We start from the raw sequence: 441,475 nt of genomic DNA, 5'->3' as shown, positions 1-441,475 counted from the left end.
GATCGAGCTGGCCCGGCGACTGCTGGACCTCGCGCCAGCCGGGCTCGACAAGGTCTTCTTCGCCGACTCCGGATCGGTCTCCGTCGAGGTCGCCCTCAAGATGTCGCTGCAGCTGCAGCGCGGCACGGGCCACCCCGGGCGTACGCGGTTCCTCACCCTCCGGGGTGGCTACCACGGCGACACGTTCGGGGCCATGAGCGTGTGCGACCCGGTGGGCGGCATGCACCAGATGTTCACCGACGTGCTCGCCGAGCAGGTCTTCCTGCCCCGGCCGCCAGCCGGCCTCGACGCCGACGCCGACACCTGGATCGCCGAGGCGCAGACCGTCATCGACCGCCTCGACGACACGATCGCCGCTGTCATCGTCGAGCCGGTCCTGCAGGGTGCCGGCGGGATGCACGTCTATCCGCCGGCCGTGCTGCGCTGGCTGCGCGAGGTCTGCGACGCGCGGGGCTGGCTGCTGGTGCTCGACGAGATCGCGACCGGGTTCGCGCGCACCGGCGAGATGTTCGCCGCCGACCACGCCGGCATCAGCCCCGACATCATGTGCGTCGGCAAGGCGCTGACCGGCGGCTACCTGACGCTCGCCGCCGTCCTCTGCACGCCCGAGGTCGCCGCCGGGATCGACGCGTCGGAGTCCGGGGCGTTGATGCACGGCCCGACGTACATGGCCAACCCGCTCGCCTGTGCCGTCGCGGCGGCCTCTCTCGACGTGCTGACGGAGTCGGACTGGCGACTCGACATCGCTCGGATCAACGCCGCGCTCGAGACCGGGCTCGCCCCTGCTCGCGAGCTCGCCGGCGTCGCCGACGTGCGTACGCTCGGTGCCGTCGGCGTGCTCCAGCTCGACCACCCCGTCGACGTCGCGGCCGCCAGCGCCGTGGCACTCGACCACGGCGTATGGATCCGCCCGTTCCGCGACCTGATCTACACGATGCCGCCCTACATCAGCACCGATGAGGACCTCGGCGTCATCACCGGCGCGTTGGTCGCGGCGGCGGGGAGCCCACGATGACGCTGCACACCTGGCTCGCGGAGCAGGCCGCTCAACGAGACCGCGACGGGCTCGTCCGTTCGCTGACGACACGCATCGACGACGACGACCTGATCGACCTGGCCGGCAACGACTACCTCGGGCTCTGCCGCGACGAACGGGTGACGGCAGCGGCTGCCGACGCCGCGGTCGGGTGGGGCGCCGGAGCGAGTGCATCGCGGCTGGTCACCGGCACCCTGCCCGTGCACACGGCGCTCGAAGCAACCCTCTCCCAACGGCTCGGCCACGAGGCCGCGCTCGTGCACTCGACGGGCTATCACGCGAACCTGTCCGCCGTGACCGCGCTCTCCGACCGCGACACCCTCCTGGTTTCCGACGCCCACGTCCATGCCTCGTTGGTGGACGCCTGTCGGCTCTCCCGGGGCACGCTCGCAGTCGTCGGGCACAACGATGTGGCCGCCGTCGAGGCCCGGCTGGCAGGGCGTACGCAGTCCCGCGCCCTCGTGCTCGTCGAGTCGATCTACTCCGTGCTCGGGGACGCGGCGCCGCTCGAGCAGCTCGTCGAGCTGTGCGAACGCCACGACGCGACACTGATCGTCGACGAGGCCCACGGCGTGGGGGTCGCGGGTGACGGCGGCGGCCTCGTACGTGAGCTGGGTCTGGCCGGCCGGCCCTCCGTGGTGGTCACGATGACGCTCTCCAAGGCGCTCGGCAGCCAGGGCGGCGCAGTGCTGGGCAGCCAGGCCGTCGTCGACCACCTGGTCAACCGCTCGCGGCCGTTCATCTACGACACCGGGCTCGCACCCGCCGCCGCTGCAGGTGCACTCGAGGCGCTGCGGATCATCGACGCCGAGCCGGAGCGGGTCACCCGCCTCCACCAGGTCGCGGCAGCCCTCGCCGACGCCGCCGGAGTGGCCCGCGTGGCCGGAGCGGTCCTGTCGGTCGAGATGCCGGGACCGGCCGAGGCACTGGCAGCGCAGGCGTCGTGCGCCGCCGATGGCGTACGTGTCGGCTGCTTCCGCCCGCCCTCGACGCCCGACGGGATCAGCCGGCTGCGCCTCACCGCATCGGCCGGCGTCGACGACGACCAGCTCGCGCACGCCGGCAAGCTCATCGCCACCGTGGTGCCATGACGCGCTACGTCGTGGTCACCGGCACAGACACCGGCGTCGGCAAGACCGTCACGACGGCCGCCCTCGCGGTCGCGCTGGGCGCCGAAGGCCTCAGGGTCGCCGTGGTCAAGCTCGCGCAGACCGGCGTCGTCGCCGGGGAGCCCGGTGACATCGACGACGTCGTACGCCTCACCGGATCGTCGGCCGTGCACGAGCTCGCGCGGCTGCGCGACCCGTTGGCACCCGAGACCGCGGCCCGGCTCGAGGGCGTGTCGCTCCCACCCGTCGCCGAGGTCGCCGACCGGATCCGTCGCCTCGACGCTGACATCGTGCTCGTCGAGGGCGCGGGCGGTCTGCTGGTGCGGCTCGACCTCGACGGCGGCACGATGATCGACCTCGCGCGCGCTCTCGATGCCGAGGTCGTCGTCGTCGCCCGCGAGGGACTCGGCACCCTCAACCACACTGAGCTGACCGTCGACCGGCTGCGGGCCGAGGGACTCTCGCCCCATCTCGTGGTCGGGTCCTGCTCACCTGAGCCCGGCCTGGCGGAGCGCACCAACCGCACGGACCTGCCCCGCCTGACCGGCCTGCCGATCGACGGACTCATCCCGGCGGGCGCGGGCGCTCTCGACCGTGCGGAGTTCTGCCGCCTGGCCCCGGGCTGGTTCACCGCGCTGCCGACCGGCTGACTCGCGGTAGCGTCCCGGGATGGACAACATCAGGACCGCCGCGCTCGCGATCGCTGCGCTCGTGGCGGCCGCGGGGTTCATCCGGTGGCGGCTGCTGACCCGTCGCCGCGTGCTCGGCTCGCCGGCCGACCGCGCGACGTACGAGACGCTGCACACCGCCTCGCTGGCCGCACCGGCACTACGCCGGGGCCTCGACGCCGAGAGCGCGGCGCTCGCCCTGCCCCACGTGCGTACGCTCCTGGGCGGCCCCATCGTCGCGATCACCGACCTGCACGACCGCCTGGCCGGCGACGCACCGGACGTCGCGGAGCTCACCGCGGACGCCCTCGCCAGCGGACGGACCCAGGCGTCAGATCGGGCGATCGTCGCACCGTTGTCGGTGGAGGGCCGCGTCGTCGGCAGCATCGCCGTCGTCACCGAGGAGGCGTCGGCCGGCCTCGCCCGCGCCACCACCGAGGTCGCCCGCTGGATGTCGAGCCAGCTCGAGCTGGCCGAGCTGTCGGAGTCCCGCACCGCCCTGATGGAGGCCGAGCTGCGCGCACTGCGGGCGCAGATCTCGCCACACTTCATCTACAACTCGCTCGGCGCCATCGCCTCGTTCGTGCGTACGGATCCCGAGCGCGCTCGCGAGCTGCTGCTGGAGTTCGCCGACTTCACCCGCTACTCGTTCCGTGAGCACGGTGAGTTCACGACGCTCGCCGAGGAGCTGCGCTCGATCGAGCGCTACCTCGTGCTCGAGAAGGCCCGCTTCGGCGACCGCCTGCGCGTCGTCACGCGCGTGGCGCCGGAAGTGCTGAGCGTGACGCTGCCGTTCCTCGCGATCCAGCCACTCGTCGAGAACGCCGTGCGCCACGGCCTCGAGGCCAAGGACGGCGACGGCACCGTCACGGTCGTCGCGCTCGACGAGGGCGTCGAGTGCGTCATCACGATCGAGGACGACGGTGTCGGGGTCGAGCCGGAGACCGTACGCGATGCGCTCTCGGGGCACACCACGAGCGCGTCGGTCGGGCTCGGCAACGTCGACGAGCGCCTGCGCACGGTCTACGGCGACGAGTACGGCATCGTCGTCGAGACCGCGCCGGGGCACGGCACCAAGGTCACCGTCAGGCTGCCGAAGTTCCACCCCGGCACCGAGTCGCCGTGACCGCTCCCCTGTTGTGGTGCCGCCGACATGTCGGCATGATCGCGGCATGACCGCTGCCCTGCGCGCCCTCGTGGTGGACGACGAGCAGCCCGTGCTCGACGAGCTCGTGTGGCTGTTGGGCCGCGACGACCGCATCGCCTCCGTACGCGCGGCCCGCTCGGGGGCCGAGGCGCTCCGTGTGCTCGACGAGGGGGACATCGAGCTGGTCTTCCTCGACGTCGCGATGCCGGGGCTGAGCGGACTCGAGATCGCCCGGCTGCTCGGCCGGTTCCGCACACCACCGCGCATCGTGTTCGTGACGGCGCACGACGCGCACGCCGTCGAGGCCTTCGAGATGAACGCCGTCGACTACCTGCTCAAGCCGATCCGCGAGGAGCGGCTCAGCGAGAGCGTGCGGCGTGCGTGCGCCGACGCCGAGTCCGCACCGGCGTCGAGCGACGACCGGATCGCGGTCGAGCTCGGCGGCATCACCCGGTTCGTCTCGCGGGCATCGGTCTCGTACGTCGAGGCCCAGGGCGACTACGTACGCCTGCACGTCGTCGACGGCGGCAGCCACCTCATCCGTACGCCGCTCACGACGCTCGCGGACGACTGGCAGGACGCCGGCTTCGCGCGCGTCCACCGCAGCCACGTCGTCAACCTCGCACACCTGCGGGAGCTGCGTGTCCAGGCGGGCCGGTCCAGCGTGCTCGTGCCCGCAGGCGACGAGCTCGTCGAGATCCAGGTCGCTCGCCGTCACGCCCGCGCGCTGCGTGAGCTGATCCACGAGCGAGCCCTGTGACGGAGGAGAAGTACACGGGCCGGGTGCGGGTCACCAGCCCCCTGACGACCGCGCCGGCGCACGTACGCCGCAGCGTTCGGCAGGAGATCGACGAGTCGACCGGCATCGGCGAGGTCTACATGCGCTCGCTGATCCGGGCGCAGCTCCGGGCGGCCCTCACCGTCGCGGCGACGCTCATGCTGTCGATCGGCGCCCTGCCACTGCTCTTCCTCGCCTTCGACAGCGTCACCGAGATGCACGTCCTCGGCGTACCGGTGCCCTGGTGGATCCTCGGCGTCCTCGTCTATCCGGGCCTGTTCGCGCTCGGCTGGGTCTACATCCGCCAGGTCGAACGCGCGGAGCGCGACTTCACCGAGCTCGTGGAGCCGCACCGCCCGGACGCGCAATGAACAGCACGTACGGCATCGTCGCGGTCGCCCTGGTCGCGATCGCGACCCTCGGCATCGGGGCCTTCGGCCTCCGCATGAGCCGTACGACCAGTGACTTCTACGTCGCGTCGCGATCGGTCAGCCCGGTGTGGAACAGCTCGGCGATCGGCGGCGAGTACCTCTCCGCGGCCTCGTTCCTCGGCGTCGCCGGGCTCGTCCTCACCCACGGCGCGGACATGCTCTGGTACCCCATCGGCTGGACCACGGGCTACCTCCTGCTGCTGGTGTTCGTCGCGGCACCGCTGCGGCGCTCCGGGGCGTACACGATCCCCGACTTCGCGCAGGTCAGGCTGCAGTCCCTGGGCGTGCGCCGGGTGGCCAGCGCCCTGGTCGTCGCCGTCGGCTGGCTCTACCTCATGCCGCAGTTCCAGGGCGCCGGGCTCACGCTCCGTACGGTCACGGGCGCGCCCAACTGGGTGGGCACGGTCGTCGTCGCGGTGATCGTCGTCGTCAACGTGGTGTCGGGCGGCATGCGCAGCATCACGTTCGTGCAGGCGTTCCAGTACTGGCTCAAGCTGACGGCCCTCCTGATCCCGGTGTTCTTCCTGCTGCACGCGTGGACCGGCGACGGGCGACCCTCACCCGTCGCGCCCGAGGAGTGGTTCCAGCCGTTCAGCCAGGCCGACGGGCCGGGGCTCTACCTGACGTACTCGGTCATGATCGCGACGTTCCTCGGCACCATGGGACTGCCGCACGTCGTCGTGCGCTTCTACACCAACCCCGACGGCCACGCCGCGCGCCGGACGACGCTGATCGTGCTGGCGCTGCTCGGCACGTTCTACCTGCTGCCCACGATCTACGGCGTGCTGGGCCGCATCTACGCCCGCGATCTCCTGGACTCCGGCGGCGCCGACACGGTGGTCCTCGAGCTGCCCTCACGCGTGATCGGCGGCAGCACGGGTGAGCTGCTCGCCGCCCTGCTCACCGCCGGCGCGTTCGCCGCGTTCCTGTCCACCTCGTCAGGCCTGACGATGTCAGTCGCCGGGGTCGTGGGCCAGGGCCTCGCGCGCGGGCGGATCTCGACGATCACGGCGCTGCGTGTCGCCGCGGCGGGCTGCGTGGTGGTCCCGTTGCTCCTCGCGCTGTCGGCCGAGCGCATCGCGGTCGCCAGCTCGGTGACCTTCGCGTTCGCGCTGGCCGCGTCGACGTTCTGCCCGCTGCTCGTGCTCGGCATCTGGTGGCGTGGGCTGACGGCGCTCGGGGCGATCGCCGGGCTGGTCGGCGGCGGTCTCGGTGCCGGCGTCGCGGCGGTCGTCACGATCGTCGTACGTCCCGACGGCTGGCTCGGCGTGGTCATGAGCCAGCCCGCGGCGTGGTCCGTGCCGATCGGGTTCGCCCTGATGATCGGTGTCTCGCTCGCCACTCGCGGTGACGTGCCGGCGAACGTCTCGCGCACGATGGTGCGGCTGCACACTCCCGAGCGGCTCGACGTGGATCGCCGATTCTGACCTCCCGAGCCTGAGGCCGCCCGCGGCCGAACGTCGAGGGAGGCTAGCGGAGCGGGAGCGTTCACGCCGAAGGCGTCCGATGCGAAGCCCGCCGTTCAGCCCCGGGAGTCGACCGTTCGTCGTACGCGGGCGACCGCACGTCGCAGGCCCGTCGGCCTCCAACGCATACCCCAAGAAGTGATCTGGCTCACAGCAAACGGGGTACCTAGGTTCGGAGCGGCGACACGTACCCGTGCCGTCCTGCCTTCACGGAAGAGGTGATCCCGGTGGCCGAGAGAATCCCGCCCGAGGCCCACGCGGCCTATCAACGCATCCATGCGACGGACGAGTTCGCTGAGCTGAAGCGCTCGTACCTTCGCTTCGTCGTCCCACTGACCGTCGCGTTCATGACGTGGTACCTGCTGTACGTCCTGATGTCGAACTACGCGAACGACTTCATGGCGCACAAGGTCGCCGGCAACATCAACGTCGCGCTGATCTTCGGCCTGCTGCAGTTCGTCTCGACGTTCGCCATCGCGATCTGGTACGCCCGGTTCGCCGCGCGACGCATGGACCCGATCGCGGACCGCCTCCGCGCCGAGTACGACGAGGAGATCAAGCGATGAGCACGACAGCCACGCTCCTGCGCGCCGCCGAGGACAACGACCACCAGGCCCTCACCGGATCCCTGTTCGTCGTGGTCGTCCTGATCACGGTCGCCATCACGTTCTGGGCGAGCCGCAACACCAAGACCGCCGCCGACTACTACGCGGGCGGTCGCAGCTTCTCCGGCGCCCAGAACGGCTTCGCGGTCGCCGGTGACTACATGTCGGCAGCGTCGTTCCTCGGCATCTCCGGCGCCATCGCGCTGGCCGGCTACGACGGGTTCCTCTACTCGATCGGCTTCCTCGTCGCCTGGCTCGTCGCCCTGCTGCTCGTCGCCGAGCTGCTGCGCAACTCCGGGCGGTTCACGATGGCCGACCAGCTGGCGTTCCGCATGCGGCAGCGACCCGTACGCACGGCCGCAGCGACCTCGACCGTCGTCGTGTCGATCTTCTACCTCCTCGCGCAGATGGTCGGCGCCGGTGCGCTCGTGGCGCTGCTGCTGGGCGTCGAGAACGAGGGCCTGACCAAGAACCTCACGATCGTCGGCGTCGGTGCGCTGATGATCTTCTACGTCACGGTCGGCGGCATGAAGGGCACCACGTGGGTGCAGATCGTCAAGGCCGTCCTGCTGATGGCCGGCACGATCCTCATCACAGTGCTGGTGCTGGCGAAGTTCGACTTCAACATCAGCGACATGCTCGGCACCGCGGCGGACAACAGCGGCAAGGGCTCGGCGTTCCTCGAGCCCGGTCTCAAGTACGGCGTCACGACCACCAGCAAGATCGACTTCATCTCGCTGGGTCTCGCCCTCGTGCTCGGCACCGCCGGCCTGCCGCACATCCTGATCCGCTTCTACACGGTCCCGACGGCGCGGCAGGCCCGCAAGTCGGTGCTGTGGGCCATCGGCCTGATCGGCTCGTTCTACCTCATGACCCTCGTGCTCGGCTTCGGTGCCGCGGCGCTGGTCAAGGGCGACGAGAAGGAACAGATCGCGGCGTCCGGCGGCAACCTGGCGTCACCACTGCTCGCAGAAGCCGTGGGCGGTGGTTCCGGGTCGACCGGAGGCGCAGTCCTGCTGGCCATCATCTCGGCGGTGGCGTTCGCGACGATCCTCGCAGTGGTGGCCGGCCTGACGCTGACCTCGGCGTCGTCCGTCGCGCACGACCTCTACGCCCAGGTGTGGAAGCGCGGCGAGGTCACCGAGAAGCAGGAGGTGGCCACCGCCAAGATCGCAGCCTTCGTCATCGGCGGCATCGCGATCCTGCTGGCGATCCCGGCACAGAAGCTCAACATCGCCTTCCTGGTGGCGTTGGCCTTCGCGGTCGCAGCATCCGCCAACCTGCCGGCGCTGCTCTACAACCTGTTCTGGAAGCGGTTCAACACCAGCGGAGCGGTGTGGAGCATCTACGGCGGCCTGATCTCGTCCGTGGGACTGGTGATCTTCTCGCCGGTCGTCTCCGGCAAGGGTGAGGACCCGGCGGGCAAGAACCTGTCGCTGCTGCCGACCAGCATCGACATCAGCTGGTTCCCGCTCGAGAACCCGGGCGTCGTCTCGATCCCGATCGGGTTCCTGTGCGGGTTCATCGGCACGATGCTGGCCAAGGACCGCGAGGCGGAGGAGCACTACACCGAGCTCGACGTCCGCGCGATGACCGGCGCCGGCGCCATCCAGTAAGCCGCGCGGCAGGCCGGGCCCGTCGGAACCCTCGGGGGGTCTCGACGGGCCCGGCCCGGTTCGCCGCAACTGACACGCAACCCCCTGCACGGCATCTTGTGGGCTGCGCCACAATCAAGGAAGAACCCCGGACGAGGAGCAACCGTGACCGAGCAGAACATCAGCAACCTGTCCCACGAAGACCGTGTGTTCGAGCCGCCGGCGGACCTGGCGGCGAACGCCAACGTCAAGGCCGAGGTCTACGAGCAGGCCGCCGCCGACCGGGTGAGGTTCTGGGGCGAGCAGGCCGACCGGCTCAGCTGGGGCACGCCGTTCAGCGAGGTGCTCGACTGGTCCAACCCGCCGTTCGCCAAGTGGTACGTCGGCGGCACCCTCAACGCGGCCTACAACTGCGTCGACCGGCACGTCGAGGCCGGCAACGGCGACAAGGTTGCCCTGCACTTCGTCGGCGAGCCCGACGACGACACCCGCGACATCACGTACGCCGAGCTCAAGGACCTGGTGTCCCAGGCCGCCAACGCATTGATCGACCTCGGCGTGCAGACCGGCGACCGGGTCGCGATCTACATGCCGATGATCCCCGAGGCCATCGTCGCGATGCTGGCGTGCGCCCGGCTCGGCGCACCGCACACCGTGGTGTTCGGCGGGTTCTCCGCCGACGCCCTCTCGTCGCGCATCCTCGACTGCCAGGCCAAGGTCGTCATCACCGCCGACGGCGGCTACCGCCGCGGTGCGCCGTCGGCGCTCAAGCCCGCCGTCGACGAGGCCTTGCAGAAGTGCCCCGACGTGTCCGGCGTGCTCGTCGTACGCCGCACGGGCCAGGACGTCGAGTGGACCGAGGGTCGTGACGTGTGGTGGCACGACGTCGTCGACTCGGCGTCCAAGGACCACACGCCGGAGATGTTCGACGCCGAGCACCCGCTCTACGTCATGTACACGTCGGGCACGACCGGCAAGCCCAAGGGCATCCTGCACACCACCGGCGGCTACCTCGTGCAGTCCGCGTGGACGTTCTGGGCGGTGTTCGACTACAAGCCCGACGACGTCTACTGGTGCACCGCCGACGTCGGCTGGGTCACCGGCCACTCCTACATCGTCTACGGACCGTTGGCCAACGGCGCGACGCAGGTGCTCTATGAAGGCACGCCCGACACCCCGCACAAGGGCCGCTGGTGGGAGATCATCGCGAAGCACAAGGTCACGCTGTTCTACACCGCCCCCACCGCGATCCGTACGTTCATGAAGTGGGGCGAGCAGATCCCCGCCGAGCACAACCTCTCGTCGCTGCGCATCCTGGGCTCGGTCGGTGAGTCGATCAACCCCGAGGCGTACGTCTGGTACCGCGAGAACATCGGCGGCGGCCGCACCCCGATCGTCGATACGTGGTGGCAGACCGAGACCGGCGCGCACATGATCAGCCCGCTGCCCGGCGTCACCAAGGGCAAGCCCGGCTCGGCCATGACCGCGATCCCCGGCATCGCCGCCGAGGTCGTCGACGACGCCGGCAAGCCGGTCGAGCACGGCGAGGGCGGCTATCTCGTCATCACCGAGCCGTGGCCGTCGATGCTGCGCACGATCTGGGGCGACGACGACCGCTACAAGGAGACCTACTGGTCGCGCTGGCCGGGCTTCTACTTCGCCGGCGACGGCGCCCGCAAGGACGAGGACGGCGCGATCTGGCTGCTCGGCCGCGTCGACGACGTCATGAACGTCTCGGGTCACCGCCTGTCGACGACCGAGATCGAGTCCGCGCTGGTGTCACATCCCAAGGTTGCCGAGGCCGCTGTCGTGGGTGCCACCGACGAGACGACCGGTCAGGCCGTCGTCGCGTTCGTGATCCTGCGCGAGTCCGCCGGTGACGGTGGTGAGGAGATCGTGCAGGAGCTGCGCAATCACGTCGGCAAGGAGATCGGCGCGATCGCCAAGCCCCGCCAGATCATGATCGTCCCCGAGCTGCCCAAGACCCGCTCGGGCAAGATCATGCGGCGACTGCTCCGCGACGTGGCCGAGAACCGCGAGGTCGGCGACGCCACGACGCTGGCCGACAGCGGCATCATGGACAAGATCACCGCCGGCATGAAGACCGCCAAGGACGAGGACTGACGCTCGTACGGCGCGATCTTCGTCACGCTGACAGGCTCAGGACGGGTTCCGTTCAGTTTCGTCTCATCTCCGCGGGGAACTCTCGTAGGTATGCACCCCATGAGAACGACCACGAACGACGAGCGACTGACCCCGGCGACCCGCCGGGTCAGCACGGATCTGGTGATCGGGCTGGCCCTCCTCGGAGTCGTCATCGTCGGCCGGCTGCTGTGGGCACTCACCGACGGCAGCATCTTGTCGGCGATCGGCGCACGCTGACCTGCGCGATCCCGTGAGTCACTTGTAGGCTCGCCGTTATGAACAGAGCTGATGATCCGACCATTGGCCGGCTGGTGGCCGACGCCAGCCGCGACATCTCGGCGTTGGTGCAGTCGGAGATCAAGCTCGCCAAGAGCGAGCTGAAGTTCAGCGTCAAGGCCGGCGGCGTCGGAGCGGGGCTGCTCCTGGTGGCCGCGTTCTTCGGCCTGCTGATCGTCGTCATGCTCTCGATCTCCGGCGCCTACTTCCTCACCATGACGGGGCTCGATCCCGCGTGGGCGTTCCTCATCGTCGCCGGCGTCTACGTCGTGCTGACGATCCTCGCGATCATCCTGGGCATCGTGCTGCTCAAGAAGATCCGCGCTCCTGAGCGCACGATCGCCACCGCCAAGGAGATCCCGGCGGCCCTCAAGGGCCGTACGAGCTAGACCGTACGACGACCGGTCACGGCTCGGCCGACGAGGCCGGCGACCGTGACGATGCCGCCGAGGATCGCCAGCACCACGAGCCACGCGTCGAGCGAGCTGGCCGCGCGGTCGACGAGGAGCTTCTGCAGCGTCCGGGCGAACTCCGACGGCGCCTCGGTGTGATCGAGGATGTTCTGGCTGACCGGTCCGCTCGTCACCCACAGCAGTCCCGCGACGGCGAGGGTCCCGCCGCCGAGCCACGCCACGGCTGTTGACGTACGTTGCGCCAGTGCGACGCACACGACGGCGGCGACCACCGCGACGATCCCGGCGATGCGCCCGAGCGTCGTCGACTGCTCCACGCGGTCGACCATCTCGCGGTCGCTGGCGTCGGTCACGACCGGCACGACGAGGTGCTTCGGCACGGCAATCGCAACCGGCAGGTCGCGGCCGGCCTGCTTCGCGACGAACGCCGCCATCGGGCTGACGTCCAGCCCCAGGGTCTTCGGCATCGGATCGGCGAACGCCTGGCGGTGGGAGCTGCGCTGCGTCTCCTCCCACGCCTCGATGAAGCCCGCCTCGTTGCTCGTACGCTCGACAGTCTGCGACAGCGCGGCGGCCGCCGGCGTCTTGAGGGCGGCTGGGATCACGCCGCGAGCGGACAGCTCGTCGGTCAGGTAGGCCGAGAACGCCTGCTGCAGCTCGGTGTCCTTGGCCAGCGTGCTGCTGAACTCGACGTAGCCGTCCTCGTCGACGATGTGCGTCGAGAGCCAGAGCAGTGGCACGGCGGCCAGCAGGGCGAGCAGCGCCAGCGCGCCGCTGACGAACGAGGCCACGGTGCGCATCAGGCGCAGCCCCCGGTCGAGACAGTCGACGTGGCGGCGATGCCGGCGCGCGCGTCGTCGGCCACCTGGGACGCCGTGAGGGCGTAGCCGGTCGACTTGTCCGTGATCGACGCCGCGAAGATGACGCCGAGCACGTCGCCGTCCTTGGAGACCAGCGGACCGCCGGAGTTGCCGGAGCGTACGAGCCCGCGCACCGAGAAGGTCTGGCGCACGACCTGGCCCTTGTCGTAGATGTCAGGGCTGCGCAGCCGGATCTCGCTGCGGATGCGGGCCGCGCGGGCGTCGAACGGGCCGTTCTCGGGGAAGCCGAGGATCGCCGCGTCCTGGCCGGCCTCGCCGCTCGTGTCGAAGTCCAGCGCCGGCACGGACGACCCGTCGACCGCGAGCACCGCGACGTCGAGCTTGCGGTCGAACAGCACGACCCGGGCGTTCGTACGCTGGCCGTCGACCACGACTGAGGGGTTCTCGACGCCCGCGACGACGTGGGCGTTGGTCATGACGCGACCGTCGGCGTACGCGAAGCCCGAACCCTCGATGCCGCGCTGGCAGCTGGCCTGGCCGAGGATCTTGACGACGCTGCGGGACGCCTTCTGCACGCCGGGGCTGGCGAGCGTCGCGGTGTCGGGCGGCCCGACGGGCTTGATGTTCTCGCTCTCGAACGGGTCGATGTAGCGCGGGAACAGGTTGGCGTCCAGCACCTCGTTGAACGAGCGCAGCACCGACGTCGCCCGCGCGGGCATGACCGAGTCGACCCGGTCGAGGATCACCGAGTCGCGTGACGCCGTGGAGAGGTAGGGGATCGTCGTGCCGCTGACCGAGTAGCCGAGGGCCCAGCCGGCGCACAGCACGGCGACCACGCTCAGCACGCTGCCGCCGACCGCGTCGACCCACCGCAGCGGCTTCCACTTGAGGCCGTTGCGCAGGTCGGTGCCGACGTACGTGCCGATGCCCTGACCGATCGCCGCGGCGCCCACGACGAGGCCGAGCGCCAGCAGCGACGAGCTCAGGGTCGCGGAGTTGCCCGACAGGAACTTCGGCACGATCGCCAGCGCCAGGAGGCCACCGATCAGCAGGCCGATCGTCGCGATGAGGTTGACCACGAAGCCCTGCACGTAGCCGGACACGGCGTACGCCAGCAGGATCAGGATGAGGATCAGGTCGAGGGAGTTCATCAGAACTCCGGGAGAGGTCGGGTGACGCTGTCGTCCCAGGGCTGCTCCCACCCGAGGCGCTCGAACAACCGCGACACGACGCCGGCCGTGAAGCCCCACAGCGGCACGCCCGAGCCGACCTCGAAGGCCGGGCCGCGCCAGCCCGAGGGATGCTCGACGCTGAACCGGTTGGCCGGGTCGAGCAGGCGCCGGATCGGCTGGTGGATGATCGCGCCCACCTCGTCCGCGCTGACCGGCATGAGCGGCACCGGGTCGCGCCAGTAGCCGAGCACGGGCGTCACGGCGAAGTTGCTGGGCGGCAGCCAGAGTGTCGGGAGCGTGCCGAAGACATCGACCGTCTCGGTGTCGAGGCCGACCTCCTCCCGCGCCTCGCGCAAGGCGGTGGCGACGGCGTCGGCGTCGCCGGGATCCATCGCGCCGCCGGGGAACGAGATCTGCCCGGGGTGGTTGCGCATCCTCGCGGCACGCTCGGTCAGCAGCAGCTCGGGACCGTTGTCGCCCTCGGCGAACAGCATCAGGACGGCAGCCGGGCGGGCGTCCGCCGGCGGGTGCGGGAACCGGGGCGCCAGCTGCTCGGCCTCGACGGACCCGGCGAGCTCAGCCAGCGGTCGCAGCCACTCCGGGAGGTGATCCCAGCTCATGGCGACACCCCCAGGTGCTTCTCGATCGCGGCCGTCAGGTCGGCGTACGAACGGAACGCGACGCGCTCCGTGGCGACCATTGTTCCTTGTGCGTCCACGAACACGGTCTGCGGCAGACCGATGACCTTGAGCGGGGCCTTCGTCGTGGAGTCAGGATCGGACAGCAGCGGGTAGGTCACGCCCGAGCGCCGGGCGAGCTCGATCGCCGCATCTGGCGCCGAGTCGGCGAAGTCGACGCCGATGATCCGCAGGTGGTCGCCGTACGTCCGATGGGCCTTGGCCAGCAACGGCAGCTCCTCGCGGCAGGGTGCGCACCAGCTGGCCCAGAAGTTGATGATCGTCGGCGTGCCCGCCAGGCCTGACAGGCGTACGGGCGAGCCGCCGCCGAGACAGTCCAGCGTGAGGTCCGGCAGGGCGTCGTCGGCGGGTGCGGTGCCGTCGGCGGTGGGGCAGTCCTCGATGCCGGCCTGCTTCTTCGCCGCTCCGAGCTCCCCCGCGCCGGTGCTCGGGGCAGCGCCGCCGCCGAACGTCGGCTGGTCGCCGTCAGAGCCAGGACCGCCGCAGGCCGTGAGGAGGAGTGCGAGGGCGGCCAGGGTCACCCGCGCCCTCACGCAGGGCCCTGCGTCGTGATCAGCGCCGCCGCCTCGACAGGGTCGATCGGTCCGGTGCCGTACGACGGGCACCAGTGCGCGACGGGGCAGGCTCCGCAGGCGGGCTTCTTGGCGTGGCAGCAGCGCCGGCCGTGCCAGATCAGGCGATGGCTCAGCATCGTCCAGTCCTTGGGAGGGAAGATCGCACCGACCGCGTGCTCGGTCTTGACCGCGTCCTTGACGATCTCGTCGGGCACCCACTGGAACCGCCGCACGAGACGCGCGAAGTGCGTGTCGACCGTGATGCCCGGGACGTCGAACGCGTTGCCGAGCACGACGTTGGCGGTCTTGCGGCCGACGCCGTGCAGCGTCACGAGGTCCTTCAGCCGGCCCGGAACCTCGCCGTCGTAGCGCTCGACGAGGTCGGCAGAGAGCCGGAGCAGGCTCTCGGTCTTGGCACGGAAGAAGCCCGTGGGGCGGATCAGCTCCTCGAGGGCAGCCCGGTCGGCGGCGGCCATCGCCCGAGCATCGGGATAGGCGGCGAACAGCGCAGGAGTGATCGCGTTGACCCGCCGGTCGGTCGTCTGCGCGGAGAGGACGGTCGCGATCAGGAGCTCGAACGGCGTACGGAAGTCGAGCTCGCAGCCGGCATCGGGATAGGTCTCGGCGAGCACGCGATTGATCTTGCGGGCCCGGCGGACGAGCGTCGTGTCTGGTCGGGTCGCGTCACTCGGCACGGGGTCCAGAGTACGTGTTGCAGCGCAAATCGCGCCTCCACCGGGCGGCCGGGGAGCGCGGCCCGGGGGCGAGGGGCGTACGAGCATCGGCGCGTATTCGGCATCGGCCGTCCCAATGTGGGAAACTGCGATCGGTGCACACACTGTGACCCGTGCAACATGAGTGATAGGGAAGACCCGTGACCGACGACGTTCTCCGCCAGGCTCCGCTGTTCTCCGGCCTCGACGACGAAGTAGCCGCCTCGCTCGAGTCGTCGATGTCCTCGGCCTCGCTGCGCCGCGGAGAGATCCTCTTCAACGAGGGCGATGACGGCAACCAGCTCTACGTCGTCACCGAGGGCAAGATCAAGCTCGGTCGCACCTCCCCCGACGGTCGCGAGAACCTGCTGGCGATCCTCGGTCCCGGGCAGATGTTCGGCGAGCTGTCGTTCTTCGACCCTGGTCCCCGCTCGGCCACCGCGACCGCCGTCACCGACGTCGAGCTCAAGAGCCTCGGCCACGAAGCGCTGAGCCCCGTGCTCAACTCGCACCCCGACGTCGCCCACGCGCTGCTCAACCAGCTGGCCGGCCGCCTTCGTCGTACGAACGAGGTCGTCGGTGACCTGGTGTTCTCCGACGTTCCCGGTCGCGTCGCCAAGGCGCTGCTCGACCTCGCCTCCCGCTTCGGCCGCCGCGCCGACGACGGCGTGCACGTCAACCACGACCTCACGCAGGAGGAGCTGGCGCAGCTCGTCGGCGCGTCCCGCGAGACCGTCAACAAGGCGCTCGCCGACTTCGCCTCACGCGGCTGGCTCCGCCTCGAGCCCCGCAGCGTCGTGATCCTCGACCTCGAACGCCTCCAGCGCCGCGCCCGCTAACCCCCGCCCCGAGATTTGGATCGCGTTGCACCAGCGCGATGCTCCGCGTGGTGCACTGTCCTCCAAATCTCGGCGGATCCGTTCGGGTAGCCGCGTGACGTCAGCGCTCGAGCGACCCTGGCAGCGACTGACTTGGGCGCGCGCATGTCGGCACTCGTCACGACGATGACGAGCCATCCTGCCGCTTCGAGCGCTTCTCGCCTGAGATGGTCCCTCTGCCTCTGCCACGCATCTCGCTCGTGTTGCCAGCCGTCGTACTCGACGAGCACCTTCCAACGTCGGTAGACAAGGTCGCCGCGCGCCAGGAAATGACCGAGCTCATCGAAGATGTTGATGTTGAGCTCCGGCTCGGCAAGGCCACTTTCTACGAGGGCAAGCCGCACGTCGGTCTCGCGCGGCGACTCGACTCCTTCGCGGACGCGTTCCGCGGCGCGGCGGGCCCTCTGCACGCCGTCAAGATGCGACGTCATCGCGTACGCCCTCAGAGCGAGCGGATCCGTGTGCTTCTGGGCAACGAGCCAATCCCCTACTCTCACGAGCTCCGTGACCGAGAGCAGGGTGCCGCAGTCGACAAACGTACGTTCTGGACCGAGGAGTGGCACGCCCCGAACGAACGAGGAACTGAGCTGGCCCTGAAAACGATGCAGGATGAGGTCATCGCGGAACCGCCTGACTGGTTGCGCAGTGGCGAAGTGCAGCGGATACATCGGTCGTATCTCAAAGCCCCGCCATCGAAGATTGCTGACGTGGCTGAGGGCGGCATCGTCGGGCAGTCCGCTCAGAGCCGCCTTCACCACCGCATCGAATGAGACCTCCGTGTCGGCGAACTGGTAGTAGCCAGGGCGCACCATGATGAACCGGCGGCCCTGGAGCACGCGACGTGAAAGACCGTGCGCAGCAGCTTCACGGACGGTGAAAACGCGACCCGCCAGAGCGGGCGGGAGCGGGGTAGGGGACGGCACCTTTCGACGATGCCCAGTCCCACGTCGGCACGCTCCAAAGGCATGCGATCTGTGGACGGCGCCGCGTCCCGCCAGGGCCTGTGGACCGAGATTTGGATTCTCGTGCACCACGAATGCACCCCGCGTGGTGCACTGAAATCCAAATCTCGGGGGTCAGGATTTGAGGTAGTCGAGCTGGGCGGCGACGCTGAGCTCGGCGGCGCCCCAGAGCACGGGATCGACGTCCTTGTAGACCGCCTCGACGACCTCGCGGGCCGTCGTCGCACCGGCGTCGACGGCGGCGCGCACCTGGTCGAGCCGCTCGGCACGGTGTTCGAGGTAGTAGTCGACGACCGCACGAGGATCGTCGATCACCGGCCCGTGACCCGGCAGGATCCGCGTGACGAGCCCCTCCTCGATGAGCTCACGGATGTGCGCCAACGAGTCGAGGTAGGGCCCGAGCACGCCGTCAGGGTGCGCGATCACGGTCGTCCCGCGGCCGAGGATCGTGTCGCCGCTGAGCAACGAGCCGTCGGCGACGAGTCGGAAGCAGGTCGAGTCGGTCGTGTGCCCCGGTGTCGCGACGACCTCGATCTCGAGGCCGTCGACCGTGATCGTCTCGCCGTCGACCAAGGGCTCGGCGCCGCGGGTGAACTCGGGATCGGTCGACCGCGCCGGCGCACCCGTCAGCTCGACGAACCGCCCGAGAGCCTCGGTGTGGTCGAAGTGGCGATGCGTGAACAGCACGAGTCCCACGGACCCGGCGGCGTCGAGGACCGCGCGGAGATGTGTCTCGTCGACGGGACCGGGGTCGACCACGACGGACTGCGAGGCCCCGGGCTCACGCAGGATCCAGGTGTTGGTGCCGTCGAGCGTCATGATGCCGGGGTTGGCCGCCAGCACGTACGCCGCACGGTCGGTGACGGTCTCGCTCATGTGAGGTCTCCCAGGTCGGTCTCGAGGAACAGGTCGCCGTCGATCTCGACGAGCCGGGGCACGATCGTGCGGATCGTACGTTCGGCGGCCGCGGCCAGAATCGTGTCCGCGGTGTGCTGGGCGACCTCGCGGCAGGCCACAACGGTCGGCGGCATCATCGCCGCCTCGCCGGCCTCGACGCTGGCCAGGACCTGGCTCAACGGCACCCACGCAGCGTGATCGGCCTCGCGGCTCATCTCGCCGACCCGCTGCCCCTCAGGCAACGCCGCCACGAAGAACCTGGTGTCGTAGCGCCGCGGCTCGAACGTCGGAGTGATCCAGTGCGCCCACGCCCCGATCAGGTCCGAACGGAGCACCAGTCCGTGGCTGATCAAGAAGTCGGCGAACGTCAGCTCGCCGGCCTCCAGCGTCGCGCGGGCAGCCTGCATCTCGAGGCTGCTCGTGTCGGACAGCACCGTCGAGTCGTCGGGCCCGGCGAGCAGGACACCGGTCTCCTCGAACGTCTCGCGTACGGCGGCGACGACGAGCCCGCGCGCCATCGACTCGTCGCACTCGAGCCGGCGCGCCCATTCGGCGGGCGACGGACCGGCCCACGGCACGTCACCCGTGACGTCGCTGGGGTGCATGCCACCGCCCGGGAAGACGTACATGCCGGCGGCGAACGCCATGCTGGTCTGGCGCCGCATGAGGTAGGCCTCGATGCCCTCGGCCCCGTCGCGCACGACGATGATCGTCGAGGCGTGACGCGGCTCGACCACCGTGCCGTTGTAGCCCTGCGCATGCTCGCGGAGCCTCTCGGGCAGGGGGACGCGCATGGGGTCAGCCGACCTCGACGATGAGCTCGACCTCGACGGGCGCATCGAGCGGGAGGACAGGTACGCCGACCGCGCTGCGGGCGTGGGTGCCGGCGTCACCGAAGGCGGCGCCGAACAGCTCACTCGCCCCGTTGGCGACGCCCGGCTGCCCGGTGAAGTCCGGCGTGCTCGCGACGAACACGGTCGCCTTGACGACGCGAACGACGGCGTCGAGATCGACCTGCGACTTGACCGCGGCGATCGCATTGAGCGCGCACTGGCGGGCGCAGTCGTACGCCTCCTCGGCGGACACCTCGCCGCCGACCTTGCCGGTCAGGATGAGCTGGCCGTCGAGGAGCGGCAACTGTCCGGACGTATAGACGTACGATCCGGTGCGCACGGCGGGAACGTAGACCGCGACGGGTGCCGGCACCGGCGGCACGCTCAGCCCGATCTCGGCGAGCCGGTCGTCCACGCGGCTCATGCGATCGGCCGCTTGAAGTAGGCGACGAGGTTCTCCGGGTTCATGCCGGGCACGATCTGCACGAGCTCCCAGCCGTCCTGGCCGAAGTTGTCGAGGATCTGCTTGGTGGCGTGCACCAGGACAGGGGCGGTGAGGTACTCCCATTTCGTCATGGCACGACTGTATCGGTCACCCTGCGCATCCGGCTGGGCGAAGTAGGCTCGTCGCGTGGCCCTCTCGACGCAGCTCCATGTCGTCACCGGCAAGGGCGGCACCGGCAAGACGACGGTCGCCGCCGCGCTCGCGATGTCGCTGGCCGGCGAGGGCAAGCGGGTCCTGCTCTGCGAGGTCGAGGGGCGGCAGGGCATCGCCCAGCTCTTCGACGTGCCTCCGCTGCCCTACGAGGAGCGCAAGATCGCGGTCGGCCTCGGCGGCGGCGAGGTGTACGCCCTGGCGATCGACCCCGAGTCGGCGCTGCTGGAGTACCTCGCCATGTACTACCGGCTCGGCCGCGCCGGCAAGGCCCTCGACCGGTTCGGCATCATCGACTTCGCCACCACGATCGCGCCGGGCGTGCGCGACGTGCTGCTGACGGGCAAGGTGTACGAGGCGGCGCGGCGCCGCAACGGCAAGGGCTTCGCGTACGACGCCGTGATCATGGACGCCCCGCCGACCGGACGCATCACCCGGTTCCTCAACGTCAACGCCGAGGTCGCCGGCCTGGCCAAGGTCGGCCCCATCCGCCGCCAGGCCGACTCGATCATGCAGATGATGCGCTCGAGCGACACCCACGTGCACCTCGTCACGGTGCTGGAGGAGATGCCCGTGCAGGAGACGATCGACGGCATCGCCGAGCTGCAGTCCGAGCGGCTGCCCGTCGGCCGGGTCATCCTCAACCTCGTACGCCCGCCGCTGCTGTCGGCCGGCACCCGCACCGCGCTGGAGGACGGCAAGCTGACCACGAGCAAGGTCGTGCAGTCCCTCGCCAAGGCGTCGCTCGAGCCGGCCGCCGCCCCCGCACTGATCGCCGGTGGCCAGGCTCACCTCGAGCGCCAGCGGCTGCAGGACGGGCAGCGCGCGATCCTCGAGGACTGCGGCCAGCCCCTCGTCGAGCTGCCCGCGCTGACCGACGGGATCGACCTCGGCGCCCTGTTCGAGCTGGCCGAGAAGCTGAAGGACCCAGCATGACCGGCCGCCCCCGTACGTCTCCTTCAGCGCGCAAGGATCGCAGCTCGCCGCGCGGCGCACCGGGCGGACCACCCGCCGGGTCGCTCGACGTCGACGCGCTGCTCGCCGACCGTACGACCGAGATCATCGTGTGCTGCGGATCCGGGGGCGTCGGCAAGACCACGACCGCTGCCGCCCTCGCGCTCCGCGCCGCCGAGCAGGGCCGCAACGTGTGCGTCCTGACGATCGACCCGGCCCGGCGCCTCGCCCAGGCGATGGGCCTGACGGAGCTCGACAACACCCCGCGCCCGGTCAAGGACGTCGGCGCCGGCGGCGGCACCCTCGACGCGATGATGCTCGACATGAAGCGCACGTTCGACGAGGTCGTCGAGGCGCACGCGACGCCCGAGAAGGCGCAGCAGATCCTGGCCAACCCGTTCTACGTCGCCCTGTCGAGCTCGTTCGCGGGCACGCAGGAGTACATGGCCATGGAAAAGCTGGGGCAGCTCCATGCCGAGGCGGTCGACGAGGAGCGGCGATGGGACCTCATCGTCGTCGACACTCCCCCGTCGCGGTCCGCGCTCGACTTCCTCGACGCACCTGACCGGCTCTCCTCGATGCTCGACGGCCGGTTCATCAAGCTGCTGCTGGCGCCCGCGAAGGGCCCGGCCCGCCTGCTGAGCGCCGGGTTCGGCATCGTCACGAGCGCCCTCAACAAGGTGCTCGGTGCGCAGGTGCTCACCGACATGCAGACGTTCGTCGCCGCGTTCGACACGCTCTTCGGCGGGTTCCGGCAGCGGGCCGAGAGCACGTACGCGCTGCTGCAGGCGCGGGAGACCGCCTTCGTCGTGGTCGCCGCGCCGGAGCCGGCGGCGATGCGCGAGGCGTCCTACTTCGTCGAGCGGCTCGCCGGTGAGCAGATGCCACTGGCCGGGCTGGTGGTCAACCGGGTCCATGAGAACGGTGCCGACGGCATCTCCGGGGCCGACGCGGAGTCAGCCGGCCGCAAGCTCGAGGCGGGCAACGCGGCCGACCGGATGACCGCCGACCTCCTGGCGATCCACGCCGAACGCATGCGGGTCGCGGCACGCGAGTCGCGCCTCAAGCGCAGCTTCAGTGCGGCGCACCCGGGCGTACCCACGGCATCGGTCGCGGCGCTCGCCGGAGACGTGCACGACCTCGACGGACTGCGCGAGATCGGTCAGCTGCTGGCCGGACAGAGCCAGCCGACGCCCTAGACGGCGACGGAGAGGATGCTGCGCCAGGCCGTGACGTTGGGCCGGCGACGCAGCAGCGCACGGCGCTCGCGCTCGGTCATACCGCCCCAGACACCCCACTCGATGCGGTTGTCCAGCGCTTCGGCCAGGCACTCCGCCCGTACGTGGCAGGTGCCACAGACCTGCTTGGCGCGGTTCTGCTCAGCGCCCTTGACGAACAGTGCGTCGGACTTCCCGCGACACGCGGCCTCAGCCGCCCAGTTTTCATTCCACATGATCAAGAACCTCCCCGAGACCGATCCCTTGTTGGATCGAAGTTGGTTGTTGAGATCAATCTAAGAATTCGGCGGGACAACCGTCAGAGCGATTGTGACCATCTTTCTCTAGTCCTGATGGACTAGACACGTTGTCGCCACTGAGGGCTTCTCGGCATCGTCACGTAACCTGACCCCATGTCTTGGGAAGAACTCCGCGCCTCGCTGCGCCAGACCGCACAGCGCGAGAAGCGCCACGACGGACCACTGTCGATCGTGGGCACGATGGCGCTGCTGTCGGCCGTGGCCGGCATCCTCGTCGCGGCGATCTTCATCCCCGGCACGGCCCTGTTCGCCTCGACGGCCAACAACCTCAGCAACGACATCGTCAACCTCCCGCTGGAGCTCGACGACCAGCCGAGCGCCCAGACGACCCGCCTGCTGGCCGCCAACGGCGACCTCATCGCGTACTTCTACGAGGAGAACCGCCAGGACATCCCGCTGTCCAAGATCTCCCCGCTGATGCAGGACGCGATCCTGTCGATCGAGGACGCCCGCTTCTACGAGCACGGGGCGCTCGACCTCAAGGGCACGCTCCGCGCGCTCGTCAACAACGCGTCGGAGGGGCAGACGCAGGGTGGCTCGTCGATCACGCAGCAGCTCGTCAAGCTGACCCTCGTCTCCCAGGCGACGACCAAGAAGCAGCAGCTGGCCGCGATCAAGAAGTCCACGGCCCGCAAGATCCGTGAGCTCAAGCTCGCGATCCAGTACGAGGAGACGCACACCAAGAAGGAGATCCTCGAGCGCTACCTCAACCTCGCCTACTTCGGCGACAGCGCGTACGGCATCAGTGCGGCGTCCTACCACTACTTCTCCGTGAGCCCGGCGAAGCTCAACGTACGCCAGGCAGCGACGCTCGCCGGCCTCGTCAAGAACCCGGTGCAGTTCGACCCCCGCGTCTACCCCGAGAAGGCGCTGGCCCGCCGCAACACCGTGCTGGCCGTCATGGCGCGGCTCGGCAAGATCTCCGAGGCCGACGCCAAGCGCTACCAGGCCGCCCCGCTGGGCCTCAAGGTCACCAAGTTCCCCAATGGCTGCGTCTCGACCGTCGCCGAGTTCTCCTGCGCCTACATCCAGAGCTACCTGCTGAGGTCGACCGCGCTCGGCCCCACCGTCGCGGATCGGCAGCGCGCGCTCGAGCGTGGCGGTCTGACGATCAAGTCCAACGTCGACGTCCGCATGCAGAAGGCCATCAACAAGGCCGTCACGTCGACCGTCGCTGCCAAGGACAAGGCGCTCGGCGCCATGGCGCTCCTCGAGCCGGGCACCGGCAAGGTCAAGGGACTCGCCCAGTCCAAGCCGATGGGGCGCAACAAGAAGAAGGGCCAGTCGTTCATCAACTTCACCGTGCCCACGAGGTTCGGCAACTCCGGCGGCTTCCCCGCCGGCTCGACGTTCAAGATGTTCACCGTCGCCGCGGCGCTCAAGCAGGGCATCGACGTCGGCCAGACGTTCAAGTCGCCGGCCAAGATGACGGTTCCGGCCGGCAGCTACTTCGCCTGCAACGGTGGCGGCACTTCCCCGTGGCCGGTCAAGAACTCGACGACGAGCGGCACCAAGAACATGTACACGGGCACCCGCGAGTCGGTGAACACCTACTTCGCGCAGCTCGAGAAGAAGGCGGGGCTCTGCAACGTCGTGCGCGCCGCGGAGTCGATGGGCATCAAGGTGCCCGATGACGACCAGGTAGGACCGTTCACCCTCGGCGTCACCAGCGTCAGCCCCCTCGACATGGCCGCCGCGTACGCCGTGCCGGCCTCCGGCGGCATGTACTGCGCTCCCCTTCCGGTCGACTCGATCATCGACGCCAACGGCAAGACGATCCGCAAGTTCCACCCCAACTGCGAGCGCGTCATGAGCAAGGACGACGCCGCCCAGATCAACGACATCCTGCGCGGCGTCCAGGAGCCGGGCGGCTTCGGCTACGACTTGGGTGGCACGGGCCTCAAGATCCCGTCGGCGGCCAAGACCGGAACCGCCCAGGACAACCAGGCGGTCTGGTACGCCGGCTACACGCCCAAGCTCGCCGCCATGGCGATGCTCGCCGGCGTCAAGAGCAACGGCAACCCCCGCACCCTGGCGGGCGTGACGATCAACGGGAGCTTCCTCGACTTCCACACCGTCGGCGGCAGCTCGCTGGCCGGGCCGATGTGGGCCAAGGCGATGCACGTCATCCAGGACTTCCTGCCGTCGGTCAACTTCGACCCGCCGCCCAAGACCAAGCCGTCGGCGCCCAAGAAGGCCAAGAAGAAGCCGTCGAACGACGGCAACACCGGCACCACCGGTGGTGGCGGCGGTGGCGGCAACGGGACCGATGGGCCGGGCAACGGCACGGACGGTCCAGGCAACGGGACGAACGGCTGAGCGTCAGGCGCCTCCTTCGAGACGCGTCCTCTGCTCGCAAGCTCTCAGAGCTCGCTCCTCAGGAACCGTTGATCTGCCGCTTGACCTCAGCGGCGACGGCGCCGCCGTCGGCCTTGCCCTTGACCTGGGGTGACACGATCCCCATGACCTTGCCCATGGCCTTCATGCCCTCGCCCGCGGCGCCGGCGGATTCGACGGCAGCCGACACGATGGCGGCGATCTCTTCAGCGCTCAGCTGAGCCGGCAGGTACTCGGCGAGGATCTCCGCCTCGGCGCGCTCCTTGTCGGCGAGCTCGGGGCGGTTGCCCTCGGCGAACGCCTGAGCGGCCTCACGGCGCTTCTTGGCCTCCGAGCCCAGCACCGTGATGATGTCCTCGTCGCTCAGCTCGCGGACCTCCTTGCCGGCGACCTCGGCGTTGGTGATCGCCGTGAGCACCATGCGCAGCGTCGACGTGCGCAGCGCATCGCGCGCCTTCATCGAGGTGGTGAGGTCGTCGTGCAGCTGGTCCTTGAGTCCTGACATACGTCACATTGTCGCAGGACCGGGCGGCGGTAGCGTCGCGGCCATGAGGGACTCCCGACCCGCCCCCACCGTGCGGTGGCGGCCCTCCGCCGAGCTGGTCCGCGCGATCGTCACGATGTCGGCCGTGCTCGGAAGCTTCGGCACGACGCTGGCCCTGCACGACATCGCCGGCTTCAGCTCGACGCTCATCATCCTGTCGGTCGTGCTCGCCCTGACGCTGGGCCGGCTCGAGGGCCACGGGTCCTGGCGGAGTCGCGGAGCACGACTCGCGACGCTCGTGGTCGTGGCGATCGCGGCGCGGTACGTCGCCGAGGTCCTGTTCCACCACGAGGCGGTCGGCGGCGGTCTGCTCGCCGTGGGCTTGAGCGCACCCATCCTGCTGCGCCGGCTGGGCCCGGTCGCGAGCCGCCTCGGCACCCTCATGTCGTTGCCGTTCATCGCCGTGCTGACCACGCCGGCCGTGGCCGCCCCCGCCGCCCACGACGCGTGGTGGACGCCTGTCGTCGCGGTCGTGGCGTACGTGTGGGCCGCTGCCGCGACGACGGTCGCGCACTCCCTCGGGCTGCTGCACGACGTTCCGCCGGCACCGGCACGACGGCGAGCCGGTCGAGTGCTCGACGCGAGCACCCGGATGGCGATCCAGATGCTGGTGTCGCTCGGTGTCGCCCTGGTCATCGGCCACCTCGCGTTCGACGAGCACTGGCCGTGGGTCGTCATCACGGCGTTCGTCGTGAACAGCGGCAACCGCGGGCGCGGCGACGTGCTCACCAAGAGCGTGCTGCGTGTCCTCGGCGCCCTCGTCGGCACGACGGCCGCGACGCTGATCGCCGGTCGGGTCACCCCGGGATCGCACGCCTCCGTGGTGGCGATCTTCGTCGTGCTGGCGATCGGCACCTGGCTGCGACCTCGCGGGTACGCGTACTGGGCCGGGTGCGTCACCGCGGTGCTGGCCCTGCTCTACGGCTACTACGGGACAGGTGAGGGCAGTCAGCTCGAGGTCCGGCTGCTCGCCATCGTCATCGGCGGGGCGATCGCGGTCGCGGTCTCGTGGTTCCTGCTGCCCGTACGCACACGAGATGTCGCCCGGCGCCGCACCGCTGATGTCCTCGCGGCCGTGCAGGACGTCCTCAAGGGGCGCCTCGAGGGAGGCGAGCCTGATCTCTCCGCCCTCCATGCTGCACGGCACCACCTCGAGCTCGTCCGGCCGACGTGGCGCCTGCACCACAGACTCAGGCGACCGACGACGGCACCCGCTCACGCGCTCGATGCGGTGCTCGCAGTCGCCGACGCAGCGGCGGACCTCGGTCCGACCCCGCACCGGGCGACCCTCGGCCAGGCGGCCCGCGACCTCGGCAACGTACGCCGCCTCCTGCGGGACTCCGACCACGTCACCGGACTGACTCCCGACCTCGTCGCCGTCGCCACGCGACTCCGTGAGGCGAGTGCCCAGGCGTGAGGGAGACTGGACCCGTGCGCCCCTTGCTCTGGCCCTTCGCGGCTGCCGCGGCCGGGCTGGCGTACGCCTCGGTCTACGAGGTACGCGCATTCACCCTCCGCGAGGTCACGGTGCCGGTGCTCGCAGCCGGGTCGGAGCCGCTGCGCGTGCTGCACCTCTCCGACACCCACATGACGCCGAGCCAGCACAAGAAGCAGCACTGGCTGCGCGGCCTCGCCGACCTCCAGCCCGACCTGGTCGTCAACACCGGCGACAACCTCGCGCACCTCGACGCCGTGCCGTCGGTGCTGCGCGCGTACGGCGACCTGCTGGACCTGCCCGGCGCGTTCGTGTTCGGGTCGAACGACTACTTCTCCCCCGTCGCCAAGAACCCGGTCAACTACCTCCGGGGTGGCACGGGCGGTGAGTGGAAGCGCAAGCGCGACCTGCCGTTCGACCAGCTGCGTCACGCGTTCGAGCAGCGCGGTTGGGTCGACCTCAGCAACCGCCACGCGTCGTTCGTCGCCGGTGGGCGGCGCCTCGCGTTCGTCGGGGTCGACGACCCGCACCTCAACTACGACGTGCTCGACGAGGTCCCGGCCGACACCACGGCAGACCTGGCGATCGGCGTGGCCCATGCCCCCTACCTGCGGGTCCTCGACCGTTGGAACACGCTCGGCTACCCGCTGATCATGGCCGGCCACACCCACGGCGGCCAGCTGCGCATCCCGTTCTACGGGGCGCTCGTCACCAACTGCGACCTCGACCGGGCCCGTGCTCGCGGGCTGCACCGGCACCAGGTCGACGGTCACGACCCGTCGTGGCTCCACGTGTCCGCCGGGCTCGGCACGTCGCCCTACACGCCCGTACGTTTCGCGTGCCGCCCCGAGGCGACGCTGCTCACCCTGACTGGGATAGACTCTTCCGGTTCCCTCATCTAGGGAGCATTCGGGCTGTGGCGCAGCTTGGTAGCGCGCGTCGTTCGGGACGACGAGGCCGCAGGTTCAAATCCTGTCAGCCCGACACAGTGAATGGCCGGACCCCCAGGGTCCGGCCATTCCTCGTCTCCGCTCAGAAGCGCGGGCTGAAGGTCATGACCGGGACCGATCCGCGCTCGTGACGGCGCAGCTCGGGGGCTTCCAGGCCCCAGCTCGTGGCCTTCAGGACCGCGTTCGTCAGCTGCTTCAGGAATGCGTACATCGGGATGCCTCTCGTCGGGTGCCGCCTCCGGAGCGGCCTCTACACGTACGACGAACGGGCCCGCTCCGGATCCGACATCTCGGCCAGGTGGATCTCGCTGAGCGCAGAACTCAACCTGATCGCAACGTTCGACCGCCTGTGACGTGACATCCGCTGTGAAAGACTCAGCGCATGGTCGACGAGCAGCAGCCCGCCAAGAAGGTGGTCAAACGCGTCGTCAAGAAGACCGTCGTACGCCCTGCGTCACCGCCGCCGGACAAGACCGTCCGCTACGGCCGGCCGGTCTCGACGACCCGCACGAAGCCGCAGGCCAAGGTCGCCAGCCGCCCGGGCTCCAAGCCCGCCGGGACGACGAAGACCCGCCCCCGCGTCAACGTGGGCGCGGCCGGCAAGGCACTGACCTCGCGCGGTGCGGGCGTCGCATCGGGGGTCGCGGGAGCCACGGGCTCTGCGGCGAGGGCCACCGGTACGTTCGTCGCCGACCGGTTCCGCGCGATCATCGCCTGGCGCGTCCCGCACATCGACGGCCGGTTGGCTGCCCTCATCACGGGCCTCGTCGTCGGCCTGGCGTCGGTGGGTCTCGGGCTGATCGCCCTCGAGATCTTCAACGACGTACGCGGCGTCGCCTCCGGCGGCAAGCAGTGGGGCTCGCTGACGTTCGTCGTCGTCACCTTCATCGCGATCATCATCGGTGACCTGCTCCTGACGGCGTTCGGCACCGCCAAGGCCGGACTCATCAGCTTCCTGGCGGTGGTCCTGACGATCGTCGCGATCCTGGGGCTCTTCCTCGACATGGCCGACGACCGGAGGGCACTCGTGCTCGTGCCGGCCCTGGGCGCGGTGACCTATCTCCTGTCCTACTGGCTCATCACGGTGGCCGAGAGCAGCCCTACAATTCCCGAGTGACCGACGTTCTCTGGAGCCCGCCGCTCGACGGCACCTCGAGGCTCGAGCGGTTCATGCAAGGGCTGGACCAGACGTTCGCCGACTACGACGCGCTCTGGGCCTGGTCGGTGGAGCAGCCCAACGACTTCTGGCGCGCCGCGTGGCAGCACTTCGACGTCCCCGCCGACGGCGACCCGACGATCGCCCTCGCCGACGCGTCGATGCCCGGCGCGGTGTGGTTCCCCGACGTACGCCTCAACTACGCCGAGGCGATGTTGCGGATGCCCGGCCGGACCGACGACGACGTCGTCGTGGTCGCCGCCTCGCAGAGCCGCGACGACGTACGTCTGACCGCGGGCGAGCTCCGTGACCAGGTGGCACGCGCCCGCGCCGGCCTCCAGCGCGCCGGCGTCGAGGCGGGAGACCGGGTCGCCGCCTACTCCCCCAACATCCCGGAGACGCTGGTGCTGCTCCTGGCCGCGGCGAGCCTCGGCGCGGTGTTCTCGTCGTGCGCGCCGGAGTTCGGCACCCAGAGCGTGGTCGACCGGTGGCAGCAGATCGAGCCGACCGTCCTGCTGGCGGTCGACGGCTATCGCTACGGCACCAAGGGCGTCGACCGGCGGGCCGAGGTCGAGGCGATCACCAGCAGCCTGCCGAGCCTGTGCACCGTCGTGTGGCTGCCCTACCTGGACGCCGACGCCGCGGCTCCTGACGGCGCGATCACGTGGGCCGAGCTCACCGCCGAGTCCGGGCCGCTCGAGTTCGTACGCCTGCCGTTCGCGGCGCCGCTCTACGTGCTGTTCTCGTCGGGCACCACCGGACTGCCGAAGCCGATCGTGCACGGCCACGGCGGCATCACGCTCGAGCACCTCAAGTCGCTGGCGTTCCACCACGACCTCGGCCGCGCGGACCGCTTCTTCTGGTTCTCGACGACCGGCTGGATGATGTGGAACCTGCTGATCTCGGGCCTCGCGGTCGGCTCGACGATCGTGCTGTTCGACGGCAATCCGGGACACCCCGACCTCGCGATGCTGTGGCAGCTCGCCGAGCGGCTCGAGATGACGTACTTCGGCACCAGCGCGCCCTATCTGCTGCAGTGCCGCAAGGAAGGGCTCGTGCCGCACGAGGTCGCCGACCTGTCACGGCTCCGCGGCGTCGGCTCGACCGGCGCACCGCTGCCCGCCGAGGGATTCCGCTGGGTCTACGACGCGGTCAGCCCGACGGTGCAGCTCGGCTCGATCTCCGGCGGCACGGACGTGTGCTCCGGGTTCGTCGGCGCCGCGCCGACCGTCCCGGTCTACGCCGGGGAGATCTCGTGCCGCATGCTCGGCTGCGCCGTCGAGGCGTACGACGAGGAACGTCACCCCGTGATCGGCTCGCTCGGCGAGCTCGTCATCACGCAGCCGATGCCGTCGATGCCGGTCGGGTTCTGGGGCGACGCCGACGGTTCCCGCTATCGGGCGGCCTACTTCGAGGACATCCCCGGCGTCTGGCGCCACGGCGACTGGATCACGATCACCGAGCGCGGCACCTGCATCATCACGGGTCGCAGCGACGCGACGCTCAACCGTGGAGGCGTACGCCTGGGGACCGCCGAGTTCTACACCGTCGTCGAGGCGTTGCCCGAGGTCGTCGACAGCCTTGTGGTCCACCTCGAGGACGCCGAGGGCGGCGCCGGCCGGCTCCTGCTGTTCGTCGTGCTCACCGACGGGCTCGACCTCGACGAGGCGCTCCACCAGCGACTCGCGCTCGCCCTGCGCACGCAGCTGTCGCCCCGGCACGTCCCCGACGCGATCCATCAGGTCGCGGCGCTCCCCCGCACCCTGTCGGGCAAGAAGCTCGAGGTGCCGGTCAAGAAGATCCTGCAGGGTGCGTCGATCGAGGATGCTGCCGCCAAGGGCGCGCTGACCGATCCCACGTCCCTCGACGCGTTCGTCACGATCCGCGAGACCCTGTGATCCGCTCAGCCATGCGGAGCGACGGCCGCTAGACCAGCAGCTCGGCGATCTGGATCGTGTTGAGGGCGGCACCCTTGCGGAGGTTGTCGCCGCTGACGAACAGCACGAGACCGCGCTGGTCGTCGACGCTCTGGTCCTGACGGATGCGGCCGACGAGACTCGGGTCGGTGCCGGCCGCCTGCAGCGGGGTCGGCACGTCGACGAGCTTGACGCCCGCGGCGTCCGCCAGCAGCTCCGTGGCGCGCTCAGGCGTGATCGACCGCGCGAACTCGGCGTTGATCGACAGCGAGTGCCCGGTGAACACCGGAACGCGTACGCACGTGCCGGCAACCTTGAGGTCGGGGATGTGGAGGATCTTGCGGCTCTCGTTGCGGAGCTTCTGCTCCTCGTCGGTCTCGTACGACCCGTCGTCGACGATCGAGCCGGCCATCGGGAGGACGTTGAACGCGATCGGTGCGACGTACTTGACCGGTGCCGGGAACGTGACGGCGCTGCCGTCGTAGGCCAGCTCGTTGGCCTTGTCGACGACCGCGAGCGCCTGGCCGTGCAGCTCCTGGACGCCGGCGATGCCGGAGCCCGAGACCGCCTGATAGCTGCTGACCACGAGGCGTACGAGCTGGGCCTCGTCGTGCAGGGGCTTGAGGACCGGCATCGCGGCCATCGTGGTGCAGTTGGGGTTGGCGATGATGTTCTGGGTCGCCTTGGCGACGTCCTCGGGGTTGACCTCGCTGACGATCAATGGGATGTCGGGGTCCTTGCGGAACGCCGACGAGTTGTCGATGACCATCGCGCCTGCGGCGGCGAAGCGGGGCGCCTGCGCCTTGGAGGTCGTGGCTCCGGCGGAGAACAGAGCGATGTCGATGCCGGACGGGTCCGCGGTCGCAGCGTCCTCGATGACGATCTCGCCACCCTTCCACGGCAGCGTCTTGCCGGCCGAGCGCGAGGACGCGAAGAACCGCACCTCGTCGGCGGGGAAGTTGCGCTCCTCGAGGATGCTGCGCATGGCGACGCCGACCTGCCCGGTCGCGCCGACGATTCCGATGGTGGTCATCGTCCGGTTCCTCCGTAGACCACGGCCTCGACCTCGTCGGTGCCGAGGTCGAAGGCGGCGTGCGCGGCGTTGACGGCCGCGTCGATCTGGTTCTCGGTCACGACGACGGAGATGCGGATCTCCGAGGTCGAGATCATCTCGATGTTGACCCCCGCGTCGGCGAGCGCGCGGAAGAAGCGGGCCGTGATGCCCGGTGACGAGCGCATGCCGGCGCCGACGATCGACACCTTGCCGACGCTGTCGTCGTACTGGAGCTGCTCGAAGCCGACCTGATCCTTGAGCCGGGCGAGCGCGGTCATCGCGGTCTGGCCGTCGGCCCGGGGCAGCGTGAACGAGATGTCGGTCAGCGACGTCGTGGCGGCGGAGACGTTCTGCACGATCATGTCGATGTTGATCTGCGCGTCCGCGAGCGCCTGCAGGATCGTGGCGGCCTCGCCGACCTTGTCGGGCACGCCGACGACGGTGATCTTGGCCTCGCTGCGGTCGTGCGCGACGCCGGAAATAATGGCTTGTTCCATGGGGTGCCCCTCTTGGATGACGTCCTCGGTCTTGACGACCCAGGTGCCGGTCTTGTCGGAGAACGACGAACGTACGTGAATCGGCATGTCGTTGCGGCGGGCGTACTCGACGCAGCGCAGGTGCAGGATCTTGGCGCCGTTGGCCGCCATCTCGAGCATCTCCTCGTACGAGATGCGCGGGATCTGGCGGGCGTTGGGCACGATGCGCGGATCGGCGGTGAAGATGCCGTCGACGTCGGTGTAGATCTCGCAGACGTCGGCGTTGAGCGCCGCGGCGAGTGCGACGGCCGTGGTGTCCGAGCCGCCGCGACCCAGCGTCGTGATGTCCTTGGTGGTCTGCGAGACGCCCTGGAAGCCGGCGACGATCGCGATTGCACCCTCGGCGAGCGCGGCCTCGATGCGGCCGGGGGTGACGTCGATGATCTTGGCCCGGCCGTGCTCGGAGTCGGTGATGACGCCGGCCTGCGAGCCCGTGAACGAGCGCGCCTCCTGGCCGAGCGTGCCGATCGCCATCGCGAGGACCGCCATGCTGATGCGTTCGCCCGCGGTCAGCAGCATGTCGAGCTCGCGGCCCGGGGGCAGCGGCGCGACCTGGCTCGCGAGATCGATCAGCTCGTCGGTCGTGTCGCCCATGGCGGAGACGACGACAACGACGTCGTGACCGGCCTTCTTGGTCGCGACGATGCGCTGGGCGACCCTCTTGATGCTGGTTGCGTCGGCAACCGAGGAGCCGCCGTACTTCTGGACGACAATGCCCACGGGATTTCCTAGTCCTGGGAAACGTACGGTTTGCGCGACGCTGCGCGCGACAAGTCTACCGGTTCGTCCGGAGGGGCAGACTCGTGATCCTGCCGATGGACAGTGAGAAGCCGTCAGCTTCCGACGGCGGCGTTGCCGATGGTCGTTCGACCCTCGAACGCGCGGCCGAGGGTGAGCTCGTCGGCGTACTCCAGGTCGCCGCCGACGGGCAGGCCACTCGCGAGCTTGCTGACCCGCAGGCCGAGCGGGGTGAGCATGCGGATGAGGTAGGTGGCGGTCGCCTCCCCCTCGAGGTTGGGGTCGGTCGCGATGATGACCTCGGTGACGACGCCGTCCTGCAGGCGCTGGAGCAGCTCCTTGATGCGGAGCTGGTCGGGGCCGATGCCGGCGATCGGCGAGATCGCACCGCCGAGCACGTGATAGCGGCCGCGGAACTCCCGCGTGCGCTCGATCGCGACGACGTCCTTGGACTCCTCGACGACGCAGATCACGCTGAGGTCGCGGCGCGGATCGGCGCAGACCCGGCACTCGGTGTCGACCGTGACGTTGCCGCAGATCGAGCAGAAGTGGACCTTGGCCTTGACCTCGACGAGCGTCGCGGCGAAGCGCCGTACGTCCTCGGGATCGGCGTCGAGCAGGTGGAAGGCGATGCGTTGCGCGCTCTTGGGACCGATGCCGGGGAGTTGCCCGAGCTCATCGATCAGATCTTGAATCACGCCGTCATACATAAGGGGATCAGTCTACGGAACCGAGGAAGGACTGGAGCATCTCGTGGCCGCGCGCCGTGAGGATGGATTCGGGATGCATCTGCACACCCTCTACGGGATGACTGCGGTGACGGACGCCCATGACGATGCCGGACGCGGTGTGGGCCGTGGCCTCGAGCTCGCCGGGCAGCGTCGCGGGGTCGATCACGAGCGAGTGGTAGCGGGCACAGACCAGCGGCGTCGGCAGTCCGGCGTAGACGCCCCGGCCGTCGTGGTGCACCAGGGACGGCTTGCCGTGGACGACCTCAGGGGCCCGGACGACGCTGGCCCCGTAGGCCTCGCCGATCGCCTGGTGACCGAGGCACACCCCGAGGATCGGCGTCGTCGGGCCCAGCCGGCGAATCGCCTCGATGCTGACGCCGGCGTCGGACGGCGCGCCGGGGCCGGGCGACACGACGACGTGGGTGAAGTCGCCGCGTTCACGCGCTGCGACGAGCTCCTCAACGGTGACGGCATCGTTGCGGACGACCTCGGCCTGCGCGCCGAGCTCACCGGCGTACTGGACGAGGTTGTAGACGAACGAGTCGTAGTTGTCGATGAACAGGACCTTGGCGGCATGCGCTCCTTGAGCTATGGGGGTCCCCCCAACAGGAAGGGCGTAGCCGTTGGGGGAGCGAAAGGACTGCGACTGTCCTTTCGACGAGCTCAAGGAGCCGGGTTGGGACCAGAAGCGGCGCAGCTCGTCGCGGAGCCACGTCGTCGTACGCCCGACCGGCCACGATCCGACACCCTCGCACGCGACGACCGGCACGACCCCGCGCAGCGAGTTGCTGACGAACACCTCGGTCGCCGCCGTCAGGTCGTCGACGGTGAGCCGGCGCTGGAACACCGGCACCGACGCCTCACGCAGGATCTCGATGACGCGCGCCCTGGCCGTGCCCGGCAGGATGCGTCCGTCGGTCGGCGGCGTGTGGACCCCGTCGTCGTGCACGACGAAGACGTTGGCGCGGGCCGTCTCGAGGATCGCGCCGTCCTCGGCGAGCAGCAGCAGGTCACGGTCGGGCGCGCGGTCGAAGGCCAGCGCCGTACGGTCGGCCCACTTGTGCTGCCCGAACCCGCCCTCGAGAGTCCGCGGCGTCAACGTCCACGCCTCCGCATCGTCGTCGATGACCCGGCTCGTCATCGTCACCACCACGCCGTCGGCACCCGGGACTGCGTCGATGCGCATGCGCTGGCGACCCGTGAGCCTCACCGCGCGCCGCAGCACCGCGTCGTCGAGCCCGGCGCGGATCGTCGTGCCGTAGACGGCGCGGACGCTGGCGTCGAGCCGGGCCAGGTGGGCCTCGAGGTCGGCGACGTGGCCGTCCTCGACCAGCAGGGTGTCGTAGATGCCGAGCGACTCGTCGACCGTCTCGATGGGGTCCGGGGCGTCGGTGGTGGGCACCTCGGCGACGTCCGGCACGTCGGCCGTCAGCTCGAGCACTCCCCCGATCGCCTCGATCAGCGGGCGCGCCTTGACCAGGCACTCGGCGTACTCACCATCGGGCGTGGAGTCCGCCACGACGCCACCGCCGACACCGAGCCACACCCGGTCGCCGGAGAACTCGAACGTACGGATGACGACGTTGAGCTCGAGCCCGGCGGCGGGGCTCACATGACCGATGGCTCCGGTGTAGGCCTCGCGCCCGGTCATCTCGAGGTCGTTGATGATCTCCATCGCGCGCACCTTGGGGGCACCCGTGACCGATCCCGGCGGGAACGTCGCGCGCAGCAGCTCCGAGTCGCGTACGCCGTGCGGCACATGGCCCACGACGTCGGACACGAGGTGCCAGACCGCGTGACGCTCCGCCCGGGTGATCGCCGGGACGCGGACCGAGCCTGGCACGCTGACGCGGCCGAGGTCGTTGCGCATCAGGTCGACGATCATGATGTTCTCGGCCCGGTTCTTGGCCGAGGCGACGAGCTCGTCGGGGTCGGTGTCGAGCGGCGCCGTGCCCTTGATCGGCGAGGTCAGCACCTCGTCGCCCGTGCGGCGCAGGAACAGCTCCGGCGAGAAGCTGACCAAGGCCCCCTCGGGGCTCGACACGTAGGCGGCGTAGGCGGGGTGCAGCCGCCCGACGCCGGCGCAGAACACGTCGAGGGGATCGCCGCTGAACGATGCCTCGAGCCGGGTGCACAGGTTGGCCTGGAAGATGTCGCCGGCCGCGATGTGCTCGAGCACGGTGGCGAGCGCCGCCCGGTGCGCTTCGGGGGACGGCGTCATCTCGAACGCCCCGACCTCGTACGCCTGTCCGGTCGCAGTGCCGCGGAGCGCCTCGACGATCCGGGCGTCCCGCTCCGCGTCCGGCACCAAGGACTCCAGCCACCAGGTGCCGTCGGTGCGCCGCAGCACGTGGTCGTAGAACGCGATGCGGTGATCGGGTTGCGGGATCGGGCGCTGCGGGGGCGACGGCAGCTCCTCGACGAGGCGACCGAGCTGGTAGCCCCACGCACCGATCCAGCCGCCACCGAACCCGCCGACGTCGGACGGCAGCGGCTCGAGGTCGATGCCGGTGAACGGGTCGCCGTCGAGCACTGCGACCGGGTCGAACGCGATCAGCGCCTCACCGTGGTGCCAGGCGCCGAGCAGCGCGACGAGCCGGTCGCGGCCGCGGAACAGCCGCAGGACGTCGAGCGGATCGAGGTCGAGGTCGAGCCGGGTGCGGCCGAGGCCGTGGTCAGTCGTGGCGGGACTCGTCAATGACGTGCGCCCCCAGCTCCCGGCTCAAGAGGTCCTCGGGGTCGATCTCCTCGTGGTCCACGACGGGGTCGTCGCGGGTGGCCGAGGCGTCGGGATCCTCGCGGGCCTCGGGGGTGACCGGGTCGCGCAGCGCCTCGCGTACGGACTCGGGCGCCGAGACACCCTTGCGGGGGGTCGCTGCGGGCGCCGGGTCGGCCGACGCCGGCTCGTCGGAGCTGCCGGCGCCGGGGCGGGCGCTCGGGTCGACGATCGCCTCGATCTTCCAGGTGACGCCGAGCACGGCGTGCAGCGCCTGCTGGACGTACTCCTCGGACCGGCTGTTGATGAACGAGTCACGGGCACCGGCGTTGACCAGGGCGATCGTCAGGGTCGACCCGTCGAGGCCGGTGACCTGGGCGTTCTGGCTGAGCATGACCCAGGCGAAGCGCCGCAGATCGCGGATCTTGTCGAGGATCTCGGGCCACAGCCGGCGTACGTCCGCGATCGTGAGGTTGCCGGTTGCCGGCACCGGATCCGTCGCGGGTTCCACGGCGACGGGCTGGGTGGCCGGTGCGGGTTCGACGGATTCGGGCTCGGCGACCGGGGCGGGTGCCTCGGCGACGGGTTCGGCGACCGGCGCCGGTGCCGTGTCGACGGGCTCGGCGACGGGAGCAACGACCTGGGGTGCCGGGGATTCGACGGGTGCCGCCGGAGCAGCCGGAGCGGGCGGAGCAGCCGAGGCCGGCGGTGCAGCCGGAGCGACAGGAGCCGGGGCGGCGCCGCCGTCGATCGACAGCCGGCGCTCCAGGCGGTCGAGCCGGGCCTGGAATCCCTGCGCCGAGTTGTCGGACCCCGGCACGAGGATGCGGGCGCACATCAGCTCGAGCAGCAGCCGCGGCGCCGTGGCCCCGCGGAACTCGATCAGCGCGGCGTTGACGATGTCGGCGGCGCGGGTGAGCTCCGAGGGGCCGAAGTTGCTGGCCTGGCTCAGCAGTCGCTCCGCCCGGTCGCCGGGCACGTCGAGCAGTCCCTTGGACAGCGCATCGGGCACCGCGGCGACGATCACGAGGTCGCGCAGCCGCTGCAGCAGGTCCTCGGCGAACCGGCGCGGGTCCTGGCCCGACTCGATGACCTTGTCGACCACGCCGAAGACGGTCGAGCCGTCGCTCGCGGCGAACGCGTCGACGACTTCGTCGAGCAGCGAGTCAGGGGTGTAGCCGAGCAGTTGGACCGCGAGGTCGTAGGTCACGCCCTCCGGACCGGCGCCGCCCAGCAGCTGGTCGAGCACACTGAGGGTGTCGCGGACCGAGCCCTGCCCCGCGCGTACGACCAGGGGCAGCGCGTTGGGCTGGAGCGCGACATGCTCGGCCTCGCACAGCTGCATGAGGTAGTCGCCGAGGGTCTTGGGCGGCACCAGCCGGAACGGGTAGTGGTGCGTGCGCGAGCGGATCGTGCCGATGACCTTGTCGGGCTCGGTCGTGGCGAAGATGAACCGGAGGTGCGGCGGCGGCTCCTCGACGAGCTTGAGCAGCGCGTTGAAGCCCTGCGGCGAGACCATGTGCGCCTCGTCGATGATGTAGACCTTGTAGCGGCTGTTGACCGGGGCGAAGAACGCGCGCTCGCGCAGGTCACGCGCGTCGTCGACACCGCCGTGGCTGGCCGCGTCGATCTCGATGACGTCGATGCTGCCCGGTCCGCCGCGGGCCAGGTCACGGCAGCTCTGGCACTCGCCGCACGGGTCGGCGATCGGCGCCTTCTCGCAGTTGAGCGCGCGTGCCAGGATGCGGGCGCTGGTGGTCTTGCCGCAGCCTCGAGGCCCGGAGAACAGGTAGGCGTGATTGACCCGGTTGGCGGCCAGCGCGTGGCGCAGCGGCTCGGTCACGTGATCCTGCCCGATCACCTCGGCGAACGTCTCCGGCCGATAGCGGCGATAGAGGGCAAGGGGGGCATCCACGGAGTAGAGCCTAACCACCCCGGACGACATCGCCTACGGCCCGATCGGGCCCGGCCCGCGACCTCAGGAGATCTCGACGCCGATCAGCGCCTTCAGGCGATCCGCACCGAGGTCGGTGAGGTCGACCGCCCGGTGGCGCGGCCGGCGAGCCACCCAGCCCGCCGACAGGAACTGCGTCAGGAGGTCAGCCCCCAGCCGGCCGCCGAGGTGATGCCGTTGCTCGCTCCAGTCGACGCAGAACCGCAGCAGCGGTCGCGCGCCGGCCGCGCTGGCGGTGTCGGGCGGGAGGCCCAGCGACGTCAGCACGTCAGTCGCAGCGGGCCCCAGCTCGTACGGCGCATCGGTGACCCGCGAGGACAGCCGGTCGTCCGGCCGGCGCTCGGTCGTCGTACGTTCATCAGTCCGCACCAGCGCGCCGCGCTCCAGCAGCGCGGCGGTCACAGCGCAGCCGAGGCGGCCGGCCAGGTGGTCGTAGCAGGTGCGCGCTCGTCGCAGCGCCGCTGCGCGCGTGCCCTCGCGCAGGGAGCGGACCGGCTCCGTCGGCGCGATCACGGCGAGCGCCTCGAGGATCGTGGCGACCTGGTCGGAGGCGAGCCGGTAGTAGCGGTGCCGCCCCGACTGCTCGACGTCGATCAGCCCGTTGTCGCGCAACCGGGCGAGCTGGGCGCTGGCCGCCTGGGCCGACACGCCCGCCTCGGTCGCGAGCACACCGGCGGGCAGCGACCGCCCGTCGGCCAACGCGACCAGCACCCGCGCCCGGGTCGGATCGGCGAACAGGGCCGCGACGTGTGCGACGTCGGCGTCGCCGCGGTGGACGGTGGTCGAGGTCTCCATCTGTCCATCGTGCCCCCGCGATGTTTCCACCGCGACGGAAGTGTCGGCGGGCAACGATGGAAGGCATGACGGAACGATCCCCGCGCCTCGTCCTCGTCGTGATGTGTGTCGGCTACTTCCTGGTGCTGCTCGACGTGACGATCGTCAACGTCGCCCTGCCGCGGCTCGGAGCCGACCTCGGCACCAGCGTCGCCGGGCTGCAATGGGTGGTCGACGGGTACGCCGTGGCGTTCGCCTCGCTCCTGCTGACCAGCGGTGTCGTCGGCGACCGGCTCGGTCATCGCCGGGTCGTGCTCGCCGGGCTGTCGGTGTTCGGCCTCGCGTCGGTCGCCTGCACGGTGGCACCGGCGACCCCGTGGCTCGTCGGGTCCCGCGTCGCCCAAGGCGTAGGGGCCGCGCTGCTGCTGCCCGGCACGCTCGCGGTGATCGCCGAGTCATACCCGGTCAGGCAGGCCCAGGCGCGTGTGATCGGCGTATGGGCCGGCATCGGCAGCCTCGCCCTCCCGGCCGGACCGCTGCTCGGCGGCGTCCTCGTCGAGGTGGGCGGCTGGCGAGCGATCTTCGCCGTCAACATCCCGATCGTCCTGGTCGCGTTGGTCGTGGCGCATCGCGTGGTGCCGGCGGGTGGTCCGCGGTCAGGCGCACCGCTCGACCGGGCGGGCACGGCGCTGGGAGCCGTCACCCTCGCAGCCACGACCCTCGGGGTGATCGAGGCGGGACATGGTGGCGGACCGCTGGCGCTGACCGCTGCCGTTGTCGCGGTCGCCGCGCTCGCCGGCTTCGTCGCGACCGAGCTCCACAGTGCGCACCCGATGCTGCCGCCTCGCCTGTGGCGACGTCCCGCATTCGCCGTCGCCAACGGCGTCGCCGGGATCATGAACCTCGGCACGCTCGGGATGCTGTTCCTGCTGACCGCGTACCTGCAGACGGTCCAGGACCGCAGCGCGCTGGAGGCGGGCGTCGCGCTGCTGCCGCTGTTCCTCCCCTTGGTCGTCCTGGCGCCGTTGAGCGGGCGGCTCACGGGCCGCCTCGGCCCACGGGCTCCCATGGTCGCCGGGCTCCTGACGGCCGCTGCAGGCTTGGCCCTGATCAGCGGCTGGGCGAGCACCACGACGTACGCACTGGTGCTCCCTCCACTCCTCCTGTGGGGCGTCGGCCTCGGGATCCTGACACCGGCCGTCGTCGCAGCAGCAGTGGCCTCCGTCGACGAAGGCAGCAGCGGCCTCGCCTCAGGGGTCAACAACACCGCGCGTCAGGCCGGCGGGGCGGTCGGCATCGCGGTCTACGGCGCCGTCGCCGGTCCCGCCACCCGACCGGCCGCGTTCGTCGGCGGCATGCACGCGCTCGGGCTCGCCACGGCGGCGCTGTTCGTCGCCACCGCGGCGGCAACGGCGCTGCTCATACCGCCGGCGAGAGGGGAGCCATGACCTCGACCCGGTTGCCGTTGCCGTCGGCGGTGTGGAACCGCTCGAACCCGTCGAACGTGGCCCGTTCGGACCAGTCCACGTCGAAGCCGGCTGCGACCACAGTCGATGCTCGCTGCTCGAGCTCCGCGACCGAGTCCAGCACCAGCGCGGGATGCGCCTTGCGGGCCGGCGCGAACTCCGCCTCGACGCCGACATGGATCTCGGCCGTCACCACCCCGTCGGCGACAGACCGGAACCAGCAGCCGCCGCGCCCGGCCAGGTCGGCCGGCTTGTCGACCTCGGTCATGCCGAGCCCGTCGACGTAGAACCTGCGGGCGGCACCCTCGCCACCCGGCGGGCAGGCGACCTGGACGTGGTGAAGCCTCACGAGCTGACGAGCTGCTTGACCCGGAGCCAGTCGTCGACCGCGGCGTAGGCCGCCTTGCGGGGCGCCTCCCGCGAGATGAAGACGTCGTGCTTGGCGTCCTCGATCGGCACGACCATGACCTGGTCGCCGAGGCACCCGGACCACCGCGCGATCTGCTTGACGTCGAGGACCGCGTCGGCCGTCGCCACGTCCTCGCTGTAGCGCCGGGCGAACCGTGTGCGCGTCGAGCGCAGCACCAGCGACGGCACGCCGACGTCGAGCCCCTTGTGCAGCTTCGCGTGCCCGCGGCGGATCGCGGTGAGCCAGCCGTACGACACGGGGAACCCCTCGAGCGGCTTGAACGCCGTGTTGAAGTCCCACTCGCCGTTGGCGCTGACGTGCAGGCTGCTGCCGTACGCATCGGTGTGCGGCAGCTTGATGATCGACTTGGGCTTGACCCGCGCCACCGCGGCGATCGCCTTGGTGCCGACCGAACGCATCCACGGCGCACCCTGCAGGTCGAACCACGGGCTGTTGAGCACCAGCCCGGCGATGCCCGCGCCCTTGCTGCCACCCGGCTGCTTGTTGAGCCGGTCGAGCCACAGGGCCAGGATCAGGCCGCCCGTCGAGTGGGCCGACAGCACGACCGGCTTGCCTCCGGTCTCCTCGCGGATGATCGCGAGCGACTGCTCGAGCTCGGCGTCGTAGAGCGCCAGGTCGGAGACGTAGTGCCCGGTCTGCCCCTCGCGCCGGGAGCGTCCGCACTTGCGCAGGTCGAGGGCGTAGAACGCGAAGCCCCGCTCGGCGAAGAAATCGGCGAGCTCGCGCTGGAAGAAGTAGTCGCTGAAGCCGTGGACGTAGAGCACCGCCGACTCGTACGCCTCGCCGGGCACGCGGCGGACCAGCGTCGCCTCGACCTGGCCCTCACCGTCGGGATCGGCACCGAGCGGGATCGTGTGCTGCTCGTAGCCCTCGCCCAGCTCGTCGGGGATCCACTCGGTCATTATCGCTCCTCGTTTGGACACGGACGTCGGGTCCAACAGTATGGGACGGGTGACCGAGACACGTGAGATCCAGCGCACGCTCGACGTCGCCCTGCGGGTGGGCGACATGCTCCTGGCCAACGGCGCCGGCGCGGCCGACGTCACCGCCACGATGTCCTCGATCGCGCACCACCTCGGCCTGCGGCAGGCCCTCGTCGACGTCACGTTCACGACGGTCCACATGAGCTACCAGTCGGCGCCAGACGAGCCGGCCGTCACGGCGACACGGCACGTGAAGCAGCGCGAGACCGATTTCGACGACCTCACGCGGGTCGACCACCTCGTGCGCGACCTGCTGTCGGACGAGATCGACCTCGACGAGGCGCGCATCCGGCTCGCCCAGATCGCCTCGACGGGTCACCGGACGCCGCGGTGGGCCGTGACGTTGAGCTGGGGTGCGATCGGCGCCGGCGTCGCGATGCTGATCGGCGGCGACTGGGTCGTGGTCCTGATCGCGGCGGTCGCCGCGATCTGCCTCGAGGTGCTGCAGCGCTGGCTGTCGCGCCTCCGGCTGCCGTTCTTCTACGCCCAGGTCGCCGGCGGGCTGTTCGCCTCGTTGCTGGCCGTGGGCGCCTCAGCCGCAGACATCTCCACCGACCCGTCACTCGTGATCACCGCGAGCATCGTCATGCTGCTCGCGGGTCTCGGGTTCATCGGTGCGATCCAGGACGCGCTGACGGACTTCTACGTCACGGCGGTCGCCCGCATCCTCGAGGTCATGATCTCGACGGTCGGCGTCATCGTGGGGGTCAGCGGCGGCCTCACGGTCGGCCGGCTCGTCGGCGTCGACATCAACCTCGACCCCGGCGCTGCAGGGCTCTCGCACTTCCCACTCGTCGTCGCCGGCGGCGCCCTCAGCGCGGGAGCGTTCGCCTTCGCGGCGTACGCGCCGAGCCGCGTGCTGCTGCCGATCGCCGCGATCGCCGGCATCGCGTCGGGCATCTACCTCGTGCTGTCCGAGAACGACCTCGGCCGTGCCTGGCCGGCGGGGATCGCGGCGATCTTCATCGGCCTCGTCAGCTACACGGTCGCGGGCCGGGCGCAGGTGCCGCCGCTCGTGATCGTCGTGTCCGGCATCGTGCCGCTGCTGCCCGGCCTGTCGATCTATCGCGGGCTGTCGCTCCTCGGCGCCGACGACTACACCGGCATCCTGCAGATGATCACCGCCGCGGCGATCGCGATCTCGCTCGCCGCCGGCGTGATCCTCGGTGAGTACGTCGCGCAGCCGCTGCGTCGTGAGGCCCGGCGCCTGGAGCAGCGCCTCGCCGGCCCGCGTCTCGTCGGACCGCTCCGGGCTCGCGCGGTCCGCAAGGCGACCAAACGCGGAAACATGCACTCGATGTGAAGAAAGTTTTGACCAGCACTAGACTCGCGGTGCGCCGCGTGGCGCGATCGCCGAGGAGTCGTACATGAAACTTCAGCTGTCAGACGAGGACGCAGCCTTCCGCGAGGAGATGCACACCTTCTTCACGACGCAGATCCCGCAGGACGTCCGCGACACGGTCGCCGCCCGCCGCGAGCTCAGCAAGGAGCAGATCGTCGCGTCGGTGCAGGCCATGAACGCCGCCGGCATCGCCGTGCCCAACTGGCCGGTCGAGTGGGGCGGCAAGGACTGGACCCCCCTGCAGCGCCACATCTGGCACGAGGAGATGCAGCTCGCGAACGTACCGCCGCCGCTGCCGTTCAACGCCTCGATGGTCGGCCCGGTCATCGCCGCGTTCGGCTCGCAGGAGCTCAAGGAGCGCTTCCTGCCCAAGACCGCCAACCTCGACATCTGGTGGTCGCAGGGATTCTCCGAGCCCGACGCCGGCTCCGACCTCGCGTCGCTGCGGACCACCGCGGTGCGCGACGGCGACGACTACCTCGTCAACGGCCAGAAGACGTGGACCACGCTCGGCCAGTACGGTGACTGGATCTTCACGCTGGTCCGCACGGATCCCTCGGTCAAGAAGCAGGCCGGCATCTCGTTCCTGCTGATCGACATGTCCTCCCCCGGCGTCACCGTGCGCCCGATCGAGCTCATCGACGGCGGCCACGAGGTCAACGAGGTGTGGTTCGAGAACGTACGCGTGCCCGCCGAGAACCTCGTCGGCGAGGAGAACAAGGGCTGGGACTACGCCAAGTTCCTCCTCGGCAACGAGCGCGTCGGCGTCGCACCCGTCGGCTCGACCAAGCGCACGCTGTCGCAGGCCAAGGAGTTCGCCAGGACCGCAGGGCCGGGTGGCACGTCGCTGCTCGAGGACCCGCTGGTCGCCGCCCAGATCGCCGACCTGGAGAACGAGATCCTGGCGCTCGAGCTGACCGCGCTGCGGGTCGTCGCCAACTCGGCCGACGGCAAGCCGCACCCCGCCTCGTCGGTGCTCAAGCTGCGCGGCACCGAGCTGCAGCAGGCGGTCACCGAGCTGTTCGTCGACCTCGCCGGTCCGCTGGCGCTGGCCTCGGGTGCCGGCGACGGGTCGGACGTGCCCGACCTCGCCCGCGTGGCGACGCCCAACTACCTCAACTTCCGCAAGGCGTCGATCTACGGCGGCTCCAACGAGGTGCAACGACAGATCATCGCCGGCACGATCCTGGGACTGAGGGGCTGACATGGACTTCCAACTGGACTCTGAGCAGGAGGCCCTGCGCGACGCGGTCCGCGGGCTGCTCGCCAAGGCGTACGACACGTCGGAGACCCGTCGCGCGGTGACCAAGCAGGAACCGGGCTGGGGCGACAAGACGTGGCAGCAGCTCGCCGAGATGGGCGTCCTCGGACTGCCCTTCGCCGAGGAGGACGGCGGCATGGGCGCCGGTCCTGCCGAGGTGGCGATCGTGGCCGAGGAGATCGGGCGGGTCATCGCACCCGAGCCGTTCGTCGAGGCCGTCGTGCTGGCCGGCGGCCTGGTCGCCGCGGCCGGTACGCCCGAGCAGCGTGGCGAGATCCTGGGCGCACTGGCCGAGGGCACCCTGGTGCCGGCCTTCGCGCACACCGAGCCGGCCTCGCGCTACGAGCTCGCAGCCACGGGCGTCACGGCGTCCGGCAGCGGCGACGCGTGGACGCTCAACGGCGTCAAGGAGCCGGTGCTCGGCGGTGCACGCGCCGACCTGCTGATCGTCAGCGCGGTGATCGACGGCGGCACCGGACTCTTCCTGGTGAAGCCCGACGCCGACGGCCTCACGCGTACCGGCTACCCGACGTTCGACGGTGGCCGTGCGGCTCACGTCGGCTTCGCCAACACCCCCGCGACGCCCCTGGGCGAGCCGGGCGCCGACCAGTCGGACGTCATCGCGGCGACCGTCGCGCGCGCCCAGATCGCGTACGGCCACGAGTCGCTCGGCGCGATGGAGACCGCGCTGCGCACGACGACCGAGTACCTCAAGACGCGCAAGCAGTTCGGCGTCCCGCTGATGACGTTCCAGGCGCTGACGTTCCGGGCCGCCGACATGTACGTGTCGCTCGAGCTCGCCCGCAGCACCGTCACGTGGGCAACGCTCGTACTGCTCGACGGCGGCGACGCCACGGAGGCGGCGTCCCGCGCCAAGCTGCAGGTCAGCAAGGCCGGACGGCACATCGGCCAGGAGGCCATCCAGCTGCACGGCGGCATCGGCATGACCGCGGAGTACAGCGTCGGCCACTACACGAGCCGGCTCACCGCGATCGACCACGCCCTCGGCGACGGCCGGCACCACCTCAACCGGCTCGTGTCGACCCTCGGCGACCACACCGTCGTCGATCCCCTGCCCTGACCCGGTAGCGGTGACTTGGTCGCCTGTTGGGCAGCCTGACAGGCGACTGAGTCACCGACCGATCGCCGGAAGGGCGACCAGCTCACCGCTCAAGCGCGGGCGAGGGCCCTCGCGTCGGCCATCACGCCGGCGACGAAGATCGCGATGCCGTCGGCGTAGTACTCATCGGTGTTGGGGCACTCGATCATCGCGTCCGCCGCTGCGCGGAGCCGGGGGTAGCGGTCCTCGGGCAGCGACGCCAGGCTGGCTCGTTTGCGCTCCAGGATCGCCTCGCGGTCCTCGGGCTTGAAGGCCAGCTCGGCGCCGGGCTCCCGGCTCACGAGCGTCATGGCGATCTGCATCGCATAGTGCGCGACCGCTGACGACCGGTCGACGTCGAACCCGGCGATCGCCAGCTTGTCGAGGAACCGCTCGGTCAGGTCGCGCCCCGTCTCGGCCTGCATGATCTGCTGCGCCACCAGTGGAGAGGCGCTGGGGTGCGCGCGCATCACGTCGACCAGCGACGTCATGGCCTCACGGAGGTAGTCCTCGAGCGGGAGGTTCTCGTCGGGCAGGCGCAGGGACGACACGACGGCGTCGCCGACGGCGGCGAGCAGCGCCTCCTTGTTGGAGAAGTGCCAGTAGAGCGCCATCGGCGTCACGTCGAACGCGTCGGCGACCTTGCGGACGGTCAGCGCGTCGAGTCCCTCGGCGTCGACGATCGCGAGGGCGCGTTCGACGACGAGGGCCGGATTGAGCGAGTTCTTGGGCTTCACAGTTGACAACTATACGGCATACATGATTCCTTTACGACGTACATTTACAACGTAAAGGAGTGGTCATGAACGACCGCAGGAACATCTGGGCTCTCGTGGCCGTCGCGCTTGCGACGTTCATGACATACCTCGACAACAACATCATCAACGTGGCGATCCCGGTCATCGAGCGGGACCTGCACCTGACGACCTCCGGCATGGAATGGATCGTCAGCTCCTACATCCTCACGTTCGCGGGCCTCATGCTCGTGGGCGGACGACTGGCCGACCTGTTCGGCCGCCGGCGCCTGTTCCTCATCGGACTGGGCGTCTTCACACTTGCCTCGTTCGCCGCCGGCCTGTCTGGCGACGTGGGCACGCTCATCGCCAGTCGCGGGGTGCAGGGCGTCGGCGCAGCGCTGCTCACCCCGACGACGCTGGCGATCATCTCCGCCACGTTCACCGACAAGCGCGAACGCAACGTTGCGGTCGGCATCTGGGGCGCCGTCGGCGCTCTGGCCCTCGCCGCCGGCCCGCTGCTCGGCGGCCTGCTGAGCGAGCACGTCGCCTGGGAGTGGATCTTCTTCATCAACGTCCCGCTCGGGCTGGTCACCGCCGGCATCGCCGTCTGGGCGATCGACGAGTCACGCGACCCGGTGACCCGCAAGCTCGACCTGTCCGGGCTCTTGTCCTCGACGATCGCGCTCTCGGCCCTGACGTACGCCCTGATCGAAGGCATCTCCCGTGGCTGGACGTCGACGCCGATCATGGCGGCGTTCGTCGTCGCCGCGGCAGCCGGTGCGGCGTTCGTGTCGATCGAACGGACGGCGACGGACCCCATGGTCGACCTGGCGCTGTTCAAGGATCGGGTGTTCACCGGCGCGATCGTGTCGCTGATGCTCTGGGCGTTCGGGCTGTTCGGGATCTACTTCTTCACGTCCCTCTACCTGCAGGGCGTCCTGGGCTTCTCCCCCACACGCGCCGGCGTGACGTTCGTGCCGATGGCGCTGTTCATGGCTGTCGCCGCGGCATCGTCCGAAGGTGTGGCCCGTCGCTTCGGCGCCCACCGATCGGTGACGTTCGGCATGGCGCTGATGGGCACGGCGATCGCGTCGCTGGCTCTGCTCGGCGCCGATGCCGGAGCGATGGATCTGATGCCGAGCTTCATCGCGATCGGCATCGGTGGCGGCCTGACGATCCCGCTGACGGCCACGGTGCTCGGCGTCATGCCGGCGGACCAGGCGGGTGTCGCCTCGGGCGTCTTCAACACGTCACGAGAGCTCGCGGGCCTGCTCGGGATCACCGTGATCGGCGTCATCCTCAGCAGCCGCGAGGACTCGCTCATCGCCTCGGGTCACACGCCGGTCGACGCGTACCTGGGCGGCTATCGCTTCGGCCTGGTGATCGCCGGGCTCCTGGTGGTCGCCGGTTCGGTGGCTGCGTGGGCGGCGCTTCGCAAGGCCGAGGACGAGCCGGTGCTGAACGAGGACGTGCTCGTCGGGGTCTGAGCCCCCTGAGCTGCGACGCCCCGCCACCATCCTCCGGTGGCGGGGCGTCGCGCTGCGGGCATGAAGGACCCCTCGCGCACCCGACAGAGCTCACTGACCCTTGCTGCCTTCCGGCCCTGGGGGAGTTGGGTGATGTGTCGCCGCGCGAGGGGCTGTCGTCCATCATACGGAGCGCCCTCGTACGCCCTCAAGTCGGGCGTTGAGCCGGGTCGCCCTGGTGCTTCATCCACCAGGAGGCAAGCCTCCGCCGGTTCAGGATGCGAGGCGGGTCGGCGGTCGCGCTGGTGCTTCGTCCCACCAGGAGGCAAGCCTCCGCCGGGTCACGGTCGGCGGTCGGGCTGGTGCTTCGCCTCACCAGGAGGCAAGCCTCCGCCGGGTCAGGACGCAGAAGAACCAGCCCAGTCTGACGTTCCAGACTGAAACTGGCTCCTTGCGTTTCGGCGGAGGATAGGGGATTCGAACCCCTGAGAGCTTTCACTCAACCCGCTTTCCAAGCGAGCGCACTAGGCCACTATGCGAATCCTCCGCGGACGAGGTTACCGGTCCGACACCGCGACCGACGAATCGCGTCCCTCCCCGCGCCTGCGCCACCAGTACGCCACCGTCACGAACGTCAGCAGCGGCAGCCAGAGCAGCAGCGGTGCGTAACAGGCGTACGCGAGCCACGCGTCGTCGGTCTGGTCGGGAGGTGGACAGCCGGGGACGTCGTCATTCGGCTCGCGCCAGCCGAACACCGGGTTCAGCAACGCGTACAGGTAGGCGGTCGCGAGGACCGCGATGCCACCGACCGCAGCGGTGGTGACCGCGCGATACGGCAGCGGCCGGCCGCCGACCACCGGCACCCAGCTCGGTACCTGCTTACCCCACCGGCTCACCAGCCCGACCGTGAGCAGCGCCGCCAGGAAGGAGACGATGGAGAGGCCGACGACGTACACATCCGTCCCGCGGCCCTGCGGGCACGCCGCCGGAATGTGGTCGATGGCGAACAACCGCCACACCGACGAAGGCAGGACACACAGCGGCGTGGCCCAGGCCGCCAGGCGGACGGCACGTGGCACCTTCTCGGCCAGTTGCGGTTCGCGATCGATCGTTCCATTCATGCACTCCTCCTTGCGTCAGCGCCGGACGGATCGCCGGCCCGCTCCGCAGCGTGCCGAAGTGGCCGGGTGCACGACCTCCCCCGTACGAGCGACCGCCGCACTCGCGAGAGGGAGGCGGCGGTGCGGTTCGCGGCCTTGGAAGGCCGTCGAGCTGCGCGCCGACAATCTGTCCCAAAAAGGCTCTGGGCCCGGTAGAAATCTGGTACAACGGATTCCGCTGGCATCCGACCGCGAGGGGCGGCCGGGCTCGAGTGGGGTGTGGTCATGGCGCCGAAGGTGAAGTCCAGGTCCGTGTGGGTTCCTGCGGTGGTGGCGGCGCTGGCTGCCGGCAACCTCGCAGCGCTCCAAGTCGAGGCTGCGGTGGCCGCCGACCCAGCACCGGCGACCGTCACCTTCTCGTCGAAGGGCCAGCACGAGTACGTCGTCCCGGACGGCGTCACCCGGGTCGACGTGGTGGCCGTCGGCGGTCACGGCGGTGCGGGCTGGAGGGACGGCGGCCGAGGTGCGCGGGCGCGCGCCACCTTGTCGGTGACGCCCGGGCAGACCTTGTACGCGGTCGTCGGGTCGAATGCGTCCGGGTCGACGCCGGGGAGCAACGGTGGCGGGGCTGCAGGCGGCGCGGGGTGTCAGGGTGCACCGGGTGCCGGGGGCGGCGCCACCGACGTACGCACGGTTCCGGTCGGCGAGGACGGCAGCGCGGACTCGCGCATCCTGGTCGCCGGCGGAGGTGGTGGGTCCGGCAACGTGGATGTCTCCGGGGAGGCGACCAGTCCAGCGTCGAAGGGTGGTCATCGCGGTCTCGGTGCGGCTTCCGCGGACGCGGGCGGCTACGGGGCCAAGAACGGGATCGGTGGTCAGGGAGGCGCCGGGGGGTCCGCCGAGACCAACGGCACCACGACGACCGGCGGCCGCGGTGCCGTGGGGTCGGGCGTGTGCGGTGGTGGCGGCGGTGGCGGTTATGGCGGTGGCGGCGGCGGGGCGGCCGGGGCCCCCGGCACCACGGCTGGTGGCGGTGGCGGTGGCGGATCGCTCGTACCCGCCGATGCCGGCCCGGTCGGACTGGCGGATCCAGACGCAGCGCCCTCCATCAGGTTCACCTCACCGGGCCTGCCGGCCCGCACCGGCCCCCTCAGCATCACGACATTTCAGACCCTCAAGCAGAACAACCAAGGCGGCGGCATCCCCCAATGGGGCAACTGCGTGGCCAGCTGCCGGTGGTATGACGGGGACGGCACCGGCACGACACCGGGACACTGGGGTGATGACTCCGGATACGCCAACACCCAGAACTGGGGATCAGCCGGCCTGACCGACTCCGACTTCAGGCAGTCGTCGCTCGCCCTCAGGCCCGCGGCCGACGGCTCCCCGGCCGACCTCGGAGTGCCGTTCCTGTTGACCACGTTCGCCCACGACAACTACCCGATTCGCGGCGACTCCCCGACGTCCCTCACGCTGCAGACGAAGGTCACGGCACAGGCGCCCGCCGGTCCTGCTGCGCAGTTCAACCTCCTCGGCTCGAACACGATGTACCTCGAGCTCCTCGAGACGGACAACACCAACTCGGTGTCGCAGTGCGATCCGTCGATCCAGTTCTCGAACATTCCGTGCGACGACAGGTTCCGATTGATCGACCCGGTCGAGAGCTCTACGACCGCTGGCGGGGTCACGTGGCACCTCACCGTTCTCGGTTGGCGCACCCCGAATGGCACCTACTCCAGGGACTGGGTGACCACTGAGCGCGTGGTCACCCAGGCCGACCTGTACGCCCGTATCACGGTCGACACCAACTCGACCACCTCGACGCTGGCGGTGGACAAGGCCGACCCGACCGCGCCCGTGCTGAAGCTGACGACGTCACCGGTGCCCCAGACCGGCGGCACCGTGACCTTCACCGACGGCGGCAACGCGATCAGCGGCTGCACCGACGTCCCGGTCAACACCACGACCGGCGTCACCACCTGCAGCGCACCTGCCCCGAGCGGCGCGCGCACGTACGGCGGGGGCTTCTCCGGCGGCGTGGGCTACGCGTCCTCCCAGGCCACGCCCGTCGACTACACGCCGACGCAGTCGCAGACCGTCACCTTCGAGGCACCGACCGGCGTGACGTACGGCGACCACGACGTCGCGCTGAATGCGACCGCGTCCTCCGGGCTTCCCGTCACCTTCACCTCGGCGACACCAGAGGTCTGCTCCGTCACGGAGACCGCGACCCTGGACGCGATCGCGGCCGGCAGCTGCAAGGTCACGGCATCGCAGGCCGGCAATGGCACGTACGACCCGGCCGAGCAGGCCCGGACCTTCGCGATCGGCAAGGCTGAGCTGACCGTCACGGCTGACGACAAGACGCGCGACCAGGGCGCGGCGAACCCGCCCTTGACGGCCACCACGACCGGGTTCGTCAACGGTGACACAGCGGGGGTCGTCTCCGGGACGCCGACCGTGACGACGACCGCGACCAGCACGAGCCCGCCCGGCACGTACCCGATCAACGTGTCGACGGAGGGCATGAGTGCCGCGAACTACACGTTCGACGCGGTCAACGGCGTCCTCAGGGTCAAGGCAGTGACCGTCGACCCGTTCGCAGCCTGCGAACCCGGCGCACCGGTCCCGACCGGCTATCGCCTCGTCCAAGGCGGTTCCGGCAACAACGTCCTCGTTGGGACGTCCAAGAAGGACCTGATCCGCGGTGGCGGAGGCAACGACCTCCTCTTCGGGGGCAGCGGGGACGACATCCTGTGCGGCGGTCCCGGCAACGACTTCCTCGACAGCGGCGCCGGCAACGATCTCCTCGACGGCGGCACTGGCAACGACGTCTTGTTCGGTGGCTCCGGCAACGACCAGGGTCGAGACCTCGGACGGCTCACCTTGCGGCGAGGCGTGGAGGTCTTCAACCAGCCGTGAGCACGCCGCACGACCTGGGGCTGACCTCTGGCATCTGAGGCCGATATCCGACAGGCTGACGACATGACCCAGTACCTGCTTGCCGTGCACTCCGGCGCCGACGACTACGACCGCTCCTTCGAGGAGATGCAGCCCGTCTTCGAGACCGTCGACCGGTTCAACCAGAAGCTCATCGCCGACGGCACCTGGGTCTTCGGCGGCGGGCTCGAGCGCATCGAAGCCGCAACGACGGTCGACGGCACCAACGGTCAGACGCTGGTGACCGACGGGCCGTACCTGGAGACCAAGGAGTATCTCGGCGGGTTCTGGGTCATCGAGGCGCCCGATCTCGACGCGGCCCACCGCATCGCCCTCGAGGCATCGCAGGCGTGCGGCGACAAGGTCGAGGTGCGCCCGTTCCAGGCCGAGTGAACGTTTCCGCGACAGCTGTCGTATCGGCGCCGCCCCGTTCGTGGAGAGGGTAGAGGCGGTCGAACGGCCACCATCGACGAAGGGAAAGACCATGACTCAGTACCTGCTTTCGGTGCACGGCCCGTCGAGCGTCTGGGACACACCGCTCGAGGAGGCCCAGCCGATGTACGACGCGACCGGGCGGTTCAACGACACGCTCCGCGAGAGCGACGCCTGGGTCTTCGTCGGTGGGCTCGAGCGTCCCGAGACCGCCACCACGGTCGACGGCACGGGCAACGAGGTGATCGTCACCGACGGTCCCTACATGGAGACCAAGGAGTACCTCGGGGGCTTCTGGGTCATCGAGGCGCCCGACCTCGACGCCGCGCTCAAGATCGCCTCTGAGGCGTCCAAGGCATGTGGCGCCAAGGTCGAGGTCCGACCGTTCGCAGGCGAGTGACCCCGAGCTCGGACCTGCGCGCGGAGATCGACCGGATCTACCGCGAGGAGTACGGCCGGGTGGTGGCATCGCTCGCCCGTCGCTTCGGTGATCTCGACATCGCCGAGGACGCGGCGGCGGAGGCCTTGGTCAAGGCGATCGAACGCTGGCCAGATGACGGCATCCCACCCAACCCGGGCGGCTGGCTGACCACGACGGCAGCCAACGGCGCCATCGACCGTATCCGCCGCGAGTCCCTGCGTGACACCAAGCACCAGGCGGCCATGATGATCACTGACGACACCCCCCACGAACCGACCGGACCGGTCGAGGACGACCGGCTCCGGCTGGTCTTCACCTGCTGCCACCCGGCCCTCGCCCCAGAGGCCCGCGTGGCACTGACCCTGCGCCTGCTCGGCGGCCTCACGGTCGAGGAGATCGCGCGCGCCTTCCTCGTCGCCGAGACGACCATGGCCCAGCGCATCACGCGCGCCAAGGCCAAGATCAAGGCCGCGCACATCCCCTATCGCGTGCCCGAGCACGACGACGTCACGGACCGCCTCGGCGCCGTGCTCGCGGTCATCTACCTCGTGTTCAACGAGGGCTACCTGTCGAGCGCCGGAGACGATCCCGTACGCACGGAGCTGACGGGCGAGGCCATCCGCCTCGGCCGCATCCTGCGCCAGCTGCTGCCCGAGGAGGGCGAGGTTGCCGGGCTGCTCGCCCTGATGCTGCTCAGCGAGGCGCGGCGCACCGCTCGCTTCGCCGGTGGCGAGCTCGTGACGCTCGACGAGCAGGACCGCAGCGGCTGGGACCGCGCCCTCATCGCTGAGGGCCACGCCCTCGTGCGGGAGTGCCTCGCTCGCGTCGCGTCGACCTCGTCGCGCCCCGGGCCGTACCAGATCATGGCCGCGATCAACGCGGTCCACACCGACGCGCAGGACCACCGCGACACCGACTGGACGCAGGTCGTGGCGCTCTACGACCAGCTGTACGCCGTGAGCCCGACACCGATCGTCGCGCTCAACCGCGCCGTCGCCGTGGCCGAGCTCGACGGGCCCGACGTCGCCCTCGCGATCATCGACTCGCTCGACCTGGGCGGCTATCACGCCTGGCACGCGGCCCGGGCCGACCTGCTGCGTCGCCTGGGCCGCAGCGCCGAGGCGCGTACGGAGTACGACGCCGCGATCGCGGCCACCCAGAACCCCGCCGAGACGGCCTATCTGTCGCGTCGACGCGCACACCTCGTCGACCCCGGAACCTGATCCAGAAAAAGTTTGCGCTGACCTGTCGTATCGGTCGGCCGCCGTTCGTGGAACTGGTGAGAGGCAGCAACGGGCTGCTTCACCAGCCAGGAGCTCGACATGACGATCATCACCGCTTCCACCGTTCGCACCACCACCTCGACCACCACCTCGATCTGGCGTCCGGCAGCGGTCGCCGGCGTCGGCGCAGCAGCTGCGACCGCGGCCGTCGCCGCCGTTGCCCACGCCGCAGGCGTGCCGCTGACCCTCGACGGCGAGCCGATCCCGCCGTCGGGCTTCGCGGTCCTGACGCTCGTGTGCACCGCCATCGGCTTCGGGATCGCCGTCGCGATGCGCCGCTGGGCACGCCACCCGCAGCGTACGTTCGTCCGCACGTCGGTCGCGCTGACCGCGCTGTCGTTCCTCCCCGACCTGTTGGTCCCCGCAGCCTCGGTCGACACGCGCATCACGCTCATGGCGACGCACGTCGTGGCCGCCGCGATCTTCGTCCCCGTGATCGCCGCCCGGCTCAACCGGACCCGCAGCTGATTACGTACGAGAGCCCGGCGGAATCTGCTCAGAGCAGAATTCCGCCGGGTTCTCGACGTTTGTGCCTAGGCTGAAGCATGACCGAGATCGTCCGCCTGCACGCCGTCCCGAACCACCGCGTCACGGATCCGGAGCCGCTCTGGCGAGAGGTCCTGGGTCAACGGCTCCGCGCGCTGCGCGCCAGTCGGGGCGAGACCCTGACCGAGACGGCCGAGCGCGCCGGCATCTCCCCGCAGTACCTCTCCGAGATCGAGCGCGGGCTCAAGGATCCGTCGAGCGAGGTCCTCGCCGCGGTCGCCGGGGCGCTCGGGGCGACGCTGATCGACGTGACGTCGCAGGTCACGGGTGACCTTCGGTCGTACGCCTTCGGTGTCCCGCAGATCTCCAACCAGGCGCTCCTGCTGGCGGCCTAGGAGCCCAGGATCGTACGCAGGTCGGCCTGCAGCGCCGCCCTGCGCCGCTCACTGAGCGGGGCCAGCAGCTCGTCCGAGATCTGAGCCGCTAGCTCGTGCAGCGAGCGGAACTCGGTCTCTCCGCGACTCGTCACCGTGATGAGCTTGCGGCGCCGGTCTGACGGGTCGACGCTGCGCTTCACGAGCTTCATGTGCTCGAGGTCGTCGATCGTGGCCGTGACGTCGCTGGGGTCGAGCGCGAGGTTGGTGGCCAGCGAGAGCTGGCCGGTCGGGCCGTTGTCTGTGAGCCAGGCGAGCACGAGCATGTGTCGCAGCCGCATGCCTCGCTCCTGGAGCTGCGCGTCGAGCTGCCGCTTGGCGACCTTGGCGGTCTGCGACAGCAGATACGTGGTCAGCGTGAGCAACGACGGCGGATGGGACGCAGGCATGCCTTCATGCTAGACCGGGACCAATGTTAGGCTCGACCTATTATTGGTACGTACCAAGGAATATGACATGATCATCAGCAACGAGATGTCCTTCCTCATCGGGACCGCCAGCGGTCCGGAGACCGTGTCGGCGTCCGCGTGGAGCCCTGCCAAGCACGGCCGAAGCTCGGTGAGCGCGGCTGCGGAGGTCGACGACGTGGTCCTCGTGCAGCGCGTCGACGACGCCTTCGAGGACGGGTCGCACTTCGCCGGACTCAACGTCTTCACGCTGGACCCGGAGACCGCCGAGGTGCTCTGCTACGGCTTCGACATGTATGGCTTCCCGCCCGACCCGCCAGCACGCGGCTCGTGGCGGGACGGCCAGCTCGTGCTCGAGCGCACCACACCGCGCGGGTCGGCGAGGCTCGTGTTCCGCCCCACCTCGACCGGCTACGCGTGGCGCAAGGACTTCCGGCCCGGCCCCGACCACGAGTGGCAGCCGGTGGCGGAAGCCGAGCTCCAGCGGTCCTAGGCGGCCACGGCCGTACGCCGCTGCAGCACCTCGTCCGCCAGCCCGTACGCGATGGCCGCATCCGCGGCGAACACCCGGTCGCGGTCGGTGTCGGCTCGCAGCGCCTCGACGGTCTGCCCCGTGTGTGACGACAGGATCGACTCGATCGCGGCGCGGATGCGTACGACCTCGTCGGCCTGCAGGATCAGGTCGGGGATCGCACCACGGCCCTGGACGGCCGGCTGGTGCAGCACGACGCGACTGTGCGGCAGCACCGATCGCCGACCCGGCTCCCCTGCGGCGAGGAGCACCGCGCCGGCCGCGATGGCTTGGCCCACGCACGTCGTGGCGACCGGCGCCTGGATGAACTGCATCGTGTCGTAGATCGCGAGCATCGCGGTCTCGTCGCCGCCCTCGCAGTTGATGTAGAGATTGATCTCCTGCCCCGGGCCGTCGGCCTCGAGGTGCAGGAGCTGGGCGATCAAGGCGTTCGCGACACCCGAGTCGATCCCTGTGCCGAGGTAGATGATGCGCTCGGCCAGCAGGTGCGAGTAGACGTCCATGACCCGCTCCCCCCGCGGGTGCTGCGCGATGACGTTGGGGATCGTGTACGTGCTCATGCATTCACTCCCATCGCGAGGTGCTTCTTGGTCGGCATGACCTGCTCGAAGTTGTCGACGATCGCGTCGACGAATCCGTAGTCGACGGCTTCCTGCGCGGTGTACCAACGGTCCCGCAGCGAGTCCTCGAAGATCCGCTCGACCGGCTGACCGGTGTCGTCCGCGATGATCCCGAGCACGGTGTCGCGGGTGTAGCGCAGGTCCTCGGCCTGCAGCTCGACGTCGACCGCGGATCCGCCGATGCCGGCCGAGCCCTGGTGCATGAGGATCCGGGAGTGCGGCAGGGCGTACCGCTTGCCCTTGGTGCCCGAGGACAGCAGGAACTGGCCGGCGCTGCAGGCGAGGCCGAGCGCGAGGGTCGCGACATCGCAGGGCACGAGCCGCATGACGTCGCGGATCGCCAGCATCGACGGCACGGAGCCGCCCGGCGAGTGGATCCAGAGCACCGCGTCGGCGACGGGGTCCTCCGCCGCCAGCGTCAGCAGCTGCGTCGCGAGCAGCGTGCCGTTGTCGTCGTCGAGGGGCCCGTCGAGGACGAGCACGCGCCGGTGCAGGAGCTGCTGGCGCATCTGCCCGGAGAACAGGTGGGTCTTGTCGTTGTCAGCCATGTGTCCATCGTGCGCAGGCCTGGCGCCGCACAACAGGGTTTGCTGCTGCAGGCGGATCAGCCCAGAGCGGATCAGGGTGCGGCGATGAAGCCACGGTCGCTGAGCAGCGGCACCGTCGTGCTGGTGCCGACCTCGGCGGCGACCGCCACGTCGGCGGCGAAGCCGGCCCCGACGAGCTCCTGGCCACTGGCACACGCCATGAGGTGCGACTCCTCGCGACCGGCGATCAACCGGTAGGCGTCGGCGGCCATCGCGGCCTCGGGCGACAGCCCCGGCCAGTCATGGTCCTCGAGCGCCGCGAGCACGGCGCCGGCGCCCCACAGGTCCTCGATCGCCGGGCGCAACGATCCGTCGGGCCAGCGTTCGCCGGCGGCGACGATCGCGATCGACGCGGTCTCGGCGTCGTGCTCGCGGGCGATCCAGTCGGCCACCGCGGCCGCGTTGCGCAACGACGCACCCACGACCGTCGTCACGACGGAGGCCAGCTGCACCGAGATCGCCGAGCCGTTGGGCGATGGGAGGACGAGCCGCTCCATGGGCTCGGCCGCGCGTACGCTCACCGGCGACAGGCTCACCTCGCCGGGGCCCGCGACGCTGCGACCGAGGGCGAGGACCGCGCGGTGCTGGGCGGCGTAGGTCGGCGCGTCCTCGGCCTCCCAGGGATAGGGCAGCACCACGATGCCGAGGTCGGCCGCGACGCTGAGCGACGTCGAGAACGACAGGACGTCGACCACGACGGCGACGTCGGCTCCCTCGGCGACTGCTGCGCCACCGACTGGGCCCCAGTCGAACCTGACCCCGTGCGCGGCTTGGTGCAGGACAGAGTTCACAGGCTCGACTGTGTCAGAGCGTGAGTGCTGCGTCCTCATGGGCAACGACCGGACTGCGTCTCTCCCAGGCGATGACGCCGCCGAACGCGGCCAGCACCACGATCCAGCCGACGACCGCGTCGAGCACCCAGTGGTTGCCGGTGCCGACGATCACGATCGTCATGGTCGCGGCGTACATGATGCCGAGCGCCTGCACGATCTTGGGAACGCCGGCGCGGATCAGCACGATCGCGACCCAGAGCGCCCAGCCCGCGTGGAGCGACGGGAAGGCCGCGAGCTCGTTGGTCATGCCGCCGAGGCCCTTGGGCGCCGACGCGTCGGCACCCCACCAGCCGGCAGCCGAGTGCAGGCTGAGCACGTCGACGTACATGCCGCTGATCATGCGCGGCGGAGCGGTCGGCATCACGAGGTAGAACGAGAGGCCGATGATCGTGGCGAACACCAGGGCGCGGCGGGCGGTCACGTATTCCGACACGCTGCGGCGATAGATCCAGATGAGGACCGCCGCGGTCGCGATGTAGTGGGTCGTGGCGTACCAGTAGCTGCCGAACAGGCCCAGCCAGTCGTACTGGACGAACTTGTCGTTGAGCCACGACTCGGCGTCGATGCGCCACGACTTCTCGAACGACAGCACGTCGAGCGCGCGGCCACGGGCCGGGGCGAAGTCGTTGGAGGCCAGCAGGCGCGAGGCGCTGTAACCGACGTAGAGGATCGCGAGGAACGTCAGCTCGATCGCGCCACGCTTGAGGCCCAAGGGCACACCAGATCGGCGTACGACTTCGGTACGCCCTGTCTGCTGCTGTGACGACTGGGTCATCACGCCTCCTGCGCCTTGATACCGGGCCGGAGCCCGGCCGAAGGCGCCCAGGTGCGCCTTCCTGTTGTCACTCTGTATGCCGGCTGTTGCCTACGGCAACCAGAGACAACCCTGATTTGTTCCCTGAGACTACCGTCCCGCACCGACGTTTTCGGAACAAGTTCCTGATCTGGCCACGCACCACCGCCGACCTCCGGGCAGCCTGTCTACACTGACCGGGTGATCTTCAGGAGGGTGAGTGAGGGGCGCCCCTACCCGGACCACGGGTTGACCCCGAGCACGTGGGCGCAGATCTCGCCGTCCCAAGTGCGCCTCGACGACCTGACGACGACCAAGACCCAGCTCGACCTCGAGCACCTCCTGGATGACGACTCGACCTACTTCGGCGACCTGTTCGCGCACGTCGTGAGCTGGAACGGCGAGCTGTTCCTCGAGGACGGCCTGCACCGCGCGCTGCGCGCCGCCCTGCAGCAGCGCAACATGCTGCACGCCCGCGTCCACTCGATCGAGAAGTCGGCATGACCCGGGCTTATCAGGCGCTCACGCTGGTGGTCGCCGCTGCGATCTTCGCGTTCGGCGCCCTCACCGGGTTCCGGTTGCTCACGTCGAGCGCCGACACCGCCGACGCGGCGCCCACGTGCACCACCAAGACCGTCCAGAAGGGCCAGCGGCTCGACAGCAACCTCGTCACGGTCAACGTGTTCAACGCGTCGAACCGCGCCGGGCTCGCCAACCGCGTCACGATCAACCTGCAGACCAACGGCTTCCTCGGCGGCACGATCAGCAACAGCGAGAGCGCGACCAAGCCCAGCCGCGTCGCGATCCTGACCGACGACCCGCGTGACCCGCGCGTACGCCTGGTGGCGCGTCAGTTCAAGGACAAGGTCACCTATCGCAAGCCCGACATCACGGTCGACAGCGGTGTCATCGTGATCGTGGGCGACCACTACTCGGGCCTGCACAAGAAGGCGCCGACGCGCATCACGTCGGATCGCGAGATCAGCGCCTGCGTCCCCGCGGTCCTGCCCTAGACCTGTTGCGTCACCACGCCCCCTCGCGTCGTCTCGTCATCAGGCGGCTTCGCCGCGATCGCTCAACGTGAGTTCGGCGCTCCCTCGCAGAGCTCGCTTCACCCATCCCGGCCCCAGCCGGCGAGACGGCCGTGACGACCGACGGCTCGCAGCCGGTCCTCGGCCCGCTCACGTACGGCCCGGTCGGCCACGATCAGGAGGTCGTCGTGGATCGCGATCCGGTCCGTTCGGTGGGGCACGAACGTCGTGCCGTCGCGGACCATGATCGACACGGACGCACCGACCGGCAGGCGCAGCTCGCCGATCTCGACACCCGCGAGCCGGGAGCCCTTGGGCACGTGGATCTGCAGGAGGTCGGCCGACACCCGCTCGAGCGGTGCCGCCTCGACCTCGACATCACGCACCTCGTCGCTGAGCACGCCGCACCACGCAGCGAGGCGGGCCAGCGGCGCCGCCTGCACGAGCGTGTAGATGACGACGGCCACGAACACGATGTTGAAGAGGTCACGGGAGCCCGGGACGTCGGCGGCCAGCGGGATCGTGGCGAGCACGATGGGCACCGCGCCGCGCAGCCCCGCCCAACCGACGAACAGCTGCTCGCGGACGTCACGCTTGAACCACCGCGCACACACGGCGACCGACAGCGGACGAGCCACGAACGTGAGGATCGCGCCGACGGCGAGGCCGTGCCAGACGTGCCACCAGCGCAGCTCGTCAGGACTCGCGAGCAGGCCGAGCATCACGAACAGGCCGATCTGGGCGAGCCAGCCGATGCCCTCGACGAACGATCGCGTCGCCACGCGGTGTGGCAGCTCGGTGTTGCCGAGCACGAGGGCCGCGACGTACACCGCCGCGAAGCCGCTGGCGTGGACGTACGCCGCGGAGCCGTACGCGAACACCGCCAGGGCGAACACGACGAGCGGGTAGAGACCCGAGGCCGGCAGGGCGACCCGGCGCAGGCCGTAGGCGCCGATCCAGCCGATGGCGAAGCCGATCGCGCCACCGGCGATGAGCTCGAACACGACCAGCCCGATCAGCGCCCATATGCCGTGGTCGAGGGCGTCGCCGGCGCTGATCGCCACGACGACCACGACGATCGGGGCGTCGTTGAGGCCGGACTCGGCCTCGAGCGTCCCGGTCACGGAGTGGCGCAAGGGGACGGTGCGCAGCACCGAGAAGACGGCCGCCGCGTCGGTCGGCGTGAGCACCGCCGCGAGCAGGATCGCGAACTCCCACCGCAGGTCGAGCAGGTAGTGCCCACCAGTGGCGACGACCGCGACACTGACGATCGACCCGAGCGTCGCGAGCAGGAGGCCGTAGCCGAGGTTGGGCCTCACGTGCTCCCACTTCGTGGTCAGACCACCCTCGGCGAGGATCAGCACCAGGCCGCCGAAGCCCAGCGCGTGCGCGAGGTCGGCGTCGGCGAACTCGATGCCGAGCCCGGAGCTGCCGAGGATCAGGCCGAGGAAGAGGTAGACGAGCAGTGACGGCAGACCCGCCGTGACCGAGACGCGTACGGCGAGCACCGCCAGCACGAGGACACCGGAGCCGATCAGGAGGAACTGGTCGAGCTGGTCGGCATCCATGACGGCTCCTCCCATGGTGTCGACGGATCATGATTCTATCGGTCGCCGGGCGTGCGCCTGACCGTACGCATACGATGCCGACGGCACAGGAGGCTGACGTGGATCTCATCCGGTACGGGGACGACCCGGAGCAGCTCGGCGAGCTCAGCCGGCCTGACGGGCCCTCGAAGGGCGTGGTCGTCGTCGTCCACGGTGGATTCTGGCGCGCCAGGTACGACCTCTCGCTCGGTCGCCCGCTCGCGGCGTCGCTCGTCGAGCACGGCTGGACGGCGTACAACCTGGAGTACCGCCGGGTGGGCAACGGTGGCGGCTACCCGCAGACCCTCGACGACGTCGCAGCGGGCATCGACGCGCTCGCCTCCGTCGACGGGCTCGACACCTCGCGCGTCATCACGATGGGGCACTCGGCGGGCGGTCACCTCGCGGTGTGGGCGGCCGGGCGGCCCGGTCTTGCCGGTACGCCCTGGGCTGCCGTCGCCGTGCCGGTCACCGCCGCGATCTCGCAGGCGGGGGTGCTCGACTTCGACACGGCAGTGCATCTCGGCAGCGGTGCTGCGCGGGCGTTCATGGGCGACCACACCGACACGACGTACGCAGACCCCAGCGTCCAGATCCCCCTCGGCGTGCCGGTCCGGTGCGTGCACGCCGCGGACGACGACACCGTGCCGATCAGCCAGTCGATCACGTACGTCGACCGGACGAACGCCGCCGGCGGTGATGCCGAGCTCATCGAGGTCGACGGCGGCCACTTCGACGTCATCGAGCCTCGGTCATCGGCCTGGGCACGGACGCTCGAGGTGCTCGAAGCGCTGCCCTGACGCGGAGCGGTGACCTGCTCGCCCCTCACGCCGGTGAGCGGTGACCTGCTCGCCCATCCGGCAACCTGATGGGCGACTCTCCCACCGCTCCCTCGGGCGTACAGAAGAGCGCCCCGACCAGGCGGTCGGGGCGCTCCTTGTGGGTTGCTCAGTGCTTGAAGGCGTCCTTGACGTTCTCGGCTGCGTCCTTGAGGTCGGACTTGGCCTGGTCGGTCTTGCCCTGGCGCTCGAGCTCGTCGTCGTTGGTCGCTCCGCCGACGGCCTCCTTGGCCTTGCCCTTGGCGTCCTCGGCGGCGTTGCTCAGCTTGTCATCCAGTCCCATGAGGAACTCCTTTCATCGGCTCCACTTCACGTACCCGGTTCGCCGAGCCGTAACCGCCTCAATCGGGAGTCGCCTCGTGGTGCCGACGGCCGTGCGTGCGCCGGTCCTCTTTCATCTCGGCCTCGAACAGGTGCGTACGCCCGTCAGCGAGCGCCTCGCGCGCGGACCTCTCGTGCTCCTTGAAGGCGGCGTAGTAGCCCGCGTCGTACTCCTCGACGACCTGGAACGTCCAGCGCCCCTCGAGCACGTTGCGGCCGATCAGCTCGGTCGAGAGCCGGTCGGCGATCTCGTCGTGGCCGGCGCGGCGGAACAGGTCGACCGCCTCGTCGAGCGCCAGGTCGGCCTCGCCGGTGCGGCGGTGGAACGTGTAGAGCAGCCCACGGGCCTCCTCGATGACCTCGAGGGCCTCGCTCAGCTTGCCCAGCGCCTCGACCGTGACGTCGTCGACCCCCTCGGGCCGTGTGTGCTCAGGTTTCGGTGACTCACCCATGCCTCAACGCTAGGTCGCCCTCACCGGGTCGGCACGTCGAGTCGTACGCAGCCTCAGACGACGCGGCCCATCCGCTCCACGGCCTCGGTGAGGACGTCGGGCGTCGTGCCGAAGTTGAGGCGTACGTGACCCGCGCCGTTGTGGAACGGCAGGCCGGAGTTGACCGCCACCCGGCCGCGCTCGAGGAACGCCTCCGCTGGGTCGTCGCCGAGGCCCAGGTCGCGGCAGTCGATCCACGCGAGGAACGTCCCGGGGCCCTCGCCCCAACGGGCTGCCGGGAGGTGCTCGGCGAGGAGGTCTGCGAGCAGCTTCCGGTTGTCGGCGAGGTCGGCGTGCAGGGCGTCGAGCCAGTCGCCGCCTTCACGGAACGCCGTCGTGTGCGCCAGGTCGCCGAAGTGGCTCGGCCCGTGGCCCACGATCTCGGGCAACCGGGCCAGGTCGGCCGCGGCATCCTCGCCCGCGACCAGCAGGGCGGCCTTCATGCCGGCGAGGTTCCAGGCCTTGGTGGCCGACACGAGGCTGAACGCGTTCGCGGCGCCGGGCACGGTCAGATAGGGCACGAAGCCCTCGGCGACCAGCGGTGCGTGGATCTCGTCGACCACGACCCGCACCGCGTACGTCTGGGCAAGGGCCGCGACGCCGCCCAGCTCCTCTGCGGTGTGCACGACAGCCGTGGGGTTCTGCGGGTTGCACAGGAGGTACGTCACCGGGCGGCCCTCGGAGCCGGCACGGATGAACGCCGCCTCGAGCGCATCGAGGTCGAGCCGGCCATGATCGCCGAGCGGCGCCTCGACGACATTCCGGCCGGCGTGCTCGACGTATCCGAAGAACGGCGGATAGACCGGAGGGTTCACCACGACGGGGTCACCGGGCGAGGACACCAGGCGGATCGCCTCGACGATGCCCGTCATGACATCGGCGACGAGTGACGTACGGCCCGGATCGACCGTCCACGACCACCTCTGGCTCGCGAACGCGACGAACGCCTCCGCGTACGCCGTGCCGTGCGGATAGCCCGTATCACCCTCGGCGACCGCCGCGTTGACCGCACGAGCGATCGGCTCGGCGAGACGTACGTCCATCTCGGCGACCCACAGGGGCAGCACGTCCGGGTCGTACTCCCGCCACTTCACGCTCGTGCGGCGGCGCAGGTCCTCGAGGGTCAGCTCACGCAGGGGATGCATGTCCCCATCATGTCGGGCCACCCGCAACGGGTCAGACAGCGTCGGACAGCGCCTGGAACTGCTCGTCGGTCAACTCGATCGCCGCGCCGCCGATGTTGTCCTCCAGGTGCGACACGGTCGACGTGCCCGGGATCGGCAGCACGACGGGCGAGCGCTTCAGCAGCCACGCGAGGGCGAGCTGCGACGGCGTCGCGCCCTGCTCCTTCGCGATCTCGACGAGCGGGCCGCCATCCTTGACCAGGCCACCTGTGGCGAGCGGGAACCACGGGATGAACGCGATGCCCTCGTCCGTCACGTGGTCGAGCAGCGCCTCGGCACGCCGGTCGGCGAGGTTGTAGAGGTTCTGGACCGACACGATCTCGGCGGTCTTCTGTGCCTCCTTGAGCTCGTCGACGGTGACCTCGCTCAGACCGATGTGGCGCACCTTGCCCTGCTCCTGCAGCTCCTTGAACGCGCCGACCTGGTCCGCGACCGGGACCTCGGGGTCGATGCGGTGCAGCTGGATCAGGTCGATGCGGTCGACGCCCAGGCGGCGCAGGCTGAGCTCGACCTGCTGCTTGAGGTACGCGGGACGGCCGACCGGGATCCACTCGCCGGGACCCGTGCGGGTGAGACCGGCCTTCGTGGCGACCACGACGTCGTCGGCGTACGGGTGCAGCGCCTCACGGATGATCTCCTCGGACACGTTGGGCCCGTAGGAGTCGGCGGTGTCGATGAACGTCACGCCGAGCTCGACCGCACGGCGGAGGACGCTGACGGCCTCGTCGCGGTCGCGGGGCTCGCCCCAGACGCCGTCGCCGGTGATCTGCATCGCGCCGTACCCGAGGCGTACGACCGAGAGGTCGCCACCGAGCTGGAACGTGCCGGACGTGGTTGCGGAGAGTGTGGAAGTCATGCCGGGGTCAAGGAGGCTCAGCGTCGAGATATTCCGGGCGCCCGGCCACTCGGCACCGTTGCCGCTGCGTGCCACAGTGGATCGCATGCAGATCGACCTCAACGGACGCACCGCCCTCGTGACCGGATCGACCCAGGGCATCGGTCTCGCCATCGCCACGGCTCTCGCCGGTGCAGGCGCGCGGGTCGGCGTCAACGGGCGCAGCGACGACTCGGTGTCCCGCGCGGTCGACGAGATCCGCGGGTTGGTGCCCGAGGCGGACCTCGTCGAGGTCGCCGCCGACGTCACGACGGACGACGGGGTGGCACAAGTCGTCTCGCTCCTGCCCGACATCGACATCCTGACCAACAACCTCGGCATCTTCGAAGCCCGCCCTGCGCTCGAGATCACCGACGAGGAATGGCGCCGCTACTTCGACGTCAACGTCATGAGCGCCGTCCGCCTCATCCGCACCTATCTGCCCGGCATGATGGCGCGGGGCTGGGGCCGCGTGCAGAACATCGCCAGCGACTCGGCCGTCGTCATCCCGGTCGAGATGGTGCACTACGGGATGTCCAAGACCGCGCTCCTGGCCGTGTCGCGAGGTTTCGCCAAGGAGGCGGCCGGCTCCGGCGTCACGGTCAACTCCGTCATCGCCGGGCCGACCCACACCGGTGGCGTCGAGGACTTCGTACGGTCGCTGGTCGGCGACGAGCTGCCGTGGGACGAGGCGCAGGCCGAGTTCATGCGCGTCCACCGTCCCCAGTCGTTGCTGCAGCGCCTGATCGAGCCCGAGGAGATCGCCAACCTGGTGGCCTACCTGAGCTCACCGCTGGCGTCCGCGACGACAGGCGCCGCCGTACGGGTGGACGGCGGCTACGTCGACTCGATCGTGCCCTGACTCAGTCGACCATGCGGAACGTCGCGTCGGCACGGGCGGTCGCGCTTCGGATCACGTCGAGCCGAAGGCCAAGGCCGTTGTGCCGGAGGTGGCGATCAGGGAGGTTGTGCGCCCTGAAGGACGTCAGCCGCACGTCCGCCAGCCCCGCCACGGGGATGAACGTGGCATGCGCGGCGAACTCCTTCGAGCGGTCGTTCCGGACGAGGCGCAGCTCGAAGCCGCGGTGCCGCAAGAAGTGCCCGGGCGCGTTCACGGCTTCGAACGACACCCGCCCGCGAGACGTGCCTGCAAGGCCGGCAACCACACGGAACTCCGAGGGCCTGATCGGCGAGGACGTCGACTGCAGACGAACGACCGATCCCGCGTGCCGCACGTAGCTTCTCGGTTTGTTGAAGCTCTGTAGCCGCGTCACCCGGCGGCCGGTTGTGCCGACGTACTGCGTGAGGGTGCCGAAGCCCAGCTGGTCGTAGCCGCCGGAGTTCGGCCCGTAGTCCCCGCCGCCGCCGTCGGGCCGCAGGCTCGCGGCGATCTCGGCGACCCACGGGGTGTCGAGCCCCATGCGGCCCGAGTAGTGCCCCAGCACCTGGTCCCACACGGGCCGGCCCTGGCCGCGGCCTCCTGCACCGGGCACGGTCTGCGTCTGCCAACCGGCGTGCGAGGCGGTCGTCGCGCGCGGCCCCGACTGCCAGGTGTACGGCGTGAACGGCACGTCGTGGCCGAGGTTGTACCTCGCGACGTATTCAGCACCTTTCAGGAAGCGGTTGTCGTCAGCTCCGTAGCAGTCGATCCCCTGGTTCCACGCCATCTCGCAGAACGCGCCCATGAGGCCGATCCCCATGATGGTGTGGCCCTGGTCCCGGCCGCTCTCCTGCCACTGCCCGAGTCCCTCGTCGTGGACGTACGGCACGGCGTGCGCGAGGGAGCCGTTGCCGGCACCCGTGTGGAAGTAGTCGACGGCCCGGTCGACGAGGTCGTCGCGGTCGGTGAAGATGCCGATCGCGAGGATCGAGGCCATGTTGCAGAGGTCCCAGTTGGCCCAATAGTTCGTGATCACCGCGCCGTTGTGGTCGGTGAGGAACTGCTCGTTCATCGGGTGGAAGATCGAGAGCAGCATGTCTCGGAACCGCGCGAGCTCGAAGTCAGGACGGTCGCGGACGAGCTCCGCCGCGTTCGCGAACTGGTAGCCGTAGATGCCCGCGGCGAGGAACCGGTCGGCGTTGCCGGTGACCGTCTTGAGGGTCGCGGACCACGCGTTGAGGATCCGCACCGCTGCTACACCGTGGGCCTCGTCGCCGGAGATGCGCCACCGCAGGGCGTTCTGGTACGCCGCATGGATGTCGGTGAACAACGGCCCGTAGTTCTGTCCGGTGCCGCCCCGGATGACGGTCTCGACCGGGCGAGGCGTCCAGGTCGCACCCGACCGACCGTTGGCGGTGAGCCGGGCCCAGCCCCCCGCCCACGGCTCGGTGCCGGTCCGGGCGGAGATGCGGTTGAGGTCGGAGAGCGTGTGCAGGAGCCCGGGGTGCGTGTACGTCGAGGTGGCCACCGAAGCAGCTGTGGCACGTTCCCCGAGCCTCAAGGGCGCGCCGGACGTGGCGAGGAACGTCACGGGCACCGCCAGCGAAGCGGCCCTGACGAAGGACCTGCGCGAGATTCCATTGGCTGATGACAGGGGTCCGCGATACGTCGACATCGTCGTCCATTCGTGTGGAGGGGCGGTCGGATCGCGGAATCCGTTGACCGGAATCCTCACACACGCAGGGTTCACCGGGGCGGCGTCGTACGAGCCGTCCCGCGGGGTGAGACCAGGCGGCCTCGCGTCAGTCGACGGGGGTCAGCAGGAAGACCGGGATGATCCGGTCGGTCTTCTTCTGGTAGTTCGCGTAGTCCGGCCAGACCTCCAACGCCCGGGCCCACCAGATGTCCCGCTCCTCGCCGCTGAGCTCGCGCGGCACGTAGTCCTTGCGGACCGGGCCGTCCTGCAGCTCGACCAACGGCGCGTTGACGACGTTGTAGTACCAGCTCGGGTGCTTCGGCGCTCCACCTCGTGAGGCGACGATGGCGTACTGGCCGTCGTGCTCGACCCGCATCAGCGCGGTCTTGCGGAGCTTGCCCGAGGTCGCGCCGAGTGTCGTCAGCAGGATGATCGGGCGCCCTTGCAACGTGTTGCCCTCGGCGCCGTTGGTGCTCTCGAACAGCTCGGCCTGCTCGCGGGCCCAGTCGGACGTGCTCGGTGCGTACTCTCCGGTCAATGGCATGCCTCCAGACTGCCAGACCTCCCAACACCTGCTGGCGGGGCACGGCATGATCGGGTCATGGACCGCGTCACGCTGGGAACCAGCGACCTCGAGGTGTCGAGCATCATCCTCGGCTGCATGAGCTACGGCGACCCGGATCGCGGTACGCACCCCTGGTCGCTGCCGGAGGACCAGAGCCGGCCCTTCATCCAGCAGGCGCTCGACGCCGGCATCACGACGTTCGACACCGCCAACATGTACTCCGACGGCACCAGCGAGGAGATCGTCGGCCGCGCGCTGGCCGACTTCGCCCGGCGCGAGGACGTCGTCATCGCGACCAAGCTGTTCTACCCGATGGGCGGCGACCCCTCGACCGGTGGACTGTCGCGCACCGCGGTGCTGACCCAGATCGACGCGAGCCTGCGGCGGCTCGGCACGGACTACGTCGACCTCTACCAGATCCACCGCTGGGACCCCGAGGTCCCGATCGAGGAGACCATGGAGGCGCTCGACGAGGTCGTCAGGGCCGGCAAGGCGCGCTTCATCGGCGCCTCCTCGATGTACGCCTGGCAGCTCGCCCAGGCCCAGCACGCCGCCGACCTCAACGGCTGGACCCCGTTCATCTCGATGCAGGACCAGTACAACCTCGTCCAACGCGAGGAGGAGCGCGAGATGCACCCGTTCTGCCTCGACGAGGGCATCGGCGTGATCCCGTGGAGCCCCCTCGCGCGTGGCCGTCTCACCCGCGACTGGGATGACCTGAGCACGACACGCAGCGACGGCGACGAGGTCGCCAAGGGCTACTACCAGCAGGCCGAGGACTCCGACCGGGCGATCGCGGCGGCGGTCGGCGAGATCGCCGCCGAGCGCGGGGTGTCCCGCGCGCAGGTCGCGCTGGCGTGGGTGCGGCAGCACGAGGTCGTCACGGCGCCGATCGTCGGGGCCACCAAGCCTTTGCACCTGGCCGATGCCGTCGCCTCGCTGGACCTCACGCTGAGCGATGACGAGATCGCCAGGCTCGAGGCCCCGTACGTGCCGCGGCTCCCCGAGTTCTGACGGTCACGACCAGACGCGGACCCAGTCGACGTCGGTCGTCGCCGGCAGCGGCGTCGCGGTGGACTTGAAGGCGTTCGTGCCCGTGCCGAGCACCTGCGTGATCAGGACCGCGAACGGCTGGTCGAACGGCTGGGGTGCCGTCAGGTGGCGGAACAGTCCCCCGGCCGGCTTGATCGTGTGGCTTACGCACACGACGCCGTCGTTGCTGATCGTGATGGACCTCGGGGTCCACACCGCGACGTACGTGTGGAACACCGAGGGGTCGAGCTTGCAGGACAGGTTGGTGACCGGTGAGCCACGGCTCGACGACCGGTAGTGGATGTAGGGGATCGTGCGGTCCGGGTACTGGCTGTAGAACTCCGCGACGTCGATCTCACCCGAGGCGGGCCAAGCGCCGTAGGTCATCTTCGTCGGATAGAGCCAGAGCGCTCCCTGCAGTCCCCGCACCTTGGCGGCCGGGAACTTCGCGCGGAACTCGAAGCGTCCGTACGTCTGCGCGAACCTGCCGTTCGTCGTGACGCCACCGCTGGTCCATTGCGAGGAGTAGCTGCCGAACGGGCTCTTGCACCGGAACCAGGCGGCCTCCTTGCGTGTGGTCAGGTGCAGCCGGCCCCCGGACACCGCCACGTTGCGACCGCTGTTGACCAGGCACTCGCGACCGACCCGCATCCCGGTCGTCGCGGTCCGCTGCGGCAACCACTTGCGGCCGTCGAGGGCGCTCCCGCTGAAGTCGTCCGCGAACGTGCACCTCCACGGAGTGCCGTTGGACTTGTAGATCGTGGGCCCGCACGGCCCCGGTGCCGCGGTCACGGCCTCGGGCGAGACAGCCGTCGCCGTGAGCAGCAGGCCCGCCAGCGCGGCGCCGAGCGCCATGGCTCGCGTGCGACGACGGTTCATGGCGGCTCCCTCGTGATGGGCGACGCGGCCGCAGCGCGACCGCGTCGCCGCAGGTCAGCGAGCCGCCCTGCGCTCTCGATGGAATGACGATAGCGCTCCCGGACCGCTTCGGGGAGGGGCTTGGCGGATCGTGTCGTGGCTCACGACCAGACCCGGACCCAGTCGACGTCAGTCGTCGCCGGCAACGTGGTGGCCGTCGGGCTGAACGCGTTCGTCGCGGTGCCCAGCACCTGCGTCAGCAGGACCGAGAACGGCTGGTCGAACGGCTGCGGCGCGGTCAGCGGTGAAGCCGGGGCGAACGTGTGCGTCAGGCACACCACGCCGTCGTTGCTGATCGTCATGCCCGTCGCCGTCCACTCCGCCACGTACGTGTGGAACACCGCCGGGTCGAGCTTGCACGACCAGTTGGTCACCGGTCCGGCGTCGCTCGCGGCGTTGTAGTGGATGTAGGGGATCGAGCGGTCGGGGTACTGGCTGTAGAACTCCGCGACGTCGATCTCGCCCGAGGCGGGCCAGCCGCCGTACTTCTGGGTCGCCGGGTAGAGCCACAGCGCCGACTGCACGCCGGGGACCTTGAGGCTCGGGAACTTCGCGCGGAACTCGAAGCGTCCGTACGTCTGCGCGAACTTGCCGGTCGTGGTGACGCCACCGCTGGTGTACTGCGTCCGGTAGTCGCCGTAGGGGTTCTTGCAGGTGAACTCCGACGACTCCTTGCGGGTCGTCAGGTGCAGGCTGCCGCTCGACACCGAGACGTTGCGGCTGTTGTTGACCAGGCACTCCGGTCCGACGTGCATCCCGGTGGCGGCGGTCTGCTGCACCGACCACTTCTTGCCGTCCAGCACGCCATTGTTGAAGTCGTCGGCGAACGTGCACTTCCAGGCGGTGCCGTTGGCCTTGTAGATCGTGTCGCCGCACGAAGGCGGCGGAGACGTCGGCCACCACCACACGGCGCTCGCCGGTGCCGTGGTCGCCACGATCATGGTGACTGCCCCGGCCAGCGCCAGGGCTGCCCGTCTCATCTGAGTTGCTCGGATCATTGGTTGCTCCCTCTCGGTTGGTCGTCACCAAGAGGGTGGCCCCCGCCTCGGTGCATGCACGTACGTCCCTCAGCTGCCTGAACGTTGACTCGCGACGTCGATCCGACGAATCCGGCCGAGGCCGGATCTCCCTTCGGCGGACCGCAGTCACGGGCTACATGACATGCCAAGCTCCCTCTTGACTCGTTCACGGTATTCCTCTGACCTGCGGGTTCGCCAGCAAATACGCAGATTGGGGTCGGCCGGCAATTCCCGGTGTGATCTCCGTCAAATATGAACAGACTGACTCCAAAACCGCGCCGGATGCAGAAGAATGGGCGCAGGGTGGGTTGAAAGGGCGAGGCATGCTTGCGATCGTGGGGACACGTGATGAGGCGGCGGCATGCGCTACTACCTGCTGAGCACGCCCGCCGGCGACGAGGTCGTCCGCCTGAGCGGTGGGTCAGCGGCCTACTTCGAGACCAAGACCGGGCGCTGGGTGCCCGACCCGCTCCTCGCCGCCGAGGTGCGGTTCGGCGGAGAATGGCGCCAGGTCGAGTCGCATGAGCTGCCCCCCGGCGTCGTCGAGACCCAGGAGGGGCAGCCCCGGCTGCGGAAGTCGCGCTCCCTGCGTCGCGGCCGGCACACCCGCAAGTGATCGCAGCGGGCAGACTGTCCCCATGAGCCCGGAGATGCCCGCTGACCTGCTCGCCCACGCCGTCGCGGCCAAGGGCTTCATGCCGGAGGACGAGGGCGCGTTCCTGCACCGCGTCGCCCGCGAGCGGCTCCCCCACGGACCCGCTCTCGAGATCGGTACGTATTGCGGCAAGTCGGCGATCTACCTCGGCGCCGCAGCACGCGAGGTCGGCGGGGTCGTGCTCACGATCGACCACCACCGGGGTTCGGAGGAGAACCAGTCCGGCTGGGAGCATCACGACGCATCCCTCGTCGACGACGAGTTCGGCCTCATGGACACGCTGCCCGTGTTCCGCAGGACGATCGCCCGGGCGGGGCTCGAGGACCAGGTGACCGCGGTCGTCGGCCGTTCGACGAGCGTCTCGACGTGGTGGCGCACCCCGGTCAGCCTGCTGTTCATCGACGGCGGCCATGCCGAGGTGCACGCCCAGAACGACTACACCGGCTTCGCCCACTGGCTCATCCCCGGCGGCGCCCTGGTGATCCACGACGTCTTCGAGCGGCCGGAGGACGGCGGCCAGGCCCCGTTCCACGTGTGGCAGCGGGCGGTTGCCTCCGGGGCGTTCGAGCCGCGCGAGACGGTCGGCTCGATGCGGGTGCTAGCGCGTACCCGGGGAGACGCCGGCGAACCGGTCGGATGACGGGCAGTCGCACTCGAACGCGATGCCGTCGAAGTCGACCCCGATCTCGTGGCCGGTCATCACGCCGGCGCCCGGTGTCGTGCCGGTGAGCACGTCCCACGCGAGGATCATCGCCGCCGCGGTGTAGGTCGTCTGCTCAGCAGGCCAGTTGACGTTCTCGGGGAAGACGAAGCCGGTCCAGTAGTCACCGCTCTCGGTGCGGAGGTGCTGCATGTCGGCGAACAGCTGCTCGGCCCGGTCGTCGCCGATCGCCTTGAGCGCCATGGCCAGCTCGCACGTCTCGGCACCCGTGACCCAGGGGTTGGTGCTGACGCAACGGATCCCGAGCCCGTCGACGACGAACGTGTCCCACTCCGACGCGAGCAGCGCCTCGGCTGCCGGACTGCGCACCGCCCCACCCAGCACGGGGTAGTACCAGTCCATCGAAAATGTCGACTTGTCGAGAAACCGGTCGCGATGCTCGCGGAGCGCGTGACCGAGCCGGCCGCCGGCGAGCTCCCACTCCGGCTGCGGCTCCCCCATCAGCTCGGCCAGGACGACGCCACAGCGCAGCGACTGGTAGATGCTCGAGCTGCCGGCTAGGAGGGCCTCACGGTTGACCGTGGCCGGACCGTCGGCGTCCCACTCCCGCGACCACGCGATGCCGCCGAACGGGAGCTGCAGGTCGACGACGAGGTCGAGCGCGCGGCGTACGACGGGCCACATGCGGTCGACGAACGCCCGGTCCTGGCGGATCGCCCAGTGGTGCAGGACCCCGACGGCGATGTAGGCCGCCATGTTGGACTCGCTGCTGGCGTCCTCGACCCGGCCACCGACGATCTTCATGGGCCAGGACCCGTCGGGACGCTGCGTGCGGGCGCACCAGTCGTACGCCGCCGCCGCGGCCTCCAGCTGCCCGCCGACCACGAGCGCCATGGCGCCTTCGACGTGGTTCCAGGCGTCGGTGTGCTCGCCGATGGTCCACGGGATCGCCCCGTCGGGCTCCTGCATCGCAGCGATGCCGGCAGCCGTCTGGGCGATCTGGTCGGGGGTCAGCATCAGGCCTCGGGCTTGCGGAGGTAGAGGACCATGCTCTTGCCGATCAGCGGGTTGAGCGCCTTCTCGGCCAGGCGGGTCGCGGTGCTGTAGCCCCGCGTCTTCATGATGTCCCAGACCAGCACCTGGTGGTACGCCTTCACGAGCGGGTGGTCGTCGTTGGTGACCCCGACGGCACACTTGAGCCACCAGTAGGGCGAGTGCAGGCCGTGCGCGTAGTCGATGCCCTCGAAGGTCATGCCGGCGTTCTGGAGCTTGCCGATCAGCTCCTTGTCGGAGTAGATCCGGATGTGGCCGCCGGGGGTGTTGTGATAGTCGTCGGACAGCTTCCAGCAGACCACCTCGGGCAGCCAGCGGGGCACCGTCACGGCCATCGTGCCGCCGGGGCGCAGCACGCGTACGAGCTCACCGATCGCCTGGATGTCGGCGGGGATGTGCTCGAGCACCTCGGAGGCGACGACCCGGTCGAACTCGCCGTCGGCGAAGGGCAGCGACAAGGCATCGCCCTCCTTGATGTCGGCGGAGGCGCCTTCAGGGACCTCGCCGGCCTCCTTCATGGCGCCGAACAGCTCGAGCACGCCGGCCAGCTCGTCGGCATCCTGGTCGAACGCGATGACGTCCGCGCCACGGCGATACATCTCGAACGCGTGGCGGCCGGCGCCACACCCCATGTCGATCACCCGGTCGCCCGGGCGCAGGCCCAGGCGGTCGAAATCAATCGTCAGCACGGTTGTCTCCCTTGTGTTCCGATGCCGCATTCGCGGCGATGACCTCTTCGTACGCCGCGGCAGTCGCACTCGCGACGGCCCGCCAGCTGAATTTCTCCAGGACGCGCTCGCGACCGGCCCGGCCCATCGCCTCACGGCGTGCCGGGTCGTCGAGCAGCTCCTCGATCGCGGCCTCGAGCTCTCCGACGTCACCCGGGGTCACGAGCGTGGCGCAGACGCCGTCCTCGCCGACCACTTCCGGGATCGCACCGGCCCGGCTGACGACCAGCGGCGTGGCGCAGGCCATGAGCTCGGCGGTCGGGAGGGAGAAGCCCTCGTAGAGCGACGGCACGCAGGCGACCTCGGCCGAACCCATGACGTCGACCAGCTCGGCGTCCGTGATGCCGTTGACGAACGACACGTGCTCGGCGATGCCCAGCTCGTCGATGAGTCGCTCGGTGCGGCCACCGGCCTTGAGGGTCGTGACCAGGAGCAGCTCGACGTCGCGCTCGGTGCGCAGCTTGGCGAACGCCTCGAGCAGCGTGGCGATGCCCTTCATCGGGGCGTCGGCGCTGGCCATCGCCACGATGCGGCCGGGCACGCGCGGCGCGGTCGGCGGGACGAACACGTCGTCGACGCCGAGCGTGATGACCTCGAGGCGGGACGGGTCGACGCCGAAGTCGGTGACGATGTCGCGCCGGCTCGACTCGGAGACCGTCAGGATCTTGGGCAGCTGCCGGGCGACCTTCTTCTGCATGCCTAGGAAGCCGTACCAACGCCGCAGGCTCAGCTTCTTGCGGAGGGTCGGCGCGTTGGCGATGTCGATGCGCCGGTCGAACGTGATCGGGTGGTGGATCGTCGTGATCAACGGGAAGCCCTGCTCGGCGATGTCGAGCATGCCGGTGCCGAGCGTCTGGTTGTCGTGGACGATGTCGAAGTCGTCCCGGCGGCCCTTGAGCAGCCGGGCCACGCGCTTGCTGAACGTCCTGGGCTCGGGGAAGCCCGCGGTCCACATCGTCAGGACCTCCTCGACGTCGATGAGGTCGCGGTACTCGTTGGGCCAGGGGGTGCGGAAAGGGTCGGGCTCGCGGTAGAGGTCGAGCGACGGGACCTTGGTCAGCGTGACGCCCTCGTCGAGCTCCGGATAGGGCTGCCCGGAGAACACCTCGACGGTGTGCCCCAGCGCCACCAGCTCGCGACTGAGGTGGCGTACGTAGACGCCCTGACCGCCGCAGTGTGGCTTGCTGCGGTAGGACATGAGTGCGATGCGCAAGGGCCGCCTCCGGTTGACTGGCTGAAACTGAGTTGTATCACTCGTTGACACATCGTCAACGACGCGCCTCCTCGATGAGGCGCTCATCTCACGACGCGCCGCCCTGCCCGCTGTTGCCGGGATAGAACGAATGCGTGGCCGTGACGCCGCCGTCGACCGCGAACTCACCGCCGGTCGTGTAGCCGCTCTCGTCGCCGGCGAGGTAGACGTACAGCGGCGCGACGTCGTCCGGCGTGCCCACGCGCTCGAGGGGCACGCGGGTCGCTCCCCACTGCATCGCGGCCTCACCGCCGACGTCACGGGTCATGCCGGTGTCGATCATGCCCGGGTGCACCGAGTTGACCCGTACGCCGTAGGCGCCGAGCTCGACGGCCGCCGCCTTGGTCATGCCGCGGATCGCGAACTTGGTGCCGGTGTACGCCGTCAGGGACGCCATGCCGGCGAGCCCCTCGACCGACGAGCAGTTGATGATCGAGCCCTGCCGGTTGCGCTTCATCGCCGGCGACACGGCCCGCATGCCGAGGAAGCAGCCCCGCATGTTGACGTTGATCAGCAGGTCGAGGTCCTCGAGCGGCATCGTGTCGACCTCACCGAACCGCAGCACGCCGGCGTTGTTGACCAGGACGTTGATCGGTGCACCGAGCAGACCCTCGGCGTCGGTCATGAGCTGGTCCCACGAGGCGGGATCGCTGACGTCGTGGCGGCAGTAGGCCGCTGCTTCGCCGAGCTCCTCGGCCAGGGCCTCGCCGTCGGCGACGTCGGCGATGATGACGCGGGCGCCCTCACCGACGAACGCGCGCGCGATGGCGGCGCCCTGTCCTTGGGCTGCGCCGGTGATGATCGCGTGCTTGTCCTTGAGACGGGACATCGTGCTCCTCAGTGAAGGTGGGGTGGATGGGCTAGAGCGAGAGGACCGAGTCGGCGGCGAACGAGACCTCGGGGTCGCGATCGGCGAAGAAGCCGCCGAGCGTACGGTCGAGCTCGTCGGCCGACCAGAGATCGCCCTCGGTGTCGAAGCGCTGCTCGACCACAGGAGCCGCCAGGAGGGCGACCATGCCGCCGTAGACGACGAACACCTGTCCGCTGATGCGGCTGGCGGCCGGCGACGCGAGGTAGGCGACCAGGGGCGCCACGTGGTCGGCGCTGTAGGGATCGACCGCGCTGCCGGACTCGTCAGGCCCGAAGACGTCGGCCGTCATGGCTGTGCGGGCGCGGGGACAGATGGCATTGGCTCGTACGCCGATGCGGGACAGCCCGCGCGCGGTGGTCAAGGTCAGCGCGGCGATGCCGCCCTTGGCCGCGGCGTAGTTGGCCTGGCCGGGTGAGCCCGTGAGGAACGCCTCGGACGCGGTGTTGATGACGCTCGCGTCGACCGTGCCACCCGTCTCCTTGGCCACCTGGCGCCAGTGGGCGGCGGCGTTGCGGGAGAGCAGGAAGTGGCCGCGCAGGTGGATGCGGACCACGAGGTCGAACTCCTCGTCGGACATGTTGAACAGCATCCGGTCGCGGGTCACGCCTGCGTTGTTGACCACGATGTCCAGGCCACCGAACGACTCGAGGGCGGTCTGCATCATCAGGTCGGCGGTCGACCGCTCCCCCACGTCGCCGGCGGCGACCGCCACCTCGCCGCCGAGCGACTTGATCTCCGAGGCTGCATCGTCCGCGGCACCCGGCAGGTCGTTGAGGACGACACGCGCGCCGGCGGTCGCCAGGGCGATCGCCTCGGCGCGGCCCAGGCCCGCGCCTGCCCCAGTGACGACGGCGACCTTGCCGTCGAGGGACGTGCTCGTCATGCCGTCACGTCCGTGAGAAGAGCAGCGTACGGACGCGACGGCATGACACTTCGTCCGTTCGCGCCCCCTACTCGCAGGGCTCGTGGGGGGACCCCCAGCTGGCGCTCGCTCATGCGCCGTCCACGATGCGCAGCGCCGACTTGGGGCAGGAGGCCACGGCGCGCTCGACGCGCGACCGGTTGTCGTCCGTCACCGTCGGGTCCTCGACCTGCAGCAGGTCGTCGTCGTCGACGAAGAACATGTCGGGTGCCATTGCCTCACACAGGGCGTTCGACTCACACGCGTCGAAATCGACCTCAACCCTTGCCATCAGCGATCCGCCTCCTCGCTTCACAGGACCAGAACTAGAACGTGTTCTAGCCTAGCCGAGCATCTTCAGTTTGGATATGGCCCAGTCGCCGCCGCCTCGGGTCAGCGTGATGACGAGGCTGCTCTGGAGGGCCTGCTGGTTGGCGTTCTTGCCGGTGCCGGCGGTCGTGGTCTGGTTGACGAACACTAGGACCCTCGCCTTGTGCTCGGTCGCGCTGATGATCGCGGACGAGACGGCCACGGTCTGGAGCACGATCTTGTTCTTCGTCGTGTTGGCGCGGACCTCGGCCATCGTGGAGTCGTACTGCTTGCGGAACGACGGCGTCATCCGGGCGCGGGCGACCTCCATGTCGTTGGCCAGCGTCTTGTAGTCGTACGACAGGGTGCGCTGCGCGAGATCGGCGCCGGCGACCAGCACCTCGGTGCGGGCGTCCTCGCCGACCAGCGTGCCGCCGGGCGCGACCGTGGCGGAGCCATGCTCGGCCTGCCACCACATCGTGCCGACGCCCGCGGCGGCCAGCGCGACGAGCAGGGCCAGCACGACGGTCAGCCGCTGGTGGAGCGAGAGGGTCGCGAGCCGGGCTCTCGGCGACGCCGTGGACGCCTCGGCCTCGTCCGCCTCCTCGGTCTCCGGCTCATCGGCCTCGGGCGGCTCGACGGCGGCCGCTCGCGCCTTGGGCCGGGACCTGACCTGCGGTTTCGCAGCCGCTTCGGGCTCGACCAACGGGGTCACGTCCGAGTGGCAGAAGCGGCAGCGGATCGCCGACGCCTTGATCGTCTCGGCGCAGAACGGACAGACGCGTTCGTCGCGCTTCACCTTCGCCATGTCAGCCCACGAACTCGAGCTGGGAGACGAGCCAACGGTCGCCCTGCTTGACCATGGAGAGCTTGATCCGCCAGGCCCGGTCCTCGACCTTGCCCTTGGTGCCCTTGTTCTGCACCTTGCTGGCCGCGGCGACGAAGACCGTCGCGGCGTCTGAGTCGACCTCGCTCAGCCCGATCTCGTTGACGCTGCCCTTGGAGATCGACTCCTGGGCGATCGCGGTGTCCTTGAGCGACTTCACGGACGACTGGTACTGCTTCTTGAACGTCCCGGCGGCACCTTCGAGGACGCGAGCGGTCAGCTCGTCCATCTTCTTGTGGTCGACCGAGAGGAATGCCATCGTCTCGGCGCGCGCGGCCCGCGTGATGTCGGAGTACTCCGAGGCCACGGACTCCGCGGGTGTCGTGCCCGGGGCAGCCTTGTCACCGCTCACGACGAACACCACCAGCCACGCGCACAACACCACCAGGACCACGCCGAGCACCGCGTTGACCACGGACGTACGGCTCACTCGTCGCCCCCAGCGAGCTCTTTCTTCCAGTCGATCGGGTCGGGCGCGTACTTCATGCCACGCATGTTCACCGGTGGGCCGGACGCGCACTCGGCCGGGTAGTACGGCAAGAAGCTCTCCTTCGACGTTGGCTGCCATTGTCCGGGAGGCAGGTATCCCTCGGTGCACGCGGCCGGACTCTGGTTGAGGTTGAGGTTGACCCGGCCGAACTTCTGGTCGCCGGGGGTCAGCGCCGACGGCCCGGCCGCGATCAGTCGCGGGAACGTGACGAGCAGCTGCTCGAGGGCGGGCAGCCGGGCGTCGAGCACCTCGGTGACGCTCGTCAGGTGCTTGAGGGCCGGGGGCAGCTCAGTGCGCAGCGTGCTCACCAACCTCCTCAGCTCGTCAGCGGCTGGGCCACCCTTGGCGAGGATGCGCCGGATGTCGCTGTCCGAGGCCGCGAGCGTACCGGTCAGGGCGGAGAGGTCGCGGGCGAACGAGCGGATCTCGGCCGAGTGGTCCTGCTGGGTCTGGAGGACGGTCTGGGCGTTGTCCAGCAGGTCCATCGTCGCCGACTCGTTGGCCGCGGCCGACTCGATGAACTCCTGCGCGCTGTCCACCATGGACCGGATCGGGCTGGCGTTGTCGCGGAACATCGTGCCGAGCTCGGTGACGACGGTGTTGAGCTCGCTGCCGTCGAGGCTCGAGACGAAGTGGCTGAGGTCCTGCAGGAGGACGTCCTCACCCAGCGGGAGGCTCTCCTTGGTGCCGTGCACCGTGTCGCCGTCCTTGAGCACGGGGCCCTTCTTGGAGGTCGGCTCGAACGAGACGTACTGCTCCCCCACGACGCTGAGGTTGTGCACGAACACCGGCGAGCCGACCGGCACCTTGGTGCCGTGCTCGAGCGCGAGGTCGACCTTCAGGCCGTCGTTGTCGACGTCCATCTTGGCGACCTTGCCGATCCTGACGCCGCGATACGTGACCTCGCTGCCCTCGTAGAGGCCGCCGGAGCTCGGCAGGAGCACGTGCACCGTGTAGCCGCGGCCCAGTGCCTGGTCGACGAAGCCGAGGTAGGACGCGCCGATGTAGAGCGTGCCGAGCGCGCTCAGGAGCACGAACGCGATGAGCCTGACCTTGATGCCTCGCCTCATGACGATCCGCCTCCCAGCAGTCCTTCGAGCAGCTGCGCCAGCGTCCCGCCCGAACCGCCGCCGGTTGCCCCCGGCGTGGGTGTCGTGGTGCCCGGCTTGTCCGGGGAGCCCGACGAGGCGGGCGGCTTCTTGGTGCCGGAGCCCTTCTCGAGGTTGGCCAACGCGGCGGCGACCTCGCTGGCATCGGTGTCCTTGCAGAGCGGCAGCGAGCCGAGCACCGAGCACAGCTGCTCCACGGCATCGCCTGCGGGTGAGCAGATCGGGGCGAGCGGTGTGGCGCGGCACAACGTGACGACGTCCTGCAGGGTCGTCGGGATCAGGCCGCCCTCGCTGACCGGGGTGAGCTTGATCTGCAGCTTGAACACGACGTTGGCGAAGTCGCCCTTGATGGCGGCGGCCGCGTCCATGGGGAACGGGTAGCTGGCGGCGGCGACGAGACCCGGTACGAGCGAGTCGCCGGTGTCGGACAGCTCGCGGAGGACCGGCTCGAGGTGGGCCAGCTCCGCGATCAGGTCGTCCTTGGTCTCGTTGATCACGCGGGTGCCGACGTCGCCGAGGCTGTCTAGCTCCGACAGCATCTTGACCAGCTGCGTGTGCTGCTCGCGCAGGACGTTGATCGCAGGGCCGGCGGCGTCGAGGGCGTCGCCGATGGTCTGCTTCTCGGCGACGAGGGTGCTGCTGAGCCCGTTGATCGACTCCATCGCCTGGACGATGTCGCCCTTCTGCGAGTTCAGCGTCCTGACGAGGGTGCCGACCTGGCCCAGGACGTCGCGGATCTTGCCCGTACGACCGTCCATCATCTTGTTGAGCTCGTGGGTGATGCTCTGGATCTGGCCGACGCCACCGCCCGTCAGCACGAGTGACAGGGCGCCGAGGACTTCCTCGACCTCAGGGTTGCGGCCCGTGCGAGCGATGGGGATGAGGTCGTTGGGACCGAGCCGTTCGGTGGCGGCGGGCTTGCCCTCGGGATCGGCCGGAGGCGCGGACAGCGCGACGAACTTCTCGCCGAGCAGGCTGGTCTGACGGATCTGCGCCTCGGCGTCGGCAGGCAGGATGACGTCCTTGCGGACCAGCATCGTGACACGGGCGTGCCAGCCGACCCGGGTGACCGACTCGACCTGGCCCACCGGCACGTCGCCGACCATCACGGAGGAACGCGGGACGAGGTTGAGCGCGTCGGCGAAGTCGGCCTTGACCGTGAACCCGTTGTCGTGGTTGACCTTGTTGCCGGGCAGCGGGACGTCGTAGATGCCGCTGAAGCCGCAGCCGCTGAGCAGGAGCGCCAGCAGCGTGCCCATGACGGCGCCGAGTCGGAGCTTCCTCATGCGCCACCTCCCAGCAGCTCGAGCAGTGCCGGCAGGCCACTCTTGGGGCCCGACGAGGGCTGCTGCGGCGTGGGCGCCGGCGCCGTGGCGTCGGGCTTCGCGGCCGGCTTCTGCGGCGTCGCCGACTTGCCCGACGTCGCAGGGAGGATCGGCTGGAGCAGGTTGGTGATGGTCGAGCAGATCGCCTCGGGCGTACCGATGTTGACCAACGTCTGGCACAGGAACTGGTCGGGACGGAACTGCAGTCCCGGTGCGATCTGCACGCGGGACCCGTACGTGCCCGTGCTCGGCTCGAACGCGAGGGCCAGGTTGCTCATCGCCAGCGAGCCCTTCTGGACGACGAGGCCGAGGGCGTCCTTCTGCCGGTCCACCCGCTCGAGCAGGCTGCCCAGCAGGTTGATGTCCTTGCCGAGCGTCGCGCGGTTCTCGTGCACGAAGCCCTGCACCGTCCCGAGCACGTTGGCGAGCGACGCCAGGACGTCCTTGAGCTCGTCACGCTCGCCCGCGAGCTGGCCCGAGACGGACGACAAGTCCTTGACGAACGTCTGCACGGTGGTGTCGTTCTCGGCGAGCGTGTCGGTGATCTGCGCCAAGGCTCGGACGTTGTCGAACAGCGGGCCGCGGTTGTCGGCGAACACCTCGGCGGCGTTCGACAGGTTGCGGATCGTCTTGGAGCCGAGAGCGCCGTTGCCGTCGAGCGCCTTGGCGCCGGCCGACAGCAGGTTGTCGAGCGCGCCCTTGGTCGACCCCGACTTCGGGCCCAGGGTCACTGCGAGGTCGTCGAGCGACTTGAACATCCGGTCGAGCTCGATCGGCGTCTGGGTGCGCGAGAGCGGGATGTCGCCGTGGTCCGGCATCGCCGGGCCCTTGGAGTACGCAGGGAAGACCTGGACGTAGCGGTCGGCCACGAGGGTCGGGGTCACGACCGCGGCCTTGGCGTCGGCCGGCAGCTTGTACTCGGAGTCGTACGTCATCGTGACCCGGACACTGCTGCCCTCCGGGACCACCGAGGTGACCTCACCGACGCGTACGCCCATGATCCTCAGGTGCGTGCCGGGATAGACGCCGACCGCGCGATCGAAGTGGACCGTGACGGTGCGCGACGGCTCGCCGGGCACGACGACCCAGGCGACGAGCAGCAGCATCGCCGCGACGACCGCTGCGCCGACGACCTGCATGCGCGTGCTCAAGCCCCTCATTTGCCACCCCCGGGCTTCGGCTTGGACGGCAGGAACTCGCCGGTGAACACGCCCGTGATGTTGGGGACGTACGCGTCGAACCACGGGCCGCTGCCGACGATGTTGCCGAGGATGTTGACGTACGGGCCATAGTTGTGGACGAGCGTCTCGATCTGGTCCTCGCGGGCGTGCAGGAACGACAGCACGTTCTCGAGCTTGTCGAGGGTCGGCTTGAGCTGCTCGCGGTTGTCCTTGACCAGGCCCTTCAGCTCGGCGGCCAGGTTGTTGGCGTTGATGAGCAGCTCGTGGATCGTCTGCTTGCGCGCCTGCAGCTCCTGGAAGACGAGGTTGGCTTCCTTCATCAGCGTCACGAGGTCGCCCTTGCGCTCGTCGAGGAGCTTGGTGACGTTGCTCGAGCGCTGCAGCAGCTTCTCGATCTCCTCGTCGCGCGACGCGATCGTCTTGGAGAGGCGGGACAGTCCGCTGAAGCTCGTGTGCACCTCGGGGGCCGCCGAGTTCACGACCTCGGCGAGCGAGTCGAGGGCTGTCGTGAGGTTCTTCTTGTTGGTCTGCTCGGTCTGCGTCGTCAGCTCACCCAGCGTGCTGACGATGTCGAACGTGACGTCGGTGCGTGACAACGGGATCGTCGCGCCGGCCGCCATCGTGCCGCTGCCCTGAGGCTTGATGTTGAGGAACTTCTCGCCCAGCAGGCTCTTGACCTCGACGCTGGCGCGCGTCGAGCGGCCCAGGGTCGCCCCCGAGACGTCGAAGTCGACGATGACCTTCTTGGTGCCGATCCGCATCTTGTTGACCCGGCCGACGCGGATGCCGGCGACCTGGACCTCGCTGCCCGTGCGCAGGCCGGACGCGTCGGTGAGCTCGGCGTGATAGGTCGTGCCGCGCAGCCAGGGCAGCTTCTGCAGGTTGAACGACGCGACCATCACGAGCAGCAGCACCGCGAGGGAGATGATGCCGATCTGGAGGATGCGGGAGTCATTGCGACGTGCCATCACTGACACCTCTTTGCCTGGCTGTAGATCGTGAAGTCCGTCATCTGCTTGCGCGCCTCGGCCGGCATCGCGTCCATGATCGCGCTCGGCAGGACCACGCCGCCGTGGAACTCACAGAGGTAGTAGTTGTACCAAGACCCGTAGACACCGATGCGGGTCTGCTTGGCGAGCATCGACGGCAGCTCGTCGAGGGTCTTGTCGAGGTACGCCTTGTTCTGCGGCTTCGCGAGCACCGTGAAGAGGCGCCGCAGCTGGGCGACGTCCTGCTTGAGGAGCGGCCGGCCGTCGGTCAGCAGGTCGGCGACCGACTTGCTGACCGCGGAGATGTTGGTCAGGGACGACCCGATGACCTTGCGGTCCTTGGACAGGTCGCCGAACCACGAGCGCATGCTCGTCAACAGCTCGTCGAGCTGCTGGTGGTGGTCGTCGACCGTCGTCATCAAGGTGCTCAGGTTGGTGATCACGTCGCCGATGAGCTGGTCGCGGTCGGCCAGCGTGTCGGTCAGTGACGCCGTGTTGGCCAGCAGCTGCTGCACGGTGCCGCCCTCACCCTGGAGCACCTGGATGAGGTTGAGCGACAGCTCGTTGACGTCCTCGGGGCGCAGCGCCGCGAACAATGGCTGGAAGCCCTGGAAGAGCTCCGTCAGGTTGAGCGCCGGGGTGGTGCGGTCGACCGGCAGGGTCGCCGAGGGGCGCAGCCGCGTCGCGCCTTCCTTGCCCTCCGTCAGGGACATGTAGCGGTCGCCGATCAGGTTGAGGAACCGGATGCTCGCGTGGGTGTCCTCCGTGATGGGGACGTCGTCCTGGACCTTGAACGTCACGAGCGCCTGGTCGCGGTGGTAGATCTTGACGTCCTTGACCTTGCCGACGATGACGCCGGCGATGCGGACGTCGTCACCTGAGGTCAGCTCCGAGGCACTCGTGAACACGGCTTTGTACTCGACCTGGGAGCCGAGCCCGAAGCCGCCCATGATCACGACCAGGCCGGCGGTCACCAGGACCGAGACCAGCGTGAAGATCCCCAGCTTGATCGCCGCGATGGCGAACGTCGTGTCACGGCTTGTCATTTGATGCCGCCGTCGGGATCGTCCTTGTTGGAGCCGTCCTTGAGGGGCAGGAACGGAGCCGGCACCTTGTAGTTGTCGGGCAGGCCGAGGCACCACGGACCGTGGCCGACCTCGCCGTACTCCGGTGCGTCAGCCGCCGTGTAGGCGGTGCGCTGAGGCGCACCCAGCTCGAGTGTCTGGTGGATGATGCCGCCCTGGAAGACGTTGGTGGCGTTCGGCCGCTGCCGGTCGAGACCCACCAGCACGCACTTGAGCTCCGGCGAGTAGGTGTCGAGGAGCCTGAGCAGCGGACGGCCCGACTGGGTCTGCGCGATCAACGCCTTCTCGTTCTCGGCCAGCGTGACGCGCGCGGTCGTGGCGAGCCCGGTGATGCTGCCGAGCGCCCGGTCGAGCTGGCCCTGCTTGTCGGTCAGGGTCTTGGCCGTCACGGTCGCGTTGCGCAGCAGCCGGATGAGGTCGGGTGCGGCCAGGTCGTACGTCTGGGAGACCTCCGACAGCAGCGACAGGTCCTTCTTGAGGGTGGGCAGCTTGACGTTGACCCGGTTGAGGTAGTCGTCCAGCACCTCGAACGTGTCGCCGAGCTGGTCGCCCTTGCCCTGCAGGCCGTGCGCGATGGCGTACAACGTCGCGTTGAGGTCGGCGGGCCGCACGGAGCGCAGCAACGGGAAGAGGTTGGCGAGGATGCTCTGCAGCGCGACGTTGGTCGTGACCCGCTCGTGCGGGACGACCGAGCCGTCGCGGAGGGTCTGGCCTGTTGCCGTGCCGGTCTTGGGCGGGATCAGCTCGATGTAGTTGCGGCCGAACAGCGTCGTCGGCAGGATCTGCACCTCGACGTTGCTGGGGATCGTGCGCGCGGAGTCGGGGTTGAGCGCGAGCGTGATGCGAGCCCGCTTGCCGTCGCTCGCGATGCTCTTGACGTGGCCCACGAGGGCACCGTGCAGGCGTACGTCGCTGAACCTCGCCAGCTGCAGTCCGGCACGATCGGCCACGACCGTCACGTTGGTGCTGGAGGTGAACGCCTTGTCGTAGATCGCGATCGACAACCCGATCAGCAGCGCGATCGAGACGAGGTAGGTCACACCGGCGAGCCAGAGCCGTCGGTGCTCCCGGGGAGTGTCGTGGACGAGGTTGACCAGCATGGCTACCCCGTGATCCGCACGGTCGTCGTCGAGCCCCAGATCGCGAAGCTCAGGAAGAAGTTGGCGACCACGACGGTGACGATCGACGAGCGGATCGCCTTGCCGACCGCCAGGCCGACCCCGGCGGGACCGCCCGACGCGGTGTAGCCGTAGTAGCAGTGGATCAGGATGATCGCGATCGCCAGGACGAGCATCTTGCCGAACGACCACAGGATGTCGACGGGCGGCAGGAACTGCCGGAAGTAGTGGTCGTAGGTGCCCGCCGACTCGCCGTAGATCATGACGGTGATGAGCCGCGGCGAGAGGTAGGAGGCCAGCAGTGCGACGGTGTAGAGCGGGATCACCGCGATGAAGCCGGCGATCATGCGGGTCGTCACGAGGAACGGCAACGACGGGACGCCCATGACCTCGAGGGCGTCGATCTCCTCCGAGATCCGCATCGCGCCGAGCCGGGCGGTGTAGCCGCAGCCGACGGTCGCCGCCAGGGCGATCGACGAGACCAGCGGTGCCACCTCGCGGGTGTTGAAGTAGGCCGAGATGAACGCCGTGAACTTGGCGACGCCGATCTGGCTCAGCGAGGCGTAGCCCTGGAGGCCGACCTCGGTGCCGGCGAAGAAGGCGAGGAACGCGATGACGCCCACCGTGCCGGCGATGACGGACAGGGCGCCGACACCGAACACGACCTCGGCCAGCGTCTTGGCGACCTCCTTGCGATAGCTGCTCACCACCTTGGGTACCCAGCTCAGCGCGCGGGCGTAGAACAGCAGCTGGTCGCCCATCGTCTCCAGGCGCGTGCGCCCGGACTTGACGGCCGACGTGCGGATCTCGGTGAGGACGCTCATCAGAGGCCTGCCTGGGGGACGAACTGGAAGTAGAGCGCCGTGATGATCGAGTTCAGCAGGAACAGCAGCATGAACGAGAGGATCACCGACTCGTTGACGGCCCGGCCGACACCGGCGGGACCGCCTCCGGCACTGAGGCCCTTGTAGGACCCGACGATCGCCGCGAGGAAGCCGAACATCGCCGCCTTGATCATCGAGACGTAGATGTCCGGCAGCGTGGCCAGGGCCGTGAACGAGGCGAGGAACGCGCCGGCGGAGCCGCCCTGCACGATGACGGTGAAGTAGTAGCCACCCGCGATGCCCGCGGTGATGACGATGCCGTTCATGAGCACCGCCACGGTGACGGTCGCGAGGGCGCGCGGCACGACGAGCCGGGCGATGGGGTCGATGCCGAGGGTCTCCATGGCGTCGATCTCCTCGCGCATCTTGCGCGCGCCGAGGTCGGAGCAGATCGCCGAGCCGGCCGCGCCCGCGATGATCAGCGCGGCGGCGATCGGTGCCGCCTCACGCACCGTCGCGAGTACCGCGGTGGCACCGGCGAACGACTGGGCGCCGAGCTGTCCGGTGAGGTTGCCGACCTGGAGCGCGATGACCGCGCCGAACGGGATCGAGACGAGGATCGTCGGCATCAGCGTCACGCTCGCGACGAACCAGGCCTGCTCGACGTACTCGCGGAACTGGAAGCGCGTGGTGAACGTCAGCTTGAGGACGTCCCACGCCATCGCGGCGATGTGTCCGGGTCCACGGACCACGGATGCGACGCTCAGACCCATGGCTCCTCCTGTGGTCCGTCGGCTCCGGGGTGACGGGACCCGCTGGGGAGAACGCCTGTCGATGGTGCCGTGGCGACTTCAGAAGAGTAACGACCTGATGTGACCTGCGTTACGTCTTTGGCGGTTCTGCTCGCCGCGTGACGCCCGGCCCGGCGACCGAAGAACGAGGCCTCGCCGAGCTGGGTCCCGGACGCGTAGCCCTTGCCGTCGACCGCGATGTTGGAGGCGCAGGCGCCTGCGGCGTAGAGGCCGGAGACGACGCTGCGGTCGTCGCGCAGCACCTGTCCGTCGTGGTCGACACGCAGCCCGCCGCACGTGAAGCCGGAGTAGAACGCCTGCCCCGGCGTCAGGTCGTACGCGCCGTAGGGCGGCTGGTCGAGCGGCACGACGTACTCCGCCGCCTTGTGGAACGCCGGGTCCTTGCCGTCGCGCGCCGCCGTGTTGTAGTCGTCGAGCGTGCGGGCCAGCGAGCCCTCCGGCACGCCGAGGCCCACCTCCATCTCGGCGACGGTCTCCCAGCCGTCGACCAGCGGCTGCAGCCCGTACGCCGGCTCGGCCATCTGCTCGGAGTCGAGGATCAGCCACGCCTTCTGCTCGGGCTGGTCGAAGACGAACGCCGAGGTCCGTGAGTGGTAGGAGTCCTCGGCGACGAAGCGCTCGCCCCGGTTGTTGACGCAGATCCCGGAGACGAGGTGACCGGGTGGATAGAACGGCGCGGTCAGGAAGGCGCCGTCCATGTGCTCAGTCGCGCCGCCGACCGACTCGCCGAGCCGGATGCCGAGGCCGTCGTCGTACGTGTTGCCGAGCGCCATGCCACGGGCGAGCAGCGCTTCGAGCGGCGGCGCGAACGCGTGCACCATGTCGGGGTTCATGACGAAGCCGCCCGCGGCGATGACCACCGCGCCGGCGCTGATGGCACCGGTCTCGGTGAATCGCTTCCAGGTCACCCCGACGACACGATCACCTTCCGTGACCAGCGCCGTCGCCCCGGTCTCGAAGCGGACCTCGACACCGAGCTCGTCGAGCTTCTTGAGCGCGAGGTCGAGCACCAGCGCGCCGCCACCCGAGTCGCCCACGACCGGGGGCTGGTGGCCACGCGGTGCGGGCTTCGCGATGTCGTGGAACGGCCAGACCTTCTCGTTGCCGGTGAACATGACGCCCTGCGTGCCTGGCGCCATGACGCTCTTGTCGGGGTAGAACGAGCGCTCGAACTCGAAGCCCAGCGACTCGAGCCAGCCGAAGTGCTCGACGCTGTCCTCGCTGTAGAGCCGGATCTTCTCGGGGTCGCAGTCGGGCGAGACCGCCTGGAGGTACTTGGCCATCTCCTCGGGGCTGTCGTCGTAGCCCGAGACCTGCTGCACCGGGGTGCCGCCGCCGAGGTAGAAGTGACCGCCGGCCATGGCACTGGTGCACGAGAGGGGGCCGCCGCGGTCGATGACCAGGACCCGCGCCCCGGCGGTGGCCGCCTCGATCGCCGCAGCCGTGCCTGCCATGCCCGCGCCGATGACGAGCACGTCGACCTCGTCCGACCACGACGTGACGTCACCGGCGGCCAGGGCTGCGGGGATCTCGGTGTTCTGCGGCTTCTCGGTCACGAGTAGGTCACCCGGACCTTCTCGGACGCCGGCTCGCTCTGGCAGCCGAGGCGGATGCCGTCGGCCAGGTCCTCGTCCTCGAGGATGTCGTTGGCGCGCATCGTGACCTCGCCCTCCAGCAGCCGGATCGCGCACGCGGAGCACTCGCCCTCACGGCACGAGTAGGGCGCCTTGATGCCCTTGCTCTCGAGGTGCTCCAGCAACGTCGTGCCGGGCCGCCAGTCGTCGAACTCGTAGTCGACGCCGTCGAGGTCGACCTGCAGGTGCACCTGTCCGATCGACGACGGCGCAGCAGCCGGCGCCTCGTCCTCGGCGTCGTCAGCACCGGGCTCGCGCTCGGCGGAGGTCTCGAACGGGTTGCCGCCGAGCGAGACGAACTTCTCCTGGTGCCGACGCTCACGGGGGAACTCGAGCTCCTTGAGCGCGGCCACGGTCGCCGCCATGAACGGTGCCGGACCGCACACGAACGCGTCGCGGTCGACGTACTGGGCGGCGAATGCCCGCAGCTGGTCCTGCGACGGCAGGCCCTGCACGGACTCGAGCCAGTGAACGACCTGCAGGCGGTCAGGGTGCTCGGCGGCGAGCTCCTTGAGCGCTGACCCGAAGATCACGGAGCGCTCGTCGCGGTTGGCGTAGAACAGCACGATGCGGCCGGACCCGCGGGCCAGGCACGTACGGATGATCGAGATGACCGGGGTGATGCCGCTGCCGCCGGCGAACAGCAGCAGGTCGGCGTCGAGGTTCTTGGGCGTGAAGATGCCGCTCGGCGGGAGCACCCGGAGCCGGTCGCCCGGGCGCAGCTCGGAGCAGATCCACCCCGAGGCGTACCCATCAGGTGTGCGCTTGACCGTGATGGTCAGCGGACCGTCCTCGGCCGGGGTCGACGACAAGGAGTAGCTGCGCGCGACGAGGCCCGTGCGGTCGCTGGGCACGGCGACGGTGAGGAACTGTCCGGGCGTGTAGCCGAAGTGCTCGCGGTGCTCGCCGGGGTCGAGGACGACCGAGCGGGCTTCGGTGGTCTCCTCGATGACGTCGAGCACTTCCAGCTCGAAGGAGTCGTCAGTCATCGGCCTGGAGGTCCCGGTCGGAGCCGGCCGGGTCGACTCCGGTGCCGACCGTGACCATGCCCTCGCTCACGGCGTACTCGATCGACGCCACGAGCTGCGGGCACGCGGTGTGGACCGGTCGGCCGTCCTCGCGCTGGTCGAGGTCGGAGAAGACCGCGCAGGTCTCGACGGCTTCACGGGTCCACTGGATGGAGGTGTGGTGCTCGCTGTTCTTGCGCACCATGACCCGCGCCTGGCACTGCCGGCAGGTCACCTCCGACAGGCTGCTGCGGGTGTAGAGCTGCCGGTCCTCCAGGGTCTCCCGGAGCGTGGGAACGATGTACGCCATCAGGCGTCAGCCGTCTCGACGGCGCTGTCGTTCTCCGCGGCGGCGCGATCCTCGGCCTCCTTGCGTGCGAGGTTCTCGGCGACCTCGGCCCGCCAGTTCTCGTTGGCCTTGGTGGTGTCGACCTCGAACTCGAACCGCTCGACCATCTCGGGCTCGATGTCGGCCTTGTCGACGTAGAACTGCTCGTACCAGCGGCGCAGCTGGTAGACCGGGCCGTCCTCCTCGCACAGCAGCGGGTTCTGCACCGGCGCCTTGTTCTGCCAGATCGCGACGTCCTGCAGGAACCCCTGCTCGAACGTCTCGGCGTACTTGTCACCGATGTACTTCGCGGTGGCCTCGTCGACGCCCTCGGGCTTCTCGACGCAGAGGCCGTACTGGAGGTTGAACGAGTTGGGGCCCGTCGGGATGTGGCAGTTGATCAGGATGACCTTGGTCAGGAACCCCTTGTAGTCGGTGTCGAGCCAGTTGATCATGTAGGACGGCCCGAAGTAGGTCGCCTCGGACTTGAGCACGAGGTCCTCGTCGCCGTAGCCCTCGGCCTTCATGTCGGGCCGGCCGGTCGACTCCATGAACTGCGTCGCCTTGTCGCCCTCGAACACGTTGCGGAAGTTCGTGGGGAACGCGAAGTGGATGTAGAAGAAGTGCGCCATGTCGACGACGTTGTCGATGATCTCGCGGCAGTGCGCGTTGTCGACCTCGATGACGTTCCAGGTCCACTCGGTGTACTTGTCGGTGCCGACGCCCTCGAGCACCGGCGGCAGGGCCTCGTGATCGGCGGCGCTGCCCTCCGGGTCGTGCCAGATCATCAGCATGCCGTTGCGGACAACGCTCTCGTAGCGCTGCGTCCGGGCACGGAGGGGTACGCGCTTGGCGTAGGGGATGGCCTTGCACTTGCCGTCGCCGCCCCAGCGCCAGTCGTGGAACGGGCAGGCGATCTCGTCGCCCTTGACGGTGCCCTGCGTGAGGTCGCCGCCCATGTGCCGGCAGTAGCCGTCGAGGACGTGCAGCTCGCCTTGGGAGTCGCTCCACACCACGAGCTTGCCGCCGAACGCCTGCACGGAGTGCGGCTTGCCGTCGGTGAAGTCCCGTTCGAGGCCGAGGCAGTGCCAGCCACGGGCGAAGCGCTGCGGCACGGAGCCGGCGTCGAGTACGCGGGTCTCAGTCACGATTTGCCTCCGAAATCACGGGCCGTAGTGGACCAAAACGAGAACACGTTATAGTTTTACCACATGTACGTCGCCCTGACAGCCGACCAGCTCCGCCTTCGTGACGAGCTGAAGGGCTACTTCTCCGAGCTGGTCACCCCCGAGCGAAGGGCCGCCCTCGCCGCGTCCTCCGGGGAGTTCGGCGACGTCACGGTCTACAAGGACGTCATCCGCCAGCTCGGCGCCGACGGCTGGCTCGGCATGGGCTGGCCCGAGGAGTGGGGCGGGCAGAACCGCTCCATGGTCGACGAGCTGATCTTCACCAACGTCGCCGCGGTCGCGGGCGTGCCGATCCCCTACCTGACGCTCAACACGGTCGGCCCGACGATCATGCGCTACGGCACGCAGGAGCAGAAGGAGTACTTCCTGCCCCGGATCGTCCAGGGCGAGCTGCACTTCTCGATCGGCTACTCCGAGCCCGGATCCGGCACCGACCTGGCCTCGCTACGTACGCGGGCCGAGCTCGACGAGGCGACCGGCGAGTGGGTCATCAACGGCCAGAAGATGTGGACCTCGCTGATCCAGTACGCCGACTGGATCTGGATGGCGTGCCGCACCGATCCCGATCTGCCGCGGCACAAGGGCCTGTCGATGATCCTCGTGCCTGCCGACGCCGAGGGCTTCTCCTACACGCCGGTCCACACGATCGCGGGCGTCGGCACGAGCGCGACCTACTACGACGACGTACGCGTGCCGGCCGACAACCTCATCGGCGGTCGCGGCGGCGGCTGGGCGCTGATCACCAACCAGCTCAACCGCGAGCGGGTCGCCCTGACCTCGTCGGCGCCGCTCGTGCACTCGATCGAGCTCGTCACCGACTGGGCGCAGCAGACCAAGGACGCCAACGGCGTACGCGTCATCGACCACGAGTGGGTGCAGATCCTGCTGGGCCGGGCGCAGGCACGCACCGACGCGCTGACGCTGATGGGTTGGAAGCTCGCGACCGAGATCGATACGCTCTCGCCTGCCGATGCGTCGGCGATCAAGGTCTACGGCTCGGAGCTCGCGATCGAGGTCTACCGCGCGTTGAAGGAGGTCGTCGGACCCGCTGCCGGCATCGCCGCGGACTCCCCCGGCGCCGTGCTCGCCGGCCGGCTCGAGCGCTACTTCCGCTCGTCGCTCGTCATGACGTTCGGTGGCGGCACCAACGAGATCCAGCGCGACATCATCGGCTACGTCGGACTCGGCCTCCCGGCCGCGCAGCGCTGAGGAGCGACATGGACTTCACCTTCTCCCCCGAGGCCGACGACGCCGCCACCTTGGCGGCGACGATCCTGGCCGACCACACCAAGCCCGAGCGGCTGGCCGAGGTCGAGGCCGCCGGCAACCGCTTCGACCCCGTGCTGTGGCGTGCGCTCGGCGACGCCGGCCTGCGCAGCCTGACGACCCCCGAGGCGTACGACGGCGCGGGCCTCGGCTTCGTCGAGCTGTGCCGGGTGCTCGTCGAGGTCGGCCGCACGGTGGCTCCGGTGCCGCTCGCGACGGACGCCGCCGCCCGCCTGTTCCTCAGCGAGCACGGCAGCGCCGAGCAGCAGCGCACCGGCTTCGCCGCCGACGTGCTGAGCTGCGCGATCACCGAGGAGCACGACCACGCCCCCACCTCGCCGACGACCACGGCGGTCGCGGACGGTGCGGCGTACGTCCTGACCGGCACCAAGTACCTCGTCCCGGCGGCCACCGTCGCGACCGCGTTCCTGGTGAGCGCGTCGACGCCTGATGGCACCGCCGTGTTCCTCGTCGACGCCGGCACCGCCGGCCTCAGCGTGCAGGACCAGCACCTGAGCGACGGAGACGTCGTCGGCCTCGTGGAGCTCACCGACGTACGCGTGCCGGCCGACCGGCGCCTCGACGGAGCATCCCGTCTGGTCGACCTGCTGACCGTCGCCTCGTGCGCCGTGCAGCTCGGCGTGACAGAGGGTGCGGTCGCTCTGACCGCCGAGTACGCCAAGACGCGACAGCAGTTCGACCGGCCGATCGCGACGTTCCAGGCGGTCTCGCAGCGGCTCGCCGACGGCTACATCGACACCCGCTTCCAGGGCCTCACGCTGTGGCAGGCGGCCTGGCAGCTCGCCGAGGGACTCCCCGCCGAGGAGGCCATCGCGACGGCCAAGCTCTGGGCCGCCGACGCCGGGCACCGCATCGCGCACACGACGGTGCACGTCCACGGCGGCGTGGGCGTCGACCTCGACGGCGTCGCGCACCGCTACTTCACCGCAGCGACGCGCTGGGAGCAGCAGTACGGCGGCGCGACGGAGCAGGCGCTGCGCCTCGGCCGGCTCCTGGCCGCCGGACCCGCGTGACCATACGCGACCTCCTCCTGTCGCGAGCCGAGCAGGACAGCCCGGCGCTGCTGACCCACGAACGTACGTGGACGTGGCGGGAGCTCGTCGCCGATGCCTCGGCGCGCGCTGCGGCGCTGGAGCGGCTGCTCGACCCGGAGCGGCCGCCGCACGTCGGCCTGCTGATGGACAACACCCCGGAGATGCTCCTCGGCCTGGCCGCTGCGGGTCTTGGCGGGCACGTCGCCGTGGGGATCAACAGCACGCGACGCGGCGAGGCGATCGTCGCCGACCTCGAGCGGGCGGACGTGCAGGTGCTGCTCACCGACGCGACCCAGCGGCACCTGCTGGACGGGCTCGATCTGCCGGGCATCCAGGTGCTCGACACCGACGACCTTTCGACAAGCTCAAGGACCGGCACGGTCGTTGACGCGACGCCGACCGACAGCTCGCTCTTCATGCTGATCTTCACGTCGGGCACCAGCGGCCGGCCCAAGGCGGTCCGCATCACGCACGAGAAGGTGACCTACCCCGGGGCGTACCTCAGCGAGCGCTTCGGGCTCACCGCCGACGACGTGCACTACGTCGCGATGCCGCTGTTCCACTCCAACGCCGTCATGGCGGGCTGGGCGCCCGCGCTCGTCACGGGTGCCGCCGTGGCCCTGCGCGAGAAGTTCTCGGCGTCGGAGTTCCTGTCCGACGTGCGCCGCTTCGGCGCGACCTACGCGTCATACGTCGGGAAGCCCCTGACGTACGTGCTGGCCACGCCCGAGCGCCCGGATGACGCTGACAACCCGTTGCGTCTCGTGTTCGGCAACGAGGCCGGCGATCGTGACATCCGCGCCTTCGCCGAGCGGTTCGGGTGCGTCGTGGTCGACGGGTTCGGCTCGACCGAGAACGCCGTCATCGTCAGCCGGATCGAGGGCACTCCGGCCGGTGCGCTGGGCTGGCCCGGCGACGGTGTCGCGGTGCTCGATCCCGAGACCGGTATCGAGTGCCCCCGCGCCGAGCTCGACCCCGACGGCAAGGTGCTGAACCTCGACGAGTGCGTCGGAGAGCTCGTCAACACGACGGGTGCCGGCCAGTTCGCGGGCTACTACAACGACGACGAGGCGACCGCCGAGCGGATGCGCGGCGGCATGTACTGGTCGGGCGATCTCGCGTATCGGGACGCCGACGGCTGGGTCTGGTTCGCCGGGCGTACGGCCGCGTGGCTCCGGGTCGACGGCGAGAACCTCGCGTGCGCGCCGATCGAGCGGATCCTGCTGCGGCACCCCGCGATCGACCAGGCCGCCGTCTACGCCGTGCCCGACGAACGGTCCGGCGACCAAGTGGCTGCAGCGCTGGTGCTCCGGGGCGAGCTCGGCGCGGATGACTTCGAGCGCTTCCTCGACGAGCAGGCGGACCTGTCACCCAAGGCACGGCCGCGCTACGTACGCCTCGTCGACGACCTTCCCCGCACGGCGACGCACAAGGTGCTGCACCGCGAGCTGACGGCAGCCGGCACCGCCGACGTCACGTGGACGAGGGAAGAACGCGGCACGGCCTACCGCTAGAGGCTCGAGAGCCGCTTGACCGTCTCCTCGTACTCGTTGACCAGGTCGGCCATGACCTCGGCGACGGGGCGCACCTCGTTCATCGAGCCGACGATCTGGCCCACCGGCATCGAGATGACGTCGGGGTTGCCGGCGGAGTTCATCCGGCTGTGTGCGTCGGCCACGAGCAGGTTCTGCAGCGGCATCGGCAGCGGCGACGGGGCCTCCGCCTCGTCCCACGCCTCCGTCCACTTGGTCTTGAGCAGGCGGGCGGGCTTGCCGGTGTAGATGCGCGTACGCACGGTGTCGGCGCTCGACGCCCGCAGGAACGCCTCGGTCATGCCGGCGTTGGTGTTGAGGTTCTGGTACTCCTCGGTCGTCAGCCACACCGAGCCCGTCCAGACGCCTTGCGCGCCGAGGGCGAGCGACGCCGCGACCTGGCGACCGCGACCGATGCCACCGGCACCCAGCACCGCGACGTCGGGTCCGACCGCGTCGACGATCTCGGGTGTGAGCACCATGCTGGCGATCTCGCCGGTGTGCCCGCCGGCCTCGTAGCCCTGGGCGATGATGATGTCGACGCCGTTGGCGACGTGCGACAGCGCGTGCTTCGCCGCTCCGGCCAGCGCCGCGACCTGCACGCCGGCAGCGTGGGCCTGGTCGATGACGTCCTTGGGCGGCGAGCCGAGCGCGTTGGCGATCAGCACCGGTCGGTGGTTGAGCGCCACGTCGACGTGGGACCGGGCGACGGAGTGCAGCCAGCCCAGGACGCCGTCACGGCCCTCACCCTCGGGCAGCGGAGGCACGCCGAGCTGCTGCAGGGTGCGCTCGACGAAGCTGATGTGCTCGTCGGGGATCATCGCCTTGAGGTCGATGGCCTTGCCCTCGGTCGGCACCTTCATCGGCATCACGACGTCGACGCCGTACGGCTTGCCGTCCGTGTTGTCGTCGAGCCAGTCAAGCGTGCGGTCGAGCTCGTCGGCCTCGTTGAAACGTACGGCGCCGAGGACGCCCAGGCCGCCGGCGCGCGAGACCGCCGCGGCGACGTGCTCGGACGGGGTGAAGGCGAAGATCGGGTACTGGATCCCGAACCGTTCGCAGAGCTCAGTGCGCATCGGCCACGACTCCCTGTGCGGCTTCGGCGATGTCCTTGGCGGCCGGGTAGTTGGCCTTGCCCGTGGCGGTGCGCGGGATCTCGTCGACGTACGCGACGGAGCGGGGCAGCTTGTAGCCCGACAGCAACGTGCGGAGATGCGTCTGCAGGTCCTCCAGCGTGGGCGGCTCGTCGGAGCGCGACTGGATGACCGCCGAGACGTGGTGGCCCCACTTCTCGTCGGGCAGCCCGACGACGAGGGCGTCGTAGACGTCGGGGTGGCTCTTGAGCGCCATCTCGACCTCTTCGGGGTAGACCTTCTCGCCGCCGGTGTTGATGCAGTTGGAGCCGCGGCCCAGCAGCGTCACCTTGTTGTCCTTCTCGATGCGGGCGTAGTCACCCGGCACCGAGTAGCGGACGCCGTCGACCTCGAGGAACGTACGCGCGGACTTCTCCTCGTCGCGGTAGTAGCCGAGCGGCACGCTGCCGGAGCGGGCGAGCCGGCCGATCGCGCCGATGTTGCTCGGGTCGATCGGCTGGTTGTGGTCGTTGAGCACGACGGTCTCGGCGCCGAGGGCGACGACGGGGCCCTGGCCCTGGATGTTGTCGCTGTCCTGCAGGCCCGTGCCGGAGAAGCCGGTCTCGGACGATCCGATCGAGTCGGTGAAGAACGCGTTGGGGAACGCCTTCATCCAGACCTCCTTGACCGGCCGGCTGAAGATCGCGGCGCTGCTGGCGATCGCGACGAGCGAGCTGCCGTCGTAGCCGCCGTTCCCGTACGCCTCGATGAGCGGTCGCGCCATGGCGTCGCCGGTCATGAAGATCAGCTGGACCTTCTCGCGGTCGATGATCCGCCACGTCTCCTCGGCGTTGAACGTGGGCTCGAGGATCGTGAGGTGCCCCGCGAACAGGTGCATCAGCATCGCGGCCTGCGCGCCGCCGTGCATCAGCGGGCTGAGCGGGAACGTCACCATCGGGTCGGTGGTCTTGGCGTTCTCGGACTGCGTGAACTCCTCGATCCGCTCGCCGGTCATGAAGTCGATGCCGCCACCGAGCACGCGCCAGAAGTCCTCGTGACGCCACATGACGCCCTTGGGGAAGCCGGTCGTGCCACCGGTGTAGACGATGTAGAGGTCGTCGCCGCTGCGTGCCTCGAAGTCGCGGTCGGCGCTCTGCCCGGCCAGCGCGTCCTCCCACGTGATCCCGCCGAACGGCGTGAGGTCGTCCTGGTTGCCCGGGTCCGTCGGGTCGGGCATCGCCACGATCGTCTTGACGGCCGGGTGCTTCAGCACCGTGCGGGCGACCATGCCGGCGTACGGGCGCTCGTGCAGCAGCGCGACCATGTCGGAGTTCTCGATGAGGTAGCTGAGCTCGTTCTCGACGTAGCGGTAGTTGACGTTGATCGCGACCGCCCGGATCTTGAAGATCGCCAGGAGGGCCACGACGTGCTCGATGCTGTTCTTGGCATAGATCCCGACGTGGTCGCCCTTGCCGATTCCCTGCGATGACAGGAAGTGCGCGAGCTGGTTGGACTGCGCCTCCAGCTCGGCGTAGGTCAGCTTGCGGCTCCCGACCTGGAGGATCGGTCGGTCCGGTACGGCGTCGACGGCGTGCTCGAACAAGTCGGCAATGTTCAGTGGCATGAGCCCAAGACTAGAACACGTTCTCGTTTTTGACTACGCTCTCCCACATGTCCACCAACGCTGCCCACTGCCTCGTCGAGCTCGAGGGCAACACCCTCGTCGTCACCATGAACCGGCCGGAGGCCCGCAACGCGCTGTCCGGCGAGATGCTCCAGATCATGGGCGAGGCGTGGGACCGGACCAACTCCGACCCCGACGTCAAGGTCGTGATCCTGACCGGTGCGGGCGGCTACTTCTGCGCAGGTGCCGACCTCAAGTCGATGTCGTCCTCGTCGCCCTCGGACAAGTTCGAGTCCGGCGAGTTCGACCCCACGATCATCAAGCCGCTGCTCAAGGGCTTCCGGCTGACCAAGCCGCTCATCGCCGCCGTCGAGGGTCCCGCGATCGCGGGCGGCACCGAGATCCTCCAGGCCACCGACATCCGTGTCGCGGGCGAGTCCGCCCGGTTCGGCGTCTCCGAGCCCAAGTGGGGTCTCTATCCCCTCGGCGGTTCGGCCGTACGCCTGCCGCGCCAGCTCCCGTACACCGTGGCGGCCGACCTGCTGCTGACCGGCCGGCACATCAAGGCGCCGGAGGCCAAGGAGATCGGGCTGATCGGGCACGTCGTCCCGGACGGCGAGGCGCTCGCCAAGGCTCACGAGATCGCCGACATGATCGCCGCGAACGGGCCGCTCGCCGTGCAGGCCGTGCTGAAGACGATCCGCGACTCCGAGGGCAAGCACGAGGACGACTGCTGGAAGGCCGACGCCGAGGTCGGTGCCGCGGTGTTCGCGTCCGAGGACGCCAAGGAGGGTCCGCGCGCCTTCGCCGAGCGCCGCGCCCCGCAGTTCCAGGGAAAGTAGAGACGGCACAGGTTTCTCGTGACACATTGAGGTCATCGGGGGCTCACCCATCTCGTAGGAGATCGGCATGACCACTCCCGAAGCGACGACTGATGTGTCGACCGCGCCCCTCGCGCCCGACGTGCCGATGGGGTTCCGGGAGCGGTTGAGAACCGTCCAGCAGTTCCACACCGGACCGGGACGGTTCAGGGATGCCGGCGGCCCGGTGACGATGGTGCGGCTCGGGCCGCGCCGGCTGGTCCCGGCGTTCGCCGTGGTGACCTCACCGGAGGGTGCGCACGACGTCCTCGCCGCGTCTGACGGGGCGTTCGACAAGGAGATGATCGTCCACGTCCAGAACCGGACGTTCGGCGACAACTTGTTCAACCTGCCCCACGAACGATGGAAGCCGAGGCGGCGCACCATCCAGCCCGTCTTCACCAAGAAGCAGGTCAGCACGTACGCCGGGCACATGGCGGTGGCTGCCCAGGCGACAGCGACGGCGTTGACGAGCGCCGGCGCCGTCGACCTGGACGTCGAGATGAGGCACATGACGTTGCAGGTGCTCGGTCGGTCCGTGCTCGGCCTCGACCTCGGTGAACGGGCCGAGGAGCTCGGCCCTCCGGTCAACCGGATGCTGCGCTGGAACACCAGCCGCTCCCTGCGGCCGGTCCGCGCACCGCTGTGGCTCCCGACACCGGCGCGGTGGCGGTTCCGCCAGGCCCTGAAGGCCGTGCACGGTGTGGTTGACGACGCGATCGATCACGCTGCCGAGTCCGAGGACAGCGGGTTGATCCGGCTGCTCCAGGAGGCGGTCGACCCGGTCACCGGCAAGCCGTTGTCCAGGGCCCAGATCCGCGACGAGCTCATCGTGTTCATCATCGCGGGGCACGACACCACCGCCACGACGCTGAGCTACACGCTGTGGGCACTTGGCCGCGACCAGGCGCTCCAGGACCGGGTGGCGACGGAGATCAGCTCACTGGGCAACCGTCCGTTGACGATCGACGACGTCTCCCACCTGCCGTTGACAGTGCAGGTGCTGCACGAGGCCCTGCGGCTGTGCCCGCCCGCTCCGGCGTTCGGCCGGCTCGCCATGCGCGAGGTCGTCGTCGGTGGCTTCCGGATCCCGGCGGGCACCAACGTCGTCGTCGGGGCGTACGCGCTGCATCGCGATCCGGCACTGTGGGACGACCCTGAGCGCTTCGACCCCGACCGGTTCAGCCCGGAGCGCAGCGCCGGACGCAGCCGCTGGCAGTTCCTGCCGTTCGGCGCGGGTCCGCGGTCGTGCGTCGGTGATCACTTCGCGATGCTGGAGGCCACCCTCGGGGTCGCCACGATCATGCGTGCCGCGCGGATCGAGGCGCTCGACGACGACTTCCCCGTCAGCCTCCCGTTCACGATGACCGCCGGAGGCCCGATCCGGGCCCAGGTGACCGCCCGCTAGCCGCCCACGCACCGAGATTTGGATGCCAGTGCACCACCCACCGCGTGATCGTGGTGCAGCGCGATCCACATCTCGGTCGGGTCAGCCGACGGCTCGGTCGCCCGTCCAGAACTTGGCACGGAGGGCCTTCTTGTCAGGCTTGCCGAGCGGGGTCAGCGGCAGCGAGTCCGCGACGATGACCTCCTTGGGCGCCTGCACGGCACCCTTGCGCTCCTTGACCAGCGCCTGGATCTCGGCCTTGAGGTCGGCGACGGACCGGCCATCGCGCTTCGCATCCTCGCGCAGCACGACGATCGCGGTGACAGCCTCGCCGAACTTCTCGTGCGGGGTGCCGATGACGCCGACCTGGGCGACGGCCGGGTGCTCGGCCACGACGTCCTCGACCTCACGGGGGAAGACGTTGAAGCCACCGCTGACGATCATGTCCTTGATGCGGTCGACGATGTACCAGAAGCCGTCCTCGTCCTCGCGGGCCACGTCACCCGTGTGCAGCCAGCCGTCGTGGAACGCCTCGGCGGTCTCCTCGGGCTTGTTCCAGTAGCCGCCGGCCAGCACGGGACCGGCCACGCAGATCTCACCGGGCTGGCCCGGCTCCACCGGCTGACCGTCCTCCCCGAGAAGGGCTGTGCGCAGGAATGCGCTGGGACGCCCGCAGCTCGCGAGCCGCTCAGGCGTGTGGTCGGCCTTGGCGAGGTAGGAGATGACCATGGGGCACTCGGACTGCCCGAAGTACTGGGCGAAGATCTTGCCGAACCGGTCGATCGCCTCGGCCAGCCGCGTCGGGTTGATCGCCGCCGCACCGTAGTAGACGGTCTCGAGGCTCGACAGGTCACGCGTGTGCGAGTCCGGGTGGTCCATCAGGGCGTACAGCATGCTCGGCACGAGCATTGTCGCGGTGATCCGTTCCTCCTCGATCGTGCGCAGCACCGTCGCCGGGTCGAATCCCGGCAGCACCACGAGCCGGCCCCCCTTGGCGACCGTCGGCGCGAAGAACGCCGCGCCGGCGTGCGACAGCGGCGTGCAGATGAGGAACGTCGGCGCCTCGGGCCACTCCCACTCGGCGAGCTGGACCTGCGTCATCGCGGCGATGCTCGAGGCCGTGCCGATGACGCCCTTGGGCTTGCCGGTCGTGCCGCCGGTGTACGTGATGCCGACGACGTGATCCGGCGGCAGGTCCTTCGCGACGAGCGGCTGCACGTCGTACGTCGCGGCCTTGGCGGCCAGGTCGTCTATCGTGATGACGGTCGTGAGCGACGGCACCTTCTCCTGCAGAGCCTCGGCCCGCTCGAGGAACGTCGGGATGTTGTCGACGATCAGCGCCGTCGCACCGGCGTCGTCGAGCACGTACGCGTGGTCGTCGAGCGAGCCGAGCGGGTGCAACGCCGTACGCCGGTAGCCCTGGGTCTGGCCCGCGCCGATGAGGAACAGCACCTCGGGCCGGTTGGCAGCGAGCAGTCCCACCGCTGCGCCGGTGCCGGCGCCCAAATCCTCGAGCGCCCGGACGTACCGGCTCATCTCGTCGGCCATCTCCTGGCCGGTGATGTTGCGATCGCCGAGCTGGAGGACCGAGGCCTCGCGGTGGCGCTTGAGGGAGTCGAGGAGCATCTGCCCCGAGTGCGGTCCGCGGTGGATGTCCGGATCGAGTGTCATCTAGCGTGCTCCCTTGCCCGGGCCCTTGACCCGTGGATCGTCCTTGAAGTTGATCGCGTCGCGCTCCGAGGCGCCGACGGTGTTGATCGTGATGCCGCCGTCGACGTCGAGGATCGTGCCGGTGACGTACGACGAGGCGTCCGAGGCCAGGAACAGTGCGGCATCCGCGATGTCGGCGTGCGTGCCCCAGCGGCGCAGCGGCGTCGAGGCCGTGATGGTCTCCTTGATCCCCGGCATCGTCGCGATGACGTTGTCCATGCCCCAGGTGTCCTCGATCGGGCCGGGGCTGATGCCGTTGACGCGTACGCCCGCGGGTCCCCACTCGATCGCGAGGCACTTGGTCAGCATGTTGACCGCCGCCTTGGACGCGCACACGTGGCTCTGGAACGCGAGCGGCTTGACCGCCTCGGGCGCCGTGATGGCGATCAGCGACGCACCCGGAGCGCGGAGGTGCTCGAAGCTCGCGCGGTAGAGGTTGAACGTGCCCATGAGGTCGATGTCGACGACGGACTGGAACGCCTTGGACGACATGCCCAGCGCCGGTGCGTAGAAGTTGCCGGCCTGCCCGGCGACCACGATGTCGATGCCGCCGAACGTGTCGGCGGTCTCCTGCATCGTCTCGGCGATGCGGTCGTAGTCGCGGGCGTCAGCGGGCAGGCCCAGGGCCTCGCCGCCGGCCTCGCGGATCTCCTTGGCCGCCGACGCGCAGCGCTCGACGTCGCGGCTCATCACCACGACCTTGGCACCCTGCTCGGCGTAACGCTTGGCGATCGCGAGGTTGAAGCCGCGCGTGCCACCGGCGACGTACGCGACTTTGCCCTCGAGGATGTTCTCTCCGAACACGGTCATGCGGACTCCCCCTTCGTGAACGACGCCATCGCGCGTTCCGGCTCCCAGTACGCCTTCATCGACGCCACGCGCCCGTCATCGTTCACGACGTAGACCATGATCAGGTCGGTCGTGCTGTAGCTGCCGTCTGGGAACGTCGTCTTGATGCGGCCGATGTTGGCGCAGGTGTTGCTCCCGGGGTTGGCGAACGAGTCGTTGATCTCGAACGCGAACCGGTCGATCGGGGCGATGGCGGCGTTCCAGAACGCGCTGATGCCGTCGTGGCCCCGGTGTCCCTTGCCGTCGGGGTCGAACATCGACGGCCCTACGGGGTCCTCGATGACCGCGTCCTCGGCGTACACCGTCAGCCACTCGTCGAGGTCGCCCTTGGCGACGGCGGAGTAGGAGCGTTGCGAGCCGGAGCGGGCCGGATGCGGATCGTTGGGCGCGTTCCACGTGATGGCGTCGGACGAGATCATGCTCGTCATACTAGAACACGTTCCAGTTTTGAGGAATGTCCACTTGCCGCCAAAACTAGAACATGTTTCACTTTGGTCCATGACTGAGACCGGGACCTTGCATGCACCGATGAAGGTCGAGTTCGACTACACCCGGTCCCTCGGACCCACGCTCTCTGAGTTCATGACCGGCCTCAAGCGCCGGCAGATCCTCGGCGGCGTGCTGTCCGACGGGACCATCGCCGTACCTCCCCCCGAGTTCGACGCCGAGACGTACGAGCCGATCACCGAGATGGTGCCGGTGCAGGACGTCGGCGTCGTGCAGACCTGGGCCTGGGTGCCCGAGCCGGTGGCCGGCCAGCCGCTCGACCGGCCGTTCGCGTTCGCCCACATCCTGCTCGACGGCGCCGACCGTCCGCTGCTCCACGCGGTCGCGGTCGACTCGCCGGACCAGATCGAGACCGGGCTGCGCGTACAGGCCGTCTGGGCCGACGAGCCGGTCGGAGCCATCACCGACATCCGCTGGTTCGAGCCGGCGAGCGATGCCGCCGCGACCACGCCCGGACCCGAAGGCGGCGAGGAGGTCACCGGCATCATCTCGCCGGTGCACCTCGCGTACGACTTCGCCGCCTCCCCCGAGGAGTCGAAGTTCTTCCGCGGCCTCGCCGAGGGCAAGATCCTCGGCCAGCGGTGCCCCACGTGCGGCAAGGTGTACGTCCCGCCGCGCGGCGCATGCCCCGTCGACGGGGTGCCGACGACGACCGAGGTCGAGGTGCCGGACACCGGCATCGTCACGACGTTCTGCATCGTCAACGTGCCGTTCCTCGGCCAGAAGATCACGCCGCCGTACGTCTCGGCCTACATGCTGCTCGACGGCGCCGACATCGCGTTCCTGCACCTCCTGCTCGGCGTGGATCCTGCGGACGTACGCATGGGGATGCGGGTCAAGGCGGTCTGGAAGCCCCGCGATGAGTGGGGCACCACGATCGAGAACATCAGCCACTTCGAGCCGACCGGGGAACCGGACGCCGACTTCGAGACATACAAGGTGCACCTGTGAGAGATGTAGCGGTTGTTGGCTTTGCCCAGCGGCAGATGAAGGAGTTCGACGGGTCTCCCACCTGCGTCGAGCTGCTCGTGCCGATCTTCGCGGAGCTGTTCGAGCAGACCGGCTGGACCAAGTCGGACATCGGCTTCTGGTGCTCGGGATCGAGCGACTACCTCGCCGGCCGATCGTTCTCGTTCGTGTCGGCCGTCGACGCGATCGGCGCCCTGCCGCCCGTCATGGAGTCGCACGTCGAGATGGACGCCGCGTGGGCGCTCTACGAGGCCTGGGTCAAGATCCAGACCGGACTCGTCGACACGGCGCTCGTCTACGGCTTCGGCAAGTCCAGCGCCGGTCAGCTGCGCCGCATCATGTCGCTGCAGATGGACCCGTACACCGTGACACCTCTGTGGGCCGATGCCGTGTCCGTCGCCGCGATGCAGGCCCGCTCCGGGCTCGAGGGCGGCGTCTGGGACCAGGACCAGATGGCAGCGGTGGTCGCCCGTTCGATGAGCGACGCGACCGGCAACGAGCACGCCATACGATCCAAGGCCACATCGGTCGAGGACGTGCTGGCCCAGCCCGTGTACGCCGACCCGCTCCGCCGCTGGGACTGCGCGCCGGTCTCCGACGGCGCCGCGGCGATCGTCATCTCAGCCTCCGACGCACCGGCGTTCGACCGGCTCAACGGCCCCGCCGCGTGGATCACCGGCATCGAGCACCGCATCGAGCCGGGCGCGCTCAGCAACCGCGACCTCACGGTGTCGACCAGCACCGCTTCTGCCGGAGCGGCCGTCGGTGTCGACGGCGTCGACCTCGCCGAGCTGCACGCCCCGTTCTCCCACCAGGAGCTAATCCTGGGCTCGGCCCTGGGCCTCGGCGACGACGTACGGGTCAACCCGTCGGGCGGCGCGCTGACCGCCAACCCCATGTTCACCGCCGGGCTCAACCGGATCGGCGAGGCGGCACGGCAGATCTGGGCCGGCTCGTCGCAGCGCGCCCTCGCGCACGCCACCTCGGGTCCCGCCCTGCAACAGAATCTCGTGATGACGATGGAGGCTCGCTGATGAGCACGTTGGCTGCAGTGGTCGGCGTGGGCCAGACCCACCACCGGGCGAAGCGCGGGGACGTGTCGATGGCCGGGCTCCTGCGGGAGGCGGTCGACCGCGCCCTCGCCGACGCCGAGCTGACGTTCGCCGACATCGACGCGATCGTCATCGGCAAGGCGCCCGACCTGTTCGAGGGCGTCATGATGCCCGAGCTCTACCTCGCCGAGGCGCTCGGAGCTGCCGGCAAGCCACTGCTGCGGGTGCACACCGCCGGCTCGGTCGGCGGATCGACGGCGATCGTCGCGGCATCGCTCGTCGAGGCCGGCATCCACGAACGCGTGCTGACCGTGGCGTTCGAGAAGCAGTCGGAGTCCAACGCCATGTGGGCGCTGTCGATCGCGGTGCCGTTCATCATGCCGGTGCACGCCGGCGCGGGCGGCTACTTCGCGCCCCACGTGCGGTCGTACATCCGCCGCTCCGGCGCACCCACGCACATCGGTGCGATCGTCGCGGCGAAGGATCGGCAGAACGCTGTCAAGAACCCGTTCGCCCACCTGCAAAACCCCGACACCACGGTCGAGTCGGTCATGGCGTCACAGATGCTGTGGGACCCGATCCGCTACGACGAGACGTGCCCCTCCTCCGACGGCGCGTGCGCACTGGTCATCGCCTCAGAGGCGGCCGTCGAGCGGTCCGGCATCAAGAACCCGGCCTGGATCCACGGCACCCAGATGCGCAGTGAGCCGACGACGGCGGCCGAGCGCGATCAGGTCAACCCGCACGCCGGCCGCGAGGCTGCCGCCGCGCTCTGGAAGCAGGCCGGCATCACCTCACCGATCGACGAGATCGACTGCGCCGAGATCTACGTGCCGTTCTCGTGGTTCGAGCCCATGTGGCTGGAGAACCTCGGATTCGCCGAGCAGGGCGGCGGGTGGAAGCTCACCGAGGCCGGCGAGACCCGCATCGAGGGCCGCATCCCGGTCAACATGAGCGGCGGCGTGCTGTCGTCCAACCCGATCGGCGCGAGCGGCATGCTGCGGTTCGGCGAGGCAGCGCTGCAGGTCATGGGCGAGGCCGGCGAGCACCAGGTCGACGGCGCCCGCAAGGCGCTGGGCCACGCGTACGGCGGCGGCTCCCAGTTCTTCGCGATGTGGGTCGTCGGAGCCGACAAGCCGAGTCACTGAATCACCAGTGTTGGCCGGCTTGCCCATCAAACGCCTGGCCAGACTCAATCCCTCGCGCCCGTTGAGATCGGCGCGGCCGGAGATCAGCCCACCGAGTCCGCGTCGGGGTTACCACCGCCAGGTTCCTGTTCGACGGTTTGTGCGACCCCAAATCGGAACACCCGCGGAGCCTCGCCGGGCCACACAACGAAATACTCGCCAGTCTCGACCCGCACTTGCGGCTGGTCCCCACCAAGGACATCCTCGAACACTCCGAGGGCGATCGACGTTTCGCCGACCGGCGTGAGGCCTTCCTTCTCCTCCGGACCCCGACTGGAGGCCAGCGTGGTTCGTCGGTCAAAGAGGATCGCCTCACGATCGAGGACGGCGCTTTCGATGTGTGTAACCCGGGCGAGTGCGTCCCGAAACTCGGCCGAGTACCATCCACCGATGTCCATTAGTCCCCCGTAGGGGGTCAGCAAGATGTAGTGCTGAGCTTCGTCCTCGAGGGTGTTGATCCTGTCGATGATGGCCTGGGCAGAAGGGTCAAGAAGTCCGCCCTGGAGCGAGCGGAGTTCGTCAATAATCTTCCGCTCTTCACCATCAGCGAAGCCGCGAGCGATGATCTCGCCGAGATCCTTCGGATCGGCGTACGTCTGGTTGAACATTTTGTCGACGAGATAGTTCTTGGGAACCCGGAAGTTCATCCCAAGGATAGGCACCGATTCATCAGCCAATTCCGGAACGTCGCTCACGTCTGGGATTAGAGCGGCGAGCCGTTGACCCGTATCCATCGTCTCGCGGATAGCGTTTGCGAGTGCCTCGACCCGGTCCGCCGAGATCGGCTCTTCAGCCAGCCCCGCATCCTCGAGATGGTCCCACTTCTCGATCTCCTCCATGAACTTCTGCTTCAAAAGGTGCTCTTGAGCAGTCAGGTCATGCTCAGCGTCAGAGAGAAGTTGCAGGAAACGTTTGTATTCAGACGCCGTTTCCTGATCCTCTGCTGGCGGCAGTGACCCGTGCGACGAGGCGAGTGCGGCAACCTCCGCACGATCGATGTAGTGAGAGAGCTGGAGCGCCTGCGCGCGGCTCGATCCCGAGACCGTCATCTCCCACCAGTCCCAGCGACTGAACGGCGCTACCCCACGCTCGGCCAACGTCCGCGCCCTTAGGATTTCTGACCAGTTGCCACGTGGTGTCACCAACAATCGAAGCTCGGGATCGGCGGGATTACGCTCGTCATTCTTGTCAGCCAGGTATTCCATCCATCCTGAGAGAACCAGTTGGCCAGCTCGAACGTGGTCGCGGCCCGAGCCGTGACGATCGGCGAATTCGAAGAGTCCGCTCAACTCCTCGGCTGCCAACTTGGCGGCTTTCACGTCACGAGCGTCAAGGCCCAACTTCACAAGCTCGACCATCGCCCACGTCGCCCGAACGTGGAGATCCTCTCGATCGTCGACAGCCGAGTATGAATACGCGGCCAGATTCTGAACACAAGTCGAGATACGTGAAGGCAAGGACTCGAACTCACTGCCTCCGTAGCGGAGGAGGTCGAACCACAGCCTCGTGAAACTTCTCAGGCACTCATCCACATACTCCGTCGATCCGGCCTGAGGTGCCTCAAGCGCACGAGTCATCGCTTGAGTGATGAATAGTCCGGCTGCCCGCGGCGACAGCAAGGCGTCCTGCTCAACTTCACCAATACTGCGGAAGAGCCAGTCGCGGCGAGTAAATGAAGCACGGCGCGACGGATCGGGACCCTCGAGCTGTGCCAGCCAGACACCCCGGACAACTTGCGCAAGCAACTCCATCGCCCTTTCCGCAGTGGCAAAAGCTCCAGTGCGCAGGTTCGTTCCGATGGCGTCCTTCAAGTTGGCGATCTCTCGGTCGGTCTCCTCGTCGGGTGTGACCGAGCCCGAAACCTCAAACTCAATCGCTGATTGAAGTAGCCGAACCAGTTCAACTTGGGCCGCGTCGTCGAGCTCCTGGGAGGTGCTTACATTGAAAGCCGTCTCGCCCGGACGGGTACGGTCGCCCGGTTCGATGAACAGCGCGATCTCAGGCGGAGTGTAGAGATCCGCATCCTCGCTCGAAGTCGGGCCATCTTCGGTCGCACGTGGCCCGAGGGAGTCGAGTGCTCGACGGAGAATCTTGGGTTTGATGGTTTTCACGACTAGACCAGCCTGCGGAACCTGCACCCGCAGAGAGACCGTCGAGCCCTTCAAACTTCCAAACGTAGGCGACGAGGTGACAAGCCCCTCAAGCTGCTTTCGCGCGTCGGCGTATTTGCGAGACACCGAGTCCAGGCGACTGGACAGAGTTTCCACGAGTGACAGCCGAACAACCTCGTCGAGCAGCGACGGGTGGCCGAATAGTTTCATCAGCCTTACGGTCGACAAAACGAGCAAGACAACCGTGGGACTGAACCAGGTCAACGCAACCCCGACCACACCGAGGCCGCTCGGCAACCAGATCGTTTCGATAGCAATGACTGCGTTCGCGACTAGCCCTACACCAACGAACCAGCCCGCCCATATGTAGTCCAGAACCCGCCCTCGGGACGCCCCGATGGCCAACGGCGCCTCGGCGAACAGTTGGGCGGCGATAGCGAGACCCGCGAATCCGACCGACAGGAAAGTCGTCTGCACCTGCCACAGAATTCCGTCTCCACCCCTCGAAGCGGGCATGTGCTGCTTTAGCCAACATAGGTCGCCCCCGTAGTGCGCCAAGGCAAGCAGCACGACGCTCAGCACGAACGCAAATGCAAGGAATGAGACGCCGCGCCATTTCATATCGTGCGGCCACGCGCGACTGCCGTCCGCGCACCTAGGTCTGTCACGGAAGAAGGTTATCGTCGCAGAAGCCGGTCCGTGCCGGAATAGTCTGACTCACACCCATCCGACACACGTCGCCCAATAGTAGCTGCGGCGGAGTCATCGTTGACGATAGAGACGACGCGAACCGACGCACTGGTCCGCAGACATCTGCGGCCAAATCTCGGGGACTCTAGACGTACTGGACCGGGAGCTCCTTGATGCCGTTGATCCAGCCGTGGCGGAGGCGCTTGGCCTCGCCGAGCTGCTTGATGTCGGGCAACCGGTCGGCGAGTGTGTTGAACATGATCTCGACCTCGAGCCGGGCCAGGTTGGCGCCGATGCAGTAGTGCGCACCGTGGCCGCCGAACGAGAGGTGCGGGTTGGGGCTGCGGGTGATGTCGAACGTGTTGGGGTCGGTGAAGACCTCTTCGTCGTGGTTGGCGCTGGCGTAGTAGAGGCCCACGCGCTCGCCCTTCTTGACCTCGACGTCGCCGACCATCACGTCGTTGATCGCGGTGCGCTGGAACGTCGTGACCGGGGTGGCCCAGCGGATGACTTCGTCGACCATGGTCGAGGGACGCTCGGCCTTCCACAGCTCCCACTGGTCGGGGTGCTGGAAGAACGCGTTCATGCCGTGCGTGATCGCGTTGCGGGTGGTCTCGTTGCCGGCGACCGCCAGCATGATGACGAAGTAGCCGAACTCGTCCTCGCCGAGCTGGCCGTGGCCGTCGACGTCGGCGGTGATGAGCTTGGTGATGATGTCGTCCTGCGGGTTCTTGCGACGCTCTTCGGCGAGGCCCATGGCGTAGACCAGGATCTCGGCGGCGGCCTCGTCGGGGTTGCCCTCGAAGTCGGGGTCGTCGAACGACATCATCGTGTTGGACCAATCGAAGAGCTTGCCGCGATCCTCCTGCGGTACGCCCATCAGGTCGGCGATCGCCTGCAGCGGCAGCTCCGACGCGACCTCGTTGACGAAGTCGCCCGAGCCCTTGGCGATGGCCTCGTCGACGATGTTGTTGGCGCGCTGGACGAGGACGTCGTGCTGGGCGTTGATCGAGCGCGGGGTGAAGCCGCGGCTGATGATCTGGCGGATCTTGGTGTGGTCCGGCGGATCCTGGTTGATCAGCATGATGCCCTGCAGCTCGACCTGCTCGCGGGTCATGTCCGGGGCGAACCGGATGATCGCACCGTTCTCCTGGCTCGAGAAGTTCTTGCTGTCCTTGGACACCGCGGACACGTCGGCGTGCTTGCTGACGGCCCAGAAACCTTCGCCGTTGAAGCCGGCGCGGGACTCCGGCGCCTGCTCGACCCACCACACCGGGGCCGTACGCCTCAGCTCCGCGAACTCGTCGAGCGGCACACCCGTCTGACAGAGGTCAGGGTCGGTGGGGTCGAAACCGGCGGGAATGGCGGGGGCAGCGGGCGACGCGGTCACATGGGCTCCTAGATTTCTATAACACGTTCTAGTTCATCCTGACACGACTTGCGGCGATTCGGAAGGCTTGTGCAAGACGAGAACGTGTTCTAGTTTTACCCCATGGGTACCCCCGTGATCGTCGATGCTGTCCGCACGCCCTTAGGCAAGAAGAACGGTGTGCTGGCCGGCGTCCACCCCGCCGTGCTCCTGGGCCTGACGCAGGCCGAGGTCATCTCGCGCGCCGGCATCGACGCGGAGCTCGTCGAGCAGGTCATCGGCGGCTGCGTCACGCAGGCGGGCGAGCAGTCCAACAACATGGTGCGCCGCGCGTGGATGCACGCCGGCCTCCCCAACGCCACCGCTTCGACCGCGATCGATGCCCAGTGCTCCTCGGCACAGCAGGCGACCCACCTCGTCCACGCCATGATCGGCGCCGGGCTCATCAAGGCCGGCATCGCGTGCGGCGTCGAGTCGATGTCGCGCGTGCCGCTGGGAGCCAACGTCCCCGAGGGCACGGGCTCGCCCCGCCCCGACGGCTGGTCGATCGACCTGCCCAACCAGTTCGAGGGCGCCGACCGCATCGTCCGCGATCGCGGATTCTCCCGGGCCGAGGTCGACGCGTTCGGGCTCTGGTCGCAGGAGAAGGCCGCAGCAGCGCGCGACGAGGGCCGGTTCGCCCGCGAGATCTTCGCGATCAAGGCGCCGGTGCTCGGTGAGGACGGCCAGGACACCGGGGACACCCAGCTCGTCGACGCGGACCAGGGCATCCGCGAGACCTCGCTCGAACGTCTCGCCGGTCTCAAGCCCGTGCTGCCCGACGGCACGCATACCGCCGGCACCTCGTCGCAGATCTCCGACGGCGCCTCGGCGCTGCTGCTCATGGACTCCGACCTCGCCGCATCCCTCGGACTCAAGCCCCGCGCCCGCATCGTGGCCTCGTGCCTGGTCGGCGCCGATCCGTACTACCACCTCGACGGACCCGTGCAGGCGACCGAGAAGCTCCTCGCCGACACCGGCATGTCCATCGGTGACATCGACATCTGCGAGGTCAACGAGGCGTTCGCCGGCGTCGTGATGTCGTGGGCCAAGGTCCACGCCGTGCCCGAGGACAAGATCAACGTCAACGGCGGGGCCATCGCGCTCGGCCACCCCGTCGGCTCGACCGGCACCCGCCTGCTGACCACCGCGCTGCACGAGCTCGAGCGCCGCGACGCCACCACCGCCCTGATCTCGATGTGCGCCGGCGGCGCACAGGCGTCAGGCACCATCATCGAACGCATCTGACCAGAAGGACTGCCATGACCGACAAGAACTCCCTGCGCGACGAGGCCGACTACGTCGTCGTGGGCGCCGGCAGCGCAGGCTCCGCCGTCGCGTCGCGACTCGCCGCCTCCGGCGCCTCGGTCATCCTGCTCGAGGCGGGCAAGAAGGACTCGGCGTTCCTCGTCACGAAGCCTGGGATGATCGGGCCAATGCACGCCGTCCCCCAGCTCAAGAAGACCGTCGACTGGGGCTACTACACGACCCCGCAGGAGCACCTCAACGGTCGCAAGCTGCCGCAGCCGCGTGGCAAGGTCGTCGGCGGCTCGAGCTCGATCAACGGCCTCCTCTGGGTGCGCGGACACCGCGCCAACTACGACTCCTGGGCGGCCGAGGGCAACACCGGCTGGGACGCCGACTCGGTCAACACGGCGTACAAGCGCGTCGAGGACTTCGAGGACGGCGCCAACGACTACCGCGGCGCCGGCGGGCCGATCAAGGTCTCGCGCCACACCCAGCCGACCGAGGCGTCGCTGCAGTTCCAGCAGGCCGCCGCCGACACGTTGGGCGTCAAGATCCTCAAGGACTACAACGCTGCCGAGCAGGAGGGCGTGAGCACGTTCCAGCAGAGCGCCGGGGGCGGCAAGCGCTACTCCTCGTCGCGCGGCTACATCACCGAGGCGGACCGGCCGACGCTCAGCGTGCAGCCCGAGATCACGGTGCAGCGCGTCGTGATCGAGAACGGTCGAGCCACCGGCGTCGAGGTCGTGGACAAGCGCGGCAGGACCCGCACGGTCCGCGCCGGCAAGGAGGTCATCCTCTCGGCCGGCGTGTTCGGCTCCGCACAGCTGTTGATGCTCTCGGGTGTCGGTCCAGCCGGGCACCTCGCCGAGCACGGCATCGAGGTCAAGGCCGACCTCCCCGTCGGCGACAACCTGCACGACCACATGTTCGTGCCGACCACGTGGGTCATGCCGAACGCTCTCCACCGCGGCAAGGCGTCCTACTTCGCACGCGGCCTCGCCAAGGAGCTCACCCGTGGCGGCTCCTTCCTCGAGAACTCCGTGTTCGAGACGGTGGCCTTCGTCCGTACGTCGCTGGCCACCGACGTGCCAGACCTCCAGATCCACGTGCTCCCCTGGGCGTACCCGTCGCCCAACCAGGACGCGCCGATCCGCCACCAGGTCGACACGCGTGCGGCTCTGACCGTGATGTCGACGCTCATCTATCCGCGCAGCCGCGGCACGTTGCGGCTCGCGTCCAACGATCCGAGTGCGGCTCCGCTCATCGACATGAACTACCTGGCCGAGGCCGGTGACCGACAGGTCCTCCTCGAAGGCGTCGAGATGATCCGCGAGATCATGAAGTCGGCCGCCTTCGGCGACAACGTGAAGTCCGAGCTTCACCCCGGCGTCAAGCTCGACGCCGCGGCGATGAAGACCGAGGTGCTCAACCGCGCCACCAGCGTCTATCACGGTGTGGGCACGTGCCGCATGGGCGTCGACGAGCGCGCCGTCGTCGGTCCTGACCTCAAGGTCCGGGGCATCGACGGCCTCCGCGTCGCCGACGCATCGATCATGCCGTCGATCATCGGCGGCAACACCAACGCACCGTCGATCATGATCGGCGACCAGGCTGCGGAGCTGATCCTGCGATGACCACGCGACCTGCGAGCCTGACGCCGGAGTTCCTCGACGGCCTCGTCCAGCGCGTGCCCGGCACGACCGGCAACACGTGGAAGCTGACGGAGGTCTACACCGGCGACCTGCTCGTCGAGCTGCCGCAGTCGTCCCCCGCTGACATCAAGCAGGCCTTCGACGCCGCGCGCGCGGCGCAGCAGGTCTGGGGCTCGTGGTCGCTGCGCAAGCGGCTCAAGGTGCTGAAGAAGTTCCACGCACTCGTGCTCGACAACCAGTACCTCATCACCGACCTCATCCAGGCCGAGAGTGGCAAGAACCGGCGGATGGCGTTCGAGGAGTCCTGCGACGTGCCGATGGGCACGAGCCACTACATCAAGCGCGCGCCGTCGGTGCTCAAGGACCGCAAGCACGCCGGCCCGATCCCCGTCCTGTCGCACTCGACCGAGGTGCGGCGCCCCAAGGGCGTCGTCGCGATCATCGCGCCCTGGAACTTCCCGTTCGCCACCGGCATCTCCGACACGATCCCGGCGCTGATCGCCGGCAACGGTGTCGTGGTGAAGCCCGACAACAAGACGGCCCTCTCGCCGCTGTTCGGCGTACGACTGCTGGAGCAGGCCGGCATGCCCAAGGGACTCGTGCAGGTCATCTGCGGCGAAGGACCCGACGTCGGCGGCCCGATGCTGGAGAACGCCGACTACGTCATGTTCACCGGCTCGACCGCCACCGGACGAATTATCGGCGAGCTCGCCGGCAAGCATCTCATCGGCGCCTGCCTGGAGCTCGGCGGCAAGAACCCCATGCTGGTCCTCGAGGACGCCAACGTCGACGAGGCCGTGCACGCGGCGCTGTTCGGCGGCTTCGGCAACTCCGGCCAGATCTGCATGCACATCGAGCGCCTGTACGTGCACGACTCGATCTACGACGAGTTCCGCGACAAGTTCGTCGCCGCCACCGAGGCGATGCAGATCGGCGCCACGTACGACTTCGGCCCCGACATCGGTTCGCTCGTCTCGGTCGACCACCGTGACCGCGTCGCCTCGCACGTCGACGACGCCCGCGCCAAGGGTGCGACGGTCCTGACCGGTGGCAAGGCGCGGCCCGACCTCGGCCCCGCGTTCTACGAGCCCACGATCCTCGAGGGCGTCACCCAGGACATGCTGGCCGGCTCGACCGAGACGTTCGGCCCCGTCGTCGGGCTCTACCGCTTCTCGACCGAGGACGAGGCGATCGCCCTCGCCAACGACACCGACTACGGCCTCAACGCCAGCGTCTGGAGCAAGGACGTCAAGCGCGGCCTGGCGGTCGCCCGGCGCATCGACTCGGGCAACGTCAACGTCAACGACATCCTCGCCACCGCGTACGCCTCCAAGGGCTCACCGTCGGGCGGCCTGAAGCAGTCCGGCGTCGGCGCCCGCCACGGCGACCAGGGGCTGCTGAAGTACACCGACGCCCAGAACATCGCCCTGCTCAAGAAGCAGGTCATGGAGCCGAAGGCCGGTCAGTCGTACGAGGCCTACGCGAAGCAGACCCAGTCGGGCCTGCGGTGGATGCGCAAGACCCGCCTGCGCTAGGTCGTACGGATCAACGCTTCGGCTCGGGCCTTCAGGGCGTACGCCACCGAGTCGAAGCCGGCGCGCACCCACTCGCCGTTGAGCTCCATGACCAGGCCCGCGTGCTCGCCGCTCAGGGTGTCGGTCGTGTAGTAGGAGCAGCGATCAGGGCCGAGCTCGTTGATCCACTGGTCGCGGATGGCGTGGATGCCCTCCATCTCGTCACCGGTGTCGTAACGCAGGTGGTGCGGCGGGTCGACGATGCGGATGAACTCGCGGTTGACGAACGTCCCCTCCGACCCGTCGGGGTTGTTGAGCGTCAGGTCGATCCGGTCGTCGAGCTCCAGGCTCGTCTCGACCGCGACCGTGTACGGATTCCACTCCGGGTAGCGCGGGTAGTCGACCAGCACGTCCCACACGAACGCTGCCGGCGCCTCGATCTCCACGGTCACCGAGGTGATGATGTGCGGCGCGGTCATGCGGGCATGTACTCCCCGCCGTTGACGTCGAGCACCGCACCGGTGACCTCCGAGGCCAGGTCGGACAGCAGGTAGAGGATCGCGCCGGCGCAGGCCTCGTCGGTCGGGATCCGGCCGAGCGGGTTGCGCGACGCGATGTCGTCGTAGACCTCCTGCTCCGTGATGCCCTTCTCCTCGGCGGTCATCGTCAGGTAGAACCGCACGCCGGGACCGTCGAGCCAGCCCATGATCGCCTGGTTGACGCGGATGCCCTTCTCGCCGAGCTCGAGCGCCATGTACTGGGAGGCACAGCCCATCGCTGCCTTCGCCATCGCGTACCCGCCCTCGCCACGCATCGGCACGCGTGTGGACATGGTGCCGACGTTGACGATCGAACCGCCGCCCGTCATGTGCGGCACGGCAGCGCGGCTCATCCCCAGCGATCCGTAGAGGATGATGTCCATCGCCCGGCGCAGCGCCTTGTCGGGAGTGTCGAGCAGGTCGGTGAAGCCGGGGTGCCCGTACGCGCTGTTGACCAGGCCGCTGACCTTGCCGTAGCGCTCGACGGCGGTGGCCACGACGCGCTCGACGTCCTCCTCCTTGCGTACGTCGCACTGCACCGCGACGGCGTCGCCACCGGCCGCAGTGATCTCCTTGACGACCTGCCCGGTGACGCCGTCGGACCGCGCAGCGAGCACGACCTTGGCACCCTCCGCAGCGGCGCGGGTCGCGAGCTTGGCGCCGAGTCCGGCTCCGACGCCCGACACGATGACGACCTCGTCCTTGAGGATCATGACGACAGCTCCTTCTCATAGAACGCGAAGTCCTGCTCGAGCCCGGCCTCGGTGAGCCCGAAGTCCTCGGCGGTGTAGGTGTGCGAGCCGTGCCGCTGCTCCTGGTTGCGCTCCATGTACGCCTCCAGGGCCTCGCGATCGGCCGGCAGCCCGAGCTCGCCCATGACCTTGGTCGCGGTGCCGACCGGGTCCGAGACGGTGTCCTGGAACGTCACGTCGACGAACCGGTCGGGCCGGGCAGCGCGCACCACGGCGTACTCCTGCAGCGCCGTGACGAAGCGGTCGCGCCAGTACGGTCCGACCGCCTTGGGGTCGACGTCGTTGCTGTACTGCGACGAGATCGCGCCGACCATCGAGGCGTACGAGGGCACGGCCTTGGTGGGCGAGCGGTGCGTCATGACGATCTTGCAGCCGGGGAACGTGTCGAGGACCGTGTCCACGGCGGTGAGGTGGTGCGGTGACTTGAGGATCCATGGCTTGCCGTCGCGGTCGGGGCTCTGCCACTGCAGGACCTGCAGCCACTCCTTGAGGTCGCGATAGGCCGGCGCCTGGTCGAACTCCCGCAGCCACAAGCCGTACGTCGGGACCCAGTAGAACGAGTCGTAGCTCATCGACGTGAACGTGCGGTCGAGCAGGATGACGTCCTCCTCGGGACCGTCCCACTCGATCGTGTGGATGTCGCCGAAGTCGGGCGCCATCTCCAGGAACATCTCGTAGCGGTCGCGCGCCTTCTTCTTGCGCAGCTCGGCGTCGGGGCTCTCGTCGGGGAACGGAAGCGGGTACGACGTCTCCCACGACAACGTCGAGGTGACCTCCGGCGACGAGGCGAGGAGACGATGCAGCAGCGTCGATCCCGTGCGCGGCAGGCCGCAGATCTCGGCGGCGACCACGACCTCCTCGTCGAGGATCTCGGGGTGCTCGGCCTGCAGCTGCTTGAGGCGCAGGCGATCGGCCAGCGACGCGACGAGGCGGCGACGGGTCAGGTCGAGGCCGAGCTCCGACAGCTTGGCCTCGACGACGAGCGCCGAGGTCAGCACCGACAGCGGCTCGACGAACCAGTCGTCGCCGTAGTCGTTGAGGCCGGTCTTGTCGCGCGCCGCGGCGAGCAGCCCGTCGACGTCCAGCGCGCGGGCGGTCTCGGCGGTCGTCATGGTGCCTCCAGGTCAATTTGCCCAAGATCCTGCACAGTGCACTTGGGCAAGGGGTGGTGGTCGGCGCCGAGCCAGCGCAGCAACGCCGTACCGCTCGTGTGGCCGCAGGTGTCGATCCAGTTGCCCCAGCCCGGGTCCTTGTCGGCGACGACGATCGTGAGCCGGCCGTCGTCGAGCACGGCGGTGTGCTTGTTGATCGTGATCCTGCGCTCGTGGTCGAGCGACTCCATCCACCAGTTGTCGAGCTGGAAGTTCCAGTAGGGGCAGTCCGGCACCTCGGTCTCGATGACCCAGGCCTGACCGGGCTCGAGCGTCCAGTAGCCGTGCAGGTAGAAGATCTCGGGATCGCCGCCGGCCTTCTGGAACATCTCCTGGCCGAAGTCGGGCATCTCGTTGGGCCGGGTCATGAACATCTCGGTCCAGCTCGCGAACAGCGCCGCCGTGCCGTGCAGCGAGAACGCAGCCGTGGCGAGCGCCTTGGCCAGGTGCGCGGGGTCGAGCTCCTTGCGCTCGATCGGGTCACCGATCCGTTCGATGTGCCACTGGCCGGGGACCTCGGTCGTACGGTCGAGGTACGTCTGCCGCACCACGAGCCCGGTCGAGTCCGGCGCGAGCGGCAGCCAGTTCTTGTCGTGCGGCGTGGCGCTGGCGATGATCTCGACGGTGCCGTCGGGCTCCACCACCAGGTCGCGGTCGGAGATCTCGCCGGTCGACGCCATGGTGCCGTCGATCGCGTAGCGGTTGGCCTTGGAGCCGATGCTGAAGTACGCGATCGAGCCACGGGTGCCGGTGATCCGGTAGGTCCGGTCGCCGCGGATGTTGGCCGACAGGTAGACGTTGTCGGGGTTGTCGGCGCCGAGCTTGACCCGGTCGAGCTCGTGCAGCCTCGGGAAGTCGGGGTCGGCGTTCTCGACGGTCGTGTAGAGCATCTCCCGCAGCAGGCGCGTCAGGTAGCGGTAGCCCTCGGCCCGGTCGAGGGGCGTGTCCGGCGCGGTATCGCGCAGGATGACCTCGCCCGCCTGCTCCAGCGCCCGGCAGAAATCGGTCCACGCCTGCCCGGAGGACACCTCTGCGGCTCCGCCTGTCATGCCGACACGTCCGTGAAGAACGCACGATACGGACATGTCGGCACGACGTACCTTTGATTCGCTCGCTGGCGCTCGCTCATGCCACCTCCACGGTGAAATCTAGAACACGTTCTACCAGTTTCGCACACATCGGACAACCGGTCGGTAGAGTTCGGCACCTCATGAGTGACGACCTCTCGACCGACTTCGCCGGCCTGACCGGCGCCGCGCTCGTGGTGGGCGGTAGCGGCGGCCTGGGCGCCGAGATCGCGCGGTTGCTCGCGGCTCGCGGCAGCGACGTCGCGGTGACCTACCGCGGCAACGCGAATGCCGGCAGCGCGGTCGCCGAGGCAGCATCCGAGCTCGGCGTACGGTCATCGGCCCACCCGCTCGACGTCACGTCGGCCGACGACTCAGCCACCCTGCTGGCCGAGATCGCGCAGACGTACGGGGGGCTGCACACCCTCGTGTACGCCGCGGGCCCGCACGTGCCGATGGTGCACCTGTCGCGGGTGTCGCCGGCCGACTTCGCCGAGCAGCTGAGGCAGGACACCGTCGGGTTCTTCAACCTCGCACACCCGGCCCTGCCGTTGCTGCGCGAGGCTAAGGGCTCCATCGTCGCCGTCACGACGGCGGCGACCGCACGGTTCCCCGTACGGGATGGACTCTCGTCCGCGCCCAAGGGTGCCGTCGAGCAGCTCGTACGCGGGCTCGCCGCCGAGGAAGGTCGCTTCGGTGTCCGGGTCAATGCCGTGGGCCCGGGCATGCTCACCGACGGCATGGCCGCCCGGCTGATCGAGTCCGGCGAGCTCGACGACGCGGCGCTCGAGATCACGCGGGGCAACATCCCGCTGCGGCGCTTCGGCAACGCCGCCGACATCGCGGAGGCCGTGTGCTTCCTGGCATCGGCGCGGGCCGGGTTCATCACCGGCCAGAAGCTCGACGTCGACGGCGGCTACACCGTCTGAGCGTGTGAGCCGTTCACTGACACCTTCTCAAAAACTGAAACACGTTCTAGATTGGCCCCCATGAACGTACCGATTCGCACCGCCGTGTGGGGCACCGGCAACGTCGGGCGCGCGGCGATCCGCGCCGTCGACGCCCATCCCGGGCTCGAGCTGAGTGCCGTGATCGTCCACGACCCCGCCAAGGTGGGCCGCGATGCCGGCGACCTCGCGGACCTCGACCGTACGCTCGGGGTCGCCGCGACCGAGGACATCGAGGGCACGCTCGGCGGCATCGACGCCCTCGTCTACGCGGCGTCGGGCGAGATCCGGCCCCACGAGGCGCTCGCCGACATCAACCGGGCGATCGCCCTCGGCATCGTCGTCGTGACGCCGTCGCTCTACGGCATGTACGACCCCGACTCGGCACCTCCGGAGCTCCGCGACCCGGTGCACGCCGCGATCGCCGCCGGCGGTGGCTCGCTGTTCGTGTCCGGCATCGACCCGGGATGGGGCAACGACATCGTCCCGGTGCTGATCAGCGGCCTGGCAGCGACGATCGACCAGATCCGGTGCCAGGAGATCTTCGACTACACGACGTACGACCAGCAGGACTCCGTGCGCTACCTGATCGGGATGGGCCAGCCAATGGAGGAGGAGCCGCCGATGGTGGCGCCGACGATCCCGACCATGGTGTGGGGCGGCCAGGTCCGGCTCATCGCCAAGGCGCTGGGCGTCGAGGTCGACGAGATCACCGAGCACGTGGAGCGCCGCGAGCTCGACGAGACGGTCGAGAACGCCGCGATGGGGACGTTCGAGAAGGGCACCCAAGGCGCGCTGCGCTTCGAGGTGCAGGGCATCGTCGACGGCGAGGCGCGCATCGTCGTCGAGCACGTCACCCGCATCCACCCGTCGTGCGCGCCGGACTGGCCGTCACCGCCGGACGGAGGCGACGGCGTGCACCGCGTCGTCATCGAGGGCAGACCGCGCATCGAGGTCAACATCGAGGCCACCGACGAGGGCGGCAACCGTGCAGCCGGCGGCAACGCCACCGCGGTGGGTCGCATCGTCAACGCGATCCCTTGGCTCGTCGAGGCCGAACCCGGCCTCTACGACGCCCTGCAGGTCCCCCTGACGCCGGGCGTCGGCAAGCTCTCGAGATTGGCCACCGCATGATCATCGACGTGCCCGAGGGCAAGGACCCCATCAATTACGTCTGGGGCGAGATGGTCCCCGAGATCGGCGGTGCCGCGGCGACGCTGGCGCTCAAGGTCTACTCCGACTCGACGCTCGGGCTTCGCGAGTTCGAGGCCGCCCGGCTGCGCATCGCGCAGATCAACGGCTGCCTGTTCTGCCAGGACTGGCGCACCGAGCGCGACGGCGAGAAGGTCGAGGACACGTTCGACGAGGCGGTGCAGGACTGGCGTACGACCGACGCGTTCGACGCGCGTACGCGTTTGGCCGCGGAGTACGCCGAGCTCTACGCGTCCGACCACCACAGCATCGACGACGAGTTCTGGAGGCGGATGCTGGCCGAGTACGACCAGCGCGAGATCGTCGAGCTCAGCATGTGCCTCGGCTCGTGGCTGTCGTTCGGCCGGCTCAACCGCGTGCTCGGCCTCGACACCGCCTGCGTCCTGCCGTCGCACGTCGTATGACAACCCGCGTCGCGGTCTGGTCGACCGGCACCCTCGGGCGCCATGCGATCGCCGGCATCGACCGCAACCCCGACCTCGAGCTGGTCGGCGTGTGGGTCAGCGATCCGGCCAAGGACGGTCGCGACGCCGGTGACCTCGCCGGCCTCGGCCGCGACCTCGGCATCACTGCCAGCACCGACCGCGACGTCGTCCTGGCGGCGAGGCCCGACTGCATCGTCCACTGCGCCATGACGGACGACCGGGTGCTCGAGGCGTACGAGGACCTGGTCGGCTTCCTCGAGGCGGGCATCAACGTGGTCAGCAGCGGCCCGGTGATCCTGCTGTTCCCGGGCCCCGCGCTGCCCGAGTCGTTCTGGCAGCGGATCGAGGATGCCGGTCGTCACGGCGGGGCCAGCCTGCACGTCAACGGCATCGATCCCGGCTGGGCCAACGACGTCCTGCCGCTGCAGCTCCTCTCGTTGAGCCAGCGCATCGACCAGGTGCGCGTCATGGAGATCGCGGACTACTCGACGTACGACCAGGCCGTGTCGATGGGCGACATCTTCGGCTTCGGCGCGCCGCTCGACGAGGTCGCGCCGCTGTGGCAGCCAGGGATCCTGTCGATGGCGTGGGGCCCGGTCGTACGCCAGATGGCCGCCGCACTCGATGTCACCCTCGACGAGCCGCTCGTCGAGACCGTGGACCGGCGGCCGGCCGAGAGCGACCTCTCGACGGTGTGCGTCGACATCAAGGAGGGAACCATGGCGGCGGTCCGCTTCGAGGTGATCGGCATGGTCGACGGCGAGCCGCGGATCGTTCTGGAGCACGTGACCCGTACGCACCGCGACCAGGTCCCGGAGTGGCCCAGGCCGTCCAACGGTGACGGTTCCTACCGCCTCGAGATCACGGGAGAGCCCATGATGACCGTCGAGTTCACGCACCACGGCGAGCACGGCGACCACAATGTCAGCGGCATGATCATCACGGCGCAGCGCCTCGTGAACGCCGTGCCGGCTGTTGTCGCAGCGGAGCCCGGGCTGGTGACCGCGCTCGACCTGCCGCTCGTCACCGGCCGAGGACTGGTGACGTCATGACCGGCGCGTTCGACGGGCGGAGCATCCTCGTCACCGGCGCCTCGTCAGGGCTCGGCGCGGCGGCTGTACGGCGGTTCGCCGCCGGCGGCGGGCTCGTCTACGCCGCATCGCGCGACCAGGCGAAGCTCGCCGAGGTCGCCGAGTCCTGCGCCGACCTGCCCGGCGAGGTGCGATTCGGGCAGCTCGACGTGGCCTCTCGCGGGTCCTGCCGGGGGGCTGTCGCGGCGGCTGTCGAGGCGTACGGGCGGCTCGACGTGCTGGTCAACAACGCCGGCCGGCACGACTTCAGGCTGACGGCCGACGTCACCGAGGAGGAGTGGGACCACGACATCGCCCTCAACCTCAGCGGCGCGTTCCACCTCAGCCAGGCCGCGATCCCGCACCTGCTCGAGACCGGCGGCAACATCGTCAACGTCGCTTCGGTCGCCGGTGTCATGGGCGAGGCCTACTCGGCGGCGTACACGGCAGCCAAGCACGGCATCGTCGGGCTCACCAAGGCGTTGGCGGTGGAGTACCTCGACTCACCGCTGCGGGTGAACTGTGTCTGCCCCGGCGGCATGGACACCCCGCAGGCGCAGACCATCAGCGTCCCCGACGGCGCGGACTGGGAGCTCATCATGCGCGTCGCCGCGAAGCGCGGCTTGATGAGCGCCGACAGCGTCGCAGCCGTCGTCGTGTTCCTGGCCTCGGACGACGCGGCGTCGGTGCACGGCAGCATCCAGATGGTCGACCACGGCCACCTCGCCGGCTGACCTCACCCGTGGGCGGTGACCTGCTCGCCCTTCAGACATCGGAGGCGGTGACCTGCTCGCCCTTCAGAGGTGGTGACCTGCTCGCCCTTCAGAGGTGGTGAAAGGCGACCCATCCACCGCCCCAGCGGGGGATCATCAGCTGCAGAGCGAGCCGCTGGCCGTACGGGTCGTGGCCTTGATCGCGTCCGGCGTGACCGGCTCGAAGCCCGCACTGACCCGGTCGGTCCCGACGATCAGCCACACGCCCGTCATGCCGCTGGGCTGCTCGACGATCTCGGCCTTGAAGCCGAACTTCTTGTTGAGCGCCTTGGCGGTCTTGAGCGCCTCGGGCGTGCTGTCGACGAAGATGCGCGTCCTGGCCGAGTTCTTCTGCGCCGACTCGACGCCCGAGACCACATAGCCCTCCTTGACCAGCGCGACCTGCGCCGACGAGGCGAGGCCCTGGGTGCCGGCGGCGTTGAGGATCTTGACCGGGGTCTTGGGCGTCTCGCTCTTGGCGTCCTCGCTCTCGACCGGGACCGCGCGATCCTTGGCGATCGAGGCGAAGATCGTGTCAGCATCGGCCGTCTTGACCACCCGGTTGGGGTCGCTCGGCGCAGCACCGTTGGGCATCGTGATGAACCGGATCTTGGAGTCCGGCACGGCCCTGGCCCGCTTGGCGAGACCCGTGAGCTTGGGGATCGACGAGATGCCCTCGTCGACCGTCATCGACGAGGTCAGGGCGTTGAGGAACTTGAACAGCCGGTCGGGACGAGTCAGCACACCCGCGCTGCGGGCCCGGCTGATGATCGCCGACATGACGACCTGCTGGTGCCCGAGGCGGCCGATGTCGCTGCCGTCACCGACGGCGTGGCGCGTACGGGCCAGTGCGAGGGTGTTCTTGCCGTTGAGCTTCTGCTTGCCGGCCGGCAGGTCGAGCTTGGCATCGGGGTCGACCATGGGCTTGTCGAGGCACACGTTGACGCCGCCGAGGGCGTTGACCATCGAGGCGAAGCCGTCGAAGTCCAGCTGCACGAAGTGGTCGATGTGGACGTTGCTCAGGGCCTCGACCGCGCGCACGGAGCACGCCGGGCCGCCTGCCAGCGCCGAGTTGATCATCAGGTTGGCGCCGCCGGGGAACGCGCCGCTTCCGGTGTCCTTGCAGGCCGGCAGCGTGGTGAGCGTGTCACGCGGGATCTGGACGGCCTCGACGCGCTTGTTGTCCTTGGCGAAGTGCACCAGCACCAGGGCGTCGCTGCGCTGCCCGGCCTCGTTGCCGTAGCCCTTGGACTTGAGCTTGCGGGAGTCCGAGCCGATGAACAGGATGTTGGTCGCGCCCTTGGGGGTGTCGTCCTTGACGACGTGGTCCTTCTTGTCAAGCGCCGCCGACGCGATGTTGCCGTTGAGCTTCCAGAACGCCGCAGCGCCGCCGATGCCGAGCACCAGCGCGAACACGGCGAAGCCGATCACGATGCGTCGCCAGACCCGCTTGGGGCGGCGCTCGCCCGAGGGCGTGGGTGGCGTGGCAGTGCTCGTCACGGGTTGATCTCCTGCAGGTTCGAGGGCCGATCGTGGACCGGCAGAATTACCTAGGATAGGAGTCAGACCTGAGAGAATCGTGTGAACGCGACGTGACGCTCCCCACCGTCCCTCCGGTTCACCGGGTCGGCGTCAGGCGGAACAGCTTGATCGTGCGGTCGGTGCGCTTCTCGTACATCAGGAAGTTGGGCCACGTCTCGACCATGAGCGACCAGGCGGCTGCGCGCTCGTCACCCTCGAGCCGGCGTACGACCATGGGAGTCTCACGCCGGCGGAAGTAGACCGTGACCTCGGACGTCGCCTCGACGTTCTTGACCCAGATCGGCTCCTTGGCGCCGCCGAAGTTCGAGCCGGCGATCAGGATGTCCCGGCCGTCGGGCACGCACAGGAGCGGCATGCTGCGTGGGATCCCGCTCTTGCGGCCGCGCACGGTGAGCACGAGGTTCGGCAGTCCGGCGATGTCGAGCAGGGTGAGCCGCCCACGGGTCACGCGCCGGATCAGGTTGTCGACCCACATGATCTGCGGCAGGTATCGGGGCAGCCACGGGATCGACCCCACCTTGACGGCGATCGGAGTGAGCAGTCCCATGCGGGAAGACTACGGCGCGACCGCGGAAGGCACCGGCCGGCACACGCCTCGCGACACGAGGCCATGCATGGACCGCAGCACGACCCATGCGGCGACGGCGGCCACCGCGCCGATGAGCGCTCCGCCAAGTCCTCGCCAGATCGTGCCGTCCTCGGCGCCGCTTCCGTACGTGAGCAACCCCCACCCGTAGCCCGCGACGAAGCCGGCGGCGATCGTGACCACGACCGTGGTCGCCAGGTGGGGCACGACGCTGTGCACGAGCACGGCCACCATCGACATGCCGAGGCCGAAGAGCCCCACGACGAGGTACGCCCCCAGGACTTCGCTCATGGAGGACAGGTCGAGCAGCAACACGTAGAGCGTGAAGGCCGTCATGGTCAGCAGCCACGTGGTCATGACCCGACGCAGCAGGCATTCGGCGCTGTGAGACATGACCCATGGGACCACGCATCCCTGGCACGCCGCCGGGAAATGGACTAGCTGACTCCGTAGACCGGCTCGGGATCGGCGCCCTCGGCGATCAGCTCGCGCAGCGCGGACCCGACCTCCGCGGTCTCCCAACGCCGGGCGGCGTCGCGGCGCGGGCCGTGGGTCCAGCCCTGTTCGAGGCAGATCTGGCCGCCCTCGATCTCGATGACCCGGCCGGTGACGTCGCCGGCCTCGACCGAGGCGAGCCAGGCCACCACGGGTGAGTTGTCCTCGGGCTCAGGCATCGCCGAGGTGTCGAACGCACCCTCGGTCATGCGGGTCCGGGCGACCGGGGCGATCGCGTTGACCGTCACGCCGTACCGGCCCATCTCGGCGGCGGCGACCAGGGTCATACCGGCGATGCCCGCCTTGGCCGCGGAGTATGTCGTCTGGCCAATCGAGCCCTGCAGGCCTGCGCCCGACGAGGTGTTGATGACGCGGGCTGCCCGCGTACGCCCTTCCTTCGACTCAGTCCGCCAGTACGCTCCCGCGTGCCGCAGCGGCGCGAAGTGGCCCTTGAGGTGCACCCGGATGACAGCGTCCCACTCCTCCTCGGAGGTGTTGACGAGCATGCGGTCGCGGACGAAGCCGGCGTTGTTGACCAGGATGTCGAGGCCGCCGAACGTGTCGATCGCCTGCTGCACCATCGCCTCGGCCTCGCCGAAGTCGGCGACATCCGCGCCGTTGGCCACGGCCTCACCGCCGAGGGCTTTGATCTCTGACACCACGGACTCCGCGGGCGACTCGGCGTCGGTCTCCCCTGCCAGCGAGACGCCGAAGTCGTTGACCACGACCTTGGCACCCTGCCGCGCCAGCTCGAGCGCGTGCGCCCGGCCGATGCCGCGGCCCGCGCCGGTGACGATCGCGATGCGGCCTTCAAGAAGGGTCATGAGTGCTGCTCCTTGGTGACGACGTGCAGGAAGACGGGGGGCTCGCCGCCGCCGTGGCAGGCGACGGTGGCACCGGAGACGTACGAAGCGAGGTCCGAGGCAAGAAACGCGGCGACCCGGCCCACCTCCTCGGGCTCGGCCATGCGCCCGAGCGGGATCGTGGCCTCGACCGCGGCGACGGTCGCATCGTCGCCGTAGTGGTCGGCGGTCTGCTCGGTGCGGCACAGGCCGACGTCGATGCTGTTGACCCGTACGCGCGGACCCCACTCGACGGCGAGGGTCCTGGTCAGCGAGTCCACCCCCGCCTTTGCCGCCCCGTACGACGCGGTGCCCGGCGAGGGCCGCAGTGCGGACACCGACGAGATGTTGACGACGGCGCCGCCGCCGGGCTGCTGCTGCATGACCACGTTGGCGGCCTTGGAGACCGTCAGCACCGCGGACAGGTTGAGGCCGAGGATCTTGTCGTCGAGGCGCGAGCTCGAGTCGGCCGCCAGGGCGTACGGCGCACCGCCCGCATTGTTGACCAGCACGTCGAGGCGGCCGTGCGACTCGACGACTCGTGCGACGAGTGCGGCGACGGCGTCCGGATCGCGTACGTCGCAGGTCAGGTGCTCGGTGCCCGCGACCGGATCGTCGACCGCCGACCGTCCGCAGGTGACGACCGTGGCGCCCGCCTCGACCAGGACGGCAGCGATGCCACGGCCGATCCCGCGGGAGCCGCCGGTGACCAGCGCGACGCGTCCGGAGAGGTCCAGGGCCAGAGTCATGCTGACAGGCTACCAAGCAAATGTTAGGTTGGCAGCCATGACCATACGTTCTGAGCTCCGCGACGACGGGATCCGCGTCGTCACGATGGACCACCCTCCGGTCAACGCGCTCACGGTCCGGGGCTGGTTCGACCTCGCGACGGCCCTCGACGAGGCGGGGGCTGACCCGGCCACGAAGGTCGTCGTGCTCCGCGCCGACGGCAAGGGGTTCAACGCCGGCGTCGACATCAAGGAGATGCAGAACACCACCGGGTTCGACGCCCTGATCGGCGCCAACAAGGGCTGCTTCGCGGCATTCAAGGCCGTGTACGAGTGCGCCGTCCCGGTCATCTCCGCGGTGCACGGGTTCTGCCTCGGCGGCGGCGTCGGCCTGGTCGGCAACTCCGACATCGTGGTCGCCAGCGACGACGCGTACTTCGGCGTGCCCGAGGTCAACCAGGGCGCACTCGGCGCGGCCACGCACCTCGCTCGGCTCGTGCCGCAGCACCTCATGCGCACCCTCTACTTCACCGCGCGCACGATCCCGGCAGCCGACCTCGTGCAGCACGGGTCGGTGTACGCCGTCGTGCCGCGCGACGAGCTCGACGACCTGGCGCTCGGCCTCGCCGCCGAGATCGCCGCCAAGGACACCCGCGTCATCCGAGCCGCCAAGGAGGCGCTCAACGGCATCGACCCGGTCGACGTCAACACCAGCTACCGCTTCGAGCAAGGATTCACGATGGAGCTCAACCTGATGGGCGTGAGCGACGAGCTCCGCGACGACTTCGCCGGGACGGCGAAAAGTCAGCAGAGTGCCGGTACGGACAAGGCCAACAAGTGAGAGCGCCGTCGAAGGAGCTGACAATCGACGAGGTCGTCGGCCGCATCGAGAGCGGGATGACCGTCGGCATCGGCGGGTGGGGCTCGCGCCGCAAGCCCATGGCGCTGGTCCGGGCGATCCTGCGCAGTGACCTCACCGACCTGCACATCGTGTCGTACGCCGGGCCCGACGTCGGGCTGCTGCTGGCGGCCGGCAAGGCCGGCAAGGTGACGTACGCGTTCGCGACCCTCGACTCGATCCCGCTCGAGCCGCTGTTCAGCAAGGCCCGCGTCGAGCGGGCCGCCGAGTTCCGCGAGTGGGACGAGGGCATGTTCCAGACCGGGCTGCGTGCTGCCGCCCAGCGGGTGTCGTTCCTGCCGATGCGGGCCGGGCTCGGCTCCGCCGTGCTCGAGAACGACCCCGGCCTCCGCACGGTGCGCTCGCCGTACGACGACCAGGAGGAGCTCGTCGCGGTGCCGGCGCTCAACCTCGACGTCGCCCTGGTGCACATGAACCGCGCCGACGAGCTCGGCAACGGGCAGTACCTCGGCCCGGACCCCTACTTCGACGACCTGTTCTGCATGGCCGCCCGCGAGGCGTACGTGTCGACCGAGCAGATCATCGACACCGCCGGCCTGACCGTCGACGCACCGCTGCAGAGCCTGCTGCTCAACCGGACGATGGTGACCGGCGTCGTCGAGACCCCCAACGGCGCTCACTTCACGGATTGCTCCCCCACGTACGGGCGCGACGAGAAGTTCCAGAAGGCGTACGCCACGGCGGCGAAGACGCCCGAGGACTGGGCTGCGTTCCACGAACGATTCCTGTCCGGCGACGAGGTGGCCTATCAAGCCGCGGTCACCGCGTTCCGAGAGGAGGCCTGATGGCTTCGACAAGCTCAACCAGCGATGTCACCCGCTCGGAGTACTGCGCCGTTGCGATCGCCGACTGCTTCGCAGACGACGGCGAGATCATGGGCAGCCCGATGGGACTGCTGCCGACCCTCGGCGCCCGGCTGGCCAAGAACACGACGAACCCCGCGCTGATGCTGACCGACGGCGAGGCCCGGATCCTGCGGGGCACGCCGCCGCTCGGCCAGTCCGGCGACGTCATCGAGGGCTGGATGCCGTTCCGGCTCGTGCTCGAGTCCGTCGTCCCCTACGGCAAGCGCCACGTCATGATGGGCGCGACGCAGATCGACCGGCACGGCAACCAGAACATCTCGGCGATCGGCCCGTGGGAGCAGCCGACCCGCCAGCTGCTGGGCGTACGCGGTGCGCCGGGCAACACCGTCAACAACCGCACGTCCTACTGGGTGCCCAAGCACTCCACCCGCGTCGTCGTCGAGCAGGTCGACATCGTGTCGGGCATCGGACGTGCCCGCGCCGAGGCCGCCGGCGCTGCGGCGACGAAGTTCCACGACGTGCACCGCCTCGTCACCAACCTCGGGGTGTTCGACTTCGGCGGACCCGGGCACACGATGCGGTTCGTCTCGGTGCACCCCGGCGTGACCGTCGACGAGGTACGCGAGGCCAGCGGCTGCGAGATCCACGCCGAAGGCGACGTGCCGGAGACGCGTACGCCGACCGACGGCGAGCTGGTGCTGATCCGCGAGCTGCTCGACCCCACCAAGCTCCGCGAGCGGGAAGTGCCGCCCTCGTGATCGACCAGCTGCTGTCGACGCCGCTCACCGAGCTGACCGGCGTACGCCATCCGGTCGTCCAGACCGGGATGGGCTGGGTCGCCGGCCCGAGCCTGGTCAGCGGCACCGCCAACGCCGGCGGGCTGGGCATCCTCGCGTCGGCCACGATGACGCTGCCCGAGCTCGAGCAGGCGATCATCGAGGTCAAGGAGCGCACGGACCAGCCGTTCGGCGTCAACCTGCGCGCCGACGCCGCCGATGCGCCGGCTCGGTGCGAGCTCCTCATCTCGTACGGCGTCAAGGTCGCGTCGTTCGCGCTCGCGCCCAAGCCGGAGCTGATCGCGAAGCTCAAGGAGCACGACATCGTCGTGATCCCCAGCGTCGGGCTGCCCAAGCATGCGGTCAAGGTCGCGTCGTGGGGCGCCGACGCGGTGATGATCCAAGGTGGCGAAGGCGGTGGGCACACGGGCTCGGTGCCCACCACGCTGTTGCTGCCGACCGTGCTCGACGCGGTCGACATCCCGGTCATCGCCGCCGGTGGATTCTTCGACGGTCGCGGTCTCGCGGCCGCCCTGTCGTACGGCGCATCCGGCGTGGGCATGGGCACGCGCTTCCTGCTGACCGCGGACAGCCGGGTGCCGGACGCGGTCAAGCAGCGCTATCTCGCGGCCGGTCTCGACGACACCGTCGTCACCAAGAAGGTCGACGGCATGCCGCACCGCATGCTCCGCACCGAGCTGGTCGAGGACGTCGAGGCCAGCTCGGGCGTACGCCGCCTGATCCCGACCGCCAGGCGCACCCTCGAGTTCAAGCGCATGGCGGGGATGAGCTGGAAGCAGCTCGCCGTCGACGGTCGTGCGATGCGCAACGAGCAGGGTCGTACGCTCGGCCAGCTCGCGCTCGCCGCCAACACGCCCATGATGCTCAAGGCCGGGCTCGTCGAGGGCGATGCGACTGCCGGCGTCCTCGCCTCCGGTCAGGTCGTCGGCGTCATCGATGACCTGCCGACGTGCGAGGAGCTCATCGACCGGATCGTCACCGAGGCCGCGACCGCGCTCAAGCGGGCCGGCGGCCATGTCGTCTGAGTCGTCACGTTCCGGCCGCCGGATCGTTGCACCTCCCACACCGCGCTCTCATTGGAGTCCCATGCGCCGCATCCTCGTCATGGCTGCTGTCCTCGTCGCTGTGCTGCTCGGCTCGCCAGCGTCCGCGGAGACCAAGCCGCTCCCGGTGCCCTACAACTTCCTGCCCGCAGCGATCCTCGGTGGCACGCCCGGGGCGAACGCGCCCGGCACGAACGACTGGACGTGCAAGCCGTCGGCCGCGCATCCGCGCCCGGTCGTGCTCGTGCACGGCACCTTCGGCAACCAGGCCACCAACTGGCAGACGTACGGGCCGCTGCTCAAGAACAACGGCTACTGCGTCTTCGCGCTGACGTACGGCGCACTGCCCGCGCCCTACCCGGTCAACGCGTTGGGCGGCCTCGGCAGCATGCGTACGAGTGCGGAGCAGTTGCGAACGTTCGTCGACCGCGTCCTCACGACGACCGGTGCCGGCCAGGTCGACCTCGTCGGGCACTCGCAGGGCACGTTGATGCCGGCGTACTACCTGAAGTTCCTCGGCGGCGCCTCGAAGGTGGACTCCTACATTCTCGCTCGCGTCGCTGTGGCACGGCACCGAGGTCCTCCCGGCGCAGCTCACCAACCTCCTCGGCATCGACGCCTCGAAAGTGCCCGTGTGCGTGGCGTGCGGCGAGTTCAACCCCGGCTCGAGGTTCATGCAGGAGCTGCGCGCGGGCGGCGTCGCAGTCCCCGGCGTCCACTACGTCAACATCGTGACGAAGTACGACGAGCTGGTGCGGCCCTACACGAGCGGCATCGAGCCCGGCATGACCAACATCGTGCTGCAGGACCGGTGCAAGCTCGACTACACCGAGCATTTCGAGATCGCCGCCGACCGCAACGCGTCGCTGTACGTCCTCAACGCGCTCGACCCGGCGCATCCCCGGCCGATCACCTGCACGCTGACGCTGCCGTTCGTCGGAGGGCTCTAGGTCGCTGCGGCGATCGCCGTGAGGATCTTGTCGGCGAGGTCGGCGCGGCAGATGACGAGGTCCGGCAGGTAGGGGTGCGCGGCGTTGTAGGTCAGCGTCGAGCCGTCGATCCGCGACGCGTGCAGACCGGCAGCAAGGGCGACGCCGACGGGCGCGGCGGAGTCCCACTCCCACTGCCCACCGGCGTGCAGGTAGGCATCCGCGTCGCCGCGCAGCACGGCCATCGCCTTGGCACCGGCTGAGCCCATGGGCCGCAGCTCGGCATCGAGGTCTTCTGCGACGGCCGGGGCGAACTCCGGCGGGCGGCTGTCGCTGACCAGGAATATCGGACGCTCGTGCGGGCCACGCACGACCGTCGACCGGGCGGATGAGTAGACCGTCGACAGTGCCGGCTGGGCCACCGCCGCGGCGGTGATCGCCGAGCCCGGAGCACCCCGCTCCCACAACGCCACGTGCACCGCCCAGTCGGGACGATCCGGCATGCCGTACTCCCGCGTGCCGTCGAGCGGGTCGATGATCCACACCCGGTCTGCTGAGAGGCGCGCCGGCGAGTCGGCCGACTCCTCCGAGAGCACCGCGTCGCCAGGCCGGCGTTCGGCGAGCAGGGCGAGCAGCAGCTCGTTGGCCTGGGCGTCGCCGGCCTTGCCGAGCTCCTTGCCGGTCAGCCCGGAGGTCCGCTGCAGGTCGAGCAGCAGCGCACCGGCCCGCTCGGCGATCTCCGCCGCGAATGCCGCATCTCTTTCGATCACTGATCCGCCTCCAAGAAGAGCCCACGATACGGAGCCGGACCAGTGATAGCCCGTCGGTTCTCTCGCTGGCGCTCGATCATTGCTGCTCCACTCGGTCGATCACGATTCCGGCGAGCGTACCCGCGTCGCCGTCGCTGGGCCGCAACAACAGGTCCGGCCGCATCGGTGCCTCGTAGGGCGCGTTGATGCCGGTGAAGTCCTTGATCTCGCCGGCCCGCGCCTTGGCGTACAGCCCCTTGGTGTCGCGGGCCTCGGCCACCTCGAGCGGTGTGTCCATGAAGATCTCGAGGAACGGCAGGTTGTCGTCCTCGTGGGCAGCGCGAGCCGCGTCGCGGTCCGCGCGGTAGGGGCTGACGAGCGACACGATCGCGACGACCCCCGCGTCGGCCAGCAGCCGCGCCACCTCGGTGACCCGGCGGACGTTCTCCTTCCGGTCCTCGGGGCTGAACCCGAGGTCGGCGTTGAGGCCATGGCGCAGGTTGTCGCCGTCGAGGATGTACGCCGGCCGGCCCGACGCCACGAGGCGCCGCTCGATCTCGACGGCGACGCTCGACTTGCCGGAGCCGGACAGCCCGGTCAGCCACAGCGTCATGCCCTTGGTCTTGCGGTGCTCGCGCGTCACGGCTCCGCTGTGCCAGACGATGTTCGGCTCGTTCTGGCTGGCACCCAGCAGCATGCCCGCGGCGACGGTGTTGTTGGTCGCCTCGTCGATCAGGATGAAGCTTCCGGTGTCACGGTTGCGGCGATAGGGGTCGAGGTGCAGCGGCTTCTGCGTCCGCAGCCGCACCCGGCCGATCTCGTTGAGCGCCAGCGTCGGGGCGTCCTCGACGCGGTGCAGGGTGTTGATGTCGAGGCGGTACTCGAGCTCCTTGACCGAGACGCGGGTGTCGCGGGTCGTGTGGAGCATCGCGTACGTCGTGTCGGTGTCGAGCGTCAGGTCGCCGTCCATCCAGCAGATCATCGCGTCGACGTCCTGCGTGCTGGTCGGCCGGTTGTTGGGGCGGCACAGCATGTCGCCGCGGCTGATGTCGAGGTTGTCGGCGAGCTCGATCGTCACGGCCTGGCCGGTAAACGCCTCGTCGAGCTTGGTGCCACCAGGGCCCCAGACGTTCGTCACCATCGTCGAGAACCCGGACGGCAGGACCACGACCTCGTCGCCCGGCCGGAACACGCCGCCGGCGACCGTGCCGGCGTAGCCACGGAAGTCGTGGAAGTCGGCCTGCTGCGGCCGGATGACATACTGCACCGGCATGCGCGCATCGATGAGGTTGCGGTCGGACGCCACGTGCAGGTCCTCGAGGTAGCCCAGCAGGGCCGGCCCCTCGTACCAGGGCATGGCCGCGCTCGGCGTGACGACGTTGTCGCCCGTGAGCGCCGATAGGGGGATGAACGTCAGGTCCGGGACCTCGAGCTTGGACGCGAACGCCTCGAACTCGGCGCGGATCTCGTTGAACCGCTCCTGCGAGTAGTCGACGAGGTCCATCTTGTTGACGCACAGCACGAGGTGCGGGATGCCGAGCAGCGACGCGAGGAACGCGTGGCGGCGGGACTGCTCGAGGACACCGTTGCGGGCGTCGATCAGGATCAGTGCGACGTCGGCCGTCGAGGCGCCCGTGACCATGTTGCGCGTGTACTGGATGTGGCCGGGGGTGTCGGCGATGATGAACTTGCGTTTGGGGGTCGCGAAGTAGCGGTACGCCACGTCGATCGTGATGCCCTGCTCCCGTTCGGCACGCAGGCCGTCCGTGAACAGCGCGAGGTCGGGGCCGTCGAAGCCGCGAGCCGCGCTGGCCGTCTCGATGGCACCGAGCTGGTCCTCGAAGATCGCCTTGCCGTCGAACAGCAGCCGGCCGATGAGGGTGGACTTGCCGTCGTCGACGCTGCCGGCCGTCGCGATGCGGAGAAGCTGCGACATCAGAAGTAGCCCTCCTTCTTGCGGTCTTCCATGCCGGCCTCGGAGATCGCGTCGTCCGCGCGGGTGGCACCTCGCTCGGTGATGCGGGCCGCGGCGACCTCGGTCACCACGTCCGCCGGAGTCGCAGCGTGGGACTCGACGCAGCCCGTGCACGTCGCGTCGCCGATCGTGCGGAAGCGGACCATGGCGTCGAACGGCTCCTCGTCACCCTGGGGCTGGATGAACCGGTTGACCGCCAGCAGCATGCCGTCGCGTGCGACGACCGTCCGCTCGTGCGCGTAGTAGAGCTCGGGGAGCTCGATCTCCTCGCGGAGGATGTAGTTCCAGATGTCGAGCTCGGTCCAGTTGGACAGCGGGAAGACGCGCATGTTCTCGCCCTTGTGGTGCCGCCCGTTGTAGAGGCTCCACAGCTCGGGTCGCTGGTTCTTGGGGTCCCACTGGCCGAACTCGTCGCGGAAACTGAAGACGCGCTCCTTGGCGCGGGCCTTCTCCTCGTCGCGCCGCGCACCGCCGAAGACGGCGCCGAACTGGTTCTCCTTGATGCCGCGCAGCAGCGACACGGTCTGCAGCTTGTTGCGCGGACCCAGGGGGCCGCCGATCTCCTTGGCGCGGCCGGCGTCGATGTCGTCCTGGACGCTGGCGACGATGAGCCGCAGCCCGAAGCGCTCGACCGTACGGTCGCGGAACTCGATGACCTCGTCGAAGTTCTGCCCCGTGTCGACGTGCATCACCGGGAACGGGACGGGAGCCGGCCAGAACGCCTTGGCGGCCAGGTGCAGCATGACGACGGAGTCCTTGCCGCCGGAGAACAGCAACCCCGGGCGCTCGATCGTCGCGGCGACCTCGCGGAAGATGTGGACGGCCTCGGCCTCGAGCTTGTCGAGGTCGGTCAGCACGTACGTCTGGGTCATGCCGAGCCCGCCGACTGAGAATAGAACATGTTCTAGTTTTGCAGCCGGGCGCCGCAAAGGCAACCTCCGCCTAGTCGGTCGCGACGAGCCCCGCGACCTGCTCGGCGATCGCCTGACGGACGTCCTCGTGCGAGGCGCCCGTCGCATCGGCCATGAACCGGCCGAAGATCAGCCAGCCCAGGACCGTCGAGCCGGCGACAGAGGTGGCCACCGCCCGGTCGGGATCGCCGCCATCCCACAGCCCGGAGAACAGCTCGGTCGTCGAGGCCGTCCCGGGCAGCGCCGCCTCTGGACTGTCGAGCACGGCGTGCACCAATGTCCGCCAGTACGACGGTCGCTCCGCCAACAGGTCGAGCAGCTCGCCCACCACGTCGGGTGCCGCGCTCCCGCTCGTGGGCAGGCCGGACCCGAGGACGGCTGCGGTCACGACCTCGGCATCGGCGGCGAGCATCTGCTCGAGCACGTCGGCCTTGGTGCCGAAGTGACGATGCACCAGGGCGTGGTTGATCCCGGCGCGCGTCGCGATGTCACGCACAGAGAAGCCGTCCGGACCTCGCTCGGCGACGAGCTCGCTCGTCGCGGCGAGCACCGCGGAACGTACCTGCTCGCGGCCTCGGGGCTTGGCGTCGATCGGGGAGCTCGTCATGCCGCGAAGTCTATACAACGCTGTAACCATCCGGTTACAGTCGGCGGATGCTTCGACTCCCGCTCCTCGTCGCCGGCGCTGTCATGGTCGCCGGCAACGCCCTCGCAGGCCCGTCCGCCTCCGCCGAGCCGGAGCTCACGCTGCCGCCGATCCCGGCGGTCCCCGGCTTGCCGATCCCCTCGCTGCCGACCGACCTGCTGGCGCCCAAGTTCACGGGCGCGCCGGCTCCCGAGCAGCCGATCGCCCACCCGGCGATCCCCCAGAACCCGTGGCTGGCGCCCGACGGCAACAACTCGATGCACAACGACGCGTACGCCTCGGACGCCTATCGCGTCAGCGGGCCGCTCGGACAGCACCTCAAGGTGAGCTCGGCCTCGTACGGCATCCGCGAGTGCGCCACGATCGCGTTCGACTCCCATGGGCGGATCGTCGGTCTGTGCGGCGGTCTCGAGGGCTTCGGGATGATGGTGATCGACCCCGTCACGCTGAAGCCGATCTCGGAGCTGCGCACCTCGGCGCGCAACCTGCTCACGAGCGCCAACCCGTTCACCGACATCTGCGGAGGGACGTACTTCTTCCTCGACGGCGACGACATCGTCTATCCCACCACGGCCAAGAAGACCGTGCTCAAGATCGCCGTCGGGGCCGACGGGACGCTCGTCAAGCAGCACGAGTGGTCGCTCGCCGCGTACGTCGCGGCCGACGACTGCCTGATCGCGACGATGCCGGACTGGTCCGGCCGCCTGTGGTTCTTCACCCAGCAGGGCACCATCGGCACGCTCGACCGGGACTCCGGCGAGGTTCGCTTCACGCGACTGCCGGCCGGCGAGGAGGTCACCAACTCGGTCGCCACCGACGAGACCGGCGGCATGTACGTCGTCTCGACCCACGCGCTCTATCGCCTCGACGCCGCGGCCGACGGGACACCGGAGGTGACGTGGCGCGAGGCGTACGACCGGGGCACGCGTCTGAAGCCGGGCAACCTCTCGCAGGGATCCGGCACCACACCGACCCTGCTCGGCGACCGCTGGGTGGCGATCAACGACAACGCGGACCCGCAGACCAACGTGCTCGTGTACGACCGCCGCAAGGGTGCGTCGCAGCGGCTGCACTGCACCCAGCCCGTGCTCGCCAACAACGCAGGCACGACCGACAACAGCCTCGTCGCGGCCGGCAGCTCGTTCATCGTCGAGAACAACTACGGCTACGGCGGTCCCACCTCGACGATCCTCGGCAAGACCTCCACGCCCGGCCTCGCCCGCGTCATGGTCGACGGCGACGGCTGCCATGTCGCGTGGACCAGCAACGAGATCGCGCCGAGCTCGGTCGCCAAGGCATCGCTTGGCAACGGCCTCCTCTACGCGTACACGAAGCCCAGGACCGGGTTGCTCGGCAACTCGCTCGACGCCTGGTACTTCACGGCGATCGACATCCGCACCGGCAAGACGGTGTGGAGCCGCCTGACCGGCACCGGCATCCAGTGGAACAACCACTACGCGGCGATCTACCTCGGGCCCGACGGGACCGCGTACATCGCGACCCTGGCCGGCCTCGTCAGGATCCAGGACTCGTGAGGACGTACGTCGTCAGTGGCGCCGCCAGCGGGATCGGCGCTGCCACGACGGCACTCCTGCGGCGTCAGGGTGACCGGGTGATCACGGTCGACCTCCGCGATGCCGACGTGGTCGCGGACCTGTCGACCCGTTCTGGCCGGGCCGATGCGGTCGCTGCGGTCCAGCGCCTGGCCGACGTCGTGCACGGCGTGGTGCCGTGCGCGGGGATCGCCGGCTCCCCGGGCGTCGCGTCGTCACTCGTCGTGTCGGTGAACTTCTTCGGCGCCGTCGAGCTCGTCGAGGGCCTCCGCCCCCAGCTGGCCGCGGCGGGCTCCTCGAGCGTCGTGCTGCTCGCCTCCAACTCGATCACGGGCATGCCCGGCTGGCGCGCATCGGTGGCCGAGCACTGCCTCGCCGGCGACGAGGCCGCCGCGCGTGCGGACGCCGACCAGGCCGAGTCGGTCATGGTCTATCCGGCGACCAAGGCAGCGCTGGCGTGGTGGGCCCGCCGCGAGGGCATCACCCCGGATTGGATCGGCGCAGGCATCCGTCTCAACGCCGTGGCGCCGGGCATGATCGCCAGCCCCATGACGGACCGGCTGCTCGCCGACCCCGAGATCGGCCCACTCGTCGAGGCGTACCCGACGGCGATCGGTCGCCTCGGGCAGCCCTCGGAGGTGGCGGCCCTGATCGCGTTCCTGCTGTCGGACGCCAGCAGCCTGATGGTGGGGTCGGTCGTCTACGCCGATGGTGGCACCGACGCCATGCTGCACCCGCAGTCACCGGAGGGCTGGGACGTCTAGCGGATCCGTCAGTTCACGATGTCGCCGTCCCCATCGAGAAACTCCACGTGGACGCCGTCGTAAAGGTAGCCAGCCTTGAGGTGCGCCAGCCGGAAGGGCAGCTGGGCACCGAATCCACCGGTGACGGGGTCGAACTTCACGGTCTTGACGTAGTCGGGACCCACCACCCGCACGACCTTCACCTCCGGTTGCACGACCTGGCCGTACACGAGCGGAATTCCCTTGCGCTCGTCGTCGCCGTAGAAGCCGAGCCTGGCGAAGTTGCTCTCCGGGTCATCGGACTCACCCACCTTCCATCCCGGGGGCAGCTCGGACTGATCAGGCAGCCAGTTGCAGCTCGCCCCGGGTGAGCCCAGGACGTCATTCGGATCGAGCTTCATCTTGCCGGGGTCGCCGGCGGTCAAGCAGGATCCTCGATGGTCGTTGAGGGCCCGCCAGACCTGCCACCGGGTGCCGTCACTGAGGTGGATGTCGGCGATCTTGACGGGCTTCGTCGACAGCTTCAGGTTGGGGCGCGCCGCCGACAGACCTATCGACTCGAGCACCCGGCCGGGCACACCCTGCGCTGTCGCGATGCTGCCGCCCAGCACCGCACCGGCGATCACGCCGGTCACGATGAAACGGCGCCGGCGCCGCCTCGGCACCTTCGAGGCCCTGATGCGCTGGAGAGTCGTCTGAGCCCACACCGGATCCGGCACTGCCGGGCCCGGTGCCAGCCGCTCGATGATGTTCGTCATCGTCCCTCCTCCACTCCGCTGGTCATGGCCGCCGTCTCCTGCGAGGTCTCCGCAGCGAGCACGGCCTGGCGGGCCCGGCTCAACCGTTTGCGGAACGTGGCGGGGCTGATCCCCAGCACGTCGGCGGCCTCGTCGGAGGTCAGCCCGTCCCACGCCACGAGGAGCATGGCTTCGCGCTCCACCTCGGTGAGTGTCGCCAGCCGATGCAACGCGTCAGCGCGGGCACTGCTCTCGACCGAGGAGTCCGCGGTCACCTCCGAGTAGAGGGCGAGGCGCGTGGCCAGTCGCCTCCGGCGGATCGTCGCGCGTACGTGATTGCCGATGACCTTGCGGGCCGTGCCGACCAGCCACGGGAACTTCTCCGGCGGGAGCTTGTCCCACTTGCGCCAGGCGATCTGGAACGTCTCGGCGACGACGTCCTGCGCCAGCTCCCCGCCGACGTGCCGCTGCGCGTACCGAAGGAGCCGGGGCATCTCGTCCTCGAAGCACCGCGAGAACTCGGCATCGCGTCGCTCCTCCGGCCCGGTCATACCCCATAGTGTCCGGCTGACCGTCGATTGTGACGTCGCCCCACGAAGCGATATCCCCTGCCTGCGTCGGTGCGGCGTAGCCTCGGCTCATGGCCGACCCGATGGCGTACGCGCGATCGCAGGCCCGCGTCGTCAGGATCTGTGAGGCCGCCGCCGATGCGAGGACGCTGCGGCTCCAGCTGGTCGACGAGATCCGTCAGGTGGTCGGCTTCGACGCGTACGCCTGGCTGCTGACCGATCCCGGTACGTCGGTCGGGTCCGCGCCCCTGGCCGATGTCCCCTGCCTGCCCGAGCTGCCCCGACTGATCCGCCTCAAGTACGTCACCGACGTCAACCGGTGGACCGCGATGACCGGCTCACCGGCCGTCTCGCTGCAGGACGCGACGGAGGGCGACCCGGCTCGAAGCCTGCTGTGGCGGGAGCTGCTCTGTCGCTACGACATCCAGGACGTGGCGTCGCTGGTCCACCGGGACCGGTTCGGCTGCTGGGGATTCCTCGACCTGTGGCGATCCGAGCGGCTGCCGCGGTTCTCGGAGGCCGAGATCGCCTACCTCGCCGACATCGCCGCGCCGGTGACGACGGCACTGCGTCGATGCCAGGCCAACACGTTCGAGGCCACGCCGACAGGGGACGCCCGCGTCGGCCCGGTGGTGCTGCTGCTGTCGCCGGACCTCCAGGTGCTCCGGCAGACCGCCGAGACGCAGGAGTGCCTGCGAGCGCTCGTGCCCCCGACCGAGGGACAGGCTCCGATCCCCGCGAGCGCCTACAACGTCGCGGCTCAGCTGCTGGCCGTCGAGGAGGGCATCGACGGCAACCCGCCATCGGCCCGCGTGCACGTTTCGGGCGGCCGCTGGGTCACCCTGCGCGCCGCACGCATCGGCGACGCGGCAAGCGTGGGTGACCGCGAGATTGCCGTCACGATCGAGGAGACCTCGCCGGCCGAACGCGCCGATGTCTTCGCCAGCGCGTTCGGCTTCAGCGCCCGGGAGCGGGAGCTGCTCAGTCACCTCATGACCGGCACGGACACTCGCCAGGTCGCCGGACTGATGTTCCTCTCCGAGCACACCGTGCAGGACCATCTCAAGTCGATCTTCGCCAAGACCGCGACCCACAACCGGCCCACTCTGCTGTCACGCGCTCTCGGCACCTGACCCTGCCCGGACTGTCAGGACCGCCGGCTCATCACGTCCTCGGCGATCGTCACGCAGTCCTTCTGGCTGCCGGGCTTGCCGGCCTTCACCACCTGGACCTGCACCGCGTCGGCGCCGTCGGCGATGAACACCCCGCCGGCGCTGGGGACGAAGACTGCGCGATCGCCCAGGCCGTCGACCGGGGTGCTGCCGCCCTCGTTGCCGAGCTGGTCGAGGAGCGTGGCGCCACCACCGGCCAGCACGGAGACGCTCACGTACGTGTAGCCGCTGGGATCGGACGTGCGCTTGAGACCCTTGATGCAGCTGGCGCTCGCGGTGCCGGGCTTCCCGTGGGGTTCCCGGCGTACGACCTCGACGCCGAGCACGACCGCCACGGCGTCGTCGGAGACCATGTCGCAAGCGTCGGCATTCGCCGCCGGCGCGTCGGTCGTGGCGGCCGATGCCGGCGCGCTCGAGGTGGCGCTGTCGGGCTTCGACGTTGCGTCGTCGCTCGAGCCCCCGCCGCAAGCCGCGACGCTTGCGGTCAGCAGGAACGCCGCGGCGAGTCCGCGGACGGCACTCATGAGACTCGCCCCGCCGCGGTCCTGGCCAGGCCCAGCATCGTGTCGTCATCGACCTTCTTGTCGTACGTCATGGCGCCGGCGACCTCGAGGCAGCCCTTGTCGACGACCACCTGCACGTTCCCGTTGCCCTTGACGAGCATGCCGCCGGCGGCGATGTCGTCGATGCGCACCTGCGCCCCGCCGAAGATGTCCTTGTCGAGTGCGAGGAACAGGAGCTTGCAGAGGTCCGGGGACTGCTCGGTGACGGCGACCTGCCCGCCGGTGTGCTCCGAGGAGACGTAGACGCACGTACGTTCGTCGGTGCCGACGCCCGGGGTGTCGTTCACGGCGCCGACCACGGCCTCGGCCTCGCTGCGTGTGATGAGCGTGCACGGGTCGGCCGTCAGCTGCACCGGCGCGGCGCTGAAGTCAGCGCCACCGGGTGCGGCCTTCGCGGCCGGTGCCGAGGCGCTCGACGAGGACGGCTCGGAGGTGCCACCTCCACAGGCTGACAGCGTGAGCGCCATCGCGAGCACGGCGGCTGCGATCGGCCTCATGCTCGTGCCGGTTCGAGGATCCTGGCCTGCGGCTCGCCCACCAGGGCCGGCGAGCTGTCGGGGGACGACCAGACTTTCTCGCGCAGGAACGACAGGAATGTCTCCGCCTCCCCGACGGTGTCGAAGTCGAGGTCGATGACCACGTACCGCGGATCGTCGACCGGCTGCTGGATGCGCTGCCCGCGGACTCCGGCCTTCGTGCGGAAGTCGGCGAACCTGTCGAATGCCGAGCTCCAGAGCTCGAAGTCGACGATGGCGTGCTCGATGTGAAGGGTGGTCATGGCTGCTCCTGCGTCGTGAGGGTGGTTCCCATCGACGCTAGGCAGCCAGGTGGCGCCCGCCCATCCCAGATACCTGGGGTCTTGGGCGCGCTCGCGGCTGCCTGCGGAGGGCCGATGCGTCCTCGATCGGTTCATGATGACCTCTTCCCAATGCTTTATGGGACTCGAGTCCCATAACGACACTGCAGTACCATGACCGCTGTGTCAATGGTTGGACAGGCGCACCACGCAGCGGCGGAGCGCCATGACTCTCCCTCCGCCGCCTGAGTGCGAGGATCTTCGCATGAGCTTCTTCGACAAACGACGGACCGCTCCTACGCCCACCACAGGCGGCGTGGCCGGCCAGGCCGAAGTCGTGACGGTCTCGGTGAATCACGGCGACACGGTCAACCAGATCTGCGAGATGCACCTGGTGATCAGCGCTCCCGGCGTGACGCCAATCGCGGTCGAGTTCTCCGGCCCCGTGAAGCGGAAGGTCTGGCCCGCGCCGGGCGCCATCCTGCCGATCCTGGTCGACCCCGGCGATCCGGCCAGCTACCGGATCCTGTGGGACCAGGTGACGCCGGCCAAGGAGGCCGCACGGACCAAGGCCGAGAGGGTCGCGGCCCTACGGCGGGGCGAGCCGGTCGATGCGCCCCCGGACGACGTCATCAGTCGATTGGAGCGCCTCGCCGCGCTGCGCGACAGCGGCGCGATCACCGAAGCGGAGTTCCTGGCGCTGAAGGCTGAGGTCCTGGGCTAGCGGCCTTCGACGTACGCCTTGAAGCTCTTGCTGCCGGTGTCGAGGGCACTCTTGAGCACGCGCTTGAGCACGAAGCCGGGCATCGGCACCTTGACGCCGATCTCGAGGTCGAGCTTGACGTGGGTGCCGGCGTCGGTGGGCGTCAGCGTGTAGGTGGCGACCTGCTTGGACTGCACCGAGCTCTCGGCCAACGTCCAGGTCACGGAGTGCGGCTCGTCCCACGTGTAGTCGGTGACCTCTTCGTCGGTGAACCCTGCAGCGGAGACCTTGGCGCGTACGCGTTTGGGACGGCCGTCGTCGTGACGGCTCTCGACCGTGGCGGACTTGTGCGCGCTCGAACGCTTCGGGAGATCCTCGATCGCTGCCACGGCGTCCAGGAGCTGCTCGGGCGTCGCGGCCACGTCGAACTCGGTGCTTCCGGATACGGCCATGGGCCGCACGATAGTCCAATCCCGGAGCCGTGGGCTTGACTCAATGGTCAAGAGTCCTTGACCATTGAGTCATGTCCTCCGACGACCTCCTCGAGACGTTCCACGTCACCACCGACGAGCAGCTGCGCGCCGTCTCCAACCTCACGCGTCACCGGATCATGGCCCAGCTGCGCTTCGAGCCCGCCACGATCACGCAGATCGCCGCGCGTCTGGGTCTGGCGAAGGGCAGCTCCAGCTACCACGTGCGGCTGCTCGAACGAGCCGGCCTGGTGAAGGTCGTACGAACGCGGAAGGTTCGAGGCGTCACCGAGCGCTACTACGCCATGGCCGCGCAGTCGATCGTTCTGCCGGATCCCGGCGAAGGAGGGCCCGATGTGCTTCTCCGGCATGCGGTCGCCGACCTGGAGGCCGCTCCCGTCGACCGCGAGCGGCACGTACGGATGGCGCACCTGCGGCTCACCGAGGAGCAGTTCGCAGAGCTGGCGGCGCGGCTGCAAGGCCTTGCCGACGAGTACCGCGAGCTGTCCGATCCCTCGCTGCCCGACGCGTCCTTGGTGTTCGCACTGTTCCACCCGGCATCGGGCACCCGGACCCCAGGGGACGACGAGTGACCGCCGACGTGAGGAAGCTGCCGACCGGCTTCGGCCGGCTGTGGACCGCTCAGACCGTGTCCTCGCTCGGGGACGGGGTGTCGCATGCCGCACTCCCCCTGATCGCGTTGACGTTGACGCGGGACCCGATGGCGCTCGCCGTAGTCACGGCCGCCGGGACGCTGCCGTGGCTGCTCTTCGGAGTGCTCGGCGGCGCCCTGGTCGACCGTTGGGATCGGCGGCGCACGATGTGGGTCATGGACGCGGCACGTGCGGCGTTGTTCGCAGTGCCTGCTGCGGCGGCCGCGCTCGACGTGCTGAGCATTCCCCTGCTCGCGGCGGTCGCGTTCCTGCTGGGACTCGGAGGACTCTTCTTCGACACGGCCGCCACGGCCTATCTGCCGGACCTGATCGGCCGCGACCCGGTGATGCTGGAGCGCGCCAACGCCCGTCTGCGCGGCACCCAGACCGCTGCCGCAGGCTTCGCGGGGCCGCCACTCGGCAGCGCCCTGCTCGCGCTCGGTCGGTCGGTGCCCTTGCTCGCCGACGCGGTGTCGTTCGCGTGCTCCGCCCTGCTGGTCCGGTCGCTGCCCGCCGCATCCCGGACGGTGTCGCAGGCCCGCGAGTCGCTGCTGCGACAGGCCCGAGCCGGCGCCTCGTACGTGTTCCGGGACCGGTTGCTGCTCGGGCTCGCACTGCGGCCGGCGGTCGGGAACATCGCGTTCCTCGCCGTCGAGACCGTGCTCGCCCTCTTCGCGCACGACCACCTCGGCATGGACACCTTCGGTTTCGGGCTGCTCCTCACGGCGGAGGCCACCGGCGGCCTGATCGGTGCGGGCATCGCCTCCCACCTCCGCCGACGACTCGGCACCGGCGCTGCGCTCACCACCACCGCCGCAGTCGAAGGGCTCGCCATCCTGGGCCTTGCCGTCGCCCCGAACGCGTACGTCGCCGGCGTCGCACTCGCCGTGTGCGGTGCCGGGATGGGCGCCACGATGGTGCTCGGCCCCTCCCTCCGACAGGCGATCGTCCCGGCTCACCTGATGGGGCGGGTCGCCTCGACCTCCCGCATGCTCGCCATGTGCGCCGCACCGCTCGGCGCGTTCCTCGGTGGATGGCTGGCCAGCACGTACGGCGTACGCACCCCGCTCTTCGCCGCAGCCGGCCTCCTGCTCACGATGACCGCCGTCACCTCGACCATGACCAACAACCGCCGGGTCGAGGCGGCGCTGCGTGCCGCCGCCGATGTCACGGATCAGCCGGAACCCCGCGATCCCGTCCAGGCGGAGGCCAGGCGTTGACAGCCCGCGACGCGACCCCACAGGCTGCCAAGGAGCACTCACAAGCCGGCTTCGACGATCGAGGGGACCACATCATGGGGGCAGCCATCACCGACGAGCAGATCCAGGAGCTGGCCGCGACGGCCAAGCCGTTCAGCCTGGCGTTGCTGTGGTGGGGGTCGGAGCGGCACCGGGACGGCGCGGCCGCGATCGAGCTGGAGCACCAACGGCGCATGGTGTCGCTGCGTGTCGACGGGACGATCGCGGTGCTGTGCCCCGGCGGCGACGACACCCTGGCCGGCGTCGCGGTCGTGACCGTGTCACCGGAGGAGGCCGAGCAGGTCATGGCCGGCGACCCGTGCGTGCAGGCCGGGATGATTCGCGTCGAGGTGCACCCCGGAGCAGGCTTCCCGGGCGACACCGTCCCCGGCTGAGCTGGATTCAACCAGCGAGCGTCAGAGCCTCTCGATGATCGTGACGTTGGCCTGGCCGCCGCCCTCGCACATGACCTGCAGGCCGTAGCGACCCTTGGTGCGGTCGAGCTCGTTGAGCAGCGTCGTCATCAGGCGGGTGCCGGTGGCGCCGATCGGGTGACCGAGGGCGATGCCGCCGCCGTTGACGTTGACCTTGTCGTGCGGCACGTCGAGCTCCTGCATCCAGGCCAGCACGACCGACGCGAACGCCTCGTTGCACTCGAACAGGTCGATGTCGGCCACCGTCATGCCGGCCTTGCCCAGGGCGTGCCGGGTCGCAGCGATCGGGCCGGTCAGCATCCAGATCGGGTCGTCGGCGCGTACGGACAGGTGATGCACGCGGGCGCGCGGCGTGAGCTGGTGGTCCTTGACCGCCTGCTCCGACGCGATGAGCATCGCGCTCGCGGCATCGCTGATCTGTGACGCGACGGCGGCGGTGATCCGGCCGCCGGGTGCCAGCGGCTGCAGCGCCGCCATCTTGTCCAACGACGTCTCGCGCGGGCACTCGTCGACCGCGAACTCGCCCACCGCCACGACCTGGCTGTCGAACCGGCCCTCGGCGATCGCCGTGCGAGCCCGCTCGTGCGAGGCCAGGGCGAACTCCTCCATCTGCTCGCGGCTGAGGTCCCACTTCTCGGCGATCATCTCGGCCGACTTGAACTGGCTGACCTCCTGGTCGCCGTAGCGCTTGAGCCAGCCGGGCGACTCGGCGAACGGCGTCGTGAAGCCGTACTGGTCGGCCACCAGCATCGCCGCCGAGATCGGGATCGCGCTCATGTTCTGCAGCCCGCCGGCGACGACGAGGTCCTGGGTCCCCGACATCACCCCTTGGGCGGCGAAGTGCACCGCCTGCTGGGACGAGCCGCACTGGCGGTCGATCGTCACGCCGGGGACGTGGTCCGGGAGCCCGGCGACGAGCCAGGCCGTGCGCGCGACGTCGCCGGCCTGGGAACCGATCGTGTCGCAGCAGCCCATGATGACGTCGTCGACCGCACCGGGATCGACGCCCGTACGGTCCATCAGCGCCGACAGCACGTGACCGCCGAGATCGGCCGAGTGCACGCCGGCGAGGGACCCGCCACGCCGGCCGACAGGCGTCCGGACGGCGTCGATGATGTACGCGCTGGGGATGCTCATGTCGTGATCCCGTCGAGGAGGATGGTCAGGTACTGGTCGGCGACGTCGTGGTGGCTCAGCTTGCCGCCGGGCTGGTACCACCGCACCGCGACCCAGACGGTGTCGCGTATGAAGCGGTAGACGAGCTCGACGTCGAGGTCCTTGCGCAGCGCGCCCGACGACACGCCCTCGCGCAGCAGCGTCAGCCACACGTCGCGTGACTGCTGGTTGCGGTCGGCGAGGTAGGCGAAGCGCTCGAACGTGCCGAGGTAGTCCGCCTCGTTCTGGAAGATCGCGACCTCGTCGCGGTGGTGGTCGATCGCCTCGAACGACACCCGCACGGCAGCCTCGAGCTTCGCCCGCGGGTCGTCGGTGCCGGCGAGGATCCCGGCGTACGCACCGAACAGCTCCTCCTGGAACGACGACAGGATCTCGTCGACCATCGACTCCTTGGAGTCGAAGTGGTGATAGAGCGAGCCGCTCAGGATGCCGGCGGCATCGGCGATGTCGCGGACCGTCGTGTTCTTGAAGCCCTTGGTGGCGAACAGCTCGGCTGCGATCTGCAGCAGCTCCTCCCGCCGGGTCTGCGTCTCTGCCATGTCAGGCTCGCTGACTCGACACGGAGATGACCTCGCCGGTCAGGTACGTCGAGTAGTCCGACGCCAGGAACACCATCACGTTCGCCACTTCCCACGGCTCGGCCGCGCGGCCGAACGCCTCTCGTTGCTTGAGCTCGGCCAGCAGCTCGTCGCTGGTGACCTTCGCGAGGAACGGGTGCATCGCCAGCGACGGCGCCACCGCATTCACCCGGATACCGTACGGCGCGACGTCGAGTGCGGCGCACCTGGTCAGCGCCATCACGCCGGCCTTCGCAGCGGCGTAGTGCGCCTGCCCCTCCTGCGCCCGCCAGCCGATCACCGACGCGTTGTTGACGATGACGCCCCGCTTGCCGGCCGCACGCATGCGGTTGCCCGCAGCGCGTACGCACCGGAACGTGCCGGTCAGCGTGATGTCGAGGACCCGCGACCACTCGTCGTCGGTCATCTCGAGGACGTCAGCGGTGCCGCCGAGGCCGGCGTTGTTGACCATGACGTCGACCCCGCCGTGCTCGTCGGCGATGTCGAGGAGGGCCTGCACCTGCGCCTCGTCGGTCACGTCGACGACGAGCGAACGCACACGGTCCTCACCGAACTCGGCCCCCAGTGATTCCTGCGCCTCGGCCAGGCGCCTCTCGTGCGTGTCGCTGATGATCACGACGCCTGCGGACTCCTCCAGCGCGCGGCGGGCCACGGCGGCACCGATGCCGGCGCCGGCCGCCGCAGTCACCACGACGACCTTGTCGGTGAGCAGGCCGTGGCCCGGCACGTAGTCGGGCGTCGGCTGCTCGGGTCGCATGGTCGTCATCCGCGGGCCTCTTTCGGAAGGCCGAGCACGCGCTCGGCGAGGATGTTGCGTTGGATCTCGTCGCTGCCGCCGTAGAGCGTGTCCGCGCGGGAGAAGAGGAACAGCCGCTGCCAGCGGTCGAGGTCGTACTTCGGTCCTTGAGCTATGAGGGTCCCCCCAACATTGGGGGCGTAGCCGTTGGGGGAGCGAAAGGACGCTTCGACAGGCTCAACGTCCGAGGCAGCGGTGAGCGAGCCTGCGCCGCAGACGTCCATGGCCAGCTCGCCGAGCCGCCGGTGCCACCCGGCCCACACAAGCTTGGCGACGTTGTCGGCGCCGGGCGTCGCCTCGGTCAGCGAACGGACGGCGTTGACGCGCATGACCTCGAACTCGGCACTCTGAGCCGCGAGCCGGTCGCGGAGCACCGGGTCGTCGAGGGCGCCGGTGGCGCGGGCCAGGTCGATCAGGTCGCTGAGCTCCTTCTCGAAGCCGACCTGCTGACCCAGCACGGAGACGCCGCGCTCGAAGCCCAGCAGCGCCATGGCGACCCGCCACCCCTCGCCGGGCTCGTCGACGATCATCGAGGCGGGCGTACGAGCGCCGGTGAAGAACACCTCGTTGAACTCCGAGTCGCCGGTGATCTGCTCGATCGGCCGGACCTCGACGCCGTCCTGGTCGAGCGGGACCAGCAGGAACGACAGGCCGCTGTGGCGTGACGACCCGGGCTCGGTGCGGGCGATGACGAAGATCCAGTCGGCCTCGTGCGCCCACGACGTCCAGACCTTCTGGCCGTCGACGACCCACTCGCCGGCGGCCTCGTCGAGCACGGCGCGGGTCTTGACGGCGGCCAGGTCGGAGCCGGCTCCGGGCTCGGAGTAGCCCTGGCACCACAGCTCGTCGACCGTCCGGATCGCCGGCAGGAATCGGGCCTTCTGCTCGTCCGTGCCGAACGCGATGAGCGTCGGCCCGAGCAGCTGCTCGCCGAGGTGGTTGATTGTCTCCGGGGCGTCGGCGCGGGCGTACTCCTCGTGGAAGATCGCCTGCTGCGCCAGGCTCAGCGCGCGGCCGCCGTGTTCCTCGGGCCAGCCGAGACAGGTCCAGCCGTGCTCGGCGAGGAGGCGGTTCCACGCGCGCCGTTCCTCGTACGCCTCGGAGCCGGCAGCGCCCTTGAGGTCGGCCCACTCGCCGACGAGATGCCCGGCGAGCCAGGTACGCACCTGCTCACGGAAGGCATCGTCGTCGGAGGTCATATGAGGTAGCCTACCAAGCACTTGCTTGGCTACGACAGGCTCAGCCAGCGAACACGCACAAGGAGGGCACGTGAGCGACACCGTCCCGGGGCTCGTGCGCCGCGCCGCCGCAGAGTTCGGCGACGCTCCCGCGTACGTGATGGACGGTCGCACGGTGACGTTCGCCGAGCTGCACGACCTCGTACGCCGCGCCGCCGCGGCGTACCACCACCGCGGCCTCGAGCCCGGCGGCCGCGTGGTCCTCTGGGCGCCCAACAGCATCGACTGGGTCGTCGCGGGACTCGCCGTGACGTACGCCGGGGGCACGCTGGTGCCGGCCAACTCGCGCTACACCGCCCACGAGGTCGCCGATCTGGCCGACCGCACGAACGCCGCGCTCGTGATCATCGCCGACGGATTCCTCGGGCGTACGCAGATCGCCGACCTGCGAGCGCTGTCGCCCGACGCTCCGATCGTCGACCTCGGCGAACTGGCCTCCCTCCCCTTCGGCGACGACGACCGCGCCGCGGTCGATGCTGCGGCCGACGCCGTCACCCCGGACGACGTCGCCGACATCCTCTTCACCTCCGGCACGAGCGGGCGGCCCAAGGGCGTGCTCAGCGCACACCGCCAGACCGTCGCCGCGGCCGCTGCCTGGAGCGCCGTCGGAGAGGTCAGCGCTGAGGACCGCTACCTCGTCATCAGCCCGTTCTTCCACTCGTACGGCTACAAGGTCGGCGTGCTCGTCGGCCTGCTGCACGGGTGCACGCTCCACCCGATGGCGACGTTCGACCCCGATGCCGCGCTGGCGCTCATCGCGGCGGAGCGGATCACGATGGTGCCCGGAGCCCCGGCGATCTTCCTCGGCCTGCTGGAGTCGCCGGCGTTCGCGACGACCGACACGTCGTCGCTGCGCTTCGCCAACACGGGCGCCGCGAACGTACCGGTCGCCCTCGTCGAGCGGCTGCAGAGCGAGCTGAGCTTCGACCTCGTCATCACGGCGTTCGGCATGACCGAGTGCGTCGTCGCGACGATGTGCCGGCGGGGCGACAGCAACGAGGTCGTCGCGACGACCTGCGGCCGCGCGATCGACGGCATGGAGACCGCGATCGCCGACCCGGAGACCGGCGAGCACCTGCCGGCGGGCAGCGAGGGTGAGCTGCTGCTGCGCGGCTCGCAGGTCATGCTCGGCTACCTCGACGACCCGGCCGCCACCGCCGAGGCGATCGACGCCGACGGCTGGCTGCACACCGGCGACGTCGGGGTCCTCGACGACAACGGCTACCTGCGCATCACCGACCGGCTCAAGGACATGTACATCTGCGGCGGGTTCAACGTCTATCCCGCTGAGGTCGAGCAGGCCCTCGCCCGGCTCGACGGCATCGTGGAGACCGCCGTCATCGGGGTGCCCGACGAGCGGCTCGGCGAGGTGGGCAAGGCCTTCGTCGTACGTCGTGAGGGTGGCCCGGAAGCCGACGCCGTCATCGGGTTCGCCCGCGAGCGGCTGGCCAACTTCAAGGTGCCGCGCGAGGTCGTCTTCGTCGACGCCCTGCCGCGCAACCTGGGCGGAAAAGTCTTGAAAACCGAGCTGAGGAGCACATCGTGAGCACTGCGCCGTCGGAAGAAGGGGACGTCGTCACGTACGAGGTGGTCGACCAGGTCGCCCGCGTCACGCTCAACCGGCCGGAGTACCGCAACGCGCAGAACTCCAGGATGACGTACGCACTGGACGCGGCGTTCCAGCGCGCCACCGACGACGACGCGGTCAAGGTCATCGTCCTGGCCGGCAACGGCAAGCACTTCTGCGCCGGCCACGACATCGGCACGCCCGGGCGCGACGTGAACCAGACGTTCGAGCGCAAGGCCGTGATCTGGTGGGACCACACCGACAAGGAGGGCGGCGACCAGCGCTTCGCCCGCGAGTCGGAGGTCTACCTCGGCATGTGCCGGCGCTGGCGCGAGATCCCCAAGCCGGTCATCGCGCAGGTGCACGGCGCCTGCATCGCCGGCGGCCTGATGCTCGCGTGGGCGTGCGACTTCATCATCGCGTCGGACGACGCGTTCTTCTCCGATCCCGTCGTACGCATGGGGATCCCGGGCGTCGAGTACTTCGCGCACCCCTGGGTCATGAACCCCCGTGCGGCCAAGGAGTTCCTCTACTCCGGCGACCGGTTCACCGCCGATCGCGCCCTGGCGCTGGGCATGGTCAACCAGGTCGTACCGGCCGAGGAGCTCGAGTCGACGGTGTCGGCGCTGGCCGGCCGGATCGCGCAGATGCCGCGCTTCGGCCTCGCGCTGACCAAGAAGGCGGTCAACCAGGCCGAGGACCTGCAGGGCATGCGCGCCGGCATGGACTCGGTGTTCGGGCTGCACCACTTCGCGCACGCGCACAACGCCGAGACCTCCGACGACTCGCTCGGTGGGCTCGACGCCAAGTCGATGGCGGCCAAGGCTCGTGAGAACGACGGCAAGGAGCAGGGGTGAACCTCGACTTCTCCCCTGACGAGCTCGCCTTCCGTGACGAGGCGAGGGCATGGCTGGCGGCGAACGTACCCGCCGAGCCGCTGCCGTCGATGGACACCGCCGACGGGTTCGTCGCCCACCAACAGTGGGAGCGCCGCCTCGCCGACGCGCGGTGGTCCGTCGTGTCGTGGCCCGAGGAGTTCGGCGGTCGCGGAGCCTCGCTCGTCAAGTGGGTCATCTTCGAGGAGGAGTACTACCGCGCCGGCGCGCCTGGACGGGTCTCGCAGAACGGCATCTTCCTGCTCGCGCCGATCATCTTCGACCACGGCACCACCGACCAGCAGCAGCGCTGGCTGCCGTCGATGGCGACCGGAGAGACGATCTGGGCACAGGCCTGGTCCGAGCCCGAGGCGGGTTCCGACCTCGCGTCGCTGCGGTCGACCGCGACCGCGGTAAAGGGCGGCTGGCTGCTCAACGGCCAGAAGACCTGGTCGTCCCGCGCCGCGTACGCCCACCAGGGCTTCGGCCTGTTCCGCTCCGACCCGTCGGCCGAGCGGCATCGCGGGCTGACCTACTTCTGCTTCCCCCTCGACGCGGACGGCGTGACCGTACGCCCGATCGCCCAGCTCGACGGCGAGGCCGGGTTCGCCGAGCTGTTCTTCGACGACGTCTTCGTGCCGGACGCCGACGTCCTCGGTGAGCCCGGCGACGGCTGGCGAGTCGCGATGAGCACCGCCGGCAACGAGCGCGGGCTGTCGCTGCGGTCGCCGGGTCGCTTCTGCGCCACCGCCGACCGCCTCCTCGACCTGTACGCCTCGGTCCTTGAGCCTGTCGAAAGGACGTCCACGGCGACACGAGTCGTCGACGCCTGGCTGCGCGCCGAGGCGTACCGGCTCTACACGTGGGGCACCGTCACGCAGCTCGCCGGTGGCGGCGACATCGGCGCGGCCGGCTCGGTCAACAAGGTGTGGTGGAGCGAGCTCGACGTCGCGCTGCACGAGACCGCGCTCGACCTGCTCGGCGCCGAGGCCGAGGTCGCGTCGACCTGGACCGACGGCTACCTGTTCTCGCTGTCGGGCCCGATCTACGCCGGCACCAACGAGATCCAGCGCAACATCGTCGCCGAGCGCATCCTCGGCCTCCCCCGTGAGGTCAGAGCATGACCACCCCAGCAAACTGCTCGCGCCGTTCGCTGCGATCTGCGGCTCGGTCTCGATTGCGCTCACACTTTGCCGGGGGCCCCGGATGAAGTTCACGCTGACGGACGAGCAGGCCGGCTTCGCCCGGTCCATCGACGACCTGCTGTCCCGCGCCGACACCGTCGCGGCGAACCGGGCCTGGGCGGCGGGCGACCACGAACCCGGACTGAAGCTCTGGTCACGCCTCGCCGACCTGGGCGTGACCTCCCTGGCCACCGAGGCCTCACCCGTCGAGGTCTGCATCGCGTTCGAGGCGATCGGCCGGCACGCGGCGCCCGGCCCGTGGATCGAGTCGGCTGCGTACCTCCCTCTCGCACTGCCAGGCGTCGACCTCACCGAGTCGCGGGCGACCGTTGCGATGCCGTACGCCGTCGACGCTGACATCGCCGACTCCGTCTACGCAGTGGTGGACGGCCAACTGCACTCAGCACAAGCAACGGACTCGTCGCCCGGGATCGATCCGAGCCGGCGACTCTTCGCCGTCTCGGCGGGTGACCGGGTCGACCACGGAGACCTCGACGCGGCGTTCGACCTTGCGGCCCTCGCCACCGCCGCCGAGCTGCTCGGTGCCGGTGAGCGGGTGCTGGCGGATTCCGTGGCGTACGTGAAGCAGCGCACCCAGTTCGGCCGGGCCATCGGGTCGTACCAGGCGATCAAGCATCAGCTGGCGAACGTACGCATCGCCCTCGACTTCGCCCGCCCTCTCGTCTTCGGCGCGGCGCTCGAGGTGACGCCGCGATCCGTGTCGGCGGCGAAGCTGCAGGCCGCCGACGCCGCCAACCTCGCCGCCCGCGTCGGCCTGCAGGTCCACGGCGCGATCGGCTACACCGAGGAGCACGACCTCAGCCGGTGGTTGCTCCGCACCCGAGCGCTGCAGTCGGCGTGGGGCACCACGGCGTACCACCGCGAGCGGCTGCTCGCCGACCTCCTGGCGGCCCGATGACAGACCTCGTGCCCACCCGGGAGCACACCGAGCTGGCGGACGCCGTGCGCAGCCTGCTCGACCGGCGGTCCGACAGCCAGGCCGTACGCAGTGCGATCGAGCAGCCGGGCGGGTTCGACGCCGACCTGTGGGCGACCCTGTGCGACCAGGTCGGCGTCGCTGCGCTCGCCATCCCGGAGGAGGACGGCGGCGCCGGGTTCAGCCTCGCCGAGACGTACGTCGTGCTGGAGGAGCTCGGCCGTTCGCTGACCCCCTCGCCGCTGCTGGCCTCCGTGATCGCGAGCTCCGCCCTTGGACACCACCGGTCCTTGAGCTTGTCGAAAGGACATCTCGCTCGCATCGCCGGCGGCACCGTCGCCACCCTCGCGTGGTCCGGCGTCACCGGCGACCGTGCGGCACCCGTGGACGTGAGGTGGGACGGAACGACGCTGCGCGGCACGGTCTCCCCCGTCCTGCACGGTGACACTGCCGAGATCCTCCTCGTCGTCGCCGAGCACGACGCCGGCACCGGGCTGTTCCTGGTCGACCCGGACGCCGACGGCCTGCGCCGTACGCGGCTCGCGGGCATCGACCCGACGACCGGCTTCGCCCGCCTCGAGCTCGACGGGGTGACCGCCGAGCCGATCAGCCTCGACGCCACGGAGATCCTGGCGACGACTCACCGCGTCGGCACCCTCGCGACCGCGGCGCTGCAGGTCGGGTGCGCCCAACGCGGCCTCGACATGACCGTCGCGTACGCCAAGCAGCGTGAGCAGTTCGGTCGCCCCATCGGCTCGTTCCAGGCGCTCAAGCACCGCATGGCCGACATGCTCGTACGGGTGCAGATGTCGCGTTCGGGTGCGTGGGCTGCGGTCCAGGCGCACGTCCACGACCTCCCCGAGGCCAGCCGTCTCGCCTCGGCCGCCGGGTCGTACTGCTCCGAGGCAGTCATGGCGGTCGCGGCCGAGACGGTCCAGCTGCACGGCGGCATCGCGATCACCTGGGAGCACGACGCCCACCTCGTGCTCAAGCGTGCCCAGGCCCTGCACCAGCTCTTCGGCCAACCCCACCAGCAACGTGCTTCGCTGATCTCCTGACCTCGCCGCACCCGCGTGGCCGCGGTGGCAGACCCGTCGACGAGCTGCGCCCGGCATTGCGGAACGGCTACACGCTCGCTTCACCAGATGGCGCGACTAGGGTGCTGATCGTGACCACCCTTCCCGCTTCCGCCCGACCGTTGACGTCCGACGAGATCGAGCTGGTCGACGTCGCCCGGCGCACGATCGAGTCAGCCACAGACGCCGGTCCTGGTGAGGATGGCATCCACACGATGGGGGCAGCCGTCCGGGCGACCGACGGACGCATCTTTGTCGGAGTGAACCTCTACCACTTCACAGGCGGCCCTTGCGCGGAGCTGGTCGCACTTGGCTCAGCTCGGGCGGGCGGCGCCACCGACGTCACGCACATCGTGGCTGTGGGCAATCACGGACGGGGACCAATCGGGCCGTGCGGCCGAGACCGCCAAGTCCTGTTCGACTACTACCCTGAAGCTCGCGTCATCCTGCCGACCGTTGACGGCCCAAGGAGTGTGGCTGTCCAGGACCTGTTGCCGATGGCGACCTCGTGGTCGTTCGATGACGGGTCCCAGATGGCATAGCCGCGCGGTCACCCCCCAGAGTGTCGCTTTTCAACCTCGAGCTCGGAGGCGACGGCGTGGCTGAGCTCGGCTACCGCGTTGCCGAGCACGTCTCCGGCCGTGGCGTCGCGACTGCCGCCGTACGCGAGATCTGCTCGCTGGGCGCGTCGCGTCACCGGGTCACGGCCCTCCGCGCTGCCACGTCCCGCGACAACCTGGCGTCCCAACGGGTGCTGCTCAAGTCCGGCTTCTCCGAGGTCGGCCCCGCCGACCCAGCAGACATCGGCGGCAAGCCGGGCTGCTGGTATCAGCGGGACGTCGAGGGCCACTAGCCGGCATCACGGCACGATGACGATCTTGCCGTGGAGGGAGCCTGCAGCTGCGTCCGCGTGAACGGCCGGGAGCTCGCTGAGCGGAACTCGGCGAGCGACGTCGACCGTCAGCTCACCCTTGTCGATCCGCTCGACGAGCTCGGCCAGCTGCTCACGGTCGTTGTTGACGTACATGTCGATGCCCCGGACGCCACGATCGGCGTCACTCGGAGCCGGCATCCACACGGTCGTGCTGACCACCACGCCGCCGTCGCGCACGCGGGCGGCCAGAGCGGCGAACGCAGCCGGGTCGATCGGAGCCAGGTTCAGCAGGACGTCGACCGGCTCGGTCACCGTGGCGGTCACGTCCGCGATCGTGTGATCGACGAGCTCGTCGGCTCCCTGCGCCGTCACCTGCTCGGCGCTTCGGGGGCTGGCGGTGGCGATCACGTGGGCGCCGGCCGCCTTGGCCAGCTGCACCGCATATCCGCCGACAGCCCCGCCGGCACCGTTGATCAGGATGCGCTGACCGGCCTTGAGGTCAGCATGGTCGAACAGTGCCTGCCGCGCCGTCAGCGCCACGAGCGGGAACGCTGCTGCGTCGGCAAGAGGGATGCTCGTAGGCGCGTGTGCCAAGGCGTCGGCTGATGCGACCACGTACTCGGCCGAGGCGCCGTCGTCGACGAATGGCAGGAAGCCGACGACCGTGTCGCCGACCTCGAGGTCCGACACGCCTTCACCGACCTCGTCGACCGTTCCCGCGACGTCGAGACCGGGGATGTGAGGCAGCGTCAGCGGCATCGGCTCCTGCATCAGCCCTGCGCGGATGTTGCCGTCCACGCCGTTGAACGAGGTGCCCGCGACGCGGACCCTGACCTGGCCGGCGCCGGGAACCGGGATGTCGGTGTCCTCGTAGTGCAGGACGTTCGCGTCGCCGTACTCGTGGAATCGGATTGCCTTCATGTCGGTGCCTTCTCTCGGAGTAGGTGCTTCGAACTTGAAGCACATTCGAGACGATAGCAGTGCTTCGAATGTGAAGCAAGTACTTCGAATGCGAAACACCGCGATAGGATCTGCACATGAACGAGACGCCGTCCCGCTTGGGCGCCACCCAGCTCCGGGCGTACTTCGCCCTCATGGAAGTGGCTGGGCTGTTGAAGCACGCGGTCGAGCAGCAGCTGCGCGATGCCGGCGACCTGAGCTACGTCCAGTTCCAGCTCCTGGCGCGACTCGGGCTCAACTCGGAGACCGGCAGTGAGCGCATGACCGATCTCGCCGACGGCGTGGTCTACAGCCGCAGTGGACTGACCTATCAGGCCGGGCTGCTGGAGAAGGCAGGTCTCGTCACTCGCAGTCCGTCATCGGACGATGACCGCGGCGTCACGGTCAGCATCACGGACGCCGGACGGAAGCGACTCGACACCGTGCTTCCCGGGCACACGGATGTCATCAATCACCAGCTCTTCGAGCCGTTGTCAGCCGCGGACGCGTCGGCCCTCGCCGACCTGCTCTCACCGGTACGCGACCACATGCGCGCAGCTCCGCCCCGCTCCGCAGCGCCTCGGCGCCGGCGCGCGAACACCGAGTGACGCGCCGATCTCCTGAGTCAGAGGCTCAGTGCGCGGTTCGATCGCCCTGAGCGTCTCGCGCCTGATTTTCTGCCCGGAAGACCAGGAACTGGAACCCCACGGAGAACAAGATGCTGGGCAGCCCAAGAAGGATCCACCAGCCAGGCTTGTCGAAGAACCTGGTGGCACCAAATAGCGTGGAGATGAAGACGATGTCGAGGACGTGGATGACATTCGCCAGGTAGCCCATACGACGGGCGCGAGTCCAGGTCATTTCGCGAGCCATGACAACGCACTGTAACCGCGCCGCGGCCTGGCCGTACGAGAATCCGTTGCCGATTGCAGGTTGTTGACGACGTGACACTCCCGGCGGTGTCGATCACCTGAGCATCACGGCTCACGGGCTCACCGCGATGTCGAGAACCCGGCAACGGCTCCGTCCCAGCATCACATCGACCACACGACAGAGGATGGATCACATGACCCACATTCAGCGCTTCGACCACATCGGCATCACCGTCGCTGATCTCGACACCGCGACCGCGTTCTTCGTGAAGCTCGGCCTCGAGGTCGAGGGCACCGGATCGGTGCAGGGCGAGTTCGCCGACCTGGTCTGCGGCATCCCCGGCACGCACTGCGAGATCGTCATGTTGAAGTCGCCCGACGGCGCCCGTTTCGAGCTCGCCCGCTTCGTCACGCCCGACCACGTCCCCGGATCGCCCGACGCCATGGCCAACGAGCTCGGGCTCCGCAACGTGTCGTTCGAGGTGGCCGACCTCCAGGCCGCGGTCCACGAGCTGGCCGCGGACGGCTACGGCCTCGTCGGCGGCATGGGCGAGTACGAGGGCACGGTGCGCATGGCGTACGTACGCGGTCCGGAGGGCATTGTCGTGTCGTTGTTCGAGTACTTCGGCTGACGGACCCCGCGCGTACGTTGCTCAGTCGGCGACGCTCAGGACCACCTTGCCGCGCTTGCCCCGCTGGGTGAGCCGATCGAACGCCGCCTCGAAGTCCGCCAGCGCGAACACGCTGTCGACCTGGGGGTGCAGCTCCGGCAACTCCGCGAGCTGCGCCCCGTCGGGCTCGACGATGAAGTAGTGCGCGCCCGGCGCCTCGGCCGCGATCGTGACGATGGATCCCGCGCCGGCGGCATTCCGGGAGAGCGCCTCGCCGCCGACGGTGTCGAACAGCAGGTCGCAGCTCTCGCCGTCCTCGACCACGACCGCGCCAAGCGCCGCGGCGAGCTGCACGGCAAGGTGTCCCACACCTCCGGAGGCACCCGTGACCATGAGCCGCTGACCCTCGCGGAGACCACCGTGGACGACCAAGCCCTGCCACGCGCTCAATCCCGGCATCGGCAGCGCCGCCGCCTCGTGGTGGCTCAGCCCGGCCGGCTTGGGTGCGAGCACGGAGCGCGGCACGGTCGCCCACTCGGCGGCCACGCCGTCCCGGTCGAACGGGGTCAGGGCCATGACCTCTTCGCCCGTGGCCTCGACGACACCCGACAGCTCGTACGACGGGGTCGCCGGCAGCCGATCGGTCGGCCAGGTCAGCTCGTCGCGCGTGATCGCGGCGGCATGGACACGCACGAGGACATCGTCGCCCGCCGGCTCTGGTTGCGGAATGTCCTCGAGCCGCAGGCCGTCGTCGTGCAGTCGCAGTGCTTTCATGAGTCCCCCTCATTGAGTTGTCAGTCGCGCTCAGTACAGACCTTCTCAGCCGCCGGTGACAAGAGCCGCCAGCCAATCGTTGACCGCGGCGCGGATGGTCGGCGCGTCCTTCTTGAGCGAGTGATCGCCGGACACGACGGCGAGCGTCACCGTCGGCGGCAGCGTCCTCGGATCCGGTACGCCGAACGGGTCCCGCTCCCCTTGCACGACCAGCGCCGGCACGGTGACTGCGGTCAGCTCCGGGAGCCGCGACTTCTCGGGGCGACCGGGCGGGTGCAGCGGGAACGCGAGGCAGAGCACGCCGGCAGCGCCGACATCCGCGGACGTACGACAGGCGACCCGTCCGCCGAACGATCGGCCACCGACGATCAGCGGCCCGGCGGCGAGATCACCGACGCGCAGGTGCTCTGCGACGGCGCGCCAGGCGGCGTCGACCTGCGCGGCGGGTGCCGGTGCCCGCCGGCCGGCGACGCGATAGGGCTGCTCGACGAGGGCGACTGCCAGACCCATTCCGAGCGCCACGTCGGCCGCGAGCCGCAGGTCGACGGCATTCACGCCGCCACCGGCGCCGTGACCGAGCATCAGCAGTCCGCGGGGCACGCTCTCCGGCCGCGCGAGGTGCACTCGCGCATCGCCGTGCGGCGTCCCGACGAGTGACTCCGCGAGCTCGGCCATGCGAGAACCGTACGGCCATCACCGCGGTTCAGCGATAGGCGACCGGGAGCTCCTTGATGCCGTTGAGCCAGCCGGAACGCAGCCTGGACGCCTCACCTGTGCGACGGATCTCCGGCGCGAGATCGGCCAGCGCCTCGAAGATCAGCTTGATCTCCATGCGCGCGAGGTTGGCGCCGATGCAGTAGTGGACGCCGTGGCCGCCGAACGACAGGTGCGGGTTGGGGTCGCGGGTGATGTCGAACGTGAACGGGTCGGTGAAGACGTCCTCGTCGTGGTTGGCGCTGGCATAGAACAGGGCGACCCGTTGGCCGGCCTTGATCTGCACGCCGCCGAGCTCGACGTCCTCGAGCGCGGTGCGCTGGAACGAGGTCACCGGGGTGGCCCAGCGGATCACCTCGTCGACCATCGTGGCCGGGCGCTCACGCAACCACAGGTCCCACTGGTCCGGGTTGTCGAAGAACGCGTTCATGCCGTGCGTCGTCGCGTTGCGGGTGGTCTCGTTGCCGGCGACGGCCAAGGCGATCACGAAGAAGCCGAACTCGTCGTCGGTCAGGCCACGGCCGCCGTCCTCGCCGGACTGCACCAGCTTGGTCACGATGTCGTCCCGGGGATTGGCCTTGCGCTCGGCGGCGAGACCCATCGAGTACATCAGCACCTCGGCGGCGGCCGCCTCGGGATCGTTGTCCTCGCGGGCCAGGTCGGCGTCCTCGGCACCGGTCATCTGGTTGGTCCAGTCGAAGATCTTCTTGCGGTCCTCGGCCGGGATGCCCAGCATGTCGCCGATGACCTCGAGCGGGAACTGCGAGGCGACCTGGTCGACGAAGTTGCCGCTGCCGACCTCGACCGCCTCGGCCACGATGCGGCGCGCCCGCTCCTCGAGCACCTCGTCGAGGGCGCCGATCGCGCGCGGCGTGAACCCTCGGCTGATGATCTTGCGGAGCTGCGTGTGGTCGGGCGCGTCCTGGTTGATGATCACGACCTGGGTCATCTCGAGGGACTCGCGGGTCGCGGTCTCCGGGAGCCGGATGATCGCGCCGTTCTCCTTGCTCGAGAACACCTTGTTGTTCTTGGACACCTCGGAGATGTCGGCGTGCTTGGTCACCGCCCAGTAGCCCGTGCCGGCATCCACCGACATGCCCGCTCGCGCCGAGTCGACCTGCTCGACCCAGTGGATCGGCGAGGCCGTACGCAGTGCGGTGAACTCGTCGTGCGGCACGCCCACGAGGTTGAGGTCGGGGTCGGTGAAGTCGAAGCCCTCGGGCAACAGGTGGGCGGTCATGGCTCTCCTCGGATCGTGTTCATACAGTCTCGCAAGTCTGTATGAACAGAAACACAGATGTGTATGATCGTCAAGGAATCGACCGAGGAGGTGCGGGATGAGGTCTCACGGCTGGAGCGGGCAGCCGCCGGCTGATGCGGACGAGGCACGGCGCCGCATCCTCGACGCCACACGTACGCGCCTGAGCGCGTCCGGCACGACGAACATCTCGGAGATCGCCGACAACCTCGGCGTGACCCGGCAGACGGTCTACCGCCACTTCCCCACCACCGAGGACCTGCTCAACGCCGCTTCGCTGGACGCCGCCGGCGACCTCGAGCGGCAGCTCATCGCGCACGTCGTAGAGCACCTCGACGGATCGGGCGACGGCGCCGAGGCGGCGGTCGAGGCCGTCGCGTACGTCTACGAGCACCTCCGGGACGACCCCGCCCTCAACCGGCTGCTCGCACCGGGCCAGATCAGCACGACGCTCGCCGGCCTCACGGCACCGTCGTCGATCGCCCTCGGCGGCAAGCTACTCGCCGGTCTCGGCGTCGACTGGTCGACCGGCGGCCTGGCCGAGGACGACCAGCTCGAGCTCGTCGAGCACCTGCTGCGCACCTTGCAGTCGCTCGTGCTCGATCCGGGCGACCCCGAGCGTACGGGCGAGGAGCTGCGCGCCTACCTGCGCCGCTGGGTCGCGCCGGCCCTGCGGAGCAACAACGGATGATTTCGAGAGCGTCGACGCAGCCTTCTGGGGCGCCGACACCCACTTTCAATCGCAGTTCTGTCGAGGGCGTGACGGAGGGTCCGAGGGTTCCAGTCCCACCTGCCGTGCGAATCACATTGTTCTCATACACACACGTGTGCGAAACTCGCACACATGGGAGAAACCAACGTGACGACGCTCGGGGTGCGAATTCGCGATAGCCGCGAACGTGCGGGGCTAAGTCAAGGCGAACTTGGCGAACTGGCGGGACTCGAACGAACCGTTGTGAACAAGATCGAAACTGGTGCTCGCAAGGTCTCCGCTCTCGAACTTTCGGACATCGCTAGCGCGCTCGGCGTCCGAATGGCGTCGTTCTTTCGGGAACCTGTGCCTTCTCTAGTGGCCCATCGGATGAACCGCGATCGCGACTCCGTAGCGTCCAAGATCGACCGACTAATTGAAGACATCGCGGTCGACATTGAGTTCCTCGAATCGCTGGATTCGCACGCACTCGGGATCGTCGAGGCTTCTGCGAGCTTAGAACAAGCAGCGCTTAGTGCGCCTGGGTCCATGTCTGAAGCCGACGAGCTGGCGGCTCAAGCCCGGTCACTATTGCAACTTGACCCGGGCGAGCCGGCACTCAATCTGGCAGAAGTAGTGAGCAAGATTGGCTTGCTTGCATTTTCAACGGATCTTGGAGCCGACGCGGCCGATGCCGGCACCATTCTTCTCCGGAATGGTGGGATCAGCCTCGTCAACTCTCACAACAAACTCGGACGTCGGCGTCTAGCTCTAGCTCATGAACTAGGTCATTACCTGGCGCAGGACCAATACACCATCGATTGGAGGGTCGCAGACCAAGCGAACAAGGGCATCGAGGCGCGACTTGATCGATTCGCGCGCTCTCTCCTCCTTCCTGAAACTGGGCTTCGCGACGCTTGGAAGAAGTATGAGGAAAGGGACATCCGCGAGATCGCCGTCAACCTTGGTAGCCATTTCCGAGTCGACATGTCCACCCTCGCCCGTCGCGCGCAAGAGCTCGATTTAGTTGACAATGAGCAAGCGAACTTCATTCGCAGCGTGACGACGACGAAGGCTGACTTCATAGAGTTCGGTCTCTACATGGAGCATGAGATGGATGGTGTTTCGCTCCCAGTCTCATACCAGCTGGCGGTGCTGAAATTGGTTCGCGGGGAGCGGATCAGCCGAGAGCGGGCGCTCGACCTTCTGAGGGATACGTTCACCGAAACCGACCTGCCCGACATGCGTGAACGGCGAGAAGATGAACTCTGGAACTTCGTCTCTTGAGTCACCCGGACCCTGATGCCCTCGTATTTGATACGGGACCGCTTCGCCATTTTGCCGTCCAAGGATGGCTTCGCGTCCTCGACTTCCTGTCTGACGAGCGCGCAATAGTCATTCCTGAAAGTGTCGAGCTGGAGCTGCGGCACCAGTCCCACGAGCTCCCCGTTCTGAACGAGGTCCTAAATGCCGACTGGATCCACACGGACTATGGGCTCGATCTCGAATTCAGTGAGGCCTTCGCCCGATATGAAGAACGCTTGGTGGGGCAAGGCGGAGCGAATCGCGGTGAATGTGGAGTGCTCGCCTTGGGTGAAGTTCGAGGCTTTGAGGTGGTGCTCGATGATGCCGTTGCTCGAAATGTGGCCAACGAGAAGGGCATCCGTGTCACTGCGACTGTTCAACTGCTCTGTGAGGCGGTTCGAGCCGAGAAGTTGACAGTTTCTATGGTTGAACAACTTGCAGACGACCTGATCTCTGGGGACTATTACTTGCCCTTCGAGCGAGGAGAGTTTCGTCGGTACGCTCTTGAGAATGGTCTGATCGAATACCAGAGCCCGTGACTAGACCATCCAGTCCCACTGGACGCATCCGGTGAAGAAGGCCTGAGGCATCACAGTTCAAGCCTCGGCTGCCTGTGGTTGGGTGTCGGCATGGCTGAGAACGAGAACAAATTGCAGGCGGCGTTCGACCGCTACGCCGCGACCGTCGAGCAGATCACCGCGAGCGGCGACTGGTCCGCGTTCGCCGACATGTTCACCGAGGACGCGACCTACAGCGAGCACGCGTACGGCGACTTCACCGGACGAGAGGAGATCCGGGCGTGGGTCGTGCGGACGATGACGGCGTTCCCGGCCACCGAGATGATCGGCTTCCCGGCGGCCTGGTCCGTCGTCGACGCACCGACGAACCGGGTGATCTGCGAGATCCGCAACATCATGCGCGACCCCGGCGACGGATCCGTCCACGAGGCCTCCAACATCACGATCCTCACGTTCGACGAGGCAGGCAACCTCATCCGCGAGGAGGACGTCTACAACCCGCAGAAGTTCGCCGACATGACCCGCGACTGGTGCCGGGTGGCGGCCGCCCACGGCACCCTGAGCGACACGGGCCACCAGATGCTCGCCGCGCTCGGCGGCTGACTCAGTCCAGCGAGCCGGACACCGAGCCGTCACGAGCCCAGCGCGGGACGATGAACAGCCCGGTCGCCTCCACGGCGGGCTCACCGTCGACGGCTCCGAGGTGTGCGGTGACCGTGACCTTGCGGTCGTCCTCGTTCGTGACCTGGGCCTGCATGCGTACGCGCCCGAGCGGCAACGGCTGCAGATAGCGCAACGTCAACGTGCCGGTCACGATGAGCCGGGTGTGCGCGGCGCTGGCGGTCTCGCCCATGAGGTGGTCGAGCAGCAACGCCGACACCCCACCGTGCACGCAGCCGGGCGGGCCTTCGTACGCCACGCCGAGGTCGACCTCCGAGCCCACGGACCCGTCGTCTGACCAGTGCAGGATCACCGGCGGGGCGATCGCGTTGCGGACCCCGACGACCGCGTTGCCCCAGTTCCACGACCGGCCCTCGGTGTTGAACTGGATGCCTGCCGGCTCGGTCGACGCGTCCTCGGCGAGGACCTGCTCGGCTTGCCGGACCAGCTCGCGGGCCGCGGCGACACGATCGGCACCCACGTTCGTACGGATCGCGACGTCGACGAGGTGGCGTACATCCTGGGCCAGCCCGCCGTAGAGCGCCTCGGAGGCCTCGACCTCGGCCGTCGTCATCTCGGACGGGACGAACGACATCGACGACAGGCTCATGCGGTGAGCCCCATCCGCGATGCCAGCTTGTCGAGATAGCCGAGCACGGCGTCCTCCTCGAGGTCGGGCACCCCCCAGATCAGCTCCGAGGCACCCGCCGCTGCCCAGTCCGCGAAGTCCTCGCCGGTCGGCTTCTTGGCGACCAGGATCCGTACGTCGGGCTCACCCTCGCGGCCGGCGTCGGTCCACTCCTTGCGGAGCAGGTCCGCCTTGGCCGCCGTGTCGGTCTCGATCGGCGTCGTCATCCAGCCCTCGGCATGCCGGGCGATCCACTTCATCGTCTTGGGACCACCGCCCGCACCGATGATCACCGGGATCCGACCCTGCGGTGGCTTCGGATAGGCCCAGCTCGGGCCGAACGACACGAACTCCCCGTCGTACGACGCCTCCTCCTCGGTCCACAGCGCACGCATCGCCTCGAGGTACTCCTTGAGCACGGTGCGCCGCTTGTTGGCCGGGACGTGGTGGTCGGTGAGCTCGTCGGTGTTCCAGCCGAACCCGGCGCCGATCGTGAGCCGCCCCCCGGACAGGTGGTCGAGCGTGGCGAGCGTCTTGGCGAGCGTGATCGGGTCGGACTCGACCGGCAGGCACACCGCGGTCGACAGGCCGATGCGCTCGGTCACGGCAGCGCAGGTGGCGAGCGTCGTCCAGGGGTCGAGCGTGCGCATGTAGCGGTCGTCCGGCAGCTCCTCACCGCCGGTCGGGTGCAGCGCCTCCCGCTTGACCGGGATGTGCGTGTGCTCGGGCACGTAGATCGTGTCGAAGCCACGGTCCTCCGCAGCCTGGGCGAGGGCGGCCGGCTTGATGCCGCGGTCAGACGTGAAGAGCACGATTCCGTTACGCATACCACCAATGTAGAACGTGTTCTACCATCATGTGGACGCTACTCCCGAGGAGCCTGCATGCCCGACGCCGAGCACGACGTACACGCCGAGACGAAGATGACCGTGCACGAGCGCGACATCGATGCGCTCGCGGCGCCGATCGCGGACTGGCTCGGGACGCTGCAGCTGGCCGACGGCCCGGTGACCATCTCCAACCTGCACGCCCCGCAGGGCGCCGGCATGTCGAGCGTGACGCTGCTGTTCGACGCCAGCACGCGCCCGCTCGTCGCGCGCCTGCCACCCGACGACACGTCGTTCCCGGTGTTCCCGTCGTACGACATCGTGCAGCAGTTCGAGGTGATGTCCCTCGTCGCCGAGCACAGTGACGTGCCGGTGCCGCCGATCGTCGGCGTCGAGTCGACCGGCGACGTCATCGGTGCGCCGTTCGGCGTCATGGAGGCCGTCGCGGGCCGCACGCCGACCGACAACCCGCCGTACGTCTTCGGCGGCTGGCTGTACGACGCGACACCTGCCGAACGCCGCGAGCTGCAGGACGGCACCGTTGCCGTGCTGGCCGGCATCCACGGCATCGCCGATGCCCCGACGGTGTTCTCCACGCTGGCGAAGAACGGCGACTCGCTGCGTGCGCACGTCGACGCGCAACGTACGTACTACGAGTGGACCCGCTCGACCGACGGTCTGCGCATCCCCGTCATCGAGCAGGCCTTCGACTGGCTCGAGGCGCACTGGCCGGACGACGCCGAGCCCTGCGCCCTGAGCTGGGGCGACTCCCGGCCGGGCAACATCATCTACGACGAGTTCACGCCGGTCGCGGTGCTCGACTGGGAGATGGCGGCGATCGCACCACGTGAGGTCGACCTGGCGTGGGTCGTGTTCCTGCACCGCTTCTTCCAGGACATCGCGACTGTCTTCGAGATGCCGGGCATCCCGGACTTCTGCCGCCGCGACGACGTCGTGGCCACGTACGAGGCGCTCAGCGGGCACACCGTGCGCGACTTCGACTGGTACCTGGTCTATGCCGCGCTCCGCCACGCCGTCGTGATGAGCCAGGTCAAGCGCCGGATGATCCACTTCGGCGAGGAGCAGCAGCCCGACGACCCGGACGACTACGTCATGCACTCCTCGGCGCTCAAGCAGCTGCTGGACGGGACGTACTCGTGGGACTGACACCCGGGGAGCTCGACGAGTTCCCGATCCACCAGGCACCGCTGCCGATGGCGCGCGCAGCCAGCAGCGACCGCAACTTCTACGACCGCTGCTACCTCAACGCGCACGACAACGCCGGCGAGGTGTTCCTGATCGCCGGCCTCGGCACGTACCCCAACCTCGGCGTACGCGATGCGTTCGCGACCGTACGCGTCAAGGATCGCCAGTTCTCCCTGCGGCTGTCCGACGCCCTTGACGCGCGGTCGCTGGAGCAGCAGGTCGGGCCCATGCGGATCGAGGTGGTCGACCCACTCAAGGAGCTGCGGCTGACCTGCGACCACGACCACGTGGGCCTCGACCTGAGCTGGACGGGTGCGTTCCCGGCCGTGCTGGAGCAGCGCCACCTCATGCTCGACGCCAACGACCGGCCGACCCTCGACGCCCAGCGCTTCGCCCAGGTCGGCACCTGGTCCGGCACGCTGCAGGTGGACGGCACGACGTACGAGGTCAGCGACTGGTCCGGCACACGGGACCGATCGTGGGGCATCCGGCCGGTGGGTGACGCCGAGCCTCCGGGGCGCGCCGCCGATCAGCCGCTCGACGGGTTCTGGTGGCTCTACGCTCCCCTGCGCTTCGACGACTTCGCGGTGATCGTCATCGTCCAGGAGGCGCCCGACGGCTTCCGTACGCTCAACGACGCCGTGCGCGTGTTCCCTGACGGCCGGGTCGAGCAGCTGGGCTGGCCCCGCATCGAGATCGACTACGAATCGGGCACCCGCATGCCCGTCGCCGCCCGCCTGCACCTGACCACGCCGCAGGGCGAGCAGCTGCTGATCGAGGTCGAACCCCTGTCGTTCGTCGCCCTGCACGTCGGCTGCGGCTACGGCGGCGACCCCGAGTGGACCCACGGCGTCTGGAAGGGCAACGACTGGACGGACACATCGACGTACGACCTCACCGACGCCGACATCGTCGGGCGCATCCCGTGGGGCGTGATCGACCACTCGGCCCGCGCGACGTGCAACGGGCAGGTCGGCTGGGGTCTCTTCGAGCACGCCAGCCTGGGCCGCCACGACCCGACCGGGTTCGCCGACTGGATGGCGGTGGCACCGTGAAGGACCTGACCGGCAAGGTCGTCGTCATCACCGGCGGCGGGCGTGGCATCGGCGCGGCCGCGGCGAAGCTGATCTCCGGGGTCGGCGCGGTCGTCGCGATCTGCGACCTCGACGAGACCACCGTGAAGCAGACCGGCGAGACGCTCGGGGTGTTCGCCCGGGTCGTCGACGTGACCGACCGAGCGGCGTTCAAGCGGTTCCTCGACGAGGTCGAGACCGAGCTCGGCCCGATCGACGTGCTGGTCAACAACGCCGGGATCATGCCGCTCAACCGCATCGAGGACGAGTCCGACCGGGCGACCCACGACATCATCGGGCTCAACCTCATGGCGGTCATCTACGCCACCAAGGAGATGGTGACGCGCATGAAGGCGCGCGGCACCGGCGGCCAGATCGTCAACGTCTCGAGCGCCGCCGGCCGCATCCCGATCGCGGGTGCGTCGACGTACGTCGCGAGCAAGCACGGCGTCAGCGGGTTCTCCAACTCGCTGCACATCGAGTTCAAGGCCGACCGCACACCGATCGCCATCAGCGTCGTCCATCCGGCGATGGTGCACACCGAGCTCGCCGCCGGCTTCAAGGCCAACAAGGGGCCGGCCAAGCCGGTCACGCCCGAGGCGGTCGCCGAGGGAATCCTGTCGGCGATCCGGAAGCCCAGACCCAACGTGTACGTGCCCAAGAGCCTCGGCACCTCCGTGCGTACGGGCGGGCTGATCCCGCGGCGCACCGGCGAGTGGCTCAACAAGGTGCTCGGCGGTGAGCGCGCCGCCCTCGACGCGCTCGACGACCCGGACCGCAAGACGTACGAAGAACGCGCCGCCCGGAGCACTCCGGCCGCCGACAAGGAGTTCCGCGAATGACCCTGCCCGCCTCCATCACCAAGGACCTGCTGACGACGCTGACCGGACTGGTCACCGCCACCGGCGGCACGTACGACCTGCTCGAGGTCTACACCGGCGACGTCATCACGGCACTCCCGCAGTCGACGCCAGACGACGTGGCGGCGGCCTTCGCCGAGGCGCGTGAGGCTCAGCGGGCCTGGGCGGCGCTTCCGCTCGCCAAGCGGCTCGACGTCATGAAGCGGTTCCACGCGCTGCTGCTCGACGGCTACGAGACCGTCGTCGACCTGATGCAGGCCGAGACCGGCAAGGCGCGCCGCATGTCGTTCGAGGAGGTCTGCGACGTCTGGATGACGACGAGCCACTACCTCAAGGTCGCCAAGCGGGTCCTCGGCGAGAAGAAGCGCGGAGGCGTCGTGCCGGTCGCGTCCGTGTCGAAGGAGGTGCGGGTGCCCAAGGGCGTCGTCGGCATCATCTCGCCGTGGAACTTCCCGCTCGCCACGAGCCTCTCGGACGCGATGCCGGCACTCATCGCCGGCAACGGCGTCGTCCTCAAGCCGGACAACAAGAGCACACTCTGCGTTGCTGAGTGCGTACGGCTGCTGTACGAAGCGGGGCTGCCGGCGGGCCTGTTCCAGATCGTCTGCGGTGACGGCCCCGACGTCGGCCCGGCCCTGATCGACGACGCCGACTTCGTGATGTTCACCGGCAGCACCGCCACCGGCAGGTTCGTCGGCGCACGCGCCGGCGAGAACCTCATCGATTGCACACTGGAGCTCGGCGGCAAGAACCCGCTGATCGTCCTCGAGGACGCCAACCTCGACGAGACGGTCGCCGGTGCCGCGTTCGGCACGTTCCTCAACGCCGGTCAGGCGTGCATGCACATCGAGCGGATCTACGTGCCGCGTGCGATGGAGGCCGACTTCACGCGTCGTTTCGTCGAGGCAGCGGCCGCGATCACGGTCGGCGCCTCGTACGACTTCGAGCCCACGATGGGCTCGCTCGTCTCGGTCGACCAGATGAACCGGGTGTCGGCGCACGTCGAGGACGCCCGCGCGAAGGGCGCCACGGTGCTGACCGGCGGCAAGGCCCGCCCCGACCTCGGACCTGCGTTCTACGAGCCGACCGTGCTCACGGATGTCACCCCGGACATGCTGCACGCCCGCGAGGAGACGTTCGGCCCCGTCGTGACGATCCACGCATACGACACCGTCGACGAGGTCGTGGCGCTGGCCAACGACACCGACTACGGGCTCAACGCGAGCATCTGGGGCGGCGACCTCAAGGCCGCCGAGCTCATCGGCCGACGCATCGAGTCCGGCAACATCAACGTCAACGACCCGCTCGCCTGCTCGTACGCCAGCAAGGCGACACCGTCCGGAGGATTCAAGAACTCCGGCGTCGGCGCACGCCACGGCGACGCGGGGCTGCTGAAGTACACCGACGTGCAGCACGTCGCCGTGCTCAAGAAGCAGGTGCTCGGCGCCCCGGCCGACAAGCCGTACGAGGACCACGTGTCGACGGCACTCAAGACGATGCGGTTCATGCGCAGGACCCGGCTGCGCTGATGGCGCCCGACGTCTTCGAGCCGGCGCAGCTCGGCCCGGTGCGGCTGCGCAACCGAACGGTCAAGGCGGCGACGTTCGAGGGGCGTACGCCCGACGGCCTGGTCACCGACGAGCTGATCGACTATCACCTCGCCCCGGCCCGCGGCGGCGTCGGCCTGACGACGGTCGCCTATCTCGCGATCGCGCCCGAGGGGCGTACGCAGAAAGAGGTCATCGTCGTCAACGCCGAGTCGGCGCCCGGCCTGGCGCGGCTCACCGACGCGATCCACGAGACCGGGGCCAAGATCGCCGGCCAGCTCGGCCACGCAGGGCCGGTCGCCAACGGCCGCTCGAACGGCGTGCACGCGCTCGCCGCCTCGCGGATGCCGTCACCGCTGAGCATGCAGATGATCCACTCGGCGACGGCAGCCGACATCGCCCGGATCACCCGCGACTACGTGCGTACGGCGCGGATCATGGTCGACACCGGCTTCGACGTGCTCGAGATCCACATGGCGCACGGCTACCTGCTCAGCTCGTTCCTCGCGCCCGGGCAGAACCGGCGCAAGGACGAGTGGGGCGGCTCGCTGGAGCAGCGGTCGCGCTTCGCCCGGGACGTGGCACGGGTCGTACGCGAGGAGGTCGGCGACGCCGTGGCCGTCACGGCCAAGATCGGCATGACCGAGGGATCGCCCAAGGGCTTCTCGATGCCGGAGAGCCTGGAGTTCGCGCAGATGCTGGAGGCCGACGGGCACCTCGACGCGCTCGAGCTCAGCGCCGGCAGCTCGCTGCTCAACCCGATGTACCTGTTCCGCGGCGACGTCCCGCTCAAGGAGTTCGCCGCCAACATGCCGCTGCTCGTACGCCTCGGGCTCAAGACTCCGGTGGGCAAGGCGTTCTTCAAGGCGTACCCGTTCGAGGAGGCCTATCTCCGCGAGAAGGCGCTCGCGTTCCGTGCCAGCCTGTCGATGCCGCTCATCATGCTGGGCGGCATCAACGACAAGGCGACGATGGACCGGGCGATGGCCGAAGGCTTCGAGTTCGTCGCGATGGGCCGCGCACTGCTGCGCGAGCCCGACCTGGTCAACCGGATGCAGGCCGGCGAGACGACGCAGGGCGTCTGCATCCACTGCAACCAGTGCATGCCGACGATCTACAGCGGCACAAGGTGCACCGTCGTGGAGCAGCTGCAACCGTCCTGACGTACGCCTGTCAGAACAGAGCCGACAGCACGGCCTGACCGCCGTTGCCGAAGAGGATGCCGCCCTTGCCACCCGTGCCGCCAGCGCCGGTGGTGCCGCCGTAGCCGATCAGCGCGCCACCCGATCCGCCCGTCCCGGCGCCGCCCGCCGACCCGCCGTTGCCGATCAGCGTGGCGCTGCCACCCGTGCCGCCGGTGCCGGCCGTGCCACCGTTGCCGAGCAGCAGTCCACCGGAGCCACCGCTTCCGCCCGTGCCGCCGGCACCACCCGAGCCACCGTTGCCGGCCACGACCCCGCCGTTGCCACCCGTGCCACCGGTGCCGGCCGTGCCGCCCGTGCCGATCAACCCCGCGTTGCCACCTTTGCCGCCAGCGCCTGCCGTGCCACCGTTGCCGATCAGAAGACCGCCGTTGCCACCCGTGCCACCGGCACCGGCCGACCCACCGTTGCCGATCAGAAGACCGCCGTTGCCGCCCTTGCCGCCAGCGCCTGCAGGAGCGCCGTTGCCGATCAGGAGACTGAGCAGGCCCGCCACCGGACTCGGCTTCGTCGGCTTGGCGGTCGGCTTGACCACCGGTTCGGCGGAGGCAGGGAGCGACGTCACCCACCCCGCAGCCACAACCAGGACCAACACGGACAGCAGTCTCGCCAGCAGCTTCATCGCACGTTCCCATCGACTCGTGTGGAGCATCCCCTGCCCCACCTCGCCGAAAATATCCAGTGCCGGACAGCCTGTCAATCACCGATTGACGTAGGCGCTCGGTGTCCGGCTGGTCGTTCGTTCTTCCCTTGACAATGCCGATCTGTCAGCACATGCTGACACGCATGAAGACTTCCCTCGGTGGCGACGACGGCGGTGTGGTCGGCGAGCTCGCCGCGGTTGCCGAAGCCAAGCGCGTGTTGAGTCGCCGCGAGGAGGTGGCAGTCCGCAAGGCTCGCCACACCGGGCTCAGCTGGGCCGAGATCGGAACCCTCCTCGGAGTGACCCGACAGACGATCCACCGCAAGTACCGCAAGGTGGGCTGACCTGCTCCACACAGACCTTTGACTTCAAGTACTTGAAGTTCCTACCGTTGCAGGAGTGAGTCACCAAACCGCACGTCGGACGTACACGATCAAGGAAGCAGCCGCGCTGACCGGACTGCCGGCGAGCACGCTGCGCTACTACGAGACGATCGGCGTGATCGCGCCGATCAGCCGCGGGGCGAGCAGCAAGCACCGCGTGTACGCCGAGGACGACCTCGACCAGCTGATGTGGATCGCGTGCCTCGCGGCCACCGGCATGTCGGTGAGCGACATGCGCCAGTACATCGCCAACGGTCATCAAGGGCCAGACGCCGCGGCCGGCCAGATCGAGCTCCTGTCGAACCAGGCAGAACGGCTCGCAGCAGAGGCCGAGCACCTCGCCGTACGGCAACGCTATGTCGGTCTCAAGATCGACTACTGGCGTGCCGTCGAGGTCGGCGACACCGAGCGAGCCGAGCTCATCAGCGACGAGGCCGGCAAGCTCGCTGACGCCCTCAGGCGCGCCAAGAACTGACCCCCATCCAGCACGCCGGCGATCCGGCGCGCCGAAAAACCCACGAGTTCCATCACCCCAAGGAGATCCATGCAGGTCAACGCCTACGCCGCCCCCGAAGCCGGCGCCCCCCTCGCCCTCACCACGATCGACCGGCGAGCCGTCGGAGAGAACGACGTCCTCATCGCCATCGAGTACGCCGGCATATGCCACTCCGACATCCACACCGTCAACGGCGACTGGGGCCCGCAGCCCTTCCCCGTCGTCCCGGGCCACGAGATCGTCGGCACCGTCGCAGAGGTCGGCTCCGGGGTGACCAACCACCAGGTCGGCGACCGCGTCGGTGTCGGCTGCATGGTCAACGCGTGCCGCGAGTGCGTCAACTGCCTGCGGGGCGACGAGCAGTACTGCACCAACGGGATGGTCGGCACGTACGCCATGACCGACCGTGACGGCACCACGACGCAGGGCGGCTACTCCACCCACGTCGTCGTGGACGCCAACTTCGTGCTCTCGATCCCCGAGGGCCTCGACCCGGCAGCAGCAGCGCCGCTGCTCTGCGCGGGCATCACGACGTACACCCCGCTCAAGCACTGGAACGCGGGCCCCGGCACCAAGGTCGCGGTCGTCGGTCTCGGCGGGCTCGGCCACATGGCGGTCAAGATCGCGCACGCCCTCGGGGCCGAGGTCACCGTGCTCTCGCAGTCGTTGAAGAAGCAGGAGGACGGCCTCCGCCTGGGCGCCGACCACTACTACGCCACGTCCGACCCCGACACGTTCGCCGTCCTCGCCAACCAGTTCGACCTGATCGTCAACACGGTCAGCGCGGCGATCGACGTCAACGCCTACCTCGGCCTGCTCGCCGTCGACGGCACGCTGGTCAACGTCGGCGCTCCCCCGACCCCCTTCCAGGTCGATGCCATGTCGCTGATCGGCGCCCGCCGATCGTTCGCCGGCTCCATGATCGGCGGCATCGCGGCGACCCAGGAGATGCTCGACTTCTGCGCAGAGCACGGCATCGCGTCCGAGATCGAGGTCATCGCCGCGGAGCAGATCAACGAGGCGTACGAGCGAGTGCTCGCCTCCGACGTGCGCTACCGCTTCGTCATCGACGCCAGCACCCTGAGCTGATCGTCAGCGCCCTGGCCGGGTCCCCAACTCGGCCAGGGCCGCGTTCAATCGCGCGGTGCAGAACGGTGGCCATGGGAGCTTGGGGAACGGCGATCTTCTCTGACGACAACGCTGCGGACATCCGCTCGCCCTTGCTCCTGTTTTACTGACCCCGTGGCTTTGCAACGCTTCGGCATGGCGCCCTTGGCCAGTGGTGGACGCGTGGCGTACGCCCTGACCGGCAGTGGCCCCCACCTCCTGGTGGCGCCAGGATGGCTCAGCCACCTCGAGCTGGGGTGGGCGATCCCCGCCGAGCGGATGTTCCACGAGGCGCTGTCGTCGGGACGCACGCTGGTCCGTTACGACCGCCCGGGCTGCGGGCTCTCGGACGCGTACGACGGTCCGCGCACGATGGAGCTCGAGCTCGAGACGATCGCCGCCGTGACCGAGGCGATCGGCGCCACGACGTTCGACTTCCTGGGATTCTCGCTGGGCGCTCCCGTCGCCGCACAATGGGCCGCCGACCGACCGGAGACCATCTCCAAGCTCGTGGTGTACGGCGGTTGGGCGGCCGGGGAGTCGATCGGCGACGAGGACAGCAAGCGGCTCATCCTCGACTTGCTGGCAACCCACTGGGGACTCGGATCCGACCTCCTGACCAACCTGTTCGCACCCGACGCGGACGCCGGCACCCGCGAGGGCACCGCCAGCTATCAACGCGCCGCCTCCTCGGCCGGGACCGCCGTCGAGCTGTTGACGCTCGCATACGAGCTCGACGTACGTCCGGCCCTCTCCCACGTCGAGGCGCCCACGTTGGTGCTGCACCGGACCGGCGACCGGGCCGCGCCGATCGCGGGCGGACGCGAGCTGGCGGCCGCCATACCGAACGCCGAGTTCGTCGAGCTCGAGGGTCGGTCACACCTCCCCGCAATCGGCGACTCGCAAGCCGTCGTCGACGAAGTGCGGCGGTTCCTCGGTCTCTCCGCGTTGCGCCGGAGTGTGCCGACGGGGCTCACCGCGCGACAGTCCGAGGTCGCGGCGCTCGTCGCCGAGGGGCTCACGAACCGCGAGCTGGCCGACCGTCTCCACATCACCGAGCGGTCGGCGGAGTCCCACCTGGAGCGCATACGGCTGCGACTCGGATTCCGGTCGCGCGCACAGGTCGCCGCCTGGTACGTGGCAACCAACCCCACCAAGTGAGGTAGTTCCACGGCTGTGTCCGGCCCGGATCGTCGAAAGCATGGACGTCATGAGCCACCGCACACTGATCCCTGCCCGCACGCTGACGGCCCTCGCCGCCACCCTCCTCTCCCTCATCGTCCTGACCGGATGTAGCGGCAGCAGCGGCGGAAGCGATGGCGGAAGCAAGCACGAAGCCGCCGCGAAGGGATACACCTCCGCGAAGGACGTCGGGGACGTCCTGAGCTGCAAGGACACCCTCGACAACATGAAGGTCTCCGGCGCCACCGACTCTCTCCTGTGTCCGTACGCGGGCGACAACGTGGTCGTGTCGTGGTTCAGCTCGGCCGCCATGGCGAAGTCGTTCCAGCACCGCGCACCACAAGCCAGCCAACCGACGGTCTATGTCTACGGCTCGAACTGGGCCGTGGGGTGCTTCAGCAAGTCCGTGTGCGAGTCGGCGCACGAGGTGCTCGGCGGGAAGCTGGGCACCCCATGAGGCGTCGCCCCGCGTACTTGCTGTTCTCTGCCCTCGGCTGGCTCACGTTCAACGCAGTCACGGTGTGGACCATTGCGTTCCTGGCGGACGTCATGCTGTCCCGCACCGTTGACGGCCCGTCCCGTACGACGACCGCCCGGGCGATCATCGTGGACGTCGTGCTGCTCGCCCTGTTCGCGCTGCAGCACTCCGTCATGGCGCGCCGCTCGGTCAAGGCGCGGCTGAGCCGCTGGATCCCGGCCGAGCTCGAGCGCACGACGTACGTCTGGGCGACCAACCTCTGCCTTTTCCTCCAGCTCGCACTCTGGCAGCCATGGGGAGGGGAGATCTGGCACCTCCACGGCCCGGCCGGCGTCGCGCCCTGGGTGCTGTGCGGCGCAGGCTGGCTCCTCGCGATCGCGTCGACGTTCGCGGTCGACCACTTCGAGCTGACCGGGCTGCGCCAGGCGGGGTGGCTGCGCCCACGAGAACCCGCCGGCGGCGCCCTGCAGACCGGCGGCCTGCACGCGTACGTACGCCACCCCCTGATGACGGGGCTCCTGCTCGCGTTCTGGGCCACCCCGCACATGGGCGCGTCCCACCTGCTGTTCGCCCTCGCGTCCACCGGCTACATCGTCATCGGGATCCGCTTCGAGGAGCGCGACCTTCGGCGCACGTTCGGCGCGGCCTACACCGAGTACGCCTCGCACGTGCCCGCACTCATACCAGCACTCCGGCCGTCCCGGGAACTGACGAAGATCCACCAGGAGACGACATGAAGACCATCCTGCGCATCGTCGCAGCCATGCTGCTGATCAGCGGGCTGTCGCTCGCCGGCCAGGCCAGCGCCCAGCCGAGCCCGCCGACGTGGTTGTCGATCTCGCCCGGGATCTATCACACGTGCGCGATCAGTACCGACCATGCGCTCTACTGCTGGGGCTTCAACATCTACGGCCAGCTCGGCGACGGCACGACGAACGATCAGCACGTGCCGACCCGGATCGGGACGTCCAAGGACTGGTCCAGCGTCGATGTCGGCGACTACCACACCTGTGCTCTGCAGCAGTCCGGATCGATCTTCTGCTGGGGTCTCAATGCCAATCGCCAGCTCGGCATCGGGGAACAGTCCCCCAACCAGGTCACCACTCCGACCATGGTGGGTCATTCGACCCACTGGACCAGTGTGACCACCGGCAGCTATCACACGTGCGCCCGTCACTCCAGCGGCTCGATCTACTGCTGGGGCCTGAACAGCTACGGGCAGCTGGGAAACGGCTATCCCAAAGGCGTCGGCACTCCCCGAAAGGTCGGTTCCTCGACGAGCTGGCTGTCCGTCAGCAGCAACGTCAGCAGCAACCACACCTGCGCCGTCCACATGTCCGGGGCGCTCTACTGCTGGGGCGCCAACCTGTGGGGACAGCTCGGTGATGGCACGACGGTCGACCGCTACGCGCCGCGGAAGGTCGGCTCCTCCATGGGCTGGACCTCGGTGCGCCTCGGTGATCTGTCCACGTGCGCCCGGCACAGGACAGGCGGCCTGTACTGCTGGGGCAACGGTGCGTACGGACAGCTGGGAACCGGCAGAACGAGCGATCACCACCGGCCCGCACGTGTCGGCACCTCCACGAGCTGGAGCGGGGTCACCGCCGGCGGGAAGCACGCCTGCGCGCGTCGAACGTCGGGAACGACCTACTGCTGGGGCGCCAACTTCTACGGCGAGCTCGGACTGGGCACCACCACCGGCGAGAGCACGCCAAGGCGGGTGGGCACCTCCAGCGGCTGGTCGTACGTCAACGGCGGCTCGCTCTCCACGTGCGGCATCGACTCGAGCGGCCGCGGCTACTGCTGGGGCTTCAACGGGTACGGGCAGCTCGGCGACGGCACCACGACTGACCGATCGACTCCTGCGCGGATCAATGCGGTCGGAACATGACGATCTGGCACACCGAGCCCTCGCTCGAGCTCGCGAACACGTACAGCACCGACAGCGTGATCGGGCATCTGGGGATCGAGTTTACCGAGGTCGGGCCTGAGCACCTGACGGCGTGGATGCCGGTCGACGCGCGGACCCTCCAGCCGGCCGGGGTGCTGCACGGCGGCGCCTCCGTCGTGCTCGCCGAGACGCTCGCGAGCTGGGCGGCCACGTTCGTGGTCGACCCGGATCTGGCCTATTGCGTCGGGATGGAGATCAACGCCAACCACATCCGCCCGGTCAGGATGGGAACCGTGACCGGGGTCGCCCGCCCGGTCGCGCTCGGTCGGCGGTCTCAGGTGTGGGAGATCAGGATCACCGACGAGAACGGCAAGCTGGCGTGCATCTCGCGCTGCACGATGGCCGTCATCCAGCGCTGACTCGGACGGCAGGTCTGGCGCTCGCGACAAGTGCCGCGAGGACCGCTACCGCACCGGCGAAGCAGGCGATCGTGTAGAGGCCGCTGCCGATCGGGGTGCCGTCGCTGGTGATGCCGTCCTTGGCATCGAGGAACGCCGGGAGGGCGCCGATCCAGAGGCCGGCCATGACGACGAGGTAGAGCGCGGGATAGACCCGGGCGAACGGGGTCGTCGGTTCGGCACCCGCTCCGCTGCGGAGATGGCTGACGATGATCCACGCGCCGGCGAGCCAGATGAGCCCGAGCTCGATGCCGAGGACCCAGGCCTGCGCCGCGACGTTGGGGGTGTCGCCGCCGAAGATGCTCGACGGGATGCCGAACAGGCTCATCGCCGGCGGCGCCAGCACGCCGGCGAGTGCGATGCGCCAGGTCAGCGACCAGCCCCGCCGCGGCTCGCCACCCGTTCCGTCTCCTGAGCCTGTCGAAGGGCCGCAGAGGCGTACGACGAGCCAGGTCATCACCCCGAACGACACCGAGGCGAACAGCACCATGCTGTTCATCGGCACCGAGGCGAGCGCGGGATGGTTGACGTCCTGGTTGCCGTCGTTCCACGCCCACCACTTCAGCTGCGGCCCGAGCTGGTCGAAGACCTCGTAGAACACCTGGCACACGAACGCCACGGCGATCGACCCCGCCAGCGCGCCGCGTCGGAAGACCCCGAGCACGCGCACCAGCTCGTACGACAGCTGGGTCAGCGCCGGGTAGATCGCGATGATGTAGAGCGGCAGGCGGTCCCACATGAACTGCACCGTGAAGATGTTGTGGGCGAAGATGAAGCCGAACTGCTTGTCGAGGCCGAACCACTCAGGGAAGTAGAGCGGTGGCTCGGTGACGAAGAGATAGACGAGCGGCGCGAACCACAGCGCCAGGTTGATCGGGTCACCCTCACGAAATCGGCGCAGCGCGTGCACGAGTGCGAAGACCGCGCCGCCGATGATCAGCAGCTCGAGCACCGGCATCGTCCAGCTGGCCAGGTCGAACGGGTTGTGGACCGAGACGACCGCGCTGACGTCGTGGCAGTCGAAGCCCAGCTGCCGGGTGACCTGCTCGGCTGCCTCGTCGCACGTGGCGCTCACGCCACGACGCCTTCGCGCGGCTGGGCGCCAGGCGTCCAGTCGGTGCCCGGAGGCTCGAGCTGGGAGTCGAAGCCGTACGGGAACGTGAGCCGGCCGAGCTTGGCCCGGACCTTGAACCGCAGCATCGCCCACAAGACCTTGGGGTTGCGCATCATCGCGCCGATCGACTCGTCGAGGTTGAAGACGCGGGCGAAGTGCTCGTCGACGACGGGATACTCCCGCGATGCCCCGGTGATGAGGTTGAACATCGGCCAGGTCATCGATGCGAGGAGCTTGCGCTGCCACGCCGGTACGGTCTCGGTGCCCGTCGCGCACTCGTAGCCACGATCTCGGGCCATCGCCATGCCCCAGGCGACCTTGAGGTTCTTGCGCTGCGCAGCCAGCAGGCGCTTCGCGAACGCCTGGTCGACCGCGGTCGTCGACGCCAGCGCATCCCGCAGCAGCACCGCGGACATCGCGGCGGCGCTCATGCCCTGGCCGTAGAACGGGTTGAACCCGCAGATCGCGTCGCCGACGAACGCGATGCCCTGGGGCGGTGTGGGGAGCAGGTCGTAGCGCCGCCACTTGTTGCCCGTCGAACGGGTCAGGTGCACCTCGGACGTCGGGGTCGACGCGGCCATCGCGGCGGCGAACTGCGGGGTCCGGAGGCGTGCGGCGGATGCCGTGAAGTCCTCGACCGTGCGCGGCATGTCGATGCCCCACGAACCCATGCAGGCGATCGAGCGGTTGCCCTCCATGGGGAAGAAGTTGACGAGGAACTCGTGCTCGGGCGGGTGCTCGCCCTTGTCCTGCGTCGGCATGATCACCATGTGCTGCCACCACCAGCTCGGCGAACGCTCCTCCGGGGACGGCAGGTCGTACCACCGCGACACGTACGTGACCTTGGCGTCGAGCGTCTTGACCGGCACCTCGGGCCAGCCGGCGGCGACGAGCCAGTCCGCGACCGACGAGCCACGGCCCATCGCGTCGACGACGAGGTCGGCGGCGATCTGCTCGTCACCCTCTGGCCCGCTGAAACCTACGCCGGTCACTCGCCCGTCGGCCGTGTCGATGCCGTTGACCGACGTACCCTCGCGGATCGTGACATTCGCGAGCTGCCGCACGTGGTCGCGCAGGACCCGCTCGATGAGGATGCGCGAGCCGTAGACCATGTCGAGCGCGCCCTGCTTGCGCGGCGTCCAGCCCGGGCCCTCGAGGTACGCGGTGTCCATCGACGCCGTCAGGTGCAGGCCGCCGGCGGCCACGAGGTCCTCCTCGAACCCGGGGAACAGCGCGTTGACCGCGCGACGTCCCGAGTTGAGCAGGAAGTGCGGATGCTTGCTCTGCGGCACGCCGCGACGATGCTGGGCATCGGCGGGCAGGTCGTCACGCTCGAGGACGACGACGCGGTCGACGTACGGTGCCACGGCTCCCGCGGCACACAGCCCTGCGACGCTGCCGCCCATCACGACGGCGGTACGCCCGAGGGTCACTCGCCGCTCTCCGCGGTGCGGTAGCGGCCACGGTGGAACAGCAGCGGCTTGTCGCCGTCGCCGTGACCGAGGTCCTCGACGCGACCGATCACGAGGTAGTGGTCGCCGGCCTCGTGCACGTCCTGGACGACGCAGTCGACCCACCCGACGATGCCCTTGAGCCGCGGCATGCCGGAGTCCGTCGGCTCCCAGTCGACCCCGGCGAACTTGTCCTCATCCCTCGACGCGAAGCCGTTGGAGACCTCGGCCTGCTCGGCGGCCAGGAAGTTGACGCAGAACTGTCGCGTCATGCGGATCGCGGCGAACGCCCGCGACGTCTTCATCGGCAGGAACGCGACCAGCGGCGGGTCGAGCGACACGCTCGTGAACGACTGGCACGTCATGCCGACCGGCACGTCGCCCATCAGCGTCGTGACGACCGTGACACCGCTGGCGTACTGGCCGAGCACGTCACGGTACGTACGCGCAGCCGCCTGCGCCGCCTCGCCGTCGATGTGGACGACCTCGCCGGGCCGCCACGCGAACATCTCGTCGTGGCCGCCGAGGTAGGAGTCGATCAGCTCACGGGACGGCCAGGTCACCGCGGCGTCCGGGCTCATGCCCTCGGGCAGGTCCGCGTCGGTCATCGAGTCCACCGCCGTTCCACCTAGCCGGACTGACCGAAGGCGTGGCCCCAGTAGGACACCGCGGTCGACTCGCGAGCGACCCAGCGCTCGTCGTTGACCGTCAGGCCCTCGCAGCCGAACTCGATGTCGAAGCCACCGGGCGACTTGACGTAGAACGACACCATCTCGTCGTTCATGTGCCGGCCGAGGGTCGCCGAGAGCGGCGCCTTGTGCTTGCGTACGCGCTCCAGTGCGCGGCCCACGTCGTCGAGCTTCTCGACCTCGAGCATGAGGTGGACGCAGCGGCTGGGGTTGGGCATCGGGAGGAACGCCAGCGAGTGGTGTCGCGGGTTGACGCCGAGGAAGCGGAGCCAGACCTTGGAGCCCGGCTCCTTGCCCACGAACTCGCCGGGCATCGACATCGAGTCGCGCAGCCGGAAGCCCAGCACGTCGCGATAGAAGCGCAGCGCCTCGACGTCGTCGTCGACGGGGATCACGACGTGGCCCATGCCCTGCTCGCCGGTGACGAACTTCGCGGCGTACGGGGTGACGACGGGCCGCGACTCGTAGGTGATGCCGTGGAACAGCTCGAAGACGTTGTCGAACGGGTCGGCGAAGCGGATCAGCTCCTGGACCCGGCGCTCCGCCAGCTCCTCGGCGGTGCCTTCGGTGAAGTCGACGCCGGCCTTGGTCAGGTGCTCACGGGCACCCTGCAGCGCGTCGTGGTCGGCGAGCTCCCAGCCGACGCAGTCGAGCCGGTCCTCGTCGGACGGGAAGACCACGAGCCGGGCCGAGACCTCGTCGATGCGGAAGTAGAGGTTGCCGTCGGTCGTGCCGCGGCCCTCGGCGAGGCCCAAGACCTTGGACCCGAAGTGCCGCCACGCATCAAGGTCGGTGGACGCGACCCGGGCGTAACCCATCGAGCGGATGTCGATCGTCATGAACGCTTCCTTTCGACACCATCGGTCGTTGAGCCTGTCGAAACGACTCGTGTCAGGCGTCCTTTCGACAAGCTCAAGGACCAAGCGAGGTCGATCGTCATGAACGCTTCCTTTNCACCATCGGTCGTTGAGCCTGTCGAAACGACTCGTGTCAGGCGTCCTTTCGACAAGCTCAAGGACCAAGCGAGGTCGATCGTCATGAACGCTTCCTTTCGACACCATCGGTCGTTGAGCCTGTCGAAACGACTCGTGTCAGGCGTCCTTTCGACAAGCTCAAGGACCAGGCGAGGTCGATCGTCATGACTTCTTCCTTTCGACATGCTGGGCGAGGTAGGCCGTGCAGACCTGCCGGAACTCCTCGGCCACCTCGATCTGTGCCCAGTGCCCGCAGTTGGGAAACACGTGGAGCGACGCCTTGGGGATCATCTTGAGCGCCACGAACGCGCCGTCGAGCGGGTTGACCCGGTCCTCGCGGCCCCACGTCAGCAGCGTCGGCCGCTTCATCAGGTGCGCGTCGCGCCAGATGAGCCCGTCCTCGTACGTGTCGGGGTTCCAGAACGACATGCCCATCGACAGCATCGCCTCCTGGGCACCCGGCGCCGTGGCGTCGGCCAGGCGCTCGGCGACCAGCTCGTCGGTGACGAGGTCCTGGTTGACGACCATCGTGGAGATGAACGCACGCATCGACTCGGCGGTCGGCGCGGCACCGAACTCCATGAGCCGCTTGACCCCCTCGGTCGGGTCGGCGTGGAACAGGCTGAGGTTGAGACCGCCGGGGCCCATCAGCACGAGCCGGCCGACGCGCTCCGGGTAGAGCAGGGCGAACCGCGCCGCGGTGCCGCCACCCAGGCTGTTGCCGAGCAGGTGGATGCGCTCGATGCCGAGCTCGTCGAGCAGGTCCTTGACCGCCTCGGCGGCGAACCGGAAGTAGTTGCCGACGACCGGCGGCTTGTCGCTCTGCCCGAAGCCGGGCTGGTCGATCAGGAGCGTACGGAAGTCCTCGGCGAAGCCGGGCAACGCCGAGCCGAAGTTGGACCACGCCGAGGCACCGGGACCGCCGCCGTGGAGCATGACGAGCGGCAGCCCGCCACCGACGCCGGTGGGCTCACCGGCCTCGTAGTAGTTGAGGGTCAGGTCGCCGGCCTTGGCGGACCGCCGAGTCGACTCGCGATCAAGGCCTGGCATCAGTACATTCCCGGGTCGACCTTGTGACCGAACTCCGCCATGCCGTACATCTGCAGCGCGCGCTCGGGATCGTTCGCGGCGTGCACGCGCCCGGCGTGAGCATCGCGCCAGGCCCGCTGGAGGTAGGTGCCCTGGGCCAGCGCACGGCCGCCCGACGCCTCGAAGAGCTCGTCGATCGCGTCGATCGCCCGCTGGGTGCCGAGCACCTGGTCGCGGCGGACCTTGAGGCGCAGCGAGATCGGGATCTTCTCGCCCTTGGCGACCAGGGCCTGCTCCTCGCGGATGTTGGCCATCGTCAGGGCCCACGCGGCGTCGATCTCGCTGCCGGCACGCGCGATGCGGACCGCGGCGAACGGATCGGACGACGCCTTCTCGCCGGCGTACGCGGCACGCACCCGCTTCTGCTGCATGTCGACGTGCTCGGCGTACGCACCACGGGCCATGCCGATGATCGGCGTGCTGATCGTGGTGGTGAACAGGGAGTGGAAGGGCAGCTTGTAGAGGTCGCCGGGGTTCTGCTCCTGGCCGGGACCCTTGCAGCGACCGGTGTCGCCCATCGAGAGGGTGAACTCGTCAGGGACGAACGTCTCCTCGACCACGATGTCGTTGGACCCGGTGCCGGAGAGGCCGACGACGTTCCAGACGTCGACGACCTCGTACTTCTCGCGCGGCACGAGGAACGTCTTGAAGTCGACGATCTGGCCCTCGTCGTTGGAGACCAGCCCGCCGAGCAGCACCCACGTCGCGTGCGCCGAGCCGGACGAGAAGCTCCACCGGCCCTGCAGCAGGTAGCCACCGTCGGTGACCGTCGCCTTGCCGGTCGGGGCGTACGACGAGCTCAGGCGGGTCGAGGTGTCCTGACCCCACACGGCCTGCTGCGCGTCGTCGTGGAACAGCGCGATCTGCCACGGGTGGACGCCGAGGACCGACGAGATCCAGCCCGTCGAGCCGCACGCCGAGGCGATGAGGCTGACCGCGGTGTAGAAGTCGATCGGATCGCCCTCGAGCCCGTCGAAGCGCTTGGGCTGCAGCAGCCGGAAGAACCCGGTCTCCTCCAGCTCCTTGACCGATGCGTCGGGCACCTGCCGCAAGCGCTCGGTCTCGTCGGCGCGCTCGCGAAACGCCGGAAGTAGGTCGCGTACGGCGTCCAGCACAGCCTGGGTCATCACAGCTCCTTGGGAGTTCGATCTGGTCCCAATACTAGAACACGTTCTAGTGCTACGTCCATCGCAGCGCGCGCGGACCGGATGTCTGGAACGCTGGCGAACTGGAACGTGTTCTAGGTACGGTCTGCGGCATGACCACAACGCAGGCGAGCAGGACCGAGTCGATGGTGCGCGTCACCGTGGCGTACGCGGTGGCAATCGGCGCCGGCGCCGCATGGTTTGCGTGGGGTCCCGAGACGTCGTGGCTGTGGCTCGACGGCTTGATCGCCGACCTGATCGCCACGCTCGTGATCTTCGCGGCGAGCCGGATGCACCACAACTCGAGCTTCTACGACGCGTACTGGAGCGTCATCCCGCCGCTGCTGATGCTGGCGTGGTGGATCGAGTCCGGGACGCCGGCCGACGATACACGGAGCTGGGTGGTGATGGCGGTCATCATGCTCTGGGCGGTGCGGCTCACCGTGAACTGGATCCAGACGTTCCCCGGCCTGCACCACGAGGACTGGCGCTACCCCATGGTGCGGGAGCGGGCCGGCAAGGCCGAAGCCGTCGTCGACCTCATGGGCATCCACGTCTTCCCGACCCTGCAGGTGTTCCTCGGGACGCTGCCCGCGTACGTCGTGGTGACCCGGCCGGGTCGGGACCTCGGCTGGGTCGACGCCCTCGCCGTCCTCGTGGGCGTGGGTGCGGTCGCGATCGAGCTCACGGCCGACATCCAGATGCACCGGTTCATCCGCACGCGCGAGCCCGGGCAGGTCATGGACCAGGGTCTGTGGGCCTGGTCGCGGCACCCCAACTACTTCGGCGAGGTCAGCTTCTGGGTCTCCTTGGCGATCTTCGGCATGGCCGCCGATCCCGACGCGTGGTGGGTGTTCGCCGGCGCTGCCTGCATGTACGCGATGTTCCAGCTCGCGAGCATCCCGATGATGGAGCAACGGAGCCTGGAGCGCCGCCCGGCGTACGCCTCGGTGGTCGAGCGGGTGCCCCGGTTCGTGCCGCGTCCCCCGCGTCGCGTTCGCGCCGGCGCATGAAACGTACGCGGGTCGTCGTCGCGGGGCTCGGCGACAGCGGGCTCCTCACCGCGATCCACCTCTCGAGGCACGCCGACGTCGTCGGGATCTCGACGCGACCGGGCCTCGTCAGCGGCAAGGAGCTCGGCACGCGTCTGACGCAGCCGGACGAGTGGGTGCGCGACAACTGGATCTCGTTCGACCGCTATCGCCGCCTCGATCGCGTGCGTACGGTGCACGGCACACTGACCGGCGTCGATCTCGATGCGCGCCACGTGCAGGTGACCGGCGCCGACGGGACCGAGTCGGTGGAGCCGTACGACGTGCTGGTGATCTCGACCGGGGTGACCAACGGGTTCTGGCGGCCCCCCGGCCTGCTGTCGGCCGACGAGGTTGCCACCTCGCTGGCGGCCGACCACGCGCGGCTCGCATCGGCAGGGTCGATCGCCGTGATCGGCGGTGGGCCGGCGGCAGTCAGCAGCGCGCTCAACGCCGCGGTGACCTGGCCTGACGCGCAGGTCGACCTGTTCTTCCCCGGTGACCGGCCGCTCCCCCACTACCACCCAAGGGCGGCGCGTACGTTGCAGCAACGGCTCAGCGAGCTCGGCGTCGGCGTGCACCCGGGACACCGTGCCGTCGTGCCGGACGGGTTCGACTGTGACCGGATCACCGACGAGCCGGTCGCCTGGAGCACCGGGCAGCCGCCGCACACCGCCGACGCGGTGCTCTGGACGATCGGCCGGGTGCGTCCCAACACGGAGTGGCTGCCGACGTCACTGCTCGACGACCACGGCTTCGTCGCCGTCGAGCCGAGCTTGCGGGTGCCGGGCCACCACGGCGTGTTCGCGATCGGCGACGTGGCGGCGACGGATCCGCTGCGTACGTCCGCCCGCAACCGCGCCGACAAGCTGCTGGCGCGCAACATCCGCGCCGAGCTCAAGGGCAGGCCGCTGCGCGACTACAAGCCCCGGCGGGGCCAGTGGGGATCTGTCGTCGGGGTCCAGCCCAACGGCCTCGAGGTGTTCGCACCCAACGGTCGCGCGTACCGGTTCCCGGCCTGGACGATCCGCGGCCTGCTCCAGGGCCTGATCGTCCGCCGTGGCATCTACCGAGGCGTACGCGACTCCTAGTCGCTCGAACCCGTCAGGGCCGGTGACCTGGGTCGAACCCGGACCCTTCCCGTTCGACCAGACCCACCGCCACGACAGGGAACGCTCTGTGAGAGTCGCTCGAACCCTGCGAGACTGACGGCCATGACCAACGACCGGGCCGCCATCTTCCTCGCCCTGCACCAGCCCGGAGCCGGCTTCGTGCTGCCGAACGCGTGGGACGGCGGATCGGCGCGCATCCTCGAGCAGGTCGGGTTCGCCGCGATCGCCACGACCAGCGCGGGCATCGCCTTCAGCCTCGGGCGCGCGGACGCGCACATGACCGGGTCGGAGATGCTGGACTGCATCGCGACGATCGTCGAAGCGGTCGATTGCCCGGTGACCGCCGACCTCGAGTCCGGATACGGCGCCACGCCCGATCATGTCGCCGACACCGTCACGCGAGCCCTCGAGATCGGCGTCGTCGGTGGCAACCTCGAGGACGCGATCGAGCCCGGCGAGCTGATCCCGGTCGAGGCCGGTCGCGAACGCGTCGAGGCGGCACGCAGCAGCGCGCCCAAGGGCTCGTTCGTGCTGAACGCGCGCACCGACACGTACATGACCAAGCACCCCGACGCGTTCGCGGAGACGATCCGGAGGGCCGAGCAATACGTCGCGGCCGGAGCCGACTGCATCTTCGTGCCGGGTGTCAGCGACGCCGACGAGATCGGCAGGCTGACCGCCGAGATCGACGCCCCGGTCAACGTCGTCGCCGGTCTGGTCGAGCCCGTGCTCGACGCGGCCACCCTGCGCGAGCTGGGCGTCGCCCGGATCAGCATCGGCGGGACGCTGACGCGCGCGGCACTCACCCTCGTCCAGAACGCCGGCCGGGAGATGCTCGAGCGCGGCACGTTCAGCTTCGCCGACGGCGCGATCCCCTACGGCGAGTTCCAGCAGCGATTCAGCTAGCGGGCTGCGCCACGTCGTGACGCCGGGCGGCCGAGCGAGCCTTCGCGCATCCGGAAACGTGATAGACCAGCGTATCGGCGCGTGCTGAAAGGATGGCTGGGCTAAAGGAGTAGCAATGGAACTTATGTTTGGGTTGCAGCCACGACCGCGCATGCTGGTAGTCGGGCTGGACGACGAGTCACTCGCCGAACGGTTCCGTGCGCTCGCGCCCACCGTTCGAATTGCCTCGACTGATGAACTCGCGGACGACATCAACCAGCGAGACTGGGATTTGATTGTGCTTTGGGACTGCGATGCCACAGTTCTTACCGAGGTCAACGTCGTCCAGTTCGGCGGAAGTCAAACGTCTCGACTTCACATGGGAAGCGCTTCCTTTCTTGGAACGACGACCGCTATTGAGGCCTCCGGAACCTACCGAGTTCCCGCGAGCCAGGTCGACGAGGTATCACATCTCATACCTGGATTTGGCGAGCAACTGGTTGCCGCTGGCCGCAGCCGTGTGATGCAGATAACTCACCCCAGCGTCCGTGGGGTGATCGTGCCATTTCTGATCAACGCGAACGGTCATCCTGTAGCAGGAATATTCCGGCGCTCGCAATCCTCGCCACTCGAATGGTGGTGGCTCCCCGTAGAAATTCCGGAGGCTGCTAGGTGGGTGTCGGCAGCGCTCGCCCGCTGGCGAGCCGCCGACCCAACCCGGTTCGAACCAGACGTGACCGACTGGCACTCTGACCCACAGTGGCAGACCGTGGACCAGCGGGAGGCCACATCCAAAATCAGCGAACTCGATGCTGAGCACGCGGAAGCCGCCCGCGTCTACCAAGCCAGGAGAGCGGAGCTTGAGATGGAGCGCCTAGACGCCGCCAAGCGCGCCGAGCTTGGTGCACGTCGCCTGCTCGAGGCCCAGGGTGACACCCTGAAGGACGAGGTTGCTGAGGCTTTTCGCGAGTTTGGTTTCACGGTTGAAGATGCAGACAAGGAACACGCCAAGAAGGGTGACCTCTTGGAGGACCTTCGCGTGCTCGACCCTGACGATCCCGATTGGGTCGCGCTGGTTGAGGTGCGCGGGTATTCGGGCGGAGCGAAACTAAGCGATCTCCAGCGAATCACCCGTTTCGCAACAAGGTTCGCCGCAGCCAACCGAAGGGTTCCGAGTGCATGCTGGTATGTCGTCAATCATTTTCTCGGGACGGACCCTGGCAAGCGTGACGAGCCGCTGGCCTCGAACGAAGAAGAGGTCGCGACCTTTAACGAGGACGGTGGCCTGATAATTGGCACTCCTGAACTATTCGTCCTACGCGAACGCGTTCGCCGTGGTGACCTCACCGCCGCGGAGGCGTTAGCACAGCTCAAGACACCAGGACGCCTTCGCACCGCTTGACCCTTCCAGCAGCGATTCAGCTGAGACCTACGCGTTGGCGTCGTCCTTCGCCTTGAGCATCAGGGCGATGTCGATGAGCTGGTCCTCCTGGCCGCCGATCAGCTTGCGGCGCCCGGCCTCGAGCAGGATCTTCGCGCCCGAGACGTCGTAGCGCTCGGCGGCGTTGCCCGCGTGCTTGAGGAACGAGGAGTAGACCCCGGCGTAGCCCATCATCAGCGTCATCCGGTTGAGCGTGCACTCCTCGGGCATCGCCGGACGTACGACATCTTCGGCGGCATCGACGATCTGGAGGAAGTCGACGCCGGTCTTCCAGCCGAGCTTGTCGGCGACGCCGATGAACGCCTCGAGCGGCGTGTTGCCGGCACCGGCGCCGAAGCGGCGTACGGACCCGTCGATCTGGGTCGCCCCGGCGCGGGCGGCGATGACGGTGTTGGCGACCCCGAGGCCGAGGTTCTCGTGACCGTGGAACCCGATCGTGGCTTCGTTGCCGATCTCGGCGACGAGCGCGGACACCCGGTCGGCGACACCCTCCATGACCAGGGCACCTGCGGAGTCCACGACGTAGACGCACTGGCAGCCGGCGTCGACCATGATGCGGGCCTGCTTGGCGAGCACCTCGGGCGACTGGGTGTGGCTCATCATGAGGAAGCCGACGGTCTCCAGCCCGAGCTCGCGGGCCAGGCCGAAGTGCTGCCCCGACGTGTCCGCCTCGGTGCAGTGCGTGGCGATGCGGCAGATCTGCCCGCCGTTGTCCTGGGCGGCGCGGATGTCGTCCTTGGTGCCGACGCCCGGCAGCATGAGGAACGCGATGCGGGCGCGCTTCGCGGTCTCGGCGGCGAGCTTGATGAGCTCCTGCTCGGGGGTCGCGGAGAACCCGTAGTTGAACGACGAGCCACCCAGGCCGTCGCCGTGTGTCACCTCGATCACCGGGATGCCGGCCTCGTCGAGGGCGCCGACGATGTCGCGCACCTCCTGCGGCACGAACTGGTGGCGCTTGTGGTGCGAGCCGTCGCGGAGGCAGGTGTCGGTCAGGCGGAGGTCGAGGTCGCTCGAGGGGTCGGTCTGTGACCACGTACGGGCGAGCGCGTCGACCGAGGCATCGACGCCGGACACGGGAGCGGCAGTCATCGGAGGATCTCCTTGGCGATGGATTCGCCGACGCGGGTCGCCGCGGCGGTCATGATGTCGAGGTTGCCGGCGTAGGGCGGGAGGTAGTCGCCCGCACCCTCGACCTCGACGAAGATGCTGACCTTGGTCATGCCCTTGGTCGCCGGCGAGGCGTCGTCGAACTGCGGGTCCTGGAGCAGCCGGTAGCCGGGGACGTACTCCTGCACCTGCTGCGCCATGCGGACGACGGACTCCGAGATCGCGTCGCGGTCGGCGTCGGCGCTGACGCCGCAGAAGATCGTGTCGCGCATGATCATCGGCGGTTCGGCGGGGTTGAGGATGATGATCGCCTTGCCGCGCTCGGCGCCGCCGATCGTCTCGACGCCGGCGCTGGTCGTGCGCGTGAACTCGTCGATGTTGGCGCGCGTGCCGGGCCCGGCCGACGCGCTGGAGACCGAGGCCACGATCTCGGCGTACGGCACGGGGGTGACCCGCGAGACGGCGTGGACCATCGGGATCGTGGCCTGGCCGCCGCACGTGATCATGTTGACGTTGTCGGCGTCGAGGTGCTCCTCGCCGTTGACCGGCGGGATGACCGCGGGCCCGACCGCCGCCGGGGTCAGGTCGATCGCGCGGATGCCGGCCTCGGCGTAGCGCGGGGCGTACTCCCGGTGCACGTACGCCGAGGTGGCCTCGAAGATCAGCTGGGGCAGCTCGTCCTGCTTGAGCAGCCAGTCGACGCCCTCGTGCGACGCCTCGACCCCGCGATCACTCGCGAGCTTCAGACCCTCGGACGCCGGGTCGACGCCGATCATCCAGCGGGGCTCGATCGTGTCGCTGCGGAGCAGCTTGTAGAGCAGGTCGGTGCCGATGTTGCCCGGCCCGACGATCGCGGCGGTGACCTTCTTGGTCATGGTCTTACTCCTCGAAGGAGACGGTCAGGGGTGCGAACCCGCTGATGGACGCCGTGACGCGGTCACCCGCGGCGAACGGCACGAAGGGCCCGAGGGCCCCGGACAGGATCAGGTTCCCCGCGCGGAGCGGGTCGCCGAAGCGTGCGGCCTGGACGGCGAGCCAACGCAGCGCCTCCAGCGGGTCGCCGAGGCAGGCTGCGCCGTTGCCGGACGAACGCACCTCGTCGTTGATGGTCAGGCTCATCTCGACGTCGCGCGGCTCGATGTCGCTCAGCGGGAGTCCCGCGTCGCCCACGACGTACAGGCCGCTGGACGCGTTGTCGGCGACCGTGTCGGTGAACGTGATGTCCCAGCCCTCGATGCGTGAGTCGACGATCTCCAGCGCCGGGATCGCCACGTCGACGGCCTCGCGCACGAGCTCGATCGTGATCTGCTCCTCGGGCACGTCGATGTCACGGCTCAGCCGGAACGCGACCTCCGCCTCGACCCGCGGCTGCAGGAGGGTGCGCATCGAGATCGGCGTGCCGTCCGTGCCGTGGCTGACGTCCATGTCGCTGAGCAGGTAGCCGAAGTCGGGCTGGTCCACACCGAGCTGGTTCTGCACCGCCTCGGAGGTGGCGCCGATCTTGCGGCCGACGACCCTCACCCCGCCGTCGAGCCGCTTCTGGACGAGGCCCTGCTGCACGGCGTAGGCGGCCGGCAGGTCGTCCGTGCCGATCAGGTCGCGGACGGCGGCACACGGCACTCGCGTCTCCAGCGCCTGCGCGAGCCGGTCGGTCGCCGCGGCGATGGCGGCGGGATCAGCCTTGGTGGAGGTCACCTCGCCATACTAGAACCTGTTACAGTTTTGCGGAAGTCAGCCCGACCGGAGGTCCGATGGAACAGACGTGTGACGTCATCGTCGTGGGCGCCGGAGGCGCCGGTATGACGGCGGCTCTTGCCGCCGCGAAGCACGGTCTGGACACCGTGGTGATCGAGAAGAGCGCCTACTTCGGCGGCTCGACAGCCCGCTCCGGCGGCGGTGTGTGGATCCCCGGCAACCGGGCGCTCCGCAAGGCCGGCCAGGTCGAGGCGGACGACGCCCAGCAGGCACGTACGTACCTCGACTCGATCGTCGGCGACGTCGTGCCCAAGGAGCGCCGCGACACGTTCCTCGACCGCGGCCCCGAGGTCATCGACTTCCTGCTCGACAACACCCCCGTGCAGCTGAAGTGGGTCCCGGAGTACGCCGACTACCTGCCCGAGCAGCCCGGCGGCCGGCCCCGTGGCCGCAGCGTCGAGCCCGTCCCGATGGACGGCCGCATCCTCGGCGCCGAGCTCGACCGCCTGCACCCGCCGTACGCCAAGGCGCCGGCCAACCTCATCGTCACGCAGGCCGACTTCCGCAAGATCAGCCTCGGCGTACGCACGCTCCGTGGCCCGCTCACGATGATGCGCGTCATGCTCAAGCGCGTCCTGAGCTCGCTGCGCGGCCGTCGCATGTACGCCATGGGCAACGCGCTCACGATCAGCCTGCGCAAGGGCCTCATGGATGCCGGCGTGCCGGTCCACTACGAGACCTCGCTCACCGGACTCGTCATCGAGGGCGGCCGGGTCGTCGGCGTACGGGCCGAGCACGAGGGCCAGGAGGTCGTCATCCGCGCCCGCCGCGGCGTGATCCTCGGCTCCGGCGGGTTCGAGAAGAACGACGCGCTGCGCGAGAAGTATCTGCCGAGCCCCACCGAGGCGGGCTGGAGCACCGGCGCGGCCACCAACACCGGCGCCGGCATCGAGGCCGGTGTCGCGGTCGGCGCGGCCACCGACCTGATGGACGACGCCTGGTGGGGCCCGACGATCCCGCTGCCGTCCGGCCCGTGGTTCTGCCTCGCCGAGCGCAACCTGCCGGGGTCGATCATCGTCAACTCCGCGGGTCAGCGGTTCATGAACGAGGCACTGCCGTACGTCGAGGCCACGCACGCGATCTACGAGGGCGAGGCCACCGGTGTCCCGCACGTACCGGCGTGGCTCGTGATGGACCAGCGCTACCGCAACCGCTACCTGTTCGCCGGCCTCTCGCCGCGCCAGCCGTTCCCCGGCCGCTGGTACAAGTTCGGCACGGTGCGCAAGGCCGACTCGCTCGCCAAGCTCGCCGCCGAGATCGAGGTTCCGGCCGAGGCGCTGGAGGAGACGATCCGCCGGTTCAACGGCTTCGCCGAGTCCGGCATCGACGAGGACTTCCACCGCGGCGAGAGTGCGTACGACCGCTACTACGCCGACCCCCGCGTGAAGCCCAACCCGTCGCTGCACTCGATCGACCACGGACCGTTCTACGCCGTCAAGATCGTGCCCGGCGACCTCGGCACGAAGGGCGGGATCGTCACCGACGAACGCGCCCGCGCGCTGCGGGCCGACGGCTCGGTCATCGAGGGCCTCTACGCCGCCGGCAACTGCTCGTCGGCGGTCATGGGACGTACGTACGCGGGTCCCGGCGCGACGATCGGGCCGGCCATGACGTTCGGCTACCTCGCCGCCGAGGACATCGCGCGGAATGTTGGTGGTTGAGGTGCGGAGCGAAGAGGAGCCTCGAAACCACAACGACCAGACCGTGGTGGTGAGCTGATGCCGATCGACCCCGACGTGGCCATCGGTGCCGAGACCGGCACCCGCGAGTTCTCCTGGACGACGAGCGACGTGCTGCTCTACCAGCTCGCCGTGGGTGCGGGCTCGCGCCCGGGCGACAACGTCTCGGCCGATGCCCTGCGCTGGACCCTCGAGGGCGAGGGCATGCAGGTGCTGCCGAGCTTCGGCGTCGTCGCGCCGTCGTTCCACGAGACCGATCCGCCCGCCCTCGACCTGCCCGGCTGCGACATCAACCTCGCGCAGGTCGTGCACGGCGCCCAAGAGGTACGCGTCATCGGTCCCCTGCCCTCGTCAGGGTCCGCCCGGCTCACGACGCGCATCACCGACATCTGGGACAAGGGCAAGGCAGCCGTGATCTGGCAGGAAGGCGTCGCCACGGCTCCCGGTGGCACCGAGCTGTGGCGCGTACGCTCGTCGATCTTCGTCAAGGGCGAGGGCGGCTGGGGTGGCAACCGCGGCGAGAGCACGGCGGTGGCGGTCCCCGACCGGGCACCCGACGACTCGACGACGTACACCGTGACACCGCAGCAGGCCCTGCTCTACCGGCTCTGCGGCGACCGCAACCCGCTGCACGCCGACCCTGAGTTCGCGAAGGCCGCCGGATTCCCGGCGCCGATCCTGCACGGCCTCTGCACGTACGGCATCGTGCTCCGCGAGGTCATCGACCTGATGCTTGGCGGCGATGCGCATGCGGTCAGCGGGTACGCCGCACGGTTCGCCGGCGTCGTGTTCCCCGGCGAGACCTTGACGATCGACGCGTGGGACGAGCCCGAAGGCGTCGTCGTCGCGGCAACCGTGGGTGACCGGCCGGCCCTGGCCGACTGCCTCGTCACCCGCCGCGGCTGACCGCTCTACGCCAAACCGGCCACCATGGATGCCCAGCTGCGTGATCATGGAGGCGTGAGCTCGTATCCTCCGCCAGCACCTCAGTACTGGCACCCTGCCCCCTACCCGCCACCACGCACAGGACCGTCCGTCGGGTGGGCGGTGGCACTGTGGATCGTTGCCGGGCTGAGCCTCATCGGCACGCTCGTGTGCGGCGCCATCGGCGGGTACGAGCTGTCGACCAGCCACCACATGGCGAGCGTGGGAGTGACGACGACCGCCGTCGTGACCGAGGTCGATGGCGACGACGTCACCCTGACCTTCACCACCGACAGTGGACGGCGCGTCACCACCGAGGTGTTCTGGATGCCTCTCGAGGTGCCGGAGGTCGACTCCGAGGTCCCTGTCACGTACGACCCGGAAGACGTGACTCACGTGCTGCCCGAAGGCAGCAACGAGGACCAGGTCATCGGGATCGTCCTGCTCGTGATGGCGGGTCTGGGCCTGGCGGTCTCGGCCGCCACCGCGATCGGGGCCGTCTTCGTGCACCGCGCGAGGACACGGAACGCCAAAGCGGTGCCGCGCCCCTATTGATGCGGATGCCGCGGGCCCGCGTCAGCGCCCGAGGATCAGGCCTGAGGTCGGGACGCCGGTGCCGGCGGTGACCAGCACGTGCTCGACGGCGTCGACCTGGTTGACCGACGTGCCGCGGACCTGTCGTACGCCTTCGGCGATGCCGTTCATGCCGTGGATGTACGCCTCGCCGAGCTGGCCGCCGTGGGTGTTGAGCGGCAGCCGGCCGCCGAGCTCGATCGCCCCGTCGGCGATGAAGTCCTTGGCCTCGCCGCGGCCGCAGAACCCGAGCTCCTCGAGCTGCATCAGCACGTAGGGCGTGAAGTGGTCGTAGAGCACCGCGGTCTGCATGTCGCCCGGCGTCAGCCCTGACTGGCGCCACAGCTCGCGACCGACCACGCCGATCTCGGGGATCCCGATGTTGTCTCGGTAGTAGGACGTCATGACGAACTGGTCGGCGGCACTGCCCTGAGCGGCCGCGACGATCGGCACGGCGCCGGCCTTGAGGTCGCGGGCGCGCTCGGTCGAGGTGACGACGATCGCGACCGCGCCGTCGCTCTCCTGGCAGCAGTCGAGCAGCCGCAACGGGTCGGCGATCATCCGGCTGTTCTGGTGGTCCTCGATCGTGATGGGCTTCTCGTAGAAGAACGCGTTGGGGTTGGTGGCGGCGTGCCGCCGGTCCGCGACTGCGACGGCACCGAAGTCGGCCGAGGTCGCACCGTACTCATGCATGTAGCGCCGCGCCTGCATGGCCACGGTCGCCGCCGGAGTGGACAGGCCCTGCGGGTACGACCACGCGTTGTCGAGGCCGTTGGTGTTGACCTGCTCGGCGGCCCACATCTGGACCTGCCCGAACCGTTGGCCCGAGCGCTCGTTGAAGCCGCGATAGGCCACGACGACGTCGGCGATCCCCGTCGCCACCGCCATGGCGGCTTGCTGCACCGTGCCGCAGGCCGCGCCGCCGCCGTAGTTGATGCGGCTGAAGAACCGCAGGTCGCCCATGCCGAGCTCGCGGGCAAGCGCGATCTCGGACGTGCTGTCCATCGTGAACGTGACGAGGCCGTCGACGTCGGACGTCGTCAGACCCGCATCAGCGAGCGCGGCGAGCGTCGCCTCGGCCGACAGCTGCAGCTCGGATCGTCCCGACTCCTTGGAGAACTCGGTCGCGCCGATCCCGGCGATCGACGCCGCGCCACTGAACGCGCTCATCGACGGATCTCCAGCCGGGCGTTGGCGTGCGTGCCGATCGAGACCGCCGCCGTGACGTCGAGCGTCGTCACCCCGTCGACCTCGGACACGATCGTGCCGGTGAAGCGCAGCGTGTCGTACGGATAGGCGGGCGCGCCGAGTCGCAGGGCGCACGACAGGATCTGAGTCTGCGGGCCGGCCCAGTCGGTGACATAACGCTGCACCAGGCCGGTCGTGCTGAGGATGTTGATGAAGATGTCCTTGCTGCCGTGGCCGATCGACCGGTCGCGGTCGTGGTGCACGTCCTGGAAGTCGCGGGTCGCGAGTGCCGTCGACACGACCAGCGTCGGCGTGATCGGCAGCTCCCAGACCGGCAGGTCGGACTCGGGCTCGGGCACCAGCTCAGGCTCCGGCGTGCCGGCAGGCCGCCACTTGGCCAACGTCACCTCGTCGTCGATCGGGTCGAACCAGACCTCGACCGCGTCGCCGATCGCCACCTCACCGCTGACCTCGCCGATCATCCGGACGCCCTCGTCGAGGTCGACCAACGCGAGCGTGAGCGGGAGCTGCTTGCCGGGGACGGCCGGCGCGTGGTGCACGAGGAACGAGTGCACGACACCACGCCCCGACGCCACGACGTACCCGCGGTCCATCGCGTGGCACTTCGGGCAGACCGGGCCGGGCGGGTGCCGGAGCTCGCCGCACGCGTTGCAGGTCTGGATGCGGAGCTCGCCGACAGCGGTGCCGGCCCAGAAGAACTCGGTGTCGCGGTTCATCATCGGCCGCGAGGACTTCGACGTGTCGACCGTCGGGCGCCCTGTGCCGGGCTTGAACTTGAGCACCCGGAACGTCATCGTCGCGACATCTTCGTCGCCGACGGTCCACACGCTCTTGGTCGTGATGAACCAGCCCTCACCAACGCCGGTCTTCTTCGGACCGACGACGTCCGCGAGGTAGGTGCTGATGCTCGGCACCTCGCCGGGCCGCAACGTACGCGCATACGTCTGGTCGCAGTTGGTGCCGAGCACCGAGGTGAAGCCGGCGTCGTCGAGGACCTGCATCGTGTCGGGCAGCGGGTCGCCGGGCATGCGCTCGGGGTTGAGCCCGTACATTGTCCACACCTGCGCCATCGCCGGCGGCGCCTCGGTGTCGGGGCCGGGCGCCCAGCGGGGGTTGGTGTCGCCGATCGCCTCGGCCCAGTGCCGGATCATCGGGACGTTCACCGGGTCCGGGGCCAGCCGGGCCGGGCTCTTGCCCCGCGCCTTGATCTCGTCGGTGCGCGCGATGATCTCCTCGTCGGTCGTCATCTGGGCACCCGAGGCAGGTCGAGGCCGAACATCGCGATCAGCTCGCGCTGCACCTCGTTGACGCCGCCACCGAAGCTCAGCACGAGGTTGCGCTTGCTCGTCGCGTCGAGATACTCCATGAGCCGGCCGGTCGCCGGGTCGGCCGGATCGCCGTACGTCGTGACGACGTCCATCAACGCCAGCCCGAGCCGCTGCACCTCGTCGCTCGCGAACACCTTGGACGTCGACGCGTCGGCCACCGCCGCACGGTCCGACGAGGCACCGCGCGCGACGGCCCAGTTGATCAGCTCGTTGACCCGGAACGACGCGGTCGCCCGCGCCAGCACGTCGCGCACCTGGGGCACCTCGAGCAGCGGCTCACCACCGGGCTCCGTACGACCTTCGGCCCAGGCGCGCACCATGTCGCGGAGCCCCTCGATGCGTCCGGCCGGGCCGAGCATGACGCGTTCGTGGTTGAGCTGGGTCGTGATGAGCTGCCAGCCGCGGTTCTCCTCGCCGACCAGCATGTCGACCGGCACACGCACGTCGTTGTAGTAGGTCGCGTTGGTGTGGTGCGACCCGTCGCTCGTCGTGATCGGCGTCCACGAGTAGCCCGGGTCACGGGTGTCGACGATCAGCACGGAGATGCCGCGGTGCGGCGGCGCGTCCGGGTCGGTGCGCACCGCGAGCCACACGTAGTCCGCGGCGTGGCCGCCGGTCGTCCACATCTTCTGGCCGTTGACGACGTAGTGGTCGCCGTCGCGCCGCGCGCTCGTGCGCATCGACGCGAGGTCGGTGCCGGCGTCGGGTTCGCTGTAGCCGATCGCGAAGTGCACGTCGCCCGTCACGATGTCGGCGAGGAACATGTCCTTCTGCTTCTGCGTCCCGTACGCCTGCAGGGTCGGCCCGACGGTCTGCAGCGTCACCGACGGGAGGTGCACGTCCGCGCGGGCCGCCTCGTTGACGAACACCTGCTGCTCGATCACGCCCCGACCCTGACCGCCGTACTCCTTGGGCCACCCGACGCCCATCCAGCCGTCGGCGCCCATCTGCTTGATGATGCGGTGGTAGGCCGGTCCGTGCCGGTCGTGGCGCATCTCGTCGCGGTCCGCGTCGGTCGCCAGACCGGTGAGATAGGTGCGCGCCTCATCCTTGAACGCACGCTCCTCGACGGTCAGCTCGGCGTTCCTCCCGGCGGACTCCACGACCGGCACGTCAGCCAGCGCGGCGGGTCCACCGAGGTGGCGGGCCACGTCGCGTACGCCGGAGAAGTAGCCGTTGAGCGGGTACGTCACGTCGACGCCCATGCCACCGTGGAGGTGCTGGCACGTCTGCAGCACGGTCGACGCCCGGTCGGCGAACCAGTGGGCGGCGACCGCGAGGTCGTCATCGGCGGGGTCGCCGGCATCGAGGCGGCGTACGGCCTCGGCCGCCGTCAGCGTGAACGTGCGTGACGCGACGTAGACGTCGGCGATCTGCTGGGCCACCGCCTGAAACTCCGCGAGCGACCGGCCGAACTGGCGACGATCGCGGATGTAGCCGGCGGTCAGGTCGCGCGCGCCCTCGACGAGGCCCGCACCGAGAGCGGCCAGGGCGGCGATCGCGTGGTGGCGCACGACCTCGGCGTCGAGCACTCCGACTGCGGGTGCCGAGGTGAAGGTGTACGTCGCCTCGGTGGTGCCGCGCGAGGTGGTGGTCTCGATGCGGCTCACGCCGGGGCCGTCGGGATCGACCAGCACAGCGGTCGTTGAGCTTGTCGAAGCGACAGCGCACGAGACGATGAGCAAGGTGGTGCCGTCCAGCACCGGCACGCCGATCTTGCACCCGGTCACGCCCGCGCCGTCGTACGTCGTGGCGGGCTCGCGCGGCAGCGCGGCACCGACCTCGCCGAGTGCCGGTGCGAGGAGCAGCTCACCGGCGAGCACCTTGGGGACGAGGTCGGCCTGCAACGACTCGTCGCCCGTACGTACGAGGGGCAGCAGCCCACAGGCCAGCGTCTCCCACACCGGCAGGTCGGCTGCACGACTACCGACCTCGTGGAGCAGCACGGAGACCTCGGTCATGCCGAGGCCCTCGCCACCGAGCTCCTTGGGAGCGGCGAGCGCGAGCAGACCGGACTCCTGCAGCGCACCCCAGGAGCCGTCGCCGCGGTCGAGCACATCAGCGATGACCGAGCGCACCTCGTCGAGCAGCGAGTCCACGCAGATCGTCTCCTTCGGTGGGTGTCGTCCGTCAGAAACTATAACGTGTTCTATTCTCGTGGGAGGCCCACCCAGAGGAGGAACCGTGCGGAACCCGGTCAAGCTGCTGCCCCTCGGGGCGTTGCGGCACCTCCTGCCCGACCCGTCGACGTGGGACCTCTTCGACCTGCCGCCCGTCGATCTCCCCGAGGGCCGCTGGCTGGACCTCCCCCGACGCGGTCGTACGTGGCTGACCGACGTGCCCGGCCCGACCCCCGACGCGCCGGCGATCGTCCTGCTCCACGCCGTGGGGTGCACGGGCCAGCTGACCTGGTTCCCGGCGATCCCCGCGCTCGCACAGCACTACCGCGTCATCACGTTCGACCAGCGGTGGCACGGGCGCGGCATCACGTCCGAGCGGTTCCTGATCTCGGACTGTGCCGACGACGTCGCCGCGGTGATCGACGCGCTCGGCCTCGACCGCCCGATCATCGCCGGCTACTCGATGGGCTCGGTCATCGCGCAGCGTGTGTGGCGTCAGCACCCCGACGTCGTCGGCGGGCTCCTCCTCGCCGCCACCACGGCGCACTTCCGGACCAACGGCCGCGAGCGGGTGTTCCACACCGGCATGGCGCTGGGCATGGGACTGACCGCGACACTCTCCCGCTCGCGCGTCGTACGCCGGGCCAGCGCGGCGGCCGCCGAGGAGATCGAGACCGGCAGCTCCGACACCGCCGGCTGGGCGCTGAAGCAGTGGCGGTCGAGCAGTCCCTGGGCCGTGGGTCAGGCCGTGGCATCGCTCGGACGGCACCACTCGACGCTCTGGCTGGAGCGCGTCGACGTACCGACCGCCGTCGTGGTGACCACCAACGACCACGTGATCCCGCCCGACCGCCAGCGCGACCTCGCCGCCCGCATCCCCGGCGCGACGATCCACGAGGCAGCGTGCGGCCACGCCGGCTGCGTGCTGGAGCACCGGGCATTCGTGCCCGCCCTGCTCGACGCCGCCCTCACCACCTCAGCACGTATGAAGAAGCGACAACCCGCCTGAGAGCATCGCCGAGATTTGGATGCGGGTGCACCACGGAGAGCCATCCCGTGGTGCAGCTCGATCCGAATCTCGGTCGGTCAGCCGAGGACTGAGGCCTTCATCGCCTCGAGCTCGATCGGGAACTGGTTGATCAGGTCCCATACGCCCGGCATCAGCTCGCTGCACGCGATGGCGCCGATGTGCATCTCGCCGTTGTTGCTCATGACCGTGATGTTGAGTCCGGCGCCGTGGAAGATCGGGCCGAGCGGATAGAGCGCGTCGATCCGGGACCCGACGAAGTAGAGCGGCACCGGCGGCCCCGGCACGTTCGAGATGACGAGGTTGTGGATCACCGGCGCGCGCTCGGCCAGCCGCAGGTCCGACACCATGCGCACCGCCAGCCCGAACGTCCGCGGAGCGGCGAACTCGGCCCATTCCTGCAGGGTGTCCGCCGGTACGGCCGAGTGGTGGTCCTTGGCGTGCGCGTTGGCCACGGCCATCTCGGTGATCCGTTCGAGCGGGTCCTCGACGTCGGTGCCGAGCTTGCAGAAGATCGACGAGACCTTGTTGCGGCCGCCCGTACGCGTCGACTCGTTGCGCACCGACACCGGCACGCTCGCGAGCAGCGACGAGTCGGGCAGCTCGCCGCGATCCATCAGGTAGCGCCGCAGGGCTCCACCGCTGAGCGCCAGCACGACGTCGTTGACCGTCGCGCCGGGCACGGCCTTCTTGATCGCCTTGATGTCGTCGAGCGCCACGTCGGTGTAGGCGATCGACCGGTGGCCGGTGATCGTGCCGTTGAAGGACGTACGCGGTGCGGTCAGCGGCGCGGCCATCGCCGTGCCCTTGCGCGCACGGCTCGCGGTCTCGACCAGCGTGCGTACGGTCGGCGCCGCCAGGCGGGCGAGCTGCCACGGCTTCGCAACGGTCGACACGACGCCGCGGCCGAAGAGCTCGAGGTCGGACGGTGCCCTCAGGTGCTCCCCGGCGCTGGTGTCCAGCGGCGGCGCGTCGGGCTCGAGGCTGCACAGGTACGAGATCATGTTGGAGCCCGAGACGCCGTCGACCGACGCGTGGTGCATCTTGGAGAACACCGCGATCTTGCCGTTGGCCAGGCCCTCGAGCACGTGCATCTCCCAGAGCGGGCGGGCCCGGTCGAGGGGGATGCCCGCGAGGTGGCCCGCGACCTCCGAGACCTCGCGCTCGCCACCAGGGGACGGCACGGCGAGCCGGTGCACGTGCCGGTCGATGTCGAACTCGTCGTCCGTCACCCACACCGGGAAGTCGATCTGGCCCGGCACGAACTTGAGCTTGCGGTTGAACATCGCCACGTCGGACACGCGCTCGGCGAGCTGCTCCTTGAACGTCGCGAAGTCGTATCCGCCCGGCATCGTCGCGGGGTCGACCACGATCAACCCGCAGACGTGCATGAGCTGCGCGCCGCTCTCGAGGTAGAGGAAGCTCGCATCGAGTCCGCTGAGTCGATCCATGGCCGTATCCTAGACCCTGCTAGAACCTGTTCTACTGGTCTGAGGGAGCTCACCACATGTCAGCCGGGTATGCCCGACGCCAGCTCGCGCTTGCCACACTCGCCGTCAACGCCGTACGTCCGTTGACGCGCGGTTGGTCCGCGCTGCCCAGCTTCGCCCTGGGCTGGCCGACGAGCGAGCTCGCTCCGCACCTGCTTGGCGCCGCGGCGATCGACACCGCAGCCGAGCTGACGGTGCGCCGGTCCAAGCCGTCCCGCGCTGGACTGCTCGCCGCCGCGGCCGCCGCAGGTCTCCTGGCCCACACGATCGCGGGCGCACGGCGTACGGGCACCCAGCTCGACGAGGCGCTTCGTGAAGGCATCGGCGACGGCTACCTCGACGAGATCGACCTGCCCGGCCCCCTCGACCTGCGGCTCCCCCGCGGCTCGGTCGCTCGCCCCTTCAACTTCAAGGCGCGCGACATCGAGGTGCTGCGCAACGTGCCCTACACCGAGGGCGGGCGGCGGGCGCATCTCGACATCCGCCGGCCCAAGGACCGCGACCTGAGCAAGGCGCCCGTCCTGATCCAGATCCACGGCGGCGGCTGGACGATCGGCAACAAGGAGCAGCAGGGCCTCCTGCTGATGAACCGCATGGCGCGCGAAGGCTGGGTCTGCGTGTCCGCCAACTACCGGCTCGCGCCGAAGTACCGGTTCCCCACGCAGATCGTGGACGTCAAGCGGGCAATCGCCTGGGTGCACGAGAACATCGCGGACTACGGCGGCGACCCCTCGTACGTCGTCATCACCGGCGGATCGGCCGGCGGGCATCTCGCCTCGCTGGCGACCCTCACCCCTGACCTGGCCGCGTACCAGCCCGGGTTCGAGGACTCGGACACGTCGGTGTCGGGGTGCGTGTCGTTCTACGGCGTCTACGACCTCGGCGGCATCACCGAGCAGCGGGCCGCGATCGACATGCGCGACAGGTTCCTCGGCCCGCGGGTATTCGGCAAGAACCCCGGCCACCACCTCGACGAGTTCGTGCAGGCGTCGCCCATCGCGCAGGTCACCGAGCACACGCCGGACTTCTTCGTGATCCACGGCAGCAACGACACCGTCGTGTCAGTCAACCAGGCTCGCGCGTTCGTCGCGGCTCTCCGCGAGAAGTCGGACGCCTCCATCACCTACGCCGAGCTGCCCGGCGCCCAGCACGCGTTCGAGCTGTTCTCGTCGATCCGCAGCCAGCACACGATCGCCGCCGTCCAGCGCTGGCTCCAGTGGCACCGGACGAGGAACCAGAAGGTCAGCTCGCCGGCTCGGGCCGATAGCGGAGGTTGACGGCACGCTTCGCGGCGTCGCCGACCATGGCAAGGCGCACGGGCTTGCTGCCGGGAGCGTCGTAGAGCCGGATTCCGTCGCCGAGCAGCACCGGAGCGAGGTGCAGGTCGATCTCGTCGACCAGCCCCAGCTCGAGGGCCTGCTTGCCGATCGTCGGCGAGAAGATCTCGAGGTTCTTGCCCTGAGCCGCCTCGAGCCCGATCCGTACAGCTTCCGGCACATCGCAGCTGAGGAAGGTGATGTCCTCGCTGGGTCGAGCGTCCTCCGGATGGTGTGTCAGCACGAAGATCGGTCCCTGCCACGCTCCGCCGTATGGCCGAGAGTCGCCGATCGCGCTGTCGTACCCGTCGCGCCCGGCCAGAACGGCTCCCGTGGTCTGGATGTACTCGTCGTGCAGCCCGGGTCGCACCGTCATGCCAGCCATGAAGTCCATGGTGTGTCCCGGACCCGCGACGAATCCGTCCAACGAGATCGCGAAGTGCATCAGCACCTTGCCTGCTGCGGTCTGCGGTTGAGTGTCCATCATCATTCCTTCCACCGCTTGCGATCTGCAAGCAGTGAGTCGACCCTAGGGCCACTGGTGGTAATCTGCAAGCGGTTAGGAGGCACACATGACGGAATCGCCTCGTTCGGGGTGCCCGATCAATGCGGCGGTCGAGGCATTCGGCGACAGCTGGAGCCTGCTGGTGCTCAGGGACGTGATGTTCGGCAATCGGCGCTACTTCAGGGAGCTCCAGAGCGGCTCCGAGGAGGGCATCGCATCGAACATCCTGGCGGATCGGCTCAAGCGCCTGGTCGCCTCCGGCCTGCTGACCCGCGAGGACGTCGGCCCCGGCCGACGCGCCGCTTACAGCCTCACGGAGGCTTCGATCCAGCTGGTGCCGGTGTTCGCGCAGCTGGGTGAATGGGGGCTGCAGCATCGGCCGACCACCGAGCGGCTCCGCGTGCGAGCCGAGCTGCTCTCGGCCGGTGGCCCTGACCTGTGGGACGAGTTCATGGCCGAGCTCCGCCACCTTCATCTCGGCGCTCCAGCGCCGCAGCACCCCGTCAGCGTGAGGCAGCGCCTCGCCGAGGCACTCGACGCAGCGAGCTAGCTCCGAGGCAGCCCGAGCACGCGTTCGGCGACGACGTTGCGCAGGATCTGCGTGGTGCCGCCGGCGATCGACAGGCAGCGCGTCAGCAGCATCTCGTGCACGTCAGGGTTGTCCGCCTCGAACAGTGCCGCAGGACCCAGCAGGTCGACGACGAGCTCCGACGCCTCCTGCCGGTTGCGTACGCCCAACAGCTTGGCGACGCTCGACTCCGGGCCGGGACCGCGTCCGGCGATCGACCGCAACGTCGACCGTACGCCCAGCAGCTGGCACACCGAGGCCAGCGCGACCTGGTGCCCGACCCGTGCCGCGTCGGTCTCCGACTCGCGTCCGGCCAGCAGCTCGACCGCGCGCTCGGTGCTCATGCCGAGCTTGCTGCCGGCCATCGCGACGCGCTCGTTGGCCAACGTCGTACGGGCGAGCTTCCAGCCCTCGTTGACCTCGCCGACGACGCACTCGTCGGGCACGAAGACCTCGTCGAGGAACACCTCGTTGAACATCGCGTCGCCGGTCAGCTCACGCAGCGGCCGGATGTCGATGCCGGCCGACGTCATGTCGACGAGGAAGTAGGTGATGCCTCGATGGCGGGCGTCGCGGTCGGTGCGGGCGAGGCAGATGCCCCAGTCGGCTTCGCGCGCCCTCGAGGTCCACACCTTCTGACCTGTCAGGTGCCAGCCGCCCTCGGTGCGTACGGCGCGGGTCGTCAGCGAGGCCAGGTCGGAGCCAGCGCCGGGCTCGCTGAAGAGCTGGCACCACTTCAGCTCGCCGAGCAGCGTCGGCATGACGAAGCGTTCAGCCTGCTCGGCGGTGCCGTGGTCGATGATCGTCGGCACGGCCCACCCGCCGATCGCGATGTCAGGACGTACGAGCGAGGCGCGGGCCAGCTCCTCGTCGACCACGAGCTGCTCGACCGGACCGGCGTCGAGCCCGTGCGGCCGAGGCCAGTGCGGCATCAGGTAGCCGGACTCGACGAGGGCTGCGCGCTGCTGGTCCTCGGGCAGGGCGGCGATGGCCTCGACCGCCGTGCGGGTCGCTGTGCGGAACTCCTCGTCCGTGCCACCGAAGTCGATCTCCGGAACGCGCCGCTGGCCGGTGCCGGCCCGCCGGGCGAGGCGGGCTGCGGACTGCTCCGCGCTGCCGGCGACAGCACGGATCGCGAGTCGCAGCGCGATCGCCCGGCGGAGGTAGAGGTGGGCGTCGTGCTCGAAGGTGAAGCCGATGCCGCCGAGCACCTGGATGCAGTCCTGGGCAACCGACACCGCGCCGTCGAATGCGACCGCCGCGGCGACATCAGCGGCATACTGCGCCTCCCCCGCCGGTACGTCCGACCGTGCGGTCGTGGCGGCGTCCCACGCCACCGCGGCCACCGACTCCGTGGTCTCCAGCATCTGCGAGCACAGCTGCTTGATCGCCTGGAACGAGCCGATCGGTGCACCGAACTGCTCACGCACCTTGGCGTACTCAACCGCGGTGTCGAGGCACCACTGCGCGATGCCGGAGGCCTCTGCGGCAGCCAGAGCCACCAGGACCCAGAGCACCGCGTCGTCGTCGACCCCGGGCAGAGCGGTGACCTGATCGGCGGTGGCGTCAACGCGTACGCGCCCACCCCTCCGGGACAGGTCGAGGCCGACCTCGGGCTCGGCGCGCCAACCATCGGCATCGACCAGGACCCATGCAGCGTCGGTCGTACGGGCGAGGAGCCAGCGCGCCTCCACCACGTCGAGCACGACGTCGAGGTCGCCGCGAGCGCCGCCGTCGTCCACCGTCAGCGCACCCGACACTGCCACCGCCGCGCTCGCACCTTCGACGATCCCGGCCAGCGCGTTGCCGTCGTCGGCGAGCTGCGCGACGACCACCGTGCCGAGCAGCGGACCGGGCACCAAGGCGTACGCCGCGGCCTCGAGCGCGATCGCCTGATGGACCAGCGATCCCTCGCCGCCACCGTGCTGCTCGTCGATGGCGATGGCGGGCAGACCCGCCTCGACGACCGCCTGCCACGTCTTCGCGAACGCCGCGGCCGGATCGGTCTCGACGTCTCGGAGGGCGACCGGGCCGCCGAGTCCAGAGGCCCAGGCCCGTAAACTGGTACTCAGTTCTAGATCGTCACGAGTCACGCCGATGGGCATCTGTCGCCTCCGAATCTAGAACGTGTTTCAATCATAGCGACGGTCGGCGAGGTCAGCTCGAGCACCAGACCGCGGACAGGAGACGATGCCGGATGACCAGCACGACCGAGACGCCCGGCTCCAACGCCCAGCGGGAGCGCCGCCGCCGCATCCTCGACGCGACGATCGCCCTCGCGGACTCCGGCGGCTACGACGCCGTCCAGATGCGCGCGGTCGCCGACAACGCGGACGTCGCCCTCGGCACCCTCTACCGCTACTTCCCGTCCAAGATCCATCTCCTGGTCACCGCCCTCGGTCGTGAGTTCGAGCGGGCCGAGGCCCAGTCGCGTACGCGCGTCGTGCCCGGCGACACGGCGCACCAGCGCGTCATGCACGTGCTCGGCGTGACCACCACGGCGCTGCAGAAGCAGCCCGAGCTGACCGAGGCCCTGACGCGGGCGTTCATGTTCGCCGACGCGTCGGTCGCCGAGGAGATCCACGTCGTCGGCGTCAAGCTCACCGCGATGATCACGCACGCGATCGACGGCACCGACGAGGCGCGCGAGCCCACCGACGAGGACATGGCGATCGTGCGGGTCATCGGCGACGTGTGGCTGTCGGCGCTCATGGGCTGGGTCACCGGCCGCACCTCTGCCGAGGACGTCACCAAGTCGATGGACGTCGCGGTCAAGCTCCTGCTGCGCTGACCCGGTCACGCCAGGTCCTCGTACGTCTTGAGGCGCCGGAGCGTGTGCGAACGCGGCGCGAAGTCGGCGATCACCGCGACCGGCGCACCGTCCTGCGTCCCTGACGCCGTGACGCTGTTGCCCGCCGCGATCACCTTGGACACCTCGCGGACGCCGTTGGCCGCGAGCTCGGCGAGGAGCACCTGCTTGCGGCGCCGCCCGACGAAGCGTGCCGCGCCGACGAACCGCAGCGCCGCTCCGATGCCCAGCGTGCGGAACATGTGCGCGAACTGGCCGAGCGCCGCGACGACGTACGCCCGCCGCGGCAGCATGAGCTGGCGGTAGACCGGCAGCGGTTCCCAGTACGCCGCCATGCGCCGGACCTTGAGTGCACCGTCCTCGTACGTGGTCTGGTAGATCAGGTGCGCCGGCGTGCGCACCACGACACCGGGAGCCAGCGTCGTCACGATCGTCGCGTCACGGACCACGTCGAAGCCGTCGATCCAGTCCTGCGCCACCTCGAACGCGATGTCGTTCGGGGCGATGAACGTGTCCCAGAACCGCTCCAGCGCGCAGGGCTCCTGCGACCGTACGGGCCCGGCGCCGACGGGGTCCTCGACCACGTGCTCCTGCCCGAAGATGCCGACCCAGCCGACCTTGTCGTGCACCGCGACGTACGCGGGCGACGAACGTACGAGGGCCAGCACCTCGGCCCGGTCGGGCGTCACGCGCCCGCCCGGAACGGCACGCGCGTCGGCCGCCGCACGTACGGCCCGGGAGCGTGCTCGACGCCGCCGAGGTCGACCTCGAACCGCGGGAACCTGGTGAGCAGCTCCTCGAGCGCGACCCGGGCCTGCATGCGCGCGGCAGCGGCGCCGAGGCAGTGGTGGTTGCCGTGGCTGAACGTGAGGATCTGGCTCGGCCCACGAGTGACGTCCAGCTCCTCGGCGTCCGGACCGTACTTCAGCGGGTCGCGGTTGGCCGACCCGTAGAGCAGCAGCACCTTGCGCCCAGCCGGGATCGTCGTCCCGTCGATCTCGACGTCACAGGTCGTTGTGCGGCACAGCCCCTGCACGGGCGAGGTCAGCCGCAGCAGCTCCTCGACCGCGTCGGGGACGAGATCGAGGTCGGCGGTGAGGAGCTCGCGCTGGTCGGGCCGGCCGCTCAGCAGCTGCACCGCTCCGCCGAGCATCCCAGTCGTCGTGTCGTTGCCGCCCGTGACCATCGTGAACGCGAAGCCGAGGATCGACAGCAGGCCAGGCATGTCGTCGGCCATGCCGGCGGCGACGAGGTGCGAGATCGTGTCGTCGTCGGGCTCGCGGCGCCTGCGCTCGGCGAGCTCGGTGAAGTACGTCATCAGCTCGGTGACGGCCTCGGCCGCCTCGAGCGGGTGACCGGCCGAGCTGGCCGCCACGATGTCGTGCGTCCACCGGTCGAAGCGGTCGCGATCCTCAGCGGGCACGCCCAGGTAGTGCGCCACGACCATCGTCGGCAGCGGCTTGAACAACTCCGCGACGATGTCGACCTCACCGGCCTCGGCGACACGGTCGAGGCGCTCGCCGACGTACGCGCGCACGACGGGCTCGACGCTGGCGACCTGGCGCGGGGTGAACCCGCGGGAGACCGTGCGCCGGAAGTCGGTGTGGCTCGGCGGGTCCAGCATGACGAACGGCGGGTTGTCCCGCAGCCCGATCCTGTCGAGCTCGTCGTACTCCGTCGTCAACCCCTGGGCCGACGAGAACGTCTCGACGTCGCGGGCCGCCTCGAACACGTCGGCGTGGCGCGAGAGCACCCAGTAGTCGGCGTCCGGGTTCCCGGCAGGCACCACGTGATGGACCGGATCGCGCTCCCGCAGCGCGGCGTACATCGGCCACGGATCGCGCCACGACGGCCCGGACCGCGGTACGTACACAGGTGGCTCGGTCAAGCGGCCGGTTCGATCGTGAACGTCGCGTCGATCTTCTTGATGGTGCAGGCGGCGGTCAGCGTGAAGTCCTCGTCGACCGTCGAGCTCGCGAGCGACACTCCGCCCAGCCCGACCGGGATGTCGTAGTGCGCGTTGATGACACCGGCACGGCCGTCGGGCTGCCACGTCCACACCACTTTCTCGATCGACGTGAACACGGAGTACTGGATGTGCAGGTAGAGCTGCAGCTTGAGGTCGAGCGCGGACACCGAGGTCGGCAGCCCGTTCTCGATCCGCAGCACCAACGGGTCGAGCGGGATCGACCAGGCCGCGTTGCGGTCGACGAGGGCGTCGAGGTACTTCTGCGCCGCTGCCTGCGAACCGGCCTGTGAGCAGCCGGTCGCGGCCTGGGCTGCTGCCGGCGAGACGACGGCGAGTGTCGCGGCCATGGAGACGGCGGCCAGGAGACGGCCGAGGCGTACGTTCATGTGACCACCAGTCCGCGCCCGGTGACGAGCGGAAGGTCGAGTGCCGTGACGAGTCCCGGCTTGGCGCCGACGACCGCGGGCACGGCGTTGACGAGCCGCATCGCGGTCGCCTTGAGGCCGGCGGTGTTGTGGTCGCCATCGGTGCCCAGCAGCTGCAGGTCGAGGGTGTAGTTGGGCTCGCCCTTGATCTCGACGCGGTAGCACCCGTGGCCGGCAGGCTGCGGCCAGTCCGGGCCGATGTCGTCGTGGACGCGGGTCACGTGCTCCAGCACGACGACCGCCTTGTCGCCCACCTTGCCGCGCACCTCGAAGTGCAGGCCCGCGACCGTGCCCTCCTCGACGCGACCGCTGTCGATGTCGAACGACTCCGTCGCCGGGAGCCGCTCATAGAACTCCTCGACGTCGTCGAGCTCGACCCCGAGGCCGGCGGCGATCTGGTGCACGACGCTGCCCCACGCCATCGTCAGGATGCCGGGCTGCAGGAGCATCGGGACGTGGTCCATCGGCTTGCCGAAGCCCATCACGTCGAAGACGATCATCCCCTGGTCGTACGTGTTGTAGTTGAGCACCTCGGAGCAGCGCACCTGGTCGATGCGCTCGCTGATGCTGGTCAGCGACAGCGGCAGCCAGTCGTTGGCGAAGCCGGGGTCGATGCCGTTGACGTACAGGGAGACGCCGCCCTCAGCCGCCGCCTGCTTGACCCCCTCGGCCATCTCGACGACCGGTCCGGACGGGAACTGCAGGAACACAGGCCCGCTCGAGACGACGTTGATTCCGGCCCGCAGCAGGCGCTCGAGGTCGGCCATCGCCTCGAACAGCCGGTCGTCGGCCATCGCCGAGTGCACGACGGCGTCGGGCTTGAGCGCGAGGATCTCCTCGACATCGTTCGTGGCGAGGACGCCGAGGTCACGGCCGAGCCCGGCGAGCTCCCCCGCGTCCTTGCCGACCTTGTCGGGGTTGGACACCCAGAGGCCGACGAGCTCGAGGTCGGGACGCGCGTCGATGCCGGCCAGCACGTGCCGCCCGACGTTGCCCGTGCTCCATGCGACGACTCTGATCATTCGGGGACTCCCAGGTCTGGCAGGGCCATGTCGAGGTTGGGCTGGTCGATGCCACCGTCGACCTCGAGCACCTTGCCGGTGAGGTAGCCGCCGGCGGGGCTGGCGAGGAACAGGACGGTCGCGGCGATGTCGTCGGGGTCGCCGATGCGGCGCAACGGCGTGTTGGCCTCCATCTGCGCGGTGAGCCCTTCGTCGCCGGTGACGATCTCGAGCGCGGAGGTGGCGACGGAGCCGACGGCGATCGCGTTGACCCGTACGCGTGGCGCGAGGTCGCGGGCGGCGAGGCGGGTCCAGTGTGCGAGCGCCGCCTTGGCCGTCCCGTACGCGAGGTAGCCGCGACCACTGACCCGGCCCATGACCGACGAGATGTTGACGACCGCCCCGCCGTCGCTCTTGAGCAGGTGCGGCAGCGCGGCACGGGTCAGCGCGTGCGCGGTCGAGACGTTGAAGTGGAACGCACCCTCGAGCGCGGCCACGTTCGTGCGTACGAACTCCTTGGGCATCGATCCGCCGACGTTGTTGACCACCACGTCGAGCCGTCCGAACGCGTCGACCGCGGTCTGCGCGAGCGCAGCGACCTGGTCGAGGTCGGACAGGTCAGCCGGCACGACCAGGGCCTTGCGGCCCAGGGCCTCGACCTGTGCGGCGACCTCGCGGAGCTGTTCCTCCGTACGCGCAGCGAGGACGACATCGGCACCGGCTTCGGCGAGCGCGAGGGCGCTGGCAGCGCCGATCCCGCGGCCGGCTCCGGTGACGACCGCGACCCGGTCGTCGAGGCGGAATCTTTCGAGCACCATGGCGGGGACAGTAGCGCAAAACTGGAACACGTTCTAGTCTTTGGGTACCAGGCGGATCTGTTGCCTGACGCACCTGACAGGCTTATCCCATGTCCCTGGCCATGTTCACTCTCGACGGCGACCGGCTCGTCCCGGCCGAGATCGCCCGCAGCATGTGGAAGCACGACCAGATGCATGGCGTCGCGATCAGCGGTGCCCTCGCCCGCGCGCTGGAGCTGCAGCTCGCCGCGCTCGGCCGCACCGACCTGCACCCCGCGCGCTACACCGTCGACCTGTTCCAACCGGCCACGATGGCACCGTGCACGGTCGAGACGGAGGTCGTCCGCGAGGGGCGGCGCATCTGCCTGATCGACGCGTCACTGATGCAGGAGGGCGTACGCGTCGCCCGTGCCAGCTGCATCTTCCTGCTGGCGACCGAGACGCCCAAGGGGGATGTGTGGTCTCCGGTCGAACGCCCGCAGCCGCCGCCGGAGGACCTCGTCCCCGTGAGCGACGAGCCGCGGGTGCCGCACTTCGTCAGCGACTCGCCCTGGTCCCAGTCGTTCCCCGACCACCAGAACTCCGGCCGCAAGCAGACCTGGCAGGCCGGCCTGCCCGTCGTCGAGGGTGAGGAAGGTACGCCGTTCCAGTCGGTCGCCAGCATCGCCGACGGCACGAGCATGGTGGTCAACTGGGGCACCGAGGGCGTGAAGTTCATCAACACCGACATCACCCTCGCGCTTGCCCGCCCTCCGGTCAGCCGCGAGATCGGCCTGTCCGTGACGGACCGTGTCGAGCACGACGGAATCGCCGTGGGCACCGTCGAGGTCTTCGATCGCGCCGGCCCACTGGGTACGGCCATGGTCACCGCGTTGGCCAACGCTGCGCGCCCGATCGACTTCGGCGACGTCGAGTTCGAGGACGACGGCAGCCGCAAGCCTGCTGAGTGAGCGGGTCAGGTGGCAGTCAGGTGAGGCCGCCTAGCATCTGAAGGCATGCCAGTCCGAACCTTCCGCGCGCCCAAGGTCCCCGAGGTCTTCCTCCTGTTCTGGGTCGTCAAGCTGCTCACGACCGGCATGGGCGAGGCGGGGTCCGACTTCCTCGGCACCGTCAGCATCCCGTTGGCTGCGGCGATCGGCATCGGCGGCTTCTTCGTCGTCCTGTGGCTGCAGCTGCGTGCCGAGACGTACCACCCGGTGCGCTACTGGGTCACTGTCCTGGGCGTCGCACTGTTCGGCACGATGATCGCCGACGGCCCGCACGTCGTCCTCGGCACGCCGTACGCCGTGGACTCCGCGATCTATCTCGCGCTGCTGGTCGGCCTGCTCGCGTGGTGGAGGCAGAGCGAGGGCACGCTGTCGGTCCACTCCATCACCTCCAGCCGCCGCGAGCGGTTCTACTGGGGCGCGGTCCTGCTGACGTTCGGCCTCGGCACCGCCGTCGGCGACACGACCGCGATCGAGGTGGGCCTCGGCTTCGCCTGGTCGATCGCGCTCTTCGGAGTCCTGATCCTCGTCCCGTACGTGCTCTGGCGGCTCGGCCTCAACGCCACCGGCGCGTTCTGGGCGGCGTACGTGCTGACCCGCCCGCTCGGCGCCTCGGTCGCCGACTGGCTCGGCAAGCCGCACTCGTCGGGCGGCCTCGGCTGGGGTGACGGCACGGTCACCGGCATCGCCCTGGTGATCTTCGCGGCCCTTGTCGCGTACCTCGCGGTGAGCCACACCGATGTCGAGGGCGCGCACCGGGCAGAGCCGGTCACGCCGGAGCTCGAGACGGTTCCCGAATAGCGCTCGCAGCGTCCGGCTCACCGTGCAACCATCGGACTGAGAACGCCCAGTCCGAGGAGCGCCGATGTCGAACCCCAATGGCAAAGAGCTGCTGAAGGCCACGTACGACCTCCTCCGCCAGGACAAGGGCATGCTCGTGCTCCCGTTCGTCAGCTCCGTGTCCGGCATCATCGCTGCCGCCGTGTTCTTCGTGCCCGGCTACGGTCTCGGCTGGTACGTCAACGGCCAGGAGGAAGGCAAGATCGCCTACTACGCCGGCCTCGCCCTCGCCGGCCTCGGTGCGACGATCGTCTCCGTCTTCTTCCAGGTCGCCTTGGTCATCGGTGCGAACCAACGTGCGGACGGTGGCGAGCCCACGACGCGGGGATGCCTGCAGGAGGCGTGGAAGTTCCGCGGCAAGATCCTCGCCTGGTCCGTCGTCACCGCGACGGTCGGATTCGTGCTCCAGCTCATCCACGACAAGCTCGGCTTCCTCGGGTCGCTGCTCAACTTCTTCGGCGGGCTGGCCTGGAGCGTCGCGACGTTCGTCGTCGTGCCGGTGCTCGTCACCGAGGACGTCGGCCCCATCACGGCGATCAAGCGCTCTGGCCGCGTGCTGCGTGACACCTGGGGCACGAGCCTGCGCACAGCCCTTCGCGGCGGCGTGCTGGTGCTCGGGTTGTGGCTCGTCCCGTCGATCGCGCTCGGGGTCGGCCTCTGCATGATCTTCGCCGGTGGCCCCGGGGTGCTCGTCGTCGGCATGGCTCTGGCCGTTGTCGGTGGCCTCGCGCTTGTCTTCGTCGGCAGCCTCATCGGAGCGGTGGGCACGTACGCCCGGGCGTTGATCTACCGGTACGCCGTCGGCCTCCCGACGCCCGGGATCGAGCCGCGCCTGCTCGCCGGCGCGTTCCAGCCCAAGTAGCTCAGCCCTGCCGGCAGTCGGCACGAAGCCCGCGAGGGAGCGGTGCGTGCCGAACCACGCGTTCGCCTCCGTGACGCAGTCGTCGGCTGCCGCGCGATCGCGTACGACGAAGCGTGCCCCGTCCTCGTCGACGTCGGAGCGGGTGGACTCCCGCACCTCCACGACCCATCGGCCGCGGAAGAAGAGCTTGTTGCTCAGGAATCCGATGATCCCGACCAGGCCCGGGAGGATCGTCGTCCACGAGTCGTAGCCGGAGAACCTGATCAGCTTGAGCCCACCCTGCGGGTAGATGCGGATCGCGGGCCCGTCGTGGAAGCTGTTCCACTCGTACTCGCTCCGGCGGCTCGTCATGAGCCGGCCACCCTCGTCGGTCCAGACGTACGGGTCACCCGTCACCACCCCTTGCTCACCACGAAGGTCATGCGGGCGGCCGGCCCGTGCCGCAAGGATGACTCGCCGCTCCAAGGCGTCGGCAAACGTGGGTGCCCGGGCGAGATGACCCAGGTGCGACAATGAGTCACCGCCCGGGGGCGAGGTCGCGATGCGACCGCGGTCGGCCTGTCCCCATCTGACCCACGAGGACACATGCCGGACGCTCCTGACTACGCCTCCATCACGCGGCGACACGCCCGCCCCTGGCTCGCCATCGTGCTGATCGCCATCGCCATCGCCGTGGCGTGTGTCGTCTGGAGGCCGAACCTGACGGTCTACCTCGTCGCCCTCGGGGTCGCCGCGCTCGCTGCCGTACGGGCGGCGTTCATCCTGACCGACGGCCGGCAGCGCGTGCTGGGCCACGCGGTGATCGTCCTGGTGCTCGCGGCCTCGATCGTCACACCGTGGCGGCTCGCGGAGGCGGAGCGGAGTGGAAGCCCGCGCTGGACCACCGCGACCGACGGCATCGCCGACCACCCCTACGTGGACGGCAACCGCATGCTGTTCACCGACTACGACGGCCTGCATGCGCTGGACCTGAGGACCGGCAAGATCCTGTGGACGTTCGACGGCATCAGCCGCATCGCGGAGCTCAAGGTCGCCGCTGACGGCCACGTGCTCGTCAGGTCGGGCCGCACCGAAGGTGACCAGGCCGCGTGGTTGTCGCCGGACGGCCGCGAGCTCTGGCGGTCCGAGATGCAGAAGCGCCACGTTTACCTCATGGGCCTGGACCTGGAGAACGTCCTCGCGTCGAGCCACGGCGTGCTCGCCGCCCCGCGGTGCACGACCAAGGCAGAGGTCACGTCCTGCACGTACGTGGGCATCGGACCGGACGGCAAGCAGCGGTGGGAGTCGAAGGGCTTCGAGTCGAGAGCCCTGTTCGAGCGCCAGGAGGCCGACTCGTCCGACGGCGATCCCCGACGGCTGCCCGAGGCCGCCGTGATCGACACCGAGCCGGGCTTCGGCGGTACGGCTCAGGTCGTCGCGGCCGACGACGGTGACGTCACTGCGACGATCGACTACTCCGCGTCGGTCCCCGTCATCACCCGCAAGATCGTGGTGTCGCAGACCGCATCGGCCGGCAGCTCGAAGATGTGCCGTTCACACGGCGTCAGCATCGACGGGAAGGTCGACTGGACCGCCGAGACGCCGTGCCTCTCCATCTCAGCAGTGGTGCTTGGGACTCGTGTCTACGGCGATGTCGACGACGATCGCCCGGAGAGCGACGATCGCATCATCCAGTCCTACATGATCGACGCCGAGACCGGGCACTGGAAGATCGTCGGGGGCCTCGAGCAGTTCAACAGTGACAAGGACGCCAGGGTCGGCGTGCCCGGGGCCGATGTCGTCGTGCAACGGAACCACCAGCAGCTGACCGGGCGGGACCCCGACACCGGCAAGAAGCTCTGGGAGCTCCACAGCCCGGGAGACGGCATCCCTGGTGTGTCGACGGCGCACGGTGCGGCGGTCGTGCTCTCGGACGCCGGCCGGGGCCACAACCCGTTCTTCGCCGGCGATGAACGCCTCAACGGTCGCACGATCCTGGTCGTCGACTCGAAGACGGGGCACGTCACCGGGTCGCGGTCCATGCCCGACGTCTGGAACATCGTGCCCGCTGGGCCCGGGCGCGCGGTCCTCATCGACCGGGACGAGCTCTCCCTCATCGGATCGGCCGCCGACTGAGCCCTGTCGGTTCGCCCCGGCGTCGTACGTGCCAGCACTGACGACTGAGGGCGCCCGCGCGGCTAGGTTCGACGCCTCGGTCCCCTTCGCTCCCAGAGGTCGTCATGCCCACATCCACCACCCTTGACCGCCCGGCTTCGCGCACCACGCGCCTCGCGAGCATGGTTGTCGCGCTGCTCGTCGCCCTCGCCGGCTTGGTCGCCGTCGCTCAACCCGCCGCTGCGGCGGGTGCCACCCTCACCGGGCGGGTCGTGACGACCGACGGGACGCCCATCGACCGCATGCAGGTCTACATCAACACCGGAGGAGGCGGCCAGATCCAGGCCCTCACGGGCACCGACGGAACGTACAAGCTTCAGGGAGTGCCGGCCGGGACCGTGGACGTCTTCGTGTACGACCCGTACATCACCTACAACGACGGACCGTGGAAACACCTGACCCAGCTGACCGACGGCGAGACGCGTGCCGTCGCCGACTTCGCCCTCGCCCTGCGCGACAACTCCATGTTCGACGTCAAGCTCTTCGGCCACGTCTACGACGCGTCGGGCAAGCCGGCACGCGGGGTCGCGGTGATGGCGAAGTCGACCGCCGACAACCAGACCGGCGGCTTGGCGATCACCGACCGCAACGGGTTGTTCCTGATGTACTCGTCGACGGGCGTCTTCGGCGCTCCGCCGCCCGCGCCAGGCACCTACAAGCTCCAGTACCAGGACGGCTTCGTGGCCAACCCGATCGACCCGAGCTTCGATCCCTTCGACACGTTCGGCTACGGCCTCCGCTACTCGGGCGACCAGCCGACCCTGGCCCGCGCCACGACGGTCACGGTCGACTCGGGCTCGCACGACGTGGGAGCGGTGACGGTCACCCGCAACGGCGGGATCTCCGGTGCGCTGACCAGCACCGTGCCCATCACCAACCGCACCGTGACGTTCTACAACTCCGACGGCGAGCAGGCCGCCATCGTCCCGAACGCGAACCCTGACGGGACGTACGAGACCGTCTCGCTGCGGCCGGGGACCTACTACGTCCGCTTCTCCTCCTCTGACGGCGGCGGGAGCAAGTTCATCCGCGCCTTCTGGCACGACTCCGCTTCGCTGGCCGACGCGACCCCCGTGGTCGTCAAGAGCGGGGCGTCGACGGCCGGCGTCAGCCAGGTCCTGAGCGACCAGCTCACCGCGTACGTCACGCCGACCATCTCCGGCAGCCCGGTCGTGGGTGCCACCCTGACCGCGTCGCCGGGATCGTGGAGCCTGAACGCCACCACCGAGTTCTCGTACGAGTGGTTCGCCGGCGGCGTGCACGCTGGAACGGGCAAGACGTACAAGCCCGTGACGGCCGATGTCGGCAAGGCGCTCACCGTCGAGGTCACGGCGATCGCACTGGACAAGTCGGGCACCGAGACCTCCACGGCGACCACGGCCGTGAAGCGGTCGTCCAAGGTCACCGCGAGCGGCAGCTACTCACGGTCGAAGAAGCGTCTCACGCTGACGGTCCGGGTGACCGTGCCCGGCGTGACCAGCCCCGGCGGCACCGTCACCGTGAAGGAGGGCACCCACACGATCAAGGCACGCGTCGCCCTCCGCAGCGGAAAGGCCGTCATCACGATCAGCAAGCCGAGGACTGGCCGCAAGCACTACTACAGGCTCAGCTACTCGGGCTCCAACACGATCGCCGCCGCCACCGGCAGCACGTCGTACTACGTGCCGCGGTAGCGACGACCCCCGTCAGCTCTCGGGGATCTGGACGATGCGCTGCGGGCCCCGCCCCTTGCTCGCGAAGGAGCTGATGAGCGCCTCGGAGCGATCGGGACTCAGGGCGATGAACGACGTGTTGTCCGGGAAGACCTTGACCTCCTTGGTCTCGAGGTCGACCAGGAACTCGCGCTCGTGGCCGTTTTCCGTCGTCACCGCGATGCCGGTCCATGGACCGAGAGCGATGACATCGTGCGGGACCGGGAAGTCGGCCGACCCCACGTTGAACGGCGCGAACCTCGTGGTGCGGCCCGACGCCTCCTTGATGGTGAGGATCGCAGGTTCGGCAGGAACGCCGTCGTTCAAGTCACCGCCGATGCACCACGTCTCCCAGGCAGGGGTGAGTTCCGCCCCGCAGAACCGCGGGTCGCCGGCGTGGGAGCTGACGGGAACTGGCGTCGTCTCCCCGGTGCGCAGGTCGTACGTGAAGTACCTCCGATCCCCCTCGTTGGCCTTCGGGTCTCTGAGGTGGAAGGTCAGCGTGTCGCCGGAGATGCGTACCGCCTCGCCGCCCTCCGCGATCAAGCTGGGAGGCCTGGACCCGTCGACCGGGACCGCGTAGACACCTCGTCCCTTCTTCGCTGGGTTGGCGAACGTGCTGAAGTACGCCATGTCGCCCGCGAGGGCGAGGTCGTCGCCGTAGATGATCTCTCCGTTCGGGTCGTCGAACGCGTCGAGGGTGGTGACCCCACCCGTTCGCCGGTCGTACGAGTAGATCGCGAAACCGGTCGTGCTGGGGCTCACGCCGACCAGCTCGGCCCAGACGACGGTCTCCCCGTCACCGGACGCATTGAGAATCTGCGTGGGTTCCGGACGGTCGCGGTCGTCGAGAACGGTGAAGGTCTTGGTGTCGAGCTCGTACAGCACAGGGTGCGACGGCATGAGGGGTTTCGCGTTGGGCGCGGACTCGTCCTGAACCTGCGTCGCCGATCCGACCAGGGCCTTGCTCCCAGCGAACCCGGAGAACAAGACGTCGTCGCCGTTGTACGTCTTGGGGAGGTCCGCGGCGACGTCGAGCGTGTCGCCCAGCTTCAGCTTCGTGGCCTTCGACGGGTCGATCTTCTGGATCTTGTCCTGGATCGGCTTGGCGGGACGCACGTCATCGGATGGGAGAGCGTGCCTGGCCACCGCGACACCGCCGATGAACACCGCGACGGCGGCGGCGATCAGCGTGGCGCTCACCAGGCGTCGCCGTACGGGACGGTCTGCGGTGGCGCCGCCCGTCCGATCCTCGAGGATCGCGCGGACGGTCTCGGCCTCCCAGTAGGGGTCGAGGTCGGGCAGCTCGGGGCGTAGCGCGTCAACGATGTGCCTGTTCACGGCTTCTCCTCTGGATCGGTGTCGGCAGCCTGGGCGACCTCGGCAGCGTCGATCGCTGCCCGTGCCCTGCTGATGCGTTTGCGGAGGGCGGCCGGCTTGATGCCGAGCAACGTCGCGGCTTCCTCCGCAGTCAGGCCGTCCCAAGCGGTCAGCAGCAAGGCCTCGCGCTCCTTCTCCCCGAGAGCGGCCAATCGGCTGAGCGCCTCCAGGCGTGCTGCGAAGTCGATGTTCGCCGCGCTGTTGGCGCTGACTGCCGTGAGCAGCCGGACCCGGTCCTCCAGGCGCCGGCCGCGCTGCAACGTGCGTACGTGATTGCTCACGACGTGGCGCGCCACCCCCAGCAACCACGCGAAGGGCGGATCGGTGATGTCGTCCCACCGGCGCCACGCGATCGTGAAGGTCTCGGCAGCGACATCATGGGCTTCCGAGGCGCCAACATGGCGGGCCGCGTAGTTGAACACGCGCGGCATCTCGGTCCGCCACACCCGCTCGAACGCCAGCTCTCGGTGCCGCACGTCTAGAAAGTTGCTCACAGCAGTTAAGTGTCCAGCACCCGTACCGGTGTGACATTTCCGAGACAGCGCGTCTGTGAACGTGCGCTCCAGACAGTGGAAAACCCCCGACCCTGCTGCAGCGACAGCAAAATCGGGGGTCTTCATCGTGCGGTGGCGGTGGGATTTGAACCCACGGTGGGTTTGAGCCCACACATCATTTCGAGTGATGCACCTTCGGCCGCTCGGACACGCCACCGCGGACGAGGTTACCGGAAGCCGTGACGCCAGCCGAATCCGGCCCTCAGGCGCCGATGTGCGTACGGATGGTGGCGCCGATCGCTGCCATCTCGGCGAGGACGCGGTCGCGCGGGTCGGCGGCGGCGTCGTCAGGCCAGCTCGCCAGCACCGCGTACGCAACGAACGCCGCAGGGCCGGAGACGACACCGACATCACCGCGGACCGTGCTGATCGTGCCGGTCTTGTTGACGAGCGTGACGCCGCGATCGGGTTCGGCGTGCGCGAGAGGATCGAGGCCGAACGCAGCGGCGACCATCGAGAGGTCGGCGTTCGCTGCGACCCACCGGAGCACGCGCGAGCTCACCGACGCAGAGACGATGTCGCCACGGCGGAGACGAGCCATGAGGTCGGAGAGCTCCTCGGCGTTGCCGGCCGACAGCGTCCACGGATCCTCCGGCGAACGATCGTCCCGGACCCGGTCGAGCAGCGCCGAACGTACGAAGCCCAGCGACTCCGAAGTCGCACCCACGGCGGAGACTCCGATGCGACGCACCAGGACGTTCGTTGCGAGGTTGTCGCTGAACCCGCCGACGAGCCAGCAGAGGTCGTCGATCGTGAACGCGTCGCGGCTCATCAGGTGCCAGAGGCCGGAGTCGGCGACGAGGTCCTCGTTGGTACGCGCGACCTCCTCGGCGAGGTCGAGCTCACCGGCAGCAGCGGCACGGGCGATCTCGATCAGCAGGAACAGCTTGCCGATGCTGGCGGTACGCAGGACGCGATCAGCAGACACCGCAGCCAACACTCGCGACGAGACCACATCGCGTACGCACACCGACCACTCGACGTCGTCGGACAGCGGTGGCAGGCGCACGCGTCACACCGTAGCGAGGAAGTGCGCCAGGATCTCCAGGCCACCGCGCAGCGACGACACCGGCACCCTCTCATCGACCCCGTGTATGCCCGAGCGTCGACGGCCTTCGGGATCGGCCGTCGCCGGCGCGAAGCCGTAGCAGGCGATGCCGAGCAGGCTGAACGCCTTGGCGTCCGTGCCCCCGCCGAGGCAGCCGGGGATGACGACCGCGGACGGGTCGACGTGCTGGATCGAGGCGACCATCGCGTCGAACCAGGCCCCGTCGATAGGCGCCTGCACCGACGGCTCCCGCACCGAGTGCTCGAACGTGACCCCGTCGCCGATGAGGCCCGGCAGCGCGGCAAGCAGCTCGTCCTCGAACCCGGGCGGGCAGCGTACGTCAACCTCCGCCTCAGCAAGGCCCGGCACGACGTTGACCTTGTAGCCCGCGCGCACGACCGTCGGCGTCGTCGAAGCACGCACCGTGAAGAGCGCGACGTCGGCGGCGTCGCCCAGCGAGGCGATCGTGCGCAGCACGCCGTCGTCGTCATCGAGGTCCGCCGGGAGGCCCAGGGCGGCAGCCGTCTGCTCGAGCTGTGCGCGCACCAGCGGCGACATGTGCAGCGGCCAATCGTGGTGGCCGATGCGGTGCAGGGCGTCGACGAGCGCGAGCACGGCGCTGCCCTCCGCCGGCCGCGAGGCATGCCCTGAGCTGCCGGTCGCCGTGAGCTTGAGGTGCAGCGTGCCGCGCTCACCGGCCGCGATCCGGGCGAGCCGCACCGGACCGTCGACGCCGGCGTAGGACTCGACGACGCCACCGGACTCACCAATGCCGACCGCCACGCCGGCGAACAGGTCGGGGTGCGCGTCGACGAGCCACTGCGCGCCGTACGCCCCGTCGGTCTCCTCGTCGGCGACGAACGCGACCACGACGTCGCGCCGCGGCCGGGCGCCGGAGGCGGCCCAGTCGAGCAGCACCGCCAGGGTCATCGCCGCCATGTCCTTCATGTCCATCGCGCCGCGACCGGTGACGTAGCCGTCCACGAGATCGCCGCCGAACGGGTCGAAGCTCCACTGCTCGGGCTCAGCCGGTACGACGTCGAGGTGCGCGTGCACCAGCAGCCCCTCGAGCGACGGGTCCGTGCCCGGCACGCGTACGACCACATTGGCGCGCTCCGGTGCGTCGTCGCGCGCCAGCATGACCGGCTCGAGGCCGGCGAGCTTGAGCTGGTCGTGGATCCAGACCGCCGCCGCGAGCTCGCCCTCGGCGTCGCCCGGCGCACGGTTGGTGGTGTCGAACCTCAGCAGGGTCTGCAGCAGGGAGACGACATCGGGGCGCTCGGCCACGGCTGACTCCTCCCCCACGCGATGTCCGCAGATTTGCGGAACACATCAGGCAGCCTACTGTGCACCACGGTGACCAGATCGGTCCAGTTTTTCGATCATTCACGCTCAGCGTGTGAAAGTTGTGTTACGTATCCTGCGAAAATCATTGACATCGACCCAGCCCTGCTGAACAGTGCGAAGGGTGCCGGGACGACTCGGCACCCAGGCACTCCAGGATCGGGGACCCATGATCACCACGTCTCGCCCACGCCTCCTCCGGACACTCACGGGGGTCGCGGTGGCCGCACTCCTCACCCTCGCCGGACTCGCCGTGACGACACCGGCGCACGCCGCTGACGACTCGAAGCCCATCAAGGTCGCGATGTTCAACGACATCGACACGTTCAACCCGTTCACCGCGGTCCTGCTGCAGAGCACCGGCATCAACCGCTACCAGTACGAGGCGCTCGTCGGCTACGGCCGCAACAGCGAGCCCGACGCCGGCGTCGCCGACAAGTGGGAGACCAGCGAGGACGGCATCACCTGGACGTTCCACATCCCCAAGGACCGCAAGTGGTCCGACGGCAAGGCGATCACCGCCGACGACGTCGTCTACACCTACACCTCGATCATGAAGACCTCGGCGCTGCAGGCGGCCAACGGCGGCCTGGTCACCAACATCGCCGACGTCAAGGCCACCGACCCGCAGACCGTCGTCATGACGCTCAAGTCCGCGCAGGCGCCCAACCCCGGCCAGGAGATCCCGATCGTCCCCAAGCACGTCTGGGAGAGGCAGGACGCCGCCAAGTTCGCCGCCGACAAGGACGTCGTCGGCTCGGGACCGTTCACGATCACGTCCTACAAGACCGGTCAGTCCGTGCAGCTCAAGGCCAACCCCAACTTCTGGCGCGGCGAGCCCAAGGTCTCCGGCGTCACGTACGTGGCCTACAAGAACTCCGACGCCGCGGTGCAGGGACTCAAGTCCGGTGAGGTCGACATCGCCGACGGCCTGACGCCGGCTCAGTACGACTCGCTCAAGGGCGCCAAGAACATCGCGCGGCACGCCGGCATCGGTCGCCGCTACCAGGCGCTCGCGATCAACCCCGGCGCGATCGACATCGACGGCAAGCCCATGGGCGACGGCAACCCGGCACTCAAGGACCCCAAGCTCCGCAAGGCGATCTTCATGGCGGTCGACAAGAAGACGCTGCTCGACCGCGTCCTCCAGGGACTCGGCGACCTCGGCCAGACCGAGGTGCCCAAGTCGTACGAGAACTTCTTCGGCTTCGCCGACGGCTACCAGGAGGTCCCCTTCGACCTCGACGGCGCCAACAAGCTGCTCGACGAGGCCGGCTACAAGAAGGGCTCCAACGGCATCCGCGAGGACAAGGACGGCAAGCCGCTGAAGTTCCGCCTCATGGGCCGCAACACGGAGCCGGCGCACGCCCAGATGGCCGACTTCCTGACGAGCTGGTTCAAGGAGATCGGCATCGGCCTCGACGTCTCGATGGTCACGCCCGACAAGGTCAACGAGGACTCGACGCTCGGCAAGTACGACCTGTACTTCACCGGCTGGAGCCTCGGCCCCGACCCCGACAACCAGCTGGCGATGAACACCTGCGCGTCGCGGCCCAACGCCGACGGCTCGGGCAACACGAGCGAGAACAACTGGTGCTCGCCGGAGTTCGACGCGGCCTTCAAGGCGCAGCACGCCGAGCTCGACGAGGGCAAGCGCCAGGAGCTGGTCAAGAAGGCGTTCAGCATCCTCTACGACGCGTACGTCAGCGACCCGATCTGGTACATCAAGCCGCTCGAGGCCTACCGCAGCGACCACTTCACCGGCTTCGGCCTGCAGCCCGAGAAGGGCGGCGTGATCCTCAACCAGAACGGCTACTGGGGTCTCTACGGGGCCAAGCCCGCCGGCTCCGACAGCGCGTCGGACGACGACGGTGGGCTGCCCGGCTGGGTCATCCCGGTGGGTGCCATCGTGGTGATCGCGGCGGCCGGAGGCGCCATCGTGGCCTCGCGCCGACGCAGCACGGCCCAAGACAGGGAGTGAGACATGACCGTCATCGAGACGGTCCCCGCGGACAGCGAGGACACGAGGGGGTCCTCGCTGCCGCGGTACCTCGCACTCAAGGCCGGCGGTGCGCTCATCAGCCTCGCGCTGGTCGTGGTGCTCGGGTTCTTCATGTTCCGGATCATCCCCGGCGACCCGGCGATCAACATGACCCGCGGCCGCCAGGTCAGTCCCGGCGAGGTCGAGCGGCTCCGCCAGGAGATGGGCCTCGACCAGCCGCTGCTCGTGCAGTTCTGGCGCTTCGTCCGCGACCTGTTCACGGGTGACCTCGGCACCTCGTACGTCTATCGGCGCCCCGTCACCGACCTGATCGGCGACTACATCGGCCCGACGCTGCTGCTCACCGGCACCGCGGCGATCATCTCGGTCGCCCTCGGCCTGTGGCTCGGCCAGAAGGCGGCGTGGCGGCGCGGCAGCTGGTTCGACAAGATCCACACCGGCGTCGCGTTGGTGTTCTGGTCGGTGCCGACGTTCTGGCTCGGCCTCCTGCTGCTGCTCGTCTTCGGCGGCGGTCTCGGCTGGTTCCCCACCGGCGGCATGAGCACGGCCGCGTCGACCGACACCGGCATGGCGCACGTGCTCGACGTGGCCCACCACCTCGTGCTGCCGGTCGTCACGATGGTCGCGGTGATCTATGCGCAGTACCTCATGGTCATGCGCGCCTCGGTGCTCGAGGAGATGTCGGCCGACTACCTCACCACGGCTCGCGCCAAGGGCCTGCGCGAGGACCTCGTACGTACGCGGCACGCCGTGCCCAACGCGCTGCTGCCGACCGTGACCCTGATCTTCCTGACCCTCGGCCTGCTGATCGCCGGCACCGTGACGGTGGAGACGGTGTTCTCCTGGCCGGGCCTCGGCTACCTGATGTACAAGGGGCTCAGCGCGCCGGACTTCCCGCTGGTGCAGGGGTGCTTCGTGGTGTTCTCCGCCGCAGTGATCGTCATGAACTTCATCGCGGACCTGCTCTACCGCGTCCTCGACCCACGATTGAAGTCCTCATGACGACGTCGGGACGGGCGGCGATCCTGGCCCGCCGCCGTGCACGGTTCACCGAGGTCGTACGCGAGATCGGCTCGCACCCGTCGGCGGTGATCGGCGCCGTGCTGCTGCTCCTGATCATCGTGCTCGCGTTGCTGGCTCCGGTGCTCATGCCGATGGACCGCCTCGACGTCACCAAGGTGACCGCGCGGGGCAACGAGTCGCCCAGCGGCGGGCACTGGCTCGGCACCGACCCGTCCGGTCGCGACGTCCTGGGGCTGCTGCTCTGGGGGTCGCGGGCATCTCTGCTCGTGGGCTTCTCGGCCACGGCGATGGCCATGATCATCGGCACGACGCTCGGCATGGCAGCAGGCCACTTCACCGGCGTGATCCGCGCCGTGGTGCTGCGGATCATCGACTTCTTCCTCGTCGTCCCGAGCCTCGTGCTGGCGATCGTGCTGTCGGCCGTGCTGTCCCGCGGCCTGTCGACGATCATCATCGCGATCGGCGTGACGTGCTGGGCCCACACGGCCCGAGTCGTACGCGCACAGACGCTGACGATCGAGACCCGGCCCTACATCGAGCGGGCTCGCGCGCTCGGCGCCGGCGACGTGCACATCATCGGCAAGCACGTGTTCCCGTCGGTGTTGCCGCTCGTCATGGCCAACACCACGCTGGTGGTCGGGCAGGCGATCATCCTCGAGTCGACGCTGGCGTTCCTCGGTCTCGGCGATCCCACGACGTTCTCGTGGGGCTCGATGCTCAAGACCGCGCTCGACACGGGTGCGGCGACCGCCGGCTACTGGTGGTTCGTCCTCGCCCCCGGCATTGCGATCGTCATCGTCGTGCTGTGCTTCACCCTCGTGGGTCGCGGCCTCGAGGCCGTCCTCAACCCGACGCTGAGGTCCCGCTGATGACCGAGGAGACACCGACGCTCGTCTGGGACGACGTCCGCATCACGTACGCCGGCGGCAACGTCGCGGTCGACGGCGTCAGCCTCGAGGTCGAGCGCGGCGGCACCGTGGGTCTTGCCGGCGAGTCCGGCTGCGGCAAGTCGACGCTCGCCATGTCGGTCCTGCGCCTGCTCCCGCGGACCGCCCGCATCGAGGGACGCATCGTGCTGCAGGGTGAGGACGTCTCCGACATGACCTGGGGCCGGCTGCGCGCCGTGCGATGGACCGAGGCCGCGATCGTCTTCCAGGGCGCGATGCACTCGCTCAACCCCGTCCGGCAGGTACGCCATCAGGTCGCCGAGGCGCTCGCACTGCACAGCACCAAGGAGTTCCCCGACTCGGCGGCGCGGCTGCGCCGGGTCGACGAGCTGCTGGCACTGGTCGACCTGACCCCCGCGAAGGGCCGCGCCTATCCGCACGAGCTCTCCGGCGGTCAACGGCAGCGCGTCATGATCGCCATGGCGCTGGCCTGCGACCCCGAGCTGATCATCGCCGACGAGCCGACCACGGCGCTCGACGTCGTCGTGCAGGCGCAGGTGCTCGACGTGCTCAACGGGCTCGTCCGCGATCGCGAGCTGACGCTCGTGATGATCAGCCACGACCTCGCGGTGCTCGCCGCGGTGTGCGACCGGATCGTGGTGATGCGGAACGGCCGCATCGTCGAGCAGGGCAACGCGCAGCAGATCCTCACCGCCCCGACGCACGAGCACACCAAGGAGCTGGCTGCCGCGTTCCCGATCATCGGCGACCCCTCGTCCCGCCTCGTCGTGGGCTCGCAAGCCGTGCACGCCGAAGGGGCTGCTCCGGTCACCGCGGAGCACGCGGTCCTCGAGGTCCGCGACCTCGTGGTCGACTTCCGGTCACGCGGCCAGCACGTACGCGCGGTGGACCACGTCGACCTGACCTGCGGCTCCGGCGAGATCGTCGCCCTCGTCGGCCAGTCCGGCTCGGGCAAGACGACCCTCGCACGGACGATCCTCGGGCTGCAGAAGCCGACCAGCGGCCACGTGCTCCACGAGGGCAAGCCGCTGCCGCACCGGCGCGCGGCCCTCAAGGCGTACCGGCGCCAGGTCCAGTACGTCCTGCAGGACCCGACCGCGTCGCTCAACCCCAAGCACACCGTCTACGAAGCGGTGGCCGAGGGCATCCGCATCCACGGGCTCGACGACGAGCGTGAACGGGTCATCCGCGCGCTGACCCGGGCCGAGCTGACGCCGCCCGAGCGGTTCTTCGCGGCGATCCCGCAGGAGCTGTCCGGCGGCCAGCGCCAGCGCGTCGTCATCGCCGGCGCACTCGCGCTCGACCCGACCTACCTCGTCGCCGACGAGCCGGTTGCGAGCCTCGACGCCTCCGTGCGCGGCGAGATCCTCGCGCTGCTGCTGCAGCTGCGGCGCGACCTCGGGCTCGGCGCCCTCGTCATCACGCACGACCTCGGGCTGGCCTGGAACATCGCCGACCGCGTTGTCGTGATGCATCAGGGCCGCATCGTCGAGAATGGACCGGTGGAACAGGTCCTGCTCGACCCTCAGCACGACTACACCAAGTCGCTGCTCGTCGTGGTGCCGTCCAAGCTGGGCCTGCGATGAGGATCCGGCCCGGCGACCGAGTCGCGCTCGTCGCGCCCGCCGGCCCGATCCCGCCCCACCTGCTGACGACCGCGCTCGAGCTCGTCGAGTCGTGGGGGCTGCACCCGGTCACGTATCCGAGCGCCACCGCGGCTCACGCTCGCGCCAGCTACCTCTCCGGCGACGACCGCGTACGCGCTGACGACGTGCAGCAGGCGTGGTGCGACCCGGACATCGCCGGGGTCTTCTGCATCCGCGGCGGCTACGGTGCCGTGCGAGTGCTCGACCTGCTCGATCGCGAGGCCATGACCGCCGCCGAGCCGAAGCCGCTCTACGGCAGCTCCGACATCACGGCGCTGCACGAGTGGATCCGCGAGCAGCTGGGCGTGCCGACGTGGTTCACCCCGATGCTGAGCACGGACGTCATGGTCAACGACGAGGTCGCCCGCGAGGCCCTGCGCACCGCCGTGCTCGAGCCCGAGTCGGTCAGCGCCTGGACGTCGGCGAGCGCGGTCACGCTGGTCGAGGGCCACGCCGAGGGGCGGCTCATCGGCGGCAACCTCTCGCTGCTGTCGATGACGACCGGCGCGCGCGGCCGTCCGCCGCTCGACAACACCGGCTGCATCGCCCTCCTCGAGGACTTCACCGAGTCGACCTACCGGATCGACGGCTACCTCCACACCCTGCTCCGGTCGGGCTGGTTCGACGGCGTCACCGGCGTCGCGCTCGGCAGCTGGGCGAAGTGCTCGCCGGTCGAGGAGATTCACGCCCTGTGCCTCGAGGTCCTCGGCCCGCTGGGCATCCCCATGGTCGGCGAGCTCGGCTTCGGCCACGGTCCCGGCGCGCACAGCATCCCGCTCGGCGTACGCGGTGCGCTGCTCGCCGGAGATTCCCCGTCGTTGCAGCTGAGCGCCACCGAGGACCCGCACTCCCCGTCCCTCACCTCGTCAGGAAGGCTGAGCTCATGACCACACGTCCGGACACGAGCCGAGCGCCGCGATCCGCCACGATTCTCAAGTCGCGGCTGATCGACGCGCACCGCCAGGAGTTCGAAGCCGGCCTCGAGTGGGCGCTCAACGACCCCATGGTCGAGGCGGCCGCGGCCCGCATCACCGGGGCGCGACGACGGTTCGTGCTCGGCGCAGCGACGTCCTTCACGTACGCCTCGCTGCTGGCGGCCAAGCTCAGCAACTCGCTCGCCCAGGTCACCCTCGTCGACGGCACGATCGTCCGGCCGCTCGACATCCTGTCGGACGTACGCGCGAGCGACGTCATGATCGTGCTGTCGCTGCGGCGGTTCCGGGGCTACACGATCGACACCGCGCTGCCATTCGTCGACGCCGGCGGATCGCTCGTGCTGATCACCGACTCCGAGACCAACCCGCTCGCCGCGCGTGCCACCGAGGTGATCGTCATCGGTCCTGACGACACCGCCGGCTACGCCCACGTCGACGAGGACCTGAGCATGCACCCCGAGACCCCCGAGGTCTCGCCCGCCGTCGTCGCGATGGTCATCGACCTCCTGGCGACGCTGTCGACCGCCAGCGCGAAGGGTGCCAACCGCCGGTTCGCCGAACGCCAGCGCCTCGCGTCAGAGCTCGGGCTCTACCGTGACTGACCGCTCCTCCGTGCTCGTCGGGCAACCCGCCGCGATCGAGGCGCTCAGCCTCGCGCCCCTCGTCGACGGGCACAACGACCTCGCCTGGGAGGCCCGTGACCAGCGCGCGTACTCCGTCGAGGAGCTCGACACCGACCTGACCGGCGTCTACCAGACCGACCTGCCTCGGCTGCGGCGCGGCGGGGTCGGCGCACAGTTCTGGTCGGTCTACGCGCCGTGCGAGCAGCAGGGCGCGGACGCCGTCACGTACACGCTGGAGCAGATCGACTTCGTGCACCGCCTGATCGCCCGCTACCCCCACGAGCTCGCGTACGCCTGGAGCGGCGACGATGTACGCCGGGCGTGGCGGTCCGGGCGCATCGCGTCGCTGCTCGGCGCCGAGGGCGGGCACAGCATCGACGGTTCGCTCGCCGTGCTGCGCGACTTCGCCCGGCTCGGCGTGCGCTACATGACCCTGACCCACAACGACAACACCCCCTGGGCCGACTCGGCCACCGACGAAGCGGTGCACGGCGGGCTGACCGACTTCGGTCGTGAGGTCGTTGCGGAGATGAACCGGCTCGGCATGCTGGTCGACCTGTCACACGTCGCGGCGACGACCATGCATGACGCCCTCGACGCGACCACGTCGCCGGTGATCTTCAGCCACTCCTCGTGCCAGGCGGTCACCGACCATCCGCGCAACGTGCCGGACGACGTCCTCGAGCGGCTGGCCGGCAACGGCGGCGTCGTCATGGTGGCGTACGTGCCCTACTTCGTGAACCAGGACTCGGCCGACTGGTCGTTCGGTGACCGCTCGACACCGGCGCCGCGCACGACCGTCGACGATGTCGTCGCCCACGTCGAGCACGCCCGCGAGGTGGCCGGCGTCGACCACATCGGGCTGGGCAGCGACTACGACGGCGTCGCGACGTTCCCCGAGGGCATGGGCGACGTCACCGGGCATGCGCTGCTGATCGACCGGCTCGCCGAGCGCGGCTGGTCGAGCGTCGACCTCGCCAAGCTCATGGGTGACAACATCCTGCGCGTCCTCGACGCCACCGCCGAAGGAACACGATGAGCACCGGCGATCCCGACGCCCGCACCCGAGAGCTCGCGTCGGCGGGCGAGCCCACGGCGTGGTTCGAGGAGCTGTACGCGGAGGCCGCCGACGGGCTGGCCACCGTGCCGTGGGACCGCGAGGCGCCGTCGCAGCTCGTCCAGGAGTGGATCACCGCTCGTCCCGGCGACGGCGAGGGCCGGTCAGCGGTCGTCGTGGGGTGTGGCTACGGCCGGGACGCCGAGCTGATCGCGCGGCACGGCTATCGCACCACGGGCTTCGACATCTCGCCGACGGCGATCGGTGAGGCCCGGCAGCGACATGCCGGATCGCCGGTCGACTATCGCGTCGCCGACCTGTTGGCCCTGCCCGACGAGTGGAGCGGAGCGTTCGACCTCGTCGTCGAGAGCATGAACGTGCAGGCCCTGCCCATCGACCTCCGCCCTGCGGCGATCTCCGGCGTACGCAGTCTCGTCGCGCCCGGCGGCACGCTGTTCGTCATGGCGGCGGCACGCGACGACGGCGAGGAGACCGACGGGCCGCCGTGGCCGTTGGATCGCGCCGAGGTCGAGTCGTTCGGCACGGACCTGGTCGTACGTTCGCTCGAGCGCATCGTCGACGCCAACGATCCGGCCATCAGCCGGTGGGCGGCCGAATTCAGCCGCGACTGATCAGCGGGGCTGGGAGATCGACAGGAACGTGTCGCTGAACAGGTCAATGTCGTCCGACGGACCGCGACCGGTGCCGGCGCCCTTGAGCAGGCTCACCAGCTCTCCGGCGGCCCGGTCGATGCGCTGACCCAGCGCGTTCGTGCCATCCGTGCCCCAGTCGTACGGCGAGGCGAACACGCCCGTCGGCACGATCAGGGCCTGCAGGTAGGCGAACAGCGGCCGCAGCGCGTGGTCGATCGCCAGCGAGTGGCGGGCGGTGCCGCCGGTCGCGGCGAGCAGGACGGGCTTGCCGATCAGGGCGTCGGCCTCGAGCACGTCGACGAACGACTTGAACAGCCCGGGATAGGACGCCTTGAAGATCGGCGTGACCGCGATCAGGCCGTCGGCCGCGACGACCTTGTCGATCGCGTCCTGCAGGCGCGGCGGCGCAAACCCGGTGAGCGTCGCGTCGGTGATCTCGTGCGCGAGCTCACGCAGGGACACGACCTCCACCGACACGTCGCCGGACTGCCGCTGCACGGACTCGGCCAGCCGGTCGGCGAGCATGCGCGTCGTCGACGGGTCGCTCAGTCCGGCTGAGATGGCCACGATCCTGGTCATGCGTTCACCTCTTCAGTGGTGGCTTCGACAGGCTCAACCAGCGAACCGGTCGCCGCATTCCGGGCCGCGACGCGAGCCGCGTGCGTCGGGGCGTCCGGTACGTTCGCCGGCCGGCGCGCGTCGAACTCGGCGCGCAGGGTCGGCAGCACCTCACCCAGCAGGTCGAGCTGCTCGAGGACGATCTTGATCGGCAGGCCGGCGTGGTCGACGAGGAACAGCTGACGCTGGTAGTCGCCGAAGTAGTCCGCGAACGTCAGGGTCTTCTCGACGAACTCCTGCGGGCTGCCCACCGTCAGCGGCGTCTGCGCCGTGAAGTCCTCGAGCGACGGGCCGTGGCCGTACACCGGGGCGTTGTCGAAGTAGGGGCGGAACTCGCGTACGGCGTCCTGGCTGTTCTTGCGGATGAAGAACTGGCCGCCGAGCCCGACGATCGCCTGCTCCGGCTCGCCGTGGCCGTAGTGCTGGTAGCGCTGCCGGTAGAAGTTGATCAGCCGGATGTAGTGCTCCTTGGGCCAGAAGATGTTGTTGGCGAAGTAGCCGTCGCCGTAGAACGCGGCGAGCTCGGCCACCTCGGGCGTACGGATGCTGCCGTGCCACACGAACGGCGGCACCCCGTCGAGGGGCCGCGGCGTCGCGGTGAAGCCCTGCAGCGGCGTGCGGAACTGGCCCTCCCAGTCGACGACCTCCTCGTCCCAGAGGCGACGCAGCAGCTGATAGTGCTCGATCGTCAGCTCGACCGCCTTGCTTCCGTCATAGCCGAACCACGGGTAGACCGGTGCGGTGTTGCCGCGGCCGAGCATCAGGTCCATGCGGCCGTCGGCCAGGTGCTGGAGCGTCGCGTAGTCCTCGGCGAGCTTGACCGGGTCGTTCGTGGTGATCAGGGTCGTCGAGGTCGAGAGGATGAGCTTCTCGGTCTGCGCCGCGATGTAGGCGAGCGTCGTGGTCGGTGAGGACGGCACGAACGGCGGGTTGTGGTGCTCGCCGGTCGCGAACACGTCCAGGCCGATCTCCTCGGCCTTCTTGGCGATCGTGATCGTGTTCTTGATGCGCTCGTGCTCGGTCTGGGTCGTCTGGTTCACCGGGTCGGGAGTGACGTCACCGACCGTGAAGAGTCCGAACTGCATGCTGGTCATCTGCTTCTCCTTCGCCAAGACCATCCCATGGCCTTGTTGAATGTTCAACTAGATTAGCACAGCCGCTATTCCCCTGGGCTCCTTGAGCTTGTCGAAAGGACCCGCTTCTGCCAGCCACCCTCGTAGCCGATCGCCCGGAACCCCATCGCCTCGTTGACGTCGAGCATGGGCCGGTTCTCCTCGGCGTTCCACGTGACGATCGCCTCGCGCTCGGGCGCGTGCTCGAGCAACAGGTCGGCCGCCGCGATCTTGACCAGCATGCCGAGGCGGTGGCCACGGTGGTCGCGCAGCACCAACGTGTCCTCCTGCGTGGCGATCGGCTTGCCCTCGGACAGGATCAGCTCCGAGAACGCGACCAACGACCCCGACGGTACGTGCTCGGCCGCCGAGGTCAGCATCGTCCTTCCGCTCTCGGCGATCCTGGCGTCGTGGTCGCGTACGCGGTCGACATCCCACTCGTCGACCGTCATCACGAGCCCGGCCGACGGGGCGTCGGTGCTCATGCGCGTACGCAGCTCGGCGAGGTCACCGGTCCAGCGCTCCGGCGTGGGCCCGACCCAGGAGATGACCCGGTAGTCGTCACCCGCAGCCTCGGCAGCCGCCTCACCCAGCGGGCGCATGCGCTCGGCGAGGCCGGCCGTGTCGAGCAGGCTGATGCGGCTGATCTGCTCGAGCGCATAGCCGCGGGAGAGCAGGAACCGTACGCCGTCGTCGTCAGCCGGCACGTCACCGAAACCTGTCGCCGAGGCCACCCGCGCACCGCCGGCGGTGGCGACGTGAGGCACGTTGACCTTGAGCACCGGCGCTCCCGCCTCAAGCGCGGCCCGCTCGACCACCTCGTACAACGCCGATCCGATGCCCTTGCGGCGATGCTCCGGCAGGATGTCGGCCATCAGGTGCGACCCCGTCTCCGGCTGGGTGGGGCGCAGCGTGACGATCCCGTGGCCGATGATCGCGCCGTCCTGCCAGACCGCGAAGTGCCGCCGGGTGCGGTGCGGGTTGTCGCGGTACTCCGACCAGATGTCGGCCAGCGACATGTCGAACAGATCGGTGCCCATCGTGTGGGACTCGACCGCGTTGCGCACGGTGACGTACTCCTCGAACACCTCCCAACCCGTGCCCTCGATCGTCTCCGGGATCTGGATCTCCTCGATCGTGAAGCTGATTGCTGCTCATCCCTTCCGATGACTCGCGAAGAACTGCTGGAGCATCGCCGTGGACTGCTCGGCGAGCACCCCGCTGACGACCTGCGGGCGATGGTTGAGGCGGCGATCGCGTACGACGTCCCAGAGCGAGCCCACCGCTCCGGCCTTGTCGTCGAACGCGCCGAACACCAGTCTTTCAAGACGAGCCGACACGATCGCACCCGCACACATCGTGCACGGCTCGAGCGTCACGACCAAGGTGCATCCTTCGAGCCGCCACTCCCCACGGGCGGCGGCGGCCTCGCGGATCGCCACGATCTCGGCATGGCCCGTCGGGTCGCCGTCACGCTCGCGCGTGTTGCGGCCCCGTCCGATGATCGCGCCGGCCGGATCCAGGACGATCGCGCCGACGGGGACGTCATCGTCGGCGAGTGCCGACTCGGCCAGGATCAGCGCCTGCGCCATCTCGTGTTCGTACGTCACCCGATGACGGCCTCGAACGCATCGCCGAACCCGAGCCGGTCGGCGACGTCACGCAGGATGTCCTCGGGATAGAGGTCGTCGTCGTCGCACAGCACGCCCAGGTCGAGGGCCGGCATGCCGAGGTCGCTCAGGAGCTCGAGGTCACCGCCGGCCTGCGGCTCGTCGTCGTCATCCGGGTTGGGCAGGTCGAGCAGGTCGGCCACGCCGACTGCGAGCGGCCAGTCCGTCACCGCCGTGATGTCAGACAGCATCGCCCGCACCTGGGTGCCTGATCGGCGCAGGATGACGAAGAAGTCGTCGTCCATCGACACGAGCCCCAGCACCCCCACGTCCGACGGGAATCGCGCCAGCGCGAGGCTGAGCTCCTCGACGTCCTCGCCGAGGCTCCGCTTGAGCTCGACGACCTGCCACTCGCCCTCGTCGCGGTAGGCGGCAACGGCGAAGTCGACATCGTCTTCGGCCATGCGCGCACCTCCTGTCGGACGGGCTCCACTGCGATGGTGACAGACGTCCCGTGGGCACCGCTAGTCTGCTGACATGCAGGTACACGTCGCCGACCACCCGTTGATCTCGCACAAGCTGACGGTGCTCCGCGACGAGAGGACCGACTCCCCGACGTTCCGGCGCCTCGCCGACGAGCTCGTGACGCTGCTCGCGTACGAGGCGACGCGCGACGTGAGGGTCGAGACGGTCGACGTCGTGACGCCCGTCGCGCCGGCCAAGGGCGTACGCCTTTCGGACCCGCCGCCGCTCGTCGTGCCGATCCTCCGGGCCGGGCTGGGCATGCTCGAGGGCATGCAGCGCCTGCTGCCGACGGCCGAGGTCGGCTTCCTCGGCATGGTGCGGAACGAAGAGACGCTCGAGGCCGTCACGTACGCCGAACGGCTCCCCGACGACCTCACGGGCCGCCAGTGCTACGTCCTCGACCCGATGCTCGCGACCGGCGGTACGCTCGCCGCCGCGATCGACTTCCTGGTCAAGCGCGGGGCGGACCACATCACGGCGATCACCCTGCTGGCGGCGCCGGAGGGCATCGCACGGCTGGAGTCAGAGCTCTCGGCGATCAACGTCCCGGTGACGCTCGTGACCGCCGGCCTCGACGAGAAGCTCAACGACCTCGGCTACATCGTGCCGGGCCTGGGCGACGCCGGCGACCGCCTGTACGGCGTCGTGGGCTGAGCGCGCTCAGCTGGGGTCCCCCACGAGCTCTGCGAGTAAGGCGCGCGAACGTCCTTTCGACAAGCTCAAGGACCGGCGCTCACGCCCAGCTGTTCGTGGGCTGAGTCAGCGGTAGATGCCGAAGTAGTAGATCGCGATGATGACGAGCGCCAGGACCACGAAGATGATGGCCTTGCTGCCCGTCGACTCCTTGTCGTCCGGCCGGTCGTACTCAGGCTTGTCCATCGGTCCTCCAAAGGATCGTTCGACATCAACAACGAATGGCGCCTGAAGGCGTCACGCCGGCTCAGAGCTCGCGGAGGATGTCCTCGACCCGCTCCTTGGCGTCGCCGAACAGCATCTGGGCGTTGTCGCGGAAGAACAGCGGGTTCTGCACACCGGCATAGCCCGCGGCCATCGACCGCTTGAACACCACGACGTTGTCGGCCTCCCACACGCGCAGCACCGGCATGCCGGCGATGGGGCTGCCCGGGTCCTCGGTCGCGGCCGGGTTGACCGTGTCGTTGGCGCCGATCACCAGCACGACCGACGTGCCGTCGAAGTCGTCGTTGATCTCGTCCATCTCGAGCGCGATGTCGTACGGCACCTTGGCCTCGGCCAGCAGCACGTTCATGTGGCCGGGCAGGCGGCCGGCGACCGGGTGGATGCCGAAGCGCACGTCGATGTCGCGTTCGCGGAGCTTCTTGACCAGGTCGGCGACCGGGTACTGGGCCTGCGCCACGGCCATGCCGTAACCGGGCGTGATGATCACTGACGAGGCGTTCTTGAGCAGCTCGGCGGTGTCGGCAGCGTTGATCTCGCGGTAGTCGCCGTAGTCCGTGTCGTCGGCCGCTGCGGCCTCCATGCCGAAGCCGCCGGCGATGACCGAGATGAACGAGCGGTTCATCGCCTGGCACATGATGTACGACAGGTAGGCACCCGACGAGCCGACCAGCGCACCCGTGACGATCAACGCGTTGTTGTCGAGCAGGAAGCCCGACGCCGCAGCCGCCCATCCCGAGTACGAGTTGAGCATCGACACCACGACCGGCATGTCGCCGCCACCGATCGACGCGACGAGGTGCCAGCCGAGGGCCAGCGCGACGATCGTGACCGCGATGAGGAGCCCGATGTTCGGATCGATGACGAACCAGATCGTCAGCGCCGCGAAGGCGACCAGGGCGCCGATGTTGAGGTAGTTCTTGCCGGGCAGCATCAGCGGGCTCGACTTGATGCGCGCCGACAGCTTGAGGAACGCGACGATCGAGCCGGTGAACGTGACGGCGCCGATGAAGACACCGACGAACACCTCGGCGTTGTGGATGTCCTCCAGCGACCCGGTGAGGTGGCTGTCCTCGAGGTGGCCGTTCCACCCCACGAGCACCGCGGCGAGACCGACGAACGAGTGCAGCAGCGCGATCAGCTCGGGCATGCCGGTCATCTCGACGACGCGGGCGCGCCACAGGCCGATCACCGCGCCGATGGCCACGGCGATCAGCAGCAGGACGATGCCGGTCGCGTCCGACACGTCCGCCACGACGATGAACGTCGCGACGAGCGCGATCGCCATGCCGACGATGCCGTAGAGCACGCCCTGACGGGACGACTCGTGCTTGGACAGTCCGGCGAGGCTGAGGATGAACAGCAACGCCGCGACGAGGTATGCCGCGGTGGCGACGCTTTGCGAAGTCATCCCGGATCAGCCTTTCGAGAACATGCTGAGCATGCGTCGGGTCACGGCGAAGCCACCGAAGACGTTGATGCTGGCGAGCAGGACGGCGACGAAGGCGAGCGTACGGATCGCACCGTCATCGACCGCGATCTGCTGCATCGCGCCGACGACGATGATGCCCGAGATCGCGTTGGTGACCGACATCAGCGGTGTGTGCAGCGCGTGATGCACCTTGCCGATGACGTAGTAGCCGATGACGATCGCCAGGACCAGCACCGTGAAGTGCTCGGGCAGCGGCTCCGGGGCGTACGCGTTGACGAGGAACAGTGCGACCACGCCGATGCCGATGAGCGTCAGCTTGCGAGCGGCCGACATGGGCTGCTTCTCCGGCTTGGGCTCCACGCCGGTTGAGCCTGTCGAAGCCCCGACCGCTGCGGCGGGCGCCGCCGAGACCTGCACCGGCGGTGGTGGCCAGAGCACCTCGCGGTCGCGTACGACCGTGATGGTGCGCTGCACGACGTCGTCGAGGTCGAGGACGAGCTGGCCGTCCTTGCCGGGCGTCAGCAGCTTCATCAGGTTGACCAGGTTGGTGCCGTAGAGCTGTGAGGCCTGCGTCGGCAGCCGGCCGGCCAGGTCGGTGTAACCGATGATCGTCACACCGTTGTCGGTGACGACCGCCTCGCCGGCGACCGAGCCCTCGACGTTGCCGCCGTTGGACGCCGCCATGTCGACGATGACGCTGCCGGCTTTCATGCTCGCCACATCCGCGGCGGTGATCAGCACCGGCGCCGCGCGGCCCGGGATCAAAGCAGTCGTGATGATGATGTCGACGTCGGCGGCCTGCTCGGAGTAGATCTCGGCGGCGCGCCGGTCGTAGTCCTCCGACGTCGCCTTCGCGTAGCCGTCGGTGCTCTGCTCGGTCTCCACGTCGACGGCGAGGTACTCACCGCCGAGCGAGGCGACCTGGTCGGCCACCTCGGCCCGCGGGTCTGTCGCACGTACGATCGCGCCCATGCTGTTGGCGGTGCCGATCGCGGCCAGGCCGGCAACGCCGACACCGGCGACGAGCACCTTGGCCGGGGGGACCTTGCCGGCGGCGGTGATCTGACCGGTGAAGAACCGGCCGAACACGTGTGCCGCCTCGACCACGGCGCGATAGCCCGCGATGTTGGCCATCGAGCTCAGCACATCCATCGACTGGGCGCGCGAAATGCGCGGCACGGCGTCCATCGCGAGCACCGTGATGGGCCGCTGCGCGAGTGCGTCGACGAGGTCGGGGTTGAGCGCGGGGCTGATGAGGCTGATCAGGGTGGCGCCGTCAGCCAGCTTGCCGATCTCGTCGGTCGAGGGCGCGTTGACCTTGAACACGATGCCGCTGCGCCACACGTCCTCGGCGGGCGCGATGACCGCACCGGCCTGCGCGTACGCCTCGTCGGTGAAGCTGGCCTTCTCGCCGGCGCCCGGCTCGACCGCCACGACATATCCGAGGTCGATCAGCTGGCGCACCGTCGCGGGAGTGGCCGCGACGCGGGTCTCGCCCGGACTCGACTCGGCAACGACACCGATCACCGCGGCCGGCGGGCTCTCTTGCTGTCCGTCGCTCATTCGGCGAACGTTATCTGTTCGTAACCCGCTGGGACCACCCCGTGAGACTCGCGTCTCACTCCTCGGGTACGACCTGAGCGCGATCCACGGTCCGACGGCTTCGCGCCGGGTCAGGCCCGCGCTGGATCCGGAAGGCGCCGCCAACGTGCCTGCTTGCGTGCCTCAGGCGTCTGTCGCTCAGTAGTACCAGGGGTAGGGCGTGAAGTCCGGGTCGCGCTTCTCGAGGAACGCGTCGCGGCCCTCCTGCGCCTCGTCCGTCATGTACGCCAGCCGGGTCGTCTCGCCGAGCAGGACCTGCTGGCCGACGAGCCCGTCATCGATGAGGTTGAAGGAGTACTTGAGCATCCGCTGCGCGGTCGGTGACTTGGCGTTGATCTTGCGACCCCAGTCGAGCGCCTCGGCCTCGAGCTCGGCGTGCGGGACGACCTTGTTGACCATGCCCATGCGGTGCGCGTCGGCGGCGGAGTACTCGTCGCCGAGCAGGAAGATCTCGCGGGCGAACTTCTGGCCGACCTGACGAGCGAGATAGGCCGAGCCGTAGCCGCCGTCGAACGAGCCGACGTCGGCATCGGTCTGCTTGAACTTCGCGTGCTCGGCCGAGGCGAGCGTGAGGTCGGCGACGACGTGCAGGCTGTGCCCACCGCCGGCGGCCCAACCCGGGACGACGGCGATGACGATCTTGGGCATGAAACGGATCAGGCGCTGCACCTCGAGGATGTGCAGACGGGCGAGCTTCGCGCGGTCCACCGTCTCGGCGGAGTCACCCTCGGCGTACTGGTAGCCGGCCTTGCCGCGGATGCGCTGGTCGCCGCCGGAGCAGAACGCCCAGCCGCCGTCCTTGGGCGAGGGCCCGTTGCCGGTCAGCAACACGCAGCCGACGTCGGACGACTGGCGCGCGTGCTCGAGCACCGTCAGCAGCTCGTCGACCGTGCCGGGACGGAACGCGTTGCGGACCTCGGGCCGGTCGAACGCGATGCGGACGGTCCCGTGGTCGACGGCGCGGTGGTAGGTGATGTCCTCGAGTTCCTCGAAGCCCGGGACGTCGCGCCAGGCTGAGGGGTCGAAGATCTCGGAGACGGTCATGACGGCGAGGGTATCGCGCAGGCTGCCGTCGATATCGTCGTGCCATGACCGATCGCGAGCTGATGAGGATCCACGGGACACCGGCACTCGTCCTGTCGGAGGACGGTCCAGCTCTCGACACGATCGAGGCCGCGACCGAGATGATCGGCGATGCGGCGTGGGGCGAGGCCGAGCTCGTCGTCATCCCGGTCGTACGTCTGACGGACGACTTCTTCGAGCTCCGGACCGGGTTCGCCGGCGAGGTCGCGCAGAAGTACGTCAACTACCGCCTCCGACTCGCGATCATCGGCGACATCTCGGCCCGGGTGGCCGACAGCGTCTCGCTCAACGCCTGGGTGGTCGAGTCCAACCGTGGCGGGCAGGTGTGGTTCGAGCCGGACCTAGAGTCACTGGAGCGACGGCTGCAGGTGTGAGCCGCGTCCTATGTGACATCGGGAGTGGCTTATTCCAGATACCGACGGTATGTTGACCTGATGACCGACAACTTCACCGGCAAGGTCGCGCTCGTCACGGGCGCCGCACGTGGCATCGGCGCAGGCGTGGCACGCGGCTTCGTCGCGCGCGGTGGCCAGGTCGCGCTCGTGGGCCTCGAGCCCGAGCTGCTCACCGAGCTGTCCGACGAGCTCGGCGACTCGGCCGCGTGGTGGGAGGCCGACGTACGCGACTCAGCCGCCGTCGCCGCTGCGACCGACGCCGCCGCGGCACACTTCGGCCGCATCGACTTCGTGCTGGCCAACGCCGGCATCGCGTCGTACGGCACCGTGCGCCAGATCGACGACGCGGCGTTCGAGCGGGTCGTCGACATCAACATCAACGGCGTCTTCCGCACGCTCAAGCACGCGACGCCGCACCTCGCGGCGACGAACGGATACGCGCTCGTCGTGGCGTCGCTCGCCTCGTTCACCGCGCTCGCGGGCCTCGCGTCGTACAACGCCAGCAAGGCCGGCGCGGAGTCGCTGGCGCTCGCGTACAAGCAGGAGGTCGCGCACCTCGGCATCGGCGTCGGTATCTGCCATCCGTCCTGGATCGACACCGACATCGTGCGCAACGCCGAGCACGACCTGCCGACGTTCCGGGAGATCCGCAAGAAGCTCCCCTACCCGGCCAACAGCACGACCAGCGTCGAGGAGTGCGTCGAGCTCATCCTGCAGGGCTTCGCCAAGCGCAAGAGCCGCGTGTACGTGCCCAAGGGCGTGCTGCTCGCGAGCTGGACCAAGGCACTGACCAACTCGCCGCTGGCGTGGCCGGTGCTCAGGCGCCTGGCCCGCAAGAGCGTCCCACAGATGGAGAAGGAGGTCGACGCGCTCGGCCGCTTCCACCACGCGCACGTCCCGGAGACCAAGCCGAAGGACTAGCCGGTGGGGTGGCGGTTTACCAAGAGGTCACGGCAAACCGCCACTCACCAAGGCGCGCGCGCCCTGCGGAGTGGCAGGTTGCCGTGCGGAGTGCAGGTTGCCCTGACCTCTTGGTAAACCGTCAACGGCTCTGGACCGACGCCGCGAGGGAGACCATGTGGCCGAGCCTGGCGAGCTCGGAGGCGAGGAACTCCGGACCGCCGTGCCGGCCCACGACGACCACGAACCCGTCGCCGCGGCGGTCGCGTGCGGGCGACGCCGCGAGCACCGTCGAGTCCCACTCGGGCACCTCCCGCAGCACCTTGGACTTGCGGATGCCGAGCCATGCCGACGCCTCGGCGACGAGCTTGGGCGCGGTCGACGACTTGGTCATGACCGCGGCCTCGCCATCGACGCGGTGCAGGGCCATCGCCCAGTCCGTCCGGAACGTCGCCGGGATGACCTCGACGAGGTTGTCGATCGCCTTGGTCGGGTCCTCGGTGAACCGCTCGACCGCCTCGAGATCCATGCTGAGGTTGGCGCCGGCGTTGTAGCGCGAGATCCAGTCGACCGTGACACCCTCGAGCTGGTGGCATGCCGTGATCAACGCGTCGGGCATGACGCGCGCCGGGAGCTCCAGCAGCACGTCGTCGACGACCCGGCCGTCGGGTCGCCGCTCGACGATCTCGATCGCCTCGATGTCGGCGCCGGCGCCACCGAGAGCCGTGGCGAGCGCACCCAGGGAGCCGGGCACGTCGGGCAGCTCGACGCGCAGCAGGAAGGCCATATGACCATTGTCACCGGCCACCATTTCCTTGGCGTTACGCGGGTAGCGTGGTGGCGTGAATCCCTCAAACGTCCGCACCACCTTTCGTACGATCGCCATCGCCGAGGCCGTGTCCTGGGCCCTGCTGCTGTCGGCCATGTTCTGCAAGTACGTCACCGAGTCCGAGCCGTTCGGCCTGCGCGAGGGCGGCGTCCCGGTCGCCGGAATGATCCACGGCGTCGTCTTCATCCTGTTCGTGATCACGACGTTCGTCGCGCGCAAGACGTTCGGCTGGACCACCAAGACGTTCCTGCTGGCGCTCGGATCGAGCATCCCGCCGTTCTTCACGGTCCTCTTCGAGGTCGTCGCCGACCGCAAGGGGCTGCTCAGCAAGCCTCAGCCCGTCGCTGCGACACCAGCTCCGTAGCCGGGCACAGGAGTGCCCCCGAGCTCGGGACTCGGGGGCACCGCGTCGCACACAAACACGCAGCGTTGCATGCGCCGCAACATGGATCAGCCGATCAGACGGCCCTGACGAGGAAACCGTCCTCCTGCATCTCCCGTGACTCGAACGTAGCCCGCGCGTCGCCGACGGTCACTGGGTTGCGGGAAACGTTGCGGGAGACCGCAACGACGACTCAGCCCGTCGGCGCAACATCCGCGCCGTAGCGCTCGACGCAGAATTCCCGCAGCCGGGCCGACAGCTCCCGCAACGTCGCCGCCGCGTGATGGGCGGGCTCCCACGCGGCGGACAGCTCGATGCGCAGCGGTCCGTCCCGCCCGACGATCTCCAGCGGGTGCAGCCCGAACCGCGGGTCGTCCGACACGACGGCGGTGCCTCGGCCGGCGGCCGCCAGGGCCTGCGCGACCTGTGGGTTGCTGCAGTCGACGACCGGTCCCGGTGCCACCTGCGCCCGCTCCATCGCGCTGTCGAGGATCTGCCGCGGCTTGAACGCCGGCGTCAGCGCCAGCACCGTCTCGGTCGCGAGCTCCTTCAGGCGTACCGAGCCCTGGTCGCGCCATCGATGGTCCGCCCGTACGTACGCCCAGACCGGCAGCACCGCGAGGGCAGCACTGGCGAGCCGGGCCGGCGGCGGCTCGGTCGCGATGGCGAGGTCGGCTCCGTGCCGCAACGCGTCGTACGCCTCGCGGGGGTCCGACTCGATGACCGTCGGCATCGGGTCGTCCGGTCCGAGCGTCGCCAGGAACGGGGCGATGACATCGGTGAGGGTCGTCGTCGGCGCGGCGATCGTGATCCGCTCGAGGCGCCCCGCGGCGTACGACCTGGCGGCGTTGCGCGCGCTCTCGGCGCGACGCAGGACGTCCTGCGCGTGCGGCAGGAACTGGCGTCCGGCCGCACTCAGCTGCAGCCGCCCCGCTGACCGCGCGAACAGCTCGACGCCGAGCTCGGTCTCGAGCTGGCGGATCTGTCGCGAGATCGCCGGCTGGGTCACGTGCACGACGTCGGCAGCCGCGCTGACCGAGCCGGTCTCGGCGACCGCGACAAAGTAGCCGAGCGTGCGGAGCTCCATGCCTCCAGAGCATAGTCTCGATCAGAACTGAGTATTGGACGGCATAGGGTGACGGCGACGAGAATCGCAGCATGTCTGCCTCGCTCGAGCAACGCCGCAATCTCGTCACCGCGATCCCCGGTCCCCGGTCCCAGGAGCTGATGACCCGCAAGAAGTCAGCGGTCGCGCAGGGCGTCGGGACGACGATGCCGGTCTTCGCCGTCGAGGCGGGTGGCGGCATCGTCAAGGACGTCGACGGCAACTCGTTCATCGACCTCGGCTCCGGCATCGCGGTCACGACGGTCGGCAACAGCGCACCGCGTGTCGTCGATGCCGTACGCGCGCAGGTCGAGGCGTTCACCCACACGTGCTTCATGGTCACCCCGTACGAGGGCTATGTCGCGGTCGCCGAGGCGCTCAACCGGTTGACCCCGGGCGACCACGACAAGCGCTCGGCGCTGTTCAACTCGGGCGCCGAGGCGGTCGAGAACGCCGTCAAGATCGCCCGCGCCCACACCAAGAAGCAGGCCGTCGTGGCGTTCGACCACGCGTACCACGGCCGCACCAACCTGACGATGGCGATGACCGCCAAGTCGATGCCCTACAAGAGCGGCTTCGGCCCGTTCTCCCCCGAGGTCTACCGGGCGCCGCTGTCCTACCCCTACCGCGACGAGAAGAATGTCGACGGTGCTGCGGCGGCGCGCCGCGCGATCACGTACATCGAGAAGCAGGTCGGCGCCGCCAACCTGGCCGCCGTCGTGATCGAGCCGATCCAGGGCGAGGGCGGCTTCATCGTGCCCGCCGACGGGTTCCTCCCGGCGCTCGCCGAGTGGTGCACCGCCAACAACGTCGTGTTCATCGCCGACGAGGTGCAGAGCGGCTTCGCACGTACGGGCGAGCTGTTCGCCTGCGAGCACGACGGCGTCGTGCCGGACCTGATCGTCACGGCCAAGGGCATCGCCGGCGGACTGCCGCTCTCAGCGGTGACCGGCCGCGGCGAGATCATGGACGCCGCACACGTCTCCGGTCTCGGCGGCACGTACGGCGGCAACCCCATCGCCTGCGCCGCAGCCCTTGCCACGATCGAGACGATCGAGGCCGACGGCCTCGTCGAGCGCGCCCGGCAGATCGAGCGGCTCATGCTCGATCGGCTGCACCGGTTGCAGGCCGACGACGACCGCCTCGGTGACGTACGCGGTCGCGGCGCGATGATCGCCGTCGAGATCGTCAAGAGCGGCACCGACGAGCCCGACCCGCTGCTGACCAACGCCATCGCCGCGGCCGCACACCTCGCCGGCGTGATCGTGCTGACCTGTGGCACGTACGGCAACGTGCTCCGCTTCCTGCCGCCGCTGGCCATCAGCGACGAGCTGCTCAACGAAGGGCTCGACGTCGTCGCGGCCGCCTTCAGGGACAACGCATGAACGGCGTGTTCATCGGCGGTGAGTGGCGGGCCGGCTCGGCCGGCGAGTTCGACGTCGAGAACCCGGCCGACCGCACCGTCATCGGTCAGGTCGCTGACGGCGGACCCGCGGACGCGACCGCGGCGGTCGACGCCGCCGCAGCAGCGCTGCCGGCCTGGTCCGCGATGCCGCCACGCCAGCGCTCGGAGATCCTCCGTCGTACGTACGAGCTGATGGTCCGCGACACCGAGGAGCTCGCGGCGCTGATCAGTGCGGAGAACGGCAAGTCGTTGTCGGACGCGCGCGGTGAGGTCACGTACGCCGCGGAGTTCTTCCGCTGGTTCGCCGAGGAGGCCGTCCGCACCGGCGGCGACTACGGGGTCTCGCCGGCGGGCGGCACCCGCACGGTCGTGACCCACAAGCCGGTCGGTGTGGCAGCGCTCGTGACGCCGTGGAACTTCCCGGCTGCGATGGCGACCCGCAAGGTCGCGCCGGCGCTCGCCGCAGGGTGCACCGTCGTGCTCAAGCCCGCGTCCGAGACACCCCTGACCGCGCTCGCCGTGACCCGGCTGCTCGTCGAGGCCGGCGTGCCCGACGGCGTCGTCAACGTCGTGCCGACGACCGACGCGTCGTCCGTCGTGTCGACCTGGATGGCCGACGCCCGCGTCCGCAAGATCTCGTTCACCGGCTCGACCGGCATCGGCCGCGTCCTGCTCAAGCAGGCCGCCGACCGCGTCGTGAACTCGTCGATGGAGCTCGGCGGCAACGCCCCCCTCGTGGTGACCGAGGACGCCGACCTCGATGCCGCCGTCGCCGGCGCGATGATCGCGAAGTTCCGCGGCGGCGGCCAGGCCTGCACCGCCGCCAACCGCTTCTACGTCCACGCGGACGTCGCCGACGCCTTCACCGCCAAGCTCGGAGCCGAGGTGGAGAAGCTCACCGTCGGCCCCGCGGCGGACGGTTCTCAGATCGGGCCGTTGATCTCCGCCAAGGCCGTCGACGGCGTCACCGCCCTGGTCGACTCCGCACTCGCCGCCGGCGCCCGGATCAGCCATCGGTCCGACGTGCCCGACAGCAAGGGCTACTACTACCCGCCCACCGTGCTCGTCGACGTGCCGGCCGACGCCGACGTCGTCACCACCGAGATCTTCGGCCCCGTCGCACCGATCGTGACGTGGACCGACGAGTCCGAGATGCTGCGCCTCGTCAACGCGTCGGAGTTCGGCCTGGCGGCGTACGTGTTCGCCGGCGAGCTCCAACGCGCGATGCGGATCGGCGAGGCGATCGACGCCGGCATGATCGGCATCAATCGCGGACTAGTCTCGGATCCATCGGCACCATTCGGCGGCATGAAGCAAAGTGGGCTCGGACGAGAGGGCGCCCGCGCCGGCCTCGAAGAGTTCACCGAGACGCAGTACCTCAGCATCGACTGGCCCTAGGTCCACCACCCGAGGAGAAGCACATGACCACGACATCAGGACCCGCCTACCAGGTCGTCAACCCCGCGACGGGCGACGTCGTCGAGACGTTCGAGACCGCGTCGGACGCCGACATCGAGCAGGCGATCTCGGCGGCGACCCGGGCGTACGCGTCGTGGAAGGACGTGCCGATCACCGAGCGCGGCGAGATCGTCAAGAAGGTCGCGGCGCTGTTCGCCGAGCGGGCCGACGAGCTCGCGGCGATCGCGAACGAGGAGATGGGCAAGCCACTCGGTGAGGGCGTCGAGGAGGCCGAGTTCTGCCAGTCGATCTTCGACTACTTCGCGACCGAGGGCCCGACGCTCGCCGCCGACCAGCCGATCAAGACGTTCTCGGGCGGCAAGGCCGTCGTGCAGAAGCTCCCGGTCGGACCGCTGCTCGGCATCATGCCGTGGAACTTCCCCTACTACCAGATCGCCCGGTTCGCGGCGCCCAACCTGATGCTGGGCAACACGATCCTCCTCAAGCACGCCGAGTCGGTGCCGAAGTCGGCGCTCGCCGTCGAGCAGATCATGAAGGAGGCCGGGGTGCCCGAGGGTGCGTACGTCAACGTGTTCGCCTCGCACGAGCAGATCGAGACGATCATCAGCGACCCGCGCATCCAGGGCGTCTCGCTGACCGGGTCCGAGCGCGCGGGCGCCGTCGTCGCCGCCCTTGCCGGCAAGAACCTCAAGAAGTGCGTGCTCGAGCTCGGCGGCTCCGACCCCATGATCGTGCTCGACAGCGACAAGCTCGACGAGGTCGTCGATAACGCGTGGGACTTCCGGATGTACAACACCGGCCAGGCCTGCAACTCCAACAAGCGCATGATCGTCATGGACGACCTGTTCGACGACTTCGTGGCCAAGCTGACCGAGAAGGCGCTCGCCATCGACTCGTTCTCGCCGCTCTCGTCCCGCCGGGCCGCCGAGGCCATCGCCGAGCAGGTCGACGACGCCGTGAGCAAGGGCGCGACGCTGCACGCGGGCGGCGTCCTGAGCGACGGGCCCGACGCGCACTACACGCCCGCCGTCCTGACCGGCGTCACCAAGGAGATGCGGGCCTACAGCGAGGAGCTGTTCGGCCCCGTCGCGGTCGTCTACAAGGTCGGCAGCGACGAGGAGGCCCTCGAGCTCGCCAACGACACGCAGTACGGCCTGGGTGGCGCCGTGTTCAGTGCCGATCCGGAGCGTGCCGCCACGATCGCGCAGCGCCTCGAGGTCGGCATGGCCAACGTCAACTCCACGGCCGGCGAGGGTGCGGAGATCCCGTTCGGCGGCGTCAAGCGCTCCGGCTTCGGCCGCGAGCTCGGCCCGCTCGGCATGGACGAGTTCGTCAACAAGCGGATGTTCTTCATCGCCGACTGAGCGACGCGCCCGGTCCTACCTGAGGGCCTCGGTGTCGCCGCTGATCTTCTGGGCGAGCCAGATCGGCACGACCGACAGCAGGATCAGGACGACGGCCACGACGTTGACGATCGGCGCCTGGTTGGGCCGGAAGAGGTTGTCGAGGATCCAGAGGGGCAAGGTCTTGACCCCCGCGCCGGCGGTGAAGGTCGTCACGATGATCTCGTCGAAGCTGAGGGCGAACGCCAGCAGGCCACCCGCCAGCAGGGCCGACCTCAGCTGCGGGAACGTCACGAGGCGGAACGTCGTCCAGACCCCGGCTCCGAGGTCGGCCGACGCCTCCTCGAAGTTGCCGCCCATGCGCCGCAGCCTGGCCTGCACGTTGTTGAACACCGTGACGATGCAGAACGTCGCGTGGGCGACGATCACCGTCATGATCGACAGCTGCAGGCTGAGCACGCCGCGGAACGCGTTGTTGAGCGCGATGCCGGTGACGATGCCGGGCAGCGCGATCGGCAGGATCACCAGCAGGTTGACCGAGCTCTTGCCGAAGAAGTCGTGTCGCTGCAGCGCAAGCGAGAGCAGCGTGCCCAGCACGAGCGCGATCGCGGTCGACGCGAGGGCGACCTCGACGCTCGTGGCGACGGCGTCGCGGGCACCGGCGCTGTGGAACGCGCGCTGCCACCAGTCGAACGTGAGCCCCGGCGGTGGCCAGGTCAGCGAACGGCTCGTGTTGAACGAGTTGAGCACCACGACCGCGAGCGGCAGGTACATCACCAGCAGGATCAGGCCGGTCAGCGCCGCCAGCAGGCGTCGGAGGGATGCGCTCAGGATCATCAGTGTCCCTAGAGGTTCTCGAGGGCGCCCGTACGGCGGACCGCCGTCAGGTAGCCGATCATGATGACGATGGGGATCAGCGCGATCGCCGCCGCCAGCGGGAGGTTGTTGGCCGCGCCGACGTTGGTGTAGACGAGGTTGCCGAGCATCTGGTTGGCGCCGCCGACGATGTTGACCGTGATGTAGTCGCCCAGCGTCAGCGAGAAGCTGAAGATCGATCCGGCGATGATCGCCGGCGTTAGCATCGGGAACACGATCGTGCGCATCGTCTGCCACGTCGATGCCCCGAGGTCGCCGGACGCGTCGAGCAGCGAGTTCGGCACCCGCTCGAGCCCCGCGAAGATGGGCAGGATGACGTACGGGAGCCAGATGTACGCCTGCGTGATGACGACCGCGGTCAACCCGTAGCCGGGGGTGTCGAGGCCGATGCGGCTGGCGGCCCACTGGAAGATGCCGCCGTCGGACAGGACCGAACGCCAGGCGAACGCCTTGACGAGATAGCTGGCCCAGAGCGGCGTCAGCACCGCGATCACGAGGATCCGCTGCATCCGCCTCGACGCGAGCTTGGCCATGTAGAACGCGATCGGCAGCGCGATGACGATGTCGACGACCGTCACCAGCGCCGCGACACCGATCGTGCGCAACGTGACGGTGCGATAGAGCGACTCGGTCGTGATCTCCTTGAGGTTGTCGAGCGTCAGGCTGCGGTTGAGCTCGCCGGTGAAGCTGTCGACGGTCCAGAGCGCCGAGACGAGCAGGGCCGCGAGCGCGACGACGTACACCAGGACGAGCCAGGTGAGCGGGGCGGCGAGCAGCAGCCCGAGACGTGCCCGCGGCCTGGCGCTCAGGGACGAGGAGATGCGCCACGCGGCCGTCCCCCGCGGTGGGGGGACGGCTGCGCGAGCGGCGTCGACCGACATGTGTTCCGTGACCTAGCCCTTGATCTCGGTCCAGGCCTTGGTCCACTGCGAGTAGTCCATGCACGTGACGTCACGGCCGTCGAGGCACTCCGCGACCGGCGTGCGCCAGTACCAGAGCTTCGACGCGAACTCCTTGTCGCCGGCCTTGTACGTCTCGCAGAAGCCCGGGTCACTCGCGAAGTCGCACGCCTCGGCGCTGTTCGGCGCCTCGCCGAAGTACTCGGTGGCCTGAGCGTTGGCCTTGGGCGACTCGATGTAGTCGAGCCACTTGTAGGCGCAGTTGGGGTGCTTGGCCTTGGACGAGATCATCCAGGTGTCCGACCAGCCGGTCGCGCCCTCCTCGGGCAGGATCGCCTTGACCTTGGCCTTCTCGACCGAGTTGACGATGACCTGCCACGTCGTGCCGATGACCGAGTCGCCGGTCTCGAACGCGGAGATCTCCTTCAGGTAGTCCGACCAGTACTCGCCCACGTTCTTGCGCTGCTCCTTGAGCAGGTCGACGGCCGCGTCGAACTGCTTCTCGTCAAGCGCGTACGGGTTCTCGATCTTGAGCTCGGGCTTGGTCTTCATGAGGTAGAGCGCAGCGTCGGCGATGTAGATCGGCGAGTCGTACGACGTGATCTTGCCCTTGTACTTCGACATCTCGCCGGGCTCGAACACCGCGGACCACGAGGTCGGGGCCGGTGAGACCTCGTCCTCGTTGTACATCAGGAGGTTGGCGCCGTAGCCGTGCGGCACGCCGTAGTGCTTGCCGTCGAACGTGTTCCACTCCTGGTCCTTGAGGAAGTCGTAGACCTTGGCGTAGTTGGGGATCAGGTCGGTGTTGACCTCGGTCGCCTCCTTGGACGCGACCATGCGGGCGGTGAGGTCACCCGACGCCACCACGACGTCGTAGTCACCGGTCTTGGCCAGGTTGAACGCCTCGTCCGAGGTGCCGTACGTCTTGCTGGTGACCTGGCACTTGGTCTGCTTCTCGAAGTCGCTGACCCAGTCGACCTTGGGGTCGTTGCTGCCGTCCTCGACGTAGCCGGGCCACGCCAGGATCGAGACCTTGCCCTCGGTCTTGCCGAGCTTCTCGACGGCCTTGCCGCCCTCGGAGTCGCTGCCGCCGCACGCGGCGAGCACGACGAGCGCGCTGGTGGCGAGCAAGGCCCCTGCGGCCTTCCTCCTGCGGGTGGTGATTCTCATCGTTGTCTCCATCTCTTCGTGGTGGGAGCTGACAGGTTCAGGCGAGGGGTACGAGGTCGTCGACGGACCAGGTGGCGAGGACCTCGTCGCCACGCTGCTCGTCGGCCTTGCCGCCGGTGCTCTGCTCGAGCACGACGATCCCCGTGCCGTCGTGCAGGCGTACGTGGATGCGGTGACCGGTGCCGAGATAGATCGACTCCGTGATGACGCCCTCGGCGCGGATGGTCCGCTCGTCCGGGACGGCCGAGCCCGACGGGCGCAGCGTGACCTTCTCGGGCCGAAGGGCGTGCGTGCCCTCACGCCCCAGCAACCGCGCGGACGTGTCGCTGTCGAAGATGTTGGACGTGCCGACGAACTTGGCGACGTACTCCGACGACGGCTGCTCGTAGATCTCCTGCGGCGTGCCGAGCTGGACGATGCGGCCCTCGCTGAACACCGCGACGCGATCGCTCAACGTCAGGGCTTCCTCCTGGTCATGGGTCACGAAGACGAACGTGATGCCGAGGTTGCGCTGCAGCTGCTTGAGCTCGACCTGCATCTGCTCACGGAGCTTCAGGTCGAGCGCGCCGAGCGGCTCGTCGAGCAGCAGGACCTTGGGGCGTACGACGATCGAGCGGGCCAGGGCCACGCGTTGACGCTGGCCGCCCGACAGCTGGCCGGGCCGACGGCTGCCGAGGTGCGCCAGCTGCACGGTCGCGAGGGCCTCCTCGGCCTGCTGGCGACGGGCGGCCTTCTTGACCCCACGGACCCGCAGCCCGTACGCCACGTTGTCGAGCACGCTCATGTGCGGGAACAGCGCGTAGTCCTGGAACACCGTGTTGACGTCCCGGTCGAACGGCGGCTTGGCGGTGACGTCCTCGCCGGCGAGCTGGATCGTGCCCTCGGTCGCCTGCTCGAAACCGGCGATGAGTCGCAGCACGGTGGTCTTGCCCGAGCCTGAAGGGCCCAGCATCGAGAAGAACTCGCCGTCCGCGATGTCGAGGTCGACGCCGTCGACGGCCTTGACGTCACCGAAGTGCTTGCTGAGGTTCCGCAGCGAGATCGCCGTTCCTCCGGGAGCGTCCACGCTCGCCCTGGTTCCGGCGGAGGTGCTGACGGCCATGGGTGTCCTGTTCTCTCGTCGGTGCGAATGTCCGGCGTCGTCCGGGTGTGACCGGGGCCACGTGATGCATAATCATATGGGACCAGATATTAAATGGCTAGGCCCGGTTTGCAACGATCGTGTGAACAGGACGGAGGGGTGCGTGGCGACTGTGCGACGACCGGCCACCCGTGCCCGCTCGGCGATCTTCGCTCCGATCGGGGACGAGGGACGTGCCGTGCGTGTGGAGAACCGGCTCGCGGAGGCGATCCGGTCGGGCGTCCTCGCCGACGGTGAGCGACTCCCCAGCGAGCCCGAGCTCGCCGCGATGCTCGGCGTCGCGACCGTCACGGCGCGCGAGGCGCTCGTCGCGCTACGGGCGCAAGGCCTCGTCACGACGACCCGTGGCCGTGGTGGCGGCAGCTTCGTCACCCGACCCGAGCCGACCGGTGAGGCCGAGCTCGGCAGCCGGCTCGCGTCGATGTCCCGCGTCGAGCTGCGCGACCGCGGCACGATCTACGGCGTCATCCTCGCCGGTTGCGCCGAGCTCGCCGCCGAACGGGCGGACGCCACCGATGTCGAGGGCCTCCACGGGCTGCTGCTCGACCCGGCCGAGCCCGACATCGGGCTGTGGCGGCACGCCGACTCCGAGCTCTATCTCTCGATCGCGGCCCTGACCCAGTCCGCCCGCATGACGCGGGAGGTCGTACGTCTCGAGGCCGACTTCGGCGCCCTGTTGAGGCTCCCGCTGTCCGACCCGGCCTTCCGCACGCACACCGCCTCCCGGCACCGCGCGCTGGTCGCCGCGATCGAGGCGCACGCCCCCGACGAGGCGCGACACTGTGTCCGTGCGCACGTCGCAGATGCCCTGGAAAGACTGGCCGATCTCCATGCGGCGGTGCCATGATCGACACACGTGATCGACTCCCACGCGACCAAGGAGGACCCTCATGAAGGTCCAGACCGCAGAGCTCTCCTCGTGCGTCGAGACCGTCGAGACCTACTTCCACGGCATCCTCGACGAGCTCGAGGCGATGCGCACCCTCCTCGTCGACCTGTTCGACCGGGGACCCGTCGACTCCGCCGTCGCCCGTGCGCGCATCGAGCCGAACGTCCGCCGGTTCCTGAGCACGACCGACATCGTCGGCGCCGGCTACGTCGCGGCCCGCGGCGCCCTCAGCGACGAGGCGCTCTACCTCGCCTGGTGGCAGGGCGACGACCAGCAGCTGCTGGCCGAGTCGGACGCACCGGGCACGGGCGACCCGCTCGACTACACGCGGCACCCGTGGTTCCGCACGCCAGAACGTACGGGCCGGTCCTACGTCACCGGGCCCTACGTCGACTTCGTGTGCACCGACGAGTACGTCATGACGTCGACCGCCCCGGTCCTCTCACGCGGGCGGATGGTGGGCGTCGTCGGCGCCGACACGCTCGTCGAGACGCTCGAGGGCCTGCTCCTGCCGGCCATGCGATCCGCCGACGCGACGCTCGTCAACGACCAAGGACGCACCGTCGTCTCCGCCGATCCGCATCTCGCGACCGGCAACCTGGTCGACCTGTCGGCGTACGCCGAGGTCCTGCCGTGCCGCGACCTGCCGATGTCGGTCGTCAGGCGCTGATGCCGTGGCGGCTCAGCCGCAGGTAGCCCCACGCCAGGCCGAGCGCCAGGAGCAGCACCACGAGGCTCGCGATCGCGACGGCCCAGCCACCATGTCGATCGACGTCCAGGAAGTCGTACGGCACCGGGGCCCGGCGGTCGCTCGTCACGGCGTAGGACGGGTCCGACACCCCGGCCCGCACCAGCGTGTAGGCCAACCAGGCCAGCGGCCAGACCAGGAACCACAGGGCGCTTCGGTCGAGGCGCGTGCGGGGACGGAACAGCGCGAAGCCGATCACCGAGAGCACGGGCACGACGTAGTGGAAGATCTTGTCGTACCACCACTCGATGCCCGTGAAGGCGCCGTTGCCGGCCAGGATCGTCGCGTAGACGATCCCGGTGATCGTGATCGCCACCAGGCTGCCGAGGCGAAGGATCCCGAACGCCGTGCCGCCGCGGTCGGGCTGCGCCGCGACCAGCGCCGCCGCGACCACCACGAGGAGGTTGGACTCGACCGTGAAGTAGCTGAAGAGATTGACCAGCGACCGGTCGCGGTCGACCGTCAGGATGGTCTGCCCGATGAGCGCGAACGCAGCCAGGACCGCGATCACGCCGTGCCAGAGTCGGATCACGCCCCGACGATAGCGCCGACCGACGTCAGCGGGCTTGCAACGCGTCGAGCGCGACACCCATCGCCGCGGCGACCCGCCAGTCGAGCTGCCAGCCGTTGGGCAGCACCGGGACGGTCAGCTCGTAGCGGTCGCGCAACGAGCGCTGGCGCTCCGAGGACAGGATGACCTGGCCATCGGTCGCGGTGAAGTCGAAGTGGAACAACAGGAACGGGATGTCGACGAACCGGCGGATGATCGCGATCGCGGCGTTGCGCTCCTGGCCCATCGAGGTCAGCCCGTCGGGCGTCGAGAGGTGCCACGTGGAGCGGAGCAATGACTTCTTGAAGTCCTTGCGGAACTCGCCGATCGGGTTGCCCTGGGCGTCGGTGACGTCGTACGTCGCACCGAGGTCGAGCCGCTGACGAGCCTTGAAGCCGAAGACCGGCTGCGTCTTGGACTCGTCGGTGAAGAAGGTCACCTGCTCCTTGAACGCCATGCGCTTCTGCTCGGCGAACGCGACCAGGGCGCCCTCCGTGCCGTCCGGCCCGATGGGTCGCAGCTCGTAGCGGTTGACCATCAGGGTGATCTTCTGTCGCAGGGCGAAGCGCTGCGTGGCGTCAGTCATGGCTACATCCTGTCAGCGCAAGGGGTCGAACCTCGACAGCAGGCTCGATGTCTCGCCGCGGGCCACCTGGGCGGCGAGCAGCTTGCCGCTGAGCGGACCCAACGCGATGCCCCACATGCCGTGCCCGCCGGACACGAACACACGTGACGACTTCGTACGCCCGATGAGCGGCAGCCCGTCGGCGGTGCACGGCCGCGAGCCGACCCATTCATCCGTGCGCGCGTCCCAGTCGACGCCGGTCAGCATCGGGGTGGCCGCGTCGATGATCGCCCTCACGCGCCGCGGATCGAGCGGCGCGCCGGGCTTGCGGAACTCCATCATTCCCGCGACCCGCAGCCCGTCGCCGAGCGGTGTGCACGCGACCCGCTGCGCCGGGAAGTACATCGGTCCGCTGGGCATCTGCTCGGGCTGCACCGTGAAGCTGTAGCCGCGGCCGGCCTGCACGATCGTCTTGACCCCGACGTCGCGCGCGAGCGAGCCGAGCCACGTGCCGGTCGCGATCACGACGGCGTCGGCGGTCAACGCGTCCCCGCCGGCTACGTCGAGACGTACGCCCGACGCCGACTCCGTGAGGTCGCGCACGTCGACGCCGGTGCGGATCTCGGCGCCCCGCTCGCGCACGGCGTCGGCGAGCGCGTTGACGTAGCGGCCGGGGTTGATGAACCGCTGGTCCCTCAGGCGTACGCCACACGTCACCGCGTCGCCGAGCGCCGGCACCAACGCGTGCACCGCGTCGCGGTCGAGCAGCTCGGCCGGGGTCTCGACGCCCAGCTCCCGTACGTGGTCGAACTCCTCGAGCAGCGCGTCCCGGTCGCCCTCGGAGGCGAACGCGGCGAGGAACGGCTCGGCGGCCTTGGTCGGCTCCGCGAGCCCACCGGCCGCGATCTCGTCGAATGCGTCGAACGCCTGCCGGTTGGCCTCGGCGAACACACTCATCGCGTCGCGCCACTTCGGCGCCGTGCAGTGCCGGGCGAAGTCGACGAGGAACCTGAGGAGCCGCGGATTGGCGCTGACCGGCACGTAGACGGGCGACGACGGCTTGAGCGTCGCCTTGATGCCACCGGCCAGGATCGCCGGGTCGGGCAGGGGCAAGGTCAACGCCGGGGCAAGCCATCCGGCATTGCCCCACGACGAGCCCGCGGCGACCCCGACCCGGTCGACGACCGTCACACGTACACCCTCGGCCTGCAGGAACCAGGCCGTCGACAGCCCGACCATGCCGGCACCCACCACGACGACGTGCTCCGGAGCCTGCATCCGTCCATTGTGCGGGTGCCGCGCCTCCGCGCGGCAGTCGATACCCTGACCCGGACCGGAGGAGGACGCGTGGACGAGCACACCCGCGGCGCGAGGCACGTGCAGCACATCGGCTCGTCACGCCTGTTCGTCGAGCCACCCGTACGTTTCCTCGGCCCGTTCGTCATCCGCTCCAAGACCCACGTCGGCGCGTTCACGGAGTTCGGCCGTGAGGTCGAGGCGCAGGCCGCGTCGCTCGGCCGCTACTGCGAGGTCGGACCCGGCAGCCTGCTCGGCGCGACCGGCCACCCGACGACGTGGCTCAGTGTCTCGGCGTTCCAGTACCGCAGCTCGACGTGGGGCTGGCACCCGTCGGCCGACGCCAACACCGTCATCGATCCCGAAGCAGGTGGCCGGCAGTCGTTCCGCAGCGTCGCGGGCGACCAGGCCGTCATCGGCAACGACGTGTGGATCGGGGCCAACGTCGTGGTGCTGCGCGGCGTCACCATCGGCGACGGCGCGATCATCGCCGCGAACGCCGTCGTGACCAAGGACGTCCCGGCCTACTCGATCGCCGGCGGCATCCCGGCCAAGGTCATCCGCCCTCGTGTCCCCGACGGCCTGCGCGACGAGCTCCAGGCGCTCGCGTGGTGGCGGTTCTCCCCCAACCAGCTCAGCGGCATCCCGTACGACGATCCGGCCGAGGCCGTCCGCCAGCTGCGCCCCAAGGTCGACGCCGGCCTCGAGCCGTACGAGCCCGGGTTCGTCGAGATCCGCAAGCCGGAGCCGGCCAGGCGCAGACGGCGCTGGTACGTCCGCTAGCGCGTGGACCTCTCACCGGCCAGCACGCCGAGGTAGATCCGGGCGTGCTCGGCCGCCAGCTGCTGGCGTTGCTCGATCCGTTCCTCGACGCTGATCGGCTCCACGGGCCACTGCTCGTACGCCCGGTGCACTGCGTCGACCAGCGAGTCCTCGTCGAGCCCGCGGTCGTCCATGCCGAAGCGGAACACCGGCGCCTGGTCGCCGAAGTAGCCACAGCTCGGCGCCACGACCGCGGTCCCCACGTCGCGGCACGCCTCGAGCCACGACGAGTGCGTGCCGAAGCGGTACGGCAGGACCGACGCGTCGAGTCCGGCGAGGTAGTCCCACAGCTGGGCGTCGCTGAAGAACTCCCGCACCCGCACGCGCACGCGGTGGACCGCCCGCTGCACGTGCCGCGTGAGGTCGAAGCCGAACCGGCCCCCGGACGGGCCCAGCACGTCGGGGTGCGCATCGACCTGCAGGATCGCTCCGGGCAGGGCCCGCACGGCCCGGATCAGCGCCGGCAGCAGGGTGAACGGGTCGTCGCCCGGCCGCGGTCTCGACACGCGAAGCCCGACCGTGAACGGCCGGTGCCGGTGGTCGGGCGTGTGCCGGCGCCGGTGCATCCGCTCCATGGTGGTCAGGCTGACGACGTGCGGGTGAGGCAGGACCAGCGCCTGCCGGCCCCAGCGCCCCTCGATCTCGGCCGCGGCGCCGGGCGTGAGCGTGACCAACGCGTCGGCGGCCGGGATCAGCACGTCCAGACGGGCATCGTGCTCCGCGCGCTCGGCTTCCCTGGGGCTGCGGAGGTCGTGCACCGTGTGGACCAACGGCTTGCCCGCCCGTCTCAGCGTGTCGACGAGGTCCGTGAGCTGCGCCGGCGCGTGACCGTCGAACCCGAAGTGGAGGTGGAAGACGTCGAACTCCTCCTGGTGCCGGCGCACCCACGACGGCTCCAGCATGACCGGCGGCCACCACTTCGACAGCGTCACCCGGCTGGGGTTGCGCGGGTCGGGGTCCGTGAGCCTCACGACGCGGGGCACATCGCGGTTCTCGTGAAGTGGCGCAAGATGCCGGACGTACGGGTGCGCGGCCGGCACCGAGGCGACCTTGACCCGGTCCCGTCGCACCCGGGGTCGGACGGGTCGCTCGGTCGAGCCTGAGCGGCGCGCGGTCGGCATGGCGCCCTGCTTCCGTCATCAGTCGGGGTGGCGACCTGCTGCACCACCCGGTGACATACCCCGAATCCGCTCCGCCATGCACGCGCCCGCGCATGGTGCCCGGACAACCGGGTAGCAGTCACTCGAGGCTCACACGAGAGGGAGAAACAGACATGGAACACGAAGACGGAGGGCCGGGCGGCAGGCCCCTGGGGCTGGTGACCGGCGCGTCGAGCGGCATCGGCGAGGAGCTCGCCCGCGAGATGGTGCGCAACGGGTTCGACCTGATGGTGGTCGCAGAGGACGAAGGCGTCGTCGACATCGCGGCGGAGCTCAGCGACCAGGCCGAGGTGCAGTCCGTACGCGCGGACCTCGCGACCCGGTCCGGGAACGAGATGGTCGTCGACCTCGTCGCCCAGCAGGGCCGACCCCTCGACGCCGCCGCGATCAACGCCGGCATCGGGGTGCACGGCCGGCTGATCGACACGGACCTCGACGAGCACCTGCGGCTCATCGCGCTCAACATTGTGTCGGCCGTCCACCTCGGACGGTCGATCGCCAAGGACATGGTCGACCGCGGCACCGGGCGGTTGCTGTTCACGTCGTCGGTTGCCTCGCAGATGCCCGGCCCGTTCTACACGACGTACGCCGCGTCGAAGTCGTTCGTGCAGTCGTTCGCCCTGGGCCTGCGCGAGGAGCTCAAGGACACCGGCGTCACCGTCACCGCCCTGATGCCGGGCCCGACCGACACCGAGTTCTTCGACCGCGCCGGCATGGACGGCACGAAAGTCGCCGAAGGGCCCAAGGACGACCCGGCGGACGTGGCCAAGGCCGGTTTCGCGGCGATGATGTCCGGCGACGACCACGTCGTCACGGGTTGGCGCAACAAGATGCAGGCGGCAGCGGCCGGCGTGCTCCCCGACGCCATGGCGGCCAAGGTGCACCGGTCCATGACCGAGCCGCCTGGCGACTCCTGAGCGTAGAGTCAAGGCACACCCACATGAGAGGCCCAGATGTCCGAGACCGACGTCCAGCGAGCTATCGCGAAGTTCGCGACGGTGCTGGCCTCCCTCAACCACGAGGAGTCGTTGACCGCCAGGCTCTGCGAGGCCGGCCGTCGGCTGCTCGACGCCGAGGGCGCGTCGATGACGTTGGACTATGCCGGCAACGGGCGACTGATGGTGCACGCCACCGACGAGCTGTCGGCCCAGCTCGACGACCTGCAGGACGTGGTCGGTGAAGGCCCGTCATTCGACGCCGCCGACTCCGGGGAGATCGTGGTCGCCCGGCTCGGCAACGGCGACGAGGATCGCTGGGCGCTGTTCTCGGACCGGCTGATCGACCTCGGGTTCCGCGGCACGCTGGTCGCGGTCCCGCTACGAGCCGAGCTCTCCGTGCTCGGAGTACTCTCCCTCCATCGCCGAGGGACCGACCAGGAGGAAGACCTCGTGTCAGCTCGCTTCCTCGGCGCCACCGTCGGCACCGCGCTGCTGCAGGACCCGCGCCTCGGAGGTTCCGACCAGGTTGCCAACGAGGCGTGGGCGACTCGGTCGACAATCCACCAGGCAACCGGGATGATCGTGGCGCAGGTCGGCGTACGCACCGAGGACGCGATGGCCCTGCTGCGGGCGCAGGCGTTCGCGCGCAACACGTCCTTGGCCGACGTGGCGCAGGACATCGTCGACCGCCGCATCAACTTCCGCGACTTCACGATCGAGGGAGACTAGCCATGGAAGCATCACACGCGGCTGACGCGTTGGCCAAGGCCTCAGCCGCTCTCGTCGGCGAGATCGACATCGCCGGGTTCCTGGCCGCCCTGCTCGCCAGCAGCGCCGACGTGCTGCGGGTCGACGCCGGCGGCATCCTCGTCGAGGACGCCGGTCGCCTGGACCTCCTGGCCGCGTCGAGCCACTCTGCCGTCGAGCTCGAGCTTCATCAGGCGCAGCTCGACGAGGGGCCGTGCGTCCAGGCCCACGAGTCGGGCGTCGCGGTCAATGCCCATGGCGCCGAGATCGCCGCGCGTTGGCCGCGATTCGGGCCGCACATGCAGGAGTCCGGGTTCCACGCCGTGCACGCATCGCCGTTGCGCTGGCACGGGATGTCACTCGGGGCGATGGGCCTGTTCCGGCGAACGGACATCTCGCTGACCCCTGACGAGGAGGTCGTCGCCCAGGCGTTCGCCGACCTCGCGACGGTGCTGATCGTGCGGGTCGACGACGTCGATCTCGACGCGGTCAAGCGCCGCATCCAGGAGGTCCTCCACACCCGCGTCGTCATCGAGCAGGCCAAGGGTGTGCTCGCCGAGATCTACGGCGTCGACATGGCCGAGGCCTACCGTCTGCTTCTGACTCGCGCCGGCGAGGACCACGACCGGCTCATGGCGACCGCTCACGCGGTGATCGACGAGGCCCAGCGCAACCGTCTCACCTGACAAGCAGCACGAGCACGCCCCGGTCGTCGTACGCACGATGCTCGGCCAGTCGCAGTCGGAGCTCCGGGTGATCGGTGAGGTGGTCGCTGACCGCGGCGACCTGGTCGAGGCCACCCAGCTGCAGGACCGCCGATCCGTCGTCCACCAGGTGAGTGCCGATCAGCTCGAGGCACGTACGCACGAGGTCGAGTCCGTCGGCGCCACCGTCGATCGCGTGCACCGGGTCGTCGACGTGCTCGCCGGTGTCACCACTCGGCACCCACGGCGGGTCGGCGATGATCAGCGCGAACCGCTCGTCGTCACCGATGAGCTCGGCCATGTCCCCGCACCGGATGTCGACAGGTCCGTGCACGTCGGCGCGTGCCACGTTGGCCGCCGCGTGCTCGCAGGCGATCTCCGAGGAGTCGAGGAGCACGAGAGGACGGTCCTGTCCGACCATCGCCAGCAGACCGATGTGCCCGACCCCGGCACAGAGCTCGAGCACGGGGCCGTCCGGCGCGGAGCGCAACAGCGCCGACGCCCAGGCCGACTGCGCGGTCGTCCAACGCCGCGGCTGCAGCACCCGCGAGTCGTACTGGATCGACAACGGCCCGAACTCGATCAACTCGGTGCGCACCTGCTCGACGTCAACGGTCACCGTCGCCGGGTACCCCGCCGTGCGAGTGCGCAAACCGTGTCAGTCCATCTTGACCTCGCGGGCCGGCACCAGGACCCAGGCGACGAGCACGAAGAGCACGATCAACCCGGCGACGAGCCCCGCGACCCAGCCGGTCGCGACGACGTCGAGGATCAGCCACACCGCGCCGACGTTGGCGAGGGCGAGGGTGCCGAGCCCCCACCGCGACGACTGGTGCGCCGCCTCGACGAGCCAGGGCCGGGCGTGCCGGTGGAACAGGGCGCGGTGCAGTGCGACCGGCGTCATGAGCAGGAACGTCGCGGCGACCGCACAGCACAGCACCGCGGCGTAGACCGCGTGCCGCGACTCCTCGAGGTCCTCGAAGCGGGGCGTGAAGGGCAGGGTCAGCAGGAACCCCGTCAGGATCTGCACGCCAGTCTGCGCGACCCGCAGCTCCTGCAGGAGCTCCTGCCAGTTGCGGTCGAGCTTGCCCTGTTGCGAGGACTCGGCCACCTCAGTGGTTGCGGAGGGCCTTGACCAGCTCCGACTTGTTCTTGTCCGAGTAGCCCTTCAACCCGAGCTCCTTGGCTCGCTTCTTGAGGTCGTCGACCTTCCAGTCCTCGTACGACCCGGACTTGCCGCCCTTGCGGCCGACGGACGACTCGGACCTGCCCTTCTGCGCCGCCGCGTTGGAGATGCGCGCTGCCTTCTCCTTGGACGCGCCGTCTTCACGCAGGTCTTCGTACATCTTCGGCTTCTTGATGCTGCTGGGCATGGGGTGTTCCTTTCTCCGTGGGTCAGAAGACGGGCTTGCCGCCCGTGACGCCGAGCACGGTGCCCGACACGTAGCTGGCGTCGCGCTCGGACGCGAGGAAGACGAACGCCGGCGCGACCTCGGCCGGTTGGCCCGCGCGGCCCAGCGGGGTGTCCTTGCCGAACTGCTCGACCTTCTCGACCGGCTGGGTTGCCGGCTGCAGCGGCGTCCAGATCGGACCGGGGGCCACGGCGTTGACGCGGATCCCCTTCTCCCCCACCTGGCCGGCAAGGTTCACGGTCGCGTTGTTGATCGCAGCCTTGGTGGCCGCGTAGTCGAGCAGGGTGCTCGACGGGTCGTACGCCTGGATCGACGTGTTGTTGATGATGGACGATCCGCGCGGCATGTGCGGGACCGCGGCGCGGGTGAGCCAGAACAGGGCGTAGAGATTGGTCTTGAAGACCCGGTCCATCGTCTCGTCGGTGATCTCCTCGATGCTCTCCTCGCGCGCCATCTGGAAGCCGGCGTTGTTGACGAGCACGTCGAGCCCACCGAGCTGCTGCACCGTGTCGGTGACGACCCGGTCGCACGTCTCGCGATCACGCAGGTCGGCCTCGATCGCGAGGTGCATGCGACCTGCCCGCTCGAGCAATGCGGAGGTCTCGTCGGCGTCGGCCTTCTCCTCGGGCAGGTAGGTGAAGGCGACGTCCGCGCCCTCACGTGCGTACGCGATCGCGACCGCGCGGCCGATGCCGGAGTCGCCGCCGGTGATCAGCGCCTTGCGGCCCTCGAGCCGGCCGTGGCCCTCGTAGGAGTCCTCGCCGTGATCGGGAAGCGGGTCCATCTCGCCGGTCAGCCCCGGCGGCTCCTGCTGCTGGGACGGGAAGGTCTGGGATTCGTCCTGACTCATGCGTGGGACGTGCCCCTCGCCGTACGCATTAAACGTGATGACTGGCGTCGGAGGATCAAGCACGATTCACTTAGGCATGCGATCCATCTGGAAGGGCGCCATCAGCTTCGGTCTGGTCAACGTGCCCGTCAAGGTCTACAGCGCGACCCAGAGCCACGACGTCCAGCTCCACCAGGTGCACAACAAGGACGGCGGACGCATCCGATACCAGCGCAAGTGCGAGGTGTGCAACAAGGTCGTGGCCTACGAGGACATCGACAAGGCCTACGACGACGGCGAGAAGACCGTCGTGCTCACCGACGACGACTTCGCAGCACTGCCGGCCGAGCGCAGCCACGAGATCGAGGTCGTGGAGTTCGTCCCGGCCGACCAGGTCGACGTGCTGATGCTCGACAAGGCCTACTTCCTCGAGCCCGAGGAGCGCGCCCTCAAGCCCTACACGCTGCTGCGCCGCGCCCTCGAGGACTCCGACCGCACGGCGATCGTCCAGTTCGCGCTGCGGCAGAAGACCCGGCTCGCCGCGCTGCGCGTGCGCGACAACGTGCTGGTGCTCCAGACCATGCTGTGGGACGACGAGGTCCGCAAGCCCGAGTTCGACGTGCTCGACTCGACCCCTCGCATCAGCCAGAAGGAGCGCGACATGGCGGCGCAGCTCGTCGACTCGCTGTCGGAGGACTTCGACCCCACGGCGTTCACCGACGACTACCAGGAGCAGCTGCGCACCCTGATCGAGGCCAAGATCGAGCAGGGCGCGTCGCTCGACACCGAGGCCACGTTCGGCGAGCAGCCCGAGGACGAGAGCGCCGACGTCGTCGACCTGATGGAGGCGCTCAAGCGCAGCGTCGACCGCAAGAAGGCCTCCAAGAAGCCGGCCAAGAAGAGCACCGCCAAGAAGAAGCCGGCGGCCAAGAAGAAGGCGGGCTAGTTCGCCGGGGTCTGCTCCGGCGACAGCTGCGGCGTCTCGAACGTCGCGTCCGGTGAGTTGCGGTGGTCGACGACCCACTCCGCGACGTAGCGCAGCTTGACGTTGTGCGCCTGCGACTGCCGGCGGAGGAAGTCGAACGCCCGGTCGGCGTCGAGGTCGAAGCGCTCCATGAGGATGCCCTGCGCCTGCCCGATCAGCTTGCGGGCGTCGATCGCGACCTGCAGCCCCTCCTCGTTGTGCGCGTTGGCCAGCGCGACCGCCGCATGGCGTACGAAGATCGTCGCGACCGCGACGTCGTCGTCGTCGAACGCATCGACGTGGTTCGCGTAGAGGTTGAGTGAGCCGTAGCGACGCGTCCGCGTCTCGAGCCGGACGCTCAGCACGCTGCGGATGCCCAGCTCGGCCACGGCCGGTCCCCACTTGAGCCACCGGGGGTCGTTGCCGACATCGCCGGACTGATAGATCGCCTCGCCCTCGATCGCGTCGAGGCACGGTCCCTCGTCGTGCACGATCTGCAGGTTGTGGGACTCACCGACCCGCTGCGACGTGGCGGCCGCGGTCTCGATCTGGTTGCGGGCGTGCACCAGCATGATGCCGGCGTCGTCGCAGCTCGTGGCGACCCGGGCGTACTCGGCGATCAGCTCGACCGTGCGCTCCGCGGTGGGCTCGTCGTGCAGGTCGAGAGCCATCTGCGAGAAGAAGGTCGAGCTGTCCACCTGAGAACTCCTTACTGGGCCCTTCAAGAGAAACACCCTATGACCGAAATATATAGCGGTCGAGGTCCGGTGTTTGCCGCCAGAGGCGCTGGGTACGTCCGCGGCAACATGTCGCACTCAAGTGACATTGTCTCGCCATTCATCGATGTTCGGGGAGGGGATACCCGATGACCTTCGATCGAGGCTCCGCCGCGACCACCGTGACCCTCTTCGGCGGGAGCGATCCGCTCGACCACGCACTGAGCGCCCACCTCGACCGACGAGGCTGCAAGACCCACTCCGTCACCGTCGCGACCGGATGGCTGCAGTCGGCGACCCACGCGATCCTGCGACTCGACACGGTGGCCGGCGCCGAGGCGTTCAAGCAGCTCGCCGCCACCCCGGAGCCCCGTTCGCACGTCGTCGCGGTGTGCCCCGAGACCGACGATGCGGCCGAGTCGGACCGGGTGCGCGATCTCTGCCGCGCCTGCGGCGTGCACCATGACGTCGCCCTCATCTGGCACCCGCCGCTCGGCGTCAACAGCTCCGCCGCGGCCACCGCGAGCACGACCACGGCGCTCGCGTCCACCGTCGCGAACGAGATGGCAGACCACCTCTCGGTGGGGGCGCCGGCGTTCGTGACCCGGCCGTTCACGTTCGATTCGGACGCTCATTGAGACGTGATCTCCTTGGCGTGGTCGTCGAACATGCCGACCGTCGCGCGTACGTCCCACAGGGCGGCAGGCGCGTCGAGCGTCTGGACGGAGATCTTCGAGGTGCCGTCACCGTCGAGGGCGTGCGCGACCACGTCGTGATGGAGGGCGAACTCGTGGAGCAGAGCGCGCTGGATGTCGGGGCCGCTGAGGCGAAACGTCAGGGTCGTACGTCGCAAGAAACCGATCCTCGGGTCAGCAGGATGAAGCGGCTGCTGCTGAACCGGCGACAGCACTCTACTCATGACATGCGTGGTGGCGGCCACCGGCCCGGTGACCGCCACCACCTCGGGGTCAAGCGGCGTCTGCCGCCATCGCGGACTCGCGCAACCTCGCCAGGAGCTTCGCGAGCCTTCGAGAGATCTGCATCTGGCTCACGCCGACGATCTCCGCGATCTCTTGCTGGGTCTTGTCCTCCACGAACCGGAGTCGGAGCAGCAAGCGCTCGTCGTCGTCGAGCTCGCGGCACAGCGGCTCGATCGTCACCCAGTCGTCGATGAACTCGTAGTCGGACGTCTCCCCCGCGATCGTCTCGCCCAGTGGCCGGCCGCTCTCGCGAACGGGCTGGTCGAGCGACGTCGGCGAGAAGCAGCTGCGTGCCGCCATCGCCTCCCTGACGTCGTCGATGCCGGCGTCGATCTCCTCGGCGATCGTCTCGATGTCCGGCTGCCGGGAGTCCGACTGCAGGCATCGTTCGGTCGCACTGGAGATGTCCGCCTGCATCTGCTGGATCCGGCGCGGTGGCCTGATCCCCCAGCAGTAGTCGCGGAAGTACTTCTTGATCTCGCCGAGAATCGTGACCGTGGCAAAGGGTACAAACTCACCACGGTCGTGGTCGAAGCCACGAATGGCCTTGACCAAGGCAAAACAGGCGACCTGGGCCAGGTCGTCCCGGTCAGCTCCCCGGCCGGCGTACCGCCCGGCCAGATGGTGCGCGAGACCGAGATGGCGACGAACCACCTCGTCCTCGAGGAGCTCTCTTTCGGCATCGCTGGCGTGACGTGCCGCTTCGATCAGATCGTGCGTGTCTTCATGCTGCGCCAATACGGGAGCAGTGTTCACGGTAAAACCCCCAGGGGTCTCGATCCGTCAACCGGCTTCTGCTCAACCGGCTCTCCAACCATGGCACTGTGGTGTCTGAAGCGCAAGAGGCTCGTGGTCGTTGCTGACTAGTCGCTATGGTTCTTTCGGGCCATGCGGGCATCTGGGTGCCGCGCGTCTCGCGCGTTTCGCCCGTTTTCCCCCGGGTACGAGCCGGTGAGCGAGAGGAGGCCCGATGGCGCGCAAGAGCGACACCCAGACTGTGTCGGTCGCCGGGCAGCGCCTCCGCCTCACCAATCCCGACAAGGTGATCTATCCGTCGACGGGCACGACCAAGGCCGAGGTCATCGCCTACTACATGGAGATCGCGCCCCACCTGCTGCCGCACCTGGCCGGGCGCATCGTGACGCGCAAGCGTTGGGTCGACGGTGTCGGCACCGCCGACAAGCCGGGCGAGGTGTTCTTCGAGAAGAACCTGCCGTCCTCGGCGCCCGACTGGATCCGGCGTGTGGAGATCCAGCACAGCGACCACGTCAACACCTATCCGGTGTTCGACAGCGCGGCGGCGCTCGCGTGGGCGGGACAGGTCGGCGCCCTCGAGCTGCACGTCCCGCAGTGGAAGGTCGACAGTCGCGGCAAGAAGCTGAATCCCGACCACCTGGTGCTCGACCTCGACCCGGGACCCGGTGCTGGACTCCCCGAATGCGTCGAAGTGGCCAAGCGCGCTCGTGCCCTGCTGCGCGAGCTCGACCTCGAGGCCTACCCGGTGACCAGCGGAAGCAAGGGCATCCACCTCTACGCGGGGCTCGACGGCGAGCACGACGCCGACTACGTCAACCAGTTCGCCAAGCAGTTCGCGCAGGTGCTCGAGGCGGACCTGCCGGACCTCGTCGTCAGCTCGATGAAGAAGAGCCTCCGCGGCGGCAAGGTGCTGGTCGACTGGAGCCAGAACAACGCCAACAAGACGACGATCGCGCCCTACTCGTTGCGGGGGCGGACCGAGCCGTACGTCGCGGTGCCCCGCACGTGGCGAGAGCTCAACGACGACCTGCGGCACCTCACGCTGGACGAGGTGCTGCAGCGCATGAAGCGGCGCAAGGACCCCATGGCGGACCTCGCCGGCCCTGAACAGAGGAGCGACAAGCTCGCGACCTACCGGTCCAAGCGGGACGCGAAGAAGACCCCCGAGCCGGTCCCCGACGCCATGCCGGGAGCCGGCGAGGGGAACTCCTTCGTGATCCAGGAGCACCACGCCAGCAGCCTGCACTGGGACTTCCGCCTCGAGCACGACGGCGTGCTGGTCTCGTGGGCGTTGCCCAAGGGCGTACCAACCGATCCCAAGAAGAACCACCTCGCGGTGCAGACCGAGGACCACCCGCTCGAGTACGGCACCTTCGAGGGCACGATCCCCAAGGGCGAGTACGGCGGCGGCGAGGTCACGATCTGGGACACCGGGACGTTCGAGCTCGAGAAGTGGCGCGACGGCAAGGAGGTCATCGCGACGCTCACCGGCCGCAAGGACGGCGGCCTCGGCGGGCCGCGCAAGCTCGCGCTGATCAAGACCGGCAAGAACTGGCTGATCCACCTCATGGAGACCCCGAAGCCGGCCCGCAAGAAGGCATCGCCGAAGAAGTCGATGAAGAAGGGCTTCGTGGCACCCATGCTCGCCAAGCTCGGCTCCGCGGACGACGTGCACGACGAGGACGACTGGGCGTTCGAGATGAAGTGGGACGGCATCCGGGCCGTCGCGGTGATCGACGGCAAGGACGTCGGCCTGTTCACCCGCAACGAGAACGACGTCACCGCCGGCTATCCCGAGGTCGTCAGCGCGCTCGCCGAGCTGGGGCTCGACGACACGGTCCTCGACGGCGAGATCGTCGCCCTCAACGCCGCCGGCGTCCCCGACTTCGGCCGGCTGCAGCAGCGCATGGGCCTGACCAAGGAGGCCGACGTCGAGGCGGCGCGGCGGGACGTCCCGGTCAAGTACCTCGTGTTCGACATCATGCGGTCGGCCGGCGACCCGCTCGTCGACGAGACGTACGTCGATCGGCGCAAGGCCCTCCGAGGTCTCAAGATCGCCGCCGACGTGGTCGAGATGCCCAAGGCGTTCGACGGCTCGCTCGCCGACGCGATCGAGTCGAGCAAGACGCTCGGGCTCGAGGGCGTGCTCGCGAAGCGACGCGACAGTCGCTACCTCGGCGGCAAGCGCGCGACGGCGTGGACCAAGGTCAAGCACCAGCGCATGCAGGAGGTCGTCGTCGGTGGCTGGCGCACCGGCCAAAGAGCGCGCAGCGGCAAGATCGGCGCTCTGCTGCTCGGCATCCCCACCGACGACGGGCTCCGCTACGTCGGCAAGGTCGGCACGGGGTTCGACGAGCGTACGTTGGCGGACCTCCAGAAGCGGTTGTCGAAGCTGTCACGCAAGACCAGCCCGTTCGCCGAGACGCCCCGTGAGATCACCCGCGACGCGCACTGGGTGACCCCCAGCCTCGTCGGTGAGGTGTCGTTCGCGGAGTGGACGTCCGGCGGCCATCTTCGCCAGCCCAGCTGGCGCGGCATTCGTACGGACAAGAAGCCCCAGGAGGTCGCCTTGGAGTGAGGCTGCGACTACCGAAACCATCACGACACGAGGAGAATCCATGCCGTTCAAGAAGAAGAAGTTCCGCAACCGACTCGAGGCACGCCTGGATGACCTGGCGAGCCAGACCGAAGACCTCCGCAAGCAGGTCGTCGACCGGGCGCCCGGCGTACGCGACTCACTGGTCGACATGCTGCCCGACAAGGACCAGCTGCGCGACCTGCGCGACGACCTGTTCGAGCGTCTCCCCGACGGGGTCGCGGACAAGGTGCCCGACAAGGTCAAGCCCAAGAAGCGCTCCAAGCTCAAGCGCGTCGCGTTCCTCGGTGTCCTGACCGGCGCCGGCGCCGCGGCGTTCGCGGCCCTCAAGGGCAAGGGCAACACCCCGCCTCCGCCCGCGCCGTTCCCGGCTCCGCCGACGCCGAGCTCCTCGGCCGGCACCACGCCGAAGCCGGCGAAGAAGGCTCCGACCAAGAAGGCGTGACCCCAGCACGAGTCCCCGGGCGGTGCCCGGGGATTCGTGCGTCCGGGCACGAATACGTCTCGCACCACGGGGTATGCCGGTCGGAACCACTCATGCCCGGAGGGACTCCCCATGACGACTGACATCGATCCGGCCTGGACCACGGAGGAGCTGAGCTCCATCCGTGACGGGCTGGTGCTGGCCGCCGAGCGGCTCCGGGCGGAGATCGCGATCCTCGACACGGCCTCGGCCCAGGCCGTCTCCGCGTCGACGCTCGAGGTGCTGCACGACGAGATCGATGTCGCGTCCCACCGGTCGGAGCTGATGCAGGATGCCGTGCAGCTGGAGAACGCCACGGCGATCCTCGAGCAGACCGAGCACGTCCTCGCCAGGCTGGACCTCGGGCTCTACGGCGTGTGCGAGCGGTGCTCGGCGGCGATCGGCCGGCCGCGCCTCGAGGCATTTCCCCGTGCCACGCTGTGCATGACCTGTGTGGCGTGACGCTGCGGAATCGCCGGACGGAATCCTGAACCCGTACGTTTGGCGGCCTCCCGCTAGGCTCACTGCGTGACGGATCAGAAGAAGACGCGCAAGCAGCTGCCGGTCTGGCAGGAGTCGATCCTTCTGGTCGCCACCGCCATGGTCATGGCCGTGATCGTCAAGACGTTCTTCCTCCAGGCGTTCTACATCCCGTCGGAGTCGATGGAACCCACGATGCTGGTCAACGACAAGATCCTGGTGCAGAAGGTGTCGTACTGGGGCGGCGACGTGAAGCGCGGCGACATCGTCGTGTTCGACGACCCGGGAGGCTGGCTGAGCGCCGAGGACTCCAAGCACGCGTCGAACCCGATCCAGAAGGCTCTTGAGACCGTGGGACTGTTCCCCACCGGCGGCCACCTGATCAAGCGCGTGATCGGGGTGGGCGGCGACACCGTGGCGTGCTGCACCGACGGCAAGCTCACGATCAACGGCAAGGAGATCACCGAGCCGTACGTGCTCGACGAGACCGCCACCAAGGACAAGACGTTCGAGGTCAAGGTGCCCAAGGGTCATCTCTGGGTCATGGGCGACAACCGCGGCAACTCCAGTGACTCCCGCGTCCACCAGGGCGACCCGGGCGGGGGCTTCATCTCCGAGGACAGCGTGGTGGGCAAGGCCTGGCTGCGCGTCTGGCCTCTGGGCCGCGCGGGGTTCATCCACAAGCCGGACACGTTCGACGCCAACCTCGATCCCTGACGGTCGACCCACGACGACAGAAGTCCCGCCTGAGCATCGGCTCGGGCGGGACTTCTTTGTCAGCGATGTGTCAGCCAGCGAACAGAACCACCTGCCGGTTGTCGCGACGATGGGCCCACGAGCGGCGAAGCGTCCGCTCCCGACCAAAGGACAGCTCATGACGCACAAGCCCAGGCTCGACCGTCAGGTCCAGGACGACCTGACCCGCATGACCCCCTTCGACTCCGCCCTCGTCAAGACGCTCGCCACTGTCGGGGTCTCGGTGCACATCCCGAAGGGCTGGGCGATCATGATGGAGATGACGCCGGCGGACTCGGCCTACATCCTTCTGAGCGGCAACGTCGAGGTACGCAAGGCTGGGGAGGTCCGCCGGACCCTCGGCCCCGGCGACGTGTTCGGAGAGATCGCCCTGGTCGACCATCGCCTGCGGAGCGCCTCGATCGTCGCGTCCACCAACGTCACCGCTCTGCGCCTCGACGCCACGGCCCTCGAAGCCCTCGTCGACCGGGACTCCGTGTTCGCCGGCGCTCTGCGATCGTCGGCGGAGAGTCGTCTCGCCGCGTTCTAGCGGTGCAGCGCGATCAGAGCTCATCGACCGGCTTGGAGGGTCAGCGCCTGCTCGTCGAGGATCGTCACCCTGCCGCGGGAGACCTCGACCACCCCTTCGAGCGAGAGCCGCTGCAGGACCTGGTTGATGGACGGCCGCTTGCCACCGACGATGTCCGCCAGCTGCTCCTGGGTCAGCGGGATCGTGAATCCCGACTCCCGGCCGCCGAACACGTCGGCCACATCGAGAAGCGCGCGACACAGGCGCTGGTCCAGGTCGACGTACCTCGCGTCCAACAGGTCCGCGCTGAGCTTCCTGATGCGGGCAGCCAGGAGACCGCCCACCAATCGCTCGACCCGAGGATGGCTCTCGCACAGCCGATGAAAGGCCGATTGCGTGAGCACCAGGGTCTCCGAGGCGTCGAGAGCCGCGATCGTCGCCGAACGCGGCGCCGGCTCCTGCTCGCCCAGCATCGACAGCTCGCCGAACCAGTCACCCGACCCGAGCACATTGAGCGTCGCCAGGTCGCCGTCCGGCGTGGAGACCATCACCGCGAAGTGTCCTGAGACCACCAGGTGGACCGAGTCGGAGCGGTCACCCTCGTGGAAGACGATCTCGCCCTTGTCGAAAGATCGACGTCGCGCCGCCCCCAGCACGGCCTCCTGCTCGGCATCGTCCAGCGAAGCCAGCGGTGACCAGTGCATGCCGAAGTCCTACCACAGTGAAACCTGCAATGGCAGGCTCAAGCCGGCAGCGGCTCGTACATCGCGATGGGGAAGTGAACCCCCTTGACCAGGACCTCGCCGCGCAGCTCGCAGGGGACACTGTCGGAGACAAGGTGCCAGCTCGTCTTCGACAGCAGCACGGATCCGGGTTGGCACTCGGACTGGATGCGAGCGGCGATGTTGGTCTGCAGTCCGATGCCGGTGTACGTCGCGCGCACGGCGGAGCCGAACGTACCGACGGACAGGACTCCCGTGTTGATGCCGATCCTGGCCCGGAGGTCCTGGTCGATCCCCAGCGCGTACCACTTCTGGCTCCAGACAGGCAGCGAGCGCTGCAGCTCCTGAGCGGCGCCGAGGGCAGACCTGACCTGCTCGTCTGGCTCCATCTCGTCGGGCGCGCCGAAGATCGCCATGACGCCGTCGCCGGCGAACTCGTTGAGCGTTCCGCCGTGGCTCTCGATGATCTGGGCAACTGAGCCGAGGTACTCGTTCACGATCTCGGCGAGAGCCTCCGGATCGAGCCGGTCGGCCAAAGTGGTGAACCCGATGACGTCGGCGAACCACACGGTCACCCGGCGCCGCTGAGGGGAGTCGACCGTGGTGTCGCCGTGCTCGAGGCGGTCGACCACGGCCGGCGGCGCATAGCGACGGATCAGCGCCCGGGAGCTCAGCAGCTCTTGCTGCTGACGGGCGATGACCTGCTCGTCGACGAACCGCCCGCGCAGCGTGTTCTCGATGACAAGGCTGATGCCGAGCACGATCAGGGACGTCGAGCTCAGCAGCCACAGCTGGTAGTTGAGCGTGCCGTTCCACGTCCCGTCACGGTCAGCGTTGACGACCGCGACGACGACCGCCAGTGGCACGGTCAGGAGCAGGACAAGGCCAGTGCTCCGGAACGGGAACTGCAGGATCGGCGCGAGGAACATGAAGAAGACGACCGTCGACAACAACAGGTTCGGTGTGTCGGCTGCGTCGGTCCAGTAGACGCCCAGCAAGGCACACGTGGTCGTCAGCGTCAGCACCGCCGGCGGCCACCACATGCGCATGCGGCGCTCGCCCAGCAGCGCGGGGACGAGCACCGCAGGGAGACCAATGGCCCAGCACACCGCGGTGACTCTGAACGGCAGGATCGACCCATCGAGATCGAGGACGCGCGGCAGGACGAACGGAGTGGTTGCCCAGACCACGACCGAGATCCACAGGATGGCTCGGCTGCTGGGCCACGTGCGGCTGAGGAACCACGCGTCGTACTGCGCCTCGATCGGAGCCGGGAACGTGCCGAGCACGCTCGCCCGCTCCAGGTCGGAGGGCACGAGGCGGTCGACGTCCATGGTCGGACGATACGGCCTCAGCGCCGACATCCGGCTCATGTGCGGTCAGAAACGAAAAATCCCGTCATCTCAGCGTGTCGCTGGAACGGCGGGATGGTGTGGCGCGCCCGAAGGGATTCGAACCCCTAACCTTCTGATCCGTAGTCAGATGCTCTATCCGTTGAGCTACGGGCGCATGCCCCGAAGGGCCTCGCTGAGTCTAGCGTGGCCGTGCTCGGAGAGAAAATCTGGGCACTTGGGACGACTTCGCCCGTGCCCGCTCGCCGTGCCCTACTGTTGCTCAAACAACAACCTGTCACCGATCGCGGAGGATCCCGCTATGTCACCACGCCCGCTGCGCACCCTTGCCAGCGTCACGTCCACTTTCGCGTTGGTCGCGGCCGGCATCGCCGCCACGACCAGCGCTGCTCAAGCCGTGCCGAACGTCGACACCACGACGTGCCCCGGCACGCCGGTCTGGACCGGTGGGTTCACGCCCAACCAGCCCGTGCACGGTCTCACCACGACGCACGGCATCGACCCCGAGGAGTTCACCGGCACGTACGTCGGCACGCTCGATGACGGTGCCGGACGCGGCAAGGACATCTTGGTGTTCAAGATGGCCGGCAGCCGCATCACCAAGACCAACAGCGACGGTGACGTCAGCGTCGACGCCGGGATCTGGGCCGGCATGTCCGGCTCGCCCGTCTACGACGCGGACGACAACCTGATCGGCTCCGTCTCCTACGGGTTCAGCGGCGCACCGAGCGACTACGCCGGCATCACGCCCGCCGCCGACATCCTCAGCATCGACAAGCCTGCCGCCCCGCTGGCCGCCGCCAAGACCGTGGCCGTGCCCAAGGCGATGGCGCGTTCCCTGGCCGCCACGAGCGAGTCGGCGTCCGACACCCCGTCGAGCTACTCGTCGATCCACCAGCTCGCCCTCCCGCGGGTCTCCGTCGGCACGCCCGGCAAGGACGCCACCACCATGGCGGCCAAGTCGCGCACGCTCACCAAGAAGCTGCGCGGCAAGGTCTCGTTCCAGACCGCGGCCGCTGCCGCCGACCTCCCGGCCTCCGCGATCACCGCGGGCGGCAACATCGCCACGGCATGGTCCTACGGCGACGTCACGATGGCCTCGGTCGGCACGATCACCGCGGTCTGCGGCTCCAAGGTGTTCGCCTTCGGCCACCCGGATGACTTCAGCGGCTCGTCCACCGAGACGTTCCACGCGGCCTCGGCAGCGTTCATCCAGGAAGACACCTTCGGCTCGTACAAGCTCGCCAACATCGACATGGATCCGGTCGGTCAGGTCACCCAGGACCGCCTCAGCGGCATCATGGGCGTCACGGGCCAGCTCCCGTCGACCACGTTGGTCACGTCGAACACGAAGGTCGACGGCGTCACCACCACGGCCACGACGCACGTCGCCGTTCCTGAGGCCCTCGGGTCCGCGGTCGGCAACCAGGTGTTCAACGACGTCATCGCCGGGCTCGACCAGTACTCCGGTCCGGGCGAGGCGCTGATGACGTGGAACATCAACTACACGCCCAAGGGCGGTCTGCCGGCCACGTACACGCGCACCCAGCGGATCACCTCGAGCTCGTACTTCGCCGAGGACGCGCCCTACGACGTGGCCAGCGACGTGGAGTTCCTGCAGACCGGGTCGGACACCAAGGTCACGATCAACTCCGTCACGGTGGACACCGAGCTGAAGCCGATCTACAACGCGCTGCGCATCTCGCAGATCGACGTCCGCAAGAGCGGCAAGTGGGTCAAGGTCCCGAGCGGCGGCAAGGTCCTCGCCCACCGCGGCAAGGCGTTCCCCGTGCAGGTCCACCTCGTCCCGGCCAACGGTGACTCGACGGCCGAGCCCGTGGTCACGCGCCTCGACCCGACGATCTCCACGTCGGCGTACGGCACGGGCTACCTCTCGTTCTTCGGTGGCGCGAGCTACTACGACGACGAGGAAGAGTTCACGATCGACGTCGACTCGGAGGACGAGGAGTTCTACTACGACGACGAGGAGCCCCTGACGCTTGCCCAGGTGCTCGCGGCGCTGAAGGCCCAGGTGCGGTACGACTCCGCCCAGAGCACCCAGCGCTACACCACGAAGTACGGCACTGATCGCGTCTCGCGCAAGTCGGTCGCGACGCCGGCAGTGACCAACGGCGCGGCGTACATCCGGTTGGGCTACGTCAAGTAGCCGAACCAACCAGGGAGGGGCGGTGCCGCGAGGCGCCGCCCCTCCCTGTCATATGTGTGACTATGTTCACCCCTTCTGACCAGCCCACATGCCAGATATGGCACGTAAAGTCGGCTGAATCGTCATCGCCCGTCGGTGACGATTCATCACACATCAGCTACCCGAGGCCCGCATGCCGAGGGAGTGCGAATCAATGCGCTTGGTTCGCGATGCGCGAGAAGGAAAAGTTCACACATGTCCGCAGACACCGTCATTTCCACCTACCGGACGACGCACCCCAGGCTCCAGGCCTGGGTCGACGACGTCGCCGCCCTGACCAGACCGGCCGCCATCCACTGGGTCGAAGGCACTCCTGAGGAATGGGTCTCGCTGACCGATGACCTCGTCGCCTCCGGCACCTTCGTACGACTCGACGAGTCCAAGAAGCCCAACTCATTCTGGTGCGCGTCCGACCCGAGCGACGTCGCCCGGGTCGAGGACCGCACCTACATCTGCAGCGTTGACGAGGCCGACTGCGGCCCGACCAACAACTGGATGGAGCCTTCGGACATGAAGGCGATCATGACGGACCTCTACGACGGCTGCATGCAGGGCCGCACGATGTACGTCATCCCGTTCGTCATGGGCCACCTCGAGTCCGACAGCCCCATGTTCGGCGTCGAGATCACCGACTCCGCGTACGTCGTCGCGTCGATGACCGTCATGGCCCGCGTCGGCAAGAACGTGCTGGACAAGATCGAGGAGCTCGACGCCGACTACGTGCCGGCGCTGCACTCGATCGGCGCCCCGCTCGCCGACGGCCAGCAGGACGTCCCCTGGCCGTGCAACGAGACCAAGTACATCGTCCAGTTCCCCGAGGAGCGGATGATCTGGTCGTTCGGCTCCGGCTACGGCGGCAACGCCCTGCTGGGCAAGAAGTGCTATTCGCTCCGTATCGCGTCGGTCATGGGCCGTGACGAGGGCTGGATGGCCGAGCACATGCTGATCCTCAAGCTCACCTCGCCCGAGAACGTCGTCAAGTACGTCGCGGCCGCGTTCCCGAGCGCGTGCGGCAAGACCAACCTCGCGATGGTCGAGCCGACCGTCCCCGGTTGGAAGGTCGAGACGATCGGCGACGACATCGCCTGGATCCGCGTCGGAGCCGACGGCCGCCTGTATGCCGTCAACCCCGAGTTCGGCCTGTTCGGCGTCGCCCCCGGCACCGGCTGGGACACCAACGCCAACGCGATGCGCACGATCGACCAGGGCAACTCGGTTTTCACCAACGTCGCGCTGACCGACGACGGTGACGTCTGGTGGGAGGGCATGACCGACGAGCCGCCGGCCCATCTGACGGACTGGAAGGGCCGCGACTGGACGCCGGAGTCCGACGAGGTCTCGTCGCACCCCAACAGCCGGTTCTGCACGCCGATCAAGCAGTGCCCGACCCTCGCGGCCGAGTACGACGACCCCAACGGTGTGCCGCTCGACGCGATCCTGTTCGGCGGGCGTCGCAAGACGACGATCCCGCTCGTCACCGAGGCTCGCGACTGGACCCACGGCACGTTCATGGGTGCGACGCTGTCGTCGGAGACCACGGCGGCTGCGACCGGCGCGGTCGGTGTCGTCCGCCGCGACCCGATGGCGATGCTGCCGTTCATCGGCTACGACGCCGGTGACTACTTCAGCCACTGGATCAGCATGGCCAAGAACAACGACGAGTCGAAGTTTCCCAAGATCTTCTACGTCAACTGGTTCCGTCGCGACGAGGACGGCGGGTTCCTGTGGCCCGGCTTCGGCGAGAACAGCCGCATCCTCAAGTACGTCATCGAACGCGTCGAGGGCAAGGTCGAAGCGGTCGAGACGCCGATCGGTCTCGTGCCGGTCGCCGGCGCGATCGACACGGACGGCCTCGACGTCACCGAGGAGCAGCTCGAGAAGGCCCTGCGCGTCGACGTCGACGAGTGGAAGGCCGAGATCCCGCAGATCAACGAGTGGTTCGAGAAGTTCGGCGACAAGCTGCCGACCGTCCTCTGGACCGAGCTCGACGGCCTGAAGGCCCGTCTCGAGGGCTAGTCACCAATCCCCGAGATTTGGCCGCAGATCCACGTCCCGGACGTCCTACGACGTGGATCCAAGGCCAAATCTCGGGGGCTAGGTGCGGGGTTTCCAGCCGATGGCGGGAAGCACGTGGTCGGCGAGGGCGCCGAGGAGCCGGGCGTTGTAGTCGACGCCGAGCTGGTTGGGCACCGTGAGCAGCAGGGAGTCCGCCTCGCGTACGGCGACATCCCTCGCGAGCTCCTCGGCCAACGCGTCGGGCTCGCCGACGTACGACTTGCCGAACCGGGCGATGCCGCCGTCGAGATGGCCGATCTGGTCCTCACCGCTGCGTTCACCGAAGTAGGCGCGGTCCTGCGCGTCGAGGATCGGGATGACGCTGCGGCTGACCGAGACGCGCGGCTCACGCTCCCAGCCGGCCTCGGCCCACGTGGCCCGGAACCGCTGGATCTGCTCGAGCTGGAGCTCGTCGAACGGCACCCCGGTGTCCTCCGTGAGCAGCGTCGAGCTCATGAGGTTCATGCCCTGCTGCGCGGTCCACTCGGCCGTCGCGCGGGTGCCCGAGCCCCACCAGATCCGCTCCGGGAGCCCAGGCGACTGGGGCATGATCGGCAGCGGCACCGACTGACCCGTCATCTTGGGGTCGGACATCACGACGCCGGAGCCGGCGATCGCGTGCCGGAACAGCTCGGTGTGCGCGCGGGCCATGTCGGCGTCGCTCCGGCCCTCTTCAGGCACATGGCCGAACGACTCGTAGCCGCGGATCGCGGTCTCCGGTGATCCCCGGCTGATGCCGAGCTGGAGCCGCCCGCTGCTGATGAGGTCGGCCGCGGCAGCGTCCTCGGCCATGTAGAGCGGGTTCTCGTAGCGCATGTCGATCACGCCGGTGCCGATCTCGATGCGGCTCGTACGGGCACCGACCGCGGCCAGCAGCGGGAACGGGGACGCCAGCTGGCGGGCGAAGTGGTGGACGCGGAAGAACGCGCCGTCGAGCCCGAGCTCCTCGGCAGCCACCGCCAGGTCGATCGACTGCAGCAGCACGTCGCCGGCCGTACGAGTCTGGGATCCGGGGACGGCCTGGTAGTGGCCGAAGGACAGGAAGCCGACGTTCTTCATACCCGGGTCAACGTCGGAGGACCGTGGGCTGTTCCTACTAGAGTCGGGGCGTGATCGTCGCCGCTCTGCTCGTGCTCGTCCTGGGCCTCGCGACCGGCGTCGTGGCCCGTCGCAGCGCGCTGGCCCGGCCGCCTCGGGCAGCACACTTCCCCGGACAGCCGACCCACCTCGCCGACCAGCCGCCGATCCGCTTCCGGGTCTGGGCGATGGTCGCCGCGCTGCTGACGGCCGTCGTGGTCATCGACGTCCTGTTCCAGCCCGGCACGGCTCTCGTGATCGCCGTCGTCGGCGGCCTCGGCCTGGCCGCGATCGCCGGCCTGCTCCACCGGTACGCCCGGGAGTGCGACGAGGCCCACCGTGCTGTCGAGGCGTACGCGCCGACGATCGCGATCCCCTACGCCGGCAAAGTCGGCGTGCACATCGGCATGTGGTCGCCGTGGGTCGAGCGCACCGGCGTGCACTGGTGCATCGTCGCCCGTACGCCCGCGCTGTTCCGCCAGCTCGCCGACACGTATCCCGGCACGCCGATCGTGCAGGGCCAGATCCCCGCGAGCGTGCGTGGCGCGCTCTATCCCCACGGTGCAGCGGCCAACACCGACTTCATCGCCGGCTCGTCGGCGACCCACGTGTTCCTCGGACACGGCGACAGCGACAAGCCGCTCAGTGCGTCGGAGCGGGTCCTCCAGTACGACCTCGTCACCGTCGCAGGCCAGGCCGCGATCGACCGGTTCGCCGCAGCGGGACTGTCGATCCCGGCCGACAAGCTGCGCATCATCGGCCGCCCGCAGACCGAGGGCATCGAGCCGGCGAACGGGCCGGTCCCGAGTCCCGCGACCGTGCTCTACGCGCCGACCTGGCGGCACGCCGACGACAGCCTCAACGTCTCCTCGTTGGCGGTGGCCGACCGCATCGTGCAGGCGTTGCTGGATCGCGGCTGCACGGTGGTCTTCCGCCGTCACTTCGCCGGTCAGAACCACGCCGAGGCGGAGGCGATGATCGTGCGCGTCAACGAGCTCCTGACCACCGACGCCGCTGCGACGGGTCGGCCGCATCGCGGGGGACCGTTCGCCATGGAGGAGCCGCTGATCGACGCGTTCAACTCGGTCGACGCCATGGTCTCGGACGTGTCGGGCATCGTCGTCGACTTCATGGCGAGCGGCAAGCCGTTGGTCATGTACGCCGCGCAGTACGCCGACCCCGACGCGTTCCGCGCAGCGCACCCGTCGGCGGCTGCTGCGTACGTCATCGATCGCGATCTCGTACGCCTCGACGAGGCACTGGACGCAGCCCTCGGAGACGATCCGCTGGCGGCGTCGAGGGCCGCGCGGGCCGACCACTACCTCGGAGGCCCCGATCGCGCTGATCCGGCGCGGCGGTTCATGGACCTGGTCAGGGAGCTGTCGAGCTCCTAGAACACGTGCGCCAACTGCCAGACGAGCACCACGGCGCCGAGGAGCCGGCGGAACGGCGAGGCACCGCGCACGAGTTCGTCGAGCGCCCACACGATGAGCGCGCCGGTGCCGATCCAGCGGAGCTCGGTGTCCCGCTCGTCGTACTGGCTCCAGCGCAGTGCCGTCGCCGTCAGCCAGACCCAGAGCGCGGGGTTGGGGAGCTGGACCAGCGCGAGTCGGCCGGAGCTGTCCCGGAAGAACCAGTCCATCACCGGCACCAGACCTCGGCGACGGCGACGAAGGCCGAGGACGACGGCCGGCCGGGTTCGCCGCTGAGCTGGGGTGCACCTGCGACCGGGTTGCCGTCGACGGTCAGGGTCGCGCGGCCGCACGGCGCGAGCACGAGGCTCAGGCTGTGCTCGACGCCGCCGAGCGGGAAGCTGTCGGTCGCGAACGTACGGCGGTCGAGCACGTCGGACATCCGGATCTCGAGGCCTTCGGCCCGGGCCTGCAGTCCCGTCGCCAGGTCGATGTCGACCTCGACGGCCTGCTGCTCGACGACAGGTTCGGGCCACGACAGGCCCTCCGCCTCGGGGAAGTGGCGGACGAAGTCGCGCTCCAGCCAGGTCGCCAGCGCGGCGTTCTCGCCGAGCAACCGCACCACACCATCACGCCAGAGCACGATCGCGGTGCCGCCGCCATGGATCGACCAGTCGACCTGCCACACCGACGCGTACGCCGTGAGCGTGTCACCGTCGTACAGGCGCAGGCCGGGATTGGCCCCGACCAGCACGGGCGCTCTGCTCACAGACATACCGAAGCCTTCCCCTCGAGCCACAACGTAGCGGGAGGGGAAGGCTCGGTGGTGGTCAGGCCGTGGCCGGCTCCATGAGCGACTCCGGGGAGGGCTCCTGCTCGAGCTGCTCCTCGAGCTTCTCGGCCGAGATCGTGGGGATCGCCAGACCGGCGATCGCCGCGAGCAGCAGCGCGCCACCCAGCACGGCGAAGCCGGCCGTGTAGCCGACCTCCTTGGGGAACCCGCTGGGCAGGAAGTGTGCCGTGACGATGCTGGCCATGACCGCGGTGCCGACGGAGCCGCCGATCGTACGGATGTTGGCGTTCATGCCGCTGGCGACGCCGGTCTGCTCGGGCGGGACCGCGCCCACGATGAGCCCCGCGAGGCAGGCGAACGCGAGACCGATGCCCACGCCGGTGATGCCGTTGGCGATCGCGATCTGCGCCTTGGTGTCGTGCATGTAGGCGAGCATGAACATGCCGGCGGCACCGAGGGCCGAGCCGAACACGACGACGGTCTTGGGACCGATGCGGCGGGCGATCGACGCGGCGACGAGGCCGGTCAGGAACGTCGCAACGGCCGACGGCAGCATGAGCATGCCCGACTCGGTGACGCTGGAGCCGAAGCCGTACCCGTTGGCGCTCGGCGTCTGATTGAACTGCGGGATGAAGCCGAACGAGGCGTACATGCCGATGCCGACCAGGAGCGCGACGAGGTTGGTCGTCCAGACGCCGGGCAGGCGCATCATGCGCATGTCGATCAACGGCACGGCGGCGCGCTGCTCGACCTGGATCCACGCCACCATGAGGACCACGGCCAGCACGAGGAGGCCGATCGTACGGCCGGAGCCCCAGCCCCACTTCGGAGCCTCGCTGAGGGCGAGCAGCAGGGCGACGAGCCAGCTCGACAGCAGCACGGCGGGCAGCACCGAGATGCGCCCCGGCGTACGGACAGGCGACTCGGGGACGAACAGGATCGAGGCGACGGCGGCGATCGACGTCACGATGAACGGCAGCCAGAACAGCCAGTGGTAGCCCAGGCCCGACACGATGGGGCCGGCCAGCACGATGCCCGCGCCGAAGCCGACAGCGAGCAGTGAGGAGACGACGCTGACGGCGCCGCCGACCTTGTGGTGCGGGAACTCGTCCCGGATGATGCCGAACGCCAGCGGCAGCACGCCACCGCCCACGCCCTGAATGATGCGCGCGACGATCAGGACGCCGATGCTGCCGGCCAGAGCGGCGAGCAGCGAGCCGGCGGCCAGGGCGACGAGCGAGAGGACCAGGAGTCGTTCCTTGCCGAACGCGTCGCCGAGGCGGCCCATGATGGGCGTGAAGACCGAGGCCGACAGCAGGTAGGCGGTCAGGACCCACGTCACGGTGTTCTGGTCGGTGTTGAGCTCGTGCTCGATCTCGGACAGCACCGGGATCGTGAGCGACTGCATGAGCGAGTAGGACGACACCGCCACCGCGAGCACGGCGAAGGTCAGCCAGTAGTGAGTGCGTCGGGTCGACGAAGGCACAGGAGATTCCTTGGGAAGAGCGAGGGTGGATGCGGAGCGAGGTAATTGCTCCGCGCAACCAACTATACGGAGGTCTTCTCCGGATCGCTACGTGCGCCTGATCACGCTCGCGCGCGCTCCAGGTCTCCAGATGTCAGTCGCCGCGGATGACTCAGCTCTCGGTCAGGTCGTCGAGGATGCGCTTGTCGTGTGCGTTGAACACCGTCACGCCCGCCTCGTCGTTGAGTCCGCGCAGCGTCGCGTGGTTACCGTCGAGGCGCTTGCGGTCGACCGCCATGAGGCGCTCGAAGCCGCGCAGGACGCGCAGCCTCGACAACGGAGTGCCCGAGGGAGTGGTGGCGGCGTAAAGGCTGGCGTCGAACACCGCGTCGCCGGCATGGACGAGGAGGCCACGATCCGCGGTCTCGACAGCGACCGCCGCGTGACCCTTGGTATGGCCCGGCATCGGCAGGTACGTGATGCCCGGCAGCACCTCGACGCCGTGCAGGTCGTACTTCCACGGCTCCCCCGGACCTTGGTGCGTCTGGATGCGGGGCCCGTGCGACCACTGACGCTGCGAGTAGCGCTGGCGTGACGTGAAGTCGGGGTTCAGCACGGCCCAGTCGTACTCATCGGCCGTGGTGTGGACGGTCGCTTCGGGGAAGTCGGCGATCCCGCCGATGTGGTCGAAGTCCATGTGGGTCAGCACGATGTGCTGCACGTCGCCAGCGCTGAAGCCCCTCGCCTCGACCTGGCCGACCGCGGTCTTCGCGTCGTCACGATCGGGTCGCATCAGGAATCGCGCGGGACCCATGCGCTTCGGCTCCGCGAAGTCTCGCCGACCCAGACCGCTGTCGACGAGCACCAAACCGTCTGACGTCTCGCACAGCAGGACATGGCAGACGACCTCGGTCGTCACAGGTGGGTGGAGCGACCCGCAGTTGAGGTGATGAACACGCATGGCCCCGATCCTGTCGGAGTTCCCGACGGCACGTCACCCGAACGCCGATATGAGCGGCGTCAGCGGGGCGGGTTGCCGTCCAGGTGCGCCTTGACCAGCTCGCGGATCGCCTCGACGAACACCTCTTCGTTGTAGCGCTCGGCGTGCTCCTTGATGCGGTCGACGTCCCACTCGTGCACGTCGAGCTGCGCCAGCGCGTCACGCAACGAGGCGGTCGTCGGCTCCTCGACGAACAGCGCCGTGACGTGCTCGATCATCGTCTCCATGTAACCGCCCCACCGCAGCACGATGCTGGGCTTGCCGAACGACGCCGCCTCGAGCGGGGTCAGCCCGAAGTCCTCGTGGCTGATCGCGATGAGCGCCCGTGACTGCCGGTAGAGCCAGGCGATCTCGCCGTCGGTGATGTCCTCCATGAGGCGCACGTTGTCGGGCGCGGCAGCCCGGAGCTCGGCGCCCATCGGCCCACGGCCCACGACGACCAGGCGGCGGTGCGGCTCCTTGGCGTACGCCTCGATGATCGTGCCGACGTTCTTGTAGGGCAGCAGCCTCGAGATGCACAGCTCGAACGGGTGGCCGTCGAGCCAGTCGACGATCTCCGGCATCGGCACCGACGGGCGGTCGACGGTGTTGGGGCGCGGAGCCGGCAGCACGACGGACGTACGCCCGTACTCACTGAGCACACGATCCTGCACGATGGACGAGATGGCGACGTACGCGTCGGCGGACCGGGCAGCCCGGCGGTCCCACCAGACGAGGAACGGTCGCAGCAACCTCAGGGCCACCCGCTCGGTCCACGTGGCGTTGTCGCCGAGGTAGCGGCGGGACTGGTAGAGCCAGCGAGCGGGCGAGTAGCAGTAGACGACCTTGTGGCCGGTCGACCGGAACCCGTGGGCCCAGCCGCTGCTGCTGACCAGCACGAGGTCGGCGTCGATCTTGGTCGTCGAGGCCGCAAGCGGCAGGAGCGGCAGGGCGAAGCGGTGATGGCGCCGGAAGAACCCGATGCGGTCGAGCCAGGACGTGGCGATCGGCAGGTCGCGGAACTCGGGGAACGTGGCGTCCGGGTCGTAGACCGTGGTGTGGATCGTGGCCTCGGGAAACGCCGCCGCCATGGCCAGCACGACGCGCTCAGCACCCCCGCGCTGGGTGAGGTAGTCGTGCGCGATCGCGACCGTCGGTCGGCGCAGCCCTGATTCGCTCACCTCCCCATCGAACCACGCACGGGGTTCGGCCGCCCCGGTGTGGGGCCTCCGCGCGTCGTTCAGGCGATGACGCGGGGCAGGCCGATCGCCCGGCGCAGGCCACGGCGGGCCGGTTCCTCGGCGAGGTGGAAGACCAGGGCGGCGACCGCGATCACGGCGGCGTACACGAGGAACGGCGTGGCCGCGCGCATGAAGTCGCCCGGCGGATGCCGTGGCCACAGCCAGCCGATGAAGAGCGTCGCCAGCGCGAGCGTCATGGTGTGGGTCATGTAGAGCGAGTACGAGACCCGACCCAGCCACACGACGCCGCGGGTGCTGAAGACGTAGCGGAGCGGGCCTGTCGCGCCGGCGCACGCGACGACGACGACGGCCAGGCAGGGCACCGCGGCGTACGGGTAGAAGCCGACGTGGTGTATGTCCTCGATCGAGCAGGCGACGACGATGACGACTGCGGCGACGAAGCCGGCGACGTCCCAGTGGAGCCCGTGGCGCCAACGACCGCTGCGCTGCCACGCGACGCACAGCAGGCAGCCGGTGACGAACTGCATCGCGAGGCGGGTCCAGCCGGCTTGGTAGGAGAAGAAGCCGAACCCGTGGATGTCGAGCTGGTCGAGCCGCACCAGGCCGGCGGCCGTGACGGCGATCGCGAGCAGCCACGCCACCCGCGCGGACCGCAGCCTGACCAGCAGCAGGGCCAGGACGGGGAAGGCGAGGTAGGCGCCGGCCTCGAGGCACACCGACCACGACACCGAGGCGATCGACGACCCGGGAGGTACGTGGTTGAGCAGCGCCACGTTCATGAGCACGTTGCGAGGGCTGAGGACCGAGTCGGTCAGGATCGACACGTCCGGCGCGCGGACGATGAAGAACACCGACCAGGCGAGCACCATCAGCAGGAACACCGGATAGACGCGCGCGAAGCGGAGCCACAGGAACCCCGCGGTGCCGCGCCACGACCAGCGATCGAGGACGTCGAGGTAGTTGAGCGTGATGATGAAACCACTGAGCACGAAGAACAGGTCGACACCGAGGTTGCCCCCGAGAGCCACGCTCCGGAAGTGCTCAGCCGGCGGCCAAAGCGTGATCATCAGGTTGAGCGAGTGGCACGCCAGGACCCAGATCGCGCCGACGGCCCTCAGCCCGGTCAGCTGAGGGACGTCCGGGACGCGGCTCATGCGTGGCTGCTGACCGCGGGCGCCCTGCGGGGCCGGGAGATCGCGCGCCGTGCCGGCTCCTCGACCAGGTGGTAGAACGCCGCGCCCAGAGCCACGACTGCCGTGAGGGCCAGGACGAGCACCCCCACCCGGACCGCGAACGCGGACGTCGCGATGTCGTTGCGCCGCACGATCTCCACGTAGACGAGGAAGACCACGTAGTGCGTGAGGTAGATCGAGTACGAGATGCGGCCGCCCCAGACCACGACGCGGCCCGAGAGCGCACGGGCGACCCACCCGGACGCGCCCGCGCAGCCCACGACGACGAGGCACAGGAACGGCAGGCCCGCCGGCGGGAGGTAGAGCGTCGGCGTCGGGTGACCCGTCATGATCGCGCCGAACAGGCCGGCGAACCCGATCCCGGCGATCACGTCCCATGCCGGGGATCGACCGCGGTCGCCCAGCAGCATCCAGCCACGCGCGAGCAGGCAACCGGCCGGGAAGGCCCAGCCGGCGCGCATCCACGACAGCTCGTAGAGCGAGTAGCCGAAGTCGTCGGTGTACGTCGCCGCGATCAGGCTCGCACCGGCGACCGCCACGAGCGCGGCAAGTCCGAACGCGATCCATGCCTTCGGGATCCGGACCACGGCGAGGACGAGGACGGGGAACAGCGCGTATGCGACGACCTCGCCGGGCAGCGACCACGCCGGAGGGTTGATGACCATGCCGTCGGGCAACGAGTGCAGGAACAGGGCGTTGCGGATGATGCTGCCCGGCTCGATCACGACCGACGGGATCGGCGGATCCGTCAGCCGCTGCGTGATCGCGACGAACGCGATGAACAGCGCGAGCGACAGGGCGTACACGGGATAGATGCGGGCGAACCGGTGGCGCCAGAAGTCGCGGGTACCGGCCCAGGAGAACGTGGTCATGCGCTCTGCGTAGATGTACGTGATGATGAACCCGCTCAGCACGAAGAACGTGTCCACGACGAGGCTGCCGCCGAGCGCCGGACGCGCGAGCTCGACGAGCCGGGGGAACTGCGGAACGGCCGGGGTCCAGAAGTGGCCCAGGACGATCCAGGCGGCGAAGACCCCGCGGAGCCCGGTCAGCGGGCGGATCTCCCTCATGGCACGCCGGCGCTCTCGACGCTCGCCCGGCTCGGGTTGCTGCGCATCGCGGGAGCCTCGACGAGGTAGAACGTGATGCAGGCCAGCGCGGTGGTGATCGCCGCCACGACGGCCACGCTGGCGACCATGCCGGCCGCCGAGTCCGAGCCGGCCCAGCCGTGCCGGGCGACGAGCAGGATCACGGGGTAGTGCCAGAGGTAGACGCTCAGCGAGATCTTGCCGACGAAACGCAGGGGCCTCAGGTCAGCCAGGCGCGTGAACGTGGACTCCCGGCCGCGGGCCGCGGGCTCGGTGACGACGAGCAGGAAGATGCCGGCGGCGACAGCGAACGCGGTGCCGGCGAAGCGCGAGCCCGTCGAGGTCAGTGCCAGCGCCAGGCCGAACGAGAAGAACCACGCCGGAGCACCGAACAGCCACAGGCGGCGAGCCGTGAGGCGACGCAGGCCGCCGCGCTCGATCCACACGAACAGGACGACGGCGACCATGCCGTACGCGAAGTTGTCGGCCAGCACGAACAGGCTGCGGGCGAGGACGGCGATGCCGTTGGACCCGAAGTCGGCGTCGGCCACCGACATGGGTGCCCGGTCGGCCTGCAGGGCAGCGGTCACGATCTTGCCGACGACACCGAGCACGGCGAGCGCCACCGCGGGCATCAGCGCACGCCACAGACGCGGGGCGGAAGAGCGGGAACGCAGGAAGGCGATCGCCAGCAGGGGCAGCACGACGTAGAAGCACAGCTCGGTCGTCAGCGACCACGACGGCGCGATGCCGGTCTGCAGGCCGTCGGGCGAGAAGTTCTGGACGAGCGTGAGGTTGGCGATGATGTCGGGCAGCGACGTCATGCGGCCGGAGCCGGCGTTGGTGCCCGCGCGGGCCACGTCGGTCGAGTTGTGGAGGTAGACCGCGGCGAGCACCAGGTTGGCGATCAGGAAGATCACGATGTAGCCGGGGTAGACCCGGCGCAGGCGCTGGGCGGTGTAGCGGCGGAGACTGGGGCGTGGCTGCCCCGCGGCGTACGCGCGGACGAACGGCAGGTAGATCAGGAAGCCCGACATCGCGAAGAAGTAGACGATCGCCTCGCTGAGGTACGTCAGGTGGAACCGGTCGAGCTGCAAGGGCGCGAAGAACGCGATCGTGTGGACTGCGAGGACGCAGAGGCAGGCGATGCCGCGCGGCCCGTCGAGCCCGACGAGCCGGGTGCGCCCGGTCATGGTGGGTCACCGCCGGGCTCGCCGGTCCACCGGTCGTGCGAGACGAACGCCAGCAGCACCGCGAACGACATCGTCGCCGGCGGCAGCAGCGCGACCGGGAAGTCGAGCTGCAGTGCGACGAGGGCGACCGCGACGAAGCCCGCCGCGACGACCGCCTGCGGGAAGCTTCCGCGCTGCAGCAGGCCGACGGAGCGGAACATGCCGGCGATCAGCAGCACGACGAAGAGGGCACCCACGAACACCCCCGCACGATAGACCGTCAGGAGGGGCGCGTTGGCCACGAAGTTGGTCATCTGCCCCACCGTCGGGTCGCGGAACTCCTCGATGCCCCACCCCTTGCCGAACCACCAGTGGTGCCGCATCGCGTCGGTGTAGTCGTTGAACGCCGCCCGTCGGGCCACCGTGCCGGCGTCGGTCGGGCCGAACGAGTCGAGCAGCCGGTGCCGCACGGTGGGGATCGCGAGCGCACTCACCGCAGAGGCCGCGACGGCGACGATCATGCCGAGCCGTGCGCGTACGCCGACGTTGCCGAGGACCACGATGACGATGAACGCGGCCGCGACGGTGGCGATCGACGTACGGCTGAGGGTCAGCAGGACCGCCGCACCGATGATGCCGGTCACCACGACGCGGGGGACGCCGCGCAGGAGCGCCACCGCGAGGACCAGCCCGACGACGAGGACGAACCCGCCCATGTTGGGGTCGACGTACGTCCCGGTGAGCCGCAACGAGGTCTCCTCCGAGCCCTTGACGATGCGAAGGTTGCCGCCGCGCACGTCGTAGCCGAACGCCGTGAGCTGGTCGAGCAGGTAACCCTTGCGGTCGACCGCGACGAGCAGCATGCCGACGGCGGACCCGAAGCACGCGCCCGAGACGAACGCGCGACCGAACGAGACCAGGTCGCGGGCACTCAGCATCCGTAGCGGGATGACCAGGACGAACGCGATGACCCAGCGGCCGTACTCGACGATCGAGGTCAGGTCGGGCGACGTCACGAGCACGGAGATGCCCGAGGCGATGACCGACAGCGCGATCAGGGCCTCGACCCAGCCGAGGCGGACCGGCGGGCGTACGGCCATGGCGAGCGCCACCCACACCGCGATGCCGAGCACGAGGATCAGCGGCGCGCCCAAGCCCGGGGCGGGCAGCAGCGGTGCTCCGGCGAGCACGAACCCGGTGAAGCGGAACACGGCCTGAGGATGCGCGATGACGACATAGGCCGCGATCGCGCCGAACAGCCCCATCACCGTGAGCGGGCCGATGCCGTCGGGGCCGATCAGGGCGAAGACCACGGCGGCCGTGACGATGCCTGCCAGCGCGGTCCAGGCCACCGGTTCGGTCCTCGTCTTGATGTCGGTCATGACGCGATCCAGTCCAGGACCGTGCCCTGCGGCACCCCGGCGGCCCAACGGTCGGCGTTGATCGTGTGGATGCGGGTGCCCTCGGCGGCCGCCGCGTCACGGTCCAGCAGCATCGCGCGAGCGGCCTCGACGAAGCCCTCGCGGTCGTCATGGGGTGGGATCTCGAAGACGCTCGACAGCGAGCCGACGGCCGCCGACGTCGCCACGACCGGCAGACCGCGGCTTGCGGCATCGAGGATCTTGACGCGTACGCCGCCCCCGGTCGTCACGGGCGCAACCACCGCGCGGCACGTCCCGAGGAACGCGTCGAGGTCGGGCACGAAGCCGAGGTCCTGCACGCCTGGAGGCAGCGCGAGCGTACGTTCGCGGTTGCCGACGACGCACAGCTCGGCGTCGTCGATGCCGCGCGAGATGTCGGGCCACCACTCCAGCAACGTCTCGAACGCCTGCTGGTTGGGCGGCCAGGCGCGCTCGCCGACGAACACCAGGCGCCGCCCGCTGGCTGCAACGTCCACGGCGGGCTTGGGCGCGAGCGTGACGTCCAGCCACCGCGCGCGAGGGACGCCATGCGACCGATAGTAGGCGGCTTCGTCGGCGTCGTACGTGCCAACGCCGCGTGCCGCACGGGCCACCCGCAGCTCGTCGCGGCGGATGCGGACGCTGTCGATCCGGCCCACGATGCCACGGGTCTCGGACCACACGAGCGACTCGGAGATGACGGTGTTGACCAGCAGCGGCTTGCTGCCGGCCCAACGGGACCGCAGGAACGGCTCGGCCATGTAGCTGTGGTCGGCGACGTAGACGTCCGCCTCGATCGTGTCGAGCGCCTCGACGTACGCGTCGTCGTCGAAGCGTGTGTGCACGAGGCTGCGGCGGCGACGGAGGCTGCGCAGCGCGATCGCGGCGGGGGCGACGGCGGGCTTGGGCACCTTCCAGAGATCGCCGTCGAGCCGGGTCGAGGTGACGTCCGGCGACAGGCAGAGGCCGACCGTCTCGTGCGCGCTGCGGCTGATCGCCATGAGCTCGCGCGAGATCGTCAGGTCCCCGCCGTGCGTCGTCGCGGGATCCTTGGACAGCAGGAAGGCCACCTTCACGGCGTCCGCCCCTCGTCGACCTCGACCGGCCGGTGGACGGCGCGGCCATAGGCGTACGTCATGACGATGTCCGAGACGAGGAACGCCGCCGCAGCGGCGGGCCCGCCGAGGTGGCCGACGGCCAGTAGCAGCGGGAACTTCACGGCGACCGAGATCCAGGTGACGACGGTGCGGAACCGGTCGCGCTTCTGCACCGCGAGGACCGTCGTGAAGATGCTGCTGAGCGTGCGCGGCACCGCGACGACCGCGAGGATCGCGAAGGTCCAGACCAGCTCGGCCGGCGCGTCCGCGAACGGCATGACCACGGCCACGGCCGCGACGATGCCGCCGAGGCCCAGCGACAACCGCACCGATGGACCGACCGCCGGGCCCGCGGACGCGTGGCCGCCGGCTTCGCGGAGGCGCTCGGTGAACGTGTAGCTGTAGTTCTGCCCGACCGCTGCCAACGACCAGATCAGCAGGCTCCCGTACGCGTAGTAGCCCGCCGACTCCTTGGAGGCGAGCGCGCCGAGCATGACGATGTCGGCCTGCGCGTAGACCGCACCTCCGACGGCCTCACCGATGATCGCGGCCGTGCGGGCGGTGATCTCGGGGCGCAGTGGACGGTGACCCCACGAGATCCACGCGGCCCAGGCAAGGAACGGCACGAAGCTGGCGAGCGTCCACGCAGCGATGCCCAGGAGCGTCGGGCTGTCGACGCCGAGGAAGTAGGCGGCCGTCGCACCGAAGCCGATCAGCTGTCGGGCCGTGTCGAGGCCCATCGCACGCGCGGGATGGCCGACGCGGATGAACTCGCTCTTGGCCGCGTTGAACGCCATCTCGCCGCCGGCCTTGCCGATCGCGAAGCCGCTCAGGTAGTGATCGCCCTGCAGCAGGATCGCGCCCACGGCGAGCAGTGCGAGGCCGCCGACGAGCCGTGTCGACCGGTCGCCGAGGAACGTCGGCTTGTCGACGCGCAGGATGCGGACGACGTAGTAGTGGTCGAGCGGCACGGTGATGAGCACCGAGATCGCGATGGCGATGGCGTACGCGCCGTAGACCGCGATGCCCATCTCACGGGTCAGCAGCACCGCCCAGAAGAGCCCGATGAACCGGCCGAGATACATCCACCCCGACGCCAGCACGGTCTCGGCGACCTGCCGGGAGACGCGCCGGATCACCGCGACCACGCCTGCAGGTAGGGCGCGATGGCCGACTCGACGGTCTGCGTCGCGGCGAAGGCGTCCAGGTCGTCGGTCGCCGCGCGCAGGCGGTCGGCGTCGTCGACGAGGTCGGACGCTGCCGCCGCGACCGCCGGACCGTCGCCGTCCAAGGCGATCGTCGCGCCGTCACGGGCGGCGCCCGTCAGCGGGCCGACGGCGGTGCTGAGCGAGGGGGTCCGATACGCGATCGCCCGCGTCAGGACGCTCGACGCCGGGAACACCTCGGTGCCGTAGACGTACCGGCGCTCGTACGGGAGGAGCAGCGCACGGACGGAGGCGAAGAAGTCGTCCTCGGCCCTGCCGCGCACCTCGCCGAGGATCTCGACGCCCGGTGTCGGTGGCAGGTCGGCGGTGCCGCGGCCGGCCACCCGCAACGCGATGCCGGGGTCGAGGGCCTCACGGATCGCGACGAGCTGCTCGAAGCCCTTGCCGCGGTAGACGTGGCCGAACAGGCCGACCGCGCGGGGGCGGTCAGCCGCCGGTGGCAGCGACGCGCGCTCGGGGACGAGCAGATGGCTCGCGGACTGCGAGGCGCCGATGCGCGCCGCGGTCATCGCATCGACACCCTCGGCGCTGAGCGCGAACGCGTGGACGTTCCGCATCAGGCGCCGCTCCATGCGTGCGGTCAGGCGGTTGAGCGGGAGGTGCGCACCGTGCACGACGTAGCGACTGCGGGCGAGGCCCCTGGTCAGGTAGGGATACCAGACCGGTCGCGGCGGATCGTGCAACGTTGCGGTGCGGATCGTCGCGTCGGCTCCGGCGGCCGCCCACAGGCCGGCAAGCGATCCGCCGCTGAGCTCCGCGTGCACGATGACCGGGCGGTCGCCGCGTTCCGCGAGTGCCGCGCGGAGCGCCCGTCGTACGCGAAGGACGTCCGCGATGCCGTCCTCGCGCGGCGGCCCGTGCCGCAGCTCGACGACCTCGCCGAGGTGTGGCGCTACGGCGGCGACGAAGTCGTCCGCGTGGTCGCCGACGCCCGACGTACCCCCACGGGGCGCAAGGTAGAGGAGCGTGGCGCTCGCCAGGTCGGGCACGCGGCGACTCAGAAGAACAGCGGCCGGAAGACCGGACGGTAGTCGAGGGTCGACCGACGGGTGCCGATCGAGACCGCCGGGACGCCGGCGACGATGTCCATCGCCGGCACGTCGGCGCGTACCAACGAGCACGCCGACACGACCGCGCCACGGCCGATCGTGACGCCGCAGAGAACCGTCGAGCGTACGGCGAGCCACACGAACTCCTCGACCACGATCGGCTCGAGGATCGCCGGGAAGTCAGCTGCGTGGACGTCGTGGAAGGCACCGACGAAATGGGTGTCGCTCGCGATCACGGTGTTGGAGCCGATCGTCAGCCCGCCCCGGGCGTCCAGCACGCAGCGGAACCCGATCGACACGGCCTCGCCGATCTCGAGGTGCGCGATGCCCAGCACCGTCGTGCCGCGTAGCAGCGAGCAGTCGCGGCCGATCGTGGCGCCCCAGAGGCGCAGGGTCGCGATGCGCAGGGTGTGCGAGGGCACGTACGTCATGACGGCGTTGTAGAACGCCTCACCGAGGTGTGCCCAGATGCGCCCTGGCCGCGACACGGGTCAGGCTCCGGTCGTGCCGTGAGCTCGGGCGCGGCGGGCGAGGTCGCGCGCGACGACCACGGCCGAGCCGATCACGACGCCCACGACCAACCCGACGATGAGGTTGACCGGCCAGTTGGGCGTGCTGGGGCTGTCCGGCACGCGGGCGGCGCTCACGACGGTGCCGGTCATCGCCGAGGGGCCGTCCTTGTCGGGGCGCTCGAGCGCGCTGACCTGGTTGATGAGCGAGCCGCTGACCGCGTCGGCGGTCTTGGCGGCGCGCTTGGCCGAGGTGTCCTGGACCGAGACGTCGACAAGCGTCGTCGTGAGGCTGGTGTCGACCGACACCCGGTCGGCCAGCTCCTCGGCGTTGACGCCGTCGCCAACTGCTGCGGCAGCCGGCTCGAGCACGCTGGTCGAACGCGCCAGCGAGTCGAAGCCCTGAACCCTCGCCTGCGTGTAGGTCGCGGCGTACGCGAGGTCCTCGCCCTTGGGTCCACCGGCGGCGGCGAAGTAGATCGTGGTGGTCGCGGTGTACTGCGTCGTCGCCAGCGCCGACACCACGCCTGCGGCCACGAGCCCGAGGATCGCAGCGCCCAGCATGATCGGCCACCCGCGGAGGATGGCCCTGACGTAGTCGTACGGGTGCACCTGTGACTCCTGTTGCTCAGCGTCGCTCCGGGCGTTGACGGACTACCTCACTCTATGAGGCTTGGCCGTACGACGAGCAATAACCCGCTGGAGGCGCGGCAACGGGTGGTCAGACGACCGGTCATTGAGCCTGTCGAAATGACATCCAGCGTTGCGTTGTCATCTCACCTGCGGAGCAAGCTCCTCAGCTGGTCACCACGCAAAGAGACCAGCCACGTTGCGTGGCTGGTCTCTTCGATTCGTGCTTGTCACGTTGCGGCGGAGGTGGCGAGATTTGAACTCGCGAGAGGTTTAAACCTCAACCCGCTTAGCAGGCGGGCGCACTAGGCCACTATGCGACACCTCCCCGCCGCCGATCGAGACCGGCAACCGGAACAGGATACCGACCACGTCGCCCCTCCGACGAATCGGGCGTGATCGTCAAGTAGTCGGGTCGAAGCGGCGGTAGCCGTTGGCGGCGTTGAGCCGGTCGTAGATGTCGCGGATCAGCTCCGCGACGCGACCGCCGACGTACGCCAGCGGGAACGCCAGCACCTCACCGTTGCCGCGGTCGACGAAAAGCCGACCGCCGTCGGTCGTGACGTCCTCGACGTCGAGCCACGCCACGTCGACGGGCTTGACCGTGAGCGGTCCGCCGACACGCAGGCCACCGGCGTCAGTGCGTGCGACCACGGGCGGCAGGGCGTACACGCGGACGGCGTTCGCCAGCGAGGCGACCGCCAGGATCCCGAAGATCCAGGCGAGCGCCGTGACCGAGGACAGGAAGAACGCCAAGGCCGCCGCGACACCGCCGACCATCACGTTGATGCCGACGGAGAGCAGCACGAATCTGCGGTCGAGTCGATAGTTCGTCAAGCAGAGGGGGCGGGATTCGAACCCGCGGCTGACATCGCTGCCAGCGAGCGCTTTCAAGGCGCTTCCGATCGGCCGCTCCGGCACCCCTCCTGGGTGGCAGCACCGAGGCGCTGCGCCGCGAACGATTATCGCACTACTTGAGCGCGGCGAAACGGGGAGGTTCCACGCGTACGACCGGGGCGATGGCTCGCGCCGCCCGTGACGACGGCTCCTTGAGGAACTGACGACGCAGGACGAGGCCCACGATCAGGCCGAGCACGGCGGAGTAGAGCGTGGAGAGGCCGATGTACTTCGGGTACGCGCCGGGGGACACCAGCGACGTCGTCAGCACCGCGGTGCCGATCACGGCGAAGACCAGGATCCACCAGCCCTCGCGGCGCTTCGACCGCAGCGAGACGCCGACGATGAGCGCCGGGAAGCCGATGAGCACCTCGATCGGACGCGGCGCCCCGTGGAACGTACGCCGGGTCCAGATGACCATGTCGGTGAAGGCCTGCACCAGCGACTGCGAGCCGTGCGTACGGACGAAGCTGCTGTAGGCGATCACCACCATCACGAGCGCGGCCACGCCGAGCAGGATCGCGAGGTTCTGGCGGCCGAGGCCGTGGAGGCCGGCGCCGAGGTTCCACACCAGCGTGATCGCCAGGCCGAGCGACACCGTGAGCACGATGAGGTTGAAGCGCTGGTAGTTGACCGGGGCGTTCCAGGCGGCGACGCCGAGGGTGCCGCTCAACGCGACCAGCAGGGCGAAGGCGTACTCGCGGATCGCGCCCCACAGCGTGGCCACCGGCCGGGTGACCAGCACCGCCCACACCGAGGCCAGCACCGCCGTCACCGCCGCGGCGGATGCGAGCAGGACGTTGGTCTCGAGCGTCACGGCGAGGGCTCCGAGCGCCGCCGTCATCGGCAGCCAGATGCGCATGTGCCCGCCGCCACGGTGGGTCAGCCCGATCGCGAACACCACCATCAGCAGGGCGGCCGACGGTCGTACGATCCACGACGGCGTGTCCACGGCGATGATCGAGGTGGCCGCACCGGCCGTGCCGGCGAGCCAGCCGATGAACACGAGCACCATGACGAAGCGCGCCGCCCGCGGCGAGTCGAGACGCGGCTCACGGGTCGGGAGGTCGTACTCCGGGGGTATGGAGGCGTCGAGGCGACGACGTCCACCCTTGGTGGCACGGCTCATGGTTGGGTACGGATCCTTCGGTTGGCCAGGGACGGGTTGATCTCCCGTGCATGCGCCACGACCTCGGGCTCGAGGGTGGCGCGGATGATCTCGGGGGCCGAAACCGCCTCGCCCACGATAGAGCCCCATGGATCGACAACCAAGGAGTGGCCGGTGTAGCGGTCCCCACCCTGCGCGGCTGCGACGACGTACGCCGTGTTCTCGATCGCCCTGGCCGCCAGCAACGTGCGCCAGTGGTCGAGCTTGCGGTCGCCGGCCACCCACGCCGCCGGGACCGCGATGACCTCGGCCCCGGCGTCGACGAGAGCCCGGGCGTGCTCCGGGAACCGGAGGTCGTAGCAGGTCATCAGGCCGACGGGTGTGTCGGCGATGTCCAGCACGACGGGCTCGATGTCGCCGGCACGCAGCCGGTCGGACTCCTTGTAGCCGAACGAGTCGTAGAGGTGGATCTTCCGGTACGTCTGACGCAGCGCGCCGTCGGGACCGACGACGACGAGCGTGTTGAACGGCAGCCCGTCCGTACGCTCGAACATCCCGGCCACGAGCGTCGCGCCGAGCCGCTGCGCCTCCTCGCCGAGGAGCTGGACGAAGGGCCCGTCGAGCGGTTCGGCGACGGCGGCGAGGTCATGGTCGGCCGCCCCGAAGTCGTGCATCGACGCCTCCGGCAGCACCACGAGGTCGAGCGTGTCGGCGGCGCTCAGCACTGCGATCTGAGACCGGATGTCTTGCCGATTGGTCGCCGAGTCGGTCGCCGAAGCGAGCTGGACCAGTGCGACACGCATGGTTTCCATCTTCGCAGGTGGGACCTGAGCATGGTGCAACCTCGCGATTTGTGACGTTGCAGGCGCTTCAGCGCCTGCGAAGCGCCCGCAACTCCACACATCGCGGGGGTCCGGCTCAGACCGGGACGGTCTCGCGGAGGAAGTCGATCTGGTCGGTGACGACCTCCTCGAACCACGGGTCGAGGTAGAGGTCGAAGTGACCCGTCCGATAGCGCTTGATCCGGCCCTGCCGGGCCTTGCGGACGTGCCAGATCGTCGAGCGCGAGGGCGCCACGCTGTCCTTCATCGCGACGCAGAACAGTGCGGGGCACTCCAGCGACGCCGCGGCCCGTCCGGGGTAGTAGAGCGGGATGCGGAGCCCGACGCGAGCGGCCACGCGATCCGGCGGACGAGGTCCCGGAGGACTCAGCGCGACATACCCGGGCAGCGCGTCAGGCGCCGTCATCAGGGCCGCTTCACCTCGCGCCCCGGCGACCGCGACGCGTACGGGGGGCTTGCCCCGCAGTCCGCGCACCGCATCGCGCAGGCCGAGCACCGTCAGCTTCAGCAGGCTGCGCAGGCCGACCGTGCGTGCCGAGGCGAACCCGTCGGTGAACGGGCACTGCGAGATGATCGCCGCGACATCGCCGTCGCGACTCCCCGCCTCGATGACGTGCCCACCGCCGAACGAGGTGCCCCACAGCACGATGCGCCGACGATCGACCTGCGGCAGCGACCGTACGTGATGCATCGCGGCGGCCCAGTCGTCGAGCTGGCGCTGGATGTCGAGCAGCTCGCGCGGCTCACCGTCGCTCGCGCCGAAGTGGCGGTAGTCGAACACCAGGACGCGATAGCCCTCGGCGACGAACCGCTCGGCGTACGCGTCGAGGCGCATCTCCTTCACGGCGCCGAGTCCGTGCGCCATGATCACGACCGGCCCGGGGCCATCGGCGCCGTCAGGCTCGTACCACCAGGCACCGCACCATCCCGGCCCTGAAGGGAAGCGCACATCGACCCGGCTCATGGGAGAAATGCTAGGGCGTGGCTCGGCAGCAGAGGGGGAGGGCGGCTAGCCTGCGGGGATGCGCGCCGTCATTGCTCCCAACCCCGGAGGCGTCGATGCCCTCGAGGTGGTCGACCTTCCGCAGCCCGAGCCCGGACCCGGCGAGGTCCTCATCCGCGTCGCTGCGGCCGGCCTCAACCGGTCGGACCTCCTGCAGCGGCAGGGTCTCTACCCACCGCCGCCGGGCGTCACCGACGTCCTCGGGCTCGAGTGCTCCGGTGACATCGTCGCCGTCGGTGAAGGCGTGACGGACCTGCCGCCCGGCACGCACGTGTGCGCGTTGCTGGCCGGCGGCGGCTATGCCGAGTACGTCGCGGTGCCCGCGGGCCAGGTCGCGACGGTCCCCCTGGGCATCTCGCTCGTCGATGCCGGCGGCCTCATGGAGGTCGCCGCCACGGTGTGGTCGAACGTCTTCATGATGGGCAAGCTGCAGCACGGCGAGACGCTGCTGGTCCACGGGGGTGGCAGCGGGATCGGCACGATGGCGATCCAGCTCGCCAAGGCCTTCGGGGCCCGCGTCATCGTCACAGTCGGCTCGCCCGAGAAGGCCGAGTTCTGCCGCGAGCTCGGCGCCGACGTCGTCATCGACTACAAGCAGCAGGACTTCGCCGCCGAGATGAAGTCGGCCGGCGTGACGGCCGACGTCATCCTCGACATCATCGGCGCCAAGTACCTCGACGCCAACGTCTCGGTGCTCTCGACCGCAGGGCGTCTCGTGGTGATCGGCCTGCAGGGCGGCGTGAAGGCCGAGCTCAACCTCGGAGCCCTGATGTCCAAGCGGGCCGCCGTCATGGCAACGACGCTGCGGGCCCGGCCGACCAGCGAGAAGGCGGCGATCGTGTCCGCGATGGTCGCACAGGTCTGGCCGCTCATCTCGGACGGCACGGTGCGCCCGATCATCCACGCGACCTATCCGCTCGACGACGTACGTCAGGCGCACCAGGTGCTCGAGGAGTCGAGCCACATCGGCAAGGTCCTGCTCACGCCCTGACGCGTTCCGGCTCCGGCACGTCGTGCACGAGCGGTGGCGGCACCACGACCTGGGCCATCGTCGATGCCGTACGCCGGACGGCCCGGTCGAAGAACGGGTGCACCAGCACGCGCAGCACGACGACGGTCACCCCTGCGGCGAGCAGGGAGGCCTCGACCTGGCCGACGCCCGCACCCTGGAACGCGTCCTGCAGCACGAAGACGACCGGGATGTGCAGGGCGTACACGGCGAGGCTCCGGCGACCGAGACCCTCGACCGGCCGCAGGCGGTTCGGCACGACGGCGAGGACGCACGCGCCACACACCGTCGCGAGTGCCAGGCAGAGCGCGCGGTACGCCACGGCGTCGACGCCCGTCACGCCCATCGACGCCGCGGTGTCGGCGCCGCGGATCCAGCGCGGGTCGAGGCCAGACCTGACCACCACGGCCGTCACCGTCAGCAACGCGGCACCGGCCGTCGCCATCACCACGGTCGACGTCTCGGCCGTGCGCCGCAGAGCCCCGGTGCCGTAGAGGTGCCCGGCGACGAAGAACGTCAGGTAGCACAGGGCCCGCGACCACGAGACGAGATCGCCGTCGGGGTACGGCAGCAGCACCGCGGCCACCGACACGGCAGTCGCGGCAGGCAGGGCGTACGCACCGAGGCGGACGACGAACGGCAGCGCGACGAGCCACCAGCCCATCGCGAGCAGGAACCACAAGGCGTACGTCGGGTGGAGCAGCCGTTCGGCACTGAGGTCGCCGACGCCGAAGCGGAGCGCGACGTACGTCGTCTGCAGCAGCACGTAGAGGCCGACCATCTCGACGATGCGGTGGGCGAGCCCACGCGTACGAGCGGTCACGCCGGCCAGGAACACGAACAACGGCATGTGGAACAGGTAGAGGAACGTGAGGACCCAGCGCTGCGGATCGTGGTGCCAGCCGGAGTAGAGCACCCCGGGGGCCTGGCCGCCCGACGTCTCCAGGAAGTGGCCCAGCACCACGCCGGCGATGAGGAGTCCTTTGAGCAGGTCGAGGCGGCGATCGCGGGTCCGGGGCATCTCTTCCACCCTTGCAGCCCGGTTCAAGAGACTCAGATCACGGCCTTCAGGACCGCTGGATAGTCTGAGGCAATGACTGAGCAATCCCCCGAGATCATCGGTCCCGACGGCAACGCCATTGCCGCGCCGGCACCTGGTACGTCCCTCGGCGACCTCGTCGAGCAGCCCGCCAAGGTGATGCGCATCGGCGGGATGATCCGCCAGCTCCTCGACGAGGTCAAGGCCGCTCCGCTCGACGAGGCCAGCCGCGCCCGTCTGCGGGACATCCACCTCCAGTCGATCAAGGAGCTCGAGGACGGCCTCGCCCCCGAGCTGGTCGAGGAGCTCGAGCGTCTCAGCCTGCCGTTCGACGGCGAGACGCCCAGCGAGGGTGAGCTGCGGATCGCCCAGGCCCAGCTCGTCGGCTGGCTCGAGGGGCTCTTCCACGGCATCCAGGCGGCGCTCTACGCCCAGCAGGTGCAGGCCCAGGCGCAGTTCCAGAACATGAGGCTGGCTCTACCGGGTCCAAACGACACCAAAGGTGACAATTCGGAAACCTCGGCCGAAAGCGATGGCTCCGGGGGCATGTACCTCTAAAGTTGCCTCCAACGCGAGCCAAGCACGATGCAGGAGTGTCATCGGGCCGGGCTCGTGGGGAAGAGGGAGCCCATGACCATCGTCGACGACACGACAGCACCTCCGTGCGCCTTCGAGCCGGAGGTCTACCTGGATGAGCTGTTGCACTCACCACCGGCCCGCACCGACATCACGGCGGCCGAGTGGGAGCGGCTGACGCTCAAACGCGCGACGGCCCATCGGCAGTGCGCCGGTTGCCCGCTCATGGTCGAGTGCCTCTACCGGGCAGTCGTCCAGATCGACGTCTCCGGCTACGTCGCGTGCACGACCGAGCACGACCGCGAGGTGATTCGCCACCGGCTCGGCATCGAGGTGCAGCCGGAGGCGACCACGGCCTACGGCGCCGCGCGTGTCGGCGGCGGACCGGTCAACCACGACGCCGTCATGACCGCGCGTCAGGCGTACCCCAAGGACACCTGCCACCAGCTCGCCGAGCGCCTCGGGTGCTCGACCTCGACGATCAAACGGCACCTGCGCCGGGCCCGGGAGCAGAAGCGCGACGACGCGCTCACCCCGCCCGCAAGCCCGTGCCTGCCGACGGTCGACGCGGTCCTCGACGTGTTCGACGAGCTGGAGACCAGCAAGACCGCCTGAGCGTTCGACGTCCTTTTCGACAAGCTCAAGGACCGGTGCAACGATCGTCGTATGCGCAGTGAGCTGGTTTCCGTACGGACGGGTGGGCGCTCGGTCGTCCACGACCTCACCTCGGAGTGCGAGCGGTTCGTCCGCGAGGAGCGCGACGGGCTGCTGCACGTGTTCGTCCCGCACGCGACGGCAGGTGTGGCGATCATCGAGACCGGCGCCGGCAGCGATGGTGACCTGCTGACCGCACTCGACGACCTGCTGCCCCGCGACGACCGGTGGGTGCACCAGCACGGCACGCCCGGGCACGGCCGCGACCACGTCGTGCCGGCATTCCTCGCGCCCTCGATGACCGTGCCGGTCCAGGGCGGCCGGCTCCTGCTCGGCACGTGGCAGTCGGTGTGCCTCGTCGACACCAACGTCGACAACCCGGACCGCGAGGTGCGGCTCAGCTTCCTGAAGGGCTAGACGTAGCGGGCGAGCTCGGCGACCAGGCCGTCCTCGTCGATCGTGCCGACCACCTCGTCGGCGGCAGTCTTGACGTCGTCGGGCGCCTGGCCCATCGCCACCCCGCGGCCGGCCCACTCGATCATCTCGAGGTCGTTGTTGCCGTCACCCACGGCCAGCACGTCGGACCGGTCGATACCGAGCTTGGTGCAGAGGAACTCCAGTCCCGACGCCTTGGAGACACCCTCGGGCGCGAGGTCGAGCCACGCGGAGTAACCGATGTAGTAGTTGGTGCCGGTCAGGCCGAGGTCCTTGACGATCGCGGTGAACTCGTCGCGGCTGTGCTCCGCCGACCGGATGACCACACGGGCGACCGGCTCGGCGATCAGTGACTCGACGTCCTCGACGACGAACTGGCCGGAGATCTCGTTGTCCGGGAACGGCTTGTTGAGCCGGAACCCGACGCCCACCTCCTCGACCGCGACGAGCGCCTCAGGCATGTGCTCCAGCACGCGGCGCACGGCCTCGCTGGCGTCGAACGTGACGACGTCGAGCAGCTCGACCTCCGGGTCGTAGCGGAACGTCACGGCACCGTTGCTCGCCACTCCGTAGCCCTCGGTGAACCGCAGGTTGTCCACCGCGTCCATGACGCCGGGCACCCCACGACCGGTCGCGATGACGGTCTCGATGCCGGCGTCACGCACGGCGTGGACTGCCGAACGCACGGCCTCGGTCATCACGTTCTCGCCGTCGACGAGCGTCCCGTCGACGTCCAGCGCGATCAGCCGAGGCTTCCAGGTCACGCGAGGGGCCTCAGGACCTCGCCGAGCAGCGGGTGCAGCGCGGCGGGCAGGCGTACGGAGCCGTCGGCCTGCTGGCCGTTCTCGAGCAGCGCGATGATCGTGCGGGTCATGGCGCACAGCGTGCCGTTGAGCGTCGCCGCGGACTTCGTCCCCTCGGCGCCGCGAACGCGGATGTCGAGGCGGCGGGCCTGGAACTCGGTGGTGTTGGACGTCGACGAGACCTCGCGGTACTTGCCCTGCGTGGGGATCCACGCCTCGCAGTCGAACTTGCGGATCGCCGACAGGCCGAGGTCACCGGACGCCACGTCGATGACGCGGTAGGGCAGTTCGAGGGCCTCCAGCCAGGACTTCTCCCAGGCGAGGATGCGCTGGTGCTCGGCGTAGGACTCCTCGAGCGTCGTGTAGACGAACATCTCGACCTTGTCGAACCAGTGCACGCGGAAGATGCCCCGGGTGTCCTTGCCGTACGAGCCGGCCTCGCGGCGGTAGCACGGGCTGAACGCCGCGTAGCGCCGCGGCAGCGACTCGGCCTCGAGGATCTCGTCGGAGTGGTACGCCGCGAGCGCGACCTCGGACGTACCGACGAGGTAGAGGTCGTCCTTCTCGAGGTAGTAGACGTCGTCCGCCGCGCCCTGCCCGAGGTAGCCGGTGCCCTCCATCGCGCTCGGCTTGACCAGCGCGGGCGGGATCATCGGCGTGAAGCCCCACTCGGCGGCCTTGCTCATCGCGAGCTGGGTCAGCGCCAGCTCGAGCTGCGCGCCCACACCGGTCAGGAAGTAGAAGCGCGAGCCGCTGACCTTGACGCCACGCTCGCTGTCGATCGCGCCGAGCAGCTGCCCGAGCTCGAGGTGGTCGCGCGGCTCGAAGCCCTCGGCCGCGAAGTCGCGCGGCGTGCCGACGGTGTCGATCACCACGAAGTCGTCCTCGCCACCCTCAGGGGCTTCGGGCGAGGCAAGGTTGGGCAGCGTCTTCATGAGCCGCTCGAACGTCTCGGCCGCATCGACCTGCGCGGCCTCGGCGTCCTTGACCTGCTGGCTCAGCTCCTTGGCACGGGCCAACAGCTCCTGCTTCTCGTCGCCCTGGGCCTTGGGGATCAGCTTGCCGAGGTTCTTCTGCTCGCCGCGCACCGCCTCGTACGCCGAGATCGTGGAGCGCCGCTCCTCGTCCGCGCGGATGAGCTCGTCGACGAGCTCGGTCGACTCGCCCCGGCGCCTCTGGGCAGCGCGTACGGCATCAGGGTCTTCTCGCAGGATCCGGGCTTCAATCACTGCCTCAGCCTATCGTCCGGCTGGCGCCCGCAACTCAGTCCATTAGGCACTGTGATCGGTCCCGCCTCGATCAGCGAGCCCGCCATCCGCGCTCGATCCGGCAAGGCCGACGACTGAGGCGCACCGGGGTTGTGCGGCGAAGGAGGAGAACGCCGCCGGGCGAGATGCGGGGGCGGGTGAGCCGAGGCGGGCCCGGTCGCAGTGCCTTAGGCTGGGTCGACCCCTGAGGAGGAAGCTTGTCGTTCGATCTGCGTCGTGCCGCGCCTGCACGCCGGGCCATCCTCTGGTGGGCCCTCGCCGCCCCGGCCACCCTGTTCGCGGTCCTGGCGATCTGCGTGGGTGTCGGCGCCAATGCGGTCATCGACCTCGACCACGACGTGGCACAGGACGCGTACGACTACGCGTCCCGCCACGGCGGCCTCGTCGACTTCCTCGACGTCGTCGCGGTCGTGTTCAGCAACCTCGGCGCGGCGATCGTCCTGCTGCTGCTTGCCGCGTACGCGCTGTGGCGCCACGAGCGTCGCGTCGCGATCTGGATCGCCGTCAGCGGGATTGTCGCGATCGTCGGCAACGCCCTGATCAAGCTGGCGTACGAGCGCGAGCGCCCGGTCTTCGACAAGCCGCTGCACGAGATCGGCGGCTACTCGTTCCCGAGCGGGCACTCCTCCGGTGCGGGCATGCTGTTCACCGTTGCGATCCTCATGACGATCGTGCTGACGGGCCGCGGCTGGAAGCGCCGCATCCTCATCACCCTGCTCGTCCTCATGGCCCTCGGAGTCGGCGCGAGCCGCATCTTCCTCGGCGTGCACTACCTCAGCGACGTCGTGGCCGGTCTCAGCTTCGGCACGGCGGTCGCCCTCGGGCTCTGGATCGTGCTGGTCAGCGACGCCACCCGTGTGCCCCACGAGCTCGCCGCCCTCACCGGCTCTGGTCGCAAGCGGGCAGCCGTCGTGCTCAACCCGTCCAAGATCGCCGACGTCGAGGCGTTCAAGGAGCGCGTACGCCTCGTGGCCCACCGCGACGGGTGGAAGGAACCGCTCTGGTTCGAGACCACGATCGAGGATCCCGGCCACGGTCAGGCCAGCGCCGCGCTGCGCGCCGACGTCGACCTCATCGTCGCGGCCGGCGGCGACGGCACGGTCCGCGCGGTGTGCGAGGAGGTTGCCCGCACGGGTGTGGCCGTCGGCATCCTGCCGCACGGCACCGGCAACCTGCTGGCCCGCAACCTGTCGATCCCGCTCAACACCCGCGACGCCCTCGACGTCGTGTTCGGCGGCCAGGACCGGGCGATCGACCTGTCGACGCTCCGGACCGACTCGGGCACCAACACGACGTTCCTCGTCATGGCCGGCCTGGGCATGGACGCCGCGATCATGACCGGCGTCAACGACCAGCTCAAGGCCAAGGTCGGCTGGCTGGCCTACTTCGTCAGCGGGGTCAAGGCGGCGCGCTTCCCCGCGATGAAGGTGCAGATCTCGGTCGACGACGGCGAGTTCAAGAAGTTCCGCGCCCGTACGGTCGTGGTCGGCAACGTCGGGTTCCTCCAGGGCGGCATCCCCCTGCTGCCCGACGCCCAGATCGACGACGGCAGGCTCGACGTCGTGGTGCTCGCGCCTAAGCGGTTCATCGGCTGGCTCGCGATCATCGTGCGCGTCATCGGCCGCCAGAAGCGTACGAATGAGCGGCTCGACCGGCTCACCGGTCACAAGGTGCACATCAAGGCCGAGAAGATGATGCCGATGCAGCTCGACGGCGACCCTGTCGGCGAGGGCCAGGAGATCACCGCCGAGGTCCAGCCCGGCGTCCTGCTCGTACGCGTGCCGCTCGCCCCGGCACCCGCGACCGCGATCTGACCCCGCGGGAGCAGGATCAGTCGCGCTTGACGGCGTACTGCAGATGCGTCGCCCGGGTCCCCGGCGTCACGATCGGGTCCTCGAGCCTGTGCGGAGCGGCGCCCAGATTCGCGAAGTACGGGATCCCCGAGCCCAGCAACACCGGGACGAGACTGACGTGGACCTCGTCGAGAAGACCCAGGTCGAGCGCCTGTCGAGCGACGTCGGCGCTGGCGACGGTGACGTCCTTGTCACCGGCGATCTCCTTCGCCTGGGCGATGCCGGCCTCGACGCTGCCGGCGAACGTCGTCCTCGGCCAGCGGTGCGCGTCGTCAGGGACGTGATGCGTCACCACCACGACCGGCGAGCCAACCGGATGGTTGTCGCCCCAGCCGTCGGTGATGTCGAACAGTCGCCGACCGCAGACGAGCGCACCGACGTCCGCCATCCAGGCTCGCAGAAGGCCGGCGCCGGCCTCGTCCACGTTGAACGCGATGTCCTCGTTGGCTGAGGTGAGGCTGACGTCTCCCGCGCCGTACCAGCCGAACAGCTCGTCGATGCCGTCGTGCGGGTCGGCGATGAAGCCGTCCAGCGACATCGTCATGTGTGACATGACCTTGCTCATCACGATCTCCTCCTCACGGTGTGGATGTCAGAGGGTGGCCAGGATCTCGTCGAGGCGCTCGTAGCCCTCGCGAACGCCGACGTCCATGCCGCTGCTCGCCATCCCGTCGCGATCCTCGGTCGAGGTGAACACCGTGACGCTGTCGGCGCGGGAGCGTCCGTCGCCGAGGTCGACCAGTCGCAAGGTCTCGAACGAGACATGACCGGGCATGCCCATCCACTCGAACGTCCGCATCGACAGCTCGGGAGTGGGCTCGCCGTGGACGACGCCGCGGAAGGCGTACTCGTTGCCGTCAGGGTCGCGCTGGACGAGCGACCACGTGCCGCCGTGGCGCGGCTCGTGGGTCATCTCGGTGTTGGTCAGGTATCGGGGGCCCATCCAGCGGGCGATCAGCTCGGGGTCCGTCATGGCGCGATAGACCTTGTCGACCGGGGCGTCGAACTCGCGCGAGACCGTGATCGCGTGCGTGCCCGGGGTCTCGATGGTCAGGGTGTCGGTGGTGTTCTTCATGGTGCTCTCCTTGGGTGCGTGGGTCAGTCGAGTGAGTCGAGCAGCTCGTCGAGTCGCGCGTAGCTCTCGGACCAGTACTCCCGGTAGTCCGCCAGCCATCCGGTGGCGTCCTTGAGGGGCGCGGCCTCGAGGTGGCTGAGGCGCATCGTCCCCTGCCGGTTGCGCGAGATCAGCCCGGCCTGCTCCAACACCTTGAGGTGCTTGGAGATGGCCGGCTGCGACATCGTGAACAACGCGGTGAGGTCACCCACGTTGGCGTCCTCCTGCGCGAGCCGGGCCAGGATGGCGCGGCGCGTGCGGTCGGCCAGCGCGCCGAACACGAGGTCGAGCTGATCGTCGTCCATTCGATAACCATTCCTTTATGTAACTTGGTGGTTATAGATAACCATGTGGTGATGCACCCGTCAACCCCTCAGCGACGGGCGGTGGGTTCGTCGCCCTTCAGGCAGCCCGAAGGGCGACCAGCTCACCGCCGAGCGGAACGATGGGCGAGCAGGTCACCGCCAACGGCTGAAGGGTCAGGCGTTGGCGGTGTAGGTGTCGATCTCGTCGATGATCGCGGCCTTGGTCGCGTCGTCGGCGAAGGACGAGCGTACGGACGCACGCGCGAGATCCGCGATGCCGCTCTCGTCCAGGCCGAGCAGCTCGGCGGCGACCTCGTACTCGTGGTTGAGCGTCGTGGAGAACATCGGCGGGTCGTCGGAGTTGATCGTGACGGGTACGCCGGCGGCGACGAGGGCGGGGAGCGGGTGCTCGGCCATCGACGGCACGGACCGCGTGCAGACGTTGGACGTCGGGCAGACCTCGAGCGTGATGTCGTGCTCGGCGAGGTGGGCCATCAGGGCGGGATCCTGTGCGGCGGCGATGCCGTGCCCGATGCGCTCGGCGCCCAGGTGGTTGATCGAGTCCCAGATCGTCTCGGGTCCGGTCGACTCGCCGGCGTGCGGGACGCTGTGCAGCCCGGCCGCGATGGCCTGCTGGAAGTAGGGCGCGAACTGCGGACGGGTCACGCCGATCTCGGGACCACCGAGCCCGAAGCTCACGAGACCGTCGGGCTGCAGGCGCAGGGCGGTGTCGAGCGTGACCTCGGCAGACGGCAGGCCGGACTCGCCGGGGATGTCGAAGCACCAGCGCATCGTGAGGTCGAAGTCCGCCTCAGCCCTGCGGCGCGCGTCCTCGAGCGCTTCGCAGTACGCCTCAGCGCTGATGCCGACGGCGATCGAGGTGTAGGGCGTGCAGGTCAGCTCGACGTAGCGGACGTTCTGCGCGGCAAGGTCGCGGGCGACGTCGTAGGTCAGCGTCCAGAGGTCCTCGGGCGTGCGCAGGAGGTCGACGACGGAGAGATAGACCTCGATGAAGTGGGCGAAGTCGGTGAACGTGAAGAACTCGGCGAGGGCTTCCGGGTCCGTGGGCACGGAGGTGGAACCGGCGTGGCGCTCGGCCAGCTCGGCGACGGTGCGCATCGAGGCAGAACCGACGTGGTGGACATGGAGCTCTGCCTTGGGCAGCCCGGAGACGAACGACATGCGATCGAGCGTAGCGAGCGTCCTTGCGACAAGCTCAACGACCGAGGGTCAGGCGTCGGCCGACTGCTGCCGTTCGACGACGCTGCCGCGCTGCTCGAACTCGACGTCGATCGTCAGCAGGACCTCGTCGTTGATCGAGAACTCGACCCGGTTCTCCTCGGCGGTGAGGTTGCCGGCGGTGCCCTCGTCGAGCCACGTGATCGAGCCGATGACGCTCACGAGCGCGACCTTGGCGCCGTTGTCGATCTGGCCGCGGAACACGACCGGTCCGGGACCCGCGTCGCGGATCACCAGGGCCGTACGGCTGACGGCGGGGTTGTCGACCGCAACGGTCAGGTCCTCGACCCCGCCGGTACGTCCGAACGTCCACTTGGCGTCGCCGTCGAGCATGACCTCACCGGTCTCGCCGTCGGCGGTCTTCCACATCACGGTGATCACTGCGTTTGCCTTCCGATACGCCTCGACTCCCGATTTCAGGGTAAGTCGTTTGCCCACATGAGACGTTCGAACAGCAGAATTATGACTCGAAAGGACCAGACGACCTGATCCGCGCCGTCACGTGCCGGGGACGATGGCCGAGATGATCGTGCCGTCAGCGCGCCGGCGACCGGGCACCGGCGACGGCTCGCCCTCGATGCGGGGGCCCTGGCCGTCGAGCGGGACGGACACCGGGTCGCCCGGCAGCACCGTGACCTCGTGGCCGCGGATCGAGATCGTCGCCTCCTTGCCCTCCTCGACGCTGAGCTCCACGCTTTCCGGCAGGACCGTGACACGTACGCGGGTGCCGCGCAGGGTGACGCGGAAGACCAGCGAGTCCCACGACTCGGGGAGCCTCGGGTCGAGCGTGAACACGCCCTGGTAGTCGCGGAAGCCACCGAACCCGTTGACCAGCGCGCTCCACACGCCACCCGTCGACGCGACGTGCACGCCGTCGGAGGTGTTGTGGTGCCGGTCGGCGAGGTCGACGAACAGCGCCGACAGGAAGTAGCGCAGCGCCAGGTCGTGGTAGCCGACCTCGGCCGCGATGATCGACTGCACCACGGCGGACAGCGTCGAGTCGCCCGTCGTGATCGGGTCGTAGTACTCGAAGTCGGCGCGCTTCTCCTCGGGGTCGAACTGGTCGCCCTGCAGGAACAGCGCGAGCACGACGTCGGCCTGCTTGAGCACCTGGAACCGGTAGATCACGAGCGGGTGGTAGTGCAGCAGCAGCGGCCGCTTGTCCATCGGCGTGTTGGCCAGGTCCCACACCTCGCGCTCGAGGAAGTGCTGGTCCTGCGGGTGCACGCCGAGGTGCTCGTCGTAGGGGATCGCCATGTCGCTGGCGGCCCGCTCCCAGTCGGCGACCTCACGCTCGTCGAGCTCGAGGCGCTTGACGACGCGGTCGTACTCGCGCCCGTCGCGGATCGCCAGCTCGCGTACGGCCTCCGCCGCGCGGCGCAGGTTGAACCGGGCCATGACGTTGGTGAAGAGGTTGTCGTTGACGACCGTCGTGTACTCGTCGGGTCCGGTCACGCCGTGGATGTGGAACGTGCCGTCCTCCTCGTTGCGCCAGAAGCCGAGGTCGACCCACATGCGGGCGGTCTCGACGAGCACGTCGATGCCCTCGCGGGTCAGGAAGTCGAGGTCCCCGGTCGCGGCGAGGTACTGGCTCAACGCGTACGAGATGTCGGCGTCGATGTGATACTGCGCGGTGCCGGCGGCGTAGTAGGCCGAGGCCTCCTCGCCGTTGATCGTCCGCCACGGGAACAGGGCGCCGTGCTGCGCCAGCTGCTTGGCACGGTTGCGAGCCGCGTCGAGCAGCGTGTAGCGGAAGCGCAACGCGTTGCGGGCCGCGCGCGGTGTCGTGTAGGTCAGGAATGGCAGGACGTAGACCTCGGTGTCCCAGAAGTAGTGGCCGCCGTAGCCGGAGCCCGTGACGCCCTTGGCGGGGATGCCGGTGCCCTCGGCACGAGCCGACGCCTGCGCGATCTGGAAGAGGTTCCAGCGCACGGCCTGCTGCACCTCGGGCTGGCCGGGGACCTCGACGTCCGAGCGCTCCCAGAAGTCGTCGAGCCACTGACGCTGGTCCGCGAGCTGCTGGTCCAGACCCTCGGTCTGGGCGCGGTCGAGCGTCCGGGTGCAGCGGTCGAGCAGCTCACGCGACGGCACGCCGCGCGACGTGTGATAGCTGACCATCTTGGTCAACGTGATCGGCTGCCCGGGCTCGGCGTCGATGCGATAGGTCATCTTGGCCAGGTCGTCGTCGGTCTGGATGCGCTTGGTGTAGTTGTTGGCCGTCTCGAGACGGTGGTCGGCGGCGACCGCGATCGTCATGCCGCTCTCGGCGCACTGGTAGCCCAGCGCGACCCGGCCGTCGGCGACGTTGCCCCAGTTGCTCTGCGGCAGCAGGACGCGGTGGCGCATGCTGCTGGCCTTGCGCGGGTCGACGCCTTCACCCATGGCCTTGGCGCGTACGTGGTACTCGTCCTCGCCGTCCTGACGGTTGAGGATCTGCGACGAGATCGCCACCGGGGCGTAGTCGTCGAGCATCGTCACCTCGAACGTCATGATCGCGAGGTGGCGCTGCGTGAACGAGACCATGCGACGCGAGCGGATCTGCACGCGCTTGCCGCCGGGCGTACGCCACAGGATCTCGCGGGACATCACGCCGGAGCGGAAGTCGAGGCGCCGCTCGTACTCCATGAGGTCGGCGATCTGCAGCAGCAGCGGCTCGTCGTCGACGTAGAGGCGGATGACCTTGGCGTCGGGGGCGTTGACGATCGTCTGGCCGACGCGCGCGAAGCCGAAGGCCTCCTCGGCGTGCTGGATCGGCCAGGTCTCGTGGAAGCCGTTGATGTAGGTGCCATGCGAGTAGGAGTCGCGTCCCTCGTCGACGTTGCCGCGCAGGCCGAGGTAGCCGTTGCCGACCGAGAACAGCGTCTCGGTGGTGCCGAGGTCCTGGCTGTTGATGTTGTTCTCGATCAACGCCCACTCGTCGACCGGGTAGCGCGTGCGGTCGAGGAAGTCGTGGACCTGGGGGGCGACGTGCGAAGGCCCGGTCATCGTCATACGAGCTCCTCGAGGTCCTGGACGACGACGTCGGCGCCGTTCTCCCGCAGCTTGTCCGGGCCGACACCGCGGTCGACGCCGACGACCAGGCCGAAGTCACCGGCGCGCCCGGCAGCGACGCCCGACAGCGCGTCCTCGAACACGACGGCCCGCTCCTTGGGCACACCGAGCTGCTCGGCGGCGTCGAGGAACGTGTCGGGCTGCGGCTTGCCGGCGAGGCCACGCTCGCCCGCCACGGCACCGTCCACGATCACGGGGAAGAAGTCGATCATCTTGGCGGCTCGCAGCACCGGCTTGGCGTTGCGCGAGCTCGACACGATCGCCATCTTGGTGCCGCGTTCGACCAGCGCGTTCACGAGCGCCACCGAGCCGGGGTAGGGCTCGACGCCGTCGGTCTCCAGGATCTGCTCGAAGTCGACGTTCTTGCGGTTGCCGAGACCGGCGACCGACGAGGACGACGGAGGATCGGCGGGATCACCCTCGGGCAGCTCGATCCCGCGGCTCGCGAGGAACGACCGGACGCCCTCGTAGCGCGGCTTGCCGTCGACGTACGTGTAGTAGTCGTCGTCGGTGTACGGCTCGGCGATTCCCCGCTCCTTGAGGAAGTCGCCGAACATCTGGGCCCAGGCGCGCATGTGCACTTCGGCCGTCGGCGTGATCACGCCGTCGAGGTCGAAGAGCGCAGCGTCGTAGTCGTTCCAATCCACACGTACGAGCGTATGCCCGGGAGGGCCACCACCGTTAAAAAACGGGGTGCGTCGCTCGACACAGAATCGGCCCGGAGTCAGCCCGCCGCGACGACCCTCACCGTCGGCGCGCTCGTGGCGTACGTCGTGAGGTAGCCGGTCTTGGCTCCGGTGACCCGGACCTGGATCCGCTTGTTCACGTCAGCCGCCGTCGGGACGTACGTCTTGGCGGTCGCACCGGCGACGAGGACGCCCTCGGAGTACCACTGGTAGGTGAACGTCACGCCGTCCGGCGTCCAGGTGCCCTCGTTGGCGGTCAGCGTCTGCCCGACCTTGGCGGTGCCGGTGATCGTCGGCGTGCCGTAGCCGAGCTGGGGCAGCTGGGCGATCGGCGCCGTCTCGGCGGTCGTGACGGTGACGGACGTGTAGCCGGCCTTGGACCCGGTCACGGCGACCGAGAGCTTCTTGCCGGCGCGGGCGGTGCCCGGCGAGAACTTCGAGCCGGTGGCGCCCTCGATCGGGACGCCGTCGACGAGCCACTGGTAGGTGAACGTCACGCCGGTCGGCGTCCAGGTGCCGGGGCTGACGGTCAGGGTCTCACCGACCTTGGGCGTGCCGCTGATGGTCGGTGCGACGGTGTTGGTGACCGGTGTGGCCACCGCAGGGGCGACCGACGCCGTGGCCTGGCTCGTGACGAACGTCGGGAGGTAGCCGGCCTTGGTGCCGGTGACGGTCACCTGGATGCGCTTGCCGACGTCGGCCGCTGTCGGCACGTACGTCTTGGCGGTCGCGCCGGCGATGACGGTGCCCTCGGCGAGCCACTTGTAGGTGAACGTGACGCCGTCAGGGGTCCAGGTGCCTTCATTGGCGGTCAGGGTCTGGCCGACCTTGGGGGTGCCCGTGATGGTCGGGACGGAGTAGCCGAGCACCGTCATGGCCGGCACCGCCGCGGTCTGCGCGCTGGTGGCGCTGCCCGGGTTCTTCATGCACTTGGAGGCGGTCACCTTGACCGAGATCTTCTTGCCGACGGCGCCCGCAGGGACCACGTACGTCGGCGAGGCCGTCGCGGGCGTGACGGCTGCCCCGTCGGCGAGCCACTGGTAGGTGAACGTCGCACCCGTCGGGCTCCACGTACCTGGGGACGCGGTCAGCGTCGAGGCGACCTTGGCGGTGCCGGAGATCGTCGGCGCGGCCGTGTTGGTCATCGTCCCGAGCCGGATGCCACAGAGCAGGCTGCCCAGGTCGATGCCGTCAGGTTCGGCGGCCTGCGCGTTGGACGGCGCGGCGCCGATCAGGCACACGGCGGTCACGAGCAGCGCCGAGACGCGGCGGAATGAACGGGTTCGGAGGAAGTGCATGGGAGTGTCTCCAGGTGTCGTCGGTCCCTCGGAAACGAGACTAGAACAGCCTTTCCGCTATTGCAGCAGAATCAGCCGACTTTCCTGCGGGCCCCGTCATCTAGGGTGACTGCATGGGTCTCGGAGCGGACAGCGAAGTCGGTCGCCTGCGTACGGTCATGCTGCACCGGCCCGGCCCCGAGCTCGGCCGGCTGACCCCACGCAACAACGACCAGCTGCTGTTCGACGGCATCCCGTGGCTCGGCCGGGCACAGGACGAGCACGACGCGTTCGCCCAGGCGCTGCGCGACCGTGACGTCGAGGTGCTCTACCTCGTGGAGCTGCTGGTCGAGGCGCTCGCGGTCGAGGAGGCTCGCGCGACGATCATCGAGAGCACCACGGCGAGCCTGCAGCTCGGCGACGGCCTGCGGCGGCACATCGCCCGCGTCATGACCGACCTCGCGCCCGAGGAGCTGGCCCTGACCCTGACCGCGGGCCTGCGCAACGACGAGGTGACGAGCTTCCGCAGCATCGTCACGAGCCTGCTGCCGCCCGAGGACTTCCTCATCGAGCCGCTGCCCAACCTGCTGTTCACCCGCGACTCGTCCGTGTGGCTGCCGGGTCACGTCGCCGTCACGAGCCTGGCCATGCCGGCCCGGGTCCGCGAGACCCAGCTGACCGGCCTGATCTACGAGCACCACCCCCGCTTCGCCGACGTCCCGCGCGTCCACGGCCCGCACCTCGAGCACGTCGAGGGCGGTGACGTGCTGCTCCTGGCGCCCGGCGTCATCGCGGTCGGCGTCGGCGAGCGTACGACCCCGGCCGGCTTCGAGCGGTTCGCCCGCCAGGTGCTGACCGGCGGGCTCGCCCACACCGTGCTCGCGGTGCCGATCGCGCAGGAGCGCGCCACGATGCACCTCGACACGATCGTCACGATGGTCGACGTCGACACCGTCGTCATCTATCCCAACATGGCCCACGACCTGCGCGCGCACGCCGTGACCTTCACGGGCGATGAGCTCGTGGTCGACGACGAGCAGTCGTTCTTCATTGCCGCCGCCAAGGCCATGGGCATCGACACCCTGCACCAGATCGACACCGGCCTCGACCCGGTCACGGCCGAGCGCGAGCAGTGGGACGACGGCAACAACACGTTGGCGATCGCCCCGCGCCTCGCCGTGGCCTACGAGCGCAACGAGCAGACCAACGCCCGCCTCGAGGAGCACGGCATCGAGGTCGTCGCCATCAGCGGCTCGGAGCTCGGCTCGGGCCGGGGTGGTCCGCGGTGCATGTCCTGTCCGATGGAGCGCGACTGAGCCATGACCCTGGTCGACACGTTCGAGGCTGAACGCCCTCGCCTGATCAACGTCGCCTACCGGCTGACCGGCAGCGTCGCCGACGCCGAGGACGCGGTGCAGGAGGCCTGGCTGCGGTTGCACCGCACCGACGCAGCCATCGACAACCTGCAGGCCTGGCTCACCACCGTCGTCAGCCGCCTGTGCCTCGATCGCCTCACGTCAGCTGCCGCGCGGCGCGAGACGTACGTCGGACAGTGGCTGCCCGAGCCGATCGTCACCCCACTCGCAGCGTCTGACCGTTCGGACGACCCGCTCGAGACCGTCGTCCGCGACGAGGACAACCGGTTCGCGGCCCTCGTCGTGCTGGACGTGCTGCCGCCGGACCAGCGCGTCGCGTTCGTGCTGCACGACGCGTTCGGCGTGCCGTTCGACGAGATCGCCGACGTGCTCGGCATCCAGGCGGCCTACGCACGACAGCTCGCCTCCCGCGCCCGGAGGACCGTCGCGGACCCGCCACCGCCGGTGCCGGACGAGGAGCACGATGCGGCTGTCGGCCGGTTCCTCGCGGCGATGGCGACCGGCGACCTCAACGCCGTGCTCGCGACCCTGCACCCCGACGCCCTGGTCATGGGCGACGCCAACGGCACCACCAACACGGCGGTCAACGTGATCCACGGTGCCGAGAAGTTCGCCCGGTTCTACCTCGGTCTGCTCAAGCGCTACGGCCCCGACGCGCTCACCAGCATGGAGCTCGTCCGGGTCAACGGGCAGCTGGGCGTCGCGACCTTCGGGTGGCAGGGCGAGACCGCTCGCAACAGCTCGCCGCCGCGCGTCGCCGGGTTCGCGGTGCGCGACGGCCTGGTCTGCGCGACGTACGACGTGGCCAACCCGGAGAAGTGGTCGGGCGTCAGACTGCCTGACTGGCCGGCTCGGCCGAGTCAGTAGCCCAGGGCACCCGGCACGCGTCGCCGGAGCTGAAGCCCTGCTCGGTGATGCCGAGCGCGTGATACATCCGGGCGCGCTGGTTCTCGTGCGAGATCTGGTAGGTCAGCTCGAGCACGCCGTCGTACCCGTACTTCTCCACCAGCGACGCGACCTGCTCGTCGGTGACCTCCGTCGGCGTCGCGGTCATCGCGTCGGCGTAGCGGATGACCTCCCGCTCGTCGTCGGTGAACTTGCCCGACGCCTCGAACTCGCCGATCTCCTTGAGCCGGTCGATGTCGAGGCCCTCGAGGCGCTGCAGCATCGCGCCGAAGTCGACGCACCACGAGCAGCCGACGGTCCAGGCCGTGCGGTAGACCGCGAGCTCGACGAGCGGCGCCGGAACGACGTGCATCGCCTTCTGCAGCGCGAGCTCGTGCCGGGCGGCGAGCACGAAGATCTTGCGGTGGTGCGCCATGATCGCGAAGGGTTCGGGCACCTCACCCAGCTGCTTGCGCGCCATCCGGTAGCCGATCTTGACGAGCGCGCCGGCGTCCTTGGGAGCGAGGGCGGGGATGCGAGGCATGGGATTCTCCTGTCCTGCGGCGCCCCTTGCGCCGCTCACCCCCCAGACGACGCAACCCCGTCAGGTGTGACAGCTACAGGTTGATCATGTGGCCGGCGAGGCCGTGGAAGCCCTCCTGCAGCGCCTCGCTGAGCGTCGGGTGCGTGTGCACGTTGCGGGCCAGCTCGAGCGCTCCGAGGTCCCACTTCTGCGCGAGCGTCAGCTCCGGCAGCAGCTCGGCGACGTCGGCACCGATGAGGTGCCCGCCCAACAGCTCCAGGTGCTCGCCGTCGGCGATCAGCTTGATGAACCCTCCGGGCTCACCCAGTCCCTGCGCCTTGCCGTTGGCCGTGAACGGGAACTTGGCGACCTTGACGTCGTAGCCCTCGTCGCGCGCCTGCTGCTCGGTCAGCCCGAAGCTCGCGACCTGCGGCTGGCTGAACGTCGCCCGCGGCATCATCCGGTAGTCGCCGAGCTCCTGCGTCTCCGCGTTGCCGATCGTCTCGGCCGCGACCACGCCCTGCGCCTCCGCCACGTGGGCGAGCTGCAGCTTGGCGGTCACGTCACCGATCGCGTAGATGTGCGGGACGTTCGTACGCATGCGGCCGTCGATCGCGATCGCCCCGCGGTCGGTCAGCTCCACACCGGTCTTCTCGAGCCCGAAGCCCTCGACGCGGGGCGCAAACCCGACCGACACGAGGACCCGGTCGGTCTCGATCGTGGTGCTGGCACCGTCCTTGCCGGTGTAGGTCACGGTCACGCCGTCGCGGTGGTCGGTCACGTACTCGACCTTGGTCGACGTCAGGATCGGGATGCCGAGCTTGCGGTAGGCCTTGGTGATCTCCTTGGAGACCTCCACGTCCTCGTTGGGCAGCGCCCGGTCGAGGAACTCCACGATCGTCACGTCGACGCCGTAGCTCCTGAGCACGTACGCGAACTCCATGCCGATCGCACCCGCGCCGACCACGAGCATCGTGCGCGGCAGGTCGCGGTCGAGGATCTGCTCCTCGTACGTCACGACGTTGGCGCTGGGCTTCACGCCCGGCAGCATCCGCACCGTCGACCCGGTCGCGATGATCGCGTTGGCGAACTCGACGGTCTCGGTTCCGCCGTCGGTCAGGGCGACCTCGAGGGAGTTGGGGCCGGTGAACGTTCCGCGGCCGTCGAGCTCGGTGATGCCGTTCTTCTTCATCAGGAAGTGGACGCCCTTGACCCGTCCGGCGGCGACCTCACGGCTGCGGTCGAACGCGACGCCGTAGTCGAAGCTGACGTCGCCGCGGATGCCGAACGTGTCCGCGTGATGCGTGAAGATCTGTGCGAGCTCGGCATTGCGGAGCAACGCCTTCGACGGGATGCACCCGACATTGAGGCACACGCCGCCCCAGTACTTCTCCTCCACCACGGCCACGCTCAGGCCGAGCTGGGCGGCGCGCACGGCAGCAACGTAACCACCAGGGCCGGCGCCGAGCACGACCACGTCATAGGAACTCGTCATGCTTCATTCAACCGCTTCACGCCACGCCGGATTCCCCCGGGGATCGTCAGCGGATCTGGACCTGGCCGCTCAGCAGGGCGGCGCGAGCCGAGCGCTGCTCGGAGGTCAGCGGGGTGTCGTCGGCGAGTGCCGCGTCGAGGCGGGTGCGGAACTCCAGAGCCGGCTTCTCGAGGTCGGCGGCCGATGCCTCGAACTCCCAGACCGGCACGAGCCGGCCGTGGGCGCGGAAGTGCCCGATCAGCTTGGTGTCCTCACCGAGGGTCTCCTCGCCGCGCACCTTCAGACGGGCGAGTGCGTCGAGCAGCGGCGTCTCCTCGTCGGTCATGACCCAGCGGAGGAAGCGCTGCGGACCCATCTCGGTCCAGTAAGCCGACTCGACCGACTCGAGCCGGACGGTCGGAGCGATCGTCTGGTTGGCCTCGGCCAGGAGCTCGGCGGTCTCAGGCCGGTCGTCCGTGCCCTCGACCCAGTAGTCGAAGCCCTCGTGGACCGCGACGTCGAAGCTGCTCGACGGGTCGATCAGGTCCTGCAGGCGCGGGCCGACCCCGGGCTCGGCCATGCGCACGGGCTGGCCCGGCTCCATCTCGAGCGCGGTCTCCACGACGTACGCGAGGTCCCGGCTGATGTCGCCGAAGTTGTGCGCGACCTGCAGGCCGACCCAGATCTCGCCGTCAGGACGGACGATGCCGGCGCCGTTGCCCGGCAGCAGCGAGCAGATACGCACGGACTGGCCTGAGGCCAGCGTGATCGTCGCGGTCGCCGAGGGGACGAACTCGCGCAGGGCGATCCAGTCGGCCTCGTGGGGGAGTCCTTCGAAGGTGCGCGCCACGAACGGCATGCGGTCCTTCTTGGCGGCCTTGTTCTTGAGTCGCGACTTCTTGCCCATGACGGGCGAGTCTATGCGGCTCGTGCGAACGGATCAGCGGGGGCTGAGGCCGAGCTCGGCGTTGACCCGCGTGCCGGTCGACATGTCGACCCACCAACGGTCGGCGACCCGGTTGATGATCGACAGACCACGACCGCTGAGCGAGTCCTCGTCGAAGTCGATCGGCTTGAGCGATCCACCCTTGCCGGCGTCGTAGACGCTGAGCTCGAGCAGCGTGCCGTTGATCGCCCAGGAGATCTCGATCGTGCCGTCGGAGGTCGGGACGCCGTGACAGACCGCGTTGGCGATCATCTCGCTGATCACGATCAGGGCGTTGTCGATGACCTCGGCGGATGCCCGGTTGACCGTCAGGAACGCGGCGAGGCGGGTGCGGGCGACGCCCGGCGTCGAGGCCACGAAGGGTAGGCGGATGGTGTCATGAGCCTTCATGACACACCACCCATCTGCAGACGAACACGAGGTGCCGCTGGTTCCGCAGGGGCGAAAGGCGACACGCGTATAGCCCAAAGTAACTACTCGAGGGGGTTCATCGCTACTCCCTGGGCAAAGAAGACACCCGTACGTGTCACATCACACCGCACGAGGGACCATGGAGACATGAGCGAATCCGGCATCCCCAGCACCGACATCCACGGCGTTCCCGAGGTCATTCCCGCCGATCTGGTCGTTCTCGACGTACGCGAGCCACACGAATGGGCGGCCGGCCACATCGCCGGCGCGATCCACATCCCGCTCGGCGAGCTGCCGAGTCGGGTCGGCGAGCTCGACCCCTCGGCGCGCACGCTCGTGGTGTGCCACGTCGGCGGCCGTTCCGCCCGGGCGACGGCCTGGCTGCACGCGCAAGGGCACGACGTCGTCAACCTCGAGGGCGGCATGGACGCCTGGGAGCAGGCCGGGCGACCCGTCAGCTAGCGCGTGCCCCAGTCCGGCGGCAGCTCGCCGGGGTAGTCCGGTGTCTCCGGATGCAGCCCCACCGAAGCAGGTGGGTTGGCCGGCCGGGGCTGCGGTGGCGCGGGGGGCCACTGCGGTGCGGCGTGCACCGGCGCAGGGGGATACCACTGCGGTGGCGGAGCCTGCTGGACCGGCGGCCACCAGTACGCATACGGGGGCGGCGGCCACATCGGAGCCGGTGGCGGCGGTGGCGGCGGGATCGGCGCGCGGGTCCGCTGCAGCCCGTAGCGGCGGGCCGCCAGCTCGACGAGGAACAGCAGGACGACGCTCGAGATGATCGTCGGGATGAGGTCCGTCGGCCCTGCGTCGCTGTCGTCGGTCGCCGAGAACATGCCCAAGGCGTCGAAGACGAACAGCACGACGTTGTTGGCGGTGTGTGCCGCGATGCCGGCCTCGAGGCCGCCGGTCCGGATCGTCAGCACCGCCGCCGTCAGGCCGAAGATGCCGACGTCGACCAGGCCCCACCACTCGTACGTGTGGCCCGCGACGAACAGCGGCACCGAGACGAGCACCGGGATGATCGCGAAGCGGGTCCACGACCCGACGAGCTGCATGAGGTAGCCGCGGAAGACGTACTCCTCGGCGGCCGCCTGGAACGGCGTCAGCAGCAGGACGAGGGCGATCGCGACGATCGTCCGGGTGCTGACGTGCGGTGCGCTGACGTCGGCCGGATCGGTCATCTCGCCGATCGCGACGGACCCGCCGATCGTCACGATGAACACCGCGAACGCGAGCACGGCCATGCGCGCCAGCCAGCCGACACGAAGCCGCCCGGCGACCGAGGAGAGGTAGCCGATGGGTCGTGGACCCGTGACCAGCACGGCGAGCAGCACGGCTGGGATCAGGATGACCAGCGAGAGCATGTCGAGGGCGAAGAAGTCCAGGTGCTGCAGGTCGAGGTCGCCGGCAGCGTCGGTCCAGGCGTCGAACTTGTCGATGCCGGACTCGGCCGAGAAGACGACCAGTGCGATCAGCAGCAGGACCATCCCGAGGCCCATGTAGATCGCGAACGCCAGGAGACCGGCGACCGGGAGCTTCCACCACGCGTACGCCGGAGTCTCCCGGGCGAGCCGGTGGTAGCGCGTGGACATGGCGGTCATCCTCACATCAGACATGGAACAGCGCCACCGGGATGTCCCGATGGCGCTGCGCGATGTCGTGCTGGGTTACTTGGCGGCGGCCTTGAGGCGCGAGCCGACGCTCACCTTGACGCCGAAGCCGGCGGGGATGTCGATGGTCTCGCCGGTCGAGGGGTTGCGGCCCGTGCGAGCGGCACGCGGGACGCGCTCGACGGACAGGATGCCGGGGATCGAGACCTTCTCGCCATTGCTGACGGAGTCGAGCAGGATCTCGCTGAAGGACGAGAGGACGGCGTCGGCCTCGGCCTTGCTGGTGCCGGCCTTCGAAGCGAGGGCAGCGACGAGGTCGTTGCGTGAGATAGCCACAAAAGCTCCTTGTGAGTGAATGGGTGTGTCGACAGTCTATGAACCCGTGGCGACGATTCAATCGCGCCCCCACAAGGAGTCCCGCTCCCTGGCCCTGCTATCACCGCCAGGCGGCGGGTGGTTCGGCGTCGACGAGCGGGGCGATGGCTCGCAGATAGCGTTCGCGGGACCACTCGGTGACACCCAGCGAGCCGAGGTGGTCGGTACGCCATTGGGTGTCGATCAGGCCCTCGTCACCCACCACCTCGACGAGGCCCATCAGCGCGACCTTGGAGGCATCCGTCGCGCGGTGGAACATCGACTCGCCGGCGAACAGCCGCCCGATGCTCAGTCCGTACAGGCCGCCGACGAGCTGCCCGTCGGCGTCACGCGTCTCGATGGAGTGCGCCCAGCCCAGGCGATGCATCCGCACGTACGCCTCGCGGATGTCCGGGTCGATCCACGCGCCGGTCCGGGACGGGTCGGCGCACGCGTCGATCACCTCCTCGAACGACTCGTCGACCGTCACCTCGTACCGCTTGCGTGACCGGGCGAGCGAGCGGCTCACGCGCAGGTCAGACGGCACGAGGACACCGCGGCGCATCGGTGACCACCACAGCAGCAGGCCGTCGTGCGGCATCGGGAACGCGCCCCGCCGGTACGCCTCGAGGAGCGTTCCCGGCTCGAGGTCGGCGCCCGCCGCGACGCAGTCCTCGTCGGGCCAGTCCGCGGGATCGAAGACCCACGGCGTCGGCTCCAGGGGAGCCCTCATGAGTCGAGCACGCGCGACAGGTGGCGGATCGGGCCCTCGCCCCAGTCCTTCCACTCCGCCGCGCTCGCCTCGTCGAGGAACGCCGACCAGCTCGCCGCCCGGTTGACCGCCTGCGTCAGCTCGACCGTGGCGAACATGTCGTCCACGTCGCGCGGGTCGACCTGCCACGTGTCGGCGTACGCCTCGAGCACCGGCTCCCACGGGATCGACGCGAGCGAGGTGATCCACCCGTACGGCACGCAGAGCGCCTCGACCGCGTGCGCCCACTGCCCGTCGCCGAAGTCGAACACGCGCATCGACCCGTCGTCGAGCGCGAACACGTTGTTGGGGTGCACGTCGCCGTGCTGCCACGTGGCCGGCAACCGGCTGTGGGCCAGGACGTCGACGGCATCCGCGATGGCCGGCCGGACGGCTGTCAGCCGAAGCTTCAGGTCCGCGTCGACGCGAGCGGGATGGTCGGCGGGGTGCTGCGAGAAGATCTCGACGATGCGGTCGAACCGGTCCAGCACGGTCGGTGGGGAGTAGTCGGGCAGGCCCGCAGCGAGGAGGCGGTCGCGGTGCGGGGCCGCCGCCTGCTGGATCCGGGCCACCTCGACGACGACCCGTTGCCAGTCCTCGACCGTCGGCTCGCGTGTCTCGCGCAGGGTGGCGCCCCGGTCGCGGGTCAGCATCCAGCCCCGATCCGCGTGGATCGCGTACGGCGCATCGACAGAGGCCGGGGCCAGGCGCGCGAGCTCGAGCTGGAGCGCCGGCTCGAATGCCAGGGCCGCCGCGTTGGCCTTGAACCACAGACGGCCCGCCGAGGTGGGCACCGTGAGCTGCGTCGACCACGGGCGTACGCGCGGCTGCTCGATCGACCCGCTCAAGCTGTCGCCCTGCAGCTCCAGCTGCTCGAGGATCCAGCCCTCGGCGTCCTGCCGCCAGTCGTCACCGACGACGCGCTCGGAGAAGGGGCGAGCCATGCCCACAGCGTAGGGCCAGATGCGGATCGCGCTCGGAGATGCCGCCCTCTCGTGCCCGCCTATGCTGGACCGATGGGAGTTCGCCGCAGTGTCGCCATGACCGCAGGCGCCAAGCTCGCGCCGGCGATCGCGTCGGGCTACGTCCGTACGGTGCTCGACCACGCGATCGACGGCATCGGACCCTTGCGCTCGGCGGCCGCGTCGGCCGACACCAAGCTCGTCGACCACGGCGGTGACGTCGAGAAGGCGATTCGCGGCCTGATCCGCCTGCACTCCGGCCTTGCCGGGGTGCAGGGCTTCGTGACCAACCTGGGCGGCTTCTCGACGCTCGCGGTGTCGGTCCCGGCCAACGTCGTCGGTGTCACTGTCGTGCAGTGCCACCTCGTCGCGGGCATCGCACACCTGCGCGGCTATGACCTCGAGGACCCGCGGGTGCGCAACGCGATCCTCGCCTGCATGCTCGGCGAGGACGCCGTCACCGGGTTGGTCAAGCGGCACCGGTTGCCCTCGTCGCCGATGGCCCTCGCCACCTCGCCGGTGCACGATCCGGTGCTCGACGAGACGCTGTCGCGCGAGGTCACCGCCGAGCTCGTCGCGCGTACGGCCGGACGTCGGGCCGTGACGCTGATCGGGCGCCGGGTGCCCCTTCTCGGTGGCGCCGTCGGGGGCTCGAGCGACGCCTTGGCGACGTGGCACGTGGGCCACTTCGCCGCCGACGAGCTGCGCGACCGCCGGCTGGCGACCTGACCTCGAGCCCTTGCCGGCTCCTCCGAGATGTCAGACCTGACACCTACCGTCGTACGCATGACGCTCGAAGCCGTGATCCTCGCGCTGCGCGAGTCGTGGGGCCCCGACACCTGCGCCCCGGAGGACGTCGCCGACTGGACCCCTGACAACCCGGCCCGCGGCCAGTGCGCCACGACGGCCTTGGTGCTGCACGACTTCTTCGGCGGCTCGCTCGTCACCGGTGAGGTGTTCGTCGATCCGCCGACCGGCTCGGGCCCCATGGAGCGCGTGGACTTCCACTGGTGGAACCGGCTGCCCGACGGCGAGCAGGTCGACATCACGCTCGAGCAGTTCGGCCCGCACGAGCACGTCGTCGGTGGCATCGACGTCCTGCGGCCCACCGGCCCGACTCGGCTCGACCGGCAGTACGCCTTGCTGTCCGCGCGCGTCTCCGCACGCCTCGCCCAGTCATGGGGGTCGTTGGGGGCCTAGCCGAGGGCGCGGACGACGGCGCTGGCCGGCTCCTTGCCGAGGACGCCGGACATCCAGGTGCTCGTCCGCACCAGCGCCTCGAGGTCGACGCCGTGCTCGATGCCGAGCCCGTTCAGCAGCCACACGAGGTCCTCGGTCGCCAGGTTGCCGGTGGCACTCTCGGCGTACGGGCAGCCGCCGAGTCCGCCGGCCGACGCGTCGAACGTCGTGATGCCGTGCCGCAGCGCGGCGTACGCGTTGGCGAGCGCCTGACCGTAGGTGTCGTGGAAGTGCATCGCCAGCCGTTCGACGCCGACGCCCGCGGCGCCGAACGCGTCGATCAGGGCTCCCACATGGGCCGCCGTGCCGACCCCGATCGTGTCGCCGATCGACAGCTGCGTCGCCCCGAGGTCGAGCAGCCGCGTGCCGGTGCTGACGACCTGCTCGACCGGCACGTCGCCCTCCCACGGGTCCCCGAAGCACATCGAGACGTACGCCCGCACGTCCAGCCCGGCCTCGCGCGCCCGGCTGACCACGGGTTCGAACATCGCGAACTGCGAGTCCAGCGTCGAGTTGAGGTTCTTCTGGGCGAACGTCTCGGTCGCACTCCCGAAGATCGCGATGTGACTGCAGCCGGCCTCGAGCGCTCGGTCGAGCCCGCGCTCGTTGGGCACCAGCACCGGCAGCGGAGTCGGCCCGTCGAGCGGCAGCCGCGCCACGAGGTCAGCGGCGTCGGCAAGCTGCGGGACCCACTTCGGGTGGACGAAGCTCGTCGCCTCGACGATCGGCAGGCCGGCCGCGATGAGTCGGGTGATGAACTCGGCCTTGTCGTCGAGCGACACGATCGCCGACTCGTTCTGGAGCCCGTCGCGCGGCCCGACCTCGTAGATCGTGACGGCCGATGGCAACGCCGGGTCGCGGACCACGGTCATGCCGGCTCCACCGTGAACAGGAGGTGCTTGATCGGCACCTGGTCGCCGACAGCGGCGCCGACGTGGGAGACCACGCCGTCGTAGGGCGCCTGCAGCGCGAGCTCCATCTTCATCGCCTCGACGACCCCGAGCTGCTGGCCGAGCGTGACGACGTCACCCTCGGCGACGTCGACCTTGAGCACGGTGCCGGGCATCGGCGAGACGAGGTCGGCGTCGGTCGAGGCTCCGAGGTGGTGGCCACCCCGCATCGGGTCGGGGGTGTCGAGCCGCCAGTTCTGCCCGTGCCACGCGATCGTCAGGCCCTCGGCGTCGGCGATCGCCAGCAACCCACCCTCGACGTCGTCGTCCGTGAACGTGAACTCCCACGGCTTGCCTGCCTCGTCGACGAGGACGACCCGCGTTGGGGCCGGTTCGGCGCCGGCACGCCAGCCGTCGTTGGCCGACCACGGCGAGCCACCTTCGGGATGCGTGAAGCTCGCCCACAGCTGCGCGGCGGCGCGAGCTGCATCGGCTGACAGCTCCGGCGGGGTCAGCAGGTCGATCGACGCGTCGCTGTCGAGCCACGCGGTGTGCACGTCGCCGACGGCGAAGTCGCGACTGGCGACCAGGCGGCGTACGAATCCGAGGTTGGTCGTCACGCCGAAGATACCGGTGTCGTCGAGCGCCGCGACCATCCGGTGCCGCGCGTCCTCACGGTCGTTGCCGGCGACGACGATCTTGCCGAGCATCGGGTCGTACGCCGTGGAGACCTCCTGGTCGGCACCGAGATCGGTCTCGACCCGCGCGTCCTCGGGCCACGCAGCGTCCAGCACGTGGCCCGCCTGCGGCAGGAACCCGGCGTACGGGTCCTCCGCGTAGACCCGGACCTCCATCGCGTGGCCCGTCGCGGCGATCTGGTCCTGGCTCAGCGGCAACGGCTGACCGGCGGCGACGAGCAGCTGCCACTGCACGAGGTCGAGCCCGGTGATCTCCTCGGTGACCGGGTGCTCGACCTGCAGGCGGGTGTTCATCTCGAGGAAGTAGGCCCGGCCGTCGGCGACGAGGAACTCGACCGTGCCGGCGCCCGTGTAGCCGACCTCGCGGCACAGCGCGACGGACGAGTCGTGGAGCGTACGACGCAGCTCGTCCGTCAGCCCGTACGCCGGCGCCTCCTCGACGACCTTCTGGTGACGGCGCTGCACCGAGCAGTCGCGCTCGAAGAGGTGCACGACGTTGCCGGCGGTGTCGCCGAAGACCTGCACCTCGACGTGCCGGCCGGCCTCGACGTACTTCTCGACCAGCAGGGTGTCGTCGCCGAACGCCGACGCGGCCTCACGTCGGGCCGCGTCGATCGCCGCGGACAGGCCAGCGGCCTCCCGGACGATGCGCATGCCCTTGCCGCCGCCACCCGCCGCCGCCTTGACGAGCACGGGGTACGCATCGGCGGGCACGGCCTCGGCGTCGAACTGCGGAGTGACGGGTACGCCCGCACGCTCGGCGATCGCCCGTGCCCGGTCCTTGCGGCCCATCGCGTCCATGACGTCGGCGGTCGGCCCGATGAACACCATTCCGGCATTGACCACGGCGCGGGCGAACTCGGCGCGCTCGGACAGGAAGCCGTACCCGGGATGGATCGCCTCCGCGCCGGACTCCTTGGCCGCGGCGAGGACTCGCTCGATCGACAGGTAGGACTCGGTGGCCGGCGTGGGGCCGAGGTGCACCGCGTCGTCGGCGAACCGTACGTAGGGAGCGTCCGCGTCGGCGTCGGAATAGACCGCGATGCTGCGGAGCCCGGCCTCACGGCACGCCCGGATCACCCGACGGGAGATCTCACCTCGGTTGGCGATCAGGACACTGGTGAACGTCATCGCTACATCCTGAAGAGGCCGAAGTTCGGCTCTGGGGTCGGAGTGGCGGCAGCGAGCTGGAGGCCCATGCCGAGGACGCGGCGGGTGTCGACCGGATCGATGATCCCGTCGTCCCACAGCCGCGCGGTGGAGTAGTAGGGGGAGCCCTTGCGCTCGAACTGCTCGCGGATCGGGTCGCGGAACGCCGCCTCGTCCTCGGCCGACCACTCCTCGCCCCGCGCCTCGAGGCCGTCGCGCTTGACCGTCGCGAGCACCGCCGCGGCCTGCTCGCCACCCATGACCGAGATGCGCGCGTTGGGCCACATCCACAGGAACCTCGGGTCGTACGCCCGGCCGCACATGCCGTAGTTGCCCGCACCGTACGAGCCGCCGATCACGACCGTGAACTTCGGCACGACCGACGAGGCGACCGCCGTGACGAGCTTGGCGCCGTCCTTGGCGATGCCGCGGTTCTCGTACTCCTGGCCGACCATGAACCCGGTGATGTTCTGCAGGAACACCAGCGGGATGCCGCGCTGGTTGGCGAGCTGGACGAAGTGCGCGCCCTTGAGCGCCGACTCGCTGAACAGGATGCCGTTGTTGGCCACGATCGCCACGGGATAGCCCCAGATGCGGGCGAAGCCGCACACCAGCGTCTCGCCGTAGAGCGGCTTGAACTCGTGGAGCCGCGAGGCGTCGACGATGCGGCGGATGACCTCACGCACGTCGTACGGCGCGCGGGTGTCGACCGGGACCACGTCGTAGAGCGTCTCGGGATCCTCGGCCGGCGGCACCGGCTCGTGCGGCGGCTCGGGGCTCGGCGGCCGCTCGAGGGTGCCGACGATCGAACGTACGATCTGCAGCGCGTGCTCGTCATCGTCGGCCAGGTGGTCCACGACGCCGGAGACGCGGGCGTGCACCTCGCCACCGCCGAGGTCCTCGGCCGACACGACCTCCCCGGTCGCGGCCTTCACGAGCGGCGGGCCGGCCAGGAAGATCGTGCCCTGGTCCTTGACGATGACGGTCTCGTCGCTCATCGCCGGGACGTACGCCCCTCCGGCGGTGCACGAGCCCATGACGGCGGCGATCTGCGGAATCTGCTGCGCCGACATGCGGGCCTGGTTGAAGAAGATGCGGCCGAAGTGCTCGCGGTCGGGGAACACCTCGTCCTGCATCGGGATGAACGCGCCGCCGGACTCGACGAGGTAGACGCACGGCAGGTTGTTCTGCTCGGCGATCGTCTGTGCCCGCAGGTGCTTCTTGACCGTCAGCGGGAAGTAGGTGCCGCCCTTGACCGTCGCGTCGTTGGCGACGATGACGCAGTCGTGTCCGCTGATCCGGCCGATCCCGACGATGATGCCGGCGCTCGGGACGTCGTCGTCGTACACGCCGTCGGCCGCGAGAGGCGCGATCTCGAGGAACGGGGAGCCCGGGTCGAGCAGGTGGTCGATGCGATCACGCGGCAGCAGCTTGCCGCGCGCGACGTGGCGATCGCGCGCCGCCTGGCTCCCGCCCACACGGGCGGCGGCGAGCCGCGCACGCAGCTCTTCGACAAGTTCTCGCATGCCGACAGGTTAACAGTCGTTAACCAGCGGGCGCCACTGGCCTAGAGTGAGTCCGTGAGCACGACACGTCGCCAGCAGATCCTCGACACGGCCGCGGCACTGTTCGCGGAGAGAGGCTTCCACGGCGTCTCGGTGCACGACATCGGCGGCGCCTGCGGCATCTCCGGCCCGGCGCTCTACAAGCACTTCGCCGGCAAGGACGACATCCTCACGCAGGCGCTCACGGCGATCAGTGAGCAGCTCCTCACGGAGGGCTCCGCGCGAGCCGCCGCCGCAGCCGACCCCGCCGACGCGCTGGACGCGCTCATCGCGTGGCACATCGACTTCGCGCTCGGGCACCCAGCGCTCATCGTGATCCAGGAGCGGGAGTGGGCCAACCTCGACGCCGCCGGGCGCAAGGAGGTGCGGTCACTCCAGCTGGCCTACATCGACATCTGGGTCGACGTCGTACGCCGCCTGCGCAGCGACCTCGAGGCTGCCGAGGCGCGAGCCGTCGTGCAGGCCACGTTCGGGCTGCTCAACTCCACGCCCCACAGCGCCCGCATCAGCGAGTCGGCGATGCGAGCTCGTCTCTCGACGATGGCTCACTCGGCTCTGCTCGCCTAGAGGAGCGGCGGCTGATCGTCGCCGCCGCGACACCGGCGAGCATGACCGCGCCGCCGACCAGCTCGAGGACGCTCGGCACCTCGTCCTGCACGATCCACGCTGTGGCGATGCCCACGACCGGGACCAGCAGGACGAACGGCACGACGGCGCTCGCCGGATAGCGGGCCAGCAGGCTGTTGAAGATCCCGTAGCCGATCAGCGAGGCGCCGATCGCCGTGTACGCCGTGCTGGCGATCGCGACCGCCGACAGGTGCGTCAGGGCATGGCCGACCTCGCCGCCGCCGTCGACCACGAGCGACAGACCGAGCGCGGGGAGCGGCACGACGGGGGCCGACCAGACGACGAGCGAGAACCCCGACGAGATGCCCGCCTGGCGCGCGATGACGTTGCCGATCGCCCACGACGTCGCCGCGCCCAGCATCACGAGGACCGGGACGACCGGTGCTGTTGCGCCGTGCGCCACCACGACGATCAGGAGTCCCGCCGTGCCGAGCGAGGCGCCGACGACCTGACGCCGGCTCGGCGACTCCTTGAGCACGACCGCGGCGATGACGATCGTGAAGATCACCTGGGCCTGCAGCACGAGCGAGGCGAGCCCGGCCGGCATGCCGAGCTCGAGCGCGATGTAGAGCAGGCTGAACTGGCCGAGGCTCATGAACGAGCCGACGGCCACGACGGTGCGCCATTCGGCCTGCGGGCGAGGGACGAAGAACACCAGCGGCAGGGCGACGAACGTGAACCGCATGGCCAGGAACAACAGTGGCGGCACGTCGGCGAGTCCCTCGTCGATCACCACGAAGTTGGCGCCCCACAGCACCATCACGAGGACGGCGAGCGAGCTGTGCTTGAGCGACATGGGTCCAGTCTCTCCCGCTCGACGATGAAGCACCAGCGATGCTTTCTGAACACAACAGCGTACTGTTGCTTCATGATCGACCTCGGAGCGCTGCGCTCGCTGATCGCGGTGCGCGACCACGGCAGCATCGTGTCGGCCGCCGCCGCTCTCGACTTCACGCCGTCCGCGGTCTCGCAGCAGATCAAGAAGCTCGAGCGGCAGAGCCGGTCGCCGATGCTCGAACGGGTGGGCCGCAGCGTGATCCTCACCGAGCGCGGCCGACTGCTGGCCGAGCGGGGCACGCTGCTGCTCGCCGATCTCGAGCAGGTCGAGAACCTCGCAGTCGGCGGCGCAGAGGAGCTGCGCGGCACGTTCCGCATCGCGTCGTTCTCGACCGCGTCGCGCGGCATCGTGGCACCGCTCCTCGCACGGTTGCGCACCACGGCGCCGGACCTCGACGTCACGGTGCTCGAGGTCGACCCTCGCGAGGCGGTCACGTTGGTCGAGCGCGGCGGCACCGACCTGTCGATCGTGCACGACTGGAGCACGATGCCGCTCGAGGTGCCGACGACCCTCGAGCAGCACCAGGTCCACGTCGACCGCGCCGACGTGCTGCTGCCCTGGGACCACCGGCTCTCGCTGCGGGACACCGTCACCCCGATGGACCTCATCGGGGAGCGGTGGGTGACGACACCCGCCGGCACGATCTGCAACGACTGGCTCGTGCACATGTTCGCGATGCACGGGGCCAAGCCCGACATGCGCTACTTCGACGGGTCCTACTCGACGCACTCGGCCATGGTCGAGCAGGGCGTCGCGATCGCCCTCGTCCCACGCCTCGGCCGCGAGACACTGTCCCCACGCGTCCGGGCCGTGCCGGTCGTCGACCCGACGCCGACGCGGCGAGTCAGCTCGGTCTGGCGAGCGTCCAGCCGGGAGAACCCCGCGCGTCTGCACGTGCACCGCGAGCTCGAGGACCTCTTCCCCCAGGTGCCCTAGGATTTCGCGCAACCCGGATCCAGGAGCGCGACATGGTCAGTCTCGGCAAGCTGCTCGGCGGCAACCTCGACATCAAGAAGGTGCAGCAGGTCGTCGACCTGGTGTGGGACAACAAGGACGAGCTCGCCGACAGCGCGAAGCTCGCCAAGGAGATCCCCGACTTCATCCGTACGCTCGCCGGCGGTCTCTCGGAGGCCGGTGACCAGGCCCGCGCGGCCGGCCTCGCCCTGGTCGGTGCGGACGGCACGTCAGGGGCCACGACTCGGCTCGGCAACAGCGCCACGACTCTGGGCTCGATCGCGGACAACCTCACGACCGTTGCGAAGTTCGTCGCTGACGCCGCCGATGACGTCGAGAAGGTGCCGATGATGGGTGGCCCGGCCAAGCAGCTCGGGGGAGCGGCCAAGACGATCCGCGACACCACGTCGGGGCTCGGCGGCCTGGCCGACGACCTCGTCGGCCTCGCCGAGATCCTCGGCAACGTCGGCGCCGCCCTCACCAAGCTCGGCGACAGCCTCGACACCTCGGGCACCAAGGCGACCGGCTTCGTGACCTCCGCCTAGGGCGGCGGTTCACCAAGTTCTCCTGGTGAACCGCCACTCCTCAGGGCGCACACACCCTGAGGGGTGGCGGTCTGCCGTGCGGGGTCTAGGGCGCGTTGAGCGGGTCCTGCTCGACGCCGAACCCGCAGTGCTTGGCGACGAAGTCGAAGATCTGCTTCTTCTGCGGCTCGGTGAACCGGAGGAAGAAGAACGCCTTGCCGGACTGCTTGCTGGCGACGTGCAGCGGCATCGTGGCACCCGTCCGGTCCTCCGCGACGACGTGGATGTCGCACCGGTTCGGGATGATCTCCAGCACCGTGCGGTACGTCCCGCTGCCCGCCACGAGCTCGTGGTCGATGTTCGACCCGGGCGCGGGCTTGAGCAGCGTCGTGCCGTCCACTGGCCCGATCCGCACCGGGCCACCGCTGTCCTTGGCGGTGAACGTCATGCCGACCTTGAGCACCGAGTCGCGACCCTTGCCCTCGACCGGGAGCTCGTCGTCGACCTTGAGGCTCGCGATCGTGCTCTCGGCACAGTCACGCTTCATGAACAGGGCGACGCTGCCGTAGTGATCCTTGGGCTTCACGACCGACGTGCGCTCCGCACCCTCACCCACTCGGTACGTCACGCGGGCCGTCGCGTCGATCCCGGAGCCGGACTCCTTCGTCGGGCAGCTCGCCGGCGCCATCGACATCGTCAGGTTGACCGTCGCGCCGGCCGGGATCGTCGCCGGGCCCTCGTACGTCGACGCCTTCCCGAGGCGCGTCGAGGTCAGCCTGGCGGCCGACACGGTGACCGGCTTAGCGCCCTTGTTGACGACCTGGAGCTGGAAGTGGCGGTTCTGCAGGTCCTGGCGAGCCTGCTCGACGCGGAACGTGACGCCCTTGGGCACGTCGGCTAGCCCGTCACCGTCACTGCCGCCGCACGCGGTCAGCGGCAGCAGGAGGAGCAGGGCGAGCGCGCGACGCATGTGCACGATCGTAGGGCGATCAGGGCAGGTCAGGCATCCTTGAGCGTCCGCCACGACACGACGGCCGCGGCCAGCGCGACGATGATCGCGGTCGCCGACGTGAGCTGCACGCCGAGATCGAACGCCTCGTGCGCCGAGCGGACCATCGCCTCACCCACGCCGTTGGGGTAGAACTTCGCGTACTCGACCGTGCCGCCGAGCGTCTCGAACGTCTGGTCGTTCTCGCCCCACTTGGCCACCGCCGGCACCGTCAGGTGCGAGCGGTACGTCGAGGTGAGGATGCTGCCGAGCACCGCAGTGCCCAGCACGGCACCCACCTCGTACGCCGTCTCGGAGATCGCCGACGCCGCACCGGCCTTGTAGGGCGGCACGCTCGACAGCATCAGGTCGTTGGTCAGCGTCTCGGCCAGGCCGATGCCGAGCCCGAGCACCGAGAACGCGACCAGGATCGAGACGGTCGACGGGGTGCCGATGAAGGCGGCGATCGCGTACCCGGCGGCGGACAGCCCGAAGCTGCCGGCCACCAGCGCCCGCGCCGGGAACACCCGCACGAGCCGGACAGCCGCGAACCCGGCGATGACGGTGACGAGCAGGCCCGGCAGCAGCACCGTCGCCGCCGACAGCGGGGACAGGCCGACCACGAGCTGCAGGAACTGGGCCGCGAAGAACATGAACCCGGCGTAGCCCATGAGGCTCAGCAGGTTGGCCATGATCGCGCCGCTGAACACCCGATCGGAGAACAGGGTCATGTCGATCATCGGGTCGACGAGGCGGTGCTGCCGGCGTACGAACAGCACACCGCTGACGATGCCGACGCCTAAGCCGATCAGCGCCGCGTCGTTGAAGCCGTGCTCGGCGACCTGCTTGATGCCGACCACGAACGGGAGCATCGCGGTCATCGACAGCACGATGCTGACGGCGTCGATGCGACCAGGGCGGGGGTCACGCGACTCCGGCAGCAGGAACACGGCCGCGACGAGGAAGATCCCGATGATCGGCACGTTGATGAAGAACACCGAGCCCCACCAGAAGTGCTCGAGCAGCCAGCCGCCCATGACCGGGCCGAGAGCTGCGCCACCGGCGAACATCGAGGCCCACGTGGCGATCGCCAGCCGGCGGTCACCGCTGTGCGCGAAGATGTTGCGGATCAACGACAGCGTCGACGGCATGAGCGTCGCGCCGAACACACCGAGCAGCGCGCGCGAGGCCAGCAGCGCCTCGGCGTTGGGGCTGAACGCGGCGCACACCGAGGCGACGCCGAAGCCGACGGCGCCGATCAGCAGCAGCCGGCGGCGGCCGATCCGGTCGCCGAGGCTGCCCATCGCGACGAGCAGGCCCGCGAGCATCAGCGGATAGATGTCGACGAGCCAGAGCATCTGCTCGCCCGTCGGCCGCAGGGCCGTGCTGACCTGCGGCAGGGCGAAGCTCAGCACCGTGTTGTCGATCGAGGTCAGCAGGACGGGCAGCATGAGGACGCCCAGGGCCAGCCACTCGCGCAGCCCCGCGCGGGGTGCATCGAGCTGCTCGGCGCGGTAGCGCGGGTCGATCGTGGTCATGGGGATCCTCCTTCCGGCAAGACGGCCAACTATACCGTCCAGACGGTACAGTCAACGAAGCGGAGCCGGGTGATATTCCTCTCTGTAAGGTGTGCGCATGGCGGCTGCGGACAGATCGACGAGAGACCGGCTGCTCGATGCGTTCGAGACGCTTCTCGTGACGGCCGGCAGCCGCGCCGCGACGCTGGATGCGGTCGCCGCCGAGGCCGAGGTCTCCAAGGGCGGACTGCTCTACCACTTCCACAGCAAGGACGAGCTCGTCGAGGGCATGCTGTCCCGGCTCCGCGAGCAGGGGGAGGCCGACGTCGCCAAGATGCGCACGGCCAAGAAGGGCCCCGTCGAGTTCTACCTCGCCACCTCGGTCAACACCGGCAGCAACTTCGACCGCGCGCTCGTCGCCGCCGGACGCATCGCCCAGGAGAACGACTCCCGCGCCTCGGCGGCACTGGCCGATCTCCGCGAGGGCTGGTTCACGGTGCTGCGCGAGCACCTCGGCGACGAGTCGCTCGCCCGCACGATCCAGCTGATCGGCGACGGTCTCTACTTCGACGACACCACGGGGCTGACGGAGAAGAATGCCCTCAAGCACGTCCGCGCGGTGCTGAAACGCCTCGACGTCCTCTAGGAGTTCACCGGCTGTCGAGGTGACGTGCACGCGTACGTCATCCGGCGCCCCTGCACTCGAGGCATGACACTCCTTCACCCGTACGTCCGCCGCACGGCACACGCCCTGGGCATCGCCGCCATCGCCACCGGAGCCGTCGCCGTACCTGCGACCGCCGCCGACAAGGCACCCGCCAAGACCCATCACCAGGCCGTCACGGTGTTCGCGCACCGCGGCGCCTCGGGCTACCGGCCCGAGCACACGCTCGCGGCGTACGCGCTCGCGATCAAGCTGGGCGCCGACTACATCGAGCCCGACCTCGTCAGCACCAAGGACGGTGTCCTCGTCGCCCGTCACGAGAACGAGATCAGTGGCACGACCGACGTCGCCGACCACCCGGAGTTCGCCCAGCGCAAGACCACCAAGACCGTGGACGGCGTCGCCGAGACCGGCTGGTTCACCGAGGACTTCACCCTCAAGGAGCTCAAGACGCTGCGGGCCAAGGAGCGGCTCCCCGCCGTCCGCCCGGGCAACACCCGCTACGACGGACGCTACGAGATCCCGACGTTCGACGAGGTCCTCGCCCTCGCCAACGCCGAGAGCCGCAAGCGCGGCCGCACGATCGGAGTGGCGCCGGAGACCAAGCACCCGACCTACTTCCGCTCGATCGGCCTGCCTCTGGAGAAGCCGCTCCTGCGGTCGCTCACGCGCTACGGCCGCAACTCCAAGCACGGCAAGGTCGTGATCCAGTCGTTCGAGACCGGCAACCTGCGCCGCCTCGCCCACCAGACCCGGGTCCCGCTGGTCCAACTGACGTCGGCGACCGGCGCACCGTACGACCTGAAGGTGGCCGGCGACCCGCGCACGTACGCCGACATCATGACGCCGGCCGGGCTGCGTGACGTGGCCACGTACGCCGACTGGCTCGGGCCGGAGAAGAACAGCATCATCCCGCGTGACGCCCAGGGCTTCCTGACGTCGCCGACGCCGTTGATCAAGAACGCGCACCGGGCCGGGCTGAAGGTCGTGGCCTACACGTTCCGCGACGAGAACCAGTTCCTGCCCACCGACTATCGCGACGGCACCGACCCCAACGCGAAGGGTGACATCTTCGCCGAGCTCAACACGTTCTTCGAGGCCGGCCTCGACGGCGTCTTCGCGGACTACACCGACAGCGCGGATGCCGCGCGCGACTGGTGGGAAGAGAGCTAGAACCCTGTCGCGAGCGGGCTCGGAGTTCTAGGGTTGACGCATGTGCCGCAACATTCGTACCCTCCACAACTTCGAGCCCGCCGCGACCAACGACGAGGTCCAGGCCGCCGCGCTGCAGTATGTCCGCAAGATCAGCGGGGCGACCAAGCCGTCCAAGGCCAATGAAGAGGCGTTCAACCGCGCGGTCGCCGAGATCGCCCACATCACCGGACACCTCCTCGAGGACCTGGTGACGACGGCGCCGCCCAAGGACCGCGAGGTCGAGGCGGCCAAGGCCAAGGCCCGGTCGGCCGCCAGGTTCGCCTCCGCCTGACACTCGTCCCGTCGGCGGCCCGGCCGGTTCGGTGCCCCGACGTATGGTGAACCTCGCCATTGCGCGGCCGAGGGGCACCGCGCCCACGCGTCACAGATTGGGCGATCACCATGCCGCGTCTCACGATTGCGCCGTCGCGCACCGCCTGGGTGCCGCGCGGCGCCGGCGTCTTCCTCGCCGTTTGGGCCATCGCATGTGCGGTGCTGACCCTGTTCGTCCCGCTGCGTCACCTGACGCGCCCGGTGTGGACCGCGCTCGACGACTACGTCCTGTTCCTGTCACCCAACCTCGCGTGGGCCGCGTTCCTCGGACTGCTCGCGGCAGCCGTCGCCGCACGCAAGCGCCCGGCGTGGTGGGTCCTCGTCGGCCTGCTGATCGTGAACCTCTCGAGCTCCAGGCTCCTGGTCGACGGTGTCAGTCCGCGGTCGCTCGCCAGCACAGTTGTCGCGGCCGGCGGGCTGGTCATCGTCGCCGTGGCCCGCGGCCAGTTCACCACCGCCGTGAGACGGGCGTCGTTCGGCAAGGCGCTCGTGGTGCTCGTGCTCGGCATCACGGTGAGCACGCTCGCCGGCACGGCCCTCGTCATGCTCGTGCACGGCGACCTCCCCGCCGCCCAGCGGCTCTCGTGGACGCTCAACAAGGTCGGTGGTGGCCTCGTGGAGAACGGTGTGTTCGACGGCCGGCCACCCGAGTGGGTCGGTGACCTCCTCGGGCTGCTCGGTGCGCTGTCACTGCTCGGGGCGGTCGCGACGATCTTCCAGAGCCAGACCCTGAGGGCCGAGCTCGGTCCTCCGGAGGAGCGGGCGTTGCGAGCCCTGCTCGGGATCCACGGTGGCCAGGACTCCCTGGGCTATTTCGCCACCCGGCGCGACAAGGCTGTGGTGTTCGCCCCCAACGGTCGCGCCGCGGTGCTCTATCGCGTCGAGATCGGCGTCTGCCTCGCCAGCGGCGATCCCATCGGTGATCGCGCGTCGTGGCCGGCGGCGATCGCGGCGTGGCAGCGCATCGCCGACGACCACGGCTGGGCGCAGGCCGTCATGGGTTCCAGCGAGGCCGGCGCGCATGCGTACGAACGGGCCGGGCTCACCGCCATCCAGCTCGGCGACGAGGCGATCATCGAGACCCATGGCTTCAGCCTGCGTGGTCCCGACATGCACGTCGTACGCCAGGCCGTTCGTCGCGTCGAGCGTCAGGGATACACGGCCCGCATCCGGCGGCACGGCTCGGTCGGCGCAGCTGACATGGCTCGGGTGATCGACCGCGCCGAGAAGTGGCGTGGCGACGAGACCGAGCGCGGGTTCTCCATGGCGCTTGGTCGTCTCGGCGATCCCGCCGACGCGGCGTGCGTCCTGGTCGAGGCGTTGGACGGCGCGGGTGAGCTGCGGGCGCTCCTGTCGTTCGTGCCGTGGGGCCCGAACGGGATGTCGCTCGACCTCATGCGGCGCGACCCGACGGCTCCCAACGGGGTGATCGAGTTCATGGTGTCGGAGCTGACCCGCCAGGGTCCGGCGCTGTCGGTGATGCGCGTGTCGCTCAACTTCGCCGTGTTCAGGGCCGCGTTCGAGGAGGGCAACCGCATCGGTGCCGGACCGGTCCTCCGGGCCTGGCGCCGACTCCTCATCCTGCTGTCGCGGTGGTGGCAGCTCGAGGCGCTGTACCGCTCGAACGTGAAGTTCTCGCCGACGTGGAACCCGCGATTCCTCTGCTACGCCGACGCCCGGATGCTGGCCCGGATCGGCGTCGCCTCCGGGATGGCGGAGGGATTCGTGACGATCCCCGCCTGGATGCGCAGCACGAAGGGCATCGCGCCCCCCGGCCTCAGCACAGAGCAGCTCGAGCAGATCACCGCCGACCTGCTCGCGGAGACCGCCCGCGCACACGCCGATCCGCTGCCGCCGGCGCGGTGCAGGACCAGGCACGCCAAGCTCGAGACGCTGGAGACGTACGGGATGGCGCCCTATCCCGCGGCCGGCAGTCCTCGTCCCGTCGCCGGCGCGGTCGAGGCACCCGGGCAGGTGATCGTGTCGGGGCGGATCGTGCAGCTCCGCGACCACGGCGGCGTCGTGTTCGTCGACCTGCGGGACTGGACCGGCGACGTCCAGGTGGTCCTGGCCCGTGACGAGATGCCGGCCGAGTCCCTCGCGGCCTTCCGCCGGAGCTGTGACACCGGCGACCTCGTCGACGTCACGTGCCGCCCGAGGACCACGGACACCGGGCACCGGTCGCTGTTCGCCTCGTCGTGGCGGATGAGCGCGAAGTCGCTCCATCCGCCCGGCGCCGATGACCGTGCCGGCGACGCGGATGCCTGCTCCGTGCTCCGCACCCGGAGCGCGGTGATCCGCAGCCTCCGCTCCGCCATGGAAGGGCGGGGCTTCACCGAGGTCGAGACGCCGATCCTCCAACCTGTCCACGGGGGCGCGAACGCCCGCCCGTTCGCCACGCACCTTCACGCGTACGACCTGGACCTCACGCTGCGGATCGCGCCCGAGCTCTATCTCAAGCGGCTGTCCGTCGCCGGGATGGAACGCGTCTTCGAGATCGGCCGGGTGTTCCGGAACGAGGGGATCGACCGGCGTCACCATCCCGAGTTCACCTCGCTCGAGGCCTACCAGGCGCACGCTGACTACGCGGACATGCGCACGCTGTGCAGGTCCCTGATCCTCGACGCCGCCACCGCCGCCCATGGGGACGCCGTCGCCCAGCACCCCGTGCTCGGCCGCTGCGACCTGACCGCCGACTGGCCCGTCGTCACGGTGCACGAGGCGGTCTCCGCCGCCCTCCAGGAGACGGTCGACCTGGACACTCCGGTCGCGTTGCTGACGAAGCTCTGCCAGGTCCACGACGTCGCGGTGCCCGACACCGACGACCCCGGCCGGCTCGTCGTGGAGCTCTACGAGGCGCGGGTCGAGCCCGCCACGATGATGCCGACGTTCTACACCGACTTCCCGTCGACGGTCTGCCCCTTGACCCGTTCGAAGGACGCCGAGCCGGCCATCGCCGAGCGCTGGGACCTGGTGGCGTTCGGCATGGAGATCGCGACGGCATACAGCGAGCTCACCGATCCCGTCGAGCAACGCCGGCGGCTGCGTGCGCAGTCGTTGCTGGCCGCCGGAGGCGACGTCGAGGCCATGCAGCTCGACGAGGACTTCCTCGCCTCGCTCGAGCGAGGCATGCCGCCCACAGGCGGGCTCGGGCTCGGCGTCGACCGGCTCCTCATGATGCTGACCGGCCGGCCGATCCGCGACGTCGTCGCGTTCCCGCTGACCAGGGGCCGCACCGGGAAGCACCCGTGAGCCGGATCGCCAGGCTGCTGCTGCTTGCCGGCGGCCTCCTGTACGCCAACTGGGTCGTCCAGCTGGTCCTGCCCGGACAGCTCAGCGTGTTGACCAGCTACGTCAGCGAGCTCTCCGCCCTGTCCCGCCCGTACCACCAGGTGTTCCGTTCGCTGGACGTCCTGAGCGGGACCCTCGTGATGGCCGGCGCGATGTGGGGACTCGCCGTGGGACGGCGCGATCGCCCGGCCGCGACGGCGTGGGGTGCGCTTGCCCTGTTCGGGCTCTCCAACGTCCTCGACGCGCTGACCCCCCTCCCGTGCACCCTGACGGTCGACGCCGCGTGCAGCTCCTCGACGCCGCATGACGCCTGGGGATGGGTCGGCGACCCCCACCTCTACGCGAGTCTCGGTGAGGAGGTGTTCTTCGCCGTGGCCCTCGTGGCCGTGGTGGTCGCCCTCCGCTCGGGTGGGGCGACGGTCGCCACCAGAGGTCGGGCCGAGGTGCTCGGGGCCATCGCGATCTGCGCGAGCCTGGTCGCCGGGCTCCTGACCGCACAGCTCAACTTCCTCGGTCACGACATGCTGCTGGGCCTCGCGCAGCGCATCGAGGTCCTGCTGATGGCGCTGTGGGTCGCGTTCATCCCCGCGGAGCTCGTCGAGCCGCCGCGTCGATCACGGCGCGACACCCCTCGGTCGCTCCGGGTGCCGTGAGCTCCTCGGCTCGAGATCAGGCCTTGCGCAGCTTGAGGAAGATGCTCGGCCCGAAGTTGCTGCGGGCCAGTCGGCGCTGCGTCAGGCGCTCGGCCGCCAGCAGCACCTTGGTCGGCAGGGCCTTCTTGAGCGTCTGGCTGCGCAGGTTGGACACCGAGAGCTTGTCGTCGAGGGTCAGGCCCGCCGCGGCGAGCTGACCGACGACCGTGTCGATGTTGTGGTTGACGAACGCGATCGCGTCGGGCTCGTCGGCGCGCACGGTCCGGATGCTGACCGGCTCGGTCGGCAGCGGGGTGCCTTCCTTCTTGTGCCGGCGACGGTTCTTGTAGTGGCCGTAGTTGGCGACCTCGATGATCGCGGTGCCACCGGGCGCCAGCGCGCGCGAGATCTCGGCGAACTCCGCCGTCGGGTCGGGCAGGTGGTGCATGACGCGGATCATCGTGATCAGGTCGAGCTCGCCGTCGGCGAACTTCAGGTCGTCGGCCTGCATCTGGACCTGCTTGATGTCGGTGCCCTCGAGCACCTTCTTGGCGGCCTCGAGCTGCGTCGCAGCGGGCTCGGCCAGCGTGACCTCGTCGGCGAACGTGCGCAGCAGGATGCACAGGCGACCGAAGCCACCACCGATGTCGGCGGCCTTGCGGTAGTGGTTGCCCTTCAGCAGCCGGCGGATCGCGATGTGCTCGGCGGCGTTCTCGTAGTCGCGGTTGTCCCAGTACTTGGTGTAGTCGTAGTCGCGCTCGTACTGGTTGGCGACCTTCTTGGAGGGCTGTTGTTCAGTCACGCCGACCACAGTAACAACGACCGGCGTACTCCCTTAAATCGTCGGTGGCCAGGTTCAGTCGAACGTACGGGGGCCGAAGACCGGGGTCTCCTTGGCGGTGCCGGCCTTGCGGGCGATCGTCGTGTTCCTGGCCTTGAACATCGCCGACTGCAGCTTGCGCTCCAGCCGGTACGCCCCGCGCACGCTGCGGTGACGGTTGCCGTAGATCAGCTTCTTGGTCGCCGCGACCGAGTCAGGTGAGCGCTCGACGATCTGGTCGACCAGGGCCAGAGCGGCCTTGAGCGGCTCGTCGCTGACCTCCGTCGCCAGGCCGAGCTCGGCAGCCCGCGCACCGGTGATCGGCTCACCCGTCATCGACAGCCGCATCACGACATCGGCGGGGAGCAGCTCGTTGAACGGCACCGTGCCGGCCATGTCCGGGACGAGTCCCCACTTCGCCTCCAGGATCGACCAGGTCGCATCGGGCGTCGTGAACCGGAAGTCCGCCCCGACCGCGAGCTGCAGGCCGGCGCCGTAGCAGTGCCCGTGCACGACGGCGATGACCGGGACGGGCAGGCTGCGCCAGATCGCGGTGACCTTCTGGAACCGGTTGAGCGACCTCGGACCGGCGAAGAAGAACCGGGCGACCCGCTTCTTGTCCTTGAACGCGGCGCCGAAGTCGAGGCCCGCGCAGAACGACCGGCCCTTGCCCTGGAGCACCACGGCCCGGATGTCGCGGTTGGTCTTGAGGGCCTCCGCTGCGGCGATCAGCTCGGTGATGAGCTCGAGGTCGACGCCGTTGAGCTTGTCGGGCCGGTTGAGCCACACGTACGCGATCGGGCCGTCGATCTCGGTGAGGACACGGGGTTCGGTCATGCCCGTCAGGCTATCCGTCTCCTGCTGCGACAGGGCCGCTGACCAGCGCAGGACGTATCTCATCCACAGATGTTTGAAAATGCAACCCGGGGGCAATACCCCCGCATGGTCAACGTCAAGAGACTCCCGCTCCCACTCATCGAGACCTACGAGTGGCAGTACCAGGGAGCGTGCATGGGTGCCGACAGCGAGGTGTTCTTCTCCCCTGAGGCCGAGCGCGGCGCCAAACGTGCGCGGCGGGAGGAGAACGCCAAGAAGGTGTGCTTCACGTGCCCCGTCATCGACCGGTGCCGCGAGCACGCGCTGACCGTGCAGGAGCCCTACGGCGTGTGGGGCGGCATGACCGAGAGCGAACGCGCCGCCCTCGTGCGCGAGCCGATCGCCAGCTGACGTCGTCGCTCCTCGCTGCGGGTTGCCGCTCGCGGTGTACAAAGGAGACACGCCCACCCGTCACGCGACCGAAGGCCTGATGCGTATGCCCGCCGCACGACAGCCCAGCACCTCAGCCAAGCTCCTCTATCGTCCCGTCGGCATCGTCAGCTCGATCGCCGGCGGCCTGCTCGCCTCGATGATCTTCAAGCAGGTCTGGAAGCGGGTCAGCCGCGGCGACAACGCCGACCCGCCGACGCCGCTGCAGTCGGAGTACGCGTTCAAGGAGATCATGCTCGCCGCCCTGCTGCAGGGTGCGATCTTCGCCGGCGTCAAGGCGCTCATCCAGCGCCAGGGCGCCAAAGGCTTCCAGCGCGTGACCGGCGAATGGCCCGGATCATGACGACCACGTCGGACCTGTTGGTCGACGCCTTCGGCCGCATCAACGAGGGCTCCAAGATGGTCGTCGACGGGCTGACGCCCACCGACCTGAGCCATCGCATCGCACCCGGCGCCAACACGATCGGCTGGCTGGTCTGGCACCTCATGCGGGTGCAGGACAACCACGTCGCCGACGCCGCCGGCACGGACGAGGTCTGGAGCTCCGCGGGTTGGTACAAGCGGTTCGCCCTGCCCTTCGACGAACGAGCCACCGGCTACGGGCACAGCCGCGACGACGTCGACACGGTCCACGTCGAGGCGGAGCTGTTGGTCGGCTACGCCCAGGCGGTGACCGACGTGACCCTCCGCTACGTCGAAGGCCTCTCCGACGCCGACCTCGACCGCGTCGTCGACGACTCGTGGGACCCGCCGGTGACCCTGGCCGTACGCCTCATCAGCGTGGTCGGCGACGACCTCAAGCACCTCGGCCAGGCCGAGTACGTACGCGGCCTGCTCTGACCGGGGCCATGATGGCTGCATGCTGACAGCCGAGTTGCTGGCGAGCGTCGAGACGCCGGCCGTGGTCCTCGACCTGGACCAGATCGAGCGCAACGTCCACGAGATGTTCGCCGCTGCCGACGCCCACGGCGTACGACTGCGGCCCCACATCAAGTCGCACAAGATCCCGCAGCTCATGCGCCTGCAGGTCGACGGCGGGGCGGTCGGGGCGACCTGCGCGACGCTGCGCGAGGTCGAGGTCATGATCGACGCCGGCTGCCCCAGCGTGACGCTCGCCTTCCCGCTGCTGTCCGCCGACAGGATCGCCCGGCTTGCTGCCCTCCGTGAGCGCGCCGAGATCCGGGTGACGCTCGACTCGGTCGAGGCGGCGACGCAGCTCGGCCGGGTCGCCGGGTCGCACCCCTTCGACGTCCTCCTCGAGGTCGACACGGGACAGGGGCGTCTGGGCCGGCCACCCGGTGCTCCCAGCGTCGAGCTCGGCCTGGCGATCGCGGCCGTGCCCGGCGTACGACTCATGGGTGTGTCGAGTCATGCGGGCCATGCGTACGCCGCCACTGACGCTGACGACCTGAAGCGCATCGCCGTTGCCGAGGCCGGCGATCTCGTGCGTACGGCGGAGGAGCTGCGGCGCAAGGGCGTCGACGTGCAGGAGATCAGCGTCGGCTCGACGCCGTCGGCCCGGGCCGGCTTCGGCCTGGGCATGACCGAGTCGCGGCCCGGGACGTACTTGATGAACGACGCCAACATGGTGCGCCTCGGCGTCGCGACCCACGAGACCTGCGCGGCGTTCGTCCTGGCCACCGTGATCTCCCGCCCGGCGCCCGACCGGGTCGTCATCGACGCCGGCAGCAAGATGCTCAGCAGCGACGGGTTCGGCCGGGAGGACTGGGTGCACGTGCTGCATCGCCCCGACCTGCACCCGGCGTTCCTCAGCGAGGAGCACGGCGTCTTCCGCGCCGACGACCCGGCGACCGCGCCGGCGATCGGCGACCGCGTCCTCGTGGTCCCCCACCACGTCTGCACCATGATGAACCTCGCCGACGAGGTCCACCTGGCCCGGCAGACGGGCGTCGTCGAGACCGTGCCGGTGCCGGCACGAGGGCACTGATGCCGGGTCATTCGCCGTCGGCTGAGAGCAATCGTCTCGCGCCGTCGATCGCTGCCGGCGTGTCGGCGAAGATCAAACCTCCTCGCCGGAGATGGTCGCCGACACCGAGCGACGCCAGGACCTCGTCGTGTCCGGGCGCGATTCCCGAGAGCAGCACCGTGATGCCGCGGTGCTCCAGCCGCGAGATGGCGTCGCCGAGCAGTCGCGCGCCAGTCGCGTCGATCGTCGTGACGCGAGACATGCGAAGGATGACGACCTCGACGTCGGCGATCTCCGGCAGCTCCAGGAGCAGGCGATGGGCGGCCGCGAAGAACAAGGGGCCGTCGAGACGGTAGGCCACGATGTGCTCGCTCAGGAGGGCGTGCTCCTCGACGGTGTGGTCACCGGTCTCTAGCGGGACCGCTTCCAGTCGGGCGCTCTTCGCGACCGCGCGAAGTGCCAGGAGGACCGACAGCCCCACGCCCACACCAACGGCCGTCACGAGGTCGAGAGCCACGGTCACCCCGAACGTCAAGGCGACGATGAGGGCGTCCGAGCGCGTCGACCGCATGAGCGCCAGGATCGAGCCCGTCTCGACCATGCGGACGCACGTGGCGAAGAGGACGCCGGCGAGTGCAGCGAGCGGGATGTCGGACACGACAGGAGCCAGGGCGAACACTGCGGCAAGGAGGACCAGCGAGTGGACGACGGACGCGAGACGGGACCGGGCGCCTGCTCGTACGTTGACGGCAGTGCGAGCTATCGCAGCCGTTGCCGGGACGCCGCCGAAGATCGGCACCACGAGGTTGGCCAGCCCCTGACCGAACAGCTCACGGTCGGGATCGTGACGCTCGTTGACGGTCATGCCGTCGGCAACGGTCGCGCACAGCAGGCTCTCGAGCGCCGCGAGCGCGGCGACCGCGAGAGCGGGCGCCACGAGCGAACCTGCCGATCCGAGGTCCAGGAAGCCGATCGAAGGACTGGGCAGAGTGGCCGGCAGGTGACCGATGGGTACCAGCCCCAGGTCGAAGGAGCGCGAGACGATCGTGGCGATCGTGACTCCCAGCAGCGAGAAGGGCACTCCCGGACGCCACCGGGCACCCCCGAGCATGAGCACCGCGACACCCAGGGCCACGACCAGCGGGGCCACGCGAGGATCCTGGACGTACTGACGGACGGCGTCCGAAGCACTCGCCCACACGCGCGTCCCCGCCGCGTCTCGGATCCCGAGGGCCGCCGGCACCTGTTGCAGGGCGATGACGACTGCGATTCCCGCGGTGAATCCCTCGATGACCGAGACCGGCAGGAAGCGTACGTATTGACCCATCCGCGCGACGGCAAGCACCACCAGGACGGCGCCGGCCATCGCGCCCACCATCAGCACGCCCTCGGAACCGTGACGGTGGACGATGGGGACGAGCACCACCGTCATGGCGCCTGTCGGACCAGAGACCTGGACATGCGAACCACCGAACACCGCGACAACGATCCCGGCGACCACGGCAGTCGCCAGCCCCGCCTGGGCACCCAGTCCCGATGCCACTCCGAACGCGAGTGCCAGCGGCAGGGCGACGATCGCCACGGCGACGCCCGCGACCAGGTCCCGCCTGGGGCTGTGGCCCATCGCGGCCAGATCGGTTCGCCGCGGAACCAGCTGGGTGCACCTCGTCCACCAGGAGCGCACGAGCTCCCTGGTCGAGACGGACGACGAAAGGCTCACACCCCCTGGGCCGATTCGCGAAGCTCGGCGAGCAGACCCTCCTGATCGGTCCACATCGACGCGAGGATCCGTCGGCCGTGCAGCAGCAGCTTCGCCACGTCCGGCGTGGACAGTGTGTAGAGGACCGCGCCACCTTCACGAGATGAGCTCACGAGCCCCGCTCGTCTGAGCACCGCAAGCTGTTGCGAGAGGCTCGATGACTCAACCTCGATCTCGGCGAGCAGCTCCCTGACCGCGCGCGGCCCGTCTTGCAAGAGCTCGAGCACCCGGATCCTGACGGGGTGGCCCAGGGTGCGGAAGAGCTCGGCTTTCGCCTGGTATAGCGGCACGCTCGGCTTCATGGATAGGTCCTCACCCGTGTTGACTCCGTCACTTCTAGAATACATCACTTGAAGAAGTCTTCACTTTGGATGAGGATGCTCGAATGCGCACGGACCGCTGAATTTGCAGTCCGCAAAGACAAATAACGAGACATTTCACACGTGTGACGTGGAACCGTGCGTTCTTGAACCGGAGAGGGCATGATCGAGCGATGGTTGATGTCGACGCAGCACTGGATGAAGCAGGAATCAAGAACCCACACGTTCGCGAGTACGTGAATCACTGGGCCGAGCTGACCGGAGCAGAGCGGGTCGAGGTGGTCAGCGCCGCCGACGACTCGCGCCTGATCGCCGAGGCGCTCGAGGACGGTGAGCTCCTGCCGGCGGGCGAGGGGCTCTACTACTCGCGCAGCTACGTGAAGGACACGGCGCGTTCCGAGGAGCGCACGATCGTGGCCACCAACGACCCCAAGGACAAGGGCGTCTACAACAACTGGCGCCCGGCCTCCGAGATGAAGCCCATGCTCGAGGAGCGCATGCGCGGCGCCTCGAAGGGCAAGACGATGTACGTCATCCCCTACCTGATGGCCCCTCCCGGCAACGCGCTCGCTCCGTGGGCGGCCGGCGTGCAGGTCACCGACACCCGCACCGTCGTGCTCCACATGATCCGCATGGCCCGTGTCGGCGCAGAGTTTCTCGAGGCCCTGGAGGACCCCGAGCAGTTCGTGCGCGCCGTCCACGTCACCGGTGACCTGGAGAACCTCGGCCAGGGCACCGCGGACGACCAGCGCTACTTCGTCACGGTCGCCGACGAACGTACGATCCTGCACTTCGGCTCGTCCTACGGCGGCAACGCGCTGCTCGGCAAGATCGCCCACGGCCTGCGCCAAGGTGCCTACGACGGCTGGGCGTCACGCAAGTTCCTCGCCGAGCAGTACATGCTGATCGGCATCAAGGACAAGCAGACCGGCAAGACCTACCACGTCTGCGGCGGCTTCCCGAGCGCCTCGGGCAAGACCAACCTCGCCATGATGCTGGCGCCCGACGTGCTGGGCGACCGCTATCACGTGTCGTTCTACGGCGACGACATCGCGTGGCTGTGGGTCGACGAGGAGAGCGGCAAGCTCTACGGGATGAACCCCGAGTACGGGGTCTTCGGCGTCGCCAAGGACACCAACGAGGGCACCAACCCGACGGCGCTCGCCTCGATCGCCGAGGGCACCCACGCGATCTTCACCAACATCGCCTACAACGTCGAGACCCACGAGGTCTGGTGGGAAGGACGTACGCCCCACCCGCCGGCCGACACGCACGGCTGGCTCGACTGGACCGGTTCCCCCATCGCCGATCGCGAGAACGGCGACGACAGCCCGTGGGCGCACCCCAACAGCCGGTTCACGACGCAGCTCGACAACGTGCCCAACATCGCCGACGACTACAACGCCGCCGCGGGTGTGCCGATCGACGCGATCATCTTCGGCGGGCGTACGCGCGACCGTGAGCCACTGATCCGCGCGATCACCGACCTGGCTGAGGGCGTCTACGACGGCCTGACGCTGGGCGCCGAGGCGACGTCCGCCGCCGAGGGCAAGGAGGGCATGCTGCGATACGACCCGATGTCCAACCGCCCGTTCATGGCGTACGGCGAGGGTGACTACGCCGAGCACTACCTCAAGATCGTGGGTGCGGCCAAGGACCTGCCGATCTTCGCGCACGTCAACTGGTTCCAGAAGGATCCCGAGGACGGGCACTACCTGTGGCCCGGCTACCGCGACAACCTCCGTCCGCTCCTGTGGCTGCTGCAGCTCAAGGCCGGCGAGGTCACGGGTCGCCAGACACCGGTCGGCATCATCCCCACCGCCGAGGAGCTCAACCTCGACGGCGTCGACATCTCCGACAAGGACCTCGAGACGATCCTGTCGATCGACAACGCGCGTTGGCGTCAGGAGATGGGCTTCCGCGAGGAGCACCTCAAGCAGTTCGACAACATGCCCGAGGAGATCTGGGAGGCGCACCGCCGCGTGTCCGCCGCCCTCGACGCCGAGGCCTAGCCACCGGCGAAGGGCTCCCGGTCAGATCCTGGCCGGGAGCCCTTCTGTCCGTACGGGCGGCGAGGCTTCCGTTGGCGGTGAAAGGGAGGCATGATGAGGGCTGGCGACAGCGCGTCTCCAACGACGGAAGGCCCCCCATGTGGTCACAGTTCGAAAGCTCGATGCGGCGTCGCTCCGACAAGATCATCGATCCGGTGCAGGTCCGGGAGGCCACGGAGCACCGCCGGGACGCCCTCGAGCACAGCTCCCAGCTGCGTCCCCACGTCAGTCCGCTGCGCCGCTTCGTGAGGCGGATCACCGGTCGCGGCCGAGGCGTCTCCTGAGCATTCCCTGACCCACGAATCCCGACCGCCGTCCCAAGATTCCTGCCGCGGTCGAGTCGCGGGCGTGACGGCCCGGCGGCTGGCGGGCGACGATGTCGCAGTCCCCGACGGAAGGCTGCGCATGGTCAAGGTCCTGCTGACGGTCGCCGCGGCCTACCTCGCCGTGATCGGCGCCGCGCTCCTGCTGGTGCCGGCTCAGTTCGGCGTGGACGCCGTGCCCGATGATCCCTCGTCGGAGCTGATCGCCCTGCTGCGGCTGCTCGGTGGGCCTTTCCTCGGCATCGCGGTCCTCAACTGGATGTCGCGAGACCCGGAGTCGCCCGGACTCCGCAGCGTTCTCGTCGCCAACCTGGTGGGCTTCGGATTCGTGGCCGCCAACGACGTCGTGGGCGTGCTCTCGGGCGACGCGCGCGATCTTGCCCGCGTGTTCCTGGTCGTGCACCTGGCCTTCACCGCGGCGTTCGTGGTCGCGTTGCGGCATGCTGACGTACGACAGTGAAGGGAGCAGCCATGACTGATCTGATGGTGGACTTCATCACCTCGCTCGACGGTTTCGGAGCCGCGCGCGAGTGGCCCGGCCTGTGGGGCATGGGCAGCCCCGACTACCTCGACTGGCTCGAGGAGGACTCGCAGACCGAGTACGTCACGCTGATGGGTGCGACCACCTATCGGATGTTCGACGAGTTCGCTGCGGCCGGCGAACCCGGCGTCGAGGACCTGACCCGACGACGCACCCTGGTGTTCTCCCGGACCATGCAGGAGCCGCCCAGCTGGCCGAACGCGACGCTGGTCTCCGAGGACGCGGTCGATTCCGTGCGGACCCTCAAACGGGAGAGCGAGCTGCCGCTGCGCACCATCGGGAGTCTCAGCCTGTGCCGCTCGTTGCTGGCCGCCGGACTGGTCGACCGCTACCGGGTCGTCGTCTTCCCGGTCGTCAACGGCGCGACCGGCTACGACCGCATCTACGACGGATGGCCCGACGTCCGGCTGGAGCTGGCGAGCTCCCGGACGTTCGACGGTGGACAGCAGCTCCTGGAGTACGTGCCGACCGTCCTCGACGGTCCGCCGGGAGTGTCGACCTAGCCCGCGAGGTCGCTCATCCAGGTCTCGACGTCGCCCGGATCGCGTGGCAGCGCCGCCGACATGTTGATCGAGCCGGTCTCGGTGACGACGAGATCGTCCTCGATCCGGATGCCGATGCCACGCAGCTCCTGCGGGATCGTGAGGTCGTTGGCCTGGAAGTAGAGCCCGGGCTCGACCGTCAGCGTGTGCCCGGCGGCCAGGGGACCGTGCAGGTACGACGCAGTTGACGCGTGGTTGCAGTCGTGCACGTCCATGCCCAGCATGTGACCGGAGCGCGAGATGCTCCACCGCCGGTGGTGCTGCGCGTCGGGCGCCATGGCCTCCTCGAGGCTCGACCGGATCAGGCCGAGCTCGATCAGGTCGGCGGTGAGCGAGCGGGCGCACGCATCCTGGTACGCCTGGAACGGCACGCCCGCACGCAGCGCCGCGATGCCGGCGTCCTGCGCGCGGAGCACGATCGAGTAGAGATCGCGCTGCAACGGGGTGAACGTCCCGGTGACGGGCAGCGTGCGCGACACGTCAGCGGAGTAGAGGGTGCGCAGCTCCACGCCCACGTCGATCAGGACCAGGTCGCCGTCGATCAACGGACCCGAGTTGTCCTTCCAGTGCAGCGTGGTGGCGTGCGCACCGCTTCCGACGATGCTGCCGTACGCCGTGCCCTCGCCCTCGAGCCTGGCTCGGCGCCCGAACGTCCCCTCGAGATAGCGCTCGCCGCGCGGGCTCTGTCGGGCGTCCTGCCACGCCGCGGCGCAGTCGCGGAAGCCGGCAACCGTGCCGTCGACCGCCTGCTGGAGCTGGTTGATCTCCCAGTCGCTCTTGATGAGGCGGAGCTCGTCGAGTGCCGACTTGAGCCGGAGGTGAGGCGCCAGCTCAGGACCGCAGTGGGCCTGCACCAGCGAGTCGACGTACGGGTCGAGAGTCGGCAGCACGCGTACGGTCTGGGCTGTGCGCATCATCCGCGCGAGGTCGTCCGGCAGCGATCCCAGTGGCCTGCACTCGATGCCGAGCAGCTCCTCGGTCTCGCGGAGCGTCGGACGTGGCCCGACCCACAGGTCGCCCTCGGCGTCGTTGCGCCAGAACTCGTCGGTCGTCCGGCCCGACGGTGGCTGCAGGTAGAGGATGCCGTCGGCGATCCCGCCGGTCGTGTCGATGACCAGGACGCTGGCGGGTCCACGGTTGCCGCTCAACCAGACGTGGTCCGTTCCGGGACGGAACGCGTGGTTGCTGTCGTTCGACCGGACCTGCGGCGCGCCGCAGGGGATGACGAGCAGCTCGGCCGGCAGCGCCTGGGCGAGCCGCGCCCGCCGCTCGGCGGTGTAGCTGACGACCGGCTCGTCTCCGAGCACCGGCTCAGGATCGCCCCACCCGTTCATCATGAAGCCGCTGTCGCCGGGCAGCTCGGACCGGTTGACCGCTCGCGGCATGATCCACGGGTTCGCGTACGCGTGCGGGTCCGTCTGCTGGGTGCTCACTGCGCCGTCCTGTCATGTGCGTCGGGGAGGTCGATGCCCCAGGTCTCCCGGTCACCCTCGACCGGGGCCGCCGGAAGGCGGCCCTGTCCGTCCGGCACCGGGATGGCGCCGAGCAGAGCCTGCGTGTAGGGGTGGCGCGGATCGCGCCAGATGGTCTCGGTGTGCCCGGACTCGACGACGCGGCCTCGATACATGACGACGGTCCGGTCGGCGATCCGTCGTACGACCGAGAGGTCGTGGGAGATGAACAGCATGCCGGCGTTGACGCCTTCGCACAGGCTGCGCATCAGCGCCGCGACGCTCATCTGCGTGGAGGCATCGAGCGCCGAGATGGGCTCGTCCGCGATCAGCATGCGCGGGCGGGCGGCGATCGCGCGGGCGATCGCGAGCCGCTGTCGCTGGCCGCCGGAGAACTCGTGGGGATAGCGCCGGGCGGCCGACTGCTCGAGGCCGACCTGCTCCAACCAGTACGCCGGCGTCGACGCCTCGTCGCCGCGTGTCACGGCTGCCCGGATCCCGTCGCCGATCTGGTCGCCGACCCTGCGCCTCGGGTTGAGCGAGGAGTTGGGGTCCTGGAACACCATCTGGATCGCCGTCATGTCGGTGGTCCGCGTACGCAGGCCCATCGTCGGCACGTCCACGTCGCCGAGCCTGACCGTGCCCGCGGCCCTCCGCTCGATCCCGACCACGGCGCGGGCGAGGCTCGACTTGCCGCAGCCACTCTCGCCGACGAGTGCCACGACCTCACCGGGCTCGACGACGAGCGAGACCCCGTCGACGGCCCGCAGGGGGTTGCGTCCGCCGTACTCGACGACGACGTCCGACACGGTGAGTGCTGCCGCGGTCATGCCCCGGCCTCCTTCGTCGGTTCGGCGTCATGCAGCAGGTGGTCGACCAGGGCCTCCGGCGCCTCCTCGAAGCTCGAGCCGGGCAACGCCTCGAGCAGCGATCGCGTGTAGGCGTGCTGGGGAGCCGAGAAGACCTGCTGCCGCGCACCGGACTCGACGACGACTCCGGCCCGCATGATCGAGACGTGGTCGGCGATGGCACTCATGACGCCGAGGTCGTGCGTCACGAAAAGCATGCTGAGCCCCGTCTCGTCGACCAGCTCGCGCAGCAGCCGCAGCACGCCCGCCTGCACCGTGACGTCGAGCGCCGTGGTGGGCTCGTCGGCGAGCAGCACCTCGGGGTCGCACGCCAACGCCACCGCGATGGCGATGCGCTGCCGCTGTCCGCCGGAGAACTGGTGCGGATACTTCTTCATTGCGAGCGCAGGGTCGGGCACGGCGACCCGTTCCAACAGCGCGACGGCCTTCGCACGTGCCGCATCCTTGCTCAGCTCGAGGTGATGGCGGACGTGGTCCGTCAGCTGCCGGCCCACCGTGAGCTGCGGGTGCAGGCTCGTCGACGGGTCCTGGAAGATCATGGCGATCCGGCGACCGCGGACAGCGCCGAGGGTCTTGGCCGAGGCGCCGACCAGCTCGGTGTCGCCCGCGCCGGACGACAACGTGATGCTGCCGGTGGCCGTCATCCCGAGGGGCAGCAGGCCGAGGATCGCCAGCGCCGTCATGGTCTTGCCCGACCCGGACTCACCGGCGATCCCGTGCACGATGCCCTGCTCGAGCGTGAGGTTCATGGCGTCGACGATCGGCCGGCCCTCCTTGGCGGACGGGGTCGAGATCGTCAGGTCACGAATCGTGAGTGCAGCGGGTCCGGTCACAGGGCTCGACCGCCCTTCCGCGCCACGTCGGCCTTGGGGTCGAGCCCGTCACGCAGGGCGTCGCCGATGAAGTTGAACGCCGCCACGACCGTGAGGATCGCGAGGCCCGGGAACACGCCGAGCCACCAGGAGTCGAAGTTCTGGATCGCGTCGGACACCATCGAGCCCCACTCGGCGGTCGGCGGCTTGGCACCCAGGCCCAGGAACGACAGCCCGGAGAGGAGCAGGATCGCGGTGCCGATGTCGAGCGTCGCCAGCACCAGGATCGGGCCCACGACGTTGGGGGCGACGTCGCGCAGCAGTGATCGAAGGGGCGAGAAGCCCAGGAGCCTGCCGGAGACCACGTAGTTCGACGACCGCAGGCTCAGCACGAGGCTCCGGGTCAGGCGGGCGTACGACGGCCACGACACCACGAGGGCGGCGAGCGCGGCGTTGACCAGCGAGGCGCCCAGTGACGCGGCGACGACCATCGCGAGGATGACGGTCGGGAACGCCATGACCAGGTCCGTCAGGCGCATGATGACCTCGTCGAACCACCGCCCGAAGTAGCCGGCAACCGCGCCGATCACCGCACCGACCAGGGCGCTCGCGGTCACGAGCAGGAGCGCCAGCGGGATCGTGACCCGCGCGCCGTAGAGCAGCCTCGAGAACACGTCGCGGCCCAACGCATCGGTGCCCATCAGCGTCCCGTGACCGGGCGACTGCAGGACGGGCAGGTCCTGCGCCAGCGGGTCGTGAGGTGCGATGACCGGCGCCAGGATCGCGACGATGATCCAGACGATCGCGATGCCGGCACCGAAGAGGCCGACCGGTCCCGACCACCGGCTGAGGGCCGGCAGGATCTGGCGCAGGGAGCGGCGGGGCGGAGTCATCTCGGGCTCGGGCGGGTGCGTCATGCGAGCCTCACCCGGGGATCCAGGAATCCGTAGAGCAGGTCGACCGCGAGGTTGACCAACAGGTAGATGAGCCCGATCGTCAGGCCGACGCCCATCACGCCGGGCAGGTCGAGGTGGGAGGCGGCCTGGTACGCGTAGCTGCCGATGCCGGGCCAGGAGAACACCGACTCGACGAGCACCGTGCCGCTCAGGAGGCTGCCGAACGCCAGCCCCACGACCGTGAGCACCGGGATGCTGGCGCCCCGCAGGACGTACGACGTGACGATCGTGCGGGTGGGCAGGCCCTTCGCCCGGGCGGCGCGGACGTAGTCCTGGTCGAGCACCTCCAGCACCGCCGTCCGGACGAAGCGGGTCAGCAGACCGACGGTGTAGAGCGTCAGCACGAGGACGGGGAGCATCAGGTGCCAGGCCGCGTCGAGGAACGTGTCGAGCTGGCCCGCGAGCAGCGAGTCGACGGTGTATAGGCCGGTGACCTGCGGCGGCGCGTTGAAGTCCGCGCTCAGGCGTCCGGACGACGGTGCGAGGTGCATCTTGAAGTAGAGGACGTAGTAGGCCACGAGGGCGAGCCAGAACGTCGGCACGCTGAGACCCGCGAGCGACACCAGGCGAAGCACGTGGTCGGCGGTTCGCCCTCGCCGGTACGCCGCGATGGTCCCGAGCGTCACCCCGATGATCACGCTGAGCACGATGGCGCCGAACGCGATCTCGATCGTCGCCGGAAGGGCCTCGCGCAGGTCGGAGGTCACCGAGTTGTGCGTCGTCGTCGACACCCCGAGATCACCGTGAAGCAGGTTGCCGACGTACGTCACGTACTGCTGCGGCAACGGCTTGTCGAGCCCGTACTCCTGCGTGAAGCGGGCCACCGTGGCCGGGTCGTCGGCCGCCCGCTGGCCCAACGCGGCGGCGACCGGATCTCCGGGCACCAGGTTGGTGAGCGCGAACGTGACGAACGTGACGCCGACCATCAGCAGCAACGACGTCAGGATCCGACGCGCGGCATAGCGCGCGAAGGGATGTCCGGGCCGGGCCCCGCCCGGCACTGCCGGAGACGGGGCCCGCACGGTGGACTCAGGTGACGACAAGTGTCACTTGCTTCCGAGGGTGGCGATGTCCAGGGTCCAGACGGGGTTGTAGCCCACGTTCGTGACGCTCGACTTGGCTGCGATGTTGTTGCCGGGCTGGACGAGCGGGATGAACGGACCGGACTCGTTCAGCGCCTTCTGCAGCTCCTCGAAGTTCGCCTGGCGCTCCTCCTCGGAGCCACCCGCCGCGGCCTTGGCCACGAGGGCCGACACCGCAGGGTCGGCGTCCTTGGCCCAGCCGGCCCGCAGTCCGACGACGTCACCCGGCGTGAACGCGAGGTAGTCGCTCGGGTCCGGGTAGTCCGGGCCCCAGTACCAAAGGCCCATGATCTCCTTGCCCTCGCGGTACGTGTCGAGCTCGGTCGCCACGGCAGCCGGCGCGAGGTCGACCTTGATGCCGACGGCCTTGAGCTGTGACTGGATCCGCTGCGCGATCGTCGGGAACTCCAGACCGTTGAGGGTCAGGTCGCTCGGGAAGTTGAGCGTCACCGACTCGCCGTCGTACCCGCTCTTCGCGAGCGCGGCCTTGGCGGCAGCGGGGTCGGACTTCAGGGCGTCCGCCTGCGGGAGCGCTCCGAGGAGTGCACTGGGGATCACGCCCGCAGCCCGCTCGGTGCCGGCACCCGCCAGCGTGACCAGGTCGTCGTAGTCGATCGCGCTCTTGACGGCCTTGACGAAGTCCGGGTTGCTCGTGATCTTCGAGATCTTCTTGTTCTGGTTGAGGAGCAGGAAGATCACGTTGGCCGACGGTCCCGAGGTGACCTTGACCGAGGAGCTCAGGCCCTTGGCCTGCGGGCCCGACAGGTCGAGCGCCACGTCGGCGCTGCCGCCCTGGACGTTGATCTTCTGGGTCGCGCCCTCGACGTTCTGGATCACGACCCGCCCGTACGTCGGCTTGTCGCCGGTGTAGTTCTTGTTGGCCTTGAGCACGACCTTCGACGACAGGTTCAGCGAGTCGAGGACGTACGGGCCGGAGCCCGCGGAGTGCTGGTTGAGGTACTTCTCGGCGCCGTCGGCCGCGGTCTCCGTGCCGCCGTGCGCCTTGACGACCTTGGAGTTGAGGATGCCCAGGGCCGGGTTCGCCAGGATCGCGGGCAGCGCGGGCGTCGGCTTGTCCGTCGTCAGCACGATCGTCTTGTCGTCCTTCTTCGTCACCGTGACGCCGGCGAGCAGGAACGACGGGTTGCCCTTCATACCGATGACCCGCTTGAGGGAGAAGACCACGTCGTCAGCCGTCAGGGCGGTGCCGTCGGAGAACTTCGGCGAGCCCGTCAACGTGAAGGTGAACGTCTTGGCGTCGGCCGACTGGTCGAGCGTCGCCAGGCCCGGTACGACCTTGGAGACGTCGGTGCCGTTGAACGTGACGAGCGTCTGGTAGAGCGCCTTGCCGACCAGCTGGCCCGTCGGCTCGTACTGCCGGCCGGGGTCAGCGGTCTTGAGGTCGAAGGTCTTGTCGATCGTGAGCGTCTTCGATCCGTCGCCGCCGTCCGTCTTGCCGGATGAGCATCCGGCCAGCACGATCGGCAACGCCAGCACTGCGACGACGGCAGCACGTCTTGTCTTGCGGAATCGGAACTCCATGGCGGTCTCCAGGGGCAGACGGCGGCACTAAGGTGTCGTTGGACGGGATGAGGAGAGATTGGCACGCGGCATGAGATTGTTCTCCCTTCTGGTTCCAAATGTGGATGTCTTTCCAGCAACTGGCGCATAGGAGCACGACATGTCCATCACTGAACAGCCCAACGACTCTTTCGCTGGACACTCTTCACCTGCCCGCAAGGAGCCCGTCGTCGACGACGTCGCGCTGCGGATCCTCTCCGTCCTGCGCAACAACGGCCGCATCTCGATGGCTGCCCTCGCCGAGCGGGTCAACGTCTCGCGGGCCAGCGTCTACAACCGGGTCGACCAGATGACGAAGTCGGGCGTCATCACGGGGTTCTCCGCCAACATCGACCCTGGGGCGGTCGGCCTCGGCATCTGCGCGCTGGTCTTCGTCACGGTGCATCCGCAGAGCTGGAACCGGTTCCGCGCCGGAGTCATGCAGATTCCCGACATCGAGTACTGCGCCATCACGACGGGTGAGCACGACGCGATGCTGCTCATCCGCTCGGTCGACATCGGCGACGTGCACGACTTCGTCACGGGCGTCATCGCCGCCCGCCCCGAGGTGAAGTCGGTCGTCAGCGTCGTCGTCCTCGACGAGGTCATCCGCCGCAACACCGTCCTGCCGTCGGACATCCCCGATCGCTCGAGCGAGTCGCGCCGCCTCGGCATGACCCGCTTCACGACGGCCGGCACCGGCCGCGACGGCATCACGACCAGGTGATCGTCACGAGCTCGCAGGCGTGGTCTCCACGCAGACGCTGACGTGCTCGACGCCGTCGAGCTCGAACGTCTCGACCAGCCGTAGCCCTTCACTGTCCGACTCGACATGGCTGCCGCTCGTACCGGTGACGACCGAGCCGTCCGCGGTCAGGACGTGTGCGAACGAGATGCTGAGGTCGTCGCCGACGCGCGTCCCGACGAACCGGCCGAACGTGACGGTGTCACCGGTGTACTCGCCCCAGACGATGCCGTCCCGCTCGAAGTAGGAGAACCGCGACGGCGAGGAGGGATCGACCGCGCTGTTGCTCGACGAGGTCATCACGAACGAGCGACCGTCGAGACTCGGAGCCAGTGCTGGTGCGGAGGAGGCGTCGCTGGGCATGACGCCGAGTATGACGATCGGGACCTCCTGTCGCCAGCGCGGTCCCGGATGTCTGTTCCGTCCCGTGCCGCCGCGCACGAGGTTGGAAGTTTCCGTCGCGAACCGCCCCGTTCGGATCAGTTCGTCCATCGCTGCAGTTCGGACCTTCTGGCGCAATCCGATGACACCCTGCGCCACACCCTTCTGACCCTCGACACATGAGTGAAGGCCGCACAGTGTGTATGTCGCTCATTGTCATCGAGGACAATGACGTCGCCACGTGTACGTGTCTTATCCGGGACAATGCAGTAGTGCCCCTCCGTTCGATCTTCCCCGTTGAGTTGCAGGTTCCTTCTCGAAGCGACTCACCTCGGCCACGCGAGGATCAGATTTCACCCTTCTCCAGCGTGTTGGCGCGCAACCTGAGCGTGGTGGTCTCCGAGGAAGTATTTCGCAGTGGCGACTCGGTTACGCAGAGCGACTGGGATGCGCTGTCCGAATTGGGCGAACCCACATCGGCTCGTGACGCACATCTGCTCGGTCTTCTCACCGACGACTCTCTCGACCGGTTGTTCTACGCCCACGGTCCGATGCCTGCGGGCGTTCCCATGGAGCGCGTCGAAGGTTCGGATGAGCCAATGGCCGATGATTGGGTGACCGTTCACAGAAGACAGGTCGATTCCTCTACGCCAAGGGGCACATGGGCGTCGCACCAAGCCCGTTGGCGGCAAGGCCAGTCCGTTAGTTTTGCTGTGATGGTCGGCGCCTTCGAAAACGTCGACCTTGCCGGGACGATCTGGGCCGACAAGGTCTTCGGAACTGATGCGTCGCACGAGCAACGTGAGGCAGCGCGATCTGACGCCGCAATGATCGTCGCAGCTCAAGCCGTCCATGCCTCCGTTGTAGTCACGACCCGCAAGTTCGCTCTCGAGGCTCCGCCGCAACTATTGGGCGTCATCCAGGTCGTCACACCTGAACAAGCGTTGCCGCTCATCGGGTTGTACATGCGTTCTCGTCGCCGCTACTACTTCACGAAGGGCCGAGGAGTCTCCTACAGTCTCAACGCGAATTCGTTCTGGGGCCTTAACGCGCAAGGTCTTCTTCCCAGCGTGGAGCGCTGGCAACGATCGTCGTACCTGGTCGATGAGAAGATCGGGGCGGAAACTTGTCGGTGGCTGACCAATTCTGTGGTTGAACGGGTTGCTCGGGCACTGAGAGCTCGAGACCGAATCCATCTGGCGCTGATCGCCGATGCCGACAACGATTCCGCCGACGAGCTCCTCGACAACCTTGACCTGCTTCTGGTCAGCCTCTTGGGCGCGTTCGACGCCGCGGCGAAGGTCGCCGACCTCGCCGCAAATGTTCATGGGCAGCCTCACCAAACCAAGTGGCAGAACGATCAATGGCGTCGCCGAGTTGGAGAGACGTTCCCGACAGTTGAAGATCTGGTTGGACCCAGCACACGGGGCGGGCGCGTCTTCCACGTCCAACGGCTCCTTCGCAACAGTGTTCACGACGAGATGATCAGTGCCGTCCGGTTAGAAACACAACAGCCGAAGCGGCGAGAGAACATCATCGGCCTGCCGGCCGACCTTCGAGCGAGACTCCTTGATCACGTTCAGCATCTGGGCGGGCCTGAAATTTGGGGTGTCCAAGAGATCGTGGCGGACCAGTTGCACGCTCAGCCAGGAATCCTCGTAGAACAACTACTCGCCGAGTCATTGGATCTCCTGGACGGCCTAATCGACGCGACTACTCTCGCCGGAAAGCCCGCGGATGCGGTCCAAGAGTTTGACCCCTATGATCTCGGCCCGCACTTCCCGCCGGCACTGCTGCGCCTTCAATTGGGGCTGTGACCACGCTGCCTTCCCGAGCACCTGCGGGCGCTGTGTTCGGGACGCTGCCGATCCCGCACCACGCGTGCCAGCTCTTCTACCTGGGGTTCAAAGACGAATGGGTTGGCCACGCCCGTAAAGCCACCTAGGTTGCCTGCCGCGCTTGCGTGACCTCTAGGTCAGAGCACGGCTTAGATCAGGTCGGCCACATTGCTGGGGATGCCTTCCTGGCCGGTTGTTTCGGCGAACTCCTGCACCGCGCTTCGTAGATGCTCCGCTGACTGACGGCGCTCGGACAGGGCGGCCTCCAGATGTTTGGCCGCCCGCGCTTCCGCGGCGGCTGCCAACGTGAGTTGGGTGATCGCGATTGTTTGGGCGCGGATCACCGCCTCAAGCTGTAGTTCGCGGTGCCTGCTCGAATGTGCGTCGACCTTGGTCGGGTGTGAACTCCGCTCGAGGGTGTCCCTGGCTCTGGCTTTGGCGGTGGGAAAGATGCCGTGTCGCTTCTTGAATGTCTCAACGGACGTCACAGTGAAGTACCAGCACTGGCGCTTGCCTCTCGGCGCGCGCCTGCCTTCCAGCTCGCTCCGGACACCGAGTTCTCGAACAGTTACTGCGCTTGTGCAGAGAATGACCGCCGCGTCAGCGCAGGAGTAGTGGGCGACGCCGTCAATCGTGTACGTGGGACGTTGTGCCATACACCCCTCCGTCCGGCGCGTTATGAGCGAAATTGTCACACCTAGGTGCCAAACTTGACGTAGAGACGACTACTTGCCGATACACAAAGTTGGGCAAAGAAGGAATCTACTAGGGAGGGTCGGGTGTGACAAGGAAAACTCTCGGTTCTCTAGCGCGTCTTGCATGAACGAACTAACGTCCACTGCTATGGGAAGACATAGGGCTGCGAAATGACTATTGCGGCGATCGAGCGACCGACCATCCCGCCTATAACGGAGTTCCCGGAGACCTTTGGTGGCATTCCGGCCCTACATCGCGGCGTCCTAGCCCTGATCGCAGCGAACGAGGATGAAACCGGTTCGCCACTCGCATGGTTGCGGCTCGTCAGCCTTGTGAAGGCTGCGAGGCTAGAGAACCTGGAGCCCTACACAGAGTTCGTGGCAGGAAGCCTCGTCCCATCGGTGGTGACCGTTCTCAATGATTTAGACAATCTCGGCGTCATCGACACAACACGCACCGGGCTAACGCTGAGTGAGCGCTCGAAGGCCGTCCGAGCAGCATGGAACGGCGAGTTCACTGAAATGGTGGAGCGGGCCACGAAGCTCGTCTGATAGATGCAGTCCGAACCATCCGGATATCAGGTCCGGTTACGTGTATCGGCGATACGCTACGGTCCGTGACCGACCAGGCACCCCCGGGGTACACCGATGAAGATGTCGAACAGGACCGACACACGTCCTCCGACGACGCGAGCGGAAATGACCCCCGGAACCAGTTCAAGCACGACCACGACCGGGTACTTTATTCCAGCGCGTTCGCAGCGTTGGCTGGCAAGTCGCAGGTCGTCTCGGCTGGTGAAGCAGGGCAATTCCACACTCGCCTGACGCACAGCCTCAAGGTCACCCAGGTCGGCCGCAGACTGGCGGAGCGTTTCGCGTGCGAACAGGGAGGGCCTGACCCCGACCTGGTGGCAACAGCCTGCCTCGCACACGACCTCGGACACCCACCCTTCGGCCACGCGGGCGAGGTCGCTCTGGACGCGGCCATGAAGAGATTGTGTGGCAATGAGAACGATCCCGCTTCCGACGGGTTCGAAGGCAACGCCCAGAACCTGCGGATCCTTACCCACCTCGAAGCTCACAAACGAACATCGCCCGGGCTTCACCTGTCTCGCGCAGCCTTGGACGCCACCACCAAATACCCCTGGCTACGCGACGACGGGTCCCTCAAGTTCAGCCACCGACAACCCCATGGCAAGCAGATCGACCGCGGCAAGAAGTTCGGCTTCTACAAGACCGAGGCTGACATTGGCGACTGGATCCTCAACGGGCGCAAGTACGCTGACCGTCCCATCGAGGAACAGATCATGGACTGGGCTGACGACGTTACCTACGCCTGCCACGACCTGCTCGACTTCTTCCGGAGCGGGGCGATACCTCTCGATCGGCTGCTTGAGTTCGACGAGGAGGCGACGGCCGATTCGATCACCATCGACTCGGTGTCTGACGACCTCAGCGCGTTCTTGGCCGGTGTCAAGAAAAAGTGGGTCAAGGCCGGCCGCGCGTACGACGAGAGCGCCGCGCTCGCGGCGTTCGTGCAGCTTCAGGAACTGCTCCGAATTCGCACGCGCCACAGCGACTCCTTTGATGGCCGAGTAAATCTGGCCTCAGCCAACAGCCGGCTGATCACGTCGCTGCTCGGCGACGTCAGTTTGACTGTCATCGATGAGGCCTTGCCGCACACCCGTTACAACGCAATCCTTGAAGTTCCGGACGACCTGCGCCTTCTATGCAACCTACTCAAGGAACTCATCTGGACCTACGTCATCAACAACCCGCGTCTCGCTACCCAGCAGCACGGCCAAGAGACGATCGTGACGAGCCTGCTGGACTGGTACTACGCGGAGCCGAAGCGCCTCCTGCCCATCTCCTATCGCGAAGACTTGGACACGGAGCCCGTATTACGTGTCTGCGTAGACCACGTGTCATCTCTGACTGAAGTGCAGGCCAGCAACCTCTACCGACGTATGTCCGGCGTGGACCTCGGGGCCTTCACCGACAACCTCTGACCGGCGGCGGTTCAATTCCAGGTAGTCCACGGAGCAGCTGCCAGCGCGGCGTTGCTGTATCGGGGATCGTTCGTAACTTCTGAGCCGCACCACCACGGCTGGCCAGCGTCGCCGACCGCCTTCAACGAACCCTCCAGCTCCGCTAACACGAGACCCTCGTTGTCGTCATGGAAGACATCGACAGCCCAAACCTCACCCGACGAAATCACAGGCTCGTAGCGCGTCTTCCTTAGACGATTCGGCGCCATCTCAAGCAACCGCATAGCGTGCTCGAACGGTATGTCGAGCTCCCGCTCCATCCGAGTGCGATCGTCAGGTGGGCCCTTCAAGGTGAGAAGAGCGACCCGATGCTCCTCGCCGGCCGCCGATGGCGCATCGGACACGGCCGTACGAACGCGGATCTCATAACCATCGCCCTGCCACAGATAGCCCTGCTCGACGAGGTAGCCCGTCGATCCCGCAAGGATGCCGAGATCCTCGACCAAAAACTTGCGCTCGTGCTCGAACCAACCTGAGCCGCGCCCGTCCGAATTGTTCACGTCGCATCCGGAGTGGCGCTGAAGGCTCTCACGGCGACCGCGCACGTCCCGTTCATCCAAAACGGTCTTGCGCCCTCGACACCGGGTTCATTCGCTCCTTCGTGCGTGATGGCCGACCGGCCGATCTCGGAATACTTCTGGTGCCCGGGCCTCGGCGAGCCAACATTCTCATGCGTTTGAAACCCCCATCGCGCGAACTCTTGGGGGTGACCGCCGACATCTTCGATCATCAAGATCACACCCTGAACCATACGGGAAGGAGGCAGTTCTTTCGGCTGCATGCGGCCGTACCTGCCCGCGCGCTGACCGCGCACAGAACAGCATCCAGCGTTCTGTGCGTGAGGCGCCATCCTGTTGTTATTCGAGGAACCAACAACCGCCCCGCAGTCCCCCTCCCGATCGTCCAATTCCAAACGGATGACAACAGGGCCCCGACGAAAACCGTGTCGGAACCCTGTTGCCATCTGTGCGCGAGGGGGGACCCCGTCAGGCGCTGAGCGCCTTCCTCCTCAAATCCCCCACTTGCAACAGTTGCCGAGACCCTGAGGGATCTCGGCAACGTGCTGTTGGTTCTTAACTCTTGTGCGCGAGGGGGGATTTGAACCCCCACGCCCTTGCGGACACTGGCACCTGAAGCCAGCGCGTCTACCATTCCGCCACCCGCGCGTGGTCCCGTAGGACCGGTTCGCAAGTCTAACAGGCTGATTCGGGTGCGATTCCTCACGCCCGTCCCTGCGGCAAAGTAGCGAGGATGGCCGCTCCCGATACGATCGCAGGGTAGAACCACGACAACCGGAAAGGCGGAGGCTGATGGCGGGGGTGCTGCAGCGATTCGAACAACGCCTCGAGGGCGCGGTGACCAGCGCGTTCGCCCGCGCGTTCCGCAGTGCCGTGCAGCCCGTCGAGATCGCGGCTGCCCTGCAGCGCGAGGTCGACAACTCGGCCCACATCCTGTCGCGCGAGCGGATGCTCGTGCCCAACGTCTTCACCGTCGAGCTGTCCCCGCCCGACTTCGACCGGCTCAACCCGTTCAGCACGACGCTGGCCGACGAGCTGGCGACCCTCGTCAAGGAGCACGTCAGCGAGCAGCGCTACACGATGGCCGGCCCGCTCGAGATCTCGTTCACCAAGACCGGTGAGCTGAGCACGGGCCGCTTCCGCGTACGCAGCAAGACCAACGCGTCCGTGACCCCGGTCGTCGGACAGCGCATGACCGAGACCGCGATCCGCAGCTCCGACGTGCTGCTCGAGGTCAACGGCATGAAGCACCCGATCAGTCCTCCGGGCGTCGTCATCGGCCGCGGCAACGAGGCCGACCTCAAGATCGACGACCCGGGCATCTCCCGCAGGCATGCGGAGATCAAGATCCACCAGAGCGGAGCCGAGACCACTGTGACGATCGTCGACCTCAACTCCACCAACGGGGTGGTGCTCAACGGTCACAAGGTCGCCACGGGCGTCGTCACCGACGGGTCCGAGATCCGGCTCGGCAACACGGTGATCGTGATCCGCATGACCGAGGCGGCCCAGTAGATGTCAGAGCTCACTCTCACGCTGATCAAGCTCGGCTTCCTCGCCGTGCTGTGGCTGTTCGTGCTGTCCGCGGTGTCGGTCATCCGCTCGGACATCTTCGGCACCAAGGCGAGCTCGGCGCCCAAGCCCGCCAAGAGCAAGGCGCCGGCCAAGCCCAAGAACCGCAAGGCTCCCCGCGGCGTACCCACCAAGCTGCAGGTCGTGTCGGGACCCAACGCCGGCCAGAGCGTGCCCCTCGGCGACAAGCCGATCCTGCTGGGCCGTGGCACGGACGCCGCCATCCGTCTCGACGACGACTACGTGTCGACGCGGCACGCACGGTTCGCGACCAACGGCGAGCAGTGGTTCGTCGAGGACCTCGGCTCGACCAACGGCACCTATCTCGGCAGCCAGCGCATCACGTCGCCCGTCCCGATCGGCCTCGGCATCGCCGTGCGGCTCGGCAAGACCATCGTCGAGCTGCAGAAGTAGCCCATGACCGCACTGACCTTTCGCTACGTCGCGCACACCGACACCGGCCTGCGCCGATCCGGCAACCAGGACTCCGGCTACGCCAGCCCGCGCCTGCTGGTCATCGCCGACGGCATGGGCGGCGCCGCGGCCGGTGACCTCGCCTCGTCAGAGGTCATGCACATCATCCGCGAGCTCGACCGAGACGACCTCGACAGCGATGCGGTCGCCGCGTTGGAGGAGGCCGTCAGCAAGGCCAATGCCCGCCTCGGCCAGCTCATCGCCGAGGACCCCGCGGTCGAGGGCATGGGTACGACCCTGGACGCGCTCCTGTGGGACGGCGAGAAGTTCGCCTTCGCGCACATCGGCGACTCGCGCGTCTATCGCCTCCGCGGTGGCGAGCTCACCCAGATCAGCAAGGACCACACGTTCGTCCAGAGCCTGATCGACGAGGGCCGGATCTCGCCGGCCGAGGCCCGGGTCCACCCGCATCGTTCGCTCATCCTGCGCGCCATGCTCGGTCGCGACGACAACGCCGCCGACCTCAGCTGGGTGCAGCCGATGCTCGGCGACCGCTACCTGCTGTGCAGCGACGGGCTCACCGACATGGTGACCGACGAGGTCATCCGCGGCGCCCTGCAGTCCGAGACCATCGACATGGCGGCGACCGAGCTCGTACGCCTCGCGCTCGAGGCCGGCGGCTACGACAACGTGACCGTCGTGATCGGCGAGTTCGTCGAGGCCGGCACGGCTCCCGACGAGCGGCTGTCGTCAGCCGACGGTCGGCCACAGCTCGTGGGTGCGGCGGCCGGTCAGGCCCGACCGCGTACGGGCGAGGGCACGAGCGGCACCGACGCCTCCACCTCCGCGAGCTCCTCACCCGACCCCGAGGAGCTCCGCTACGCGCCACAGCCCCCGAGCCGCAGGCGCTGGATCCGGTGGGCGGCTGCCGCCGTGGTCGTCGCGGTGATCCTCGGCGCCGCCGGCGCGTTGGCCTACAACTGGTCACAGAAGCAGTACTTCGTCGCCGCCCAGGACGGCAAGGTCACGATCTACAAGGGCGTCCAGGCCGACATCCCCGGCATCACGCTGCAGCACGTCGAACAGGTCACCGACGTCGAGCTCAGCAGCCTCCCGGCGTTCCGCCGCCAGCAGGTCGAGGCCGGCATCGAGGCCTCGAGCAAGGCCGACGCCGAGAAGACCGTCGCCGAGCTCGACCAGCTCGCCGTCGTGCCGACACCCAGCCCGACCCCCTCCAAGAAGCCGACGCCGACCAAGACGACCAAGTCGACGGCGTCCAACACGGCATGGCAGCGATGACCGCACCCGCCTGGGTTCCTCGCAAACGGCGGGGAGCCGAGTTCTTCCTGACCGTGCTCGCCGTGTTCATCGGCATCGCGGCCTACGCCGCGGTGGGGCTCGGCGTCGAGGGCACGATCCCGGCGGACACCTACAAGCTCGGCGGCGCGCTCATCGTCGTCGCCATCGCGACGCACCTGATCGTCCGCCGCGTCGCGCCCTACGCCGACCCCGTCCTCCTGCCGCTGGTCATCGCCCTCAACGGGCTCGGCCTCGCGATGATCTATCGCCTCGACCTCGGTCGTCAGCAGATCGACCCCAACCGTGCCGCGTTCGCCAACTCCCAGCTCGTGTGGACGGCGATCGGCATCTGCGCGTTCGCCGGCATCCTCATGCTGGTGCGCGACCACCGCCGGCTCCAGACCCTGACCTACACGTTCGGCCTCGCCGCGATCGCGCTGCTCATCCTGCCGCTGCTGCCGCACTTCGGCCGTACGATCAACGGCGCGCGCATCTGGGTCAACTTCGGACCGTTCAGCTTCCAGCCCGGCGAGGCCGCCAAGGTGTGCCTGGCGATCTTCTTCGCGGGCTACCTCGTCGTCAAGCGCGACGCCCTGGCCCTGGCCGGCCGGCGCATCGTGGGCATCGACCTGCCGCGAGGCCGCGACCTCGGGCCGATCCTCGCCGGCTGGCTGATCAGCGTCGGCATCCTCGTCCTGCAGCGCGACCTCGGCTCGTCGCTGCTGTTCTTCGGCCTGTTCGTGGTGATGCTCTACGTCGCCACGGAGCGCCCCGGCTGGCTCGTCGTCGGTGCGCTGCTGTTCGGCGCCGGCGCCTATCTCGGCTACCTCGGCTTCGAGCACGTCCGCGTACGTTTCGACGCCTGGCTCGACCCGTTCTCCGACCCCGACCGCAACGGCCAGGTGATCAACGGGTTGTTCGGCCTGGCCCACGGCGGCATCCTCGGTCAGGGCCTGGGGCAGGGCAGCCCGCAGCTGACGCCGTACTCGTTCTCGGACTTCATCGCCGCGTCGATGGGTGAGGAGCTCGGGCTGACCGGGCTCATGGCGATCATCGTGATCTACGGCCTCATCGTCGAACGCGGTCTCCGCATCTCGCTGACCTGCCGCGACGCGTTCGGCAAGCTGCTCGCCGCGGGTCTCGCGTTCTCGTTCGCCCTGCAGGTCTTCGTCGTGATCGGCGGCGTCACCCGCCTGATCCCGCTGACTGGTCTGACCACGCCCTTCATGGCGCAGGGCGGCTCGTCCGTCGTCATGAACTGGGCGATCATCGGCCTGCTCCTGCGCATCAGCGACCAGACCCGTCGCCCCGCCCCCGAGATCTCCACGTTCGCCAGTGACGAGGAGACCCAGGTGGTGAAGCTCTCGTGAACCGCCCGATCCGCAACATCGCCATCGCCTGTCTCGTCCTGTTCGCAGCACTGCTGCTCAACATCAACTACGTGCAGTTCGTCGAGGCCGACAGCCTCAACTCCAAGCCCAACAACCGGCGCGTGATCGACGAGGAGTTCTCCCGCGACCGCGGCGCGATCCTCGTCGACGGCGATCCGGTCGCCGAGAGCGTCAAGTCCAAGGACGAGTACAAGTTCCAGCGGCGCTACCCCGACGCCAAGCTCTATGCGTCGCTGACCGGCTCGTTCTCCTACATCTATGGCTCCAGCGCGCTCGAGTACTCGCAGAACCGGGTGCTCTCCGGCAGCGACAACCGGCTGTTCGTCAACCGCGTCGTCGACCTCGTGTCCAACAAGCAGCCCAAGGGCGGCAGCGTCGAGCTGACGATCGACCCGCTCGCGCAGAAGGCCGCCGCCGAGGGTCTCGCCCGGCTCGGCAAGGACACCAAGGGCTCGGTCGTCGCGATCAACCCGCAGACCGGTGCGGTCCTGGCGATGGTCAACCAGCCGTCGTACGACCCCAACAAGCTGGCGAGCCACGACTTCACCGCGGTGCAGAAGGCCTACAACGCCTACACCCGCGACAAGGACCAGCCGATGCTCAACCGGGCGACGCAGCAGACCCTGCCGCCCGGCTCGACCTTCAAGCTCGTCACCGCCGCCGCGGCGCTCGAGAACGGCGTCGTCGACAACATCGACGACAAGATCAAGGCCGGCGCCCGCCTCACGTTCCCGGGCACGTCCTACACGCTGCCCAACGAGAACGGCGGCAACTGCGGCGGCGACCGCATCACGTTCGAGCAGGCGCTCAACGTCTCGTGCAACGTGGCGTTCGGTGCCCTGGCCGGCAAGATCGGCCAGGAGAAGCTCAACGAGCAGGCCGCCAAGTTCGGGTTCGGCACCGATCCGATCGACGGCCTCGCCGCCAACGCCAGCCGCTTCACCTCCGGCGGGGGCCGGCTCGAGCGGACGTCGCTCGCCCAGTCCGGCATCGGCCAGTACGAGGTCGCCGCGACACCGCTGCAGATGGCGATGGTCGCGGCGGGCATCGCCAACGGCGGCGAGGTCATGAAGCCGTACGTCGTCAAGACCGTGCGCGCGCCCAACCTCAGCGTGCTCGAGCAGGCGAAGCCCGAGCGCCTCAGCGAGGCCATGAGCAACGCCAACGCCGCCAAGCTCCGCGAGATGATGGTCAGCACCGTCACCCGCGGCACCGCCACGTCGGCCCAGATCTCCGGCGTCGACGTCGGCGCCAAGACCGGCACCGCGCAGTCGACCCCCGACCGACCGCCCTACGCCTGGTTCGTGTCGTTCGCTGGGGGTGACGACCCCAAGGTCGCCGTCGCAGTGCTCGTCGAGTCCAGCGACACCGCCCGCGACGAGATCGCCGGCGGACGCCTCGCGGGCCCGATCGCGAAGTCCGTCATGGAGGCTGTGCTCGGAAAATGACCTACCAACTTGTTGAGTCCACGCGCGAGCTTGGCGACGGTGCGCCTTCGGCTCGGTTCCGACACCACCACCCGCTCACACCCACGTCTGGGAGACTGACACCATGACCGAATCCGGCGACGAGACCATCCGCCTGGGCGACCGCTACGAGCTCGGCGGTCTGCTCGGACGCGGAGGCATGGCCGATGTACGCGTCGGGCGCGACCTGCGCCTCGGCCGTACCGTCGCGGTCAAGCAGCTCCGCGGCGACCTCGCTGCGGACGACACGTTCCAGGCCCGCTTCCGGCGCGAGGCCCAGTCGTCGGCCGCGCTCAACCACCCGTCGATCGTCGCGGTCTACGACACCGGCGAGTCGATCGACAAGCACGGCAGCCACGTGCCCTACATCGTCATGGAGTACGTCGAGGGCCAGACCCTGCGCGACATCCTGCGTGGCGCCGAGAACGGCCGCAAGATCCTGCCCGAGCGCGCCCTCTCGATCACGGCCGACGTGCTGAGCGCGCTCGACTACAGCCACCGCTCCGGCATCATCCACCGCGACATCAAGCCGGCCAACGTCATGCTGACCCCGTCCGGCCAGGTCAAGGTCATGGACTTCGGCATCGCCCGCGCGATCGCCGACACCTCGTCGGCCATGACGCAGACCGCCGCGGTCATCGGCACGGCCCAGTACCTCTCGCCCGAGCAGGCTCGCGGCGAGACGGTCGACGCCCGCAGCGACATCTACTCCACCGGCTGCCTGCTCTACGAGCTGCTCACCGGACGCCCGCCCTTCGTGGGCGACAGCCCCGTCTCGGTGGCCTATCAGCACGTACGCGAGGAGGCCCGGCCCCCGTCGCAGCTCAACCCCGACGTCAGCGCCGCGATCGACAACATCGTCGCGAAGTCGCTGGCCAAGCGCGTCGAGGACCGCTATCAAAGCGCCGCCGACATGCGCAAGGACATCGAGCGGGTGCTCGCCGGTCAGGCCGTCGAGGCGCCGACCGCGGCCACCGCCGTCGTCAGCGGAGCCACCGCCGTCGCTCCCGCGGCACCCGTGCTGCCCGTCGCCGGCGGCGCCCGTCGGGCCGAGCCCGATCCCGACGAGGACGAGCCCGAGAGCCGCGCCAAGTGGTGGATCATCGGCGCGATCGCCGTGCTGCTGCTGGCCGGCATCGCGTTCGCGATCTACAAGGCCACCGAGTCACCGGCGGAGCCGACCCAGTTCAAGGTCGCCAACGTCACCGGCAAGACCGTCGAGTCGGCCACGCGCATCCTCGAGCGGGACAACAAGTTCGTGGTCAGCTCCAAGACCGAGGAACGCGCCAGCAGCGAGGTCGATGAAGGACTCGTGATCGAGACCGACCCGCCCGCGGGCGAGCTGGCCGACGAGGGCAGCAGCATCACACTCGTGGTCAGCACCGGTCCTGACAAGGTCAAGATGCCCGACGTCAGCCAGCTCCAGTACAAGGTCGCCAAGGACCAGCTCGAGAGCGGCGAGGGCAAGTTCAAGGTCAAGCGCGAATGGGTCGACAACAGCGCCGACCGTGGTGTGGTGATCAACACGACGCCGTTCGCCGGCGAGCCGGTCGACGTCGGGTCGGAGGTGACCTTGTTCGTCTCCAAGGGCCAGGTCACCGTGCCCAACGTCGTCGGTCAGACGGTCGAGCAGGCGACCAAGACCCTCAAGGACGCGGGGCTCAAGGTCACCACCAAGGACGATCCCAGTGCTCAGCAGCCGGAGGGCATCGTGACGGCGCAGAACGTCGCGCCCAACGAGAAGGTCGCACCCGGCTCCACCGTGCAGCTGACGGTGTCGGCCAACCCTGGAGAGGACACCGACCCGGGTGCCGCCGACGCGGACGGGGCCGGGGTGCTCGGCACCGAGGCCGACGGCACCGACGGCTAGCTCGTCGGCTTGGCGAAACGCAGGCTGACGGTTCCGGCGTAGGCAGGGGCCTTGACGTTGTCGACGTCCTCGATCTTGAGGCCGAGCTGGTATTGCGAGTCGCTCGCGTACTGGGCGAACAGGATCGTCGACGGTGACGTGTTGAGGGCGGTGTTCATCGAGGCCACGTCACCGATCGCCTCGATGACGTAGGGCGGGAAGTAGGGCACGCCGTCGAGGACCACGGTCGCTCCGACGCACTTGATGCCGGTCGTCGAGATCAACCGCTGGCTCTGCAGCGTGACTGCCTCGGCACCTCCGGCCCACAAGGCGTTGACGTAGGCCTGGATGTCCTGCTGGTGCACGAACAGCATGTTGGGATTCGTGCCGTCGGGCGGGTTGGCATCGGGCGGGGCGTCGTTGAGGGTCACCCGGATGCCGGGGCCCTCGACTGCCGTCAGGCCGGACGGCTCCTCGAGGGCTTTCGCCTGGGCGCGGAGCTTCTTGACGGTGGCGCTGGAGACACTGGCCGAGAGGTCCTCGATGTCGGAGCGCAAGTGCCTGGCATCCGCCCGGCGTTGGTCCACGCGCTTGGCGCGTTCCTGGGCCAGTGAAGCGGGATCGCCGCCGGCCGGACGGAGGTCACCACCGTCGGCGCTGACCCTCCCCGCGGCGAACAGGAGCCCGATGAACACGAAGATCCCCAGCACGGCAACGGGCCAACGCTGGCGCGCGTGGCTCCCCGCCTTCGCCATGCCGAACTCCTCTTCACTCGATGGCCTAGGCTATCCGAGAGCACCTACCGATGCGGCTCCAGCCGCAGCAACCATCCGGAGACGTCGTGGCGAAAGACAAGGCCCCCAAGGCACCGAAACCCCAGAAGATCGGCAACCGCTGGGCAGGTCCCGCGATGGTCACGTCGGGTGTCATCGGGCTCGTGTGGATCGTCGTCTTCTACACGCTGAGCAACCAGACGATCGACTACCCGTCGTGGCTGCAGTGGTACGACGACCTCGACAGCTGGAACCTCGTCGTCGGCATGGGCTTCATCGTGGCAGCCTTCGGCTTCGCCATGAAGTGGGAGTGAATTACACGGGTGTAGTTATCCACACCTGTGTGCACAGCTGTTGATAATGACACGGGTGTCATTCACACCTGTGGACTAACCGGTGAGTTGTTGGGTCCTGAGCACGACCGCGACGATGATCCCGATCCACACGGCGACCATCGCCAGGGCCTGCACCTGTGACCTGCGCTCACGCGGGGCGTACGCGAAGACCACGCCCAGCAGGCAGCCGAAGACGAAGCCACCGAGATGGCCCTGCCAGCTGATGTTGCCCTGCGTGCTGAGGAATGCGTTGATGCCCAGCAGCACGAGCAGCGTCGTGACGTCCTGCTTGGCCTTGAGCAACAGGATCAGCGCCATGCCGAACAGGCCGAAGATCGCGCCGGAGGCGCCGATCGTCAGCGTCCCCGGGTCCGACAGCCAGTAGACGAAGGCGGAGGCGCCCACTGACATCGTCAGGTAGGCGGCGATGAAGCGGACCCGCCCGAGCGCCTGCTCGACGAACGGGCCGAAGAGGTACAACGCGTACATGTTGAAGGCGATGTGCAGGATGTTCTCGTGCAGGAACGCCGAGGTCAGGAGCCGCCAGTAGGCCCCGTCGGAGACGCCCTTGAGGAGCTCTCCGTCGAGGTTGAACCTCGACTCGGCCAGCATCGCACCGTGCTGGAACACGCTGCCGTCGGTGCCACCGGTGGCCCGGGTCAGCAGGTAGGCCGCGACGTTGACGCCGATCAGCGCCAACGACACGGTTCCGACGTTGGAGGAGACCAGGCCGCCGGCCATCGTCCGGGGAGCCCGTACGGACTTGGCTCCTTCGGCGATGCACGACGGACACTGGAACCCCACCGACGCGTCGTTCATGCACTCCGGACAGATCAGCCGCTCACAGCGCTGGCACGAGATGTAGGCCTCGCGGTCAGGGTGCCGGTAGCAGCGATAGTCCGAAGCTGGGAGGTTCACGCCTCGCGACGCTCGATCGTCAGCTTCTCGATGACGACGGGCTCGATCGGGCGGTCGAAGCCGTCCGTCGGCGCCGCGCCGATCGCGTCGACGACAGCCTTGCTGTCGGCGTCGACGACCTCACCGAAGATCGTGTGCTTGCGGTTGAGCCAGTCGGTCGGCACGAGCGTGATGAAGAACTGCGAGCCGTTGGTGCCCGGTCCGGCGTTGGCCATCGCCAGCAGGTAGGGCTTGTTGAACTGCAGGTCCGGGTGGAACTCGTCCTCGAACTCGTAGCCGGGTCCGCCGGTGCCGGTGCCGAGCGGGTCGCCGCCCTGGAGCATGAAGTTGGGGATGATGCGGTGGAACCCGAGGCCGTCGTAGAACGGCTTGTTCGAGATCTGGCCGGTGGCCGGGTCGATCCAGTCCTTGGTGCCCTCGGCGAGGCCGACGAAGTTGTCGACGGTCTTGGGGGCGTGGTTGGGGAAGAGCTCCACGACGATGGCGCCGTGGTTGGTCGTGAAGGTCGCGATGAGCTGCGAGGCCACAGGGGATTCCTTTCGGTTGCTGCGCCCATCTTTTCACGAGTCGCCAAGGCCGTCGGGACGGCGGGTGGGTGGGATCGCAGCCGATACGAGGGCTATCGTGACCGGCATGTCGAAGTCGGAGAAGAGACACCCCGTCCGGAAGTTCTTCCTGTTCGCCCTGATCGCGGGCGCCGTCGTGGCCGTACGCAATGCGGTGGCCGACAAGGGCGGCTCGTACGACCCGAACGACTCCGCACCGCGCTGATGCCGGTCACCGTCGAACGTACGGACGACGGCATCGCCGTCCTCACCTTCAGCGCACCTCCGGTCAACCTCTACTCCCTCGAGCTGCACGACGAGCTCGACCGCGCGCTCGATGAGGTCGAGTCGGCGTCGCCGCGCGCGCTCCTGATCCGCGCCGAGGGCAAGATCGTCTCCGGCGGCGTCGACGTCTCGCAGTTCCACGCCCGCAAGACCAAGGCCGACACCCAGCAGCTCTACGACCGGATGCTCGAGCTCCCGACGCGCGTGGACGCGTTGGCGTACCCCACGATCTTCGCCGCCCACGGCCTGACCCTCACGTGGGCCTTCGAGGTGGCGCTCGCGTGTGACCTCGTCCTCGCCTCCGAGCGGGCGAAGTTCGGGCTGGTCGAGCGCGTCATCGGGCTGACCCCGACGATGGGTGGCACCCAACGTCTCGCCGCCCGGGCCGGCGTCGGGCGTGCCAAGGAGCTCGTGCTCACCGGCGACCTCTATGACGCCGCGACGCTCGAACGGTGGAACGTGGTCAACCGCGTGCTGCCGTCCGAGGGCTTCGACGACGCCGTGCTGGCGTTCGTCGCGCACCTCGCCGCTGGTCCGACGAAGGCGTTCGGCGCGGCGAAGGACATCCTCCGGCACTTCGAGGCCGGGGGAGTGCCGCAGGCCAACGCGCATGTCACGGCGATCGCCGCCGAGCTGTTCGACACGCAGGACCTGCAGGACGGCATGGAGTCGTTCCTCCGCGACGGCCCCGGCAAGGCCACGTTCACCGGAAGCTAGACGGCGTCGCGGTTTACCAAGAGGTCATGGGAAACCGCCACTCCTCAGGGTGTGCGCCCCATGAGGGGTGGCACCATGCCCTGGCCTCTTGGTAAACCGTCAGACCTTGGCGGACTCGGCCCCGCGTACGGCCTTGGTCGCGCGGTGCTCGGCCCAGAAGCTGACGAACGGGATCGTGGCGAACAGCATCGTCGTGACGATGAACAGCGGCTTCCAGCGGTGGCGCCGCGCGAGGATCGCGATCAGCACCAGCAATGCCATGAACAGGTAGCCGTGGATCATGTCGACGATGCCGATGCCGTCCGAGTGGCGGTTCCACCACGACGAGTCATCCGTGCTCAGCTGCGCGATCCAGGCGCCGATGACGAAGATCAGGTTGATGCCGACGACGTAGGCGACGACTCGGTAGGCCTTGGCTACTCCACTCACCTCGTCAGGCTACCTTCGGCCTCGCAGCGGCCACGCTCTCGGTCGCCATCCGCCACCACATGAACAGCGCGAACGCACCGAACACCCACCACTGGAATGCGTACGCCAGGTTGCGGAGACCGACGGTCCAGGACACGTCACCCGGCTCCGGAGGTGGTACGAGCGCGAGGCCTCCGGCGGCCGACGTGCTGGTGTTGACCGCGAAGCCGGAGAACAGGTCGTACGGCAGCTCGTTGGTCAGCGCCGGGATGCGCACCGAGCCGATCTGGCGGCTGTCCGGGTCGTACGCCGCGCCGCCGGCCTCACCGGGCTGGAGCACCGCGTTGATCGTGACCTTCCCCTGCGGCACGGGCGGGAAGTCGCCGACGGACGGAGCCCACCCACGTACGACCAGCAGCGCGTGGTCGTCACCGTCGACGAGCAGCGGTGCGAGGAGCCATGCGCCCCGGCGACCGTCCTGCTCCTTGTCGGTCACCCACACCTGCTGAGCGGCCGGTGCGAACGTGCCCTCCGCGGTCACCGGACGATGGTTGAGCTTGGCGGTGAACGCCTGGTCGGGCCCCCACAGGCCGGACAGCGCCACCCGCGGCACGTGCTGCTTGTCGGCGCGCTCGTGCTCCTGTCGCGAGTCGTAGACCCCGAGCTGCCACAGCCCCATGAACACGCAGAACGCGACGGCGACGACCGCGAAGACGTGCAGGCCGACGAGACCCGGCCGCAGCCAGAGCCTCGCCGTCCCCTCGCTCACGACATGAAGGGCGCGACGTCCGGGTAGAGCGGGAAGCGCTCGGCCAGCACGGTCACCCGCTTGCGCAGACCCTCGATGTCGACGTCACCCGGGAGCAGCGCGGCGGCGATGATGTCGGCGACCTCGGTGAACTCGTCGGCGCCGAAGCCACGCGTCGCGAGGGCCGGCGTGCCGATGCGCAGACCCGAGGTCACCATCGGCGGGCGCGGGTCGTTGGGCACTGCGTTGCGGTTGACCGTGATGCCGACCTCGTGGAGCCGGTCCTCGGCCTGCTGGCCGTCGAGCTCGGACTCCCGCAGGTCGACCAGCACGAGGTGCACGTCGGTGCCACCCGTCAGGACGTTGACGCCCGCGGCACGGGTGTCGTCGGCGACCAGGCGGTCCGCGAGGATCTTGGCTCCCTCGATGGTCCGCTGCTGGCGCTCCTTGAACTCCGGCTCGAGCGCCATCTTGAACGCGACGGCCTTGGCGGCGATGACGTGCTCGAGCGGGCCACCCTGCTGACCGGGGAACACGGCGGAGCGCATCTTCTTGGCGATGTCCTCGTCGTTGGTCAGGATCGCGCCGCCACGCGGACCACCCAGGGTCTTGTGGGTCGTCGTCGTGACGATGTGCGCGTGCGGCAGCGGGCTGGGGTGCAGGCCTGCCGCCACGAGCCCGGCGAAGTGGGCCATGTCGACCCACAGCTTGGCGCCGACCTCGTCGGCGATCTCGCGGAACAGCGCGAAGTCGAGCTGGCGGGGATACGCCGACCAGCCCGCGATGATCACGGTCGGCTGGTGCTCGTGCGCGAGGGTCCGGACCTCGTCCATGTCGACCAGACCGGTCTCGGGCACGACGTGATAGGCCACCGGCTTGTAGAGCTTGCCGGAGAAGTTGAGCTTCATGCCGTGCGTCAGGTGCCCACCGTTGGCCAGGTCGAGGCCGAGGATCGTGTCACCGGCCGTGGCGATGGCGTGCAGGGCAGCGGCGTTGGCGGTCGCACCGGAGTGCGGCTGCACGTTGGCATAGCCCGCGTCGAACAGCTGCTTGAGCCGGTCGATCGCGATGGTCTCGACCTGGTCGACGAACTCGCAGCCGCCGTAGTAGCGCTTGCCTGGGTAGCCCTCGGCGTACTTGTTGGTCAGGACGCTGCCCTGGGCCTCGAGGGAGGCGACGGGGGCGAAGTTCTCCGACGCGATCATCTCGAGCGTCGACTGCTGACGGTGCAGCTCGGCGTCGAGGAGCGCGGCGATGTCAGGGTCGAACTCGGAGAGATGCTGGTTGTGGCTCATGGCCCAAGGGTATCTGGCCGACGATCTCCCAACGTCTTGGCAGGGGGACGTCGGACGGCGAGCACGGCGGCCTGGGTCCGTCGCTGGAGCCCCAGCTTCGCAAGGAGCTGGGAGACGTAGTTCTTGACCGTCTTCTCGGCGAGGAACATCTCGGCCGCGATCTGCCGGTTGGTCATGCCCTCACCGATGAGCTCCAGGATCCGGTTCTCCTGCACCGTGAGCCGATCGATGGGATCGACCTGTGGGCCGCCCTCACGGATACGGGTCAGCACGCGCTGGGTGACGACGGGATCCAGCAGCGAGTGTCCGGAGGCGACCCGGCGTACCGCCTCCACGAGGTCGTGGCCACGCACCTGCTTGAGTACGTAGCCGGCCGCACCCGCCATGATCGCCGCGAACAGCGCGTCGTCGTCGTCGTACGACGTGAGGATGATGACCGCGATGGCCGGGTGGGACGACCGGATGCTGCGGCAGACGTCGACCCCCGACCCGTCGGGCAGGCGGGCGTCGAGCACCGCGACGTCCGGCCCGACCGCGGGGATGCGCGCGAGAGCATCGGCAGCCGTTCCGGCCTCGCCCACGACGGTGATGTCCTCCTCCTGCTCGAGCAGGTCCCGCAGGCCGCGACGCACGATCTCGTGGTCGTCCAGCAGGAACACCCTGGTCACGGTCGACTCCTCGGCACGGCCCACGTCAGCTCGAGGCCGCCTGCCTGCAGGTCCTTGGCGCTGAAGTGTCCGTCGAGCAGGTCCGCGCGCGCCCTCATGTTGGTCAGTCCGTTGCCGTGATCCTTGCCGCGGAGGCCGACACCGTCGTCGCGGACCCGAAGCCGAATCTCGTCGCTGACGTCGAGCAGCACGTCGACCGCAGTGGCCGAGGAGTGCCGCACGATGTTCGACAACGCCTCGTTGAGGACCGCCAGAAGGTTCTCGCGCACGACATCGGAGACCTCGCGCTCGGCCGCGCCGTGGATCTCGAGCACCGGTGAGAAGCCGAGCATCACGCCGGCCTGTCCCAGGACTCGTTGGACACTCGTCTCGAGGCCGGCCGCGACCGCGGTGGTGCCCAGCGCGAAGATCGTGCGGCGAATGTCCTTGATCGTGGCATCGATCTCGTCGATTGCCGAGGAGAGCCGCGACGTCGCATCCGGTGACTGGACCAGGCGAACCGTGTTGTCGAGCATCAGTCCGATCGCGAACAGGCGTTGGATGACGAGGTCGTGCAGGTCGCGACCGATGCGGTCGCGGTCCTCGAACACCGCGAGCCGGGCCTGGTCCTCCTGCGCATGCGCCACCTGCAGCACCAGAGCCAGCTGCTCGGCGAAGCGTTGCGGGAGCTCGGGGTCGAGCTCCCAGCGGTCGGTCTTCAGGACCTCCAGCCAGCCCACCGTGAGCGCACCGGTGACGTCCCCGCTGCGCAACGGCAGGATCAGGACCGAGCCGAGCTCCGGCCAGAGGGGGGTGGTGGAAGGCGTGTATCGCGGTTCCCGTGCCGTGTCGGGCACCACCGCGGTGACCTGCGTCCGGGCGACCTCGCCGGCCAGGCTCTCAAAGGTGCCGACCGTCTCGCCGATCAGCTCGTGGACCGCGGCGCCGGACACCGCCCGGACCTCGAGGACGTCGGCGGCGGTCGGCATGAGCAACGCGACGAAGTCCGCGTCCGCGACGTCGCGGGCGCGGTCCGCCACGAGCTGCAGCGCGGTGTCACGGGAGATCGGTCCCAGCAAGGCGGTCGTGATCTCCGCTGCCGCCTCGAGCCAGCGGCGTTGACGCTCGGCCTCGTCGTAGAGCCGGGCGTTCTCGATCACGACGCCGACGGCCGACGCCAGAGCGACCGCGACCTCCTCGTCCTCGCGGGTGAAGCCGCCCGGCGACTGCTTCTCCGTCAGGTAGAGGTTGCCGAAGATCCGGTCATGGATGCGTATCGGCACGCCGAGGAACGTGTCCATCGCCGGGTGATCGGCAGGAAACCCGAACGTCGCCGCGTGCTGGCCGAGGTTCTCGAGCCGCAGCGGCTGCGGGTGGTCGATGATGTGGCCCAGGATCCCGTGACCCCGCGGGAGCTCGCCGACAGCGGCGATCTCCGCATCGGTGAACCCATGCGTGACGAACCGAGTCAGACGACGATCACCATGCAGCCCCAGGACTCCGAGCGCGCCGTACTTGGCATCGACGAGCAGGCACGCCTGCCGCACGATGCGCTCGAGGAGGCTCTCCAGGGACAGGTCTGACGACAGCGCCACGACGGCGTCCAGCAGTCCCCCGAGTCGTTCAGTGGTGACAGCAGTCCTCGCGGCGCTCATGGGTTCCTCTCCCGACAGCACAGTACCCGCGCCGCCCAGCCCGCCGGAGCGAAATTCCCCGTGAATCCGCGCAATCCGTCGCTCTGGGGCCCGAATGCGTACGGAATCCGTCGAACGAACTAGTCGGGGTAGTCCTTTTGGGTGGCGACGAGATCACCTTCGCCACGCCCGTTCGGGACTTAAGTCCCTGATGGGGGTCGGCGACATGCGGAAGTCTGGTGAGCACAGAGCCGGACCCCGGCGCTTCGCAGGACCTCCCTCCCGCGAGTCGATGTGAAGAACTCCCAGTTCTCCCGAACTCTTCGCAGCCGACACTTTTGCCTGCCCGGTGCTTCATCCCGCGGCAGCCCGGGGTCCCGCTCTGTTCACGTCATCGCACGGGACGAACGTCCCTCGTGACGCGCGGATCGGTAACCAAAATGCAATCTGGCAGGTCGGCACAGCCACCACCGGCGCGTGTAGCGTGCGGAAAGGCTCGGTCCCATCATGTGGACAATCCCGCTGCGGCCACGTGCCGCGGCTCGACTCGTAGGAGAGCAATGAAGAACTTCCGTCGTGGAACCGCGATCATCGCGGTCTCTGCGCTTGCCGGCATGGCGCTGGCCGCGTGTGGACAAAGCAAGGACGACGACAACAAGGATGCCGGCGGTTCGAACCTCGTCGTCGGCACGACCGACAAGGTCGTCTCGATCGACCCGGCCGGCTCGTACGACAACGGGTCGCTGACGGTGCAGACGCAGGTCTACCAGTACCTCCTCAACTTCCCGGCCGGCAGCACCACGCTGACACCGGACGCCGCGTCGAAGTGTGACTTCGAGCAGCCGACCGAGTACGTCTGCACGATCAAGCCCGGACTCAAGTTCGCCAACGGTCACGCGCTGACGGCCTCCGACGTCGCGTTCTCGTTCAAGCGCATCGTCAAGATCAACGACCCCAACGGCCCGGCCTCGCTGCTCGGCAACATGAAGTCGGTCGAGGCCAAGGACGACAAGACCGTCGTCTTCACCCTCAACTCGCCCAACGACCAGACGTTCGGCCAGGTGCTCGTCACCTCCGCCGGACCGATCGTCGACGAGGAGACCTACCCCGCCGACAAGGTCCTGGACGACGACGCTGCCGTCAAGGCGCAGGGCTTCTCCGGTCCCTACACGATCGGCAAGTACACCAAGGGCCAGATCGCCGAGTTCAAGGCCAACGCCGACTACGACGGTGCCTACAACAAGCCGAAGACCAAGACGATCACCCTGTCGACGTACGCCGACGCCAACAACCTGAAGCTCGACGTCCAGAACGGCAAGATCGACGTCGCATGGCGCTCGCTCACCCCGACCGACATCGCCAGCCTCGGCAAGGACGACAAGGTCAAGGTCCACAAGGGCGCCGGCGGCGAGCTCCGCTACATCGTCTTCAACATGAAGACGATGCCCGGCGACAACGACGACCAGAAGCTCGCGATCCGCAAGGCGATGGCGTCCTCGCTCGACCGCGACGAGCTCTCGACGCAGGTCTACAAGGGCACCTACACACCGGCCTACTCGGCGGTCCCGCAGGGACAGGTGGGCGCCACGGAGCCGTTCAAGGACAAGTACGGCGACAAGCCCGACAAGGCGGCCGCCAAGAAGTTCCTCGACGACGCCGGAGTCAAGACCCCGGTCACGCTCAAGCTGCAGTACAACACCGACCACTACGGCTCCTCGTCGACCGAGGAGTACAACATGGTCAAGCGCCAGCTCGAGGACACCGGCCTGTTCAAGGTCGACCTCCAGTCGACGGAGTACGTGACGTACTCCAAGGAGCGCGTCAAGGATGCCTACCCGATGTTCCAGCTCGGCTGGTTCCCGGACTTCCCGGACGCTGACAACTACGTGACGCCGTTCTTCGCGCCGAACAACTTCCTGCAGTCGCACTACAACTTCTCGGACAAGGACAACCCAGTCCCCGAGATGACGAAGCTGCTGAAGTCCGAGGCCACGGACGGCGACAAGACGTCGCGCGTCGCGACTCTGAAGCAGATCCAGGACCTCGTCGCCGACCAGGTGCCGATCCTGCCGCTGCTCACGGGCGCGCAGATCGCCGTGGCGGGCAAGGACGTGAAGGGCGTCGAGGAGACTCTCGACCCCGCGTTCAAGTTCCGCTTCACGTCGCTGTCGAAGTAAGTACGTCGGAGGGGCGGGTCCATTGGACCCGCCCCTTCCGTATGTTGTCGTCTACGGTCCTTGAGCCTGTCGAAGGACCTGACCCTCTCAAAGATCCGAGAATGAGGAACTCATGACCGCCGAAGTCCTCGCGCCGCTCGAGCCGACTCCCGCCCAACCGTCCCGCAGGCGCCGGGGGCCGCTCAGCCCTCTCGCCCGCTACATGCTGGTCCGCGTCGCCCTGATCATCCCGATGCTGTGGGTGCTCGTCACGATGGTGTTCCTGCTGATGCGCGTCATCGGCGATCCCGTGACCGCTGCCCAGGGCGGCCGCCTCAACGCCGAGCAGATCGCCGAGCGCAAGCACGCCGCCGGTCTCGACCGGCCCATGCTGACCCAGTACTGGGAGTACATCACCGGCCTCCTCCACGGCGACTTCGGCACGACGCTGACCGATCACCGCGAGATCTCGGGCATCCTCACCCACTATGGCGCCGCGACGCTCGAGCTGTCGTTCTGGGCCCTCCTCGTGGCCTTCGCCGTCGGCGTCCCGCTGGGGCGTCTCGCAGCGCGCTACCGCGACCGGCTGCCCGACGTAATCCTCCGCCTGTTCGCGATCCTCATCTATGCCGCGCCCGTGTTCTTCGTCGGCCTGCTGCTCAAGCTCGCCTTCACGCCATTCGGCTGGCCGTCGTCGGGCCGCTCGTCGACGCAGACCGAGCTCATCCTCGACAACGTGCACCCGCACACCAACATCATGATCGTCGACGCGCTCCTGTGGGGTGACCCCAAGATCATCCTCGAGGTGCTCCAGTACGCCGTGCTGCCCGCCGTCGCGCTGGGCCTGCTGACCGGCGGCGTCTTCCTCCGCCTCGTACGCATCAACCTCCTGCAGACGCTGCGCATGGACTACGTCACGGCGGCGAGAGCCCGCGGCGTGTCCGAGAGAAGGGTCGTGCGCAAGCACGCGTTCCGCAACGCGCTCGTCCCGGTCGTCACGGTCATGGGCATGCAGATCGCGCTGCTCCTGGCCGGCGCCGTGCTGACCGAGACGACGTTCGAGTGGAAGGGCATCGGCTACGAGCTGACCCAGTACCTCAAGGCCCGTGACTTCCTCGCGGTCCAGGGCATCGTCACCGCGATCGCCGTGATCGTCTGCGTCGCGAGCCTCGTGATCGACGCGATCGTCGCCCTCGTCGACCCCCGAGTGAGGTTCTGATGACTACCCGTCGCTTGAGCCTGTCGAAAGTGGTTCCCGCCGTCGTACGTCAGTCGCACGGCCTGCAGCGCTTCATGCTGCTGCTCGGCTTCGCGATCATCGGCGCGTTCGTCATCGTCGCGATCTTCGCGCCCCTGATCGCCCCCTACGGCTTCAACGCCGACCGTTCCGGCGGCGTGCTCTTCGGCACGCAGCAGGCACCGTCGGCCGACCACTGGTTCGGCACGACCGTCGGTGGCACCGACGTGCTGTCCCGCGTCATCTACGGCACCCGCACCGCGCTCGAGGTCATCGTCCTCGCGGTCGTGCTGTCGAGCCTGGTCGGGGTGCCGCTCGGTCTGCTGTCCGGCTACCTGGGTGGCTGGCTCGACCGGGTGCTCGTCCTGATCATGGACGCGCTCTACGCGTTCCCGTCCCTGCTGCTCGCGATCGTCGTGTCGATCGTGCTGACCGGCGGCGCCAGCGGCGCGCTGGGCGGCATCCTCGCCGCCGCCATATCGATCACGGTCGTGTTCGTGCCGCAGTACTACCGCGTGATCCGCAGCGCGACCCTGGCCGTCAAGGTCGAGCCCTACGTCGACTCGGCCCGGGTCGTGGGCGTGCGCACCCCGCGCATCCTCGGCCGGCACATCTTCTCCAACGTCGCGCAGAACCTGCCGGTGATCGGCACGCTCAACGCGTCCGAGGCGATCCTGACCCTCGCCGGCCTCGGCTTCCTCGGCTTCGGCATCGAGCCGTCCGCCGCCGCCGAGTGGGGCTTCGATCTCAACAAGGCCCTGCCGGACGCCTCCAACGGCATCTGGTGGACCAGCGTCTTCCCCGGCAGCGCGATCGTCCTGATCGTGCTCGGCGTGACCCTCGTGGGCGAGAGCCTCAACGACATCCTCAACCCGTTGCTGCGCACGCGCGGCGCCGAGACGACGTCGGCCGACGAGAAGGAGATCTCCGCGGAGTTCGAGGAGCTGACCGGTGACATCGAGCCGTCGGTCGAGGTCCGCAACACCGAGTCCGGCGAGAAGCGCGTCGCCGCCCTGTCGCTGTCAGACCTGGCGGTGACCTTCCGTACGGACGCCGGCCAGATCCACGCGGTCAACGGCATCTCGTTCGACGTCGCCCCGGGCGAGGTCGTGGCCGTCGTCGGCGAGTCCGGCTCCGGCAAGTCCGTCAGCTCCCGAGCCGTCCTCGGCCTGCTGCCGTCGACCGCCGCGGTGACCGGCTCGGCACGCCTCGGCGACCGCGAGCTGCTCGGCATGTCCAACAACGAGATCCGGCCGATCCGCGGTGACCAGGTCTCCATGGTCTTCCAGGAGCCGTCGACCGCGCTCAACCCGGTCTACACCGTCGGGTGGCAGATCATCGAGGGCATCCAGGCGCACAAGGAGATCTCCAAGAAGGACGCCCGCAAGCGCGCGATCGAGCTGCTCGACATGGTCGGCATGCCCGACCCCGAGCACCGCGTCGACTACTACCCGCACCAGCTGTCCGGCGGGCAGAAGCAGCGCGTCGTCATCGCAATGGCGATCGCCTGCGACCCCGACGTCATCATCGCCGACGAGCCCACGACGGCACTCGACGTCACGGTCCAGGCCGCGATCCTCGAGCTGCTGCTGTCGCTGCGCGACCGGCTCGGCACCGCGATCGTCCTGATCACGCACAACATGGGCGTCGTCGCCGACATGGCCGACCGGGTGGTCGTGATGTATCGCGGCAACATCGTCGAGCAGGCCCCGTCCGGGCAGCTGTTCGCCGAGCCCAAGCACCCCTACACGCGTGCCCTGCTCGACGCCGTCCCCCACCTCGGTCGCGAGAACGGTCCGGGACTCGTCGACGAGAACGACCTGGTGCTCAAGGTCGACGACCTGGTCGTCGAGTTCCCCGGCGGTCTCGGCCAGCCCGCCTTCCGCGCCGTCGACCACGTGTCTCTCGAGATCCGCAAGGGCGAGGTGCTCGGCCTGGTCGGCGAGTCCGGCTCGGGCAAGTCGACCATCGGGCGTACGACCGTGGGTCTCCAGCAGCCGACGAGCGGCACGATCCACGTGTCCGGCAACCAGGTCTCCGGGCTCTCCGACCGCAAGCTGCGGCCGTTGCGCTCGCGCTTCGGCTTCGTGTTCCAGGACCCGGCGTCGTCGCTCAACCCGCGCATGTCGATCGGCCAGTGCGTCGCCGAGCCGCTGCACGTCCAGACCGACATGAAGCAGTCCGAGATCGACGCCAAGGTCAGGTCGTTGCTCGACAACGTGGAGCTGGGCGGCTCGTACGTCGAGCGGTTCCCGCACGAGCTCTCCGGCGGTCAGCGCCAGCGCGTCAGCCTCGCGCGTGCCCTCGCCCTCGACCCCGACCTGCTCATCGCGGACGAGCCGACGTCGGCGCTCGACGTGTCGGTGCAGGCACGGGTGCTCGAGCTGTTCACCGAGCTCCAGCAGCGGCTGCAGTTCGCCTGCCTGTTCATCAGCCACGACCTCGCGGTCGTCGACACCCTCGCCAACCGCGTCGCGGTCATGCAGAACGGCAAGCTCGTCGAGATCGGACCGCGCGACCAGGTGCTCGGCAACCCGCAGGAGGACTACACCAAGCGGCTCATCGCGGCGGTGCCCGTACCGGATCCCGACGAGCAGCGTCGACGCCGCGAAGCCCGCGGACACCTGCTCACCGACATCTCCTAGGAGCTCGCGGGCGCTCGCTTGATGCCGAGCACGGCATGCATCGCGGCGAGCGCCCACGAGCCGGAGTCGGTGTCGCCGTGCAGCAGCCGCGCGGTGTTCATGCCGGAGGCTAGGGCGTCGAGGCTGAACGCGACCTGCTGAGGATCGGTGTCAGCGGGCAGGTCGCCGGCCTCGACGGCGGTCGTGATGTCGGCGACGAGCGTGCGACGCCATCGCTTCAGGGCGGTCGCCAGCGCGTCGTGCACGCGGCCCGGTCGGCCGTCGAACTCGAACGACACCTGGGCCACGCCGCAGCCACCCTCGAACTCGGGGTGGCCCTCGTAGTGGGCCCACGACTCGCAGATGGCCAGCAGCCGCGGGAGTCCCGGCTGGAGGTGCTGGACCGGGTCCCAGACGCGCTCCCGGAACGTCCCGAGCAAGCGCTCCAAGGTCGCGAGCTGCAGCTCCTCCTTGGAGCCGAACTGCCCGATCACCCCGGACTTGCTCATGTCGAGGTCGGTCGCGAGGCGGCCGATCGTCACGCCTTCGAGTCCGTCGACCGTGGCGATGTCGGCAGCCTTGCGGAGGATCGAGTCACGCGTCGTGAGCGCGTCCTGCGCTGATCGTCGCCCGGCCATGCCGCCATGATAGCGCACGGTCGTACGTTATTGACGTACGAACGATCGTACTCTAAATTCATCGGCATGACCGATCTCGACACCGTGGACGCCGCTCGGGTCCACTCACGCATTCCCCTCCTGCTGGCCTGCGGGGGACCGTTCCTCGCCTTCCTCGACGTGACGATCACCAACCTGGCGCTCCCCGACATCGCCACCGACTTCCATGTCGGCGTGGGCGCGCTGACCTGGGTCGTGACGCTCTACACGATCTTCTTCGCCGCGCTCCTGGCACCTGCGGGCGGATTCGCCGACATCATCAGCCGGCAGCGCCTGTTCGTCATCGGCGTCGGCACGTTCACTGCCGCGTCGTTCGTCGCGGCGGTCGCCCCGACGTACGGGACGCTCATCGCCGCGCGGGGCGTGCAGGGCGTCGGAGCGGCGATCCTGATCCCGGCGTCGCTCGCCCTCGTGCTCGCCGACACCGCGCCGGAGCGGCGGACCGCGGCCATCGGTCTCTGGAGCGCGTCGGGTGCCTTGGCTGCCGCGTTCGGCCCCGCCCTCGGCGGTGTCGTCGTCGACTCGGTCGGCTGGCGCTGGCTGTTCCTGCTCAACCTGCCGATAGGCCTCGGCCTGCTCTACGCCGCGACCAAGCTGCGCACGCCCCGGCCCGAGGGCGGGCGCGTGCCGGACCTCCTCGGCACGGCGCTGGTCACCGGCTCGGTCGGCCTGCTGATCCTGGCGATCACGAAGGGCCAGGACTGGGGCTGGTCGAGTCCCGCCACGATCACGGCGTTCGCCGCCGCCGGGGTGACGGGTGTCCTCGCGCTCCTGCGGTCGGCGCGCCACCCACGACCCGCGATCGACACGACGTTGTGGAGCAACCCGACGTACGCGATGGCCAACGTCGTGTCGCTGCTCTACGGCATCGCCCTGTACGCATCGCTCATCCTCGGTGTGCTGTTCCTGGTCGACGTGTGGGGCTACTCCGAGCTGAAGGCCGGCTTCGCGATGACCCCCGGCGCCGCCATCACGGCCGTCTCCGCGGTCGCGATCGGCAACCTCAAGCGGCGGCCTGACGCGCGGGTGCTCGTCCTGGGCGGCGGAATCGTGCTGGCTGCCAGCTGGGCCGTCGTCGCCCTCGCTCTGGACGCGGAACCGGACTTCGTGGCTCTGTGGCTCCCGGTCGGTGTGGCCCTGGGTGTCGGCTTCGGTGCCATGACCGTCGGCATCTCGTCAGCTGCGGCCCTGTCCGTGACGCCGACCCGCTTCGCCTCGGCGACGGGACTGAACGTCGCGGCCCGCCAGGTCGGCGGAGCCGTGGGAGTCGCCGTCCTCGGCGTGATCCTCGCGGCCGCGACCCCGGCAGACGGGCTGGATCCCTACCGGGCGCTGTACTGGCTCATCGCGGGTGCCGCGATCGTGGGCGGCGTGCTCGGGCTGCGGCTCGTGCTCGCACCGGCACCCGCGCCGGTCGCCGAGGAGGCGGCATGACCACCGAGATGGACAGCGCGCACCGGGAGTCGTTCGATCCCGACTGCATCGACGACGCGGTGGCAGCCGAGTGGCTCAGCCAGCTGCCCTGGCAACGCATGGTCGTCGTCGGTGACAGCGTCGCCGAAGGGGTGCGCGAACCGCTCGATGGCTACCGTAACCTCGGGTTCGCCGATCGCATCGGCGAGGCGCTTGCGGCGACCCGTCCCGGCTTCGCGTACCGCAACCTCGGAGTGCGCGGGCAACGTCTCGCCGAGATCCGGTCGACGCAGGCGGCGGCGGCGCTCGAGTTCCACCCAGACGTCACCATGGTGGTGGCCGGCGGCAACGACGTCCTCGTCGAGGCGCCTGACCTCGAGCGCGTACGCACCGAGCTCACGGAGCTGGTCACCAGCTTCACCGCCCGCGGCATCGCGGTCGTGACGATCGGCCTGTTCGACCTCGCCCGATCCGGTCTCGTCCCGGCGACGTACGCCGAGGCACTGGCAGAACGCATGGACCAGCTCGACGCGATCACGGCCGAGGTCGCCACCGAGGCCGGTGCGTGGCACGTCGACACGCACCACCATCCTCGAGCTGCTGACCCGGCGATCTACTCGAGCGACCGCATGCACTGCAATGCCCGTGGGCACGCGATCGCGTTCGCCGCGATCGCCTCGTCCCTGGCTCACCTCGACGTCTGAGCGAGCCGGGTCAGGCCTTCACGCGTACGGTCGAGCCATGAACCCGCTCGAGTCCGTACGCCGACGCGTGGGCGAGACGATCTTCTCGCGTGTCGCCGGGGACGAGGGGCCGGCGCGGCGTGATCGCATCCACTTCTCGGCCGGCCCGCGACGTTTCGCCTCCGGCTCGGCGATCTACCGCGTGCACTCCGACGCGTCGATGTTCGTCGGCGGGATCCGCGCGTTGCTGCTGCAGTCGATGCACCCGCTGGCGATGGCGGCGGTCGATGCGCACTCCGGGTTCCGGGGTGACCCGTGGGGTCGGCTGCAGCGCACCAGCACGTTCCTCGCCGAGACCACGTTCGGCACGATCGAGGACGCCGACCGGGCGGTGGCCGTGGTCCGCGCAGTGCACGAGCGGGTGCGCGGCACGGCGCCGGACGGCCGGGCGTACGCCGCGTCCGACCCGCACCTGGTGCGCTGGGTGCACGTGGCCGAGATCGACAGCTTCCTGCGGGCGCATGACCGCTACGGCGCGAAGCCGCTGGACGCCGCCGGCCGCGACGCGTACGTCGAGCAGACGGCACACGTCGCCCGTGCGCTCGGTGCCGTCGACGTGCCCGAGACGGTGGCCGAGCTCGACCAGGTCCTCGCCGACTACCGGCCGGAGCTCCAAGGAACGCCGGCAGCCCGCCGGGCAGCACGATTCATCCTCGTGCACCCACCGGTGCCGCTGACGTTGCGAGCGCCGTACGGGCTGCTGTCCGCGGCGGCCGTCGGGATGATGCCACGCTGGACCCGCTGGCCGCTGAGACTGCCCTACCTGCCGATCGTCGAGGCGACAGCCGTGCGTACGAGCGGCGTCGCGATCACCGAGGCGATCCGCTGGGCGATGGGCTCAGGCCCGCCGAGCAGGGACTAGCACTCGGCGACGCCGGGCACCTCGCACGCCTCGACGAGCGGGCCGGCGGATGCGACACGTACGAGGAGCTCGCGGAACAGTGCGGCGTCGGCATCGGAGAGGTTGCCGAGCACCGTGCGCTCGACCTGGGCGATCCGCTCCGACGCGGCCGCGTGCGCCTTGGCCCCCTTGGCGGTCAGCACGACCTGCCGCGCGCGACGGTCCGCGGGATCGGGTCGGCGCGTCACGAGTCCGGCCTTCTCGAGGTCGTCCACCAGGTAGGTCATGACCGTGCGGTCGATGCCGAGCAAGGTCGCGATCGTCGCCTGGTTGCTGCAGTCGTCGCCGTTGGCGACCGACATGACCTGGTAGCCGCGCGGGCCTCCTGGCAGATCGCTGATCGCGTCCCGGGCGTTGTCGAGATAGCTCCGCAGGATGCTGCCGAGGGCTTGGCCGAAGTCGATGGAGCCCTGCTCCGTCGTCGTCCCAGCCGTCTCGGTCATGGTGCCAGTGTAGCGAGTGCGCTCGAGCGTCGATCATCATGTTGAACGATCATCTGTATACACTATGATCTGTTTGGCAGACTATCTATCCATCAGGAGCACACATGAGCACGATCTTCCGACTCGACGCGAGCATCCGCCAGGACGGCTCGGTCACGCGGGCTGTCGCCGACACCCTCCAGGAGACGATCACCGAGGAGCTCGGCAGTCCCACCGTCGTCCGTCGTGATCTCGGCACCGGGCCCGTCGATCCGACCCTGTGGCCGCTCGCCGCGTTCGCGGGCTTCGTCCCCGAGGACCAGCGGACCCCCGAGCAGCTGGCTGCGGTCCAGCAGGCCGTGGCGTACGCCGACGAGGTCGTCTCGGCGGACGTCCTGGTGTTCGCCGTCCCGCTCTACAACTTCGGCGTCTCGCAGCACTTCAAGGCGTGGTTCGACCTCGTCGCCACGAATCCGCGGCTCTCGTTGGGCCAGAGCGAGGTCGTCGGCAGGCCGGCGTTCCTCGTGACCGCTCGCGGCGGTGGCTACGGCGCAGGGACTCCCCGCGAGGGCTGGGACCACGCGACCGGCTGGATGCGCCGCGTGCTCGAGGACGTCTGGGGACTCGACCTCGACGTCATCGAGACCGAGCTGACGCTGGCCGAGGTCACCCCGCAGATGGCTGAGCTGCGCGACCTCGCTCGCGAGCAGCTGGCCGAGTCGCACGAGACCGCGCGCCAGAGTGGTCGATCGGTGACGATCAAGCTCCGCCCGGCAGCCTGATCCACGGGTGCCGGGGAGGAAGGGCCTCCCCGGCACCCTTTCGCCCATGTGTGGCCACTGCTCAACGGGGTACGCCCGCCCTGAAGGAGTGGTCAATGTGAAGAAGCTGACAGTGCTCGTCATCGGCGCCGCCGGGTACGTTCTTGGTGCCCGCGCCGGACGTGAGCGTTATGAACAGATCAAGCGCCAGGCGACCAAGGCCTGGCAGAACCCCACGGTCCAGAGCGCGGTCGACGACGTCCAGACCCAGGCCAAGCATGCCGGGTCCGAGATGGGCAGCAAGGTCGGCGCCAAGGTCGCTGACGTCGCGGGCGACGCGAAGTCCAAGATCGCCGACAAGGTCAAGGGCCATGACACCGACCCGGCGTCCGACAACTACCGGCCCGGCGACGAGGTCATCGGCCCCCCGCCCGTACCGAGTGAGTCGCCCATCGCGGACGCGCATCGGCAGGGGATCTCATGACGGGTCCCCGTACGCCCACGTCCGAGGCATCGACCGGTGAGCTGATCGCCCAGGCCACCGACGACATCTCGACCCTGATCCGCAACGAGATCCAGCTCGCCAAGCGCGACCTCGCCACCAGTGGCAAGCGTCTCGGGGTGGGCGCCGGGATGTTCGGCGTCGCCGGCACCCTGGCGCTGTACGGGCTCGGCGCGCTGGTCGCGGCCGGGATCCTCGGGATCGCCGAGGAGCTCGACGCCTGGCTGGCCGCCCTCATCGTCGGCGGCGGGTTGTTCGTCCTCGCCGGACTGGCCGGACTGATCGGCAAGATGCGGGTCAGCCGGGTCGCGGAGCCACCCAAGGAGCGCGTCGCCAGCGTCAAGGCCGACGTCGCCGCTGCGCGTCACGGAGCCGCGTCATGACCGCGCTCGAGCAGGACATCGAGGAGACGCGGGCGCACCTCGGGCAGACGGTCGACGCACTGGCCGCCAAGGCCGACGCCGGCAAGAAGCGTGCGGGTCTCATTGCGCTCATGGGGGTTGCTGCGGTTGCCGGCATCGTGTTGTGGCGGCGCTTCGGGTGACTTCCCGCCTCCAAGGCCGAGCCTTTCGACTCGCGGCCTCGCGGATCCCTTGTTGGGCGACCGCCGGTGGCGCCTTCGGCGCGGAAGGGCGGTCGCGTCGATGGGGCCCGACTCGAGTCACTTGCTTGTTTCACTGAATGAGAATGGCCCTCCCACCATGGTCTTGGTGGAAGGGCCATTTTCGACTGACCCGTGTTGGGAGGGCCATTCTCATTCAGTGGAGCCGAGGGGACTCGAACCCCTAACCCCCTGCTTGCAAAGCAGGTGCGCTACCAATTGCGCCACGGCCCCGTGGTCGTGCTGGTCCGGGATCAGACCTTGTCGCTGGCGGCCGCCCACGTGTCGGTCGGCTTGCTCTTCGACTTCGACAGGGCCCAGAAGACACCGGCCGCTGCGAGCCCGAGGGCGATGATCTTCTTCATGGAACCTCCTGTGCGAGTGGGCGTACGAGGACTTGAACCTCGGACCTCATCCTTATCAGGGATGCGCTCTAACCAAGCTGAGCTATACGCCCGCAACAGCGGTGAACTTTACCGCACCGCCTGCCGGTCTCCCAAAACGGGGAGGGGTCTTACTTCTCTTCGGCGAACGTGACCTCCACACCACCGAGGAGCTGCGCCGCGAGGTTGTAGAGATGAGCGCCGATCGTGGCCAGTGCTGTCGTCAGGATGACGTTGATCGCCGACAGCACCAGGGTCAGGCCGACCATGCGACCGAAGCCCAGGTAGTCCGTGATGTTGAAGCTCGTCGAGTCGTCGCTCAGGACCGAGGTGACGCTGCCGTTGATCTGGTCCCAGACGCCGGTGGCCTCCATGACGACCCAGAAGATCGACACGGCGACAACCGCCACGATCATCATCGCGACCGAGATGGCGAACGCCATGCGAGTGACCGACCACGGCTCGATGTGGGTCAGCCGGAGGCTCGCCCGGCGCTCCTTCTTGGACTTCGACTCCGACTCCTCGAAGGACGCGCCGGACTTCGTGGTGGCCTGGCCGTCCACCGGCTGGTCCACCGTGTCCTTGACTGCCGGGATGACAGCCGTGGTCGCGGGCGAGGGCTTGGTCGTACGCGCGTAGTCCGCGGCGGTCAGTGGCCGGCTGTCGGACGACTCGTCGTCGGAGTCATCCGACGTCGGCTCGGCCGAGACCGGACGCGGGCGGCCCTTGTCGGTGCGCGGGCCGTTCGTCGAGCCGTTGCGCGAAGCCGATGACTTCTTGGCCGGGGTGGGCGCACCTCCCGAGCGCTTCGCGCTCGGGGCACTCTTCGCAGGCTTGGGGATCCGGGGGACCTCCTGCGTCGGCGCCGCGTCTGCCGCGCTGGAACCCGGCGCGGAGGTCGGGTCCTGCTTGTCGTCTTCGGTCACTGATCCTGGTCCTCGTCGGTCGACGTCTCTTCGGCCTGCGCTTCATCTTGCGGGAGCTCGGTGTTGCGCGCGATGGTCACGACCCGGTCATCCCCCTTGAACTTCACGAAGCTCACACCCATCGTGCCACGCCCTGTCGGATTGACACCTGAGACGAGGCTTCGAGTGACCTGACCAGCGGCCGTCACCGAGATGACGTCGTCGGTGTCGACGAGCACCAGGCCGCCGACGAGCTCACCGCGGTTCTCGGTGATCTGCATGGCCTTGATGCCGAGTCCACCACGGCCTTGCAGGCGATACTGCTCGACCGGGGTCTTCTTGGCGAAGCCACCGTCGGTGACCGTGAAGACGTAGAGCTGGTCCTCCTCGGGCACGTCAGTGGACTCCAGCGCCCCGGCGGACCGGCGGATGACCGACATCGAGAGCATCGAGTCGGCCTCGCGGAACTTCATGCCCGTGACGCCGGACGTCGCGCGGCCCATCGGGCGCAGCTGCTCGTCGTCGGCCCGGAAGCGGATGGCCTGCGCCTTGCGGGAGATCAGCAGCAGGTCGTCCTCAGGGGTGACCAGCTCGGCTCCGATCAGCTCGTCGTCCTCGTCGCGGAAGTTGATCGCGATGACGCCGGCCTGGCGCGGGCTGTTGTAGTCGCCGAGGCGCGTCTTCTTGACCAGGCCCTTCTTGGTCGCGAGGACCAGGTAGGGCGCCTGCTCGTAGTCACGGATCGCCAGGACCTGCGCGATCTCCTCGTCGGGCTGGAACGACAGCAACCCGGCGACGTGTCCGCCCTTGGCGTCGCGCCCGGCTTCGGGCAGCTGATAGGCCTTGGCGCGATAGACCCGCCCGGCCGTGGTGAAGAAGAGGATCCAGTGGTGGCTCGTCGTGGCGAACATGTGCTCGACGAGGTCGTCGCCCCGCAGGGCGGCACCGCGTACGCCCTTGCCGCCGCGGTTCTGCACCCGGTAGAGGTCGGTCTTGGTGCGCTTGGCGTATCCGCCCTTGGTGATCGTGACCACGACCTCCTCGTCGGGGATCAGGTCCTCGTCGGACAGGTCGCCGTCGGCGGGGATGATGTTGGAGCGGCGGTCCTCGCCGTACTTGTCGACGATCGCGGCGAGCTCGTCGGACACGATCTGACGCTGGCGCTCGGGCTTGGCGAGGATGTCCTTGTAGTCGGCGATCTCGCGCTCGAGCTCGTCGAGCGTGTCCATGATCTTCTGGCGCTCGAGGGCCGCGAGGCGGCGCAGCTGCATCTCGAGGATCGCGTTGGCCTGCAGGTCGTCGATGTCGAGCAGGCCGATCAGGCCCTGGCGAGCCTCGTCGACCGTCGGGCTGCGACGGATCAGGGCGATGACCTCGTCGAGGGCGTCGAGCGCCTTGGCGAGTCCGCGGAAGATGTGCGCCTTGGCCTCGGCCTCGTCGAGGAGGTACTGGGTGCGGCGCTGGATGACTTCGATCTGGTGGTTGATCCAGTTGCTGACGAACCCGTCGAGCGTGAGGGTGCGCGGCACCTCGTCGACCAGCGCCAGCATGTTGGCGCTGAAGTTGGTCTGCAGCTCGGTGTGCTTGTAGAGGTTGTTGAGCACGACCCGGGCGATGGCGTCCTTGCGGATCTCGACCACGATGCGGCGGCCGACGCGCGACGACGACTCGTCGCGCAGGTCCGAGATGCCCTGGATGCGCCCGGCGTTGACCAGGTCGGCGATCTTGCGCATGAGGTTGTCGGGGTTGACCTGGTAGGGCAGCCCGGTCACCACGAGCTGGATGCGGCCCTTGGTGTCCTCCTCGATCGACACGATCGCGCGCATCATGATCGAGCCGCGACCCGTGCGATACATGTCCTCGATGCCCTTGGTGCCGACGATCAGCGCGTCGGACGGGAAGTCGGGGCCCTTGACCCGCTCGATCAGCGCCTCGAGCAGCTCTTCCTTGGTGGCGTCGGGGTTGGCGAGCGCCCACTGGGCGCCTTCGGCGACCTCACGCAGGTTGTGCGGCGGGATGTTGGTCGCCATGCCGACCGCGATGCCGGCCGAGCCGTTGACCAGCAGGTTGGGGATGCGCGACGGCAGGACCGTCGGCTCCTGCGAGCGACCGTCGTAGTTGGGGCGGAAGTCGACGGTGTTCTTGTCGATGTCGCGCACCATCTCCATGGCGATCGGCGCGAGCCGGCACTCGGTGTAACGCATGGCGGCCGCGCCGTCGTCGCCGGGCGAGCCGAAGTTGCCCTGCCCGTCGATCATCGGTGCGCGCATGACCCAGGGCTGCGCGAGGCGTACGAGGGTGTCGTAGATCGCGGTGTCGCCGTGCGGGTGGTACTGACCCATGACGTCACCGACGATGCGCGAGCACTTGGAGAAACCGCGGTCGGGTCGGTAGCCGCCGTCGAACATCGCGTAGAGCACGCGGCGGTGCACCGGCTTGAGGCCGTCGCGTACGTCCGGGAGCGCGCGCGACACGATCACGCTCATCGCGTAGTCGATGTAGGAGCGCTGCATCTCGTCCTGCAGCTCGACGGCTTCGATCCGGTCGTGCTCGGGAGGTGTGGTGTCAGTCATCAGTGAGCCCTGTCAGGTCAGATGTCGAGGAAGCGGACGTCTTTGGCGTTGCGCTGGATGAACGAGCGTCGCTGCTCGACGTCCTCGCCCATCAGGATCGTGAACATCTCGTCGGCCATGGCGGCGTCCTCGAGCGTCACCTGGCGCAGGATGCGGTTGGCTGGATCCATCGTGGTGTCCCACAGCTCGCTGTCGTTCATCTCGCCCAGACCCTTGTAGCGCTGGATCTGCTGGCCGACCTCCTTGGGCAGGCGCTTGCCGTCGGCGGCACCGGCCTTGAGCATCGCGTCGCGCTCGGCGTCGGAGTAGGCGAGCTCGTCGGGCGAGTTGCTCCACTTGATCTTGTAGAGCGGCGGCTGCGCGAGGTAGACGTGGCCACCGTCGATCAGCGGCTTCATGAACCGGAACAGCAGCGTCAGCAGCAACGTCGAGATGTGCTGGCCGTCGACATCGGCATCGGCCATCAGCACGATCTTGTGATAGCGCAGCTTGTCGATGTCGAAGTCGTCGTGCACGCCGGTGCCGAGCGCCGAGATGATCGCCTGCACCTCGGCGTTCTGCAGGATCTTGTCGATGCGGGCCTTCTCGACGTTGAGGATCTTGCCGCGCAGCGGAAGGATCGCCTGCGTACGGGGATCGCGGCCGCCCTTGGCCGAGCCGCCGGCGGAGTTGCCCTCGACGATGAAGACCTCGCACTCCTCGGGGTTGCGAGAGGAGCAGTCGGCGAGCTTGCCCGGCAGGCCGCCACCGCCGAGGAAGCCCTTGCGGTTGCGGGCGAGGTCGCGCGCCTTGCGGGCCGCCATGCGGGCGGTCGCGGCGTCGATCGACTTGCGGACGATCGTCTTGCCCTCGGTCGGGTGCTGCTCGAACCAGGCACCGAGCTCGTCGTTGAGGACGGACTGCACGTAGGACTTCGCCTCGCTGTTGCCCAGCTTGGTCTTGGTCTGGCCCTCGAACTGGGGCTCCTCGAGCTTGATCGAGACGATCGCGGTGAGCCCCTCGCGGATGTCCTCGCCCGAGAGGTTGTCGGCGGCCTTCTTGATGAGGCCCTGCGCCGTGGCGAACTTGTTGACCGTCGTGGTCAACGCGGCGCGGAAGCCTTCTTCGTGCGTGCCGCCCTCGTGCGTGTTGATCGTGTTGGCGAACGTGTGGACCGACTCGATGAAGCTGTCGTTCCATTGCATCGCGATCTCGAGCGACAGTCCCTTGGACTCGTCCTCGGACTCGATCGAGATGACCTCGCGGTGGATCGGCGACTTGCTGCCGACGTTGATGTGCTCGACGTAGTCGACCAGGCCCTTGTCGAAGCGGAACCGGGCATCGCGCTCGACGGCGTCGACCGGGGTGTCACCCTCGGACGCCTCCTGGGCCTCCTCGCGGTCGTCGCGCAGCACGAGCTCGAGGCCCTTGTTGAGGAACGCCATCTCGCGGAAGCGGGTCTTGAGCGTCTCGTAGCTGTAGACCGTGCTCTCGAAGATGTCCTCGCTGGCGTAGAACGTCGTCGTCGTGCCGGTCTCGTCGGTCTTCTCGTGGCGCTCGAGCGGGGCGTCCGGCACGCCGTAGGTGAAGGACTGCGTCCAGCGGTAGCCGTCGCGCTTGACCTCGACGTGGAGCTTGGTCGACAGCGCGTTGACGACCGAGACGCCGACACCGTGCAGACCACCGGAGACCTTGTAGCCGCCGCCGCCGAACTTGCCGCCGGCGTGCAGCGAGGTGAGGACCAGCGTGACGGCCGGCATCTTCTCGGTCGGGTGCTCGTCGACGGGGATGCCGCGGCCGTCGTCGACGACGCGGACGCCGCCGTCGGCCTGGAGGGTCACCGCGATGTGGGAGGCGTAGCCCGCGAGCGCTTCGTCGACCGAGTTGTCGACGACCTCGTAGACGAGGTGGTGGAGCCCGCGTTCACCGGTCGAGCCGATGTACATGCCGGGGCGCTTGCGAACCGCCTCCAGACCTTCGAGGACCTGAATGTTGCTGGCGTCGTACGAGGCTTCAGGATCTGGAGTTTGGCTCACCCATCCAGTATACGGGCCGTTATGTGCGTCTCAGCGTTTACCCACAGTTCCCGGGCGGCGTGGCGTGGCCGTGACTTGCCCCTGAGAGCGACAAAATGGCGGCTGTGACGATGGCGCAGACCCTCCGTCAACCTCGGGTATGTCCGCCTGGCCCCTGAGTCGCCCATTCGGCGATGTCTCCGCGACGCGCCGGGCACGACTTGGGCGCCATCGGGCATCGTAGAGGAATGAGCACGACAGCCATTCGCCGAGACACCGCACTGCCGGCGCTCGTCGCTGCGCTCGCGGCCGCGGTGACGCTCGTCGTCATGGTCCGGGTCGCGCTCCAGTCGTCCCGGGGTCAGCAGTGGGACGACGACGCGATGCGCACCGTCGTAGCCGGCCGCGACACGAAGCTCACCCTGCTGAGTGGTCTCGGCTATGTGTCGATCGGGGCGATCGTCGCCGTCGTCGTGGCCTGCGCGGGCGTCGCCCTGCTCCGCGGCAAGGTCCGGCTGGCGATCGGAGCCGCCGTCATCATCGGCGGTGCCGACATCACGACCCAGGTCCTCAAGCACTCGTTCCTCGACCGGCCCGACTTCGGTCTCGGCGTGCTCAACAGCCTGCCGAGCGGTCATACGACGGTGGTCGCCAGCGGCGTCGGTGCTGCCTTGCTCGTCGCACCAGGAGGTTTGCGCCCCCTCGTCGCGGCAGCCGGCGGCTTCGCCACGACCCTCACGGGTGCCTCGACGATCGTCGCCGGTTGGCACCGGCCCGCCGACGTGGTCGCCGCGCTCGCCGTCAGCCTGCTCTGGACCGGGCTCGTCGCCTGGCGGCTGCACGGACCCAGGACCCCGGTGACCGGGACGTTCGTCAGCGCGCTGCTGGGCTGCGGCGCCGCGCTGGCCTTCCTCGTCGTGGTCGGGGTGCGCCCGGCGTACGGCTGGGTCGGGTTCACCCAGGCGTCACTCGTGCTCGGTGCGGTCACCGCCATCACGGCCGCCTTCGTCGTGCTGGCCGCAGCCGTCTCGCCAGCTGAGTAGACCCTCAGCCGTAGGTGTCTCTCGGGCCGCGGGCGCCGCGGATCGAGCGCGGGCCCTTCTTCCACGACGGTGCCTGGGGTCCCCGCACCACGATCCGCAGCACGGACCCGTCGCCCATCAGCTCGTTGAGCTTCGCCACGATGCGTGGCGCCAGCAGCCGCAGCTGCGTGGCCCAGGCCGTCGAGTCGGTCCGGACCTCGACCTCGCCGTCGTCGAAGGCGATGACCTCGGAGTGCTGGGCGACCTCCGGCCCGACGATGCCGGCCCAGTCGGTGAAGACCCGCTGGGCGGCCAGCCGTTCGTCCCAGCCCTGGTCGTTGACGACCTCGCCCAGCAGGTCCGCGAGCAGGCTCGGCTCGTCGCGCGCACCGCGAGCCGGCTTGGCCGGGCGTACGCGACGCTTGCCCGGTGCAGGCGCCGGCGAGCCCTTGCCCCGGTAGGACTTGGCGATGTCGCGCGCGAGGTCGAGACCGTCGTCGCGCGGCGCGGGGCTGTCGGACTCAGTCACGGACGACCTCACCTCCTGCGACGTTGAAGCGGTGACCCTTGAGCGCGTCGGGCACGTCGTCGGCCACCGCCGCGGTGACCAGCACCTGCTCGGCGTCGCCGACGAGCTCGGCGAGCTGCTGGCGGCGGCCCTGGTCGAGCTCGGCGAACACGTCATCGAGGATCAGCACGGGATCGTCCTCATCCTCGCGCAACAGCTCGAAGGAGGCGAGCCTCAAGGCCAGCGCCAAGGACCAGGCCTCGCCATGACTTGCGTAGCCCTTGGCCGGCAGGTCGCCGATCATCAGCGTCACGTCGTCGCGGTGCGGGCCGACGAGGCTGATCCCGCGGTCCATCTCGTCGCCCCGCCGCCGGGCGATCTCGTCGAGGAGTGCCTGACGGATCGTGTCCTGGTCGCGCAGGTCGGCGTCCAGCTCGAGCGACGGCTTGTAGGTCGCGGTGACCTCGCGACGGTCGGGTGCCGCGGCGGCGGCGACGCGTACGTACGCCTCGGCGAGGTGTGGGGCGAGTGCGTCGAGCAGCAACAGCCGGGTCGAGACCAGCTCGGCTCCGGTGCGGGCGAGGTTGTCGTCCCAGATGTCGAGCGTCGCGATCTCGACGTTGCGACGGCCGCGAGCCGACTTGAGCAGGGTGTTGCGCTGCTTGAGCACCCGGTCGTAGTCGGCGCGTACGCCCGCGAGTCGCGGCGTGCGCAGCACGAGGAGCGAGTCGAGGAACCGCCGCCGGTCGGACGGGTCGCCCTTGACCAGCGCCAGGTCCTCGGGCGAGAACATCACGGTGCGCAGCACGCCGACGAGGTCGCGAGTGCGCGGCAGAGCACCGCGGTTGATCCGTGCGCGGTTGGCCTTGCCCGGTGTGATCTCCAGCTCGAGCAGTGCGGTGCGATCGCCCTTGACGACGTCAGCACGTACGACGGCACGCTCCGCGCCGGCCCGGATCAGCGGTGCGTCGCTCGACACCCGGTGCGAGTCGAGCCTCGACAGGTAGTCGATCGCCTCGACCAGGTTGGTCTTGCCCTGGCCGTTGGACCCGATGAACGCCGTGGCGCCGGGCTCCAGGTCGATCTCGACGGAGTCGTACGACCGGAAGTCGTGCAGGGTCAGGCGACTGACGTGCACGGGTTAGACGGGATCTGCATGATCCGGTGCCGCCGGGTCGAGACCCTTCTCCTCGGCAGCCTTGACCGCGTGGCCGCCGAACTGCTGACGCATCGCGGCGACGGCCTGCATCGCCGGCGACTCGTCCTGGCGAGAGGTGAAGCGCGCGAACAGCGACGCGGCGATCGTGTGCATCGGGACGGCGTTGTCGATCGCGGCCTCGACGGTCCAGCGGCCCTCGCCGGAGTCCTCGGCGTAGCCGCGCACCTTGGACAGGCCGGGATCCTCCTCGAGCGCCTTGACCAGGAGGTCGAGCAGCCAGGAGCGTACGACGGTGCCTTCGCGCCACGAGTCGAAGACCTCGGTGACGTTGTCGACCATGTCGACCTTCTCGAGCAGCTCGAACCCCTCGGCGTAGGCCTGCATCATGGCGTACTCGATGCCGTTGTGGACCATCTTGGAGAAGTGGCCGGCGCCCACGCGGCCGGCGTGGACGAAGCCGGACTCGCCCTCGGGCTTGAGCGCGTCGAACGCGGGCTGCACCTTGGCGATGTCCTCGGCGGTGCCGCCGGCCATCAGCGCGTAGCCGTTGTCGAGTCCCCACACGCCACCGCTGACACCGCAGTCGACGTAGCCGATGCCCTTGTCGGCAGCCAGCGCCGCGTGCTTCTCGTCGTCGGTCCAGCGCGAGTTGCCGCCGTCGACGATGACGTCGCCCTTGCCGAGGAGGTCGATGAGCTGCTCGACGGTCGACCGGGTGATGTCGCCGGCCGGGACCATGACCCACACGACCTTGGGCGACGGCAGCTGCTCGACGAGCTCCTCGAGGGACGCCACGTCGGACACGTCGGGGTTGCGGTCGTAGCCGACGACGGTGACACCGCCGTTGCGCATGCGGGTGCGCATGTTGCCACCCATCTTGCCGAGTCCGACGAGTCCGATGTCCATGTGCGAGATCCCTCCGAGAGTCAGTTCTGCAGGCGTACGGGCATGATCAGGTAGCGGAACGCGACGTCAGGGTCGGCCCCGATCTCCTGGACACCCGAGATGGCTGCGGGCTTGGTGTGTTGCGTGAACGACAGGTGCACGACCGGGTCCGACATGACGGCGAGCCCTTCGAGCAGGTAGGTCGGGTTGAAGCCGATCGAGATGTCGGCGCCCTCGATCGTGGCCTCGATCGACTCCGACGCCTGGGCCTCGTCGCCGCTGCCGGCCTCGAGCAGCAGCTGTCCGTCGGAGAACGTCAGGCGTACGGGCGTGTTGCGCTCGGCGACCAGCGCTACGCGCTTGACCGAGTCGACGAATGCCTGGGTCTCGACGTAGGCGACGGTCTCGGCCTGCGCCTGGAACAGCTGGCGTACGCGCGGGAAGTCGCCCTCGAGCAGGCGGGTCGTGGTGCGGCGGGTGCCGTTGCCGACCGTGCCTTCGAAGCCGATCAGGCCGTCGCCGGACTCACCCGACGACACCGCGATCGTGACGTCGCCGCCGGAGGTCAGCGACCGGGCGGTCTCGTTGAGGACGCGCGCCGGCACCAGGGCCTGGGCCGAGAGATCGCTGGCCTCGGGATACCACTCGAGATCGCGGAGGCTCGCGCGGAACCGGTCGGTCGCCATGAGCGAGATCGTGGAGCCCTCGAGCTCGAGGCGTACGCCCGTCAGCAGGGGCAGCATCTCGTCGCGGCCGGCGGCGGCGCTGGCCTGGGAGACGGCCGTGGCGAAGTCGTCGGCCTTGATCGTGCCGGACGCCGTGGGCATCTCGGGCAGCTGCGGGTACTCCTCGACCGGCATGGTCTGCAGGCTGAACCGGGCGTTGCCGCAGATGACCTGGACCTTGGTGCCGTCGAGCGAGATGTCGACGGGCTTGGCGGGCAGCGCTTTGACGATCTCGGAGAGCAGCCGTCCGGAGACGAGGGCGCGGCCGTCGGCGTTGACCTCGGCGGGCAACGTCGCTCGCGTCGAGGTCTCGTAGTCGAACCCCGACAGGGTGAGGCCGTCCGCGGCGGTCTCGATGAGCAGGCCGGCCAGCACGGGAACACTGGGACGGTTGGGCAGGCTGCGGGCTGTCCAGGCAACGGCGTCGGCAAGGGTGTCGCGGTCGATGCGGAATTTCACGTGATGGGGCCTTTCCGAGGACGGGAGCCGTCGGGATGAATCCTGCCACGGTATCCGTGACCGGAGGTATTCAGGGGAAGCGGGAAAGATGTCATCCACACACAGCTCGCGACATGACTTCCGCTGGGGTTGCTGAGATAAAGAAGAGTAGTAGTCGTAGTAGCGTCTGTGGATTCGGTGGACAACCCGGATTCGGGCTGCAAGGGCGGTGTGGCGGCCGGTGGACAACCTGTGTCCGGCCGAACCGTGAAACTACACAAAGCTGTGGATGTCGGTTCTGCGTTCACACGGTGTTCACACGGCGACGGATGATGTCCACGTGACTCGTGGGTTTTCCCACAGTGTCTTCCCCAGGTGTGAATGGTCCCGATGGGCCATTCACACGTCATGACTGGCGGGCTTGCTGCTTGATGCGCGCCGTCAGCTCGGTGACCTGGTTGTAGACGGCGTGCTTCTCTGCCATGAGCTTGCGGATCTTGCGGTCGGCGTGCATGACGGTGGTGTGGTCGCGGTTGCCGAACTCCTGGCCGATCTTGGGCAGCGACATGTCGGTCAGCTCGCGGCAGAGGTACATCGCGATCTGGCGGGCGAGCACCAGGTTGCGGCTCCGGTTGGTGCTGCAGAGGTCGTCGATCGAGAACTCGGAGTAGGCCGCGGTCTGGGCCATGATCATGCCGACCGTGATGTCCGGCTCCTCACCTTCGGCGATGAGGTCCTTGAGCACGATCTGCGCGAGCTGGAGGTCGACCGTCGTGCCGTTGAGGTTGGCGAACGCCGTGGCGCGGATCAAGGCACCTTCGAGCTCGCGGATGTTGGTCTGCACCTTGCTCGCGATGAACTCGAGCACGTCGGCCGGCGCGGTGAGCTTCTCGTTGGCGGCCTTCTTGCGGAGGATCGCGATACGCGTCTCGAGGTCGGGCGGCTGGACGTCGGTCGTCAGGCCCCACTCGAACCGGTTGCGCAACCGGTCCTCGAGCGTCGTCAGGTTCTTGGGCGGCCGGTCCGACGTCATCACGATCTGCTTGTTCTCGTTGTGCAGGGCGTTGAACGTGTGGAAGAACTCGGTCTGCGTCGACTCCTTGCCCTCCAAGAACTGGATGTCGTCGACCAGGAGCACGTCGATCTCGCGGTACTTGCGCTTGAGCGCAGCGGTGCGGTTCTCGCGGATCGCGTTGATGACGTCGTTGGTGAACTCCTCGCTGTTGACGTAGCGCACACGCGAGGAGGGATAGAGGTTGAGGACGTAGTGGCCGATCGCGTGCAGCAGGTGGGTCTTGCCGAGGCCGGACTCACCGTGGATCACGAGCGGGTTGTACGCCTTGCCGGGTGCCTCGGCGACGGCCACGGCGGCGGCGTGGGCGAAGCGGTTGGACGAGCCGATCACGAAGTTCTCGAAGAGGTAGCGCGGATTGAGCCGGGCCTCGGCGACGCTGCCGATGCGGGGTGGCGTCGTCTTGCGCTCGGCCCAGGTCGGCACGAACTCGTCCTGGTCGTCGTCGTCCTCGTCGTCGAGGTCGTTGTCCTGCCCGTACACATTGGGCTGGTTTGTCGATAAATCGTCTTGTCGACTCTGGTTGTTGTCAAGCAGTGTGGGCTCGATCGTCACGACGAGCCGGGTCTCCTGCTGGAGCGTCGTGCTGATCGCGTGCTCGAGGGCCGGCCGGACGCGGGACTCGAGCTGTGCGCGCGTGAGGTCGTCCTGGACCGCGACGATCATGATGTTGTTGTGGAGCGTCAGGGGCTTGGCGGAGTAGACCCACACCTTCGCGCCCGGGGACAACGTGTCGACGGCACCTTGCCAGACTCGGTTGAGATGCTCTTCCGGGCTGGTTTCCTGGCCGTCGTTCATCCAATGCCTCCCGACACGTCCACATGGTTTTCCACATGGTGTGAATGCGAACTCGAGAGTTGAGGTTGCCTTGTGGAAAAACTCGATACCGCGGTGACGCTAGCAGCCATGAGGGGTGCTTACAAGCGGAATTCCCCAGCTCGTCCCCAGCGTTCGGCGTGTCGTGTGGACGAGGGGACGTTCGGGGCGTAAGGGGATCAGTTTGACCGGGGTCCGGGGCGCCCGTACCGTTGTCTAGTCGTCCTAGAACGACTTCCGCCGCATGCCCACGACAACCGCAGTTCTCGGTCGTGGGCGAGCGGTGGCCGTCGACCGGCCCAGACTGAGATCCGTGAGGAACACATCGTGAGCAAGCGTACTTTCCAGCCGAACAACCGTCGTCGTGCCAAGAAGCACGGCTTCCGCCTCCGCATGCGCACCCGCGCCGGCCGCGCGATCCTCGCGGACCGTCGCCGCAAGGGCCGCGCCAAGCTGTCTGCCTGAGCCGTTGCTCGCGCGCGTCCAACGCATGCGCAGCGGGGATGACTTCCGGCACACGATCCGTCGTGGAGCCAAAGGCGTACAACCAACCCTCGTCACCCATGTCGTTCCGGGAACCGGCGGACCCACGTCCGTCGGTTTCGTCGTGAGCAAGGCCGTCGGATCAGCGGTTGACCGCAACCGGGTCAAGCGGCAGCTCCGGCACCTGATGCGTGACCGGATCGACCGGCTTCCTGACGGGAGCAGGGTCGTCGTGCGCGCGCTCCCCGCAGCGCATGGCGTACGTTCTGCCACCCTCGCTGAGCACCTGGACGCCGCGCTGGCGCGGGCCGGTGCCCGATGAAGTACCCACTGATCTGGTTGTTGAAGGCGTATCGCTTCGCCATCAGCCCACTCTATGGTCAGGTCTGCCGCTACCACCCCACGTGCTCGGCCTACGCTCTGCAGGCTGTTGAGACGCATGGTGCGGTGCGCGGCACCTGGCTCGCCGGACGTCGTGTCCTGCGCTGCCACCCTTGGAGCGCCGGAGGCTACGACCCGGTGCCACAGTCACACAGAGGAGAACAATGTTCGGCTTCCTAGGCGACATCGGATCGGCGATCATGACGCCGCTCTACTACGCGGTGTCGGGGATCCTGCTGGTCTGGCACAAGATCTTCTCGACGGTGCTGCCCGACAACAGCGGCTGGACGTGGGGCCTGTCGATCGTCGGCCTGACGATCACGATCCGTACGCTCCTGATCCCACTGTTCGTCAAGCAGATCAAGTCGAGCCGCAACATGCAGTTGCTCCAGCCGCAGATCAAGGCGCTCCAGCAGAAGTACAAGCACGACCGTGAGCGCTTGACGCAGGAGCAGATGAAGCTGTGGAAGGAGACGGGCACCAACCCGTTCGCCTCCTGCCTGCCGCTGATCCTGCAGATGCCGATCTTCTTCGCGCTGTTCCGGGTGATCGACCACGCGGCCAAGTACGAAGGCATCGCCAAGGACGGCGAGTTCCACAAGGGGTTCATGAACTCCGAGAACGCGACTTCGCTGCACAACGCCGTGCTCCTCGGTGCCCGCATCGCCGACACGTTCGTGAGCTCGGATGCTGCCGAGACCAAGATCCTCACGATGTCGCTGGTCGTCATCATGTGCATCACGCAGTTCACGACGCAGCGCCAGCTGATGTCCAAGAACATGCCGGCCGATGCCATGACGGGTCAGTACGCGCAGCAGCAGAAGCTGCTCCTCTACATCCTCCCGATCGTGTTCGCGGTCGGCGGTGTGGCGTTCCCCCTCGGCGTCCTCTTCTACTGGACCACGTCGAACTTCTGGACCATGGGCCAGCAGTTCTGGGTCATCCGCAACAACCCAGCGCCCGGCACTCCCGCGTTCAAGGCCAAGCAGGAGCGCGACGCCAAGCACGGCAAGACCGTTGCGCCAGATCCCCTCAAGCCGGTCGAGGAGGAGGCGCCCAAGCCCCCGCCGCGGCAGCAGCCCAAGAACCAGGCGCGTAGCCAGCGGAAGAAGAAGCCGCCGGCGCCGCCCAAGCGCAAGCCCGACATCACGAGCAAGAACGACACGGACAAGGACGGCACCAAGTGAGTGAGCTGGCCAAGAAGCTGGAGAAGGAAGGCGACATCGCCGCGGACTTCCTCGAAGGGCTGCTGGACATCGCTGACCTCGATGGCGACATCGACATGGACGTCGACGGCGACCGCGCTGCGGTGGAGATCGTCGGCGGCAACCTCGACCACCTGGTGGGTCGCGAGGGCGAGGTCCTCGACGCTCTGCAGGAGCTGACCCGCCTGGCCGTCTATCGCGAGACGGGTGAACGCAGCCGGCTCATGCTCGACGTCGCGGGCTTCCGCGCCGCGCGCCGCACCGAGCTGGTCGCCATCGCCGGGGCCGCGATCGAGAAGGTGCAGGCCGGCGAGGCGTCGGTCGCGCTCGACCCCATGACGCCGTTCGAGCGCAAGGTCGTCCACGACGCCGTTGCCGGCGCCGGGCTCACGAGCTCGTCCGAGGGCACCGAGCCGCACCGCTACGTCGTCGTGCACACCGCGGCCGAATAGGTGCGCCGATGACAGGGTCCGCATCCGATCCCGGCGGCGCCGACCGCCTGGATGTTTCACGTGAAACACCCCCGTCGCACGCGGCGGGGGTGTTCGCTTCCCGGCTCCCCATGGCCGAGCAGTACGCCCACCTGTTGGCGACGGACGGCGTGGTCAAGGGTCTGATCGGCCCTCGGGAGGTCCCCCGCATCTGGGACCGGCACATCATGAACTCAGCTGTGGTGGTGCCGCGGGTGCCCGAGGGCGCCACCGTGGCCGACATCGGGACCGGCGCGGGACTGCCTGGTCTGGTGTGGGCGATCGCCCGGCCGGACCTGTCGGTGACGTTGGTCGAGCCCTTGCTGCGCCGCACCCGCTTCCTGGACGACGTCGTCGCCGAGCTCGGCCTGGACAACGTGACGGTGCTGCGGGCCCGTGCCGAGGAGGTCGGCGAGACGTACGACGTCGTCACGGCTCGTGCAGTGGCCGCACTCGACAAGCTCGGCCGCTGGTGCCTGCCGCTCGTACGCAAGGGTGGCGTGCTGCTGGCGCTGAAGGGTCGTACGGCGCAGGAGGAAGTCACGGCCGCAACCGCGACCCTTCACCGGCTCGGTGCGACGACTATCGTGGTGGCGACGTACGCGAACGGCGACGTGCCGACGACTGTCGTGGAGGTCAGCAAGTGAGCATCCCGCCGTACGCACATCGACATGTTTCACGTGAAACCAACCCTTGGGAGACGGCATGAGTGGGACGACACCACCCCCGCCGGGCCCGGCCACCGCATCCAACTACCGGGTGCCGGTGCCCTCGCACGACGACTCGACGCCACTGGCCTCTGAGGTCGCCGAACACATCGCCCTCGTCCAGCGGGCGTCGGCCACTCCTCGGTTCGAACCACCGGCGGAGACCCGGGTGTTCGTGGTCGCCAACCAGAAGGGCGGGGTCGGCAAGACGACGACCACGGTCAACGTCGCCGCAGCACTGGCGATCAAGGGCCTGCGTGTCCTGGTGATCGACCTCGACCCGCAGGGCAACGCCTCGACCGCGCTCAACGTGCCGCACGCCGAGGGCACGCCGGGCGTCTACGAGGCCATCGTCGACGGTACGGACCTCGACGAGCTCATCAAGCCCTGCCCCGACATCGAGGGTCTGACGGTGCTGCCCGCATCGATCGACCTGGCCGGCGCCGAGATCGAGCTGGTCTCCCTCGTCGCCCGCGAGTCGCGGCTCGACCGGGCGCTGCAGTCGTACCTGAGTGACTGCGCCGACGCGGGCGACCGCATCGACTACGTGCTGATCGACTGCCCGCCGTCGCTCGGCCTGCTGACGGTCAACGCAATGGTGGCCGGTCGTGAGGTGCTGATCCCCATCCAGTGCGAGTACTACGCACTGGAGGGCCTCGGCCAGCTCGTCCGCAACATCGAGCTGATCCGGTCGCACCTCAACCCCAAGCTCGAGATCTCGACGATCCTCCTGACGATGTACGACGCGCGAACCCGACTCTCGGCAGGTGTCGCCGAGGAGGTCCGGACGCACTTCAACGACAAGGTCCTCAGGACCGCGATTCCCCGTTCGGTGCGGATCTCGGAGGCACCGAGCTATCAGCAGTCGGTCATCACGTACGACGGCTCGTCGTCCGGCGCGCTGTCCTATCTCGAGGCCGCGCGCGAGATCGCGATCGCCGGCCGTCAGGAGGCGAAGGCATGAGTGAGCGCAGCGAACGAATCAACAAGGCTGGGTTCATGACGTCACCTCCGTATCGTGGGCTTCTCTTGGAGGTGAGGTCATGAGCACACGACGTGGACTGGGTCGGGGACTCGAGTCGCTGATCCCGTCGAGCCCGGCGGAGGCTGCGGCATCGGGACTGCAGGAGATCGAAGGCGCCCGGTTCGCCGAGATCCCGCTGGACCAGATCGTCGCCAACCCGCGGCAGCCGCGTCACGTCTTCGACGAGGACCACATGGCCGAGCTCGTCCACTCCATCAAGGAGGTCGGACTGCTCCAGCCCATCGTGGTGCGCGAGGTCGCCAAGGACCGCTACGAGCTCATCATGGGGGAGCGGCGTTGGCGGGCCAGTGGCAAGGCCGGACTCGAGACCATCGGCGCGATCGTCCGGGACACGTCGGACGAGGACCTGCTGCGCGACGCCCTGCTGGAGAACCTGCACCGGTCCAACCTCAACCCGTTGGAGGAGGCGGCTGCCTACCAGCAGCTGCTCGAGGACTTCGGCTGTACGCACGACGAGCTGGCCGAGCGCATCGGCCGGTCGCGTCCCCAGATCAGCAACACCCTCCGGCTGCTCAAGCTGTCGCCCGCGGTCCAGCGGCGGGTGGCTGCCGGGGTCCTCTCGGCGGGCCATGCACGAGCGCTCGTCAGCGTCGCCAACCCCGAGATCCAGGACCGGCTCGCGACCCGCGTCGTGGCCGAGGGGCTGTCGGTGCGAGCCCTCGAGGAGATCGTCACAGTCGGCCCGGAGAGCGCCAAGCGGCCGGCCGTACGACAGTCACCGAAGATGTCGGCGCCACGTCTGGCCGACCTGGCGGCGCGGCTGTCGGAGCGGTACGACACCCGGGTCAAGGTCGACCTCGGCCGGTCCAAGGGCAAGGTCACCGTCGAGTTCGCGACGCTCGAGGACCTGGAACGGATCGTGGACCTGATGGATCCGAAGAAGAGCTAAAGCAACAAGTCGATAAATCTACAAAGCAATAAGAAGCCCCGGTGAGTTCATCACCGGGGCTTCTTGTGTGGGAGCAGTCGCCGACTAGCTGGCGTGCTCCTCGAGCTCACTCAGGATCGCGCTCTTGGGGCGCACGCCCACGATCGAGCGGACGACCTCACCCTTGTAGTAGAGGTTCATGGTCGGCAGCCCGGTGACCCGGTACTGCGCCGGTGTGACGGGGTTGGCGTCGGCGTCCATCTTGACGATCGTCAGCTTCTCGCCCTTCTCCTTGGCGATCTCCTCGAGGATCGGAGCGAGCTGGCGGCACGGGCCACACCAGCTGGCCCAGAAGTCGACGAGCACCGGGCCGTCGGCCTTGAGGACCTTCTCGTCGAAGTCGGCGTCGGTGACGGCGGTGATGTCTGCCATGGGTTTCTCCTTCAGGTCTGTGGTGGGTTCAACGTCAGCGGGCGGTGGTTATTCCACCAGGGCAGCAGCCGGGGCGGGGGCGCCGGCGTGCTCGATGTCGGCGAGGTAGCGCTCGGCGTCGAGGGAGGCGGCGCAGCCGGTGCCGGCAGCCGTGATGGCCTGCCGGTAGGTGTGGTCGACGAGGTCACCCGCGGCGAAGACGCCGGGCAGGTTGGTCGCGGTGGAGCCGGGCTGCACCAGGACGTAGCCCTCGTCGTCGAGCTCGACCTGGCCCTTGAGCAGCTCCGAGCGGGGGTCGTGGCCGATCGCGATGAACAGGCCGGTCGCGTCGATGCGACGCAGCTCGCCGGTGACCGTGTCGCGCAGCGTGATGCCCTCGAGCTTGTCCTCGCCGTGGATCTCGGCGACCTCGGCGTTCCACTCGAACGCGATCTTGTCGTTGGCGAAGGCACGGTCCTGCATGATCTTGGAGCCACGCAGCTGGTCGCGGCGGTGGACCATCGTGACCTTGGACGCGAAGCGGGTCAGGAACGTCGCCTCCTCGAGCGCGGAGTCGCCACCGCCGACGACGACGATGTTCTGCTCGCGGAAGAAGAAGCCGTCGCACGTCGCGCACCAGGACACACCGTGGCCCGAGAGCCGGTCCTCGCCCTCGACCTCGAGCTTGCGGTAGCCCGAACCCATGGCCAGTACGACGGCGCGGGCCTGGTAGGTCGTGCCGTCGGCCAGCGAGACGGTCTTGATGTCGCCGGCCAGGTCGACCGAGGTGACGTCGTCGCTGATGAGCTCGGCGCCGAACCGCTCGGCCTGGGCGCGCAGCTTGTCCATCAGGTCAGGGCCCATGATGCCGTCGGGGAAGCCCGGGAAGTTCTCGACGTCGGTGGTGTTCATCAACGCGCCACCGGCGGTGACCGAGCCTTCGAAGACCAGGGGCTCGAGGTTGGCGCGCGCGGCGTAGACGGCCGCGGTGTAGCCGGAGGGGCCCGAACCGATGATGATGAGATTGCGGACTGAGTCGCTCATGAAAAGCCTTCTGATCGTGGTACGGGTATCAACGAATACTAGGTGTTGTGCATTCCCGTGATCGACACCGTCCCGGCGCGTCAGGAGCGCCCGCGGACGACGACCTCACGGATCTCGCCCCGGAACTCACCGTCACCGACTTCCGGCAGTGACCGCAGCCACACGACGAGGTAGCGGGTGACGACGCCGGACTCCAACGACACGCTCGCATCCGCACCCGCGTCGTTGACCGCGGCGACGCGCTGCAGGCCGCGCAGCTTCGACGGCACTCGGGTCGTGCTGGGCGAGGACGCGAGGATCGAGAAGCTCGTCGGCTGGCCGTTGAGCTGGAGCCGCACCGAGTCGACCTCGCGCGGACCGCCGAGGTCGAGCACGATGCCCACGCCGTCCTTGAGCCCCCCGAGGTCAGCCGAACCGAAGTACTTCGAGGTCTGCCAGCCGGTCGAGAGCTTGTCGTCGATCGCGAGGCGGGCCTCCTTGGGGTTCTCGCTGGAGTCGTCACCCTGGGGATCGAAGTCGCCGGCCCTCTGGATCGGCAGGACGCGCAGCGGGCTGTCGCGCTGGATGGGATCGGCCTTGTCACCGTTGGAGGACCGCCCGACGAGGAACGCCAGGATCGTGACGAGCAGGAGGGCGCCGATCACGCCGAGCAGCACGAGGCCCCGATCGCCCTTGGCCGCGCGCTTGGCCCGCTGCTTGCCCCGCTCGAGCGTCGTGGGCGGGGCCGGCTCGTATGCCTTGGGGCGGCGGCGAGGCGGCTCGAGCCCCGGCGGGGGCCCACCCGGCACGATCACCGGGTCGAGACGCAGGAGATCGGGTGACGACATGCTGGCGAGGCTCGGCTGGTCGTCGTGGAGGTCGTCGTCCTCGCCCGACAGCCGGAGCGTACGAGCGATGTCGGCCGCCTTGCGCAACGGCGTGGCGTGGTTGCGGGGCGGGGTGCCGAGGATGCGGTCACAGGTCGTGTCGACGTCACGCGAGACGCCGGCGCGTACCTGACGGGGGCGCAGCAGCCGCCCGTGCTCGGTCGGCGCCGCGTTGAGGCCGTCGACGTGGGCGCCGGGCCAGCGGCTCGTCAGGCAGGCGTAGAGCAACTTGCCGAGCGCCTGGACGTCGAGCTGCTCATAGCCCTGAAGGTCCTCGAGCGAGTCCTGCCGGCCGACAGGTGAGAGCGCAGTGGTGACGCCGAGGCCCACGATGCGTACGGCACCGGACTGCTTGAGCAGCACCTGGTGCGGCGTGAGGCGGCGGTGATAGACGCCGTGCTCATGGGCGTTGGCCAGGGCCTCGGCCACCTCGGCGACGACCGTGGCGGCGCGGCGGTTGGGCAGCGGCGACTGGGCGAGGAGCTGGTCGAGGGGGAAGGCGCGCGCCCACTCGCGCACCACGAGGTGGTGGTGCTGCTCCTCCTGGATCAGGTCGAGGACGCGGAGGAAGCGGGGATCGGTGACCGAGGTCGACTCACGGGCCGCCTGCAGGAAGTGGTCAGCCCGCGGATCGGCGCTCGACAGCATCTCGATGCCGACGTTGCGGTTGAGCACCTTGTCGTGCGCGCGCCACGTCGTGGACCCGAGCTTCTCGTTGACGAGGTCCTGGAGTTCGTAGCGGTGCGCGAGCACATCACCGGAGGCCAGCAGCCGCCTCTCGCTCATCAACACCCCTCTATGGACTGATTTCCATGCTAGTCCGTGAGGCGAGGCGAGACAGGTGAATTCAGCCTCGCCGGCGCAGGGTGTCGACGACGTACGTCAGCTGGTCCATGCCGAGCACGCGCGCCGACATGACGTACGTGACGGCACCCGCGAACCCGGCGACCACGGTGGTGATCGCCCCGCCGACCGCGCGGGCCGGCTCGATGCCCGCAGTGTCGAGACCGTGCGCGAAGCCGGTGGCGACGAAGGCGGCCAGGCCGCAGGCGACGACCAGGCGGACGACGAACACGAGCATCTCCCAGTCGAAGATGTTGCCGACCGAGAACGCCAGCAGGGACGCCGAGAGGATCGAGCCGACCAGATAGGCGATGCCGTACGACAGGGCGAGCATCATCGCGACACGGTCCGGCTCGACGCTGATCGCCAGCTTGTAGGCGACACCGATGTTGACCGTCGCGATCACGACCTGGATGAAGAACGGCGTGCGGTTGTCCTCGTTGGCGTAGAAGCCGCGCAGCATCAGGTAGTGCACCGTGAACGTGACCATGGCCAGCGAGAACGCCTGGATCGTGTGGCCGATCGGGATCGTCTGGCCGCCGAGGGAGCCGATGCCGCCGGCGATGGCGGTGGCCGGCTGGCCGAGGCAGAGCAGCGCCACGGCGATCGGGGCCACGATCGAGAGTGCGATACGGACCGTGCGCCCCAGCTCGATGCGGAACCGCCGGTAATGACGATCGGCGGCCAGCGCGGCGAGCGTGGGGATCACCGCCGTCGCGAGCGAGACCGTGATGACCCCGTGGGGGAACTGGCTGATGAGGAAGCCGAGCCCGTAGACCGTCGAGCCCGTCGCACCCTTGCCGTCGGTCGCCCCCTGGAGCGTGCCCTTCGTCGCGATCTTGTTGACCGTGATGAACGCGATCTGGTTGGCGATGATGAAGGCCAAGGTCCACGCACCGAGCTTCAAGGTGTGGCCCAGGCCGACACCGCGGAAGTCGAAGCGGGGCCGGAAGCTGAAGCCGGCCCTGCGCAGATAGGGGATCAGCACGAGTGCCTGGAGGGCGATTGCCGTCGTCGAGCCCAGACCGAGCAGGAGTGCCTCCGAGGTGGAGAACCCGCCGACGCCGCTGCTCGCGCCGAACGCGAAGACGTACGTGACGATCACGGCGCACGCGACGACGTTGTTGACGATCGGCGCCCACATCATGGGGCCGAACCTGCCCCGGGCGTTCAGGACCTGACCCGTGAGCACGAACGCGCCGTAGAAGAACACCTGCGGCAGGCACAGCAGCATCAGCAGGCGGGCCGACTCGCGCTGGTTGGCCAGGCCGGGCTCGAACAGGGTCGAGTCGTAGACGACGTGCAGCAGCTGGGGCACGAGCACGAGGAGCACAGCGGTGCCGGCCGCGAGCACCAGGAGGCCGAGCGTGATGACGCGGTTGGCGTACGCAGAGCCGCCGTCCTCGTCGTTCTTCATGGCCCGGACGAGCTGCGGGACGAGCACGACGTTGAACACGCCGCCGGCCAGCAGGATGTAGAGCGAGTTGGGGATCGTGTTGGCGATGTCGAACAGGTCGGCGTTGGCCTGGGTGCCGATGGCGGCGGCCAGCAGGACGGCTCGCAGGAGGCCGGTGACACGGGAGACGACCGTGCCGAGCGCCATCCAGGCGCTGGCTCTGGCGATCGTCTGGTCAGTCATCGTCGTCCGCCGGCCGCTCGGACGCGACGCGGGACCGCGTGCGGCGCCGACTGAACCTGCGTACGAGGGCGGCGAGCACCAGGAGGGCGGCGACACCCATCGCGACCCACAGCACGACCCCGATCTTGCTGGAGCGGACGTTGAACTCGTCGGGCGTGCCGATCGCCTTGCCATCGGTCGACACCAGATGGGCCGTCAGGGACGTGGTGTTCTGGCGACCGAGGTCGATGTCGACGGTGAGCGTGCGGCGCTCGCCCGCGCCGATGTCGACGGGCTTCACGTCGGGAACGGTCAAGGCGGGATTGCTGGACTCGAGGGACACGCCGACGCGGATCGCCTCGTCCGTGCCGTTGCGGATCGTGATGGGGAAGCCGCCCTTGGAGCTGGACAGCGTGACGGAGTCCGGCGCCTTGATCTTGATCTTGCCGAGCTCGGCTCCGGCCTCGCGGGCGAGCTTCCGGGCGATCGTGGTGCCGGCGGCCGAGTTGGTGCGCCAGCGGATGCCGAGGACGCTCGCGACGTCCTGGGCGAGCGCGTCGTCGACCTCGTCGCTCTGGGGGATGACCGAGCTCAGCGCGCTGCCGCGGGCCACGATGCTGGCGGCGGCCTTGAGCTGTGCGCGGCTGATCGGCCGGTCGGTCGCCGGGGCGACCTTGCCGCTGTAGGTCGTCAGCGGCCGGGTCAGCACGGAGTCGAGGCTCGTGGCCGACGTGAACGGGGCCTCGAACGCCGTCGACAGCCGGCCCACAGCCCACCGTGGGCCGGGGTTCCAGCGTGGGTCGACCATCGTGACGGCGTCGGCACGCGACTTGGGGTCGATCTCGCGTTGCAGCGTGGCCAGCGCCGCCTCGCTGAGGATGCGCTGCCGGAGGGTCGTGACGGAGTCCTGGCCGGGCACCCCGGCGTCGAGCACGTCGGTGACCAGCAACGGCATCGGGCCGCTGGGTGTCGCGTACTGGACGATCGAGCCCTGGCGGCGGTCCCACCCCGGGAGCGCGTCGGACGTGACGATGACGGGGCTGTCGCCCGAGCCGCGCAGGTCGCGGAGCAGGCCGGAGGTGACGCCGTGCATGGTCGGCCACGAGACCCTGCGGCCGTACAGCTGGAACGTGGTGAGGGCCGAGCTCGTGGCCCGTTCGACGGCGGACGTGAGCGGCCCGTCGACGTCGGGGTTCTGTGACAGCGCGAGCACGTCGGGTCGGTCGAAGCCCAGCACCCAGCAGCCCTGTCGCCGGGCGAAGGCCAGCAGGTCGTCGAGGAAGCGCTGCGCCTCGGCCTTCTGCTCGGGGGTCAGCTTGACCCCCTCGGCGAGGCGTCGCCCGTGGGCGACGTCGTCGACGCCCACGAGCAGCGCGGGGTCGATGAGTGCCGTCGACGCCTTGCCGTCGGTGCTCGACGCCAGGTCGAGGAGGTTGCGCAGCTGGCCACCGGCGGAGACGTCGCGGAGCAGCCCGGTCGCGTCGACGTAGTGGCCGTCGTAGCCGCGGCGGTTGGGCATGAGAAACGGCCAGACGATCGAGGCCGCGACACGTGGGTGCCCGCCGGACACCAGCGGCAGGAACGTGGTGGCGCGCGCGATCGCGTCGTTGCTGCGCTCGCCGCCGGTGTCGGTGCCGAGGATCTGCACGCCGACCGGATAGACGCCCTCGGCGCCGTTGATGCGGAGCTGCGCGTAGGGCACCTTGACGGTGAACCGCAGGGTCTGCTTGGGAGCCAGGTCGCCGAGGTCGTCGAACGTACCGGCGTCGACGACGCGCCTCCCGGTGTAGGCGTCACCGTTGTCGATCGCGTCCTCGACCTGCGCCCGCGTGGTGAACGGCACGGTCGGCGTCACGAGGTAGGCCTGCACGTTGGTCCACGCGTGCGCGTCGTGGTTCGTCACGGTGCCGGTCATCGTGACGGTCGACCCGGGCGCGAGCCGGCTCGGGCTCAGCGACTGGATGCTGACCGTCAGGTCGGGGTTCTTGTCGGCGGCGTGGGCCGGCAGGCCCGGAACCGTGAGCGCCGCCAGGATCGTCGCGAGCAGCGCGACGAGGACGCGACGACGGGGGCTGCTCACCCGAACATGCTAGACGTACGGGCTGTGGCGCCCGACGGTGTCGAATGCATGTCCTTCGACGGGCTCAGGCAGCAGATTCAGGGCCGATAGAGTATGTCCTCGTGCCCACGTCCACGCTGACCCCCGAGCGCCGGGCCAGGATCGACGGCATCCTCGACGCCAATCCGTTCCTGGCCGAGCTCGGCGCGCTGTTCGAGGCGGCGGGTCACGAGCTCGCGATCGTGGGCGGGCCCGTGCGTGACGCGTTGCTCGGCCGGCCCGGCAGTGACTGGGACTTCTCGACCTCGGCACGGCCTGCCGACATCGAGCGGATCGTCGGCTCCTGGGCCGACGCGATGTGGGACGTGGGGCGGGAGTTCGGCACGATCGGGCTGCGCAAGGGCCATCACGACCTCGAGATCACGACCTATCGCAGCGACGCGTACGACCTCGCCTCCCGCAAGCCTGAGGTCGAGTTCGGCGACACGATCGAGGGCGACCTCTCCCGCCGCGACTTCGCGGTCAACGCCATGGCGCTGCGGCTGCCGTCGGCGGAGTTCGTCGACCTGTTCGGCGGCCAGGACGACCTCGACGACGGCTTGCTCCGCACCCCGGTCACGCCCGAGCAGTCGTTCAGCGACGACCCGCTCCGCATGATGCGGGCCGCCCGCTTCGTCTCGCAGCTCGGCTTCAGCGCGGCGCCCGACGTCGTCGCGGCGATGACCGAGATGGCATCCCGGCTCGAGATCGTGTCGGCCGAGCGCGTCCGCGACGAGCTCAACAAGCTGATCCTCGGCGCCCATCCGGTCGCCGGGCTCCGCCTCCTCGTCGACACCGGGCTCGCGGCGCAGATGCTGCCCGAGCTGCCGGCGTTGATCCTGGAGCGCGACGAGCACCACCGCCACAAGGACGTCTACGAGCACTCGCTGACCGTGCTGGAGCAGGCGATCGCGCTCGAGGGACGCCTCGAGTCGGCGCCCGACCTCGTCATCCGGCTGGCCGCGTTGCTGCACGACATCGGCAAGCCCAAGACGCGCCGCTTCGCCGAGGGTGGCACCGTGACGTTCCACCACCACGACGTCGTCGGCGCCAAGCTCGCCAAGAAGCGCATGCGGGCGCTCCGCTACAGCAACGAGCTGATCGACCAGGTCGCGAAGCTCGTCGAGCTCCACCTGCGGTTCCACGGCTACGGTTCCGGCGAGTGGACCGACTCGGCCGTACGCCGTTATGTCCGCGACGCCGGTGACCAGCTCGAGCGGCTGCACATCCTGACCCGTGCCGACTCGACGACCCGCAACCAGAAGAAGGCGCTGCGCCTCCAGCGGACGTACGACGAGCTCGAGGCGCGGATCGCGGTGCTGGCCGAGCAGGAGGAGCTCAGCTCGATCCGTCCCGACCTCGACGGTGCGCAGATCATGGCGATCCTCGGCATCCCGCCCGGCCCCGAGGTCGGCGAGGCCTACCGGTTCCTGCTCGACCTGCGCATGGACCGTGGCCCGCTGAGCGAGGCCGACGCGACCGAGGCCCTCAAGGCGTTCTGGGCAGCGCGCAGCTGATGACGCGCGGCCATACTGGACGTGTGGTGACCGAGGAGACCGTGCAGCGTCACAGCGACGGACGGATCGCGCGCGGGGAGCGTACGCGCGACGCGATCGTCGAGGCCCATGCCGGGCTGCTGCGCGAGGGCGTGCTGAAGCCGACGGCCAAGGTCATCGCCGAACGCGCCGGCGTCTCGCCGCGGACGCTCTGGCTCAACTTCAAGGACCTCGAGACGTTGCTCGAGGCGACGACGGCCTACTGGCTCGACGCGGATGCCGCTCTGCGCCGGCCGATCGACGCAGAGCTGCCACTGCCGCAGCGCATCGAGCTCTACTGCGACCAGCGGGTCAGCCGGCTCGAGCACATCGCACCGGCCGCCAGGTCGTCTGGTCTGGGAGAGCCGTTCTCGGTGGCGCTGCAACGCAGCCGCCACGAGCATGTCGAGCGGTCGCTGCAGGACCTCGACGCGACGTTCGGCCCCGAGCTCGAGGCCGCGGGCGCCGATCGTACGATCCTGGCCGATGCGTTGTTCGCGGCGTCCAGCTGGCCGGCCTGGTCGAGCCTGCGGGACGACCTCGGCCTCGACGTCGACGCGGCGGCCGCGATCCTGCGCACGACCCTGAGCCGGTTGCTCGGGGCATGACGAAGGGCCGGCCCCCATGGGACCGGCCCCTCTCGTTCCTCACGCCTCTCGAAAGGATCCTTTCGACAAGCTCAAGGAACCAAATGCTTAACGCTCGACTTCACCCGCGATGTACTTCTCGAGCATCTCGCGACCGAGGTCGTCGGGACGCTGCTCCGGGGGCGACTTCATCAGGTACGACGACGCCGACAGCAGCGCGCCGCCGATGTTGCGGTCCTTGGCGATCTTGGCTGCGCGGATCGCGTCGATGATGATGCCGGCGGAGTTGGGCGAGTCCCAGACCTCGAGCTTGTACTCGAGGTTGAGGGGGACGTCACCGAACGCGCGACCCTCGAGGCGGACGTACGCCCACTTGCGGTCGTCGAGCCACTGGACGTAGTCGCTCGGGCCGATGTGCACGTTCTTGGCACCGAGGTCGTGGTTGAGGTTGGACGTCACGGCCTGCGTCTTGGAGATCTTCTTGGACTCGAGGCGGTCACGCTCGAGCATGTTCTTGAAGTCCATGTTGCCGCCGACGTTGAGCTGGTAGGTGCGGTCGAGCACGACGCCGCGGTCCTGGAACAGCTTGGCCATGACGCGGTGCGTGATGGTGGCGCCGACCTGGCTCTTGATGTCGTCACCGATGATCGGGACGCCGGCGTCCTCGAACTTCTTGGCCCACTCGGGGTCGGACGCGATGAACACGGGCAGCGCGTTGACGAACGCGACCTTGGCGTCGATGGCGCACTGCGCGTAGAACTTGTCGGCCTCTTCGGAGCCCACCGGGAGGTAGGAGACGAGGACGTCGGCCTTGGTGTCCTTGAGGACCTGGACGATGTCGACTGCCGGGGCGTCGGACTCCTCGATCGTCTCGCGGTAGTACTTGCCGAGTCCGTCGAGCGTGTTGCCCTTCTGGACGATGACGCCGGTGGGCGGCACGTCGGCGATCTTGATCGTGTTGTTCTCGCTGGCCTGCGTCGCCTCGGAGAGGTCGAAGCCGACCTTCTTGGCGTCGACGTCGAACGCGGCGACGAACTCGATGTCCTTGACGTGGTACTCACCGAACTCGACGTGCATGAGCCCGGGGACGTTGCCCTCGGGGTCAGCGTCCTTGTAGTACTCGACGCCCTGGATCAGGGACGTGGCGCAGTTGCCCACACCCACAATTGCTACGCGTACCGAACCCATGGGTTCTCCTTCATTGATGTGTTACTTCTCGGTCGTGTTGAGGTCTGTGCTGGTCGTGCCGGCTGCGTCGGGATAGCCACCGGAGCGTTCGCGGTCGATGAGCTCGGTCAACCAGGTGACCTCGCGCTCGACCGACTCCAGGCCGTGCCGCTGCAGCTCCAACGTGTAGGCGTCGACCCGGTCCCGCTTCCGCTGTCCTGCCTTGCGGACGTTGTCGAGTCGTTCCTCCAGTCGGCTTCGTCGTCCCTCGAGGATGCGAACCCTCGAGGCGGCATCGGTGCGCGCGAAGAACGCGAACCGTACGCCGAACGTCTCGTCGTCCCACGTCGATGGACCGGAGTCCTCGAGTGCCTGGCTGAAATGTTCCTTGCCCTCGGCCGTGAGCTTGTAGACGATGCGTCCGCGGCGTGCCCGTCCCTCTGCCTCGGTGGTCTCGTCGGCCACGATGTAGCCGGCCTTGCCGAGCGCCTTGAGGCAGGGATAGAGCGTGCCGTAGGACAGGATGCGACTCCAGCCGAGCAGGGCGTTGACCTGCTTGCGCAGCTCGTAGCCGTGCATCGGGGCATCGTGGAGCAGTCCAAGGACCGCCACCTCGAGTGCCGCGCCGCGTCGTGTCATCTACCCGTCCTGACAAAGTGTGTCATTTGTTCGTATATCGGAACGATACATCTAATCGGTGTATCGGCAACACCCCGGTCTTCGTGACCCAGCACACGCGGACCCCCGGCGATTAACCATTCCTCAGGTAGGTTCGGCACACTTGGTCGTTGACGGATCCGATTCCGGGATCCCCATGGAGGTAGACGGACCCTTGCCAGCACAGCGAAAGAAAGCAGCGCGCCCCGACGCCGACGGCGGACGGTTCAAGGCGTTCCTCCGCAAGATCGGCGGTCGCGGCCCATGGTGGCTCAAGACGATCCGCTGGGTGTCCCTGCTGGGCGTGCTGGGCGTGCTGTTCCTCGCCGCCACGTTCTTCATCCTCTACCGCAGCATCAGCATCCCGAGCGAGAACGCGGCGTTCCAGACGCAGACCACCAAGGTCTACTACTCCGACGGCAAGCACGTGCTCGGCACGTTCGCGACGCAGGACCGCGAGAGCATCGGCATCGACGAGATCCCGGCCTCGATGCAGGCCGCCGCGATCGCCGCCGAGGACCGCTCCTTCTACTCCAACCGCGGCATCGACATCAAGGGCATCATCCGCGCCGCGCGCAACAACGCGACCAGCGGTGAGATCCAGGGTGGCGGATCCACGATCACGCAGCAGTACGTCAAGATCCTCTACCTGACCCAGGAGCAGTCCTACAAGCGCAAGGTCAAGGAAGCGATCCTCTCGATCAAGATCCACAACCAGCTGAGCAAGAAGCAGATCCTCGAGGGCTACCTCAACACGATCTACTTCGGCAACGGCGCCTACGGCGTCGAGGTGGCCTCCAAGACCTACTTCGACAAGCCCGCCTCGCAGCTCAACTACGCGCAGTCGGCGATCCTCGCGACGATCATCAACAGCCCGACCTACTACGACCCGTATGCGGAGGGCGCCGAGGACCGCATCGGTCCGCGCTTCCGCTACGTGCTCGGAGGCATGGTCAAGGACGGCGCCATCACGGCCGAGCAGGCCGCGCGGTTCGACGACCACCTGCCGAAGTTCGCCCCCAAGCGTGAGGTCAACCGCTTCAGCGGTTCCAAGGGCTACCTCCTCCAGCTCGTCAAGGAGAAGATGGACGCGCTGGACTTCACCCCGGAGGAGGTCGACGGTGCTGGCTACCGCATCGTCACGACCTTCGACTACCGGAAGCAGAAGGAAGCGATCGCGGCCATCAAGGCGCATCGTCCGGCAGGCAAGAAGGAGCTGCACCAGTCCTTGGTCTCGATCAAGCCTGGCACGGGTGCCGTGCAGGCGATGTACGCAGGCCGCGACTACCTCAAGAACCAGTTCAACTGGGCGACCGAGAGGACCCAGCCGGGCTCGACCTTCAAGGCATTCGCGCTGATCGCCGCCCTGGAGAACGGCTACAGCCTCAAGACCAAGCTCAACGGCGCCTCGCCGCTGATCATCAACGGCAAGGTGATCACCGAGAACCAGGGTGACAGCGGCGGTGAGTCGTTCGGCAACGTGCCGCTGGAGTTCGCGACCCAGAAGTCGATCAACACCGCATTCGTCGACCTCATGGACCAGATGAAGGACGGCCCGGAGAAGACGCTGGAGGCGGCCGCGCAGGCCGGCATCCCGAGCGGGCCGCTCGACCGGTTGAGGAGGGACGGCCCCCCGCTGTCCACCCCGCTGGGAATCGAGCCCGTGGCCCCGGTCGACATGGCGAATGCCTACGCGACGATCGCCGCCGACGGCAAGCGGGCCGACTGGTACATCATCGAGTCGGTCAAGGACGTGCACGGCAAGACCCTGCACAAGCACAAGGTCAAGACCGAGCAGGCGATCCCCAAGGACGTCGCCGCCGACGCCATCGCGGCGATGCAGAAGGTCGTCAACTCCGGCGGCGCCGGCACCGGCTCGAACGCCAAGACGATCTGTCCGACGGCGGGCAAGACCGGCACGGCGACCGCGGGCCCCGACGACGACCAGCACGTGTCGTCGTCATGGTTCGCCGGCTACACGCCCAAGCTCGCCACCGCCGTCATGTACAACCGCGGCAAGCTGGGCAACGGCGACCTCGAGGGCTACATGGTCCCGTTCTTCGGCGGCCAGATCCCGGCCAAGACCTTCCAGACGTACATGAACTCCGCGCTCGAAGGCACGGACTGCGGGACGTTCCCCAAGCCGGCCAACATCAAGTCGAGCAAGGGCACGACCTACAAGAAGCCGGCGCCCAAGTGCGACAGCGACGAGCAGCTCAACGACAACAAGACCAAGTGCGTCGCCAAGCCGAAGCCGAAGCCGACCCAGGAGCGTTGTGGGCCGAACGAGCAGCCGGACGGCAACCTCGGCTGCGAGCCGAAGCCACCGGTGACGTGCGATCCGCCGCAGGTGCTCGACCCGAACACCAACACCTGTGTGACTCCCACGCAGGATCCGCAGTCCAGCAAGGCGGCGTGCGAGGCCGCGGGTGGAGACTGGAGCCCGCTCACCAACCCGCGGTGCACCCTGCCTGACAACAACGGCTGGGTGTTCATGGTGCCGTTGATCGGAGTCCTCGGACTGCGGCGGCCCGAGGACGACGAGGCGGACGACGCTCCACTGCTGACGTGACGTCGGCGTGGCGAGGGCTACGGCTCCCCGCCACGCTCGTCACTGAGGCGGCCGGACCTCAGGCAAGGTTGATGGCGTCGAACGTGGCGGTGGTGAACCGCACCGCCACGTCGACGCGGTCACCGACCTGCGGTGCCTGCGCCGAGGCGGGCAGGAACACCATGCTCGCCTGCATGTGCGGGGGCTCGGCGAACCAGCGCTGCTTGCCGTCGATCGTGAACGGCGACAGGGAGAACCCGGCTGCCTCGAGCCCACCCTTGGCGAGCGACTTGCCGCGTTGCACGACCCCTGCCGACGCCTTGGGCGCCTCGAGGCCGATGCCGTTGCTCGTGCCGCCGGAGATGACCAGCAGGGATCCGTCACGGGGCATGGGCCGCTGCCGGTAGCCGACCCGCTCGCCCCGTGCCACGAGATGCGTGTCGAGGACGGTCGCTCGTACGGCCAGCGCTCCGAGGTCGCCGAGCCACAGCGCGGTGCCGATGCGGGGCCGGATGTCGAGCTGCGGCCTGCGTTCGCGCAGGATCGTCAGCTCGGCGGCGGTCAGGTGCGAGGCGTAGAACGTCGTCGTCTCGACCTGGGAGGTCTCGAGCGCGGCGGCCCAGTTCTCGGCCTCGCGCAGGTTGCCACCGGCCATCGGCAAATGGATCGCGAAGCCCTCGACCCGCAGGTCACCCAGCGCGGCCACGGCGGCGGCGAGCTCGTGCCGGTCGAGACCGTGCCGCGCCATCGAGGTCTCGCCCTCGATCAGGACGCGGGCGGTGGGGTCGGGCCCTGCGGCGAGCGCCGCGATGTCCTCGACGCGGCCGACCGTGTGGATGATCCGCTCGTCGTGGAGCACGTCGGTGAAGAAGGGACGCCACGGGGTGAGCACCATGACGTCGCCGCCGAAGGCCGCCAGTGCGCCCGGCACCTCGGCGTACGTGCCGACCGCGACCACGTCGAGCCCGAGGTCCTTCGCCTCACTGGCCAGCAGGTCGCGACCGAGGCCGTAGCCGTTGCCCTTGATGACCGGGACGATTCCGGGCGTGCTCTCGACGACGGCCCGCAGGCCGCGGCGCCAGCGCTCGGCATCGATGTCCAGCTCGAAGGTCACGTCATCGCCTCTTCATGTATTGGGTGAAGCCGAGGTGCAGCGCGCGGTTGAGTGGGAGGTCCCACTCGCCGAGGTACTCGACGGCCTCGCCGCCCGTGCCGACCTTGAACTGGATCAAGCCGACGTGCGAGTCGTCCGGGTCGAGGGTCTCGGTGATGCCACGCATGTCGTACGCCGTCGCACCCGCGGCCATGGCGTCGCGCATCATCTGCCACTGGATCGCGTTCGACCCGCGTACGTCGCGCTTGGACGTGGTCGAGGCGCCGTAGGAGTACCAGGCGTGCTCGCCGACCCGCACCATCGTGGTCGCGGCGACGAGATCACCCTCGTGGCGCGCGAGGTAGAGCACGAGCCGGTCGGCCTCCTCGGCAGTCATCGCGTCCCACATCCGTTCGAAGTAGGACAGCGGCCGTGGGGTGAAGTGGTCACGCTCGGCGGTCTCGGCGTAGACCGTGTGGAACTCCGCGAGATCGGCCCGGTCACCGCGGACGACCTCGACGCCGGCCTTGGCCGCCTTCTTGATGTTGCGCCGCCACTGCTGGTTCATGCCGGCCAGGACGTCGTCCTCGGAGCGGTCCGCGAGCGGCAGCTGGAAGTTGAACTTGGGCTGGCCGGCGGAGAAGCCGTTCTCGGTCGGGATCTCCTTCCAGCCCAGGCTGGTCAGCCTGGTGGCCACCGTGAGGGCCTCGTCGTCGCGCACGTCAGCGGGTACGTCCGACAGTGTCGTGAGGACCGGATCGGCGATCGCCTGCTTGATCGTCGCGGCGTGCCAACGACGGGTGACCACCGGCGGGCCCATGCGGATGCCGAAGGCGCGCTGCTGCTTGAGGTGGTTCGCGAGCGGAGTCAGCCACCGGCCGAGGTCGGGGTCCGTCCAGTCGATGTCCGGCCCCTCGGGCAGGTAGGCGAGGTAGCGCTTGACCTTGGGCAGCTGGCGGTAGAGGACGAGCGCCGCGCCGACCAGCGTGCCGCCGTCGAACCAGCCGATCGACTCGCCTCGCCACTCGTTCTTGACCTGCGCCCACGCGGGGGTCTGCAGGAAGCTCACCGAAGGCCGACTCCGTACGAAGTCGAGGTGCTCCGGGGTGCTGATGGGCCGGACACTGAGGGGCCCTGGGCGGGGAGCTGACGTCACCGGGCCACGCTACCAACCAACCGTAAGTTAGGCTGACCTAACTAATTGCCGATCGAGGGGACTCGACAGTGAAGACGTACGCCGCCACGGTGCTGGGCCGACGCCGGCTCTCCGCCCACCTCGTCACCGTGACCCTCGGGGTCGACGGCTTCGTGTCGACCGGGGTTCCCGACGAGTACGTACGGGTGCTGATCCCGCCGGCCGGTGCCGAGCTCGCGATCCCGGAGATCGACGAGGACTGGAACGTCACGCTGCCCGAGGGCGCCGTCGAGCCGGAGTCGAGGGTCTACACCGTCTCCGACCACCGTGTGGTCGACGGCGAGACCCGCGTCGACCTCGACATCGCCCTGCACGACGAGGGAGTCGGCTCCGACTGGGCGCGGACGTGCCGCCCGGGCGACCGCGTCGGGCTGATCGAGCCGCACGGTCTGTATGCCGCCCCGGCCGGAGTCGGCTGGCAGCTGCTGGTCGCCGACATCACGGGCGTGCCGGCGGTCGCCCGGATCCTTCGCGGGCTCGAGCCGGAGCAGAAGGCCGAGGTCGTCGTCCTGCTGACCGACGCCGGCGACGAGATCCCGCTGCCGAGTCCCGGCGACGTCCAGGTCACGTGGCAGGTTGTCGGCAGGGACACCGACATCTGCGACGCCCTCGCCGATGCCGTGACGTCGCGTGACCTGCCGGACGAGGACCGCTATGTGTGGCTCGCCGGCGAGGCGCGCGCGAGCCGCGCGGTGCGCCGCCACCTGCGACGGGAGCTGGGCTGGCCGCAGGCCGACTTCTACACGTGCGGCTACTGGCAGATCGAGGCGGAGAAGTGGAACGCCCGCTACGAGCAGGTCGCCGACGAGGTGCAGGCCAAGGCCAAGGAGGTCGAGCAGAAGGTCGGCGACGACCAAGGTGCCTACCTCGACGCGCTCGACGACATCTACGAGAGCGTCGGGCTCTAGGTTCGTTTTCGAGTGAGCTCACGAGGTTTCGTCATCAGGCGGCTTCGCCGCGATCGCTCAACCTGCCTTCGGCGCTCGGCCGCGGGCGGCCTCGACCTCAGGCAACCACGAGGAACTGGGGCTGCTTCGGGGTGACCAGCAGCGTCATGCCCGCCTCGGCCGGGGTGCGGTCGGCCTTGCGGTGGTTGCAGCGCACACAGGCGGCGACGGCGTTGTCCCAGGTCAGCGTCCCGCCACGGCTGCGCGGCACGATGTGGTCGACCGTCTCGGCCCGCCCGCCGCAGTAGGCGCACATCTTGTCGCGCGCCTTGATCGCGCTCTTGGTGCACAGGTTGGAGCGCCGGTGCATCCAGCGCGTGACGACATAACGTACGAGGCGCAGGACCTTGGGCACCGGGAACGGGCCGAACGATCCGCCGGCCTCCTCCTCGATGACGGCGACCTCGCGGACCAGCATCTTGATCGCGTGCCGCATCGAGACGCGCTGCAGGGGCTCGTAGCTCGCGTTGAGCACCAGGACGTACGAATCCGCCATCGGCCGGCCCCTTTCTGAGCGAAAGCGTAGCCGGACGCACCGGGAAATGGTCCAAAGAAGTCGAATCTCCACTAGTGTCGCCCTCTCGGGATACCCGCGGAACCAGAGCAGTTGGACGCGGGCACAGCACGTCGGTCAAGAAATGTCCGACCTCCATGTCGAAATGGTGTCGATCCGTTCGTCGTATAGATGAGGGTGGTCGACCGGCCCCCAGCACACCGAACCAAAGGACCAGCCATGACCGCGCACACCGAGGGCACTCCCGAGGCTTCGACGAGCCCCGAGCTCGCTGAGTTCGAGGCCGACTTCAGCCTGACTCCTGACGAGACGACAGACACCTACAAGACCCCGCTCGTCATCAAGCTCCTGGTCGCCGCGACGTTCGTCGTGATCCTCAACGAGACGATCATGATCAATGCGATCCCGCACCTCATGGCCGACTTCGACGTGAAGGCCCGCGATGCTCAGTGGATCTCGTCGATCTTCATGCTGACGATGGCGGCGGTCATCCCGATCACGGGCTGGTTCCTGCAGCGCGTGTCCACTCGCACCGCCTACACGATCGCGATGACGACCTTCGGGCTCGGCACGATCATCTGCGGCACGGCGCCGATCTTCGAGATGCTTCTCGTCGGTCGCGCGGTCCAGGCCGCCGGCACCGCCGTGATGATGCCGCTCCTGATGACCACGGTCATGACGGTCGTCCCGGAGCAGGCCAGAGGCCGCGTCATGGGCAACATGATGCTCGCGATCTCGGTCGCGCCCGCCATGGGTCCGGTCGTCTCCGGACTGATTCTCCACTTCGGTTCGTGGAGATTGATCTTCGCCTTCATGCTGCCGATTGCGGTGGTCGTCTCGGTGCTCAGCCTGCGACACCTCACGAACGTCGGCGAGACGAATACGGCCCCGGTCAGCTGGTTCAGTGTCGCCGTTGCTGCGCTCGGCTTCAGCACGTTGGTCTACGGCCTCAGCGAAGTTGGCGCTCGTAGCACCGGCCAGCTGGTGCTGCTGATCGGCGTCGGCGGCGCTCTCGTCGCGCTGTTCACCTTCTATCAGCTGCGCCTGCAGCGCGTGGGCAGCCCGTTGCTCGACCTGCGGGCGTTCAAGCACCGTACGTTCACCGTGACCCTGGCACTGATGTCGATGGCGTTCATGGCGTTCCTCGGCTCGATGATCCTCCTGCCGCTCTACCTGCAGGACCTGCGTGGACTGTCGCCGATCAAGACCGGCTTGCTCGTCATGCCGGGCGGACTGGCCATGGGACTGCTCGGCCCGCGCATCGGCGCCATCTACGACAAGATCGGCGCCCGGCCGCTGGTGATCCCCGGTTCGATCCTCATGGTCGTCGCGTTGTTCACGATGAGCCGGGTGATCGATGAGAACACCTCATACGCACTGATCCTCGGCCTGCACGTCCTGCTGATGCTCAGCCTGGCGGCGATCTTCACCCCGGTGTTCACGCTTGGCCTGGGCGCGCTGCCGCCTGAGCTCTACTCGCACGGCAGCTCGATTCTCGGCACGCTCCAGCAGGTTGCCGGTGCGATCGGTACTGCGGCCCTCGTGGTGATCATGGAGAACCGTTCGGAGAGCCTCGTGTCGAGCGGCTCAACGGCAGACCAGGCGTTCGTCGGAGGACTGCAGTGGGCGTTCGTCGCCGGCGCGGTGTTCGGGGCGGTCGTCATCGCGCTCTCGCTGCTCCTGCCGGCCAAGGCCGACCAGCCCGCGGGTCCGGCGCACTAGGACACGCGGCCCCGGCCGGGCGGGCGGCCGGGGCCGAAACACGCCGTTAGCAAATCTGTCCTACGGTGGACGCGTGGACATCCCCGAGCTCTTCGACGGCTACGGCCCGGTCGTCGGGTTCGACGAGATGATGGGTCCAGATCTCGATGGGCTGGGCTCCTCCACGGTTCGCGAGAACTACGGCACCATCCATGCGTCGTTCGAGAAGATGGGCGCCGAGGAGATCCGGCTGCGCGCCGACTCGCTCGCCTCGTCCTATCTCGAGCAGGGCGTCACGTTCGGGGTCGCGGGCGAGGAGCGGCCGTTCCCGCTCGACATCGTCCCGCGCCTGATCGAAGCCGCCGACTGGGAGCACGTGGAGCGCGGCGTACGCCAGAGGGTGCTCGCGCTCGAGGCCTTCCTCGCCGACGCGTACGGCCCCGGCGAGCTGTTCGCCGACGGCATCGTGCCGCGGGCGACGGTCATGACGTCGCCGCACTTCCATCGCGTCGTCGCCGGGCTTGAACCGGCCAACGGCGTACGCGTGCACGTCGCCGGCGTCGACCTGATCCGCGACGGCAACGGCGACTTCCGCGTGCTCGAGGACAACGTCCGGGTGCCGTCCGGCGTCTCGTACGTCATGACCAACCGCCGGGCGCTGTCCGCGGCGCTGCCCGAGGTGTTCGCCGACCACCGCATCCGCCCGGTGTCGCAGTACTCACAGCAGCTCCTCGCGGCTCTGCGCAAGGCCGCACCGGCCGGCGTCAGCGACCCGACCGTCGTCGTGCTGACCCCGGGCGTCTACAACTCGGCCTACTTCGAGCACACCCTGCTCGCCCGCACCATGGGCGTCGAGCTGGTCGAGGGCCGCGACCTCGTGTGCCGGTCGGGCCGGGTCATGATGCGTACGACCAACGGACTCGAGCCGGTCGACGTGATCTACCGCCGCATCGACGACGACTTCCTCGATCCCGTGCAGTTCCGCGCCGACTCGGCCCTCGGCGTGCCCGGCATCGTCAACGCCGCCCGTGCCGGCCACGTGACGATCGCCAACGCGGTCGGCAACGGGGTCGCCGACGACAAGCTGCTCTACACGTACGTCCCGGACCTCATCCGCTACTACCTGTCGGAGGAGCCGATCCTGCGCAACGTCGACACCTGGCGCATGGGCGAGCCCGAGCAGCGCGAGGAGGTGCTCGACCGGCTCGACGAGCTCGTGCTCAAGCCCGTCGACGGGTCGGGCGGCAAGGGCATCGTGATCGGACCGGCCGCGTCCCGCGAGGAGCTCGACGAGCTGCGCGCCAAGATCCTGCTCGACCCGCGGGCCTGGATCGCCCAGCCCGTGATCTCGCTGTCGACTGTGCCGACGCTCGTGGAGGACGGGGTACGTCCGAGGCACGTCGACCTGCGGCCGTTCGCGGTGCACGACGGCGACGACGTGTTCGTGCTCCCCGGTGGACTGACCCGCGTCGCGCTGCCCGAGGGCGAGCTGATCGTCAACTCCAGCCGCGGTGGCGGCTCCAAGGACACGTGGGTCCTGGCCAGCCCGACCGACCCGGAGGACGAGGGCGAGGGCGCACCCGCGGCGAGCCGGGTCGCCGGCACCCCGCAGTCGGCCGGACCCGCGATCGACGGCGATCCGACCGACCTCCAGGTCCAGGTGCAGGAACAGCAGCAACAGCAAAGCGGTTCCGAGGCGCCGCTTCGCTCCGCACCTCAACCACCGGGGGTGACCTCGTGCTGAGCCGCATCGCGCAGTCGCTGTTCTGGATCGGCCGCTACCTCGAGCGCGCCGACGACACCGCCCGCATCCTCGACGTCCAGATGCAGGTCCTGATCGAGGACCCCGGCATGGACGAGCGCACCTCGTGCGAGCAGCTGCTCTCGGTCATGGGTGTCGAGGAGTACGTCGGCAACCCCAACCGCTGGATGATCCTCGACCTGCTCGCGCACAACGCGGACTCGCCGGTCTCGATCGCCGCGGCGATCGGCGCGGCCCGCGAGAGCGCCCGCCGCGCCCGCGAGACCCTCTCGACCGACATCTGGGCGGCGATCAACACGACGTGGCGTGGCCTGCCGACCGCCCGCGCGATGCGGTCGCCCGACATGTTCGCGTGGGTCCGCAACCGCACCGCGATGATCTCCGGAATCGCCGACTCGACCATGACCCGCGACGAGGGCTGGCAGTTCTACATGCTCGGTCGCAGCATCGAGCGGGTCGACATGACCGCCCGCCTGCTCTCGACAGCGGCGCTGGCGTCCGGCCCGCAGGTCGCCTGGCCCACGACGCTGCGCGCCTGTGGAGCGTACGAGTCGTTCATCCGCGCCTACCGCGGCATCGAGGCCGACCGGCAGGCCGCCGAGTTCCTGCTGCTCGACCGCTGGTTCCCGCGGTCGATCGTGTCGTCGCTCGCCCAGGCCGAGAAGGCGTTGACCAAGCTCGAGCGCAGCGGCCAACGCACGGGCTTCAGCGACGAGGCGCAGCGACTGCTCGGCCGGGCCCGCACCGAGCTGGAGTACCGGCCGCTCACCGAGATCGTGTTCGACCTCCCGGTCGAGATGGAGCGCCTCCAGCGCAGCTGCGCCGCGGCCAGCGACGCCGTGACGGCGCGCTACTTCGCCGAGTACGAGGAGCACACCTGGCGCGGAGGTGTCGTTCTATGACGATGCAGATGCGGATCCGGCACACCACCGGCTACCACTACGAGCGCGGTGCCGCGGCGTCGTTCAACGAGGCGCGCATGACGCCGATGACGACGTCGGAGCAGTACGTCCTGCGCTCGCGGCTCGAGATCAGCCCGACGCCGTGGAGCTACGAGTACCGCGACTACTGGGGCACCACCGTGACGTCGTTCGAGGTGCACGACCCGCACACGGACCTCACGGTCGTCGCCACCTCGACCGTCGAGACCCAGGACGTACCGGTCCGGCCGCACGCCGTCTCGTGGGACGACCTGCTCGCGGTGCAGGACGACTACTGCGAGTTCCTGGAGCTCTCGTCGTGGGTCGCGCCGTCGCCGTCGCTGCTCACCGACCTCGCCGACATCCGTGCATCGGCCGCGACCCCCGGCGAGTACGCCCTGGCCGCCGCGGGCTTTCTCCATGACCGGGTCAAGTACCTGCCGGGCAGCACCGAGGTCACCACCACCGCCGCCGACGCGTGGGACAGCAAGAACGGCGTGTGCCAGGACTTCGCGCACCTGACGCTCGGCGTCCTGCGCGAGGCCCGCATCCCGGCACGCTACGTGTCCGGCTACCTGCACCCCTCGCCGGACCCGGTGATCGGCGAGGCGACCGCGGGCGAGTCGCACGCGTGGATCGAGTGGTGGGACGGCGAGTGGGTCGGCTGGGACCCGACCAACGCGATCGCGCCCGGGCCCCGGCACGTCGTGGTCGCCAAGGGTCGCGACTACGCCGACAGCCCGCCCCTGCGCGGCATCTTCTCGACGTCCGGCGGCTCCGAGCTGTTCGTCGCCGTCGAGATCACCCGCCTGCGCTAGCCCAGCACCCGGATCGGTGCACCGGCCTGCCAGGCCGCGATGTCCTCGACCGCCTCGCGGAAGAACACGTCGTAGCCGTCGTCGGTGACGTAGCCGAGGTGCGGTGTCAGCACCGTGCGCGGTGCGGTGCGCAAGGGATGATCGGCGGGCAGCGGCTCGGTGTCGTACACGTCGATCGCCGCGCCGGCGATGCGGCCGGCGCGCAGGACATCGAGCAGGGCCGCGGTGTCGACGATCGGGCCGCGCGACGTGTTGACCAGGTACGCGGTGGGACGCATCGCGGCGAGCTCGGCGGCGCCGACGAGATGATGCGTGCGCGCGCTCGAGACCAGGTGGATCGTCACGACGTCGGAGCCCGCCAGGAGCTCGTCCTTCGACACCGCTCGTACGCCCATGGAGCGGGCGTGCTCGGCATCGAGGTTCTGCGACCAGGCGATGACGTCCATGCCGAACGCCTGACCGATCGTGGCGACCTGCGAGCCGAGTCGACCCAGGCCGATGACGCCGAGCGTGCGACCCGCAAGGCCCGTGCCGACTGTCGTCTGCCAGCCGCCCTCGCGCATCGAGCGATCCTCGTCGGGGATGTGCCGCGCGGCGGAGAGGATCAGCGCCCACGTGTGCTCCAGCGTCGACGAGGCGAGGCCGGCCGTGCCGCACACGGGAATGCCGCGTTCGCGGGCGGCCGCGACGTCGATCGACGCGTTGCGGCGCCCCGTCGTGACGATCAGCTGCAGCTTGGGCAGAAGGGCGATGAGGTCGGCCGTGATCGGCGTACGCTCGCGCATCGCCACGACGACCTCCGCGTCGCCGAGCGCCTCGACCAGCTCGGCGCCCTCGAGGTGCCGGTCCAGGAACGTGACCTCGGCGTCGAGGGAGTCCCAGTCGGCGTGCCGGGCAGCAACCTGCTGGTAGTCGTCGAGCACCACGATGCGCATGTGGCCATCGTGTCAGCCGGCTGGGCTAGGTTCGAGGCATGGCCATCCTGCACGCCAATGCCGACATCACGCCGACCAAGCCTGAGCTGCTCGCGACCTGGCTGCCGACGCAGCCGTGGTTCGCCGGCGACGCGTCGGCGCTGGAGCACCTCGGTGCCTACCGGTTCGACGATCCGGACGGCGAGGTCGGCATGGAGACGCACCTCGTACGCGCCGGTGACGGGCCCGTCCTGCAGGTGCCGTGGACCTATCGCGGCGCTCCGCTCGACGGCGCCGAGTCGCACCTGGTCGGCACGATGGAGCACACCGTGCTCGGAGACCGCTGGGTCTACGACGCGATCGCGGACCCGGTCTACCAGGCCGTCCTGACGGCGACGATCCTCACCGGAGGCACCCAGGCAGAGCTCGTGCGTGACCTCGGCGACGGCCGCACCCAGATCCGGCCGCCGGACGTACAGGTCACCGGCAGCGGCGGCGCCGACGGCTCCGTCGACCTCGAGGTGCGGCGGGTGCTCGACGGTCCTGCGCCCCAGGGCGACGCGGCACTGACCGGCACCTGGCCGGGGGTCACCGATCCCGTCGTGCTCGCGGTCGCCCGTCTGCGCTGATCAACGCAGCACCGAACCTGCCGTGGGCGCGAGCCGCAGGCGTTGCAGCTCACCGCCGGGCAGGCCGTCGCCACCGAGTGCCACGACGACGCGGTCGTCGCGCACCGGCAACCGGAACTCGTTGGGCCCGGGGTGGCTCAGCAGCACGTCACCGCCGGCGGCATCGATCGCGGTGACGAGCGACGACTCGTCGGTGTCGGAGTCGATCGCCCAGACCCGGATCGCCAGCTCGCCGAAGACCGACACCGGCAGCCCGGGCTTGCCCGGGCGGGGCCTCAGCATCAGCACGTCATCGGAGTCGATCAGGTCGGCGTTGGTCTCCTGACCCCACGCGGCCCATACCGGCCCGCCGTAGAACGCTGCCAGCGAGGCGGTGCGCTCCCCGAGTGTCGGGAAGCCGCGGAACCACACGAAGCGGTCGGGATCGTCGAGGTCGGTGAAGATGCCGAGGACGTGGATGCCCACGGCCTCCTGCGTGTGCTGGAACTCGCGCTCGAACCGCTCGATGAAGCCGTCGCGCGTGCCGGGCTTGAGGGTGTACTGGCGGAGCTCGATGATCCGGTCGGACATGCGCCGAACGTACGCCGAAGGTCCGACAGTTGCGAGCGCCTCCTAGGGTCGTCGCCATGAGCGCGAACATCGAGGCCCTGGTGGACGACGGCACGCTGCTGGTGTTCGACGGGAGCGTGCTCGAGGTGTTCGGCTACACCGACACCCACCGCACCCACATCTGGCAGCGGCCCCGCCTCGTGCTGCTCGACGGCAAGCGCCCGCGCCTCGAGATCACGACGGCCCGCGGACTGCGCCACGGCATGTCCTACGACCCGGCGAGGCGCGCCCAGCTCGAGGCCCTGGACGCCGCCCTGGCCGACGCGATCGAGCAGTGGGATGCCCCCGCGTGACGTCCGAGCCGGCGACTAGCGTGGAGCCATGACCGACAGCGCCTCCTACGCCGACTCCGTGCCCGAGATCCACCGCCCCTACGTCGCCGCGGAGGATCGCTACACGCACTGGGACTATCGCCGGGTCGGCCGCTCGGGCCTGTTCCTGCCGCCGCTGTCGCTCGGGCTGTGGTGGAACTTCGGCGACAACTTCCCGTTCGACAACCAGCGGGCCGTGCTGCGCCACGCGTTCGACAACGGCATCACACACTTCGATCTCGCCAACAACTACGGCCCGCCCTACGGCTCGGCCGAGGAGAACTTCGGTCGCATGATGCGCACCGACTTCAAGGCGTACCGCAACGAGCTGATCCTCTCGACCAAGGCCGGCTACGACATGTGGCCGGGCCCCTACGGCAACTTCGGCTCACGCAAGTACCTCTTCGCGAGCCTCGACGAGTCGCTCCAGCGGATGTCGGTCGACCACGTCGACATCTTCTACTCGCACCGGGCCGACCCGGGCACGCCGCTCGAGGAGACGATCGGCGCGCTCGACGCGATCGTCCGCCAGGGCAAGGCGCGCTATGCGGGCATCTCGTCCTACTCGCCGGAGCGCACGTCCGAGGCGGTCGCGATCGCCAACGAGCTCGGCACCCCGATCGTGATCCACCAGCCGTCCTACTCGATGATCAACCGCTGGATCGAGCAGGGACTGACCACCGTCCTCGACGAGCACGGCGTCGGCTCGATCGGCTTCGGCGCGCTGGCCCAGGGCCTGCTGTCCGACAGGTACGTCGAGAGCGCCGACCCCGAGCGTTCGCAGAAGCGCGGCTCGTTCAACCAGTCGATGGCCAACGACGACAACCGCAAGCGGCTCAAGGGCCTCGCGGCGATCGCCAAGAAGCGCGGGCAGACCCTCGCCCAGATGGCGATCTCCTGGACCCTGCGTCCCGGCGGTGTCACGTCCGCGTTGATCGGCGTCTCGTCGGTCGAGCAGCTCGACGAGAACCTCAAGGCCGCGCAGCGCATCGACTTCACCGACGAGGAGCTCGCCGAGATCGACTCCTTCGCGGGCGAGGCCGGCATCAACATCTGGGCCGCCAGCTCCAAGGTCTAGCTTGTCGGCGCGGTTCGTTCTTTAGCGCAGCTTTCCTGCGGCAGCTGGCTTTCAGATCGGTGGGTGTTGTTCAGCTAGCGCTGGGCCTGCGACCCGAGTTGGACCGTCGTGACGACTTTGACTGGAGTTCTTCTCTGAGGGCGGCAATTCGCGCCGAGAACTCCTCGGTGTAGATCGGGAGTCCCGGCGCCGGGCTCTTGTCGCGATCGAGTAGCACCACCAACGTCAGGAGATCGAAGATCGAGCCTTCGCCACTGTCGTCCTCGAAGACTGCGTCCAGCCGTTTGGCAATCTTCTCGAGCCTGTCCTTTTCAGACAGATACTCATCGAGTTCCTCCAGTGTTGTGATCCCGACCGCTTTGAGAACCTTCACTAGGTCGGACTGGTCTCGCCTGATCCGGTCTGCGGGTACCGGTTTGATGTCCTCCGTTTGATGTCCTGATTCCTTGAACATAGTCCGGTACTCGTCGGCGCGCCCAGTGATGCTCATGTAGGCCGCGATCGACGAACTGTCGATCGGGACGTCCAGCCGCCCCTTCCTCACTTCCGCCCGATAGGCCGAGTCCGTAGCGTTGCTCTCGTCGCGAAGAATGGAAAATTGCTCGTCGGCCATTTCAAAGAGTGCGCTCAGTCGGAAGAGCCGGCGCTGTAACTGAGCTGGAGCTGCCTGCGAGGACTTGTACTCCAATTTGTGGCTAACGGCCGCCCAGGCATGCTGCAGCGAGGTGCGCACCTGAACTTCGGCCTTCATACCCTTGAATGGTGCCCATTCCAATAGATCGGCCCGAGAATCATCCAGCGTGATCACGTAGTGCGCTGACCGGTATCCGAATTGGTCCGAGGCGAGCGCTTCGGCTTTGTCCATCGAGTTTTCTGCATCAATGGTGAACTCGCGTCCGAGCAACTCACCAACGCGGGCAACGTCCTCGAGGTAGTACGTGATTATCCGAATGCCAACAAGGTCTGTGACCGATTGCAACGGGTCGCTCTCGCTACTCTTCTTGCGTTGAATCTTCTGTATAAGACTCTCGACCGCCTTGGCGCGGGACTCGATTTGTACAACTTCGAGGTTCTCCGATTTCAGCAGATCACTCATCAGGGCGTGAAGCCGTGTGGCATACGCCGCGTAGACGGGAAATGCCGATGTGTACCTACCCGTTACGTCGTCTTGTTCCGTCACGTCATCCTTCGGTTGCATGCACACGCGCACTGGGACATCGTCTGACGATACGCAGGATGCTCGTGTCACAACCAGATTTTGGCTCAACAATTCAGATGAACGTGGGATCGGCGGTGCCAAGGTCTAGCTTGTCGGCGCGGCCTTGATGCGTCGGGTGAGCTCCTCGGGCGGGATCGGTGCGATGTCGGTGATCGTGGCCGGCCCGACCGACAGCTCGCCGTCGTCGAGCGGCTCGCACCGGATGCCGCCGTGCCCGCGCAGGGCCTGGTGCGCCCCGGGCGCGTAAACGGTGTTCATCCACGCGCACGGGTTGGCCGGCGTCATCGAGCGGAAGCGGATCGGCCCGTGCCCGCCGTCGAGCGTGAACGTCGTGCGCGCCAGGGCGTCGACGTCGAGGCCGCGGGTGACCAGGTTGCGGCGGGCCAGCACGGGGTCGAACGGGGTGTTGGCCGCCGGGAAGAGCCCGTCGCCGGCGATGTCGCGCTCGAGCTGCTCGATGCTCTCGGCGGCGATCATCGTCATCGTCGCGAACGTGAACCGGGTGCCGAAGTAACGGTCCCCGACCAGTCCCTTGTGGGCCCGCACGCGCACCGAGTCGACCAGCTCGTCAGCGATGTCGTACGGCTCGGTGCCGTCGGCGGGCCGCCCCTCGTAGCGGCGCACCCGCGACACCAGCAGGGAGACGATCTCGAGGTCCACGACATCGACCGTACTGGTCGGGGCTCCACAGGAGTCGTCAGCCGTATGCTCGGGCGATGACCCAGCCGATCCTCGACATCGCCTTCCACGGAGACGCAGCCGAGATCGCCGCCGTCGCCGCAGAGGCGGAGGCCCGCGGGGTGGGCGGGCTCTTCGTCGCCGAGGCTGCCCACGATCCCTACATCGCGCTCGCCCTTGCCGGCTCGGCGACCAGTCGGATGCAGCTCGGCAGCTCGGTCGCGATCGCGTTCGCGCGGACACCGATGTCGACCGCCTACTCGGCATGGGACGTGCACCGGCTGAGTCAAGGTCGTCTCGTGCTGGGCCTCGGCACGCAGATCAAGCCGCACATCACCCGCCGGTTCGCGATGCCGTGGTCGAGCCCGGCGCCGCGGATGTCGGAGTACGTCGAGGCGCTCCGCGCGATCTTCGACAGCTGGCAGAACGGTTCGAAGCTCGACTTCCAGGGCGACTTCTACGCGCACACGCTGATGCCGCCGCTCTTCAACCCCGGGCCGGTCGAGGGCGGACCACCACCGATCTGGCTGGCGGCGGTCGGACCGCGGATGCTGGCCGCGGCCGGGTCGGTCGCCGACGGGTTGATCTGCCACCCGTTGCTGTCACGGAGCTATCTCGACGAGGTGGTCGTGCCGGCGGTGAAGGCAGGTCGTGACGCCGGGCAGCACGCCGAGGAGCCGTTCACGACCTCGGTGATGTGCATGGTCGCGACCGGTCGTACGGACGAGGAGCTGGCGGCGGCGATCGCCGGGACCAAACGACAGATCGGCTTCTACTCCTCGACCCCCGCCTACCTGCCGGTGCTGGAGCACCACGGCTGGGGTGACCTGCACACCGAGGCGCACGCACTGACCAAGAGCAACCGATGGGCCGAGCTCGGCGACCTCGTCGACGACGACGTGCTCGCGGCGTTCGCCGTGGTCGGCGACCTGCCGACTGCCCGCGCCGAGTTCCGCTCGAGGTTCGCCGGGTCGGCCCAGCGCATCATCACGTCGATCCCCTACGACGCCGACAATCTGCTCGCGCTCGACCTGGTCAGCGACTAGCGGCTGCCCGCCCCTCGATGAATCGTCGTTCGGCGGCCGGCGGGCCGCAGGCGAGGGCGGACTCGAACGCTGCGGCCGCCTCGTCCGCGCGTCCGAGCCGGGCCAGCAGCTCGGCCCGGCACGCGTGCCACAGGTAGAACCGGTCGAGCCCCGTCAGCCGGTCGAGCTCGTCGAGGCCGGCTGCGGCGCCGTCGCGCTCCCCGATGGCGACGGCGCGGTTGAGCCGGACGACGTCGGTCGGGGTCAGCTGCAGCAGCGCGTCGTAGAGCGCGATGATGTCGCCCCAGTCGGTCTCGTCGTACGTCTTGGCGGTGGCGTGGCACGCGGCGATGGCGGCCTCGAGCTCGAAGCGGCCGGCCCGGTGACGTGAACGCCGCAGCGCTGCCTCGACCAGCGCGGCGCCCTCGGCGATGCGTGCGGCGTCCCAGCGCGTGCGGTCCTGGTCGGCGATCAGCACGAGCTCACCGGCCTCGTCGGCGCGGGTCACTCGCCGGGCATCCGTCAGGAGCATCAGCGCCAGCAAGCCCTGCAACGAGGACTCGTCGGGCATCAGCTCGACGAGCAGCCGCCCGAGCCGGATCGCCTCGTCGCAGAGCCGGGGCCGTACGGGCTCGTCGCCGCCGGCCACTCCTGCGGTGAACAGGAGGTAGACCGTCGTGGCCACGGCGTCGAGCCGCTCGGGCAGCTCCGCGTCCGGCGGGATGCGGTAGGGGATGCCGGCCACCGCGATCTTGTGCTTGGCCCGGGTGAGCCGCCGGGCCATGGCGCTCTCCGACGTCAGCAGGAGGCGTGCCGTGTCGGCCACGCTCAGTCCGCACAGCGTCGTCAGGCTGAGCGTCGTCTGGGTCGCCAGCGAGAGAGCCGGGTGGCAGCACGTGAACACGAGCCGGAGCTCGTCGTCGCGCACCACAGACTCGGGCACGTCGGCCGGACCACTCGTCAGGTCCATGGCGCGCACCTCCTTGTCACCGCGCGCCGCCTCGCGCCGGATGGCGTCGACCGCCTTGCGGCGGGCGACCGTGGTCAGCCAGGCGCGAGGGTTGTCGGGGATGCCGTCGCGGGGCCAGTGCTCGAGCGCCGAGATCGCCGCCTCCTGCACGGCGTCCTCGGCGATCGTCATGCTCCCGGTCGTACGGATGAGGGTCGCCAGGACGCGGCGACCCTCGTCGCGTACGAGCTCGGCCAGGACCGACGACGCCTCGGGCACGCTCAGAACTGGATGACGGGCCGCAGCTCGACCCCGCCGTCCCAGGCGCCGGGGATCTGTGCGGCGATCGCCACCGCGCTGTCGAGGTCGTCGGCCTCGATCAGGTAGAACCCGGACAGGACCTCGCGGGCCTCGACGAACGGGCCGTCGGTCGTCAGGACGTCACCGCCGCGGCCACCCTCGACCTTGACGACCGTCGCGGTGGAGGTCGGGTGGAGCGCCGCTCCGCCGCGGATCGAAGCGGCCTGGTTCTCGCTGAACTCGGCGTACATCTTGGTCGTCTCGGCCTCTTCGGGTGAGGTCCAGTCGCCGTCGTGGCTGTAGATGAGGGCTGCGTACTGGGTCATGGCAGGACCTTTCGGGTGGTGGACGTTCCCTGTGAACGTCTCACCCGGGGGACGACCGAAACAGCCCCGATCGGACAACCTGTGATGTGATCTGGGTCACACCTTGTGGATGATGTTCTCCGCGTACTGCTCGAGGTGCTTGATCTTGGTCTCGAGCGGCTCGGTGTCGGGGCCCTTGATGTAGGGGATCCGGAAACCGACGATGCAGTCCGTGACGCCCTTGTCCTCGAGGCGCTTGATGCCGTCGAGGTCGTACGCGTCGTACGAGATCACGTGCACCTCGAAGTCGTCGCGGGTGTCGCCCTCGGCCTTGCGGATCTCGGCGAGTCGGCTGAGCAGCCGGTCGAGCTCCTCGCCGTCGCCGCCGGCATGCATCCAGCCGTCGCCCTTCAACACGGCCCGCTGCAGCGCCTTGTCGACGTGGCCGCCGACGAGCAACGGGATCTTCTCGGTCGGCGCAGGACACAGCTTGAGCTCGTCGATGTCGTAGAACTCGCCCTGGTAGCCGAAGAACTCCCCGGTCGTCAGCCCGCGCAGGATGTCCATGCACTCGTCCATCCGCTTGCCGCGTCGCGCCCAGTCGACCTGCAGGTTGGCGAAGTCCTCGGGCCAGGGCGAGATGCCGACGCCGAGCCCGAGCCGGTTGCCGGAGAGGAAGGCCAGCGACGACGCCTGCTTCGCGACGAGCACCGGCGGGCGTACGGGCAGCTTGAGCACGAACGGGGTCAGGCGCAGCGTCGAGGTCACCGCGAACAGGTGCGCGCAGAGGATCATCGCCTCGATGAACTCCTTGCCCTCGAGGAACTCCCGGTCGCCGGTGTCGGTGTAGGGATACTTCGAGTCCGACTCCTTGGGATAGATCAAGGAGTCCGCGACGGTCATCGAGGTGTAGCCGGCGGCCTCGGCCGCCTGGGCCAGCGGCGCGTAGTAGGCAGCCTGGGTCATGGCCTCGGCATAGGTGAAACGCATCAGCACTCTTTTCGTCAAGTCGAAATATAGAACGTGTTCTCGTTTTCTGCCACAGTGCTGGGATGGACCTTCAGGAGATGAGCGACCGGCTCGAGATCACCGACGTGCTGATCCGCTACACGCGGGCGATCGACACGTTCGACTGGGACCGGCTCGACAGCGTGTTCGTGCCCGACGCCCGGATCGACTACACCGAGTCCGGTGGCATCGCCGGCGCGTACCCCGAGGTGAAGCCGTGGCTCGCCGAGGTGCTGCCGGCGTTCTTCCGCAAGCTCATGCACACCCTCGGCCAGGTCGAGATCGTGGTGCGAGGTGACGACGCGGACGTGACGGCGTACTTCCACAACCCCATGACGATGGACGACGGGGCCGGCGGCGAGAAGGTCGTGGAGATCGGCGGGCTCTACCACCACACGATGGTCCGTACGCCCGACGGCTGGCGCAGCCGTGAGCTGCGCGAAGAGGTCGTCTGGAAGCGCAACATCTGAGGGCGCGAGGACGATTGGCCTCGCGTGCCGGTGTTCCCGTAGACTTCTGCGGTTGCCAGTTGGCAGCCCACTCCTGCTACGGAGGCCCCGTAGCCGTTTAGTCCGAAGGAGACTGAATGTCATTGCGCCCGTACGAAGTCATGATCATCCTTGATCCTGATCTCGAAGAACGTACCGTCGCCCCCAGCCTGGACACGTACCTCAACGTCGTGCGCCAGGACGGCGGCTCAGTCGACAACGTCGACGTGTGGGGCAAGCGTCGCCTCGCCTACGAGATCAACAAGAAGAACGAGGGCATCTACGCCGTCGTCCAGCTCCAGGCGGAGCCGGCCACGGTCAAGGAGCTCGATCGTCAGCTCACGCTCAACGAGTCCGTTGTGCGTACGAAGGTCACACGTCCCGACGTGAAGTAGGCCCGACCCACGGACAGAGATGTCCACAAGGACCGCGCACGACCCCTCGCGGGTGTCGCACCGCTGCGGTTCACTGGAGTCAGACACCCCAATCCGAAAGGCTGCGCCATGGCAGGCGAAACCGTCATCACCGTCATCGGCAACCTCACCGACGACCCGGAGCTCAAGTTCACTCCTTCGGGCGCCGCGGTTGCCAACTTCACCGTCGCGTCGACGCCTCGTACGTTCGACCGTCAGACGAATGAGTGGAAGGACGGCGATGCGCTGTTCATCCGTTGCGCCGCATGGCGTCAGCTGGCCGAGAACGTCGCGGAGTCACTGCAGAAGGGTCAGCGCGTCATCGTGACGGGCGCCCTCCGCATCCGCAACTTCGAGCGCCAGGACGGATCGAAGGGCACGAGCGTCGAGATCAACGTCGACGAGATCGGCCCCTCGCTGCGCTACGCCACGGCCAAGGTCACCAAGGCCAACCGCTCCGGCGGCGGCGACTTCGGTGGCGGCCAGGGCGGCCAGGGCGGCGGCAACGCCGGTGGCGGCGGAGCTGCGCAGAGCAACCCGTGGTCCACGCAGCCCGCGGCACAGGGTGGGTCTGACGCCTGGGGCGGCAACGCCGGCACGACCGACGAGCCCCCCTTCTAACCACACGTCAGCATCAAGTTCAGGAGCAACATGGCAAAGCCAGTAGTCCGGAAGCCGAAGAAGAAGAGCAACCCGCTCACTGCGGCCAAGGTCACCGAAATCGATTACAAGGACACCGCGCTGCTGCGCAAGTTCATCTCGGACCGCGGCAAGATCCGCGCGCGCCGGGTGACGGGTGTCTCCGTCCAGGAGCAGCGTCTCATCGCCAAGGCCATCAAGAACGCCCGCGAGATGGCCCTGCTGCCCTACACCTCGACCAGCCGCTAAGGAGGTTCTGATGAAGCTCATCCTCACCCACGAGGTCACCAACCTCGGAGCCCCCGGCGACATCGTCGAGGTCAAGGACGGCTACGGCCGCAACTTCCTGCTGCCGCGCAACTTCGCCATCCGTTGGTCGAAGGGCGCTGCCAAGCAGGTCGAGTCGATCCGCGCGGCGCGCGAAGCCCACGCCGTGCACGACCTCGAGGAGGCCCAGAGCATCAAGGGCAACCTCGAGGCCAACCCGATCAACGTCCCGGTTCGCGCCGGCGTCGGCGGCCGCCTGTTCGGCGCCGTC

General features: G+C 69.0%; 455 protein-coding genes, 9 tRNA genes, 1 other RNA gene and 2 pseudogenes (2 of these 467 cut by a window edge). 219 read left to right on the top strand and 248 right to left on the bottom strand.

What is annotated here, in order from left to right:
• The 12 genes from ASE12_RS13765 to ASE12_RS13715 all read left to right on the top strand — a co-directional run.
• Window positions 1–1,015: the 3' portion of an adenosylmethionine--8-amino-7-oxononanoate transaminase gene (locus tag ASE12_RS13765; protein WP_056401644.1), read on the top strand. The gene continues 260 nt to the left of window position 1, outside the view; only the last 1,015 of its 1,275 coding nucleotides appear in the window; its start codon lies beyond the left edge, outside the window; its stop codon occupies window positions 1,013–1,015.
• Window positions 1,012–2,127 carry an aminotransferase class I/II-fold pyridoxal phosphate-dependent enzyme gene (locus tag ASE12_RS13760; protein ID WP_056401643.1) on the top strand — a complete coding sequence of 372 codons (1,116 nt, stop codon included), beginning with the start codon at window positions 1,012–1,014 and terminating at the stop codon, window positions 2,125–2,127. Before ASE12_RS13765 ends, ASE12_RS13760 begins: the two co-directional genes overlap by 4 nt.
• The gene (gene bioD, locus ASE12_RS13755) at window positions 2,124–2,795 is read left to right on the top strand and encodes a dethiobiotin synthase (RefSeq protein ID WP_056401642.1); all 672 of its coding nucleotides are present in this window, start codon (window positions 2,124–2,126) and stop codon (window positions 2,793–2,795) included. The genes ASE12_RS13760 and bioD overlap by 4 nt, the downstream gene beginning before the upstream one ends.
• Before the next feature lie 19 nt (window positions 2,796–2,814).
• On the top strand, window positions 2,815–3,939 hold the full coding sequence (locus ASE12_RS13750) for a sensor histidine kinase (RefSeq protein WP_056401641.1): 1,125 nt from the start codon (window positions 2,815–2,817) through the stop codon (window positions 3,937–3,939).
• Between the two features lie 46 nt (window positions 3,940–3,985).
• Window positions 3,986–4,720: a LytTR family DNA-binding domain-containing protein gene (locus ASE12_RS13745; RefSeq protein WP_056401638.1), complete on the top strand. Its 735-nt coding sequence runs from the start codon at window positions 3,986–3,988 to the stop codon at window positions 4,718–4,720.
• Window positions 4,717–5,109: a hypothetical protein gene (locus ASE12_RS13740; protein WP_082582263.1), complete on the top strand. Its 393-nt coding sequence runs from the start codon at window positions 4,717–4,719 to the stop codon at window positions 5,107–5,109. Before ASE12_RS13745 ends, ASE12_RS13740 begins: the two co-directional genes overlap by 4 nt.
• Entirely contained in the window at window positions 5,106–6,596 is a 1,491-nt protein-coding gene (locus ASE12_RS13735; protein ID WP_056401635.1) for a cation acetate symporter, read from the top strand. The genes ASE12_RS13740 and ASE12_RS13735 overlap by 4 nt, the downstream gene beginning before the upstream one ends.
• 266 nt (window positions 6,597–6,862) lie before the next feature.
• The gene (locus ASE12_RS13730) at window positions 6,863–7,201 is read left to right on the top strand and encodes a DUF485 domain-containing protein (RefSeq protein ID WP_200955026.1); all 339 of its coding nucleotides are present in this window, start codon (window positions 6,863–6,865) and stop codon (window positions 7,199–7,201) included.
• Window positions 7,198–8,856, top strand: a complete 1,659-nt coding sequence (locus ASE12_RS13725) for a cation acetate symporter (RefSeq protein ID WP_056401629.1) — start codon at window positions 7,198–7,200, stop codon at window positions 8,854–8,856. Before ASE12_RS13730 ends, ASE12_RS13725 begins: the two co-directional genes overlap by 4 nt.
• A 144-nt stretch (window positions 8,857–9,000) precedes the next feature.
• The gene (acs, locus tag ASE12_RS13720; protein ID WP_056401626.1) at window positions 9,001–10,959 is read left to right on the top strand and encodes an acetate--CoA ligase; all 1,959 of its coding nucleotides are present in this window, start codon (window positions 9,001–9,003) and stop codon (window positions 10,957–10,959) included.
• A 99-nt stretch (window positions 10,960–11,058) separates the two neighbouring features.
• Window positions 11,059–11,217 carry a hypothetical protein gene (locus tag ASE12_RS20110; RefSeq protein ID WP_157412927.1) on the top strand — a complete coding sequence of 53 codons (159 nt, stop codon included), beginning with the start codon at window positions 11,059–11,061 and terminating at the stop codon, window positions 11,215–11,217.
• Between the two features lie 38 nt (window positions 11,218–11,255).
• On the top strand, window positions 11,256–11,645 hold the full coding sequence (locus tag ASE12_RS13715; RefSeq protein ID WP_056401623.1) for a phage holin family protein: 390 nt from the start codon (window positions 11,256–11,258) through the stop codon (window positions 11,643–11,645).
• On the opposite strand, the gene ASE12_RS13710 is transcribed toward ASE12_RS13715, so the two are convergent.
• The 5 genes from ASE12_RS13710 to nth are packed head-to-tail and all read right to left on the bottom strand — an operon-like array spanning window position 11,642 to window position 15,609.
• A complete protein-coding gene (locus ASE12_RS13710) occupies window positions 11,642–12,469 on the bottom strand; it encodes a hypothetical protein (RefSeq protein WP_056401620.1) in 828 nt (275 codons plus the stop codon). The two genes, ASE12_RS13715 and ASE12_RS13710, sit on opposite strands and share 4 nt — an antisense overlap.
• Entirely contained in the window at window positions 12,469–13,641 is a 1,173-nt protein-coding gene (locus ASE12_RS13705; protein WP_056401617.1) for a MarP family serine protease, read from the bottom strand. Before ASE12_RS13705 ends, ASE12_RS13710 begins: the two co-directional genes overlap by 1 nt.
• Window positions 13,641–14,282: a CoA pyrophosphatase gene (locus ASE12_RS13700; protein WP_056401614.1), complete on the bottom strand. Its 642-nt coding sequence runs from the start codon at window positions 14,280–14,282 to the stop codon at window positions 13,641–13,643. Before ASE12_RS13700 ends, ASE12_RS13705 begins: the two co-directional genes overlap by 1 nt.
• Entirely contained in the window at window positions 14,279–14,881 is a 603-nt protein-coding gene (locus tag ASE12_RS13695) for a TlpA disulfide reductase family protein (protein ID WP_056401611.1), read from the bottom strand. Before ASE12_RS13695 ends, ASE12_RS13700 begins: the two co-directional genes overlap by 4 nt.
• Before the next feature lie 8 nt (window positions 14,882–14,889).
• Entirely contained in the window at window positions 14,890–15,609 is a 720-nt protein-coding gene (gene nth, locus ASE12_RS13690; RefSeq protein ID WP_369797209.1) for an endonuclease III, read from the bottom strand.
• 179 nt (window positions 15,610–15,788) lie between these two features.
• Between nth and ASE12_RS13685 the strand changes: the two genes are divergently transcribed.
• Window positions 15,789–16,466, top strand: a complete 678-nt coding sequence (locus ASE12_RS13685) for a Crp/Fnr family transcriptional regulator (RefSeq protein ID WP_056210156.1) — start codon at window positions 15,789–15,791, stop codon at window positions 16,464–16,466.
• Here ASE12_RS13685 and ASE12_RS20775 read toward each other — a convergent pair.
• Window positions 16,463–16,735: a DUF559 domain-containing protein gene (locus ASE12_RS20775; protein ID WP_369797251.1), complete on the bottom strand. Its 273-nt coding sequence runs from the start codon at window positions 16,733–16,735 to the stop codon at window positions 16,463–16,465. The genes ASE12_RS13685 and ASE12_RS20775 overlap by 4 nt on opposite strands.
• On the opposite strand from ASE12_RS20775, the gene ASE12_RS20595 reads away from it, so the two are divergent.
• Window positions 16,706–17,275 carry a hypothetical protein gene (locus ASE12_RS20595; protein ID WP_235508916.1) on the top strand — a complete coding sequence of 190 codons (570 nt, stop codon included), beginning with the start codon at window positions 16,706–16,708 and terminating at the stop codon, window positions 17,273–17,275. The genes ASE12_RS20775 and ASE12_RS20595 overlap by 30 nt on opposite strands.
• Before the next feature lie 306 nt (window positions 17,276–17,581).
• Here the strand turns inward: ASE12_RS20595 and ASE12_RS13675 are convergent, their stop codons facing one another.
• From ASE12_RS13675 to ASE12_RS20105, 4 genes are read right to left on the bottom strand one after another with little or no spacing between them, the layout of a single operon-like run.
• Window positions 17,582–18,343 (bottom strand): MBL fold metallo-hydrolase, encoded by a 762-nt coding sequence (locus tag ASE12_RS13675; protein ID WP_056401604.1) that lies wholly within the window; start codon window positions 18,341–18,343, stop codon window positions 17,582–17,584.
• Window positions 18,340–19,158: an NUDIX domain-containing protein gene (locus tag ASE12_RS13670; protein ID WP_056401601.1), complete on the bottom strand. Its 819-nt coding sequence runs from the start codon at window positions 19,156–19,158 to the stop codon at window positions 18,340–18,342. The genes ASE12_RS13675 and ASE12_RS13670 overlap by 4 nt, the downstream gene beginning before the upstream one ends.
• Window positions 19,159–19,162: 4 nt before the next feature.
• On the bottom strand, window positions 19,163–19,621 hold the full coding sequence (locus tag ASE12_RS13665) for a RidA family protein (RefSeq protein ID WP_056401598.1): 459 nt from the start codon (window positions 19,619–19,621) through the stop codon (window positions 19,163–19,165).
• Entirely contained in the window at window positions 19,618–19,773 is a 156-nt protein-coding gene (locus ASE12_RS20105) for a DUF4177 domain-containing protein (protein WP_157412925.1), read from the bottom strand. The genes ASE12_RS13665 and ASE12_RS20105 overlap by 4 nt, the downstream gene beginning before the upstream one ends.
• 55 nt (window positions 19,774–19,828) lie before the next feature.
• On the opposite strand from ASE12_RS20105, the gene ASE12_RS13660 reads away from it, so the two are divergent.
• Window positions 19,829–20,788, top strand: coding sequence for an ArsA-related P-loop ATPase (locus ASE12_RS13660; RefSeq protein WP_056401595.1), 960 nt, complete (start codon window positions 19,829–19,831; stop codon window positions 20,786–20,788).
• Entirely contained in the window at window positions 20,785–22,005 is a 1,221-nt protein-coding gene (locus ASE12_RS13655) for an ArsA-related P-loop ATPase (RefSeq protein WP_082582261.1), read from the top strand. Before ASE12_RS13660 ends, ASE12_RS13655 begins: the two co-directional genes overlap by 4 nt.
• Here the strand turns inward: ASE12_RS13655 and ASE12_RS13650 are convergent.
• Window positions 22,002–22,259: a WhiB family transcriptional regulator gene (locus ASE12_RS13650; RefSeq protein ID WP_056210166.1), complete on the bottom strand. Its 258-nt coding sequence runs from the start codon at window positions 22,257–22,259 to the stop codon at window positions 22,002–22,004. The genes ASE12_RS13655 and ASE12_RS13650 overlap by 4 nt on opposite strands.
• Window positions 22,260–22,436: 177 nt before the next feature.
• On the opposite strand from ASE12_RS13650, the gene ASE12_RS13645 reads away from it, so the two are divergent.
• Complete coding sequence (locus ASE12_RS13645; RefSeq protein WP_056401592.1) at window positions 22,437–24,662, top strand: transglycosylase domain-containing protein; 2,226 nt, start codon at window positions 22,437–22,439, stop codon at window positions 24,660–24,662.
• Between the two features lie 58 nt (window positions 24,663–24,720).
• Here ASE12_RS13645 and ASE12_RS13640 read toward each other — a convergent pair whose 3' ends face one another.
• Window positions 24,721–25,185: a GatB/YqeY domain-containing protein gene (locus ASE12_RS13640; protein ID WP_056401589.1), complete on the bottom strand. Its 465-nt coding sequence runs from the start codon at window positions 25,183–25,185 to the stop codon at window positions 24,721–24,723.
• A gap of 43 nt (window positions 25,186–25,228) precedes the next feature.
• Between ASE12_RS13640 and ASE12_RS13635 the strand changes: the two genes are divergently transcribed.
• The 3 genes from ASE12_RS13635 to ASE12_RS13625 all read left to right on the top strand — a co-directional run bounded on the left by ASE12_RS13635 (window position 25,229) and on the right by ASE12_RS13625 (window position 27,643).
• Window positions 25,229–26,641 carry an FUSC family protein gene (locus ASE12_RS13635; protein WP_162255491.1) on the top strand — a complete coding sequence of 471 codons (1,413 nt, stop codon included), beginning with the start codon at window positions 25,229–25,231 and terminating at the stop codon, window positions 26,639–26,641.
• Window positions 26,642–26,655: 14 nt separating this feature from the next.
• On the top strand, window positions 26,656–27,561 hold the full coding sequence (locus ASE12_RS13630; protein WP_056401584.1) for a metallophosphoesterase: 906 nt from the start codon (window positions 26,656–26,658) through the stop codon (window positions 27,559–27,561).
• An 8-nt stretch (window positions 27,562–27,569) separates the two neighbouring features.
• A tRNA-Pro gene (locus ASE12_RS13625) sits at window positions 27,570–27,643 on the top strand.
• A gap of 48 nt (window positions 27,644–27,691) precedes the next feature.
• Here the strand turns inward: ASE12_RS13625 and ASE12_RS20675 are convergent.
• Window positions 27,692–27,820, bottom strand: a complete 129-nt coding sequence (locus ASE12_RS20675) for a hypothetical protein (protein WP_255355467.1) — start codon at window positions 27,818–27,820, stop codon at window positions 27,692–27,694.
• A 171-nt stretch (window positions 27,821–27,991) separates the two neighbouring features.
• Here ASE12_RS20675 and ASE12_RS13620 point away from each other — a divergent pair, with 171 nt between their 5' ends.
• A complete protein-coding gene (locus tag ASE12_RS13620) occupies window positions 27,992–28,726 on the top strand; it encodes a hypothetical protein (protein ID WP_056401582.1) in 735 nt (244 codons plus the stop codon).
• Window positions 28,723–30,663, top strand: a complete 1,941-nt coding sequence (locus tag ASE12_RS13615; RefSeq protein ID WP_056401579.1) for an acetoacetate--CoA ligase — start codon at window positions 28,723–28,725, stop codon at window positions 30,661–30,663. Before ASE12_RS13620 ends, ASE12_RS13615 begins: the two co-directional genes overlap by 4 nt.
• Window positions 30,664–30,691: 28 nt before the next feature.
• Here the strand turns inward: ASE12_RS13615 and ASE12_RS13610 are convergent, their stop codons facing one another.
• The 7 genes and pseudogenes from ASE12_RS13610 to ASE12_RS13585 all read right to left on the bottom strand — a co-directional run bounded on the left by ASE12_RS13610 (window position 30,692) and on the right by ASE12_RS13585 (window position 39,205).
• Window positions 30,692–31,714: an aspartate-semialdehyde dehydrogenase gene (locus ASE12_RS13610; protein WP_056401577.1), complete on the bottom strand. Its 1,023-nt coding sequence runs from the start codon at window positions 31,712–31,714 to the stop codon at window positions 30,692–30,694.
• Window positions 31,711–32,991 (bottom strand): aspartate kinase, encoded by a 1,281-nt coding sequence (locus ASE12_RS13605; protein WP_056401574.1) that lies wholly within the window; start codon window positions 32,989–32,991, stop codon window positions 31,711–31,713. Before ASE12_RS13605 ends, ASE12_RS13610 begins: the two co-directional genes overlap by 4 nt.
• Before the next feature lie 113 nt (window positions 32,992–33,104).
• Complete coding sequence (gene recR, locus ASE12_RS13600; RefSeq protein ID WP_056401571.1) at window positions 33,105–33,719, bottom strand: recombination mediator RecR; 615 nt, start codon at window positions 33,717–33,719, stop codon at window positions 33,105–33,107.
• A gap of 7 nt (window positions 33,720–33,726) precedes the next feature.
• Window positions 33,727–34,332, bottom strand: a complete 606-nt coding sequence (locus ASE12_RS20770) for an aminodeoxychorismate/anthranilate synthase component II (RefSeq protein WP_369797250.1) — start codon at window positions 34,330–34,332, stop codon at window positions 33,727–33,729.
• A 174-nt stretch (window positions 34,333–34,506) separates the two neighbouring features.
• Window positions 34,507–36,273 (bottom strand): annotated as a pseudogene (locus tag ASE12_RS13595) (chorismate-binding protein); the annotation flags it as partial.
• 142 nt (window positions 36,274–36,415) lie between these two features.
• Window positions 36,416–38,371 carry a DNA polymerase III subunit gamma and tau gene (locus tag ASE12_RS13590; RefSeq protein ID WP_235508915.1) on the bottom strand — a complete coding sequence of 652 codons (1,956 nt, stop codon included), beginning with the start codon at window positions 38,369–38,371 and terminating at the stop codon, window positions 36,416–36,418.
• A gap of 63 nt (window positions 38,372–38,434) precedes the next feature.
• Window positions 38,435–39,205 carry a helix-turn-helix transcriptional regulator gene (locus ASE12_RS13585; protein WP_056401564.1) on the bottom strand — a complete coding sequence of 257 codons (771 nt, stop codon included), beginning with the start codon at window positions 39,203–39,205 and terminating at the stop codon, window positions 38,435–38,437.
• A 65-nt stretch (window positions 39,206–39,270) separates the two neighbouring features.
• On the opposite strand from ASE12_RS13585, the gene ASE12_RS13580 reads away from it, so the two are divergent.
• Window positions 39,271–40,632: an MFS transporter gene (locus ASE12_RS13580; RefSeq protein ID WP_056401561.1), complete on the top strand. Its 1,362-nt coding sequence runs from the start codon at window positions 39,271–39,273 to the stop codon at window positions 40,630–40,632.
• Here the strand turns inward: ASE12_RS13580 and ASE12_RS13575 are convergent.
• Both ASE12_RS13575 and ASE12_RS13570 read right to left on the bottom strand, forming a co-directional pair.
• Window positions 40,604–40,999, bottom strand: a complete 396-nt coding sequence (locus ASE12_RS13575; RefSeq protein ID WP_056401558.1) for a VOC family protein — start codon at window positions 40,997–40,999, stop codon at window positions 40,604–40,606. The two genes, ASE12_RS13580 and ASE12_RS13575, sit on opposite strands and share 29 nt — an antisense overlap.
• The gene (locus ASE12_RS13570) at window positions 40,996–41,982 is read right to left on the bottom strand and encodes an alpha/beta hydrolase (RefSeq protein ID WP_056401554.1); all 987 of its coding nucleotides are present in this window, start codon (window positions 41,980–41,982) and stop codon (window positions 40,996–40,998) included. Before ASE12_RS13570 ends, ASE12_RS13575 begins: the two co-directional genes overlap by 4 nt.
• A 40-nt stretch (window positions 41,983–42,022) precedes the next feature.
• Between ASE12_RS13570 and ASE12_RS13565 the strand changes: the two genes are divergently transcribed.
• The 3 genes from ASE12_RS13565 (at window position 42,023) to ASE12_RS13555 (ending at window position 45,747) form a co-directional block, all read left to right on the top strand.
• Window positions 42,023–43,366: a threonine/serine exporter ThrE family protein gene (locus tag ASE12_RS13565; RefSeq protein WP_235508914.1), complete on the top strand. Its 1,344-nt coding sequence runs from the start codon at window positions 42,023–42,025 to the stop codon at window positions 43,364–43,366.
• 64 nt (window positions 43,367–43,430) lie between these two features.
• Entirely contained in the window at window positions 43,431–44,609 is a 1,179-nt protein-coding gene (locus ASE12_RS13560) for an acyl-CoA dehydrogenase family protein (protein WP_056401548.1), read from the top strand.
• A gap of 1 nt (window position 44,610) precedes the next feature.
• The gene (locus ASE12_RS13555; RefSeq protein WP_056401545.1) at window positions 44,611–45,747 is read left to right on the top strand and encodes an acyl-CoA dehydrogenase family protein; all 1,137 of its coding nucleotides are present in this window, start codon (window positions 44,611–44,613) and stop codon (window positions 45,745–45,747) included.
• Window positions 45,748–45,836: 89 nt separating this feature from the next.
• Here ASE12_RS13555 and ASE12_RS13550 read toward each other — a convergent pair whose 3' ends face one another.
• Window positions 45,837–46,502 carry a TetR family transcriptional regulator gene (locus ASE12_RS13550; protein ID WP_056401542.1) on the bottom strand — a complete coding sequence of 222 codons (666 nt, stop codon included), beginning with the start codon at window positions 46,500–46,502 and terminating at the stop codon, window positions 45,837–45,839.
• A gap of 65 nt (window positions 46,503–46,567) precedes the next feature.
• Between ASE12_RS13550 and ASE12_RS13545 the strand changes: the two genes are divergently transcribed.
• Entirely contained in the window at window positions 46,568–47,989 is a 1,422-nt protein-coding gene (locus ASE12_RS13545; protein ID WP_056401539.1) for an MFS transporter, read from the top strand.
• Between the two features lie 60 nt (window positions 47,990–48,049).
• Here the strand turns inward: ASE12_RS13545 and ffs are convergent.
• From ffs to ASE12_RS13535, 3 genes are all read right to left on the bottom strand, one after another.
• Window positions 48,050–48,146, bottom strand: an RNA gene (ffs, locus tag ASE12_RS19815) — signal recognition particle sRNA small type.
• A 284-nt stretch (window positions 48,147–48,430) separates the two neighbouring features.
• Window positions 48,431–48,515, bottom strand: a tRNA-Ser gene (locus ASE12_RS13540).
• 10 nt (window positions 48,516–48,525) lie between these two features.
• Entirely contained in the window at window positions 48,526–49,089 is a 564-nt protein-coding gene (locus ASE12_RS13535; protein ID WP_056401534.1) for a hypothetical protein, read from the bottom strand.
• Between the two features lie 264 nt (window positions 49,090–49,353).
• Between ASE12_RS13535 and ASE12_RS20100 the strand changes: the two genes are divergently transcribed.
• From ASE12_RS20100 to ASE12_RS13505, 6 genes are all read left to right on the top strand, one after another.
• The gene (locus ASE12_RS20100; protein ID WP_157412923.1) at window positions 49,354–51,990 is read left to right on the top strand and encodes an MBG domain-containing protein; all 2,637 of its coding nucleotides are present in this window, start codon (window positions 49,354–49,356) and stop codon (window positions 51,988–51,990) included.
• A 63-nt stretch (window positions 51,991–52,053) separates the two neighbouring features.
• Window positions 52,054–52,401: a YciI family protein gene (locus ASE12_RS13525; RefSeq protein WP_056401528.1), complete on the top strand. Its 348-nt coding sequence runs from the start codon at window positions 52,054–52,056 to the stop codon at window positions 52,399–52,401.
• A gap of 91 nt (window positions 52,402–52,492) precedes the next feature.
• Entirely contained in the window at window positions 52,493–52,840 is a 348-nt protein-coding gene (locus ASE12_RS13520; protein WP_056401525.1) for a YciI family protein, read from the top strand.
• Window positions 52,837–54,084, top strand: a complete 1,248-nt coding sequence (locus ASE12_RS13515; protein ID WP_235508913.1) for an RNA polymerase sigma factor — start codon at window positions 52,837–52,839, stop codon at window positions 54,082–54,084. Before ASE12_RS13520 ends, ASE12_RS13515 begins: the two co-directional genes overlap by 4 nt.
• A 99-nt stretch (window positions 54,085–54,183) precedes the next feature.
• Entirely contained in the window at window positions 54,184–54,612 is a 429-nt protein-coding gene (locus tag ASE12_RS13510; RefSeq protein WP_056401520.1) for a DUF6069 family protein, read from the top strand.
• A 77-nt stretch (window positions 54,613–54,689) separates the two neighbouring features.
• Complete coding sequence (locus tag ASE12_RS13505) at window positions 54,690–55,025, top strand: helix-turn-helix domain-containing protein (RefSeq protein ID WP_056401517.1); 336 nt, start codon at window positions 54,690–54,692, stop codon at window positions 55,023–55,025.
• On the opposite strand, the gene ASE12_RS13500 is transcribed toward ASE12_RS13505, so the two are convergent.
• Window positions 55,022–55,453 carry a MarR family winged helix-turn-helix transcriptional regulator gene (locus tag ASE12_RS13500; protein WP_056401514.1) on the bottom strand — a complete coding sequence of 144 codons (432 nt, stop codon included), beginning with the start codon at window positions 55,451–55,453 and terminating at the stop codon, window positions 55,022–55,024. The genes ASE12_RS13505 and ASE12_RS13500 overlap by 4 nt on opposite strands.
• A 67-nt stretch (window positions 55,454–55,520) precedes the next feature.
• Between ASE12_RS13500 and ASE12_RS13495 the strand changes: the two genes are divergently transcribed.
• On the top strand, window positions 55,521–55,964 hold the full coding sequence (locus tag ASE12_RS13495) for a hypothetical protein (RefSeq protein ID WP_056401511.1): 444 nt from the start codon (window positions 55,521–55,523) through the stop codon (window positions 55,962–55,964).
• Here the strand turns inward: ASE12_RS13495 and ASE12_RS13490 are convergent.
• From ASE12_RS13490 to ASE12_RS13475, 4 genes are all read right to left on the bottom strand, one after another.
• The gene (locus ASE12_RS13490; protein ID WP_056401508.1) at window positions 55,961–56,563 is read right to left on the bottom strand and encodes a ClpP family protease; all 603 of its coding nucleotides are present in this window, start codon (window positions 56,561–56,563) and stop codon (window positions 55,961–55,963) included. The two genes, ASE12_RS13495 and ASE12_RS13490, sit on opposite strands and share 4 nt — an antisense overlap.
• The gene (locus ASE12_RS13485) at window positions 56,560–57,171 is read right to left on the bottom strand and encodes a ClpP family protease (RefSeq protein WP_056401505.1); all 612 of its coding nucleotides are present in this window, start codon (window positions 57,169–57,171) and stop codon (window positions 56,560–56,562) included. The genes ASE12_RS13490 and ASE12_RS13485 overlap by 4 nt, the downstream gene beginning before the upstream one ends.
• Window positions 57,172–57,242: 71 nt before the next feature.
• The gene (locus ASE12_RS13480; protein ID WP_235508912.1) at window positions 57,243–58,001 is read right to left on the bottom strand and encodes a 2-phosphosulfolactate phosphatase; all 759 of its coding nucleotides are present in this window, start codon (window positions 57,999–58,001) and stop codon (window positions 57,243–57,245) included.
• A 13-nt stretch (window positions 58,002–58,014) separates the two neighbouring features.
• A complete protein-coding gene (locus ASE12_RS13475) occupies window positions 58,015–58,818 on the bottom strand; it encodes a phosphatase PAP2 family protein (protein ID WP_082582257.1) in 804 nt (267 codons plus the stop codon).
• Window positions 58,819–59,037: 219 nt separating this feature from the next.
• On the opposite strand from ASE12_RS13475, the gene ASE12_RS13470 reads away from it, so the two are divergent.
• Together ASE12_RS13470 and ASE12_RS13465 are read left to right on the top strand one after the other, a co-directional pair.
• On the top strand, window positions 59,038–59,340 hold the full coding sequence (locus ASE12_RS13470; RefSeq protein WP_056401497.1) for a type II toxin-antitoxin system VapB family antitoxin: 303 nt from the start codon (window positions 59,038–59,040) through the stop codon (window positions 59,338–59,340).
• Window positions 59,337–59,849 carry a LytR C-terminal domain-containing protein gene (locus tag ASE12_RS13465; protein WP_056401495.1) on the top strand — a complete coding sequence of 171 codons (513 nt, stop codon included), beginning with the start codon at window positions 59,337–59,339 and terminating at the stop codon, window positions 59,847–59,849. The genes ASE12_RS13470 and ASE12_RS13465 overlap by 4 nt, the downstream gene beginning before the upstream one ends.
• A gap of 98 nt (window positions 59,850–59,947) precedes the next feature.
• On the opposite strand, the gene ASE12_RS13460 is transcribed toward ASE12_RS13465, so the two are convergent.
• Complete coding sequence (locus ASE12_RS13460; RefSeq protein ID WP_056401492.1) at window positions 59,948–61,435, bottom strand: potassium/proton antiporter; 1,488 nt, start codon at window positions 61,433–61,435, stop codon at window positions 59,948–59,950.
• A gap of 98 nt (window positions 61,436–61,533) precedes the next feature.
• On the opposite strand from ASE12_RS13460, the gene ASE12_RS13455 reads away from it, so the two are divergent.
• Window positions 61,534–62,253, top strand: coding sequence for an alpha/beta hydrolase (locus tag ASE12_RS13455; RefSeq protein ID WP_200955025.1), 720 nt, complete (start codon window positions 61,534–61,536; stop codon window positions 62,251–62,253).
• Window positions 62,254–62,401: 148 nt separating this feature from the next.
• On the opposite strand, the gene ASE12_RS19800 is transcribed toward ASE12_RS13455, so the two are convergent.
• From ASE12_RS19800 to ASE12_RS13440, 4 genes are read right to left on the bottom strand one after another with little or no spacing between them, the layout of a single operon-like run.
• Window positions 62,402–62,575: a CsbD family protein gene (locus ASE12_RS19800; RefSeq protein ID WP_082582255.1), complete on the bottom strand. Its 174-nt coding sequence runs from the start codon at window positions 62,573–62,575 to the stop codon at window positions 62,402–62,404.
• Window positions 62,576–62,633: 58 nt separating this feature from the next.
• On the bottom strand, window positions 62,634–63,065 hold the full coding sequence (locus tag ASE12_RS13450; RefSeq protein ID WP_056401489.1) for a hypothetical protein: 432 nt from the start codon (window positions 63,063–63,065) through the stop codon (window positions 62,634–62,636).
• A gap of 53 nt (window positions 63,066–63,118) precedes the next feature.
• Window positions 63,119–64,249 (bottom strand): MalY/PatB family protein, encoded by a 1,131-nt coding sequence (locus tag ASE12_RS13445; RefSeq protein ID WP_056401486.1) that lies wholly within the window; start codon window positions 64,247–64,249, stop codon window positions 63,119–63,121.
• 31 nt (window positions 64,250–64,280) lie between these two features.
• The gene (locus ASE12_RS13440; RefSeq protein WP_056401483.1) at window positions 64,281–65,144 is read right to left on the bottom strand and encodes an aldo/keto reductase; all 864 of its coding nucleotides are present in this window, start codon (window positions 65,142–65,144) and stop codon (window positions 64,281–64,283) included.
• An 85-nt stretch (window positions 65,145–65,229) separates the two neighbouring features.
• On the opposite strand from ASE12_RS13440, the gene ASE12_RS13435 reads away from it, so the two are divergent.
• Window positions 65,230–66,024, top strand: coding sequence for an SDR family NAD(P)-dependent oxidoreductase (locus ASE12_RS13435; protein ID WP_056401480.1), 795 nt, complete (start codon window positions 65,230–65,232; stop codon window positions 66,022–66,024).
• 1 nt (window position 66,025) lies between these two features.
• Here ASE12_RS13435 and ASE12_RS13430 read toward each other — a convergent pair whose 3' ends face one another.
• Both ASE12_RS13430 and ASE12_RS13425 read right to left on the bottom strand, forming a co-directional pair.
• Window positions 66,026–67,633 (bottom strand): AbfB domain-containing protein, encoded by a 1,608-nt coding sequence (locus ASE12_RS13430; RefSeq protein WP_200955024.1) that lies wholly within the window; start codon window positions 67,631–67,633, stop codon window positions 66,026–66,028.
• Window positions 67,634–67,844: 211 nt separating this feature from the next.
• Window positions 67,845–68,282 (bottom strand): nitroreductase family deazaflavin-dependent oxidoreductase, encoded by a 438-nt coding sequence (locus tag ASE12_RS13425; protein WP_056401479.1) that lies wholly within the window; start codon window positions 68,280–68,282, stop codon window positions 67,845–67,847.
• 57 nt (window positions 68,283–68,339) lie between these two features.
• Between ASE12_RS13425 and ASE12_RS13420 the strand changes: the two genes are divergently transcribed.
• Entirely contained in the window at window positions 68,340–69,317 is a 978-nt protein-coding gene (locus ASE12_RS13420) for an aldo/keto reductase (protein WP_056401475.1), read from the top strand.
• 3 nt (window positions 69,318–69,320) lie between these two features.
• On the opposite strand, the gene ASE12_RS13415 is transcribed toward ASE12_RS13420, so the two are convergent.
• Both ASE12_RS13415 and ASE12_RS13410 read right to left on the bottom strand, forming a co-directional pair.
• A complete protein-coding gene (locus tag ASE12_RS13415) occupies window positions 69,321–70,214 on the bottom strand; it encodes a family 16 glycosylhydrolase (protein ID WP_082582254.1) in 894 nt (297 codons plus the stop codon).
• 140 nt (window positions 70,215–70,354) lie between these two features.
• Window positions 70,355–71,233, bottom strand: coding sequence for a family 16 glycosylhydrolase (locus ASE12_RS13410; RefSeq protein ID WP_056401470.1), 879 nt, complete (start codon window positions 71,231–71,233; stop codon window positions 70,355–70,357).
• Between the two features lie 400 nt (window positions 71,234–71,633).
• Here ASE12_RS13410 and ASE12_RS13405 point away from each other — a divergent pair, with 400 nt between their 5' ends.
• Both ASE12_RS13405 and ASE12_RS13400 read left to right on the top strand, forming a co-directional pair.
• Complete coding sequence (locus ASE12_RS13405; protein ID WP_056401467.1) at window positions 71,634–71,888, top strand: hypothetical protein; 255 nt, start codon at window positions 71,634–71,636, stop codon at window positions 71,886–71,888.
• Window positions 71,889–71,910: 22 nt separating this feature from the next.
• Window positions 71,911–72,567, top strand: coding sequence for a class I SAM-dependent methyltransferase (locus ASE12_RS13400; RefSeq protein ID WP_235508911.1), 657 nt, complete (start codon window positions 71,911–71,913; stop codon window positions 72,565–72,567).
• On the opposite strand, the gene ASE12_RS13395 is transcribed toward ASE12_RS13400, so the two are convergent.
• The 20 genes from ASE12_RS13395 to ASE12_RS13300 all read right to left on the bottom strand — a co-directional run bounded on the left by ASE12_RS13395 (window position 72,526) and on the right by ASE12_RS13300 (window position 91,638).
• Window positions 72,526–73,605 (bottom strand): prenyltransferase, encoded by a 1,080-nt coding sequence (locus ASE12_RS13395; RefSeq protein ID WP_056401461.1) that lies wholly within the window; start codon window positions 73,603–73,605, stop codon window positions 72,526–72,528. The two genes, ASE12_RS13400 and ASE12_RS13395, sit on opposite strands and share 42 nt — an antisense overlap.
• Window positions 73,605–74,330, bottom strand: coding sequence for a class I SAM-dependent methyltransferase (locus ASE12_RS13390; RefSeq protein WP_056401457.1), 726 nt, complete (start codon window positions 74,328–74,330; stop codon window positions 73,605–73,607). The genes ASE12_RS13395 and ASE12_RS13390 overlap by 1 nt, the downstream gene beginning before the upstream one ends.
• Window positions 74,317–75,582: a glycosyltransferase family 4 protein gene (locus tag ASE12_RS13385; RefSeq protein WP_056401454.1), complete on the bottom strand. Its 1,266-nt coding sequence runs from the start codon at window positions 75,580–75,582 to the stop codon at window positions 74,317–74,319. Before ASE12_RS13385 ends, ASE12_RS13390 begins: the two co-directional genes overlap by 14 nt.
• Before the next feature lie 88 nt (window positions 75,583–75,670).
• Window positions 75,671–76,450 carry an SDR family oxidoreductase gene (locus ASE12_RS13380; protein ID WP_056401452.1) on the bottom strand — a complete coding sequence of 260 codons (780 nt, stop codon included), beginning with the start codon at window positions 76,448–76,450 and terminating at the stop codon, window positions 75,671–75,673.
• 31 nt (window positions 76,451–76,481) lie between these two features.
• On the bottom strand, window positions 76,482–77,375 hold the full coding sequence (locus tag ASE12_RS13375; protein WP_056401449.1) for a 3-oxoacyl-ACP reductase: 894 nt from the start codon (window positions 77,373–77,375) through the stop codon (window positions 76,482–76,484).
• 109 nt (window positions 77,376–77,484) lie between these two features.
• A complete protein-coding gene (locus ASE12_RS13370; protein ID WP_056401448.1) occupies window positions 77,485–77,685 on the bottom strand; it encodes a ferredoxin in 201 nt (66 codons plus the stop codon).
• A gap of 51 nt (window positions 77,686–77,736) precedes the next feature.
• The gene (locus tag ASE12_RS13365; RefSeq protein ID WP_056401445.1) at window positions 77,737–78,510 is read right to left on the bottom strand and encodes a hypothetical protein; all 774 of its coding nucleotides are present in this window, start codon (window positions 78,508–78,510) and stop codon (window positions 77,737–77,739) included.
• Between the two features lies 1 nt (window position 78,511).
• Window positions 78,512–79,018, bottom strand: coding sequence for a hypothetical protein (locus tag ASE12_RS13360; protein WP_056401442.1), 507 nt, complete (start codon window positions 79,016–79,018; stop codon window positions 78,512–78,514).
• The gene (locus ASE12_RS13355; protein WP_056401440.1) at window positions 79,015–80,148 is read right to left on the bottom strand and encodes an MCE family protein; all 1,134 of its coding nucleotides are present in this window, start codon (window positions 80,146–80,148) and stop codon (window positions 79,015–79,017) included. The genes ASE12_RS13360 and ASE12_RS13355 overlap by 4 nt, the downstream gene beginning before the upstream one ends.
• On the bottom strand, window positions 80,145–81,473 hold the full coding sequence (locus ASE12_RS13350) for an MCE family protein (protein WP_082582252.1): 1,329 nt from the start codon (window positions 81,471–81,473) through the stop codon (window positions 80,145–80,147). Before ASE12_RS13350 ends, ASE12_RS13355 begins: the two co-directional genes overlap by 4 nt.
• Window positions 81,470–82,663: an MCE family protein gene (locus ASE12_RS13345; protein ID WP_162255488.1), complete on the bottom strand. Its 1,194-nt coding sequence runs from the start codon at window positions 82,661–82,663 to the stop codon at window positions 81,470–81,472. Before ASE12_RS13345 ends, ASE12_RS13350 begins: the two co-directional genes overlap by 4 nt.
• 5 nt (window positions 82,664–82,668) lie before the next feature.
• A complete protein-coding gene (locus tag ASE12_RS13340) occupies window positions 82,669–83,661 on the bottom strand; it encodes an MCE family protein (protein ID WP_056401431.1) in 993 nt (330 codons plus the stop codon).
• A complete protein-coding gene (locus ASE12_RS13335; RefSeq protein ID WP_056401429.1) occupies window positions 83,661–84,728 on the bottom strand; it encodes an MCE family protein in 1,068 nt (355 codons plus the stop codon). The genes ASE12_RS13340 and ASE12_RS13335 overlap by 1 nt, the downstream gene beginning before the upstream one ends.
• On the bottom strand, window positions 84,725–85,867 hold the full coding sequence (locus tag ASE12_RS13330; protein ID WP_056401426.1) for an MCE family protein: 1,143 nt from the start codon (window positions 85,865–85,867) through the stop codon (window positions 84,725–84,727). Before ASE12_RS13330 ends, ASE12_RS13335 begins: the two co-directional genes overlap by 4 nt.
• A gap of 2 nt (window positions 85,868–85,869) precedes the next feature.
• Complete coding sequence (locus tag ASE12_RS13325; RefSeq protein WP_056401423.1) at window positions 85,870–86,709, bottom strand: ABC transporter permease; 840 nt, start codon at window positions 86,707–86,709, stop codon at window positions 85,870–85,872.
• Window positions 86,709–87,482, bottom strand: a complete 774-nt coding sequence (locus tag ASE12_RS13320; RefSeq protein ID WP_056401420.1) for an ABC transporter permease — start codon at window positions 87,480–87,482, stop codon at window positions 86,709–86,711. Before ASE12_RS13320 ends, ASE12_RS13325 begins: the two co-directional genes overlap by 1 nt.
• A complete protein-coding gene (locus ASE12_RS13315) occupies window positions 87,473–89,077 on the bottom strand; it encodes an FAD-binding protein (RefSeq protein ID WP_082582250.1) in 1,605 nt (534 codons plus the stop codon). The genes ASE12_RS13320 and ASE12_RS13315 overlap by 10 nt, the downstream gene beginning before the upstream one ends.
• On the bottom strand, window positions 89,074–90,144 hold the full coding sequence (locus tag ASE12_RS13310) for a ferredoxin--NADP reductase (protein ID WP_056401417.1): 1,071 nt from the start codon (window positions 90,142–90,144) through the stop codon (window positions 89,074–89,076). Before ASE12_RS13310 ends, ASE12_RS13315 begins: the two co-directional genes overlap by 4 nt.
• Complete coding sequence (locus ASE12_RS13305; RefSeq protein WP_056401414.1) at window positions 90,137–90,472, bottom strand: hypothetical protein; 336 nt, start codon at window positions 90,470–90,472, stop codon at window positions 90,137–90,139. Before ASE12_RS13305 ends, ASE12_RS13310 begins: the two co-directional genes overlap by 8 nt.
• Complete coding sequence (locus ASE12_RS13300; protein WP_056401411.1) at window positions 90,472–91,638, bottom strand: Rieske 2Fe-2S domain-containing protein; 1,167 nt, start codon at window positions 91,636–91,638, stop codon at window positions 90,472–90,474. Before ASE12_RS13300 ends, ASE12_RS13305 begins: the two co-directional genes overlap by 1 nt.
• A 63-nt stretch (window positions 91,639–91,701) precedes the next feature.
• Between ASE12_RS13300 and ASE12_RS13295 the strand changes: the two genes are divergently transcribed.
• From ASE12_RS13295 to ASE12_RS13285, 3 genes are read left to right on the top strand one after another with little or no spacing between them, the layout of a single operon-like run.
• A complete protein-coding gene (locus ASE12_RS13295; RefSeq protein ID WP_056401408.1) occupies window positions 91,702–92,886 on the top strand; it encodes an acyl-CoA dehydrogenase family protein in 1,185 nt (394 codons plus the stop codon).
• Window positions 92,887–92,894: 8 nt separating this feature from the next.
• Window positions 92,895–93,977, top strand: coding sequence for an acyl-CoA dehydrogenase family protein (locus ASE12_RS13290; protein ID WP_056401407.1), 1,083 nt, complete (start codon window positions 92,895–92,897; stop codon window positions 93,975–93,977).
• On the top strand, window positions 93,974–95,512 hold the full coding sequence (locus ASE12_RS13285) for an AMP-binding protein (RefSeq protein ID WP_056401404.1): 1,539 nt from the start codon (window positions 93,974–93,976) through the stop codon (window positions 95,510–95,512). Before ASE12_RS13290 ends, ASE12_RS13285 begins: the two co-directional genes overlap by 4 nt.
• Here the strand turns inward: ASE12_RS13285 and ASE12_RS13280 are convergent.
• Window positions 95,509–96,606, bottom strand: a complete 1,098-nt coding sequence (locus ASE12_RS13280; RefSeq protein ID WP_056401401.1) for a nitronate monooxygenase family protein — start codon at window positions 96,604–96,606, stop codon at window positions 95,509–95,511. The two genes, ASE12_RS13285 and ASE12_RS13280, sit on opposite strands and share 4 nt — an antisense overlap.
• On the bottom strand, window positions 96,596–98,227 hold the full coding sequence (locus ASE12_RS13275; protein WP_056401398.1) for an acyl-CoA synthetase: 1,632 nt from the start codon (window positions 98,225–98,227) through the stop codon (window positions 96,596–96,598). Before ASE12_RS13275 ends, ASE12_RS13280 begins: the two co-directional genes overlap by 11 nt.
• 47 nt (window positions 98,228–98,274) lie before the next feature.
• On the opposite strand from ASE12_RS13275, the gene ASE12_RS13270 reads away from it, so the two are divergent.
• On the top strand, window positions 98,275–99,069 hold the full coding sequence (locus tag ASE12_RS13270; RefSeq protein ID WP_056210308.1) for a crotonase/enoyl-CoA hydratase family protein: 795 nt from the start codon (window positions 98,275–98,277) through the stop codon (window positions 99,067–99,069).
• A gap of 67 nt (window positions 99,070–99,136) precedes the next feature.
• A complete protein-coding gene (locus ASE12_RS13265) occupies window positions 99,137–100,495 on the top strand; it encodes a cytochrome P450 (protein ID WP_056401394.1) in 1,359 nt (452 codons plus the stop codon).
• Window positions 100,496–100,576: 81 nt separating this feature from the next.
• On the opposite strand, the gene fadD8 is transcribed toward ASE12_RS13265, so the two are convergent.
• Genes fadD8 through ASE12_RS13250 form a run of 3 tightly spaced genes read right to left on the bottom strand, consistent with a single transcriptional unit; the run spans window position 100,577 to window position 103,452 of the window.
• Window positions 100,577–102,145 carry a fatty-acid--CoA ligase FadD8 gene (gene fadD8, locus ASE12_RS13260; protein ID WP_056401391.1) on the bottom strand — a complete coding sequence of 523 codons (1,569 nt, stop codon included), beginning with the start codon at window positions 102,143–102,145 and terminating at the stop codon, window positions 100,577–100,579.
• Window positions 102,146–102,994 (bottom strand): SDR family oxidoreductase, encoded by an 849-nt coding sequence (locus ASE12_RS13255; RefSeq protein ID WP_056401388.1) that lies wholly within the window; start codon window positions 102,992–102,994, stop codon window positions 102,146–102,148.
• A complete protein-coding gene (locus ASE12_RS13250; RefSeq protein WP_056404840.1) occupies window positions 102,991–103,452 on the bottom strand; it encodes a nuclear transport factor 2 family protein in 462 nt (153 codons plus the stop codon). The genes ASE12_RS13255 and ASE12_RS13250 overlap by 4 nt, the downstream gene beginning before the upstream one ends.
• 79 nt (window positions 103,453–103,531) lie before the next feature.
• On the opposite strand from ASE12_RS13250, the gene ASE12_RS13245 reads away from it, so the two are divergent.
• The 3 genes from ASE12_RS13245 to ASE12_RS13235 are packed head-to-tail and all read left to right on the top strand — an operon-like array spanning window position 103,532 to window position 106,709.
• Window positions 103,532–104,491, top strand: coding sequence for a Zn-ribbon domain-containing OB-fold protein (locus tag ASE12_RS13245; protein WP_056401385.1), 960 nt, complete (start codon window positions 103,532–103,534; stop codon window positions 104,489–104,491).
• A gap of 35 nt (window positions 104,492–104,526) precedes the next feature.
• Window positions 104,527–105,543: a thiolase domain-containing protein gene (locus ASE12_RS13240; RefSeq protein WP_235508909.1), complete on the top strand. Its 1,017-nt coding sequence runs from the start codon at window positions 104,527–104,529 to the stop codon at window positions 105,541–105,543.
• Window positions 105,543–106,709 (top strand): thiolase domain-containing protein, encoded by a 1,167-nt coding sequence (locus ASE12_RS13235; RefSeq protein WP_056401379.1) that lies wholly within the window; start codon window positions 105,543–105,545, stop codon window positions 106,707–106,709. Before ASE12_RS13240 ends, ASE12_RS13235 begins: the two co-directional genes overlap by 1 nt.
• An 83-nt stretch (window positions 106,710–106,792) precedes the next feature.
• Here the strand turns inward: ASE12_RS13235 and ASE12_RS13230 are convergent, their stop codons facing one another.
• Window positions 106,793–109,336 carry a hypothetical protein gene (locus ASE12_RS13230; RefSeq protein WP_157412922.1) on the bottom strand — a complete coding sequence of 848 codons (2,544 nt, stop codon included), beginning with the start codon at window positions 109,334–109,336 and terminating at the stop codon, window positions 106,793–106,795.
• A 358-nt stretch (window positions 109,337–109,694) separates the two neighbouring features.
• Complete coding sequence (locus tag ASE12_RS13225; protein ID WP_056401376.1) at window positions 109,695–110,939, bottom strand: cytochrome P450; 1,245 nt, start codon at window positions 110,937–110,939, stop codon at window positions 109,695–109,697.
• A 102-nt stretch (window positions 110,940–111,041) separates the two neighbouring features.
• Here ASE12_RS13225 and ASE12_RS13220 point away from each other — a divergent pair, with 102 nt between their 5' ends.
• The 3 genes from ASE12_RS13220 to ASE12_RS13210 are packed head-to-tail and all read left to right on the top strand — an operon-like array spanning window position 111,042 to window position 115,392.
• Entirely contained in the window at window positions 111,042–112,205 is a 1,164-nt protein-coding gene (locus ASE12_RS13220) for a steroid 3-ketoacyl-CoA thiolase (protein ID WP_056401374.1), read from the top strand.
• 14 nt (window positions 112,206–112,219) lie between these two features.
• Window positions 112,220–113,839 carry a GMC family oxidoreductase gene (locus ASE12_RS13215; RefSeq protein ID WP_056401371.1) on the top strand — a complete coding sequence of 540 codons (1,620 nt, stop codon included), beginning with the start codon at window positions 112,220–112,222 and terminating at the stop codon, window positions 113,837–113,839.
• On the top strand, window positions 113,836–115,392 hold the full coding sequence (locus ASE12_RS13210; protein WP_056401367.1) for a succinic semialdehyde dehydrogenase: 1,557 nt from the start codon (window positions 113,836–113,838) through the stop codon (window positions 115,390–115,392). Before ASE12_RS13215 ends, ASE12_RS13210 begins: the two co-directional genes overlap by 4 nt.
• On the opposite strand, the gene ASE12_RS13205 is transcribed toward ASE12_RS13210, so the two are convergent.
• Genes ASE12_RS13205 through ASE12_RS13190 form a run of 4 tightly spaced genes read right to left on the bottom strand, consistent with a single transcriptional unit; the run spans window position 115,389 to window position 118,862 of the window.
• Entirely contained in the window at window positions 115,389–115,850 is a 462-nt protein-coding gene (locus tag ASE12_RS13205) for an SRPBCC domain-containing protein (RefSeq protein ID WP_056401363.1), read from the bottom strand. The two genes, ASE12_RS13210 and ASE12_RS13205, sit on opposite strands and share 4 nt — an antisense overlap.
• Window positions 115,847–116,623: an SDR family oxidoreductase gene (locus ASE12_RS13200; protein ID WP_056401360.1), complete on the bottom strand. Its 777-nt coding sequence runs from the start codon at window positions 116,621–116,623 to the stop codon at window positions 115,847–115,849. The genes ASE12_RS13205 and ASE12_RS13200 overlap by 4 nt, the downstream gene beginning before the upstream one ends.
• On the bottom strand, window positions 116,620–117,774 hold the full coding sequence (locus ASE12_RS13195; RefSeq protein WP_056401358.1) for a sulfotransferase: 1,155 nt from the start codon (window positions 117,772–117,774) through the stop codon (window positions 116,620–116,622). The genes ASE12_RS13200 and ASE12_RS13195 overlap by 4 nt, the downstream gene beginning before the upstream one ends.
• Window positions 117,771–118,862 (bottom strand): DUF1214 domain-containing protein, encoded by a 1,092-nt coding sequence (locus ASE12_RS13190; RefSeq protein WP_056401354.1) that lies wholly within the window; start codon window positions 118,860–118,862, stop codon window positions 117,771–117,773. The genes ASE12_RS13195 and ASE12_RS13190 overlap by 4 nt, the downstream gene beginning before the upstream one ends.
• Before the next feature lie 161 nt (window positions 118,863–119,023).
• On the opposite strand from ASE12_RS13190, the gene ASE12_RS13185 reads away from it, so the two are divergent.
• Genes ASE12_RS13185 through ASE12_RS13165 form a run of 5 tightly spaced genes read left to right on the top strand, consistent with a single transcriptional unit; the run spans window position 119,024 to window position 123,268 of the window.
• The gene (locus ASE12_RS13185; RefSeq protein ID WP_200955022.1) at window positions 119,024–119,809 is read left to right on the top strand and encodes an SDR family NAD(P)-dependent oxidoreductase; all 786 of its coding nucleotides are present in this window, start codon (window positions 119,024–119,026) and stop codon (window positions 119,807–119,809) included.
• Window positions 119,810–119,869: 60 nt separating this feature from the next.
• Window positions 119,870–120,961, top strand: coding sequence for a dihydrodipicolinate reductase (locus ASE12_RS13180; protein ID WP_056401351.1), 1,092 nt, complete (start codon window positions 119,870–119,872; stop codon window positions 120,959–120,961).
• Complete coding sequence (locus ASE12_RS13175) at window positions 120,958–121,443, top strand: carboxymuconolactone decarboxylase family protein (RefSeq protein ID WP_056401348.1); 486 nt, start codon at window positions 120,958–120,960, stop codon at window positions 121,441–121,443. Before ASE12_RS13180 ends, ASE12_RS13175 begins: the two co-directional genes overlap by 4 nt.
• On the top strand, window positions 121,440–122,516 hold the full coding sequence (locus ASE12_RS13170) for a diacylglycerol kinase (protein WP_056401347.1): 1,077 nt from the start codon (window positions 121,440–121,442) through the stop codon (window positions 122,514–122,516). The genes ASE12_RS13175 and ASE12_RS13170 overlap by 4 nt, the downstream gene beginning before the upstream one ends.
• Window positions 122,513–123,268 carry an SDR family NAD(P)-dependent oxidoreductase gene (locus ASE12_RS13165; RefSeq protein ID WP_056401344.1) on the top strand — a complete coding sequence of 252 codons (756 nt, stop codon included), beginning with the start codon at window positions 122,513–122,515 and terminating at the stop codon, window positions 123,266–123,268. The genes ASE12_RS13170 and ASE12_RS13165 overlap by 4 nt, the downstream gene beginning before the upstream one ends.
• Window positions 123,269–123,403: 135 nt before the next feature.
• On the opposite strand, the gene ASE12_RS13160 is transcribed toward ASE12_RS13165, so the two are convergent.
• The 5 genes from ASE12_RS13160 to ASE12_RS13140 all read right to left on the bottom strand — a co-directional run bounded on the left by ASE12_RS13160 (window position 123,404) and on the right by ASE12_RS13140 (window position 127,500).
• Window positions 123,404–124,786: an LCP family protein gene (locus tag ASE12_RS13160; protein ID WP_056401341.1), complete on the bottom strand. Its 1,383-nt coding sequence runs from the start codon at window positions 124,784–124,786 to the stop codon at window positions 123,404–123,406.
• Window positions 124,787–124,904: 118 nt separating this feature from the next.
• On the bottom strand, window positions 124,905–125,375 hold the full coding sequence (locus ASE12_RS13155) for a nitroreductase family deazaflavin-dependent oxidoreductase (protein WP_056401340.1): 471 nt from the start codon (window positions 125,373–125,375) through the stop codon (window positions 124,905–124,907).
• Window positions 125,376–125,384: 9 nt separating this feature from the next.
• A complete protein-coding gene (locus ASE12_RS13150; protein ID WP_056401338.1) occupies window positions 125,385–125,771 on the bottom strand; it encodes a hypothetical protein in 387 nt (128 codons plus the stop codon).
• Window positions 125,772–125,851: 80 nt separating this feature from the next.
• Window positions 125,852–126,733 carry an SDR family oxidoreductase gene (locus ASE12_RS13145; RefSeq protein WP_056401336.1) on the bottom strand — a complete coding sequence of 294 codons (882 nt, stop codon included), beginning with the start codon at window positions 126,731–126,733 and terminating at the stop codon, window positions 125,852–125,854.
• Window positions 126,730–127,500 (bottom strand): SDR family oxidoreductase, encoded by a 771-nt coding sequence (locus tag ASE12_RS13140; protein WP_056401333.1) that lies wholly within the window; start codon window positions 127,498–127,500, stop codon window positions 126,730–126,732. Before ASE12_RS13140 ends, ASE12_RS13145 begins: the two co-directional genes overlap by 4 nt.
• Window positions 127,501–127,537: 37 nt before the next feature.
• Here ASE12_RS13140 and ASE12_RS13135 point away from each other — a divergent pair, with 37 nt between their 5' ends.
• The 6 genes and pseudogenes from ASE12_RS13135 (at window position 127,538) to ASE12_RS20395 (ending at window position 131,994) form a co-directional block, all read left to right on the top strand.
• Complete coding sequence (locus tag ASE12_RS13135) at window positions 127,538–128,320, top strand: enoyl-CoA hydratase family protein (RefSeq protein WP_056401330.1); 783 nt, start codon at window positions 127,538–127,540, stop codon at window positions 128,318–128,320.
• Window positions 128,317–129,183 carry a CoA transferase subunit A gene (locus ASE12_RS13130; RefSeq protein ID WP_082582249.1) on the top strand — a complete coding sequence of 289 codons (867 nt, stop codon included), beginning with the start codon at window positions 128,317–128,319 and terminating at the stop codon, window positions 129,181–129,183. The genes ASE12_RS13135 and ASE12_RS13130 overlap by 4 nt, the downstream gene beginning before the upstream one ends.
• The gene (locus ASE12_RS13125) at window positions 129,183–129,962 is read left to right on the top strand and encodes a CoA-transferase subunit beta (RefSeq protein ID WP_056401327.1); all 780 of its coding nucleotides are present in this window, start codon (window positions 129,183–129,185) and stop codon (window positions 129,960–129,962) included. The genes ASE12_RS13130 and ASE12_RS13125 overlap by 1 nt, the downstream gene beginning before the upstream one ends.
• On the top strand, window positions 129,959–131,026 hold the full coding sequence (locus tag ASE12_RS13120; protein WP_056401325.1) for a nitronate monooxygenase family protein: 1,068 nt from the start codon (window positions 129,959–129,961) through the stop codon (window positions 131,024–131,026). The genes ASE12_RS13125 and ASE12_RS13120 overlap by 4 nt, the downstream gene beginning before the upstream one ends.
• Window positions 130,938–131,534: pseudogene (locus ASE12_RS20765) on the top strand (esterase/lipase family protein); the annotation flags it as partial. The gene ASE12_RS13120 and the pseudogene ASE12_RS20765, both read left to right, overlap by 89 nt.
• A 136-nt stretch (window positions 131,535–131,670) precedes the next feature.
• The gene (locus ASE12_RS20395) at window positions 131,671–131,994 is read left to right on the top strand and encodes a hypothetical protein (protein WP_200955021.1); all 324 of its coding nucleotides are present in this window, start codon (window positions 131,671–131,673) and stop codon (window positions 131,992–131,994) included.
• Here ASE12_RS20395 and ASE12_RS13110 read toward each other — a convergent pair.
• The 4 genes from ASE12_RS13110 to ASE12_RS13095 all read right to left on the bottom strand — a co-directional run bounded on the left by ASE12_RS13110 (window position 131,991) and on the right by ASE12_RS13095 (window position 136,215).
• Window positions 131,991–132,743, bottom strand: coding sequence for a 3'(2'),5'-bisphosphate nucleotidase CysQ (locus ASE12_RS13110; RefSeq protein ID WP_200955020.1), 753 nt, complete (start codon window positions 132,741–132,743; stop codon window positions 131,991–131,993). The genes ASE12_RS20395 and ASE12_RS13110 overlap by 4 nt on opposite strands.
• A 76-nt stretch (window positions 132,744–132,819) precedes the next feature.
• The gene (cysC, locus tag ASE12_RS13105; protein WP_056401320.1) at window positions 132,820–134,658 is read right to left on the bottom strand and encodes an adenylyl-sulfate kinase; all 1,839 of its coding nucleotides are present in this window, start codon (window positions 134,656–134,658) and stop codon (window positions 132,820–132,822) included.
• Window positions 134,658–135,569: a sulfate adenylyltransferase subunit CysD gene (gene cysD, locus ASE12_RS13100; RefSeq protein WP_056401317.1), complete on the bottom strand. Its 912-nt coding sequence runs from the start codon at window positions 135,567–135,569 to the stop codon at window positions 134,658–134,660. Before cysD ends, cysC begins: the two co-directional genes overlap by 1 nt.
• A 70-nt stretch (window positions 135,570–135,639) precedes the next feature.
• A complete protein-coding gene (locus ASE12_RS13095) occupies window positions 135,640–136,215 on the bottom strand; it encodes a TetR/AcrR family transcriptional regulator (RefSeq protein ID WP_056401312.1) in 576 nt (191 codons plus the stop codon).
• A gap of 47 nt (window positions 136,216–136,262) precedes the next feature.
• Here ASE12_RS13095 and ASE12_RS13090 point away from each other — a divergent pair, with 47 nt between their 5' ends.
• Together ASE12_RS13090 and ASE12_RS13085 are read left to right on the top strand one after the other, a co-directional pair.
• On the top strand, window positions 136,263–137,789 hold the full coding sequence (locus tag ASE12_RS13090; protein ID WP_056401309.1) for a hypothetical protein: 1,527 nt from the start codon (window positions 136,263–136,265) through the stop codon (window positions 137,787–137,789).
• Window positions 137,786–138,571: an SDR family oxidoreductase gene (locus tag ASE12_RS13085; protein WP_056401306.1), complete on the top strand. Its 786-nt coding sequence runs from the start codon at window positions 137,786–137,788 to the stop codon at window positions 138,569–138,571. The genes ASE12_RS13090 and ASE12_RS13085 overlap by 4 nt, the downstream gene beginning before the upstream one ends.
• Before the next feature lie 8 nt (window positions 138,572–138,579).
• Here ASE12_RS13085 and ASE12_RS13080 read toward each other — a convergent pair whose 3' ends face one another.
• Entirely contained in the window at window positions 138,580–139,308 is a 729-nt protein-coding gene (locus ASE12_RS13080) for a hypothetical protein (protein WP_056401302.1), read from the bottom strand.
• Entirely contained in the window at window positions 139,305–139,838 is a 534-nt protein-coding gene (locus ASE12_RS13075; protein ID WP_056401299.1) for an RNA polymerase sigma factor, read from the bottom strand. Before ASE12_RS13075 ends, ASE12_RS13080 begins: the two co-directional genes overlap by 4 nt.
• An 89-nt stretch (window positions 139,839–139,927) precedes the next feature.
• On the opposite strand from ASE12_RS13075, the gene ASE12_RS13070 reads away from it, so the two are divergent.
• A complete protein-coding gene (locus tag ASE12_RS13070) occupies window positions 139,928–140,989 on the top strand; it encodes a helix-turn-helix transcriptional regulator (protein WP_056401297.1) in 1,062 nt (353 codons plus the stop codon).
• A 14-nt stretch (window positions 140,990–141,003) separates the two neighbouring features.
• On the opposite strand, the gene ASE12_RS13065 is transcribed toward ASE12_RS13070, so the two are convergent.
• From ASE12_RS13065 to ASE12_RS13055, 3 genes are read right to left on the bottom strand one after another with little or no spacing between them, the layout of a single operon-like run.
• Window positions 141,004–141,552 (bottom strand): hypothetical protein, encoded by a 549-nt coding sequence (locus ASE12_RS13065; protein ID WP_056401295.1) that lies wholly within the window; start codon window positions 141,550–141,552, stop codon window positions 141,004–141,006.
• A complete protein-coding gene (locus tag ASE12_RS13060) occupies window positions 141,549–142,088 on the bottom strand; it encodes a DUF3558 family protein (RefSeq protein WP_056401292.1) in 540 nt (179 codons plus the stop codon). Before ASE12_RS13060 ends, ASE12_RS13065 begins: the two co-directional genes overlap by 4 nt.
• Window positions 142,085–142,369 (bottom strand): hypothetical protein, encoded by a 285-nt coding sequence (locus tag ASE12_RS13055; protein ID WP_056401285.1) that lies wholly within the window; start codon window positions 142,367–142,369, stop codon window positions 142,085–142,087. The genes ASE12_RS13060 and ASE12_RS13055 overlap by 4 nt, the downstream gene beginning before the upstream one ends.
• 283 nt (window positions 142,370–142,652) lie before the next feature.
• Between ASE12_RS13055 and ASE12_RS13050 the strand changes: the two genes are divergently transcribed.
• Window positions 142,653–143,111 (top strand): SHOCT domain-containing protein, encoded by a 459-nt coding sequence (locus ASE12_RS13050; protein ID WP_157412921.1) that lies wholly within the window; start codon window positions 142,653–142,655, stop codon window positions 143,109–143,111.
• Here ASE12_RS13050 and ASE12_RS13045 read toward each other — a convergent pair.
• Window positions 143,108–143,542 carry an SRPBCC family protein gene (locus ASE12_RS13045; RefSeq protein ID WP_056401279.1) on the bottom strand — a complete coding sequence of 145 codons (435 nt, stop codon included), beginning with the start codon at window positions 143,540–143,542 and terminating at the stop codon, window positions 143,108–143,110. The genes ASE12_RS13050 and ASE12_RS13045 overlap by 4 nt on opposite strands.
• Before the next feature lie 71 nt (window positions 143,543–143,613).
• Between ASE12_RS13045 and ASE12_RS13040 the strand changes: the two genes are divergently transcribed.
• From ASE12_RS13040 to ASE12_RS13030, 3 genes are all read left to right on the top strand, one after another.
• On the top strand, window positions 143,614–144,153 hold the full coding sequence (locus ASE12_RS13040; protein WP_056401275.1) for a transcriptional regulator: 540 nt from the start codon (window positions 143,614–143,616) through the stop codon (window positions 144,151–144,153).
• Window positions 144,150–145,433, top strand: a complete 1,284-nt coding sequence (locus ASE12_RS13035) for an MFS transporter (RefSeq protein ID WP_056401272.1) — start codon at window positions 144,150–144,152, stop codon at window positions 145,431–145,433. The genes ASE12_RS13040 and ASE12_RS13035 overlap by 4 nt, the downstream gene beginning before the upstream one ends.
• A 74-nt stretch (window positions 145,434–145,507) precedes the next feature.
• Entirely contained in the window at window positions 145,508–145,846 is a 339-nt protein-coding gene (locus tag ASE12_RS13030) for a hypothetical protein (RefSeq protein WP_056401269.1), read from the top strand.
• 21 nt (window positions 145,847–145,867) lie between these two features.
• On the opposite strand, the gene ASE12_RS13025 is transcribed toward ASE12_RS13030, so the two are convergent.
• The 4 genes from ASE12_RS13025 to ASE12_RS13010 are packed head-to-tail and all read right to left on the bottom strand — an operon-like array spanning window position 145,868 to window position 149,634.
• On the bottom strand, window positions 145,868–147,022 hold the full coding sequence (locus ASE12_RS13025) for an acetyl-CoA C-acetyltransferase (protein ID WP_056401266.1): 1,155 nt from the start codon (window positions 147,020–147,022) through the stop codon (window positions 145,868–145,870).
• Window positions 147,019–147,600 (bottom strand): TetR/AcrR family transcriptional regulator, encoded by a 582-nt coding sequence (locus ASE12_RS13020; protein ID WP_056401262.1) that lies wholly within the window; start codon window positions 147,598–147,600, stop codon window positions 147,019–147,021. The genes ASE12_RS13025 and ASE12_RS13020 overlap by 4 nt, the downstream gene beginning before the upstream one ends.
• 1 nt (window position 147,601) lies before the next feature.
• Window positions 147,602–148,405: an SDR family oxidoreductase gene (locus tag ASE12_RS13015; protein ID WP_056401259.1), complete on the bottom strand. Its 804-nt coding sequence runs from the start codon at window positions 148,403–148,405 to the stop codon at window positions 147,602–147,604.
• On the bottom strand, window positions 148,402–149,634 hold the full coding sequence (locus ASE12_RS13010) for an acyl-CoA dehydrogenase family protein (protein ID WP_056401255.1): 1,233 nt from the start codon (window positions 149,632–149,634) through the stop codon (window positions 148,402–148,404). The genes ASE12_RS13015 and ASE12_RS13010 overlap by 4 nt, the downstream gene beginning before the upstream one ends.
• 70 nt (window positions 149,635–149,704) lie before the next feature.
• On the opposite strand from ASE12_RS13010, the gene ASE12_RS13005 reads away from it, so the two are divergent.
• From ASE12_RS13005 to ASE12_RS12975, 7 genes are all read left to right on the top strand, one after another.
• A complete protein-coding gene (locus ASE12_RS13005) occupies window positions 149,705–151,219 on the top strand; it encodes an AMP-binding protein (RefSeq protein WP_056401252.1) in 1,515 nt (504 codons plus the stop codon).
• Window positions 151,216–152,097 (top strand): enoyl-CoA hydratase, encoded by an 882-nt coding sequence (locus ASE12_RS13000; RefSeq protein WP_056401248.1) that lies wholly within the window; start codon window positions 151,216–151,218, stop codon window positions 152,095–152,097. The genes ASE12_RS13005 and ASE12_RS13000 overlap by 4 nt, the downstream gene beginning before the upstream one ends.
• Window positions 152,094–153,239 (top strand): acyl-CoA dehydrogenase family protein, encoded by a 1,146-nt coding sequence (locus ASE12_RS12995; protein WP_056401246.1) that lies wholly within the window; start codon window positions 152,094–152,096, stop codon window positions 153,237–153,239. The genes ASE12_RS13000 and ASE12_RS12995 overlap by 4 nt, the downstream gene beginning before the upstream one ends.
• Before the next feature lie 82 nt (window positions 153,240–153,321).
• Window positions 153,322–154,218 (top strand): acyl-CoA dehydrogenase family protein, encoded by an 897-nt coding sequence (locus ASE12_RS12990; protein ID WP_056401244.1) that lies wholly within the window; start codon window positions 153,322–153,324, stop codon window positions 154,216–154,218.
• Entirely contained in the window at window positions 154,215–155,294 is a 1,080-nt protein-coding gene (locus ASE12_RS12985; protein WP_056401241.1) for an acyl-CoA dehydrogenase family protein, read from the top strand. The genes ASE12_RS12990 and ASE12_RS12985 overlap by 4 nt, the downstream gene beginning before the upstream one ends.
• A 110-nt stretch (window positions 155,295–155,404) precedes the next feature.
• Complete coding sequence (locus ASE12_RS12980; RefSeq protein WP_200955019.1) at window positions 155,405–155,854, top strand: cytidine deaminase; 450 nt, start codon at window positions 155,405–155,407, stop codon at window positions 155,852–155,854.
• A gap of 56 nt (window positions 155,855–155,910) precedes the next feature.
• A complete protein-coding gene (locus ASE12_RS12975) occupies window positions 155,911–156,165 on the top strand; it encodes a GNAT family N-acetyltransferase (protein ID WP_200955018.1) in 255 nt (84 codons plus the stop codon).
• 6 nt (window positions 156,166–156,171) lie between these two features.
• On the opposite strand, the gene ASE12_RS12970 is transcribed toward ASE12_RS12975, so the two are convergent.
• Window positions 156,172–157,107 carry an NADP-dependent oxidoreductase gene (locus tag ASE12_RS12970; protein WP_056401236.1) on the bottom strand — a complete coding sequence of 312 codons (936 nt, stop codon included), beginning with the start codon at window positions 157,105–157,107 and terminating at the stop codon, window positions 156,172–156,174.
• 116 nt (window positions 157,108–157,223) lie between these two features.
• Between ASE12_RS12970 and ASE12_RS12965 the strand changes: the two genes are divergently transcribed.
• Window positions 157,224–157,733: a MarR family winged helix-turn-helix transcriptional regulator gene (locus ASE12_RS12965; RefSeq protein WP_056401233.1), complete on the top strand. Its 510-nt coding sequence runs from the start codon at window positions 157,224–157,226 to the stop codon at window positions 157,731–157,733.
• Between the two features lie 25 nt (window positions 157,734–157,758).
• Here ASE12_RS12965 and ASE12_RS12960 read toward each other — a convergent pair whose 3' ends face one another.
• The gene (locus ASE12_RS12960; protein ID WP_157412920.1) at window positions 157,759–157,998 is read right to left on the bottom strand and encodes a hypothetical protein; all 240 of its coding nucleotides are present in this window, start codon (window positions 157,996–157,998) and stop codon (window positions 157,759–157,761) included.
• A gap of 193 nt (window positions 157,999–158,191) precedes the next feature.
• On the opposite strand from ASE12_RS12960, the gene ASE12_RS12955 reads away from it, so the two are divergent.
• A complete protein-coding gene (locus ASE12_RS12955; protein WP_056404830.1) occupies window positions 158,192–158,629 on the top strand; it encodes a VOC family protein in 438 nt (145 codons plus the stop codon).
• Between the two features lie 21 nt (window positions 158,630–158,650).
• On the opposite strand, the gene ASE12_RS20725 is transcribed toward ASE12_RS12955, so the two are convergent.
• The 3 genes from ASE12_RS20725 to ASE12_RS12940 are packed head-to-tail and all read right to left on the bottom strand — an operon-like array spanning window position 158,651 to window position 161,336.
• Entirely contained in the window at window positions 158,651–159,382 is a 732-nt protein-coding gene (locus ASE12_RS20725; protein ID WP_056401228.1) for an NADP-dependent oxidoreductase, read from the bottom strand.
• A gap of 45 nt (window positions 159,383–159,427) precedes the next feature.
• Complete coding sequence (locus ASE12_RS12945; protein ID WP_056401226.1) at window positions 159,428–160,057, bottom strand: alpha/beta family hydrolase; 630 nt, start codon at window positions 160,055–160,057, stop codon at window positions 159,428–159,430.
• Window positions 160,058–160,085: 28 nt separating this feature from the next.
• On the bottom strand, window positions 160,086–161,336 hold the full coding sequence (locus ASE12_RS12940; protein ID WP_056401223.1) for a cytochrome P450: 1,251 nt from the start codon (window positions 161,334–161,336) through the stop codon (window positions 160,086–160,088).
• Between the two features lie 97 nt (window positions 161,337–161,433).
• Here ASE12_RS12940 and ASE12_RS12935 point away from each other — a divergent pair, with 97 nt between their 5' ends.
• The 4 genes from ASE12_RS12935 (at window position 161,434) to ASE12_RS12920 (ending at window position 164,471) form a co-directional block, all read left to right on the top strand.
• Window positions 161,434–162,045 carry a TetR/AcrR family transcriptional regulator gene (locus ASE12_RS12935; RefSeq protein WP_056401220.1) on the top strand — a complete coding sequence of 204 codons (612 nt, stop codon included), beginning with the start codon at window positions 161,434–161,436 and terminating at the stop codon, window positions 162,043–162,045.
• Window positions 162,046–162,198: 153 nt separating this feature from the next.
• On the top strand, window positions 162,199–163,332 hold the full coding sequence (locus tag ASE12_RS12930; RefSeq protein WP_056401219.1) for a helix-turn-helix domain-containing protein: 1,134 nt from the start codon (window positions 162,199–162,201) through the stop codon (window positions 163,330–163,332).
• The gene (locus tag ASE12_RS19795; RefSeq protein WP_235508908.1) at window positions 163,329–163,889 is read left to right on the top strand and encodes a nucleotide-binding protein; all 561 of its coding nucleotides are present in this window, start codon (window positions 163,329–163,331) and stop codon (window positions 163,887–163,889) included. Before ASE12_RS12930 ends, ASE12_RS19795 begins: the two co-directional genes overlap by 4 nt.
• Before the next feature lie 90 nt (window positions 163,890–163,979).
• Window positions 163,980–164,471, top strand: a complete 492-nt coding sequence (locus ASE12_RS12920; protein ID WP_056401213.1) for a nuclear transport factor 2 family protein — start codon at window positions 163,980–163,982, stop codon at window positions 164,469–164,471.
• 1 nt (window position 164,472) lies between these two features.
• Here ASE12_RS12920 and ASE12_RS12915 read toward each other — a convergent pair whose 3' ends face one another.
• Entirely contained in the window at window positions 164,473–165,138 is a 666-nt protein-coding gene (locus ASE12_RS12915) for a PaaI family thioesterase (RefSeq protein WP_056401209.1), read from the bottom strand.
• On the bottom strand, window positions 165,135–165,983 hold the full coding sequence (locus ASE12_RS12910) for an LLM class F420-dependent oxidoreductase (RefSeq protein ID WP_056401207.1): 849 nt from the start codon (window positions 165,981–165,983) through the stop codon (window positions 165,135–165,137). Before ASE12_RS12910 ends, ASE12_RS12915 begins: the two co-directional genes overlap by 4 nt.
• Before the next feature lie 57 nt (window positions 165,984–166,040).
• On the opposite strand from ASE12_RS12910, the gene ASE12_RS12905 reads away from it, so the two are divergent.
• From ASE12_RS12905 to ASE12_RS12885, 5 genes are read left to right on the top strand one after another with little or no spacing between them, the layout of a single operon-like run.
• Window positions 166,041–167,150 (top strand): phosphotransferase family protein, encoded by a 1,110-nt coding sequence (locus ASE12_RS12905; RefSeq protein ID WP_056401206.1) that lies wholly within the window; start codon window positions 166,041–166,043, stop codon window positions 167,148–167,150.
• Window positions 167,141–168,244 carry a hypothetical protein gene (locus ASE12_RS12900; protein ID WP_235508907.1) on the top strand — a complete coding sequence of 368 codons (1,104 nt, stop codon included), beginning with the start codon at window positions 167,141–167,143 and terminating at the stop codon, window positions 168,242–168,244. Before ASE12_RS12905 ends, ASE12_RS12900 begins: the two co-directional genes overlap by 10 nt.
• Window positions 168,241–169,104, top strand: a complete 864-nt coding sequence (locus tag ASE12_RS12895; RefSeq protein ID WP_056401205.1) for an SDR family NAD(P)-dependent oxidoreductase — start codon at window positions 168,241–168,243, stop codon at window positions 169,102–169,104. Before ASE12_RS12900 ends, ASE12_RS12895 begins: the two co-directional genes overlap by 4 nt.
• Entirely contained in the window at window positions 169,101–170,651 is a 1,551-nt protein-coding gene (locus tag ASE12_RS12890; RefSeq protein ID WP_056401204.1) for a succinic semialdehyde dehydrogenase, read from the top strand. The genes ASE12_RS12895 and ASE12_RS12890 overlap by 4 nt, the downstream gene beginning before the upstream one ends.
• Window positions 170,651–171,832, top strand: a complete 1,182-nt coding sequence (locus ASE12_RS12885; RefSeq protein ID WP_056401203.1) for an NADH:flavin oxidoreductase — start codon at window positions 170,651–170,653, stop codon at window positions 171,830–171,832. The genes ASE12_RS12890 and ASE12_RS12885 overlap by 1 nt, the downstream gene beginning before the upstream one ends.
• Before the next feature lie 10 nt (window positions 171,833–171,842).
• Here the strand turns inward: ASE12_RS12885 and ASE12_RS20095 are convergent, their stop codons facing one another.
• Window positions 171,843–172,466 carry a hypothetical protein gene (locus tag ASE12_RS20095; protein WP_200955017.1) on the bottom strand — a complete coding sequence of 208 codons (624 nt, stop codon included), beginning with the start codon at window positions 172,464–172,466 and terminating at the stop codon, window positions 171,843–171,845.
• 191 nt (window positions 172,467–172,657) lie between these two features.
• Here ASE12_RS20095 and ASE12_RS12875 point away from each other — a divergent pair, with 191 nt between their 5' ends.
• From ASE12_RS12875 to ASE12_RS12840, 8 genes are all read left to right on the top strand, one after another.
• The gene (locus tag ASE12_RS12875; protein WP_056404827.1) at window positions 172,658–172,858 is read left to right on the top strand and encodes a hypothetical protein; all 201 of its coding nucleotides are present in this window, start codon (window positions 172,658–172,660) and stop codon (window positions 172,856–172,858) included.
• Between the two features lie 55 nt (window positions 172,859–172,913).
• A complete protein-coding gene (locus ASE12_RS12870; RefSeq protein WP_056401198.1) occupies window positions 172,914–173,372 on the top strand; it encodes a MerR family transcriptional regulator in 459 nt (152 codons plus the stop codon).
• A gap of 69 nt (window positions 173,373–173,441) precedes the next feature.
• On the top strand, window positions 173,442–174,482 hold the full coding sequence (locus ASE12_RS12865; protein ID WP_056401196.1) for an NAD(P)-dependent alcohol dehydrogenase: 1,041 nt from the start codon (window positions 173,442–173,444) through the stop codon (window positions 174,480–174,482).
• Between the two features lie 153 nt (window positions 174,483–174,635).
• A complete protein-coding gene (locus ASE12_RS12860; RefSeq protein ID WP_235508906.1) occupies window positions 174,636–175,661 on the top strand; it encodes an alpha/beta fold hydrolase in 1,026 nt (341 codons plus the stop codon).
• Window positions 175,662–175,710: 49 nt separating this feature from the next.
• Window positions 175,711–176,139 carry a hypothetical protein gene (locus ASE12_RS12855; RefSeq protein WP_157412919.1) on the top strand — a complete coding sequence of 143 codons (429 nt, stop codon included), beginning with the start codon at window positions 175,711–175,713 and terminating at the stop codon, window positions 176,137–176,139.
• Window positions 176,136–176,897: an isoprenylcysteine carboxylmethyltransferase family protein gene (locus tag ASE12_RS12850; RefSeq protein ID WP_056401191.1), complete on the top strand. Its 762-nt coding sequence runs from the start codon at window positions 176,136–176,138 to the stop codon at window positions 176,895–176,897. The genes ASE12_RS12855 and ASE12_RS12850 overlap by 4 nt, the downstream gene beginning before the upstream one ends.
• Window positions 176,894–178,051, top strand: a complete 1,158-nt coding sequence (locus ASE12_RS12845; protein WP_056401186.1) for an RCC1 domain-containing protein — start codon at window positions 176,894–176,896, stop codon at window positions 178,049–178,051. Before ASE12_RS12850 ends, ASE12_RS12845 begins: the two co-directional genes overlap by 4 nt.
• Window positions 178,048–178,470 carry a hotdog fold thioesterase gene (locus ASE12_RS12840; RefSeq protein WP_056401183.1) on the top strand — a complete coding sequence of 141 codons (423 nt, stop codon included), beginning with the start codon at window positions 178,048–178,050 and terminating at the stop codon, window positions 178,468–178,470. The genes ASE12_RS12845 and ASE12_RS12840 overlap by 4 nt, the downstream gene beginning before the upstream one ends.
• Here ASE12_RS12840 and ASE12_RS12835 read toward each other — a convergent pair.
• The 6 genes from ASE12_RS12835 to hsaA form a co-directional block, all read right to left on the bottom strand.
• Window positions 178,457–179,584 (bottom strand): hypothetical protein, encoded by a 1,128-nt coding sequence (locus tag ASE12_RS12835; protein WP_056401181.1) that lies wholly within the window; start codon window positions 179,582–179,584, stop codon window positions 178,457–178,459. The genes ASE12_RS12840 and ASE12_RS12835 overlap by 14 nt on opposite strands.
• Complete coding sequence (locus tag ASE12_RS12830) at window positions 179,581–181,056, bottom strand: NAD(P)/FAD-dependent oxidoreductase (RefSeq protein WP_056401174.1); 1,476 nt, start codon at window positions 181,054–181,056, stop codon at window positions 179,581–179,583. Before ASE12_RS12830 ends, ASE12_RS12835 begins: the two co-directional genes overlap by 4 nt.
• Window positions 181,053–181,682, bottom strand: coding sequence for a flavin reductase family protein (locus tag ASE12_RS12825; RefSeq protein WP_235508905.1), 630 nt, complete (start codon window positions 181,680–181,682; stop codon window positions 181,053–181,055). Before ASE12_RS12825 ends, ASE12_RS12830 begins: the two co-directional genes overlap by 4 nt.
• Before the next feature lie 20 nt (window positions 181,683–181,702).
• A complete protein-coding gene (hsaC, locus tag ASE12_RS12820) occupies window positions 181,703–182,602 on the bottom strand; it encodes an iron-dependent extradiol dioxygenase HsaC (protein ID WP_056401172.1) in 900 nt (299 codons plus the stop codon).
• A 297-nt stretch (window positions 182,603–182,899) separates the two neighbouring features.
• Window positions 182,900–183,787 carry a 4,5:9,10-diseco-3-hydroxy-5,9,17-trioxoandrosta-1(10),2-diene-4-oate hydrolase gene (hsaD, locus tag ASE12_RS12815; protein WP_056401171.1) on the bottom strand — a complete coding sequence of 296 codons (888 nt, stop codon included), beginning with the start codon at window positions 183,785–183,787 and terminating at the stop codon, window positions 182,900–182,902.
• Window positions 183,787–184,953: a 3-hydroxy-9,10-secoandrosta-1,3,5(10)-triene-9,17-dione monooxygenase oxygenase subunit gene (hsaA, locus tag ASE12_RS12810; protein WP_056401169.1), complete on the bottom strand. Its 1,167-nt coding sequence runs from the start codon at window positions 184,951–184,953 to the stop codon at window positions 183,787–183,789. Before hsaA ends, hsaD begins: the two co-directional genes overlap by 1 nt.
• Window positions 184,954–185,084: 131 nt before the next feature.
• Between hsaA and ASE12_RS12805 the strand changes: the two genes are divergently transcribed.
• The 4 genes from ASE12_RS12805 to ASE12_RS20090 all read left to right on the top strand — a co-directional run bounded on the left by ASE12_RS12805 (window position 185,085) and on the right by ASE12_RS20090 (window position 189,401).
• Window positions 185,085–185,984: a DUF1295 domain-containing protein gene (locus ASE12_RS12805; protein WP_056401166.1), complete on the top strand. Its 900-nt coding sequence runs from the start codon at window positions 185,085–185,087 to the stop codon at window positions 185,982–185,984.
• On the top strand, window positions 185,981–187,093 hold the full coding sequence (locus ASE12_RS12800; protein WP_056401165.1) for an NAD(P)/FAD-dependent oxidoreductase: 1,113 nt from the start codon (window positions 185,981–185,983) through the stop codon (window positions 187,091–187,093). The genes ASE12_RS12805 and ASE12_RS12800 overlap by 4 nt, the downstream gene beginning before the upstream one ends.
• Window positions 187,094–187,216: 123 nt before the next feature.
• Window positions 187,217–188,020 (top strand): isocitrate lyase/phosphoenolpyruvate mutase family protein, encoded by an 804-nt coding sequence (locus ASE12_RS12795; RefSeq protein ID WP_056401162.1) that lies wholly within the window; start codon window positions 187,217–187,219, stop codon window positions 188,018–188,020.
• 115 nt (window positions 188,021–188,135) lie between these two features.
• The gene (locus tag ASE12_RS20090; RefSeq protein WP_157412918.1) at window positions 188,136–189,401 is read left to right on the top strand and encodes a hypothetical protein; all 1,266 of its coding nucleotides are present in this window, start codon (window positions 188,136–188,138) and stop codon (window positions 189,399–189,401) included.
• 27 nt (window positions 189,402–189,428) lie between these two features.
• Here the strand turns inward: ASE12_RS20090 and dmpG are convergent, their stop codons facing one another.
• Genes dmpG through ASE12_RS12775 form a run of 3 tightly spaced genes read right to left on the bottom strand, consistent with a single transcriptional unit; the run spans window position 189,429 to window position 192,242 of the window.
• Entirely contained in the window at window positions 189,429–190,529 is a 1,101-nt protein-coding gene (dmpG, locus tag ASE12_RS12785; protein ID WP_056401157.1) for a 4-hydroxy-2-oxovalerate aldolase, read from the bottom strand.
• On the bottom strand, window positions 190,526–191,422 hold the full coding sequence (locus ASE12_RS12780) for an acetaldehyde dehydrogenase (acetylating) (protein WP_056401156.1): 897 nt from the start codon (window positions 191,420–191,422) through the stop codon (window positions 190,526–190,528). Before ASE12_RS12780 ends, dmpG begins: the two co-directional genes overlap by 4 nt.
• Before the next feature lie 4 nt (window positions 191,423–191,426).
• Window positions 191,427–192,242, bottom strand: coding sequence for a 2-keto-4-pentenoate hydratase (locus ASE12_RS12775; protein WP_056401155.1), 816 nt, complete (start codon window positions 192,240–192,242; stop codon window positions 191,427–191,429).
• Window positions 192,243–192,298: 56 nt separating this feature from the next.
• Here ASE12_RS12775 and kstD point away from each other — a divergent pair, with 56 nt between their 5' ends.
• From kstD to ASE12_RS12760, 3 genes are all read left to right on the top strand, one after another.
• The gene (gene kstD, locus ASE12_RS12770) at window positions 192,299–193,963 is read left to right on the top strand and encodes a 3-oxosteroid 1-dehydrogenase (protein ID WP_056401153.1); all 1,665 of its coding nucleotides are present in this window, start codon (window positions 192,299–192,301) and stop codon (window positions 193,961–193,963) included.
• A gap of 57 nt (window positions 193,964–194,020) precedes the next feature.
• Entirely contained in the window at window positions 194,021–194,887 is an 867-nt protein-coding gene (locus tag ASE12_RS12765; RefSeq protein WP_056401148.1) for a MaoC/PaaZ C-terminal domain-containing protein, read from the top strand.
• Window positions 194,888–195,028: 141 nt separating this feature from the next.
• A complete protein-coding gene (locus tag ASE12_RS12760; RefSeq protein WP_056401140.1) occupies window positions 195,029–195,460 on the top strand; it encodes a hypothetical protein in 432 nt (143 codons plus the stop codon).
• 21 nt (window positions 195,461–195,481) lie between these two features.
• On the opposite strand, the gene ASE12_RS12755 is transcribed toward ASE12_RS12760, so the two are convergent.
• From ASE12_RS12755 to ASE12_RS12745, 3 genes are read right to left on the bottom strand one after another with little or no spacing between them, the layout of a single operon-like run.
• Entirely contained in the window at window positions 195,482–196,648 is a 1,167-nt protein-coding gene (locus ASE12_RS12755) for a lipid-transfer protein (RefSeq protein ID WP_056401137.1), read from the bottom strand.
• Entirely contained in the window at window positions 196,645–197,934 is a 1,290-nt protein-coding gene (locus ASE12_RS20720) for an OB-fold domain-containing protein (protein WP_056401134.1), read from the bottom strand. The genes ASE12_RS12755 and ASE12_RS20720 overlap by 4 nt, the downstream gene beginning before the upstream one ends.
• Window positions 197,931–200,114, bottom strand: coding sequence for an acyl-CoA dehydrogenase (locus ASE12_RS12745; protein ID WP_235508904.1), 2,184 nt, complete (start codon window positions 200,112–200,114; stop codon window positions 197,931–197,933). Before ASE12_RS12745 ends, ASE12_RS20720 begins: the two co-directional genes overlap by 4 nt.
• An 85-nt stretch (window positions 200,115–200,199) precedes the next feature.
• Between ASE12_RS12745 and ASE12_RS12740 the strand changes: the two genes are divergently transcribed.
• Window positions 200,200–201,144 (top strand): alpha/beta fold hydrolase, encoded by a 945-nt coding sequence (locus ASE12_RS12740; protein ID WP_235508903.1) that lies wholly within the window; start codon window positions 200,200–200,202, stop codon window positions 201,142–201,144.
• A 77-nt stretch (window positions 201,145–201,221) separates the two neighbouring features.
• Here the strand turns inward: ASE12_RS12740 and ASE12_RS12735 are convergent, their stop codons facing one another.
• Entirely contained in the window at window positions 201,222–202,613 is a 1,392-nt protein-coding gene (locus ASE12_RS12735; protein WP_056401128.1) for a wax ester/triacylglycerol synthase family O-acyltransferase, read from the bottom strand.
• Between the two features lie 56 nt (window positions 202,614–202,669).
• Here ASE12_RS12735 and ASE12_RS12730 point away from each other — a divergent pair, with 56 nt between their 5' ends.
• The gene (locus ASE12_RS12730) at window positions 202,670–203,929 is read left to right on the top strand and encodes an alpha/beta hydrolase (RefSeq protein WP_056401125.1); all 1,260 of its coding nucleotides are present in this window, start codon (window positions 202,670–202,672) and stop codon (window positions 203,927–203,929) included.
• On the opposite strand, the gene ASE12_RS12725 is transcribed toward ASE12_RS12730, so the two are convergent.
• Window positions 203,895–204,452: a dihydrofolate reductase family protein gene (locus ASE12_RS12725; RefSeq protein ID WP_235508902.1), complete on the bottom strand. Its 558-nt coding sequence runs from the start codon at window positions 204,450–204,452 to the stop codon at window positions 203,895–203,897. The two genes, ASE12_RS12730 and ASE12_RS12725, sit on opposite strands and share 35 nt — an antisense overlap.
• Before the next feature lie 88 nt (window positions 204,453–204,540).
• Here ASE12_RS12725 and ASE12_RS12720 point away from each other — a divergent pair, with 88 nt between their 5' ends.
• The gene (locus ASE12_RS12720; RefSeq protein WP_056401122.1) at window positions 204,541–205,023 is read left to right on the top strand and encodes a helix-turn-helix domain-containing protein; all 483 of its coding nucleotides are present in this window, start codon (window positions 204,541–204,543) and stop codon (window positions 205,021–205,023) included.
• Here the strand turns inward: ASE12_RS12720 and ASE12_RS20715 are convergent.
• The gene (locus tag ASE12_RS20715; RefSeq protein WP_056401120.1) at window positions 205,020–207,146 is read right to left on the bottom strand and encodes an acyl-CoA dehydrogenase family protein; all 2,127 of its coding nucleotides are present in this window, start codon (window positions 207,144–207,146) and stop codon (window positions 205,020–205,022) included. The genes ASE12_RS12720 and ASE12_RS20715 overlap by 4 nt on opposite strands.
• 92 nt (window positions 207,147–207,238) lie before the next feature.
• On the opposite strand from ASE12_RS20715, the gene ASE12_RS12710 reads away from it, so the two are divergent.
• A complete protein-coding gene (locus tag ASE12_RS12710; protein ID WP_056401117.1) occupies window positions 207,239–207,832 on the top strand; it encodes a TetR family transcriptional regulator in 594 nt (197 codons plus the stop codon).
• 5 nt (window positions 207,833–207,837) lie between these two features.
• Here ASE12_RS12710 and ASE12_RS12705 read toward each other — a convergent pair whose 3' ends face one another.
• Genes ASE12_RS12705 through ASE12_RS12685 form a run of 5 tightly spaced genes read right to left on the bottom strand, consistent with a single transcriptional unit; the run spans window position 207,838 to window position 212,063 of the window.
• A complete protein-coding gene (locus ASE12_RS12705; RefSeq protein WP_056401115.1) occupies window positions 207,838–208,539 on the bottom strand; it encodes a hypothetical protein in 702 nt (233 codons plus the stop codon).
• The gene (locus tag ASE12_RS12700) at window positions 208,536–209,738 is read right to left on the bottom strand and encodes a cytochrome P450 (RefSeq protein ID WP_056401112.1); all 1,203 of its coding nucleotides are present in this window, start codon (window positions 209,736–209,738) and stop codon (window positions 208,536–208,538) included. Before ASE12_RS12700 ends, ASE12_RS12705 begins: the two co-directional genes overlap by 4 nt.
• Window positions 209,735–210,205: a hypothetical protein gene (locus ASE12_RS12695; RefSeq protein ID WP_056401110.1), complete on the bottom strand. Its 471-nt coding sequence runs from the start codon at window positions 210,203–210,205 to the stop codon at window positions 209,735–209,737. Before ASE12_RS12695 ends, ASE12_RS12700 begins: the two co-directional genes overlap by 4 nt.
• Entirely contained in the window at window positions 210,202–211,266 is a 1,065-nt protein-coding gene (locus ASE12_RS12690) for a diacylglycerol kinase (RefSeq protein ID WP_056401107.1), read from the bottom strand. The genes ASE12_RS12695 and ASE12_RS12690 overlap by 4 nt, the downstream gene beginning before the upstream one ends.
• The gene (locus ASE12_RS12685; RefSeq protein ID WP_056401105.1) at window positions 211,263–212,063 is read right to left on the bottom strand and encodes an SDR family oxidoreductase; all 801 of its coding nucleotides are present in this window, start codon (window positions 212,061–212,063) and stop codon (window positions 211,263–211,265) included. Before ASE12_RS12685 ends, ASE12_RS12690 begins: the two co-directional genes overlap by 4 nt.
• 89 nt (window positions 212,064–212,152) lie before the next feature.
• Here ASE12_RS12685 and ASE12_RS12680 point away from each other — a divergent pair, with 89 nt between their 5' ends.
• The 5 genes from ASE12_RS12680 (at window position 212,153) to ASE12_RS12655 (ending at window position 218,557) form a co-directional block, all read left to right on the top strand.
• Window positions 212,153–212,992 carry a thioesterase family protein gene (locus ASE12_RS12680; RefSeq protein WP_056401101.1) on the top strand — a complete coding sequence of 280 codons (840 nt, stop codon included), beginning with the start codon at window positions 212,153–212,155 and terminating at the stop codon, window positions 212,990–212,992.
• Between the two features lie 45 nt (window positions 212,993–213,037).
• Window positions 213,038–213,829 (top strand): hypothetical protein, encoded by a 792-nt coding sequence (locus ASE12_RS12675; RefSeq protein ID WP_056401098.1) that lies wholly within the window; start codon window positions 213,038–213,040, stop codon window positions 213,827–213,829.
• Between the two features lie 64 nt (window positions 213,830–213,893).
• Window positions 213,894–214,730 carry a DUF6159 family protein gene (locus ASE12_RS12670; RefSeq protein ID WP_056401096.1) on the top strand — a complete coding sequence of 279 codons (837 nt, stop codon included), beginning with the start codon at window positions 213,894–213,896 and terminating at the stop codon, window positions 214,728–214,730.
• A 585-nt stretch (window positions 214,731–215,315) separates the two neighbouring features.
• Window positions 215,316–216,845, top strand: coding sequence for a PQQ-binding-like beta-propeller repeat protein (locus ASE12_RS12660; protein ID WP_056401091.1), 1,530 nt, complete (start codon window positions 215,316–215,318; stop codon window positions 216,843–216,845).
• A gap of 104 nt (window positions 216,846–216,949) precedes the next feature.
• Window positions 216,950–218,557 carry a carboxypeptidase-like regulatory domain-containing protein gene (locus ASE12_RS12655; protein WP_082582245.1) on the top strand — a complete coding sequence of 536 codons (1,608 nt, stop codon included), beginning with the start codon at window positions 216,950–216,952 and terminating at the stop codon, window positions 218,555–218,557.
• Window positions 218,558–218,569: 12 nt separating this feature from the next.
• On the opposite strand, the gene ASE12_RS12650 is transcribed toward ASE12_RS12655, so the two are convergent.
• From ASE12_RS12650 to ASE12_RS12630, 5 genes are all read right to left on the bottom strand, one after another.
• Window positions 218,570–219,916: a hypothetical protein gene (locus ASE12_RS12650; protein ID WP_056401086.1), complete on the bottom strand. Its 1,347-nt coding sequence runs from the start codon at window positions 219,914–219,916 to the stop codon at window positions 218,570–218,572.
• Window positions 219,913–220,449: an RNA polymerase sigma factor gene (locus ASE12_RS12645; RefSeq protein ID WP_162255487.1), complete on the bottom strand. Its 537-nt coding sequence runs from the start codon at window positions 220,447–220,449 to the stop codon at window positions 219,913–219,915. The genes ASE12_RS12650 and ASE12_RS12645 overlap by 4 nt, the downstream gene beginning before the upstream one ends.
• 130 nt (window positions 220,450–220,579) lie before the next feature.
• Window positions 220,580–220,666: transfer RNA gene (locus tag ASE12_RS12640), tRNA-Ser, on the bottom strand.
• A 45-nt stretch (window positions 220,667–220,711) separates the two neighbouring features.
• On the bottom strand, window positions 220,712–221,518 hold the full coding sequence (locus tag ASE12_RS12635; protein WP_056401080.1) for a serine hydrolase: 807 nt from the start codon (window positions 221,516–221,518) through the stop codon (window positions 220,712–220,714).
• A 3-nt stretch (window positions 221,519–221,521) separates the two neighbouring features.
• Complete coding sequence (locus tag ASE12_RS12630; RefSeq protein ID WP_056401077.1) at window positions 221,522–222,844, bottom strand: M20/M25/M40 family metallo-hydrolase; 1,323 nt, start codon at window positions 222,842–222,844, stop codon at window positions 221,522–221,524.
• A gap of 226 nt (window positions 222,845–223,070) precedes the next feature.
• Here ASE12_RS12630 and ASE12_RS12625 point away from each other — a divergent pair, with 226 nt between their 5' ends.
• Genes ASE12_RS12625 through ASE12_RS12590 form a run of 8 tightly spaced genes read left to right on the top strand, consistent with a single transcriptional unit; the run spans window position 223,071 to window position 231,727 of the window.
• The gene (locus ASE12_RS12625) at window positions 223,071–224,882 is read left to right on the top strand and encodes an ABC transporter substrate-binding protein (protein ID WP_056401074.1); all 1,812 of its coding nucleotides are present in this window, start codon (window positions 223,071–223,073) and stop codon (window positions 224,880–224,882) included.
• A 3-nt stretch (window positions 224,883–224,885) separates the two neighbouring features.
• The gene (locus tag ASE12_RS12620) at window positions 224,886–225,905 is read left to right on the top strand and encodes an ABC transporter permease (RefSeq protein WP_056401070.1); all 1,020 of its coding nucleotides are present in this window, start codon (window positions 224,886–224,888) and stop codon (window positions 225,903–225,905) included.
• The gene (locus tag ASE12_RS12615) at window positions 225,902–226,795 is read left to right on the top strand and encodes an ABC transporter permease (RefSeq protein ID WP_056401066.1); all 894 of its coding nucleotides are present in this window, start codon (window positions 225,902–225,904) and stop codon (window positions 226,793–226,795) included. The genes ASE12_RS12620 and ASE12_RS12615 overlap by 4 nt, the downstream gene beginning before the upstream one ends.
• Window positions 226,795–228,420: an ABC transporter ATP-binding protein gene (locus tag ASE12_RS12610; protein ID WP_056401063.1), complete on the top strand. Its 1,626-nt coding sequence runs from the start codon at window positions 226,795–226,797 to the stop codon at window positions 228,418–228,420. Before ASE12_RS12615 ends, ASE12_RS12610 begins: the two co-directional genes overlap by 1 nt.
• Complete coding sequence (locus ASE12_RS12605) at window positions 228,417–229,367, top strand: LD-carboxypeptidase (protein WP_056401059.1); 951 nt, start codon at window positions 228,417–228,419, stop codon at window positions 229,365–229,367. Before ASE12_RS12610 ends, ASE12_RS12605 begins: the two co-directional genes overlap by 4 nt.
• Window positions 229,364–230,017 (top strand): MurR/RpiR family transcriptional regulator, encoded by a 654-nt coding sequence (locus ASE12_RS12600; protein WP_056401056.1) that lies wholly within the window; start codon window positions 229,364–229,366, stop codon window positions 230,015–230,017. The genes ASE12_RS12605 and ASE12_RS12600 overlap by 4 nt, the downstream gene beginning before the upstream one ends.
• A complete protein-coding gene (locus ASE12_RS12595) occupies window positions 230,010–231,077 on the top strand; it encodes a dipeptidase (RefSeq protein ID WP_235508901.1) in 1,068 nt (355 codons plus the stop codon). Before ASE12_RS12600 ends, ASE12_RS12595 begins: the two co-directional genes overlap by 8 nt.
• Window positions 231,074–231,727: a bifunctional 2-polyprenyl-6-hydroxyphenol methylase/3-demethylubiquinol 3-O-methyltransferase UbiG gene (locus ASE12_RS12590; protein ID WP_056401051.1), complete on the top strand. Its 654-nt coding sequence runs from the start codon at window positions 231,074–231,076 to the stop codon at window positions 231,725–231,727. The genes ASE12_RS12595 and ASE12_RS12590 overlap by 4 nt, the downstream gene beginning before the upstream one ends.
• Here the strand turns inward: ASE12_RS12590 and ASE12_RS12585 are convergent, their stop codons facing one another.
• The 5 genes from ASE12_RS12585 to ASE12_RS12565 all read right to left on the bottom strand — a co-directional run bounded on the left by ASE12_RS12585 (window position 231,728) and on the right by ASE12_RS12565 (window position 235,552).
• Window positions 231,728–232,327 (bottom strand): FMN reductase, encoded by a 600-nt coding sequence (locus ASE12_RS12585; RefSeq protein WP_056401047.1) that lies wholly within the window; start codon window positions 232,325–232,327, stop codon window positions 231,728–231,730.
• The gene (locus ASE12_RS12580; RefSeq protein WP_056404819.1) at window positions 232,324–233,451 is read right to left on the bottom strand and encodes an LLM class flavin-dependent oxidoreductase; all 1,128 of its coding nucleotides are present in this window, start codon (window positions 233,449–233,451) and stop codon (window positions 232,324–232,326) included. Before ASE12_RS12580 ends, ASE12_RS12585 begins: the two co-directional genes overlap by 4 nt.
• Before the next feature lie 74 nt (window positions 233,452–233,525).
• A complete protein-coding gene (locus tag ASE12_RS12575; RefSeq protein ID WP_056401044.1) occupies window positions 233,526–234,566 on the bottom strand; it encodes a GNAT family N-acetyltransferase in 1,041 nt (346 codons plus the stop codon).
• Between the two features lie 66 nt (window positions 234,567–234,632).
• Complete coding sequence (gene tadA / locus ASE12_RS12570) at window positions 234,633–235,088, bottom strand: tRNA adenosine(34) deaminase TadA (RefSeq protein ID WP_255355465.1); 456 nt, start codon at window positions 235,086–235,088, stop codon at window positions 234,633–234,635.
• Complete coding sequence (locus ASE12_RS12565; RefSeq protein ID WP_056401040.1) at window positions 235,085–235,552, bottom strand: tRNA adenosine deaminase-associated protein; 468 nt, start codon at window positions 235,550–235,552, stop codon at window positions 235,085–235,087. The genes tadA and ASE12_RS12565 overlap by 4 nt, the downstream gene beginning before the upstream one ends.
• Before the next feature lie 73 nt (window positions 235,553–235,625).
• Between ASE12_RS12565 and upp the strand changes: the two genes are divergently transcribed.
• Complete coding sequence (gene upp / locus ASE12_RS12560) at window positions 235,626–236,267, top strand: uracil phosphoribosyltransferase (protein ID WP_056401037.1); 642 nt, start codon at window positions 235,626–235,628, stop codon at window positions 236,265–236,267.
• Window positions 236,268–236,553: 286 nt separating this feature from the next.
• Here upp and pntB read toward each other — a convergent pair whose 3' ends face one another.
• From pntB to ASE12_RS12545, 3 genes are all read right to left on the bottom strand, one after another.
• Window positions 236,554–237,939, bottom strand: a complete 1,386-nt coding sequence (pntB, locus tag ASE12_RS12555; protein WP_056401034.1) for a Re/Si-specific NAD(P)(+) transhydrogenase subunit beta — start codon at window positions 237,937–237,939, stop codon at window positions 236,554–236,556.
• 6 nt (window positions 237,940–237,945) lie between these two features.
• Window positions 237,946–239,523: a Re/Si-specific NAD(P)(+) transhydrogenase subunit alpha gene (locus ASE12_RS12550; RefSeq protein ID WP_056401031.1), complete on the bottom strand. Its 1,578-nt coding sequence runs from the start codon at window positions 239,521–239,523 to the stop codon at window positions 237,946–237,948.
• Window positions 239,524–239,700: 177 nt separating this feature from the next.
• Complete coding sequence (locus ASE12_RS12545) at window positions 239,701–240,606, bottom strand: 1,4-dihydroxy-2-naphthoyl-CoA synthase (protein WP_056401028.1); 906 nt, start codon at window positions 240,604–240,606, stop codon at window positions 239,701–239,703.
• Between the two features lie 44 nt (window positions 240,607–240,650).
• On the opposite strand from ASE12_RS12545, the gene ASE12_RS12540 reads away from it, so the two are divergent.
• Both ASE12_RS12540 and ASE12_RS12535 read left to right on the top strand, forming a co-directional pair.
• On the top strand, window positions 240,651–241,019 hold the full coding sequence (locus ASE12_RS12540) for a DUF4180 domain-containing protein (protein WP_056401025.1): 369 nt from the start codon (window positions 240,651–240,653) through the stop codon (window positions 241,017–241,019).
• A gap of 60 nt (window positions 241,020–241,079) precedes the next feature.
• Entirely contained in the window at window positions 241,080–241,961 is an 882-nt protein-coding gene (locus ASE12_RS12535) for an SDR family oxidoreductase (protein WP_056401022.1), read from the top strand.
• Window positions 241,962–242,082: 121 nt separating this feature from the next.
• Here the strand turns inward: ASE12_RS12535 and ASE12_RS12530 are convergent, their stop codons facing one another.
• Window positions 242,083–242,727 carry a hypothetical protein gene (locus tag ASE12_RS12530; RefSeq protein WP_056401020.1) on the bottom strand — a complete coding sequence of 215 codons (645 nt, stop codon included), beginning with the start codon at window positions 242,725–242,727 and terminating at the stop codon, window positions 242,083–242,085.
• Between the two features lie 55 nt (window positions 242,728–242,782).
• Here ASE12_RS12530 and ASE12_RS12525 point away from each other — a divergent pair, with 55 nt between their 5' ends.
• Window positions 242,783–243,133, top strand: coding sequence for a DUF3817 domain-containing protein (locus ASE12_RS12525; protein WP_056401018.1), 351 nt, complete (start codon window positions 242,783–242,785; stop codon window positions 243,131–243,133).
• Window positions 243,134–243,344: 211 nt separating this feature from the next.
• Here ASE12_RS12525 and ASE12_RS12520 read toward each other — a convergent pair whose 3' ends face one another.
• Window positions 243,345–244,238: a LysR family transcriptional regulator gene (locus ASE12_RS12520; RefSeq protein ID WP_056401016.1), complete on the bottom strand. Its 894-nt coding sequence runs from the start codon at window positions 244,236–244,238 to the stop codon at window positions 243,345–243,347.
• A 71-nt stretch (window positions 244,239–244,309) separates the two neighbouring features.
• Between ASE12_RS12520 and gabT the strand changes: the two genes are divergently transcribed.
• From gabT to ASE12_RS12505, 3 genes are read left to right on the top strand one after another with little or no spacing between them, the layout of a single operon-like run.
• Window positions 244,310–245,641 (top strand): 4-aminobutyrate--2-oxoglutarate transaminase, encoded by a 1,332-nt coding sequence (gene gabT, locus ASE12_RS12515; RefSeq protein ID WP_056401013.1) that lies wholly within the window; start codon window positions 244,310–244,312, stop codon window positions 245,639–245,641.
• Window positions 245,638–247,059: an NAD-dependent succinate-semialdehyde dehydrogenase gene (locus tag ASE12_RS12510; RefSeq protein WP_056401010.1), complete on the top strand. Its 1,422-nt coding sequence runs from the start codon at window positions 245,638–245,640 to the stop codon at window positions 247,057–247,059. The genes gabT and ASE12_RS12510 overlap by 4 nt, the downstream gene beginning before the upstream one ends.
• Before the next feature lie 23 nt (window positions 247,060–247,082).
• Window positions 247,083–248,444, top strand: a complete 1,362-nt coding sequence (locus ASE12_RS12505; RefSeq protein ID WP_056401007.1) for an NAD-dependent succinate-semialdehyde dehydrogenase — start codon at window positions 247,083–247,085, stop codon at window positions 248,442–248,444.
• A 15-nt stretch (window positions 248,445–248,459) separates the two neighbouring features.
• Here the strand turns inward: ASE12_RS12505 and ASE12_RS12500 are convergent, their stop codons facing one another.
• Genes ASE12_RS12500 through ASE12_RS12485 form a run of 4 tightly spaced genes read right to left on the bottom strand, consistent with a single transcriptional unit; the run spans window position 248,460 to window position 252,470 of the window.
• On the bottom strand, window positions 248,460–249,260 hold the full coding sequence (locus ASE12_RS12500) for an ABC transporter permease (protein WP_056401003.1): 801 nt from the start codon (window positions 249,258–249,260) through the stop codon (window positions 248,460–248,462).
• A gap of 8 nt (window positions 249,261–249,268) precedes the next feature.
• Window positions 249,269–250,180 (bottom strand): ABC transporter permease, encoded by a 912-nt coding sequence (locus tag ASE12_RS12495; RefSeq protein ID WP_056401001.1) that lies wholly within the window; start codon window positions 250,178–250,180, stop codon window positions 249,269–249,271.
• Window positions 250,181–250,192: 12 nt separating this feature from the next.
• Window positions 250,193–251,368, bottom strand: a complete 1,176-nt coding sequence (locus ASE12_RS12490; protein WP_056404815.1) for an ABC transporter substrate-binding protein — start codon at window positions 251,366–251,368, stop codon at window positions 250,193–250,195.
• Between the two features lie 37 nt (window positions 251,369–251,405).
• A complete protein-coding gene (locus ASE12_RS12485; RefSeq protein ID WP_056400998.1) occupies window positions 251,406–252,470 on the bottom strand; it encodes an ABC transporter ATP-binding protein in 1,065 nt (354 codons plus the stop codon).
• Between the two features lie 142 nt (window positions 252,471–252,612).
• On the opposite strand from ASE12_RS12485, the gene ASE12_RS12480 reads away from it, so the two are divergent.
• Window positions 252,613–253,356, top strand: coding sequence for a FadR/GntR family transcriptional regulator (locus ASE12_RS12480; protein WP_235508900.1), 744 nt, complete (start codon window positions 252,613–252,615; stop codon window positions 253,354–253,356).
• 43 nt (window positions 253,357–253,399) lie between these two features.
• On the top strand, window positions 253,400–254,068 hold the full coding sequence (locus tag ASE12_RS12475; RefSeq protein WP_056400993.1) for a cache domain-containing protein: 669 nt from the start codon (window positions 253,400–253,402) through the stop codon (window positions 254,066–254,068).
• On the opposite strand, the gene ASE12_RS12470 is transcribed toward ASE12_RS12475, so the two are convergent.
• The 3 genes from ASE12_RS12470 to ASE12_RS12460 are packed head-to-tail and all read right to left on the bottom strand — an operon-like array spanning window position 254,058 to window position 256,539.
• Complete coding sequence (locus ASE12_RS12470; protein ID WP_157412917.1) at window positions 254,058–254,678, bottom strand: Pr6Pr family membrane protein; 621 nt, start codon at window positions 254,676–254,678, stop codon at window positions 254,058–254,060. The two genes, ASE12_RS12475 and ASE12_RS12470, sit on opposite strands and share 11 nt — an antisense overlap.
• Before the next feature lie 25 nt (window positions 254,679–254,703).
• A complete protein-coding gene (locus ASE12_RS12465; protein WP_056400987.1) occupies window positions 254,704–255,282 on the bottom strand; it encodes a hypothetical protein in 579 nt (192 codons plus the stop codon).
• A gap of 12 nt (window positions 255,283–255,294) precedes the next feature.
• Window positions 255,295–256,539 carry an FAD-binding oxidoreductase gene (locus ASE12_RS12460; RefSeq protein WP_056400985.1) on the bottom strand — a complete coding sequence of 415 codons (1,245 nt, stop codon included), beginning with the start codon at window positions 256,537–256,539 and terminating at the stop codon, window positions 255,295–255,297.
• Between the two features lie 69 nt (window positions 256,540–256,608).
• On the opposite strand from ASE12_RS12460, the gene ASE12_RS20240 reads away from it, so the two are divergent.
• Window positions 256,609–257,340 (top strand): CatB-related O-acetyltransferase, encoded by a 732-nt coding sequence (locus ASE12_RS20240; RefSeq protein ID WP_056400983.1) that lies wholly within the window; start codon window positions 256,609–256,611, stop codon window positions 257,338–257,340.
• Here ASE12_RS20240 and ASE12_RS12450 read toward each other — a convergent pair.
• Complete coding sequence (locus ASE12_RS12450; protein WP_157412916.1) at window positions 257,337–258,500, bottom strand: glycosyltransferase; 1,164 nt, start codon at window positions 258,498–258,500, stop codon at window positions 257,337–257,339. The genes ASE12_RS20240 and ASE12_RS12450 overlap by 4 nt on opposite strands.
• 152 nt (window positions 258,501–258,652) lie before the next feature.
• On the opposite strand from ASE12_RS12450, the gene ASE12_RS12445 reads away from it, so the two are divergent.
• Genes ASE12_RS12445 through ASE12_RS12435 form a run of 3 tightly spaced genes read left to right on the top strand, consistent with a single transcriptional unit; the run spans window position 258,653 to window position 260,910 of the window.
• Complete coding sequence (locus tag ASE12_RS12445; protein ID WP_056400981.1) at window positions 258,653–259,456, top strand: SDR family oxidoreductase; 804 nt, start codon at window positions 258,653–258,655, stop codon at window positions 259,454–259,456.
• Between the two features lie 36 nt (window positions 259,457–259,492).
• The gene (locus tag ASE12_RS12440; protein WP_056400979.1) at window positions 259,493–260,206 is read left to right on the top strand and encodes a GAF and ANTAR domain-containing protein; all 714 of its coding nucleotides are present in this window, start codon (window positions 259,493–259,495) and stop codon (window positions 260,204–260,206) included.
• Between the two features lie 2 nt (window positions 260,207–260,208).
• Window positions 260,209–260,910, top strand: a complete 702-nt coding sequence (locus tag ASE12_RS12435) for a GAF and ANTAR domain-containing protein (protein WP_056400977.1) — start codon at window positions 260,209–260,211, stop codon at window positions 260,908–260,910.
• On the opposite strand, the gene ASE12_RS12430 is transcribed toward ASE12_RS12435, so the two are convergent.
• From ASE12_RS12430 to ASE12_RS12415, 4 genes are read right to left on the bottom strand one after another with little or no spacing between them, the layout of a single operon-like run.
• The gene (locus ASE12_RS12430; protein ID WP_235508899.1) at window positions 260,903–261,547 is read right to left on the bottom strand and encodes a class I SAM-dependent methyltransferase; all 645 of its coding nucleotides are present in this window, start codon (window positions 261,545–261,547) and stop codon (window positions 260,903–260,905) included. The two genes, ASE12_RS12435 and ASE12_RS12430, sit on opposite strands and share 8 nt — an antisense overlap.
• Window positions 261,548–261,586: 39 nt before the next feature.
• Window positions 261,587–262,039: a DUF6328 family protein gene (locus tag ASE12_RS12425; RefSeq protein WP_056400974.1), complete on the bottom strand. Its 453-nt coding sequence runs from the start codon at window positions 262,037–262,039 to the stop codon at window positions 261,587–261,589.
• A 1-nt stretch (window position 262,040) separates the two neighbouring features.
• Window positions 262,041–262,301 (bottom strand): Rho termination factor N-terminal domain-containing protein, encoded by a 261-nt coding sequence (locus ASE12_RS12420; RefSeq protein ID WP_056400961.1) that lies wholly within the window; start codon window positions 262,299–262,301, stop codon window positions 262,041–262,043.
• Between the two features lie 22 nt (window positions 262,302–262,323).
• Window positions 262,324–263,190 carry an SDR family oxidoreductase gene (locus tag ASE12_RS12415; RefSeq protein ID WP_056400955.1) on the bottom strand — a complete coding sequence of 289 codons (867 nt, stop codon included), beginning with the start codon at window positions 263,188–263,190 and terminating at the stop codon, window positions 262,324–262,326.
• Window positions 263,191–263,266: 76 nt separating this feature from the next.
• Between ASE12_RS12415 and ASE12_RS12410 the strand changes: the two genes are divergently transcribed.
• Window positions 263,267–264,115: a Ku protein gene (locus tag ASE12_RS12410; RefSeq protein ID WP_056400951.1), complete on the top strand. Its 849-nt coding sequence runs from the start codon at window positions 263,267–263,269 to the stop codon at window positions 264,113–264,115.
• On the opposite strand, the gene ASE12_RS12405 is transcribed toward ASE12_RS12410, so the two are convergent.
• Entirely contained in the window at window positions 264,112–264,831 is a 720-nt protein-coding gene (locus ASE12_RS12405) for a GAF and ANTAR domain-containing protein (protein WP_056400948.1), read from the bottom strand. The two genes, ASE12_RS12410 and ASE12_RS12405, sit on opposite strands and share 4 nt — an antisense overlap.
• 167 nt (window positions 264,832–264,998) lie before the next feature.
• On the opposite strand from ASE12_RS12405, the gene ASE12_RS12400 reads away from it, so the two are divergent.
• On the top strand, window positions 264,999–265,487 hold the full coding sequence (locus ASE12_RS12400; RefSeq protein WP_056400945.1) for a hypothetical protein: 489 nt from the start codon (window positions 264,999–265,001) through the stop codon (window positions 265,485–265,487).
• On the opposite strand, the gene ASE12_RS12395 is transcribed toward ASE12_RS12400, so the two are convergent.
• A complete protein-coding gene (locus tag ASE12_RS12395) occupies window positions 265,481–265,702 on the bottom strand; it encodes a hypothetical protein (protein ID WP_056400942.1) in 222 nt (73 codons plus the stop codon). The two genes, ASE12_RS12400 and ASE12_RS12395, sit on opposite strands and share 7 nt — an antisense overlap.
• A 115-nt stretch (window positions 265,703–265,817) precedes the next feature.
• Window positions 265,818–266,450, bottom strand: coding sequence for a sigma-70 family RNA polymerase sigma factor (locus ASE12_RS12390; RefSeq protein ID WP_235508975.1), 633 nt, complete (start codon window positions 266,448–266,450; stop codon window positions 265,818–265,820).
• Here ASE12_RS12390 and ASE12_RS20560 point away from each other — a divergent pair.
• From ASE12_RS20560 to ASE12_RS12360, 6 genes are all read left to right on the top strand, one after another.
• Complete coding sequence (locus ASE12_RS20560; RefSeq protein WP_235508992.1) at window positions 266,355–266,696, top strand: hypothetical protein; 342 nt, start codon at window positions 266,355–266,357, stop codon at window positions 266,694–266,696. The two genes, ASE12_RS12390 and ASE12_RS20560, sit on opposite strands and share 96 nt — an antisense overlap.
• A 103-nt stretch (window positions 266,697–266,799) precedes the next feature.
• Window positions 266,800–269,163, top strand: a complete 2,364-nt coding sequence (locus ASE12_RS12380; RefSeq protein WP_056400933.1) for an ATP-dependent DNA ligase — start codon at window positions 266,800–266,802, stop codon at window positions 269,161–269,163.
• 40 nt (window positions 269,164–269,203) lie between these two features.
• Window positions 269,204–269,626 (top strand): hypothetical protein, encoded by a 423-nt coding sequence (locus ASE12_RS12375; RefSeq protein WP_056400930.1) that lies wholly within the window; start codon window positions 269,204–269,206, stop codon window positions 269,624–269,626.
• A 111-nt stretch (window positions 269,627–269,737) separates the two neighbouring features.
• Window positions 269,738–270,106 (top strand): TraR/DksA C4-type zinc finger protein, encoded by a 369-nt coding sequence (locus tag ASE12_RS12370; RefSeq protein WP_056400927.1) that lies wholly within the window; start codon window positions 269,738–269,740, stop codon window positions 270,104–270,106.
• Window positions 270,107–270,172: 66 nt separating this feature from the next.
• Window positions 270,173–270,841, top strand: a complete 669-nt coding sequence (lepB, locus tag ASE12_RS12365; RefSeq protein ID WP_056400924.1) for a signal peptidase I — start codon at window positions 270,173–270,175, stop codon at window positions 270,839–270,841.
• A gap of 157 nt (window positions 270,842–270,998) precedes the next feature.
• Entirely contained in the window at window positions 270,999–271,409 is a 411-nt protein-coding gene (locus tag ASE12_RS12360; protein ID WP_056400921.1) for a cyclic nucleotide-binding domain-containing protein, read from the top strand.
• 20 nt (window positions 271,410–271,429) lie between these two features.
• Here ASE12_RS12360 and ASE12_RS12355 read toward each other — a convergent pair whose 3' ends face one another.
• From ASE12_RS12355 to ASE12_RS12345, 3 genes are all read right to left on the bottom strand, one after another.
• Complete coding sequence (locus ASE12_RS12355; protein ID WP_056400918.1) at window positions 271,430–272,092, bottom strand: Crp/Fnr family transcriptional regulator; 663 nt, start codon at window positions 272,090–272,092, stop codon at window positions 271,430–271,432.
• 38 nt (window positions 272,093–272,130) lie between these two features.
• Window positions 272,131–273,444, bottom strand: a complete 1,314-nt coding sequence (locus ASE12_RS12350) for an adenylate/guanylate cyclase domain-containing protein (protein ID WP_162255485.1) — start codon at window positions 273,442–273,444, stop codon at window positions 272,131–272,133.
• 99 nt (window positions 273,445–273,543) lie between these two features.
• Window positions 273,544–273,619: transfer RNA gene (locus ASE12_RS12345), tRNA-Arg, on the bottom strand.
• A 144-nt stretch (window positions 273,620–273,763) separates the two neighbouring features.
• On the opposite strand from ASE12_RS12345, the gene ASE12_RS12340 reads away from it, so the two are divergent.
• Window positions 273,764–275,629: a hypothetical protein gene (locus ASE12_RS12340; protein ID WP_056400912.1), complete on the top strand. Its 1,866-nt coding sequence runs from the start codon at window positions 273,764–273,766 to the stop codon at window positions 275,627–275,629.
• A gap of 234 nt (window positions 275,630–275,863) precedes the next feature.
• On the top strand, window positions 275,864–277,684 hold the full coding sequence (locus ASE12_RS12335) for a phosphoenolpyruvate carboxykinase (GTP) (RefSeq protein ID WP_056400911.1): 1,821 nt from the start codon (window positions 275,864–275,866) through the stop codon (window positions 277,682–277,684).
• A 78-nt stretch (window positions 277,685–277,762) separates the two neighbouring features.
• Here ASE12_RS12335 and ASE12_RS12330 read toward each other — a convergent pair whose 3' ends face one another.
• Window positions 277,763–278,782: an LLM class flavin-dependent oxidoreductase gene (locus ASE12_RS12330; RefSeq protein WP_056400910.1), complete on the bottom strand. Its 1,020-nt coding sequence runs from the start codon at window positions 278,780–278,782 to the stop codon at window positions 277,763–277,765.
• A gap of 50 nt (window positions 278,783–278,832) precedes the next feature.
• Between ASE12_RS12330 and ASE12_RS12325 the strand changes: the two genes are divergently transcribed.
• Entirely contained in the window at window positions 278,833–280,194 is a 1,362-nt protein-coding gene (locus tag ASE12_RS12325) for a CDP-glycerol glycerophosphotransferase family protein (RefSeq protein WP_056400907.1), read from the top strand.
• Here ASE12_RS12325 and ASE12_RS12320 read toward each other — a convergent pair.
• The 20 genes from ASE12_RS12320 to ASE12_RS12230 form a co-directional block, all read right to left on the bottom strand.
• A complete protein-coding gene (locus tag ASE12_RS12320) occupies window positions 280,191–280,442 on the bottom strand; it encodes a hypothetical protein (protein WP_056400903.1) in 252 nt (83 codons plus the stop codon). The two genes, ASE12_RS12325 and ASE12_RS12320, sit on opposite strands and share 4 nt — an antisense overlap.
• Window positions 280,442–280,987, bottom strand: coding sequence for a hypothetical protein (locus ASE12_RS12315; RefSeq protein WP_056400899.1), 546 nt, complete (start codon window positions 280,985–280,987; stop codon window positions 280,442–280,444). The genes ASE12_RS12320 and ASE12_RS12315 overlap by 1 nt, the downstream gene beginning before the upstream one ends.
• A gap of 55 nt (window positions 280,988–281,042) precedes the next feature.
• Window positions 281,043–282,491, bottom strand: coding sequence for an MFS transporter (locus ASE12_RS12310; protein WP_056400897.1), 1,449 nt, complete (start codon window positions 282,489–282,491; stop codon window positions 281,043–281,045).
• Window positions 282,492–282,642: 151 nt separating this feature from the next.
• Entirely contained in the window at window positions 282,643–283,431 is a 789-nt protein-coding gene (locus tag ASE12_RS12305; protein WP_082582238.1) for an MBL fold metallo-hydrolase, read from the bottom strand.
• A 59-nt stretch (window positions 283,432–283,490) separates the two neighbouring features.
• Entirely contained in the window at window positions 283,491–284,630 is a 1,140-nt protein-coding gene (locus ASE12_RS12300) for a glycosyltransferase (protein ID WP_056400892.1), read from the bottom strand.
• A 59-nt stretch (window positions 284,631–284,689) separates the two neighbouring features.
• Window positions 284,690–285,805: an acyltransferase gene (locus ASE12_RS12295; RefSeq protein ID WP_056400888.1), complete on the bottom strand. Its 1,116-nt coding sequence runs from the start codon at window positions 285,803–285,805 to the stop codon at window positions 284,690–284,692.
• Window positions 285,802–286,914 carry an acyltransferase gene (locus ASE12_RS12290; protein WP_056400886.1) on the bottom strand — a complete coding sequence of 371 codons (1,113 nt, stop codon included), beginning with the start codon at window positions 286,912–286,914 and terminating at the stop codon, window positions 285,802–285,804. The genes ASE12_RS12295 and ASE12_RS12290 overlap by 4 nt, the downstream gene beginning before the upstream one ends.
• A complete protein-coding gene (locus tag ASE12_RS12285) occupies window positions 286,911–288,125 on the bottom strand; it encodes an acyltransferase (RefSeq protein WP_056400882.1) in 1,215 nt (404 codons plus the stop codon). Before ASE12_RS12285 ends, ASE12_RS12290 begins: the two co-directional genes overlap by 4 nt.
• Window positions 288,122–289,486, bottom strand: a complete 1,365-nt coding sequence (locus ASE12_RS12280) for a hypothetical protein (RefSeq protein ID WP_056400879.1) — start codon at window positions 289,484–289,486, stop codon at window positions 288,122–288,124. Before ASE12_RS12280 ends, ASE12_RS12285 begins: the two co-directional genes overlap by 4 nt.
• The gene (locus ASE12_RS12275) at window positions 289,483–290,580 is read right to left on the bottom strand and encodes a glycosyltransferase family 4 protein (protein ID WP_056400877.1); all 1,098 of its coding nucleotides are present in this window, start codon (window positions 290,578–290,580) and stop codon (window positions 289,483–289,485) included. Before ASE12_RS12275 ends, ASE12_RS12280 begins: the two co-directional genes overlap by 4 nt.
• Complete coding sequence (locus ASE12_RS12270) at window positions 290,577–291,749, bottom strand: lipopolysaccharide biosynthesis protein (protein WP_056400874.1); 1,173 nt, start codon at window positions 291,747–291,749, stop codon at window positions 290,577–290,579. The genes ASE12_RS12275 and ASE12_RS12270 overlap by 4 nt, the downstream gene beginning before the upstream one ends.
• The gene (locus tag ASE12_RS12265) at window positions 291,737–292,816 is read right to left on the bottom strand and encodes a glycosyltransferase family 1 protein (protein ID WP_082582237.1); all 1,080 of its coding nucleotides are present in this window, start codon (window positions 292,814–292,816) and stop codon (window positions 291,737–291,739) included. The genes ASE12_RS12270 and ASE12_RS12265 overlap by 13 nt, the downstream gene beginning before the upstream one ends.
• Window positions 292,817–292,824: 8 nt before the next feature.
• Complete coding sequence (locus tag ASE12_RS12260) at window positions 292,825–293,364, bottom strand: acyltransferase (RefSeq protein WP_200955015.1); 540 nt, start codon at window positions 293,362–293,364, stop codon at window positions 292,825–292,827.
• Between the two features lie 3 nt (window positions 293,365–293,367).
• Complete coding sequence (locus ASE12_RS12255; protein WP_056400871.1) at window positions 293,368–293,997, bottom strand: YveK family protein; 630 nt, start codon at window positions 293,995–293,997, stop codon at window positions 293,368–293,370.
• A gap of 259 nt (window positions 293,998–294,256) precedes the next feature.
• A tRNA-Ser gene (locus ASE12_RS12250) sits at window positions 294,257–294,343 on the bottom strand.
• 74 nt (window positions 294,344–294,417) lie between these two features.
• Complete coding sequence (locus ASE12_RS19785) at window positions 294,418–294,822, bottom strand: hypothetical protein (RefSeq protein ID WP_157412914.1); 405 nt, start codon at window positions 294,820–294,822, stop codon at window positions 294,418–294,420.
• Window positions 294,823–294,853: 31 nt separating this feature from the next.
• A tRNA-Ser gene (locus ASE12_RS12245) sits at window positions 294,854–294,942 on the bottom strand.
• A 43-nt stretch (window positions 294,943–294,985) separates the two neighbouring features.
• Entirely contained in the window at window positions 294,986–296,041 is a 1,056-nt protein-coding gene (locus ASE12_RS12240; protein ID WP_056400868.1) for a hypothetical protein, read from the bottom strand.
• A complete protein-coding gene (locus tag ASE12_RS12235) occupies window positions 296,038–296,823 on the bottom strand; it encodes a carbon-nitrogen hydrolase family protein (RefSeq protein ID WP_056400865.1) in 786 nt (261 codons plus the stop codon). Before ASE12_RS12235 ends, ASE12_RS12240 begins: the two co-directional genes overlap by 4 nt.
• 115 nt (window positions 296,824–296,938) lie before the next feature.
• Window positions 296,939–297,826: an alpha/beta hydrolase gene (locus tag ASE12_RS12230; RefSeq protein ID WP_056400861.1), complete on the bottom strand. Its 888-nt coding sequence runs from the start codon at window positions 297,824–297,826 to the stop codon at window positions 296,939–296,941.
• Window positions 297,827–297,884: 58 nt separating this feature from the next.
• On the opposite strand from ASE12_RS12230, the gene ASE12_RS12225 reads away from it, so the two are divergent.
• Window positions 297,885–298,856, top strand: coding sequence for an NAD(P)H-quinone oxidoreductase (locus ASE12_RS12225; RefSeq protein ID WP_056400858.1), 972 nt, complete (start codon window positions 297,885–297,887; stop codon window positions 298,854–298,856).
• Here ASE12_RS12225 and ASE12_RS12220 read toward each other — a convergent pair.
• On the bottom strand, window positions 298,846–299,895 hold the full coding sequence (locus ASE12_RS12220) for an acyltransferase family protein (RefSeq protein ID WP_056400855.1): 1,050 nt from the start codon (window positions 299,893–299,895) through the stop codon (window positions 298,846–298,848). The genes ASE12_RS12225 and ASE12_RS12220 overlap by 11 nt on opposite strands.
• A 72-nt stretch (window positions 299,896–299,967) precedes the next feature.
• Between ASE12_RS12220 and ASE12_RS12215 the strand changes: the two genes are divergently transcribed.
• The 3 genes from ASE12_RS12215 to ASE12_RS12205 all read left to right on the top strand — a co-directional run bounded on the left by ASE12_RS12215 (window position 299,968) and on the right by ASE12_RS12205 (window position 301,560).
• On the top strand, window positions 299,968–300,471 hold the full coding sequence (locus tag ASE12_RS12215) for a bacterial proteasome activator family protein (protein ID WP_056400852.1): 504 nt from the start codon (window positions 299,968–299,970) through the stop codon (window positions 300,469–300,471).
• A 72-nt stretch (window positions 300,472–300,543) separates the two neighbouring features.
• Window positions 300,544–301,104, top strand: coding sequence for a WhiB family transcriptional regulator (locus tag ASE12_RS12210; protein WP_056400849.1), 561 nt, complete (start codon window positions 300,544–300,546; stop codon window positions 301,102–301,104).
• Window positions 301,105–301,155: 51 nt separating this feature from the next.
• The gene (locus ASE12_RS12205; RefSeq protein WP_056400846.1) at window positions 301,156–301,560 is read left to right on the top strand and encodes a secondary thiamine-phosphate synthase enzyme YjbQ; all 405 of its coding nucleotides are present in this window, start codon (window positions 301,156–301,158) and stop codon (window positions 301,558–301,560) included.
• On the opposite strand, the gene ASE12_RS12200 is transcribed toward ASE12_RS12205, so the two are convergent.
• Both ASE12_RS12200 and serS read right to left on the bottom strand, forming a co-directional pair.
• Entirely contained in the window at window positions 301,557–302,342 is a 786-nt protein-coding gene (locus tag ASE12_RS12200; protein ID WP_056400842.1) for an HAD family hydrolase, read from the bottom strand. The two genes, ASE12_RS12205 and ASE12_RS12200, sit on opposite strands and share 4 nt — an antisense overlap.
• Window positions 302,339–303,610 carry a serine--tRNA ligase gene (gene serS, locus ASE12_RS12195; RefSeq protein WP_056400839.1) on the bottom strand — a complete coding sequence of 424 codons (1,272 nt, stop codon included), beginning with the start codon at window positions 303,608–303,610 and terminating at the stop codon, window positions 302,339–302,341. Before serS ends, ASE12_RS12200 begins: the two co-directional genes overlap by 4 nt.
• 236 nt (window positions 303,611–303,846) lie before the next feature.
• On the opposite strand from serS, the gene ASE12_RS12190 reads away from it, so the two are divergent.
• Window positions 303,847–305,463: a phosphatase PAP2 family protein gene (locus ASE12_RS12190; RefSeq protein ID WP_056400836.1), complete on the top strand. Its 1,617-nt coding sequence runs from the start codon at window positions 303,847–303,849 to the stop codon at window positions 305,461–305,463.
• A gap of 16 nt (window positions 305,464–305,479) precedes the next feature.
• Here the strand turns inward: ASE12_RS12190 and ASE12_RS12185 are convergent, their stop codons facing one another.
• The 8 genes from ASE12_RS12185 to ASE12_RS12150 form a co-directional block, all read right to left on the bottom strand.
• Window positions 305,480–306,067: a dihydrofolate reductase family protein gene (locus tag ASE12_RS12185; protein WP_056400833.1), complete on the bottom strand. Its 588-nt coding sequence runs from the start codon at window positions 306,065–306,067 to the stop codon at window positions 305,480–305,482.
• A gap of 27 nt (window positions 306,068–306,094) precedes the next feature.
• Window positions 306,095–306,577, bottom strand: a complete 483-nt coding sequence (locus ASE12_RS12180) for an SRPBCC domain-containing protein (RefSeq protein ID WP_056400830.1) — start codon at window positions 306,575–306,577, stop codon at window positions 306,095–306,097.
• Window positions 306,578–306,600: 23 nt separating this feature from the next.
• Window positions 306,601–306,921, bottom strand: coding sequence for a helix-turn-helix transcriptional regulator (locus tag ASE12_RS12175; protein WP_056400826.1), 321 nt, complete (start codon window positions 306,919–306,921; stop codon window positions 306,601–306,603).
• Between the two features lie 174 nt (window positions 306,922–307,095).
• Window positions 307,096–308,103: an adenosine deaminase gene (locus ASE12_RS12170; RefSeq protein WP_056400823.1), complete on the bottom strand. Its 1,008-nt coding sequence runs from the start codon at window positions 308,101–308,103 to the stop codon at window positions 307,096–307,098.
• Window positions 308,104–308,151: 48 nt separating this feature from the next.
• Window positions 308,152–308,541: a hypothetical protein gene (locus ASE12_RS12165; RefSeq protein WP_056400820.1), complete on the bottom strand. Its 390-nt coding sequence runs from the start codon at window positions 308,539–308,541 to the stop codon at window positions 308,152–308,154.
• A gap of 117 nt (window positions 308,542–308,658) precedes the next feature.
• Window positions 308,659–311,151 carry a glycoside hydrolase family 65 protein gene (locus ASE12_RS12160; protein WP_369797201.1) on the bottom strand — a complete coding sequence of 831 codons (2,493 nt, stop codon included), beginning with the start codon at window positions 311,149–311,151 and terminating at the stop codon, window positions 308,659–308,661.
• Entirely contained in the window at window positions 311,148–311,858 is a 711-nt protein-coding gene (locus tag ASE12_RS12155; protein WP_056400817.1) for an HAD family phosphatase, read from the bottom strand. The genes ASE12_RS12160 and ASE12_RS12155 overlap by 4 nt, the downstream gene beginning before the upstream one ends.
• Before the next feature lie 77 nt (window positions 311,859–311,935).
• Window positions 311,936–313,195 carry a hypothetical protein gene (locus tag ASE12_RS12150; RefSeq protein WP_056400814.1) on the bottom strand — a complete coding sequence of 420 codons (1,260 nt, stop codon included), beginning with the start codon at window positions 313,193–313,195 and terminating at the stop codon, window positions 311,936–311,938.
• A gap of 113 nt (window positions 313,196–313,308) precedes the next feature.
• On the opposite strand from ASE12_RS12150, the gene ASE12_RS20085 reads away from it, so the two are divergent.
• Both ASE12_RS20085 and ASE12_RS20080 read left to right on the top strand, forming a co-directional pair.
• The gene (locus ASE12_RS20085) at window positions 313,309–314,490 is read left to right on the top strand and encodes an arginine deiminase (RefSeq protein WP_056400811.1); all 1,182 of its coding nucleotides are present in this window, start codon (window positions 313,309–313,311) and stop codon (window positions 314,488–314,490) included.
• Window positions 314,491–314,493: 3 nt separating this feature from the next.
• Entirely contained in the window at window positions 314,494–315,417 is a 924-nt protein-coding gene (locus tag ASE12_RS20080) for a sigma-70 family RNA polymerase sigma factor (protein WP_056400808.1), read from the top strand.
• Here ASE12_RS20080 and ASE12_RS12135 read toward each other — a convergent pair.
• The 4 genes from ASE12_RS12135 to ASE12_RS12120 all read right to left on the bottom strand — a co-directional run bounded on the left by ASE12_RS12135 (window position 315,380) and on the right by ASE12_RS12120 (window position 318,735).
• Window positions 315,380–315,979, bottom strand: a complete 600-nt coding sequence (locus tag ASE12_RS12135) for a carboxymuconolactone decarboxylase family protein (RefSeq protein ID WP_056400804.1) — start codon at window positions 315,977–315,979, stop codon at window positions 315,380–315,382. The two genes, ASE12_RS20080 and ASE12_RS12135, sit on opposite strands and share 38 nt — an antisense overlap.
• A 73-nt stretch (window positions 315,980–316,052) precedes the next feature.
• The gene (lpdA, locus tag ASE12_RS12130; protein ID WP_056400801.1) at window positions 316,053–317,453 is read right to left on the bottom strand and encodes a dihydrolipoyl dehydrogenase; all 1,401 of its coding nucleotides are present in this window, start codon (window positions 317,451–317,453) and stop codon (window positions 316,053–316,055) included.
• A 46-nt stretch (window positions 317,454–317,499) separates the two neighbouring features.
• Window positions 317,500–318,339 (bottom strand): DUF5926 family protein, encoded by an 840-nt coding sequence (locus tag ASE12_RS12125; protein ID WP_056400798.1) that lies wholly within the window; start codon window positions 318,337–318,339, stop codon window positions 317,500–317,502.
• Window positions 318,340–318,372: 33 nt separating this feature from the next.
• The gene (locus ASE12_RS12120; RefSeq protein ID WP_162255484.1) at window positions 318,373–318,735 is read right to left on the bottom strand and encodes an ATP-binding protein; all 363 of its coding nucleotides are present in this window, start codon (window positions 318,733–318,735) and stop codon (window positions 318,373–318,375) included.
• 201 nt (window positions 318,736–318,936) lie between these two features.
• On the opposite strand from ASE12_RS12120, the gene ASE12_RS12115 reads away from it, so the two are divergent.
• Complete coding sequence (locus ASE12_RS12115) at window positions 318,937–319,251, top strand: rhodanese-like domain-containing protein (protein ID WP_056400792.1); 315 nt, start codon at window positions 318,937–318,939, stop codon at window positions 319,249–319,251.
• Here ASE12_RS12115 and ASE12_RS20710 read toward each other — a convergent pair.
• The 4 genes from ASE12_RS20710 to ASE12_RS12095 form a co-directional block, all read right to left on the bottom strand.
• The gene (locus ASE12_RS20710; protein ID WP_056400787.1) at window positions 319,248–320,381 is read right to left on the bottom strand and encodes a CPBP family intramembrane glutamic endopeptidase; all 1,134 of its coding nucleotides are present in this window, start codon (window positions 320,379–320,381) and stop codon (window positions 319,248–319,250) included. The genes ASE12_RS12115 and ASE12_RS20710 overlap by 4 nt on opposite strands.
• Window positions 320,382–320,456: 75 nt before the next feature.
• A complete protein-coding gene (locus tag ASE12_RS12105) occupies window positions 320,457–320,729 on the bottom strand; it encodes an HU family DNA-binding protein (RefSeq protein ID WP_200935516.1) in 273 nt (90 codons plus the stop codon).
• Between the two features lie 106 nt (window positions 320,730–320,835).
• Window positions 320,836–321,486: a leucyl/phenylalanyl-tRNA--protein transferase gene (gene aat / locus ASE12_RS12100; protein ID WP_056400784.1), complete on the bottom strand. Its 651-nt coding sequence runs from the start codon at window positions 321,484–321,486 to the stop codon at window positions 320,836–320,838.
• Window positions 321,483–322,448: a phosphotransferase gene (locus ASE12_RS12095; protein ID WP_056400782.1), complete on the bottom strand. Its 966-nt coding sequence runs from the start codon at window positions 322,446–322,448 to the stop codon at window positions 321,483–321,485. The genes aat and ASE12_RS12095 overlap by 4 nt, the downstream gene beginning before the upstream one ends.
• Before the next feature lie 72 nt (window positions 322,449–322,520).
• Between ASE12_RS12095 and ASE12_RS12090 the strand changes: the two genes are divergently transcribed.
• Window positions 322,521–323,195 carry an EcsC family protein gene (locus ASE12_RS12090; protein WP_056400778.1) on the top strand — a complete coding sequence of 225 codons (675 nt, stop codon included), beginning with the start codon at window positions 322,521–322,523 and terminating at the stop codon, window positions 323,193–323,195.
• Window positions 323,196–323,252: 57 nt separating this feature from the next.
• The gene (locus ASE12_RS12085) at window positions 323,253–323,666 is read left to right on the top strand and encodes a hypothetical protein (protein ID WP_056400775.1); all 414 of its coding nucleotides are present in this window, start codon (window positions 323,253–323,255) and stop codon (window positions 323,664–323,666) included.
• Here the strand turns inward: ASE12_RS12085 and ASE12_RS12080 are convergent.
• Genes ASE12_RS12080 through ASE12_RS12070 form a run of 3 tightly spaced genes read right to left on the bottom strand, consistent with a single transcriptional unit; the run spans window position 323,663 to window position 327,968 of the window.
• The gene (locus ASE12_RS12080; protein ID WP_056400773.1) at window positions 323,663–324,577 is read right to left on the bottom strand and encodes a hydroxymethylglutaryl-CoA lyase; all 915 of its coding nucleotides are present in this window, start codon (window positions 324,575–324,577) and stop codon (window positions 323,663–323,665) included. The genes ASE12_RS12085 and ASE12_RS12080 overlap by 4 nt on opposite strands.
• A complete protein-coding gene (locus tag ASE12_RS12075; protein ID WP_056400768.1) occupies window positions 324,574–326,424 on the bottom strand; it encodes a biotin carboxylase N-terminal domain-containing protein in 1,851 nt (616 codons plus the stop codon). Before ASE12_RS12075 ends, ASE12_RS12080 begins: the two co-directional genes overlap by 4 nt.
• A 2-nt stretch (window positions 326,425–326,426) precedes the next feature.
• Entirely contained in the window at window positions 326,427–327,968 is a 1,542-nt protein-coding gene (locus tag ASE12_RS12070) for a carboxyl transferase domain-containing protein (RefSeq protein WP_056400765.1), read from the bottom strand.
• Window positions 327,969–328,022: 54 nt separating this feature from the next.
• Here ASE12_RS12070 and ASE12_RS12065 point away from each other — a divergent pair, with 54 nt between their 5' ends.
• Window positions 328,023–328,574, top strand: coding sequence for a TetR/AcrR family transcriptional regulator (locus tag ASE12_RS12065; protein ID WP_056400762.1), 552 nt, complete (start codon window positions 328,023–328,025; stop codon window positions 328,572–328,574).
• Here the strand turns inward: ASE12_RS12065 and ASE12_RS12060 are convergent.
• Complete coding sequence (locus ASE12_RS12060) at window positions 328,513–329,430, bottom strand: EamA family transporter (protein WP_056400758.1); 918 nt, start codon at window positions 329,428–329,430, stop codon at window positions 328,513–328,515. The genes ASE12_RS12065 and ASE12_RS12060 overlap by 62 nt on opposite strands.
• A gap of 72 nt (window positions 329,431–329,502) precedes the next feature.
• Between ASE12_RS12060 and ASE12_RS12055 the strand changes: the two genes are divergently transcribed.
• A complete protein-coding gene (locus ASE12_RS12055; protein ID WP_056400756.1) occupies window positions 329,503–330,408 on the top strand; it encodes a LysR family transcriptional regulator in 906 nt (301 codons plus the stop codon).
• Between the two features lie 32 nt (window positions 330,409–330,440).
• Entirely contained in the window at window positions 330,441–330,971 is a 531-nt protein-coding gene (locus ASE12_RS12050; RefSeq protein WP_056400753.1) for a hypothetical protein, read from the top strand.
• Between the two features lie 85 nt (window positions 330,972–331,056).
• Here the strand turns inward: ASE12_RS12050 and ASE12_RS12045 are convergent, their stop codons facing one another.
• Window positions 331,057–331,920, bottom strand: coding sequence for a hypothetical protein (locus ASE12_RS12045; RefSeq protein ID WP_056400751.1), 864 nt, complete (start codon window positions 331,918–331,920; stop codon window positions 331,057–331,059).
• 29 nt (window positions 331,921–331,949) lie between these two features.
• Window positions 331,950–333,476 carry an MFS transporter gene (locus tag ASE12_RS12040; RefSeq protein ID WP_056400749.1) on the bottom strand — a complete coding sequence of 509 codons (1,527 nt, stop codon included), beginning with the start codon at window positions 333,474–333,476 and terminating at the stop codon, window positions 331,950–331,952.
• Window positions 333,477–333,573: 97 nt separating this feature from the next.
• On the opposite strand from ASE12_RS12040, the gene ASE12_RS12035 reads away from it, so the two are divergent.
• The 5 genes from ASE12_RS12035 (at window position 333,574) to ASE12_RS12015 (ending at window position 339,590) form a co-directional block, all read left to right on the top strand.
• Window positions 333,574–334,101, top strand: a complete 528-nt coding sequence (locus ASE12_RS12035) for a TetR/AcrR family transcriptional regulator (protein ID WP_056400744.1) — start codon at window positions 333,574–333,576, stop codon at window positions 334,099–334,101.
• A gap of 63 nt (window positions 334,102–334,164) precedes the next feature.
• Entirely contained in the window at window positions 334,165–335,292 is a 1,128-nt protein-coding gene (locus ASE12_RS12030) for a glycerophosphodiester phosphodiesterase (protein ID WP_056400742.1), read from the top strand.
• 40 nt (window positions 335,293–335,332) lie between these two features.
• Window positions 335,333–335,605 carry a DUF2277 domain-containing protein gene (locus ASE12_RS12025; protein WP_056400739.1) on the top strand — a complete coding sequence of 91 codons (273 nt, stop codon included), beginning with the start codon at window positions 335,333–335,335 and terminating at the stop codon, window positions 335,603–335,605.
• A gap of 110 nt (window positions 335,606–335,715) precedes the next feature.
• Window positions 335,716–338,898, top strand: coding sequence for a bifunctional lysylphosphatidylglycerol synthetase/lysine--tRNA ligase LysX (gene lysX / locus ASE12_RS12020; protein WP_056400736.1), 3,183 nt, complete (start codon window positions 335,716–335,718; stop codon window positions 338,896–338,898).
• Entirely contained in the window at window positions 338,895–339,590 is a 696-nt protein-coding gene (locus ASE12_RS12015) for a DUF998 domain-containing protein (protein ID WP_056400734.1), read from the top strand. Before lysX ends, ASE12_RS12015 begins: the two co-directional genes overlap by 4 nt.
• Window positions 339,591–339,606: 16 nt before the next feature.
• Here the strand turns inward: ASE12_RS12015 and ASE12_RS12010 are convergent, their stop codons facing one another.
• On the bottom strand, window positions 339,607–340,371 hold the full coding sequence (locus ASE12_RS12010) for a bifunctional 2-polyprenyl-6-hydroxyphenol methylase/3-demethylubiquinol 3-O-methyltransferase UbiG (RefSeq protein ID WP_162255483.1): 765 nt from the start codon (window positions 340,369–340,371) through the stop codon (window positions 339,607–339,609).
• A gap of 54 nt (window positions 340,372–340,425) precedes the next feature.
• Window positions 340,426–341,226 (bottom strand): crotonase/enoyl-CoA hydratase family protein, encoded by an 801-nt coding sequence (locus ASE12_RS12005; protein ID WP_056400728.1) that lies wholly within the window; start codon window positions 341,224–341,226, stop codon window positions 340,426–340,428.
• A gap of 105 nt (window positions 341,227–341,331) precedes the next feature.
• On the opposite strand from ASE12_RS12005, the gene ASE12_RS12000 reads away from it, so the two are divergent.
• The 4 genes from ASE12_RS12000 (at window position 341,332) to ASE12_RS11985 (ending at window position 343,603) form a co-directional block, all read left to right on the top strand.
• A complete protein-coding gene (locus ASE12_RS12000) occupies window positions 341,332–341,616 on the top strand; it encodes a WhiB family transcriptional regulator (RefSeq protein ID WP_056400725.1) in 285 nt (94 codons plus the stop codon).
• A gap of 85 nt (window positions 341,617–341,701) precedes the next feature.
• Window positions 341,702–341,998: a DUF4235 domain-containing protein gene (locus tag ASE12_RS11995; protein ID WP_200955014.1), complete on the top strand. Its 297-nt coding sequence runs from the start codon at window positions 341,702–341,704 to the stop codon at window positions 341,996–341,998.
• Complete coding sequence (locus ASE12_RS11990) at window positions 341,995–342,495, top strand: DUF664 domain-containing protein (RefSeq protein WP_056404803.1); 501 nt, start codon at window positions 341,995–341,997, stop codon at window positions 342,493–342,495. Before ASE12_RS11995 ends, ASE12_RS11990 begins: the two co-directional genes overlap by 4 nt.
• A gap of 19 nt (window positions 342,496–342,514) precedes the next feature.
• Window positions 342,515–343,603, top strand: a complete 1,089-nt coding sequence (locus ASE12_RS11985; protein ID WP_056400719.1) for an alanine racemase — start codon at window positions 342,515–342,517, stop codon at window positions 343,601–343,603.
• 7 nt (window positions 343,604–343,610) lie between these two features.
• Here the strand turns inward: ASE12_RS11985 and ASE12_RS11980 are convergent, their stop codons facing one another.
• Window positions 343,611–345,206: a SulP family inorganic anion transporter gene (locus ASE12_RS11980; RefSeq protein WP_082582233.1), complete on the bottom strand. Its 1,596-nt coding sequence runs from the start codon at window positions 345,204–345,206 to the stop codon at window positions 343,611–343,613.
• Window positions 345,207–345,298: 92 nt separating this feature from the next.
• Window positions 345,299–345,643 (bottom strand): helix-turn-helix transcriptional regulator, encoded by a 345-nt coding sequence (locus ASE12_RS11975; RefSeq protein ID WP_056400717.1) that lies wholly within the window; start codon window positions 345,641–345,643, stop codon window positions 345,299–345,301.
• Between the two features lie 191 nt (window positions 345,644–345,834).
• Here ASE12_RS11975 and ASE12_RS11970 point away from each other — a divergent pair, with 191 nt between their 5' ends.
• The 4 genes from ASE12_RS11970 (at window position 345,835) to ASE12_RS11955 (ending at window position 349,079) form a co-directional block, all read left to right on the top strand.
• Complete coding sequence (locus tag ASE12_RS11970) at window positions 345,835–347,673, top strand: phosphoenolpyruvate carboxykinase (GTP) (RefSeq protein WP_056400714.1); 1,839 nt, start codon at window positions 345,835–345,837, stop codon at window positions 347,671–347,673.
• A 161-nt stretch (window positions 347,674–347,834) separates the two neighbouring features.
• The gene (locus ASE12_RS11965) at window positions 347,835–347,996 is read left to right on the top strand and encodes a hypothetical protein (protein ID WP_157412913.1); all 162 of its coding nucleotides are present in this window, start codon (window positions 347,835–347,837) and stop codon (window positions 347,994–347,996) included.
• 64 nt (window positions 347,997–348,060) lie between these two features.
• On the top strand, window positions 348,061–348,495 hold the full coding sequence (locus ASE12_RS11960) for a hypothetical protein (RefSeq protein ID WP_200955013.1): 435 nt from the start codon (window positions 348,061–348,063) through the stop codon (window positions 348,493–348,495).
• An 11-nt stretch (window positions 348,496–348,506) separates the two neighbouring features.
• A complete protein-coding gene (locus ASE12_RS11955; RefSeq protein ID WP_056400706.1) occupies window positions 348,507–349,079 on the top strand; it encodes a dihydrofolate reductase family protein in 573 nt (190 codons plus the stop codon).
• Here ASE12_RS11955 and ASE12_RS11950 read toward each other — a convergent pair.
• Genes ASE12_RS11950 through ASE12_RS11925 form a run of 6 tightly spaced genes read right to left on the bottom strand, consistent with a single transcriptional unit; the run spans window position 349,076 to window position 355,830 of the window.
• Window positions 349,076–350,551 carry an aminopeptidase P family protein gene (locus tag ASE12_RS11950; protein WP_056400703.1) on the bottom strand — a complete coding sequence of 492 codons (1,476 nt, stop codon included), beginning with the start codon at window positions 350,549–350,551 and terminating at the stop codon, window positions 349,076–349,078. The two genes, ASE12_RS11955 and ASE12_RS11950, sit on opposite strands and share 4 nt — an antisense overlap.
• Complete coding sequence (locus ASE12_RS11945; RefSeq protein ID WP_056400701.1) at window positions 350,548–351,399, bottom strand: ABC transporter ATP-binding protein; 852 nt, start codon at window positions 351,397–351,399, stop codon at window positions 350,548–350,550. Before ASE12_RS11945 ends, ASE12_RS11950 begins: the two co-directional genes overlap by 4 nt.
• Window positions 351,396–352,271: an ABC transporter ATP-binding protein gene (locus ASE12_RS11940; protein WP_056400698.1), complete on the bottom strand. Its 876-nt coding sequence runs from the start codon at window positions 352,269–352,271 to the stop codon at window positions 351,396–351,398. The genes ASE12_RS11945 and ASE12_RS11940 overlap by 4 nt, the downstream gene beginning before the upstream one ends.
• Entirely contained in the window at window positions 352,268–353,167 is a 900-nt protein-coding gene (locus ASE12_RS11935; RefSeq protein WP_200955012.1) for an ABC transporter permease, read from the bottom strand. Before ASE12_RS11935 ends, ASE12_RS11940 begins: the two co-directional genes overlap by 4 nt.
• Complete coding sequence (locus ASE12_RS11930; protein ID WP_056400695.1) at window positions 353,164–354,228, bottom strand: ABC transporter permease; 1,065 nt, start codon at window positions 354,226–354,228, stop codon at window positions 353,164–353,166. The genes ASE12_RS11935 and ASE12_RS11930 overlap by 4 nt, the downstream gene beginning before the upstream one ends.
• A gap of 24 nt (window positions 354,229–354,252) precedes the next feature.
• A complete protein-coding gene (locus ASE12_RS11925) occupies window positions 354,253–355,830 on the bottom strand; it encodes an ABC transporter substrate-binding protein (protein WP_056400693.1) in 1,578 nt (525 codons plus the stop codon).
• Between the two features lie 139 nt (window positions 355,831–355,969).
• On the opposite strand from ASE12_RS11925, the gene ASE12_RS11920 reads away from it, so the two are divergent.
• A complete protein-coding gene (locus ASE12_RS11920; protein ID WP_082582232.1) occupies window positions 355,970–356,575 on the top strand; it encodes an Lrp/AsnC family transcriptional regulator in 606 nt (201 codons plus the stop codon).
• A gap of 3 nt (window positions 356,576–356,578) precedes the next feature.
• On the opposite strand, the gene ASE12_RS11915 is transcribed toward ASE12_RS11920, so the two are convergent.
• Window positions 356,579–356,956 (bottom strand): hypothetical protein, encoded by a 378-nt coding sequence (locus ASE12_RS11915; RefSeq protein WP_200955011.1) that lies wholly within the window; start codon window positions 356,954–356,956, stop codon window positions 356,579–356,581.
• 197 nt (window positions 356,957–357,153) lie between these two features.
• Between ASE12_RS11915 and ASE12_RS11910 the strand changes: the two genes are divergently transcribed.
• Window positions 357,154–358,791 carry a hypothetical protein gene (locus ASE12_RS11910; RefSeq protein WP_157412912.1) on the top strand — a complete coding sequence of 546 codons (1,638 nt, stop codon included), beginning with the start codon at window positions 357,154–357,156 and terminating at the stop codon, window positions 358,789–358,791.
• A 170-nt stretch (window positions 358,792–358,961) separates the two neighbouring features.
• Here the strand turns inward: ASE12_RS11910 and ASE12_RS11905 are convergent, their stop codons facing one another.
• Window positions 358,962–359,468: a hypothetical protein gene (locus ASE12_RS11905; protein ID WP_056400688.1), complete on the bottom strand. Its 507-nt coding sequence runs from the start codon at window positions 359,466–359,468 to the stop codon at window positions 358,962–358,964.
• A 210-nt stretch (window positions 359,469–359,678) separates the two neighbouring features.
• Here ASE12_RS11905 and ASE12_RS11900 point away from each other — a divergent pair, with 210 nt between their 5' ends.
• Both ASE12_RS11900 and ASE12_RS11895 read left to right on the top strand, forming a co-directional pair.
• Window positions 359,679–360,059 (top strand): hypothetical protein, encoded by a 381-nt coding sequence (locus ASE12_RS11900; RefSeq protein WP_056400685.1) that lies wholly within the window; start codon window positions 359,679–359,681, stop codon window positions 360,057–360,059.
• Window positions 360,060–360,124: 65 nt separating this feature from the next.
• Window positions 360,125–361,516: a deoxyguanosinetriphosphate triphosphohydrolase family protein gene (locus tag ASE12_RS11895; protein WP_056400682.1), complete on the top strand. Its 1,392-nt coding sequence runs from the start codon at window positions 360,125–360,127 to the stop codon at window positions 361,514–361,516.
• A gap of 11 nt (window positions 361,517–361,527) precedes the next feature.
• Here ASE12_RS11895 and ASE12_RS11890 read toward each other — a convergent pair whose 3' ends face one another.
• Window positions 361,528–362,055: a hypothetical protein gene (locus ASE12_RS11890; protein WP_056400679.1), complete on the bottom strand. Its 528-nt coding sequence runs from the start codon at window positions 362,053–362,055 to the stop codon at window positions 361,528–361,530.
• A gap of 583 nt (window positions 362,056–362,638) precedes the next feature.
• A tRNA-Leu gene (locus tag ASE12_RS11885) sits at window positions 362,639–362,721 on the bottom strand.
• A gap of 144 nt (window positions 362,722–362,865) precedes the next feature.
• Between ASE12_RS11885 and ASE12_RS11880 the strand changes: the two genes are divergently transcribed.
• From ASE12_RS11880 to pknB, 6 genes are all read left to right on the top strand, one after another.
• Window positions 362,866–363,588 carry a DUF3662 and FHA domain-containing protein gene (locus ASE12_RS11880; RefSeq protein ID WP_056400675.1) on the top strand — a complete coding sequence of 241 codons (723 nt, stop codon included), beginning with the start codon at window positions 362,866–362,868 and terminating at the stop codon, window positions 363,586–363,588.
• Window positions 363,589–364,059 (top strand): FHA domain-containing protein, encoded by a 471-nt coding sequence (locus tag ASE12_RS11875; protein ID WP_056400673.1) that lies wholly within the window; start codon window positions 363,589–363,591, stop codon window positions 364,057–364,059. It begins immediately after the preceding gene.
• 3 nt (window positions 364,060–364,062) lie between these two features.
• On the top strand, window positions 364,063–365,358 hold the full coding sequence (locus tag ASE12_RS11870) for a PP2C family serine/threonine-protein phosphatase (protein WP_056400671.1): 1,296 nt from the start codon (window positions 364,063–364,065) through the stop codon (window positions 365,356–365,358).
• Window positions 365,355–366,728, top strand: a complete 1,374-nt coding sequence (locus tag ASE12_RS11865) for an FtsW/RodA/SpoVE family cell cycle protein (RefSeq protein ID WP_056404793.1) — start codon at window positions 365,355–365,357, stop codon at window positions 366,726–366,728. Before ASE12_RS11870 ends, ASE12_RS11865 begins: the two co-directional genes overlap by 4 nt.
• The gene (locus ASE12_RS11860; protein WP_056400670.1) at window positions 366,725–368,197 is read left to right on the top strand and encodes a penicillin-binding protein 2; all 1,473 of its coding nucleotides are present in this window, start codon (window positions 366,725–366,727) and stop codon (window positions 368,195–368,197) included. Before ASE12_RS11865 ends, ASE12_RS11860 begins: the two co-directional genes overlap by 4 nt.
• A 103-nt stretch (window positions 368,198–368,300) precedes the next feature.
• Window positions 368,301–370,085, top strand: a complete 1,785-nt coding sequence (gene pknB, locus ASE12_RS11855; protein ID WP_056400669.1) for a Stk1 family PASTA domain-containing Ser/Thr kinase — start codon at window positions 368,301–368,303, stop codon at window positions 370,083–370,085.
• Here pknB and ASE12_RS11850 read toward each other — a convergent pair.
• Window positions 370,082–370,819, bottom strand: coding sequence for a DUF881 domain-containing protein (locus ASE12_RS11850; protein WP_056400668.1), 738 nt, complete (start codon window positions 370,817–370,819; stop codon window positions 370,082–370,084). The two genes, pknB and ASE12_RS11850, sit on opposite strands and share 4 nt — an antisense overlap.
• A gap of 86 nt (window positions 370,820–370,905) precedes the next feature.
• On the opposite strand from ASE12_RS11850, the gene ASE12_RS11845 reads away from it, so the two are divergent.
• Window positions 370,906–371,151: a cell division protein CrgA gene (locus tag ASE12_RS11845; RefSeq protein WP_200955010.1), complete on the top strand. Its 246-nt coding sequence runs from the start codon at window positions 370,906–370,908 to the stop codon at window positions 371,149–371,151.
• Window positions 371,152–371,226: 75 nt separating this feature from the next.
• On the opposite strand, the gene ASE12_RS11840 is transcribed toward ASE12_RS11845, so the two are convergent.
• Window positions 371,227–372,090, bottom strand: coding sequence for a rhomboid family intramembrane serine protease (locus tag ASE12_RS11840; protein ID WP_200955009.1), 864 nt, complete (start codon window positions 372,088–372,090; stop codon window positions 371,227–371,229).
• A complete protein-coding gene (locus ASE12_RS11830; RefSeq protein WP_056400654.1) occupies window positions 372,087–372,617 on the bottom strand; it encodes a peptidylprolyl isomerase in 531 nt (176 codons plus the stop codon). Before ASE12_RS11830 ends, ASE12_RS11840 begins: the two co-directional genes overlap by 4 nt.
• A gap of 106 nt (window positions 372,618–372,723) precedes the next feature.
• Between ASE12_RS11830 and ASE12_RS20075 the strand changes: the two genes are divergently transcribed.
• Together ASE12_RS20075 and ASE12_RS11825 are read left to right on the top strand one after the other, a co-directional pair.
• Complete coding sequence (locus ASE12_RS20075; protein ID WP_157412910.1) at window positions 372,724–372,861, top strand: hypothetical protein; 138 nt, start codon at window positions 372,724–372,726, stop codon at window positions 372,859–372,861.
• Window positions 372,861–373,637 carry an enoyl-CoA hydratase/isomerase family protein gene (locus ASE12_RS11825; protein ID WP_056400651.1) on the top strand — a complete coding sequence of 259 codons (777 nt, stop codon included), beginning with the start codon at window positions 372,861–372,863 and terminating at the stop codon, window positions 373,635–373,637. Before ASE12_RS20075 ends, ASE12_RS11825 begins: the two co-directional genes overlap by 1 nt.
• Window positions 373,638–373,736: 99 nt before the next feature.
• On the opposite strand, the gene ASE12_RS11820 is transcribed toward ASE12_RS11825, so the two are convergent.
• Genes ASE12_RS11820 through ASE12_RS11800 form a run of 5 tightly spaced genes read right to left on the bottom strand, consistent with a single transcriptional unit; the run spans window position 373,737 to window position 378,390 of the window.
• Complete coding sequence (locus ASE12_RS11820; RefSeq protein ID WP_056400648.1) at window positions 373,737–374,066, bottom strand: DUF3817 domain-containing protein; 330 nt, start codon at window positions 374,064–374,066, stop codon at window positions 373,737–373,739.
• A gap of 4 nt (window positions 374,067–374,070) precedes the next feature.
• The gene (locus ASE12_RS11815; protein ID WP_056400647.1) at window positions 374,071–374,814 is read right to left on the bottom strand and encodes an SURF1 family protein; all 744 of its coding nucleotides are present in this window, start codon (window positions 374,812–374,814) and stop codon (window positions 374,071–374,073) included.
• Window positions 374,811–376,088, bottom strand: coding sequence for a serine hydroxymethyltransferase (gene glyA, locus ASE12_RS11810; protein WP_056400641.1), 1,278 nt, complete (start codon window positions 376,086–376,088; stop codon window positions 374,811–374,813). The genes ASE12_RS11815 and glyA overlap by 4 nt, the downstream gene beginning before the upstream one ends.
• Window positions 376,085–376,756 (bottom strand): response regulator transcription factor, encoded by a 672-nt coding sequence (locus ASE12_RS11805; RefSeq protein WP_056404791.1) that lies wholly within the window; start codon window positions 376,754–376,756, stop codon window positions 376,085–376,087. Before ASE12_RS11805 ends, glyA begins: the two co-directional genes overlap by 4 nt.
• Complete coding sequence (locus ASE12_RS11800; protein WP_082582230.1) at window positions 376,753–378,390, bottom strand: GAF domain-containing protein; 1,638 nt, start codon at window positions 378,388–378,390, stop codon at window positions 376,753–376,755. Before ASE12_RS11800 ends, ASE12_RS11805 begins: the two co-directional genes overlap by 4 nt.
• Window positions 378,391–378,929: 539 nt before the next feature.
• Here ASE12_RS11800 and ASE12_RS11795 point away from each other — a divergent pair.
• The 3 genes from ASE12_RS11795 to ASE12_RS20705 all read left to right on the top strand — a co-directional run bounded on the left by ASE12_RS11795 (window position 378,930) and on the right by ASE12_RS20705 (window position 384,407).
• Window positions 378,930–380,546, top strand: coding sequence for an ABC transporter substrate-binding protein (locus ASE12_RS11795; RefSeq protein ID WP_056400634.1), 1,617 nt, complete (start codon window positions 378,930–378,932; stop codon window positions 380,544–380,546).
• A 112-nt stretch (window positions 380,547–380,658) separates the two neighbouring features.
• The gene (locus ASE12_RS11790; protein WP_082582229.1) at window positions 380,659–381,744 is read left to right on the top strand and encodes an ABC transporter permease; all 1,086 of its coding nucleotides are present in this window, start codon (window positions 380,659–380,661) and stop codon (window positions 381,742–381,744) included.
• 29 nt (window positions 381,745–381,773) lie between these two features.
• Complete coding sequence (locus ASE12_RS20705) at window positions 381,774–384,407, top strand: dipeptide ABC transporter ATP-binding protein (RefSeq protein ID WP_162255482.1); 2,634 nt, start codon at window positions 381,774–381,776, stop codon at window positions 384,405–384,407.
• Here ASE12_RS20705 and ASE12_RS11780 read toward each other — a convergent pair.
• Window positions 384,404–385,024 (bottom strand): TetR/AcrR family transcriptional regulator, encoded by a 621-nt coding sequence (locus ASE12_RS11780; protein WP_056400631.1) that lies wholly within the window; start codon window positions 385,022–385,024, stop codon window positions 384,404–384,406. The two genes, ASE12_RS20705 and ASE12_RS11780, sit on opposite strands and share 4 nt — an antisense overlap.
• Window positions 385,025–385,090: 66 nt before the next feature.
• On the opposite strand from ASE12_RS11780, the gene ASE12_RS11775 reads away from it, so the two are divergent.
• From ASE12_RS11775 to ASE12_RS11765, 3 genes are read left to right on the top strand one after another with little or no spacing between them, the layout of a single operon-like run.
• Window positions 385,091–386,497, top strand: a complete 1,407-nt coding sequence (locus tag ASE12_RS11775) for a DHA2 family efflux MFS transporter permease subunit (protein ID WP_056400628.1) — start codon at window positions 385,091–385,093, stop codon at window positions 386,495–386,497.
• Window positions 386,494–387,180, top strand: a complete 687-nt coding sequence (locus ASE12_RS11770; protein WP_082582227.1) for an SGNH/GDSL hydrolase family protein — start codon at window positions 386,494–386,496, stop codon at window positions 387,178–387,180. Before ASE12_RS11775 ends, ASE12_RS11770 begins: the two co-directional genes overlap by 4 nt.
• 37 nt (window positions 387,181–387,217) lie before the next feature.
• On the top strand, window positions 387,218–388,081 hold the full coding sequence (locus tag ASE12_RS11765) for an oxygenase MpaB family protein (protein WP_056400626.1): 864 nt from the start codon (window positions 387,218–387,220) through the stop codon (window positions 388,079–388,081).
• On the opposite strand, the gene ASE12_RS11760 is transcribed toward ASE12_RS11765, so the two are convergent.
• The gene (locus ASE12_RS11760) at window positions 388,078–388,563 is read right to left on the bottom strand and encodes a MarR family winged helix-turn-helix transcriptional regulator (protein WP_082582226.1); all 486 of its coding nucleotides are present in this window, start codon (window positions 388,561–388,563) and stop codon (window positions 388,078–388,080) included. The genes ASE12_RS11765 and ASE12_RS11760 overlap by 4 nt on opposite strands.
• Before the next feature lie 104 nt (window positions 388,564–388,667).
• Between ASE12_RS11760 and ASE12_RS11755 the strand changes: the two genes are divergently transcribed.
• The 4 genes from ASE12_RS11755 to ASE12_RS19770 all read left to right on the top strand — a co-directional run bounded on the left by ASE12_RS11755 (window position 388,668) and on the right by ASE12_RS19770 (window position 390,349).
• Window positions 388,668–389,324, top strand: coding sequence for an FMN-dependent NADH-azoreductase (locus ASE12_RS11755; RefSeq protein ID WP_056400624.1), 657 nt, complete (start codon window positions 388,668–388,670; stop codon window positions 389,322–389,324).
• A 97-nt stretch (window positions 389,325–389,421) separates the two neighbouring features.
• Window positions 389,422–389,787, top strand: coding sequence for a YtxH domain-containing protein (locus ASE12_RS11750; protein WP_200955008.1), 366 nt, complete (start codon window positions 389,422–389,424; stop codon window positions 389,785–389,787).
• Window positions 389,784–390,188, top strand: coding sequence for a phage holin family protein (locus ASE12_RS11745; protein WP_056400622.1), 405 nt, complete (start codon window positions 389,784–389,786; stop codon window positions 390,186–390,188). Before ASE12_RS11750 ends, ASE12_RS11745 begins: the two co-directional genes overlap by 4 nt.
• A complete protein-coding gene (locus ASE12_RS19770) occupies window positions 390,185–390,349 on the top strand; it encodes a DUF3618 domain-containing protein (RefSeq protein WP_082582225.1) in 165 nt (54 codons plus the stop codon). Before ASE12_RS11745 ends, ASE12_RS19770 begins: the two co-directional genes overlap by 4 nt.
• A gap of 218 nt (window positions 390,350–390,567) precedes the next feature.
• Here ASE12_RS19770 and ASE12_RS11740 read toward each other — a convergent pair.
• From ASE12_RS11740 to gyrB, 5 genes are all read right to left on the bottom strand, one after another.
• Window positions 390,568–390,640, bottom strand: a tRNA-Ala gene (locus ASE12_RS11740).
• A 148-nt stretch (window positions 390,641–390,788) separates the two neighbouring features.
• A tRNA-Ile gene (locus tag ASE12_RS11735) sits at window positions 390,789–390,863 on the bottom strand.
• Window positions 390,864–390,920: 57 nt separating this feature from the next.
• Complete coding sequence (locus ASE12_RS11730; protein ID WP_235508898.1) at window positions 390,921–391,715, bottom strand: DUF3566 domain-containing protein; 795 nt, start codon at window positions 391,713–391,715, stop codon at window positions 390,921–390,923.
• Window positions 391,712–394,267 (bottom strand): DNA gyrase subunit A, encoded by a 2,556-nt coding sequence (gyrA, locus tag ASE12_RS11725; RefSeq protein ID WP_056400615.1) that lies wholly within the window; start codon window positions 394,265–394,267, stop codon window positions 391,712–391,714. The genes ASE12_RS11730 and gyrA overlap by 4 nt, the downstream gene beginning before the upstream one ends.
• Before the next feature lie 17 nt (window positions 394,268–394,284).
• Window positions 394,285–396,282 (bottom strand): DNA topoisomerase (ATP-hydrolyzing) subunit B, encoded by a 1,998-nt coding sequence (gene gyrB, locus ASE12_RS11720; protein ID WP_056400614.1) that lies wholly within the window; start codon window positions 396,280–396,282, stop codon window positions 394,285–394,287.
• Between the two features lie 227 nt (window positions 396,283–396,509).
• Here gyrB and ASE12_RS11715 point away from each other — a divergent pair, with 227 nt between their 5' ends.
• Complete coding sequence (locus ASE12_RS11715) at window positions 396,510–397,304, top strand: phosphatase PAP2 family protein (RefSeq protein WP_056400613.1); 795 nt, start codon at window positions 396,510–396,512, stop codon at window positions 397,302–397,304.
• 4 nt (window positions 397,305–397,308) lie between these two features.
• Here ASE12_RS11715 and ASE12_RS11710 read toward each other — a convergent pair whose 3' ends face one another.
• From ASE12_RS11710 to dnaA, 5 genes are all read right to left on the bottom strand, one after another.
• Complete coding sequence (locus ASE12_RS11710; RefSeq protein ID WP_056400610.1) at window positions 397,309–397,812, bottom strand: DUF721 domain-containing protein; 504 nt, start codon at window positions 397,810–397,812, stop codon at window positions 397,309–397,311.
• Entirely contained in the window at window positions 397,805–398,929 is a 1,125-nt protein-coding gene (gene recF, locus ASE12_RS11705; RefSeq protein WP_056400607.1) for a DNA replication/repair protein RecF, read from the bottom strand. The genes ASE12_RS11710 and recF overlap by 8 nt, the downstream gene beginning before the upstream one ends.
• Before the next feature lie 3 nt (window positions 398,930–398,932).
• Window positions 398,933–399,880 (bottom strand): phosphogluconate dehydrogenase (NAD(+)-dependent, decarboxylating), encoded by a 948-nt coding sequence (gene gnd, locus ASE12_RS11700; RefSeq protein WP_369797249.1) that lies wholly within the window; start codon window positions 399,878–399,880, stop codon window positions 398,933–398,935.
• Window positions 399,877–401,019, bottom strand: coding sequence for a DNA polymerase III subunit beta (gene dnaN, locus ASE12_RS11695; RefSeq protein WP_056400602.1), 1,143 nt, complete (start codon window positions 401,017–401,019; stop codon window positions 399,877–399,879). Before dnaN ends, gnd begins: the two co-directional genes overlap by 4 nt.
• Window positions 401,020–401,404: 385 nt before the next feature.
• Window positions 401,405–402,868, bottom strand: coding sequence for a chromosomal replication initiator protein DnaA (dnaA, locus tag ASE12_RS11690; protein WP_056400600.1), 1,464 nt, complete (start codon window positions 402,866–402,868; stop codon window positions 401,405–401,407).
• A 345-nt stretch (window positions 402,869–403,213) separates the two neighbouring features.
• Between dnaA and rpmH the strand changes: the two genes are divergently transcribed.
• From rpmH to ASE12_RS11655, 8 genes are all read left to right on the top strand, one after another.
• Window positions 403,214–403,351, top strand: a complete 138-nt coding sequence (gene rpmH, locus ASE12_RS11685; RefSeq protein ID WP_056210619.1) for a 50S ribosomal protein L34 — start codon at window positions 403,214–403,216, stop codon at window positions 403,349–403,351.
• Window positions 403,352–403,355: 4 nt separating this feature from the next.
• Complete coding sequence (rnpA, locus tag ASE12_RS11680; protein ID WP_082582222.1) at window positions 403,356–403,691, top strand: ribonuclease P protein component; 336 nt, start codon at window positions 403,356–403,358, stop codon at window positions 403,689–403,691.
• Window positions 403,688–403,930: a membrane protein insertion efficiency factor YidD gene (gene yidD / locus ASE12_RS19765; RefSeq protein WP_082530509.1), complete on the top strand. Its 243-nt coding sequence runs from the start codon at window positions 403,688–403,690 to the stop codon at window positions 403,928–403,930. The genes rnpA and yidD overlap by 4 nt, the downstream gene beginning before the upstream one ends.
• Window positions 403,915–404,937 (top strand): membrane protein insertase YidC, encoded by a 1,023-nt coding sequence (gene yidC, locus ASE12_RS11675; protein WP_082582221.1) that lies wholly within the window; start codon window positions 403,915–403,917, stop codon window positions 404,935–404,937. The genes yidD and yidC overlap by 16 nt, the downstream gene beginning before the upstream one ends.
• Window positions 404,934–405,407 (top strand): R3H domain-containing nucleic acid-binding protein, encoded by a 474-nt coding sequence (locus tag ASE12_RS11670; protein WP_056400596.1) that lies wholly within the window; start codon window positions 404,934–404,936, stop codon window positions 405,405–405,407. Before yidC ends, ASE12_RS11670 begins: the two co-directional genes overlap by 4 nt.
• Window positions 405,408–405,517: 110 nt before the next feature.
• Window positions 405,518–406,072: a 16S rRNA (guanine(527)-N(7))-methyltransferase RsmG gene (rsmG, locus tag ASE12_RS11665; protein WP_235508897.1), complete on the top strand. Its 555-nt coding sequence runs from the start codon at window positions 405,518–405,520 to the stop codon at window positions 406,070–406,072.
• 58 nt (window positions 406,073–406,130) lie between these two features.
• A complete protein-coding gene (locus ASE12_RS11660) occupies window positions 406,131–407,096 on the top strand; it encodes a ParA family protein (RefSeq protein WP_082582219.1) in 966 nt (321 codons plus the stop codon).
• 79 nt (window positions 407,097–407,175) lie between these two features.
• Window positions 407,176–408,066 (top strand): ParB/RepB/Spo0J family partition protein, encoded by an 891-nt coding sequence (locus ASE12_RS11655; RefSeq protein WP_056400588.1) that lies wholly within the window; start codon window positions 407,176–407,178, stop codon window positions 408,064–408,066.
• Between the two features lie 84 nt (window positions 408,067–408,150).
• Here ASE12_RS11655 and trxA read toward each other — a convergent pair whose 3' ends face one another.
• From trxA to ASE12_RS20235, 5 genes are all read right to left on the bottom strand, one after another.
• On the bottom strand, window positions 408,151–408,477 hold the full coding sequence (gene trxA / locus ASE12_RS11650; RefSeq protein WP_056210625.1) for a thioredoxin: 327 nt from the start codon (window positions 408,475–408,477) through the stop codon (window positions 408,151–408,153).
• Window positions 408,478–408,525: 48 nt separating this feature from the next.
• Entirely contained in the window at window positions 408,526–409,500 is a 975-nt protein-coding gene (trxB, locus tag ASE12_RS11645; protein ID WP_056400585.1) for a thioredoxin-disulfide reductase, read from the bottom strand.
• Window positions 409,501–409,580: 80 nt separating this feature from the next.
• On the bottom strand, window positions 409,581–411,152 hold the full coding sequence (locus tag ASE12_RS11640) for a protein kinase family protein (protein WP_056400582.1): 1,572 nt from the start codon (window positions 411,150–411,152) through the stop codon (window positions 409,581–409,583).
• Window positions 411,153–411,213: 61 nt separating this feature from the next.
• The gene (murJ, locus tag ASE12_RS11635; protein WP_056400581.1) at window positions 411,214–412,848 is read right to left on the bottom strand and encodes a murein biosynthesis integral membrane protein MurJ; all 1,635 of its coding nucleotides are present in this window, start codon (window positions 412,846–412,848) and stop codon (window positions 411,214–411,216) included.
• Window positions 412,841–414,907 (bottom strand): DUF6049 family protein, encoded by a 2,067-nt coding sequence (locus tag ASE12_RS20235; RefSeq protein WP_056400580.1) that lies wholly within the window; start codon window positions 414,905–414,907, stop codon window positions 412,841–412,843. Before ASE12_RS20235 ends, murJ begins: the two co-directional genes overlap by 8 nt.
• 44 nt (window positions 414,908–414,951) lie before the next feature.
• Between ASE12_RS20235 and ASE12_RS11625 the strand changes: the two genes are divergently transcribed.
• Window positions 414,952–416,442, top strand: coding sequence for a CCA tRNA nucleotidyltransferase (locus tag ASE12_RS11625; protein ID WP_082582217.1), 1,491 nt, complete (start codon window positions 414,952–414,954; stop codon window positions 416,440–416,442).
• A 23-nt stretch (window positions 416,443–416,465) separates the two neighbouring features.
• A complete protein-coding gene (locus ASE12_RS11620; RefSeq protein WP_200955007.1) occupies window positions 416,466–417,068 on the top strand; it encodes a TetR/AcrR family transcriptional regulator in 603 nt (200 codons plus the stop codon).
• An 87-nt stretch (window positions 417,069–417,155) separates the two neighbouring features.
• Here the strand turns inward: ASE12_RS11620 and ASE12_RS11615 are convergent, their stop codons facing one another.
• The gene (locus tag ASE12_RS11615; protein WP_056400576.1) at window positions 417,156–418,235 is read right to left on the bottom strand and encodes an inositol-3-phosphate synthase; all 1,080 of its coding nucleotides are present in this window, start codon (window positions 418,233–418,235) and stop codon (window positions 417,156–417,158) included.
• 21 nt (window positions 418,236–418,256) lie between these two features.
• On the bottom strand, window positions 418,257–418,853 hold the full coding sequence (locus ASE12_RS11610) for a PadR family transcriptional regulator (RefSeq protein WP_056400574.1): 597 nt from the start codon (window positions 418,851–418,853) through the stop codon (window positions 418,257–418,259).
• Window positions 418,854–419,046: 193 nt separating this feature from the next.
• Here ASE12_RS11610 and ASE12_RS11605 point away from each other — a divergent pair, with 193 nt between their 5' ends.
• Entirely contained in the window at window positions 419,047–421,443 is a 2,397-nt protein-coding gene (locus ASE12_RS11605) for a transglycosylase domain-containing protein (RefSeq protein ID WP_162255481.1), read from the top strand.
• A 58-nt stretch (window positions 421,444–421,501) separates the two neighbouring features.
• On the opposite strand, the gene ASE12_RS11600 is transcribed toward ASE12_RS11605, so the two are convergent.
• A complete protein-coding gene (locus ASE12_RS11600) occupies window positions 421,502–422,536 on the bottom strand; it encodes an alanine racemase (protein WP_056400567.1) in 1,035 nt (344 codons plus the stop codon).
• 1 nt (window position 422,537) lies between these two features.
• The gene (locus ASE12_RS11595; RefSeq protein WP_056400564.1) at window positions 422,538–423,671 is read right to left on the bottom strand and encodes a peptidoglycan bridge formation glycyltransferase FemA/FemB family protein; all 1,134 of its coding nucleotides are present in this window, start codon (window positions 423,669–423,671) and stop codon (window positions 422,538–422,540) included.
• A 68-nt stretch (window positions 423,672–423,739) separates the two neighbouring features.
• Here ASE12_RS11595 and ASE12_RS11590 point away from each other — a divergent pair, with 68 nt between their 5' ends.
• Window positions 423,740–424,618 carry a siderophore-interacting protein gene (locus ASE12_RS11590; protein WP_056400562.1) on the top strand — a complete coding sequence of 293 codons (879 nt, stop codon included), beginning with the start codon at window positions 423,740–423,742 and terminating at the stop codon, window positions 424,616–424,618.
• 97 nt (window positions 424,619–424,715) lie between these two features.
• On the opposite strand, the gene ASE12_RS11585 is transcribed toward ASE12_RS11590, so the two are convergent.
• Window positions 424,716–425,153 (bottom strand): HNH endonuclease, encoded by a 438-nt coding sequence (locus ASE12_RS11585; RefSeq protein ID WP_056400559.1) that lies wholly within the window; start codon window positions 425,151–425,153, stop codon window positions 424,716–424,718.
• Window positions 425,154–425,390: 237 nt separating this feature from the next.
• Between ASE12_RS11585 and ASE12_RS11580 the strand changes: the two genes are divergently transcribed.
• The 4 genes from ASE12_RS11580 (at window position 425,391) to ASE12_RS11565 (ending at window position 430,372) form a co-directional block, all read left to right on the top strand.
• Window positions 425,391–426,893 carry an MDR family MFS transporter gene (locus ASE12_RS11580; protein ID WP_082582216.1) on the top strand — a complete coding sequence of 501 codons (1,503 nt, stop codon included), beginning with the start codon at window positions 425,391–425,393 and terminating at the stop codon, window positions 426,891–426,893.
• A gap of 127 nt (window positions 426,894–427,020) precedes the next feature.
• On the top strand, window positions 427,021–428,616 hold the full coding sequence (locus ASE12_RS11575) for a circularly permuted type 2 ATP-grasp protein (RefSeq protein WP_082582467.1): 1,596 nt from the start codon (window positions 427,021–427,023) through the stop codon (window positions 428,614–428,616).
• Window positions 428,610–429,536, top strand: a complete 927-nt coding sequence (locus ASE12_RS11570; protein ID WP_056400556.1) for an alpha-E domain-containing protein — start codon at window positions 428,610–428,612, stop codon at window positions 429,534–429,536. The genes ASE12_RS11575 and ASE12_RS11570 overlap by 7 nt, the downstream gene beginning before the upstream one ends.
• On the top strand, window positions 429,533–430,372 hold the full coding sequence (locus ASE12_RS11565; protein ID WP_200955006.1) for a transglutaminase family protein: 840 nt from the start codon (window positions 429,533–429,535) through the stop codon (window positions 430,370–430,372). Before ASE12_RS11570 ends, ASE12_RS11565 begins: the two co-directional genes overlap by 4 nt.
• Here the strand turns inward: ASE12_RS11565 and ASE12_RS11560 are convergent.
• Window positions 430,369–431,307 (bottom strand): D-2-hydroxyacid dehydrogenase family protein, encoded by a 939-nt coding sequence (locus ASE12_RS11560; RefSeq protein ID WP_056400552.1) that lies wholly within the window; start codon window positions 431,305–431,307, stop codon window positions 430,369–430,371. The two genes, ASE12_RS11565 and ASE12_RS11560, sit on opposite strands and share 4 nt — an antisense overlap.
• Before the next feature lie 38 nt (window positions 431,308–431,345).
• On the opposite strand from ASE12_RS11560, the gene ASE12_RS11555 reads away from it, so the two are divergent.
• Window positions 431,346–431,915 carry a hypothetical protein gene (locus ASE12_RS11555; RefSeq protein WP_056400549.1) on the top strand — a complete coding sequence of 190 codons (570 nt, stop codon included), beginning with the start codon at window positions 431,346–431,348 and terminating at the stop codon, window positions 431,913–431,915.
• On the opposite strand, the gene ASE12_RS20380 is transcribed toward ASE12_RS11555, so the two are convergent.
• Window positions 431,916–432,485 (bottom strand): NIPSNAP family protein, encoded by a 570-nt coding sequence (locus ASE12_RS20380; RefSeq protein ID WP_056400546.1) that lies wholly within the window; start codon window positions 432,483–432,485, stop codon window positions 431,916–431,918.
• A 56-nt stretch (window positions 432,486–432,541) separates the two neighbouring features.
• On the opposite strand from ASE12_RS20380, the gene ASE12_RS11545 reads away from it, so the two are divergent.
• Together ASE12_RS11545 and ASE12_RS11540 are read left to right on the top strand one after the other, a co-directional pair.
• Window positions 432,542–432,817 carry a hypothetical protein gene (locus ASE12_RS11545; RefSeq protein ID WP_056400543.1) on the top strand — a complete coding sequence of 92 codons (276 nt, stop codon included), beginning with the start codon at window positions 432,542–432,544 and terminating at the stop codon, window positions 432,815–432,817.
• Window positions 432,818–432,845: 28 nt separating this feature from the next.
• On the top strand, window positions 432,846–433,913 hold the full coding sequence (locus tag ASE12_RS11540; RefSeq protein WP_056400536.1) for an aldo/keto reductase: 1,068 nt from the start codon (window positions 432,846–432,848) through the stop codon (window positions 433,911–433,913).
• A 70-nt stretch (window positions 433,914–433,983) separates the two neighbouring features.
• On the opposite strand, the gene ASE12_RS11535 is transcribed toward ASE12_RS11540, so the two are convergent.
• A complete protein-coding gene (locus ASE12_RS11535) occupies window positions 433,984–435,009 on the bottom strand; it encodes a GTP pyrophosphokinase family protein (RefSeq protein ID WP_162255480.1) in 1,026 nt (341 codons plus the stop codon).
• 207 nt (window positions 435,010–435,216) lie between these two features.
• The gene (locus tag ASE12_RS11530; protein ID WP_082582215.1) at window positions 435,217–435,792 is read right to left on the bottom strand and encodes a hypothetical protein; all 576 of its coding nucleotides are present in this window, start codon (window positions 435,790–435,792) and stop codon (window positions 435,217–435,219) included.
• Window positions 435,793–435,848: 56 nt separating this feature from the next.
• Between ASE12_RS11530 and ASE12_RS11525 the strand changes: the two genes are divergently transcribed.
• Window positions 435,849–436,856 (top strand): TIGR03617 family F420-dependent LLM class oxidoreductase, encoded by a 1,008-nt coding sequence (locus tag ASE12_RS11525; protein ID WP_056400528.1) that lies wholly within the window; start codon window positions 435,849–435,851, stop codon window positions 436,854–436,856.
• On the opposite strand, the gene ASE12_RS11520 is transcribed toward ASE12_RS11525, so the two are convergent.
• From ASE12_RS11520 to ASE12_RS11510, 3 genes are all read right to left on the bottom strand, one after another.
• Window positions 436,846–438,063 (bottom strand): RNA polymerase sigma factor, encoded by a 1,218-nt coding sequence (locus ASE12_RS11520; protein ID WP_056400525.1) that lies wholly within the window; start codon window positions 438,061–438,063, stop codon window positions 436,846–436,848. The genes ASE12_RS11525 and ASE12_RS11520 overlap by 11 nt on opposite strands.
• Before the next feature lie 2 nt (window positions 438,064–438,065).
• Entirely contained in the window at window positions 438,066–438,410 is a 345-nt protein-coding gene (locus tag ASE12_RS11515; RefSeq protein ID WP_056210646.1) for a YciI family protein, read from the bottom strand.
• A gap of 96 nt (window positions 438,411–438,506) precedes the next feature.
• Window positions 438,507–439,379 (bottom strand): TIGR03619 family F420-dependent LLM class oxidoreductase, encoded by an 873-nt coding sequence (locus ASE12_RS11510; protein WP_056404775.1) that lies wholly within the window; start codon window positions 439,377–439,379, stop codon window positions 438,507–438,509.
• Between the two features lie 62 nt (window positions 439,380–439,441).
• Between ASE12_RS11510 and ASE12_RS11505 the strand changes: the two genes are divergently transcribed.
• From ASE12_RS11505 to rplI, 5 genes are all read left to right on the top strand, one after another.
• On the top strand, window positions 439,442–439,867 hold the full coding sequence (locus tag ASE12_RS11505) for a nuclear transport factor 2 family protein (protein WP_056400522.1): 426 nt from the start codon (window positions 439,442–439,444) through the stop codon (window positions 439,865–439,867).
• 122 nt (window positions 439,868–439,989) lie between these two features.
• Window positions 439,990–440,280 (top strand): 30S ribosomal protein S6, encoded by a 291-nt coding sequence (gene rpsF / locus ASE12_RS11500; RefSeq protein WP_056215410.1) that lies wholly within the window; start codon window positions 439,990–439,992, stop codon window positions 440,278–440,280.
• Between the two features lie 108 nt (window positions 440,281–440,388).
• Window positions 440,389–440,919, top strand: coding sequence for a single-stranded DNA-binding protein (locus ASE12_RS11495; RefSeq protein WP_056210649.1), 531 nt, complete (start codon window positions 440,389–440,391; stop codon window positions 440,917–440,919).
• Window positions 440,920–440,949: 30 nt separating this feature from the next.
• On the top strand, window positions 440,950–441,186 hold the full coding sequence (gene rpsR, locus ASE12_RS11490; RefSeq protein WP_056400519.1) for a 30S ribosomal protein S18: 237 nt from the start codon (window positions 440,950–440,952) through the stop codon (window positions 441,184–441,186).
• Between the two features lie 10 nt (window positions 441,187–441,196).
• Window positions 441,197–441,475, top strand: the 5' portion of a protein-coding gene (rplI, locus tag ASE12_RS11485) for a 50S ribosomal protein L9 (protein WP_056400518.1). It continues 168 nt past the right edge of the window; the window shows 279 of its 447 coding nt (coding positions 1–279); its start codon is at window positions 441,197–441,199; its stop codon lies beyond the right edge, outside the window.

The organism is Aeromicrobium sp. Root236 (genome assembly GCF_001428805.1).
Lineage (GTDB): Bacteria > Actinomycetota > Actinomycetes > Propionibacteriales > Nocardioidaceae > Aeromicrobium.
The sequence above is the reverse complement of the archived record's forward strand: the minus strand, read 5'-3'. Positions and strand labels throughout refer to the sequence as shown.

What these genes read in the sequence shown, in the direction of transcription:
- ASE12_RS13760 (WP_056401643.1), top strand. Translation starts at nt 1,012, where the DNA reads ATGACGCTGCACACCTGGCTCGCGGAGCAGGCCGCTCAACGAGACCGC.
- bioD (WP_056401642.1), top strand. Translation starts at nt 2,124, where the DNA reads ATGACGCGCTACGTCGTGGTCACCGGCACAGACACCGGCGTCGGCAAG.
- ASE12_RS13750 (WP_056401641.1), top strand. Translation starts at nt 2,815, where the DNA reads ATGGACAACATCAGGACCGCCGCGCTCGCGATCGCTGCGCTCGTGGCG.
- ASE12_RS13745 (WP_056401638.1), top strand. Translation starts at nt 3,986, where the DNA reads ATGACCGCTGCCCTGCGCGCCCTCGTGGTGGACGACGAGCAGCCCGTG.
- ASE12_RS13735 (WP_056401635.1), top strand. Translation starts at nt 5,106, where the DNA reads ATGAACAGCACGTACGGCATCGTCGCGGTCGCCCTGGTCGCGATCGCG.
- ASE12_RS13725 (WP_056401629.1), top strand. Translation starts at nt 7,198, where the DNA reads ATGAGCACGACAGCCACGCTCCTGCGCGCCGCCGAGGACAACGACCAC.
- ASE12_RS20110 (WP_157412927.1), top strand. Translation starts at nt 11,059, where the DNA reads ATGAGAACGACCACGAACGACGAGCGACTGACCCCGGCGACCCGCCGG.
- ASE12_RS13715 (WP_056401623.1), top strand. Translation starts at nt 11,256, where the DNA reads ATGAACAGAGCTGATGATCCGACCATTGGCCGGCTGGTGGCCGACGCC.
- ASE12_RS13710 (WP_056401620.1), bottom strand. Translation starts at nt 12,469, where the DNA reads ATGCGCACCGTGGCCTCGTTCGTCAGCGGCGCGCTGGCGCTGCTCGCC.
- ASE12_RS13705 (WP_056401617.1), bottom strand. Translation starts at nt 13,641, where the DNA reads ATGAACTCCCTCGACCTGATCCTCATCCTGATCCTGCTGGCGTACGCC.
- ASE12_RS13700 (WP_056401614.1), bottom strand. Translation starts at nt 14,282, where the DNA reads ATGAGCTGGGATCACCTCCCGGAGTGGCTGCGACCGCTGGCTGAGCTC.
- ASE12_RS13675 (WP_056401604.1), bottom strand. Translation starts at nt 18,343, where the DNA reads ATGAGCGAGACCGTCACCGACCGTGCGGCGTACGTGCTGGCGGCCAAC.
- ASE12_RS13670 (WP_056401601.1), bottom strand. Translation starts at nt 19,158, where the DNA reads ATGCGCGTCCCCCTGCCCGAGAGGCTCCGCGAGCATGCGCAGGGCTAC.
- ASE12_RS13665 (WP_056401598.1), bottom strand. Translation starts at nt 19,621, where the DNA reads ATGAGCCGCGTGGACGACCGGCTCGCCGAGATCGGGCTGAGCGTGCCG.
- ASE12_RS20105 (WP_157412925.1), bottom strand. Translation starts at nt 19,773, where the DNA reads ATGACGAAATGGGAGTACCTCACCGCCCCTGTCCTGGTGCACGCCACC.
- ASE12_RS13655 (WP_082582261.1), top strand. Translation starts at nt 20,785, where the DNA reads ATGACCGGCCGCCCCCGTACGTCTCCTTCAGCGCGCAAGGATCGCAGC.
- ASE12_RS13650 (WP_056210166.1), bottom strand. Translation starts at nt 22,259, where the DNA reads ATGTGGAATGAAAACTGGGCGGCTGAGGCCGCGTGTCGCGGGAAGTCC.
- ASE12_RS13645 (WP_056401592.1), top strand. Translation starts at nt 22,437, where the DNA reads ATGTCTTGGGAAGAACTCCGCGCCTCGCTGCGCCAGACCGCACAGCGC.
- ASE12_RS13640 (WP_056401589.1), bottom strand. Translation starts at nt 25,185, where the DNA reads ATGTCAGGACTCAAGGACCAGCTGCACGACGACCTCACCACCTCGATG.
- ASE12_RS13635 (WP_162255491.1), top strand. Translation starts at nt 25,229, where the DNA reads ATGAGGGACTCCCGACCCGCCCCCACCGTGCGGTGGCGGCCCTCCGCC.
- ASE12_RS20675 (WP_255355467.1), bottom strand. Translation starts at nt 27,820, where the DNA reads ATGTACGCATTCCTGAAGCAGCTGACGAACGCGGTCCTGAAGGCCACG.
- ASE12_RS13620 (WP_056401582.1), top strand. Translation starts at nt 27,992, where the DNA reads ATGGTCGACGAGCAGCAGCCCGCCAAGAAGGTGGTCAAACGCGTCGTC.
- ASE12_RS13610 (WP_056401577.1), bottom strand. Translation starts at nt 31,714, where the DNA reads ATGACCACCATCGGAATCGTCGGCGCGACCGGGCAGGTCGGCGTCGCC.
- recR (WP_056401571.1), bottom strand. Translation starts at nt 33,719, where the DNA reads ATGTATGACGGCGTGATTCAAGATCTGATCGATGAGCTCGGGCAACTC.
- ASE12_RS13585 (WP_056401564.1), bottom strand. Translation starts at nt 39,205, where the DNA reads ATGGAGACCTCGACCACCGTCCACCGCGGCGACGCCGACGTCGCACAC.
- ASE12_RS13580 (WP_056401561.1), top strand. Translation starts at nt 39,271, where the DNA reads ATGACGGAACGATCCCCGCGCCTCGTCCTCGTCGTGATGTGTGTCGGC.
- ASE12_RS13570 (WP_056401554.1), bottom strand. Translation starts at nt 41,982, where the DNA reads ATGACCGAGTGGATCCCCGACGAGCTGGGCGAGGGCTACGAGCAGCAC.
- ASE12_RS13565 (WP_235508914.1), top strand. Translation starts at nt 42,023, where the DNA reads ATGGGACGGGTGACCGAGACACGTGAGATCCAGCGCACGCTCGACGTC.
- ASE12_RS13560 (WP_056401548.1), top strand. Translation starts at nt 43,431, where the DNA reads ATGAAACTTCAGCTGTCAGACGAGGACGCAGCCTTCCGCGAGGAGATG.
- ASE12_RS13555 (WP_056401545.1), top strand. Translation starts at nt 44,611, where the DNA reads ATGGACTTCCAACTGGACTCTGAGCAGGAGGCCCTGCGCGACGCGGTC.
- ASE12_RS13545 (WP_056401539.1), top strand. Translation starts at nt 46,568, where the DNA reads ATGAACGACCGCAGGAACATCTGGGCTCTCGTGGCCGTCGCGCTTGCG.
- ASE12_RS13535 (WP_056401534.1), bottom strand. Translation starts at nt 49,089, where the DNA reads ATGAATGGAACGATCGATCGCGAACCGCAACTGGCCGAGAAGGTGCCA.
- ASE12_RS20100 (WP_157412923.1), top strand. Translation starts at nt 49,354, where the DNA reads ATGGCGCCGAAGGTGAAGTCCAGGTCCGTGTGGGTTCCTGCGGTGGTG.
- ASE12_RS13525 (WP_056401528.1), top strand. Translation starts at nt 52,054, where the DNA reads ATGACCCAGTACCTGCTTGCCGTGCACTCCGGCGCCGACGACTACGAC.
- ASE12_RS13520 (WP_056401525.1), top strand. Translation starts at nt 52,493, where the DNA reads ATGACTCAGTACCTGCTTTCGGTGCACGGCCCGTCGAGCGTCTGGGAC.
- ASE12_RS13510 (WP_056401520.1), top strand. Translation starts at nt 54,184, where the DNA reads ATGACGATCATCACCGCTTCCACCGTTCGCACCACCACCTCGACCACC.
- ASE12_RS13505 (WP_056401517.1), top strand. Translation starts at nt 54,690, where the DNA reads ATGACCGAGATCGTCCGCCTGCACGCCGTCCCGAACCACCGCGTCACG.
- ASE12_RS13500 (WP_056401514.1), bottom strand. Translation starts at nt 55,453, where the DNA reads ATGCCTGCGTCCCATCCGCCGTCGTTGCTCACGCTGACCACGTATCTG.
- ASE12_RS13495 (WP_056401511.1), top strand. Translation starts at nt 55,521, where the DNA reads ATGATCATCAGCAACGAGATGTCCTTCCTCATCGGGACCGCCAGCGGT.
- ASE12_RS13490 (WP_056401508.1), bottom strand. Translation starts at nt 56,563, where the DNA reads ATGAGCACGTACACGATCCCCAACGTCATCGCGCAGCACCCGCGGGGG.
- ASE12_RS13485 (WP_056401505.1), bottom strand. Translation starts at nt 57,171, where the DNA reads ATGGCTGACAACGACAAGACCCACCTGTTCTCCGGGCAGATGCGCCAG.
- ASE12_RS13475 (WP_082582257.1), bottom strand. Translation starts at nt 58,818, where the DNA reads ATGACCCAGTCGTCACAGCAGCAGACAGGGCGTACCGAAGTCGTACGC.
- ASE12_RS13465 (WP_056401495.1), top strand. Translation starts at nt 59,337, where the DNA reads ATGACCCGGGCTTATCAGGCGCTCACGCTGGTGGTCGCCGCTGCGATC.
- ASE12_RS13460 (WP_056401492.1), bottom strand. Translation starts at nt 61,435, where the DNA reads ATGGATGCCGACCAGCTCGACCAGTTCCTCCTGATCGGCTCCGGTGTC.
- ASE12_RS19800 (WP_082582255.1), bottom strand. Translation starts at nt 62,575, where the DNA reads ATGGGACTGGATGACAAGCTGAGCAACGCCGCCGAGGACGCCAAGGGC.
- ASE12_RS13450 (WP_056401489.1), bottom strand. Translation starts at nt 63,065, where the DNA reads ATGGGTGAGTCACCGAAACCTGAGCACACACGGCCCGAGGGGGTCGAC.
- ASE12_RS13445 (WP_056401486.1), bottom strand. Translation starts at nt 64,249, where the DNA reads ATGCATCCCCTGCGTGAGCTGACCCTCGAGGACCTGCGCCGCCGCACG.
- ASE12_RS13440 (WP_056401483.1), bottom strand. Translation starts at nt 65,144, where the DNA reads ATGACTTCCACACTCTCCGCAACCACGTCCGGCACGTTCCAGCTCGGT.
- ASE12_RS13435 (WP_056401480.1), top strand. Translation starts at nt 65,230, where the DNA reads ATGCAGATCGACCTCAACGGACGCACCGCCCTCGTGACCGGATCGACC.
- ASE12_RS13425 (WP_056401479.1), bottom strand. Translation starts at nt 68,282, where the DNA reads ATGCCATTGACCGGAGAGTACGCACCGAGCACGTCCGACTGGGCCCGC.
- ASE12_RS13420 (WP_056401475.1), top strand. Translation starts at nt 68,340, where the DNA reads ATGGACCGCGTCACGCTGGGAACCAGCGACCTCGAGGTGTCGAGCATC.
- ASE12_RS13415 (WP_082582254.1), bottom strand. Translation starts at nt 70,214, where the DNA reads ATGAACCGTCGTCGCACGCGAGCCATGGCGCTCGGCGCCGCGCTGGCG.
- ASE12_RS13410 (WP_056401470.1), bottom strand. Translation starts at nt 71,233, where the DNA reads ATGAGACGGGCAGCCCTGGCGCTGGCCGGGGCAGTCACCATGATCGTG.
- ASE12_RS13405 (WP_056401467.1), top strand. Translation starts at nt 71,634, where the DNA reads ATGCGCTACTACCTGCTGAGCACGCCCGCCGGCGACGAGGTCGTCCGC.
- ASE12_RS13400 (WP_235508911.1), top strand. Translation starts at nt 71,911, where the DNA reads ATGAGCCCGGAGATGCCCGCTGACCTGCTCGCCCACGCCGTCGCGGCC.
- ASE12_RS13395 (WP_056401461.1), bottom strand. Translation starts at nt 73,605, where the DNA reads ATGCTGACCCCCGACCAGATCGCCCAGACGGCTGCCGGCATCGCTGCG.
- ASE12_RS13380 (WP_056401452.1), bottom strand. Translation starts at nt 76,450, where the DNA reads ATGTCCCGTCTCAAGGACAAGCACGCGATCATCACCGGCGCAGCCCAA.
- ASE12_RS13375 (WP_056401449.1), bottom strand. Translation starts at nt 77,375, where the DNA reads ATGACGAGCACGTCCCTCGACGGCAAGGTCGCCGTCGTCACTGGGGCA.
- ASE12_RS13370 (WP_056401448.1), bottom strand. Translation starts at nt 77,685, where the DNA reads ATGGCAAGGGTTGAGGTCGATTTCGACGCGTGTGAGTCGAACGCCCTG.
- ASE12_RS13365 (WP_056401445.1), bottom strand. Translation starts at nt 78,510, where the DNA reads ATGGCGAAGGTGAAGCGCGACGAACGCGTCTGTCCGTTCTGCGCCGAG.
- ASE12_RS13355 (WP_056401440.1), bottom strand. Translation starts at nt 80,148, where the DNA reads ATGAGGCGAGGCATCAAGGTCAGGCTCATCGCGTTCGTGCTCCTGAGC.
- ASE12_RS13350 (WP_082582252.1), bottom strand. Translation starts at nt 81,473, where the DNA reads ATGAGGAAGCTCCGACTCGGCGCCGTCATGGGCACGCTGCTGGCGCTC.
- ASE12_RS13340 (WP_056401431.1), bottom strand. Translation starts at nt 83,661, where the DNA reads ATGGCACGTCGCAATGACTCCCGCATCCTCCAGATCGGCATCATCTCC.
- ASE12_RS13335 (WP_056401429.1), bottom strand. Translation starts at nt 84,728, where the DNA reads ATGACAAGCCGTGACACGACGTTCGCCATCGCGGCGATCAAGCTGGGG.
- ASE12_RS13330 (WP_056401426.1), bottom strand. Translation starts at nt 85,867, where the DNA reads ATGCTGGTCAACCTCGTCCACGACACTCCCCGGGAGCACCGACGGCTC.
- ASE12_RS13325 (WP_056401423.1), bottom strand. Translation starts at nt 86,709, where the DNA reads ATGAGCGTCCTCACCGAGATCCGCACGTCGGCCGTCAAGTCCGGGCGC.
- ASE12_RS13320 (WP_056401420.1), bottom strand. Translation starts at nt 87,482, where the DNA reads ATGGGTCTGAGCGTCGCATCCGTGGTCCGTGGACCCGGACACATCGCC.
- ASE12_RS13310 (WP_056401417.1), bottom strand. Translation starts at nt 90,144, where the DNA reads ATGACTGACGACTCCTTCGAGCTGGAAGTGCTCGACGTCATCGAGGAG.
- ASE12_RS13305 (WP_056401414.1), bottom strand. Translation starts at nt 90,472, where the DNA reads ATGGCGTACATCGTTCCCACGCTCCGGGAGACCCTGGAGGACCGGCAG.
- ASE12_RS13295 (WP_056401408.1), top strand. Translation starts at nt 91,702, where the DNA reads ATGTACGTCGCCCTGACAGCCGACCAGCTCCGCCTTCGTGACGAGCTG.
- ASE12_RS13290 (WP_056401407.1), top strand. Translation starts at nt 92,895, where the DNA reads ATGGACTTCACCTTCTCCCCCGAGGCCGACGACGCCGCCACCTTGGCG.
- ASE12_RS13280 (WP_056401401.1), bottom strand. Translation starts at nt 96,606, where the DNA reads ATGCGCACTGAGCTCTGCGAACGGTTCGGGATCCAGTACCCGATCTTC.
- ASE12_RS13275 (WP_056401398.1), bottom strand. Translation starts at nt 98,227, where the DNA reads ATGCCACTGAACATTGCCGACTTGTTCGAGCACGCCGTCGACGCCGTA.
- ASE12_RS13270 (WP_056210308.1), top strand. Translation starts at nt 98,275, where the DNA reads ATGTCCACCAACGCTGCCCACTGCCTCGTCGAGCTCGAGGGCAACACC.
- ASE12_RS13265 (WP_056401394.1), top strand. Translation starts at nt 99,137, where the DNA reads ATGACCACTCCCGAAGCGACGACTGATGTGTCGACCGCGCCCCTCGCG.
- fadD8 (WP_056401391.1), bottom strand. Translation starts at nt 102,145, where the DNA reads ATGACACTCGATCCGGACATCCACCGCGGACCGCACTCGGGGCAGATG.
- ASE12_RS13255 (WP_056401388.1), bottom strand. Translation starts at nt 102,994, where the DNA reads ATGACCGTGTTCGGAGAGAACATCCTCGAGGGCAAAGTCGCGTACGTC.
- ASE12_RS13250 (WP_056404840.1), bottom strand. Translation starts at nt 103,452, where the DNA reads ATGATCTCGTCCGACGCCATCACGTGGAACGCGCCCAACGATCCGCAT.
- ASE12_RS13245 (WP_056401385.1), top strand. Translation starts at nt 103,532, where the DNA reads ATGACTGAGACCGGGACCTTGCATGCACCGATGAAGGTCGAGTTCGAC.
- ASE12_RS13240 (WP_235508909.1), top strand. Translation starts at nt 104,527, where the DNA reads ATGAAGGAGTTCGACGGGTCTCCCACCTGCGTCGAGCTGCTCGTGCCG.
- ASE12_RS13235 (WP_056401379.1), top strand. Translation starts at nt 105,543, where the DNA reads ATGAGCACGTTGGCTGCAGTGGTCGGCGTGGGCCAGACCCACCACCGG.
- ASE12_RS13220 (WP_056401374.1), top strand. Translation starts at nt 111,042, where the DNA reads ATGGGTACCCCCGTGATCGTCGATGCTGTCCGCACGCCCTTAGGCAAG.
- ASE12_RS13215 (WP_056401371.1), top strand. Translation starts at nt 112,220, where the DNA reads ATGACCGACAAGAACTCCCTGCGCGACGAGGCCGACTACGTCGTCGTG.
- ASE12_RS13210 (WP_056401367.1), top strand. Translation starts at nt 113,836, where the DNA reads ATGACCACGCGACCTGCGAGCCTGACGCCGGAGTTCCTCGACGGCCTC.
- ASE12_RS13205 (WP_056401363.1), bottom strand. Translation starts at nt 115,850, where the DNA reads ATGACCGCGCCGCACATCATCACCTCGGTGACCGTGGAGATCGAGGCG.
- ASE12_RS13200 (WP_056401360.1), bottom strand. Translation starts at nt 116,623, where the DNA reads ATGATCCTCAAGGACGAGGTCGTCATCGTGTCGGGCGTCGGAGCCGGA.
- ASE12_RS13195 (WP_056401358.1), bottom strand. Translation starts at nt 117,774, where the DNA reads ATGACGACCGCCGAGACCGCCCGCGCGCTGGACGTCGACGGGCTGCTC.
- ASE12_RS13190 (WP_056401354.1), bottom strand. Translation starts at nt 118,862, where the DNA reads ATGACAGGCGGAGCCGCAGAGGTGTCCTCCGGGCAGGCGTGGACCGAT.
- ASE12_RS13185 (WP_200955022.1), top strand. Translation starts at nt 119,024, where the DNA reads ATGAGTGACGACCTCTCGACCGACTTCGCCGGCCTGACCGGCGCCGCG.
- ASE12_RS13180 (WP_056401351.1), top strand. Translation starts at nt 119,870, where the DNA reads ATGAACGTACCGATTCGCACCGCCGTGTGGGGCACCGGCAACGTCGGG.
- ASE12_RS13175 (WP_056401348.1), top strand. Translation starts at nt 120,958, where the DNA reads ATGATCATCGACGTGCCCGAGGGCAAGGACCCCATCAATTACGTCTGG.
- ASE12_RS13170 (WP_056401347.1), top strand. Translation starts at nt 121,440, where the DNA reads ATGACAACCCGCGTCGCGGTCTGGTCGACCGGCACCCTCGGGCGCCAT.
- ASE12_RS13165 (WP_056401344.1), top strand. Translation starts at nt 122,513, where the DNA reads ATGACCGGCGCGTTCGACGGGCGGAGCATCCTCGTCACCGGCGCCTCG.
- ASE12_RS13155 (WP_056401340.1), bottom strand. Translation starts at nt 125,375, where the DNA reads ATGGGACTGCTCACTCCGATCGCCGTCAAGGTGGGGTCGATCCCGTGG.
- ASE12_RS13150 (WP_056401338.1), bottom strand. Translation starts at nt 125,771, where the DNA reads ATGACCACGTGGCTGCTGACCATGACGGCCTTCACGCTCTACGTGTTG.
- ASE12_RS13145 (WP_056401336.1), bottom strand. Translation starts at nt 126,733, where the DNA reads ATGACCCTTCTTGAAGGCCGCATCGCGATCGTCACCGGCGCGGGCCGC.
- ASE12_RS13140 (WP_056401333.1), bottom strand. Translation starts at nt 127,500, where the DNA reads ATGACTCTGGCCCTGGACCTCTCCGGACGCGTCGCGCTGGTCACCGGC.
- ASE12_RS13135 (WP_056401330.1), top strand. Translation starts at nt 127,538, where the DNA reads ATGACCATACGTTCTGAGCTCCGCGACGACGGGATCCGCGTCGTCACG.
- ASE12_RS13125 (WP_056401327.1), top strand. Translation starts at nt 129,183, where the DNA reads ATGGCTTCGACAAGCTCAACCAGCGATGTCACCCGCTCGGAGTACTGC.
- cysC (WP_056401320.1), bottom strand. Translation starts at nt 134,658, where the DNA reads ATGTCGCAGCTTCTCCGCATCGCGACGGCCGGCAGCGTCGACGACGGC.
- cysD (WP_056401317.1), bottom strand. Translation starts at nt 135,569, where the DNA reads ATGACCCAGACGTACGTGCTGACCGACCTCGACAAGCTCGAGGCCGAG.
- ASE12_RS13095 (WP_056401312.1), bottom strand. Translation starts at nt 136,215, where the DNA reads ATGACGAGCTCCCCGATCGACGCCAAGCCCCGAGGCCGCGAGCAGGTA.
- ASE12_RS13090 (WP_056401309.1), top strand. Translation starts at nt 136,263, where the DNA reads ATGCTTCGACTCCCGCTCCTCGTCGCCGGCGCTGTCATGGTCGCCGGC.
- ASE12_RS13080 (WP_056401302.1), bottom strand. Translation starts at nt 139,308, where the DNA reads ATGACGAACATCATCGAGCGGCTGGCACCGGGCCCGGCAGTGCCGGAT.
- ASE12_RS13075 (WP_056401299.1), bottom strand. Translation starts at nt 139,838, where the DNA reads ATGACCGGGCCGGAGGAGCGACGCGATGCCGAGTTCTCGCGGTGCTTC.
- ASE12_RS13070 (WP_056401297.1), top strand. Translation starts at nt 139,928, where the DNA reads ATGGCCGACCCGATGGCGTACGCGCGATCGCAGGCCCGCGTCGTCAGG.
- ASE12_RS13065 (WP_056401295.1), bottom strand. Translation starts at nt 141,552, where the DNA reads ATGAGTGCCGTCCGCGGACTCGCCGCGGCGTTCCTGCTGACCGCAAGC.
- ASE12_RS13060 (WP_056401292.1), bottom strand. Translation starts at nt 142,088, where the DNA reads ATGAGGCCGATCGCAGCCGCCGTGCTCGCGATGGCGCTCACGCTGTCA.
- ASE12_RS13055 (WP_056401285.1), bottom strand. Translation starts at nt 142,369, where the DNA reads ATGACCACCCTTCACATCGAGCACGCCATCGTCGACTTCGAGCTCTGG.
- ASE12_RS13050 (WP_157412921.1), top strand. Translation starts at nt 142,653, where the DNA reads ATGAGCTTCTTCGACAAACGACGGACCGCTCCTACGCCCACCACAGGC.
- ASE12_RS13045 (WP_056401279.1), bottom strand. Translation starts at nt 143,542, where the DNA reads ATGGCCGTATCCGGAAGCACCGAGTTCGACGTGGCCGCGACGCCCGAG.
- ASE12_RS13040 (WP_056401275.1), top strand. Translation starts at nt 143,614, where the DNA reads ATGTCCTCCGACGACCTCCTCGAGACGTTCCACGTCACCACCGACGAG.
- ASE12_RS13030 (WP_056401269.1), top strand. Translation starts at nt 145,508, where the DNA reads ATGGGGGCAGCCATCACCGACGAGCAGATCCAGGAGCTGGCCGCGACG.
- ASE12_RS13025 (WP_056401266.1), bottom strand. Translation starts at nt 147,022, where the DNA reads ATGAGCATCCCCAGCGCGTACATCATCGACGCCGTCCGGACGCCTGTC.
- ASE12_RS13020 (WP_056401262.1), bottom strand. Translation starts at nt 147,600, where the DNA reads ATGGCAGAGACGCAGACCCGGCGGGAGGAGCTGCTGCAGATCGCAGCC.
- ASE12_RS13015 (WP_056401259.1), bottom strand. Translation starts at nt 148,405, where the DNA reads ATGACGACCATGCGACCCGAGCAGCCGACGCCCGACTACGTGCCGGGC.
- ASE12_RS13010 (WP_056401255.1), bottom strand. Translation starts at nt 149,634, where the DNA reads ATGACCTCCGACGACGATGCCTTCCGTGAGCAGGTGCGTACCTGGCTC.
- ASE12_RS12990 (WP_056401244.1), top strand. Translation starts at nt 153,322, where the DNA reads ATGAAGTTCACGCTGACGGACGAGCAGGCCGGCTTCGCCCGGTCCATC.
- ASE12_RS12985 (WP_056401241.1), top strand. Translation starts at nt 154,215, where the DNA reads ATGACAGACCTCGTGCCCACCCGGGAGCACACCGAGCTGGCGGACGCC.
- ASE12_RS12970 (WP_056401236.1), bottom strand. Translation starts at nt 157,107, where the DNA reads ATGAAGGCAATCCGATTCCACGAGTACGGCGACGCGAACGTCCTGCAC.
- ASE12_RS12965 (WP_056401233.1), top strand. Translation starts at nt 157,224, where the DNA reads ATGAACGAGACGCCGTCCCGCTTGGGCGCCACCCAGCTCCGGGCGTAC.
- ASE12_RS12960 (WP_157412920.1), bottom strand. Translation starts at nt 157,998, where the DNA reads ATGGCTCGCGAAATGACCTGGACTCGCGCCCGTCGTATGGGCTACCTG.
- ASE12_RS12955 (WP_056404830.1), top strand. Translation starts at nt 158,192, where the DNA reads ATGACCCACATTCAGCGCTTCGACCACATCGGCATCACCGTCGCTGAT.
- ASE12_RS20725 (WP_056401228.1), bottom strand. Translation starts at nt 159,382, where the DNA reads ATGAAAGCACTGCGACTGCACGACGACGGCCTGCGGCTCGAGGACATT.
- ASE12_RS12945 (WP_056401226.1), bottom strand. Translation starts at nt 160,057, where the DNA reads ATGGCCGAGCTCGCGGAGTCACTCGTCGGGACGCCGCACGGCGATGCG.
- ASE12_RS12940 (WP_056401223.1), bottom strand. Translation starts at nt 161,336, where the DNA reads ATGACCGCCCACCTGTTGCCCGAGGGCTTCGACTTCACCGACCCCGAC.
- ASE12_RS12935 (WP_056401220.1), top strand. Translation starts at nt 161,434, where the DNA reads ATGAGGTCTCACGGCTGGAGCGGGCAGCCGCCGGCTGATGCGGACGAG.
- ASE12_RS12930 (WP_056401219.1), top strand. Translation starts at nt 162,199, where the DNA reads ATGGGAGAAACCAACGTGACGACGCTCGGGGTGCGAATTCGCGATAGC.
- ASE12_RS12920 (WP_056401213.1), top strand. Translation starts at nt 163,980, where the DNA reads ATGGCTGAGAACGAGAACAAATTGCAGGCGGCGTTCGACCGCTACGCC.
- ASE12_RS12915 (WP_056401209.1), bottom strand. Translation starts at nt 165,138, where the DNA reads ATGAGCCTGTCGTCGATGTCGTTCGTCCCGTCCGAGATGACGACGGCC.
- ASE12_RS12910 (WP_056401207.1), bottom strand. Translation starts at nt 165,983, where the DNA reads ATGCGTAACGGAATCGTGCTCTTCACGTCTGACCGCGGCATCAAGCCG.
- ASE12_RS12905 (WP_056401206.1), top strand. Translation starts at nt 166,041, where the DNA reads ATGCCCGACGCCGAGCACGACGTACACGCCGAGACGAAGATGACCGTG.
- ASE12_RS12890 (WP_056401204.1), top strand. Translation starts at nt 169,101, where the DNA reads ATGACCCTGCCCGCCTCCATCACCAAGGACCTGCTGACGACGCTGACC.
- ASE12_RS12885 (WP_056401203.1), top strand. Translation starts at nt 170,651, where the DNA reads ATGGCGCCCGACGTCTTCGAGCCGGCGCAGCTCGGCCCGGTGCGGCTG.
- ASE12_RS12875 (WP_056404827.1), top strand. Translation starts at nt 172,658, where the DNA reads ATGAAGACTTCCCTCGGTGGCGACGACGGCGGTGTGGTCGGCGAGCTC.
- ASE12_RS12865 (WP_056401196.1), top strand. Translation starts at nt 173,442, where the DNA reads ATGCAGGTCAACGCCTACGCCGCCCCCGAAGCCGGCGCCCCCCTCGCC.
- ASE12_RS12855 (WP_157412919.1), top strand. Translation starts at nt 175,711, where the DNA reads ATGAGCCACCGCACACTGATCCCTGCCCGCACGCTGACGGCCCTCGCC.
- ASE12_RS12850 (WP_056401191.1), top strand. Translation starts at nt 176,136, where the DNA reads ATGAGGCGTCGCCCCGCGTACTTGCTGTTCTCTGCCCTCGGCTGGCTC.
- ASE12_RS12845 (WP_056401186.1), top strand. Translation starts at nt 176,894, where the DNA reads ATGAAGACCATCCTGCGCATCGTCGCAGCCATGCTGCTGATCAGCGGG.
- ASE12_RS12840 (WP_056401183.1), top strand. Translation starts at nt 178,048, where the DNA reads ATGACGATCTGGCACACCGAGCCCTCGCTCGAGCTCGCGAACACGTAC.
- ASE12_RS12825 (WP_235508905.1), bottom strand. Translation starts at nt 181,682, where the DNA reads ATGACCGACGCGGACCTGCCCGAGGGCATGAGCCCGGACGCCGCGGTG.
- hsaC (WP_056401172.1), bottom strand. Translation starts at nt 182,602, where the DNA reads ATGACGATCGACATCCGCTCGATGGGTTACGCCCGGGTCGCGTCCACC.
- hsaD (WP_056401171.1), bottom strand. Translation starts at nt 183,787, where the DNA reads ATGCCAGGCCTTGATCGCGAGTCGACTCGGCGGTCCGCCAAGGCCGGC.
- hsaA (WP_056401169.1), bottom strand. Translation starts at nt 184,953, where the DNA reads ATGACCCAGGCTGTGCTGGACGCCGTACGCGACCTACTTCCGGCGTTT.
- ASE12_RS12805 (WP_056401166.1), top strand. Translation starts at nt 185,085, where the DNA reads ATGACCACAACGCAGGCGAGCAGGACCGAGTCGATGGTGCGCGTCACC.
- ASE12_RS12800 (WP_056401165.1), top strand. Translation starts at nt 185,981, where the DNA reads ATGAAACGTACGCGGGTCGTCGTCGCGGGGCTCGGCGACAGCGGGCTC.
- ASE12_RS12795 (WP_056401162.1), top strand. Translation starts at nt 187,217, where the DNA reads ATGACCAACGACCGGGCCGCCATCTTCCTCGCCCTGCACCAGCCCGGA.
- ASE12_RS20090 (WP_157412918.1), top strand. Translation starts at nt 188,136, where the DNA reads ATGGAACTTATGTTTGGGTTGCAGCCACGACCGCGCATGCTGGTAGTC.
- dmpG (WP_056401157.1), bottom strand. Translation starts at nt 190,529, where the DNA reads ATGACTGCCGCTCCCGTGTCCGGCGTCGATGCCTCGGTCGACGCGCTC.
- ASE12_RS12780 (WP_056401156.1), bottom strand. Translation starts at nt 191,422, where the DNA reads ATGACCAAGAAGGTCACCGCCGCGATCGTCGGGCCGGGCAACATCGGC.
- kstD (WP_056401153.1), top strand. Translation starts at nt 192,299, where the DNA reads ATGGAACAGACGTGTGACGTCATCGTCGTGGGCGCCGGAGGCGCCGGT.
- ASE12_RS12765 (WP_056401148.1), top strand. Translation starts at nt 194,021, where the DNA reads ATGCCGATCGACCCCGACGTGGCCATCGGTGCCGAGACCGGCACCCGC.
- ASE12_RS12755 (WP_056401137.1), bottom strand. Translation starts at nt 196,648, where the DNA reads ATGAGCGCGTTCAGTGGCGCGGCGTCGATCGCCGGGATCGGCGCGACC.
- ASE12_RS20720 (WP_056401134.1), bottom strand. Translation starts at nt 197,934, where the DNA reads ATGACGACCGACGAGGAGATCATCGCGCGCACCGACGAGATCAAGGCG.
- ASE12_RS12735 (WP_056401128.1), bottom strand. Translation starts at nt 202,613, where the DNA reads ATGGATCGACTCAGCGGACTCGATGCGAGCTTCCTCTACCTCGAGAGC.
- ASE12_RS12730 (WP_056401125.1), top strand. Translation starts at nt 202,670, where the DNA reads ATGTCAGCCGGGTATGCCCGACGCCAGCTCGCGCTTGCCACACTCGCC.
- ASE12_RS12725 (WP_235508902.1), bottom strand. Translation starts at nt 204,452, where the DNA reads ATGGACACTCAACCGCAGACCGCAGCAGGCAAGGTGCTGATGCACTTC.
- ASE12_RS12720 (WP_056401122.1), top strand. Translation starts at nt 204,541, where the DNA reads ATGACGGAATCGCCTCGTTCGGGGTGCCCGATCAATGCGGCGGTCGAG.
- ASE12_RS20715 (WP_056401120.1), bottom strand. Translation starts at nt 207,146, where the DNA reads ATGCCCATCGGCGTGACTCGTGACGATCTAGAACTGAGTACCAGTTTA.
- ASE12_RS12710 (WP_056401117.1), top strand. Translation starts at nt 207,239, where the DNA reads ATGACCAGCACGACCGAGACGCCCGGCTCCAACGCCCAGCGGGAGCGC.
- ASE12_RS12695 (WP_056401110.1), bottom strand. Translation starts at nt 210,205, where the DNA reads ATGAACGTACGCCTCGGCCGTCTCCTGGCCGCCGTCTCCATGGCCGCG.
- ASE12_RS12690 (WP_056401107.1), bottom strand. Translation starts at nt 211,266, where the DNA reads ATGATCAGAGTCGTCGCATGGAGCACGGGCAACGTCGGGCGGCACGTG.
- ASE12_RS12685 (WP_056401105.1), bottom strand. Translation starts at nt 212,063, where the DNA reads ATGGTGCTCGAAAGATTCCGCCTCGACGACCGGGTCGCGGTCGTCACC.
- ASE12_RS12680 (WP_056401101.1), top strand. Translation starts at nt 212,153, where the DNA reads ATGTCCCTGGCCATGTTCACTCTCGACGGCGACCGGCTCGTCCCGGCC.
- ASE12_RS12675 (WP_056401098.1), top strand. Translation starts at nt 213,038, where the DNA reads ATGCCAGTCCGAACCTTCCGCGCGCCCAAGGTCCCCGAGGTCTTCCTC.
- ASE12_RS12670 (WP_056401096.1), top strand. Translation starts at nt 213,894, where the DNA reads ATGTCGAACCCCAATGGCAAAGAGCTGCTGAAGGCCACGTACGACCTC.
- ASE12_RS12660 (WP_056401091.1), top strand. Translation starts at nt 215,316, where the DNA reads ATGCCGGACGCTCCTGACTACGCCTCCATCACGCGGCGACACGCCCGC.
- ASE12_RS12655 (WP_082582245.1), top strand. Translation starts at nt 216,950, where the DNA reads ATGCCCACATCCACCACCCTTGACCGCCCGGCTTCGCGCACCACGCGC.
- ASE12_RS12625 (WP_056401074.1), top strand. Translation starts at nt 223,071, where the DNA reads ATGATCACCACGTCTCGCCCACGCCTCCTCCGGACACTCACGGGGGTC.
- ASE12_RS12620 (WP_056401070.1), top strand. Translation starts at nt 224,886, where the DNA reads ATGACCGTCATCGAGACGGTCCCCGCGGACAGCGAGGACACGAGGGGG.
- ASE12_RS12615 (WP_056401066.1), top strand. Translation starts at nt 225,902, where the DNA reads ATGACGACGTCGGGACGGGCGGCGATCCTGGCCCGCCGCCGTGCACGG.
- ASE12_RS12610 (WP_056401063.1), top strand. Translation starts at nt 226,795, where the DNA reads ATGACCGAGGAGACACCGACGCTCGTCTGGGACGACGTCCGCATCACG.
- ASE12_RS12605 (WP_056401059.1), top strand. Translation starts at nt 228,417, where the DNA reads ATGAGGATCCGGCCCGGCGACCGAGTCGCGCTCGTCGCGCCCGCCGGC.
- ASE12_RS12600 (WP_056401056.1), top strand. Translation starts at nt 229,364, where the DNA reads ATGACCACACGTCCGGACACGAGCCGAGCGCCGCGATCCGCCACGATT.
- ASE12_RS12590 (WP_056401051.1), top strand. Translation starts at nt 231,074, where the DNA reads ATGAGCACCGGCGATCCCGACGCCCGCACCCGAGAGCTCGCGTCGGCG.
- ASE12_RS12585 (WP_056401047.1), bottom strand. Translation starts at nt 232,327, where the DNA reads ATGACCAGGATCGTGGCCATCTCAGCCGGACTGAGCGACCCGTCGACG.
- ASE12_RS12580 (WP_056404819.1), bottom strand. Translation starts at nt 233,451, where the DNA reads ATGCAGTTCGGACTCTTCACGGTCGGTGACGTCACTCCCGACCCGGTG.
- ASE12_RS12565 (WP_056401040.1), bottom strand. Translation starts at nt 235,552, where the DNA reads ATGGCCGAAGACGATGTCGACTTCGCCGTTGCCGCCTACCGCGACGAG.
- upp (WP_056401037.1), top strand. Translation starts at nt 235,626, where the DNA reads ATGCAGGTACACGTCGCCGACCACCCGTTGATCTCGCACAAGCTGACG.
- pntB (WP_056401034.1), bottom strand. Translation starts at nt 237,939, where the DNA reads ATGACTTCGCAAAGCGTCGCCACCGCGGCATACCTCGTCGCGGCGTTG.
- ASE12_RS12550 (WP_056401031.1), bottom strand. Translation starts at nt 239,523, where the DNA reads ATGAGCGACGGACAGCAAGAGAGCCCGCCGGCCGCGGTGATCGGTGTC.
- ASE12_RS12545 (WP_056401028.1), bottom strand. Translation starts at nt 240,606, where the DNA reads ATGACCGTCTCCGAGATCTTCGACCCCTCAGCCTGGCGCGACGTCCCG.
- ASE12_RS12540 (WP_056401025.1), top strand. Translation starts at nt 240,651, where the DNA reads ATGACCGATCGCGAGCTGATGAGGATCCACGGGACACCGGCACTCGTC.
- ASE12_RS12535 (WP_056401022.1), top strand. Translation starts at nt 241,080, where the DNA reads ATGACCGACAACTTCACCGGCAAGGTCGCGCTCGTCACGGGCGCCGCA.
- ASE12_RS12530 (WP_056401020.1), bottom strand. Translation starts at nt 242,727, where the DNA reads ATGGCCTTCCTGCTGCGCGTCGAGCTGCCCGACGTGCCCGGCTCCCTG.
- ASE12_RS12520 (WP_056401016.1), bottom strand. Translation starts at nt 244,238, where the DNA reads ATGGAGCTCCGCACGCTCGGCTACTTTGTCGCGGTCGCCGAGACCGGC.
- gabT (WP_056401013.1), top strand. Translation starts at nt 244,310, where the DNA reads ATGTCTGCCTCGCTCGAGCAACGCCGCAATCTCGTCACCGCGATCCCC.
- ASE12_RS12510 (WP_056401010.1), top strand. Translation starts at nt 245,638, where the DNA reads ATGAACGGCGTGTTCATCGGCGGTGAGTGGCGGGCCGGCTCGGCCGGC.
- ASE12_RS12505 (WP_056401007.1), top strand. Translation starts at nt 247,083, where the DNA reads ATGACCACGACATCAGGACCCGCCTACCAGGTCGTCAACCCCGCGACG.
- ASE12_RS12500 (WP_056401003.1), bottom strand. Translation starts at nt 249,260, where the DNA reads ATGATCCTGAGCGCATCCCTCCGACGCCTGCTGGCGGCGCTGACCGGC.
- ASE12_RS12495 (WP_056401001.1), bottom strand. Translation starts at nt 250,180, where the DNA reads ATGTCGGTCGACGCCGCTCGCGCAGCCGTCCCCCCACCGCGGGGGACG.
- ASE12_RS12490 (WP_056404815.1), bottom strand. Translation starts at nt 251,368, where the DNA reads ATGAGAATCACCACCCGCAGGAGGAAGGCCGCAGGGGCCTTGCTCGCC.
- ASE12_RS12485 (WP_056400998.1), bottom strand. Translation starts at nt 252,470, where the DNA reads ATGGCCGTCAGCACCTCCGCCGGAACCAGGGCGAGCGTGGACGCTCCC.
- ASE12_RS12475 (WP_056400993.1), top strand. Translation starts at nt 253,400, where the DNA reads ATGAAGGTCCAGACCGCAGAGCTCTCCTCGTGCGTCGAGACCGTCGAG.
- ASE12_RS12465 (WP_056400987.1), bottom strand. Translation starts at nt 255,282, where the DNA reads ATGACTGACGCCACGCAGCGCTTCGCCCTGCGACAGAAGATCACCCTG.
- ASE12_RS12460 (WP_056400985.1), bottom strand. Translation starts at nt 256,539, where the DNA reads ATGCAGGCTCCGGAGCACGTCGTCGTGGTGGGTGCCGGCATGGTCGGG.
- ASE12_RS12450 (WP_157412916.1), bottom strand. Translation starts at nt 258,500, where the DNA reads ATGCCGACCGCGCGCCGCTCAGGCTCGACCGAGCGACCCGTCCGACCC.
- ASE12_RS12445 (WP_056400981.1), top strand. Translation starts at nt 258,653, where the DNA reads ATGGAACACGAAGACGGAGGGCCGGGCGGCAGGCCCCTGGGGCTGGTG.
- ASE12_RS12440 (WP_056400979.1), top strand. Translation starts at nt 259,493, where the DNA reads ATGTCCGAGACCGACGTCCAGCGAGCTATCGCGAAGTTCGCGACGGTG.
- ASE12_RS12435 (WP_056400977.1), top strand. Translation starts at nt 260,209, where the DNA reads ATGGAAGCATCACACGCGGCTGACGCGTTGGCCAAGGCCTCAGCCGCT.
- ASE12_RS12420 (WP_056400961.1), bottom strand. Translation starts at nt 262,301, where the DNA reads ATGCCCAGCAGCATCAAGAAGCCGAAGATGTACGAAGACCTGCGTGAA.
- ASE12_RS12415 (WP_056400955.1), bottom strand. Translation starts at nt 263,190, where the DNA reads ATGAGTCAGGACGAATCCCAGACCTTCCCGTCCCAGCAGCAGGAGCCG.
- ASE12_RS12410 (WP_056400951.1), top strand. Translation starts at nt 263,267, where the DNA reads ATGCGATCCATCTGGAAGGGCGCCATCAGCTTCGGTCTGGTCAACGTG.
- ASE12_RS12400 (WP_056400945.1), top strand. Translation starts at nt 264,999, where the DNA reads ATGACCTTCGATCGAGGCTCCGCCGCGACCACCGTGACCCTCTTCGGC.
- ASE12_RS12380 (WP_056400933.1), top strand. Translation starts at nt 266,800, where the DNA reads ATGGCGCGCAAGAGCGACACCCAGACTGTGTCGGTCGCCGGGCAGCGC.
- ASE12_RS12375 (WP_056400930.1), top strand. Translation starts at nt 269,204, where the DNA reads ATGCCGTTCAAGAAGAAGAAGTTCCGCAACCGACTCGAGGCACGCCTG.
- ASE12_RS12370 (WP_056400927.1), top strand. Translation starts at nt 269,738, where the DNA reads ATGACGACTGACATCGATCCGGCCTGGACCACGGAGGAGCTGAGCTCC.
- ASE12_RS12360 (WP_056400921.1), top strand. Translation starts at nt 270,999, where the DNA reads ATGACGCACAAGCCCAGGCTCGACCGTCAGGTCCAGGACGACCTGACC.
- ASE12_RS12355 (WP_056400918.1), bottom strand. Translation starts at nt 272,092, where the DNA reads ATGCACTGGTCACCGCTGGCTTCGCTGGACGATGCCGAGCAGGAGGCC.
- ASE12_RS12350 (WP_162255485.1), bottom strand. Translation starts at nt 273,444, where the DNA reads ATGGACGTCGACCGCCTCGTGCCCTCCGACCTGGAGCGGGCGAGCGTG.
- ASE12_RS12340 (WP_056400912.1), top strand. Translation starts at nt 273,764, where the DNA reads ATGTCACCACGCCCGCTGCGCACCCTTGCCAGCGTCACGTCCACTTTC.
- ASE12_RS12335 (WP_056400911.1), top strand. Translation starts at nt 275,864, where the DNA reads ATGTCCGCAGACACCGTCATTTCCACCTACCGGACGACGCACCCCAGG.
- ASE12_RS12330 (WP_056400910.1), bottom strand. Translation starts at nt 278,782, where the DNA reads ATGAAGAACGTCGGCTTCCTGTCCTTCGGCCACTACCAGGCCGTCCCC.
- ASE12_RS12320 (WP_056400903.1), bottom strand. Translation starts at nt 280,442, where the DNA reads ATGGACTGGTTCTTCCGGGACAGCTCCGGCCGACTCGCGCTGGTCCAG.
- ASE12_RS12315 (WP_056400899.1), bottom strand. Translation starts at nt 280,987, where the DNA reads ATGTCTGTGAGCAGAGCGCCCGTGCTGGTCGGGGCCAATCCCGGCCTG.
- ASE12_RS12305 (WP_082582238.1), bottom strand. Translation starts at nt 283,431, where the DNA reads ATGCGTGTTCATCACCTCAACTGCGGGTCGCTCCACCCACCTGTGACG.
- ASE12_RS12295 (WP_056400888.1), bottom strand. Translation starts at nt 285,805, where the DNA reads ATGAGCCGCGTCCCGGACGTCCCTCAGCTGACCGGGCTGAGGGCCGTC.
- ASE12_RS12290 (WP_056400886.1), bottom strand. Translation starts at nt 286,914, where the DNA reads ATGAGGGAGATCCGCCCGCTGACCGGGCTCCGCGGGGTCTTCGCCGCC.
- ASE12_RS12285 (WP_056400882.1), bottom strand. Translation starts at nt 288,125, where the DNA reads ATGACCGGGCGCACCCGGCTCGTCGGGCTCGACGGGCCGCGCGGCATC.
- ASE12_RS12280 (WP_056400879.1), bottom strand. Translation starts at nt 289,486, where the DNA reads ATGACCGACATCAAGACGAGGACCGAACCGGTGGCCTGGACCGCGCTG.
- ASE12_RS12240 (WP_056400868.1), bottom strand. Translation starts at nt 296,041, where the DNA reads ATGAGCCGTGCCACCAAGGGTGGACGTCGTCGCCTCGACGCCTCCATA.
- ASE12_RS12235 (WP_056400865.1), bottom strand. Translation starts at nt 296,823, where the DNA reads ATGCGTGTCGCACTGGTCCAGCTCGCTTCGGCGACCGACTCGGCGACC.
- ASE12_RS12230 (WP_056400861.1), bottom strand. Translation starts at nt 297,826, where the DNA reads ATGAGCCGGGTCGATGTGCGCTTCCCTTCAGGGCCGGGATGGTGCGGT.
- ASE12_RS12225 (WP_056400858.1), top strand. Translation starts at nt 297,885, where the DNA reads ATGCGCGCCGTCATTGCTCCCAACCCCGGAGGCGTCGATGCCCTCGAG.
- ASE12_RS12220 (WP_056400855.1), bottom strand. Translation starts at nt 299,895, where the DNA reads ATGCCCCGGACCCGCGATCGCCGCCTCGACCTGCTCAAAGGACTCCTC.
- ASE12_RS12215 (WP_056400852.1), top strand. Translation starts at nt 299,968, where the DNA reads ATGACTGAGCAATCCCCCGAGATCATCGGTCCCGACGGCAACGCCATT.
- ASE12_RS12210 (WP_056400849.1), top strand. Translation starts at nt 300,544, where the DNA reads ATGACCATCGTCGACGACACGACAGCACCTCCGTGCGCCTTCGAGCCG.
- ASE12_RS12205 (WP_056400846.1), top strand. Translation starts at nt 301,156, where the DNA reads ATGCGCAGTGAGCTGGTTTCCGTACGGACGGGTGGGCGCTCGGTCGTC.
- ASE12_RS12185 (WP_056400833.1), bottom strand. Translation starts at nt 306,067, where the DNA reads ATGAGCAAGGTCATGTCACACATGACGATGTCGCTGGACGGCTTCATC.
- ASE12_RS12180 (WP_056400830.1), bottom strand. Translation starts at nt 306,577, where the DNA reads ATGAAGAACACCACCGACACCCTGACCATCGAGACCCCGGGCACGCAC.
- ASE12_RS12175 (WP_056400826.1), bottom strand. Translation starts at nt 306,921, where the DNA reads ATGGACGACGATCAGCTCGACCTCGTGTTCGGCGCGCTGGCCGACCGC.
- ASE12_RS12170 (WP_056400823.1), bottom strand. Translation starts at nt 308,103, where the DNA reads ATGTCGTTCGTCTCCGGGCTGCCCAAGGCAGAGCTCCATGTCCACCAC.
- ASE12_RS12160 (WP_369797201.1), bottom strand. Translation starts at nt 311,151, where the DNA reads ATGACGATGACCGGGCCTTCGCACGTCGCCCCCCAGGTCCACGACTTC.
- ASE12_RS12150 (WP_056400814.1), bottom strand. Translation starts at nt 313,195, where the DNA reads ATGCACTTCCTCCGAACCCGTTCATTCCGCCGCGTCTCGGCGCTGCTC.
- ASE12_RS20085 (WP_056400811.1), top strand. Translation starts at nt 313,309, where the DNA reads ATGGGTCTCGGAGCGGACAGCGAAGTCGGTCGCCTGCGTACGGTCATG.
- ASE12_RS20080 (WP_056400808.1), top strand. Translation starts at nt 314,494, where the DNA reads ATGACCCTGGTCGACACGTTCGAGGCTGAACGCCCTCGCCTGATCAAC.
- ASE12_RS12135 (WP_056400804.1), bottom strand. Translation starts at nt 315,979, where the DNA reads ATGCCTCGCATCCCCGCCCTCGCTCCCAAGGACGCCGGCGCGCTCGTC.
- lpdA (WP_056400801.1), bottom strand. Translation starts at nt 317,453, where the DNA reads ATGACGAGTTCCTATGACGTGGTCGTGCTCGGCGCCGGCCCTGGTGGT.
- ASE12_RS12125 (WP_056400798.1), bottom strand. Translation starts at nt 318,339, where the DNA reads ATGGGCAAGAAGTCGCGACTCAAGAACAAGGCCGCCAAGAAGGACCGC.
- ASE12_RS12115 (WP_056400792.1), top strand. Translation starts at nt 318,937, where the DNA reads ATGAGCGAATCCGGCATCCCCAGCACCGACATCCACGGCGTTCCCGAG.
- ASE12_RS20710 (WP_056400787.1), bottom strand. Translation starts at nt 320,381, where the DNA reads ATGTCCACGCGCTACCACCGGCTCGCCCGGGAGACTCCGGCGTACGCG.
- aat (WP_056400784.1), bottom strand. Translation starts at nt 321,486, where the DNA reads ATGAGGGCTCCCCTGGAGCCGACGCCGTGGGTCTTCGATCCCGCGGAC.
- ASE12_RS12095 (WP_056400782.1), bottom strand. Translation starts at nt 322,448, where the DNA reads ATGGCTCGCCCCTTCTCCGAGCGCGTCGTCGGTGACGACTGGCGGCAG.
- ASE12_RS12090 (WP_056400778.1), top strand. Translation starts at nt 322,521, where the DNA reads ATGGGAGTTCGCCGCAGTGTCGCCATGACCGCAGGCGCCAAGCTCGCG.
- ASE12_RS12085 (WP_056400775.1), top strand. Translation starts at nt 323,253, where the DNA reads ATGACGCTCGAAGCCGTGATCCTCGCGCTGCGCGAGTCGTGGGGCCCC.
- ASE12_RS12080 (WP_056400773.1), bottom strand. Translation starts at nt 324,577, where the DNA reads ATGACCGTGGTCCGCGACCCGGCGTTGCCATCGGCCGTCACGATCTAC.
- ASE12_RS12075 (WP_056400768.1), bottom strand. Translation starts at nt 326,424, where the DNA reads ATGACGTTCACCAGTGTCCTGATCGCCAACCGAGGTGAGATCTCCCGT.
- ASE12_RS12070 (WP_056400765.1), bottom strand. Translation starts at nt 327,968, where the DNA reads ATGCGAGAACTTGTCGAAGAGCTGCGTGCGCGGCTCGCCGCCGCCCGT.
- ASE12_RS12060 (WP_056400758.1), bottom strand. Translation starts at nt 329,430, where the DNA reads ATGTCGCTCAAGCACAGCTCGCTCGCCGTCCTCGTGATGGTGCTGTGG.
- ASE12_RS12055 (WP_056400756.1), top strand. Translation starts at nt 329,503, where the DNA reads ATGATCGACCTCGGAGCGCTGCGCTCGCTGATCGCGGTGCGCGACCAC.
- ASE12_RS12050 (WP_056400753.1), top strand. Translation starts at nt 330,441, where the DNA reads ATGGTCAGTCTCGGCAAGCTGCTCGGCGGCAACCTCGACATCAAGAAG.
- ASE12_RS12045 (WP_056400751.1), bottom strand. Translation starts at nt 331,920, where the DNA reads ATGCGTCGCGCGCTCGCCCTGCTCCTCCTGCTGCCGCTGACCGCGTGC.
- ASE12_RS12040 (WP_056400749.1), bottom strand. Translation starts at nt 333,476, where the DNA reads ATGACCACGATCGACCCGCGCTACCGCGCCGAGCAGCTCGATGCACCC.
- ASE12_RS12035 (WP_056400744.1), top strand. Translation starts at nt 333,574, where the DNA reads ATGGCGGCTGCGGACAGATCGACGAGAGACCGGCTGCTCGATGCGTTC.
- ASE12_RS12030 (WP_056400742.1), top strand. Translation starts at nt 334,165, where the DNA reads ATGACACTCCTTCACCCGTACGTCCGCCGCACGGCACACGCCCTGGGC.
- ASE12_RS12025 (WP_056400739.1), top strand. Translation starts at nt 335,333, where the DNA reads ATGTGCCGCAACATTCGTACCCTCCACAACTTCGAGCCCGCCGCGACC.
- lysX (WP_056400736.1), top strand. Translation starts at nt 335,716, where the DNA reads ATGCCGCGTCTCACGATTGCGCCGTCGCGCACCGCCTGGGTGCCGCGC.
- ASE12_RS12005 (WP_056400728.1), bottom strand. Translation starts at nt 341,226, where the DNA reads ATGACCGAACCCCGTGTCCTCACCGAGATCGACGGCCCGATCGCGTAC.
- ASE12_RS12000 (WP_056400725.1), top strand. Translation starts at nt 341,332, where the DNA reads ATGGTCAACGTCAAGAGACTCCCGCTCCCACTCATCGAGACCTACGAG.
- ASE12_RS11995 (WP_200955014.1), top strand. Translation starts at nt 341,702, where the DNA reads ATGCCCGCCGCACGACAGCCCAGCACCTCAGCCAAGCTCCTCTATCGT.
- ASE12_RS11990 (WP_056404803.1), top strand. Translation starts at nt 341,995, where the DNA reads ATGACGACCACGTCGGACCTGTTGGTCGACGCCTTCGGCCGCATCAAC.
- ASE12_RS11985 (WP_056400719.1), top strand. Translation starts at nt 342,515, where the DNA reads ATGCTGACAGCCGAGTTGCTGGCGAGCGTCGAGACGCCGGCCGTGGTC.
- ASE12_RS11980 (WP_082582233.1), bottom strand. Translation starts at nt 345,206, where the DNA reads ATGGGCCACAGCCCCAGGCGGGACCTGGTCGCGGGCGTCGCCGTGGCG.
- ASE12_RS11975 (WP_056400717.1), bottom strand. Translation starts at nt 345,643, where the DNA reads ATGAAGCCGAGCGTGCCGCTATACCAGGCGAAAGCCGAGCTCTTCCGC.
- ASE12_RS11970 (WP_056400714.1), top strand. Translation starts at nt 345,835, where the DNA reads ATGGTTGATGTCGACGCAGCACTGGATGAAGCAGGAATCAAGAACCCA.
- ASE12_RS11965 (WP_157412913.1), top strand. Translation starts at nt 347,835, where the DNA reads ATGCGGCGTCGCTCCGACAAGATCATCGATCCGGTGCAGGTCCGGGAG.
- ASE12_RS11955 (WP_056400706.1), top strand. Translation starts at nt 348,507, where the DNA reads ATGACTGATCTGATGGTGGACTTCATCACCTCGCTCGACGGTTTCGGA.
- ASE12_RS11945 (WP_056400701.1), bottom strand. Translation starts at nt 351,399, where the DNA reads ATGACCGCGGCAGCACTCACCGTGTCGGACGTCGTCGTCGAGTACGGC.
- ASE12_RS11935 (WP_200955012.1), bottom strand. Translation starts at nt 353,167, where the DNA reads ATGACGCACCCGCCCGAGCCCGAGATGACTCCGCCCCGCCGCTCCCTG.
- ASE12_RS11925 (WP_056400693.1), bottom strand. Translation starts at nt 355,830, where the DNA reads ATGGAGTTCCGATTCCGCAAGACAAGACGTGCTGCCGTCGTCGCAGTG.
- ASE12_RS11920 (WP_082582232.1), top strand. Translation starts at nt 355,970, where the DNA reads ATGTCCATCACTGAACAGCCCAACGACTCTTTCGCTGGACACTCTTCA.
- ASE12_RS11915 (WP_200955011.1), bottom strand. Translation starts at nt 356,956, where the DNA reads ATGCCCAGCGACGCCTCCTCCGCACCAGCACTGGCTCCGAGTCTCGAC.
- ASE12_RS11910 (WP_157412912.1), top strand. Translation starts at nt 357,154, where the DNA reads ATGAGTGAAGGCCGCACAGTGTGTATGTCGCTCATTGTCATCGAGGAC.
- ASE12_RS11905 (WP_056400688.1), bottom strand. Translation starts at nt 359,468, where the DNA reads ATGGCACAACGTCCCACGTACACGATTGACGGCGTCGCCCACTACTCC.
- ASE12_RS11900 (WP_056400685.1), top strand. Translation starts at nt 359,679, where the DNA reads ATGACTATTGCGGCGATCGAGCGACCGACCATCCCGCCTATAACGGAG.
- ASE12_RS11880 (WP_056400675.1), top strand. Translation starts at nt 362,866, where the DNA reads ATGGCGGGGGTGCTGCAGCGATTCGAACAACGCCTCGAGGGCGCGGTG.
- ASE12_RS11875 (WP_056400673.1), top strand. Translation starts at nt 363,589, where the DNA reads ATGTCAGAGCTCACTCTCACGCTGATCAAGCTCGGCTTCCTCGCCGTG.
- ASE12_RS11870 (WP_056400671.1), top strand. Translation starts at nt 364,063, where the DNA reads ATGACCGCACTGACCTTTCGCTACGTCGCGCACACCGACACCGGCCTG.
- ASE12_RS11865 (WP_056404793.1), top strand. Translation starts at nt 365,355, where the DNA reads ATGACCGCACCCGCCTGGGTTCCTCGCAAACGGCGGGGAGCCGAGTTC.
- pknB (WP_056400669.1), top strand. Translation starts at nt 368,301, where the DNA reads ATGACCGAATCCGGCGACGAGACCATCCGCCTGGGCGACCGCTACGAG.
- ASE12_RS11850 (WP_056400668.1), bottom strand. Translation starts at nt 370,819, where the DNA reads ATGGCGAAGGCGGGGAGCCACGCGCGCCAGCGTTGGCCCGTTGCCGTG.
- ASE12_RS20075 (WP_157412910.1), top strand. Translation starts at nt 372,724, where the DNA reads ATGTCGAAGTCGGAGAAGAGACACCCCGTCCGGAAGTTCTTCCTGTTC.
- ASE12_RS11825 (WP_056400651.1), top strand. Translation starts at nt 372,861, where the DNA reads ATGCCGGTCACCGTCGAACGTACGGACGACGGCATCGCCGTCCTCACC.
- glyA (WP_056400641.1), bottom strand. Translation starts at nt 376,088, where the DNA reads ATGAGCCACAACCAGCATCTCTCCGAGTTCGACCCTGACATCGCCGCG.
- ASE12_RS11800 (WP_082582230.1), bottom strand. Translation starts at nt 378,390, where the DNA reads ATGAGCGCCGCGAGGACTGCTGTCACCACTGAACGACTCGGGGGACTG.
- ASE12_RS11795 (WP_056400634.1), top strand. Translation starts at nt 378,930, where the DNA reads ATGAAGAACTTCCGTCGTGGAACCGCGATCATCGCGGTCTCTGCGCTT.
- ASE12_RS11790 (WP_082582229.1), top strand. Translation starts at nt 380,659, where the DNA reads ATGACCGCCGAAGTCCTCGCGCCGCTCGAGCCGACTCCCGCCCAACCG.
- ASE12_RS11780 (WP_056400631.1), bottom strand. Translation starts at nt 385,024, where the DNA reads ATGGCCGGGCGACGATCAGCGCAGGACGCGCTCACGACGCGTGACTCG.
- ASE12_RS11775 (WP_056400628.1), top strand. Translation starts at nt 385,091, where the DNA reads ATGACCGATCTCGACACCGTGGACGCCGCTCGGGTCCACTCACGCATT.
- ASE12_RS11770 (WP_082582227.1), top strand. Translation starts at nt 386,494, where the DNA reads ATGACCACCGAGATGGACAGCGCGCACCGGGAGTCGTTCGATCCCGAC.
- ASE12_RS11765 (WP_056400626.1), top strand. Translation starts at nt 387,218, where the DNA reads ATGAACCCGCTCGAGTCCGTACGCCGACGCGTGGGCGAGACGATCTTC.
- ASE12_RS11760 (WP_082582226.1), bottom strand. Translation starts at nt 388,563, where the DNA reads ATGACCGAGACGGCTGGGACGACGACGGAGCAGGGCTCCATCGACTTC.
- ASE12_RS11755 (WP_056400624.1), top strand. Translation starts at nt 388,668, where the DNA reads ATGAGCACGATCTTCCGACTCGACGCGAGCATCCGCCAGGACGGCTCG.
- ASE12_RS11745 (WP_056400622.1), top strand. Translation starts at nt 389,784, where the DNA reads ATGACGGGTCCCCGTACGCCCACGTCCGAGGCATCGACCGGTGAGCTG.
- ASE12_RS19770 (WP_082582225.1), top strand. Translation starts at nt 390,185, where the DNA reads ATGACCGCGCTCGAGCAGGACATCGAGGAGACGCGGGCGCACCTCGGG.
- gyrA (WP_056400615.1), bottom strand. Translation starts at nt 394,267, where the DNA reads ATGACTGACACCACACCTCCCGAGCACGACCGGATCGAAGCCGTCGAG.
- ASE12_RS11715 (WP_056400613.1), top strand. Translation starts at nt 396,510, where the DNA reads ATGAGCACGACAGCCATTCGCCGAGACACCGCACTGCCGGCGCTCGTC.
- dnaA (WP_056400600.1), bottom strand. Translation starts at nt 402,868, where the DNA reads ATGAACGACGGCCAGGAAACCAGCCCGGAAGAGCATCTCAACCGAGTC.
- yidD (WP_082530509.1), top strand. Translation starts at nt 403,688, where the DNA reads ATGAAGTACCCACTGATCTGGTTGTTGAAGGCGTATCGCTTCGCCATC.
- yidC (WP_082582221.1), top strand. Translation starts at nt 403,915, where the DNA reads ATGTTCGGCTTCCTAGGCGACATCGGATCGGCGATCATGACGCCGCTC.
- rsmG (WP_235508897.1), top strand. Translation starts at nt 405,518, where the DNA reads ATGGCCGAGCAGTACGCCCACCTGTTGGCGACGGACGGCGTGGTCAAG.
- ASE12_RS11660 (WP_082582219.1), top strand. Translation starts at nt 406,131, where the DNA reads ATGAGTGGGACGACACCACCCCCGCCGGGCCCGGCCACCGCATCCAAC.
- ASE12_RS11655 (WP_056400588.1), top strand. Translation starts at nt 407,176, where the DNA reads ATGAGCACACGACGTGGACTGGGTCGGGGACTCGAGTCGCTGATCCCG.
- trxA (WP_056210625.1), bottom strand. Translation starts at nt 408,477, where the DNA reads ATGGCAGACATCACCGCCGTCACCGACGCCGACTTCGACGAGAAGGTC.
- trxB (WP_056400585.1), bottom strand. Translation starts at nt 409,500, where the DNA reads ATGAGCGACTCAGTCCGCAATCTCATCATCATCGGTTCGGGCCCCTCC.
- ASE12_RS11640 (WP_056400582.1), bottom strand. Translation starts at nt 411,152, where the DNA reads ATGAGCGAGAGGCGGCTGCTGGCCTCCGGTGATGTGCTCGCGCACCGC.
- murJ (WP_056400581.1), bottom strand. Translation starts at nt 412,848, where the DNA reads ATGACTGACCAGACGATCGCCAGAGCCAGCGCCTGGATGGCGCTCGGC.
- ASE12_RS11625 (WP_082582217.1), top strand. Translation starts at nt 414,952, where the DNA reads ATGCATGTCCTTCGACGGGCTCAGGCAGCAGATTCAGGGCCGATAGAG.
- ASE12_RS11615 (WP_056400576.1), bottom strand. Translation starts at nt 418,235, where the DNA reads ATGGGTTCGGTACGCGTAGCAATTGTGGGTGTGGGCAACTGCGCCACG.
- ASE12_RS11610 (WP_056400574.1), bottom strand. Translation starts at nt 418,853, where the DNA reads ATGACACGACGCGGCGCGGCACTCGAGGTGGCGGTCCTTGGACTGCTC.
- ASE12_RS11585 (WP_056400559.1), bottom strand. Translation starts at nt 425,153, where the DNA reads ATGGCGGATTCGTACGTCCTGGTGCTCAACGCGAGCTACGAGCCCCTG.
- ASE12_RS11580 (WP_082582216.1), top strand. Translation starts at nt 425,391, where the DNA reads ATGACCGCGCACACCGAGGGCACTCCCGAGGCTTCGACGAGCCCCGAG.
- ASE12_RS11575 (WP_082582467.1), top strand. Translation starts at nt 427,021, where the DNA reads ATGATGGGTCCAGATCTCGATGGGCTGGGCTCCTCCACGGTTCGCGAG.
- ASE12_RS11565 (WP_200955006.1), top strand. Translation starts at nt 429,533, where the DNA reads ATGACGATGCAGATGCGGATCCGGCACACCACCGGCTACCACTACGAG.
- ASE12_RS11560 (WP_056400552.1), bottom strand. Translation starts at nt 431,307, where the DNA reads ATGCGCATCGTGGTGCTCGACGACTACCAGCAGGTTGCTGCCCGGCAC.
- ASE12_RS11555 (WP_056400549.1), top strand. Translation starts at nt 431,346, where the DNA reads ATGGCCATCCTGCACGCCAATGCCGACATCACGCCGACCAAGCCTGAG.
- ASE12_RS20380 (WP_056400546.1), bottom strand. Translation starts at nt 432,485, where the DNA reads ATGTCCGACCGGATCATCGAGCTCCGCCAGTACACCCTCAAGCCCGGC.
- ASE12_RS11545 (WP_056400543.1), top strand. Translation starts at nt 432,542, where the DNA reads ATGAGCGCGAACATCGAGGCCCTGGTGGACGACGGCACGCTGCTGGTG.
- ASE12_RS11540 (WP_056400536.1), top strand. Translation starts at nt 432,846, where the DNA reads ATGACCGACAGCGCCTCCTACGCCGACTCCGTGCCCGAGATCCACCGC.
- ASE12_RS11535 (WP_162255480.1), bottom strand. Translation starts at nt 435,009, where the DNA reads ATGAGTGATCTGCTGAAATCGGAGAACCTCGAAGTTGTACAAATCGAG.
- ASE12_RS11525 (WP_056400528.1), top strand. Translation starts at nt 435,849, where the DNA reads ATGACCCAGCCGATCCTCGACATCGCCTTCCACGGAGACGCAGCCGAG.
- ASE12_RS11515 (WP_056210646.1), bottom strand. Translation starts at nt 438,410, where the DNA reads ATGACCCAGTACGCAGCCCTCATCTACAGCCACGACGGCGACTGGACC.
- ASE12_RS11510 (WP_056404775.1), bottom strand. Translation starts at nt 439,379, where the DNA reads ATGCGTTTCACCTATGCCGAGGCCATGACCCAGGCTGCCTACTACGCG.
- ASE12_RS11505 (WP_056400522.1), top strand. Translation starts at nt 439,442, where the DNA reads ATGGACCTTCAGGAGATGAGCGACCGGCTCGAGATCACCGACGTGCTG.
- ASE12_RS11495 (WP_056210649.1), top strand. Translation starts at nt 440,389, where the DNA reads ATGGCAGGCGAAACCGTCATCACCGTCATCGGCAACCTCACCGACGAC.
- rpsR (WP_056400519.1), top strand. Translation starts at nt 440,950, where the DNA reads ATGGCAAAGCCAGTAGTCCGGAAGCCGAAGAAGAAGAGCAACCCGCTC.